This window comes from Kosakonia sp. MH5 (assembly GCF_009935945.1).
Lineage (GTDB): Bacteria > Pseudomonadota > Gammaproteobacteria > Enterobacterales > Enterobacteriaceae > Kosakonia > Kosakonia radicincitans.
On the sequence record NZ_QODH01000001.1, the window covers coordinates 284,221 to 745,593 of the forward strand.

The window sequence follows — 461,373 nt, forward strand, 5'->3', positions numbered from 1 at the left end:
GCCCGGCCAAACCGGCTGGCGCCGATCCGCAGGCTGGCGAGCGTGGCGATGATGACGCTGAGCAGGATAATGACCGCGAAGATACGTGTATCGGTGATGGTATCGCCGGTTGACCAGGGCGCGGACAGCCCGCCAATCCCCTGCGCGCCACCTGTCAGATGGTCTTCATTGACGACCGCAATGCGGATGATTTCAGCCAGCGCCAGCGTGGCAATGCCCCAGTAATCCGCCGTGAGCTGACGGCCCAGCAGCGTCATCAGCGCGCTGATAACAATGGCACACAGTAACCCGGCCGGGATCACCAGCCACAGCGGCAAGCCAAAATTGCTTCCCAGACCAATGGCATAAGCGCCGGTTCCGACAAACACGATATGACCGAAATTCAGCAAACCGGCGTAACCTGCCTGTAAATTCAGGGCAAGCGCGACGATGGCATAAATCCCGGCAAGGCAAAGGATATGCAGTAAAAACTCAGACACGGCGGACCTCCCGGTTAAACAGGCCATAAGGACGCAGCAACAGCGCCAGCAGCAGAATCACAAACGATGAGGCGTTCACCCAGGTCACCGGGATAAACAATAAATCGCCGCCGAACAGCCAGCTCCAGTCGATGTTGGTCACGAGGGTTTCGGTTACAGCGATAAGGAGCGCGCCAAAAATGGCGCCCATTGGATTTCCCAACCCGCCGAGAATGGCGGCGGCGAGTACCGGCAACATCAGATCATTGCCCTGGTTAACCCATGCGCTGGCGTTCATTGCCAGCATGCTGCCTCCCACGGCGGCCAGCATTCCGGCCACCAGGTTGACGGTGTGGATAATGGCACTGGCATTTAACCCGGAGGCTGCCGCCAGATCCCGGTTACTGGCCAGCGCACGGATAGCGCGGCCTTGCGGCGTGCGAAACAGCAGCAGGCTGAACATCACCACCAGCGAAATCGTGACGCCAAGGCTCCAGAGTTCGTCGGAAGAGATGCGGGTGTCGCCAACCTGCAAGAGCGCGCCCACTGGCAGGGAATAATTCACCGGGGCCGATCCCTCAACCCCGAGAACCAGTGCAATCAGCACCATAGATACCGCCAGCGAGCCAATCATGGCGTTAGCGGTGCCGCTTTTCAGCAGCGGCTGGTACACCCAGTGATGCAACATCATGGACAACATGCCGCAGACTATTGCCGAAAACACGATTGCCAGTGACAGCGGCATGCCAAGGCGCAGCCCGGCGGCGGTAATAAATGAACCGACCATGGCATATTGCATATGGGCGATATTGGCGAACCGTACCAGCCCGTAAACCAGGCTTAATCCCAGCGCGACCAGCGACAAATCCGCGGTGCGAATCAATGTATCAATCAAAAACTGCAGCATGGTTTTTCCCCGATGATGTAGCGTGAACTGGCAAAATAAAGCGGCTCGTTACCGGGGAACCGGTACGCCATTAAACGCTTTCACTTTCAGGTACGGCTGGGACTGACGCTGGTTATCGGCGTCGAGATTTAATGTGCCGGTAATACCCGTAAAGCCAGGCGCAACGGTTTTCATTGCCGCGATCATGGCTGCCGGATCGGCACTGTGCGCTTTATTAATCGCTGCCGCCGCCAGCATCACGCTATCCCAGGCATAGCTGCCGTACACGGAGCGAGGTTTCTCATGGAATTTTTGCTGGTACAGCTCAGCATAATTTGCGCCATTGCCGCTCGCCGCTTTCTGGTCAATACCCGCGACTTCCATACCAACCTGTCCGTTGGTGTACTGCGCCGGGGAACCTTCAATGGCCATGGTTAAATACATGCCATACCAGGGCGTTTTATTCAGACCCAGCTCCCAGGCCTCGCGGTTCAGCACAATGGCATCCTGGCCGTAACTGGTATAGACATAGGCTTGCGGATGGGCGCGGGAGATTTGCTCCAGCTCGCGGCGATAAGAAGGCTGACCGCTGGTATAGAGCACTTTGGCGACCACTTTGCCGCCCTCTTTTTCAAACGCTTTGGTGAATTGCTCCGCCATCCCCTGACCGTAAGCGCCATCCGGGGCGATAAAGGCCACTTTGCTGTAACCGAGCTGGCGCACATCTTGTGCCGAGAAGCTCGCGGAAAGGGAATCCAGGCCAATAACGCTCCAGGAGGTAGCACCGATTTTGCGGATATCGGTGCTGGTGCCGGAAATATTGATGTGCAACAGGTTATTCTTCACCAGATATTGCCCAATCGGGATGGTGACGCTGGAGGAAAAACTGCCCATTACTAAAGGGACATGGTTAACCTGGGTTAACTTACGTACGGCATTCAGGCCTGTTACCGGGCTTTCGGCGGAATCTTCCACGATCACATGTAATGGCTGACCATTAACGCCGCCCTGGGCATTGACCTGTTCAACCGCCAGTTCCATACCACGACGCTGATCTTCACCAATGCTGGCGCTGGTGCCGGTTAAGGGCAAAATCGCGCCAATGTTCACATCGGCCTGCGCCGTGTGCGCCAGACCTAACAACGTCATACCTGCCAGTGTTGACAGCGTCATGCCCTGCCCAAAACGATTTTTCATGTTGGTTCTCCGGTTTGCTGTTGCCGGCTTCTGAGGCCGGTGTTTTGTCGCCTGCGCAAACGTGCACAAGCCTGTCTGGTAATGCCAATAAGCGCGCACTAAAGTGAATATATAAGTGCATACACTTGTGCATTAAGCAAAGACGATGCCAGGGAGCCTGGATGTTCCCGACATCAGGTGCTTATTTCAGGCGAGACAAATGCAAATTCCCGAATAAATACAAGGGAATCGAAAATAATGAAAATCGCATCATGAAACTTTCATTTTCGTTTTTTACTGTGGTTGATAAAAACATGTGCGTGCAAAAGTGAATACACTTTGAGTCATTTTGGTGCAATGCTGCCGTAAAATGGTGCGGAAAGAACCAACGACAACAAATAATATAAAACAACTTATAAATCAGTAACATTAAAATGAAACGAAAGTGTATTCACTTTTGTGTTGAGTTGTTTTTTTCGCTGTGCTATCTATAAAAATATTACGTGAAATAACCTGTACAGCATTTTTATTTTCGTGCTGAGTGTGCGGTAAATTAAGGGGATAATGTGGTTGCTATTAAAAAGAAATCCCGTAGCGCTGACAGTGTGGAAAAGGTCTACGAGAAAGTGAAAGGCCTGGCGATTGATTACCACTTTCGTCCCGGCGAACGGGTGAATGAAGTTGAGCTTGCGGCACAACTGGGCGTCTCGCGTACCCCGGTGCGGGAAGCGCTGAACCGTCTGGCGAAAGACGGCTTTATGAACTTTGTACCCAACCGGGGTTTTTACTCCCGCGACCTGACGCCGGAAGGTGTCCGCGAACTGTATGAAGTGCGAATGGTGATAGAGCAATCGACCTTTCGTTTCGCCTGCCTGCGGGCAACCGATGAAGAGATCGCTGCGACCACGGCTATCTGGGAGGAAGTGAGCCAGCATCGCCCGGCGCAAACCGAACAGGACTGGGCGAAGATCGCGGAAATCGATGAGCGTTTCCACATGGAAATAGCCCGTATTTCCCATAACAGCCGGCTCTATGAAATGCTCGACAGCCTGAATTCGCTAAGCCGTTTTTTCCGGCGCATCGATCTCGAAACCCCCGTACGCCGGAACAATGCCTATGACGAGCATGTCGAAATTATCGCGGCTTTACGTCAGCGGGATATAGAAAAAGGCGTGGTACTGATTGAGCAACATATTTCATTGAGTGCCGAGCACGCGGTTGAAGTGACAAAAGAAGGGCTTGCGAGGATCTATTTTGGCAAGCCCTGAGACGCTCTTTCCGTCAGGGTCACAACGATAATTTAATCAGCTACCAGAGGGCATTACGCGTTCCGGTAATCCATTCACAGCGTTATGCTGCGGCATTGCGCCGGGAAAATGTAGAGGAAATATGCGCTCCATTCCCGAAGAGATTATTCAACAGGCGATTATCTGGCGACGTGAGATCCACGCGCGCCCGGAGATTGGCTTACAAGAGTTTCATACGTCCGCGAAAATCAGCAGCCTGCTGCGCGAATATGATCTTGAAGTGCATACCGGCATCGCAGGCACTGGCGTGATTGGTGTTCTTCGCAATGGCGAGGGACTGGCAATAGCCCTTCGCGCTGATATTGATGCCTTACCCATCCAGGAAAACAATGTTGTTGACTGGTGCTCAACCTCGCCTGGCACGATGCACGCCTGTGGACATGACGGACATACTGCCATTCTACTGGGTGCGGCGCGCTATCTCAGCCAGACCAGGGCATTCAACGGTACGGTGTACTTTATTTTTCAGCCTGCGGAAGAGAATGCCGGCGGCGGGCGTTTGATGGTGGAAGAAGGGATCTTTACGCGCTTTCCCGTTTCTGCGGTTTATGCGCTGCACAACTGGCCGGGGCTTCCGGTGGGAGAAGTGGCCGTGAGCGCAGGCCCGATGATGGCTTCGCAGGACAATTTTTTTATCACGCTGACTGGCGTGGGATGCCATGCAGCGATGCCGGAAAAAGGTGCCGATCCGGTGCTGGCCGGTGCGCACCTGATTACCGCATTGCAAACGATCACCACACGCCGCCTCTCACCGCTGGACAGCGCCGTGATCAGCGTGACGCAACTGCAGGCCGGAGAAGCAATAAATGTCGTTCCGCAGACAATGCACTTGTCCGGCACGCTGCGTTGCCTGAGCCAGGCCGCCAGAGCGCGCTGCCAGACCCTGATGGCGGAGTATGTTGAACAACTCACCGGGCCGTTTGGCGTCAGTGGCAGCATTCGCTGGGAATATGGTTACCCGGTAACTGTCAACCATGCGCAACAGGCAAAAATTCTGGCGGATGCCGCACGCCATGTCCCCGGGATCACGCAGGTCCACACACAGCTCTCGCCATCCATGGCGGCAGAAGATTTCGCCTATTTTCTGGAAGCCTGTCCGGGCGCTTATCTGTGGCTGGGGGCCGATGGCCCAACGCCTGGCGCGGCGTTACATAACCCACATTACGATTTTAATGACCAACTTATCGCGCCTGGCATCGGTCTTTGGGTATCGCTGGTGGAGAGGTCATTGTGCCCTGTTTCTGTTACTTCCGAGGATTCACTATGAGCCATATCCACTTTATTGGTGCCGGTCAAATGACCGAAGCGATTCTGCGTGCCGCCTTAAAACGCGGCGCATTAAACCCGGATCAGGTCAGCTTATCGGATATTGATCCGACGCGAATTGAAACGCTGAAAACGCGCTATCAGTTGAGCAATACACAAGATTTACCCGATGCGCTGGCCGCAGCGGATCACATCGTGATGGGGGTTCGTCCGCAGGACGATATTGCCGGTGTCGCACAACTGATCAAGCAGCATGCGGCGCCACAGGCGTCGGTCATTTCTATTATTGCTGGCGTAACGCTGGCTCAACTGTCCGTAATGCTGGGCGAGTCGCGCCCGATTACGCGGATCATCCCGAATACGCTGACGGATACCGGGCTGGGCTACAGCGGCGTGGCGTTTAATGCTTATGTCAACAGCGCCTCCGTCATGCCGTTCCTCGAAAGTTTCGGCAAGGTGATGGTGCTGGAAGAACGGCTGATTGACGTCTTCACCGGTTTTGCTGTCGCTGGCGTCAATTATGTCTATTACTTTGTCGAAGCGCTGGCTGACGCCGGTGTTCTTGCCGGGTTAACCCGCACGCAGTCCACGCAGGTGGTGTGGGAAAACCTGGTCGGCGCGGTTGAAATGCTTAAGTTATCCGGACGCCATCCGCGCCAACTGATGGATATTAATAACTCTCCGGCGGGTGTCGGCATTAATGGCTTATACGAGTTGAATAAAAGTGATTTCGCCGCTGGCCTGCAAAGCAGCGTTCTGGCTGCGGTACGTCGTACAACGGAGCTTTCCGGTCAAAAATAACGCTACTTTTTAACAAGGTTGGTCTATGTCAGCAATTTCAACTTCCCAGGCGCCTGCCGCTATTGGGCCTTATGTTCAGGGGGTAGATTTAGGCTCCCTGGTGTTCACTTCCGGTCAGATCCCGTTAAACCCTGCGACGGGCGAGATGGCGACGGATATTGCGCAGCAAACCCGACAGTCACTGGAAAATGTGCAGGCCATTATCGAGGCCAGTGGTCTGCAGGTGGCGGATATTGTTAAAACCACCATTTTTGTCAAAGACCTTAATCATTTTTCGCAGGTAAATGCGGTGTATGAAGCCTTTTTCCGCGAACACCACGCCGCTTTCCCGGCACGTTCCTGCGTGGAAGTGGCACGCCTGCCAAAAGATGCCGGTGTGGAAATTGAGGCCATGGCAGTACGCCGCTAATCATATCAGTGCATGATTCAGGGCAGCTCGTCTTGTGTGGACAGGTCTGTTTTCACTGACGTAGTCTGCCCGAATCACCATGCTGCCCTTATCTCTTCAGATACGATGAAAACAGCTACCCCACTCTTCTCACTATCCGCAGCAACATACTCACCGGCAAACCTTCATTATTGTGACCTGGATAAAATGACAACCAGTGAATAAACAATTCCAAACGTTTATTACTCCAGCAACTCAACAAAACGCTGCCCTGGCAAAGCTATTCGCCGCTACAAATATTCATTGCTAAACCAGAGGATTCCCACCGAATAGCATCATCGTCACGGGTCCAAAAAAAATAACCTCTACTGAGATTTTTCTTTTATTGGTTTTATTTAATGGCAACTCAGATCATCGGTATAAATCCGTATATTTTTCAAAACTCTCATTCAGATAATCGCCTTCTCTGGAGGGAATTCACGGATAACAATATAACGCCCCGCAGATGCGAAGCGTTGATGAAAAAGAGATGGTGGTTAATCAAATACACCATTGATGATGGCGGTAACAATGGCTGTACTCAGTGCGATCAGCACCAGATCGTCGCCGACAATACGCCATTCATAACCGGGATAATAAGGCAACTGGCCCAGCATTGATGCAGGTACGGCTTTTTTAGCAATGCCCGGAGGTAAAGGTTTACCGCGCGCAAGGTTTTTAGCAATGCCAGGAGGCAGTGCCTGGTAACCTGTTAAGCCATAGTTTATCGCCAGAGAACGGGCGCGGGAGACACTAATGTCCGACTCCACGTGGTCCGGTTTTCCATAGTTTTTACGATTACCCTGATCGGCTGCGGCATTGCTGTTGCCTTTATTGCCGCTATTGCCATGATTACCGCCACTATTGCCGTTACCATTTCCGTTGCCCGGATTAGCAAAAGCAGGAGCAGCGAGTAAAGAGAGTGAAATCACCGCCGCAAGAGCAGTATTAAAAGTGCAACGCTTAAACATGATTTTTATACCTTCACAGTGAGTACACTTTATAAGCATATTAAGTTTACCCAGATTCGGAAATCTCATTAATTCTTATTTTTAAGCCGCATTACCCCAACTACGCAGGGAATATTAATAAAACCTTAAGATTGATAACCAGCAATGAGTAAAAACCAAAGCATTATTGCAGACTAATATAGTAAATATCCGCGAAGTTAATTTTCATCAGTCTGCTAATTATTCACACGCAATAAAAAACGGGAACCCTCAGGCTCCCGTTCTTGTGTAACCCGCGAAGCGGATTACATGTTCGCGATAATCGCGTCGCCAAACTCTGAGCATTTCAGCAGCTTAGCGCCTTCCATCAGACGTTCAAAATCGTAGGTCACAGTTTTGGCGTTAATCGCGCCGCTCATGCCTTTGACGATCAGGTCTGCCGCTTCAACCCAGCCCATATGGCGCAGCATCATCTCAGCGGAAAGGATCACCGAACCTGGGTTCACTTTGTCCTGACCGGCATATTTCGGTGCCGTGCCGTGGGTCGCTTCGAACAGTGCGCATTCGTCACCGATGTTCGCGCCAGGCGCAATACCAATACCACCAACCTGAGCAGCCAGGGCGTCAGAGATGTAGTCACCGTTCAGGTTCATACAGGCGATAACGTCATATTCAGCCGGACGCAGCAGGATCTGTTGCAGGAACGCATCAGCGATCACATCTTTAACGATGATCTCTTTGCCGGTTTTCGGGTTCTTGATTTTCTGCCACGGGCCGCCGTCGATCAGTTCACCGCCGAACTCTTCGCGAGCCAGCTGGTAACCCCAGTCTTTGAACGCGCCTTCGGTGAACTTCATGATGTTGCCTTTGTGAACCAGCGTCACGGAATCGCGGTCGTTGGCGATCGCGTATTCAATCGCAGCGCGCACCAGACGTTTGGTGCCTTCTTCGGAGCACGGCTTGATGCCAATACCGCAATGTTCCGGGAAGCGAATTTTCTTCACGCCCATCTCTTCGCGCAGGAATTTGATCACTTTTTCTGCGTCAGCAGAGTCCGCTTTCCATTCGATACCGGCGTAAATGTCTTCAGAGTTTTCACGGAAGATGACCATGTCAGTCAGTTCCGGATGTTTAACCGGGCTTGGGGTGCCCTGGTAGTAACGAACCGGGCGCAGACAGATGTAAAGATCCAGCTCCTGGCGCAGCGCAACGTTCAGGGAACGGATGCCGCCGCCAACTGGCGTGGTCAGAGGGCCTTTAATCGCAACGCGGTATTCACGAATCAGATCAAGTGTTTCAGGCGGCAGCCAGACATCCTGGCCATAAACGTGGGTCGATTTCTCACCGGTATAAATTTCCATCCAGGAAATTTTACGCTCACCTTTGTAGGCTTTCTCCACGGCGGCATCCACCACTTTCAGCATTGGCGGGGTCACGTCAACACCGATACCGTCACCTTCAATGAACGGGATAATCGGGTTATTCGGAACGTTGAGTTTGCCATTTTGCAGGGTGATCTTTTTACCTTCCGCCGGAACAACTACTTTGCTTTCCATTCACCTCTCCTTCGAGCGCTTCTGGTTGTTTGCTCGCTGACTTCATGCCGGGGCGCTCAGACTTTGTCCGTTCACCTGTTATCTGAATCACACAGAGCAAACCGTTTTTTGTTAATGAATTGTAATGAGCCCGTCAATACTAACCGATACTCAGGCTCCATGAAAGGCAATCGTTATTCCGCTATAATGCGGCAATTGATAACTACTGAAAATACCATGAAGAAAACTTCTTTTAGAAATCACCGGGTTGAGCGATTCAGCTCGCGACAAGCGTCTAAACCTTCCGGACAAAGCCAACCAAAACGCGTCATTTTGTTCAATAAACCCTACGATGTTTTGCCACAGTTTACCGACGAAGCCGGACGCAGCACGCTGAAAGATTTTATTCCGGTGCAGGGCGTATATGCCGCCGGTCGTCTTGACCGCGACAGCGAAGGGCTGCTGGTGCTGACCAATGATGGCGCGCTACAGGCGAGCCTTACCCAGCCCGGCAAACGTACCGGCAAAATTTATTACGTGCAGGTGGAAGGCGAACCGACTGACGAAGCCATCACCGCGCTGCGTAGCGGCGTCACCCTCAATGACGGCCCAACCCTGCCCGCAGGTATTGCGCGGGTCAATGAGCCAGACTGGCTGTGGCCGCGCAATCCGCCGATCCGCGAGCGCAAATCGATCCCTACCGCATGGCTGAAAATCACGCTGTACGAAGGGCGCAACCGCCAGGTACGCCGTATGACTGCCCATGTTGGGTTTCCCACTCTGCGTCTCATCCGCTACGCTATGGGAAATTACACGCTGGATAACCTCGCCAACGGCGAGTGGCGTGACGCTTACCAGGGAGCCAACCATGTTTAAACCGCATGTTACCGTCGCCTGCGTGGTTCACGCCGCCGGCAAATTCCTCGTTGTAGAAGAGACCATCAACGGCAAAGCACTATGGAACCAGCCTGCCGGCCATCTTGAAGCCGACGAAACTCTCGTGCAGGCGGCAAAACGTGAGTTGTGGGAAGAGACCGGGATCCGCGCCGAGCCGCAGCAGTTTATCCGCATGCACCACTGGATCGCCCCGGACAAAACCCCGTTTCTGCGTTTTCTGTTTGCCATCGAGCTTGACGAAATGTGTGCCACCGAGCCGCACGACAGCGATATCGATCGTTGTCTGTGGGTAACTGCCGAAGAGATTTTGCAGGCGGCAAATTTGCGCTCGCCGCTGGTCGCGGAGAGCATTCGTAGCTGGCAGCGCGGGGAGCGCTATCCGCTGGCGCTAGTCGGGGAATTTAACTGGCCGTTCACCGCGTAAATGGCCGTTGTGTGCCTTATTGCAACACATTCACAACATGAATGGGCACAAAGGGATGCCTGCGCTGTCAGCCCGTGATAGAATACGCCGCCCTGAAGTTCTTAGTCGTGAGTATTCTATGTCTGATAGCCCAAAAAAAGTGATCGTCGGCATGTCCGGCGGTGTCGACTCTTCCGTTTCCGCTTACCTGTTGCAGCAGCAAGGTTATAAGGTGGAAGGCCTGTTCATGAAGAACTGGGAAGAGGATGACGGCGAGGAATACTGCACCGCGGCGGCGGATCTGGCCGACGCGCAGGCCGTTTGCGACAAGCTCGGCATTGAGCTTCACACCGTCAACTTTGCCGCAGAGTACTGGGACAACGTGTTCGAACATTTCCTGGCTGAATATAAAGCCGGGCGTACGCCGAACCCGGATATTCTCTGCAACAAAGAGATCAAATTTAAAGCCTTCCTTGAGTTTGCCGCCGAAGATCTGGGCGCAGACTACATTGCCACCGGCCACTATGTGCGCCGCGCCGACGTTGACGGCAAAAGCCGCCTGCTGCGCGGCCTTGATGGTAATAAGGATCAGAGCTACTTCCTGTATACGCTGGGCCATGAGCAAATAGCCCAGAGTCTGTTCCCGGTCGGCGAGCTGGAAAAACCGCAGGTGCGTAAAATCGCCGAAGAGCTCGGCCTGGCCACCGCGAAGAAAAAAGACTCGACCGGCATCTGCTTTATCGGCGAGCGTAAATTCCGCGAATTCCTCGGTCGTTATCTGCCAGCCCAACCGGGCAAAATCCTCACCGTCGACGGTGAAGAGATTGGCGAGCATCAGGGGCTGATGTACCACACCCTCGGCCAGCGCAAAGGTCTGGGGATCGGCGGCACCAAAGAGGGTAGCGAAGAGCCGTGGTACGTGGTTGATAAAGACGTGGAAAACAATATTCTCATCGTCGCGCAGGGTCACGAACATCCGCGTCTGATGTCCGTTGGGCTGATTGCCCAGCAGTTGCACTGGGTCAATCGCGAGCCGCTGCAAGGGACGCTGCGCTGCACGGTGAAAACCCGCTACCGTCAGGAAGATATTCCCTGCACCGTCACCGTGCTGGACGACGAGCGCATCGAGGTCCGTTTTGATGCACCGGTTGCGGCCGTCACGCCGGGGCAATCCGCTGTCTTTTATCTCGGCGAAGTCTGCCTCGGCGGCGGCATTATTGAGCAGCGCCTGGCGCTGCCCCTTTAACGAATTAGCGTAAATACTGGACTGGCGAAAGCCCGCGCAGCAGTTAACACTGCGGGCAGTGGAAGGAGTGAGTGTGGCGAAGAACTATTACGATATTACCCTCGCGCTGGCAGGCATTTGCCAGTCCGCACGGCTGGTGCAGCAGCTGGCGCACCAGGGGCATTGTGACTCCGACGCGTTGCACGTTTCGCTCAATAGCGTTATCGATCTTAACCCGGACTCCACGCTCAGCGTCTTCGGCGGCAGTGAAACCAATCTGCGCACCGGGCTGGAAACGCTGCTTGGCGTGCTGAACGCCAGCAGTCGCCAGGGTCTGAATGGTGAATTAACCCGCTACACTCTTTCTATGATGGTGCTGGAGCGTAAACTTGCCGGCAGCAAAGGGGCAATGGAGACGCTCGGTAACCGCATTGCCGGATTACAGCGCCAGCTTGAGCACTTCGATCTGCAATCGGAGACGCTGCTCAGCGCGATGGCCGGTATTTATGTTGACGTTATCAGTCCGCTGGGGCCGCGCATTCAGGTCACCGGTTCGCCCGCCGTGCTGCAAAGCCCGCAGGTGCAGGCAAAAGTACGCGCCACGCTGCTCGCCGGGATCCGCGCCGCCGTGCTGTGGCATCAGGTCGGCGGGGGCCGCCTGCAATTAATGTTTTCCCGAAATCGCCTGTCGACACAGGCCAAACAAATTCTCGCTCATTGTTAACCTCCCGGAGTTGTGACTTATGGAATTATCCTCACTGACCGCCGTTTCCCCTGTCGATGGACGCTACGGCGATAAAGTCAGCGCACTGCGCGGGATCTTCAGCGAATTCGGTTTGCTGAAATTTCGTGTTCAGGTTGAAGTACGCTGGCTGCAAAAACTGGCGGCGCACGCGGCGATCAAGGAAGTTCCTGCTTTTGCTGCCCACGCAAACGGTTACCTCGATAAAATCGTCGAAGACTTCAGTGAAGAAGATGCCGCCCGCATTAAAACTATCGAGCGCACCACTAACCACGATGTCAAAGCGGTCGAATATTTTCTGAAAGAGAAAGTGGCCGATATCGCCGAACTGCACGCGGTATCTGAATTTATTCACTTTGCCTGCACCTCGGAAGATATTAACAACCTCTCCCACGCGCTGATGCTGAAAACCGCCCGTGACGAAGTGATCCTGCCTTACTGGCGCAAGATCATCGATGCGGTAAAAGATCTGGCGGTACAGTACCGTGATATTCCACTGCTCTCGCGCACCCACGGCCAGCCGGCAACGCCGTCCACTATGGGTAAAGAGATGGCCAACGTCGCTTACCGTATGGAGCGTCAATTCCGCCAGCTGAACCAGGTGGAAATTCTCGGCAAAATCAACGGCGCGGTTGGTAACTACAACGCCCACATCGCCGCCTATCCTGAAGTGGACTGGCATCAGTTCAGCGAAGAGTTCGTCACCTCGCTCGGGATCCAGTGGAACCCGTACACCACGCAGATTGAGCCGCACGATTATATCGCTGAGCTGTTTGACTGCATGGCGCGCTTCAACACCATCCTGATCGACTTCGATCGTGATATCTGGGGCTACGTTGCGCTGAACCACTTCAAGCAGAAAACCATTGCCGGTGAAATTGGTTCTTCCACCATGCCGCACAAAGTTAACCCGATCGACTTTGAGAACTCCGAAGGCAACCTCGGTCTGTCAAACGCCGTGTTGCAGCACCTGGCGAGCAAACTGCCGGTTTCCCGCTGGCAGCGCGATCTGACTGACTCGACGGTATTGCGTAATCTTGGCGTTGGCGTTGGCTACGCGCTGATCGCTTACCAGTCAACGCTGAAAGGCGTAAGCAAACTGGAAGTGAACCGCGATCGTCTGCTCGACGAGCTCGACCACAACTGGGAAGTGCTGGCCGAGCCGATCCAGACCGTGATGCGCCGTTACGGCATCGAAAAACCGTACGAGAAGCTAAAAGAACTGACCCGCGGCAAACGTGTCGACGCCGAAGGGATGAAGCAGTTTATCGACAGCCTGGCGCTGCCGGACGACGAAAAAGCGCGTCTGAAAGCGATGACACCGGCCAACTATATCGGTCGTGCCATCACCATGGTTGATGAATTAAAGTAACCCGTTGTTCTGCCTGCCAACCCTCTTTTCCCTGAAAAGAGGGTTTCTTCCCTCCTGGTTTAGTAAATGTTTATCCCCACCGCCTGACAATCAGCGTTAAACTATTTGTATCAAAAATATATGGAGAGTTCTGACGATGCGTGTTCTCGTTGTGGAAGATAATGCTCTGCTGCGCCACCACTTAAAAGTTCAGTTACAGGAACTGGGACATCAGGTTGACGCGGCGGAAGATGCCAGGGAAGCGGATTACTTTCTGAACGAACATCTGCCGGACATCGCTATTGTCGATCTCGGTCTGCCGGATGAGGATGGCCTGTCGCTGATCCGCCGCTGGCGCAGCCATGAGGTTTCGCTGCCGGTGTTGGTTCTGACCGCCCGCGAAGGCTGGCAGGATAAAGTCGAAGTGCTGAGTGCGGGTGCCGACGACTACGTCACCAAACCCTTCCATATTGAAGAGGTGGTGGCGCGCATTCAGGCGCTGATGCGCCGTAACAGCGGCCTGGCTTCGCAACTGATCTCGATGCCGCCTTTCCAGGTCGATCTTTCACGCCGGGAATTATCCGTGAATGATGAAGTGGTGAAACTTACCGCTTTTGAATACACCATTATGGAAACGCTGATCCGCAACAGCGGCAAAGTGGTCAGCAAAGATTCGTTGATGTTGCAGCTTTATCCCGATGCAGAACTGCGCGAAAGCCACACCATCGATGTGTTGATGGGTCGGTTACGTAAAAAAATCCAGGCGCAGTATCCCAATGACGTCATCACCACGGTGCGCGGTCAGGGTTATTTATTTGAATTGCCGAAATGAGACGCCTGCTGCGACACATCATGCCGCTGTCTTTGCGGGTTCGCTTTTTACTCGCCACGGCAGCCGTGGTGATGGTGCTCTCGCTGGCGTATGGCGTGGTGGCGCTGGTGGGTTACAGCGTTAGTTTTGATAAAACCACCTTCCGTCTGCTACGCGGCGAAAGTAACCTCTTTTACACTCTGGCGAAGTGGGAAAATAACCAGCTCAGCGTTGAGTTGCCGGAAAATCTCAACCTGCAAAGCCCGACGGTGGCGCTTATCTATGATAAGAACAACAAACTGATCTGGTCACAGAAAGATGTGCCGTGGTTGCAGAAAATGATCGAGCCGGACTGGCTAACAGCTAACGGTTTCCACGAAATCGAAGCCGATGTCGATGCCAGCAGCACGCTGGTGGATGACGACCATTCCATCGCGGAAGAGCTGAAAGAGATCCGCAACGACGACAGCAACTCAGAAATGACGCACTCCGTGGCGGTGAATATTTACCCCGCCACGGCGCGCATGCCGCAACTGACCATCGTGGTTGTCGATACCATTCCTATCGAGCTTAAACGCTCCAATATGGTCTGGAACTGGTTTATCTATGTACTGGCCGCCAATCTGCTGCTGGTGGTGCCATTGCTATGGATGGCGGCATGGTGGAGCCTGCGGCCGATTGAAGATCTGGCGCGGGAAGTGCGCGAGCTGGAAGAGCATCACCGTGAGCAACTCAACCCGGAAACCACCCGCGAGCTGACCAGTCTGGTGAGCAACCTGAACCGACTATTGAAAAGTGAGCGCGAACGCTACGACAAATATCGCACTACGCTGACCGACCTCACCCACAGCCTGAAAACACCGCTGGCGGTATTGCAAAGCACATTACGATCGCTGCGCGGTGAGAAGATGAGCCTTGGCGAAGCAGAACCCTTAATGCTGGAGCAGATCAGCCGTATTTCTCAGCAAATTGGTTACTACCTGCACCGGGCGACAATGCGCGGCAGCATCGGCCTGCTGAGCCGCGAACTGCATCCCATTGCACCGTTGCTCGATAACCTCACATCGGCGCTGAACAAGGTTTACCAACGCAAAGGTGTGAATATCACGCTCGACATCTCGCCGGAAATCAGCTTCGTCGGCGAGCAGAATGATTTTATGGAAGTGATGGGCAATCTGCTGGATAACGCCTGCAAATACTGCCTTGAATTTGTCGAAGTTTCCGCCCGGCAAACCGAAGATACGCTGCATATTGTGGTTGAAGACGATGGCCCGGGGATCCCGATTGCTAAACGCGAAATGGTTTTTGATCGCGGGCAGCGCGCCGATACACTGCGTCCCGGACAGGGCGTCGGGCTTTCCGTGGCGCGGGAGATCGTTGACCAGTATGAAGGGCAAATTCTGACTGGCGAGAGCCTGCTTGGCGGGGCCAGAATGGAAGTGATTTTTGGCCGACAGCACACCAGTGCAACCAGTGATTGATCGCCATCACTTACCGATTGTGCAAAAAGGGGGCGAATTCGCCCCCTTTTTCTTGTTATCTCACCCTGTTACGCAGACAAAATAGCGCATCAGCATTACTATAATCCTTTATTCAGCCACTGATTATTTGCCGGAAACGTATATGGAATATCATGTAGAGATAAACTGGCCAGACTTTATTCAACGCTACTGGCAAAAACGCCCGGTAGTGCTGAAACGTGGAATTAAAAATTTCGTCGATCCCATCAGCCCTGACGAACTGGCCGGGCTGGCAATGGAAAATGAAGTGGACAGCCGACTGGTCAGCCATCTTGATGGCAAATGGCAGGTCGGACACGGGCCGTTCCAGAGCTATGATCACCTGGGCGAAAACAACTGGTCGCTGCTGGTGCAGGCTGTTAACCACTGGCATCAGCCTGCCGCCGCATTAATGCGTCCGTTCCGCGCCCTGCCCGACTGGCGTACCGACGATCTGATGATCTCTTTCTCCGTGCCGGGCGGTGGCGTAGGCCCGCACCTCGACCAGTACGATGTGTTTATTATTCAGGGCACCGGCCGTCGTCGCTGGCGCGTGGGTGAAAAAACGCCGCTCAAGCAGCACTGCCCGCACCCGGATTTGCTCCAGGTCGATCCATTCGAGGCGATTATCGATGAAGAGCTGGAGCCGGGCGATATTCTCTACATTCCGCCGGGATTCCCGCATGAAGGTTATTCGCTGGAAAACTCGCTGAACTATTCGGTTGGTTTTCGCGCGCCAAGCGGCCGCGAATTGATCAGCGGTTTTGCCGATTACGTTTTACAACGTGAATTAGGCAGCCAGCGTTACAGCGATCCGGACGTGCCGCAGCGTGCGCATCCGGCGGATATTCTGCCGGAAGAGGTGGATAAACTGCGTGAGATGATGCTGAACCTGATCAACCAGCCCGAACAGTTCAACGACTGGCTGGGTGAGTTTATCTCTCAGTCGCGCCATGAGCTGGATGTCGCGCCGCCGGAACCGCCGTATCAGCCGGATGAAATCTATGATGCGCTGCAACAGGGCGACAAGCTGGTGCGTCTGGGCGGCCTGCGCGTGCTGCGTATTGGCGAAGACGTCTTCGTTAATGGTGAGAAAGTGGATACGCCACACCGCCCGGCGCTGAATGCGCTGGCAAGCGACGTTGTGTTAACCGGTGAGAACTTTGGCGATGCGCTGGAAGACCCGTCCTTCCTCGCCATGCTCGCCGCGCTGGTCAACAGCGGCTACTGGTTCTTCGAGGATTAATAAGCGCCGGATGGCGATTGCGTCTTATCCGGCCTGGAAAATCCGTCAACGTCCCGCCCTGTCACAGGCCCGGTAAGCATAGCGCCACCGGGCATTTCCTGTATTAGTGCCCTTTTGCGGTCAATTCGGCGATACGGACAATGACCCGCACCGCTTTTTCCATCCCTTCCAGCGTCACAAATTCATGCTTGCCGTGGTAGTTATAGCCGCCGGTAAAGAGGTTCGGACACGGCAACCCCATAAAGGAGAGCTGCGCGCCGTCGGTGCCGCCGCGAATCGGTTTCATGTCCGGTTCGATGTCGCAGTCGCGCATCGCCTGCTGGGCGACTTCCAGGATATGCGGGAATTCCACCACTTTATCGCGCATGTTGTAGTAGCTGTCTTCAATCGCCAGTTCGATATAGCAATCCGGATGCAGCCCTTTACCCACTTTTTTGGCGATTTCCATCATTTTACGTTTACGCGCTTCGAAGGCTTTCCGATCAAAATCACGAATGATGTAGTGCATCTCGGCGCGTTCAACCGTGCCTTTGATGCTGGTCAGATGATAGAACCCCTCATAGCCTTCGGTCTGTTCCGGGCTCTCCTCTTCCGGCACCAGCGCATGGATCTTGCTGGCGAGCGTCAGGGCATTGACCATCACCCCTTTCGCTGTGCCAGGATGCACGTTATTGCCGACAATTTTGATGTCCACCGACGCGGCGTTGAAGTTCTCATACTCCAGCTCGCCTACGCCGCCGCCATCAACGGTATACGCCCATTTCGCGCCAAAAGCCTCAACGTCAAAATGTTTCGCCCCTTTGCCGACTTCCTCATCCGGGGTAAATGCCACACAGATGTCGCCGTGAGGAATATTTTCCTTTTTCAGCACCGCCAGCGCGGTCATGATTTCCGCGACACCTGCCTTATCATCCGCGCCGAGCAGCGTTTTGCCGTCGGTGGTGATCAGTGTCTGCCCCAGCAACTGATGCAGCACCGGAAACATCACTGGCGAGAGAATTTCATCGCCAATGCCGAGTGCGATATCGCCGCCGCGATAGTTTTCAAGGATTTGCGGGTTGACGTTTTTCCCGCTGCAATCCGGGGAAGTATCGACATGGGAGATAAAACCGATCGCCGGAACCGGCGTTTGCACGTTCGCAGGCAGCTTCGCCATCACCGTGCCTTTGTCACTTAACGTCACATTTTCCAGCCCCAGTTCTTCCAGTTGGGCCTGAAGTAAACGCAGGAGCTTCCACTGACCGTCCGTACTTGGCACCTGGCGGACGCCGGGCTTAGATTGAGTATCCAGCGAAACGTACTGTAAAAAACGCTCTAATAATTTGTCCATGAAGCCCCCCAACAAAATGTCACAACATTATCAGTAAGCATGAAAAGATAAATATTGCGTCAAGTCACCTTTACCCCGTAAACGAGTATATTTTCAAAATTGCTCTCGCACAGGAAATGTCGTTGAGAAAGCACCTGTTTGATGAGCAAAAAACTCACAATGATTGGCGATTTCATGGCTTTGCCGTAGAATGCCAGCCCTTAAATCGTGCACAACCCTCAAGGTGGTTAATCACAAACCCCGCATCCAATACGCCATTCGATGCGCAAACACGGGACAGAGTAAAAAATTGAACACACAATCGCGTTCGCGTTCGCCGCTGGTGCAACTGGCCGGTATTGGCAAAAGCTTTGATGGCAAAAATGTCATTACCGATTTTAATCTCACCATCAATAACGGCGAATTTCTCACCCTGCTTGGCCCCTCCGGCTGCGGCAAAACCACCGTTCTGCGCCTGATTGCCGGGCTGGAAAACGTCGATGCCGGTTATATCCGCCTCGATGACCAGGAGATAACGAACGTTCCGGCGGAACACCGCCATGTGAATACCGTTTTTCAAAGCTACGCCCTCTTCCCGCACATGACCGTTTTTGAAAACGTGGCATTTGGTCTGCGGATGCAAAAAACCCCGGCCAGCGAAATCACCCCGCGCGTCACCGAAGCGCTGCGCATGGTGCAGCTTGATGAGTTCGCCCAGCGTAAACCGCATCAGCTCTCCGGCGGCCAGCAGCAGCGCGTTGCAATCGCCCGTGCAGTGGTCAACAAACCGCGCCTGTTGCTGCTGGATGAATCCCTCTCAGCGCTCGACTACAAGCTGCGCAAGCAGATGCAGAACGAACTAAAAGCGCTGCAGCGTAAACTCGGCATTACTTTTGTTTTCGTCACCCACGATCAGGAAGAAGCGCTGACGATGTCCGATCGTATCGTGGTGATGCGCGATGGCCGTATTGAGCAGGACGGCACGCCGCGCGAAATCTACGAAGAGCCGAAAAATCTGTTTGTTGCCAGCTTTATTGGCGAGATCAATATCTTTAACGCCACGGTGCTCGAACGCCTGGATGAAACGCGCGTGCGCGCAAGCGTAGAAGGCCGCGAATGTCATATTCACGTCAATTTCGCCGTCGAAAAAGGTCAGCGGCTCAATGTGCTGCTGCGTCCGGAAGATCTGCGCGTGGAAGAGGTTCATGATGTTGCCGAAGTGGCAGGTCTGATCGGCTACGTGCGCGAACGCAATTACAAAGGCATGACACTGGAATCGATGGTTGAGCTGGAGAACGGCAAGATGGTGATGGTCAGTGAATTCTTCAACGAAGACGATCCCGATTTTGACCACTCGCTGGACCAAAAAATGGCCATTAACTGGGTGGAAAGCTGGGAGGTCGTACTGGCTGATGAAGAGTACAAGTAAATTCCAGAACGCGGCGATCATCACCATTGTCGGTTGGCTTGTACTGTTTGTCTTTCTGCCCAATCTGATGATCATCGCCACCAGCTTTTTAACCCGCGATGACGCCCATTTCGTTGCGCTGGTCTTTACGCTGGACAACTACACGCGCCTGTTCGATCCGCTCTATTTCGACGTGCTGCTGCACTCGTTGAATATGGCGCTGATCGCCACGCTCGCCTGCCTGGCGATCGGCTATCCGTTTGCCTGGTTTCTGGAGAAGCTGCCTGCCAAAGTGCGTCCGCTGCTGCTGTTCTTGCTGATTGTTCCCTTCTGGACCAACTCGCTGATTCGCATCTACGGGCTGAAGATTTTCCTCAGCACCAAAGGCTATCTGAATGCGTTCCTGCTGTGGCTCGGCGTTATCGATACGCCGATACGCATTATGTTCACCCCTGGCGCGGTAATTATTGGTCTGGTCTATATTCTGCTGCCGTTTATGGTGATGCCGCTCTACTCCAGCATCGAAAAGCTCGATAAGCCCTTGCTGGAAGCGGCGAGAGATCTGGGTGCCAGTAAGCTGCAAACCTTTACGCGCATTATCATTCCACTGACCATGCCGGGGATTATCGCCGGGTGTTTGCTGGTAATGCTGCCGGCAATGGGGCTGTTTTACGTTTCGGATCTGATGGGCGGCGCGAAAAATCTGCTGGTCGGCAACGTCATTAAGAGCCAGTTCCTTAATATCCGCGACTGGCCATTTGGTTCAGCAACCAGCATCACTCTGACAATCGTAATGGGGTTGATGCTGCTGGTTTACTGGCGCGCCGCGCGCTTGCTGAATAAAAAGGTGGAACTCGAATGATCGGTCGACTGCTGCGCGGCGGTTTTATGACCGCCATTTATGCTTATCTCTATATCCCGATCATTATCTTGATCGTCAACTCCTTTAACAGTTCGCGCTTCGGCATTAACTGGCAGGGCTTCACCACGCAGTGGTACAGCCTGCTGATGAACAATGACAGTCTGTTGCAGGCGGCGCAGCACTCGCTAACCATGGCGGTGCTGTCGGCGACATTCGCCACGCTTATCGGTTCGCTGACCGCCGTCGCGCTTTATCGCTACCGTTTTCGCGGCAAGCCGTTCGTCAGCGGCATGCTGTTCGTGGTGATGATGTCGCCGGATATCGTAATGGCTATCTCCCTGCTGGTGCTGTTTATGCTGCTGGGCATTCAGCTCGGTTTCTGGTCGCTGCTGTTTTCGCATATCACCTTCTGCCTGCCGTTTGTCGTGGTTACGGTGTTTTCACGCCTGAAGGGGTTTGATGTGCGGATGCTGGAAGCGGCCAAAGATCTCGGGGCCAGCGAAATCACCATTCTGCGCAAAATCATTTTGCCGCTGGCGATGCCCGCCGTGGCCGCTGGCTGGTTATTGAGTTTCACGCTGTCGATGGATGATGTAGTGGTCTCCTCCTTCGTGACCGGGCCGGGGTATGAAATTCTGCCGCTGAAGATCTATTCGATGGTCAAAGTCGGCGTGTCGCCGGAAGTGAACGCGCTGGCAACGATTCTGCTGGTTCTGTCGCTGGTGCTGGTTATTGCCAGCCAATTGATTGCCCGCGATACCACCAAAGCCAGAAGCCAGCCGCGCCAGGCGTAACGAACACCGCCATGCCGGATGCAACAAGGCGTTCGCGAGAATTTCCGCCGCGTTCAATACCGGAATGGCAAATAAAATAGCCTGAAACAGAGGCTCAATCTCAGGGGACGTAATATGAAAAAATGGTCACGCCACCTGCTCGCAGCGGGCGCTCTCGCCTTCGGCATGAGCGCTGCGCACGCGGACGACAACAAAACGCTCTACTTCTACAACTGGACCGAGTATGTGCCGCCTGGCCTGCTGGAACAGTTCACCAAAGAGACAGGCATCAAGGTTATCTATTCGACTTACGAATCGAATGAAACCATGTACGCCAAGCTCAAAACCTATAAAGACGGTGCTTACGATCTGGTGGTGCCATCCACCTACTTCGTCGACAAAATGCGCAAAGAGGGCATGATTCAGAAGATCGATAAAACGAAGCTGACCAACTTCCACAACCTCGATCCGCAAATGCTCAACAAACCGTTCGATCCGAACAATGATTACTCGATCCCTTATATCTGGGGCGCAACCGCTATCGGTGTTAACAGCGAAGCTATCGATCCAAAGAGCGTCACCCGCTGGGCCGATCTGTGGAAACCCGAATACAAAGGCAGCCTGCTGCTGACCGACGATGCACGCGAAGTGTTCCAGATGGCGCTACGCAAGCTCGGTTACTCCGGCAACACCACCGATCCGAAAGAGATTGAAGCGGCGTATAAAGAGCTGCAAAAGCTGATGCCGAATGTGGCGGCCTTCAACTCCGACAATCCGGCGAACCCGTATATGGAAGGGGAAGTAAACCTCGGCATGGTATGGAACGGCTCGGCGTATGTAGCTCGTCAGGCCGGTACACCGCTGGAAGTGGTATGGCCGCAGGAAGGAGGTATCTTCTGGATGGACAGCCTGTCGATTCCGGCCAATGCGAAAAACGTCGACGGCGCGCTGAAGTTGATCAACTTCCTGCTGCGCCCGGACATTGCCAGACAGGTGGCGGAAACCATCGGTTACCCGACGCCGAACCTTGCCGCGCGTAAGCTGCTAAAACCGGAAGTGGCGAACGACAAATCGCTTTACCCGGATGCGGAAACCCTCAGCAAAGGCGAATGGCAAAATGATGTTGGCAGCGCCAGCGCCATTTATGAAGAGTATTACCAGAAGTTAAAAGCCGGGCGTTAAGCCGCAAACCGCGGCCCGGAATGTGGGCCGCGTCGCGTTAGCCGGGGAGCCGAACCGACGGGGGCTGGCTCCTCGCGCAGTTAAAAATCGGCATCAATATCGACAACCGAAATCAGCTTATGGTTGACGAACTCTTTAATCCCCAGCCCGGTTAATTCGCGGCCATAACCGGAACGGCGGACCCCGCCAAACGGGAGATCGGCTTTAACACGCGTGGGGTGGTTGATATACACCATGCCAGTAGAGATGCGGCTGGCCAGCGCTTCACCGTGCGCGGTATCGCGGGTAAAGACAGAACCGCCAAGGCCAAACGGCGAGTCATTGGCAATCCGCACCGCGTCGTCTTCGTTTTTGGCTCTGAAGATCATCGACACGGGGCCGAAGAACTCCATATGGTAGGCCGGATTGTCTGGCGTCACATTGGTCAGGATCGTCGGTTGTACAAATGCCCCGCGTTCCGGGACTTTCGGTCCAACTTCCAGCGCCTGTGCGCCATGCGCAATGGCCAGGCTGATTTTCTCTTTCACTTCGTCAGCGGCCTGTTGCGATGAGAGCGGTGCCAGAGTTGTGTTTTCATCCAGCGGATCGCCCGCCCGCAACGCGGCAACACCTTTGATGTAATGGTCAACAAACTGGTCATACACCTCATCAACAACGATCATGCGTTTCGATGAGACGCAAACTTGCCCGCCATTCCAGTGGCGACCAAATACGCCCCACTTCGCCGCTTTTTCGATATCGGCATCGGCAAGCACGATAAACGCATCGGCCCCGCCAAGTTCCAGCGTGGATTTTTTCAGCGCCTTCGCCGCTTGCTGAGCAACGGTGGCACCCGCGCCCTCAGAACCGGTTAACGCCACACCCTGTACCCGCGGGTCATTAAGGATCAGTTCGATATGGTGACGGGCTGCGTAGAGATTGATAAATCCGCCGTCAGGTAGACCGGCCTCTTTCATCAGGCGCTCAAACCGCGCGGCACTTTGCGGAACATTCGACGCATGTTTTAACAGGATGGTGTTACCGGCGGAGAGTTGCGGAGCAATGATGCGGGCGATTTGATAGTACGGGAAATTCCACGGCTCGATCGCCAGCAGCACTCCCAGCGGTTCATGCACAATTTTCGCCGTGGCTTCTTCCGGGTTTGCCACCGGCAGGATCTCCGGCGCCAGAAGTTTTTCGGCATTATGCACGTAGTATTCAAAAATTTGTGCCGACAGTTCCACTTCCGCTCGCGCTTCTGAAATCAGCTTGCCCATTTCAAGCGTAAGCAACTGCGCAAATTCATCTTTTTGCTGGCGTAACAGGTTGGCTGCGTTCTGTAAAATCGCGCCGCGCTGTGCAAATGAAACATTTTTCCACTCGCTAAAAGCACGGTGCGATCGTTCTATCGCGCCATTAACTTCAGCATCGGTGGCATCCGGGAACGTCTTAACGACTTCGCCGGTGTACGGGTTTGTTGTGACATATGCCATGCTAATTCTCCTTTATGGGCCGGGAATCCGCGTACGGCTTCCCGGTTTTAGCTCGGCCCTTTCTCATCTGGTGGTACCGTGCAGATCGAAATCCGGGCCGATCCGGTTGTTCGCCATGATCGGTGTATCACGGGTATCAACAGAGAAATACTAAGTTTGTCACGCCTGCAGAGAAAGCCAGGAGATTTGTTGGCAATCCTCAGAATATCTGAACATCATGCACGCCGGATGCGGGGTGCAGAAAGTGCTACTCACTCCCCCGTCACACACAACCTCAGCCGCAGACCGGGTTGCACGTTTTCTGCCGTCAGCGACCAGCCATGAGCCACGGCAATTTCCTGGCAGATCGCCAGCCCCAGCCCGGCACCGCTATCGCGCCGGTGCGCACCGCGCCAGAAGCGCGTGAACAATAAAGGCAGTTCGTCCCCGGTAACGCCCGGACCATAATCGCGAAGCGTGATGGCCTGCGCATGAATTTCTATATGCACGTCGCTCCCGGCTGGCGCATGCTGGATTGCGTTTTCCATCAGGTTTTTCAGCAGGGTGAACAACGCGCCGCGATCGGCATTCCACACCACGGCAACATGCCTGAAGCTCAGCGTCAGATTGACGCGCGCCTCTTCGGCAATGCGCTGCAGAAATCGCGCGCTATCGCGGGCGACATCCGCCACATCAACCGGCGCGAAGTGGTAGCTCAGCGGCTCGCTGGCCTCCGCGAGGATCAGCAGTTGCTGTACCTGGCGGGAAAGATGTTCCACGCGAGCCAGCAGCAGTTCGCGGGCCTCGGCACAGTCGCTCATCAATTCCACTTCAGCGCGAATCAGCGTCAGCGGCGTCTTCAGCTCATGGGCGGCCTTCGCCAGAAAATCCTGCTGATTGCGAAACCCCGTCTCCAGCCGGGCTAATGCCTGGTTAAAACTGTCGATCAGCGGCGAAATCTCCGTGGGAACACCCGCCGTTGGCAAACGGGCATCCAGCGAGCGCGGCGAGATCGTGGCGGCTCCGGCGGATGCCTGTCGCAACGGTCGCAGCGACCAGGCCAGCGTCACCCAGGCGCACAAACCGAACACCACCAACAGCACCAGACTGAACAGCTCAATACCAAAACGAATAAACGGCAGGGCAAACCCACGGTGCAAGAAATCGATAATCCGCGAACTGGCGCTCACCTGGATATACCAGCGCTTTCCCTCCATGAAATAGGGATCGCTAGTACCGCCATATTCCGCGCCCTGCAATTGAAACTTGAAGTCGCCCGTAACCGGCGCAGTAAGTTGTGGTAGCGGCGGCCAGCGCTGCGCGCCGGGCGACATCAATACCACCTTCCCGTCGGCATCCATCACCCGGTAAGCCAGTTCCTCTTCGAGGCTGCTGTAGATCCACAGCGGATAATCAGCCCCATCACGAAAACCGATCGGCTGACCGTGAGCATCAAATTGCAACTGGCGGGCTAACGCCCTGGTGTAATCAGTCAGATCCATTCCCGGCAAACGCTCTTTCACCACCATACCGAGCAGGATCAGCAGCGCAATGCTGAGCAGCACGCCGGTGATAAAGGCCAGTAAGATCTTGAACGACAGGCTGTTAAAGCGGCGTGTTTTCCCGGATGGCATAGCCCAGCCCCCTGATATTCACAATCTGCAAACGGGAGCCAATCGCCAGCAGTTTGCGGCGCAGCCGATACAAAACAACATCGAGGGCGTTCGGCGTAACGGCATCGCTCAGCCCCCACCCGGCCGCCTCCATACTGTTGCGGCGCACAATGCTGCCCTGCTTACGGATCAACGTCAGCATGATCTGTAGCTCAGCGGGAGCCAGCGGGACATTCTGCTGCCCGCAGCACATGACCGCCGATTCCGGCAATAAAGTGATATCGCCCCACATTGGCTTCAGGGTCTGGCTTTCGGCGGGACGACGTAATAATGCCCGCACACGAGCCACCAGTTCCTCCATGGCAAAGGGTTTGGCCAGATAATCATCGGCTCCGGCCTCCAGCCCTTCGACACGATCGTGCAACGCATCGCGGGCGGTCAGGATCAGGCACGGCGTGACAACCTGCGCCTGGCGCAGGCGCTGCAATAACTGCAAACCGTCGCCATCCGGCAATCCCCGATCGAGCACCAGCCCCTGGTAAGCCACTTGCTGTATGGCATGCCAGGCGGCATCGCCGCGACCGACGATATCCGTGGCGATCCCGGCGGCGCCCAGCCCTTTACCGATCAGGCGCGCCAGATGGTCATGATCTTCTATTAACAGTATTCGGCTCATCAGAAGTCGTAGAGATAACTCACAAAAAATCGGTTTTCGTTGGTCCTGTCCACCAGCGGGCTATCCTTAATTTCTGATGCCAGCAGCGTCGCCTGCACATCCACCATCAACAACTGGTGAGTGCTGAACTGCCAGCGGCCATTGAGGCCAATTTCCGTGTTCAGCGCGGCGTCCCCCTGCCAGGCCGGTCGCCAGGCACGGGCTTCATCGCTGCGCACGCCATAGTAATAATTCACATAATTGCTGTCGTAACGGTTCGCCACAACACGCGGCGTCAGGGTCACATCGCCCCACTGCCAGCTACGCTCCGCGCCAAGACGCAGGCGTTGCCCGTTGCTGTTACCGGAGATATCGTGCGACCAGTCGGTGAAAATATTCACCAGCGGGTTCTGCCACTCCACGTTGACACCAGCCCACACGCCGCCTTTGCGCTTATCCATCCCATGCAGAATATCGGCATCGTCGGAGGCGTAGCCTGCGCCATCATAGCGGGCTATTAGACCGGCATTTAGCCGTTGGGTTTCACTCCACTGCCAGGCGGGTAATTTCACTTCGGCAGTGGTGCCTAAAAAGCGGAAATAACGGTTTTCGATATGCAGTACCGGCAGCGGCATGTATTCGCGGTCGATCCCGGTATAGGGTTTTTGCGTGCTGGCAACGCCGACACCCAGCCCCCAGGTGGTGGCGTCATCGGCAAGGGCGGAAAATGAGAGAGACAGCAAACTGGCAGCAATAATGCGGTGCGGCACAACAACCATAATGGCGCTCCTGTTAGCAATGGAAGCGCTATCATCCGCGGTGAAAACTTACGGGGAACTTACCGGAAAGCGACTTGTAACTTATTTGTCGGGGAGAAACGAAAGGCCCGGCACGCAAAGCGCCGCCGGGCGACAGGCAAACGGCCTACTCCCGCTTGTGCGAGAGAGTGTCGTTACAGCCCTTTCAGCAATTTTTCCACGAATTCAGGCACCACTTCGCTTGCCAGCCCGTAGTGCTTCTCTTCGAACTCGCTGCCAACCTGGCTCGGTTCAAGGTTCAGCTCGACGGTGTGCGCGCCCTGAAGTTTCGCTTCGTGGACAAACCCGGCAGCCGGGTAAACATGCCCGGATGTGCCAATGGCGATAAAGACATCGGCCATCGCCAGCGCGCTGTAAATTTCATCCATGCCCAGCGGCATCTCGCCAAACCACACCACATGCGGGCGCAGCGGCGCGGGGAACTGGCAGCAGTGGCATTTATCTTCACGCGTGACATCGCCGGTCCACTCCAGCACCTGCCCGCTCTGCGAGCAACGCACTTTCAGTAGCTCGCCGTGCATATGAATAATATTTTTGTTGCCGGCGCGCTCGTGCAGATTATCGATATTTTGCGTGATCAGCAGGAAACGATCGCCCAGCGCCTGCTCCAGCTTCGCCAGCGCCAGGTGCGCGGCGTTCGGCACAATCTCCGGCAATTGCAACTGCCGACGACGATCGTTATAAAAAGTCTGCACCAGCTGCGGGTTGCGGGCAAAACCTTCCGGCGTTGCCACATCTTCCACATGATGCTCTTCCCACAGCCCGTCGGCGGCGCGAAAAGTACGAATGCCGGATTCGGCAGAAATGCCCGCTCCGGTCAGGACGACGACTCTTGGTTTTTCCATCAGTTCCGGTACCACTCTGTCTCTGAAGAAAATTCGCTGGCGTAACCGCTCGCGCTGGCGGCGTTTGTTACGGCGAAAACGGCTGAGACGATGTAAACGACGCGATTGCATGGCATCCTCTCAGGATTTAATCAGTTAAGTGAAGGAAGGCCGCGCCGCGCATGCCGCCCGCATCGCCGTGGCGAGCACGTTCAATACACGGGACATCGCCTGCCGGCAGCAGATGCGGCGCAATGCGTTCCGGCAACAGCCGGGTCAGTGCGCTGAAGTTTGATAAACCACCGCCGATCACCAGCAGATCGGGATCGACAATGGTCAGAATATTGCCCAGACACACCGCCAGTAAATCCACATAGCGCTCAACATGGGCCCGCGCTTTCGCCTCGCCCTGCTCCCAGTGCGAAAGGATTTCCGGCGCTGACAACGATTGATGGTAGAAGTACTGATACAGCCACGCAAAACCGCGTCCCGAGAGATAGTTCTCAATGCAGCCAATTTTGCCGCAGCCGCAGCGGGTTAACGGAAAGTCAAAACCCATCAGCCCCAGCGCATCCACCGGCAGGCGAATATGACCAAATTCTCCGGTAATAAAACGACGCCCGGTCACCGATTTCCCGTTCACCACCAGCCCGCCGCCCATGCCAGTGCCGAGGATCAACCCCATCACCAGCGGATAGTCGCGGAATTCATCATCCCAGGCTTCTGAGAGGGTAAAGCAGTTGGCATCGTTATCGATACGCACATCCCGCGCAAGCAGAGCGCTGAGATCGGCGCGCAGCGGCTGACCGCTGGCGGCAGGAAGGTTGGAGGCATACAGCGTACCGTCGGCGGTCTCTGGCATACCAGGAATACCGACGCCGACGCTGCCTTTGCTACCGAAGCGTTCATCCGCTTCGGCAACCAGCCCGGTGATGGCGCGCAAAAACGCGTCGTAACTGTCGTGGGGCGTGGCGACGCGCTTTTCCCACTGTAAGCGTCGCTCAGCGTCAAAGACGCCTAACGCGATTTTACTGCCGCCGATATCAAATCCGTAATTCATCGCCACTCCTTCGTTGTGGCCCTGTGAAAACGGCGGGATTACTGCCCGCTCAGTACTCTTGCCGGATCAATATTGCTCGCCCGGCGCGCCGGATACCAGCTCGCCAGCAGGCTCAGAAGTAACGCCGTCACCAGCACGTACACCACATCCAGCGGGTGTAACTCTGACGGCAGGAAATCGATAAAGTAGATATCCCCCGACAGGAACTGATGACCAATAATCTTCTCAATCACGTTGATAATCGGTGTCAGTTGCAGCGCCACAATAACACCAATCACCACGCCGCAGAGGCTGCCCAGCAGCCCGGCCAGCAGCCCGTACCAGACAAACACGGCGCGGATCAGGCCATCTTTCGCCCCCAGCGTGCGCAGCACGGCAATGTCGCCGCTTTTGTCTTTTACCGCCATCACCAGTGTCGAGACAATATTAAAACAGGCCACGCCAATCACCAGCACCATCGCCAGATACATAATGGCGCGGATCATCTGGATGTCGCGGTACATATAGCCGTACTTGCCGATCCAGCTTTTGATATAGACATAGTTGTTCGTGACGCTGCCCGCATCGCGCACCAGCTTATTGGCGTTAAACACATCATTCACTTTGATGTCGATACCGGTAATGCTGCTGCCCATCTCCAGATACTGCTGCGCATCCGCCATCGGGATCATGGCATAGCTGTGATCAAGCTGGCCGCTGAGCTGTAAAATCCCGGTTACGTGCAGACGCACGCGTTTCGGTTGCAGCAGTTTGTGCGCGTCGTCCGAGTTGGGGATCATGATCGATACCCAGTCGCCCTGCTTCACTTTTAGCGCATCGGCAACGCCTTTGCCGAGAATGATTTGCTGCTCACCGGCACGGAAATTCTGCCAGGCATCGCCCTGCACAAATTTCGGCAGCGCGCTCAGCTCGCTCTCCTGCGCCGGATCAACGCCTTTCACCTGGATGGCGCGCAAATTCGCCCCACTTTCTACCAGCCCGGTAAAATTAATATAGGGCGCAGCGGCAGCAATGCCGGGAACTTTTTTCACTTTTTCCAGCGCCGTGTCCCAGTCGTTCCACGGCTGATTCACCGGCTCGATCTCGCCGTGCGGCACCACCGCCAGAATGCGGTTGTTCAACTCGCGCTCGAAACCGTTCATCGCGCTTAAACCGACGATCAACACCGCCACACCCAGCGCGATACCGACAGTGGAGATCACCGAAATCAGCGACACCATTCCGCCGCGACGGCGACCGCGGCTAAAGCGCAGACCAATCAATAACGACAGAGGCAGCGCCATTAATCTGCCCCCATCAGCGTCACATCGGCGCTCAGGTGGCCGTCGCGCATCTCCAGTTGGCGATTCATACGCTTCGCCAGTTGCAGATCGTGCGTCACCACCAGAAAGGCGGTGCCCTGCGCCTGATTCAGTTCCCCCAGCAGCGCAAAGATACTGTCGGCGTTGCGGGCATCGAGATTACCGGTCGGTTCATCTGCCAGCACCAGACGCGGATTGTTCACCAGCGCGCGCGCGATAGCAACGCGCTGGCGTTCACCGCCGGAAAGCTCAGAAGGACGGTGACTGGCGCGATGCTCAAGCCCAACGGCGCGCAGCATTTCCCGCGCACGGGCATCAATTTCCGCCGGTTTCTTTTTCCCGATGAGGAGCGGCATAGCCACGTTTTCCAGCGCGGTAAAATCGGGCAGCAGATGGTGAAACTGGTAGATAAAGCCGAGTTCGCGGTTGCGCAGCTCTGCTTTCGCCGCCGATGAGAGCTTGCTCATCGGCCGATCGCGGAAAATGACATCGCCGGAGGTCGGGGTATCCAGCCCACCCAGCAGATGCAGCAGCGTACTCTTCCCGGAACCGGAGCTACCGACGATCGCCATCAACTCCCCTTCACCCATGCTAAAGCTGACATTGTGCAGCACGTCGGTTTGCACACTGCCTTCCTGATAGCGTTTGCACAGGTTGTCGCATTGCAACAGGATTTTATTCATAACGTAAAGCCTCAGCGGGTTGAGTGGCGGCAGCGCGCCAGGAAGGATAAAGCGTTGAAAGCAGCGCGATGGCCATCGCCACCAGCGCAATACCCACGACCTGCAGCGGCTCAATTGCCACCGGCAGCGCCGCGCCGTCGAGCAGCGCGCCGATAATCGGCATCAGATTATTGAGCTGGCTGGCAAGCAGCGCGCCAAGCACGGCACCAAGCAGCGCGCCAATGATCCCGGCGCTGGCTCCCTGCACCATAAAGATCGCCATAATCTGGCGCGGCGTCAGCCCCTGGGTTTGCAGGATCGCCACCTCGCCCTGTTTCTCCATCACCATCAGGCCCAGCGAGGTGATGATATTAAACGCCGCAACGGCGACAATCAGGCTCAGCAGCAGCCCCATCATGTTCTTTTCCATGCTCACGGCCTGGAACAATTCGCCTTTGCGATCGCGCCAGTCCTGCCATTTTGTGCCTTCCGGCAGCGTTTGCTGGCTCAGTACGTCCACTTTCAGCGGCTCGTTGAGCCACAAGCGCCAGCCGGTAATGTTACCCACCGGGTAACGCATCAACCGCGACGCATCGTCAATGTTCACCAGCATTTGATATTCATCCACTTCGCTGTTGGCGGCGAAAGTACCGATCACGGTGAACAGACGCTGGCTCGGCAGACGCCCCATTGGGGTGAACTGGCTGGCGGAGGGCACCATCACGCGGATCTGATCGCCGCGATTAACGCCTAATTGCCCGGCCAGTTGTTCACCGAGGATGATGTTGTATTTGCCCGCCTGCAGGTCGCTCTGTTTAACGTTCACCAGATACGGCGTCAGTGGATCCTTCTGCGCCGGATCGATCCCCAGCATCACGCCGACCGCCACACTGCGCGCGCTTTGCAGTACGACATCGCCGGTAGTCAGCGGCGCAATACGCGTTACGCCCTGCAATTTCACGGCGCTGGCAGGAAGTTGTTGCGGATTGAGGGAGCCGTTTTGCGCGGTGAGTGTGGCCTGCGGCATTAACCCAAGAATGTTGTTTTGCAGCTCGCGTTCGAAGCCATTCATCACTGATAACACGGTCACCAGCGCCATGACGCCGAGCGTAATGCCAATGGTTGATAGCCAGGAAACAAAGCGGCCAAAGCGGTCCGCTGCGCGTCCACGCATATAGCGCAGACCTATGAAAAGAGTGACAGGCTGGTACATGAAATCCGTCTGATTGCTGATAGCAGAGTCAGGAGTATATAAGCGAAAGCACATAGCGTAAATGAGAGGAACCGTAAGAATTCGTCAGCGTGATATGAAAAAAAGCCGGGAAATCAACTCAATAATTCCATTCTGCCAACGCTGAACTGCTGCATGTTTGCACAGAGGTCAACCACAAACGATTCTGATCTTAATCCTAAAATGACAAAATACAGATATTTTCGCATCACATTCACGCCCTCAATAGTCAGGATAAAAGACTTAATTTTTTGTAATGCAGGGGACTAAGGACGTGAAACAAAAAGCTTTGTGGCTAAACCAAATTAAAGGGTTATGTATTTGTCTGGTGGTGATTTACCACTCTGTGATTACCTTTTATCCGCATCTCAATGTATTTCAGCATCCATGGTCGCAAACGCTCTCGAAGTGCTGGGTCTACTTCAATCTTTACCTCGCACCTTTTCGCATGCCGGTGTTCTTTTTTATCTCCGGCTATTTGATTCGCCGCTATATCGATGAGGTGCCGTGGAAAGAGACCATCGATAAACGCATCTGGAGCATTGTATATGTGCTGGCGTTGTGGGGCGTATTGCAGTGGGCAGGCTTAAGCCAGCTTAATGCATGGCTGGCACCGGAACGCGATCTGAGCAACGCCGCGAATGCTGCTTACGCTGGTAGCTGGATTGAGTTTTTACAGGGGATGCTCACCGCGAGCACCAGTCTGTGGTATCTGTACGCGCTGGTGGTCTATTTCACCCTGTGTAAACTGTTGAGCCGCTGGAAAGTGCCAATGCTGGCGCTGATGATCCTGAGCAGCCTGGCGATCAATTATCTGCCGCTGCCGTGGTGGGGAATGAACAGCGTAGTACGTAATATGATTTTCTACTCGCTGGGTGCCTGGTATGGCGCAAGCCTGATGGAGTGGGTCAAAACCGTACAAATTCGCCGTTACGGCGTGCTGTTTGCCCTCGCGATGGTCGCGGCCTTCGGCCTGTGGATGTTCGCGATGCCGTTGCCGCTCTGCCTGCTTTCTATCGTCGCCATTATGCGGCTGTTCTGGGAGCTGGAGCAGCGTTTCCCGCCGAGTGAAAAGAGCCTGTTGAATGTAGTGGGCAGCAATACACTGGCGATTTACACCACCCATCGCATTCTGGTTGAGGGATTCAGCCTGGCGCTGATCAAACCGCTGAATGCCGGTGTCTGGCCGCCGCAAACCGAACTGGCGCTGCTGCTGGTCTATCCGTTTGCGACTTTGCTTATCTGTACGCTGTTTGGATTGCTGGTGCGCAAACTCTCCAGCGCCTTGTTTGGCGATCTCTTTTTCACCCCTCCGGCAAAACTCTTCCAACCCGCCACCGCACGCTGATCCATGCGTTCACCTTGGCTAAAATGACGCAATCGCGGATAATCAAGGGATTGCGTATCAGTGATATGCCCCCATGTGGGGGTATATCCACAAGAGACTCCGACACCTTCTATGCCTGAACAATATCGTTATTCACTGCCGACCAAAGCGGGTGACCAGCGCCAGTTTGGCGAACTCACCGGCGCCGCCTGCGCCACCGAAGTGGCGGAAATCATTGAGCGCCATGCTGGTCCCGTGGTGCTGATCGCACCGGATATGCAAAACGCCCTGCGCTTGCAGGACGAGATAAGCCAGTTTACCGATAATCTGGTCATGAACCTGGCCGACTGGGAAACTCTGCCCTACGACAGCTTCTCGCCACACCAGGAGATCATCTCTTCCCGTCTTTCCACCCTCTACCAGCTGCCAGCCATGCAGCGTGGCGTGCTGATTGTGCCGGTCAATACCTTGATGCAGCGCGTCTGCCCGCACAACTATCTGCACGGCCATGCGCTGGTGATGAAAAAAGGGCAGCGGCTGTCTCGCGATCAGCTGCGCGCGCAGCTGGACAGCGCGGGTTACCGCCATGTTGATCAGGTGATGGAGCACGGCGAATATGCCACGCGCGGCGCACTGCTGGATCTCTTCCCGATGGGCAGCGATCAGCCGTTCCGTCTCGACTTTTTCGACGATGAAATCGACAGCTTACGGCTGTTCGACGCCGATACCCAGCGCACGCTGGAAGAGGTCGAGGCGATTAATTTACTGCCTGCGCATGAATTCCCGACCGATAAAAATGCCATTGAGCTGTTCCGCAGCCAGTGGCGCGATCGGTTTGAGGTGAAGCGCGATGCAGAACACATTTATCAGCAGGTGAGCAAAGGCACCCTGCCCGCCGGGATCGAATACTGGCAGCCGCTGTTCTTTAGCGAACCGCTGTCGCCGCTGTTTAGCTATTTCCCGGCGAATACGCTGCTGGTCAACACCGGCGATCTGGAAGCCAGTGCGGAACGTTTCCAGCAGGAGACGCAGGCGCGCTTCGAGAGCCGCGGTGTGGATCCGATGCGCCCGCTGTTGCCGCCGGAAAGCTTATGGCTGCGCAGCGACGCGCTGTTCAGCGAACTGAAAAAATGGCCGCGTATCCAGCTCAAAACTGAACGGCTCAGTGAAAAAGCCGCGCACGTTAATCTCGGTTATCGCGCGTTGCCAGAACTGGCGGTACAGGCGCAGCAAAAATCACCGCTGGATAACCTGCGTAAGTTCCTTGAGTCCTTCAGCGGCCCGGTGGTTTTCTCGGTCGAGAGCGAAGGCCGCCGCGAAGCGCTGATAGAACTGCTGGCGCGCATTAAAGTGGCGCCCAAACGCATTTTGCGTCTCGACGAAGCGTCAACGCCGGGCGCCTGGCTGATGCTCGGTTCCGCAGAGCATGGTTTTATCGACACCCTGCGCAACCGGGCACTGATTTGCGAAAGCGATCTGCTGGGCGAACGCGTTGCGCGCCGCCGCCAGGATACGCGACGGACGATTAATCCCGACACGCTGATCCGTAACCTCGCTGAGTTGCACGACGGCCAGCCAGTAGTGCATCTGGAACATGGCGTCGGGCGTTATGCCGGTATGACCACGCTGGAAGCTGGCGGCATTAAAGGCGAATACCTGATGCTGACGTACGCCGGTGACGCCAAACTTTATGTCCCGGTCTCTTCGCTGCATCTGATCAGCCGCTATGCGGGCGGCGCAGAAGAGACTGCCCCGCTGCATAAACTGGGCAGCGATGCCTGGGCGCGGGCACGGCAGAAAGCGGCGGAAAAAGTGCGTGATGTGGCGGCCGAGCTGCTGGATATCTACGCGCAGCGCGCGGCAAAAGCAGGTTTTGCCTTCAAGCACGATCGTGAACAATATCAACTGTTCTGCGATGGTTTCCCCTTCGAAACCACGCCGGATCAGGCGCAGGCGATCAACGCCGTGCTCAGCGATATGTGTCAGCCGCTGGCGATGGATCGTCTGGTGTGCGGCGATGTGGGTTTCGGTAAAACCGAAGTGGCGATGCGCGCGGCATTCCTTGCCGTCGAAAACAACAAGCAGGTGGCGGTGCTGGTGCCAACCACCCTGCTGGCGCAGCAGCACTTTGATAACTTCCGCGACCGTTTTGCCAACTGGCCGGTACGCATTGAGATGCTCTCACGCTTTCGCAGCGCCAAAGAGCAGTCGCAAATTCTTGAACAGGCCGCTGAGGGCAAAATCGATATTCTGATCGGCACGCACAAACTGCTGCAAAGCGATGTGAAGCTGAAAGATCTCGGCCTGCTGATTGTCGACGAAGAGCACCGCTTCGGCGTGCGCCATAAAGAGCGCATCAAAGCGATGCGTGCCGATGTCGATATTCTGACGCTGACGGCAACGCCGATCCCGCGCACGCTGAATATGGCAATGAGCGGGATGCGCGACCTGTCGATCATCGCCACGCCACCTGCGCGCCGTCTGGCGGTAAAAACCTTTGTTCGGGAGTACGACAGCCTGGTGGTACGTGAGGCGATCCTGCGTGAAGTGCTGCGCGGCGGGCAGGTCTATTACTTGTATAACGATGTGGAGAATATCCAGAAAGCCGCCGCCAGGCTGGCGGAGCTGGTGCCGGAAGCGCGCATCGCTATCGGTCACGGGCAGATGCGCGAGCGCGAACTGGAACGGGTGATGAACGATTTCCATCATCAGCGTTTCAACGTGCTGGTCTGCACCACCATTATTGAAACCGGGATCGATATTCCGACTGCCAATACCATTATCATCGAACGCGCCGATCACTTTGGTCTCGCCCAGTTGCACCAGTTGCGCGGACGCGTCGGTCGCTCACACCACCAGGCCTACGCCTGGTTGCTGACGCCGCACCCGAAAGCGATGACCACCGATGCGCAAAAACGGCTGGAAGCTATCGCCTCGCTGGAGGATTTGGGCGCAGGTTTTGCGCTGGCAACGCACGATCTGGAGATCCGTGGGGCGGGCGAGCTGCTCGGTGAAGATCAGAGTGGCCAGATGGAAACCATCGGTTTCTCGCTGTATATGGAACTGCTGGAAAACGCAGTTGATGCGCTGAAGGCCGGTCGCGAGCCGTCGCTGGAGGATTTAACCAGCCAGCAGACCGAGGTCGAATTGCGCATGCCTTCGCTATTGCCGGACGATTTTATTCCTGATGTTAATACGCGTCTGTCGTTCTATAAACGCATCGCCAGCGCGAAAGATGCGAACGCACTGGAAGAGATAAAAGTCGAACTGATCGATCGCTTTGGGCTGCTACCGGATGCGGCGCGTAACCTGCTGGATATCGCCCTGTTGCGCCAGCAAGCGCAGAAGCTGGGGATCCGCAAACTGGAAGGCAATGAAAAAGGCGGCATCATCGAGTTCAACGAGAAAAACAATGTCAACCCGGTGTGGCTGATTGGTCTGCTGCAAAAACAGCCGCAGCATTTCCGTCTGGATGGTCCGACGCGGCTGAAATTTATGCAGGATCTGAGCGAACGGAAAACCCGCATGGGCTGGGTGCGTAATTTTATGCAGCAACTGGCCGAAAACGCCGTCGCCTGATGGTCTCAGCGCCGGGCCGCCTGGCCCGGCCTGTTATTTTTCGCAATATTTACAAATATTTTGCAATAGCCAGGGTTTCCCGACACCCTGACCAATCATAATCCCATAACAAAGTTGTATATAAATAACCTCATAATTTATATGGATTATGGTAATGAGAAGAATTGCACGTTTTACCTGCTGGATCACCCTCCTCACCGTTGCGACCATCACCACCCTCACCTTGCCTGCTCGGGCAAATACCTGGCCATTACCTGCTGAGGGTAGCCGTCTGGTAGGCGAAAACCGCTATCATGTGGTGCAAAATGATGGCGGTTCACTGGAAGCGATCGCCAAAAAATATAATGTTGGTTTTCTTGCTCTGTTGCAGGCAAACCCGGGCGTCGACCCTTATGTGCCGCGTGCTGGCAGCGTGCTGACGATCCCGCTGCAAACCCTGCTGCCGGATGTTCCACGCAAAGGTATTGTCATTAACCTCGCGGAACTGCGTCTCTATTACTACCCAGCGGGAAAAAACGAAGTGACGGTTTATCCGATCGGCATTGGTCAGTTAGGTGGCGATACCCTGACGCCAACAATGGTCACCACAGTTTCCGATAAACGTGCAAACCCCACCTGGACGCCAACTGCCAACATCCGCGCGCGTTATAAGGCTCAGGGGATTGATCTGCCTGCGGTGATGCCAGCCGGGCCGGATAACCCGATGGGGCATCATGCGATCCGTCTTGCCGCGTTTGGCGGGGTTTACCTGCTGCACGGCACTAATGCTGATTTCGGTATCGGCATGCGCGTCAGCTCTGGCTGTATTCGCCTGCGCGATGCCGATATTTCCAGTCTGTTTGCCAACGTGACGCCAGGAACGCCGGTGAACATCATTAATGCGCCAATAAAAGCGTCAGTTGAGCCGGACGGTAGACGGCTGATTGAAGTACATCAACCGCTGTCGAAATCGATTGATGACGATCCGAAAACGCAGCCCATCGTGCTGAATGCCACGATGCAGGCCTTCAAAGACGATGCCCGTAGCGACGCCAGCATAATGAACCACGCAATAGAAATCCGCTCTGGTATGCCGGTTGATGTTACTCGTCATAGTGAGAGCGTCTTGCAGGCTCTGTAGAAAGTGAGCGAAAAGAAAAGGCCCGGCGATATACAGCGGGCCTTTTTTATTGCAGTGGCACAGGGAGGAGAGGTTGGGGTTATTTGTAAAGCACCGCGGTACCGTGCAGGTTGTCAGAACCAGTCACTGAAGTGATGCGGAAAGATTTCGCGCCCATTTCATCGGCTTTTTGCGCCAGTTTGGCTTCAACGGAAGAGATATCGGAACCCGCACTGACACCAATGGCCGCAACTTCCTGCTGGCCTGTCGGCGCAGACTGAACTTCAACGGCAGCAAAGCTGGCAAAAGAGAGCGTACTGAGTGCAGCAGCGGCAAAAAGCGCAGTGATGTTTTTCATGATTTTTTCCTGAATGAAGATAAAAGATGTCGTTAACCATTAAGTTAACGATCGATAGGTAAATGATAAGTGTGATCTTCATCACTGGCCAACATATTTTTGTAATGAATGTTAATTAAAGTATTAATTGCTTAAATTTCATAATCATATGTTTTATTAATATGTGCTATTTTGCTGCTGGTCATTGGCGGAGATTATTTTTATAATGGTCGTTCAACAAACCAACAAAGGTTAAGCGGCAATATGACCAGTGAAGTCACCAGTTGCACCAAAAAATGCCGTGGCCGACCGAAAGTGTTCGACAGGGAAGCGGCGCTCGACAAAGCCATGACGCTGTTTTGGCAGCATGGCTACGAAGCCACATCATTATCCGATCTCGTGGAAGCCACCGGGGCGAAAGCACCGACGCTGTACGCTGAGTTCACCAATAAAGAGGGATTGTTCCGCGCGGTGCTCGATCGCTATATTGCGCGGTTCGCCCGACAGCACGAAGCCCAGTTGCTCTGTGAGGACAAACCGGTAGAAACCGCACTGCTGGATTATTTCACCGCCGTGGCAAAGTGCTTCACCAGCACCGATACACCAGCCGGTTGTTTTATGATCAACACCTCGGCGACGCTGGCAGCTTCTTCGCAGGCCATCGCGCAAACGATCAAATCGCGGCATGCCCAGCAGGAAGATACCCTGCTCCAGTTCCTCACTCAGCGCCAGCAGCGCGGTGAGATCCCGGCGGAGGCAAATCCTCAGGCGCTGGCTGAATTCCTTGGGTGTGTTTTGCAGGGGATGTCGATCAGTGCACGTGAAGGTGCCAGCGTTGAGAAGCTGCTACAGATCACGCGCACGACCCTGAGACTGTGGCCAAATTTGATCAAGGCATAAAAAAAAGAGACGGGAAACCGTCTCTTTTTTTATCTCTGTGATGGAGATATCACATTTCAATAATAGGTGAAAACTATCAGCTAAATCCCCCGCTTTGCTATTATTAATTGTGATTATTGCTGTGCTAATCATTCAGCAGAATGATACAAATAATAAGCGTCATGATGACACATTCACTGGCCTTCCTTTGCTCTCATTTTTACGCGCTGTAATGCATGACTTGTCGAGGATAAAGGGTACTTCACTGACTAATCACAAGCAGAAGGAAAATGGAGATGATTTTGCTATTACCATTCATTAAAGTGCTAATAGTAATTACATTGTTATTTGGTCTGTGGGTTATGTTAGGCGGTTCCGTATTATTTGCTTTTATATCTGTTCTCATCACCGGGCTACTACTGGTACGCCAACACGATTTCATTTGATCTGATTAAGCCTTGCAGCAATGCAGGGCTTTTCAATGAAAAAAAGCTCCCCAGCCTGAGCGATGGGGAGCTAACATGCAGAGTACTACTATTTTACGCGTTGTTATTCAGTATCAGCTGACCATTTTTATCCAGCGGAATCTGTGTTCCCGGATCTTTATCCATGCGAATTTTTCCCTGCTGGTCGCCGATTTTATAAGTGACGTCGTAGCCGAGCATTTTTTCCGATTTATCATATACCGTGCTGCAACGCTGCTGGGTGGTGGTGTAGGTGTCACGCTCCTGCATACCGCCCTGGATCTGGTTACCAGCATACCCGCCGCCTAACGCGCCGACGACTGTTGCGACATCTCGTCCTTTGCCGCCGCCGAACTGGTGACCGAGCACCCCACCAGCCACTGCGCCAAGTACCGAACCGGTAATACGATTTTCGTCCTGCACCGGGCGGCGATGCGTCATAGTGACATTACGGCACTCCTGACGCGGCGTTTTTACTGTTTCCTTGATTGGCGTGGCTGAAACGACCTGCGCATACTGAGGGCCGCGATCGAAGACATTCAGGCTGGCCACTGCGGCAACGCCCAGTGCAGCGGCCACGCCAATACCGATACCCGCTAACATTGATTTATTCACAGGATTCTCTCCCTGGTTGGCTATTGGTAACAATTTTGCAACTTCAGCAATAGTAAAGCCAATCGGAAAGCACGCAAAAATAGGGATACAGATGGGGTAAAAGATGATATTCAGAGTTTTCCGACCACCATACGCGTGCAAGGCAGCGGGATATGCTGCTTCCCGGCCAACAACCGGGAGAGCAGCGAAACCGGATCAGTGTAATTTCAGACGTGGGCGGATCACGCGGTTAATACTGCCGACCAGCATCATCAGACCGGTTTTGAAATAGCCGTGCAGCGCGATCTGGTGCATACGGTACAGCGAAATATAAACAAAACGCGCAATACGACCTTCAATCATCATTGAACCACGCATCAGGTTACCCATCAGACTGCCCACGGTGGAGAAGTTCGACAGGGAAACCAGTGAACCGTGATCCTTATAAACATAAGATTTCAGCGGCTTATCTTTGATCTGCGCCAGAATGTTATGCAATGCAAGGGTAGCCATCTGATGAGCAGCCTGCGCGCGCGGCGGCACAAATCCGCCTTCCGGACGGGCGCAAGAAGCACAGTCGCCAATGGCGTAAATGTCCGCATCGCGCGTTGTTTGCAGCGTCGGCTCTACGACCAGCTGATTGATGCGGTTGCTTTCCAGGCCACCAATCTCTTTCATAAAATCCGGTGCCTTGATCCCTGCTGCCCATACCATCAGATCGGCCTTGATGTATTCGCCCTCTTTGGTATGCAGACCGCCTTCGTCGGCGCTGGTGACCATCGTCTGGGTCAAAACGCGTACGCCCATTTTGGTCAGTTCATTGTGTGCGGCGCCGGAGATGCGCGGCGGCAACGCTGGCAGAATGCGCTCACCCGCTTCCACCAGTGTGACGTTCAGCGCTTCATTCGTCAGCCCTTTATAACCGTAGCTATGAAGCTGTTTCACCGCATTGTGCAACTCTGCGGAGAGTTCAACGCCGGTCGCGCCGCCACCGACAATCGCAATATTAACTTTGCCGTTAGCGCCAAGGTTGGCCGAATATTTCAGGAACAGGTTGAGCATTTCCTGATGGAAGCGACGCGCCTGATGCGGGTTATCGAGGAAAATGCAGTGCTCTTTCACGCCCGGCGTGTTGAAGTCGTTCGAGGTACTGCCCAGCGCCATCACTAACGTGTCATAGGCCAGTTTGCGTTCCGGCACCAGCAGATCGCCCTTCTCATCACGCAATTCCGCCAGGGTGATGGTTTTGCTTTCGCGGTTAATATCCACCACAGAGCCCAGTTGGAACTGGAAATGATGATTGCGTGCGTGCGCCAGGTAGCTCAGCGCATCAACACCTTCATCCAGCGAACCGGTTGCCACTTCGTGCAGCAGGGGTTTCCATAAATGGCTGTGGTTACGATCGACCAGCGTAATTTTGGCTTTTTTACCGCGTCCCAGCTTTTTACCTAACTGTGTTGCCAGTTCCAGACCGCCAGCGCCACCACCTACGATCACAATCTTTCTCAACGGTGTTGTCAAAATGACCCCCTAAAATATTAACCAATTGTTAATTAAAAGTTATAAAAATAGCTCTTAATTAACAACAGGTTACGCACGTGCAACCTCACTTTGACGTCGAGAATATCACGAACGGTTCAATGGTCATACCAAAATTGATATGAATCAAGTTTTCATGCCTAAAAGTTGAGCAAGTGTAGTCACGCAGCGAAAAACTGCCCGTCAGTAGAGGAGAAAAAGAGGAGCCCGGCAGACAAGAACCTGCCGGGGAGAGGATTAACCAAGGGTTTTAAAGGCCTTAATTCGCTGCAGGTGCGGCGAGATATTTTTAAACTTATGCGACTGTTCTTCGTCCCAGACAATCTCATAGTAATGATGCAACTCATCGGAAGAGCGCTGGCTGTCCAGTGCTTCATCTTTTCGCGACAGGATCACCAGGCAGCGATCGCGATTTTTCTCCCGAAAGTTAGCGACACACTTAGTGGCAATGTCCTCATACTCTTCCGGCCGGTCAATCTTCCCTTCCATGTTCTCATAGGGAAACAGGTTCGGATTGAACATCACCTGGCGGATGTCGCAGAGAAAACCAATGCGCTCTGCCCAGTAACCGCCAAGGCCGACGCCGCAAATCAGCGGGCGTTCATCCACGTTGAGTTGCAGCATCTTGTCGACTTCTTTCAACAGATGCTGCATATCATGTTTCGGATGCCGCGTGCTGTAGCTTATCAGGCGAACATCCGGATCGATAAACTGTAGCTGCAACACTTTTTCATGGTTGCCGGGACTGTTTGAGTCAAAACCGTGTAAATAGATAATCATTGTATCCTCACCACTTCGACATCACGTCCTCAGGGGTTAATGGGCGGCTTTCAGCTCCTGCCAGCGCTCATGCAACTGCTCCAGTGCTGTACTGACCGCTTTCCAGCGCGCCGAACTCATCAACTCCTGACGAGAATATGAACCTTTATGATACAATTGTGTAACACGCTCTGCATTGATCGGCGACAGGTTATCTAACACACTGACTGCGCCTTTACGATTATTACAGACGAGGATCATATCGCAACCGGCATCCAGCGATGCCTGCCCGCGTTCTGCATAACTTCCCATGATTGCCGCGCCTTCCATCGACAAATCGTCAGAAAAAATCACGCCGTTAAAACCCAGCTCGCCGCGCAGAATGGTTTTCAACCACCACGGTGAACCGCTGGCCGGACGCGGATCGGCATCGGTATAAATCACATGCGCGGGCATAATGGCGTCCAGTTTATTTTGCTCAATCAGCGAGCGGAATACCGACATATCTTTCGCGCGAATCTCCGCCAGCGGACGCGGATCGCGCGGTGTTTCTTTGTGTGAATCTGCGGTTACCGCGCCGTGCCCCGGGAAATGTTTACCGGTCGTTTTCATTCCCGCGCTGTGCATACCATCAATAAAGTGGCTCGCCATCACCAGCGCTTTAGCCGGATCTTCGTGGTAAGAACGTTCGCCGATGGCGGCGCTGATATGTCCAACATCCAGCACCGGGGCAAAGCTGATATCAATATCCATGGCGATCATTTCACTGGCCATCAACCAGCCGGCATCTTGCGCCAGCCGCCCGCCCTCTTCTAACCCGTGCAGAGCGGAAAAAGCCTGGGCAGCAGGCAAACGCGTGAAGCCTTCGCGAAAACGCTGCACCCGCCCTCCTTCCTGATCGACCGCCACCACCAGACGGTGATGCGAAGCCTGGCGGATCTGGCGCACCAGTTCCCGCAACTGCTGCGGATCGTGATAATTACGGGTAAAGAGAATCAGGCCGCCCACCAGCGGATGCGCCAGAATCTCGCGCTCTTCCGCATCCAGTTCATACCCTTCCACATCCAACATTACCGGACCCACACTGACCTCTCTTATTCTTTGTTCTGTAACCGCCGCCAGATTGCATCTGCCAGCGTAATAAATTGTTGTTCGCCCGTTTGCTGCCAGCGGCACTCAAACCAGCCCGCCATCAACATCCATACCCAGGGCCGCCAGCGTCGAACCTGGCGCACTAATATTACCGGATCGACCGCCGCCTGCTGAGCATACTGCGCAACCAACTGCAGACGCTGCACCTCATCCTCCGTCCATACCGAGGCGAGCTCGAGAGCAACATCACCATCGCCAGCATATTCCCAGTCGATAAGCCGCAAACCCACGGCGCTGTGCACCAGGTTTCCCGCATGGACATCCATATGCAGCGGCGCGAGCCGTAGCGGCTGCGGTTCGCCCTGTTTTCTTAACTGCTTTAACTGTCGCAACCAGAAGGGGGTGCGCCGCGTCGGCGCGCTCTGCTGCCAGTATCGCTCCAGCAGCGGCAACAACGTAATACGCCAGCCAAAAAGTGGCTGATGGTGTAAATCGCGGAGTAATGCCGCCAGTACATCAGGCTGCGGTAAGGCCGTTTTGATCTCGCCGGGTATAAAGTCCACCGCCATCCAGGTACCAGTATAGAGTTGCGGGCGCGGCGCGAGGGTTGCGGGCAAGCGGCGGAGCAAACGGTACTGACGCAGAAATGGCGAGGAAGCGGCCTGGTGACGCTGGCGCAGCACCAGCGTGTGCTGGCCATCGCGAATAAGGCAACTCCCGCCGCTTAGCCCGCTATTCTGGCTGGCGACGGGAGTATACGTCGGAAAATAGCGTGACAACACAGTGTCACGCGTCTGTTTATTGTTGCTGAACCGCACCTTTACCCGACCAGATAATTTCGCCTGTCTGCACCAGCATCAGCTGCATTTGTAACGCGGGTGCGCTGGCGTTGCCGGTCGCATTGGAATAAAGCACATACTGCGCCCCAACGTTGCGGGCAATGCCAATGGCTTTACTGCGGGTACCCAGGCTGTCCTGCGGGGAGAGCCCCAATTGCTGTTTCGCCAGCGAAAGCTGCTGCGCGGTAATCAGCGTAAATTTGCCGTTATTGGCCAGCGCGTTGCGCACCACTTCGGTGGCTTCGCCGGTGTTGATCGAACCGTTGGTACGGTTGTTTACACTATCAACCAGCAAAACGCTGCCAGCGTTGGCACCACTGGCCTGCAACATTTTACCGACCATCGGCTGCACCGCACTGTTCCAGTCATAATGACGTTCGCGCGGCGCGGGCTGTCCGGTTTGATCCTGGTGTTCGATTGGGCCAGGCTGCTGTGGTAACGTCGGAACCGACGGTACTGTCGGAACTGGCTGCGTCGGTTGCGGTTGCGGCTGGGCAGGCTGCTGAGCGCCGCCGGCCGGTTCAACCGGCGCTGGCTGTTGATTACTGATACACCCTGCCAACAACACCGACAGTGTGGTCAGTAGCGCGAAGCGTCCAAATGTTTTAATCAAGTGTCACTCCTTAGAGATAGAGATAAAGTCTGACGCTGTGCGCACCCAGATAATTAGCGCTGCCATACAGCGTCACGCCGGAACGCGCCGGGATCGTGATGCTGCGCGGCGCTTCCAGCGGGTGCATTTCCAGACCTCTGGCGTCATACCAGAAAAAACGGTAGTGCACCGTCACAGGCTGCTGCCGCTCATTAAACAATCGGGAGGAGGCGGAAGGTTGAAGCTCCTGCGTGCCCATTTCCGGCGGCTCCGCGATAATGCCCGCCGCCAGAATACTGGACTCCATCACCAGCGTTTGATCGCTGGCGACCGGAATAGCCGGGCGCGAACTGCATCCCACCAGCCCCAGCGCCGCCAGCAGCAGCGCGACACGCCCGTTTATCATCTTACAGACCTTTATGAGCCAGCATTGGCCCCATTGCGCGCCCGCCCAGCAGGTGCATATGGATATGGTAAACCTCCTGACCACCATGACGATTACAGTTCATGATCAGACGGTATCCATCTTCGGCGATGCCTTCGTCGCTGGCGATTTTGGCCGCAACGGTCAGCATGCGTCCCAGCGTCTGCTCGTGCGCCTCGGTGACATCATTCAGCGTGGGGATGAGGATATTCGGCACAATAAGCACATGCGTCGGCGCTTGTGGAGAGATATCGCGAAAAGCGGTGACCAGTTCATCCTGGTAGACAATATCCGAGGGAATTTCCCGGCGGATGATTTTACTGAAAATGGTTTCTTCGGCCATGACGTTTTCCTTTTTCAGGCGCGGAGCCAACCCGCAGCCATCGTCAATTACGTGCCCTAGAGTATGATCGAGATTCTCTTGTTGTTTCAACCATAACGCTCTTTTTCTTTCTCCTTTACACCCTTCTCTGCCGCAGGAACCTTTCTCCTTTCAACACAGCGTGAATGAAATAGCATTTCAATTATGAATATTACATCTGTTTACATTTATGAAGTGAATGCGTATATTTCGCATTTGCATTTTCATGCACAACTCTTATCAAACGCATTACAAAAACACATCCGGCGCGACAACGTATCGCCGCCGGGTTATCACGCTAACGCACTATTAAGGGTTTATTATGTCTTTCACTCAACACACCAGGGATGGCGCGTGTTCAAACGCTGCTGTGCCTTCGCTGCTGGCAGCGTGCATTGCTCTTGCGCTGACGCCATCTGCAGTATTTGCAGCAGAAACAACGGCCAACGCCGATGATACAGTTGTGGTCGACGGTGGCGGTGGGCTGAGCACCTCCGATAGCCAGGCGCAGGACTACAGCGTAAAAACCACTACCACCGGGACAAAATTGCTGCTAGTGCCGCGTGATATTCCCCAGTCCGTCAGCGTTGTCAGCCAGCAACGTATGCAAGACCAACAGTTAACAACGATTGAGCAAGTGCTCGATAACACGATTGGCGTTAACGCTTCGCGCATTGACTCACACCGTACAAATTTCTTCGCCCGTGGTTTCTTCGTCAGCAACTTTGCCTATGAAGATATGCCGACATTTCTCGATAACCGATGGAATTTCGGTGATACCGCGGGTGATACGGCGATTTATGACAAAATCGAAGTCGTGCGCGGCGCAGCGGGTCTGATGAGCGGGACAGGGAATCCATCCGCGTATGTCAACATGGTGCGTAAACACGCCGACAGCAAAACATTTAAAGGCTCGGCCGAGGCAACATATGGTAGCTGGGGTAAACAGCGTTATGTTCTGGATCTCCAGGCTCCCCTGACCGAATCCGGCAATGTGCGCGGCCGTGTTATTACCGGCTACCAGGACAACGACTCCTGGCTTGAACGCAACCACTACCGCAAAAAATTCATTACCGGCGTTGTTGATGCCGACCTCACCGATTCGACAACACTTTCTCTCGGGTATGATTACCAGGAGAGCGAAGAGGATAGCCCGACCTGGGGCGGCATTCCCTCACTGTACAGCGACGGTAGCCGTACCCATTTCCGCCGTGGTTTCAACACGGCGGCGGACTGGGCTTACTCTAACGTCGATTCACGCAAGGTTTTCGCCAACCTGACGCAGCGTTTTGATAATGGTTGGGAAGCCAAAGTCAACGCTATGCATGCCGAAACCAATTTCGACAGCAAACTGATGTATATCGATGGTTTCCCGGATAAAGCCACCGGCCTGTATGACGCCACGCAGTGGCAAGGTGCCTGGGGCGGCTGGAACCGGGGCGAGCGTAAGCAGGATTCCGTCGATGCCTTTGTTCGCGGCGGCTACGACCTGTTGGGTCGCCAGCATGAGGTGATGTTCGGTGGCAGCTACAGCCGTCAGCGTAACAACTACAACAACTCCTACCCGGTGAATGATAATTTCGGTCTGATGGATGTCGGAAATATCAACAATTACAACGGTAGTACGCTGGCCGATCCGAGCTGGTCCGACTGGGCGCTCTATCAGCGCGACGTTATTCGCCAGAAATCTGTCTACGCCGCGACCCGCATCTCGCTGGCCGATCCGCTGCATCTGATCCTCGGCGCCCGCTACACCGAGTGGAGCGCGAAGTACAACCTGGAGCGTAAACCGGACGAGATCCGTAACACCAAGTTTGATGATGTAACGCCGTATGCCGGCCTGATCTATGACATCAATGACACCTGGTCGGTCTACACCAGCTATACCTCTATTTTCGAACCGTCCAGCCAGCGCGACATTAATAGCGAGTTCCTTGAACCGACAACCGGTAAAAGCTACGAAGCCGGAGTAAAAGGCGACTGGTTTAACACACGTTTGACTGCCACGCTTGCGGTCTTCCGCACCGAGCAGGATCACGTTGCTGTTTCCACTGGTGAATATATTCCTGACTCAGGTGGCCAGACGGCCTATAAATCTGTGAATGGCACCGTCAGCAAGGGCGTGGAATTTGAACTGAACGGTGCGCTGACCGACAACCTGCAACTGACCTTCGGGGCAAGCCGCTTTATGGCGGAAGATGGTGATGGCGTTGCGGTGAACCCTGAACAGCCGCGTACCACGATGAAGCTGTTTACACGCTACCAGTTGCCGATGCTACCTGAGCTGGCAATCGGCGGCGGCGCGCGCTGGCAGAACAAAACCTGGCAGGATATTACCGGCCCGAACGGCGATACCCGCATTACCCAGAGCGGTTACACGGTGGTGGATCTCTTCGCGCGCTATCAGGCCACGAAGAACTTTGCCATCCAGGCGAACCTCAACAATGTGTTCGATAAAGAGTATTACGATTATCTGGGCACCTACGGTGTGTACGGTGCGCCGCGTAACTTCTCTGTCAGTGCAAATTACAGCTTCTGATAGCAGAGCAATAAAAAAGGGAGCCAGCAGGCTCCCTCAGTCTCCCCAGACTACGGCTTAGTTAGCGCGGATATAGTCATCCATTTCGGTTTTCAGGTTATCGGATTTCGTACCGAAAATTGCCTGAACGCCGGAACCAGCGACGACCACACCTGCAGCGCCCAGTTTCTTCAGGCCAGCCTGATCCACTTTCGCTACGTCAGCTACGCTGACACGCAGACGCGTGATGCACGCATCCAGGTTGGTGATGTTTTCTTTACCGCCAAACGCTGCAACCAGAGCCGGGGCCATCTCACTGCTTGCACCTGCTTTGGTGTCTTCGGTTGCGTCTTCACGGCCCGGCGTTTTCAGATCAAGCGCTTTGATCAGCACGCGGAACACGGTGTAGTAAACCACGGCATAGCAAGCACCGACGACCGGGAACAGCCACAGTTTGCTGCTGTTGCCACTCAGTACGATGAAGTCGATCAGACCGTGAGAGAACGACGTACCGTCACGCATACCCAGCAGGATACAGATCGGGAAGGCCAGACCTGCCAGAATAGCGTGGATAACGTACAGGATCGGCGCAACGAACATGAAGGAGAACTCGATCGGCTCGGTGATACCGGTCAGGAACGAGGTCAGCGCTGCGGAGATCATGATACCGCCCACTTTCGCGCGGTTTTCCGGTTTAGCAGAGTGCCAGATAGCGATAGCTGCAGCCGGCAGACCGTACATTTTGAACAGGAAGCCGCCAGACAGTTTGCCCGCTGTCGGGTCGCCTGCCATGTAACGCGGAATATCGCCGTGGAATACCTGGCCAGCAGCGTTGGTGAATTCACCAATCTGCATCTGGAAAGGTACGTTCCAAATGTGGTGCAGACCGAACGGTACCAGGCAGCGTTCAATGAAGCCGTAGATACCGAATGCAACAACCGGGTTCTGGTAAGCAGCCCATTGAGAGAATGTCTGGATCGCGGAACCAATCGGCGGCCAAATGAAGGAGAGGATCACACCGGTGATAATCGCTGCAAGGCCAGAAATAATCGGTACAAAGCGTTTACCCGCGAAGAAGCCCAGATACTCAGGCAGCTTGATACGGTAGAAGCGGTTAAACATGTATGCGGCAATCGCACCGGAGATGATCCCGCCGAGCACACCGGTATCCGCCAGGTGTTTTGCAGCGATCTCTTCAGCAGGTAAATGCAGAACCAGAGGTGCAACCACAGCCATGGTTTTCACCATGATGCCGTAGGCAACAACCGAAGCCAGAGCAGAAACGCCATCGTTATTGGTGAAGCCAAGCGCAACACCGATAGCGAAAATCAGCGGCATGTTGGCAAAAACGGAACCACCCGCTTCGGCCATAACATGAGATACCACTTCTGGCAGCCAGCTGAAGTTTGCAGAACCGACGCCCAGCAGGATACCTGCGATAGGCAGTACGGATACTGGCAGCATCAGCGATTTACCGACCTTCTGCAGGTTAGCAAATGCATTCTTAAACATAATTGAGAGTGCTCCTGAGTATTAGTGCTTTTTGTTGCGCTTTCACGCGTTGGCACGGGGGGAGAACCGCGCCTTGGGAAGGGCATCTAAGCGCCCTTTATTTATTACACAGAGTAAAATAAATCGTTTCAGCTTTGTTTGACGGCTATCACGTTTCAGCTAGCGGTCGCTTTAAAACTCACACAGATTTACAAAAGGCGCTGCCTGATGTATGAAAAACGACCATCACCGCCTTTTTTATGGCGGTGAACTTTACTCTGATCGTTTATTAATTACGAGTACTAAAATAAGCTGATATTTCAGACAGATTGCAATCTGGCGGGATCGATATGAAACAGGCTGGCAAAGTTTTGCGTGGTCTGCTGTGCGAGTTCCTCAATGGAAACCCCTTTCAGAACCGCCATATATTCTGCCACATCGCGTGTCATTGCAGGCTGGTTCTCTTTACCGCGGTGCGGTACGGGCGCGAGATACGGAGAATCGGTCTCGACCAGCAACCGATCCAGAGGCACATAACGTGCTGCATCGCGTAGTTGTTCCGCATTACGGAAAGTCACAATGCCGGAGAAAGAGATATAAAATCCCATATCCAACAGCTTGCCTGCCGTTTCACGATCCTCAGTAAAGCAGTGTAGTACACCGCCGCAATCCTGAACCTGCTCTTCCTGCAAAATCGCCAGTGTGTCGGCACGGGCATCGCGTGTATGCACGATAACCGGTTTATTCAGCTCGCGCCCAATGCGGATATGGTTGCGGAATGAGATCTGCTGACGCGCTTTGGTTTCCGGTGTATAGAAATAGTCCAGACCGGTCTCACCCATTGCCACAACACCCTCTTCCGCTGCTAACTGACGCAGCGTCGCCGCGTCATACTCTTCGTCCTGATTCAGCGGATGAACGCCGCAGGAGAACACCACATTACTGCGCTCTCCCACCAGCTCGCGCATGCTGCGATATCCGGGCAGCGTGGTGGCCACAGCCAGACAAAACTTCACATCGCGCGCGGCGGCTTTCGCCAGTACGTCATCAACATCTTTGTGCAAAGAGGCGTAATCCAGGCCATCAAGATGGCAGTGCGAGTCGACTAAAAACATAATGTCTCTCTTAAAGGTGGGATACCGGAAGCGTAGCGCCTGGTTGCAGGTACCGTTCCAGTGTTAATAAAAGATCGGTGAGCAGCAGTTCGTGGTTCACTCCCACGACATTCAGCAACTGCTCACGGCAAGTAAATACAGCATGCAGCAGAGCATGCAATGTCTCACCGCGTAACTGACGGGCAAGGTTGTGTACCAGGTCTGGCACATCAACGTTGGTCAGCAATGTCGCCCCCTGCTGTGCTTTCAGAGCATCGAGGAACAGCGCACAGACCCATTGCAAGCGCTCCGCCACCCGATCGTGGTTAAGCGCCGTCAGCATGGCGAACCAGTCACCGCTATTTAGCGCGTTTTCAATCGCCAGGCAGAGTGCCTGACGCTGCGCCCAGTGCTCTTCCTGCAACAGCGTCTCAGCCGCGCCTGGCGACCCGGCGCACAGACGCAGTGCGCTGAGGATAGCATCTTGTGACACCGTCACTTCCCGACTAAGCCATGCGCTGGCATAACTTTCCGCCGGTGGCGCAAGGTGATGCAAGCGGCAGCGGCTGCGCAGCGTAGCGAGTAACCGCGCGGGCTCGCGGCAGGCAAGAAAGAACCACGTCTGGGCTGGTGGCTCCTCCAGCGTTTTCAGTAATGCATTGGCGGCAGCATCGGTTAATAACGCGGCGTCCTGAATCCAGACCACCTTCGCCCCGCCAAGACGAGCATGCTCGTAGAGTTTTTCACTCACTTCACGCACCGCATCAATGCCCAACGTGGTTTTGCCTTTTTCCGGCGCCAGTGCGTAGTAATCCGGATGGGTTCCGGCCTGCATCAACTGACAGCCGCGACAGTGGCCGCAGCTTTTGTGTCCTTCCGGTGTTTGGCACAGCAGAAAACGGCTGAGCGCATAGATCAGCGCGTCTTCCCCCATACCTGGCAGCGAGTGAACAAGTAACGCGTGGTGCCCACGTCCGCTTTGATAACTGGCGACCAGTTGTTCAAAGTCCGGTCGCAGCCACGGATACCATTTCATGCGCCCAGCTCCTGCACCCATGCGGTAACTGTCTGACGGATAGCGCGCACAACATCATCCAGCGGTTGCGTGGCATCCACCGTGCGAATAGAAGCATCCTGCGCGGCCAGCTCAAGGTAACGTGCACGGGTGCGATTGAAGAAATCCAGCGACTCCTGCTCAATACGATCCAGCTCGCCGCGCGCGCGGGCGCGTTTCAGGCCCACTTCAGGGGTGACATCAAGGTACAGAGTTAAATCCGGGCGAAAATCGCCCAGCACGGCATCGCGCAACGTCGCCAGCATGCCTTGATCAATGCCACGACCGCCGCCCTGGTAGGCCTGAGTAGAAAGATCGTGCCGATCGCCAATGACCCAGCAACCGCGTGCCAGCGCCGGTTTGATCACCGTTTCCACCAGTTGAACACGAGCGGCATAAAACATCAGGACTTCGGCTTTATCAGAAATCACTTCGTCACCAACAGAGCGGATATCCAGCACCAGACTGCGCAGCTTCTCTGCCAGCAGCGTACCGCCCGGCTCGCGCGTAAATATCATCTCTCTGACGCCCAGTTCTTTCAGCGTTTCGACGACGACATCGCGTGCCGTCGTTTTACCGGCGCCTTCCAGCCCTTCAATAACGATGTATTTACTGCTCATTTTTTTCCTTAAGCACTTTCAGATAGTCCTGCACTGACCGGTTATGGCTGGCGAGGTTGGTATTAAATGTGTGTCCACCCTTCCCGTCGGCCACAAAATAGAGGTATGGCGTCTTCGCCGGATGCGCTGCCGCTTTCAGCGAGGCTTCACCTGGCGTGGCAATCGGTCCTGGCGGCAAGCCGCTAATCACATAGGTGTTGTAATCCGTCGGAGCCTCCAGGTCGGCGCGCGACAGCTTACCATTATAACGCGCGCCCATCCCGTAGATCACCGTCGGATCGGTTTGCAGGCGCATTCCGACGCGTAAGCGGTTAATAAAGACCGAGGCAACCTGATCGCGTTCGCTGGCCACAGCCGTCTCTTTTTCAATGATGGACGCCATTGTTACCAACTGGTTCTGATCCTTGTACGGCAGGCCGTCCATGCGCCCTTCCCAGACCTGTTCAACGGCTCGCGCCATCTTTTGGTGCGCGCGCTTGAGTAGCGCAACATCCGTCGTATTTGCGGTATACATCCAGGTATCCGGCCAGAACCAGCCTTCCACCCAGTTTGCATGCTCCAACTTCAGCGCCTGCGCGACAGTGGCATAATCATCATCCTTCAGCGTGTGCTTCAGATATGGCGCATCACGTAGCTGCTTCAGATAATCACTCAGACGCATTCCCTCCACCAGACGCAGCGGAAATTGCGCCTCTTTGCCGCTGGCCAATAATTGCAGCATTTCACGCACGGTCATGCCCGCCGTAAAACGGTAGGTCCCCGCTTTGAAGTGCGACAAATCAGGCTCCAGGCGTAACAACCACTGGAAAACACGCGGGCGATTGATGACTTTCTCCTGGTACAGCAATTCACCCAGCGCCACCCGGCCGGTTCCGGCTGGCAGGGTAAAAATGATTTCATCTTTGGTAAGAATCGTGGAATCCGCCAGTTGACGAACCTTCCAGACTCCGGCTCCTGCTGCAATCACTAATACCGTCAGCAGCAGGAGAACAACGCGTAACATTTTCTTCATGACTGATTTATCTGCTCACACAGTGGGGCTAAAAATTGGTACAAATCACGCGCTGACCAACGCAGTTCTCCCCATTGGCGAACGGGGACGACCGGCATCAACGCGTTACAAATAACCACTTCCTCGGCCTGCGCCAGCGCTTGCTGGCGGGCATTCACTTCGACAACACGAAAACCGGAAGATGCTAGTTGTCGCATACAATATTGTCGCATGATGCCATCCACTCCGGCATAGTCGAGGCGTGGCGTGAAAACCTCCTGCCCTTGCCGCCAGAAAATATTGGCCGCGCAACATTCAGTGATCCAGCCGTCGCTGTCCAGCACCAGCGCTTCATCAGCATCGGTCTGCTCCAGTCCGGCGCGGATTAACACCTGTTCCAGACGGTTAAGATGTTTGATTCCCGCGAGCATCGGATTACGCCCGAGGCATACATCGCTCAACGTCAACGTAACGCCTTCCCGCTGCCATCGCGCGTAGTGTGCGGGCCGGGCTGAAACAGAAAGAATACGCGTCGGTGAATCGCAGTTCGCTGCACTGTAGCCACGACCTCCGCCACCACGGCTGAGGATCACTTTAACCACGCCGTCAGCTTTTCCTTGTGCCAGCGATGCCATCTCCTGCGCCAGCAGATCCCAGTCATGAAAAGGAATAAATAGCCGTTCGCATGCCAGACGCAAGCGCTGTATATGCGCAGGCGCAAACTGGATTTGCCCGGCAAGGATACGCGCGGTAGTAAAGCAGCCGTCACCAAACTGTATGGCCCGGTCACTGGCTGCAAGCTGTCGTTGCTCTGTGCCATTAATCAAGAACATAGAGGCTCCTTAAGCGTGTGGCCGGACAGTTTGGCAGGATGGAAAGCAGAGAACAAGGGGAGAAAGCTGAATAGAAAAGGCCCGACAAGCGGGCCTTTAAAACAGCAAAGGTGATCAGACTTTTTTGAAGATCAGCGAGCCGTTGGTGCCACCAAAGCCGAAGGAGTTACACAGGGTATACTCCATACCGCTAACCTGGCGCGCTTCGTGCGGTACGAAGTCCAGATCGCAACCTTCATCCGGGTTATCCAGGTTGATGGTTGGCGGTACAGCTTGATCGCGCAGCGCAAGAATGGAGTAGATGGACTCTACTGCACCGGCCGCGCCTAACAGGTGCCCGGTCATGGATTTGGTTGAACTCACCATGACGCTACGCGCGGCATCGCCAAACACCGCTTTCACCGCCTGAGCTTCAGCAATATCGCCTGCTGGCGTAGAGGTACCGTGTGCGTTGACATAGCCAATCTGGCCTGGTTCAATGCCCGCATCACGCAGCGCATTCACCATTGCTTTGGCCGCGCCAGCGCCGTTTTCCGGCGGTGACGTCATATGATAAGCATCGCTGCTCATACCGAAGCCGACGATTTCAGCATAGATTTTCGCACCGCGTTTTTTTGCGTGCTCATACTCTTCCAGCATGATGATGCCAGCGCCGTCGCCGAGGACAAAACCGTCACGCTCTTTATCCCACGGACGGCTTGCAGCCTGAGGATTATCGTTGCGGGTAGACAGCGCACGCGCTGCACCAAAGCCACCTACGCCCAGCGGGGTGCTGGCTTTTTCTGCACCACCAGCCAGCATCGCATCGGCATCGCCATAAGCAATAATACGCGCAGCATGGCCGATGTTGTGCACGCCTGAAGTACAGGCCGTTGCAATGGAGATGCTTGGACCTTGCAGGCCAAACATGATAGTCAGGTGACCTGCCACCATGTTAACAATTGTAGACGGTACGAAGAACGGACTGATTTTACGCGGACCGCCCTTAACGAGGGAGCTGTGGTTCTCTTCAATCAAGCCCAGACCGCCGATACCAGAACCGATCGCGGCACCAACACGAGAAGCATTTTCTTCCGTGATAACCAGGCCGGAGTCGTGCATGGCCTGAACGCCAGCCACAATTCCATATTGAATGAAATCATCCATCTTGCGCTGTTCTTTGCGCGAGATAATGTCTTCACAGTTAAAATCCTTTACTAAGCCAGCAAATTTGGTTGCATAGGCGCTAGTATCGAAATGGTCGATCAGGCTGATGCCACTCTGACCGGCAAGAAGAGCTTTCCAGGTAGACTCTACGGTATTGCCGACAGGAGACAACATGCCAAGTCCGGTCACAACTACACGACGCTTAGACACGTTCATCCTCCAGGGAGGGATAAAAAAGAGATTCGAGGGATAACACTAGATAAAACTCAGGCGGTCGAGTGACCGCCTGGAGATGTTCACTTACGCCTGGTGACCGTTGATGTAATCAATGGCAGCCTGAACGGTGGTGATTTTCTCAGCTTCTTCGTCCGGAATCTCAGTATCAAACTCTTCTTCCAGAGCCATTACCAGCTCAACGGTGTCAAGAGAATCAGCGCCCAGGTCCTCAACGAAGGAAGCATTGTTGGTAACTTCTTCCTGCTTAACGCCCAGCTGTTCGCCGATAATTTTCTTAACGCGTTCTTCGATAGTGCTCATACTCTTAAATTTCCTATCAAAACTCGCTTTCGCGATGGTTTTCGTAGTGTATAAAATGTTGAAAAATTTGCAACTAAATCCCGGCAGTTCTTACCACGATTTTACGCTATTTTGAGGCCTTTCGCCCTCATAACGCAAATGATTTTAATCGTGGTTAGACCATATACATTCCACCGTTGACGTGCAGAGTCTCACCAGTGATGTAACCCGCCTCGTCAGAGGCTAAAAATGCAACCGCGTTGGCGATTTCCTGAGCACCGCCAAGGCGACCCGCAGGAACTTGCGCCAGGATACCCGCACGCTGATCGTCAGAGAGCGCACGCGTCATGTCCGTTTCAATAAAGCCCGGAGCAACAACGTTTACCGTAATACCGCGGGACGCAACTTCACGCGCCAGCGATTTACTGAAACCGATAAGACCCGCTTTCGCCGCAGCGTAGTTGGCCTGACCAGCATTTCCCATGGTACCAACCACAGAACCGATAGTGATAATACGCCCATGACGCTTTTTCATCATAGCCCGCATTACCGCTTTTGACAGACGGAAAACAGATGAAAGGTTAGTGTCGAGAATATCGTTCCACTCATCATCTTTCATGCGCATCAGCAAGTTATCACGAGTGATTCCGGCATTATTAACCAGAATATCAACCTCGCCAAACTCAGCGCGAATGTTCTCCAGAACCGATTCAATAGATGCGGCATCGGTCACGTTCAGCAGCAGACCTTTACCCTTCGCACCTAAATAATCACTGATAGCCTGCGCGCCATTTTCGCTCGTCGCGGTACCAATAACCTTTGCGCCGCGAGCGGCTAACGTTTCAGCAATGGCACGACCAATTCCACGGCTTGCACCGGTAACCAGCGCGACTTTTCCTTCAAAACTCATGGTGTTCCTCTTTTATTGCGCGAGTGCTTCTGACATCGCAGCCGGCTCATTGATAGCCGATGCTGTCAGTGTGTCAACAATACGTTTTGTCAGACCGGTGAGAACCTTACCCGGGCCGACCTCATACAGATGCTCAACGCCCTGCGACGCCATAAACTCAACGCTTTTCGTCCACTGCACCGGGCTGTACAACTGGCGCACCAGTGCACTGCGGATGGCTTCCGGCGACGTTTCGCACTTCACATCCACATTGTTAATAACCGGGATCTGCGGCGCATTAAATGGAATAGCGTTCAGTTCAACAGCCAGTTTTTCGGCAGCCGGTTTCATCAGCGCGCAGTGAGACGGCACGCTTACAGGCAGCGGCAATGCACGTTTAGCACCAGCGGCTTTACAGGCTGCGCCGGCACGCTCAACGGCCTCTTTATGGCCTGCGATAACTACCTGCCCCGGGGAATTATAGTTCACCGGAGAAACAATCTGGCCTTCAGCCGCAGTTTCACATGCTTTTGCAATAGACTCATCATCAAGACCGATGATAGCTGACATCGCGCCGGTACCTTCCGGTACGGCTTCCTGCATGAATTTGCCGCGCAGCTCAACCAGACGTACAGCATCGGCAAAAGCAATAACACCGGCGCATACCAGCGCGGAATATTCGCCCAGGCTATGCCCTGCCATCAGTACCGGCGTTTTGCCACCCTGCTGCTGCCACACGCGCCACAGCGCGACAGATGCACTCAGGAGTGCAGGCTGAGTCTGCCATGTTTTATTAAGCTCTTCTGCCGGGCCTTGCTGCACCAGTGCCCAGAGATCATAACCCAGAGCCGCAGAGGCTTCGGCAAACGTTTCTTCAATGACCGGGTAAGCTACCGCCATATCCGCCAACATACCGACGGTCTGGGAACCCTGCCCCGGAAAAACAAAAGCAAATTGCGTCATCTTCTTATCCTTATACTTAGAAACGAACCAGCGCGGAACCCCAGGTAAACCCGCCGCCGAACGCTTCAAGCAGAATTAGCTGGCCAGGTTTGATACGCCCATCGCGTACCGCCTCATCCAGTGCGCTGGGAACAGAAGCCGCAGAGGTGTTGCCATGACGATCCAGCGTAACCACAACGTTATCCATCGCCATGCCAAGCTTTTTCGCTGTGGCGCTGATAATACGCAGGTTAGCCTGGTGCGGCACCAGCCAGTCCAGCGAGCTTCGCTCAAGGTTATTAGCGGCTAATGTTTCATCAACAATTCGCGCCAGTTCCGTCACCGCGACTTTAAACACTTCGTTGCCCGCCATCGTTAAATATGTCGGGCTTTCCGGATTCACGCGGTCGAGGTTCGGCAGCGTCAGCAGCTCACCGTAGCTACCGTCAGCATGCATGTGGGTTGAGATAATGCCCGGCTCTTCCGAAGCACTCAATACCACCGCACCTGCACCATCGCCGAACAGAATAATGGTACCGCGATCATTTGGATCTAATGTGCGCGCCAGCACATCAGATCCAATCACCAGCGCATGTTTTACCGCGCCGGATTTTACATATTGATCGGCGATGCTCAGCGCGTAGGTAAACCCTGCGCATGCTGCGGCAACGTCGAAGGCAGGACAACCTTTAATTTCCAGCATATTCTGGATCTGGCACGCCGCGCTCGGAAAAGCGTGCGTTGCAGAGGTTGTCGCCACAATAATCAGGCCAATTTGATCGTTATCGATGCCGGCCATTTCCAGCGCGCGTTTAGCGGCTTCATAGCCCATGGTTGAGACAGTTTCGTTTGCCGAAGCAATACGACGCTCACGGATCCCTGTACGGCTGACAATCCACTCGTCAGAGGTTTCCACCATTGTTTCCAAATCGGCGTTTGTTCGAACCTGCTCAGGCAGATAACTGCCGGTACCAATAATCTTCGTATACATGTACGCTCAGTCACTCTTGGGTAATATACACACATTCCGGTTATCGTCGCCCTGGGCGGATGATGCCGAAAGCGCATACACAGATTCCAGGCGAGCGGCGATTCGCTGTGGAACCTGCCGCTGCACCGCCTGCACTGCCTGTTCAATCGCGACGGTAAAGGCTCGCTGATTCGCTGCTCCGTGACTTTTAATCACAGTGCCGCGCAATCCTAACAGACAGGCGCCATTATACTGGTCGGGGTTGAGGTGACTGAATCGCCTGCTCAGGCTTTTTTGTAACCAACGTTTTAATAAAACCAGCCACCACGACCTTTTTTGCCCTTCGCTCTGTGATTTCAGCAGCGAAAGAAACATCCTGACAACCCCCTCCATGGTTTTTAATGTGACGTTTCCCGTAAAACCATCACAAACTAACACATCCGTTTTTCCAGTCAGAAGTTCATTCGCCTCCAGATAACCAATGTAGTTCATTGAGGGAACCGATCGTAACAGAGCCGCTGCATCACGGATATTGTCATGACCTTTGGTTTCTTCTTCACCAATGTTCAGCAGCGCCACGCGAGGGTTAGCGATACCCAGGATCTCCTCGGCCATCACCGCCCCCATTACCGCAAACTGCGCCAGCATTCTACTGTCACAATCCACATTCGCGCCGAGATCCAGCACGACAGTTTTGCCCTTCTGCTGATGTGGCAGAACGGTCACCAGCGCCGGACGCTCAATCCCCTCAATCGGTTTGAGCAACATTTTCGCCAGCCCCATCAGCGCGCCGGTATTGCCTGCGCTGACGCAAGCCTGGGCACGACCTTCTTTCACCAATTCCAGCGCCATACGCATAGAGCTACCGCGACTGGTGCGGATCGCTTGTGCGGGCCGGGCATCACTGGCAATAACTGACTGTGCAGGAATGATAAGCAAGCGTGAGCGTTGCTCGAAATCAGCTTTGGCAAGTAATGGCGTGATAGCGTCGGGATCGCCGACTAAAAGAAGGTTGAGCTGTGAATTAGAGTTCAGTGCCTGCAAAGCTGCAGGCACTGTCACGGACGGGCCAAAATCGCCCCCCATGACATCTAACGCCAGGGTTAGACGTGTCAAGGTATCGTCGCAGCCTGGTTCGGTCTATCCCCGCTTTCGCGGGGAAATCCTCACTAAGCTTAATCACGCTTGCGCGTGATTACTTAGTGATAACCTTGCGACCGCGGTAGAAACCGTCGGCGGTGATGTGGTGACGCAGGTGGGTTTCACCAGAAGTTTTGTCTACAGACAGGCTGGTGACTGCGGTCAGCGCGTCATGGGAACGACGCATGCCACGTTTGGAACGGGTTGGTTTATTCTGTTGTACGGCCATGGACCTTACTCCTCAATTACTTACGCTTTAAGCTGGCTAATACGGCAAATGGATTTGGTTTTTGCGCTTCATCAGGCAATTCGCCAAAGACCATGTCCGCTTCGGACACTTCACAGTGTTCAGAATCATGCACCGGAACTACAGGCAAGGAGAGAATAATTTCATCCTCAACCAGCGCCAGCAGATCGATTTCGCCGAATTCGTTAACCTCAATCGGTTCATACGCTTCCGGCAGTGCTTCAGCCTGCTCGTCTGAACGCACAGGACTAAAACAATACGTTGTGTAGACCTGATGGGTGAATGGTTTCCCGCAGCGCTGGCATTCGAGCGATACCGTTACCTTCGCATCGCCGGTCAGGACCGCCAGACGCTGGTTATCGATAGCGAACGACATGGAGCACTCCACATCACTGTCTACGCTGACTACAGATTCGGCGACACGCTCCGCCTGTTCGGGGGTATAGATACCCTCGTAATCGAGGCGTTTTTGAGCCGTACGAACCGGATCAAGAGTCAGGGGTAATTTTACCTTTTGCATAGGGCGCGCATATTAACTTTGTAACGTCATATAGTCAAAGAAAAAGGCAGCCTACGGTTGCCTTTTGCCAATAATTCGCACACATTGCGGCCTACAGTTTAAAATGCCTCTCATTGTTAAGCCATATTTGGTGAAAAAAATATGTCGCAAATTATTCTCGCATCGACCTCCCCATACCGCCGTGCGCTTCTGGAAAAGCTTGGCTTAGCGTTTGAATGCGCCGCGCCGCAGGCTGATGAGACCCCGTATGCAGGCGAAGCACCGCGTCATCTGGTGCTGCGTCTGGCGCAGGAAAAAGCGCAATCGCTGGCGGAAAAATATCCTCAGCATCTGATTATTGGTTCCGATCAGGTGTGCGTATTGGACGGTGAAATAACCGGCAAGCCGCATACGGAAGAAAATGCCCGCCAGCAATTGATGAAAGCCCGCGGAAATATTGTCACATTTTATACTGGCCTGGCGCTATATAACTCGGCCACCGGTCATTTGCAGACTGAATGTGAGCCTTTCGACGTCCATTTCCGTCATTTAAGCGAGCAGGAAATCGAAGACTATATCCGTAAAGAGCATCCGCTGAACTGCGCAGGTAGTTTCAAAAGCGAAGGGTTAGGCATTGCGCTGTTTGAGCGTCTTGAAGGCCGGGATCCCAACACGCTGGTCGGTTTGCCGCTGATCGCGCTGTGCCAGATGCTACGTCGTGAACAGTGTAACCCCTTGTTAAACTAATGCTTTAGCGATCACAGTTTCTTTTTTGAGCAAAAGCTACATTCACCTCCATTATTAAAACACCGTTTTAATTTAAGGAGAGGTGATGAAGATATTCAATAAAATGGCGCTGCTGTTGACGCTTTTCGGCGCCGCGAATGCCATTGCGCAGGCACCGTGGCAAACGCAGGGAGTGGTCGAAGGTAACCTCCCCGCTTCATGGCAAACGCTGAAAGCAGAGATGCATTACCCCCATTCCTGGCTCTCCGGCCACTATAAAGATTTTACTCAGTGGCAAACCCTTAGCCGCCAGCTGTTCCGCGCAGCATTGCTTACCCCGACCTCGACGAAACCTTTCGCGCCAGAAATTCTCAGCAAAGAAGATCGTGGCAGTTACACTGCAGAAAAACTGGCACTTAATATCACCGACGATAATCGTATTGCGGCGCTGCTGCTAATGCCGAAATCCCCGGGACCTCACCCCGCAGTAGTGCTGTTACACGATCACGGTTCGAAATTTGATATCGGTAAAGAGAAGCTGATCCGTCCCTGGGGCGATGCAGGAAAGCTCGCCAGCGCGCAAGCCTGGGCTGACAAATTTTTCAGCGGGAAATTTATCGGTGATGAGTTGGCCAGCCGTGGCTATGCCGTCATCGCCATTGACAGCCCGGGTTGGGGCGATCGCGGGCCAATGGTCTACGAGCAGCAGCAGGCGCTGGCCAGTAACTATTTCAACCTTGGCCGTTCTCTGGCAGGCGAAATGGCTTATGAAGATATGCGCACGGTAGACTTTATCGCCTCATATGCCGGAGTGGACAGTCAACGTGTGGGCGTGCTGGGTTTCTCGATGGGCGGTTTTCGCGCCTGGCAACTGGCAGCACTGAGCGACAAAGTGGCGGCGACCGCCGTGATCTCATGGTTTGGTACGTATAACGGCCTGATGCAACCAGGCAATAATGTGCTGCGCGGCCAGTCTGCCTTTTATATGCTCCACCCGGGAATGCCTGCGCAGATGGATATTCCGGACATTGCCAGTATCGCTGCGCCTAAACCGATGCTGATATTCAGCGGCGGCCAGGACAAACTGTTCCCGCAGGAAGCGGTAAAGGAGGCCTTTGCCAAAGTGCACCGCGTCTGGAAATCGCAGCACGCCGACGACAAACTCGTCACCCGAACCTGGCCACAACTGGGGCATGTTTTTTACCGTGAACAGCAGGATGAAGTCTTTCCGTGGCTGGATAAGTGGCTGAAGCCCTGACCTGTTGCTTCCCCCTCGTACCGGAGGGGGAAACGCTTATTTGCCGCTGCGCAGCACCTGCAAACAGTGTTTTAGTTCATCATCGAGCGGCGCTTCAATACGCAATGTCTCACCGCTATTTGGATGGGTAAATTTCAGCGCTGCCGCATGCAAAAACAGACGAGACAAACCGGTTGCTGCCAGTTGCTTGTCAAATTCACGATCGCCATACCGGTCGTCAAAAGCAATCGGATGACCCGCATGCTGCGTATGTACGCGGATTTGGTGCGTACGACCGGTTACCGGGCTACAACGTACCAGCGTCGCAAACTCGTAACGTTCTTCCACTTTAAACCGGGTTTCCGACGGTTTGCCTTCGCTGTTGACGCGCACAATGCGTTCGCCGCTTTGCAGAATATTTTTCAGCAACGGTGCCTGCACCGCTTTTACGTGTGACTGCCATTGCCCGCGCACCAGCGCGAGATAATCTTTCTGCATCTCTTTGCCGCGCAGTTGCTCATGTAGCGAACGCAGCGCCGAACGTTTTTTGGCCACCAGCAGAACGCCGGAAGTATCACGATCGAGACGGTGAACGAGTTCGAGGAACCGGGCTTCCGGACGCAGCGCGCGCAGACCTTCAATCACGCCAAAACTCAGGCCGCTGCCGCCGTGTACCGCTGTACCGGACGGCTTGTTGAGGACGAGAATATGATCGTCTTCATATAAAATAACGTCGCTTAACGCCGCAACTTTCTGCAAATGCGGTGAAACCGCCTCTTCTTCGCGTTCAGCAACGCGCACCGGCGGGATGCGCACTTCGTCGCCCGCTTCCAGTTTATATTCCGGTTTGATGCGTTTTTTATTCACCCGCACTTCGCCTTTACGCAGAATGCGGTAGATCATGCTTTTCGGCACACCTTTTAATTGGGTGCGTAAAAAGTTATCGATGCGTTGCCCCGCTTCGTCAGCGGAAATAGCAACAAATTTTACGGATGGTGTCTCAGTTTTCATGGGAGGCGATTCTAAATAGCCATGATGATTAGCGCCACTCATTTTTCTATGCTTATATTTACATTCGCACCTGGATACTGGCGTTAGATTCTTCTGATTCGGTGGTTATTAAACCAATCTCCGTACAGAGGTGAAAAAACTGTGAGTAACCGGGTGATAAATGGTAAAAGTCAGCTTGCTATAAGAGGGTTCGCAGGGAATAATGTTGCGGTTTTCCGTGTTGAATCTTGTTGAAACAAGCAAAATAAGCGGAATGACCAGTTTTGCCTGTCCGATCATACACGCAGCAATGGCGTAAGACGTATTGAACTTTCAGGCAGTTAGCGGGCTGCGGGTTGCAGTCCTTACCGGTAGATGGAATCTTCTCTGGAGAGTTTTTCCCAGGCTGTTCCCCTGATAATTGCGCTGTATTTTCCACAGGAAATACAGGCAACCGACACACTGCGCCTCTTAAGCGAGCGACAACCGTGAGGTTGGCGACGTGAATAGTCTCGAGGCCATCGGTTCTCCCCGGAAAGGCGTTATCTTGCCCGCAGCTTAGTCGTCAATGTAAGAATAATGAGTAAGTTACGATGAAAAGAATGTTAATCAACGCAACTCAGCAAGAAGAGTTGCGTGTCGCCCTTGTGGATGGGCAGCGCCTGTACGATCTGGATATCGAAAGTCCGGGGCACGAACAGAAAAAAGCGAACATCTATAAAGGTAAAATCACCCGCATTGAGCCGAGTCTTGAAGCCGCCTTCGTTGATTACGGTGCTGAACGACACGGTTTTCTCCCCCTCAAAGAAATCGCGCGCGAATATTTCCCCGCCAATTACAACGCTCATGGCCGTCCTAATATCAAAGATGTGCTGCGTGAAGGCCAGGAAGTCATCGTCCAGATTGATAAAGAAGAGCGTGGCAATAAAGGCGCTGCGCTGACCACGTTTATTAGCCTTGCGGGCAGTTATCTGGTGTTAATGCCGAATAACCCGCGCGCTGGCGGCATCTCTCGCCGCATTGAAGGCGACGATCGTACTGAATTAAAGGAAGCCCTCTCCAGCCTCGAATTGCCGGATGGCATGGGGCTGATTGTACGCACAGCCGGTGTGGGTAAATCCGCCGAAGCGCTGCAATGGGATCTGAGTTTCCGCCTGAAACACTGGGAAGCTATCCAGAAAGCCGCTGAAAGCCGTCCAGCGCCGTTCCTGATCCATCAGGAAAGTAACGTCATCGTTCGTGCTTTCCGTGACTACCTGCGCCAGGACATTGGCGAAATCCTCATCGACAACCCGAAAGTGCTTGAGCTGGCCCGCCAGCATATCTCCGCACTGGGTCGTCCGGATTTCAGCAGCAAAATCAAACTGTACACCGGTGAAATCCCGCTGTTCAGCCACTACCAGATTGAGTCGCAGATTGAATCTGCCTTCCAGCGTGAAGTGCGTCTGCCGTCCGGCGGCTCCATTGTTATCGATTCCACGGAAGCACTGACGGCTATCGATATCAACTCCGCACGCGCAACCCGCGGTGGCGATATCGAAGAAACCGCCTTCAACACCAACCTGGAAGCAGCCGATGAGATCGCCCGCCAACTGCGCCTGCGCGATCTCGGCGGTCTGATTGTCATTGACTTCATCGATATGACGCCGGTTCGCCATCAGCGCGCTGTTGAGAACCGTCTGCGCGAAGCCGTACGTCAGGATCGCGCCCGTATTCAGATCAGCCATATTTCCCGCTTTGGCCTGCTGGAGATGTCTCGTCAGCGCCTGAGCCCATCGCTGGGCGAATCCAGCCACCACGTCTGCCCACGCTGTAGCGGCACCGGTACCATTCGTGATAACGAATCGCTGTCGCTGTCGATTCTGCGCCTGATCGAAGAAGAAGCGCTGAAAGAGAACACCCAGGAAGTGCACGCGATTGTGCCGGTCCAGGTCGCCTCTTATCTGCTGAACGAAAAACGTGCTGCGGTCAGCGCTATCGAAGCCCGCCAGGGCGGCGTACGCTGCGTGATCGTGCCGAACGACCAGATGGAAACGCCGCACTACTCCGTACTGCGTGTGCGTAAAGGCGAAGAGACGCCGACCCTGAGCTATCTGCTGCCGAAGCTGCACGAAGAAGCAATGGCGCTGCCGTCGGAAGAAGAGTATGCCGAGCGTAAACTGCCTGAGCAGCCTGCGCTGGCGACGTTCGTCATGCCAGATGTTCCGCCTGTGCCGCAAGCGCCTGCCGCCGCTGCTGCACCAGTTGCCAAAGCCGAACCTGCCGCTGTACAACCCACCACTCCGGGGCTGTTCAGTCGTTTCTTCTCGGCACTGAAAGGTCTGTTTGCGGGTGAAGAAACCCCGGCAGCCGTCGAAGCCCAGGAAGAGAAAAAGCCAGCGAAACAAGATCGCCAACAGGATCGTCGCAAACCGCGCCAGAACAATCGTCGCGATCGTAGCGAACGCCGTGATGGCCGCGCTGAAGGTAGCGAGGCGCGCGAAGGTCGTGAGAATCGCGAAAACCGCGAAAGTCGTGAAGAGAACCGCCGTAATCGCCGCGAGAAATCGCAGCAGAACGTGGAAACTCGCGAAGCGCGTCAGCCAGTAGCGGTCGAAGAGACGGAAAAAACTAAACAGCGCGATGAGCAGCAACCATCGCGCCGCGAACGCAACCGTCGCCGTAACGATGACAAACGTCAGGCACAGCAGGATATTAAAGAACTGAACCGTGCCGATGCCGATCAGCCTGAGCAGGAAACTGAACAGGAAGAGCGCGTACAGGTGATGCCGCGCCGTAAGCAGCGTCAACTGAGCCAGAAAGTACGTTTTGAAGATGCACAGTCCACGGATACTACCGAAGAGACGATGGCTCAGAGTACTGAAGTGGCGAAAGTCGATCTCCCGGTCGTTGTGGAAACCAGCCAGGATCAGGATGAGAATGCGGAAGCGCGCGAAAATGCGATGCCTCGCCGCTCTCGTCGTTCTCCGCGTCATCTGCGTGTCAGCGGCCAGCGCCGTCGTCGCTACCGTGACGAGCGTTATCCGTTGCAGTCAGCCATGCCGTTAACCGTCGCATGTGCTTCACCTGAAATGGCTTCCGGTAAGGTATGGATCCGCTACCCGGTTCCGCGCGCTCAGGAAGAGCAGGCGAAAGAGATCGCGGCAGAAGAGAACGTTGCCGTTGAGCAGGAAGTTGCACCGATGGTGGCTGAAGCCGCGCTGGTAAGCGCTGTAGAAACCGAAGTGGTTGAGCAGCAACCCGCAGCAGAAGCAGAAGTTGTCGCGCCAGCCGCTGAAACGGAAGTGACAGAACCCGTCGTTGTTGAGCCGCAGCAGACTGTCGCTGAGCCAGAAACCGTTGAGGTAGAAACCAGTCATCCGGAGGTTATTGCCGCGCCGGTTGATGAGCAACCGCAACTGATTGCCGAAGAAGATCGTGTCGTCGCCGAAGAGGTTGCGGAAGAAGCCACGCCAGCGCAGGAAGCCCCGGCTCCCATCGTCGAAACCGCTCCGGTCGTTAGCGAAGAATCACAGGCCCCGGTTGCAGAACCGGTTAAAGAAACTGTGGTGCCCGCCGTCGCCCGTAAAGTAGCCACTGCGCCGATGACCAAAGCGCCTGCACCGGATTATGTACCGGAAGCGCCGCGTCACAGCGACTGGGTACGTCCTGACTTCAATTTCGAAGGCAAAGGCTCCGCGGGCGGTCACAGCGCCACCCACGCCGCCACTGCACCGGCAACGAAGCCGCCATCTGTTGGCTAATCGCCAGACAGCCAAAAGCCGACCTCAGGGTCGGCTTTTTTATGCCTGCCGCGCAGGCTGGCGCATGCCTCCCAGCCCCGGCATCACTTCACGCATCAATTGCAAAAATTTTCGCAATCGCGCCGGATAGTACCGCGCCCACGGATACACCAGATGTACCGGCAGCGCCGCCGCCTGCCATTCCGGCAACAAAGCAACCAGTTTCCCGCTGCGTATCTCCTCTTCCACCGCCCAACTGGAGATAACCGCCAGACCAAGACCACTGATTGCCGTATTCCGCGCAGCGTACAGGCTGTCGGTAAACAGTCTTGGCGAGATCGGCACCTGTTCCGCATCGCCGGTTTGCTGATGTGTCAGATGAATTTCATGCTGATAAAAAGTGTTCAGCGCTATCCACGGCAAGGCTGAGAGTTGCTGTGGGGTCTCAATTGCCGGAAAACGCGCCAGCAAGGCCGGAGAAGCCACCAGGCTGCGGGGGACTTCTGCCAGCAGCACCGACACCGTTGCCGGGTCCACTTCCGCGCCGACGCGAATAGCACAATCGATGTTCACGCTAAGAAAATCGACCGTTTTATCGTTCAGCATCCACTCGACAGAAAGCTGCGGGTGTCGCTCGAGAAATTCGGTGAGCGGCCCAAGTAACTGCTCCTGACCAAAAGCATGTGGCGCGCGCACGCGCAGAATACCGACCGGTTCATCGTCAGACTGGCTCAGCTCATCCTCCAGGGCTACCCAGGCATCCGCTACCCGTTTTGCATGTTGATAACAGCGTTCACCATCATCGGTCAGCTTCATCGCATGGGTGGTGCGCAGCAACAACTTCACGCCAAGCAGGGTTTCCAGTGACTGCAAACGGCGGCTGACCGTCGCCTGCGTCGTTCCCAACTGGCGCGCAGCTGCCGACAGCGAGCCCGCTTCCACGATACGGATAAACGTCCGCATCAAATCCACTCTGTCTATACGCTCCTGGCGCTTCATATTTATTTTGCCTATACGTTTCACGTATAACCGTTTTACCACTCCGCAGGCTACCGCGCCACAGCGTATTAGAGAAGAATGTCCTCACTGCGTAGCACGCCTACGAACTCATAAAAACCATACCGGGGAAACACTGTATGAACCGTCATTCTCTTTCGACAGATGTTGTTGGCTGGGTCATTTTAGCGCTGGCGCTGGGCGCCGGATTTAGCGTGGCATCTATCTACTATTCGCAGCCGTTGCTGCCGCTGATGGGTAGCGATCTGCACCTGACCGTTAACGGCATGGGGCTGGTACCGACGCTGACTCAGGCCGGTTATGCGCTGGGTATTTTGTTTTTACTACCGCTGGGCGATCGCCATGATCGTCGCCGCCTCATCCTGATAAAAAGCGTGGCACTGGCGATTCTGCTGCTGGCCTGTAGCCTGACCAGCAACCTGCCCTCTCTATTGCTCGTCAGCCTGATGCTGGGGATGGCGGCGACAATGGCGCAGGATATTGTCCCGGCGGCGGCCATTCTGGCACCAGCGGGCAAACAGGGGAAAATGGTCGGCACGGTGATGACCGGCTTACTGCTGGGCATTCTGCTCTCTCGTACTGTTAGCGGCTTTGTCGGTGCAGCATTTGGCTGGCGGGTAATGTATCAACTTGCTGCCGTCAGTATTGCCCTGATTGGCGTGCTGATGTGGTCCGTGCTGCCGCGTTTTGCCACCCACTCTACGCTGAGCTATCCGGCACTGATGAAATCGATGGCGCACCTGTGGCAACGTTATCCGGCACTGCGCCGTGCGGCTTTCGCCCAGGGTTTCTTGTCCATCGCTTTTAGCGCCTTCTGGTCTACGCTTGCGGTAATGCTGCTGGAAAAATATCAGTTGGGTAGTGCCGTTGCCGGTACATTCGGTATTGCGGGTGCCGCCGGTGCGCTGGCCGCACCGCTGGCTGGTGGTCTGGCAGATAAAGTCGGCGCTGAAAAAGTGACGCAGTTGGGCGCCGGGCTGGTGACGCTCTCTTTTGCCCTGATGTTTTTACTGCCGGCACTGCCGCCACACGCTCAGCTTATCCTGATTGCGCTCTCTGCGGTCGGCTTCGATCTCGGTCTGCAATCCAGCCTCGTGGCGCACCAGAATCTGGTGTACGGTCTGGAGCCGCAAGCGCGTGGCCGCCTGAATGCGCTACTGTTTACAGGTGTGTTTATCGGTATGGCGGTGGGTTCTGCACTGGGCAGTAAACTCTATTCCGTTGCCTCATGGCAGGGTGTGGTGGTGCTGGCGACGCTCTCTGGCTTTATCGCGCTGGTCATTCGCCTGGTTGATGCCCGTCGCATCCAGCAAGCAGCGCAGAAAGCATAAGGCAAAAAAAAGGCCCGCTCCGGTAACAGAGCGGGCATACGGAACATGCCCCAGTTTCAAGACATGCTCAAAATGAAACGATTACGAGTTAATCTGGAACAACGACATTCCCTGCATATCGGAGAATGCTTTGTAAGAAGCCTGCAATGCAGCCTGTTGCATGGTGTAGGACGAAATCACCGAGTTCCAGTCCACATCCACCAGATCGCTTTTCTGCTGTGTCAGACCCAGCGCACGGTCATCACCCAACGAATCAAGGCTGTCCAGCTCATTCAACTGCGTGCCCAACTCCGCGCGTACCGTCAGCACGTTGTTCAGGGAGTTCGTCAAGCCACGACTGGTTTTATCAACCGCGGCCTGTGCGGTCGCTTTGGCCGTCTCATCGCCGGAAACCGGCGTATTCAGCGCAGCGATGGCCGTATCCAGCATTTTAAACAGATCCGTTTCCGAAGTTCCCGGCGCACCGGTTGCCGGATCCGTCGGTTCAGGCGTGGCGTTACTGGTGATACGGTTAAAAATTTCATCCCCCGTATGGGCAATCACCATGGTGCGGGAAGCGTCAACCTGCTGGGTGATATTCTGCGTACCGCCGCTGTATGTACCGGTAGAGTCATACGGCGCAGTTTCAGTTTTATAGCCGCCAAAAATATAACGCCCGTTACCGTCAGTGCTGTTCGCCAGGTTCAACAACTGATCGCGATAGCCTTGCAGTTTGCTGGCCAGCGATGCGCGGTCATCGTCGCTGAGCGAGCCGCTACCGGCCTCAACGATAGTGGACTGCGCGCCCTGAATAGCGGTCGTTACCTGCTGCAACACGCTCTCTTCCAGCGACACTTTTTGTTCGGCGAAAGTACGCGCTGTCGCATACTGGGTGTTCTGCGACTGCGCCTGAGAGATCACTACCGCCTGCGAAGCGGCAATCGGATCGTCAGACGGACGGTTCACACGCTGCCCGGTAGACATTTGCTCACCGTAGGCCAGCCATTTACTCTGCGCATTGGTAACGCCGCGCATGTTTTGTTCATACATCATTTGCGTGCTGATACGCATCATTCACCCCTTACTTAGCGAATTTCCAGCAACGCATTAAACAGCGTGCTTGCGGTCTGCAGAACCTGGGCGTTAGCCAGATAATATTGCTGATAACGTTGCAGGTTGCCGTACTCTTCATCGAGGTTAACCCCGGAGATAGACTGCTGCTGGTTGCTGAGCTGTGTCACCACGTTGGTCTGCGTCGTGCTGCTGGTTTTCAGCGTGGATGTTTTGTTACCCACATCGCTGACCAGCGTGGCATACGCATCGTTAAAGGTTTTGTTGCCGCCGACTTTGGTCGCTTTTTGCAGATCCAGCATCGCCTGGCCGTTACGGTTATCGCTCGCACCGTCAGTAGCGGTTTGCGCCATAGCGATCTTCGACTCATCCGTCACTGCCACACTCATGTTGACGATAGCATTGCTCACCGGTTTAACCGTAAAGCTATCGTTGGCGACCGGCCCGGTCGTGCCGCCGACGGTAATTTTCAGACCGTCAAAGTTCAGCGTACCGTCAGTCGCATCCGGCGTAACCGTAAACGAGGTATTGTTGGACAGGCGGGTAACATTCCAGTTTGTGCCGTCATAAACCACTTTGTAATCGGTCGCCTGTACCGCAGAGCTGTCACTCACGGTTGCCGTCAACGTGGCATCACCGGTATTTTTCGAGTTGTTCAGCGTTGCCGGGGAACCAATGGTAAAGAAATCAGTACCCTGATCGCCGTTCGCGTCATAACCTTGCGTGTGCTGCTGGTTAAATGAATCGGCAAATGACAGCGCCAGTTGACCCAGCGTGTTACGCGTCTGATCCAAATCCTGTGAACGGAATGCCAGCAGGCCGCCCAGCGAGCCGGTGGTGATCAGTTTTTCCGGAATTTCGATATTGCCAGCGGTGTTATCAACATACGCGACGGTTGTACGTGACGGATCGGCGCTCGAAGAAACCGCCGCCAGCTGGCGAGAAGTACTGCCCTGCACCAGCGTATAGCCGTTCGCCATCGTCAGGTTGTAGGTATTACCATCCTGCACGCTGACTTCCACACCCACGATCTTATTCAGTTCGCTGACCAGTTGGTCGCGCTGATCGAGCAAGTCATTCGGCGACGCGCCAGCACCCACGCCAGTCAGGCGAGAGATCTGGTCGTTCAGCGAGGCAATCTGCTTGGTGTAGTTGTTAATCTGGTCAACGCTTGACGAGATAGACAGGTTAATCTGTTTGTCCTGGTCGCGCAGATACTGGTCAGCCACTTTGAACTGGTTAACCATGCTGTCAGCTTTACCCAACAGTGCCTGACGTGACGCTGGATCTTCCGCGTTACTGACCAGCGTTTGCAGACTGGAGAAGAAATCCTGCATGCTGGTCGCCAGCGAATTGGTGGTGCTTGACAACACATCGTCGATTTTCGACATCTGCTCATAACGCGTCGTCAACCCGCTGCTCTGGTTTTGCGCCGCGCGCAACTGGTTGGTGATAAAGGCATCATACTCACGCTGAACGCCAACTACGTTAACACCATTACCAACATAGCCGCCTGCGCCCAGCGTACTTTTCGCCGCTGAAAGCACTGTCGTCTGACGAGTGTAGCCCGCCACGTTATAACTGGAAATGTTATTACTGGCAGTATTAAGCGCGGCCTGGGCTGCGCTGAGCCCACTCATGGCGCTATTAATCAAACTGGACATGGAGGTTCCTTATATACATTCAGTCATGAGTCCTGTTGACGATTATCGGCAACCCAGGGCGAAACTTGAGACCTTTCAGAACAGATTTTGGATGTCGGTGCTATACGCTTTGCTGACTTTTTCACCCATCGATTTCAACTGCTGAATCATGGATGTCAGTTTGCGAGCATAGTTAGGATCGGTCGCATAACCGGCATTTTGCAGCGCCTGCGCGCCCTGCTCTGGCGTTGCGGCAGTGGTGACCGCCGCATAGCGTTTATTGCGCGTCAGCATACCGACATAGTCGGAGAGCGCTTCAAGGTACGAACTGTAAACGCGGAATTTGGCTTTCACTTTCACCGCTTCACCGTTTTCATATTCGGTGGTGGTAATTTCCGTGGTCGGCCCCTTCCAGCCTGGCGTAGCTTTTACGCCAAAAATGTTAAAGCTCGGCTCGCCGTTTTCACGCGGGATCTGCCGCTGGCCCCAGCCAGATTCCAGCGCCGCCTGCGCCAGGATCAGGTGATGCGGAACCCCACTCTGTTCACTCGCCAGACGGGCAGGAAGCGACAATTGCGCCAGGAAGTCTTTGCTGTCGCCGGAAAGCGGTTCATCGCTGCCATCCGGCGCTTTTGGCATCGCTTTACGCACCAGTTGCGTCAGCGCCTGGTTCTGATAGGAGGTAACCGTTTCCAGCGGGAACTTCATCGGCACCTGCTGTGCTGCTTGTTCCGCTGGCTCAGCAGAACCCTGTTGAGCGGCCATCTGTTTGACCATCATATCCGCCAGCCCCAGACCTTTACCGGCCGTCATCTGCTGCGCGATTTGTTGGTCATACATGCTGGTGTACAGCCGTGTTGAGTCACTGCTGAAAATACCGTCTTTCGGTAATGTTTCACGCATGCTTTTCAGCATCATCTGCACAAACATACCCTCTACCTGACGCGCAACGGGGCGCAAATTGGCCTGCGGATCCTGTCTGGTCTCGGTTTTCAGTTCGTTCAGTGATTGCGCGTCCCAAGCCGCGCTCGACAACAACCGGCTGTCCGTCAACATTAGATGATCTCCAGTTTCGCGCGCAGGCAGCCTGCACTTTGCATAGCCTGCAGGATGGACATCAGTTCCATCGGCGAAGCCCCCAGCGCGTTAAGTGCGCGCACGACGCTGTTCAGGTTGGCGCTGGAGCGGACGCTTTGCAGCGAGCCGCCGCTCTGGCGCAAATCGATCTGCGTTTGCGGTGTCACTACCGTCTGACCGCCGCCAAACGGTGTATTCGGCTGGCTGACATTAGCCTGCTGGTTGACCGTGACAGAGAGGTTCCCCTGCGCGACGGCACAGTTATCCAGCGACACTTCACGGTTCATCACCACCGAGCCGGTACGCGAGTTGATGATCACTTTCGCATCCTGCTGAGTCGTGCCGACTTCAAGGTTCTGAATATCGGCCAGCAGACGGACCTGCGAACTGCCGCCAGTAGAAACGCGGACCTGCACAGTGCGGGCGTCAAGCGCCGTTGCACTCCCGTAACCACGGCTGCGGTTAATGGTGTCGGCAATCTGCTGCGCCATAGAGAAATCTTCCTGGTTCAGTTGCAGGTTGATGGTATTCCCTGAGCCGAACTGCGTCGGTAACTCACGCTCAATCACCGCACCGTTAGTAATACGACCGCCGTTAAGCTGGTTCACCTGAACACTGCTGCCGCCTGCCGAGGCACCTGCGCCGCCAACCAGAATATTCCCCTGCGCCAGCGCGTACACCTGGCTGTCGACCCCTTTCAGCGGAGTCATCAGCAGCGTACCGCCGCGCAGACTTTTAGCGTTACCCATCGAGGAGACCACCACATCGATGGTTTGCCCCTGGCGGGCAAATGCCGGGAACTGCGCCGTGACCATAACGGCCGCGACGTTTTTCAACTGCATGTTGGTGCCGGTCGGCACCGTAATCCCCATCTGCGACAGCATGTTATTCAGTGTCTGCGTGGTAAAGGGGGTCTGTGTGGTCTGGTCACCGGTGCCATCAAGGCCAACGACCAGGCCATAGCCGATCAAGGAGTTTTCTCGCACGCCCTGTACGCTGGTGAGGTCCCGGATGCGGTCGGCCTGGGCAACAGATGCCACCAGTACCAACGCCATTGCCAGATATCTAAACATAATTCACCCCGGTTACATCGGCGATAAGTTGAGGAAGAAACGTTGCAGCCAGCCCATATTCTGCGCTTCGTTGATGTAGCCATTGCCCACATATTCGATACGCGCATCCGCCACCTGCGTGGACGGAACCGTGTTGCTGCCGCTGACGGCGCGTGGGTTTACGACACCGGAAAAGCGGATGAACTCCGTGCCCTGGTTAATGGCGATCTGTTTTTCACCCACTACATGTAAATTGCCGTTGATCAGCACTTGATCGACCGTAACGGTCAGCGTGCCGCTAAATGTGTTACTGGCGTTTGCGCCGCCTTTGCCGTCAAAGGTATTACTGCCGGAAGAACTCAGATCGGCACGAGCATTGCCGAACAGCCCTTCGAGATAACGCGGCGTGGTATCCATGCCAAAACTGGATTTGCTATCGCGGCTGGCATTCGCTGACGAGCTCTTGCTCGCGCTCACGTTCTCTTGCAGTACGATAGTCAGCGTGTCGCCGACGTTACGCGGACGACGGTCTTCAAACAGCGGCTGATAGCCATAATTGATTGGCTGCGCAGTTTGGTAAATAGAACCATTCACCATTGGCACCGGCCCCGGAATGGGCTGGGCGGTGGTTGCCCCCTGCACTAACGGTGTAGACGGAACCCAGGCACATCCAGTCAGGGTTAATGCCACTAAAGCCATAATCGGGTAGCTGCGCACGGCGTATTTTTGCATTGCATTCATCTTCGAAATCAGGGTTCCGGCGCGGCACTTACCACGCCGGAAAACGCCTTAGAGTTGCGTCAGTTTCTGCAGCATCTGATCGGTGGTCGATACTGCCTTACTATTAATTTCGTAAGCGCGCTGAACCTGGATCATATTCACCAGCTCTTCCGCCACGTTTACGTTTGAGGTTTCCACATACCCCTGATACAGCAAACCCGCACCGTTCAACCCAGGCGTAGTGGCGTTCGGCGCGCCGGAGGCCTGCGTTTCGGTGTAGAGGTTTTCACCGATGCTTTCCAGACCGGTGTCATTCATAAAGGTGGTCAGGTTTAACTGGCCAACCTGAACTGGCGCAGCTGTCCCCTGCTGAGTCACACTCACCACACCATCGCTGGCAATGGTGATGCTCAGGGCGTTTGCCGGAATAGTGATAGCCGGCTGAACCTGATAACCGCCAGCCGTCACCAGTTGCCCGTTCTGATCAACCTGGAAGGAACCGTCGCGGGTGTAAGCGGAAGTCCCATCCGGCAGAGAGACTTCAAAGAAGCCCTGCCCTTTGATCGCCACATCTTTACTGTTGTTGGTCTGAGACAAGTTGCCCTGGCTATGCAGACGTTCAGTGGCTACCGGACGCACGCCGGTACCAATCTGCAAGCCGGAAGGCAGCGTAGTCTGCGCGGAAGACTGCGCACCAGGCTGACGAATCGTCTGGTACAGCAAATCTTCAAATACCGCACGCTGACGCTTAAAACCATTGGTACTGACGTTCGCCAGGTTGTTGGCGATGACATCCATATTGGTTTGTTGGGCGTCAAGGCCGGTTTTTGCGATCCATAATGAACTGATCATATGTAGTCCTGTTTATTAGCCCATTGACAGCAACTGGTTGGCACGTTGCGCGTTATCATCGACGCTGGAGATCACCTTCATCTGCATCTCGAAACGACGCGCGCTGGCAATCATGTCGGTCATGGCCGCCACCGGTTTAACGTTACTGCCTTCCAGCACGCCGGACATGACGCGTACGCTCGGATCGTCCTGTAACGTCGCGCCACGCGTCGCTTGTGCGGCCTGGGTCAGACGAAAAATGCCGTCATCGCCGCGCTGCACTTCTTGCGGGTCTGCTTTCACCAGTTTCAGTTTGCCAACCGGCGCAACGGTATTGGCCGGATCGCCCGGGTTCAGCGAGGAGATCGTACCGTCAGCCGCAATCGTTATTTGCGAGCCTTCAGGCACGGTCAACGGCCCGGCATCGCCCATCACCGGATGCCCCTGGATCGTCAACTGGCCGGTCGAGCTCACCTGGATGTTACCGTTGCGGGTATATCCTTCAGTACCGTTCGCCGTCTGTACTGCCAGCCAGCCGTCCTGCTGCAACGCCACGTCCAGCGGACGCGAGGTGTAATCCAGTTGGCCTGGCGTCATATCGGCACCAGGTGTTGACGCGACTACCAGCGTACGGGTAGGCAGCGAAAGCCCTTCTACCGGCACCGCACGCAGCGCATTAAGCTGCGCGCGGAAACCCGGAGTGGACGCATTCGCGAGGTTGCTGGCCGTGACAGCCTGCTGATTCAGCGTCTGGCTGGCAGCGCCCATCGCGGTATATATTGCGTGATCCATTAAGCCATCCCGTCAGACGATTAACGCAGGTTAACCAGCGTGTTAAGGATCTGGTCCTGGGTTTTGATGGTCTGCGCGTTCGACTGATAGTTACGCTGCGCGACGATCATGTTGACCAGTTCTTTACTCAGATCCACGTTCGAAGCTTCCAGCGCGCCGCTGGTCAGGCTACCGTAGTTACCGGTGTTTGCCGTACCGAGCAGCGCCACACCGGAAGAAGACGTGGCAGACCAGACGTTGTCGCCTTCGGACTTCAGGCCTTCGTTGTTGGCGAAGTTTGCCAGTACAATCTGCCCCAGCAACTGAGTCTGTTCGTTGGAGTAGTTACCTACAACGGTACCGTCATCGTTAATCTGGTAGCTCACCAGGTCACCCGGTTTGTAACCATTCTGGGTGGTCGCAACGATGTTGTTGGAACCGGTGTTTTGCTGCATGGAGTTCAGGAAGCTCAGGGAGAACGTCGCCGGGGTTGCGCCGTTAATGGTACCGGTGGTGATGTTCGCCGTGGTGCCGCTGGTCAGAGAGCCGTTCGCATCAAACACCAGTGTGCTTGCCAGCGTTGCAGTGCTGCCACTTACGCTACTGTCCTGCGTGTAAACACTCCAGGTGTTCGCCGTAGAACTTTTCACGAAGTAGACGTTCATGTCATGCGCGTTACCCTGGCTATCGTAAACGGTAACAGAGCCTTTTTTGTTGTAGCTATCCGCGTTAGTCGGATCAAAGGTGGTAACTGTCGGAGTGGAATCCGTAGAGTTCAGGTTGATCTGCATCGTTGCCGTGGTGGTGGTTTTCGCCGCCATCAGGGTGTTCGGGATAGTAATGGCCTGCGGGTTCGCGCCGGTCTGAACCGTTGGCGGTGTACCCGTTGCCGGATAACCCGTCACTTCCATGCCTTGCATGTTCACCAGGTTACGGTTCTCGTCCAGTTTGAACTGGCCGTTACGGCTGTAATAAACAGAGCCGTTGCTGTCTACCAGACGGAAGAAACCGTTGCCGCTCAGCGCGACGTCAAGACCACGACCGGTACTGGTGGTGGTACCATCGTTAAAGTCCTGGGTAATCCCGGCCACCTTAACACCCAGACCGATTTTGGAACCGGCAAACATATCGGCAAAAGATGCAGTCCCGGATTTAAAGCCATATGTGGCGGAGTTGGCGATGTTGTTACCAATGACATCGAGGTTGGTGGCCGCAGCATTCAGGCCGCTGACCGCTTGTGAAAAGGCCATGACTTACTCCTGATAAGTGTTAAGGCTTAGATAATCTGCCGTACTTCGTCGAGTGTGGTTGTACCGTAGGTACCCAAATCTAAAAGGTTGCCGCTGGAGTTGAGCGTGACGCCCTGCACCATGGCAAATTGCAGCGGTTGTGCAACCAGCTGTGTTGATGCGTTGCTGGCAGAGATGGAGACTTTGTAAGAGCCATCCGGCGCTGTCGTCCCATCGGTCAGCTTGCCATCCCAGCTAAAGGTATGAACGCCAGCCGACAGCGAACCAATGTCAATCGTGCGCACCACGGTGCCGTCTTTGCTCGTGACAGTCGCAGTGACTTTGTCAGCAGCCTGCGTCAGTTCAACGCCAAACGGCGTGGTGGTTCCGCTGCCTACCAGAACCGTCTGCCCCGGGATCATGACGCCGTGACCAATCAGGTTAGATGCCTGCAATGACTGGCTGTTATCAATCTGTCCGGAAATCGAACCCAGCGTGGTATTCAGTTTTTCAATCCCGCTAAGGGTGCTGATCTGTGCCAGTTGCGACGTCAGCTCGTTGTTTTGCAGCGGGTTGGTCGGGTCCTGGTTTTTCAGCTGTGCGACCAGCAGCGTCAGAAAGCTACTCTGCAGGTCGGAAGCGCTGTTAGTGCCTGTAGTGGTAGTACCGGTAGTGCTGGTCGATGAGACACTACTGTTAGCAGTGGTGTCATTCACGTTCACGGCGATAGACATGCGTGTCTCCTTTACTGGCCAAGGGTGAGCGTTTTGAGCATCATGCTCTTAACGGTATTAAGCACTTCAACGTTTGCCTGATAGCTGCGTGAAGCGGACATGGTATTCACCATCTCACCGACCACATCAACGTTCGGCATTTTGACGTAGCCATTGGCATCAGCCAGCGGATTACCTGGTTCAAAGACCAGTTTGTCCGGCGCCTGACTTTCGACCACATCAGCTACTTTCACGCCGCCGGTCGCCTGACCCGGTGCAGCGTCCACCTGGAAGACAACCTGTTTAGCGCGGTAGGGTTGCCCATCCGGTCCGGTTACGCTGTCGGCGTTCGCCAGGTTACTGGCGGCGACGTTCAGACGTTTTGATTGCGCGGTGAGCGCAGACCCGGCGACATCAAAGATATTCAGTAATGCCATTTACTTAGTTCCCCTGTTGCAGAACGCTCATCATGCTTTTGATCTGCCCGCCCAGCACGGTCAGGCCGGTCTGGTATTTCACGCTGTTGTCAGCGAATTGCGTACGTTCGCGATCCATATCCACGGTGTTACCGTCGAGTGAAGGCTGGTCAGGAATGCGGTACAACAGATCGGCAGACGGCGTGGAGATGTTTTGCGCCGGAATATGGCGGGAAGATGTCAGCGTCAATGCAACGCCGCTGTTTTCAGCACGCCCGCGCTCCATGACTTTTTTTAATTCGCTGGAGAAATCAATATCGCGCGCCTGAAACCCGGGGGTATCGGCGTTGGCAATGTTTGCCGCCAGAATTTCCTGGCGCTGGGCGCTCAGGTTCAGCGCTTCTTGCTGAAAACGCAGAGCGGCATCAAGTTTATCGAGCATAGCTCCCCCACTGATGACAATTATTTAGCCAACAGCTTAAATCTCCTCAGGCAAACTTATCGCCGGAATAAGGGCAAAATGCGTCGCTATTTATTGCGTTGATAGATTTGCCATGCAGTTAAAATCTCTGCATCCCATCAACAGGCAGGAGTCTGCGATGAACACGTTGAAAAGCGGTTTAGCCGCGACCTTACTGTTTTTGAGCCCGCTGACACAGGCGGGCGAGCTGCAAGCTCAGCTCACATCATTTTTTGCTCAGCGCCTTGCTGGCTTTAGTGACGAGGTAGTGGTAAATATACGAACCCCGCAGAACATGTTGCCCACCTGCGATCAGCCCGCGCTGAGCGTAGTCGGCGGCGCAAAGCTATGGGGAAACGTAAACGTTGTGGCAAACTGTGCGGGAGCTAAGCGCTTTTTGCAGGTTAACGTGCAGGCGACGGGTAATTATGTAGTGGCGGCGCAATCTGTTGCGCGTGGCAGCACGCTGCAACCCGGCAGCGTGACATTAAAACGCGGTCGTCTCGATCAATTGCCGCCGCGCACGATGCTGGATATCAATCAGGCGCAGGATGCGATTAGCCTGCGCGATCTCGTTCCCGGGCAGCCGATTCAGCTCTCAATGCTGCGTCAGGCATGGCGGGTAAAAGCCGGACAGCGGGTACAGGTTGTGGCATCGGGAGATGGCTTTAGTGTGAACGGCGAAGGACAAGCGCTGGACAATGCCGCAGTGGCGCAAAATGCCCGCGTGCGTATGTCTTCAGGCCAGATTGTCAGCGGTACGGTGAATACTGATGGGAATATTCTGATTAACCTATAATCTTTTTAAAGAATTTATGTTGCCTGCCGATAAATAAGCAACGACTAAAGATATCTGGCCCGAAACGCCGGGACACCTCGATGAGGACAACACAATGAGCATTGATCGTACATCGCCTCTGAAGCCGGTTAACGCCGTTCAACAGCGTGAAACCAACGACGCCCAGACGCAGAAAGCACGTCTTGAAAAAGCCGAGACGGCGAACAGCACCAGCGTCACCATCAGCGGCGCGCAGGCGAAGCTGATGCAGGCGGGCGCGAATGACATCAATATGGAACGCGTTGAGCAACTGAAAACCGCGATTCGTAATGGTGAACTGAAAATGGATACCGGCAAGATTGCCGATGCCCTGATTAACGAAGCGCAGAGTTACTTACAGAGTAAATAACAGAATGAATCGACTGTCAGACATCCTTGATCAAATGACAGTTATCCTGAGCGCTCTGAAAGACGTGATGGATGCTGAGCAAAAGCAACTTTCCGTAGGCCATGTGAATGGCAGTGCGTTACAGCGTATTACGGAAGAAAAAAGTTCCTTGCTCGCAACGCTGGATTACCTGGAGCAACAGCGTCGTTCAGCGCAGAAAGCACAGCGCAGCGCTAATGACGATATCGCCGATCGCTGGCAGATTATTACGCAGAAGACACAGCATTTGCGCGACCTTAACCAGCACAATGGATGGCTGCTGGAAGGGCAAATTGAGCGTAATCAGCAGGCGCTGGATGTACTGAAACCCCATCAGGAACCAACGCTTTACGGTGCCAACGGCCACACCGCTTCTGCTAACCGCGGCGGCAAAAAAATCTCGATTTAATCGCCAGACATTTTTTTGCCAGGGGTTTCCCCTGGCAAAATTGTTTATGCCGTCCGGCGGGCAAACTCTTTCAGTTTAAAACCCAGCAGTGCCAGCGTGGCGAAGTAAGCTACCACCCCTACCCCCACTACCGCCATCAAACGCAGCAAGCGGTATGGCATCGTACCCAGTGACCATTCCGGCATAACATAGAGCATGCCCACCAGCGCAGCCGCCATCACCAGCACAGCAATCACCAGACGCAGCAGAAAGCTTTTCCAGCCTGGCTGCGGCGTGAAAATATCTTGTTTACGCAGCTGCCAGTAAAGCAAACCGGCGTTCAGGCAGGCAGCCAGACCGATCGACAGTGACAACCCGGCATGTTTCAGCGGACCAATAAAAGCAAGGTTCATCAACTGCGTCATCAGCAGCGTGACAATGGCAATCTTCACCGGCGTTTTAATGTTTTGCCGCGAATAGAAGCCCGGTGCCAGCACCTTCACGACAATCAGGCCCATTAAGCCGACGGAGTAAGCAATTAATGCCCGCTGCGTCATCAGCGCGTCAAAGGCAGTAAATTTACCGTACTGAAACAGCGAGACGGTCAGCGGTTTTGCCAGAATGCCCAACGCCACTGCGCTCGGCAGCGCCAGCAGAAAGCAAAGACGCAGCCCCCAGTCCATCAGGCGGCAGTACTCATCGTGATTGCCGCTGGCGAAACTTTTCGACAGTGAAGGCAGCAAAATCGTCCCCAGCGCCACGCCCAGCACGCCAGACGGAAACTCCATCAGTCGGTCAGCGTAGTACATCCACGATACCGACCCGGAGACCAGAAACGAGGCGAAAATCGTGTTGATGATTAAGGAAATCTGGCTGACCGAGACCCCAAGGATCGCAGGCCCCATCTGCTTCACGACGCGAATAGCACCGGCATCGTGAAAACTCACGCGCGGTAATACCAGCATGCCGATCTTCTTCAGATGCGGCAGTTGATAAACCAGTTGCAGCACGCCGCCCACCGTCACCGCCCATGCCAGCGCCAGCACCGGCGGATGGAAGTACGGCGCGGCAAACAGCGCAAAGCCAATCATGCTGATATTGAGAAATGTCGGCGCAAACGCTGGCACCGAGAAACGGTTCCAGGTATTGAGGATCGCGCCCACCAGTGACGCCAGCGAGATCAGCAGAATATAAGGAAAGGTAATGCGCAGTAGCTGTGAGGTGAGATTGAATTTATCCGCTGTATCGGCAAACCCCGGCGCGGTGACCAGAATCACCCACGGTGCCGCCAGCATCCCGGCGACAGTCACCAGCGCCAGCGCCAGCGTCAGTAAACCCGAGACATAGGCCACAAACACTCGCGTCGCATCCTCGCCCTGCTTGCTTTTGTACTCAGCAAGAATGGGAACAAATGCCTGGGAAAACGCCCCCTCGGCAAAGATGCGCCGCAACAAATTGGGCAGTTTAAACGCTACAAAGAAGGCGTCAGTTGCCATACCCGCGCCAAAAACCCTTGCCACAATAGCGTCGCGCGCAAAACCCAGCACGCGAGAAAACATCGTCATCGAGCTGACAGCCGCCAGCGATTTTAATAGATTCATTCTGGATTCCATAAGGCACAACGCCTGCAATGCAGGCGTTGGTATACAGCGAAGCGCTTAGTCTACAGGGAAAAAGGCGAATTACTATCGCCAGATGTTACAGGCGGTTATTCACTCATCGCCTCACGCCAGAGCTTTTCCACCACGCGCTGAGCCAGGATGGCCTGTTCACCCGCCGTTTCCGGAACCGTCTGATTTTGCACGCATTCAATAAAATGGCGCGCGCAACCCACAAAACCACGCTGTTCCAGCACGCTCTGCCAGCCAGCGACCGGACGCGCTACTACGCCCTGCCCGCGCTCTTCGCGCCATTCGCGCATATCGGTGATATCCACCAGCGCACCATCGGTGACAGCCTGAATCCATTCGCGCTGGCTTCCCGCCCGCCGGTGCATACTGGTGGTGATTTGCAGATGATCCAGTGAGAAGTGGTGTTCGGCATAAACCATTGCGCCGTCATCATCCGTGAGCAACGTACCGCTTTGTAATGCCGCCGCGCTTCCCGCCAGCCACAACGCGGTATCCACCACGTGCAGATAATCGTCGAGCAACGTGAAGCGTAAATCGTGCGGCCCTACGCTGTCGGTACGGTGTTTATCCATCCGCAACGACGCCGCCTGCGGCATCTGCTGTTTCAGTTCGCGGTACAGCGGCGAAAAACGGCGATTAAAACCGACCATCAGCGTCAGTTTTTTCCGCGCGGCCAGTTCGATAAGCCGCTCAGCATCCTGGAGGTTTTCTGCCAGCGGTTTATCAACGCAGACATGCACGCCAAGGTTCAGTAACTCACTGACCACGCTGTAGTGCGAAGCTGTCGACGTGTGGACGAAAGCCGCATCACATTGCGCGGCTAGTGCCGTCAGCGAATCAGCATACGGAATGCGCCAGGTTTCGCATACCCGCAGGGCTTTCTCCCGCGTCGGCGACCAGGCTGCGGTTAACGTCCAGTCGGTCGCAGCGCCGACAACCGGCAGCCAGGCTTTTTGCGCAATGCCGCCCAGGCCGACCACTCCAATACGTAATTTCGTCACGGCTAATCTCCTAAATGTGCGAGCAGCGAATCCAGACGCTGTTTCAGATCTGCCACTTCCTCTTCCAGCGCCTCAACGCGCGCCACCAGTGATTCTTCCGGCGGGCTGACCGCCTCAACAACATTCACCAGCGTCTGTACATCGCCGCTGAACAGGTGCATATAGCGGCTTTCGCGCTTACCGGGCTCGCGAGGCAGCCGCACGACATACGGACCATCTTCCCGCGTCGCCAACAGTTCCAGCGCCGTTTCCACTTCCGCCATATCGTTAAAGCGATGCATACGTTCCGCACGACCGCGCAGTTCCCCCGGCGTTTGCGGCCCGCGCAGCAGCAGCGTGGTGATGAGCGCCACTTCTGCCGGATTGAGTTTCAGATCGCCAAATTCAGAGTTGCAAAAACGCTGCTCGTATTTCGTTACGCGATTGCCAAAACCGCTGACGGTGCGCAGATAGTGCCGTTTCACCAATTCATCCAGCACCTCTTGTACCTCATGTTCACTGAGGTTCATGACGGGTTCACGGTTGGTCTTCTGATTACAGGCGGTAACCACGCCATTGATCGACAGCGGATATTGTTCCGGCGTGGTGATCTGCTTTTCCAGCAGGCAGCCGATAACGCGCGCTTCGACCGCTGAGAGTTGATACTTCATCGTTGCTCCTTAGCGACCCGGGGTCCATTCTTGCGCGGTGAGCGCGGTAAGTACGTGATCGCGCCACTGCCCGTCGATCAGCAAATACGATTTGGCGTAGCCTTCTTTCTCGAAACCCAGCCTCGCCAGCAAATCGCCGCTACGTTTATTATGCGGCATGTAATTTGCCATGATGCGGTGCATATGTTGCGTGCGCTGCATATAGCGGATCGCCGCCGTCAGCGCTTCAAACATCAGCCCTTGCCCCTGCCATTTTTGTCCAATGGAGTAGCCAAGGTAACAAGCATGAAACGAGCCGCGTACCACATTGGAAAAATTCGCCACGCCGACGATCTCTTTTTCCTCAGGATCGAGCAGCGCGAAATAGAATGCCGAACCCTGTTTATGAAACTCATTGATCATGCCAAGACGGGCCTGCCAGCCGGAAGGGTAGCAATGGCTTTCATCGCGCACGGGCTCCCAGGGCTTTAGAAATTGCCGATTTTCGGCGTAATAATCCGCCAGGCGCCAGGCATCGCGATCATGCACTAAACGAACCACTAATCTGTCTGTGACTAAGCGTACTTTCGGCACGTTACTGCGGTAGCCAAACATGCATTACCACTCCTTCCATTTCACCACACTTTTAACCCCTTACCTTTACTATACATTTGCGCAGCCACTCTGTGAAAACAGCAACATGGCATTTTCCACTTTGCGGACCATTTTCGATGAAAACTCTGAATCAAAGCCGGATTTTGATAAAAAAATATTGTCACCGCGAATGTGGGAAAAGATCGGGCGAACCCGCAGAATAAGAATGTCTTATCTTTCTTAATTTCCCGGAGGGGAAATGGCACGCATATCGCAGGCAAGGAGCCTGGGTAAATATTTCCTGCTTGTCGATAATATGCTGGTTGTACTCGGCTTTTTCGTTGTCTTCCCACTTATTTCTATTCGTTTTGTTGATCAGCTCGGCTGGGCGGCGTTGATGGTCGGTATTGCGCTCGGCCTGCGGCAATTTATTCAGCAGGGTTTGGGCATTTTCGGCGGCGCAATTGCCGACCGCTTTGGTGCCAAACCGCTGATCGTCACCGGCATGTTGATGCGTGCGGGCGGTTTCGTCGCGATGGGCGTGGCGCACGAACCCTGGCTGCTGTGGCTCTCCTGCATTCTTTCCGGACTGGGCGGTACACTGTTCGATCCGCCGCGTTCCGCGCTGGTGGTCAAACTTGTGCGCCCCAACCAGCGCAGCCGCTTTTTCTCTATCCTGATGATGCAGGACAGCGCCGGCGCGGTTGTCGGCGCATTGCTCGGTAGCTGGCTGTTGCAATATGACTTTCGTCTGGTGTGTGCCGCCGGAGCGCTAATGTTCGTGCTCTGCGCCGCGTTCAACGCCTGGCTGTTACCGGCGTGGAAACTCTCTACGGTAAAAGCCCCGGTGCGCGAAGGGTTGGCACGCGTGCTGCGCGACAAACGGTTCGTCACCTACGTCCTGACGCTGACCGGTTACTATATGCTGGCGGTACAGGTGATGCTGATGCTGCCGATCATGGTCAACGATATTGCCGGTTCACCGGCGGCAGTGAAGTGGATGTACGCCATCGAAGCCTGCTTGTCGCTGACGTTGCTCTACCCTATCGCCCGCTGGAGTGAAAAACGCTTTCGTCTTGAACAGCGTCTGATGGCCGGGCTGCTGGTGATGTCATTTAGTCTGCTGCCGATCGGAATGGTGGGGACGTTGCAGCAACTGTTTACGCTTATCTGCACATTCTATATCGGCTCAATTATTGCCGAACCTGCGCGGGAAACCTTAAGCGCGCAGCTAGCTGATGCCCGTGCGCGCGGCAGTTATATGGGTTTCAGTCGCCTGGGGCTGGCATTTGGCGGCGCGCTTGGTTACGCCGGTGGTGGGTGGTTGTTTGATGCCGGCAAAGCCTTCAACCAGCCGGAATTGCCGTGGATGATGCTCGGCCTGATCGGGCTGATGACCTCAATGGCGCTGCTGTGGCAATTCGGCCATAAGCGCATTCGCCCGCGGATGCTCGAACCTGGCGCCTGATTTGCGCCATGCAATGCTCTCTTCCATACTGGTCTTTAACGGATAAGCCAGTATGGAGGAGAAACGTGAAACTCTACATTTACGACCACTGCCCTTTCTGCATCAAAGCCCGCATGATTTTCGGCCTTAAAAATCTTCCTGTAGAACTCAACATTCTGCTTAGTGACGACGAGGCCACGCCAACTAAAATGATTGGCCAGAAGATGGCGCCCATCCTGCAAAAAGACGACAGCCGTTATCTGCCGGAGAGTATGGATATTGTGCACTATGTCGATAAACTTGACGGCAAACCGCTACTCACCGGTAAACGAAACCCGAAGCTGGAAGAGTGGCTGCGCAAGGTTAACGGCTATGTGAATAAATTGCTGATACCCCGCTTTGCGAAATCCGCCTTCGACGAGTTTTCCACACCGCAGGCGCGCGCCTGGTTTGTCGCGAAGAAAGAGGCGGCGATCGGCAATTTCGATGAACATCTCGCCCACTCTGCCGGACTGGTGAAAAATATCAGCGACGATCTGCGCGCACTGGACAAGCTCATTGTCAAACCGAATGCGGTCAACGGCGAGCTCTCCGAAGACGATATTCATCTTTTCCCGCTGCTGCGTAACCTGACGCTTGTCGCCGGAATTAACTGGCCGAGCCGGGTGGCGGACTACCGCGATAATATGGCCAAGCAGACCCAGGTTAACCTGCTTTCATCAATGGCTATTTAGCGAACTCACGGCGGAAACGTAAGTTTCCGCCAGCCATTCAGCTTTTTCCGCTAGCCTTTGTACCTCGCCTGACGCATCCTACGCACCGGCTTTGACGCTTTCGGAATCACGTTGAGGAATTATGAAGAAGATCTTTTTTGCCGCTGCCTTACTGCTGAGCGGCGTGCTGGTGGGCTGTAACCAACTGACCCAATATTCCATCAGCGAACAGGAAATTAACCAGGCGCTGCAAAAACGCAACGATTTTGCGAAAGATATTGGCCTGCCTGGCGTGGCTGATGCGCACATTGTGCTGAACAACCTGGCATCGGAAATTGGTCGTGAAGAGCCGAACAAAGTGACGCTGACCGGCGATGCCAACCTGGATATGACCTCCCTTTTCGGTAACCAGAAAGCGGTCATCAAGCTGAAACTGAAGGCGTTGCCGGTGTTTGATAAAGAGAAAGGCGCTATTTACTTGCAGGAGATGGAAGTGGTGAAAGCCGACGTGCAGCCAGAAAAAATGCAAACAGTGCTGCAAACGTTGATGCCCTACCTGAACCAGTCGCTGCGCAACTACTTTAATCAGCGTCCGGCTTATGTGCTGAAAGAGGACAGTAGCAAAGGTGAAGCGCTGGCGAAGAAATACGCCAAAGGCATTGAGGTGAAACCGGGCGAAATTATTATCCCCCTCACCGACTGAGTCCAGGGCGCCGCGAGCGCCCTTTTTTTCAGGAAAAAGATGCAAACGAAAACGTTTCCGCTTATCCTTAGTGCCCGGCAAAAAACACCTGATTCTCACCAGCCGGAGCACTCCAATGACACAATCCCAGGTTTTGAAAATCCGCCGTCCTGACGACTGGCACGTCCACCTGCGTGATGGCGATATGTTAAAAACCGTGGTGCCGTGGACCAGTGAAACCTACGCCCGCGCCATTGTCATGCCCAATCTCGCTCCTCCTGTGACAACCGTGGATGCTGCGCGCGCGTACCGCCAGCGCATTCTTGATGCCGTGCCTGCCGGGCATGATTTCACCCCGCTAATGACCTGCTATCTGACCGACAGCCTGAGCGCAGATGAAGTGGAACGTGGGTTTAACGAAAACGTCTTTACGGCGGCAAAACTTTATCCCGCCAATGCCACCACCAACTCCAGCCACGGCGTCACCAGCATTGATGCCATAATGCCGGTGCTGGAGCGCATGGAAAAACTGGGCATGCCGCTGCTGGTGCATGGCGAAGTGACCCACGCGGATATCGATATCTTCGATCGCGAAGCGCGCTTTATTGAAACGGTGATGGAGCCGCTGCGCCAGCGCCTGCCGGGGTTAAAAGTGGTGTTTGAGCATATCACCACCAAAGACGCGGCAGATTATGTGCGCGAGGGTAACGAGCGCCTGGCGGCCACCATTACGCCACAGCATTTGATGTTTAACCGTAACCACATGCTGGCTGGCGGCGTGCGTCCGCATCTCTACTGCTTGCCTATCCTTAAACGCAACATTCACCAGCAGGCGCTGCGAGAGTTGGTCGCCAGTGGATTTGAACGCGCTTTTCTCGGTACTGATTCTGCACCGCACGCGCGGCACCGGAAAGAAGCAAGCTGTGGTTGTGCCGGTTGCTTCAATGCGCCAACCGCGCTCGGTAGCTACGCCACCGTGTTTGAAGAGATGAACGCCTTGCAGCATTTTGAAGCGTTCTGCTCGTCGAACGGACCGCGCTTCTACGGACTGCCGCTCAATGAGGGCTTTATTGAACTGGAACGCATCGAAAGCGTTGTACCAGAGAGCATTGCCCTGACGGACGATACGCTGGTGCCGTTCCTCGCGGGTGAAACCGTTCGCTGGCGCGTTAAGCAGTAAAAATTTTACTGCCCCCTGTTGTAAAGATACCTTATTAACTGTATATATATACAGTAAACACACAGGGGGCTATTATGCGCATTGAAGTGACTATCGCCAAAACCACACCCTTACCGCCAGGTGCTATCGATGCGCTGGCGGGCGAATTATCCCGTCGGCTCAATAATTACTATCCCGAACACGATAACAAAATCACCGTTCGCTACGCGGCGGCTAATAACCTGTCGGTGCTTGGTGGCGCAAAAGAAGATAAAGATCGCATAAGTGAAATTTTGCAGGAAACCTGGGAAAGCGCCGACGACTGGTTTATCAACGACTAATTTCTCTTTAAGTTTGTTCTTATTGCCGGGTCGCCCCGGCTTTTTTGTCTGTTTTTTACGCCATTCATTAATTCCACAGTTCTTTAGTAAAAATATGTGCTTAAGGTTTCGTTTTCTTATTCAAAAAAATCAAACAGCCTAAAAAACATGTTGCAGAGTGTTTATTTATTCGATCATCACCCCCATCTGTTGATATACTAAAGAGGCTTCAAATAAAACACGCATTGAACCTCGAAAGTCGTTGTCTAAATAAACACGCTAATATGGGGGTTATGATGGTAAAGAATAATGAAGTCATCCAGACCCATCCACTGGTCGGATGGGACATCAGTACCGTGGATAGTTACGATGCCCTGATGCTCCGGTTACACTACCAGACCCCAAACAGAGCCGCTCAGGAAGAGACTGAAGTCGGCCAGACGTTATGGTTAACGACAGATGTCGCCCGCCAGTTTATATCGATTCTCGAGGCGGGTATTGCCAAGATTGAATCAGGCGATTACCAACAAGATGAGTACCGCAGGCATTAGTCTTAATGCTGACCTTCATCCCAACAGGCACCCTTCAGGGTGCCTTAATTATTTCTGCCCTTGTATAACGCCGCCAGGTTAATTACCCTCCTGAACACGCTTTTTCCTGGAGAACACCATGAAATATGACCTGATTATTATCGGCAGCGGATCTGTCGGCGCAGCTACCGGCTATTACGCCACCCGCGCCGGGCTAAATGTCATGATGATCGATTCCCATCTTCCTCCACACCAGCAAGGCAGCCATCATGGCGATACGCGTTTGATTCGCCACGCGTATGGCGAGGGTGAAAAATATGTTCCGCTGGTGCTGCGCGCCCAACAGTTGTGGGATCAATTAGCCCACGAAAGCGGTGAGGCGGTGTTCGAACGGACCGGCGTGATCAACCTCGGACCGGCTGATTCCGAATTTCTCGCCAATGTCGCCCACAGTGCTAAGCAGTGGGATCTGGCGGTAGAAAAACTGGATGCGCCTTCACTGATGGCCCGCTGGCCAGAAATCACCGTGCCGGAAGACTATATCGGTCTGTTCGAAGCCGATTCTGGCGTGCTAAGGAGCGAACTGGCGGTAAAAACCTGGATCAGTCTCGCCCAGCAAGCCGGTTGCGCACAACTGTTTAACTGCCCGGTTACCGCGCTGCGTCATGACCCTGAAGGCGTGACCATCGAAACAGCGGAAGGCGAGTTCGTCGGCAAGAAAGTGTTGATTAGCGCAGGTACCTGGGTGCGTCAGTTAATTCCAACGCTTCCGGTACAACCCGTACGCAAGGTTTTCGCCTGGTTCCAGGCAGACGGCCGCTACAGCAGCAAAAATCACTTCCCAGCCTTCACCGGTGAAATGCCGAATGGCGATCAATATTACGGCTTCCCCGCCGAAGATAACGCGCTGAAGATCGGTCGTCATAACGGCGGCCAGCTCATCGACGAGGCGCGACAGCGTACACCTTTTGGCAATGAAGCGGGAGACGGTTCGGAGTGCTTCGGTTTTCTGCGACAGTTTCTGCCGGGAATCGGCGGTTGCCTTTATGGCGCTTCATGTACCTACGATAACTCGCCGGATGAAGATTTTATTATTGATACTTTGCCGGAACATCCGGACACGCTGATTATCACCGGACTGAGCGGACATGGATTTAAATTCGCGCCAGTGCTCGGCGAAATCGCCAGTGAGTTTGCACAGGGTAAACGCAGCGATTTCGATTTGACACCTTTTTCCCTGTCACGCTTTACCCGATAATCCGTCGGCGGCCTTATTTGTGGCCGCCTTTATTTTTCTACGGAGAGATCATGCGTCGTTTATTCAACTTCCTTATTAATAACGTGCGTGAGCATTTGATGTTATATATTGCGCTGTGGCTTCTCGTTGCGCTGATCGACCTTATTTATATTGTATGGTCCTGACCATAAATACTGACAAAAGCTGACATTTATTTAAAAAAATAAAATTAAAACAATTTCTCTGAACAACAGCAACCTCACAAACCCTGCCATTAACCGCCAGACTTACCTTCCATCCTCTAATCACCTGAACATTCAAAGCAAAAATCATTCAAAAAATATGATATAGAAAAATTAATTATTTAATTGATTAATTTTCAGTTGCAATATGTATCCGCTCCCGCCATTTTAAATTAACCGTTCATTAACCAGATTCACAATTATGCAATTTCGCAACTCATCCGCCCGCTATGGCGCTATTTCCGTTGCTCTTCACTGGCTGATGGCAATAGCCGTTTATGGCATGTTTGCGCTGGGATTATGGATGGTCACGCTCAGCTATTATGATGGCTGGTACCATCAGGCACCGGAACTGCATAAAAGCATCGGCATTCTGTTGATGTTAGGGCTGGTGGTGCGCATTGTCTGGCGGCATATGTCACCGCCCCCTTCTCCACTTTCCAGTTATTCGCGCCTGACGCGAGCAAGCGCCGTACTGGCTCATATTGCACTCTATGTGTTGCTGTTTGGCATTCTCATCAGCGGTTATTTGATCTCCACCGCGGATGGCAAACCGATCAACGTATTTGGCCTGTTTAACGTGCCTGCGACGCTTACCGACGCCGGTTCGCAGGCGGATCTCGCAGGTACTGTTCATTTATGGCTGGCATGGAGCGTGGTCGTGCTCTCGGTATTGCACGGCCTGGCCGCCTTAAAACACCATTTCATCGATAAAGACGCCACTCTCAAGCGCATGCTGGGAAAATCGTCGCCTGACTCTGGAGCATAATATGAAGAAAATCCTGCCGGGACTCGCTCTCGCCTCGCTACTCTTTGCTAGCGGCACTGCCGTAGCCGCAGATTATAAAATCGATAAAGAGGGGCAACACGCTTTCGTTAACTTCCGCATCCAGCATCTTGGATACAGTTGGTTATACGGTACGTTTAAAGATTTCGACGGTACATTTACCTTCGACGAAGCCAACCCGGCCGCCGATAAAGTGAATGTGACGATCAACACTAACAGCCTGGATACCAATCATGCTGAACGTGATAAGCATCTGCGCAGTGCGGAATTTCTGAATGTGGCGAAATTCCCGCAGGCGACGTTCAGCTCTACTGAAGTGAAGAAAACGGCTGATGGATTGGATATCACCGGCAATCTGACGCTGAATGGCGTGACCAAGCCGGTGGTGCTGGCGGCAAAACTCATCGGTGAGGGCAAAGATCCGTGGGGCGGCGTACGTGCAGGTTTTGAAGCTTCCGGCAAAATTGCGCTGAAAGATTTCAATATTACGACCGATCTTGGGCCAGCATCGCAGGATGTGGAGCTGATTATTTCCGTCGAAGGTGTACAGCAGAAGTAAATGAGCAGGAGAGGGTTTCCCCTCTCCTGTTTGCGTTATTCTGGATCCGGAATACCCAGTTTCGTGTTCAGACGTCCGCGTGATTTGTTGAAGATTTTATTGCCATTCTCACGTCCGGCGCGGCGTTTACGCTGCTCTTCTTCCGGCAATTTGCTCTCTTCCTGACACAATTCGCTGCAACAGCCTTCATATTTCTCCGCACAAGCCGGGCACTGAATAAACAGCAAATGGCAACCGTCATTGCGACAGTTGGTATGCGAGTCGCACGGCGCACCACACTGGTGGCAATGGGCAATCACGTCGTCGGAAATGCGTTCCCCCATTCGTTCATCGAAAACGAAATTCTTCCCGACAAAGCGAACGGGCAGGCCTTGTTCACGGGCGCGACGCGCATACTCAATGATGCCGCCTTCGATATGCCACACTTTATTAAAACCGTTGTGCTTCATCCAGGCGCTCGCCTTTTCACAGCGAATACCGCCGGTGCAATACATCACAATTTTCTTGTCTTTATGCGCCTGCATCATCTCAACGGCTTTAGGTAACTGCTCGCGGAAAGTATCGGCGGGGATCTCCAGCGCGCCGTCAAAATGCCCCACTTCATATTCATAGTGGTTGCGCATATCGATAAAAATCGCTTCCGGATCGTCGAGCATAGCATTCACTTCCGCCGCTTTCAGGTAATCGCCGACATCGCTGGCATCAAAACTCTCATCTTCAATACCGTCCGCAACAATACGATCGCGCACTTTCATGCGCAGCACCCAGAATGATTTACCGTCATCGTCAATGGCGATGTTCAGACGCAGGCCATCCAGTGCCGGATCGAAGGCATAAAGCGCATCGCGAAAAGCCGGGAACTGGCTTTGCGGTACGCTGACCTGGGCATTAATCCCTTCATGGGCAAGATAAATGCGACCAAATACCTTCAGTGCGGTAAACACCTGGTAAAGGGCATCGCGCGTTGCCTGCGGATTCATAATAGAAAAATATTTATAAAACGAGACCGTGATACGCGGCTCGGTTTCGGCAAGCATGCGCGCTTTTAATTCATCGTTGGCGATGCGGTTGTGTAACACTGGCATGGTGTACGTATCCTGCAAAGTAGAGAGTGAAAAAACTGCGGCATCATAAAGCAAATATTGATAATTTACATCCACACATTTTGCGCTACATTTCCTCTCAATCTGCTTATTACGGTATAACAATCACCGGAAAAACCGCCATTCTGTGCGCCCGGATTTTGGCAAATTCCGAAAAAGTGCGAGAATACAGGGAATTGTTGCTTAATACAGGACAGTCATGACGCTTTTACCTAAGTTTTCAGCCTCACTTTTACACCCTCGTTTTTGGCCCACCTGGTTTGGAATGGGTTTGCTGTGGCTGGTCGTTCAGCTCCCCTATCCGGTCATTTATCGCCTGGGGTATGGCATTGGGCATCTGGCTAAACGTGTGATGAAACGACGCGTGAAAATCGCCGAGCGCAATCTTGAACTCTGTTTTCCGCAGATGAGCGCCGAAGAACGGCAGCGTATGGTTGCCAAAAATTTTGAGTCAGTCGGCATGGGCGTCATGGAAACGGGCATAGCCTGGTTCTGGTCCGATCGCCGAATGGCACGCTGGATGGATGTTTCCGGTTTTGAATATGTTCGCGACGTACAGGCGCAAGGGCGCGGCATTTTGCTGATTGGCGTGCATTTTCTCACCCTGGAAGTTGGCGCCCGTATGTTCGGTATGAATGAGCCGGGTATCGGTGTCTACAGACCGAACGACAATCCGGTTATCGATCTGGTGCAGACCTGGGGCCGCATGCGTTCCAACAAGAGTATGATCGACCGAAAAGATCTTAAAGGAATGATCCGCGCGCTGAAAGCAGGCGAGGTTGTCTGGTATGCGCCGGACCACGATTACGGCCCACGGGCCAGCGTTTTCGCCCCTTTCTTTGCCGTTGAGCAGGCAGCGTCCACTTCCGGCACCTGGATGCTGGCGCGGATGTCTCAGGCTGCTATTGTACCGTTTGTTCCGCGTCGTAAGCCGGATGCAAAAGGCTACGAGCTGATCATGCTGGAACCGGAATACTCTCCGCCGCTTGACGATGCAGAAACAACAGCCGCCTGGATGAACAAAGTCGTGGAACGCTGCATCATGATGGCTCCCGAGCAGTATATGTGGCTACATCGCCGCTTTAAAACCCGCCCGGAAGGCGTCCCTTCTCGTTACTGAACACCTGAATAGCCTGCATTTGCGGGCTTTTTTTCATCATACAAAAATCGTCCTGCGCATTGCAGCAACCATCACCTGGGCGCATAATTAGCATGCTTATCAATTTCCCTTATGCGCGCGTTGCAACAACGCTGTACGGATGGTTATGTCATCTTCTGATGCCCCAATAAACTGGCAACGTAATCTTACCGTTGCCTGGTTTGGTTGTTTTCTTACTGGCGCGGCCTTCAGCCTGGTCATGCCCTTTCTGCCGCTGTATGTTGAGCAACTCGGCGTGACCGATCCGGGTGCGCTGAATATGTGGTCCGGGCTGGTGTTCAGTATTACCTTCCTTTTTTCAGCTATCGCTTCGCCGTTCTGGGGCGGGCTTGCCGACCGTAAAGGGCGCAAAATTATGTTGCTGCGGTCGGCGCTGGGCATGGCGATTGTCATGGCGCTGATGGGCATGGCGCAAAATGTCTGGCAGTTTTTAGTTTTGCGCGCGCTTTTAGGTTTATTGGGTGGATTTATCCCGAACGCGAATGCTTTGATTGCGACACAAATCCCGCGCAATAAAAGCGGCTGGGCACTCGGCACCCTTTCCACCGGTGGCGTCGGCGGTGCGCTGCTTGGGCCGCTGGCAGGCGGTCTTCTCGCCGATAATTGGGGTCTGCGGATGGTCTTCTTTATCACAGCGTCAGTACTGTTCCTCTGTTTCCTGCTGACACTGTGCTGTATCCGGGAGAATTTTGTCCCGGTGGCAAAACGCGAAATGCTGCACTTCAAAGAGGTTTTTGCCTCGTTGAAAAGCCCAAAACTGGTGCTGAGCCTGTTTATCACCACGATGATTATTCAGGTGGCAACCGGCTCCATTGCGCCGATTCTGACGCTGTATGTGCGCGAATTGACGGGTAACGTCAGCAATATCGCGTTTATCAGCGGCATGATTGCGTCGGTGCCAGGCGTCGCGGCACTGATGAGCGCTCCTCGTCTGGGAAAACTGGGCGATCGCATCGGCCCGGAGAAGATCCTGGTGGCCGCGCTGGTGATATCCGTGCTGCTGCTGGTGCCCATGTCATTGGTACAAACGCCCTGGCAACTGGCGATTCTGCGTTTCCTGCTCGGCGCTGCCGATGGTGCGCTACTCCCGGCGGTGCAGACGCTGCTGGTCTATAACTCGACCAACCAGATTGCCGGGCGCATCTTCAGTTATAACCAGTCATTCCGTGATATCGGCAACGTTACCGGGCCACTTATTGGTGCAGCGGTCTCCGCCAGCTACGGGTTCCGCGCAGTCTTTTGTGTAACCGCAGGCGTGGTGCTTTTTAATGCCGTCTATTCCTGGTTCAGCTTACAGCGCCCTGCACGTTCTCACGCTGAAACGCCCACTTCCACCGCATCCGTGGTCAGCAGTAAAGAGTGATCGGTTACAGAGCGGGTCCCCCTGCTCTGCCGCCCTTTCATAATGATCAATTTCTGTTAAATATCTGATTACCTCAGCCATCATTTGACGCTGGCGAAACCAGCGACTATAGATTTTTGCAGATACTTTTTCTGCAACTTGAGGAGTTTTTCCATGGCTGAATCCGAACTGGAGTATTACTCAACACTGTCTGAAGCAATTGATGCCGCACGGGAAATTTTTATTGCCAATAATCCAGATATTGATGAAGACGAGATCAGCGTGCAGCAATTTAATGCGCAAAAGTATGTTCTTCAGGATGGCGATATCGCCTGGCAGGCTGAGTTCTTTGCCGATGAGGAGGAGCCAGGAGAGTGTCTGCCGATGCTCAGTGGCGAAGCCGCGCAAAGCGTGTTCGACGGCGATTTCGACGAGATCGAAATAAGCCAGGAGTGGCAGGAAGAGAACACGCTGCACGAATGGGACGAGGGCGAGTTTCAACTTGAACCGCCGCTCGATACCGAAGAGGGTCAGACTGCGGCAGACGAATGGGACGAGCGCTGATCACTCATAGGGGCCGTGATGCGCATCCAGTGGCAACAGTAAGGTGTCGAACACCAGTGAAAAAGGCAGATCGAGTACAGTAATATAGCGCCACGCCGAATCACGAACATCCCATTGCACGCCGGGATAGTACTGATTTCCGTGGCCCTGCCCCGGGATAGTCCGACTGATAATGCTGCCGCAGCCGCTTAATAAACAGGCCATTACGACAACCAGAATAACTCTCACACCTGACCTCATCTTGCTGTTTGCAGAGTAAAAAAATACCGGCTCGGTGGCCGGTATTTTCCTTAATGTCGGCTTATTTCGCCTTCAACGCCAGCGGGTTTAGCTTCAGCTCTTCGTAATGGTTTACCCAGGAGAGATATCTCTCAGGTGCGGACCATACGCGATAGTGCAGTCGCGAAAGCGTCACGGGATCGCTTAGCAGCACCAGGCGACGATCGCGGTTCAGCTTCTCAGGCGTTTCGTTCAGCGCCTGCTCAACGTGACGATCGCGGGCAATTTCCAGCACGCGGCTGGAGCGGTGACGCGCAGTTGCCATTGCTGTTGCCAGCGCATTGAAAGAAGGATTAAACACCGCGTGCATAAACCCATCCTCCAGCGAACGCGAGCGGTTCAGCTCCAGATAGTTATCGGTATCCACCAGCACCTGCGGCGGCGAATACTCTTCCGGAATGAGGAACAGCTTCCAGCGTTTCGTACGCAAACCTACCGTGGAGCGACTGGAGATCACTGATACAAATGGCGACAGAATCAGCGAGAACACAATCGGCGCCAGCCAGAACAGGAAACGCAGATCCAGCCACGCCATTCCCACGGCCCATACCAGCCCCAGCAGTAACTGCGAGCCGTGACGCATAAAGGCTTCGCCCCACGGCGTGGAGTCATCATCACGCTGCGGCGAATTCCACACCACTTCCCAGCCGAGGAAGGCGCTGACAACAAATACAGTGTGGAACAGCATGCGCACGGGTGCCAGCAGAACTGAGAACAGCACTTCCAGCAGCAACGAGATCGTTACACGGAAGAAGCCGCCATACTCTTTCGGCCCTTTACACCATACCAGAATGATACTTAGCAGTTTCGGCAGGAACAGCAGCACCATTGTCGAGGCAAACAGCGCGATAGCCAGCTCAGGACGCCACTGCGGCCATACCGGGAACAACTGGCGCGGTTGCAGGAAGTACTGCGGCTCCGTCAGGGCATGCACCACCTGCAACGCCGTGGAGAGCGCAAGAAACATAAACCACAACGGTGCAGAAAGGTAGGACATCACGCCCGTCAGGAACACTGCGCGGTGTACCGGGTGCATACCTTTTACCAGGAACAGACGGAAGTTCATCAGGTTGCCATGGCACCAGCGACGGTCGCGTTTCAGCTCATCGAGCAGGTTCGGCGGCAGCTCTTCATACGAACCCGGCAGGTCATAAGCGATCCAGACGCCCCAACCCGCACGACGCATCAGCGCCGCTTCCACGAAGTCGTGCGACAAAATGGAACCGGCAAAAGAGCCTTCACCCGGCAGCGGTGCCAGGGCACAGTGCTCGATAAACGGCTTCACGCGGATAATCGCGTTGTGCCCCCAGTAGTGGGATTCCCCTAACTGCCAGAAGTGCAGCCCCGCAGTAAACAGCGGCCCGTAAACACGGGTGGCAAACTGCTGACAGCGTGCGTACAGCGTATCCATACCGGACGCTTTCGGCGACGACTGGATGATCCCAGCATTCGGATTGGCCTCCATCAGGCGCACCAGACCGGTCAGACATTCGCCGCTCATCACGGAGTCTGCGTCCAGCACCACCATGTAGCTGTACTGGCTGCCCCAGCGACGGCAGAAGTCATCAATGTTGCCGCTTTTACGTTTCACGCGACGACGGCGACGGCGATAGAAGATCTGCCCTTCACCCTGCACTTCCGCGATCAGCTCCATCCACGCTTTCTGCTCAGCAACGCAGATATCCGGGTTATAGCTATCGCTGAGGATATAGACGTCGAAATGCTGTTGCTGCCCGGTAGCTTTAACCGATTCCCAGGTCGCACGCAGCCCCGCAAAAACGCGATCCACGTCTTCGTTACAGATAGGCATAATCAACGCGGTACGATGTTCCGGGTTAAGCGGCTCATCACCCACCGTTGAGTGCGAAATGCTGTACTTGTCGCGGCCGATAAGCAGTTGCAGGAAGCCCATCAGCGCCGTCCAGAAACCGGCGGATACCCAACAGAACAGGACGGCGAACAGGATCAGAATGCCGGTTTGCAGCACGTACGGCAGCAACTGCATAAAGGAAACCCACAGATCCTGGCCCGCCATATCGGTCGGGTTGATCAGCGCCCAGCCCTGATAAGGCAGGATGGTTTTCATATACCAGGTCGCCACCACCGTCTGCGCCAGCGTCAGCAGCAGTAAAATATAACGGCGGATTGAGCCGACAGTACGCCATTTCTGTTCGTGTGCCTGCTCTTCTTTCGTCAGACGAGAAAGATAACGCGGAGCCACTTCCCGTCCACGAAGGCGATCCCAGAAACGCCCGATAGGGTTGGTACGCCACGGATCGGGAAACATGGAAGAACGCTTCGCTTTCGGCATTGCCTGAAGTTGCGCACGCCCTTCTTCATCCTTAATAAGCTGCTCTTTGCCCAGTGAATCCGGCCAGCTATGCTGCAAGCGCGCCGTCACAGAACCCAACGGCGTATCGTCTTCACGTTTCCAGTCTGTGTGTTCAGCATCCAGCGCCTGATGCACGCTAAGAATACTCTCTGTCGGCAGCACTGCCTTCTCCGCATCCGTGAGCGGCAGCGCGTCGATATACTCAGTTGTCTTATTCATTGGCAGGTAGCTGATAGCTCCAGGTTTCACTCAGGGTCTGGTCGGCATTTACCAGGGCCGCGCGCATATCCGTCGTTTTCTTCGGATCTTTAACTTTCACGCGTAACATCAAACGCCAACCTTGCGTCACTGGATTATAGCGAACGGTGTTTTCCACGATTTCGCCGTTATCGCCAATGCTGGCTTGCGCGGTGACTGGGGTGTCCTGCGGCAGTTTTTTCATATCCTGGCCGGTGAAATCGACGACAAAGGCGATCGTTCCGTCAGGCTGACGAATCAGGTTCGACTGTTTTACATCACCGGTCGAACGACGAGTTTGCAGTACCCAGGCGTTGTCTGGCGCATGCAGTTTATCTTCGTCGCGACTAAAGGTGATGGTGTATTTAAAGTTCATCTCCTTGCCTGGTTCCGGCAGTTGATCCGGTGTCCAGTAGGCTACGATGTTATCGTTGGTTTCGTCATTGGTCGGAATTTCAACCAGCTCAACTTTCCCTTTGCCCCACTCGCCTTTCGGCGTAACCCATGCGCTCGGACGCAGATCGTAGCGGTCATCAATGTCTTCAAAACGGGAGAACTGACGGCCACGCTGCAGCAGGCCAAAGCCCTGCGGGTTTTCCATCGCATAGCTGCTGACAGCCAGGTGTTTCGGGTTGTTCAACGGGCGCCAGATCCACTCGCCGTTGCCGGCAAGCATCGACAGACCGTTAGAATCATGCAATTCCGGGCGGTAGTTGGTCGCCGGAGAGGGTTGCGACGGACCGAACAGGAACATACTGGTCAGCGGCGCAACACCCAGTTTGCCCACTTTATCGCGCAGGTAAACTTTGGATTGCACATCCACTACAGTATCGCGTCCAGGGATAATCACGAAGCGATAGGCTCCCGTGGCGCGCGGTGAATCCAGCAATGCGTAAATCGTCAGGCGTTTATCGGCAGGCTTGGGACGCTCGATCCAGAATTCACGAAAACGTGGGAACTCTTCGCCGGAGGGGAGCGCAGTATCAATCGCCAGACCGCGCGCGGAGATCCCATAAACCTGACCTGCGCCAATCACGCGGAAGTAGCTTGCGCCCAGCATGCTGACGATTTCATCGTTTTTATCTTTATTATTGATGGGGTAAAGAACTTTGAAACCAGCAAAACCAAGATCTTTTACAGTGTCTTTATCGTGCTGAACGTTACCAAAATTAAAGTAGTCCGGGCTGTATTTAATTTGGCGAACGGCGGTAGCGGTCACTTCGTTGAGGGTCACCGGCGTATCGAAATACATGCCCTGATGATAAAACTCAAGCTTAAACGGGGTGTTGGTCGCGTTCCAGTAGGCTTTGTCGTGGTTGAACTGAATCTGCTGATAGTCCGCGTATTTCATGTCACGGAAAACAGAGGGCAGATTGCTCTTGGGTGCTTCATAGCCTTTGCCAGCCAGGGATTGTGCCTGTTTTGCGACATCGTCAATAGAAAAAGCCCAGCCTGATGACGTATAAAGTGACAACAGAACCGCAGCGCCTACCCAACGCATTTTCATCATTTGTAATTTAGGTTTCATAATAACTAAGCACTTCCCCCTTTGTGTGCTTAAATCGATCCGATCCATTTTAATGGAAACTCAGCCAATCCGACAACTGAATCCCTGTATTGTTCTGCCTGCTGGCTCATTGAATAAGCAAAGAAACTCACCCTTATCGTTTTGCAGGCTTATCCTGGAGACAGGTTATCGGACATAGTGTAGGGTTAGTTTCGAATGTAACCATTATTTGTCTTATGGATAAGGCGAAAAGTCTTAGAATGCCCGGAGTTATATGGCCAGAGTACCCGCACAACGAGAATATTTCCTTGATTCCATCCGCGCGTGGTTAATGCTGCTTGGGATCCCGTTCCACATCTCGCTGATTTATTCCAGCCATATGTGGCACGTTAACAGTACCTATCCTTCCTGGTGGCTGACCCTGTTTAATGACGCTATTCATGCGTTTCGCATGCAGGTGTTTTTTGTCATATCCGGTTATTTTTCATACATGCTATATCTGCGTTATCCGCTTAAACGCTGGTGGATGGTGCGCGTTGAACGTGTCGGTATACCGATGCTCACCGCAATTCCGCTGCTCACGTTGCCGCAATTTATTATGTTGCAATATGTGAATAACAATACCACGGAATGGCGCACCTTATCGGCGTATGACAAATTCAATACGCTGTCGTGGGAACTGATATCTCATTTATGGTTCCTGTTAGTACTCGTCATATTAACAACGGTTGGCATGTGGTTGTTTAAAAAAATAAAAAACAATGCCGATCGCCTACTTGGTTCTATTTCACTCGGTACGCTTTCCCTCTGGTTCCTGCTGCTGGGCATTGCCTGGGCCGCATTTCGGCGCATTATTTTTCTGTTGTATCCCGATATATTGCGCGATGCGCTGTTTAATTTCGCCGTCATGCAGTCGCTGTTTTACATTCCTTTCTTTATCCTTGGTGCGCTGACTTTCATAAATCCGCGGCTAAAATCACTTTTTACCACGCCGTCACCGTGGTGCATGGTTGGCTCAGCGCTGGCGTTTGTTGCTTATCTGCTTAACCAACGCTATGGCAGCGGCGATGCGTGTATGTATGAAACCGAAGCGGTAATTACCATGCTGCTGGGGCTGTGGATGGTGAATGTGGTGTTCTCGCTGGGGCACCGGTTGCTTAATTTTCAGTCGGCGCGGGTGAGTTATTTTGTCAATGCGTCGCTGTTTATTTATCTGGTACACCATCCCCTGACGCTGCTCTTTGGTGCATGGATCACTCCACATATTCAGTCCAACGCGTTAGGTTTTGTCACCGGACTGGTATTCGTCATTGGGATTGCGGTTTTGCTGTATGAAATTCACTTGCGCATTCCGCTGCTGCGTTTTCTCTTCTCCGGTAAACCGCAGGAGAAAGAGGTGAAAACCCACGCTACCGCCCGTTGATTTCGCAGGCTGCTCCTGGAGTAGCCTGCGCTTGCCCTATTTTGCAGGTTCTTCGCCCTGCTGTGTTAATAATCGCTGGTAAAGGTGCGCCGTTTCGCCATCAAAGCAGACAAACAAGACCTGCTGTAGCTGAGGGCGTCGGATCAAATGTGCAGACACCGTGTTGACCGCGATCTCTGCCGCCGCCGCTTTCGGATAGCCATACACACCAGTACTTATCGCCGGGAAAGCGATCGTGGTGTAGCCGTTCGCTTCAGCCAGCAACAGACTGTTGCGGTACGCATCCTCCAGCAGATGAGCTTCGTGTTCACCGCCGCCGCGCCACACAGGGCCAACCGTGTGGATCACCGCTTTAGCGCGCAGATTTCCCGCCGTGGTGATCACCGCATGCCCCGGAGGGCACTCCCCTTGTTGCTGACGCACCTGCTGACACGCCTTCAACAACTCCGGTCCTGCCGCGCGATGAATAGCGCCATCAACACCGCCGCCGCCAAGTAGCGACGAGTTTGCGGCATTAACAATGACATCAACCTCGAGAGTAGTGATATCTCCCTGAAGTACCTGCATACGTGGCTGCATTTTTGCCCCCTTTTTCGGTCAATCAACCGCCTTTCCGGTAAGTGTATCCTGGAGCGGGGGCAACATGCAGGCACAATCAGTGATAACTGATAACGACAATAGCCTTTGAATGCTCTGGATCGAGATAGTGCATCTCGACTTTCGCCAGAGATGCAAAAGACTGCCCGGCAATGTCACGCAGCGAAAATTGCTGCGTTTCGACCTTTTGCCCCTGCGGGCAAGAGAGCTCCAGTTGCTGCGAGTGGGTACGATAATCGCAACCACCTTCAACAATTGCACCCTGGAAATGAATGATCCCACCTGGCGTAGCAGCGCCGACAGAAGTGGTAGATAAAAGGATAATGAGAGACAGGAATGTCATAAAAAGCCGCATAAACACCTCACAGATTACTCATCCTTGATGGTGGGAGTCAGATATTCCACCTACCTGACTCATCGGCATTTTTAATTAATCTCTTTAATAGTTTAGCGTACAAAACGCACTGTTGCGGGCTAGCAGGCTGTTTTTATAAGATTTTTTATTGATGCGATTTATACTTTTTCTTGCTCGTTTAGCAAAGGCTGCGCACGGCGAGCAGCGATCCACAGGCCGCTATTTTTCATGGCGTAACCGAAAAGCAGCCCGACGGCCAGCGAAGGCACAATCATCCGCCACTCACTCTGCCCGGCAAACGTCGCGCAGGCACCAATAAAAGTGCCCGGTACAAAAGAGAGCAGCAAACTTTTGGCCTGCAAACACATCAGGAATGCCACCACGCCGGTCATCATATAGCCGACGATCGACAAATGCGGTGCCAGCGCTGCGCCATGAATAATCACTTGTGCCCAGACAACACCGCTCATGACGGTACAGGTGGAGATCAGTAGCCCTTTCAACCCGCCCTGCGGGCAGGCGAAATAAGCCGTACATCCGAGAAAGCCCGCCCAGCTAATCAAGCCGAGGGAAACGGCCACCCAGCCCCAAAGGCCAGAGAGGATACCCGTCGTCAGTGCAATAGAAAGGAGAATGTTCATGGCGCGCATCATAGCAGATGCGCACCGGGGTTATGTGACCACAAGCACATTAATTGAAACGATGAATTATGCGTTACATTTTATTGGTGATATGCATCACATTATTCGGCAGATTCTTCCTGCAATTCATCCCACATTGCTGCAATCGCATCTCGCGAGAGTGGTGCCATTGTGCGCCAGAACGGCGTGGTCGCGTGGGCTTCCACCTTACCGAAGAACGTGCCACACCACGGCAGCAGATAGTCTGCGAACAGGGTTTCCAGCGCTTCGCTTTCATCCTCAGCCGACTGGTCTTCCAGCCAGGAGGCTGCCAGCAGCAATGTACCAATATGATCGGCTGGCGCATCGGTTAACGGCATGCCACGGCTCGACAAAAATGAACGGACTTCAGCTTCTGTAGCGCCATCCACCCAGGCGCTGCGAAACGGCGACACCCGGCACTCTTCGCCGACAAACAGCGCGTTGTAATCGGCAGCCAGCGCCTGCGCATCGCAGTTTTTTTGCAGGCGCTCCAGCAATTCATCCTGCTCCAGGGGCCAGCTTTCCGCCAGTTTCCCCTCTCGGATCAGGGTGTACAGCGGCACCAGCAGCGGATCCTGCGGCTGACGATAAAACAGCGAGCCAAGTACGCGGCAAAGGATAGAAAATTCGTTCATTCAGTTGTTCCAGTCAGTATTTAAAGTTCAGCAAATTCAGCAATCGGCGCCATGCCGCGGGACTCAAGGAAACTCAGCAGGCGACGCGGTGAGACGTTCAGAATACGTTCTTCCGGGAAACCGACATCATCGAGTACCTTACGGCATTCAGTGAAATCACCCAGCGTAAACGCGGTGTGAGAATCCGATCCCAGCGCAACCCAGCCGCCAGCATCACGCACCGCGGCAGCAATCGCACGGCAGTTATCTTCACTACCTTTGCGTGAGTGCATAAAGGAAGAGTTGTTAATCTCCAGCGCCACCTGATATTTCGCGGCAGCTTCCGCGATTGCAGGAATATCAACCTCAAATTTCGGGTTGCCGGGATGGCTGATAATGTGAACGTTGCCGCTGGCCATTGTGGCAATCATCGCCTGCGTATGCGCGGCTTTATCCTGCGGTGGAAAGACCGGTTCATGGAAACCGGCAATGATCAGATCGAGTGATGACAGCATCGGGCCGGTGCAGTCGATCTCACCATCGGTGTTTTTAATGTTGGCCTCAATACCGCGCAAAATCCCCACGCCATCCACCAGACGCGGCCAGATGCGCATATTGACGAAGTGCCAGTAATGCGGCGCATCCGCCATATCCGGGCCGTGGTCAGTAATGGCAAACAGTTTGATGCCTTTGCTTTTTGCTTCGGCAATATAATCATGAAGCGTGCTATAAGCATGGGTGCTGGCGACGGTATGCATATGCAGGTCAACGGGGTACATGGCTCACTCCTGTCGTTATTTTTTGCAAGGATAGCAGTTATCGGTGTCGATTTTAATGACAAAACCCGGCCGGGCCGGGCTTTCATTAATAACCCCGAACTCTGTCAACGCGCCCGCTGACGGTTTCTCCGCGCTCCAGTTTGCCAATAGTGTGGCCGATAAACTCAATGGCTTCGGTTGGTCTCGTGAACGCCGCAATGTGCGGAGTCATTGCCACACGCGGATGCGCCCACAGCGGATTATCAGCAGGGAGCGGCTCGCGGCTGAACACATCAAGCATCGCGCCCTTCACCTTTCCGCTCTCCAGCGCCGCCAGCAGATCGGCTTCAACAACATGGACGCCGCGTGCCAGGTTCATCACGTAACTGTGGTCGGCAAGTTGATTAAGCAGTGACTGATTAATAAGACCAACCGTTTCCGGCGTATTCGGCAGCAAGTTGATCAGCACACGCGTGCCCTGCAAAAAATCGCCCAGTTCTTCAGGGCCAGCAAAACTTTGTACACCAGGCAGCGACTTACGGCTGCGGCTCCAGCAACGCACCGGAAATCCCCACGGCAGCAGGCTTTCCGCGACTTTTGAACCCAACACACCCGCACCAAGAATACCGACAGTGAAATCGCCGTGCGCATACTCTTCCAGTTGCTGCCATCTGGACTGCTGTTTTAACGCCTGATAATCATCAAAACGCCGGAACCAATGCAGCACCTGGCTTACCGCATACTCTTGCATTTGCGATCCCATCCCGGTGTCTTCCAGGCGGAATAGCGGAATATCATCAGCCAGCATCCCCGGGTTGGCGCTGAGCTGACCAAGAATGGCATCAACCCCGGCGCCAAGCGCAAACACCCCTTTCAGTTTACGTCCTTTAAGCATTTCGACAGGGGGATGCCACACCAGGGCATAATCCGCCGGGGCATTATCGCCTGCCGTCCATGCACGCACATTCACCTGCGGCATCGCCTTACGCAGCGCGTTAATCCAGTATTCGCTATTAAAGGAAGGGTGATAAAAAATAATGTCCATTCCAACTCCAGAAATCGTTGTGATGTATCCGGATAATTCCCGGTTCTATTGGGTATTTTAAAAGGGTGATCAGCATAACAAATTTCTCCTGTACGCCGCGGAGAAAGTACCGTGATGAGAAAAAAAGCGATTTCAGAACGTTTAAGAAGCAGGTTGTTTGAAGTTTGTCTAAACACGCTAATTTATTGAAAAAGAAGATTGACGCCGCAATGGCTTTTCCCTACATTAGCGCCCGTCCCGATGACATCGGGAAGACAATGTGGTGAGGTGTCCGAGTGGCTGAAGGAGCACGCCTGGAAAGTGTGTATACGGCAACGTATCGGGGGTTCGAATCCCCCCCTCACCGCCATCATTTCAGACGAGAGCCTGTACGAAAGTACGGGCTTTTTTCTTTTATATTCTCCCTTCCTGGGGGGATGAGAATCCCCGACCGGGGTTCGACAACGGGCAACTGCCCGTTGGACAGACCACGAATAACAGGAGTGGGCTGCCCGCACAAAAACGCCGGGAGCGTTTTTGAACAACGCCTGCGTTGGCCCCGAAGGGCCGAGTAACGGCGAGCGAAGCGAGTCAATCCCCCCACTCTCCCTTCCAATGCCGATTAAACATCAGAAATGGCGTCGACACCTTATATAACCGTGGTTTTAGCCATCTCCTGCCCTGGCTTCGCGCCGGAACGCCAGGCGACAGCGACGCTTTACCCGGACTACATTTCTGGTCAAATTTTTGGTCCAAAATCCGCCATTGCTCACACCTTAAGCGAACAGCCATCAATGCGGAAAATATGCTTGACCGTTTCAGTGCAACTCCCTATAGTAGCGCCCCGTTGCCCCCCAAGTGGCGGCAGCAATACAATGTGGTGAGGTGTCCGAGTGGCTGAAGGAGCACGCCTGGAAAGTGTGTATACGGCAACGTATCGGGGGTTCGAATCCCCCCCTCACCGCCATCATTCAAAGAAGAGCCCGCATGCAAATGCGGGCTTTTTTTTCGCATGTCGCACATGCTATCCACAAACTGCACTCAACAATCGCAAAAAACATCCTCATTTCAGCTCAGAAGAAAACCCTCTGACCTTGCTCACTTTGTTTCTCCCACAGCTATCACCGGTGCATTACTATGGCGTTCCATGAGCGAAAAAGAGTGCCGTAATGAAAGAACGCAATAGCGTAAGTGGGAAATTAACCCTGCTGGCCATCATTGGCGATCCCATTGCGCAAGTACGCGCCCCTTTGATGATCAATGCCGCCATGGAAGAGCGACACATCCCGGATACACTGATGGTTCCTTTGCATGTTGCGCCTGGCAATGTGCAGCAAGCGATTGAGGGACTGAAAGCTGTGCAGAATTTCGCTGGCGCCATCATCACCATGCCGCATAAAAAAGAGGTTATGCGCTTCCTTGACTCAACGAGTACCGCGGCAGCACATTGCGGTGCCTGCAATGTCATCCGCCGTGACCAGCACGGGAAAATCCATGGCACAATGCTGGATGGCGAAGGTTTTGTCGCCAGTCTGCTGGAGCGGGATATTGCCGTTGGGCAAAAGAAAATCTATCTGGCAGGAACCGGTGGCGCAGGTACGGCGATCGCACATGCGTTGGCTGCTCATCAGGTTGCAGAATTGATTATCTATAACCGCACCGTCAGCCGGGCTGAAGCACTTATCCGTGAATTGTCGGTTTTCTATCCGCAGGTGCAGTTTCGGTTGGGCAACGATAAACCCGCAGAGGTTGATATTGCCATTAATGCCACCTCCGTTGGCATGGGCGGGACGCAAGAACTCCCCTTCTCGCTTATGGCGCTCAACCCGCAGTCTGTGGTCTGCGATATCATTATTTTCCCGGAGACAACGGCGTTGCTCGCTGCGGCACAGCAGCGCAATTTATGCACACACTCTGGACGGGCCATGCTCGCCGCGCAGATTACATTGATGCTTGAATTTATGCTACATGGCAAAAAGGCATAAAAAAGCCCGGCAAGCCGGGCTCTTCCATTGAGATAGCATCAATCATAAGCCAGCAGTGTGCGCTGGCAGAGAGCGGAGCGTACGCAGTCATCTTTGTTAAAGCGCACCACGCCAATCATCTCATCTTCCTCAAAACGCGCCAGTGCATCGCTCAGCCCCGATTTAACACCGGAAGGTAGGTCGCACTGGGTGATATCGCCGTTGACAATCACCGTCACGTTTTCCCCGAGGCGTGTCAAAAACATCTTCATTTGCGCAGCGGTGACATTCTGAGCCTCATCAAGAATAACGACCGCATTTTCAAAGGTACGTCCGCGCATATAGGCGAACGGCGCGATTTCCACCTTACCAATCTCTGGGCGCAGGCAGTATTGCATAAAGGACGCGCCAAGGCGTTTAACCAGCACGTCATAGACGGGCCGGAAATAGGGCGCGAACTTCTCCGAAATATCGCCGGGTAAGAAGCCAAGATCTTCGTCAGCTTGCAGGACCGGCCGGGTAACAATAATCCTTTCCACGTCCTTATGGATCAGCGCTTCCGCCGCTTTCGCCGCGCTAATCCACGTTTTTCCGCATCCCGCTTCACCAGTTGCGAAGATCAGTTGTTTACTCTCGATAGCATTCAGGTAGTGCTCCTGAGCTTCATTGCGAGCGGCAATCGGAGAGGTATCACGGCTGTCCCGCGCCATGCCAATTGCTTCTACGCCACTCATCTGCACAAGCGAGGTGACCGACTCTTCTTCACGTTGTTTATGGCTGCGTGAATCACGTCTCAGCACGCGTTTCGCTTCACGACGAGCTTTGATCACTGCTTTTTGTCTTCCCATGGATAGCACCTTGAGTTGTTGGTTTACATCACGCGTATCTGTTTCGACACGACTATGCGCACAAACGTCTGAGGGTTGGCTTCCTTGTAAGCCTTGTCTTGCCTTTGAATATGATGTGGCTGAGCGACAGGCATCATCGCCGGTCACATCGTTGAAATCAGGTATGAACAAAGAGGAGGAAAATTCAGGGGCGAAGAAGTCGTTGCCGGAGGGGGTTTCTCCGTGCCGGGTCTTACGTGGTCTTTTTGAGTGTCCGCTACAGGACTTTACCATCCGCGATCTCCTGAAGAACTTCATCACCGCAGGGAAAAACGCTTTAAACTAATTACATCAAAACTTAGCATCATTGCAACATTATTTTTACCTACTCATAACGTGCAAGCGCCCTGCGTTGTTGCAAAGAGTCTCTGATATGAATATTACAGAAAGATAACAGATACTTTCTAATACGAAAAAATGATAGCTGGATGGCAGAAAAAGTATGTCGAAATGCAACGAATGACAGAATATCCTGCCCGCAGGCGGGCAGGATAGGATCTTTACGCTTCGAGCAGAGATTGGGCAAGATAGTGATTTGCGTCTTTCACCCCAGGCAAAACAAAGAAGTAGCCGCCGCCAATCGGACGGATATATTCCTCCAGCGCCTCGCCGTTAAGCCGTTTTTGCACCGTCAGGAAACCTTTTTCCAGATCGTGCTGATAACAGACAAACAGCAAGCCCATATCAAGTTGACCTGAGTTCGTCACCCCGAGCGAATAGCTATAGCCCCGGCGCATCATCAGGCTTGATTGTGTCTCTTTGGTACGCGGGTTCGCCAGACGAATGTGGCTGTCGAGCGCAATCACATCGCCGTCCGGATCTTTTGTGTAATCCGGAATATCGTGTTCTTGCTGCATCCCCAGCGGCGCGCCGGAGTGTTTATCACGCCCAAAAATCGTTTGCTGCTCTTTCAGCGGCGTGCGATCCCAGAACTCAACATGGAACTGGATAATCCGCACCGCCTGATAACTGCCACCAACAGCCCAGGCCGGTTCACCTTGATCGCCGGTGACCCAGACCACTTCATTCATCAACGCATTATTGCTGCTGTCCGGGTTGGCGGTGCCATCTTTAAATCCCAGCAGATTCACCGGCGTCTCTTTGCCTTTACTGCGCGCCGCATGATCGGAGATAAACCCCTCCCGCTTCCAGCGCACGCTGAGTAAATCCGGCGTGTGCTTAATGAGATCGCGCAGCGTGTGAATCACCGTATCCTGCGTATTGGCGCAAATCTGGATGAGTAAATCACCGTGGCACAATGCCGCATCCAGCGAATCATTGGGGAAGCGTTCCATCTTTTGCAGCTTTTTCGGCATCTGCGCCTGCAAGCCAAAGCGCGTATCGAACAGAGACTGACCCACTGAAACAGTGACCGTCAGGTTATCCGGCGAGATATACGACCCGAGAATACCGGAATCCATTGGCGGCAGCCGTGGGTTTGGCGTATCCGGTGCCGGACCGCCTGAAGTGAGAAAAGTGATGCGCTGTGTCAGTAAACGAAACAAACGTTCAAGATCGGCCTTATCCGCAGCCAGCACATCAAAAGCCACCAGCATCATTGACGCTTGCTGTGGCGTCAAAATCCCGGCCTGATGCGCCCCGAGAAAAGGCTGCTTTTCCATCCGCGAATCCGGCGACAGCGTCCCCGGCGCACTCTGCGGTTTTGCTGCATGGGCAACCGGACATCCGCCAGCAATTGCGAGCGCGCCTCCCAGCGCGCCCATCCCTTTCAGTAAACGGCGGCGCGAAGGTTCGCTGACGCCATGATCATCATGTTGCTTCATATTGTTAATCCAGCCCAAGCACGCCGCGCAGTTGCGCCAGATCTTCAGCCAGCGTGGTGATCGGCCCTTTCAGCGCATTACGGTCGGCGTCGGTCAGCTTGTCGTACGTCTCATAGCCATCTTTTGTGCGGTATTTCGCCAGAATGGTATCCACTTTCTTGAAGTTGGCATCGACTTTCGCCAGCAACTCCGCATTCTCTTTTTGCAGTTGCGGACGCAGCAGATTGACAATTTTCTGCGCGCCATCAACGTTGGCCTGGAAGTCCCACAGATCGGTGTGGCTGTAACGATCTTCTTCGCCGCTGATTTTGCTGGCTGCAACTTCTTCAATCAAATCGGCTGCACCGCCCACCACTTTTGAGGGCGGGAAAGCCAGTTCGTTAATGCGCGTTTGCAGATCCAGCACATCGCTGTTGAGCTGATCGGCATATTTGCCCATCTCTTTGGTGCTGTTATCGCCAAACAGGGCTTTTTCCAGGCGGTGGAAACCGGTGAACTTCGGATCTTCCGCTTTGTGCTCGTAATCATCTTCACGGGCATCAATCCTGCCATCCAGATCGGAGAAGAGTTCAGCAATCGGTTCGATACGTTCATAGTGCTGGCGAGTTGGCGCATACAGCGCTTTCGCTTTTTCAATATCCCCGGCTTTTACTGCATCGGTAAAGGCTTTCGTGCCGGAGACCAGTTGCGCGGTTTCCGCCACGACATAGGCTTTATAATCAGTAATGGCCCCGCTCAGGCTCAACAATGCATCGTCTTTTGCCGCATCCGCAGTTGCCGAGCCTTTGACCACCAGTTTCCCTTTCGGGTTGGTGAGCAGGCCGCAGGTCATATCATATTCGCCAGGTTGCAGATTGGCGGTCAGCTTCTGGCTGAATCCCGGCGCGATGTTTTCACGCTCTTCCACCACCATCACGCCTTTGAGAATCTCCCATTCCAGCGCTTTCTGGCTGTGGTTGATGATAATGAACTGCGTTTTGCCCGCGTTAACGGTCAGGTTCATCGGCTCACACTGCTTGTCCGTTACCGTGACCTTCACCTGCGGAACATCCGCAGCCTGTACCCCGAAAGCGCAAGACATCAGCGCCGCGATCCCTACCTGCAAAGCACTACGACGAAAATGAATAGCCATGACCCTTCCCTTAAATAAGTATGTTGTAACTACGAAGCTGTGCATATCCTCAGGAAGCCGCCTGCGAAGGCTGCGCTCTTGAGCGTGGAGGCAAAACAAATAGCACCAGCACCGGAATCAGGTAGGCAAAGTAGACAAAGACTTCGCTCACGCTCGGTGCTTCCTGATAACCAAAAATGCCTTCCAGCAAGGTGCCCGTCAGCGAATGCGTGGTAAGCACGTTGCTTAAATCGAAAGCCACATCCTGGAATTGATTCCACAAACCGGCTTCATGGAAAGCGCGGATAGCGCCCGCGGCCAGACCGGCGGCCACCAGCAGGATAAACAGGCTGGTCCATTTGAAAAACGCGCCGAGATTAAGGCGGATCCCGCCCCAGTAGAGCAGAAAGCCCAGCACCACGGCCGTTGCCAGCCCAAGTATTGCGCCAAGCGGCGGCCAGATACCGAGATCCTGCTGGAATGCCGCCAGCAGAAAGAATACCGATTCCAGCCCTTCACGCGCGACGGCGAAAAAAACCATCAAAATCAGCGCCCAGCCGTGATGATTACTGCGCGCCAGCGCGTTATCCACCGCCTGCTCAAGCTGCACTTTGACGTTGCGCGACACTCTGCGCATCCAGAACACCATCCAGGTAAGGATCACCACAGCAATCACCGCAACAATCCCCTCAAACAGCTCCTGCTCTTTTTGCGGAAACTCGCCGGTAGTTTCGTTGATGGCAATCCCCAGCCCCAGACAGAGCGTGGCGGCGAGGAAAACACCAATCCACATCACCCCGATCCAGCGTCCGCGCTGGGTGCGTTTCAGGTAGCTGGCAATCAGACTGACGATCAGCGCCGCTTCGAGGCCTTCACGCAACATAATAAGAAATGGAACAAACATGGAGAACGCCCCTGGTGTCATGTGCAGTCAACGGTTGCAAAGAAAAGTAAATTGCATTGATAGTGATTATCATTACGATAACGAGAAACTCAAGCGAAATATGACAAGAATAATAACTGAATGTAAACGGCTGGCAGGCTACCCCAGGCGAAGCGGCCCTTATGCAGAAGTGGTTGAAATAAAGCGATAACTTAGCTTACAAAGCATTAACTTTATGTTTACCGCATCTCGCGGCTATGGCTAAATACTCCCCCATTCACCTGCAAAATTAGAGATATGATTAACTTCCTACACTTTCTGCTGGCGCTGGCGGTGATCCTCGCACTCGCCTGGCTGGTAAGTTTCGACCGGCGGCAAATACGTTTTCGCTTTATTCTGCAATTGATCGTCATCGAAATGGCGCTGGCCTGGTTCTTCCTGCACGCGCAAAGCGGATTAACGCTGATTAAATATGTTTCCGGTTTCTTCGAAGTGCTGCTGAAATTTGCCGGTGAAGGCACGGGTTTTGTTTTCGGCGGCATGAGCGAAAAAGGGCTGGCATTTATTTTCCTTGGCGTGCTGTGTCCCATCGTTTTTATTTCAGCGTTGATCGGCATTTTGCAACACTGGCGGATCCTGCCTGTTTTCATTCGTCTGATCGGCACCCTGCTGTCGAAACTCAATGGTATGGGCAAGCTGGAATCCTTTAACGCCGTCAGTTCGCTGATTCTGGGTCAGTCCGAAAATTTCATTGCCTACAAAGGGATACTTGCCGACCTCTCTTCACGTCGCCTGTTTACCATGGCCGCCACGGCAATGTCGACGGTTTCGCTGTCGATCGTCGGCGCCTATATGACCATGCTGGATGCGAAATATGTGGTCGCCGCGCTGATCCTGAATATGTTCAGCACCTTTATTGTCCTGTCGATCATTAATCCCACGCGCCCGGAAGCGGAACCGGAAATTAAGCTGGAAAAACTCCACGAATCGCAAAGTTTCTTTGAGATGCTCGGCGAATATATTCTGGCTGGTTTCAAAGTAGCAATGATTATTCTGGCAATGCTGATCGGTTTTATCGCCCTGATTAGCGCCGTCAACGCCCTCTTCTCTGCGCTATTCGGTATCAGTTTCCAGCAAATTCTCGGCTATGTTTTCTATCCGCTGGCCTGGCTGATTGGCATTCCGCTCAGCGATGCGCTGCAGGCTGGCGGCATCATGGCCACCAAGCTGGTCGCTAATGAGTTTGTGGCGATGATCGAACTGCAAAAAATCGCCGCACAGATGACGCCGCGCGGATTGGGAATTTTGTCAGTGTTTCTGGTGTCATTTGCCAACTTTGCCTCAATTGGCATCGTCGCAGGCGCCATTAAGGGGCTGAATGAGCAGCAAGGCAATTCCGTCTCCCGCTTTGGCCTGCGCCTGGTCTACGGGGCAACGCTGGTGAGTCTGCTCTCCGCCGCTTTTGCGGGTGTTGTGCTGTAAGTGATTTACCCCTCTCCTGCGGGAGAGGGGCTTCAAATCAGAACTGAACGCAAACCGGCTGATCCACGCGCATCACCGATTCCTGCGCGAAACGCGATTTATAAATCTCGCGCAACGTATCAATTTTTGCGTCAGTTTGTGCGTCCACGCTGTGGATAAGCATCAGCGCCTTGCTCGGTTCCTTCGACACCTTCCCGTTGCTGCCCAGCCACTGCCCCTGGGCATCAAAAGCCGTCAGGCCATCACGAAAACGCGGTGTGACCTCGTTATCCACATACTGTTGCCACTCCTGAGCAGTAATCAATTTACCGCCCTGGCGGGTTAAACCGTAATAGAGCGTGGTTTGTTGCATTTGGTTTTCAACCTTGCAGGTTTGCGTGCTCACACTCTGTTTCGATGTTGGCGCCGCACAGCCCGCCAGCAAACCAGCAACCACAAGCGCGGTGAACCCTGTCTTTAACTTCATATTGCTATCCTCATTGTTATTTGTTCTGAGATAACAGCGTAATTACAATTATTTAGCAATAAAAAAACCCGCCGCAGCGGGTTTTTCGTTAATGGCGCGTTATTCTGCCTGTAAACGGGACGGCGGCGCGGAATGATAATGCGCATCGGCCTCGGCAAAACGCTGCTGCATCGCCGCAGAAGGCGCTTTGCCCAACAGGCTGAACACCACAATACCCAGGCTGCCGAACACAAAGCCCGGAATGATTTCATACAGATCCAGCCAGCCGTAGTTTTTCCAGATAATGACCGTTACTGCGCCAATAATCATCCCCGCCAGCGCGCCGTTGCGGGTCATCCGCGACCACATCACCGAGAACAGCACCACCGGGCCAAACGCCGCACCGAAACCGGCCCACGCGTAACTTACCAGCCCCAGCACGCGGTTTTCCGGGTTTGCCGCCAGCGCGATAGCGATTACCGCCACCAGCAGCACCATTGCGCGGCCCACCCACACCAGCTCAGTCTGGCTGGCACCTTTACGCAAAAACGCTTTGTAGAAATCTTCAGTAATCGCACTGGAGCAAACCAGCAACTGGCAGCTCAGCGTCGACATCACCGCGGCGAGGATGGCAGAAAGCAGCACGCCCGCAATCCACGGGTTGAACAACAGTTGCGCCAGCTCGATAAACACACGTTCGGCGTTCTGATTGACCGCGCCCGCCAGCGACGGGTTGTTATTGAACCAGGCGATGCCAAAGAAACCCACGGCGACCGCGCCTGCCAGGCAGAGGATCATCCAGATCATGCTGATACGGCGCGCATGCACAATCGTATGGTGGGAATCGGCGGCCATAAAGCGCGCCAGAATATGCGGCTGACCAAAATACCCCAGCCCCCAGCCCATCAAAGACAGGATGGCGACAAAATTCAGCCCCTTCAGCATGTCGACGTTTTCGATGCTTTTCTGCTTGATCACCTCCAGCGAATCACTGAAACCGCCCACCGTAATAATGACAATCACCGGCGTCAGGATCAGCGCGAAAATCATCAGGCTGGCCTGCACCGTATCGGTCCAGCTAATCGCCAGGAAGCCGCCAATAAAGGTGTAAATAATGGTGGCTGCCGCGCCGGCCCAGAGCGCGCTTTCGTAGCTCATGCCGAAGGTGCTTTCGAACAGACGTGCGCCCGCCACAATGCCGGAAGCACAATAAATGGTGAAGAAGACAAGGATCACCACGGCGGAGATAATGCGCAGCAGACGGCTTTTATCTTCAAAGCGACCGGTGAAATAATCCGGTAACGTCAGCGCATTATTGTTCACTTCGGTGTGCACGCGCAGACGCCCGGCCACCAGTTTCCAGTTGACCCACGCCCCCAGCGTCAGGCCAATGGCGATCCAGCTTTCCGAAATCCCGGAGATAAAAACCGCGCCTGGCAGCCCCATCAGCAGCCAGCCGCTCATATCGGACGCCCCGGCGGAAAGCGCGGTGACCAGCGGCCCCAGTCTGCGACCGCCGAGAATATAATCGTCAAAATTCTTCGTTGAACGCCAGGCGAAAAACCCGATCAATATCATGCCAAAGATATAAACAAGAAAGGTCACCAGCATCGGTGTGCTCATTGCCATTAAGGAGTCTCCAGGGTTCTTCGTCAGCAAAATCATTCTGCTGCTTTATCCATCACCGGAACGTAGTGATGGCGCGTATTGATTATCAGAAGCGCCCGTATCCTGCCGGAAGCCTCACTTATTCACAATTGATTTAACACAGCATTTACATCAAATTCATCCTGAGTTTGATAGCTTTTTGCGATAGGTTGTACTGTGTCACACTTTTCCAGGTTGCACCTTTTAAAAGTGTTATCCACCGCATAAAAGCTGCTTTTCCAGTGAAATATCCAGCGCCTTTTCCCGTTACCAGTAATTAACATTTAATTCATTTTTAACCTTGCCAGCCAGGTCACATTTAACAAGGTTGCACAAAGTTGCAACATGATGGATATTTCTGCCTGAACCGCAAAACAGCCAAAAAAAACAGGAGCAAAGCATGGGCACCACCACGATGGGGGTCAAGCTTGATGACGCCACGCGCGAAAGGATTAAAGCCGCCGCAGCGACAATCGACCGCACGCCGCACTGGTTAATTAAACAGGCCATTTTTAATTATCTTGAGAAGCTGGAGAGCAGCGAAGGGTTACCGGAACTGGCCGCCACGGCAGGGACTGCGTCACAGGATGAAGAAAGCGGCGTACCGGCTGACGAGAGCCACCAGCCGTTCCTCGACTTTGCCGAGCAGATCCTGCCGCAGTCTGTTTCCCGCGCTGCTATTACCGGTGCCTGGCGCTGGGCGGAAACCGATGCGGTGCCGATGCTGCTGGAGCAGGCTCGTCTGCCGCAGCCAGTCGCGGAAAATGCCCATAAACTGGCTTACCAGTTAGCGGAAAAATTACGTAATCAGAAAACTGCTTCCGGCCGTGCTGGCATGGTGCAAAGCCTGTTGCAGGAGTTTTCGCTCTCCTCGCAGGAAGGTGTGGCGCTGATGTGTCTGGCAGAAGCGCTGCTGCGCATCCCGGATAAAGCCACCCGCGACGCGTTGATCCGCGACAAAATCAGCAACGGCAACTGGCAGTCGCACATTGGCCGCAGTCCGTCGCTGTTCGTCAACGCTGCCACCTGGGGCCTGCTGTTTACCGGGCGACTGGTTTCCACACACAACGAAGCGAATCTCTCGCACGCCCTGAACCGCATTATCGGGAAAAGCGGCGAGCCGCTGATCCGCAAAGGTGTGGACATGGCGATGCGCCTGATGGGCGAACAGTTCGTCACCGGCGAAACCATCGCTGAAGCGCTGGCGAATGCCCGCAAGCTGGAAGAGAAAGGCTTCCGCTACTCCTACGATATGCTGGGCGAAGCGGCGCTCACCGCTGCCGATGCGCAGGCTTATATGGTCTCCTATCAGCAGGCGATCAATGCCATCGGTAAGGCGTCCAATGGCCGCGGGATCTACGAAGGGCCGGGCATTTCGATTAAGCTTTCCGCTCTGCATCCGCGCTACAGCCGTGCGCAGTACGATCGCGTAATGGAAGAGCTCTATCCGCGCCTGAAATCCCTCACCCTGCTGGCGCGCCAGTACGATATTGGTATCAATATTGATGCCGAAGAGGCCGATCGTCTGGAAATCTCCCTCGATTTGCTGGAAAAACTCTGCTTTGAGCCAGAGTTAGCAGGCTGGAACGGTATCGGCTTTGTGATTCAGGCCTACCAGAAGCGCTGCCCGTTTGTCATTGATTACCTGACCGACCTGGCAACCCGCAGCCGCCGCCGTCTGATGATCCGCCTGGTCAAAGGCGCTTACTGGGACAGCGAAATCAAACGCGCGCAAATGGAAGGGCTGGAGGGTTATCCGGTGTATACGCGCAAGGTGTACACCGATGTCTCTTACCTCGCCTGCGCGAAAAAATTACTCGCGGTGCCAAACCTGATCTACCCGCAGTTCGCCACCCACAACGCCCATACGCTGGCGGCGATTTACCAGCTTGCCGGGCAAAACTACTACCCCGGGCAGTATGAATTCCAGTGCCTGCATGGCATGGGCGAACCGCTGTACGAGCAGGTGGTAGGGAAAATTGCCGACGGCAAACTGAACCGCCCGTGCCGCATTTATGCGCCAGTTGGGACGCATGAAACCCTGCTGGCCTACCTGGTGCGGCGTCTGCTGGAAAACGGTGCCAACACCTCCTTTGTTAACCGCATTGCCGATACCACATTGCCGCTGGATGCGCTGGTGGCTGACCCGGTAGCAGAAGTGGAAAAGCTGGCTACTCAGGAAGGCCAGGTCGGTCTGCCGCATCCGAAGATCCCCCTGCCCCGCGCCCTGTATGGTGAAGGACGCATCAACGCCGCCGGTCTGGATCTGGCGAATGAACACCGGCTGGCATCGCTCTCTTCCTCGTTGCTGAACAGCGCCACGCAGAAATGGTATGCCCGTCCGATGCTGGAACAGGTGGTGATGGAAGGCGAGCCGATCGCGGTGATCAACCCGGCAGAGCCGAAAGATGTGGTGGGTTATGTGGTGGAAGCGCGTGATGAAGACGTGGAACAGGCGCTGAATAATGCCGTTAATCATGCGCCCATCTGGTTCGCCACGCCGCCGCAGGAGCGCGCCGCCATTCTGCAACGCGCCGCCGTGCTGATGGAGGATCAGATGCCGCAGTTAATGGGCATTCTGGTACGTGAGGCCGGGAAAACCTTCAGCAACGCGATTGCTGAAGTGCGTGAAGCAGTGGATTTCCTGCGCTATTACGCAGGCCAGGTTAGCGCCGATTTTGATAACGAAACTCATCGCCCGTTGGGGCCGGTGGTTTGCATCAGCCCGTGGAACTTCCCGCTGGCGATCTTTACCGGGCAGATTGCCGCTGCGCTGGCAGCAGGCAATAGCGTGCTGGCAAAACCCGCAGAACAAACCCCGCTGATCGCCGCGCAAGGCGTGGCAATTCTGCTGGAAGCGGGCGTACCCGCCGGGGTATTGCAATTACTGCCAGGGCGTGGCGAAACCGTCGGCGCACGGCTCACCTCCGATGCGCGGGTGCGCGGCGTGATGTTCACCGGCTCAACCGAAGTGGCCAGCCTGCTGCAACGCACCATCGCCACGCGGCTCGACGCACAGGGCCGTCCGACGCCGCTCATCGCCGAAACCGGCGGCATGAACGCGATGATTGTCGATTCGTCAGCGCTTACCGAACAGGTGGTTGTCGATGTGCTGGCCTCCGCGTTCGACAGTGCCGGACAGCGCTGTTCGGCGCTACGCGTGCTGTGCCTGCAAGAAGAGATTGCCGATCACACGCTGACCATGTTACGTGGTGCAATGGCCGAATGCCGGATGGGCAATCCAGGCCGTCTGACCACCGATATCGGCCCGGTGATCGATGCCGAAGCGAAAGCAAATATCGACAAACATATTCAGGCGATGCAGGCCAAAGGGCGCAATGTATTCCAGGCAATGCGCGAAAACAGCGAAGATGCGCGGGAATGGCGTACCGGCACCTTCGTGGCGCCAACGTTGATTGAGCTGGAGAGCTTCGACGAGCTGCAAAAAGAGGTCTTCGGGCCGGTGCTGCACGTGGTGCGCTACAGCCGTAATCAGTTACCGCAGTTGATTGAGCAGATCAATGCTTCCGGCTACGGTCTGACGCTCGGCGTGCATACGCGCATTGATGAAACCATCGCCCAGGTGACCGGCAGCGCGCGCGTCGGCAACCTGTACGTTAACCGCAATATGGTTGGCGCAGTAGTTGGCGTGCAGCCGTTTGGTGGCGAAGGGTTATCCGGCACCGGGCCGAAAGCGGGCGGGCCGCTCTATCTCTATCGCCTGCTCGGTAGCCGCCCGGAAAATGCGGTACTGAAAACGCTCGCCCGTCATGATGCTACCGCGCCGCTGGATGCCCAGTTGAAAAACGCGATGGCGCAACCGCTGGAAGCGCTTAGCGCGTGGGCCGCCGAGCGTCCGGCATTACAGGCGCTATGCCGTCAGTTTGGTGAGCTGGCGCAGAGCGGAACGCAGCGTCTGCTGGCAGGCCCGACCGGAGAGCGTAATAGCTGGACACTGGTACCGCGCGAGCGCGTGCTCTGCATTGCGGATAACGAACAGGATGTGCTGGTACAACTGGCGGCAGTAATCGCCTGCGGCAGCCAGCTGTTGTGGCCGGATGACACGCTGCACCGCGATCTGGCGAAACAGCTTCCGCCGATCGTCAGCGCGCGCATCCAGTTCGCCAAAGCCGATGCGCTAATGACGCAGGCGTTTGACGCAGTGATTTTCCATGGCGATTCCGATCAACTGGTTACGCTGTGTGAAAACGTCGCCGCACGCGACGGCGCAATTGTCTCGGTACAGGGGTTTGCTCGCGGGGAAAGCCATATCCTGCTCGAACGCCTGTGGCTGGAGCGTTCGTTAAGCGTCAACACCGCCGCCGCTGGTGGTAACGCCAGCCTGATGACCATTGGGTAAACCGACAGAGAGGCCCGATAGTGTTGCGCTATCGGGTCTACGGATCGTCGACAATAAAAAAGCGCCTTACGGCGCTTTTTTGCTTAACGTTAATCCGACATCGCCGCCGGGATGCACGGTAAGTAATGTTTCCTTCGAATAACCGCTTTCGCTCATCAGACATGCGCAGGCGGCATCGAATATCGCCAGCGCCAGCACAATCGAGGTGGTTGCCAGCATATTCAGCGGATCGATCTCGCGGCGAACGCCGGTTGAAATCACCAGCCGTGAGGCCTGTGCTATCGCTGAATCCGGGTTTTCCGTGACACTGATAAGCGCCACGCCTTTCGCCGCCAGCCCCGGCAGCAGCCGCGTCAGCTCATCGGAATTCCCGCCGCGCGACAGCATAATCACCACATCATTGGCATCAAGAAAACCCAAATCGCCGTGCGCAGCATCGGTGGCATTGAGATACATCGCCGGACGCTCAACGCAGGCCAGCATATGGGCGATTTTACGGGCCGCAATGCCAGAAGTGCCAACGCCCGTTACCGCAATTTTGCCGCGACAACCGCGCAGTTCCGCCATCAGCGCCTGCCACTGTGTTTGGTTAAGGTGGCGGTTCAGCGCCGCCATCTCTTCGCTGTAGATTTGCCACGCGGCGCAGGCCTGCTGCCAGCTACTGCTCATGTCGGCTCCTGCATTAACGCGCGGTACTTCATATGATCCTGATACATCTCGTGGAACACAGTGTATTTACGATCGTAATACTGCTTAATGCGATTAGTCTGCGGCGTGACGGTTTTACCGATACGGCTCATCGCCGCCATCGCTTCCGGGAAGCTATCAAACACCCCGGCCGCCACGGTGCCCATCATCGCGCCGCCGAGCAGCATCGCTTCGCTCTCCTCCGGCAACAACATCGCACAGCCTGTCGCGTTAGCATGCTCCTGCACAAAGATCGGGTTTTTGGTGCCGCCACCGCTGGCCATCACCGTATCGATGCTGTAACCACTCTGATTCATGGTCTCAATAATATGCCGCGTCCCCAGCGCAATGGCCTGGATGGTCGCCAGGTACTGCAGCGCCATATCTTCCGGCGTGCGCGACAACTTTAACCCGCTGATGACGCCGGTTAATGTTGGATTAGCGCGCGGCGAACGGTTGCCGTGGAAGTACGGCAGAATATGAATATCACGGGTCAGAAACGCAATATTCTCCGGCTCGCCCGCCATTTTCCGCAACAATGCGTTCAGTACTTCGTAAATGGTTTGCCCCTGAGTTTTCGCCTGGCTAAGCAGCGTTTCGTAGCACGGATGCGACTGAATAATATGGTCGATCAGCGCGCCGGTTGCCGACTGCCCGCCCTCATTCAGCCAGTAACCCGGCAGCACCGCCGAGTAGTATGGCCCCCATACGCCGCCAATAAAGCGTGCCTGCGCAGAGATCGCCATATGCCCGGTGGAGGTGCCGCCAATCAGCGCGATACGCCGGTCGAAATCCGCCACTTCACCAGAAACGCCGCTGGCGCCGAGCGTACCGAGCGTGCCCGCGTGAGCATCAATAATCGACACGCTTACCGCCGTGCCCGGCATCAACCCCATCTCTGTTGCCGCGCGCTGCGTCAGCCCGCGCCCCAGCGGTTCGCCCATGGTTTTCACATAGCGGCCAATTTTTTCGGCGTCATGTTCCAGCAGATCTTCGAGCCCAATTTCATGGAAATAGCTGTTGTCCCACTTGTCTTCGTGGCCCATGTACGTCCACTTACACACCGTTGAGCAAAGCGAGCGGGTATCATCGCCGGTCGCCCGCCAGGTCAGAAAATCAGGCAGATCAAAGTAGTAACCGGCGTTCGCCCAGGTGTTTGGCATATGCTGTTTCAGCCACAGCAGCTTGGGGGTTTGCATCTCCGGCGAGATAATGCCGCCGACGTAATCCAGCACCCGGTGGTGCGTGGCGTTGATGCGGTTGGCCTGCGAGATTGCGCGATGATCCATCCACACGATAATGTTCTGCTCGCTGCGCCCGGACGGGCTAATCGTCAGCGGGTTGCCCTCTTTGTCGAGCACCACCAGCGAACAGGTGGCGTCAAAACCCAGCCCTTTAACCTGGATCGGGTTGATATCCGCCTGATTCACCGCGTCACGCACGGCGTTGCACACCGCCTGCCAGATATTGTCCGAGGATTGCTCAACAAAGTCGGCCTGCGGACGATAGATCTCAATGGCCCGGCTCGCCTGGCTGACCATCCTGCCGGTCAAATCAAAGACGCCTGCGCGGGCGCTGCCGGTTCCTACATCCACACCAATAAAGTAGCTCGCCATTCTTTTTCTCCTGAGATCAGGCTTTACGATTTTGTAATGCGATAAAGAGGATCAGCACCGCGCCCCAGAGCGCCATCGTCAGATAACTGCTGATGCCCAATAAGTTAAAGCCGCTCTCCAGCATTTGCAGCACCACCAGCGCCAGCACTAACCCCAGCACGCGCCCGAAGCCGCCGTCCGGGTTAATCCCACCCAGCACCGACGCCAGAATGGTCACCAGAAGATAAGATTCGCCGTAGCCTGCTTTCGCGGAGTTGAATTTCGCCATCATCAGAATGGCGGCCACCCAACCCAACAACGCCGAGATGACATAAACCGAAATCTGCACCCGCACGGTATTCACGCCGCTAAAACGCGTCGCCTGTTCGTTCGATCCCACCAGATAAAGGCTGCGGCCAAGCGTAGTATGTTCCAGCAATACCCACAGCAGCAGCGCCACCACAATAAACAGCAACAGCGCCACCGGAATACCGAGCAGCGTGGCATTGCCGAGAAACTGGATCGCAGCCGGAAAGCCGGAAATGACCGTGCCGTTGGAGAACAAAATGTTAAGGCCGGAAATCAGCGTCATGGTGCCAAGCGTGGCAAGAATGGGCGAAACGCCGACCCACGCCACCAGCGCGCCATTCAGTGCGCCAATCGCCACAGCCACCAGCAAACCCGCCAGCAGCGCCAGCGCGAGAAACAGTGGATTGTCGGGATGAGTGACAATTACCGCAGCCATCACCAGCGAACAGGCATTCGCACCGGCAATAATCGACAGGTTGATGCCGCCAGTCAGCATGGTAATGCCCATGCCCAGCGCCAGCATGCCAAGGATCGGTAGCTGCGAGCCGATGGACTGGAAGTTGGCGACGCTGAAAAAGCGACTGCCGAGCAGCGCAGAAAAGACCACCGCGACAACGATGATAATCACGCATTGCAAACGGATGATGGCATCACCGGGGAAGAGTCTGGCGATTGATTTCATCTTAAAGCTCCCTTGCGAGTTTGCGTTTTTCATTCCACGCGGTCGCGCTGATGCTGACGAGAATAATCGCGCCGCTAAAGACCATGTGCCAGTAGGAGGAGACGCCGAGCAGCGTTAAACCATTTTGCAGGAAGGCCAGCAGAACCACCCCCAGTAGTGTGCCGGTGAGCGTACCCCGTCCGCCGGACATACTGGTGCCGCCAAGCACCACCGCCGCCAGCACCGTTAACTCAAAACCGATCAATGAGTTCGGGGCGACGGATTGGGTGATCTGCGCCTGTACCACAGCTGACACACCGGCCAGAATGCCCATATAGCCGTAGACATAAAAGTGCAGTTTCAGCAGATTAAGACCGAGGCGCGACGCCGCATCGCGGTTGCCGCCCATCGCATAAATCTGGCGGCCCAGCCGGGTGTAATTCATCAGCACGGCAGTGACAATGATCACCAGGCCCAGGCACAGCAGCGGCAACGTCAGGCCATAGTCATAACCATCCGCCGCGGTAAAAGAGAACCAGTTAATGCCGTTCATAAACCAGTCCGGGAAGCCATACAGCCAGGTGCCTTTGGTGGCGTAAACCAGCAGCCCGTAATAGACGTTCAGCGTGGCGATGGTGATGATGATCGCCGGGACGCGCAGCCAGTAGACCAGAAAGCCGTTCACTAAACCGAGCAGTAGCCCGACGGCCATGGCTAATGCCAGCGCCAGCGCGAAGTTGCCGCCGTGGGCGATCACCCAACTGGCCATCGCATACTGCGCAATCGCCGTCATTGCCGGAAACGAGATATCGATCCCGCCGGAGATCAGCACCACAAATAAGCCACAGGCCAGGATGCCGAGAATGGCGTAGCTGGTCGCCACATCCGTCAGGTTACCCAGTGATAAAAATTCATCGGTACGCACACTCAGCCCTACAGCCAGCGCAATCACCAGCAGACCAAGCCAGAATTCATGTTGCCCGACAAGGCGGGAAAGGGATGCATTACGCATTGACCACCTCTGCAATCTCCTGCTCCGTGCAACGGTGCGGATTGAATTCCGCCACCAGTTCACCCCGACGCATTACCAGCACGCGATGGCTGTTGTAATAGGCTTCCGGGATTTCGTCACAAATCATCAGTACCGCCATCCCCTGTTCCGCCAGTTGGCGGGCAATCTGGTAGATCCCCTCTTTGTTGGCGATATCCACCCCAACGGTGGGCGAATCGAGGATCAGAATGCGCGGATTGGTCGCCACCCATTTGGCGATGGCAATACGTTGTGCGTTACCGCCGGAGAGCGTTTTTACCGGCAGTTGCGCATCGGAGACTTTGATATTCAGATTGCGGATCAGCTCCGCAACCAGTTGCCCGGCTTTGGCGTGATCGAGCAGGCCGCCGCGCGTATGCAGTTTTTCAAAAACGGTGACGATGGTGTTGTCGTAAATCGACTGCTCCATGATCAACCCTTGCGTCAGGCGGTCTTCCGAAACGTAGCCAATGCCGTGACGAATGGCGTCATGGTTACTGCGCAGTTTCACCGGCTTACCGTTAATGCGGATCTCGCCATCTTCCGGGTGCGTCATGCCAAACAAGCTCATGCACAGTTCGGTGCGCCCTGCCCCTAACAAACCAACAATAGAGACGATCTCGCCGCTGCGCAGCGCCAGATTAATATCGCGATATTTGCCTTTGCGGCTCAGATGACGCAGCTCCAGCATCGGCGTCTGATCCACCGGTGGTTTTTCCGGTAGCGGGCTGTAGTGGAAACGCTGTCCGGTCATCAGATACGCCAGCTCGTGGCTGTCCAGTTCGTTTGCCGGCCAGGTACCAATCAGCTTGCCGTCACGCATCACGCTGATGCGATCGGCCACTTCCATCACCTCATCCAGACGGTGGCTGACGAATACCACGCAGATCCCTGCGGCTTTCAGTTCGTTCACCACGCGCAGCAGTCCGTTCACTTCCTGGCGGGTCAGCGAGGCGGTCGGTTCATCCATGATCACCAGCCGGGCATCGGCGGCAATCGCCCGGCAAATCGCGACTAACTGGCGATCGGCGATGGAGAGTTTCTCGACTTTTTTATCCGGATCGAGACGCACGCCGATGCGCGCCATCGCAGCCAGCGCCTGCGCACGCATCGCGCTGCGCCGCACCCAGATATCGCCGCCGGGCAGATAACGGTGGATGGCGATATTTTCCGCCACGCTAAAATTGGGGAATAACGAGAGATCCTGATAAATGACCTGAATGCCGTAATGCGCTGAAAGCTGCGGTGTCAGATGGTGAAAAAGTTTACCGTCCAGGGCAATGCTGGCACCTTTTTCCGGCTGATAAACCCCGGAGATCACTTTGATGATGGTGCTTTTACCGCAGCCGTTTTGCCCGGCCAGACAGTGAACTTCGCCTTTTTCCAGCGTCAGGTTCACATTGTCCAGCGCCCGCACGCCCGGAAATTGTTTGCTGATATTCTCAAGAGTGATAAATGCGGTGGTGTCTGTCATTGACAATACCCCTGCCAGCGCCCGTACGGGACGCGATGGTTATCTGTGCTGCAAAAAGAGCCCGGCCTTGCGGCCGGTCTCCGGTTCCCTGGTGTGGCCTGAAAAAATCAGAAGCCGAGTGATTGCGCGTTATCTTTAGTAACTTCGAGGATTTTGTTAAAGCGGATGACTTTCTTGTCCATATCAACGTCGGCTTTGCCCAGCCCGTCGATGGTCAGATCGGGAGTGACTTCCTTGCCCTGCAACAACTGGTCAGCGACGGTGACCAGCGCAAAGCCTGCATCACGCGGGTCCCACAGCAGCGCTTTTTTGATATCGCCACGCATCAGATACGGCGCGGCCTGGCCCGGCATAGCGATCCCGACAACCGCCAGTTTGTCTTTCGCACGTTTTTTCTGTACCGCCTGCCCTGCGCCAATCGGTCCCAGCGAACCAAAACCGATCACCCCTTTCAATTGCGGGTAGGTTTTCATTAAATCGAGGGTGGTGGCGTAGGATTTGTCGATGCTTTCCGCCACCGGCAGACGCGAGGTGACTTCAAACATGTCCGGGTATTTTTCTTTTTGATATTTAATGGCGTAATCAGCCCAGGCGTTGTGCAACGGTACGGTTAATGAACCAACGTAAATCGCATAACCGCCTTTACCGCCCATATCTTTCGCTAACTCATCAACGTTGGCCTGCGCGTATTTTTCGCTGTCGATGGTTTCGATATCCCACTGACCAATCTGCTGATCCGGGGATTCATGCGTCAGCACCACAATGCCTTTATCGCGGGCTTTTTTCAGCACCGGCTCCAGCACTTTCGCATCGTTCGGCACCACGATGATGGCGTTAACGTTTTTCGCGATCAGATCTTCAATCACCTTCACTTGCTGCGCCGGATCCGGGGTAGAAGGCCCGGTCTGGTAAGCGTTAACGTCCAGTTTCTTCGCTGCTTCGTTAACGCCGGTCTCCATGCGGTTAAACCACGGAATACCGGTCACTTTTGCAACCACCGCGATCTCATACTTTTCTGCTGCAACGGACTGGCCCGACACCATGCAGGCAGAAATAAGCGCTGCGCTGAGTAATGCGAGTTTGAATTTCATAGTTGTACCTTTCTTGAGGACAGAGGAAAGTCGCGAAGGGGAGATTAACAACGAAGGGAAGAGTTAAAATAATGTAAAAATGAAAAATGTGATACATGCCCACAAAAGTTAATTTTGTGAAAAATTATGGTTAAATTTAAGTAAAATAACGCCATTTGATTTTCTTATATCAGATAAAATGTGTTAAAAATAGAATAAAATAAAACATTTAATTAACAATCCATTATCATTTACCTATAAATCCAGGTATTTAGGTGCTGAATGAATGGTCATAGCGGCGGGAAAAGTTTGCAAATTTGAGAACTGAAACGAGTAAGGTAAAACGCAACATCGGCATACTGTCTTCTCCCCTTTCGATACCCCATTCTCTTTCTGCAGGAGCCGCACATGCGTTATGCCAGCGCACTGGAAACGCTATTACTCACCGATCCCCGCAGCAGGAACATACTCCATATCGTTCACTCCTTATGCCCTGAAAGCTGGATTGGCGCCGGATTTGTACGCGATGCTGTATGGGATCATCTGCACCATAGCGTGCCGCAGCCACCGGCTGGCGATGTGGATGTCATCTGGCTTAATCCACATGAGATGGCGATCGAAGCAGATATAGCGATGGAAAACCGCCTGCACGAGCGCGCACCAGAGGTTAAATGGTCGGTAAAAAACCAGGCTCGCATGCATCTACGCAACGGCGATGCACCCTATTCTTCACTACTCGCGGCGCTGCGGCACTGGCCGGAAACCGCCACCGCTGTGGCGGTGCGGCTGGTCGATAAGGCGCGTATTGAGATTATTGCCCCTTTTGGCCTGGACGATCTGTTTGGCTTGCGCCTGCGACCAACGCCGCACTTTACAGGGCGTAAATATCCGCAGTTTCTCAGGCGGGCGGAAGAAAAGCGCTGGCTGACGCGTTACCCGCATCTTGCGCTTATCGCTGCAGATGACATTCCCCCGGGGCTATGCTAATAAAACGGCTGAATCAGAGCCTTGTACTGAAGGGGATGGGATGAAACGTTGCATGCTGGCGCTGACTGCGCTGTTAATGAGCAGCCCGCTGCTCGCGGACGAGTGCGAAAACGCCTCGACACAGGCTGAGCTGAATAGCTGTACTGCCGCACAATATCAGGCGGCGGATAAAAAGCTGAACCAGACTTATCAGAGCGCCATTAAGCGCGCCGCTCCCGCGCAGGCGTCACTGCTCAAAAAAGCGCAACAAACCTGGATAACGCTGCGCGACAGCGATTGTGCCTTTGTCAGTTCCGGCGTCGAAGGCGGAAGCGTGCAGCCGATGGTGGAAAACCAGTGTCTGACAGATAAAACCAACGAGCGCGAAGCCTGGCTGGCCTCGCTGCTACAGTGCGGCGAAGGCGATGTCAGTTGCCCGCTGCCGCCCGGCCATTAACGGACGCGGATGCCTTCAATGATCATGCGCTGCACATTATCGACCGTGCGCTGAAAGAAGGCCTCATCCTGTAACGTCGCGCCGGTGACGGCTTCCACCTGGATGGCGAAATCGGCGTAGTGCTGGGTTGAGGCCCAAATCATAAAGATCAGATGATGCGGATCGACCGCCGCCAGTTTACCGCTGGCGATCCAGCCAGCAATAATGGCCGACTTCTCCTCCACCAATGTTTTTAAATCCCCCGTCAGCTCCGCTTTCAGCAGCGGCGCGCCTTGCAACATCTCCTGGCAGAAAAGTTTTGATGCCTGTGGATAATCGCGTGAAACCTCCAGCTTCAGACGGATGTACTCCTTGATCGCCACCAGCGGAGTGAAATCTGCGCGGAAGGCTTTCAGCGGCGCCAGCCAGATATCCAGGATCTGCCGCAGCACGGCAATATAGAGCGCCTCTTTCGACGGGTAGTAATAGAGCAAATTGGTTTTCGACACGCCCGCGCCTTCAGCGACCTGCTCCAGCCGAGCGCCGTGAAAACCCACGCGGGAAAAGATCTCCAGCGCCGCCGTCAAAATCGCCTGTCGCTTCTCATTAACCGCCTGCGTACGTTTACCAGCCCGCTTCACCGTACCCTGTGCCATTTTCTCTCTCCTTTTGGTTGGCAGCAGCATAGCAAAAGGCGCACGGCGACTCGACCCTGTGCACTCTGATTGCACATGAATGCCTGTTTTTTGTGCACCGTTTTTGACCATTTAGTCCACTTTTTTATGGTTCATTTCATCAACCTTCAGTTAACACCTTAATAACAATGATCTTTTCATTGTTGGCATCCGCTTTGCAAACCCTTGATTGCGCGGCTGAAAGGAAAATGCAGGATGCAACGCCACGCCAGACATTCACCTGACAAAGCGAGGTAGGTAATGAAAATTGGTGTTTTCGTTCCGATTGGCAACAACGGCTGGCTGATTTCAACCCATGCGCCACAGTACAAGCCGACCTTTGAACTGAACAAAGCGATTGTGCAGAAAGCGGAGCATTACCACTTCGATTTCGCGCTCTCGATGATCAAGCTGCGCGGTTTTGGCGGCAAAACTGAATTCTGGGATCACAACCTTGAATCTTTCACGCTGATGGCCGGGCTTGCGGCGGTCACTTCGCGTATTCAGATCTATGCGACTGCCGCTACCCTGACGCTGCCGCCCGCCATTGTCGCGCGGATGGCATCGACCATTGATTCCATCTCCGGTGGGCGCTTTGGCGTAAATCTGGTGACCGGCTGGCAAAAGCCGGAGTATGAGCAGATGGGCCTGTGGCCGGGCGACGACTACTTCTCCCGTCGCTATGACTATCTGACGGAGTACGTGCAGGTATTGCGCGATCTGTGGGGAACCGGCAAAAGCGATTTCAAAGGCGAATTTTTCACCATGAATGATTGCCGCGTCAGCCCGCAACCCACCGGCCCGATGAAGGTGATCTGTGCCGGGCAAAGCGATGCGGGAATGGCATTTTCCGCGCAATACGCTGATTACAACTTCTGCTTCGGCAAAGGTGTTAACACCCCAACCGCGTTCGCGCCAACTGCCAAACGTATGCAGGAAGCGGCCAGCGCCACCGGGCGCGATGTCGGCTCCTATGTGCTGTTTATGATTATTGCCGATGAAACCGACGAGGCGGCACGGGCCAAATGGGAGCACTACAAAGCAGGCGCTGACGATGAAGCGCTGGCATGGCTGACCGAACAGAGCCAGAAAGATACCCGTTCCGGCGCGGACACGAATGTGCGTCAGATGGCCGATCCGACATCGGCGGTAAATATCAATATGGGTACGCTGGTGGGGTCGTATGCCACGGTAGCGCGCTTACTCGATGAGGTTGCCAGCGTCCCCGGCACCGACGGCGTATTGCTTACCTTTGATGATTTTTTACAGGGCGTCGAAATGTTCGGCGAGCGCATTCAGCCGTTGATGCAGTGCCGTAGCCATATTCCAGCCCCAACACGCGAGGTTGCCTGATGATTACCCTCAACGCACGCCCGGAATCGGTCGATTTTTCTCCTGAGCGCAGCGCCCTGATCGTAGTGGATATGCAAAATGCCTATGCCAGCCCCGGCGGCTATCTGGACTTGGCCGGGTTTGATGTCTCGGCCACCAGGCCGGTGATTGAGAATATCAATATTGCCGTTGCCGCCGCCCGCAAAGCCGGGATGCTGATTATCTGGTTTCAGAACGGCTGGGATGATCAGTACGTGGAAGCCGGTGGCCCCGGTTCGCCGAACTACCACAAATCCAACGCGCTGAAGACCATGCGCAAACGCCCGGAATTGCAGGGCAAACTGCTGGCGAAAGGTGGCTGGGATTATGAACTGGTGGAGGAACTGAAACCGCAAGCTGGCGATATCGTACTGCCGAAACCGCGTTACAGCGGCTTCTTTAATACGCCGCTGGACAGCCTCCTGCGCAGCCACGGCATCCGCCATCTGGTGTTTACCGGTATTGCCACCAACGTCTGCGTTGAATCCACGCTGCGTGACGGCTTTTTTCTCGAATACTTCGGCATCGTACTGGAAGACGCCACCCATCAGGCTGGCCCTGAATTTGCCCAGCAAGCCGCACTGTTCAATATCGAAACCTTCTTCGGCTGGGTGAGCGATGTGCAGACTTTCTGTTCCGCCCTGGCACCTCAAAAACTGGTCAACATTGCGTAAGGAGACTCATCATGCCAAAACAGGTCATTATTCCACCGGGTACCACCACCCCTATCGCCCCGTTTGTTCCGGGCACGCTGGCTGACGGCGTGGTCTATGTTTCCGGCACGCTACCGTTTGATGCCGACAACAACGTGGTGTTTGTTGGCGACCCAAAGGCGCAAACGCGCCACGTGCTGGAAACGATCAAACGCGTGATCGAGACCGCAGGTGGCACGATGGAGGATGTGACATTCAACAGCATCTTTATCACCGACTGGAAAAATTACGCCGCGATTAATGAAGTGTACGCCGAGTTTTTCCCCGGTGATAAACCAGCACGTTTCTGCATTCAATGTGGTCTGGTGAAACCCGATGCGCTGGTGGAGATTGCCACCGTTGCGCACATCGGTCAGTGAGGATGCCATGAAACTAACCCTGAGCGATGCGCCGTACGCAGGTGCGCCAGTGGTGGTGCTGAGCGCCGGGTTGGGCGGTGCTGGCAGCTACTGGCTGGCGCAACTCGCGGCGCTGGAAGCGCATTACCAGGTGGTGCGCTATGACCAGCGCGGAACCGGCAATAACCCGGCCACGCTGCCGGATGGTTATAGCATGCAGGATATGGCAGCGGAGCTATACCAGGCGCTGCAGGCGGAAGGAATTACCCGTTTTTGCCTTATCGGCCACGCGCTGGGCGCCCTGATTGGCCTGCAACTGGCGCTGGATTACCCACAGGCGGTAAACGGTCTGGTGCTGGTGAACGGCTGGCTACAGTTGAACGACCATACGCTGCGCTGTTTCCGCGTGCGTGAGCGGTTACTGGCTGCGGGCGGCGCGGAAGCCTGGGTACAGGCGCAGCCGCTGTTCCTCTACCCGGCAGACTGGATGGCCGCTCATGCGCCCCGGATGGAAGCGGAGGAAGCGCTGGCGATGGCGCATTTTCAGGGCACCGGCAATCTATTGCGTCGCCTGGCGGCACTGAAAAATGCCGACTTCAGCCGCCGCGCCCAGGAGATTCGCTGCCCGACAAACATTATTTGCGCGCGAGACGATCTGCTGGTGCCCTGGACCTGCTCTGCCGACCTGCAAGCCGCAATCCCTGGTAGCCGGTTACAGGTGATGGAACGCGGCGCGCATGCCTGCAATGTCACCGAAAGTGAAGACTTTAATACCCTTTTACTCGACGGGCTGCACAGCATGCTGCCCGTTCTGACTCTGGCTCAGAAGGAGAATTTATGAGCGAAGCCGTCAACGCTGCGGCGCTGGATACCCTGTTCAACCAGGCGCGCACCCACAATGGCTGGCTGGAACGGTCGGTTAGCGATGAGACGCTGCAACAGGTTTACGATCTGCTGAAAATGGGGCCGACGTCGGCCAACTGTAGCCCGGCGCGGTTGGTGTTTATCCGCACGCCGGAAGGTAAAGAGAAGCTGCGTCCGGCGCTCTCCAGCGGCAATCTGGCAAAAACGCTCAGTGCGCCGGTGACGGCCATCGTTGCCTGGGACAGTGAATTTTATGAACAATTGCCGGTGCTGTTTCCCCATGGCGATGCGCGCAGCTGGTTCACTTCCAGCCCGCAACTGGCGGAGGAGACGGCATTTCGCAACAGCTCCATGCAGGCGGCCTACCTGATTTTCGCCTGTCGGGCGCTGGGGCTGGATACCGGCCCGATGTCCGGTTTCGATCGCGCCGTTGTCGATAGCGCATTTTTTGCCGACAGCACCTGGCGCAGCAATTTACTGGTCAACATTGGTTACGGCGATCCCGGCAAACTCTACGATCGCCTGCCGCGTTTGCCCTTTGCTGATGTCTGTCAGTTTGCATGAGGTTTAGGTTATGAGTATCGACAGCACCACGTTTCGCGACGCGATGGCCTGTGTCGGCGCGGCGGTCAACATTATCACTACCGATGGCCCGGCGGGCCGTGCCGGTTTCACTGCCAGCGCCGTGTGCAGTGTGACCGATTCACCGCCGACACTGCTGGTATGTCTTAACCGTTCGGCGTCCGTCTGGCCGGTATTCAGCAATAATCAGGCGCTGTGTGTGAATACGCTGGCGGCGGGACAGGAAGGTTTATCGAATCTGTTTGGCGGCAAAACGCCGATGGAGGAACGCTTTGCCGCGGCAGGCTGGCAGCAAGGCGAAACAGGTTGCCCGCGGCTGACCGATGCGCTGGCCTCGTTTGACTGCCATATCAGCCAGGTTGTGAGCGTTGGTACGCACGATATTCTGTTTTGCCAGATTGTCGATATTGCCCGCCATCCAACGCCAGAAGGGCTGGTGTGGTTTGACCGGCGCTATCACGCCCTGCCAGCTAACCTTCCGACTGTTTAACGCTGTTTTCAGGCGCTGGCAACGGCGCTTTTTTCTTTTTCAGCTTCAGTTCGCTGACCAACACACCCAGCACAATCAATGCCCCGCCAAACAGCGCCAGCAGTGGCAAACGCTCACCGGCCAGACGACCAAATACGCCCGCCCACACCGGTTCACCCGTGTAAATCACCGTCGCGCGTGTGGGCGATACACTGCGCTGCGCCCAGTTCATGACCACCTGAATAATGGCGCTGAAGATCCCCAACCCCAGCGCAACCAGCAGCAGCCCCGGCGACAACGTCGGTACCGATTCGCCAGAAGGAATCATGGCGGCAAAGGAGACCAGCGAAGCCGTCAGTAGCTGCACCACCGTCACCCGCCGGACATCGACTTTCCCGGCCCATGCGCTGATCAGGATGATCTCAGCGGCAATCGCCACCGCGCTGGCAAGCGTAATGATCTCCCCTTTCCCCAGCGCCAGCATATTGCCTTCCGGCCCGGCCAGCAGCAATAACCCGCTAAATGCTAACGCGATCCCAATGCATGGCATCAACCCCGGCATCCGCCCCAGACACAACCACTGCAACAGCGGCACCAGCGGAACATACATAGCGGTGATAAATGCCGATTTACTGCTGGGTATAAATTGTAAACCCCAGGTTTGCAGGCTGTAGCCGAGGGCGATGGCGATACCAATCACCCCGCCAGCTTTTATTTCCAGCCAGCTGATGCCGTTTAAGACTCTCAGCGAGAGTAGCGCCACGGCCAGACCGGCGGTGGCAAAACGCAGGCCAACAAAGAAAAACGGGCCGCTCATGGTCACGGCATACTGCACCGCAAGAAATGTACCGCCCCAGAACAGGGTGATGACGATCAGTAACGCTTCCTGGGGTTTGACGGAAAAGGCGTAACGGGAGAGGGACATAACACACCGACCAGAGGAGAAACCCGTAGTGTGCGTTGGCGCGACGGGTTGCGCAAGCGCAAAAAAAACCGCCGGGTTTCCCCGGCGGCGGGCGTGAACGACAAGCCTGCAGGTTGTCAGTATCAAACGTTAGCTTTCACGGCTACCGTGACTATTTTTGCCCCCTTTTTTACCGGCTTCAGATGCGCGCTGAGGATCGTTTTTGAAATTACCCCCACTTTGCTGCCCACCTTTGCGGCCTGCTGCTGATGCTCTTTCACGGTCTTCAGCGAAGTTACCTGCTCCACCACGATGGTTTGCCATGTCTGACCTCCAGATAAGTGAAATGTTAGACATCATACTGCATTCAGTAAAAGAGGATTCTTTCACCGCACGACGTGAAGGCCGGGCCTTTAACAGCGTCGTGTGGAACTAAGCTTAGTGGAACACAATCATTCATCCAGTGAATGGTAATATTCTGCAACAGCTTCTCTGCCTGAAACCCGATATTCCTTAAGCGAAACCGATAAGCCTCTCTTAACGCTTCAAAATAACTCTGCCGCAAATATGTGTCAGATTGTAACAAGCAGACTGATTGTTCTTAACTTGTTATTTATCAAAGAAATGGCGCTCTTACTTGCACTCTGGCGATCACGTCATACGCTTAAGAAGAACGCAGCGATGTGCTGCCGAAATCAGCTAATCAGGAGTGATGCAAATGGCTAAAGTGTTGGTGCTTTATTATTCCATGTATGGACACATTGAAACGATGGCGCATGCAGTCGCGGAAGGCGCGCAGAAAGTGAATGGCGCAGAAGTGGTCATCAAACGTGTTCCTGAAACAATGCCTGCCGAGCTGTTCTTAAAATCTGGCGGTAAAACGCAAAATGCCCCCGTCGCCACACCTCAGGAGCTGGCCGACTACGACGCGATTATTTTCGGTACGCCAACCCGCTTCGGCAATATGTCCGGGCAAATGCGTACATTCCTCGACCAGACTGGCGGATTATGGGCATCCGGCGCACTGTACGGCAAACTGGCAAGCGTCTTTAGTTCCACCGGTACGGGCGGCGGCCAGGAGCACACAATTTCCTCAACATGGACTACGCTTGCACATCATGGAATGGTCATCGTGCCGATTGGCTATGCCGCGCAAGAGCTGTTTGATGTCTCGCAGGTGCGCGGCGGTACGCCTTATGGCGCAACCACTATTGCCGGTGGTGATGGTTCACGTCAGCCCAGCAACGAAGAACTGTCAATTGCCCGTTACCAGGGCGAATATGTTGCTGGCCTGGCAGTAAAATTGAACGGCTAACCTTCATCAGGAGGAGACAGATGCCAACTCAAGAAGCGAAAGCCCATCGCGTCGGTGAATGGGCCAGTTTACGCAATACCTCGCCGGAGATCGCCGAGGCTATCTTTGAAGTCGCCGATTACGACGAGGTACTGGCAGAGAAAATCTGGGAAGAAGGCAGCGATGATGTGTTACTTCGCGCCTTTGATAAAACCGACAAAGATGAACTCTTCTGGGGTGAACAGACGATAGAACGGAAAAATGTGTAACCACTCGCGCCCCCGCCTTCGCGGGGGCTTTTTTTTATTTCGCTGCATCACGCATCAGCGCATTAAATTTATCTACCGGGCAGAAACCATTGCTGTCTACCGGGCAGCCTTTTAGCGCCAGGGTGACGCGCTGAGCCGGGGAAGCCAGCGATAGCGGCTCGGTGTTTCGCAGTTGTTCCGTACTCTGATAAACGTATTCAATTTTCATGACATCGCGTTTACCCGCCGTGTCGTGCCAGCGCTGGAACACAATTTTCCCGCCGATGGGCGTACGCTCGTACTGGTTATGCAACTGGTAAGGCTCGAAATTGAGCGCGGTCAGCAGGGAGGCAATGTTGGAGTCATGCCCGACCAGAACGGTGATTTTCGGCGCGCTGCTCGCCTCTTCCACCAGCGTTTTGTCGAGGTATTTCACCAGGGGTTTCGCTACATTGCGCGCCACTTCCGGCGAGGTGAACAGCGTGTCCTGATAACTGTTTTTCAGCTTCGACAATAGGCGCCATTGCGCGTCGCTTTTAATCTCTCCCCACGCAACCTGATCGAGCGGGAAACCTTCGTAATATTGCAGTGTAAAGGCATCCACCAGCGAATTGCCGACTTTCAACGGCCCGGACACGCCCGGCTCCTGCTGATATTTTGCGCTAAAGGTATCTTTTGCATCGGTGAGTGAGCACTGCTGTTTCTCTTTACAGGCCGGAGATGCGCGATAGTGCGTGATTTTTTCCAGCAACTGGTAACTCTCATTCAGCGCAAACTTCTGGCGCTGCGCCTCCATTGCGTTGACCGCCTGCTGGCTGAATTCAGCCGAATCTTCGGTGATCACCGGATTAAAAGTGGGATCCATGGTGCCCATTTTTTCCTGATGATGAACCGGAACATCACAGCCAGGAAATGCGCCGTTGGTGAAGAATTGCGCGGTGGCAACCGTGCGTTGCAGGCTGTTAGCCCAGACGTAGACACTGTTCGCGGATGGACACTCTCCCGCTTTCAACAACTGCTCTTTGACCAGCCATTCACGCATAAAATGGCCCATGTACACTTCCAGTACGCCGCCTTTGGTGGTCAACTCACCGCCTGGTACGTCCCACTGCGGCCAGCGGTTCGGCGTCGATTGTTCCAGTACGCTGCCGTTATTGGCTAACGGCGCACGCAGGTTGTGGCGGCTCATGATCAAAACCTGTTGTAATTGATACCCTTGAGGTATCTCCTGCGCCAGCGCGACGGGTGCGGACATGGCAATGGCAATAGCGCTTACCCTGATCAACTTTTTCACTCTTTTTCCCTCATTTCACGGCCTGAAAGCAAAATTGTGACACATTTATGACACTTCGCCGTGTACGGTTGTCCGGAGTGTGCACTGGCGCAAAAAGCGATGTTTTCACCGCCCTTCTGGTTTTATAATAAAACCATTAACCGGAGGATCCCCATGAAACGTACCCGTATTGAAGAGACCTTTTGCCCTGTTGCCCGTTCGCTGAACATTATTGGCGACTGGTGGTCACTGCTAATTGTGCGCGATGCACTGGCCGGCGTTTCGCGTTTTGGTGAGTTTCAAAAAAGCCTCGGAATCGCCAAAAATATGCTCACCGCACGGCTTAAGCTGCTGGTAGAAGAAGGAATATTACAGACCCAACCGGCATCTGATGGCAGCGCCTGGCAAGAGTATGTGCTGACCGAAAAAGGTCGCGCCCTGCAAACCGTGCTGGTCGCCCTGTCGCAATGGGGTAATGAGTGGTTGTTTACCCGCGGGGAACCCGCCAGCGTGCTGGTCGATGAGGCTTCACGCCGCCCATTGCGCAAACTGATGTTGCAGGCGGAAGATGGTCGCGAGCTGCAACCGGAAGAAGTGGTATTGCGCGTCGCCAACAGCGAATAACCCACATTTTCTTTCCCTGAGAATAAAATCGCATTTTTTGTCCTCTTATTTGGTTGCATAATAAAACCATTTAGCCGATGCTGTAGCGGTTGCATGATAAAACCATTTACCTTCGAGGAATTGAGAATGACAACCACTGCTCTTATTACCGGCGCCTCTTCAGGGATCGGCGCAGTCTATGCCGACCGTCTTGCTGCCCGTGGTTACAACCTGCTGTTAGTTGCGCGCCGTGCCGATCGTTTGTCGGCGCTGGCGGCCGATCTTCATCAGCGTTATGGCATACAGGTAGAGACACTGGTTGCCGACCTTAGCCAGTCAGCGGATATTGCACGCGTGGAAACCGTGCTGCGCGAGAACGCAGCAATCGATTTTCTGGTCAACAATGCAGGTGCCGCGAACATGGCGTCGTTTCTCTCTTCAAGCGCTGAAGAGCATGAAGCCATTCATACGCTGAATACCACCGCGCTGATGCGCCTGACGCTGGCGGCACTGCCGCGCTTTGTCGAAAATGATCGTGGTGCCATTATCAATATCGCTTCAGTCCTTGCTTTTCACGCTCGTGCAGACAGCGCCTTGTACAGTGCCACCAAAGCCTGGGTACTCAATTTTACCCGTGGTTTGCAGGAAGAGTTTGCTGACAGCCATGTGCGTATTCAGGCCGTATTGCCTGCGGCAACAGCCACGGAAATTTGGGGCCATTCCGGCGTCACGCTGGATATGCTACCGGAAGGTTCCGTGATGACCACCGAAAACCTGGTCGATGCCGCCCTGGCCGGGTTTGATCAAGGGGAGTTAGTGACCGTGCCGCCAGTGGAAGATCTGCAACTGTGGCACAATTTTGATGAAGCCCGGCTGGCTCTGTATAGCGCCTCACGCAATGGCAAACCGGCTTCCCGTTATACGCTGTAATGTTATCCGGGAGCCGCTAACGGCTCCCATTAAGGTTTAGTAGAAACTGGCCTGCGTGGTGACGGTCATGTTCGGCATCGGTGCCGGTTGCCCTTTCTCGGGCATAACCGTTACATGGCACAGCGTGGGAACATGCCGCTTATCATACTGGCAGGCATTTGTTGCGCGAAAACCGGGCTGGTAAGCCGATTGATTCACCAGCGTGTAATCGACCGGCTTATTAACGCTATCCGGATAGGTCACGCTGTTTGAACTGGCAACCATACCCGAGGCATAAAATTCCGCTTTGATTAAATTCCCGTCCGCATCATAAAAATGATCCACAATCTTCTGCTCTCCCAGCATGACAGACTTCAGTTGGCCTTGCGCATTGGTGACGAAATCCAGATGGCCCGCGCTGTCATCGCGGCTCAACAGATTACATTTGCTGTCGAGGGTGAATGACAGGGGGTTCCCGTTCTGGGTGCCTTTCAGCGCGTTTCTCTCTTTCACTAACACAGTCTGCATACGATTTACGTTGTCGGTGCTGTTCAGCGTTTGAACACAGCCATCAGCGGAGAGCGTCATGCTGAGTTGATACACGGCTTCGCCTTTATCATTGACCGCAGAAGTATTCAGCGACTTAACGTGACCAACCACGGGGTTGAAATCCATCAGCGTTGAGAGGTTTAAAAGAACCGGGTTGTAGGCTTGCTGTGTGCTGGCTGCCGTCGCAGCCAGACCGAGCGCGACAGCCAGCAAATAAGGAGAGGTTTTCACTTTCGCCATCCTGTGACGTAAAGCGTCGAGGTTATCAAATATCAGTAGCTTAGCAAGCACAGCGGCAACCCGCGCTGCGCTTGCTGCGTTTTCTAATAATCCGTTGCTTCGCCAGCGCCTTTCCAGCGGGCAAGATCCTGACTGACCGCGCTGATTTTCTCCTGCGCCAGTTGATGGGCAATCTTGCCGGAGAAAAGATGCAGCGGCGGCGCGCTGACACTTGCGGCCTGGATCATCAACAGCGCCAGCTTTTCCGGATCGCCGGCCTGTTTGCCATCAAGCTCATGGCGGTGCAAATCCAGCGAAGCCTGCGCAGCGCGATAGGCTGGCGGCGTGTGTGAAGCCGCCTTCAGGCTCGCATCAGAGAGAAAACCGGTGCGAACCGGGCCAGGGTAGACCACCGTCGCCGTGATCCCTAATTCGGCCACTTCGGCGGCCAGCGCCTCCGTTAAGCCAGCCAGGGCAAATTTGCTGGCAACGTAGCTGCCCCACCCCGCATAGCCGCCCTGAAAACCGACGATCGAAGCAATGTTGAAAATATGCCCGCGTCGCTGCTCACGCAAATGGGGTAAGGCATGGCGAATGACATGCAGCGGCGCGAAAACATTAATGTCAAAGTTATCGCGCAGCTCGGCATCACTCAGTGTTTCCAGCGCACCGTACTGGCCGTAACCCGCATTGTTGACCACCACATCAATGCGGCCGAACCGGGCGACCGTTTTCCCGATTGCCGACTGTACACTGGCTTCCGATCGCAGATCGACCTCCAGCGGCAAAAAGCGTTCGCTCTGCGCATCTGGAACATGTTGCAGGCTTTGTAGCGTACGCGATGTGGCGGCGACGGAATCTCCCTGCGCCAGCAACTGGCGCGCCAGCGATAACCCCACACCTCGCGCTGCGCCAGTGATAAACCAGACTTTTTTATCCATCTGCGCCTCCTTAATATGGGCTTTGTGTTGGGCGAACAATCATTTCGCTGACATCGACGCCATCAGGCTGTGCAATAGCCCATGCAATGGCTTTGGCTATTGCGTCGGCGGGCAGCGCAATGCGACGAAATTCCTGCATCGCCGTTTTTGCGCCGTCATCCGTGATGTGATCGGCCAGTTCCGATTCCACCACACCGGGGCTGATGACGGTAACGCGGATCGTTTCCGTCTCCTGACGCAATCCGTCGGAGATGGCGCGAACGGCGAATTTACTGGCGCAGTAGACCGCTGACGAGGGGAAAACGGTATGCGCGCCAATTGACGCCACATTAATGATCTGCCCGCTGCCCTGCTGTTCCATAACCGGCAGCACCGCAGCAATACCATTGAGGACGCCGTGCACATTGACATCAAGGGTTTGTCGCCACTCATCCAGTTTCCGCGCCGCCAGCGGCGAGAGCGGCATAACACCGGCGTTATTGATCAGCACATCGATGCGTCCGTAGTTCGACAGTGCAAAATCCGCCATCCGTTGCAGGTCGCCAGCCTGTGTCACATCCACTTGCAATGCATCGATATTGCCCAGTTCCTCCTGCAGACGCTGTAACTTTGCCAGCCGCCGTGCACCGATAATCAAATGATGCCCTTCCTGCACCAACTGCCGCACGGTGGCTTCGCCAATACCGCTACTGGCACCAGTCAGCAGGACAATTTTGCGCTTCGTCATAAGGTGATCTCCTGTGTTGTGTCACCAGCAACAGAGTAGGCGGCGAGCAGGAGGCAAAACAGGTCCATTCTTATCTGATGATTGCCTGTTCCTCTTCATCTTGTTCACATAAAGAACGCAAAACGGCAGAATGGTTGCTTAATTGTGATGAGGAGAGAAGCAATGAGCGCTGAAATGGTGTCGCTGCTGAGCAGCCTGGCGCCCAACGAAGGTTACACCTGCTCGCGGCTCGATACGGTACGCTTCATGCGCTCCGATCGCCCGTTGGGACGTACGCCGGTAGTCTATGAGCCATGCATCGTGATTGTCTGTCAGGGATATAAACGCGGTTATCTCGCCGACCGGGTCTACCATTATGACAAGCAGCATTATCTGGTGCTTTCGGTGCCGCTGCCCTTCTCTACCGAAACGGAGGCCAGCGCAGAAGAGCCGCTGCTGGCTATTGCCGTACGGCTGGAGATGACGGTTTTGCTGGAGTTAATGAGTGAGCTGGAGCATTCAGCCGTATCTGCAACCGCCGCGCCGGAAGGGATAATTTCCACGCCGCTGGAACCCGACTTAACGGATACCACGCTTCGGCTGCTGCGCGCGCTGGCATCGCCGCAGGAGGCCAAAATCCTTGGCCCACAGATCGTTCGCGAATTGTATTACCGGGTTTTGATGGGCGCGCGAGGCGGTGCGATCCGGGCCGCGCTGGCCAGCCAGGGACAATTCGCCGCCATCTCCCGCGTCCTGCAGCGCATCCACACAGAGTTTCCGCAACCGCTGCATGTCAGCCGGCTTGCAAACGACATCGGTTTAAGTGTGCCAGCCTTCCATAAACACTTTAAAGCCGTGACCGGGACTTCACCGCTGCAATACATTAAATCGGTTCGGCTTAACCAGGCACGGCTGATGATGATCCGGGATAATCTCACTGCCGCAGGCGCAGCATTCCGCGTCGGTTATGAAAGCCCCTCACAGTTTAATCGTGAATTCCGCCGTCTGTTTGGTCGTAGCCCCGGCGAAGAGGCAAAAGAGATGAAAGCGGCATTTTCACTGTTTCCACCGATATAAGTCACGGGGCGGGTTTCCACAACTCAACGCGGTTGCGCCCACGTTTCTTGGCAATATAGAGCGCTTCATCCGCCGCCTGAATTAACCGTTCATAGTCCGGATGACCGCTAAACATTGCCGCACCGATGGAGAGCGAAAGCGGAATCGTCTGGCCGTCGGGCGATTTGATCACGGTTTTTTCGACGCGTGAACGGATGCGTTCAGCAATTCGTGTCGTATCAAATTCGGAAGCCTCGGTTAAGACGATCACGAATTCGTCCCCGCCATAGCGGAATACATAATCATTGCTGCGCACGTTGTCATAAAAGGCCGCTGACACTTTGCGCAAAATTTCGTCCCCGGTGTGGTGTCCCCAGGTATCGTTAATTTGCTTAAATTTATCAACATCAATAACCAGCACCGACAAGGAAGTGGAGGCTCGTTTTGCCTGGGCGATTTCACGTTTAAAAATAGTCGGTAAGAAACGACGATTGAGCAGGCGTGTCAGTACATCCATACCCACTTCATGACGGGAGACTTCTTCAAAAAGTTCACGCAGCAACGTGCTGATTTGCGATACATTTTTTCTAAGCTGAATAAGGAATTTGGTACGCAAGCTGCGATTACTTAAGGCTTTGGTCGTCTCGCGGGTATTACGGAAGACTTCGTCAATATCCTGAATTAACCGGGAAATATGGCCAGCCTCGGCGATACCACTGAAATAATGGCGCCCTTTATGGTTAAACCATAAACCAAAATCAGCCTGGCTCAGGGACAGACTGTTACCTAAATCGGCATCAAGGACAATTCGATAGACAAGATCGATTTCCCATGCCAATAACGAGGCGATTTGTCGCTCTTTCTCCTCTTCAGCATTCTCCAGCAAAGAGAAGATACGGTAGTTTTCATCCTCTTTTGACGCATTATGTTCAGTGAATGAAAAGGCGCGGGACATAACTTCCATCGCCAGATCGATACTGTTTATTGTGAAATGGTAGACTTGCAGTTTTTCTGCCGGTGCATAATCTGCGGAATTAATTACCGGGTAAAGGAGCTTTTTAAGCACCCGAAATCCCATCTCTACCAGCTCCACGGAAATGCCAATGCGCGCATGAACCGCAGCAATCGTTTGTTGTACTTCGATCAACCGTTCTACGTCATCTATCTGGCATGCAAGCACTTCTGCGATCCAGCGGGCAAGCGCAGCTTTAAGCTGTCTTTCTACTTGCTCATTAGACAAAAATTCAGCCGCTTGCGAATCGGTTAGTACCACAGTATAGAATTCCTGGCTCAGCAGTCGTGCATGATTCTTCCCAACGTCAGCGGCGATAAGACGAATGTGTTCATCTGTTCTCTCGAGCAAATTGACCCACTCAGCCTTCATATTCTTAAGGTAAGTCTCCATCATTCAAATCCTTACGGTAGTAGATGTTGTTCTTGCCCGTTACCGTCAGCACGCAGTTGTCGTCGTTATCAGCACATAATAATCGCAAGAAAACTTTGGACGCGTTTATGACCCCTTTCATCTTCTTGATTAAGACTTAAAAACTACAAATGCAATTAATTAAGGCATAAAAAACCAACTGCAGACAGTTAAGAAACCAAAAAAACCATTTATCACCTGTCAGTATCGACGCCAGTAACACGTCAATGGAAGTATAGTCTGTCTGCCGATGTGCATCATTGTGCAGATTCTTATTTACCGCAGAAACGAGTTAAGGTTGATTTAAGATTATTTAATTATCCGAAATAAAAAATAATAATTAGAATTGCAGGATATAAATTTAATTTCCCCGACAATTTTTACGGTATTCAAAAATATGAAAATATACTCCGTCAGTGAAGATGCTTATCTTCAGCATGGCATCATGTCTTTTGCCAGCACGCTAAACATCGAGATAATCGAACATAAACTGAATGCTTCATTGATTAATAATTTATCTTTCGATGACATTGTCATCCTTCACCTTGATATAAAAAGTAACTCTTGTGCGTGGGCTATATCGACACTCAACAAAACCTGCAAGCTCTTAGTGATTATGCGCAGCGCACGTAATATTGTCATTGATGAAGCTGATGAAGTCTTGAAATCAAGAGTTTCTCTTACTGAATTTAGCCAGGCACTACAGCGGATTATCAAAAAACAAAAAAATCCGACACCAAAAGACAATCACCTGAGCGATATTGAATATATGATTATCAATGAATCGCTCAAAGGTAAGAATATTGATCTTATCGCCGACACACTTAATATGCCGCCCAAAAAGGTCTATGCCTATCGGAATAAAGCCTGTAAAAAACTGGGGGGCAAAAAAATTAGCGATTTACTGCTGATAAGAGAGAGTCTGCTTGCAGAATCCAGCGCCTTCTTCGCTCCCTCAGCCACCAGCATGGCAATGATGTAATCACCTGAAAAATCACTCCGTCTGTAGTTCCTCTTAACTACAGACGGATATTTATCTGTACGCACCTCTCTGTACCACCTTCTGACCACGCATCAAATCTGAAGCCATCGCTACCGTAATATGCCCGCCAGGCGCAGCCTATACGGCTACAACTGCCTTTCCATCATAAACCATACAACTATCATGAGGCGCTCTTACTAAAGGTAATGGGTTGTGATTACCTGCGTTCAGGAAAATGCCTGTTAGTTAATATCAGTATGTCAGGTAACGTTTTTATTCCGATAACAGGACACCATGCTCCGGAAATATTACAGGACGCGGCAGAATTCATCGCTAAATTAAGGTTGCCATGCTGAAGGAAGTACGAAAACAGGGCCAGACGGGTATTTACGAACTATATTGAGAAGAGTTTTCGAACAGAGGTATGAATGAGCTTTTTTGATGACCACAATATGATCTCAATAACTGAGGATAAAATGCTCACCGAACATAGTTTTTTCGCCTATCTGATTTTCCCTGTCAGGATGACATTATCAGGCGCGGCTAAAAACAGAATGCCGGGGGCATTTTATCCTTGTTATTTACATTTGAAGCAAAATAGTGCAGATGCGTATTTATATGTACACAGATTTAAAAAACGGTTTCCGGCAATACTCCTCACATTCCTGTAACAGGAACGAAAGATACTGAATATAAATCCACTCATGACGAGCGTTATTATCGTTTTTTTTGAAACTTATTCGCCTCCGTCGCGAGGTTAATTAACGCATCACCATACCGCCGTCGATGATAATCGTTTGACCAACAATATAGCTGGCAGCCGATGAGCTTAAGTAAACGATAGTATTGGCGACTTCTGAGCTGCGTCCAATGCGCTGTAAGGGAATTGCATCCGCCATCTCGCGGACCAGGGCACCAGAGATCTCTTTCGTATTCATTGACTCAATCATACCTGGCGCAACAGCATTTACCCGAATTCCCTGCGGCGCAAGTTCTGCCGCTAGCGTACGCGTGAAGGCCAGCAGCGCGCCATTGGAAGCACTGTAGTTACTTTGTCCTATCGCGGGAACAATTGCGGCAATTGACGCTACATTAATGACCGATGCATTTTCAGCACTTCTGAGCAGCCTCAGTATTTCTTTCGTCAATCTGAAGGTATTAAGCATATTGCCGTCGATTACGGAGCTGAAGTCATCGAAGCGCATGGATGCAAAAAGATTATCGTTAACCACGTCAGCATTGTTCACCAGCACATCCACTTTCCCGGTCTCACTGGTCAAACGGGAACCAAGTGCCGCCACCGCCTCAGGATCCGCCAGGTTGCAGTGAACAATATGCAAGTTCTGCCCCTCGGGATGTTCTGTTTTCAGTTCGTGCAATTGATCGGCACAGGATTCATGCAGTGCATAGACTACGGCATGCTGCTCCAGATATTGCTGGCAGATTGCGCGGCCGATATCGCCATTTGCCCCGGAAACTAATACTGTTTTATTTTTCAGATCGCTATATTTGTACATAACTTGCTCCATCCTTAGAGTGACTACGAAAGATTAATGTTTAAGAAACAGACTTCAGATACTCACATCGCCAGATTCCACTGGCGATATGAGTTGATATTACTTACAACCCCACCAGAATACCTGTGCTGATGACTTTGTCAGCTCCAGCACAAGACCTTTACTACCGCCGAACGATGTTTTGTTACCGCTATTATTTACGGTTTGAGCCGTAATTAATGCATACCCTTCGGTGGCCATATTGCTTGTCCACGTTTATTTTTTAGTTCCATTATTTATCCAGTGAAGTTTAATACTGAATTATCAAAAATATATGTGCATAAAATCACTATCAGCACATGTATTACACCAGTCATTTACTCCTAACCGGCAATAAGCCGGCTTTTATTTTTTATCAATCAAATGACGTCTGGCAAAGATGAAGTTACTACACCAGGCGTGGACAGTGCGTCCAATCTCTATAAAAGAAGCGATTCTTTTTTAGCACTACTGCATTGACCATTATACATACTTCAAAGTGCAGCTTTGAGCGTGGAGCTATATCAGCAATAAATAGTTTTATCTTTTATTTCGTTCATAAAGAACCGGACGCGTGATAAACCGAAAACATGTCCGAATATATTTATTATTCTCCCCGACAAAATAAAGACAAGTGAACTAGTCTTAAACATTCCTTCAATGTAATTATGTTGGCACATACCACTTCAAATAAACATATTAGTTAATCAGTAAGATATCGTTCCTGACAGCATCTGTGCCAGCTTAAGATCTTATTCACTCTAAACACCCCGCATACTCTTTGCCTGTTATTCACCCTTCCCATACGTTAAAGAAAGTTATCACTTTCAATAATTGAATCCGGACATGATAATTTTCACCCTCTCCATATAATTTATTACGCAATGAAATATAAAAACCATGAAACATTCTCATTACCTCTAACTCCCAACACCATTGTTTAACTCCAAAAAAATCACTATAGCCACCCTACTATTTATAAAATATATAGCTGCATATGACATATTTACACCAGCCGCAGACAAATTACTCACTGGTCTTATCTTCTCTACCATCATAAAACACAAACAACAATTTTATATAAGGTTTAGCTGTGATAAAAACATGTTAATAAAATCAATTTTTCATTGAAAAACAACAAAAAATGATACTTTCCAAAATTAACAACCAGCCAACATTTATTATTTAATCACATCCTAAAAACTTTTCCTTTTCTAATGAAATTTTATAAGACAATAATGACTTCACGAAATCGAGTGGCGCACAAAAAACTTTCTCTTTTCAGGTTTAAAGCATCATTAATTCTGAATGTCGAACAATAATTATTATACATGCATCACTTGGATTCTTCGTTAATACAGAACTCGCATATGCAATATTGATGGATATAACCATTGATACATAGCGATTAAATAACAAATTGATATATAAATAACTGAGGTATTTTATGAAACGCAATGTAATTGCACTTGCTTTACTGGCTTCCTTTGCAGCTGGCTCCGTGCAGGCCGCCCAGATGGGTCAATCTATCGCTACCTGGTCTGCTACGGCGAAAAAAGATACGACCAGCTCGCTGGTTGTCACTCCACTCGGCAGCCTGACCTTTCAGTACGCTGATGGCGTTAAAGGTTTTAACACGCAAAAAGGTCTCTTTGATGTCGCTATTGAAGGCGATTCAACCGCTACCGCATTCAAACTGTCCTCTCGCCTGATCAGCAATACGCTGACTCAGCTTGATGGCTCCGGCTCCACGCTGAATGTTGCCGTGCATTACATGGGCGAAGAAGTTAAACAAAACGCGGACACTATTATGGTGGATACCACCAGTAATAAAAATGGTGGCCTGAGCATTCTTGCCACCGACTTCAGCAAGACGGGTCGTGTAACCGCGCAAGACGCATTCACCTTCTCTATCGCCAACGGTACGACGGATGGTACGACTGCCGCTACTGATATGAGCCAACTGCCAGAAGGGATCTGGAGCGGCGATATCAGCGTTCAGTTCGACGCTACCTGGAGCTAATTCTTTTCCAGCAGGGGCGTAATAACGCCCCTGTTCAACTCTTTGGCGATATATCTATGAAAAATACGATTCTGGCGACTCTATTATTTGTAAGTGGCGCGGCACCAGTATATGCGCTCGATGTTGGTGACATATCTTCATTTATGTACAGCGATGCGACTATTATTAATAAAACGATAAAAAACCCAACCACCACCGGACGGCTGGTGAATATTCGCATCGAAAGAATTAATTCGCCACAGAGTGACGGTAAAACAATACCCATGGAAAGTAAGGATGAATTGTTACTCTCACCAGGAAGCCTGCTGCTTCCGGCTGAAAGTAATGAAACGATTCGTTTTTACTATAATGGCCCGCAGGACGACAAAGAAAGATATTATCGCATTATTTGGTTTGACCAGGCGCTCAGTAATGCATCAAAAAATAACGCAACTCGTTATGCTGTTGCAACCGCATCCGCTCGTATTAGTACAATACTTGTCGTCGCCCCGCGAAAAATAAAATACGACTACCAATATTCAAAGGGTGTAATGAAAAACACTGGCAATGCCACGTTACGCCTCATTGCTTATGGCCCTTGTAAAAAAACATCTGAGAAAAAAGAGTGCAAAGAAAATTATTACTTAATGCCCGGCAAAACGCGAAGTTTCTCTCTGGTGGATATCGAGAATAAGAAAGCGCGACTCGCTTTCTGGCAAGCGGACAATTTCATTCCGGTCAAATAGTATTTTCACTAACGAGCCGTTATTGTGGATAAGAAGATTTTACAAACTATCATCACGTGTACTGTGGTTCTGTTTACTGATGTAAACGACGCTGTTGCAAAACCATCGTTGTATCAACAAATCAATGGGGTGATGATTCCTGACGCCTTCAATAACGCATTACGTGATGGGATGAGTATACCTCTGTATATTCATTTGAATAATACAGAGGAAAAAACAGACGATCAGCGTATTGGGCTTGCCGCAATTTGGCTTGATGAAAACTCGCTCAAAATACGGCAAGTCCAGCTTGAAGAACAGGATGGCAATGCTTCTATAAATGAGCAAACACGTGAAAAATTAACTTCGTTAATTAATACCAGTTTTAATAGCAACCTGGCTATTCCGCTGACAAATGATGCATCATTACGTTTAAATTTCCAGCAATTAGTACTGCAACTTGTCGTTAATAAAGAAGCACTGGGTACGTTACTGCATGACAGTAGTCAAAATATTGGCGCATCCAGTGCTGAAAACATCAGTGGTACGCTGAATTATGATCTCGGTGTTTATCACAACCAAATGCGCGGCGGTGATAACAATACCTCAAGCTATCTCTCTTTAGCGAGTGCTACAGCCTTACGTGAGCACCATTTATTAGTAGATAGCTCTATTTACGGCCTGGGCTCTGCTAATCAACAAACCGAAATTTATAAGGCCATGTACGAACGTGATTTCTCTGGTTATCGATTTGCCGGGGGAATGCTGGATGTATGGAATTTACAATCTCTCGGGCCGGTCACAGCGATCTCATCCGGTAAAATTTACGGCATGTCATGGGGAAACCAGGCAAATTCAATCAAATTTGATCATTCGTATTCCATCACGCCGCTCATTGCTTTTCTGCCTGCTGCCGGTGAGGTTCATGTTTACCGAAATAACAAGTTACTAAGCGTACAGAACTTCAATATGGGTAGCCATGAAGTGGATACTCGCGATCTGCCGTACGGTATTTATGACGTAAAGGTCGATGTTATTGTCAATGGCAAACTTACGAGCAGCAACATTCAAAATGTGAATAAATTGCTCACCGGAAGCCGTACAGCCGATATGCCCTTAAGCTGGCAGATCTGGGGTGGCAGCATGTATATGGACGACTGGGTTCATGAAAACGGAAACATTCAGCAGGCGAAAAATACAATACTGACGGGGGTTTCTGCGTCCGGTGGTCTTCACACAATAAACTGGATGGCGTCGGGATATCACTATAATAACATCGCAGTGGTTGAAGGCAATTTTTCCTGGCCAGTTGCGGACGTGCTCCAGTTGGGTATGCAAAACATGTTTGCTACCGATGGATCATGGAGCTTTATTAGTAATATAAATGCAACGCTTCCTGGTGGATTTAGTAATGTGTGGTTAAGCCGGGAAAAAACGGTGATTGGCCGTACCCTGCGTCGTAACAGTACGGACAATACCGCAGTAGGTTTATCCCTGAATATGAATACGCTATGGTCAAAGTTAGGTACACTGTCGGCAAGCTACAACAGTAATAATCAGTACAACACGCATAATTACACTGTTGATTACAGCCAGTCACTGTATAGCGGCCGTTTTGGTTCAATTGGGCTGCGAGGCGGGATACAACAATATTCTTACGGAAGTCACTCCGGCGCCAACAATACGCAAAAATTTATCGCGCTCGATTTTTCACTGCCGTTAGGCAACTGGATCCAGACCGGTATGACGCACCAGAATGGGTATACTACGGCGAATATTTCGGCGCAAAAACAGTTCGATGAGGATATTATTCGTACAGTTGGCGCAGATGTTTCACGCGCCATTTCCGGCGATATCAGTGATAATAAAACATTGAGTGGCGGAGCATGGACTCGCTATGAAACACGCTACTCTTCCGGTACACTAAATATTAATAGCGGTGCTGATGGTTATCTTAATTCGAATATGACCTCGATAGGCAGTTTCGGCTGGCAGGCCGAGGATATTGGTGCCAGCGGTAACAATGAGGGTAATGCAGGCGTTATTTTCCACACCGATGTTGGGAATGACGGAAAATTGACCGCACAGATTAATGGCCGTGCTTTTCCAATGACCGGGAAATATAATTACCTGCCATTAGAACCTTATAATAAATATGACATTGAAATTATTAACAGTAAAAACTCATTAGATAGCTACGACATTTCCCGCGGCAAAAAAAGTCATCTGACACTATACCCGGGCAATGTCGTGGTCATTAAACCAGAAATTAAACAAATGGTTACCGTATTTGGCAGAATTCGTGCCGAAGACGGCACACTGCTGGCCAATGCGCGCATAAATAACCATATTGGTCGTGCACGGACTGATAACAATGGTGAATTTGTCATGGATATTGATAAAAAATTCCCGGTTATTGATTTTAATTACGGCAATGATGAAAGCTGCGAGGCGGCACTGGATCTTAGCCAGGCGCGCGGCGCGGTATGGGTCGGCGATATTACATGCCAGGGTCTGAAAAGCTTTGCCAGCCTGATGCCGACAGGAGAACACAATGAAAGTTAATCTTTCACGCCTTTTATTTTTGATTATTTTTTATGCTATCGCCTCTCCCGCTAACGCGGCGGTGACAAAAATAAGTTACGCCGATGCCCCAACACGTAATTTTATTTTCGTCGAAAACGATACCGATGATAACTATTTTGTTACACCAGCTGGCGTGCGGGATCCGCGAATGACTGGTTCAAACCGTTGGACGGGTCTGAAATATAACGGTTCGGGTTCCATGTATCAAACCAGCCTCGGTTATATTGATAATGGCTATAACACAATAATCGGTGATGAATATCAATTCGATATGTGGCTGACGAATGCCCCCGCCTCCAACCTGCTTGTCGGTATGCGTTGTATCAACTGGTACAGCGGCTGCGATATGGCAACCTCTCTACTTCCGGCGACGTATACGGATAGTCAGGGTTTCTATGGCGTGGACGTAACGTCAGGCGGTACAAAATGGGCGCACGGAATGATGTCAGATCAGTTTTATCATTATTTGAACAATTTTCCCGTCGGCCAGACATTCTCAATGACCATAAATACATGCCGGACCGAGGACTCCTATGATCCCAGAATGGGCCAGCGCTGTCGCGATATGCCCAGCGGTACCTGGTATGAGCGTACTGTGTCCCATACCAAAGCTGCACATTTCAAATTCTTCAGTACCAATTCGATATCAGAGATCTTCTTTAATACCGACGGAACGCCAACAATAGGTGAAGGCAATGCGGATTGCCGGATGCAGGTGATCGGGAGTGTTTCAGGCATTGCCTGCAAGGTTGTTACTTACACGTTAAATCATAATGGTATTAGCGACACCGATGTGCGTTTTTTCCCGGCAATATCCCATGCCGGGCTGGAATCAGCCATCAGAGCAGCGGATATGCAATTCAGCCTTGATGGCGCAAGCTGGCAAACAGTATCAGGCATAACGCATTACTACACGTTTAATGCGATGAAAGGACATAACTCAATTTATGTCTTTTTCTCAAACAATTTTTTTAAGGAGATGATTAATCAAGGCGTTAACGGTGGCAACTTACGTGATTTAGTGACTTTCCGTTTAAGAAACCTCACCGCACCGGAATCGGGCTGGTATGAGTTTTCAACCTCCGCACAACTTATCTTTAAACCGACGAATTTTAGCATCAGTATTATCCCGGCAGATTTCATGGTTAATCCCAGCAGGTCCGGAACCGTTGGCACAGGTAATCCCGATCTCGATTTTGATTATCTTGTTACCACAAATGGAAAAACGGCTGCGGATATGGTCTCAGTCAGTGTCAGTGGCCCGACACAAACTATAAATGGTCGCCCCTGGTGTATATTCAGTTCAAAAGATGGCAAAACGCAGGTGCCCTTCCCTGGTATCGTGAGTTTTGCCACCGCCAGCGGAAAGCGCGAAGTGGTCGATGTGGGCTGCGACGGGCAGTGGCGTGACATGACCAGTGCATTATGGGCATCGACCCCCCTGGCGCTGGCAAACGGCGAAACCGGTGTAACAAGAAAATCAACCGTCCGCTTTTCCATTCCTATGAACGATCCACAATCATTGAAAACCCTCAATAATGCTAGCTGGTATGGAGATGTCAGCGCTTCGGGGAAAGTTACCGTAATGGCGATGTGGCAAAATGCAAGGTAAATTCATTCACTCTCTTTTCGTTCTGCTGACGCTACTGGCACCAGCAGGTTGCCTGGCTATTTCGGTTGGCGACATGACGTTTTCCATGCCAGCAGAAAAAAGCATGGTTGCCAAATATGTGATGAACAATAGTAAGGGAGCGCGCCTTTACCGCGTGAATATCCGATCTATTGACAGACCCGGAGAGCAGGAAGTCTCCTCACGCGCAACTGATGGAGAATTGTTGTTCACACCGCGACAGATACTACTTCAACCTGGGGAAAATCATTTTTTCAAATTCTTTTATCATGGCCCGACTGATGATAAAGAGCGTTACTATCGCGTCTCTTTTGCGGAGATACCGCCACAGAATCGTACCACGCATCATTCATCTCAAAGTACTGTCGGCATGATGCCCGTTATCGTAATGGACACTATTCTTGTTGTCCGGCCGCGTGATACCCATTTCAAATGGGAGTTTGAGCGCCAACAAGGGGTATTCAAAAACAGTGGAAATACCTGGTTTAAGCTAATAACTAAACCCCGCTGCGATTCAACAGAAGAGGATGGCAAAGCCTGGTATATGCGTCCTGGTGATATCATTCATCAACCAGTGCTTAAAACTTCTGCGCAAATATTTATCACCTACAATGATAAATTCATAAAGATAATAAGTACGTGCAATTAATGCCTCTCTTAAATTCCGCGTCCATCCTTAATTAATTCTTAATAAGGCATTTAAGATATACAAAAAGACAATAAATCGAGCGCGACGAGCCACTAATAAATTGTGTAACCCTCTGAAAAACTAGTTTCATTAACTATAAACCATTCAGAGCTTCAATTAATTACAAATCGGCAGCTGAATTACATATAAAAATCATGGAAAACAAGTCAAGGGTATGGTCAAATATTTAAATGAGATTCACACAGATAAACCTGTCATTAAAGGGACACATCCAATGGCTGTGTTGTAGCGTATATGCACTGGATTATTAACGATAACATTGAATTCAGACCGGAACTAAAAAAGCTTATTTCGGTGAGCAATCCTGAAATAAACGTCACACTGACAGCCCCCGCCAGCCGTTGTTTGTTGCTTCTGCTTGAGGCTTCACCTGAAATTGTTCTCCAGCAAGATTTCTTCAAAAAAGTGTGGGAAGAAGAAGGCATGCTGGTTCCAACAAATACGTTATATCAAAATATCTCGATCGTGCGTCGCGGGTTGCGGGCAGTTGGCGAAACGGATAGCCGATTGATTGCAACCATTCCCAGAAAAGGTTTTCAAATTGACGACAGTGTGAAAATCAAAAGGCAGGACAAATCTAACGCAGCGGTTACATCTGAAACCGACATTACCAGCGTCGATATTCCCGCAGACGCAAAATATGAAGATCCTGTTATTACCCACGGGAACGCCGCGAACCAGTCGACATGGTCAGCGCTAAACCCGCATATCAATGAGTATGAACAGAATCCGCTGTCAACGCCGGGAACTGCAAGCAAACCCGCGCGATTCGCTGGCTGGCGTTTATCCGCAGTGATTATATTAGCCGCTTTTGCCACGGGTTTGCTGATAATTGCGTACTCTTTACCATTCGGTAAGACACCTGTTTTCTTTGATAACTATAACTTTGTTGAAAATGACAATGGCTGTCAGATTTATATTAAAGATGATACGCATGATAGCAGAGATTATTATCAGAGATATAAAAATTTGATTAAGAATACCGGACTGAACTGTAAGATTTATCCCTGGATCTATTTTCCAGTATCAGCAACATCACCAACACTTACTGCATTAGCCTGTAAGAGAGACTTTAAAAACTCCGCTTCACCGGGTTGTATTTCACTCTATTTCAGAGGAGTACAGAGTGAATAGCAAGAAAACAATTCTATTCAGCTTTATATTTTTAATCGCTGGCGCAGTCGCAGGTTATATTTATTATCTGTTCGTCGCATCATCTGGCTATACGGAAACATGCTCAGCCTCAGTGATTGTTTATAACAAAAACATACAGGCTAATTTCACTCTCGACTTTATGTATAACAGAGAGGCTAAACGCGGTGTTATATCCGTAAGCGGCGGTTATATGGAGGACAACAAACCGACAGAAACGATCAGGCGAGATGTATCTTATACATGGACTGAAAACCGTCACTCCTATCATTTTACGTCAACCATGGTGAATAAAGTGGACAGTATCGAAACTGCCACTGATGAAGTTATCGCAACCGTGCTGCCAGATTTTTATGTCTACCCCAATAAAGAGATAAACTATTCCATTCGCCCACAGGGCAAAAATGGTTTTTTGTTTGTCATTGGCAAACGTCCGCTGTTTTTATGCGCTCGCTGAGGCGATAGCACAGGGAGACGTATCGTCTCCCTGCCGGGCACTCCATTAACACCTATTATGCCGCTTCCGCCAGCGCTCTTACCGCTCGCCCAAACGCCTCGATGGCCAGCGCAACATCTTCCATCTGTACCGATTCCGCCGGATGGTGGCTAATCCCGCCTTTGCAGCGCACAAACAGCATACCAACCGGCCAGCGTTCCGCCATGGCGATGGCATCATGCCCTGCGCCGCTCGGTAACGACAGCGTCTCACCCTGCACAACCTGCACCGCATCGGCAAGCAACGTTTGCAGCTTTTGATCACAGGGCGTGGCGGCAATACGGTAAAACTCCTCGGCGCTGAATTGCAGATGGCGGCGCGCCGCGATGACCTGCGCCATCGCCAACAATTCATTGAGCAACGCATCAAGTGGCGCATCCTGCGGGCCACGGATATCAAGCGATAGCGACACCTCGCCGGGGATGACATTCACCGCGCCAGGCAGAACCCGCATATTCCCTACGGTAGCCACCAGATTACCGCCCTGTTGTTGCGTGGTGCTCTCAACGGCGACCATCCATTCGGCCGCCGCGGCCAACGCATCTTTCCGGTGACTCATCGGCACCGTGCCAGCATGTCCGGCTTCGCCGGTAAAGCGGCAATTTAGCCTGCGCGCGCCATTGATCGCCTCGACCACGCCCAGCGCCAGCCCAGCCTGTTCCAGGCACGGCCCCTGTTCAATATGCAATTCGAGATAGCTGCTGAAGGCCGCCGCATCGCGCGCCGCCTGCGGGATCCGCTGCGGATCCAGCCCGGCATCCACCATCGCCTGCGCCACGCTGATACCCCCGGCATCAGTTTGCGTAAGCCAGTTCGCTGGCCAGCTTCCGGTCAACCCGCGGCTTCCCAGCAAAGTGATACCAAAACGCGTTCCCTCTTCATCACAAAAACCGACAATCTCGATCGCCTGCGCCAGACGTAATCCCTGCTGATGGAGGCTCTGTACTACTTCGATGGCCGTCAGTACTCCGAGCATCCCGTCATAACGCCCGGCGTTACGCACAGTATCAAGATGCGAACCAAGCAACACTGCAGGAGCGCCTTCCTGTGCCGCCTCATAACGACCACAAATATTGCCCACGCTGTCCTGCCAGACGAGCATTCCCGCCTGGCGCATCCACTCCGCAACCCGCTGGTTGGCCTGTAAATGCTGTGTGGAAAGATAAACACGAGTCAGCGCATCCGGTGTTTCACTGATTGCTGCCAGTTCATCAGCGCGGGACATCACACGTGCTGCCGCCTCCAGGCGTGTCGGTTGAATCATCACACGTCCTCGCTGAGATAGTGATCCCACGCGGCCTGCATCGCCGCCCCTTGCGTGGTGGCGAATTTCAGATAATTCAGCACCGACTCCAGTGCGCTCAGGGTATTCATCACACAGGCTTTACGCGCGTTATAGCCCATGGTGCCAATACGCCACACTTTGCCGTGCAGCGGGCCGAAAGAAGTCCCGATTTCAATGCCGAAATCCTCCAGCATCAATTTGCGCACCTGGTCACCGTTCACACCCTGCGGAATGACGACGCCCAGCACGTTGTTCATTTTGTGTTGCAAATCGCCATAGGCCTCCAGCCCCATTGCCTGAATCCCTTTCAGCAACGCATCGCCATGCAGCTTATGGCGCGCAATGCCATTATCGAGCCCCTCTTGCAGGATCAGGCGTGCGCATTCACGCGCGCCGAATAGCGCGGTAGTCGCTTCAGTGTGGTGATTCAGTCGCTCCGGCCCCCAGTAATCCATTACCATGCCGAGATCGAAATAGTTGGAGTAAACCATCTCATCCACACCGTCGAGATGCGCATCGGTGCGAATGCCCTCTTCAACACATTTACGCCGGCGGATCACCTCTTCCATACGGCTGCTCAGGGTAATGGGCGACGTACCGGACGGCCCACCTAAGCACTTCTGCATCCCCGCAGAGACGGCATCCAGTTGCCAGGCATCGGTTTCCAGCGCGTTACCGCCGAGTGAAGCGGTGGCATCGGTGTAAAACAGCACATCGTAGCGACGACAAATAGCACCCAGTTCCGCCAGCGGTTGCAGCATGGTGGTTGACGTATCGCCCTGCACCGTTAACAGCAGGCGCGGACGCACGCGCTTAATGGCATCTTCAATCTGATCCGGCGTGAAAACCTCGCCCCACGGTACTTCAATCGTATGCACTTCGGCGCGACAGCGACGGGCGATTTCACACAGCAGATGACCAAAGCGGCCAAACACCGGTACCAGCACTTTATCGCCCGGCCGGATTGCGGAAATGAGGATCGCCTCAATCCCGGCGCGCGACGTGCCGTCAATCAGCATCGTCCAGCGGTTTTCCGTGCGAAACACGCCGCGATAAAGCGCCATCACTTCATTCATATAGTGGGTCATCGCCGGATCGTACTGGCCGATCAGTTGGCTCGACATGGCGCGCAGCACGCGCGGGTCAGCATTGATTGGCCCCGGCCCCATCAGCAGACGTTGCGGCGGATTGATTTGCGGAAATTGAGCGATATCCATCTGAAATTCCTTACGTTAATTAAGACCGCGCACGGAAGAGATAAACTGCTTCAGCTCGGTAGTCTGCGGGCTGGCAAACAGCGTTTTGCTGTCGCCCTGCTCCCACACCCGGCCCTGATGCATAAACACCACGCGGTCGCCCACTTCGCGGGCAAAATTCATTTCATGGGTGACGAGGATCAGCGTCATCCCTTCTGCGGCCAGTTGCTCCAGCACTTTCAGTACTTCGCCCACCAGTTCGGGATCGAGCGCGGAGGTTATCTCGTCACAAAGTAAAACTTTCGGCGACATTGCCAGCGCACGGGCGATCGCCACGCGTTGCTGCTGGCCACCGGATAGATTCGCCGGGTAGTAATCGAGGCGATCGCCAAGCCCCACTTTCTCCAGCATCCGTTGCGCCAGTTCGCGGCACTCGGCGGCGCTTTTTTTCAGCACCCGGCGCGGCGCCAGCATGACGTTCTCCAGCGCGGTCATATGCGGAAACAGATTAAAGCTCTGGAATACCATTCCGATGGAGCGGCTGATCTCCCGCGCCTGTGAATCACGATTGGTAATGGTCACACCGCCCAGCTTAATGCTCCCTTCCTGGTAGCCTTCGAGGCCGTTAATGCAGCGCAGCAGCGTGCTTTTACCCGATCCGCTACGGCCGATAATCGAGATCACCTCGCCCATATCGATGTCCAGATCGACACCCTTCAGCACGTGGTTGTCGCCGTAGTACTTCTGTACCTGATTAATGGTGATGAGAGGCATTGAATTTATTCTCCAGGTAACGGCTGTAGCGGGACAGCGGATAGCACAAAATGAAGTAGCCCAGCGCCACCAGCGCAAAGACTTTAAACGGCTGATAAGTGACGTTGGTCAGCATCGTGCCGGCCTTGGTCAATTCAACAAAACCGATGATTGACGAAAGCGCGGTGCCTTTTATCACCTGCACGGCAAAACCGACCGTTGGCGCAATGGCGATGCGCAATGCCTGCGGCGCCACTACGCGGAATAATGTCTGACCAAAGCTCAACCCCAGGCAGCGCGAGGCTTCCCACTGCCCTTTCGGCAGTGCGCGAATGCTGCCATAGCCGATATCGAGTAAAAACGCGCTGGTGTAGAACGTCAGCGCCAGCGAAGCAGCCGTCCAGGGCGACACATCGATGCCGAAGAGCGCCACACCGAAAAAGGCGAGGAACAACTGCATCAACAGCGGCGTGCCCTGAAACAGTTCGATATAGGCGCGGATCAGGCGTTTCACCTGACGTCCACCAGTGAGTCGCAGCAGCAACAACGGCAGCGTTACCAGCGCACCGCCCATAAACGCCACCAGCGACAACAACACCGTCCAGCGCCCGGCCAGCAACAGGTTGCGGATAATGTCCCAGTCGGTAAATGTGGTCATCATGCCTGTACCCCCAACCATTTCCGTCCCGCCGCCATCATCAACTGACGCATGGCAATCGAGAGCAGCAGATAAATGCCGGTGGTCACCAGATAGACCTCAAAGCTGAGGAATGTCCGCGACTGAATCAGGTTGGCGGCGAAGGTCAGCTCTTCATAAGAGACCTGCGACACCACGGACGATCCCAGCATGACAATAATGCACTGGCTGACCAGCGCCGGATAAATGCGCTGCAACGCAGGGGGAAGCACCACGCGGATAAACGTCTGGCTTCGGCTTAACCCCAGCACGCGCCCGGCTTCCCATTGCCCTTTTGGCGTCACCTGGATCCCGGCACGCACGATCTCCGTGCTATAAGCGCCCAGGTTGACGATCATTGCCAACAGCGCCGCTTCGCCTGCCGTCATCTTGAAACCGATATTCGGCAGACCAAAAACGATAAAAAAGAGCTGCACCACAAACGGCGTGTTACGGATCAGCTCTACATAACCGCCCCAGATCCGGCTGAACCATGTCGGTCGACCGCTACGAATAGCCGCACCGAAAATGCCAATCGCCAGGCCACCCACCGTCGCCATGATCGTCAACTGCACGGTGACCCACATCCCCGCAAGCAACTCCGGCCAGTGCGGCCAGAGTGCAGAAAAATGAAGTTGTTCCGTCATTCACACGCCTTATGCGCCAAGGTTTGCCGGCAGCGGCGCTTTCAGCCACTGCTCAGAGAGGCTGTTCAGCGTACCGTCCTTAATCCCTTGCTCAATCAGCGCATTCACCTTCTCTTTCAGCGCCGGTTCGTCCTTTTTCAGGCCGATAAAGCACGGAGAATCTTTCAGCATAAAGCTCGGCACCGGAGCTTTATCCGCGTTCTGTCGGGCAATTGCCGCCACGACAAGGTTACCGGTCGCGACATACTGCACCTGCCCGGAGAGATATGCCGAGAGCGTGGTGTTGTTATCTTCATAACGTTTCACATCGGCATCTTTCGGTGCGACGCTGGTCAATACCATGTCCTCAACCGCGCCGCGCGTTACCCCGATGCTTTTGCCGCTCAGCGCCGCAGCATCTTTCAGTTCCGCCCCTTTCGGCCCGAACACGCCGAGGAAGAACGGCGCATAGGCGCGGCTGAAATCAATCACCTTTTCGCGCTCGGCATTCTTACCGAGGCTGGAGATCACCAAATCCACTTTATCGGTTTGCAAATAAGGCACGCGGTTAGCGCTGGTGACCGGCACCAGTTGCAGCTTGAGTTTCATCTGTTTGGCGAGATAACGTGCCATATCGATGTCATAGCCCTGCGGTTGCAGATCGGTGCCTACCGAGCCAAACGGCGGGAAATCCTGCGGGACAGCAATGCGGATCACGCCGCGCTTTTCAATATCCTGTAATTGGTCAGCCTGCGCAGCCGCAGCATAGGTGAACAGACAAGCGGCCCCGGCCAGTGCGATCAAAAGTTTTCTCATGGTGATTACCCGTTACGTTAACATGAAACAAAAGATTCCTTAAATGTATATCTGCAACTAATGTGCCAGCGATGCACAATAAAAATGCCGATGGTGAAATCGGCATTTATCGCAGAGAAAACAAAGAAAAGACGCCTGAAGCCGGAACGTTTTGCGGTAATCAAATGCACCAAAATAATGCAAAATCACCACACTGGTGCCCCATTATCGCTGTTCCAGTTCATCCAGCTTCTGATACAGCGTGGCAATGTCATGAATACGCGGGCGTCCCTTATCGAGAATTTCATGCAAAAACGCATTCGCCAGCAAGTTGATCAAACTATTGACCGATGAATAGCTGTCATAGGCCGAAACGCTGTCCAACGGTGCGCACAGGTGCCAGCTCGCCAGCGGGAAAAGGTTGTGCGCCTGCGGCTCGCACAGCAGCAGCAGCGGAATGTTCGCGTTCTGTAGCTGCTGCATCAGCGGGCGGATAATGCGTGGGCGACGGCGAAACGCGACCATCACCACCAGATCGTCCGGCGTTAAATCCACCAGTTCCTCACCCAGGCTCTGCCCCGGCTGCGGCAGTACCTGCACTTGTCCGCGCGCCTGCAATAACTGCTGGCGCAGGTGCAGCGCCACCGGCCAGGAGTTACGCATACCAATAATAATGATGCGTTGCGCCTTCACTATCGCCTCCAGCGCGCCGGCAAACTGCTGTGCATCCAGCGCATTAACCCACTGCGTCAGGTTCGCCATCTCCTGCTTATAGTGGCGCGCCAGCAGCGTATTGCCCTGCACCGCATCGCGGTTATCCGTCAGCGGCATCCCGCTTTGTCGCAGCGTACGCAATTCATCGCGCATGTCTTTGTATTTCTCATACCCCAGACGCTTGAACAGGCGGCTGACGGTAGCCTTCGACACCCCGCTGAGCTGCGCCAGCTCAGCACTGTTATAGCTTATGAGGTCATCAAAGTGATCGAAGATAAAATCGGCCACCCGCTGCTCCTGGGGCGATAACGAGGCATATTGCCCTTTCAGACGTTCATCAAGCTGTTCCATAAGACCTCTGTAACTTTCGTTTCATCGCACTATACCGATTTCCCCTTTCACAATGCATGCCAGCCCGGCAAAAAAATGACACTTACCCTCTCTGTGAAACTTTTTATTCAGAAATGGAACGGCTTTTGCAACTTCAGGCTACTTTTCGGCTTACGAGGACAGCGAATGCAAAGTAATGTCTCCACCCACGGGATGGCGGTCGCCCCCCATCATCTGGCCAGCCAAAGTGCGCTGTCTGTCCTGCGCGAAGGCGGCAGCGCCATCGAGGCGATGGTTGCCGCTGCGGCGACGATTGCGGTGGTTTATCCCCATATGAACAGCCTCGGCGGCGACGGTTTCTGGCTGATTGTGCCGCCGGAAGGCGAACCGATTGCCATCGACGCCAGCGGCGCTGCCGGTTCGCTGGCGACGCTGGCGGCCTACAGCGATCTGGCGACGATTCCGCATCGCGGCCCGCGCGCCGCGCTCACTGTTGCGGGCACCGTCAGCGGCTGGGATGAAGCGTTGAAGGTCTCGCTCGAAATAACCGGCAAAGCGTTGCCGCTGCCGCGTCTGCTGGCGGATGCGATAGATTACGCCCAACACGGCACGCCGGTGACACTTTCCCAGGCCACAGCCACTGCGGATAAACTGGCCGAGCTGCGCGATCTGCCTGGCTTTGCCGACACCTATCTGCACAACGGCCAGCCGCCAAAAGCGGGCAACCGTTTCCGTCAACCAGCGCTCGCCGCCACGCTGCAACACCTTGCTGAAGAGGGGCTGGAGAGTTTTTATCGCGGCCCGCTGGCCGGGAGGCTGGCGCGCGGCATGGCGCAATATGGCCTGCCGGTGACGCTGGAAGATCTCCAGCAGCATCACGCGCGCCGCACCACGCCGCTGCACTTGCAGCATTCGCAGGGTGATGTATGGAACCTTGCGCCGCCGACGCAGGGGCTGGTTTCACTGGCGATCCTCGGTATTACCGACCGTCTGGCGATGGAAAACGCGGATGATGCCGCCACCGTGCACCGCATTGTAGAGGCCACCAAACTGGCCTTCGGCCTGCGTGATGCCCACATCACCGATCCGCGCCACCTGAAAACCGACATACAAAGCCTGCTGGCCGCAAGCGAACTTCAGGCGCTGGCTAACCGTGTGGATGAAAGGCAGGCCGCGCCCTGGGGCGCAGGCAAAGGGCCGGGTGATACCGTCTGGATGGGCGTTATGGATAACAGCGGCCTCGCCGTGTCATTTATTCAGAGCATTTATCATGAGTTTGGCAGCGGCGTGGTACTGCCTGATACGGGCATCGTCTGGCAAAACCGTGGTGCGTCGTTCAGCCTCAACCCCGATCACCTGCTGGCGCTTGCACCGGGCAAACAACCGTTTCATACCCTCAACCCGGCGGCAGCACGGCTACATGATGGCCGCGTGATGGTCTACGGCTCGATGGGTGGCGACGGGCAGCCGCAAACTCAGGCGGCGATTTTTACCCGTTACGTGATGCAAGGCGTACCGCTGCAAGAGTCAATCAGCCGCCCGCGCTGGCTGCTGGGGCGCACCTGGGGGCAAACCTCGGATTCACTGAAACTGGAAGGTCGCTTCTCGCCCGAGAACATCGCCCGCCTGCGCGCGTCAGGCCATGACGTTGACGTGCTGGCGGATTTCACCGAAGCGATGGGCCACGCAGGCGCGATTGTCCGCCATCCTGACGGCCTGTTTGAAGGGGCATTCGATCCCCGCAGTAACGGCTCCGCCGCCGGTTTTTGAGGAGAGAACCATGAACAATTCACAACCCGAATGGGACATCTATCTGGACGCCATGATCCGCATTCATGGCGTGGAACTGACGGATGAGCGGCGCGCCGAGCTGCTGCTACAGTTTCGCCGCATTGCCGCGATGGCTGAACCGCTAATGGCGCTGCCGCTGGACGATCGTCTGGAAATTGCCGGAGTGTACAAAGCATGAAGCTGCATGAGATGAGCATTGCCGACATCCGGCAATCACTGGCCGCAGGGGATTTGAGCGCGTGCGACATTGCCCGCCAGACGCTGGCGGCGATTGAGCAAATCAACCCACAGATCAACGCCTGGACGACGGTAACCGCAGCACGCATGCTCGACGAAGCGCAGCGCATCGATACCCTGCGGCAGAATGGCCAGCCGCTGCCGCCACTGGCAGGCATTCCTTACGCGGTGAAAAACCTGTTTGATGTCGCCGGGCACACCACGCTCGCAGGCGCGGAGTTATTCAGCCAGCGCCCCGCCGCCACAGAAGATAGCCGGGCCGTGCGTCAGTTACAGCAGGCTGGCGGGCTGCTGTCGGGCATGGTCAATATGGATGCTTACGCCTACGGTTTTACCACCGAAAACAGCCACTACGGCGCGACTCGCAACCCGCACGATTTAGCACGCATTGCCGGCGGTTCTTCCGGCGGTTCAGCGGCGGCAGTAGCTGCAGGGCTGGTGCATTTTTCGCTCGGCAGTGATACCAACGGCTCCATCCGCGTCCCCGCCTCGTTGTGCGGCATCTTCGGGCTTAAACCGACATTTGGTCGTCTGTCGCGTGCCGGAACGCACCCGTTTGTCGCCAGCCTCGACCATATTGGGCCCTTCGCCCGCCGGGTGAGCGATCTGGCCGCGGTTTATGACGCCTTACAGGGGTGCGATCCGCAGGATGCCTTTCAGGCACAAACCGCCAGTGAAGCGACACAACCGCTGCTGTCACGCGGGATGGAAGGGTTACGCTGTGCGGTGCTGGGCGGTTATTTCACTACCTGGTGCGACGACGATGCCAGAGCCGCACTCAACCGTGTAGCGCACGCTCTCGATGCGCGCGAAGACGTGTTCTTTCCTGAAGCGGAACTCTCGCGTTCGGCGGCGTTCATTATCAGCGCCTCGGAAGGCGGTAATCAGTATCTGCCCGCGCTGCGCCGCGAACCACAGCGTTTTGAACCACACTCGCGCGAACGTCTGCTGGCGGGCGCGATGATCCCGGCGGCGTGGTATTTACAGGCGCAGCGTTTTCGCCGCCACGCGCAGCAGGAAAGCCGCGCGCTGTTTGCCCATGCGGATGTGCTGATCGCCCCGGCCACACCGCGCAGTGCCACGCTAATCGGCGAACAGACGATGGAGATAAACGGCCAGCCGCTGCCAATTCGCGCCAGCATGGGTATGCTGACGCAGCCGATTTCGTTTTTAGGCCTGCCGGTTGTGACCGTTCCGCTGCGCACCGCGTCCGGCAAGCCGATTGGCCTGCAACTGATTGCTGCGCCGTTTAACGAACAAGCCTGCCTGCGCGCCGCGCGTGTGCTGGAAGAACAGGGCATCACCGATGCCCGCCCTGCGGAGATAACACTATGATGCATCAGGACGACATTAACCGCCCGTGGGTACTGGCGGAGGTCACAGCCGCGTTTTACCGCTATGAAGACGCGCTGGTCAGCAACGATATTGCGGTGCTTGATGAGCTGTTCTGGCACGATGCCAGCACTGTGCGTCTCGGCGCAGGCGAGAATCTCTATGGCATTGAGGAGATCCGCGCCTTTCGCGCCGCGCGCCCGGCCGCCGGGTTGCAGCGCGAGTTGCGCCATACGGTAATTACCACTTTCGGCGAGGATTACGCCGTGTGCAGCACCGAATTCACCCGTGAAGGCAGCGATCGCATTGGTCGCCAGCAGCAGAGCTGGGTGCGCTTCCCCTACGGCTGGCGCATCGTTGCCGCCCAGGTCAGTTTGATGAGTTAACAAAAACGCCCGGATTACGCGTTCCGGGCTATATTCAACCTTAGTGAAGAATTATCCCATTTTGGGACTTAGCGCTTCCCATAGTCCCGTAATGGGACTATCCTGTCCGCATGAAGATCATCTCCGTGAAAACATTAAGGGACTTCTGGGCGGAGAATCCCGACGCTGAGCAACCGCTAAAAGCCTGGGTCGATGAAGTAACCAAAGCAGATTGGAAAACCCCGGTAGAGATAAAAGGACAATACCGCAGCGCCAGCATTTTGAAAGAGAGGCGAGTGGTGTTCAACATTAAGGGAAATCACTATCGATTAATTGTGGCGATTGCTTACCAGCGCGGATGGGTATTCGTGAAGTTTATTGGGACGCATAGCCACTACGACACTATCGACGCCGAAACCGTTGAACTGGAGTAAAAATGAACATTAAACCGATCAGAACTGAAGAGGACTATGAAGCCGCTCTCCGGGCGGTTGAGCCAATGTTCGACAATGAACCGGAACTGGACACGCCGGAAGGTGATTATTTCGAAGTGATGTGCTTACTGATTGAAGAGTACGAAAAGAAACATTACCCCATTGATCCCCCCTCACCCATTGAGGCCATTAAATTTCGTATGGAGCAACTGGGGCTGAGCGTGAAAGATCTGGAGCCTGCTATCGGCAAGTCCAATCGTGTATACGAAATTCTTAACGGTACACGTAGCCTCACGCTACCGATGATTCGCCGCCTTCACACCCAATTTGGTATCCCATTAGAAAGCCTGATTGGCGTTTGATAGAACCCCATCTTAGTGCGAAATACGGCGGCATAAGAAATCTCTTTTCTTGCCGCAGCGTCAGTAAAAACGCCCGGATTTTCCGGGCGTTTTTTATTGTGCGTAGGGATGAACCTGCCGCCAGTGATCGGCAATTTGCTGGCGGGTACAGACCCAGACGCGATCGTGCTGCTGGAGATAATCAAGAAAGCGTTGCAGCGCGCGAAAACGGCCAGGACGCCCCAACAGGCGGCAGTGCATGCCGATGGACATCATCTTCGGCGCACTTTCACCCTCGGCGTAGAGCACATCAAAGCTGTCTTTCAGATAGGTGTAAAATTGCTCGGCGGTATTAAAACCCTGAGCGGTAGCAAAGCGCATATCGTTGGCATCCAGCGTGTACGGCACAATCAGGTGAGGTTTGCGCGTGCCGTCGCGACAAGTAACTTCGCTCCAGAACGGAAGATCGTCGCCATAGTAATCGCTGTCGTAATCGAACCCGCCATGCTCGACCACCAGCTGTCGGGTATTGGGGCTGTCGCGCCCGGTGTACCAGCCAGTGGGCGCTTTACCAAACAGCTCGCGCAGCACCTGCACCGCTTTTTGCAGGTGTTCACGCTCTTCATTGATATCCATATTCTGATAGTGGATCCAGCGCCAGCCGTGGCTGACCACGTCATAATTCGCCGCTTTAATGGCCGCAACGATCTCCGGCTGACGCGCCAGCGCCATCGCCACGCCAAACACCGTCAGCGGCAACCCGCGTTTGCTGAACTCCTGATGGATGCGCCAGAACCCGGCGCGGCTGCCATATTCATACAGTGAATCCATCGACATATGCCGATCCGGATAGCTGGCCGCGCCAATAATATCGGAGAGAAATTGCTCCGATCCGGCATCGCCATGCAGCACATGGTTCTCTGCGCCCTCTTCAAAATTCAGTACAAACTGCACGGCGATGCGCGCCTGCTGCGGCCACTGCGCGTGCGGGGGTTTCCCTGCGTAACCACGCAAATCGCGCGGATAGTTATCGTCGAAAAGTGCCATTCTCCCTCCACTCGCTAAGGCATTAATGCCTGAAATTTACCGCTCAACACTTTATTTTCCGGAAAAGCCAAATCGCCCCGCTTGCTGGTCGATAAGCCCAGTGCCACCAGCGACTCCACCATTTTTACCGCCGCGCTGACGCCATCGATCACCGGCACATGCAGTTCACGCGTCAACTCCTGCGCAAGCTGCGCCATTCCGCCGCAGCCGAGCACAATCGCGCCGCAGCCATCTTCTTTTAACGCCTGAATACAGCGCGCGCGCACTTTTTCCTGCGCCAGACCACTGCCGTCCTCCAGCGCCAGCACCGGTAAATCGATGGCGTGCAGCGCCGCGCAATGTTCCTGAAAACCATACTGCTGCAACAGATGACGGGCGATAATCAGCGTGCGCGGCAAGGTGGTGACGATGGAAAAACGGGTCGCCACCAGCGTCGCCATGTGCATTGCGGCTTCGGCGATGCCGACCACCGGCCCCTGCGCCAGCTCGCGCGCCGCCAGCAATCCCGGATCGCCAAAGCAGGCGATCACGTGCCCATCCACGCCCTGCTGACGCCCGGCTTTCACCTGTTCAAGCACGCCGATGGCGGCAATCGCTTCATCAAAATGCCCTTCGATCGACGGCACGCCTTCGCGCGGGCACACCGCCACAATTTCGGTGCCAGGTGCTGCCGCCGCTCTTGCCGCTGCGCCAATGGTTTCGGTCATCGCCAGGCTGGTGTTCGGGTTGATAACTTGTATACAAACGGCAGACATTATGCCTCCTTGTGACTGGCAAACAGCCGGGCGAAATCCGGCAGACAAACGCCAGCCCGCTCGAAACAGAGGCTGTCGACGATATGTTCAAAATGGTGCGTCAGTGCCGCGCTTAGCACCTGCAGATCCTTTTTACGCAGTAAATCAACCAGTTGTTCATGATCGTTACAACGACATCCCTGACGCCACGGCGATCCCCAGGCGGCGATCACCAGCGAAGAGCGCTGGCTCAGGCCGGTGACCATCTCGGTCAACACCGGGTTGCCGGAAATAGCCTGAAGCTGAATGTGGAACTCAGCGGAGTAGCGAATGGCCGCCGGGCCGTCATAGGCTTCGTGCGCCTGCTGCTCCTGGCGGATAATCGCTTCCAGCGCCGCCAGATGTGGCGGCTGGCAATGCGCCAGCACGTCAGGCAGGTTGGCCACTTCCAGCAGCGTGCGGGTACGGAAGATCGCCTGCGCCTCTTCTACCGTTGGGCTGGCGACGTGTGCACCACGTTTGGGCGTTAAGGTGACCATTTGCACAGCATTGAGTCGTTGCAGCACTTTTCTGATCCCGGTGCGGCTAACGCCAAACACCTCCGCCAGCGCCTCTTCCGGTAATTTGCTCCCCGGGAGTAATTGATGTTCGACAATCGCGGTCATCAGCGACTGGTAGATGGTTTCATCCTTGTCCTGCAAGGCCGTTGCGGCGTGCAGACTGTTTTCATTACTCATTAACCACTCCGCTTTTTTACTTTTCGATATCGGATCGTATACATGAAATTAAATTATTGGATACAAGATTAATCATTTTGGCCTGAATCCTGCAACAACATCAGCACTCCCTTTTCACGGGCTTTTATTGACAGGAGCAGGTTTCATGCCAAATACACAAAACACTCATCAGGTTAAGGCCGCTGATTCCGGAGCGGTATACAGCCCACGGCTTTGCAATGAGGATCTGGCGCCGACGCGCGATCAGAACTGGAGCTGGTACAACATCTTTTCGTTCTGGATGTCGGATGTACACAGTATGGGCGGCTACGTCGTCGCCGCGAGTTTCTTTACGCTCGGGCTGGCAAGCTGGCAGGTGCTGCTCTGCCTGCTGGTGGGCATTTGCATTGTGCAGCTCTGCGCTAACCTGGTCGCGAAACCGAGCCAGATGGCAGGCGTGCCCTATGCCGTTATCTGCCGCCAGGCATTTGGCGTCTTCGGCGCCAACATTCCGGCGGTAATTCGTGGTCTTATCGCCTTCGCCTGGTACGGCATTCAGACCTATCTGGCAGCGAATGCCCTAATGCTGGTGCTGCTGAAATTCTGGCCGTCGCTCTCTTCTTTAACGCAGGGGTCGCTGTTCGGCCTGTCGCACCTGGGCTGGCTGTGCTTCGCCACGATGTGGATTCTGCAGGCAATGGTGTTCTGGCACGGGATGAGCGCGATCAAGCGCTTTATCGATATTGCCGGTCCGGCCGTGTATGTGGTGATGCTGGCGCTGGCGGGCTGGATTGTATACAAGACCGGTTTCGACGGTATCTCGTTTACCCTCGCCAGCAAATCACTCAGCGCCGGTGAGCAAACCTGGCAGATGATCACTGCGACTGCGCTGGTGGTTTCCTATTTTTCCGGGCCACTGCTCAACTTTGGTGATTTCTCGCGTTATGGCAAAAGCATGGGCGAAATTCGTCGTGGCAACCGCTGGGGCTTACCGTTCAACTTCCTGCTGTTCTCGATCGTGACCGTGGTGATTGTCTCTGGCACCCAGTCGCTGTTTGGCCGCATGATCACCGATCCGATTGAAACCGTCAGCCGCGTCGGCAACGATCTGGCGGTGGCGATTGGCCTGCTGACCATGATCACCGCCACCATCGGCATCAACATTGTTGCTAACTTTGTTTCGCCAGCGTTTGACTTCTCCAACTGCTCGCCGCAGAAAATCAGCTTCCGTACCGGTGGCATGATCGCCGCTGTCGGCTCGATTCTGCTGACGCCGTGGAACCTGTTTAACTCGCCGGAACTGATCCACTACACCCTCGACGTGCTGGGTGCCTTTATCGGCCCGCTGTTCGGCATTCTGATTGCGGATTTCTATCTGATCAAACGCGGGCAGGTGTTTGTCGATGACCTGTTTGATGACACGCCAAAAGGCAAATACTGGTATCGCAATGGCTTTAACCCGAAAGCGATTGGCGCGCTGGTGCCGTCAGTGGCCGTCGGGTTGATCATCAGCTTTATTCCGGCGCTGCACGAAGTCGCCAACTTTAGCTGGTTTATCGGCGTCCTGCTGGGCGGCATCACCTATCGCTGGCTGGCCCGCGAAGAGCGCGCTGTTGTCACGACATCGCATTTCAATACCAACGTCGCGGCACAAAAAGAGTAACCCTTCCTCAGGCCGCGGCGTTTCTCGTCGCGGCTGGCACTCATTTTGCTTTAACACTTCACCCACAATGGAAACGATCAGGGCAGGAACGATGATTGATTATCATGCCGCGGTCCGCGGCGCGCTGTTTGACATTGCAGAAGTCTGCGACAACGCCGACGATATCGCCCACCACGCACGTTTCATTGAAGATGGTCTGCTGTTTATTCGCGACGGCAAGATTCAGGCGCGAATGAGCTGGCAGGAGGGCGAGCAATATCTGGATGCGCATAAAGGCTACACTGACCGGCGCGGCAAACTGCTGCTCCCCGGTTTTATTGATGCCCACGTGCACTATCCGCAAACCGAAATGATTGGCGCATTTGGTGAACAACTGCTGGAGTGGCTGACAACGTACACCTTTCCGGTTGAAAGCCAGTTTGCTGATGAAGCCTACGCCACAGAGATTGCCGAATTCTTTATCAGCCAGTTACTGAGCCACGGCACCACCACCGCGCTGGTGTTTTGCACGCTGCACCCGGAATCTGTCAACGCGCTGTTTAGCGAAGCGCTGCGCCTGAATATGCGGCTGATCGCCGGTAAGGTGATGATGGATCGCCATACGCCGGAATATCTCAGCGAAACCGCTGAGCAGAGCTACCAGCAAACGCGCGAACTGATCCAGCGCTGGCAGCATCAGGGGCGGCTGGGTTATGCCATTACGCCGCGCTTTGCGCCCACCTCCTCGCCGGAGCTGCTTGAGGCGGTACGCCGTTTACGCGAAGAGTTTCCGCAGACCTGGCTGCAGACACATTTAAGCGAAAACCCGAATGAAGTGGCGTGGGTCAACGATCTCTGGCCGGAACATCAACGTTACCTTGATGTTTACCACCACTATCAACTGACCGGCGAGCGCAGCGTGTTTGCCCACGGCATTCACCTGCATGATGAAGAGTGGCAGTGCCTGCACGATACCGGTTCGGCGGTGGCGTTTTGCCCTACTTCGAACCTGTTCCTCGGCAGCGGGCTGTTTCGCCTGCCCGCCTGCTGGCAGAACAAAGTGCGCATGGGCATCGGCACCGATGTAGGTGCAGGCACCACCTTCAGCATGCTGCGCACGCTGGGTGAAGCCTACAAGGTGGGCCAGTTGCAAAGCTATCGCCTGCGCGCCAGCGAAGCGTTTTACCACGCCACACTTGGCGGCGCACATGCCCTGCGTCTGGACGATAAAATTGGTAATTTTGCGCCCGGCAAAGAGGCCGATTTTGTGGTCATTGACCCGGCGGTGACGCCCTTGCAGCGCCTGCGCAACACGCGCTGCAAGGACATCTACGAGCAACTGTTTGTGCTGATGACCCTCGGCGACGAGCGCAATATCAGCGAGACGTGGATTAACGGTCAGTGCGCATGGTCAACTGCCGCGGTAAGTTGACCAGCCGCCGGGAGCAATTAAGAACGGCAGATGGAAATGCTCCTCTGCCGTTTGCGTAATCACAAAGTCAATTTGCGCGCAGGGAAACAGTGTCGCCACGCCGCGCTGTGCAAACCATTCTCCCGTTTGCGCCACCAGCCGGTAATGTCCCGGCATCAATGAAGAGGAAAGCGCACCGATTCGCCCGTTCGCATCGGTGACGCCGCTCGCCACCGTCTGCTCGTCGAGTAACAGATTAACCGTCACCCCCTGCGCGGGCTTACCGCTGGAAATATCCAGAATATGGGTACTGAGGCTGTTCATTCGCCAATCGCTCCTGCCAGTCGTAATAAGGTGATTTCCCGTAATTGCTCCAGCGCCGCCGCGATCTCTTCGGCGTCGCTGTTGGTCAGCCGCTGTTCCAGCGCGTGCAGAATCTCTTCTCCGCTACGGCCTTTGGCGCGGATCAAAAAAACGCGGCCAAAACGCGCTTCATAGCGCGCATTCCCCTCGCGCAGCGCCGCCGCCAGTTGCGCGTCGCGATTGTCCACCGCCGACTGTTCCTGGCGCGATAACGCGGCATGCGCCTGCGCCCCCGCAGGCTTTTCGCCAATGCGCGGGTGTGCGCTGAGCGCCTGCTCCAGCTCGGCGCGGCCCCAGGCTCCGGCGATGTCACTCGCGGTTTGCTGAAGTTCCGCGAGCGAGGCAAACGGACGCGCGGCCACCAGCGCTGCCGTCCAGCCGGGGATCGCCACGCACGGCTGCAACAGTGCCGCAGCCTCATCGCCCGGTAGCTGATTAAAGTGATTCAGCGCGATCATCTTTGCTCCTTACGTCAGCGGCGATGGCCGTTTTTTCTTCCGGAATAATCAGGTTCAGGACAATCGCCACTAAGCCGCCGCAGGTCGCCGCCGAGCCAAACAGATTACCGATAATTGGCGGGAAATGGGCGAGAAAAGCGGGTACCGCTTCGACGCCCATACCAAAACCAAACGCCAGCCCGACAATCAGCATGTCGCGGCGGGTTAACGGATTCTGGGTAATGATGCGGATCCCGGCCGCCACCACGCAGCCAAACATCACCATCGTCGCACCGCCCAGCACCGGCAATGGGATCTGGCGTAATATCTCGCCAAACGGCGGGAACACCCCCAGCAGGATAAGGATCACACCAATATAGCGGCCAACAAAGCGGCTGGCGACGCCCGTCATCTGGATAACACCATTGTTTTGCGCAAAGGTGGTATTGGGAAAGGCGCCCAGCATCGCCGCAATCATGCAACTGATGCCGTCAGCAAGAATGCCGCCCTTCAGTCGGGAACGAAACGCGCTGTTATCGATGGGCTGATGCGAGATCAGGCAATTGGCGGTGAGATCGCCGACCGCCTCCAGGATGCACACCAGCGACACCAGCGCCACAGGCAGAAAGATGGCGCTATTAAACTGGAACCCAAACGGGAACAGCGCCGGTAAACGGAACCAGGTATCACCGAGACCGCTGAAGTAAAACTTACCGACGAGGGCTGCGGCGATGCAACCCAGGGCGATGCCGACCACTACGGAAGAGAGACGCAGCCAGCGGTTTTTCGCACAGCTCAGTAACACAATCACCGCCAGCGTGCCTGCGCCAAGGCCGATGTTGCTCATACTGCCAAAATCTTTCGCCTGTACGCCGCCACACCAGTTATTCACGCTGACTTTAATCAGGCTGATGCCGATCAGGGCAATCACGCTGCCGGTGATGATCGGCGTAAAAATGCGCTTCAGCGGCTCAATAAAGCGGCTGACGATAATCGGCACCAGCGCGGCCACGAAATTGACGCCAAACAGCATCGCCATCACATCCTGCGCCGTGCCGCCCTGCCCTTTCACCCACATCCCGCCCGCAATCGCGACACCGAGAAAGGCAAAGCTGGTGCCCTGCATGCAGATCATACCTGCGCCAACGCCCCACACGCGGTTGGACTGTAAAAAGGTGCCAATCCCGGAGGCCAGCAGCGACATGCTAATCAACCACGGCATCCACTCGCCCAGCCCCAGCGTCGCACCGATAATCAGCGGCGGTGTAATGATGCCCACTAACCCGGCCAGTACGTGCTGTAAAGCGCTGAAGAAAGCCGGAAGCGGCGGGATCCGCTGCTCCAGCCCGTACAATAAATTGCTGTTCTTTTCATCAGACATGGCGTTCCATCCTGTTGTCAATTCGCGTCAACGCCCTGATGCACAAAGCAGGCCAGAGTCGCTCCTCCCGCGCCAGCGCTGTGAAACTTTAGATTCCTTGCACTAAATTTGGAAATTTTTGATTCACAAAAAGGCAACGTTAATACAAATACGCACTACAAAAGTGCAACACAACCTCGCCACGCCCGTTTTCTCTCGCGCCAGCGCCCGTCGTCATTCTGGTACGCAAATTGCTCCATCTGTTACACGCATGTAAAAGGAGAACAGAATGAAAGCATTGGTGATTGGCGCAGGTATCGGCGGCCTGAGTGCGGCTGTGGCGTTACAGAACGCAGGTATTGCGTGTCAGGTATTCGAAGCGGTGAAAGAGATCAAGCCGGTCGGCGCGGCGATCTCCATCTGGCCCAACGGCGTGAAGTGCATGAACCATCTGGGTATGGGCGAGATGATGGAGACCTACGGCGGCCCGATGCGCTTTATGGCCTATAAAGATTACCGCAATGGCGAAACGATGACGCAGTTTAGCCTTGCGCCGCTGGTTGAGCGGGTGGGTGGACGCCCGTGCCCGGTATCGCGGGCGGAGCTGCAACGCGAAATGCTCAATCACTGGGGACGCGACCGGGTGCAGTTTGGTAAACGGGTCAACGAAGTGGAGGAGCATGCCGACGGCGTGACCGCGTGGTTCAGCGATGGCACCTGCGCCCACGGTGATTTTCTGATTGCCGCCGACGGCAGCCATTCGGCGCTGCGCCCGTATGTGCTGGGCTATACGCCGGAGCGTCGCTATGCAGGTTATGTTAACTGGAATGGCCTGGTGAAAATCGATGAAGCCATTGCGCCTGCCGAGCAGTGGACAACCTTTGTGGGCGAAGGTAAACGGGTGTCGCTGATGCCCGTCTCCGATGGACGCTTCTACTTTTTCTTTGACGTGCCGCTGCCCGCCGGGCTGGCCGAAGATCGCAGCACGCTGCGCGACGATCTGACGCGCTACTTCAGCGGCTGGGCGCCGCCGGTGCAACGGCTGATTGCCGCGCTGGATCCGCAAACCACGAACCGCATCGAGATCCATGATATCGAACCGTTCGACACGCTGGTGCGCGGTAAAGTGGCGCTGCTGGGCGATGCCGGACACAGCACCACGCCGGATATCGGCCAGGGCGGCTGCGCGGCGATGGAAGACGCAGTGGTGCTGGGAAACCTTTTCCGCGAGCAGAGCGACATCGAAAACGTGCTGCGTCAGTATGAAGCACTACGCTGCGACCGGGTGCGCGATCTGGTGCTCAAGGCGCGCAAACGCTGCGATATCACTCACGGCAAAGATATGGCGCTGACGCAGGCGTGGTATCAGGAACTGAAAGAGGAGACCGGCGAGCGCATTATCAATGGCCTGTGCGATACCATTCAGGGCGGGCCGTTAGGCTGATGCGCCAACGCTCTGCATCGCTTCCAGCACCTGGGTCAGTTTCTGGATCGCCATTTGCGCCGGTCGGGAAAGCTGGCGCGATGGCGCGGTACAGAGCGCCAGTGTCAGCGGGCGCAGCAGTTTGTTGCGCAGCGGCACAAACGCCAGTTGCCCGTTTTTCACTTCGTCCAGCACATCCAGCAGGCTCAGCACCGTGACGCCACTCCCCTTCAGCACCAGCGATTTAATCAGCCGGATGTCATTACAATTGATGGTATTCGACGGGGCGAGATCGTAGTGGCGATAAAGCATGCCGACACGTTCATGCACAATGAGCGGCGCGCCGGGCAGAATATGCCGCGCCTCGCTCAGCTCACCCAGCGATAACGCTTGAGCAGTTGCCATTTCGTGATCCGTACGCATCACCACGCCCATCTCCAGCTCGGCGAAGGCTAGCACATTGAGCCCTGATTGCCCTTCCGGGTCGAGGATCAAACCGAAGTCGAGATCGGCCTGCCGCACTTTCTGGCTGACAGTGTGGCTATCTGCGACCTTGAGTTCCAGCTCCAGCCATGGTTGCCCGGTGATAATGTCGGCCAGCGCGCTGGCAAAGCTCCCCTCCGCCAGCGCCTGCACCATTCCCACACTGACCGAGCCGCGCTTCAGCCCTTGCAACTCATCAAATTTTTGCCGCGTAAGCTGAAACTCTTTTTGCCAGCGCAGCAAATTGTCATACAGCAACTCGCCGGCAGTGGTCATGCGTAAACCTTCCGGCAACCGCTCAAACAGCGGCGTACCAAACTCCTCCTCCGCCTGCAAAATCTGCCGGTTAATCGCCGATGCGGAGATATGCAGTTTTTCTGCGGCGCGGCGCAGGCTGCCACTGCGGGCAACTTCAGCGAAATAGAGGGCGAAACGGGAAAATGGACTCATGCTGCACCTGTACACATTTTTGCAACGCAATAGTGAATTAATGGCGATGGATGTGAACACCCTAATATGACAACAATAAACTTACAACAATTAAACAATTGCTTTTATGTGAGCCTATGATGACCATGAAAACAGCACTCCCCACCCCACCTGCCCATTGCACCTTCGAGCCGGAGGACTGGTTACGTCTGGCAAAATGCTGGCATCCCGTCGCCCGCGCCTGCGATATTGGCGCAGCGCCGGTGAAAGCTACGCTGCTTGATGAACAACTGGTGATTTATCGCGTGAAGGGCCAGGTGGTGGTCGCCCGCGATGTCTGCCCGCACCGCGGCGTGCCGCTGACGCTCGGTTTCCACGATGAAGAGGGCATCGTCTGCCCCTACCACGGGCTACGTTTCGGTGAAGATGGCCGCTGTAACCGCATTCCTTCCAGCCCCGATCAGCCGGTACCGGCAAAACTCAACCTAGTAACGTTTGCGGTTGAAGAGCGTTTCGGCCTGATCTGGACCTGCCTGGCGTTTGACGCGGAAAACCCGCAACCGCTCCCGACGATGCCGCACTGGGATGACGAGGGTTTTCAGCAGATCAACTGCCCGGCCTTTGAGGTGAACGGATTTGCAGGCCGCCAGGTGGAAGGCTTTCTCGATGTCGCCCACTTTGCGTGGATCCACACAGACACCTTCGCCGATGCCAATAACCAGTTCGTCCCGGATTACAGCCCGCAGGAGACCGAGTTTGGCTTTATTGCTGATTACTGGAGTTCGGTCGGCAATTATCCGGCGAGTTCTGACTATCGCGCGCCGGAAGGTTTTCAGTGGCTGCGCCATTTCGAGATGCACCTGCCGTTTACCGCCACGCTGACGATCCATTTTCCCGGCGAGGCGCGGCTGGTGATCATGAATGCCGCATCGCCGGTCTCCTCGCGCGTTACCCGCATGTTTGCGCCGATCGCGCGCAATTTCGATCTGCATATCCCGATCGAAGAGGTGCACGCGTTCAACCTGCGCGTGTTTGAAGAAGATCGCCTGATGGTAGAGACACAACGGCCGGAAAGGCTGCCGCTGGATCTGACGCTGGAAGCCCATATTCCGGCGGACAGAAGTTCGATTGCCTATCGCCGTGGCCTGAAAAAAATGGGTTTTGGCGAGTTCTTTCTGGTGTGAGGTGCGCGATGAATGACGTGCTGAATGTGGTGGTTGATGGCTTGTGGCGTCAGGGCGATAAAAATCTTGCCGTGCGGTTGGTCTCCGCCAATGGCGAACCGCTTCCCGGCTGGCAGCCCGGCGCGCACATTGATGTGCATCTGCCCTGCGGCCTGATCCGCCAGTATTCGCTGACCGGAGAAAGCACGACGGAAAGCTACTTGATCTGCGTGGCGCAGGAGAGCGCATCTCGCGGCGGCTCGCGCTATATCCATCAGACGTTACGCCCAGGCCAGACGCTGACAATCTCAGCGCCACGCAACCTGTTTGCGCTACGCGATGACGGCCCGGTGCTGCTGCTGGCCGCCGGAATTGGCATTACGCCACTCTATGCGATGCTGCTGCAACGGGAGGCGACAGGTACGCCGTTTACGCTGCACTATTTCGTGAAACGGCGAGAAGAAGCAGCATTTGCGCGCGAGCTTTCCCACTCGCTGAAGCACGGGGTTTGTCTTATTCACTGCTCCTCAGAAGGCAAAAGCCCGCGGCAGACGCTGGCGGCAACGATTCCCGCCCCCGGCGACGGAGAGCGCATTTATACCTGCGGCCCGGCGGGTTTTATGGCAGCGGTAAGAGACGTTGCGGCGGCAAAAGGCTGGCCTGAAGCGCAGATCCACAGCGAGGCATTTGCGCCTGCCGCGCCCGTTGCGGCGTCGCAACAAGAAGAGACTTTTACCATTACGCTGGCCTCCAGCGGAGAAAAATGGCCCGTTCCGGCAAACAAAAGCATTGCGCAGGTGCTGCAGGATAATGGCGTGGCAGTGCCGCTTTCGTGTGAGATGGGGATTTGCGGTGCCTGTCTGACGCCGGTGCTTGATGGCGTGGTCGATCACCGCGATACGGTGCAATCGGCAGCGGAGAAAACCGCCGCCACGCAGCATATCGCGCTATGTTGCTCACGCAGCCACTCGCGGGTTTTGGTGATTGATTTGTAGCCGCCGTGACGGCACGTTGTGCCGGGTCCGAAACCTGACGCTTCGGCCCCGGGCATTTTTCACCGTCAACACAGCGTTTAGCGCATCTCTTTATCCGCCAGCGCTACAACAGGGCGTGGGAAATCTCTTTAATGGCTTTCAGATCCGAGCCAAAACGCATAATGGCGTCGCGGTGCTTTTCCAGCTCGCTGTAGGGCAACCAGGCCATATTGAGATCGGTGATGCGGCTAAAGGCCGGGCGCTGTAGCTGGCTTCTGACATCATTTTCGCGGCTGTCCGGCGCCACCAGAAAAAGCTCGGTTGAGGCGGACAAATCATTGCCGTTGAGCGCCAGATCCAGCATCCGGCAGATCCCGGAGTAGATGGAGGTTGAATGCTCAACTTCGAATGCCGCCACCACCTGCGCACCTTCTGGTTTCAGCCACAGGACATCGATCAGACGCGTCGCTTCAGAACCGTTTACCGACAGGATATGTTCCGGCAGTGCTTTCAGACAGCCGTGCGATAGCGCCACGCCCTGATGCAGACGACTGCGGTCGTTGGCGGCAATCCATACGTCGTAACCGAGCGCTTTGCCAATATCACGCAGCCAGGCCTGGATTTCCGTGTGCGTGCGTTCATTCTCCCCGTCCTGGATTTGCGCTTTATTTTGCGCCGCCGGCGGGCGAGCCGCCTCCAGATACGCACTCCAGTCTGCGTCGGCAGCGGCGGAATTTTCCAGCGGCGGCGCAGGATAGCGACCCGAACCGATATCAAAAAGCAGCCCGCCAATAGCGCCCAAATCGTTTGACAGTAATTCGCGGTACTGTGCGTTCAAATTCAGGATCCCCTGGCGCATGGCGAGAAAATGCGGCCAACTGCCGAGCTTAACTTTCGCGCCGGTAAGGGCGTTATAGCCATTTACAATGGCGGTGTTAAACGGGGGAATGTGCGTGGGGTGAAGAAAATAGAGCAGATTCGCGACCGCCGGGCCGAGCCCTTTAATTTTCAACGCATCGATAGCATTGATATGTCCCACAATATCGTCCGCGCACGTCGCACAGGCGCAATGATGCAGAAGCCGGGCAAAGGCCTTCTGATTGGCGCTGTTTTCATAAATATCCGGAATGCGCAGCTTTGGTTTCCACAGAAAAGCGTGATCGGCACCTTTGAAGATCTGTTTCTGCTCGGCAATGGAGTGAACAATTGTCTCCAGCGAGGAACCGCGGTAAGCAACGCCAAATTTTTCCTGCTCAATTTCATCCACCACGACCACAATACCGCTGCGGATCGAGCGAAAGTTTTTCAACCTCTGCTCCCATAAAAACCACGTCTGATAGGTGGCTTCGGGATCGTTGCGCCAGCGCTGAATTAGACGACGAACGCGATCTGAATGTACTGACTGAAGCTGCGGAACAGCATTTTCCATGACCATAACCAGATTGTTTTAATTATCGAAGAGCGGTGCGAACCGCATACCGGGCAAAAACTTTGCTCTGGTATTCAACAGCGGCATCGCAAAGGAGGGATTGATATCTGTCAAGAGAATGCGGGAGGAGGTGAAAACAGGTGAACGGGTGTTAATTAACACTGTTTTGCGGCGTGTGTTTACCGTTTGTACGAGGATTCAGTAACAGCCTGGCGAGACCTGAGAGAGAAAAGCCGTTGAGCCTCCGCAAAAGATAATGTATTCGCTCCGCCTGCAAAGCCGGGATCCGATGACTGGACGGAATCATATTCCCATTTACACAGGGCAAATCTCATAATTTCCAGGCTCAGTTATTGTTTTGCGGCCACAACCTGCGCACTGTGCTATTAGCTGATTTCCATCAATAATCCGTTCCCCCCTCATCCGATTTATGGTAAGGCTGAATTTCTTTATTAAACCTACGGATTGATCATTCTTTTCTAAAATCATTTCCAGGTGGTTCTTCATATTTAACAAAAATCAAATAATTTATTTACCAGCAAACACCCATTTAATTATCAACTATAATTTATCATAAGCCTCATCAAGTATTTTTTTCCAATACTCCGAACCATTTCAACATCCTGAGAGGTCTTCTGCTCAAGCCATTTAGATAAAACATCACAATCAACAAAATTATCATAAATTATGTTTTTTATCGGTTCTAAGCTTACATTACTCTTGATCCCCAAAACGCCTTTATCAACTGGTGTTTTTTGAAAAAGTGCCCAGCGTTTATTTTTCTCTATAATTGTCAGAGCACCATAGTCACCAGCGTTGTTCAATCCAGTGGTCATGTCTTTTAACTTAGAAATCCAGTTCTCATCTGCATAGAGTTCCCCTAAATATGCAAAATCAGTACTGGAAAAAACATCCGCAACTGAATCGCAACCAAAGGATTGGTTGATGATTGCCCAAGTGCAATTAATTAAATCCTCTGAGGTACAGATGTCGTTATCAAAAAAGAAATACTTTATAAATTTCTTATGAAAAACTTGCTCTGGAAGATTAGCGTCTGATATTACAAAATCTTTAATTAAAGTCATGATATCATCATTTAATTAGCAAGATTGTTACTGCTACTTTGCGGGAAAACTAACCATAACGATGAATGTCAAAGCCTGCTCCACAAAATATACAAAAACACACATTTCATTATCAAATTGACAGGTAATTATGCCATTAACACCCCCAGACACATTTGATTTAAACATATACTAAATTCTTCCTCTACCCTATAAAATTATATTTATCTATATATCACCTCCACAGCCAAGCGGAATAATAATCTCTTGATGAAAAATAATTTCATCTGCAAAAAAAATAACAACATTGATTATTTTTATATAATTTACACCCCCACATATATACTCACGAAAAATTATTTCTTGCTACCCGACCAGAACCCTATTGATTTACAAGCAGCATGTATTTTGTGTATATCGCATCGTCAAATTATCGACATAACTCACTTAATTTGATATATCAATACTAATCACTTTTTCTGGTAAATGATATAACAAAAAGACGATATGATGATGCCATTACTTCCTGGGAAAAATGGTTTTTTGCCACATCATCATAACGCGCATATATCTTTGCAACTAAATCTTCTGTGAAATTCAACCTAAATGATGTTTTACTGTATTGAGCCAATCCATCCATCGCAGCTCCGAGTACAGGAGCAGACATCTCCATCACATGAGAAGTTACATAATCGAGAGCGTACTCTTTGTTCAGATCAAAAAGACGTCCAAGACAAAAACCATCCAAATAAGGATCCCCAACATCTACAGACAAGAGAATTTTTTTACAAAAGAATTCACATGCAGAACTATCAATAGAACGTAACTCACATAACGCTGTTGCAGCCTCATCCCGAGGGTCATCAAAAGAATCAAGCGTCAGGTATCCATTATTGATATAGCTGGTTAACTCCGAAATCAGCTGCTCTTTTTTTAGTATCGACATACTCACTTACCTTTTAAAAAATACCCGTAGTGACGGTCGCTAACCGCTTTGTTCCATCAGGCAATACTTTCCATGTTGCGTTAATTCGCACAGAACCATTTGTTCCTGTAAGAACGATAGAGCTTTTCGTATTTGCAGCGTTAACTTCTTTAGCTGAACTTAACAACTTATCAATAATAATACTATTATTTAAACCACTTTTGTTGTCTATACCGATCGTTTCCAGATCCTGTCCCATTTGTCTGGATCTATTGATCCTATAAATATCCTTTTCAATTTTCTCTAGTTCATCGCTCTTACCAGATTTAGCGAAAGCACTCTGATTCTCCCTCCTCTCAGCTTTTAATACATCTAAGCGGGATGTCAGTGCATCCAAATCTCCTGCAGCACCACCTCGTAACCATATTTCTATTTTATCAACAGGAATATATGCATCCCCTTTTACTATTGTTGCATGAAGTTTACCTTGAACATCCGGCAACCATTGAATACCACTTTCCATTTGCGCCGCTTTTTGGATTATTTTTGCCGCAGCGCCCGATAAGATCATACCGGTACTTAGGTTCCCTATAATTTTACCTTGTAACGCACCAGCCATTTCTCCTGCTAATTCAGGATCATTGACTAATGCATACTCATATAGCTCATTCCATTGTGCTATAGAGATTTTAATTGCCCCATAAGTTTCATCATAATCCCAGACAGCCGTAACTAAATCAGTAATGGAATCAATAGGATGAAGAATCGAACTTACAGTGCCTTCTACAGCTTCGACCATGCCATCTTTAAGACCCTCTTGTGCCCCTTTCTCCCTTCCTTTCCTGTAAGCATCTTTTTTCCCTTGGTCTTCGCCATAAAGTTTATCTAAATCAACGCCATCAGCCTGTTTACGAACGCTGTCTATAAACTCTTTATCAGTTCTTCCTGCCAGGTTGAAGGTATTATTCTCAACCTCCACCCGTGCCGCATTTGCTCCGCCGCCGATGCCGCTGCTGTTCCCGGCAGCCACGCTACCGCCTGCCGCACCCAGCGCAGCCACAAGGTTCACTATCACCGTTTTTTCATCCGGTGATAGCTTATCCGGCTCTTTGTTGTAAAACGCCAGCGACAGCGCTTCTGAACTCGACGCCGCAATAAAACCACCGGCCGCTCCGGCAGCAGCATTGCCGCCCTGTAACTGCACCAGTACCGCTGACGCCAGCGTATGCAGTGCAATGCGCGCGCTTTCATGACCATCGGTGACGCTTTTTATCAGCCCTGCCACATACGGTGCTGCGCCTGCCGCCATCCCGCCAGTGACATTTCCACCCAGCGCCCCCGCCAGTAGCCCCGTCAGCGCAGTGCCGTTACGCCAGAAATCACTGCCGACACCGTATTCCTTATCGACCTCTTTATACTGTGCAGAACCCGCGATTTTGTCATCAATCTGCTGTTCCGTCAGGCCATCCAGTTCACCGTTCGCCTCCATATCCGCGCGGATTTTCTTTTTACCCTCGTCCAGCTGGCTCTGCCGCCAGGCATCCATCGCCTGGGTACCCAACGCAACGGCCTGGGTCTGAATGTCTAACTGATCCTGAATTTTGCCCTTGTCAAAATTGTTCTCCAGCGCCTTGTGCGCACCGGCAGTATCGCGGCTCAGATCGGCAATATCCTGCTGCTGTTTGTCTTTATCGCGAATGATGATATCGCCAGCCGCCACCGCACTGTGCGTGGTGCTGCTGGCGCTGTCGGACACGCTGGCCAGTGACGTTCCCGGCAGCCCGGTTGACACGGGTTGCAGATTACCATTCTCTCCATTCTTAGCGCCGCCAGAGACACTGACAGCAAACTGACTGCCGCCTGACTCAGCCTTGTTGTGGATATCACTCCAGCCCAGCGTTCCGGTGTCAAGACGGTTTTTACCGGCATCGGCTTCAGAAGCGATAACCGCTCCGTCAAGCTGGGTGTGATTACCCACATAAATATCGAAACCGCCTTTGCCCGCATAAATGCCGCTTTGATCAATGACCGATTTGTAGTCATTGGTGATCTTCCCGCCAGCCGCGGTAACGCTACCCTGAACCAGATTCCCCGCGCAGATAGGGGGAACGCAGACACTGACACTCACGCCACCAGAAGCCAACTTACTGGCATACTCATCCGTATCCTGCTGGCTGGCGATAGTCAGGTTGCGACCCACATCAACAGCAACCTTGTCACCTTTAAGTTCTGTTCCTTTCAGCGTGGTATCGCGCCCGCTGGTAACGGTCAGGTTTTGCTCAGCGGTGATGGTGCTGTTGTGATGAGTAAGGGTGCTGCCATCCTCTTTATTGCTGTAAGTGCTCGCCCCGGCCTGGACGGTAATACCATTTTGTGAACCGCCGAATGAAAACCCCGCTCCTGCGGAAATCTGATTGCCGCTGGCGCGAGTTTTCAGCTTCTCCATATCCTGTGCCGTAATAAGCGTGATATCGCGCCCGGCATCAAGGTTGATATTTTTCGCGGCAATATTGACGCCCGCACCTTCAATATCCTGACGAGCTTTAATATTGACGGTATCGCCCGCTTTAATGGTGCTGCCCTGTTGCTGCTGGCTGCTGTAATCCTGTTGCTGTTTTGACGAACCGGCAGTCACGTCAACACTGACTTTGAATGCCGACGGATTCATGTCCGACAGGACAGTTTCCGTGGCAACGCTCAGCCCTGCCTGCGCAGCATAGATGGCGGAGAGACGGGGATCGCGGTTCTCTTCTGTAGCACGTGCCGCATTCTCCGCCGCCTGTGCCGCTGTAACGGCCCAGCCCGATACCGAGGCTTTCACGCCGTATTGCGTATTAGAGGATTCGCTGTGCGTTTTCAGACTGTCTTCGCTGACGTCCAGACGCACGTTTTCCCCACCAAGCGTGACCGATTTCCCGGCGCTGATGTCTGCGCCATCAATCGCCACATCTTTTCCGGCCTGCAGACTCACATTGCCATCCCGGCTGGCAATCTGGCTGCGCAGTGTGCTTTGCTGGTTACGATCCAGTTCGGAGGCATATTTATTATTGTTCCAGCCCACCGTCCCGCTGTAACCATCGCCGCCGAGCGAGCCAATTTGCGTCTGGCTGCCGGAACTCTCTTTCACGACATGGTTATTACCGGTACTGACCGTGATATCCCCGTTTTCAGCTGACAGCATCAGGTCATTGATTGCCGCCAGTGAACTGCCGGAGATATTCACATGGCCGTCTTTGCTGTTGATATAGATATCATTCGCGGTTATCTCGCTACCGGTCTGCGCCGTCGTCTGGCTGCTCTCGTTACTGTTTGCTTTGCTGTAGCTGAATGGAAGGACGCTGGCGCCGTGGTTCGGGCCACCGCTGACGGTTCGGATCACCGAACCTGCGCCCGGAAGTGCATCCGTCACACTCCAGCTTTTACTGCTGGATTTGCTACTGCTGACCTGCGTATCGGTGGACGGAATGATGTCCACATTGCGTTGAGCTTCGATAATCGCCGCTTCTTTCGCGCTGATCTTACTGCCACTAATCAGCACATCGCCGTTACCTTTCGCGCCGGTTGCCGACAACTGAACGTTCCCAGCAGAGGTCAGGGTGTTCCCCACGGCATATTCGCCAGTGTAGTGCATTTCGCTACTGGAAGAGGATTTACCGTAAGTGATCGGTAATGCTGCCTGCATTCCCCCACCAGAAATATCAAACGCTGCGGCGGCCGCTTCCCCGGCAAGCGCTTTCGCCTGCGTGATACCACTGCCGCCCATTTTGACGATATCGCGGAGATTGCGGACCGTGTCGATAATCGGGTTAGAGAGCGAGATTCCTATGCCACTACTTTTGCTCTCCTGTTTCACCGAACCGCTGACCACATCTTTGCCCGCCACGATCTCAATATCGCTGGCTTTCACATCGATATGCCCGGTTTTACGGGTGGTATCTTCCGTATCCCGCCCGGCAACCATATTGGTTGCTACCAGCTTCGCCTTATCACCGGCCTCGATGATAATGTTGCCCGCAGAAGTACCGATGACGCTGCGCGAATCGCTTTGCGTAATCTGCGCTCCTTTGCGCGTCTCTTTGGATGACTGCGAACCAATGGTGATGCCCAGCCCGCCGCCGAAAACCCCACTTTTGGTGGTTTTCTTCATGCTGTAGTTGCTGGCGTTTTCCGTTGCGGCATCAATGGTGACATCGCCTCCCCCTTTAATCGCGATATCGCCGCTCGCCGTGACAGCTGATCCTCTGACAAGCAGATCCTTGCCCGCCTGCAGGGAGACATTATCACCACTCACCAGTGACGCCAGTTCATTGGTCGAACTGTTTTCCCTGATGGTGTGTGTCGTTTTTTTGCTCAGAAAACCTTTCTTGGTTTTGTACTCTTCAAAGTAGTCATAATCACTTTCGGTCGCGGTCGTCAGAGTCAGATTGCGACCGGCAGAAATGCCGACATCGCCTTTTGCCAATACCTGCGCCGCTTCGGCATTCATATCGCGTCCGGCGATAATCGTGGTGTCGGTGCCGCTGGCAATCTCGGTGCCCAGCTGGCGGACCTGCTCGTTAATGACCGTTTTCTTGCTGGCTTTGTAGCTGTCGCCCTGGGTGGTGGCTTCCGCCAGCAGATTGACATCGCGTCCTGCCTGCATGCCGACCTGCTGCTCTGCCGCCAGCCCGGCGGCCTGCGAATTGATGTCCCGGCCTGCCGTCAACAACAGATTGTCGCCGGCGCTGACCGTGGTGCGATCAACACCGGTGCTGTGGTTTTCACTTTTGCCGCTGCGGCTGGCGTTGCTGGTCTGCTGCGCATCGAGGTTCAGATCGTTGCCTGCCGACAACTTTGCCGATTTCCCGGCGCTGACATTGCTGGCACTGAGCGTCAGATTGTTGCCCGCCTGCATCGCCAGATTGCCACCTGCGGTAATGCTGCTGCCCTGGTAACCGACGGTGGAGCGGCTGGTATCCGTGCGATTGCGGAAACCGGACTGGCTGTAAGCCTCATTTTTCTGGATGGCGTTAACGGCGATATTGCCGCCAGCGTCCATCAACAACGCGCCACCCGCGGAGGCCGTCGCGCCGGTAAAGGTGATGTCCTTGTCAGCTACCAGCGACAGGCCATCCGTCGCGGTAATGCTGGCAATGCTGCCCAGCGTGGTGTCCCTGATGCCGACTGAACCCGATTTATTCTTCGTGTTGAGCGCAAATTGATCGGCCAGCGTCAGGTTGTTGATGCTGCCCTCCACGCTCTCCAGCGCCACGGTTTTACCGCTGATGGTGGCGCTGATGTTGCTGATATCGCCAATGGCGCTGAGATCAACATTGCCGCCCGCTTTCAGCAGCGCATCGTTGCTGTTGGTTATCTGCCCGCTGCTGTTGACGCTGAGATCGTTACGCGCCAGCAGTGTGCTGCCGCTGTTGGTGACACTGCCGCCGTCAAGGCTGACGTTGTTCCCGGCGATCACGCTGCCGTTGTTCACCGCGACGTCTTTTGGCGACAGGTAGAGTTTGGGGATCATCACCGTCTCGCCGTTAATCGTTGCACTCTCCCACCACAAAATACTGTGGTCGAGGGAAGCGATTTGCTCAGCGGTGAGCGCCACGCCGAACGACAGCCCGAGCGACTGCTGCGCGCTGGCGGCGTTATCCATCAGATACTGCATTTGCGCGAGATCGGAACCCATACCGTTCAGGTAGCGGCTGCCGGTCTGGTTCAGCAGCACATTGCTGACATAACGCGTGTCGAACGCCGCATCGCCGAGGAACCGGTAGTCATAATCGGGGTTCAGGTTGAGGCGGCCTAACATATACGACGAACCGAGGAACTGGGTCTCACTGGTATACGTCGGACTGGTTTCGCGCGGCGCGGCGGTCGGGGTGATGCCAAGTAACTTATTCAGATCGCCGAACAGTGCCGGATCAAGTTGCCCCAGGCCGTCGAGTTTCGGGTTCACGGTGATGAGGTACGGGATTTTCGGGTTATCCGTGACCACAAAATAACCGTTATTGCCGGTCGGCAGCGGGTAAGCGCTGGTATCGACGGTTTTGCCCTGCTGCGGTGTCGTGCCGGTGTTTTTCAGCGCTGCCGTGGTCACCCCAGCGCTGGCCAGGCTGCCGGTATTGCCCAGACTGGCATTGCCTTTCTGCTGGCTGCCCGGCGTTGCCAGCGCCGCGCCGGATGCCTCGCCGTTATCGAGCCCGCTGCCGCCGTTAATCTGTTGCAGCGCATTTTGCAGTTGATCCTGCCACTGCGGGGAGTTCACCGCGACCGGCCCTGCGGCCAGCGCCTGTTTCGCCACGCTACCGCCGATACCCTGATTGCTCAGGGTATTCAGTGACGGGGCCGTGATGGTACCGCTGACGCCGCCAGAATTAGCGGTAGTATTGGTGTTACTGATATTGCTGGTGAAATTCGCGCTGACATTACCACCAGCCTGAATCACAGCACGGTAAATTTCGCCGTTTTGCTGTATCGTCTCCTGTCCTTTTAGACTATATGTAATTTGCTCGTTTTTAGTAACCGACAGATTCTGGGCGTAGTAATCATAATTATCATCACTACCAACGTAATCGAAATAAAGATAAGTCACGTCATCTTTTGAATGCCTTTCCCCCTGATAAACTTTGAGGCGACGATTATTTCCTTCCCCAATGACTTCTGGCGGAACCTCTGGTACTAAAGTAATGTACTTAACAGAGCTATCTCTCGTAAATTCATATAGATACTGTGTCGTCAATACACCACTCTGATAACTTGCATTATTCAGGCTACTCCCCGTAAGGGAAATATTCCCGGAGGCATAGACATTAGATGCCTGATTATCGAAAACATCAGCTGAACCATAGAAGTTCCGCCCAGCGCGAATATTTGCCGCCCCACCAGAACTACTAACAACGGTGTTGACTTGTGAAGATATTAATGTCCGGGTAGTGTACGCAGCAGAAGGTTCATAAATATACCGGCGATAAGTCTCACTGCCTCCACTGCCATTAGGGCCGTTACTTCCTCCTGTGCGCACATCCCAGGATTGAAGAAGAATATTGTACTGAGGGATATCTTCAGCATTTACCTTAATAGTAGGAGCCGGAGTCACCGTCGAATTCTGAAGCGTGGTCTGCTGAACACTCAAACCATCCCGCTGATTCAGCAGATGCCCGGTCTTAATGGTGATATCGCCATTTCGCGTTTCGATACTGCCGGAGGTGTTGATCACCTCGCTATTGGCATTCCCCGCCGCGTCGCGTTGCAGCACCAGATTGTTACCCCCCAGCATATCGCCGCGCTGGTTGGTGATGCTGTTGGCATACAGCGCCAGGTTGTTCGCCGCATACAGCAGCGCGGTGTTGATGATGGCGCCCGGCGCGTTCAGCGTCAGGCTGCCCAGTGTTCCGGCAAAGCCGTTCGCCGTAATCCCTCCCCGGCTCACCAGCGCCACATCGCCGCCACCCTGAATCGCACTGTTGCCGTTCAGCACAATATTGCTGCCGCTTAAGGTACTGGCCCCGCTACCGGTGGTGATTTGCCCGTTGTTGGTCAACTGGCCGCCCGCGCTGAGATTCACCGCCTGGCCCTGCATCACGCTCTGGTTATCGATCGCCCCGTTGCTGGAAACAGTCAGGGTTTTGCCCGCTGCCAGCGTGGTTTTGCCGGTAAAGGCATTCGCCAGTTGCAGCGTCAGGTTACCGAGCGCCACTACCTGCCCCAGCGCGTCCAGCCCGGTCGCGCCGACAAACAGATCGCCGCCGCTGAACAGCCTGCCGCTGGCGGACTGATTCACCTGCGCGGCATTCAGCGCCAGTTGGTTTGTGCCAAGCAGCGTGCCGTTGTTGGTGAACTGGCGATAATTCAGCGTCAGGTTATCCGCCTGCGTCGTCCCCTGATTAGTGAAGGTATCGCCGGTCAGCGTCATCTGCCCGGCCAGCAGCGTACCGCTGCCGTTGTTGTTCGTCGCATTCAGTATCAGGTTGCTGGCCTGTAACCAGCCCGCGCCGCTGTACTGCGGCGTGGTGAGCGTCAGTTGCCCGCCGGAAAGCAGTTTGCCGCTGTTAATCGCCTGTGTGATGGCGTCAATACGGGTCTCCCCCGCGCCCTGTAGCAGCCCGTCATTGACCAGCGTCGGCGTGGTGAGCGTCAGCGTGCCCGCGCTTACCGTTTGTGCGCCACTGCGGTTGGTCAGCGTCGCAGCGGCAAGCGTGACGTCACCGCCCTGCACCTTACCGGCGTTATCGAGCGCAGCCGCCGTCAGGTTCAGCGCCCCGTTACTGGCAAGCGAGCCGCCGCTCTGCTGGGTGATATCCCCGTTCAGCGTGGCGGTCAGGCCGTCGCTGCCGCTGATGGCGCCGCTGTTATTCAGCGTCCCGCCGTTAAGCGTCAGGTTTTTCGCCGCCCACTGCCCGTTGTTGGTCAGCGATAAGGCCTGCAGCGCGGCCGTGCCCATGGCGGTAATTTTGCTGCCTGCGGCGGAATTCAGGTCGCTGGTAAGCCGGAAGTTCAGCGCCCCGGCGCTCTGCACGGCACCGCTGTTATCCAGTGACTGTGCCGCCAGCAGGATGCTGTTACCCTGCCAGATCCCGCTGTTATTCACCGAACCGGCAGTGATATCCAGCGCGCCCTGCGTCAACAGCGAACCACTGTTGATCAGCGCCAGTTGCGGCGTTGCCATCACCATCCGCGCCTGCAATGCCGCAGTTGCCTGGCGGTTATCCAGCGTCAGGCTGTTAAGCCCGGTGAGCGCACCGTTGTTGGTGATGCCCGCTTCGTGCGCCGTCAGTGTATTGCCCTGTACGGTGCCGTTATTGATGAGTTGCTGCCCGCGCAGGGTGATGTCCCCGGCGCTTAACACCTGGCCGTCATTGTTCAGCGTCTGCGCAGCGAGTGTCATCGCCCCCTGGCTTTGCAGCGCGCCCGGCAGGTTCAGGGTGTTGCCGACAGTGGCCGTTAAATCGCCCTGGCTCAGCAAGGTGCCGCCAAGCGTCCAGTCATCCGCCGTCACGCTGACCTGCCCGCCCTGTAAGGTGCCCTGCGTGGACAGTTGCCCGGCGTTCAGTGTGAAATCGCCGCCGCTCAGCGTGCGCGAACCGCTGGCGGTGGTAAGGGTGTCTGCATTCAGCGTCAGACCGTGCGTGCCCTGCCACAGCCCGCCATTGCTGAGCGTGGAGGCGTCAAGCGCCAGCGTATCGCCGCTGATGCGCCCGTTGCCGGAGAGGCTGTCGGCGTGGATATCCGTTACGCCACCGCTGACCAGTTGACCGTTGTTGGTCACCGCGCCGCTGTGGATGCCTGTCAGGCCGTGCAGACCATTGATGATCCCGGTGTTATCCAGCGTGTCGTCACGCAGCGTGACCTCATCGCCCTGCACTGTTCCGTCGTTGGTCAGATTACCGTTGAGCGTCAGCCCGCCGCCAGAAAGCCAGCGTCCGCCCGCTGTGTTAGCGATGCTGTCCGCCGTGGCCTGCATCTGCTGCGTGCCCTGCATCAGCCCGCTGTTGGTGATGCGGGTGCCCGTCAGCGCCAGTGTGTCGGCAATGAGGTTACCGCTGTTGGCAAGCTGGTCCGCCTGTAACGTGGCATGGTTATGCGCCAGCAGCGTCCCGCTGTTATCGAGGCTGCCGGTGGTGGCATCCAGCGCGCCGCTTTCCAGGCTGCCGCCGTTGATCAGCGTATTGCCGGTCAGCGTCAGGCCATCCTGTACGTACAGCAGCCCCTGATTGTTGAAGCTATCAAGATTCAGGTTCAGCCCGCTGCCGCTCACTAACTGGCCGTTGCCGCCATTGAGCAAATGTTGCGTGGCGATCGTCAGGCTGTCGTTACCCTGCAGAGTACCGTTACTGGCGATGTCCGGCGCGGTCACAGTGAGATCTTTTGCCGCCAGTTTGCCGTCGTTGGTCAGTTGCGCGGCGCTGATGGCGGCCCCGCCCTGGCTCAGCATCTGCCCCTGGTTATCAAGCGAATGGCCAAGCGTGGCGTTCAGGGAGTCCTGCGCCTGCACCGTACCGCCGTTGCGCCAGCTATCGGCGTTGGCGGTCAGGTTGCGCCCCTGCATGTGTCCCTGATTGTCGAGCATGGTGCCCTGTAATGTCAGGCTGCCGCCGCTGAGCATCTGTCCGTCAGCCGTGCCAGTAAGAGTGGTGCCCTGCCAGTTCAGCCCGTCAGTTCCCTAGATCAGGCCGCTGTTACGTAAATCGCCGTGCAGCGCCAGCACTTTCGCCATCAGCGTACCGCTGTTGTTGCTGCTGTCCGCGGTCAGCGCCATCCCCTGCTGGCTGACCACGCTGCCCTGATTATCCAGCGTGCCGCTGACCGTGGCATTCAGCCCGTTCTGCCCGAGCGCCGTGCCGCTGTTCAGCCACTCGCCGGTCGCCAGATCGAGCGTGCCGCCCTGCATCTGCCCGGCGTTGCTGAGACGATCGTTTTTCAGCGTGACCGCGCCGTTACTCAGCAGCAGGCCATTCTGCTGGTTGGTCAGTGTGCTGCCCGTGGCGGTCAGCAGGCTGGTGCCCTGCAGCGTACCGCTGTTGGTGATGTCGCTGCTGTTGAGCGTCAGGCTTTTCGCGGCCAGCAGGCCGCTGTTGATCAGCGCCTGCCCGCTGAGATCCAGTGAATTCCCGCCCGCCAGCGTCCCACTGTTGCGGGTGTTCTGTGTCTGCAGCGTCAGGGCATCATTACCCTGCAGGGTTCCTGTGTTATCGAGAGTGTCTGCCGTCACGCCGGTGGTGTTTGCTGCCACCAGCCCATTGTTGTGAATGCTGTCTGCCGCGAGGGTTAACTGCCCGTCGGCCAGCAGACGGCCGTTGTTGCTCAGGCTGTGGTAATCGCTGAACAGGTTAACGCCATTCAGTTCGCCGTCGCTGGTCAGCGCGTCACCGTGCAGATACAGGTCGCCATCGGTGGTGACAAGACCGCTGTTGTTCAGTTGCGGGATGGCAAGCGTCAGGTCTTTCGCAGAGTAGAGAGTGCCGCCGGCGAGGTTATCAAGCAGCCCGGTGTGCAGGTTCAGCGCCTGCGTGCCCTGTAACAGGCCGCTGTTGCTGATGTGCGTACTGCCAAGATCCAGCGTATCCGCCACCAGCGTACCGCTGTTGGTGAGGCTTTCCGGTGCGCCAAGCGTAATACGGGTCGCCGCTGATTTACCGCCGTGGTTCAGCGTTTTCGCCCCGACGCTGAGCGTCCCTTTCGCTGCCTGCGTGCCGTTCAGCGTGGCGCTGTCAGCCTGGAACGTCATGTCACCACCGGCAACCACTGTTCCCTGCTCGGTGAGGGTCTGCGCCTTCAGCGTGGCATTCCCTGCGGCATTGGCCTGGGTGGAAGCATCGCTGGTGAGCTGTTTCCCACCAAGCGACATGTCGCCGCCGCTGGTGAGCGAACTGCCTGCAAGGGTGGTGTTGCCCGCGCCGCTGAGCGTCAGTGTGCCGTCGGCGGCCAGCGTGGCGTGATCCAGCGCCACATCCTGCGCGGCCGTAACCGCGATATCGCCGCCCGCTTTGTGGCTGCCACTGAGGGTGACGCTGTCGCCTTTCGCCGTCAGAGCGCCGCTGGCAATGCTCTCTTTCACCACCATTTTGCCGTTCGCATCAAGCGTGATATCGCCCTGGCGTGCCGTCAGGTTGCCAAGGTTGACGCCGACGCCTTTCTCGGTGGAGACCAGGTGAATACGGTTGGCATACATGCCGCCGAGCGCGCCGGTATCCACCGCCACCACCGGCGCTGCACCCTCGCCAGCAATCGCTGTCGCCTTACCGCTGGCATCCACCCGATTGGCCCCGGTGGTCACGGTTAAGTCCTTCGCATGAATGGCGGCGTTCACTTCGGTGGCGCGGGAAATCAGCGCCAGCGCATCGCTGCCGCTGGCGTTCAGCCCCTGCCCTTCCACGGTGATGGTGCCTCTGGTCACTTCCAGTGCGGAGAGATTGCCCGCCGCATCGAATTGCGGTTTACCGGTAGTCAGGGTGGCGTTCGGCGTGTTGATAAACCCGCAGCCGTTACAGGTGATGCCGTACGGGTTGGCGACCATCACATTCGCCGCTTTGCCCGCCACTTCGGTATACCCCTGCAGCTGCGATCGGCTGCCGCCGGTCACTTCGTTGATAATGCCCTTCGCTTCCTGCCCGGCGCGCAGGTTCGGGTTGTTCTGGATAAGCCCGCCAAGCTGCGTCTGCGTCAGTTGCCCGGTGGCGTTATTGAGGATCAGCCCCTCTTTGCCGACGTTGTAGTCATTAAACTGGTTGTGCGAGATACCTGCCCCGTTCGGCGTGGCGATATTGACCACCGGCACGCCGTTGCCGGCTTTATCCATGCTGGCGCCGCCTGTCGGCGTGATGGCCGCAGCAAACGCGGGCGCTACCGGCTGCCAGACCAGCAGGCTGATAATCAACCAGCTGACAGCACGCTGGGAAAAACGAACCGGTTTGTCAGTCTTCATCGTCCTGATCCTTAAAACGTGACAGCAACGCGCCAGTTAACACTGACGTGATCGGGGCCGAGCCAGTCGGGGTAATGCAGCGGCGTGCCAACGGAGATCTGGCTGGCAAACCAGCGTCCGGCGCTGCCAAGCCCTGCTGACGCGCCCCACAACGTGCCGGAGGCGTAGCGATCGAGCCGGTCTTTTTCCAGCCATCCGCCATCCACCGCCGCCGTGGCGCTGATCTGCCCCAACAGGGGCAACGTGAACAGCACGTAATTGAGTTCGTTACGCCAGTAACCGCCGTTGTCGCCAGAGAGATACTGCTCTTTAAAACCGCGTACGGAGCTTTCGCCGCCGAGCGTCAGGCGTTCGCTACCGTAGAGCCTGTCCGGCGACCACTGCGCATACAGGCTGGTGAGCCAGACGATGTCGGCGCTGAACGGGCGCTGGAAGCTGGCGCTCAGGCTCCCTTTACGGAACTGCGCGCGGGGTTCATCGCCACTTTTGCCTTCGTCGGTTTCGGCGTTAAACCACGGCATGCCGTGGCTGAATGTCGGGTTGAAGGTCGCCACGCCGCCCAGTACTTTCTGCGTATGACTGATGCCCAGTTGCAGGCTGGAGAGATTGCGCGTGCTGCTGACCAGCGGCGCGTCGTTAAGCCAGTTGCGCGAGGAGCGCTGTGTGACGCCAGCGGTAAATGCGGTTTTGATATTGCCGTTGCGGAACACTACCCACGAACCGTTCAGGCGGTGCGTTCTGGTGTCACCGGTGGAGATCCACGGAAAGCCCTGATTGATAAGGGTGGTGCGGTAGTTGCTCCATGCATAGCTGTAGTCGAGCAGGCCGTAACCGTACGGCATGCTGAACCCGGCCTGAAAATTTTGCGCGTCATAGCCGGTGGCGAAATCGCTGCTGCGCCCGCCGCTCACCTGCCACTGTTCCGCCAGTCCCAGCAAATTACTGGCGGTCAGCGAACCATTTAACTGATCGTCACCGGTACTTTTCTGCCCGCTGTTATCCAGCGAAACCGAAGCACTTAACGGAAATTCCGGCGTGGCGGTTAAATTCACGCTGGAATAACCCGGTTCACTGTCGGGAACGATATCGATCTGCACCGGTTCGCGCCGCAGACGATTTATTTGTTCCATCCCCTGTTCGATATCCCGCAGATTAAGGATTTTCCCTTCCAGACCGGGGAAAACCATTTTCAGCATGCGCGGCGATTCTCCCTCCAGGCGGATATGACGTAATTTTCCTTCCAGCACGACAATGCGTAATTCGCCGTGCGATAAATCCTGTTCGGTGAGAAAAGCGCGGCTGGTAATATATCCCCGGCTGATATACCAGTCGGAAATCGCGGCAGCCAGTTCGGTTATTTTCGCCATATTCAGGCACTGGTTCTGCCAGGGCGCAGTCAGTTTCTGCTGCGCTTTTTCGCTGATAAGCGTCACGCCGGAAAGGGTAATGGTGTGAATATCAAAACAGGGGCCACCGGCCTGCGGGGCAGACGTACTCTGGCCTGAGCGCGGTAGCGTGGTGCTGCGCTCCAGTTCATCACGCTGCTGCTGGCTCTGACGAAGCAGCTGTTCCTGCTGTTGACGGACAGCGTCACGGTCTGCCGGAGATAATGGCGCCGCCTGTGCCGTAAACGCGAGTAATAAAAAAAGAGCCGAACTACGAATGTAATTCAACGGTGATGTCATCCCTGCCATAAAGCAAATTAATCAATAGGTGTATTTTAATTTTCTTTTTTAAGGATGTTACTAAAGACAAAAAATAACAACAATTAATACACCCGGAAAATAGCCATTACATTTGTGAGTTTGGCTTTGGGTGTGAATTTTATAGTGTGCTTATCCTGGCACGATAGATCCAATCTTAGCTATTCGTGCTGTTTTGGCACTAAAATAATTAACCAAAAATAAAACTTAACGAAAATTTCTTATAAAGATTTTAGTGTTGCTGCCGCTAATGAGATAACGCGACCCGGTGTTAAGAAACCTCGTCGGGCAATTTAATAAGCAAACGATTAATGCGCGTTAATTTTAATAATAGAGAAAGGGAAAACATGAAAATTCAGTTTTTGATTACCGGTGCCTTATCCACCGCATTGTTAGGCGGCTGCGCAACCAATACGACGTCACATGCAGTGACCGCAAGCAACGGCAGCAAAGTCGATGTCGCTACCATCTTCAGCCCTGCAGAAATGAACAATAATCTCTATCCTGACGTTAAATTGCGGGAAGTCTCCCCGGCACACTCCGGCACCGGAATGGGGCTTGCGGTTCTGGGTGCCGTACTCGGCGGCGGCATCAGCAGCAATTCGTTCGATAAAAATGTCTATAAAGGGAACACCATCGATACCCTGCCTGAACCAACCTCCCGCTATTTAGCGCCGAAAGCGGAAGCCAAAATTCACGACTGGCTGGAAAAAAATGGTGGCGGTTACGCTTACACGCAGCCTCTCTTTATCGCAGCGTCACAGTGGTCACTGATTTATACCGATATGTCGACCAGCAACAGCAATTACGATCTCACCTATCGGGTTAAATTTTACAAACGTCCGGAAGGCGGCAATGCATTCAGTCCTCATGTGATTGCTGAATGCGCACCGACGGTGAAAACCGCGCCGTTAAGCGACTGGAAAGCCAATAATTACGCGAAAGTGAGCGAAGAGACGCAGAAAATGATGGATGCCTGCGTACTTGAGCTGGAGAACCAGTTGCCTCGTCTGCTGAAAAAATAAAGGACCTGGGCGCAGGATATTTCACAGGGGATATCCTGTCGCTCACTGGCAAATCGCGCCGCACATCTGAAACTGAAAGCATAGTGCGTTTGCAAACGCGCGCATACATGATGAAGTGATAGCCACTCTCTTCCCGAAATAGTACGTTAAGAAAGACCTTAATCTGATCCGGTGAAAGAAACAGATCTCTTTCACCGGTGAAGATTAATTAACCCGTTAACGTGTTGCGCTATCAGGCATGTTGTGGAATCCGGAATACGCTGACCAGATCTTGCATGACTCTTGCCTGTTCGTTAAGCATTTCAGAAGCGGCAACCGATTCCTCTACCAGCGCGGCGTTCTGCTGGGTCGTGGTATCGATCTGCCCGATGGCGATATTAATTTGATGAACACCATCGCTTTGCTCAAGGCTGGCCTGCTCTATTTCCTTCAGAATACTGGTGACGCTATCGACATTTTGCACCAGTTCATCCATTTTTCCGTTTACCTGCCGCACCATCTCCAGCCCACGGACGCTTTGCTGCGTTGAGTTCTCGATCAGTGTCCTGATCTCCTTCGACGAATTGGCCGTTTTCTGGGCCAGATTGCGAACTTCCTGCGCCACGACAGCAAACCCTTTACCATGCTCACCCGCACGCGCCGCTTCAACAGCGGCGTTAAGTGCCAAAATATTGGTCTGGAAGGCAATGGAATCAATCAGATTAATGATGTCAGACATCTTATCCGCTGAGTTGCTGATGTTCTGGATCTCTTGCGTCAGCGAAGCCATCAATTTTCCGTTATCCGTCACCGCATTACTCGCTCTCGCCGAAAGTTGTGAAGCATTCGCCGTATTATCGCCAGTATTTTTTACCGTTGCGGAAATCTGTTCCATTGACGATGCAGTCTGTTCGATAGAACTGGCCTGCTCTTCTGTACGGGCTGATAAATCACGGGTTCCGGCCATAATTTGAGAAGCGCCGGTCGCAATATTTTCGGCTCCGCCACGTATTTCCGTGACAATTTTTATTAATTCATCCTGCATATGAGAAATAGCGCTGGTCAGTTGCCCGGTTTCATCTTTTGATGTCACCTTTATCTCTTCCCCAAGGTTGCCTGCGGCGATACGCGTAGCAGCCTCAACCGCATGTTTAATGGGAATAACAATAGCGCGTGAAATAATGATCGCCATGGTGGCGCCAAGAATCAGGCAAACTATCGCGATAATGATCATGACCATTTTTGACGTACTGTAATCATGCAAAAAATCAGTATATGACGATTGCATTTCATCTCGCTGAAGATTGATAAAGGTGTTAATTTTATCAATGTACTGTAATTCTTTTTCACGCGTATTATTTGTATATTCATCAATTGCTGAAACAGGATCTGATTGAATGTTTTGTATCACCTTATTACGCGACTGGATATAGAGTTTTCGCATGTCAGTAACATTGGCTAAAATCGCCTGGGACGCTGCATCGTCTGCCGCCGTGTTGAGTTGTTTATAGAGTTCGTTGATTTTTTCCGATCGTGAAGTCACTTCCTGCATTAACTGGCTTTGCTTTTGCGGATTTTTCTCTATTAATGCATTGAGAAACAGAATCGTTGATGTATTAACTTCTCTGATAAGATTATTACCCATTGCCGTGGTGGGATAATCCTCCGTGACAATTTTTGAGATCTTATTTTTAGCTTCATCCAGTCGATACAGCGCATTTCCGGCAATGAAAGCCAGTAACACGATCAGAATACCGAACGAAAAAATAATCTTATTTCTGATACTTATGCCTGTCGGCTTTACTATGGTAGCTTTGTTTTTCATTATCTTTCCTTAGTGAATTAATAAGCACACCAACTGCGCAATCGCAGATGGCATAGAAAAATATCGGCAGGATAATGATTTCTCTTAGGTATTGATCGGAATAAACTTAAAAAAACACTACTACGATAGGTGATAGCTATCAGAAGAGGGGCGATCGATCGTTTATTTATTTCTTATCGTTCGTCAATAAATAATTTAAAAATATCCCCATCAACTTATCCAAAAATATTGATGAATCGGAAGATGCTTTCCGATGTTTTGTAAGTAAAAAAAATAAAGTGAAATCTATCAGATTGCGTTTTATCTTGATTAAGAAGAATCGTAAACCCTGAGAAACTTGATGGTGTTTCTCAGGGTTGCGATATGTAAACTATTTATTACCTCATACTAAATTAAATTTTTGCAAGGTGTCATTAAGAGAAGCAATCGCGCTGGCAATTCCTTGTTGTTTAATCTCTTCACCTTTTGATGCCCCTTCCGCGCGAATAAACCCGACATCGCTGATTCCCAGAAAGCCAAAAAACGAAGCCAGATAGTTTTCCTGAAAATCCATGCTCTGAAGCGGCGTCTGATGGTAAAAACCACCCCGCGCTGATACAACGATAACTTTTTTATCTCCAGCCAGCCCAACAGGGCCAGAAGAGGTGTAGTTAAATGTTTTTCCCGGTTGCGCTATTCTGTCCAGCCATGCTTTTAGCTGACCGGGAATTGAGAAGTTATACATCGGTGCGCCAATGACGATAATATCACTGTCAAGAAATTCAGTGACGAGTTGTTGCGAAACTGATTGTTCACTTTTATCAAATGCTGTTTCAGCTACGGTGTAAGGTAATGGTCTGAACCCCGCAGCGATATCTGCTGTAAGGTGCTGAATTTCATTTTTTACAACGTCACGATAAATAACTTCACTATATTTCCCGCTGCCGGTGAGTTGCTTAACAACCTCGGATGATAAATGACGGGAAATGGAAGCATCGTGGTTAATACTTGAATCAATGTGTAGAATTTTCATCGCTATTTCACCTTTATTGACCAGACGGAGTTATTTCACGGGCGGCTTTATCTATCAATTCCGCCACCTTTTCCGGGTGGGATATCATCGACATGTGGCTGGCGTTGAGCCGGGTGGTATTAGCACCGATAGCGCTGGCGAAGCGTGACTGAACCGCAGGCCGAAGTGCATGATCGTTTTCAGTGACAAGGTACCAGGAGGGTTTGTTTCGCCATGCCGCCTGCGTAACTTTCTCTGAAAAAGCGCCCACTGCGATGGGCTGTTGGACAGAGGCCAATAACGCCGCCTTTTTCTGCGACACATCATTTGCCATAACGTCATGGAATATCTTCGGGTCATCCAGCCAGATAAAGCCGTTACTGTCTGCCTGCATCCCTTCCATCGGGGCTTTTAACCGCTGAAGTACATCAGCAGCAGATTCGTTGCTGTCTGGCACCAGTGCCGAGAGATAAAACAGCCCCTTAACATTTGCTGCATTTCCCGCTTCGGTAATAACGGCTCCGCCCCAGGAGTGGCCGACAAGAAGGACGTCTCCCTGCTGGCGTTCCAGCACTCTGCGGGTTGCCGCAACGTCATCCCGCAGCGAGGTCAGGGGGTTTTGCACAGCGGTAACATGGTAACCAAGGGACTGAAGGCGTGTTATCACCTCACTCCAGCTTGAGCCATCCGTAAAAGCGCCATGAACCAGGACAATATTTTTAATAGGGAGCTCCTCTGCATGCAGCCTGATGGAAAAAAAAACGATTAACCCGATGAATGCCAGGCGTTTTAAATTTCGTAACTGAAGGTACATATCCTCATCCGTTCTACAGTTTTTCAGCCTATCCGTGCAGCTCAGTGTAGGGCCGGATAAAGGGGGGTATGAAGTGTCTTAAATGACAGATATGATGCAAAATCTGACAACCTGTGGCGGATAAAAAATGCATATCGCACTTCTGGCTCTGCCTGGCAGCATGAAATCGGCTATTGCTGGGCTCTCTGACATGTTCTGGTTGGCTAACCAGGTCATCTCGCAAAGGCCTGGCCTTAATACCCACGCTGACGCTACGGCGCCCTGGTTCATGGTTAAAGTGATCACGCCAGACGGAAAACCGGTGGTTGACGCGCAGGGGCGATTGATTGAAAGCGACGGCGCGTTTAGCCACGCTGAGAGATTTGATCTGGTTATTGCCAGCGGTATGCGGCTTGATGCCGACAAATTCCCGGCGGATTTTGCGGCGGTAAAAGCGGGCGCAGCGTGGGTTAAACATCACTATCAGCAAGGAAGCATTGTCGCGGGCGTATGTGCGGGAGGGTTTGTGCTTGGCGAAGCAGGCGTGCTGAATGGCAGGATGTGCACAACAACATGGTGGCTTTTTCATACGTTGCGTGAACGCTACCCTGCAGCCAACCCCATATGGGGTAAGACGCTGGCGGAAGAGGGAAATGTTATTACCACCGGCGGTCCGTTATCCTGGGCGGATCTTGTCATTCATATTGTGCGAAAAAAACTGGGTAATGACGCAGCAAGAATGACAGCAGATATGGCCGTCGCTGACAGCCAGCCACTCTCACAGCATATTTACGCGCCCGGTGGATTTCTGAATTCGGTGCATCCATTACTTATCAAAGCCGAAAATATTGTTCGTTACCAAAACATCGCTATCTCCGTTGAGCAACTCGCCGCACAACTGAATATGTCTTCACGGACGTTGCACCGGAAAATGGGTGAATTGTCACAGGAAACGCCCAAAAGTTTTATCACCCGGGTGCGCATTGAAAACGCAGCCGTGTTGCTGGAAAAACCGGGCAAAACGTTAGCGCAGATTGCCGGCGAATGCGGTTACAGTGACGAAACGGCCTTTCGACGCGCCTTCATTAGCGTTATGGGCATGTCACCCGGCAGGTATAAGGAGTGGATTAAACAAAGAAGCGGCTTACAGCACCCCTGATACAGGATCTTTCCAGCCGCAGGAAGAACGGGTTTACGGCAGAAAAGTGAAAATTTCTCGATGGCTGGATATCCCTTTTCATGCTGATGTAAAAGGAAAATGAGCGCGGGGAAGGGAAAATTTCTCAGGCGGGTAGACAGGAGCCAGAAAAACAAAGGGGTTACCTTTCGGTAACCCCTTGTTTAATCTGGCGGAAGCGCAGAGATTCGAACTCTGGAACCCTTTCGGGTCGCCGGTTTTCAAGACCGGTGCCTTCAACCGCTCGGCCACACTTCCGGAATGAGGCGCACTATAAACATCCCCGGGTCGTCTGTAAAGCCTGAGAATGTTTGTTTGCCTGAAAAACAATCAAAAACGTGTTATTTGTCTGAAATATCAGCGTTATGATCGTTTATTCAGCACGCCTGCTGGCAAAACTTAGTGTTTCTTGATGTACAAATCTTTTGTCAGATAGACACCAAGACTGTCTGGCGCAAAACCACCCACCCACGGTTTCACCAGATGCGTACGCACGTAATGGTAGACCGGAATGGCCGGAACATCCTGGGCGAGGAGATCTTCCGCTTGCTGGTAGTATTTCCCGCGTTCGGCAACGTCCTTCGCTTTCGCCGCATTTTGCATCGCTTCGTCATACGCCGGATTGCTGTACTTGCTGGTGTTTTCGCTGTCGCCGGTACGGAAGTTATTCAGGAAGGTCGCGGCATCATCATAGTCGGCAATCCATGCATAGCGTACCGCATCAAAATTGCCGGTATGCATGGTATCCAGCATGGTTTTCCACTCCTGATTTTGCAGCTTCGCTTCCACGCCGAGGTTTTTCTTCCACATCGAACTGGCGGCAATGGCAATGCGCTGATGCGTCTCCATGGTGTTGTAAAGCAGATTGAAGCTCAGCGGATGCGACGCGTTGAACCCGGCTTCGTTAAGCAGTTTTTTCGCTTCGGCTATGCGCTTTTCACGCGGCCATGACGCATAATCCGGCGACGCGATTTTCACGCCGCCGATTTGCGGCTGGCTGATAACCCATGCCGGACGCTGCCCCTGCCCCATCACTTTATCGGCGATGATGTCCTTATCCAGCGCCATATTCAGCGCGCGGCGTACGCGCGGATCGTTAAACGGCGCTTTGGTGGTATTAAACTCGTAATAATAGGTCGCCAGTTGCGGTGAGACATGTACCTGATCGCCCAGCGTTTGCTGTAGCTGCGCGAACTGATTCACCGGAATGGTGTAAGTAATATCGATTTCACCCGCCTTGTAGCGGTTAACATCCGCTGTTTCGGCATTAATGGGCAGATAGGTGACTTTATTAATGACCGTCTGTTTGTTGTTCCAGTAGCGCGCGTTGCGCTCGGCAACGATGCGTTCGTTGACCACCCAGTCGGTGACCTTATATGCGCCGCTGGTAACGATGTGTTCCGGTTTGGTCCACTTATCGCCAAAGCGATTAATCAGCACCGGATCGAGCGGCACCAGCGTCGGGTTCGCCAGCATCGCCAGGAACGCGGCCGTTGGCTGCGTCAGCGTGACTTCCAGCGTTGAATCATCCAGCGCTTTTACCCCCAGCGTATCAGGCGATTTCTTGCCTAATGCAATCTCCGCCGCATTCAGAATGTGCATGTTGCCAGGATAGCTGGCGTAAGGCGATGCGGTTTTCGGATCGACCAGACGCTGCCAGCTCCAGACCACATCTTTCGCGGTGATGGCGGTACCATCTGACCAGGTGATGCCCGGACGCAAATGGAATACCCAGACCGTGTTGTCCTTGTTCTCCCATTTTTCCGCGAGGCGCGGTTCGATGGAACCGTCGTTCCTGACTGCCACCAGCCCGTCGAAGATATCGCTAATAATATTAAATTCGACGTCGCTTTCTACTTTCTGCGGGTCCAGTGAAGAGGGCTCGCTGCCATTGTTGCGTACTAGTTCCTGTTTTTCTGCCAGCACAGTCCCTGCTGGCACGGTTGCGGCAAACGCGCCACTGCATGCGCTCAGAATGCCGACAGCCAGGAGGGAAAGTGCAATATGATTACGTGGTTGTGGTTTCATGTCCTTTTCGCCTTATTCATTTATAGTATGCCGACGCGTTTACACTCTTAGCGCCCAAAGATTTATATAGCAATAGATTTCAGTGACATATAAGACACCGATATGGTTCTGCTTCACATTAATCCCTTTATTCTGGCTGGAGCTCATTTCGTCGCAGGAAATATTGTGCTGGTACCCTTGCTTTATGAGTAAAGATGGGTAAAACAACTTTGTTACAAAGCCAGTCTTTTCTAGACTCGGCAGACAATTACATCTGTCATAAGAGAGTGACTCATGGATCGTATTATTACTTCATCGCGTGACCGCAGTTCCCTGCTCAGCACGCACAAAGTTTTACGCAATACCTATTTTCTGCTTAGCCTGACGCTGGCGTTTTCCGCTATCACCGCCACAGCCAGCACCGTGCTGATGCTGCCTTCGCCGGGGCTGATCCTGACGCTGGTGGGAATGTACGGTTTGATGTTCCTGACCTATAAACTGGCCAACAAACCGACCGGTATTCTGGCGGCGTTCGCATTCACCGGTTTCCTGGGTTATATCCTTGGGCCAATCCTGAATGCCTATCTGTCAGCCGGTATGGGTGATGTGATCGGGCTGGCGCTCGGCGGTACTGCGCTGGTGTTTTTCTGCTGCTCGGCTTACGTGCTGACCACGCGCAAAGATATGTCCTTCCTCGGCGGTATGCTGATGGCGGGCGTAGTGGTTGTGCTGATCGGTATGGTGGCGAATATCTTCCTGCAGCTACCGGCACTGCACCTGGCAATTAGCGCCGTGTTTATCCTGATTTCCAGCGGCGCGATTCTGTTTGAAACCAGCAACATCATTCATGGCGGCGAAACGAACTATATTCGTGCAACCGTCAGCCTGTATGTCTCGCTGTACAATATTTTTGTCAGCCTGCTGAGCATTCTGGGCTTCGCCAGCAGAGACTAAACGGCACGTCTGTACAACAAGCCCCGCTTATGCGGGGCTTTGTTTTTTGCTACACTGCCGCCGTTGTTGGCTGACGTTGTGAAAAACTATGTTGATGTTTGAAGGCAAAGAAATTGAAACCGATAGCGAAGGCTATCTGAAAGATACCTCCCACTGGAGCGAAGCTCTGGCAGAGGTTATTGCGCAACAAGAAAGCATTACACTCTCCCCGGAACACTGGGAAGTGGTGCGCTTTGTGCGCGAATTCTATCTGGAATTTAATACCTCGCCGGCCATTCGCATGCTGGTAAAAGCGATGGCGAATAAATTTGGCGAAGAGAAAGGCAACAGCCGCTATCTGTACCGCCTGTTCCCGAAAGGCCCGGCAAAACAGGCGACGAAAATCGCCGGCCTGCCTAAACCGGTGAAATGTATTTAATAGCGGATGCCAAAGTTCGTCCATTCTCTGCCGGGTTGATGCGGTTCAGTCAGCACTCTGTCAACCCGGGCGCTGCGCGGCCCCCCCGCTTTCAGCCATGCCACCAGTTTGTCGACATTTTCCGCTTCTCCGCAAGCCACCACCTCGACACTGCCGTCGTCCAGATTACGTGCATACCCCGTTAGCCCCAGACGCTGAGCTTCATGCTGCGTGCTATAACGAAATCCGACGCCCTGCACCATTCCGTGTACCCAGGCAATTGTGCAAACTTGTGTCATCTTGTTCCCCTTTCTGTGCTGGCGCGTTGCATTTGCCCGGCGAACCCGTGACAATAGCGCCCATTTTCTTCAGTCTACAGAATAGCCGAATATGAGCGTACGTTTAGTGTTAGCCAAAGGGCGCGAGAAATCATTGCTGCGCCGTCACCCCTGGGTTTTCTCCGGTGCAGTCGCACGGATGGAGGGCAAAGCCAGCCTCGGTGAAACCGTTGATATCGTTGATCACCAGGGCAAATGGCTGGCGCGCGGAGCGCTGTCGCCTGCCTCGCAAATTCGCGCTCGCGTCTGGACGTTCGATAAAGATGAAAGTATTGATATCGCTTTCTTTACGCGTCGCCTGCAACAGGCTCAGCAGTGGCGTGACTGGCTGGCGCAGCGCGACGGGCTGGACAGCTATCGCCTGATTGCAGGGGAATCCGACGGGCTGCCCGGCGTGACTATCGACCGTTTTGGTAATTTCCTCGTATTGCAGTTGCTGAGCGCAGGCGCGGAATACCAGCGTCCGGCGCTTCTCTCCGCGCTACAAACCCTCTATCCGCAATGCTCTGTTTATGATCGCAGCGATGTCGCAGTTCGTAAAAAAGAGGGGCTGGAACTGACGCAGGGCCCTGTACTTGGTGAGTTGCCGCCTGCGTTGCTGCCCATCGAAGAGAACGGCATGAAGTTGTATGTCGATATTCAGGGCGGCCATAAAACCGGCTACTACCTTGATCAGCGCGACAGTCGCCTGGCGACCCGCCGCTATGTCGCGGATAAGCGCGTTCTGAACTGCTTCTCCTATACCGGCGGCTTTGCTGTTTCTGCGCTAATGGGCGGCTGCTGCCAGGTTGTCAGCGTGGATACTTCCCAGGAAGCGCTGGATGTGGCAAAGCAGAACGTCACGCTCAACAAGCTTGATCTGAGTAAAGCCGAGTTTGTCCGCGATGATGTGTTCAAGCTGCTGCGCAAATACCGCGATCGGGGCGAAACCTTCGATGTGATCGTGATGGATCCGCCGAAGTTCGTTGAAAACAAGAGCCAGTTGATGGGCGCATGCCGCGGTTATAAAGATATCAACATGCTGGCGATTCAGTTGCTGAACCCTGGCGGCATACTGCTGACATTTTCCTGTTCCGGTTTGATGACCACCGATTTATTTCAGAAAATCATCGCCGATGCCGCAATAGATGCAGGCCGTGATGTACAATTTATAGAACAGTTCCGTCAGGCCGCCGATCATCCTGTGATCGCTCCCTACCCGGAAGGGCTGTATCTGAAAGGGTTTGCCTGTCGCGTCATGTAACTTGAATTTTGGAGCCGCACCCTCATATCTGAGGGAACAGAAGGTTCCCGGGAGGTGACAATGATAGCCAGCAAATTCGGTATCGGTCAGCAGGTTCGCCATTCGCTGCTGGGATATCTTGGCGTGGTGGTCGATATCGACCCTGAATATTCACTTGAGGAGCCATCGGCGGATGAGCTGGCGGTAAACGACGAGTTACGCGCTCTGCCCTGGTATCATGTCGTTATGGAAGATGACGACGGCCAGGCGGTTCATACCTACCTCGCGGAGGCGCAACTCACCAGTGAAGTGATGGATGAGCACCCGGAACAACCCTCAATGGACGAACTGGCGCGCACCATCCGCAGACAACTTCAGGCGCCACGCCTGCGTAACTGAACATACCCCGCCGACTGCGGGGTATTTTTTTACTTCGCCAGGCCCAACCGGGGTATTTCAATCGCCGGGCAACGATCCATCACCACCCGTAATCCTGCCTCACGCGCCAGCACTGCCGCCTGCTCGTTAATCACCCCTAACTGCAACCACAGCGTTTTCGCACCAGCAGCAATGGCTTCCTGCGCCACACCCCAGGCCGCTTCCGAGTTGCGGAAGACATCCACCATATCGATTTTTTCCGGCACTTCCGCGAGCGTTGCATATCCCTGCTGCCCAAGCAGCGTTTTGCCGGCGACTTTTGGCGAAACGGGGATCACGTGATATCCCTGATCCAGCAGGTATTTCATAACGCGATAGCTCGGGCGGTCAGGCTTATCGCTTGCCCCCACCAGCGCAATAGTCTGGGTCGATTGTAAAATATCGGCGATCTCGGTTTCTTTCATGGTTTCCTCCGGGCGATTTCCCAAAGTGTACGTCAAACAGAGCCTCTCAACCATTTTCAGATTTTTTTATCTACTTCTCTTGCAGCATCAGGTGCTTCCAGTAATCTGTAGCGAAAATAACTGACGGGAACCGATGATGGAATCAACAACTCGCACCCTACCCGTGCGCAAACATATTGCACTGGTGGCACACGATCACTGCAAGCAATCGTTAATGAAGTGGGTAGAGCGGCACCAGCCAGTGCTGGCAAAACATGAACTTTATGCCACCGGCACGACCGGTAATTTGATTCAGCGTGCGACAGGTCTTGAAGTGAACGCCATGCTGAGCGGCCCCATGGGCGGCGACCAACAGGTAGGCGCGTTGATTTCAGAAGGGAAAATCGACGTATTGATTTTCTTCTGGGACCCGCTGAATGCCGTTCCGCACGATCCGGATGTCAAAGCGCTGCTGCGTCTGGCGACGGTCTGGAACATCCCGGTGGCGACTAACTTATCGACAGCGGACTTTATTATCGCCTCACCGCAATTCAACGACAGCGTCGACATTTTGATCCCGGATTATCAACGCTATCTGGCCGAACGGCTGAAGTAAGCACAGGCGGCAAAAGCCGCCTGTTGTCAGGGTTTTCTCGCCTGAGGAACATCCAGCGATTTGAGGATATCGACAAAACGCGACGGGTTTTCTTTATTAAACAGCAGCCAGACACGCTTACGCGCGCGCGTTAACGCCACGTACAGCAATCGCCGCTCTTCCGCGTCAGGAAACGTTTCTGTCTGAGGTAGCAGCGCCTGTTCCATAATCGACTCGCGCGCCGGAGCAGGAAAACCGTCCTGCCCCTCATCTAACCCCACCACGATCACATAATCTGCCTGCTGACCTTTACTGGCATGGATGGTCATAAAATCGAGCTGCAACTTCGGCCAGCGGGTTGCGGCCTTTGCGAGACTTTCCGGTTTACGGTGATGGTAACGCGCCAATACCAGGATGCGATCCTCGGGCGTCGCATAACCGCTGAGTTTATCCAGTAAGGCATCGAGTTGATCCTCAACCATCAGCGTTACCGCGTGTTTATCCCCAGCGGTCAGGCTGTTAAGCGGTTTCGCCAATTGCCACGGGTTTTGCTGAATAAAGCGATTTGCTACTTCACCGATGCGTGAATTGAAACGGTAAGTGGTATCGAGCGCACAAAGATCGCCCTCGCCAAAGTAGTCATGAAACGCGGTGGTCAGCGAAAGCTGCGCCCCGCTAAACCGGTAGATAGCCTGCCAGTCATCACCGACGGCAAACAACGTAGTCTGCGAGTTTTGTTTACGCAAAGCCGCCAGCAGCGCCGCTCGCTGTGGGGAAATATCCTGAAATTCATCCACCAGGATATGCTTCCATGGACTGATAAAACGCCCTTTCTCCAGCACATTGATGGCCTGATGAATCAGACCTGAGAAATCGACCGCATTTTCCGCCTTCAGCGCTGCTTTCCAGGCTTTTAATAGCGGAGCCATCAGCTTAATACGTTTACTGAACAGGTCACGTACCTCTTCTGGTGCATCGGCAATCATTTCAGCCTGCGCACCGCCATGCATTCGCATCAGGCCGATCCAGCGATCGAGGCGTGGTCCTATGCGGCGCTGAAGTTTGTCATTTTCCCAGAAATTGCCTTCCGGCACGTCCCAGGCCATCTCCTCTTCAAGCCATTGCCGCCAGCCTTTTGCCTGCGCCTTTTTCTCGTTGCACTGCTGACACCAGGTTTCCGTAAGCAGCGCCATGCGCGCGGCAGTGTCGTTCTCCAGTTCGCTCAGCACAGGCACTTTTTTACTGCCCTGCCGGATGATATACAGCGCCAGCGCATGGAAAGTCCGCGCGGTAATCTCTTCGGTATGCAGCCGTTCACGGATGCGCTCATCCATTTCCTGAGCCGCCTTGCGGCCAAAAGCTAATAGTAAAATCTGATCGGGAGCCGCCTCGCCGCGCGTAAGCAACCAGCCAGCGCGCGCCACCAATACGGAGGTTTTACCACTGCCGGCTCCGGCCAGCACCAGCAGCGACTGTTCGCCATTCACCACGGCTCGCGCCTGCGAAGGATTGAGCGGAGAACTTTCTATCTGCTCAAAAAAGGCGGCATATTGCGTGAGCATCGCCTCGGTATAGGCCTTATTATGCTGCGCCCTTCGTTCTTCAACATCGTTCAGCCATGCCTGGCACTGCTGCCAGAGCTCGCGGCAGTTCTCAAACTCCGTCAGTCGACTTACGGGCATCGGCAGCGCAGTAAACGCCTGCTGCAACTGCTGTTGTAGCCCGGTAAGCTGTTTGCGCGTCAGCCATTTTGCCCGATCGACACGCCCGGCAATCAGCTCAAGCTGTTCCGATAGCACGCCAGCCGCCACTTCGCTCATCTCCGCGCCCCATTTACTCCAGCGCTCATTAAGATGGTGATAAAAACGTTGGGTTTCGCTCCACTCCGTGCCGTGAAGACGCACCACTTTCTTATCGGCAAGCTGAAACTCCATCTCGCCCCAGACCAGCCCGCGTTTGCACTCAATTGCCAGCAACTGATTAAAAGGAATAAGGTATTCATGCCGGTCACCCGTGACTTTAATGCCCGCGTTCAGAATTATCGCGCGATCGTACGGATGCTGGGCTAACCGTTTTCCCAGTGAAGTCGCTTTCAGTTCCATGACTTATCGTTCTCAGCCTGTGACAATAAAAGCCAGTTTACCTGCCAGAGAATTGGCGCTCCAGTCCAAAAAGTCGTTACAATTGCCGGGATACACCACTCACAGGGTTGTTCTGAGGTTTTATGCGTACTGTTCTGAATATTCTGAACTTTGTTCTTGGTGGTTTTGCCACCACACTGGGCTGGTTGCTGGCAACCGTGGTCAGTATCGTGCTGATTGTAACGCTGCCGCTGACGCGTTCCTGCTGGGAAATCACGAAGCTCTCGCTTGTTCCGTGGGGAAATGAAGCGATTCATATAGATGAACTGGAACCTGAGCGCCAGAATAGCCTGCTGAACGCGGGGGGAACAGCTCTGAATGTCATCTGGTTTGTGCTGTTTGGCTGGTGGTTATGCGTCATGCATATTGCCGCCGGTATCGCGCAGTGCATCACCATTATCGGCATCCCGGTAGGCGTGGCGAATTTTAAAATTGCGGCGATTGCGCTCTGGCCAGTGGGTCGTCGTGTGGTTTCCGTCGAAACCGCCCGCGCAGCCCGCGAAGCTAACGCTCGTCGTCGTTTTCAGTAACCGGACCGAATGCCGCTATGTTAAGCCCTCTGCTTCGTCGTTACACATGGAATAGCGCCTGGCTGTATAACGTCAGAATTTTTATTGCCCTCTGCGGAACAGCAGCGCTCCCCTGGCTGCTTGGCGAGGTCAAACTGACCATCCCCTTAACGCTGGGCGTCGTGGCTGCCGCATTGGCCGATCTGGACGATCGCCTGAGCGGACGGCTGAAGAACCTGATCATCACGTTGATCTCCTTTTTTATTGCTTCTGCCTCCGTCGAATTGCTGTTCCCGTGGCCGTGGCTGTTTGCTATCGGGCTTGTCAGCTCCACCTGCGGTTTTATCTTGTTAGGCGGGCTTGGGCAGCGCTACGCCACCATCGCTTTTGGTGCCTTGCTGATTGCGGTTTACACCATGCTGGGGATTTCGCTTTTCGACCAGTGGTATCAGCAACCACTGCTGTTGCTGGCAGGCGCAGTCTGGTTCAATTTCCTGACGCTGGTTGGGCACCTTGTTTTCCCCGTTCGCGCTTTGCAGGACAACCTTTCACGCAGTTACGGACAACTGGCACACTACCTTGAACTGAAATCCCGCCTGTTTGATCCGGATATTGAAGATGAAAGCCAGGCGCCACTTTACGATCTGGCATTGGCGAATGGTCAGCTCGTCGCTACGCTCAACCAGACCAAAGCAACACTGCTGACGCGCCTGCGTGGCGATCGTGGACAACGAAGCACGCGCCAGTCCTTGCATTACTATTTTGCCGCGCAGGATATCCATGAACGCGCAAGCTCATCGCATATTCAATACCAGACGCTGCGCGAACATTTCCGTTACAGCGATGTGATGTTCCGCTTTCAGCGTCTGCTATCAATGCAATCGCAGGCCTGCGACAGGCTGTCAAATGCCATTCTGCTGCGAACGCCCTATCAACATGATTCACGCTTCGAACGTGCGTTTACTCATCTTGATGCCGCGTTAGATCGCATTCGCGCCAGCGGCGTAACGTCAGCCGATCATCTGAAAGCTCTGGGTTTTCTGCTTGATAACCTGCGCGCGATTGACGCGCAATTAGCTACGATCGAAACGGAACAGCCGCAGTCCCAGCTTCTGAATGAGACAGAAAACCAGTTAGCGGATGACAGCCTGAATAGCTTTAGCGATATCTGGTTGCGGCTGCGCAATAATCTGACGCCGGAGTCTGCGCTTTTCCGCCACGCTGTACGTATGTCGCTGGTACTGTGTGTTGGCTACGCATTTATTCAGATCACCGGTTTACAGCATGGTTACTGGATCCTGCTGACCAGTCTTTTCGTTTGCCAGCCCAACTATAACGCCACCCGCCATCGTCTGACCCTGCGCGTCATCGGCACGCTGGTAGGTGTGGCGATAGGTTTGCCGGTGCTCTATTTCGTTCCTTCCCATGAAGGGCAACTGGTGCTGATCGTGATTACCGGCGTACTGTTTTTTGCTTTTCGCACCGTGCAATACGCGCATGCTACGATGTTTATCACCCTGCTGGTGCTGCTCTGCTTTAATCTGCTCGGCGAGGGTTTTGAAGTAGCGATTCCCCGTATCATTGACACTCTTATAGGCTGCGTGATTGCCTGGGCGGCGGTAAGCTTTATCTGGCCTGACTGGCGTTTTCGCCACCTGCCACGCGTGACAGAGCAGGCTTTCGATGCCAACTGCCGTTACCTCGACGCTATTCTGGAACAATATCATCAGGGGCGCGACAACCGGCTGGCGTACCGTATTGCCCGGCGCAATGCTTATAACCGTGATGCTGAGCTGGCGTCGGTCGTATCCAATATGTCTTCAGAACCCGGTGCATCGCCTGAACTCCGCGATGTGGCATTCCGTTTACTGTGCCTGAACCACACCTTTACCAGCTATATTTCTGCACTTGGTGCGCATCGCGAGCAGCTCACCCATCCCGATATTTTGCGTCTGCTTGATGACGCCGTCTGTTATGTAGACGACGCCCTGCATCACCTTCCTTCTGATCATGCGCGCGTACAGGAAACGCTAAGTTCCCTGTCGCAGCGCATTAAACATTTAGATCCGCGCCCGGATAGCAAAGAGCCGCTGGTCCTTCAACAGATAGGCCTGCTTATCGCATTATTGCCGGAAGTTTGCCGTCTGAAAAGCCAACTGGTTCAGTGAGGATTGGCCGTTTTCTTCATCACAATAGTGAACCACTCCATCAGTTCCTGGCGCGTCTGCGCCGGGAGCGCCGCTTCGTGCAATCCAGTAATAGCGCCTTCCAGCGCCAGAAGAATTTTCACCCCCAGATGGCAATTCGCTTTCCGCAACCTGAGCCAACTGGCCTTTGCGCCAAGAAGACGCAACGTCTGTACATCCATAATTCCGACATCACGAAGCTGCATTTCGAGCTGAAACGTCAGATTAGGGAGATCGCGAAGACGTTTCCGGGCGCTGCGCTGCACTTTTTCACGCCGTGCAGCATCGAGAGAATATGCCGAAAGTTCCAGCAGCATAGGGCGATCGTTCCATAATGCCTGATCCACAAAGTAGTAATTTAACGAAACCTCCCGTCCACGTTTGTTGAATACTAAAAGTGGCGCATGGTGCGTTATTGCATATTGAGCGCTTTGTTCACAGGCCCGCAGATAAAGCTCTCCTTCGGCCACCATTGCAAAAACCGTGTCATCCACCGACAAGCTATAACCGCCAAAATGCGCACGGTGACGAATTTCGCCAAGCGATGTGAGACATTCACATGATTGATATATACGCTGATAAGAAAGGTCTTCCATGATTTTTTCCTTATAAATCACACAGTAAAGCCACTACAATGTTAGCTGTTTCGTTAGGCAGGAACATAGGCAACTGTGGACGGGACAGCAAGCGAATTTTTCGTTGTGCGGTAAAGACAAAACAAAAATGCGAGATAGTTTCAGAAATTGAGGTTGATCTTTGAACATTCAGGGGTTACTGTATGTTTATACAGTAACTCACAGAGCTGGATTGATTATGTACACTTCAGGCTATGCTAAGCGTTCAACGACATTCGATTCCGCACTCACTACGTTAAATCATGCTGACTCCTCCCGCGGAGCGTCCGGGCTTATTAGCGAAGTGGTTTATCGCGAAGATCAGCCAGGAATGACACAGCTTCTTTTATTGCCCTTGTTGCAGCAACTTGGCCAACAGTCCCGCTGGCAGTTATGGCTTACGCCACAGCAGAAACTGAGCCGTGAATGGGTGCAATCCGTTGGTCTGCCACTCACCAAGGTGATGCAGGTTAACCAGCTTTCACCTTGCCTGACGCTGGAATCAATGATCCGCGCATTACGCACCGGGAACTATAGCGTCGTAATTGGCTGGCATGCGGAAGAATTAACCGAAGATGAGCACCACCGTCTGGTGATGGCAGCAGAAGAAGGCAACGCGATCGGCTTCGTTATGCGTCCAGTACGCCATGATCCCCTGGCTGCGAGACAGCATTCCGGGATAAAAATTCACTCAAATTTGTATCATTGAGTAAATTTAAGAGTATTCCTGGGATTATTTTTGCCTGAAGGTTGCTTTTGCATTTTATCCGCAAAATACAGCGACAAAGCCTGCGTGGCGCGCTTTTCAGCTTAATTGCATCGGACAAAATAACAGCGGAATTGTTAAATATTGTGTATACAAAGCCTTTTTTTTCATATGCCTGACGGAGTTCACACTTGTAAGTTTCCAACTACGTTGTAGACTTTACATCGCCAGGGGTGCTCGGCATAAGCCAAAGATATCGGTAAAGATATCTGTTGAATAGTTAGTGAGCAACGCCCCCGGTGAAGGATTTAACCGTGGCATCTCTGAGAGATAACCATGGCGATTTTTGGATGATAACGAGGCGCAAAAATGAAAAAGACAGCTATCGCGATTGCAGTGGCACTGGCTGGTTTCGCTACCGTAGCGCAGGCCGCTCCGAAAGATAACACCTGGTATGCAGGTGGCAAACTGGGTTGGTCCCAGTATCATGACAAAGGTGCGGTATGGCAGAACGATGGCCCGACCCACGAAAGCCAACTGGGTGCTGGTGCGTTCGGTGGCTACCAGGTTAACCCGTACGTTGGTTTCGAACTGGGTTATGACTGGCTGGGCCGTATGCCGTACAAAGGCGACACAGTTAACGGCGCGTTCAAATCTCAGGGCGTTCAACTGACTGCTAAACTGGGTTACCCGATCACTGACGATCTGGATATCTATACCCGTCTGGGTGGTATGGTATGGCGTGCTGATGGTCAGAGCAACCAGGGCTTCAAAGATCACGATACCGGTGTTTCTCCGGTCTTCGCTGGTGGTGTTGAGTATGCACTGACTCGTGATATCGCTACCCGTCTGGAATACCAGTGGGTTAACAACATCGGTGACGCAAGCACCGTTGGTGCTCGCCCGGATAACGGTATGCTGAGCGTAGGCGTTTCCTACCGTTTCGGTCAGCAGGAAGATGCAGCTCCGGTAGTTGCAGCTCCGGCACCGGCTCCGGCTCCGGAAGTGCAGACCAAACACTTCACCCTGAAGTCTGACGTTCTGTTCAACTTCAACAAAGCAACTCTGAAACCGGAAGGTCAGCAGGCGCTGGATCAGCTGTATGGTCAGCTGAGCAACCTGGATCCGAAAGACGGTTCAGTAGTGGTTCTGGGCTTCACCGACCGTATCGGTTCTGACGCTTACAACCAGGGCCTGTCCGAGAAACGTGCTCAGTCCGTTGTTGATTACCTGGTCTCCAAAGGTATCCCGGCGAACAAAATCTCCGCACGTGGTATGGGCAAATCCAACCCGGTTACCGGCAGCACCTGCGACAACGTGAAACCACGCGCAGCGCTGATCGATTGCCTGGCACCGGATCGTCGCGTAGAGATCGAAGTGAAAGGCAGCAAAGACGTTGTAACTCAGCCGCAGGCTTAAGTTTACGTCTTAGCAAAAACCCCGCCAGAGTGCGGGGTTTTTTATTGCCTGAAATTCTGTCACGTCTTAGGGAAAACTCACTCTTTACCTAACAGCGCCTGCAAATCATGTTTCAGTGTGGACATCTGCGAAGCATACTTCTCTTTATGTTCCGCGTCCTCAATCAGTTGTACAATCGTTTCAGACAGTGTTTTCCCCCGCCGCTGCGCCAGCCCCGCAAGTCGTTGCCAGACGACAAACTCCAGGTCGATTGACTTTTTACGCGTATGCTGGTGCTCCGCGTTAAAATGCCGTTTACGCCTGGCACGGATAGTCTGTTTCATTCGGTTAACCAGTGCCGGATTGATATGGAGACCAATCCATTCATTCACCTGTACCGGCTCATTTTCGAGGGTCAACAATACATCGACGGCTTCCTTCGCAGCACTAGCTTCTATATAACGCGTGATCAGTTCCCCTTCACGGTGCTTTTTAACCAGATACTTCCATTTCCAGCCGCTTTCGAGATTTTCCAGTTGTTGATATTTCATTGCTCTCTCAACGTTACCGTGTAACTCAGTTCAGAATATCAGTTTTTTGTCACTCTGCTTAAAAGAAATCATCCGCTGTGAGCTATCATCCAGCTTCGCATCGCGAAAGCGCGTAATCCCGGTGTGTTAAAGAAGGGTTTACGGTATAATCTCGCCTTTTACACCAGACCAAAAAAACGACTTTGACCATTACAAAACTTGAATGGAACGACCTGGTTCCTGATACTGAAAGCTATCAGGAAGTTTTTGAATCGTCCGGATCAGCGCACGAAGCGGTCTTCTCGCTGGCCGATACGCAACCCCGATTACAGTACGCGCTGGAGCAACTGCTCTATCCGCAGGCGACGTCACGCTTTTTACTGGCAAAAGCGCCAGAAGAAGCTGAATACCTGGCACTTATTGCCAGCGCTACCGGAGAAATGCTCCCTCAGGACCGCCCGCTTGTCGGGGGGCAATACAACATCAACGGCTCATCCGTAAGTTTCGACCCGGCAACCAGTGCGCAATCTACTTTCACGGGAAGTAAGCCTGTAGCAATTGCTGAGTGGATCGAAGCGGAGCAACTGTTTGGTTGTTTGCGTCAGTTCAATCATGAAATTACTTTGCAGCCTGGTCTGGTACATCAGGCAAACGGCGGCGTGCTAATCATTTCCCTGCGCACGTTGCTTGCGCAACCGCTGCTGTGGATGCGTCTGAAAACAATGGTGTATCAGCACCGTTTTGACTGGATCTCCTTCGACGAATCTCGCCCTCTGCCGGTAAGTATCCCGTCTATGCCGCTGGATCTGAAAGTCATTCTTGTTGGAGAACGCGAATCGCTGGCTGATTTCCAGGAGATGGAGCCCGATCTGGCCGCCCAGGCAATTTACAGCGAATATGAAGAAACGCTGCAAATTGTGGATGCCGAAACAATGGGAGCCTGGCGTCAATGGGTCGAGCAGGTTGCCCACAGCGCTCAGCTCCCCTCACCCGGTACCGATGCGTGGCAGCCGTTAGTTCGTGAAGCCGTGCGCTATACCGGCGATCAGGAGACGTTGCCGCTCTGCCCATTATGGCTGGCGCGCCAGTTGAGGGAAGTCGCGGCGACAACCACAGGCGCAACGTTCAGTGGCGAAGAACTTCGCTCGATGTTTGCTCAACGTGAATGGCGCGAAGGATTCCTCGCTGAACGGATGCAGGACGAAATTCTGCTGGAACAAATTCTCATCGAAACCGAAGGCGAACAGATTGGTCAGATCAACGCGCTGTCAGTCATCGAGTTTCCTGGTCATCCACGTGCTTTCGGTGAGCCTTCACGTATTAGTTGCGTCGTTCATGTCGGTGACGGCGAGTTCAACGATGTTGAACGCAAAGCCGAACTGGGCGGCAATATCCACGCGAAAGGCATGATGATCATGCAAGCGTTCCTGATGGCGGAACTGGAGCTGGAACAGCAGCTTCCCTTCTCTGCCTCGCTAACCTTTGAGCAATCTTACAGCGAGGTTGATGGCGACAGCGCCTCTATGGCGGAGCTGTGCGCTTTAATGAGCGCCCTTGCAGAAGTGCCCATCAATCAGAGTCTGGCGATCACTGGCTCCGTGGATCAGTTCGGTCGTTCACAGCCGGTTGGCGGGTTGAATGAAAAAATCGAAGGATTTTTCGCCATTTGCCAGCAGCGGGAGCTAACAGGTAAGCAAGGGGTGATTATTCCGTCAGCAAATGTACGTCATCTCTCGTTGCATCAGGAACTGCTGGACGCGGTTCAGGCACAACAATTCTTTATCTGGGCCGTAGACGATGTTCGTGATGCGCTACCTTTATTAACAGGCCTGCCGTGGGAAGCTGAAGGACAAAACAACCTCAAGCAACTCATTCAGGAACGTATTGCACAGGCGACGCAACAGGATGCACGCCACCGTTTCCCGTGGCCGCTGCGCTGGTTGAATTGGTTTAACCAAAACTGATCGGACTTGTTCAGCGTACACGTGTTAGCTATCCTGCGTCCGAAATTACAAATAAGGTTTACTGAGAACATGGTAGATAAACGCGAATCCTATACAAAAGAAGATCTTCTTGCCTCTGGTCGCGGCGAACTGTTTGGCGCAAAAGGCCCGCAATTGCCGGCACCCAATATGTTGATGATGGACCGTGTGGTCAAAATGACCGAGACCGGCGGTAACTTTAATAAAGGCTATGTCGAAGCTGAGCTGGATATCAATCCGGACCTGTGGTTCTTTGGCTGCCATTTCATCGGCGATCCAGTGATGCCTGGCTGTCTTGGTCTGGATGCCATGTGGCAGCTGGTTGGTTTTTACCTCGGCTGGCTTGGCGGCGAAGGTAAAGGCCGTGCGCTGGGCGTCGGTGAAGTGAAATTTACTGGTCAGGTTCTGCCGACAGCAAAAACCGTTACTTACCGTATCCACTTCAAACGCGTTGTTAACCGTCGTTTGATCATGGGTCTGGCCGATGGTGAAGTTCTGGTCGATGGTCGCGTGATCTACACTGCTTCCGACCTGAAAGTGGGCCTGTTCCAGGACACCTCCACTTTCTGATAGCGAATTCTCATCCGCTATAAAGGCGAAACCTCCGCATTGCGGAGGTTTCTTTTTAAAGAGACAGAATCAGGCGATAACGGCCCTGTCTTCCATGGCCTCTCGCCAGCCTCCCAGCCATTCGGACCTTTGATTCAGGGTTTGGTACGGACACATTTCTTTCGGGCGTCCGGTAATACCAGCCTGATAACCACGTTGATGTGCCCGTTCCAGGCGATCTCGTTTTTGTCTCTTCATGCCTCGTTTCCCTCATTCTTTGATCTGGTGGAAAAGAAAACAGTGGTCACTTAATGTGCAGCCACAGGTAACGAATACCTTGAATAGGCGTTGTCGTCAATGCGCAAAATTCACGCCAGTGTCATAAATGTGAGCTACACAGAAATTCATTTGTACAAAAAATGTGAGCCAGCACAACTAATGTACGGAGCATACTGATAAAAAAAACCGTCACGGTTTTTAGCCATGACGGTTCATTTTTGATTAAATTTTCTTATGGCAGACGATTTAGCTGTGCGGCTATGCTCGCCGCCTCCTGCTGCCAGCCCTGAGCCAACATTTTCACCATTTCATCATACCCATCTTGCTGCTGCTTGAGCTCAATATGGAACGGTCGCTTAATCAGTTGCCCCTGGTGTTTGAGCAACCACTCGCCGCTGACAATAATGCGACCATCATAACGCCCGTGGAAACCGGTCACCGTAACATTCAGCGTGTCCTGCTCACTGCCCAGCGGCTGCGATGCCACAACCCAACCCGGCAACTGATTGCTCAGGTTAGCGACCAGCGTATTGCGCAGTTGCTGGTCAAGCGGGCTGGCCCACAGATTGTTATTCGCAATAACATATTGCACATCCGTGGTTTGATACACTACACCATTACCCGCCAGGTAATCCGGCACTGAAACCTGCTCAACCCATAACTGACGATTGCCCTGGCTCTGCACGGTGCTGGCCTGCACTGCCGTTTGTGGCGGCGACGGTAACTGGTAATAACTTTTATTGTCACCGCTGCTGCTACATGCCGTCAGCAACAGCGCCACAATTATTAGCGCGCTCTTTTTCATTGTTTCGCCCTCTTCGGCTGCGGATCGTCTTTCCCTTTCGCTTCGAATACCAGCGCATTGCTCTTGTCGTTGAGTGTTTTCAGCACCGGTTGCAATTCCCGCAGTACCTGATCCAGGCGCTGCATATCCGCCACCATCTTGTTATAGGCAGCAGAGCCAGGCTGGAAGCCCTGCATGCTGCGATTCAGTTCACGCAGCGTGGACTGCATATCCGCCGGAAGTTGCTGCATCGACTGGCTGGACGTCAGCTTGTTGAGATTATCCAGCGTCGTTTGCAGACGTTTGAGCGTCTGCTGACTTTCAGCAAGCGTTGACGTCGCCTGCTGGATCATCGGATTCAACGGCAGATTGTTGATCTTATCCAGCGTATCCATCAGACGCTGCTGGATCTGCGCCAGCCCGCCGCTCACGGTTGGAATGATCGGGTAACCAGCAAACTCTCGCATGCCACTTACGGCAGGTACGTTGTTATAGAAGTCGAGGTCGACATACAGCGCACCAGTAATAATATTCCCGGTCTTCAACGAAGCGCGCAGGCCGCGTTTGAGCAGTTCATTCAGACGCGCGCTCACATCGGGATCTTCGCCCAGTTCATTAATCAACCGCCCAGGTTCAATACGGACCAGCACAGGAATGCGGTAATCATCATTCAGCGCCTGACGCATACCGGTAGTGAAGAATGGCACCCGGCTTACCGTGCCCAGACGAATGCCACGGAATTCAACCGGCGCGCCAGGTTGCAGGCCGCGAATCGAGTCTTTGAAGAACATCAGGTAGTCGATGTGATCGGTATAGAGCGACTCCTGAATGCTGCGCTGATCGTCATACAGCGTGAAAGCTGTATTCTCCGCCACCGGCTGGCCCAGATCCACGCCTTCCGGCACGTCAAAACTGACGCCGCCGCCGAACAGCGTAGCCAGCGAGCCCATCTCCACACGCATTCCGGCGGAGGTCAAATCAACGGCAATACCGCTGTCTTTCCAGAAACGCACATTGCTGGTCACCAGCCGATCGTTCGGCGCATTGATAAACAACTGATAACTCATCGTGCGTTTTTGCGTATCGAACGTGCTGGTCTCAACCGAACCGACGCGATAACCACGGAACAATACTGGATCGCCGGGACTCAGTTGCCCGGCTTTGCTGCTGTCGAGGATCACACGAATGCCTTTGGCGTCAGGCGGCGCCAGAGGCGGGGAATCGAGCAAGTTATAACGATCCGGCGCGCTGCCTTTTGCACCCGGTTGCAGCTCGATATAGGCACCCGAAAGCAGCGTGCCCAGACCGCTAATCCCTTCACGGCCCACCTGCGGTTTCACAACCCAGAAAACAGAATCATCATGCAGCAGCTTTTCCATACCGGAGTTAAGCCGCGCCTTGATTTCCACATGAGTTAAATCGTCAGTCAGCGTCATGCTTTCCACCACGCCGACATCAACGCTGCGACTCTTGATGGTGGTCTTACCGCCGACAATTCCCTCGGCATTAGTGGTGATCAGTGTCACCTCCGGCCCCTGGTGGCTGTAATGATAAAAGAGGATCCATGCGCCAATCAGCGCCGTAACAATCGGGAAAATCCACACCGGCGACCAGTTTCTCACCTTTTGCACGTTGGCTTCCCCACTCTTATTCTCCATGCTCTAACGACTCCTCATGGTGCGTTTGTGGCTCACGATCCCAGCTCAAGCGCGGATCGAAAGTCATTGCCGCAAACATCGTGATAATAACGACCAGCGCAAACATCAGCGCACCCATCGCAGGATAAATATTCATCAGCCCGCCCATCCGCACCAGCGCGGAGAGTACGGCAATCACAAACACGTCAATCATTGACCAGCGCCCGACAAACTCCACCACTTCATAAATAAAATGCATCCGCTCGCAGTCTCGTCGGCCATGGCCTTTTGCATCAATACAGAGCCAGGCAATGCCTATCATTTTCAGCGTCGGCACCATAATACTGGCGATAAAAATCACCAGCGCCACCGGGTAAGAACCCTCACTCCATAGCAAAATCACCCCGGCGAGAATGGTCGATGGCATGCGATCGCCCAGTAGATCGGTCACCATGATCGGCAAAATATTGGCAGGCAGATAGAGCATCATCGCAGTCATCAACAGCGCCAGCGTCCACTGGATACTATTGCGCCGCCGGGCGTGTCCACGCGTGTGGCAGCGCGGGCACACGGGTTGATCGATCGCGACAATCGCCGTACAGCACGGGCAGGAACGCAGCCCCTGACGGATCCCCGGCACACCGACGCGCAATGCCTGTTGCGGCTGCGGCGCGGGCGCAATGTCATCCCACAACCAGTGACGATCAACGCACTGGAAAGCGCGCAATTGCAACAGACAGAACAGACACCAGGGAATAAAACTGCTGCCAATGCCAATATCACCATAGGCCATCAGCTTGACAAAACTCACCAGCACGCCTGCGAGGAAGATCTCCGCCATTCCCCAACTTTTTAGCTGGAATAACACCCGCGCCAGATTAACGCGCAGACGGAACTCCATCGGCACACGATTCACCAACAGCAGGATAGTCACCAGGCAGAATGCCGGAACCAGTTGTACGAACAGCAGGAAGAAAGTGCCAAGGCTGGCGTAATCTTCAGAAAAGAGCACGCCGGGAATTTCCAGCAGTGTGACCTCGCTGGCGACACCGGCGACCTGCATATTAACGAAAGGAAAAAGGTTGGCGAGCAACAACATGAACAATGCCACAATGGCATAAGCCGTGGGACGCTGCCGGGGCGCGTCCCATTCGGTTGTCAGTGTCGTGCCACAGCGCGGACAAGTCGCTTTATGACCATGCTGCAACAGCGGCAGCGCCACCAGCATGTCACATTGCGAACAAAGAATGTGCCGTGTGGCGTGGTGGTGTTCACACATACTGACTCCCTTTATGCGCCGTTTTTCAAAGCCTCCAGGTACTCCCAGCGTTCAAACGCCTCTTCCAGCGCCTGTTCCGCCGCAGCCATGTCAGCCAGGACTTTTTGCGTATGATCGTGCGGCTGGCTAAAGAAGCTGGCATCGGCGACCTGAGCCTGCAAATCACTCAGTTCCGCTTCCAGTTGTTCCAGCTTTTGCGGCAATTGTTCCAGTTCTCGTTGCAGGTTATAGCTTAGTTTGTTACTACCGCGTTTGACAGTTCCTGCTTTGGTTACTGGAACTTCCACCGTTTTCTTCGCCGCCGCCTGTTTAAAGGCCTGTGAAGCCGCTTGCTGACCGCGGGCATCGTGGTAACCGCCCACATACTGTCCAATCCGGCCTTCGCCTTCGAAAATCCAGCATTCGGTCACTGTATTATCCACAAACTGACGATCGTGGCTCACCAACAGAACGGTGCCCTGATAGCTATCAATCAGCTCTTCCAGCAGCTCCAGCGTTTCCACATCCAGGTCGTTGGTCGGTTCATCGAGAATCAACAGATTGCTGGGTTTCAGGAACAAACGCGCCAGTAACAGACGGTTGCGTTCCCCGCCGGAGAGCGCGCGTACCGGCGTCATCGCCCGTTTCGGATGGAACAAGAAGTCCTGCAAATATCCCAGAATATGGCGCGGCTTACCGTTTACCAGCACTTCCTGCTTGCCTTCAGCCAGGTTGTCCATCACCGTTTTATCCGGATCAAGTTCGGCGCGGTGCTGATCGAAGTACGCCACTTCCAGCTTGGTACCCACATGCACGCGGCCACTGTCAGCTTTCAGTTGATCCAGCATCAGCTTCAGCAAGGTGGTTTTACCGCAGCCGTTCGGACCAATCAGCGCAATTTTATCGCCGCGCTGTACCTGCGTGGAGAAGTCGCGCACCAGCACTTTGCCCTCCACGCCATAATTAACGTTTTCCATCTCAAAGACGATTTTGCCGGAGCGAGATGCCTCTTCGACTTGCATCTTCGCGCTACCCATCACTTCACGGCGTTCACTGCGCTCGCGACGCATCGCTTTCAGCGCACGGACGCGGCCTTCGTTACGGGTACGGCGCGCTTTAATCCCCTGACGGATCCACACTTCTTCCTGCGCCAGTTTGCGGTCGAACTCGGCGTTTTGCAGCTCTTCAACGCGAAGGTTCTCTTCTTTCTCCAGCAGGTAAGTATCGTAATCACCAGGATAGGTAACCAGCTTGCCGCGATCGAGATCGACAATGCGCGTCGCCATATTGCGGATAAACGAACGGTCGTGCGAGATAAAGATAATGGTGCCGCTAAAGGTTTTCAGGAAACCTTCCAGCCAGTCGATCGCTTCAATATCCAGGTGGTTCGTCGGTTCGTCCAGCAGCAGTACTTTAGGCCCGCTGACCAGCGCACGGCCCAGCGCCGCTTTACGCAACCAGCCACCGGATAACGCCGACAGCTCCATATCCGGCTCCAGACCGAGTTGCCCCAGCACCTCATTGATACGATCTTCCAACTGCCACAGGCCGTGGTGATCCAGCATCTCCTGCACTTTCGCCAGTTCATTGAGATTTTTATCACTCGGATCGGTCATCACCAGATGGGAGATTTCGTGATAACGCTTCAGATACTCAGCCTGTTCAGAAATACCTTCCGCAACGAAATCATAGACGCTACCGGTGACATTGCGCGGCGGGTCCTGCTGTAGGCGTGAAACGATCAGATCCTGTTCGTAAACAATGCGACCATCATCCAGGCCCTGTTCACGGTTGAGGATCTTCATCAACGTCGATTTACCTGCGCCGTTACGGCCGACCAGACAGACGCGTTCATTTTCTTCGATATGCAGTTCAGCATTATCGAGGAGCGGCGCATCGCTGAACGACAGCCACGCGCCATGCATACTGATTAATGACATTTATTTATCCTTTCAGGCTGCGGTAATCAGCCAGCAGTTGTGGATTTGACGGTTGCGGGCAAAATCCTGCGACTGCGTTTTTTGAGTAATTTCTTGTGCCTGCAGACCCAGTTTCGCCAGCCCGTCGAGATCCATACGGAAACCGCGTTTGTTATTGGAAAACATAATGGTGCCGCCTTTGCGCAGCAGGCGTTTCAGATCCTGCATCAGACGCATATGATCGCGCTGCACATCAAAAGAGTCTTCCATACGTTTGGAGTTGGAGAAGGTCGGCGGATCGATAAAGATCAGATCGAACTGCTCATCGGTCTCACGCAGCCAGCTCAGACAATCGGCCTGAATCAGGCGATGAGCGCGGCCGCTCAGGCCGTTAAGGCGCAGGTTGCGCTCGGCCCACTCCAGATAAGTACGCGACATATCCACCGTAGTGGTGGAACGCGCGCCGCCCAGACCGGCATGCACGCTGGCGCTGCCGGTGTAGGAGAAGAGATTGAGGAAGTCTTTACCTTTGCTCATCTGCCCCAGCATACGGCGGGCAATACGGTGGTCAAGGAACAGGCCGGTATCCAGATAGTCCGTCAGGTTGACCCACAGGCGGGCGTTGTATTCGCTCACCTCCATAAAGTCGCCCTTCTCGTTCATTTTCTGATACTGATTGGTGCCCTTTTGCCGCTCGCGGGTTTTCAGCACCAGCTTGTTCGGGGCGATACCCAGCACCTGGATGGTGGCGGCGATAATATCAAACAGGCGCTGGCGCGCTTTTTGCGCATCGATGGTTTTCGGCGCGGCATACTCCTGCACCACCACCCACTCGGCGTAGCGATCGACCGCCACGTTGTAATCCGGCAGATCGGCATCGTACAGGCGATAGCATTCAATGCCCTCCTGGCGCGCCCATTTCTCCAGTTTCTTAACGTTCTTGCGAAGGCGGTTGGCATAGTCTTCCGCCATCGCTGGCGCTTTTGCTTCGCCGGTATTTTCGGCCAGATGGTAATTTTTCTGTACGCAATCCAGCGGGCCGTTCTTGGCTTTGAACTGGCGCTCAGCACGCAGTTGCAGGCAGTTAAGCAAATCGACAGAGGCGCTGAACAGCGACAGATGCCAGCCGCCAAACTGCGCTTTCAGCAGGCGACCCAGCAGGCTATGCAGCGCGATCAGTGCCGGCTCGCTCTCCAGACGTTCACCGTACGGCGGGTTACTGATCACAGTACCGTACGGGCCTTTCGGCAACGGGTTGCTGAGCTGGGCGACATCTTTTACTTCGAAGGTCACCAACTCGCCAATCCCGGCGCGGCGGGCGTTGCTGCGGGCACGCTCAATAACACGCGCATCGTTGTCGGAGCCGTAAAAGTGAGATTCATAACCCGCCAGCCCCTGGCGCGCGCGCGTTTGCGCTTCTGCTTTTACCTCTTTCCACAGCGCTTCATCATGCTGCGCCCAGCCGCCAAAACCCCAGTGACCGCGATGCAGACCCGGTGCGCGATCGGTTGCCGCCATGGCAGCTTCGATCAGCAGCGTGCCGGAACCGCACATAGGATCGAGCAGCGGTGTGCCCGGCTGCCAGCCGGAGCGCATCACAATGGCTGCTGCCAGGTTCTCTTTGATCGGCGCAATACCGGTACGATCGCGGTAGCCGCGCAGGTGCAGGCCTTCGCCGCTCAGATCGAGGGAGATATTCGCTGTCTCCTGATTCAGCCAGACGTTAATACGCAGATCCGGCAGTTCACGCTCAACGTTTGGACGCGGCAGATTTTTGCGGGTAAAGCTATCGACGATGGCGTCTTTCACTTTCAGCGCGCCGTACTGGCTGTTGCGAATCTCATCATTCAGACCGCTAAAGTGCACAGCAAACGTCGCGCCAGGATTGAAAATCTCTGTCCAGTTGATCGCCTGCACACCGAGATAAAGGTCAAGATCGCTATAAACCTTGCACTCTCCGAGCGGCAGCATAATGCGCGAAGCCAGGCGACTCCACATCAGGCTCTGGTACAGAAGCCGCGTGTCACCTTCAAAATGGACACCACCCTGAACCACGCGGCACTCCTGCGCGCCGAGTTTTTCCAGTTCAGTTTTTAACAGCTCTTCCAGCCCGCGGGCCGTACTGGCAAACAGAGAAATCATAATGTCACTTATACTCAACGAAAATTGTTGCGCATTATAGCTAATCTGGCGGTCATGTCATAAAGTTGAGGGCTTATTTTCGACTTACAGGGGGCAAGACGTGCCTACGATTTCGCGTCTCTTTATCCATCCGGTGAAATCCATGCGCGGTATTGGGCTGACGCATGCGCTTGCCGATGCCAGCGGCTTTGCTTTTGACCGTATTTTTATGGTCACTCAGCCCGATGGCACTTTTATTACCGCGCGTCAGTATCCGCAGATGGTACGCTTTACACCCTCGCCATTAACCGATGGCCTGCATCTGACCGCACCGGACGGCAGTGGCGCGATAATTCGTTTTACCGATTTTGCGCCTGATGGCGCGCCAACGGAAGTGTGGGACAACCATTTTACCGCGCTAATCGCGCCGGATGAGATTAATCGCTGGCTCAGCGGCTTTTTCGCCCGTGAAGTGCAATTGCGCTGGGTCGGCCCGGAATTAACCCGCCGTGTTAAGCGTTATGAAGATGTACCGCTCTCCTTTGCTGACGGTTTCCCTTATTTATTGACCAACGAAGCTTCGCTGCGTGATTTGCAAAACCGCTGCCCGGCCAGCGTGAAGATGGAGCAGTTTCGCCCCAACCTGGTGGTAACTGGCGCGCAAGCGTGGGAAGAGGATAGCTGGAAAGTCGTGCGTATCGGCGATGTGGTGTTTGATGTTGTTAAACCGTGTAGCCGTTGCGTATTTACCACCGTCAGCCCGGAGCGTGGGCAAAAACATCCGACCGGCGAACCGTTATCCACGCTGCAAGGTTTTCGTACTGCGCAGGATAACGGCGAAGTCGATTTTGGGCAGAACCTGATTGCGCGCAACAGTGGCGTCATCCGCGTGGGCGACGACGTGGCCGTGCTGGCGACCGCACCAGCAAAAATTTATGGCGCTGGCGCCGTGGCAGAAGCGCTGGAACCGGAAGTTCAGGCAGCCGGAACAGTAGAGATTAGCTGGCAGGGGCAAACATTTATTGGCAACAATCAGCAGGTGCTGCTGGAGCAACTGGAAAATCAGGGGATCCGCGTACCCTATTCCTGCCGGGCGGGCATATGCGGCTGTTGCCAGATCAAGCTGATTGAAGGTGAAGTGAGTGCGATGAAAAAATCGGCCATCAGGCAGGGCGGTGCCATCCTCTGTTGCAGTTGTATTCCGAAAACGGCACTGCGACTGGAGGCTTAAACCGCCTGTTCGAAACGGAGACTCTCGGCGTGAAGCTGGGGTTTCAGGCGATCGTTCATCACCTTAATCGCATCACCCAGTTGCATCGTGCGCCCGGCAATCACCACGCCGGGTTGCGCCAGCAGGCACAGTGCAGCATTTTCGCCCGGCTCAACCACCAGCAGGTTTACGCACTCCTGAGTGTCGCTCAGCCAGACACAGGCACCTTCACCGGTCGCCGGCGACCAGAGCGTATCGTGCGTCATAAAGTGCCAGCTTTTCGGCATTTGCGGTTTCAGGAAGCGAATCGCCACGAGCGCGTTAAGTACCAGTTCCGCACGCTGCTCATTAGAGAGATCAAGGTTGCGGCATTTTTCCTCAAACGAGAAATATAAAGCAGCGTCATCAACACAAAAACCGGAAGGTGAAAACGCATCCGGCGTCAGCATTTTTCGGGCAAAACGGGAGCGAAATAACATGCCATTGGCTAAATCGAGCATCATACGATCGTGCTCGTCATCAAAATACCAGCGCCAATTATCATCAGGTTTAATTCGCATTGTTCTCTCCCCTCCCCTTAAACTTCCTGTCGCTTTTTTATCCTGTCGCCGTCTCGCTTATTGCTCTAATAATAAAAGACCACAATGTACAAATTAGCAACAATGAGGGAATATAAAACAACCAGGGCCGGAAATAAAGCCCTGGATACATACTGACAAAAAAAGATTAGATATGGGTGACGATTTCTTTAATCAGCGGCGGGCCTTTAAAAATAAAGCCGGAATAAATTTGCACGATAGACGCACCCGCAGCGATCTTCTCACGGGCAGCAATCACTGAGTCAATACCGCCGACGCCGATAATTGGCAAACGACCATTTAATTCCTGCGACAGGCGACGGATTATTTCCGTGCTTTTTGATTGCAGCGGGCGTCCACTTAAACCACCGGTTTCATCACAGTGTTTCATTCCCTGCACCAGCGATCTTTCCAGCGTGGTATTGGTAGCAATAACACCATCAATATTGTGGCGAACTAAACTGTCGGCCACCTGGATCAATTCTTCTTCAGAAAGATCGGGCGCGATCTTCACCGCCACCGGAACATATTTATGGTGGATATTTTGCAGATCGTTCTGCTTATTTTTAATCGCCGTTAAAAGATCATCCAGCGCTTCGCCATATTGCAGCGTGCGTAAACCTGGGGTATTCGGTGAGGAAATATTAATGGCGATATAACCGGCATAGGCATAGACTTTTTCCATGCAAATCAGATAGTCATCTTTCCCCTGCTCTACCGGCGTGTCTTTATTTTTACCGATATTAATGCCCAGTACGCCGTCAAAATGCGATTTTTTGACGTTCTCGACCAGGTTATCCACGCCAAGATTATTAAACCCCATGCGGTTGATCAGACCTTCAGCATCCACCAGACGGAAGATCCTCGGCTTGTCATTTCCCGGCTGCGGGCGAGGCGTAACGGTACCGATCTCAATGGAGCCAAAACCCATTGCCCCCAGTGCATCGATGCATTCACCGTTTTTATCCAGCCCGGCCGCCAATCCCAGCGGGTTCTTAAACGTCAGTCCCATGCACTGCACAGGTTTTTCCGGCACGCGCTGACGAACCAGTGCCTCAAAAGGCGTTCCGGTAATACGGCGCAACTGCTGGAAGGTCAATTCATGGGCGCGCTCTGGATCGAGCTGAAAAAGGGCTTTACGAACGAAAGGGTAGTACATGAACTCTCCTGAATTCCCGGGTGCAAACCGGGGGCGTATTATCAGTGAAAGTGTCGCGAAAGGGAATTGACCTGTGGCAAAAAAAGCGCATCCGACGCAATCGTTTTCTCTCCTCGTTTTGCTTTATGCATTTTTCAGCAATTTTTCTTCGAATAAATCATTTAGTGGAATAAATCGCCTCTGCCACACTGGAGGAAATTGTTATGAATGTTATCTAAAAGCAAACAATTGGTTATAAGGAGCGATTATGCGAGTTGTCACCCTGGCGGGAAGCCCACGCTTCCCCTCCCGCTCCAGCGCGCTGCTGGAATATGCCCGCGAGCGCCTCAACGCGCAAGACGTCGAAGTGTGCCACTGGCACCTGCAAAACTTCGCGCCGGAAGATCTCATTTATGCACGTTTCGATAGCCCTGCCCTGCAAACCTTTATTGAACAACTAAAAGAAGCAGACGGACTAATTGTTGCCACGCCTGTTTACAAAGCAGCTTATGCCGGAGCGCTGAAAGCCCTGCTTGATCTGCTCCCTGAGCGGGCGCTGGAAGGCAAAGTCGTATTACCGTTAGCGACCGGCGGCACCGTGGCGCACATGCTGGCGGTGGATTACGCCCTGAAACCGGTGCTCAGCGCGCTGAAGGCGCAAGAGATCCTGCACGGCGTGTTTGCCGACGATACCCAGGTGCTGGATTACCAGCACAAACCCAGCCTGACGCCGAACCTGCAAATGCGCCTTGATAACGCGCTGGAAACTTTCTGGCAGGCGCTGCACCGCCGGGAGATTCAGGCACCGGATTTTCACCGCCCACAAGGAATTGCTCATGTTTAATCGTTTCCCCTGGCTGGCGCTGGCCGGGCTGCTGTCGTTTTCCGCTTTATCGCAGGCCGCAGATCCCGCACCGGACGCGCTGCGTATTGGCTACCAAAAAGGCAGCGTCAGTATGGTGCTGGCAAAAAGCCATGGGCTGCTGGAAAAACGCTACCCGAACACCAAAATTTCCTGGGTCGAATTTCCGGCAGGTCCGCAGATGCTGGAAGCGCTTAATGTCGGCAGTATTGATCTTGGCAGCACCGGCGATATTCCCCCCATCTTTGCGCAGGCAGCAGGCGCGGATCTGGTGTATGTCGGGGTAGAGCCGCCGAAACCGAAAGCCGAAGTGATTCTGGTGGCGGAAAACAGCCCAATCAAGACGGTGGCCAATCTGAAAGGACATAAAGTGGCGTTCCAGAAAGGCTCCAGCTCCCATAACTTGCTGCTGCGCGCCCTGCAACAGGCCGGGCTGAAGTTCAGTGATATTCAACCGGTGTTTCTGACGCCTGCCGATGCACGCGCTGCTTTCCAGCAAGGGAATGTGGATGCATGGGCAATCTGGGATCCTTACTACTCTGCGGCCTTGTTGCAGGGTGGCGTACGGGTACTGAAAGACGGCACCACACTCAAACAGACCGGTTCCTTCTATTTAGCCGCTCGCCCGTATGCAGAAAAGAACGGTGAATTCCTGCAGGGTGTGCTGGATACCTTTAGCGAAGCCGATGCCTTAACTATCAGCCACCGCGACGAAAGCGTGGCGCTGCTGGCAAAAACCATGGGGCTGCCGCCTGCGGTGATTTCCACCTATTTCGATCATCGCCCGCCAACCAAAATCGCACCAGTTAATGAAGCCACTGCAGCGTTGCAGCAACAAACCGCCGATCTCTTTTATGACAACCACCTGGTGCCGAAGAAGGTCGATATCCGTACCCGTATCTGGCAGCCGACCAAAGAAGGAGCGAAATCATGAGCCTGAATCTGTTCTGGTTTTTACCGACGCACGGCGACGGCCACTATCTTGGCACCGACGAGGGCTCACGCCCGGTGGATCATAACTATTTGCAGCAAATCGCGAAGGCTGCCGACCGGCTGGGTTTTAGCGGTGTGTTAATTCCTACTGGCCGTTCGTGCGAAGATGCGTGGCTGGTGGCCGCCTCGCTGATTCCGGTCACTCAGCGCTTAAAATTTCTGGTCGCGTTGCGTCCAAGCGTGGTCTCGCCGACCGTCGCGGCGCGTCAGGCGGCAACGCTGGACAGGCTCTCTAACGGCCGTGCACTGTTTAACCTGGTCACCGGCAGCGATCCGCAGGAATTGGCCGGTGATGGCGTCTTTCTCGATCACAACGAACGCTATGAAGTCTCCTCCGAATTCACCCATGTCTGGCGCCGCCTGCTGGAGGGTGACACGGTGGATTACGAAGGCAAACATATTCATGTTCGCGGGGCGAAGCTCTTTTTCCCACCGGTGCAGCAGCCGCGTCCGCCGCTCTATTTCGGCGGCTCCTCGGATGTGGCGCAGGATCTGGCTGCGGAACAGGTCGATCTCTATCTCACCTGGGGTGAACCGCCGGAGCGGGTGAAAGAGAAGATTGCCCAAGTGCGCGCCAAAGCCGCAGCCCATGGCCGTAAGGTGCGGTTTGGTATTCGCCTGCATGTCATCGTTCGTGAAACCACTGCCGAAGCCTGGCAGGCAGCGGATCGCCTGATTTCTCATCTTGATGAAGAGACCATCGCCAAAGCGCAGTCTGCTTTTGCGCGTCAGGATTCCGTCGGCCAGCAACGCATGGTGGCGCTACACGGCGGTAAGCGCGATCAACTGGAGATCAGCCCTAACCTGTGGGCGGGCGTCGGTCTGGTACGCGGCGGCGCAGGAACAGCGTTGGTCGGCGATGGCCCGACGGTCGCCGCGCGGATTAATGAATACGCCGCGCTGGGGATCGACAGTTTTATCCTTTCCGGCTATCCGCATCTGGAAGAGGCATACCGGGTGGGCGAACTGCTGTTCCCGCATCTCGATGTCGCCATTCCAGAGATCCCGCAGCCACAGCCATTGAAATTGCAGGGCGAAACGGTGGCAAATGAGTTCATTCCCCGCAAAGTGGCGCAAAGCTGAGGTTTCTATGGCTCGACAAAACAGATGGTTACTGCGTATCGCTCCGTGGCTGCTGCCCGCCGGGATTGTGGTGGTCTGGCAAATCGCCTCCTCTACCGGCTGGTTATCCACACGCATCCTGCCTTCACCGGAAGGCGTCGTAAAAGCGTTCTGGACGCTGAGCGCCAGCGGCGAGTTGTGGCAGCATCTGGCCATCAGTTCGTGGCGGGCGGTGATTGGCTTCTCCATCGGCGGTTCGATTGGATTGACGCTCGGGCTTATCAGCGGCCTGTCGCGTTGGGGAGAACGCCTGCTGGATACGTCCATTCAGATGCTGCGTAATGTGCCGCATCTGGCGCTGATCCCGCTGGTGATTTTATGGTTCGGTATCGACGAGAGCGCCAAAATATTCCTCGTGGCCCTCGGTACGCTATTCCCCATCTATATCAACACCTGGCATGGCATCCGCAATATTGACCAGGGTCTGCTGGAGATGGCACGCAGCTACGGCCTTTCGGGTTTCAGCCTTTTCATCCATGTGATTCTGCCCGGCGCGCTACCGTCAATAATGGTGGGTGTACGTTTTGCACTCGGTTTGATGTGGCTGACATTAATTGTGGCGGAAACCATTTCAGCCAACGCCGGGATCGGTTACCTGGCGATGAACGCCCGCGAGTTCCTGCAAACCGATGTCGTGGTGGTCGCCATTATTCTCTATGCCCTGCTTGGCAAACTGGCAGATGTCAGCGCACAACTGCTGGAGCGCCTGTGGCTGCGCTGGCATCCCGCTTACCACACCAAAGAGGTCACCGCATGAATACTGCCCGACTGAATCAGGGGATCCCGTTGTTACTCAACGGCGTCAGCAAACGTTACGGCAACAACCTGGTGCTGAATGCGCTGGATTTGCATATCGCCGCCGGGCAGTTTATTGCGGTGGTGGGACGCAGCGGTGGCGGGAAAAGCACTCTGTTGCGCCTGCTGGCCGGTCTGGAATCGCCGAACGGCGGAGCGTTGCTGGCAGGCAATACACCGCTTGCAGAAATTCAGCATGACACGCGCATGATGTTTCAGGATGCGCGTCTGCTGCCATGGAAATCGGTGATTGATAATGTCGGGCTGGGGCTGAAAGGCCGCTGGCGCGAAGCAGCACAACAAGCGTTACAGTCAGTGGGGCTGGAACAACGGGCCAGTGAGTGGCCTGCCGCCCTTTCGGGCGGGCAAAAACAGCGAGTCGCGCTGGCTCGCGCGCTGGTGCATCAACCGGGATTGTTATTGTTGGATGAACCGTTAGGCGCACTGGATGCCTTAACCCGGCTGGAGATGCAGGCGCTGATCACTGAATTGTGGCAAAGCTATGGTTTTACCGTGGTGCTGGTGACGCACGATGTCAGTGAAGCGGTGGCGATGGCGGATCGCGTGTTATTGATAGAGGAAGGGAAAATCGGCCTCGATTTGACCATCGATCTGCCGCGCCCGCGCCGCTTGGGTTCGGTAAGGCTGGCAGAACTGGAAGAAGAGGTACTGAACCGGGTGATGAAACGCGGCGAGTCGGAACAGAGTGCATTGCCCCGGACTCGCCACGCTTAACCCGCTTTTTGCCCGATGGCGCGATGCTTATCGGACTTACGAAATGGGCAGGCAGAAAGCCTGCCACGCTGAATAGCGGCCGGATGACGGCTGCGTCTTATCCAACAGATAGAGGCCCGGTAAGCGCTGGGCCACCGGGCCATACAGCATCACGCCAGCGCTTTGCTGACTTTCTCAAACAGATCGCCGGAGAGATTCGGCAGCGCTTTCAGCTGTTCCAGTGCCGTACGCATTAGCGCCTGACGTTTGCTGTCATAACGTTTCAGGCGGATCAGCGGCTCAATCAAACGCGATGCCACTTGCGGGTTGCGGCTGTTCAGCTCGGTTAACATTTCCACCAGGAACTGATAGCCGCTACCATCCTGCGCGTGGAACGCCGCCGGGTTGCTGCCAGCAAAGGCGCCGATCAGCGAGCGAATGCGGTTCGGGTTGCTCAGAGAGAACGAACGGTGTTTCAGCAGGCTGCGTACTGTTTCCAGCACGTTATCCGCCGGGCTTGTCGCCTGCAGGATGAACCATTTATCCATCACCAGACCATCCTGATGCCACTTGTCATCGTACTCCTGCATCAGCGCATCGCGGCACGGAAGCTGCGCGGCAACCGCAGCGGAAAGCGCGGCCAGCGCATCCGTCATATTGTCCGCATCGTGGTACTGCTGGCTGACCAGTTTGTCGGCCAGCTGCGCATCGCCGAACGCCAGATAGCGCAGCGCGGTGTTACGCAGGGAGCGCTTGCCGATATCGGCATGTTCAACCTGGTAGTGGTCGAGTTTGTGAGCGTGATAAATCGCCAGGAACTCATCGGCCAGCTCTGTCGCCAGCGTGCGGGTTAACGCTTCGCGAACGGCGGCAATTGCCAGCGGATCGATGATGTCAAACAGTTCGGCAATTTCGTTCGCCGATGGCAGCGTAAGGATCTCTGCGGCCAGCGCCGGATCGATCTGCTCATCAAGCAAAATGGCGCGGAACGCGTCGGCAACATGCAGCGGCAGCGACAGCGCCTGGCCTTGCTGATGGCGCGCAACATTCAGTTTGATGTGCGTAGCCAGCAGGCTTTGCGCCGCGTCCCAACGCGAGAAATCGTTGCTGGCATGACGCATCAGGAAGGTTAACTGCTGATCGCTCCATTTATATTCCAGTTTCACCGGCGCGGAAAACTCACGCAGCAGCGAGGGTACCGGCTGGAAGTAGACATTGTCGAAAATAAAGGTCTGCTCGGCCTGAGTGACATTCAGCACATGATGAACCGGGTGGCCATCTTTCTGCAGCGGGATCACCTTGCCTTCGTTATCGTACAGTTCGATATCGAACGGAATGTGCAGCGGCTGTTTCTCCTGCTGCTCGGCCGTTGGCGGTGTGCGCTGGCTGATGGTCAGCGTGTACTGCTCGGTATTCGGGTTGTAATCGTCAGACACCGTTACAATCGGCGTACCGGCCTGGCTGTACCAACGGCGGAAATGCGACAGATCGACATTCGACGCATCTTCCATCGCCTGCACGAAGTCGTCACAGGTCGCTGCGCTGCCGTCATGACGTTCAAAGTAGAGCTGCATCCCTTTCTGGAAATTCGCTTCGCCAAGCAGCGTGTGCATCATGCGGATCACTTCCGCACCCTTTTCATACACCGTCAGGGTATAGAAGTTATTCATCTCGATAACTTTGTCCGGACGGATCGGGTGCGCCATCGGGCTGGCGTCTTCGGCGAATTGCAGGCCGCGCATGGTACGAACGTTGTTAATGCGGTTAACCGCGCGGGAACCCAGATCGGAGCTGAACTCCTGGTCGCGGAAGACTGTCAGCCCCTCTTTCAGGCTGAGCTGGAACCAGTCCCGGCAGGTCACGCGGTTACCGGTCCAGTTGTGAAAATACTCGTGGCCGATAACGCGCTCAATATCGAGATAATCTTTATCCGTAGCGGTATCGGTGCGGGCAAGAACATATTTAGAGTTGAAGATATTCAGCCCTTTATTCTCCATCGCCCCCATATTAAAGAAGTCGACAGCGACGATCATATAGATGTCGAGATCGTATTCCAGACCGAAACGCTGCTCATCCCACTTCATCGAGTTTTTCAGCGAGGTCATCGCCCACGGCGCGCGATCGAGGTTGCCGCGATCGACATACAGCTCCAGCGCGACTTCACGCCCGGAGCGGGTAGTAAAGGTATCGCGCAGGACGTCAAAATCACCGGCCACCAGCGCAAACAGATAGCACGGTTTCGGGAACGGATCCTGCCACTGTACCCAGTGACGGCCATTCTCCAGCTCGCCCTGCGCAACGCGGTTGCCGTTCGACAGCAGGAACGGGTAGCGGGATTTATCGGCGATCAGTTTGGTGGTAAAGCGGGCCAGCACGTCCGGGCGATCGAGATACCAGGTAATATGGCGGAAACCTTCGGCTTCACACTGCGTACACAGCGCTTCGCCGGACTGATAAAGCCCTTCCAGCGCGGTATTCGCCGCAGGGCTGATCTCATTCACAATGCGCAGAGTAAAGCGTTCCGGCAGGCCATCGAGAACCAGCCGGGAGCCTTCTTCTTTATAGTTGGTCCAGGGTTCATCATTAACATGCACTGAAATCAGTTTCAGCTCGCCGCCATCAAGGTGCAGCGGCGTCGCAGAGGCGCTATGGCGTGACACGGTACTTAATGCGGTAACGACGGTTTTTGCGGCATCAAGATCAAAGGTCAAGTCAATATCGCTAATCAGGTAATCCGGCGCACGGTAATCGTGGCGGTATTTGGCTTGTGGCTGTTGTGTCATAAAAAACCTTTAGCATCTTCTGTTTGGTTACGACTCCAGTCTATTCCGGTTGCCCAAATCGCGCCATGTAGAATGTTCATCTTTTCAGAGGGAAAAGCTCTGCTTGCTACATTTTTATAACAAGAGGCACAAAATGCCATCGACCCTTTCAGCACGATATGGTGTGATCAGGGTTCAATAACCTGGTAAACAAGGTATACTCCAGCGACGACCTGCTTTGTTTATTGTACTAAACGCTCCTGTAAGAGGATGCTACTGCGCACCATGACTCAACTCGCTTTCCCTGGTCTGCAAACGCTGCTGGATACCGACGCCTATAAGCTGCATATGCAGCAAGCGGTGTTCCATCATTATTATGACGTGCACGTCACGGCTGAATTCCGCTGCCGCGGCGACGATCTGCTGGGTATCTACGCCGATGCTATCCGCGAACAAGTTGATGCGATGCAGCATCTGCGCTTGCAGGATGACGAGTACCAGTGGCTCTCCGGCCTCCCCTTCTTCAAAACCGATTACCTCAACTGGCTGCGGGAGTTCCGTTACGATCCGCAACAAGTGACGATCAATAATGACAACGGCAAGCTGCATATCCGCCTTTCCGGGCCGTGGCGTGAAGTCATTATGTGGGAAGTTCCGCTGCTGGCGGTGATCAGTGAAGTGGTTCACCGCTGCCGCTCGCCGCAGGCTGGCGTGCAGCAGGCTCTGCTGCACCTGGAAGAAAAACTGGCTGATTTTGCTGTTCGCTCAGAACAGTTGGATATGTCCGGTTTCCGGCTGATGGATTTCGGCACCCGCCGTCGCTTCTCCCGCGATGTGCAGCAAGCGATTGTGGAACGTCTGCAACAGGAACCGTGGTTTATTGGCACCAGTAATTACGATCTGGCGCGTCGCCTGTCGCTGACGCCGATGGGTACACAGGCACATGAATGGTTCCAGGCGCACCAGCAAATCAGCCCGGATCTGGCTACCAGCCAGCGCGCGGCATTAGCTGCATGGCTGGAGGAGTATCCCAATCAGTTAGGGATTGCGCTGACCGACTGCATTACCATGGATGCGTTTTTACGCGACTTCGGTGCGGAATTCGCCACGCGTTACCAGGGCCTGCGTCATGATTCAGGCGATCCGGTCGAATGGGGCGAAAAAGCCATTGCTCATTATGAAAAACTCGGCATCGATCCGCTGTCGAAGACGCTAATCTTCTCCGATAACCTCGATTTGACGAAAGCACTCGACCTCTATCGTCACTTTGCCTCCCGCGTTAAACTCGGTTTTGGTATCGGGACGCGTCTCACCTGCGATATTCCGGGCGTGAAGCCGCTCAATATTGTTATCAAGCTGGTGGAGTGCAATGGAAAACCGGTGGCGAAATTATCTGACAGCCCCGGCAAAACCATCTGCCACGATAAAGCCTTCGTCCGCGCGCTGCGCGAAGCCTTCGACCTGCCGCAAGTCAGAAAGGCCAGCTAATCACAAGGGAGCCGACGGCTCCCTTCTTTATTTCCGATAATTTATTAATGCTTCCTTGCTAATTCTGCTTGTCTGATGGCGCACGCCAGGTAACATAGAAAACCCCGTCTTTTTGGGCGGACAAAGTGTTTATTTTTTCCGACTATTAATAGAGAGAATATTATGAGCGTTGTGCCTGTAGCCGACGTATTCCATGGCCGCGTTGCCGTTGACAGTGAAGTCACCGTGCGCGGATGGGTACGCACCCGCCGAGATTCTAAAGCTGGTATCTCCTTCCTCGCCGTTTATGACGGCTCCTGCTTTAATCCTGTACAGGCCGTTATTAATAATTCTCTGCCCAATTACAATCAGGACGTTTTGCGTCTGACCACCGGTTGCTCAGTGATCGTCACCGGTAAAGTGGTTGCATCTCCGGGGGAAGGTCAGAGTCTGGAAATTCAGGCCACCTCTGTTGAAGTGACCGGCTGGGTTGAAGATCCGGATACCTATCCGATGGCGGCAAAACGCCACAGCATTGAGTATCTGCGTGAAGTTGCGCACCTGCGTCCGCGCACCAACCTGATTGGCGCGGTGGCCCGCGTTCGCCATACGCTGGCGCAGGCGCTGCATCGTTTCTTCGACGAGCAGGGCTTTTTCTGGGTCTCCTCACCGCTGATTACCGCATCGGATACCGAAGGTGCCGGCGAAATGTTCCGCGTCTCCACGCTGGACATGGAAAACCTGCCGCGTACCGCAGAAGGCAAAGTCGATTTTGATAAGGACTTTTTCGGCAAAGAAGCTTTCCTGACCGTTTCTGGCCAGTTGAACGCTGAAACTTATGCCTGCGCCCTGTCAAAAGTGTATACCTTCGGCCCAACCTTCCGCGCTGAAAACTCCAACACCAGCCGCCACCTGGCAGAGTTCTGGATGCTGGAACCGGAAATGGCATTCGCCGACCTCGACGATAACGCCCGTCTGGCAGAAGCCATGCTGAAATATGCCTTCAAAGCGGTGCTGGAAGAGCGTCTCGACGATCTGAAGTTCTTCGAGGAGCGCGTCGATAAAGACGCAATTGGTCGTCTTGAGCGTTTCATCGCAGCGGATTTCGCGCAGGTGGACTACACCGACGCCGTCGCTATTCTTGAAAAATGCGGCGAGAAATTCGAGAACCCGGTTTACTGGGGCGTTGACCTGGCCTCCGAGCATGAACGCTATCTGGCAGAGAAACACTTTAAAGCGCCGGTGGTGGTGAAAAACTACCCGAAAGATATTAAAGCATTCTATATGCGCCTGAACGATGACGGTAAAACCGTTGCCGCGATGGACGTGCTGGCGCCGGGCATCGGTGAAATCATCGGTGGTTCGCAGCGTGAGGAGCGTCTTGATGTGCTGGATGCGCGTATGGCCGAAATGGGTCTGAATAAAGAAGACTACTGGTGGTATCGCGATCTGCGTCGTTACGGCACGGTTCCGCACTCTGGTTTCGGTCTTGGCTTCGAGCGTCTGATCGCCTATGTCACTGGTGTACAGAACGTTCGTGACGTGATTCCGTTCCCGCGCACGCCGCGCAGCGCGACATTCTGATAAACATAAAAAGCCAGCTTCAACGCTGGCTTTTTCTTATCCTTTTCCTGTCAACTTTCGTTAACAACTTTTCGACATCCTCGTCGGCAATCCTACCCCCCTTACCTTTCTTTGCACATTTTTACGCCTGAAATAAGTCTGAACAAAAAACGACCGGCGGAGTTATTGCGGGATATGTCTGGCTGTTAATTAGCACATTTGGACAAAAAACACACAGCTATCCGGATGGCTAAACTCTGTCATAAGAAAAAGCAAGGTGAGAATGGTTCCGGACCAGGAAAAGCTATTATCTCAATTAAATATAAGTAATTCATATAAATAGGAATGGGAGTGTCGTTTTTATCAGCGGTTGGTGCTGAACTTTGAGATGGTTCACAAAGTTCCCTTAAATTCATACTTTTTTACACAATATTTCTTTTTGTTACCGCTTTAAGACATTTGTAGCACTTTCAGGCTAGCGAAACGATTATATGTTTGGAAAGATGCCTCTCAGACACAGAAAGACACCAAACTCTCATCAATAGTTCCGTAAATTTTTATTGACGGAAATTATTGGCGGCAGTGGCAGGTGTCCAAAAAAAACCAATGAGGGTAATAAATAATGATGAAGCGCAATATCCTGGCAGTGGTTATCCCTGCCCTGCTGGTAGCGGGTGCAGCTAACGCTGCTGAGATCTATAACAAAGATGGCAACAAAGTAGATATCTACGGTAAAGCTGTAGGTCTGCACTACTTCACCAAAGACAACGGTAGCGATGGCTACGCTGGCAATGGTGACAAAACTTACGCTCGTCTGGGCTTTAAAGGCGAAACCAAAATCAACGACCAGCTGACCGGCTACGGCCAGTGGGAATACAACTTCCAGGGTAACAACTCTGAAGGTGGTACTGATGTTCAAGATGGTAACAAAACCCGTCTGGCATTTGCTGGTCTGAAAGCTGGCGACGCAGGTTCTTTCGACTACGGTCGTAACTACGGTCTGGTATACGATGCAATCGGTGTAACCGATATGCTGCCAGAATTCGGTGGTGATACCAGCAACAGCGACAACTTCTTCTCTGGTCGTCAGGGTGGTCTGGCTACTTACCGTAACAGCAACTTCTTCGGTCTGGTTGACGGTCTGAACTTCGGTGTCCAGTACCTGGGCAAAAACGAGCGTTCTGACGCAACTCGTTCCAACGGCGACGGCTGGGCGACTTCTTTAAGCTATGACTTCGAAGGCTTCGGTATCGTTGGTGCTTATGGCGCGGCTGACCGTACTAACGCTCAGCAAGCTCTGACCGCCTTTGGTACCTCCGGCGAAAAAGCTGAGCAGTGGGCTGTTGGTCTGAAATATGACGCTAACAACATCTACCTGGCTGCTATGTACGAAGAAACCCGCAACGCGACTCGTCTGGATACCACGCTGCCAAGCGGTGTTGCACAGAATGGCTTCCTGAACAAAACTCAGGATTTCTCCGTTGTTGCACAGTACCAGTTCGATTTCGGTCTGCGTCCGTCCATCGCTTACTACAAATCTAAAGCGAAAGATGTTGACGGTATTGGTAGCGAAGACTTCATCAACTACGTAGAAGTGGGCGCAACCTACTACTTCAACAAAAACATGTCCACCTATGTTGACTACATCATCAACCAGATTGATAAAGACAACAAACTGGGCGTAGGTTCTGACGACACCGTTGCAGTTGGTATCGTTTACCAGTTCTAATCAGTCACCCCTCGACTGTTATATGCATATCAAACAGGGCTCCGGCCCTGTTTTTTTATGCCTGAAACAAAAATGCCGACGACTTTTGAAAAGCATCGCGCTTTTTATCGCAAACGGTTGGCAATTCTTGCGTCAGCCGTTACCCTGATAGCGGATCTCCCTTCTGTCATCAAAATGGAACCTCGTCATGTTTGAGAATATAACCGCTGCCCCTGCCGACCCTATTCTGGGTCTGGCCGATCTGTTTCGCGCCGATGAACGCCCCAATAAAATCAACTTAGGGATCGGTGTTTATAAAGATGAAACCGGCAAGACCCCGGTATTAACCAGCGTGAAGAAAGCAGAACAGTACCTGCTGGAAAATGAAGCCACCAAGAACTACCTCAGCATTGATGGTATTCCTGAGTTTGGCCGTTGCACCCAGGAACTGCTGTTCGGCAAAGGCAGCGCGATTATCAATGACAAACGTGCACGTACCGCACAGACTCCGGGCGGCACCGGCGGGCTGCGCGTCGCGGCAGATTTCCTTGCCAAAAACACCTCCGTTAAGCGCGTCTGGGTAAGCAATCCAAGCTGGCCGAACCATAAAGGCGTCTTTAACTCCGCTGGCCTCGAAGTCTGCGAATATAACTATTACGATGCGCAGAACCATGCGCTGGATTTCGACGGCATGCTGGCGAGCCTGAACAATGCGCAAGCTGGCGATGTGGTGCTGTTCCATGGTTGCTGCCATAACCCGACGGGTATCGATCCTACACTTGAGCAGTGGGAAACACTGGCGAAACTCTCCATTGAGAAAGGCTGGTTGCCGCTGTTCGATTTCGCCTATCAGGGGTTTGCCCGCGGTCTGGAAGAAGATGCTGAAGGCCTGCGTGCGTTCGCAGCGCTGCATAAAGAATTTCTCGTCGCCAGCTCATTCTCCAAAAACTTCGGTCTCTACAGCGAGCGTGTCGGCGCCTGTACGCTGGTCGCGGCGGATGCAGAAAGCGCCGATCGCGCCTTCAGCCAGATGAAATCCGTGATCCGCGCCAACTACTCCAATCCACCAGCACATGGCGCTTCTATCGTGGCAACCATTCTCAGCAATGACGCACTGCGCGCGATCTGGGAACAGGAGCTGACCGATATGCGCCAGCGTATTCAGCGTATGCGCCTGCTGTTTGTGAATACGCTGCAGGAGAAAGGGGCTAATCGCGATTTCAGCTTTATTACCCGTCAGAACGGTATGTTCTCGTTCAGCGGCCTGACTAAAGAGCAGGTGCTGCGTTTGCGCGAAGAGTTTGGCATTTACGCTGTCGCTTCCGGGCGTATTAACGTCGCAGGTATGACGCCGGATAATATGTCGCCGCTGTGCGAAGCAATTGTCGCCGTGCTGTAAAATGTCACGCATGCAGAAAGGGTCGCCGAAGCGACCCTTTTTTATTTACCACACCGGTAATTCATCCTGCAGGAACGGGTTGTGCAGCCGTTCATTGCCCAGCGTCGACATTGGCCCGTGTCCAGGAATAAAGGTGATGTCATCGCCAAGAGGCAGCAATTTACGTTTGATTGAATCAATCAACTGCGCATGATTCCCCTGCGGGAAATCGCTGCGCCCAACGCCGCCTTTAAAGATCACATCGCCAGAAACCAGCAAACGCGACTGCGCATCAAAAAACACCACATGTCCCGGCGTATGACCCGGGCAATGCAATACCTGTAATGTCACCTTACCGACGGTAACCGTATCACCTTCATTTAACCAGCGGTCGGGCGTCAGCGGCGGGCAATCATCCAGACCAAACATCCGGCTTTGGGCGGGCAGCCCCTGCAACCAGAACTCATCATTTTTTTCCGGGCCAATAATCGGCACATCGTAATGCTGCGCCACTTCGGCTGCCGCACCCACATGATCAAGATGACCATGCGTGAGCAGAACTTGCGTCAGCGTCACGCCGGAAGCATCCACTTCGGCGATAATACGCTGTGCATCACCGCCAGGATCGACCACGGCGGCAAGTTGAGTCTGTTCACACCAGATTAACGAACAATTCTGTGAGAACGCGGTAACCGGAATAATACGATAGTTCATACTGCTCCTCTGAGGTTTACCAGTGCCGCACCGGGCCGGTATCAATATGCACAAAGTTGCTGCTGGGGTAGTATCCTACACCACCCGCGCGCAGAGATAACGCGGCTTTGCGAATATTACTCAGAGCAATCCCTTCAATATGGAAATCCATGGCCTGGCCTTTGGTGTGATAACTCTGTTTCGCCACGCCGCGACTGTGCGCACGTAGTTCATTATTGGTATCAACAGAACGATAGCCGGAAATGAGTTGCACAGGCTTGCGTGTTCCCAGCAGCCCCTGCAGGCGAAAGAGGTGGTCAAACAGTTGAGGATCGATGGTTTTAATTTTATTCGCGCGGTAATCACGGAAAAAATGATTCAGTTTTGCTAATTCATCCTGAATATAGCCTCTGCCATCAAAGAACTCAGCTTTAATAGACTCTCCGGTATTCAGATTATTCAGCGTCAGAATACGCGGTCGTGGCGTGGAAAGGGTAGCAAACGCCTGCGTTGGTAACATGGCGGCGCCAAGAGCAACCCCACCCAACGCCAGCAGTTTGCGGCGATTAGCGTCAAATTTATCCATGATAATAAATTCTATAGATAAGCAAAGTTAAACGTAATTTATGCACTTCTTTAGCGCACGAAAGGCACCTTACCGGGCTATAAACGCCGCGTCAAGGCAGCCTCCCCCCAGCAACGACGGGCTTTGTAGCTTACAAAGCCCGTTTATTGCCAGTTATTACGACAATGCTATTTGCCAAACTGCTTCATTTATCTGATTAATTGTTCAGCTTTTGGCAAGATTTGTGCGCCCGATCGCGCAGTAAGATCGTAATTGTAAATATCTGTACGATACTGCGTGCGACCATCGGCCCCCACAAACGCGGTCAGATAGTAGAGATTAACGGGGATATTGTGTCGAATATTCACGTAGCGGGTATCTCCCTGCTTTAAGGCATCGGAGATACGCGTATCGTTCCATCCGGCATCCTGCAGCAACATATTTGCCAGTTCAGACGCCTTATTCACCCGCACGCAGCCAGAACTCAGTGCCCGCGTCTCTTTCTGGAACAGGTTATGGTTCGGCGTGTCATGCAAATAGATGGCATCAGAGCTCGGCATATTGAATTTATAACGGCCAAGGGAGTTCTGTACGCCTGGCGCCTGCTGGAAACGGAACGGTAAATTCGATGGCGTGATCGTCGCCCAATCAACCATTGACGGGTCGATGGCCTCTTTGCTGTTCCAGCCGCGCAGCACGGTATAACCGTGGCGTTCAAGGTATGTCGGATCGTTCAGAACCTTCGGAAGAATATCCTGGCGCGCCAGCGTCGGCGGTACATTCCACGGCGGATTGACCACCACATTGTTCAGTGCGCTGCTCATCATCGGCGTTTTGCGATCGGGACGTCCGACAATCACCCGCGACGCCAGCACCTGGCTGCCGTTGAGATAATAAACCAGCGAGTATTCCGGAATATTCACCATAATGCCGGTGGAAAGCGTCGCCGGCAGCAAACGCAGCCGTTGGATATTGAGCGCCAGTAATGCAGCGCGCTGCGACGGGCTGACATTCAGCCAGTCACGTGTGCCCTGACCAATCACGCCATCGGCATGCAGCCCCTGCCAGGCCTGAAAGCGTTTTACGGCCTCAACCAGTTGCCGATCGTAAGCCGCAGCACGCGTCGGTGTTTTTTTCCTGGTCGATGCTGGGGAGGATGTGCTGACCGCTACCTGATCGCCTGGCAGCACGATGTTCGGCCCGCCCTCCAGCATGCCGGTACGTTGCAGGATCTCACGCAACGCAGGAACATCGTTGCTCCACTGTCCTGGTCGCAGCGTGACGTTACTGGCGATTTGCGGCCACGGGCGAGAATCCCCCACCAGCGTCAGCAATGACTGGTGCATGGCGGCATATTGCGGATGGTGTGGCGCAAGGCTCTGGATGAATGACGGCAGCGAACCGTTATCCAGCGCCAGTTGCCATTGATTGATCACTGAAATCGCCGGTGTTGCCAGCGCATAGGGTTTGTCGCTATAAAGCCAGCGCTGGCCTTTCGCCTGAATACCGGCAACAAAATGCAGATAGCCCAGCATGGCGTCAGAGAGCACCACATCACGCGCCATACCGGAAACACCCGGGTCGGTTAACAGCTCAACCCAGGTGGTAAATTGCGGCTGGAAACCGGCAATCGCCACTTCCGCCAGTTGCTGTTGAAACGCCTGCACCGCATCGCGGTTATCCCACATGGGTTTCTGGCCGCGCGCCGCATACAGGGCCGCCAGTTGATTCATATAGATGGGTGTCCAGTTGGCAGGCAATTGCGACTGCAACTGTGCGCGAACATCTGCCACAGAAACACCAGCAGGATAAGGCTTCACGCCGATTAACATAGCGGTAGCAGGCGATTGTGCCTGCGGCTGCTGTAACACGGTCGGCTGATCGCCCGGCGTGGCGGAACTATCAACCGGCACCATTTCAGGCTCATCGGCCTGTACGCTGAACAGTGGAGCAAATGCCAGTGCCAGGCACAAACTCAGCGCTGACATCCGACGACCATTTAACTTCTTAAGCAACATCCCTTGCCCCCTGTTTCTCTCACATTGCTCGTGACGTGTGCGTCACCTTTTTTCAGTATATAAAGACAAAAAAGCATTTGCCTTGCCTAATGTAAAGAAATTTAAAGATGAAACACAGGCCGCAGCGCCCCTTTCTGTAATAAAAAAGGCGACATCGCTGTCGCCTTTGTAATCTGCCCGACCGTTAAGAGGCATCCGCCGTACCAGGGAGCGTTTCCGGCAGTTGGGCGGCAAAACCGCGCAGCCCCACGACGTGTACATGCTCATGATTCTGGAAGACTTTACGCACCAGTTTGTAGGTGGTGCCTTTTTCCGGACTGATATTTTCCGGTGCTGCGATAATCAGCTGCATCTCCAGACGTTCGCACAGCTCAAACAGCGTTGCGATGGAGCGGGCATCAAGACGCGCCGCTTCGTCGAGGAACAGCAGGCGGCACGGTGAAATGTCTTTGCCGCGCAGACGACGGGCTTCGTCTTCCCAGCTCTGCACCACCATCACCAGAATCGACATCCCGGTACCGATCGCTTCACCAGTCGACAGCGCGCCCGATTCCGCGCGCAGCCAGCCATCGGAACCGCGGTTAACTTCCACTTCCATCTCCAGATAGTTGCGGTAGTCGAGCAGCTCTTCACCGATGGTTTGCGGCGTCCGCTGGCCCATATCGATTTGCGGGTTCAGACGCTGATAGAGTTTCGCCAGCGCTTCCGAGAAGGTCAGGCGGTTACTGTTAAACAGATCCTGATGCTGTTCATGTTGTTCAGAAAGCACCGTCAGCAACGTCGCGTGGGTTTCCCGCACGTTCACGTTCAGCCGCACGCTTTTGACCTGACCAAACGAAACGCTTTGCAGCCCCTGGTTCAGCATGCGAATACGGTTCTGCTCACGCTGAATGGTTTTGCGGATAATGTTCGCTACGCTGCGGGAGCTGATAGCCAGCTTCTGCTCGCGCGAGGTCAGCTCTTCCGTCAGACGGCTCAGCTCGATCTCCATCTGTTCGATCGCTTCAACCGGATCGTCAGTGCGAATAATATCCTGACGGATACGTTCGCGCAGATGCTGATACACCGCGACAAAGAACTGGATCTTACGTTCCGGACGCTTTGGATCTTCCGACATACGCAGCACATCGCGCAGATGTTCGTTATCCGCCACCGCCAGACGCAGCGCACCCAGCGCTTTATCCGACATGGATCGCAGTTCGTCAGCAGAGAGATAGGCCAGCTCGCGACGGTGCAGACGGCGCTCGACGCCATTGTCTTTCACCATGCGCATCACCGCACACCAGCCCGCTTTTGCCGTGACCACCTGCTCGCGCATTTCGTGATAATCGCGCTCCAGGCGACGCAGTTTGCGGGTCAGGTTATCCATCTCCGCTTCACAGAAGGTGAGCGCTTTTTCCAGTTGGTTGCGACGCGCACGGTTCGTGGAAAGTTGCGTATGCAGTTCATCACGGCGAATACGCGCCCGCTCTTCCGCGCCGCCGTCGGCGCGCACGCCGATCTCCTGCAACTCTTTTTGCAGATCGTTAAGCAGCTCTTTTTTGGTATCAAACGAACTTTTCAGTGAAGCCAGCACCTGGTTGTACTGGCTGAACTGCGCGGCGTGGCTGCGCATCGCTTCACGCGCCCGGGTACGTTCGGCTTCAGCCTGCTCCAGACGCTGACGCAGCTTCTCGTTCAGATCGTTATTGCCGTTGAACATCTCCGCCGAATCGGAGTAGCTGAAGTGCGCTCGGCGCTGTACCACTTCCGCCAGCACAAACGCTTGCTGACGAGCGTCGCGTTGCACCTGTTGGGATGCGGCATAATCGGCTTTTAACTGCTCGAACTGTTCCGGGTCGCTTTGCAGTACCGAAACGACCGGTTCCAGTTTTGCCAGTTGGTTGCCAAACTGCTGAATAAAGCGCGCGGCTTCCTGCGCTTCGTCCAGGCGTTCCTGTATTTCATCAACACGATCGGCCAGCGTATCGTCAGCCAGCAAATTCACGCGCGGCAGCAGGCGGTTAAGCTGGGCAACGCCCTCTTTCGCCTGCTCAAACTGCACGCGGTTTTGCTGGTTGTCGTTTTCATGGTTGCTGATAGCACGTTCCAGCTCGCCGCGGCGACTGTTGAGCGTGCGGATTTCCGCTTCCGGATCGTCCTCAAAGGCAACCGCCAGATGGCTGCCGATAAAGCGGCTGAATGCCTGATGCAGACGCTGCGTTTTTTGCACATCGAAAGAGAGCGTCGCAAAACGCTCGGCCAACTCTTCACGCTCGGCGTGCAGGCTTTCGATACGGCTTTCTCGCGCCGCACGACCAAACAGCGGCAGCGTCGGGAAACGCGAATAACGCCACTGGCGATCGGCAATTTTCACCACCACCGCTTTTTCCAGCTCGTCGACGGCGAACACGCTATCGTCGAAGGATTGCGGATCCCCTTCAATCAGATAGAGATCTTCCGGGCAATCTTCCAGCCCTTCCAGCATCTCCGCCACCTGCGACAAATCAGGAACCACGATGGCGTGACGCGACGGGCCATACAGCGCTGAATAATAGGGCGCATCATCAATACTGACATCGTCATAAATTTCCGACAGCAACACACCGCCGAAGCGTTCCGCCAGCGCGTTCAGACGACTATCTTCCGCGCCGCCAGGCTGGCTTAAACGTTCAATTTCATCATCAACAGCACGTTTACGCGCGCCAACTTCATCACGCTCAACGATCGCTTCGCGTTCACGCTCCAGCAATTGTTGCAGGTATTCCGTTACTTGCTGGCCAGATTCGAACGCTTCGCCGCTCTGCTCGCTCAGTTGCGTCAGGCTGCTCTGCGCCGCCAGCCATACCGGCGCGCGTTTGGTTAGCGTCTGAATGCGCGATTGCAGTTGTTCCAGCTCCTGGCGCAGCGCAAGACGCTGTTCACCGGCAGCGGCAACGTTATCGGAAAGCGCAGCAATTTGCGCCTCCAGCTCCTGATGCAGGTTATCCAGCTCTTCGACGTCATACTGTTTGCCCTGACGCTTGCAGAACTCGGCGAACAGGCGCTCGGCTTCCTGCTGCTCACGCAGACGCTGTTCCAGCTCGTTCAGACGCATGCGCAGCGGCTGCACCTGTTCAGCCAGATGGCGCTGATTTACCCCATCGCGCAGCAACTCGCGCGCCACTTCCCAGGCTTCATTACGCGCCAGCGGACCGTTGATGGCGGCCACCAGTTGGTAAGCCTGCTCGAACTGGCTGTGCGCGGTCTGCGCAACGCTTAATTTCTGATCCAGCGACAGCAGTTTTTCGGTCGCTTCCTGCTCTTTGGCCTGGAAAGTTTCCAGCCATTCAGCAGCGGTTTCCGACGTCAGATCCGGCAGACGGCACAGCTCTTTTGCCCGCTCCAGCGCCTGCAACGCCTGGTTGTACTGGATAGCGCGGGTTTGCTGCACATCCAGCGCCTGCTGGTAATCGGCAAGCTGGTTTTTCAGCTCATCCACTTCCAGCTCGGCGGCTTCAGCGCGGGCTTCGTTCTCTTCCTGGCGCTCGGCGGCTTCAGCCACCACTTCATGCTGCTCTTCGAGGCGAATCTGTAACTCTTCGAGATCCGATTCGTAGCGCTCGATTTTTTCCTGCTGCCGCAGCGCCGTTTGCACCAGGTTCAGGTGATCGCTGGCCGCCTGGTAATCGGCTTCCAGATCGCCTTCCGCACCAGCGTGCTCTGCCAGTTCGCGCGCCATATCGACATGCTTATACTGCTCGGTCGCCAGCTGCTGGCGCGAGGTAAACAGATCCCGGCGGAACTCCAGCGCTTTATCCAGATGCACGCGGCGCTCATTAGCGTGGCGCATATAATCTGCCGCCACATAGTTGGTGGCTTCGCTGATCAAATGTTTGAACAGATCGCGATCCGACTGGGTCACGCGAATCGCTTCCAGCGTCATTCGGTTTTCGCGCAGCGCCGCTTCCATATCCTGGAACGCTTTACGCACGCCGCTGTTTTCCGGCAACAGATAGTCGCGCAGCGAACGGGTGATGGCGCTGGAAATCCCGCCGTACAGCGAGGCTTCGATCAGGCGATAGAATTTGCTGCGATCCGATGCGGAACGCAGACGACGCGCGACAATGCCCAGATCGAACATCAGCGCGTGGTAATCGGTGATGGAGTTGAACTGCTTAAACTGCACACCTTCCATCGCATCCAGTTTGTCTTTCACTTCCTGTAACGACAGCACGCGCGCCTGGCGCTCGTTCAGCGTTTCGGTCAGCAACTGCGTTGGCAGGACGGAGGTCGGCAAGCCCTGAATGGCGAAAGGTTTAATATCCACTTTACGATCGCGCCCGGCGACCTGTTGCAGACGCACGCCCACCAGCACGCGCTGATGGCGGGAGTTGATCACATCCAGCACCGAATAGCAGACACCGGCTTTCAGCTTACCGTGCAGCCCTTTATCACGGGAGCCGGAGGTTGCGCCCGCTTCGGTGGTGTTACGGAAGTGCAGCAGCGTCAGATCGGGGATCAGCGCCGTAACAAACGCCGCCATGGTGGTGGATTTCCCGGCGCCGTTCCCCCCGGAAAGCGTGGTAACCAGCTCATCCAGGTCAAAGGTGCGGGCAAAAAAGCCGTTCCAGTTAATCAGCGTTAGCGAACGAAATTTACCGCGATCGATCATTACTCTTCCTCCGAGCTATCCGGCTGATTTTCTTCAGGCTCATCATTGAGCTGCAAGTGGTTTTCGACTGGCATGGCTTCACCATCGCGGATCATACGCAGTTGCGCTTCGCGCGGATCGTCGCCGGAGCGGACATCTGCGCCAAAGCGGAACACCGATTCCGTGATGCGGAATTTGCTGCTGTCATTGCCCATAAACCAGATCATGCCAAGGCGACGCAGACGGTTGAGCGAGGAGCGAACCTTTTCCTGCAACTTCTGCCGGTCAAGATCGGAGCCGGTTGAGCGGTTGTTGGCCAGTTTCAACAGTTTCGGTTCATCAGCCAGCGACAGCAGTTCGTCATACAACTCCTGCTGCGTGAAGATCCCTTCATTCGCCAGACGCTCCGGGCTCAGGTACAGGTAGCAGAGAATTTTACCCACCATCATATCCAGCTCGGAAAGCACCGAACGCGGGATCAGCGTGGTGGAGCGCGGGCGCAGATAGAAGAAACCTTCCGGCGCACGGATCAGCTCAACGTTGTAACGCGCGTAAAACTCTTCCAGATACTCCTGAAAGTCCATCAAAAAGGCGTGATTATCCAGCTCGTCAAGGCCGATATGCCGTCCTGAGCGCAATGCGCTGTCGAGCGCCGGAAACAGTGGGTTAGCCAGCGCCTGCGCCAGTTTAACCGGCATCACTTGTTCAATATTTGTCGATGACATGCGCCTGTACCTTGGCTCCGTAATCATTAATCGGCTGCCATTTCGGCGGCAGTCCGGTGAAATCTGCTTGCGCTACGCCAAGACGTACCGCCTGATCGACGACAATACGCGCGATGTCGAAATGCCGGACACGCGGATACTGCGTCAGATATTCGCGGGCAACCAGCCCAAGATCCAGCGGCACACCTTTGGTTTTATAAACCGCCAGTTGCTGCTCAATCATTGCCGCCAGTTGCTCACGGATTTCATTAAACTCTTCAAATTCCAGATCCGGCGGCAGTTCGCCGGTTACCTCTTCATCGCGTAGCGCCATCTCTTCGTCGCGCATATCCAACAGCCTGTCGGCGTTGGCGTAGGTCAATGCCCACGGCGCATCAAAATAAGACTGCACCGACTGGCGCAGACGCTGAGCGAAGACGCGGTTTTTATCCATATCGATAGCGGTACGGATAAATTTGTGCACGTGGCGGTCGTAACCGATCCACAGATCGATCGACTGCTGGCCCCAGCTCACGATGCGATCCAGCTTGCTTTGCAGGTTGAACACCAGTTGATCGAGGAACTCCAGATCGTCGCGGCCGACGGTGGCATCCTGAATGCTCAGCAGATTCGCCTGAAGTTTGTCTCCGGCGGCATCCAGCGTATCCTGCAATTCACGCAGTGTACCGGAGGTTTCTGACAGCAAAAGTTCACAGCTGGAAATGGCCGCCCGCCAGTCTTTATTGAGTAACTGGGCGATATCATCTTTCACCTGCTGTTGCTGTTCATCCATTAAGCGCTGGGTCAAATCGATGCTGTCGAAAATCTCCGCCACCGAATATTTCAGCGGCGCAAAGACGTTGCGATGCCAGTGAAATTCGTCACCGCCCTCTTCCGCCGCGTCAGCAGCGCGTTTTAGCTCGCTTGCCACAATCGACAACTGCATAGAGAGACGCAGCGTGGAGAATTCACGCTGGCGGATGTAGTAATCAGTGATGCCGATGCCTAGCGGCGTCAGGCGGTAGATCGCATTGCCTTCCACCAGTTCGCTGGTAAAGCGGTTTAACAAACGCTGACGCACCATGTCATTGATAGCGTTATTGGCGCGCTGAATGATAGTTTCGCTGGTTTGCTCAAACGCCTCGCTGACGTGACGAAACGCGTCCACCAGTTCACCTTCGCTCATCTCGCCATCAAGACGCTCACCGTTGAGCGTGGCGATAGCCAGCAAAAAAGAGAGCCTGTCGACCGGCAGCGAGATGGAGAAATCATTTTTCCTGGCCCAGGCAACCAGTTCGGGGACTGTCTGGGAAAATTCACTCATCGTTTGTCCTTCCATCGATTTGCGGCTTAAGTGCTGTCACGTGAATATAGCGGCCAAGGCTGATATACGGCTCCTGACGACAAAAGCGTGTTTCAAGCTCAAGCAATGCGTCAAAACAGTCGTGCTGTTGATGTTTTTCACGCAGATAATCGTGAAAAACCCGTACGCCGGTTTTACCGGTAATGTGCCAGCCAATCTGTTCGAGCCAGCCGTAAACGTCCGCAGGATTACGCGGATAGTCCGGGGAAAGGGTGCGTTTTTTACGTTTTGGCATACCTGCTTTCACGTAGTCGAAATTCCCTGCCACCATATTGTGCATTAGCAAACCGTCGGCATTATAAAACATCAATGACAACGCGCCGCCCGGGCGCAGTACCGACCACAATATTTCTAACGCAAATACTGGTTCTGCTACCCATTCAAGCACAGCATGGAACAATATCAGATCAACGGGCGATTCCAAATGCTCAGCCACATCCTGAACGGCGCATTGTACAAAATGCATGTTACCGCTCACACCTTTCGCCTCTGCTGCGGTTTGCGCGCGCGCGATCATCTCTTTCGACACATCGCACAGGGTAACGTGGTGGCCCAACTGCGCCATCCGAATCGCCGTTTGCCCTTCACCTCCGCCAGCATCCAGAACCCGCAACGGAACATTGCCGCGCGTTGCCAGCAGCGCATCCAGATCCTGCCACAGGATCGCCTGACGCAACTGCCCTTTGGTGGTGCCGTAGATGTTGCGCGAGAATTTCTCCGCGATATCGTCGAAGTTACGATCCTGCATGCACGCTCCACGCTTTTGGCAAAACAGCTATTTTGTCACAGCCGTGACGAGAATGAACCCATCTGGTGTAAGATCGGTTGAAATCACTTGCTGTATGCTCAAAAAGGAGACGGTTCCGGTGCTTTTCACCCTAAAAAAATTCCTGGGCGGCCTGTTGCTTCCCCTGCCTTTTTTGCTTTTGGTGATCGGGCTGGGGGTTATGCTTGTCTGGTTCAGCCGCTGGCAGAAAACGGGTAAGACATGTATTACTTTCGGCTGGCTGGTTTTGCTGCTGTTAAGCCTGCAACCGGTCGCGGATGGTCTGCTAAAACCTATCGAAGCGAAATATCCCACCTGGCGCGGCACACAGCCGGTGAAGTATATCGTCGTCCTCGGCGGCGGTTACACCTGGAATGATGCCTGGGCGCCCAGCTCAAACCTGATTAATAACAGTCTGCCCCGTCTGAATGAAGGGATTCGCCTCTGGCAGGCCAATCCGGGCGCGAAACTGATCTTTACCGGCGCGGCAGCGAAAACCAATCCGGTCAGCACGGCAGAAGCTGGTGCGCGTGTGGCGGAAAGCCTTGGCGTCCCGCGCAGCGAAATCATCACGCTGAATGATCCAAAAGATACGGAAGAAGAAGCGGCGGCGGTGAAGAAGGCCATCGGCGATGCGCCATTTCTGCTGGTGACCTCCGCATCCCATTTGCCGCGAGCGATGATTTTCTTCCAGCATGCAGGGCTGCATCCGCTCCCCGCGCCGGCAAACCAGATGGCGATTGAGTCGCCGCTGAATCCGTGGGAGCGCATTATTCCTTCCCCGGTCTGGCTGATGCACAGCGACCGGGTAGGTTATGAAACGCTGGGGCGTATCTGGCAGTGGCTGAAAGGCAGTTCAGACCAGCCAGGGGAGCAGTGATTTCGAGGCGAGATCAAAATTGGCGCGGCTAAATCTGCCGGTGTTCACCAGTTGCGCCACTTCGTCCCAGAGTAAATAGAGCCAGCGCCGCCAGAGGAAAGGCTCCGCCACTGGCGCGCGCTGTAAATAATGCCAGAGCAACCCTTCCGCCTGCGGCCCATCGACAAGACGAAACAGCTCATATTCACGGGGCGCCCACAGCATAATGCCAGGCCCCACCATCGCCAGTAGCTGATCGCTGCGGGCATCCTTCAGCATACTGCGCAAATTAAAGCTGCCGTGCACCAGTACGCAGTTATCATTGAAACCGTCAAACAGCGCGGGCAGGCATTCGCGGGTGCGGAACAGCAGCCGTTTGTCCTGCATGGTTAGCCCGGTATTCTGATATTGATTGAGGGTCGTCCACAGCACCTCCACGCGCTGGCGATACCATGACGGCCAGATATTTTCCTGGGTACTGTCGACCATGCCGACACAGCCGTGGCTGTCATGACGGTGCCAGGCAAGCAGCGCCTCAACAATCTGATCTTTTAACTGTTCCCAGCGCTCCGGCGTGCGCGTCGGGGCTTCAACAGGCACGCCGCGCAGACGCTCAATCAGCAACACATCGGGGCCGGGATGTTCTTCATGTGTCATCACCCCGTATACCACCGGCATCCGCACTGCACCGCTCCTTGCCAGCATTGAGATCTTCCAGGCCAACTGGCGAGCAATGCCTGGCGTAGAGAAACTCCGGGCCAACAGCGGCATCGGATTTCCCTGGCTGTCATACAGCGACCAGAGTATAGAATCAGGCTTTTCGCTGACACACTCCATGCGGCTCAATTTTTCTCCCAGCAGATGACTCAGTTCAGCGCGCAGTTGTTCCATAGCAGAATGCCCTCACAAAAACGACTGCTTTTATAATGAGCGCCCGCAGGACGGATGTCACCCTGGTAAGATCAAAACAGCGCAGGAATTTGGCGGGAAACGGAAAATCCCCTCCGGACAGAGGGGATGAAAGGCTTAACGCAGCGCCTGACGGACGCGTTCAAGATCGTCTGGCGTATCCACACCCGTACCCGGCACAACGCTTGCCACGGCAACGTGGATCTTCTCGCCATACCAGAGCACGCGAAGCTGCTCCAGCATTTCGATTTGCTCCAGCGGGCTGGTTTGCCAGCTGACATAGCGGCGGATGAACCCGGCGCGATAGCCGTAAATGCCGATATGGCGCAGGAAGGTGTCACCAATCGTTTCGCAGGAAAGCGCAAAACGGTCACGATCCCACGGGATCGTAGCGCGGGAAAAGTACAGCGCATAACCTTCGGCATCCATCACCACTTTAACGGCGTTGGGATTGAACGCCTCTTCCGCGCTGTGAATGGGTACGGCGAGCGTTGCCATACCAACATTGCGAATGCTGAGATTCTCAGCCACCTGACGAATAATCGCTGGCGGGATCATCGGCTCATCGCCCTGGACATTCACTATCACCGTATCGTCGCTGAAGCCACATTTTTCAACCACTTCGGCCAGACGCTCGGTTCCGGACTGGTGATCGGCGCGGGTCATGCAGACTTCGCCGCCAGCCGCCTGCACCGCGCGCATTACCTCTTCGTTGTCCGTTGCCACAATGATGCGATCGGCGCCGGATTCACGCGCGCGTTCCAGCACGTGCACCACCATCGGTTTGCCGTTGATATCCACCAACGGTTTTCCCGGCAGACGCGTGGAGGCGTAACGCGCAGGAATAATCACAACGAAACTCATGGCCGGCTCTCTTCCGCAGTTAACGAACGCGCTTCGGTTTCCAGCAAGACCGGAATGCCTTCCCGCACCGGGTAGGCCAGACTGTCGATTTTACAGATCAGCTCTTGCTTATCCTGGCTGTAGTAGAGTTTGCCGTTACACACCGGACAGGCAATAATTTCAAGCAAACGGTGATCCATCTTTCCTCCTGATACACCGACAATTAATAAATTAAGCTTATCACATTCATTTCTTACACCGCGTCTATTTCCAGACCGCTGCGGCAGGCAGAAAACAGCCCATCCGGCAGACGCGCAAACGTGATCCTCCGGGCCCCCTGCCAGCGAGCGAATTCCGTAATGGCGTTTTGCAGCCCCCTTTCCAGCGTGCGGCCAGGCTTAACCCCGTCCTCAAGATAGAGCGCAATCACTTCCAGTACGCCCTCTTTGCGGTGCATCTTGGCATCCATACGCCCAACCAGCCGCCCGCAATGGAGCAGCGGCAACACGAAATAGCCAAATTGCCGCTTAGGCGCCGGGGTGTAACACTCCAGACGATAGCTGAAATCGAAAAACTGCTCTGCCCGTTTGCGATCCCAGACCACCGGATCAAACGGTGACAGCACCGCGCTATGCGTGGCGGTGAGTTTATCTTCCTGCGCCGTTGCCAGCAGCGGCAATAGCGAGGCGTGCAGCCAGGCTGGGCCCAGGGTTTCAACATTGATCGGATAAATTTGCCCGGCTTCCTGCAACTGCTCCAGCAGCAACGGTAATGCAGGCTGACGCAGACGGTAGTAGTCTGCCAGCCACTGGGCGCGAAACACCCCGAGACTGCGGGCGCTGTTTTCCAGCATCCGGTACTCCGCGGCCTCCTGCGACAGCACGTCCCGCTCATCATCCCAGTGCGGCATCACCCGCTGCGTGAGATCATAGACACGCTGAAAATTACGGCGTTCGACAACCATCACTTTCCCGGCCGTAAACAATCCTTCCAGATGACGCTTGTGAGGTTTCCACTCCCACCAGCCGCTGGTGCCTTTACGCGGATGTTCGAAATCGGCTGAGCGCACCGGCCCATTTTGCTCGATATGGGCAACAAGCTGCTCAATCTCTTCAGCGTGCTCCTGCATCCACTCTTTACGGTACTTCCAGCCCATCTTGTCAGGTGCCAGCATGCGGTGGCGCATAAGAGCAAAATCATCACGCGGCAAAAAACAGGCTTCATGTGCCCAGTATTCCATCAGTTCACCGCGGCGTAACGCATCGTCAAGCCAGTGCTGTGGATACGCTCCGAGGCGGCTGAACAGCACCAGATAAGGGCTACGGGCAACAATGTTGATAGTGTCGATTTGCAGCAGCGACATGCGCTGGATCATAGAGAGGATATCGGAAGGTGTGGCACGTCTGGCTGGTTTGCGTAGTAAACCTTGCGCGGCGAGATGTAAATAACGGGCAGATGTTAACGAGAGTTGCGGCACAGACATGGGTATTCCTGTTCAGTTAACAGGGCGCAGCCGATGCAGCAATCGTCAGCGCGCCAGAGTAAGCAATTCCTGCAGCAGCTTGTTCGCCTGTTCGCCTTCCAGTTGCGCGTCCACAGGCAAATACCACCAGTTATCTTCAGCGAAGGACCGACATTTCACCGCGTCTTTTTCGGTCATCACCAGCGTCTGTCCCGGTTTGACCATCGCCTGAACATCCGCCCGGGTTAATGCCTGATGATCGGCGAGCGCAAAAGTCTGCTCCGGCATCACGCCGCACTCACTGAGCGTAGCGAAAAAACGCGGGGGATGGCCAATACCAGCCATCGCCACGCAAGGCGACAGCTCGCGTACTTCGCGCCGTTCACCGGTGCGCAAATTAACTGCCAGCCCCGGAATCAGGTGCATCGGGATCTCACCCGACCTTGCCACGCCGCCGTTGGCGATCACCGCATCAACCGTCTTCAGACGTGAAGCGCGTTCACGCATCGGACCCGCAGGAAGCCACCAGCCATTGCCAAAACGTCTGACGCCATCAATGACCACAATCTCTTTGTCTCGCGCCAGGCGATAATGTTGCAGGCCATCATCAGTCACGATTATCTGCACGGAATGGTGTGCCAGAATGGCTTCCACCGCCTCACGGCGGTTGGGAGAAACCGCAACCGGCGCACCGGTGCGCTGGTAAATCAGCACAGGTTCGTCACCTGCCTCTTCCGTGGTGGAATCAGACGTCAGTAACAGCGGGTAACGTTCTGCCTTCCCGCCATAACCTCGCGAAACTACCCCCACGCGGATACCACGCTGCTGAAGCTGTTCAACCAGCCAGACAACCACCGGTGTTTTACCGTTACCACCGGCCGTCAGGTTACCGACCACCACCACAGGAACCGGGGCGCGCCAGGCTTTTTTCAGCCCCAGACGATAAGCAAGACGGATTGCGCCACTCACCAGGCCATAAAGCCAGGAGAGTGGCAATAACAGTAGCCACAGCGGGGATTCACCGGACCAGATACGTGCAATCATGCGCCAAACTGCATTTTATGAAGCTGAGCGTAAACGCCACGGTGCTCCAGCAGCTCGGCATGACTGCCGCGCTCAACGATACAGCCATCTTCCACCACTACAATTTCATCGGCCTGTTCAATGGTTGAGAGGCGGTGGGCGATAACCAGAGAGGTACGGTTTTTCTGCAACTCATTTAGCGCAGCCTGAATCGCGCGTTCAGATTCGGTATCCAGCGCTGACGTGGCCTCATCAAGGATCAGGATCGGACTGTCACGCAGCAGCGCACGGGCAATCGCGATACGCTGACGCTGGCCGCCAGAAAGCAGCACCCCATTCTCACCAATTATTGTATCCAGGCCTTCATCCATTTTATTTATAAAATCAAAGGCATAGGCCATCTTCGCTGCTTTCTCAATCTCCTCACGGCTGTACACATCTGTACGGGCGTAGGCAATGTTGTTGGCAACGGTATCATTAAAGAGATGCACGTTCTGGGAGACCAGCGCGACCTGGTCACGCAGCGATGTGAGCTTGTATTCGCGCAGATCGTACCCATCCATCAGGATCTGCCCTTCATCAATATCGTAGAAACGCGTGATCAGGCTGGCCAATGTCGATTTCCCTGACCCGGAGCGCCCCACCAATGCAACCGTCTTACCCGCCGGGATCGTCAGGTTGATATTGCGCAGTGCTGGCGTATCACGGCCAGGATAAGTAAACGTTACATTGCGGAATTCAATATCGCCGCGAGCACGTTCGATAACACGCGTTCCTTCGTCTTTTTCCTGCTCACTATCGAGGATAGCAAACAGCGTCTGGCAAGCCGCCATACCGCGCTGGAACTGAGCATTGACGTTAGTCAACGATTTCAACGGACGCATCAGGGCGATCATAGAAGAAAAGACGACGGTAATCGTACCAGCCGACAGCGTCTGCATGACGCTTGGGAAGCTGGCGGCATAAAGCACAAATGCCAGCGCCAGTGATGCAATTAACTGGATCAAAGGATCGGAAATAGAGGAAGCAGAGACCATTTTCATCCCCTGCAAACGCATCTTGTTACTGACTTTGTCAAAGCGGTGGGTTTCCACTTCCTGACCGCCAAACATCAGCACCTCTTTATGTCCTTTTAACATCTGTTCCGCGCTGGTGGTCACCTGCCCCATCGTGTTCTGCATGTTTTTGCTGATATTACGGAAACGCTTAGATACCATGCGAATAGCGACAGAAACAATTGGCGCCAACACAATCAGGATCAGCGACAGTTGCCAGCTATACCAGAACATCATCACGAACAGGCCGATGATCGATGCACCTTCACGCACCACGGTGATCAATGCGCTGGATGAAGACGAAGCCACTTGTTCCGAATCGTAGGTAATACGTGACAGCAAGGTGCCAGTCGATTGCTTATCAAAAAATGATACCGGCATACCCATCATGTGGCTAAACAGGCGGCGGCGCATGGTCATCACCACTTTCCCCGAGACCCAGGAAATGCAGTAACTGGAGATATAACTGGTGATACCGCGGAGGATCATCAGCCCGATAACCACCAGCGGCATCCACAGCAGCACCGAACGGTCCGTTTTACCAAAACCATCATCCAGTAACGGTTTAAGCAGCGATAACATGAATGTATCGCTGGCTGCGTTGAGGATTAACGCAATCCCCGACACGATCAGACCCGTTTTGAAAGGCGCAATAGTTGGCCATAGTCGGCGGAATGTCTGCCATGTGGAGAGATCTTTATCGTTCTGCATTCAGAAAACCAGCACTTGTTGAAATAGCCGCATATTCTACCCGTTATCGTTTGGGACGCCAAACCACTGATGATACCAACGCGGTAAAAGTTGATCCCGTAAGCTATGGATTTCCCAGCCCTGCGGAGAAAATGAGATGGTTATCTGCCCCTGGTGCGGAGTGTCATACCAGCGATATCCCTGTTCCCGGTAACGTTTTACGACCTTTAGCGAAGGGAAGCGCCAGGCGTTATACCGCGATGCTGATGCCACTGCCGCCTTGCCTTCTACCCGCTGCAAGAAAGGCAGAGACGACGAGGTGTTACTTCCATGATGAGGTACCTGCACAAGTGTAGATTGTAGGTGCTGCCAGTAGCGGCTGAGCATTGCCATCTCTCCCTGCGTTTCGATGTCACCGGTTAGCAGGATACTGTGTTTCCCATCCTCCACCTTCACGACACATGAGAGATTGTTCCCCTGCATCTGCGCTTTCGGTAGCGGCCAGTGCGCGCTGAATGTCAGCCCCTGCCACTGCCATGTCTCTCCACGCAAACAGGGTGCGTGGCCAGCCCAACCTAATGGGCTGCGTACCCACAATTCTGGCCAGGCTTTCAGTAAGGACGCCAGACCACCGCGATGATCCAGATGTTCATGGCTCAGTATGATGCCCTCGGGCTGCAGAGCGTGCCAGCGCAGCCACGGAATAATCAGTTGCTGCCCACTGTCACCTCCAGGCCACGCAACGCCGGTATCGTAGAGAATCGCTTTACCGTTGCGTTCAATCACCATTGCCAGCCCCTGCCCAACATCCAGCATATGTACTGACCACTCCCCTTGCCGGTCAGCCCGCCATAGCGGTAATAACAGCATCGTCAGGCCAGTCAGACACAGCGCAGGAATACGACACCACAGAGACAAGCGCCAGCAGATCAGCATCAACCATGGTACCCAGGCTGCTGCCTGCCAACGCGCATCAATATTGACCCATCCCGCGGGCAACCATCGCAGAAAAGCAAACAATAGTGCGAGCGTTTGGTCCGCAAGATACCAGCAGGCTTCCTCAATTAGCGGGGGTCCGGTCAAGTGCAGCAGCATTCCCGTTAAAATCAGGGGGACGGTGACAAATGTTACCAGAGGGATCGCCACCAGGTTGGCGACCAGCGAGCTCAGACTGATTCCATGGAACATAGATAATTGTAAGGGAATCAGTAATAACGTCATCCCAATTTGCAAATGGACCAGGCTCATACCGCTATGTATAAGCCAGTGTTGCTGCGCTGGCATCGGTAACCACTGATACCAGAACAGCAATGCTGCCACCGCGAAGGCCGATAACCACAGGCTGTATGACAATACGGAGATCGGATCGATAAACAATATCGCTGCGACACAACAGAGCCAGACTTGCCAGGGCGACCATAACCGACCTGAAAGACGTAGCGTAGCCCATACGCTAAGCGAAATGGCTGTGCGCAATGCTGGGGGTTGTAAGCCTGTAAGATATGCATATCCAATGGCACACAATACTCCGGCGAGCAGTGGCAACGCCCAATTAATCCGGTGGGCCGGGAAGTAAAACTGTATTCCACGGGTAACAACGCCGCCAAGCATCGCGGCAAGAGCGATATGCAGGCCAGATATCGCCATCAAATGGGCAGTTCCAGTCTGGCGCATAATCTCTTTTACCGGGCTTTCGAGTGCTGAACGTTCTCCCATTCCCAGCGCCAGAATCACCGGACGCCAGGAATAAGGGGAAAGCGTGTGCACCAGCGACTGAAGATAATCAGCGCGCCAGCTACAAGTTGGCTCGATTAACCGCGCATCGCTAAAGCGGCCGCTAAGAGGAAGATGGCTTGCCAGTGCGTAGCGCTGAGAATCAAACCCTCCGTCGTTGAGCTGGCCGTGCATCGCACGTACACGAACGGTCATCACCCATCGCTGCCCTGTACAGACCGGGACAGGTAAGTATTGCCCATAGAGTGTTATGCCAGCGGCCGGGAACAAGCGCTTGCCATTAAGACGCACTATCTTCGCCTGATGGCGGGTCATATTGTCTGTTTCGGTAATAATGACTTCAACCTGACGGTTCGCTCCCGGAAGGTTCACCGTTGGCCAAAGTGCCTGCATTGCGTTCAAAACGCCCCAGGCAAAAATGAGTAACGTGGTGCCCCCATAGCGTAAAAGCCTTGGTCGTACGCATGCCAGCAGGCATCCACTAATAATGACGCACCAAATACTGCGGATATCGGGTAATACCGGCAACCACAACAGCGGTAGAATACCCAATATGATGCATGCAGCTAATGTAGATAACGCCATGCATACCTCCTTGTTGGATCAGAAGTATGCGGGGCTCTGGCTTGATTTTCTTTCGTATGTTTTCAGGTTTGCGGCGTGAATTGTTGGTTTTTTATCGCATTACATCGCACCAGCAAAAATGTGCGAGGCTGCTTCAGGAAAAGAAAAGCAGAAAATGAAAAAGGCACCCTTTCAGGTGCCTTCTCGCATGTAATTCTTTGCTATTCGCTAAGAATTACTCATAAATATTGGCGCGGTCACGTAATTCTTTACCCGGCTTAAAGTGCGGAACGTATTTTCCTTCCAGATCCACTTTATCGCCTGTTTTGGGGTTACGCCCGGTGCGAGGTGCACGATAGTGCAGGGAAAAACTGCCGAAACCGCGGATCTCAATGCGCTCACCCTGGGCAAGAGTAGAGGCCATATGCTCCAGCATCTCTTTTACAGCATCTTCCACGGCTTTAGCCGGGATATGCGATTGCTGGCTTGCAAGTCTTTCTATCAATTCTGACTTGGTCATGATTCCTCCGGTTTCCTTCAACGCAATATTCGCTTAATAGCTTTAACAAGGGCGGCCGTAGCCGCCCTTTGTCATTGATTACAGGACGAATCCTGTGATCTGTCAAGTAACTCATCGTCGTTCGCACGGCAACTTTGTGACTTTCGTCCTGTTACCGTGCAAATAACTTCGGGTTCTTGATCTTACTCGCCTTTAGCTGCTTTGAAAGCTTCAGCCATAGCGTTAGAGAAGTTGCCTTCTTCCTGTTTGTTGTTAACAGAAGCGATAGCATCTTTCTCGTCAGCTTCGTCTTTCGCACGTACAGACAGGCTAACTACACGGTTCTTACGGTCAACGCCGGTGAATTTAGCTTCAACGTCATCACCAACATTCAGAACCAGAGTTGCATCTTCTACACGATCGCGAGAAGCTTCAGAAGCGCGCAGGTAACCTTCAACGCCGTCAGCCAGTTCTACGGTTGCGCCTTTAGCATCAACTGCAGTGACTTTACCGTTTACGATTGCGCCTTTCTTGTTCAGTGCAACGTAGTTGTTGAACGGATCTTCTGCGAGCTGTTTAACGCCCAGAGAGATACGCTCACGCTCTGCGTCAACCTGCAGAACAACAGCTGCGATTTCGTCGCCTTTTTTGTATTCACGAACTGCTTCTTCGCCTGCAACGTTCCAGGAAATGTCAGACAGGTGAACCAGGCCGTCGATGCCACCGTCCAGGCCGATGAAGATACCGAAGTCAGTGATAGACTTGATTTTACCTTCAACGCGATCGCCCTTGTTGTGGGTTTCAGCAAACTGCTGCCACGGGTTGGATTTGCACTGTTTCAGGCCCAGGGAGATACGACGACGTTCTTCGTCGATATCCAGAACCATAACTTCCACTACGTCGCCAACGTTAACAACTTTGGACGGGTGGATGTTTTTGTTGGTCCAATCCATTTCGGAAACGTGAACCAGGCCTTCAACGCCTTCTTCGATTTCAACGAAGCAGCCGTAGTCGGTCAGGTTGGTCACGCGGCCAGTCAGCTTGGTGCCTTCCGGGTAACGTTTAGCGATAGCTACCCACGGATCTTCGCCCAGCTGTTTCAGGCCCAGGGACACACGAGTACGTTCGCGGTCGAATTTCAGCACTTTAACAGTGATTTCGTCGCCAACGTTTACGATTTCGCTCGGATGCTTAACGCGTTTCCATGCCATATCGGTGATGTGCAGCAGGCCGTCAACGCCGCCCAGATCAACGAATGCACCGTAGTCAGTAAGGTTCTTAACGATACCTTTAACTTCCATGCCTTCCTGCAGGTTTTCCAGCAGCTGATCGCGTTCTGCGCTGTTTTCGGATTCGATAACTGCACGACGGGAAACAACAACGTTGTTACGCTTCTGGTCAAGCTTGATTACTTTGAATTCAAGCTCTTTGCCTTCCAGGTGCAGAGTGTCACGGACCGGACGAACGTCTACCAGAGAACCTGGCAGGAACGCACGAATACCGTTCAGCTCAACAGTGAAGCCGCCCTTGACTTTGCCGTTGATAACACCGGTAACAGTTTCAGCGTCTTCGTAAGCTTTTTCCAGCGTGATCCAGGCTTCGTGACGTTTAGCTTTCTCACGGGACAGCAGGGTTTCACCGAAGCCGTCTTCTACTGCATCCAGAGCAACGTCAACTTCGTCACCAACCTGGATTTCCAGTTCGCCCTGGGCGTTTTTGAACTGCTCAGCCGGAATGGCGGACTCAGATTTCAGACCGGCGTCAACCAGTACTACGTCTTTGTCAATAGCAACAACAACACCACGAACGATAGAACCCGGGCGGGTTTCGATTTCTTTCAGGGACTCTTCAAAGAGTTGAGCAAAAGATTCAGTCATATTGATAATCTTCAGGATTCTTCAATTTAACGTCCACCTGGCTTCATGCCGGATGGGGTTGTTTCACATGCCTGCTCACATTCCATTGCAGCAGGTACTACGAATTCGGTCGCTTACGCGAGAGCCAATTTTTGGCGTGCATATTGTAGCGCTTTCTCAATCACTTGCTCAATGCTTAAACTGGTTGAATCCAGAACTAAAGCATCAGCAGCGGGAACCAGCGGCGCTACAGGACGATTACGATCGCGATCGTCACGTTCCTTGATCTCGGCCAAAAGGCGTTCAAAGTTAACACTAAAGCCTTTCTCCTGCAACTGGAGCATGCGACGATTCGCACGTTCTTCCGAAGAAGCGTCAAGGAAAATTTTCACCGGCGCGTCGGGGAAAACGACCGTCCCCATATCACGTCCATCGGCTATAAGACCCGGTGCTTCGCGAAACGCGCGCTGGCGGCGTAATAACGCTTCACGCACGCGCGGAAACGCAGCCACTTGCGATGCTGCATTCGCTACTTCCTGGGTGCGAATTTCACTGCTGACATCCTCACCTTCGAGGATTACTTCCAGATTTCCGTCGGTTGAGACAAATCGCACATCCAGATGCGCCGCCAGCGGAACCAGCACTTCTTCCGAGGAGACATCGACGTGGTGATGCAGTGCAGCGAGCGCCAGCACACGATAAATTGCGCCTGAATCCAACAGATGCCATTGCAACGCTTCCGCCATTGCCTTGCAAAGCGTGCCTTTTCCCGCACCGCTTGGCCCATCAATGGTGATTACCGGGGCAATTGCCGTCATCTTTTTCTCCTTACTCAAGGCATATCGTTACGTAAACGCCGCGCATTATACGCGGCAATGCACACAATCGTTACTACTGCGTGCGAATAACAGAAGGGTCTGAAGCTGAGTGTAGAATAAATGTGCGGCTGGCCGGGCTGATTTACACCAGCCCGGAGCAAAGATGATTACGCGAGCGTACTGATGCGAGCTAACTGCTCAAAATAGTCGGGGAAGGTTTTCGCCGTGCATTTCGGGTCCAGAATGGTAACCGGCGTATCCGACAGCGCCACCAGCGAGAAGCACATCGCCATACGGTGATCGTTATACGTACCAATTTCCGCAAACTGCAATTTTTCCGGCGGAGTAATGCGGATAAAATCCTCACCCTCTTCCACCGTCGCCCCCACTTTGCGCAACTCTGTCGCCATCGCAAACAGACGATCTGTTTCCTTCACTCGCCAGTTATAGATATTACGCAGCGTAGTGGTGCCTTTGGCAAACAGCGCAGCCGTCGCGATAGTCATTGCGGCATCCGGGATATGATTCATGTCCATATCGATAGCATTCAACTCGCCGCGCGTACAGGCAATGTAGTCATCGCCCCAGACCACCGTTGCGCCCATTTTTTCCAGTACGTCGGCAAAGCGGATATCGCCCTGCACGCTGTTGCGTCCAATCCCGGTCACTTTTACCGTGCCGCCTTTGATCGCCCCTGCAGCCAGGAAATAAGAAGCCGAGGAGGCATCGCCCTCCACCAGATACTGGCCCGGAGACTGATATTGCTGACCGCCGCGAACCACAAAACGCTGATAGTGCTGGTTTTCCACCAACACATCAAAGGTTTCCATCAGATGCAACGTGATGTCGATGTAAGGTTTAGAGACCAGATCGCCTTTGATAGTGATAACCGTATCCTGCGGCGCCAGCGGCGCTGCCATCAGCAATGCGGTCAGGAACTGGCTGGAAACGCTGCCGTCCACGCTGACGTCACCGCCGGTAAAACCGCCGCGCAGGCGCAGAGGAGGGTAATTTTCTTGCTCAAGGTAATCGATTTGCGCTCCACCCTGACGCAGCGCGTCAACCAGGTGTCCAATCGGGCGCTCTTTCATACGCGGTTCACCGGTCAGCACCAAATCGTTTGCCCCAAGACAAAGCGCCGCAGCCAGAGGGCGCATTGCCGTTCCGGCATTGCCAAGAAACAGCTCCAGTTTTTCCGCAGAGTGCAGCGGACCACCCACGCCGGTCACTTCACAACGGGTGCGGTCGGCAGACAAGGTATAATGAACTCCCAGCGCGCTGAGGGCATTCAACATGTGGCGCACGTCGTCGCTGTCCAGCAAATTGGTCAGAACGGTAGTGCCACGGGCAAATGCGGCAAGCAACAAAGCGCGGTTTGAGACACTTTTCGAACCAGGCAGATTGATGGTGCCATCTACCCGCGCGATGGGTTGTAACGTCAGGGATTCCATGAAACTTTACTCTCTACAGACAAAATAAAACCCCGCAGTCCAACTGCGGGGAATGCAGACTACAGCAATTAACCGTGGCGACGTTCGAAGTCAACCATAAAGTCGGTCAGCGCCTGTACGCCAGCCAGCGGCATCGCGTTATAAATTGAGGCACGCATACCGCCAACGACGCGGTGGCCTTTCAGGGCGTGCAGACCCGCAGCGAACGACTCTTCAAGGAAAAGTTTGTCCAGCGCGCTGTCCGCCAGTTGGAACGGAATGTTCATGCGCGAACGGTTAGACTTCGCCACATCATTGCGATAAAAGTCGCTGCGGTCGATTACGCCATACAACAGCTCGCTTTTTTGCTGGTTGACTTTCTCCATTGCGGCGACACCGCCCTGTTTTTTCAGCCATTTAAACACCAGCCCTGAGAGATACCAGGCAAAAGTCGGCGGCGTGTTGAACATAGAGTCATTTTCATTCAGCACGCTGTAGTCGAGGATAGACGGACAGGCCGCATGAGCTTTGCCCAGCAGATCTTCACGTACTATCACCAGCGTTAAACCTGCCGGACCGATATTTTTCTGTGCGCCCGCATAAATCACACCAAAACGGCTGACATCAATTTCGCGCGACAGGATGGTTGAAGAGAAATCAGCCGTTACCACTACATCACTGGCGAATGCGGGTGTTTCATCGATCGCGATGCCGTCAATCGTTTCATTCGGGCAGTAGTGGAGATAAGCCGCGTTATTGCTGAGTTGCCATTCGCTCATCGGCTTAACAGCACGCAGGCCATCAACAGTGATTTTCGCGTCAATAACGTGTGGAACGCAGTATTTTTTCGCTTCTTTGACTGCACTTGCCGCCCAGTAACCGGCATCAACATAATCAGCGGTTGTTTTATCACCCAGTAAATTGAGCGGAATGCCAGCAAACTGACCACGACCACCGCCGTGACAGAACAGAACCTTATAGTTGGAGGGGATGTTCAGCAGATCGCGAAAGTCCTTCTCCGCCTCTTCAGCCACATGGATAAACTCTTTACTACGATGGCTAATTTCCATCACCGAAGTGCCAAGACCTTGCCAGTCGCACAATTCCTGTTGCGCCTGTTTGAGCACATCCGCCGGTAATACTGCCGGGCCAGAACTAAAATTGAAGACCTGAGTCATTTCCCCTCACCACGCTAAAAAGCAATAAGTTATTCCTGTGACATCGGTTTTATCATTGCGCGTCACGCGCCGCAATGGGTAATAGCCGCGCAGGGGGAAATGTGCGCTCAGTCACATAGCAGAATGTTTTGCTCAGTCGAGCCGGGCCCGATAAAAAACCTGTTATGTCACCCGAATGGCCCTGCTGGCCTTCGACCATTCCGGATTTGCACAGCGTGGGCAGGATCGCTTTTCGCCCGCCTGCAAGGCGACAATTTTACTGCAACGTACGCAAACGTAATCGCCCGATTCAGGCACCGAGATAAATCGTTCGCTGCATCCTTCCGGCAGAATACAGAGCCCTGGTTTAACCTCGTTGTCGGGGAAGTAATAGACGCTGATTTGCCCATTGGTCTCCATAATCGCCAGCCGAATCTGCCCGAGATGTTCTATACCGTTGACGCGCAATTCCATGAAAAACTCAAATTCAGTCATGTTCTCTTCATGCAATTTTTCCCATGCCAGCTCACCATTCTCAACAATAACAACCGGTTTGCCTTCCAGCAGATCCTCCAGCTTTTCGCTGTGCGACATCAGCCACATCACCAGACGATAAAGCACTGCCAGCGTAATAAAAACCACCAGTACGGGCAGCATTGGAACGTCGTCATAAAAGGCCACATCTCCCGCTGCCGAGCCCAGCGTCAGGATAATGAGGACTTCGAATAGCGACATTTGCCGTACGCCACGTCGGCCGGTGATCTTGAGGAATAAAAAGACTAAAACGAAGGTATAAAGGCTGCGCAGTGCCACTTCCCACAAAAAATCAAAGGGAACTTTATCCAGTGCCATGCGATGAAGGTCGAACGCTTTCATTTTTCCATCCGTGAACAGTCGGGTACTCTCCCTAAGCATAGACTGCTGCTTTATTTTCGCCGGGCAGACGCGGAAGATGGCGCCAGTCACGCAAAACCCGTATCATTGCGCGCTTTACGTACGAAAAAAGTGACCGCCATGACTCAAACATTTATTCCCGGCAAAGACGCCGCACTGGAAGACTCCATCGCCCGCTTCCAGCAAAAGCTCACTGACCTCGGTTTTCACATTGAAGAGGCCTCATGGCTGAATCCGGTGCCGAACGTCTGGTCTGTGCATATTCGCGATAAAGAGTGTGCGTTGTGCTTCACCAACGGTAAAGGCGCAACGAAAAAGGCTGCGCTTGCCTCTGCGCTGGGCGAGTACTTCGAGCGTCTTTCTACCAACTACTTCTTCGCTGACTTCTGGCTGGGTGATGCCATTGCGCAAGGCCCGTTCGTTCACTACCCGAACGAAAAGTGGTTCCCGCTGCCGGAAGATGACTCGCTACCCGAGGGGATCCTCGATACTCGTCTGCGCGCGTTCTACGATCCACAGAACGAATTGGCCGCCGGGATGTTGGTCGATCTGCAATCCGGGAATGATGAGCGTGGTATCTGCGCCCTGCCGTTTACCCGCCAGTCTGATGAGCAGACGGTCTATATTCCGATGAACATCGTCGGCAATCTGTATGTTTCCAATGGTATGTCTGCCGGTAACACCCGCAACGAAGCCCGCGTACAGGGTCTGTCTGAAGTGTTCGAACGCCATATCAAAAACCGTATCATCGCAGAGAGCATCAGCCTGCCGGAAATCCCACAGGAAGTGCTGGCCCGCTATCCTGGTGTGGAGGAAGCCATTGCTAAACTGGAAGCCGAAGGGTTCCCGATTTTTGCCTATGATGGCTCGCTGGGCGGAAAATATCCGGTGATCTGCGTCGTGCTGTTTAATCCGGCGAATGGCACCTGCTTTGCCTCCTTTGGAGCACACCCGGATTTTGGCGTTGCGCTGGAACGTACAGTCACCGAGCTGTTGCAGGGGCGCGGTCTGAAAGATCTCGATGTCTTTACCCCGCCGACCTTTGATGACGAAGAAGTGGCTGAACACGCTAACCTCGAAACTCACTTTATCGATTCCAGCGGTTTGATCTCCTGGGATCTGTTTAAGCAAGATGCGGATTATCCGTTCGTTGACTGGAGCTTCGCAGGGACCACCGAAGAAGAGTTCGCCACGCTGATGGCTATCTTCAATGCGGAAGATAAAGAGGTCTATATCGCCGATTACGAGCACCTTGGCGTGTACGCCTGCCGTATTCTGGTGCCGGGCATGTCCGATATTTATCCGGCAGAAGATCTGTGGCTGGCGAATAACACCATGGGCAGCCATCTGCGCGAAACTATCCTGTCACTACCAGGCAGCGAGTGGGAGAAAGAGGAGTACCTCAACCTTATCGCCCAACTGGACGATGAAGGTCACGATGATTTTACCCGCGTTCGTGAGTTGCTGGGTCTGGCGACCGGTAAAGACAATGGCTGGTACACCCTGCGCGTTGGCGAGTTAAAAGCGATGCTGGCGCTGGCTGGCGGCGATCTGGATCAGGCGCTGGCCTGGACCGAATGGACCATGGAATTCAACGCGTCCATCTTCAGCGCGGAGCGCGCCAACTACTACCGCTGCCTGCAAACGCTACTGCTGCTGGCGCAGGAAGAGGATCGCGAGCCGCTGCAATATCTGAATGCATTCGTACGCATGTACGGCGCGCAGGCAGTTGAAGCAGCCAGCGCCGCGTTGAGCGGTGAAGCGCCGTTCTATGACCTGCAACCGGCAGACGGTACCCTGCAGGCGTTCCCGGCACATCAGTCTCTGTTAGCGGCTTACGAAAAGTTGCAACGCGCCAAAACGGCATTCTGGGCGAAATAACGACAAGTAGCACGACAATATGTAGGCTTCATAGCAGGTCTACGCTATATTACGGGGCAATTTTATTGCCCCTTTTTATTTATATTTTTTCAATGTCAGTCAGTTGTAATAATTAAGTTAAATATGGGTAAATAGTATTATTACTTGCGAACTAATATTGTTACTTCTAATGGCAACTACCCCATTTTAATTAACGATTTTTCGGAGGCTTCATAAAAATACTCAACTCATTTTATAACTTTTAAACTTTATTTTTATTTATATAATCAACAAGTTAATCCGCATTCGTAGAAAAACCACGCTCTTTGCGGTCCTATAAGCCAGGCGAGATATGATCCATATCAAATTCTCTTCTATAATGCTTTGTTAGTATCTCGTCGCCGACTTAATAAAGAGAGAGTTAGTGTGAAAGCTGACAACCCTTTTGATCTTATCCTTCCAGCCGAAATGGCCAAAGTTGCCGAAGAAGCTGGCGTCTATAAAGCGACTAAACATCCGCTGAAGACTTTCTACCTGGCTATCACCGCAGGTGTGTTCATCTCTATTGCTTTTGTTTTCTATATCACCGCCACCACCGGCACAGCGGCAATGCCCTACGGTATTGCTAAACTGATTGGGGGTATCTGTTTCTCCCTGGGGTTGATCCTCTGCATTATCTGCGGTGCGGATCTTTTTACCTCGACTGTGCTGATTGTCGTGGCGAAAGCCAGTGGGCGTATCACTTGGGGGCAACTGGCCCGTAACTGGATTAACGTCTACTTCGGTAACCTGGTAGGTGCGCTGCTGTTTGTCCTGCTAATGTGGTTGTCTGGCGAATATATGGTCGCCAATGGTGGCTGGGGCTTAAACGTCCTGCAGACCGCAGACCATAAAGTGCATCACACTTTCATCGAAGCTGTTGCACTGGGTATTCTGGCCAACCTGATGGTTTGTATGGCCGTGTGGATGAGTTATTCCGGTCGCAGCCTGATGGATAAAGCGATGATTATGGTGCTGCCGGTAGCGATGTTTGTCGCCAGCGGTTTTGAGCACAGTATCGCAAACATGTTTATGATTCCGATGGGTATCGTAATCCGTAACTTTGCTAGCCCGGAGTTCTGGACCGCAGTTGGTTCCAGCCCGGAAAGTTTTTCTCATCTGACTATTACGAATTTCATCATCGATAACCTTATTCCGGTAACAATCGGGAATATCATAGGTGGTGGGTTATTAGTCGGGTTGACATACTGGGTCATTTACCTGCGTGGCAACGATCATCATTAATGGTTGTTTCAGGCAGTAAATAAAAAATCCACTTAAGAAGGTAGGTGTTACATGTCCGAGCTTAATGAAAAATTAGCCACAGCCTGGGAAGGTTTTGCGAAAGGTGACTGGCAGAAAGAAGTCAACGTACGTGACTTTATCCAGAAAAACTACACCCCATATGAAGGCGACGAGTCCTTCCTGGCTGGCGCTACTGACGCGACCACCGCCCTGTGGGACAAAGTCATGGAAGGGGTTAAACTGGAAAACCGCACTCATGCGCCAGTTGATTTTGACACCTCTGTTGCTTCCACCATTACTTCTCACGACGCTGGCTACATCAACAAAGCGCTTGAGAAAATCGTTGGTCTGCAAACTGAAGCTCCGCTGAAACGCGCTATCATCCCGTTTGGCGGCATCAAAATGGTTGAAGGTTCCTGCAAAGCGTACAATCGCGAACTGGACCCGATGCTGAAAAAAATCTTCACCGAATACCGTAAAACCCATAACCAGGGTGTATTCGATGTTTACACCAAAGACATTCTGAACTGCCGTAAATCCGGTGTTCTGACTGGTCTGCCGGATGCTTACGGCCGTGGTCGTATCATCGGTGACTACCGTCGCGTTGCGCTGTACGGTATCGACTTCCTGATGAAAGACAAATACGCTCAGTTCCTGTCTCTGCAATCCGATCTGGAAAACGGCGTAAATCTGGAAGCGACTATCCGTCTGCGTGAAGAAATCGCTGAACAGCACCGCGCGCTGGGTCAGATCAAAGAGATGGCGGCTAAATACGGCTGCGATATCTCCGGTCCGGCAACTAACGCTCAGGAAGCAATCCAGTGGACCTACTTCGGTTACCTGGCTGCGGTTAAATCTCAGAACGGCGCTGCAATGTCCTTCGGTCGCGTATCCACCTTCCTGGATGCTTACATCGAACGTGACCTGAAAGCAGGCAAAATCACTGAAAAAGACGCTCAGGAAATGATTGACCACCTGGTCATGAAACTGCGTATGGTTCGCTTCCTGCGTACTCCTGAGTATGATGAACTGTTCTCCGGTGACCCGATTTGGGCAACTGAATCTATCGGTGGTATGGGCGTTGATGGCCGTACTCTGGTTACCAAAAACAGCTTCCGTTTCCTGAACACCCTGTACACCATGGGCCCGTCTCCGGAACCGAACATCACCGTTCTGTGGTCTGAAAAACTGCCGCTGAACTTCAAAAAATTCGCTGCGAAAGTCTCCATCGACACCTCTTCTCTGCAGTACGAGAACGATGACCTGATGCGTCCTGACTTCAACAACGACGACTATGCGATTGCTTGCTGCGTAAGCCCGATGGTTGTGGGTAAACAAATGCAGTTCTTCGGTGCTCGCGCTAACCTCGCGAAAACCATGCTGTACGCAATCAACGGCGGCGTTGATGAAAAACTGAAAATGCAGGTTGGTCCGAAATCTGAGCCTATCAAAGGCGACTTGTTGAAATTCGACGAAGTCATGGAACGCATGGATCACTTCATGGACTGGCTGGCTAAACAGTATGTCACCGCACTGAACGTTATCCACTACATGCACGACAAGTACAGCTACGAAGCCTCTCTGATGGCGCTGCACGATCGTGACGTAATTCGCACCATGGCATGCGGTATCGCCGGTCTGTCCGTTGCTGCTGACTCCCTGTCTGCTATCAAATATGCGAAAGTTAAACCGATTCGTGACGAAGACGGTCTGGCAATCGACTTCGAAATCGAAGGCGAATACCCGCAGTTTGGTAACAACGATGCTCGCGTCGATGATCTGGCAGTTGACCTGGTAGAACGTTTCATGAAGAAAATTCAGAAACTGACTACTTACCGCAACGCTATCCCGACTCAGTCTGTTCTGACCATCACCTCTAACGTTGTGTATGGTAAGAAAACCGGTAACACCCCGGATGGCCGTCGCGCTGGCGCTCCGTTCGGACCAGGTGCTAACCCGATGCACGGTCGTGACCAGAAAGGTGCTGTTGCCTCTCTGACTTCCGTTGCTAAACTGCCGTTCGCTTACGCTAAAGATGGTATTTCTTACACCTTCTCTATCGTTCCGAATGCGCTGGGTAAAGACGACGAAGTGCGTAAAACCAACCTCGCGGGTCTGATGGACGGTTACTTCCATCACGAAGCGTCCATCGAAGGTGGTCAGCACCTGAACGTGAACGTGATGAACCGTGAAATGCTGCTCGACGCGATGGAAAACCCGGAAAAATATCCGCAGCTGACCATCCGTGTTTCAGGTTACGCAGTACGCTTCAACTCCCTGACTAAAGAACAGCAGCAGGACGTTATTACTCGTACCTTCACTCAAACCATGTAATGGTGCTACCCAAGAGTTTTCGGGCTGCATTGAGGCCGGTAAGAGAGCGAATCCCGATGAGCTTACTGAAGTCAAGTGAGTTGGGTGAGTGAAAACAGCCAGCAAAGATACAGCTTGAAAGACGAAGGGTATTGACTGAAATCGCAAAGTAAAAAGCGTACAATAAAGGCTCCACGTAAGTGGGGCCTTTTTAATACTCAAGTCCGCTTTGTCAGACGTCTATACTTGCTGGATATCTGACAAAACAGACTTAGCGCAAAAGGAAATAAATTGCGCAGACACAGGCCCGGATGGGCCGCATCTGGAGAAAACACCGCAATGTCAGTTATTGGTCGCATCCACTCTTTCGAATCCTGTGGCACGGTCGACGGCCCGGGCATCCGCTTCATTACTTTCTTCCAGGGCTGCCTGATGCGCTGCCTCTATTGTCATAACCGCGATACCTGGGATACACACGGTGGTAAAGAGATCACGGTTGAAGATCTGATGAGCGACGTGGTGACTTATCGTCACTTTATGAACGCATCCGGCGGTGGCGTAACCGCGTCCGGCGGTGAGGCTATCCTGCAAGCGGAGTTTGTCCGCGACTGGTTCCGCGCTTGTAAAAAAGAAGGGATTCATACCTGCCTCGATACCAACGGCTTTGTGCGCCGCTACGATCCGGTGATTGATGAACTTCTGGAAGTTACCGACCTGGTCATGCTCGATTTGAAACAGATGAACGATGAGATTCACCAGAATCTGGTCGGCGTTTCTAACCACCGTACGCTGGAGTTTGCCCAGTACCTTGCGAAGAAAAATATTAAGGTCTGGATCCGCTACGTGGTCGTTCCGGGCTGGTCAGACGATGACGACTCCGCGCACCGCCTCGGTGAATTTACCCGTGATATGGGCAACGTCGAGAAAATAGAACTGTTGCCTTACCATGAGCTGGGTAAACACAAATGGGTCGCCATGGGCGAAGAGTACAAGCTTGATGGCGTCCATCCACCGAAAAAAGAGACCATGGAACGTGTCAAAGGCATTCTGGAGCAGTACGGCCATAAAGTGATGTACTGAGCCGCAGTAAAAGCAAAAAAGCCACAACACCTCGTTGTGGCTTTTTTATGCCGGGTTGTTTCTCCGCCGATGCACTCAGGCGTGCGCAACCGGAGTAGGATGGTGCCCTGCTTTACGCATCAGCATCACCAGATAGATAAACGATACGCCCGCAATCATGATAAACAACAGACTGTCTGAATAGCTTTGCATCAGCATCGCCGTCAGCGTCGGGCCCAGAAGGCTGCCAATGGTGTAGCTCAACAGCAGAGCCTGATTCATGGCTACCAACTGATGGTGTTCCACTTTCTCACACGCCCACGCCATTGCCACCGGGTAAAGAGTAAAACCAGCCGTTCCCAACACAAACAGCGCCGGCGCCATCGCCGCATTACTCAGCATTCCCATACAGCCGATGATCACAACAAAGACCTGCACACGCAGTACAAGCAACCGGCCAAAACGATCGGCCAGACGGCCAACGGGCCACTGTCCGATAATGCCTGAGCTCACCATGAGCGCCATCCAGAAACCGATGCCGGAATCACTGATCCCCTGATGTGAAAGATAGAGCGGCATCAGACCATACAACGAGCCGAGAATAATCCCGGAGATAATGCAACCATTTACCCCCAGGCGCGCCTGGCGAAGGCGCAACATCGGCCATACTGAAGTCGCGGCTTGCTCCTCGCTCTGTTGATTAACAATACGGGTAAACAGCAGCGGCAGGATCGCCGCCAGCACCAGCCCTGTCATCAAAGGCAGTACGCTCATCAGATCCGTCGGCAATTTGCTGACAATCACCTGACCCAGCACGGTGCCTACATAATAAACCATCATGTAAGCTGCCAGCAGGCGGCCACGGTTACGGGAGGTGCCACTGCACATTAATGCGCTTTCCACCACCACCCAAATCATTGCGCAGCCCACACCGGCAATGAAACGCCAAATCATCCAGCTCCAGAAGCCCACCATCAGCCCCAGCCCAACGCAGCCAGCAGCGAAAATCAGCGAGGCAATGTAATAGCTGCGGTTAAAACCCAGGCGGCGGATAAGACGCCCGGTCAATAAAGTGCCGAGTAAATTACCGGTAAAATAAGACGAACCCACCATACCGACCTGCCAGGTGGGTAAGTTTTCGTGGGCAAGCCAGAGCGGCACGAGCGTATTCAGCGTCGCGATCGCCAGCGTCAACAGCATCAGGCCGCAGAGCAATAACAGCACCGGCCGGGTATAGGTGGACATGGATTCAAACCGTGAGGAAGTTCAGATTGCGTGCGCATCATGCCATTGGCAAAAGCAAAGTCAATCCACAGAATTAGCGGGCTGACATGAATTGCGCCTTGTCGATTTGAAAAACTTATCCCGCATCAATTCAAGATACTTCAGGTAATATTCATCTGATTGTTTTTATTGTACTAAGCCACAGAAGCAGTAAAGAGATCAGTAGAAAAATTTCATGGTAGAAAACCACATTTCACCCGGCCGGCCCGGGAGTAATTAGCAGGTCCGCATATATCATAGAAAAACTGGTTAATGGAGGATTACTCAGCAACGGGACATAAAAAAAGCGCCAACAGGCGCTTTTCAGGAACACTAAAGAAGTATTAACCGATGAACTCAAGACCGTTCATATACGGACGCAGTACCTCAGGAACTTCGATACGACCATCGGCTTGCTGGTAGTTTTCCAGCACGGCAACCAGCGTACGGCCAACAGCCAGACCAGAACCGTTCAGCGTATGCACCAGACGGGTTTTCTTATCGGACTTGCTGCGGCAGCGTGCCTGCATGCGACGCGCCTGGAAATCCCATACGTTAGAGCAGGAAGAGATTTCACGGTAAGTATTCTGCGCCGGAACCCATACTTCCAGATCATAGGTTTTGCATGCGCCAAAACCCATATCACCAGTACAGAGCAGAATTTTGCGGTACGGCAGACCGAGCAGTTGCAACACTTTCTCAGCATGACCAGTCATCTCTTCCAGCGCGTCCATTGACTCTTCCGGACGAACAATCTGCACCATTTCAACTTTGTCGAACTGGTGCATACGAATCAAACCACGGGTATCACGACCGTAAGACCCCGCTTCGGAACGGAAGCACGGTGTGTGAGCGGTCATTTTGATCGGCAGATCATCTTCGTCGATGATCTCATCACGTACCAGGTTGGTCAGCGGCACTTCAGCCGTCGGAATCAACGCATAGTTGCTGCTATCAGATTCTTCTTCCAGCGGACGCGTGTGGAACAGGTCGCCAGCAAATTTCGGCAACTGGCCGGTGCCATACAGCGTGTCGTGGTTGACCAGATACGGTACGTAGTTTTCCGCGTAGCCATGCTGCTCGGTGTGCAGATCCAGCATGAACTGCGCCAGCGCGCGATGCATACGGGCGATTTGCCCTTTCATCACCACGAAACGGGAGCCGGTCAGTTTTACAGCGGCCGCAAAATCCAGCCCGCGGTGCATTTCACCCAGCGTAACATGATCGCGGATTTCAAAATCAAATTGACGCGGTGTACCCCAGCGGCTGATTTCGACGTTATCGTTCTCATCGCGCCCTGTCGGGACACAATCGTCAGGCAGGTTCGGGATGGTCAGCGCAATTTCGCGGATCTCAGCCAGCAGGGTTTCCAGCTCGGCTTTCGCTGCGTCAAGTTCTTCACCCAGCTTGTTCACTTCCAGGCGTAATGGCTCGATGTCTTCCCCGCGTGCTTTCGCCTGGCCAATGGATTTCGATCGTGAGTTACGCTCTGCTTGCAGGTTCTCAGTATTAACCTGCAAAACTTTACGACGCTCTTCGAGCGCGCGTAATTTATCTACATCCAGCTTAAAGCCCCGGCGTGCCAGTTTTTCAGCGACTGCGTCTGGCTCGGTACGCAGCAGATTGGGATCGAGCATGCTTTTCCTGTGCTTGTTGTATTGTAAAAAAGAAGAAGTCGATCGCTGCCTGCGATCGATATAATGTACAGCGGTAACCTTACCGCAACGCCCGCACTAGCGATAGCGTTTTATAGGGCTTTTATGATCCTGTTCGGCTAGCCAGGCGAGCTTTTCGCCAATCTTGCCCTCAAGACCTCTGTTGGTGGGGTGATAATAGCGCGTTTGTGCTAATTCCTGCGGGAAATACTCCTCGCCAGCGGCGTAGGCATTGGGTTCGTCGTGCGCATAACGATACTCCTGGCCGTACCCCATCTCTTTCATCAATTTTGTTGGTGCATTACGCAGGTGCACAGGCACATCGAAATCCGGACGATCGCGTGCGTCTGCAAGTGCCGCTTTAAACGCTGTATACACCGCGTTACTCTTCGGCGCGCAGGCCAGGTAGACAATTGCCTGTGCGATTGCACGCTCCCCCTCCGCCGGGCCAACGCGTGTAAAACAATCCCAGGCGGAAATGGCCACCTGCATGGCGCGCGGATCGGCATTGCCGACATCTTCCGAAGCAATCGCCAGACAGCGACGCGCCACGTACAACGGATCGCCTCCGGCAGTGATAATGCGCGCATACCAGTAAAGTGCCGCATCCGGCGCACTGCCGCGTACCGATTTATGCAATGCGGAGATTAAATCGTAAAAACGGTCGCCTTTGTTATCAAAGCGCGCGCTGCGTTCGCCAGCAATCTCGGTCAACAAGGTTGGTTTCAACACGCGTTTGCCGGCATCATCCAGCTCCGCCATGTCGGCCATCATCTCCAGCGTGTTGAGCGCGCGTCGCGCATCACCACCAACCAGTTCAGCAATTGCCCGTCGGGTGTCATCCGGCAGTACAATATCCTGACCGCCATAGCCACGGGCTTTGTCTTCCATCGCCTGCGTCAATACCTGTTCGATATCTTCAGTCGTGAGAGATTTCAGCAGGTAAACGCGTGCACGAGAGAGCAACGCTGAGTTGAGTTCAAAAGAGGGATTTTCGGTTGTTGCGCCGATAAAAGTGATAGTACCGTCTTCAATATGCGGTAAAAACGCGTCCTGCTGGCTTTTGTTAAAGCGGTGGACTTCGTCAACAAACAGAATGGTACGCCGCCCGGCATTGCGATTCTGCCGCGCGCGCTCGATGGCTTCCCGGATCTCTTTCACGCCAGACGTCACCGCAGAAATGCGCTCAACATCCGCGTTCGCATAACGGGCAATCACTTCCGCCAGCGTCGTTTTCCCCGTACCCGGCGGTCCCCAGAGAATCATCGAGTGCAGATGCCCTGCCTCAATGGCGCGCGGCAAAGGTTTGCCCGCCGCCAGAAGGTGCTGCTGACCTATGTACTGAGCTAAATTTTCTGGCCGCATACGGGCGGCCAGAGGTTGAAACGCATTGTCGGAGAAATCGAGCGACATATTGCTCATCCGCGCCTCTTACTTACGCTGATCGTCAACCGTTACGCCCTGCGGCGGGGTAAAGGTGAATTTAGCGGGATCGACCGCGCCATTTTGCTGTGATTTCAGTTGATAGCTACTGCGCTGATCGTCCTGTTCAATTGCACTGAACTGATGAATGGTGCCATCGCGACCAACATTGATAGTGAATTGCTTCAGATTACCGTTGTTACCTTTCGGGGTCAGAACAAAGTCATCGCCCTTTTGCTCTATATTGTACTGCTGCCAGTCACTGGCCTGATTACGGGCAATCAGCATAAACGGTGTATTGCCGGTGGCATCTTTCAGCCAGGTCGCAGTAGCCTGTTCAACAAACGGGTTGTAGAACCACAGGGTTTTCCCGTCAGAAACCAGCACGCTTTCGTCCGGCTGAGTCATATGCCAGTTGAACAGATTCGGACGCTTAACCCACAAATCCCCTTGACCTTCCTGTACCGCAGCTCCGCTGCCATCCGTCACTTTTTGAGTGAAACTGGCATGGAAACTGCTGACTTTATCGAGACGGCTTTTCAGGTCGCTGGAAGCATCCGCCCATACGTTGCTGGCCAGCAAACTGCCCATTAACGCATACGCCACGGCGATTTTTTTCATCGTTATTCCTCAAATACGTCACTCCCGACGTGGGAGAATACTTCTGTCACTCTAAGCACCGAATACAAAGAGAGACAGAAGAAAAGACTGAATTTTTACTTATTTACCCAGCATTGCAATCACTCGAATGGCGGCGGCGCCAGTACCTCACGGTTACCATTGTGCCCCTGTTCGCTGACAATTCCCTGAGCTTCCATCTGCTCGATAATACGCGCCGCACGGTTATAGCCAATGCGGAACTGGCGCTGAACGCCGGAAATAGATGCCTTGCGTTTTTCGGTCACGAAGTTAACGGCCTGATCAAATAACGGATCCAGCTCTTCCGCACCGTCAAAACCTCCGCCTGCACCACCTTCACTTTCGCTGTCAGACGTAATGCCATCGACATATTGCGGGCGACCACGCGCTTTCCAGTCCTGCACCACAGCATGCACTTCCTGGTCACGGACGAACGCCCCGTGGACACGCACCGGCGCGGAGGTAGAGTTTGGACCGGAGTAAAGCATATCGCCCATCCCAAGCAGAGATTCCGCACCGCCCTGATCGAGGATGGTACGCGAATCAATCTTACTCGATACGGTAAAGGCGATACGCGTCGGGATGTTCGCTTTAATCAGACCGGTGATAACGTCAACCGACGGACGCTGGGTCGCCAGGACCAGGTGAATACCTGCGGCACGCGCTTTCTGCGCCAGGCGCGCAATCAGCTCTTCCACTTTCTTGCCGACGGTCATCATCAGGTCAGCAAATTCGTCCACCATCACCACGATATACGGCAGTTTTTCCAGCACCGGATGCTGAGCATCCATACTGTCGCCCGGTTTCCAGTACGGATCCGGGATCGGACGCCCCATACGGGCAGCTTCAGCAATTTTCTCGTTGTAGCCTGCCAGATTACGTACGCCGAGCGCCGACATTAACTTATAGCGACGCTCCATCTCGTTGACGCTCCAGCGCAACGCATTGGCAGCGTCTTTCATATCGGTAACCACTTCGGTCAGCAGATGCGGAATACCTTCATACACCGAAAGTTCGAGCATTTTCGGGTCGATCATAATAAAGCGCACCTCTTCCGGCGTCGCTTTATACAACATGCTGAGGATCATGGCGTTCACGCCCACCGACTTACCAGAGCCAGTTGTACCGGCAACCAGCAGGTGCGGCATTTTCGCCAGATCGGCAATCACCGGATCGCCAGCGATATCTTTACCCAGCACCACGGTCAGCGGCGACGGGCTTTCCCTGAATTTCACGCAGTCCAGCACTTCACGCAGATAGACGGTCTGACGTTTCTTGTTCGGTAATTCCAGGCCAACATAAGGCTTACCGGGAATCACTTCCACCACGCGCACGGCAACGGTGGAAAGCGAACGCGCCAGATCGCGGGACAGGTTGGAAATACGTGCGGCTTTCACCCCCGGTGCCAGATTCAGCTCAAAGCGGGTAATTACCGGCCCCGGCGAATAATTCACCACATCGGCTTTGATGCGGAAATCGGCCAGACGCGCTTCGACCAGTCGCGCCATTTGCTCAAGCGCAAAGGTATCAACCGGTTCGACTTCCGCTGGCGGCTGCGTCAGCAGATCCAGTGACGGTAACGGCGTCGTCGGTTTCTGCACCGGTCGGCTGTCGCCATTACGCATCAGCAGAGGATGGATCAGACTCTCCTGCGGTTGCGGCACCGGTTGTTGCTGTTGTGGCACGACAGGCTGCTGAATCGGCTGTTGAACCTGCGGCTGATAGTGCGGCTGTGCTGGCTGCTGGTGCGGCGACGTCGGTTGTTGATAATGCTGCGGCTGCTGTACTGGCGGCTCCGGCTCTGGCATCACGCCTGGCGTAAACAGCGGTTCGTGAGGACGATCATCAACCAGCGTTTTCATTGGTGAAAACGCAAAATCCTCAGGTATAAAGGCCGGAGCGCCTGCTGGCTGCTCTCCCGAATAACGCTGTTGCTGAGAGGCTGCGAACTGGCGGGCCAGCTCAGCTTCTTCCGCTTCTTCCTCGCTCATTACCGGATGCTGCGGATGAAACTGTGGCGCATCGTGCTGGAATTGATTTCCATAGCGATCTTGCTGTGTTGCGGCAAACTGGCGTGCCAGTTCGTTCTGCTGCAGCATATCGGCTTCATCGTCATCATGCTGACGCACTTCTTCCTCGCGGGCGCGCTCTTCGGCCATGCGCTGGGAAGGCAATTTGATACCGTAAGACGCCAGCTCGCGGCGCGTCGGAACACGAACACGGTTCGGGCGGGGCAACTGCGGACCAATCCCCTCTTTAACCTGCGGACGCGGCGCGCCACCAGCAGCCAGGCTAAAGACAGGCGCTGCAGCTGCCGCTACGGCGCTGACATGGCCCGTAGCTTGTTGTACACCAGCCGCGACAGGAGCAACGGATGGATCAACCGCGGCAACCGATGGCGCAGAGAAAACAGCAGGTTTTGCTGCGGGTTCATCAACAACAGGCTCCGGGATTGGCTGATACCAGGCGGCAAGTTGTTCACGCTCACGCGCACGCTTCTCTTCCACTTCTTCAAAGTAGTAAAGCGGCGGACGAGTCTGTTTTACTTCTTCAACGACCGGTGCAGGTTCAGGCGTGATTATCGGTTCCGGAGCCGGTGCGATTTGCGGTTCGCTTTGCCATGGCAACGGTTCCTGCAGTTGCTGAGCATAAACCTCTTCTTCCGGCGGCAGTGGCGCTACCGGTGCATCCGGCATCCATACAGCTTCTGCGGCAGGTTGCAGCCACTCGGGGAGTGCATGCTGAGGAGAATGATACTGGACCTCCTGAGCAGCTTCGACATACTGCTCTGGCTGATAAGGCGCTTGCGGTGGTACCTGAGTTGCTGGTGCCTGCGCATACGGCCATTCAACATCTTGCTGCATTGCGGGGACGTAAGGTTCAGCAGGTGCCGCATAGGCCTGCACAGTGGCGGTTGTCGCTGCTGCGGCTGCCACTACCGGTTCAGTGACGCTGTGTCCGTTCAGCAGTGGATCGTACTCCTGCTCAGCTTCCGTAGCGCGATGCCCGGAGAACAGGACGTCATCAGCATCTGCCGGCATACCGCGAGCGCTGTATGCGATCTCATCTTCTTCATCGTCCATCCGCTTACCGGAGAACAGCGCTTCGTCGGTTTTACGCCCCATCGGGTTGACAAATTTTTCAGCCACGCGCTTACGGCGTGCCAGCGCGCCACGAAGAATACGAGCACGGCGCGACTCTCGCGGTTTTTCCTCTTCGTACTCTTCATCGTCTTCGTACTCGTCATCATCAACCCAGGTGTCATCGCGGCGGGTACGATTACTGGCGGAGGTCAGAATATTAAGGATGACACTGCCGATTTTCTCGGCGATGGTGACCCACGACCAGCCGGTAAATAGGGTCAACCCGGCGGCCCAAATGCAGAGCAGCGCAAGCGTACCACCGCTGCTGCGCAACAGAGGTTGCAGCGTAGTACTTAGTAGACTGCCAATCACCCCGCCGGAGGCGAAATACCAGATATCATCGGCATTAATCGCGGCCAGACCGCAGGAGGTCAGGATCAATGCCAGCGCACCAATCATGCGCAGCGATACGGCAAAGTAATCGATGTAATCTTCACTGGCGCGGTGACGATAAGCAAACCAGCAGCCGCCAATGATGATCACCGGAATGGTGTAGGCCATAACGCCAAAAATAAAAAACAGCGTATCGGCAAGCCATGCGCCGGGCACACCACCCAGATTATGGATAGGTTCATGCCAGGCCGTTTGCGACCAGCTAGGATCAGACGGGTTAAAACTTAAGAGCGCTGCCATCAACCAGACGGCAGAAAGTGAAACGAGGATCAGCAACGCCTCCAGGAGTCGGCGCCCGCTGCTAAGCTTGGTCAGTGTGACTTCTTTGTCTTCGGTGTATTCCTGGCTCAAGACAGGCTCTCCAGGTCCTTGATGCTAAAACGGACAACAGCGCCGGGTCTCCCCGGCACTGTTGCTGTATGGATTAACAGGAGTGTAATCAAAAAACAGCGATTGTGCACCTGTTCCGTATTAGCGCGTCTTAATTACCAGACGATTGCTCTGTTTAACTTCTTCCATCACCACATATGTGCGGGTGTCGTTCACGCCCGGCAGACGCAGCAGGGTTTCCCCTAACAGTTTGCGGTAGGCCGACATATCCGGTACACGCGTCTTCAACAGGTAGTCGAAGTCGCCTGAAACCAGATGACACTCTTGAATTTCTTCAAGTTTTTGCACAGCGGCGTTGAATTGTTCAAACACATCGGGCGCGCCACGATTCAGAGTAATCTCAACAAATACCAGAAGTGATGCATCCAGATAATGCGGATTTAGCAGCGCGGTATAGCCCTGAATAAATCCTTGTCTTTCCAGCCTGCGCACACGCTCAAGGCACGGCGTCGGGGAAAGTCCCACTCGTTTAGAAAGCTCGACGTTGGAAATACGCCCATCTTTTTGCAGTTCGTTCAGAATATTACGATCAATGCGGTCGAGATCTTTGCCTGGGCGCTTCTTGCTATCTACCATTATTATTGTCTCTCTGTATTCCTTCCCTACTCCTGTCTTGACCCTGTGCACTTCACTGTTCAGAGTCTTTGCCCGTCGCGTTACGGCATTGCGGAGGCAATATTAAGAAGACCGTTGCCAAAGGCAGCTATCGATATCACGAATGGCGTCTGTCCACGCCATGCGTAGATTTCACTAGCCCGGTAAAAAAATGGCATTTACGTGCGTAAGTTTGCATCACGCGCGAAACACTGCTTTTTTCTTCCTTTGATGTTTTCGCAAATGCGCAGGGGATTGTCAAAGCAAAACATCTTTTTTTAGTACAACATGCCAGATATTCATCAACACCACTCTCTAATCCTCACTTTATCACCTTATAACAGGCCGATTTTCAGTAGAAATTATTATATTTCTGGCCTAAATCCCCCCACGTCATCGGTCATTTCTATTACACATATCGTTAACAAAACTGGCGCGCCCTTTTTTTACGACGCTAAATTCCCTACAATTCAGCTCAATGTCTGCCAAACAACAACGAGGATCTCATGGGTACGGCCAAACACAGTAAGCTGCTCATCCTTGGTTCAGGCCCTGCCGGTTATACCGCTGCGGTCTATGCTGCACGCGCAAACCTGCAGCCAGTGCTGATTACCGGGATGGAAAAAGGCGGCCAGCTCACCACCACCACTGAAGTGGAAAACTGGCCGGGCGACCCGCACGATCTGACCGGGCCGCTGCTGATGGAACGCATGCATGAGCATGCCACCAAATTTGATACTGAAATCATTTTTGATCACATCCACAGCGTTGATTTGCAAAACCGTCCTTTCCGCCTGACTGGCGATAGCGGCGAATATACTTGCGATGCGCTTATCATCGCGACTGGCGCGTCTGCGCGTTACCTGGGGCTGGCTTCGGAAGAAGCGTTTAAAGGTCGCGGCGTTTCCGCCTGCGCAACCTGCGACGGTTTCTTTTACCGCAATCAGAAAGTGGCGGTGATTGGCGGCGGCAATACTGCCGTTGAAGAAGCCCTATATCTGGCCAACATCGCCTCTGAAGTGCATCTGATCCATCGTCGCGATACTTTCCGTGCGGAAAAAATCCTCATTAAGCGTCTGATGGATAAAGTAGAGAGCGGTAATATTGTGCTGCATACTCATCGCACTCTGGAAGAAGTCACCGGCGATCAGATGGGCGTCACGGGTCTGCGTCTGCGTGATACGCAAAATGCAGACAACGTGGAGTCACTGGACGTTGCGGGGCTGTTTGTGGCTATCGGCCACAGCCCAAATACCAGCATCTTCGAAGGTCAACTGGCGCTGGAAAATGGCTACATCAAGGTGCAGTCCGGTATTCACGGTAACGCCACGCAAACCAGCGTTCCGGGCGTCTTTGCCGCTGGTGATGTTATGGATCATATCTACCGTCAGGCGATCACTTCTGCGGGCACGGGCTGTATGGCGGCTCTGGATGCGGAACGCTATCTCGATGGGCTGGCTGAAAGTAAATAATCTTTACAAGTCAGTAACAAAGGTAAAAAAGGCGACTATAAGTCGCCTTTATTTTTGCCCCGATGTAACATTGCGCAAGCTAAAAATTCCGATAACTTCACCTGCTAAGCGCGCAATGAATAAAACCCGTCAACAAGAACTCACTCGCTGGTTGAAACAGCAAAGCATTATTTCCCGCCGCTGGTTAATGCTTTCCCGCCTTCTCGGCGTGGTCAGCGGCGCACTGATTGTGGCGCAGGCCTGGATACTGGCGCGCATCCTTAATCATATGATTATGGAAAATATTCCGCGTGAGGCGTTGCTGCTACCCTTCACTTTACTGGTGCTGATCTTCATCCTGCGTAGTTGGGTTGTCTGGCTGCGTGAACGGGTGGGATTTCATGCCGGGGCGCACATTCGTTTTGAAATCCGTCGACAAGTGCTGGATCGCCTGCACCAGGCGGGTCCGGCCTGGATTCAGGGTAAACCCACCGGGAGCTGGGCAACGCTGATACTTGAACAAATTGACGATATGCACGATTTCTATGCCCGCTATTTACCGCAGATGGCCCTTGCGGCCAGCGTGCCGCTGTTAATAGTTCTCACTTTATTCCCCGTCAATTGGGCCGCCGCGCTTATTTTGCTCGGTACAGCTCCCCTTATCCCGCTGTTTATGGCGATGGTTGGAATGGGGGCCGCCGATGCTAACCGCCGTAACTTTAAAGCGCTGGCGCGTTTGAGCGGTCATTTTCTTGATCGCCTGCGAGGTATGGAAACGCTGCGTATCTTTGGTCGCGGTGAAGCGGAAACCGAGAGTATCCGTCGCGCATCTCAGGATTTCCGTAGCCGGACTATGGAAGTATTGCGTCTGGCCTTCTTATCTTCCGGCGTGCTGGAGTTTTTCGCTTCGCTATCGATTGCGCTGGTCGCGGTCTACTTCGGCTTCTCTTATCTCGGCGAGCTGAATTTTGGTCATTATGGCACCGGCGTTACGCTGTTCGCCGGTTTCCTTGCTCTGGTGCTGGCACCGGAGTTTTTCCAGCCGCTACGCGATCTGGGTACCTTCTATCATGCCAAGGCGCAGGCTATCGGCGCTGCCGACAGCCTAAAAACGTTTATGGAAGCACCGCTGGCTCAGCCACAACGCGGTGAAACCCGGTTAGCAAGCGATGAGCCTGTCACACTCACCGCAAGCAATTTGATAATAAAGTCTGCCGAAGGCGCAGAACTCGCCGGGCCGCTCAACTTCACTCTTGCCGCCGGAAAACGTGTGGTAGTGGTAGGTAAAAGCGGTTCCGGTAAGAGCTCACTGATTAATGTTCTCTCTGGTTTCTTGCCCTATGAGGGCTCACTGCGCGTAAATGGGATTGAGCTGAGCGCGCTTGAGCCGGATAGCTGGCGTGAAGCGATAAGCTGGGTGGGGCAAAACCCACAGCTTCCGGCAACCACGTTACGGGAAAACGTCCTGCTGGCGCGGCCAAATGCCAGCGCTGCTGAACTGCAAACGGCACTGGATAAAGCCTGGGTCAGCGAATTTTTACCTCTGTTGCCGGAAGGGCTGGAAACGCAGCCTGGCGACCAGGCCGTACGCCTCTCTGTTGGTCAGGCGCAGCGTGTCGCCGTAGCCCGTGCGCTACTTTCACCGTGCAAATTACTGTTGCTGGATGAGCCTTCCGCCAGCCTGGATGCCCATAGTGAGCAACGGGTTATGCAGGCGTTGACTGAATCTTCCCACCAGCAAACCACGTTGATGGTTACTCACCAACTGGAAAATCTGAACGAATGGGATGCCATTTGGGTGATGCAGGATGGCAAGATCATTGAGCAAGGCAGCTATGCGGAACTTTCAACGGCGCAGGGAACGTTTGCCGACCTTCTCGCCCATCGCCAGGAGGAGATTTAAATGCGTGCTTTGTTACCTTATCTCGCGCTGTATAAACGCCACAAATGGATGTTGCTGCTGGGCGTGATCCTCGCGATTATCACTCTACTGGCCAGTATCGGGCTGTTAACGCTCTCCGGGTGGTTCCTGTCGGCCTCTGCGGTCGTTGGCGTTGCCGGGCTTTACAGTTTTAACTATATGCTGCCTGCGGCCGGGGTTCGTGGCGCGGCTATTACCCGTACCGCCGGACGTTATTTTGAGCGTCTGGTCAGCCATGAGGCCACTTTCCGCGTACTGGAACATTTGCGCGTCGCCACTTTCAGCAAACTGTTACCCCTCTCCCCTGCCGGGCTGGCGCGTTTTCGCCAGGGGGAATTGCTGAACCGGGTGGTAGCCGATGTCGATACACTCGACCATCTTTATTTGCGCGTCATCTCTCCGCTGGTCGGCGCACTGGTGGTCATCATTGTGGTGATGGTCGGTTTAAGCGTTCTGGATGTCTCTCTGGCGCTGATGCTCGGCGGTATCATGCTGGCAACGCTGCTTACATTGCCGCCACTCTTTTACCGGGCGGGAAAACCAACCGGCGAGAACCTGACAGCTCTGCGCGGCCAGTATCGTCAGCAATTAACCAGTTGGTTACAGGGCCAGGCGGAACTGACCATTTTTGGTGCCAGCCAGCGCTACCGTGAACAACTGGAGAATACAGAGTTAAACTGGCACGACGCCCAGCGCCGTCAGTCTGACCTGAGTGCCGTTTCGCAGGCGCTGATGTTGCTGATTAGCGGCGTAGCGGTCATCGTCATGCTATGGTTTGCTTCCGGCGATGTTGGCGGCAATACGCAGCCAGGCGCATTAATCGCGCTGTTCGTCTTCTGTGCGCTGGCGGCGTTTGAAGCGCTGGCGCCGGTTACTGGCGCTTTCCAGCACCTTGGCCAGGTGATCGCTTCCGCCACCCGCATTACGCAAATCACCGACTGCCCGCCATATGTGACTTTCCCGCAATCCAGTATGCCTGTATCAGAGCATGTTGCGGTGCAATTTAAGGATCTGGCTTTTAGCTATCCCGGGCAGCCGCAGCGTGCGCTGGAGAATATCGCATTGTCGATAGCCGCGGGTGAACATGTCGCCATTCTGGGCCGTACCGGCTGCGGCAAATCAACGCTGCTACAACTGCTTACGCGCGCCTGGGATCCTCAGCAGGGCGAAATTCGGCTGAACGATCGGCCGCTGAGCGAGATTGCCGAAGCAACGCTGCGTTCACTCATTAGCATGGTTCCACAGCGCGTACATCTGTTTAGCGCTACGCTGCGAGATAACTTGTTGCTTGCGGCGCCGCAGGCCAGCGATGAAATGTTGAGCGCGATGCTGACGCGCGTCGGGCTGGAAAAACTGCTCGATGATGGCGGTTTGAACGCGTGGTTAGGTGAAGGTGGTCGCCAGCTTTCCGGCGGTGAATTGCGCCGCCTGGCAATTGCCCGCGCGCTGTTGCATGACGCTCCGCTGGTCTTACTGGATGAACCAACCGAAGGGCTGGACGCTGAAACAGAAAGCCAGGTGCTTGAATTACTTCGTGAAGTGATGAAAGACAAAACGCTGTTAATGGTCACGCATCGTCTGCGCGGGCTGGCGTTTTTTGATCGCATAATTGTGATGGACAACGGACAAATAATTGAGCAAGGTAATCACGCAGCGTTAATGGCGAAACAGGGTCGGTATTACCAGTTTAAGCAGCGTCTGTAGTTGATATTCGTCATTTTGCCGCTTCTGCCGCAGCGCGATTAAAGTGAAATGGCAAAATGACGATATTAAAAGGGGTCCCTTGTCGCGTTGTGGAGCGTTGTTGTCATGCGCCTGGTTCAGCTTTCTCGTCACTCTATCGCTTTTCCTTCGCCTGAAGCGGCGCTACGCGAACCTAATGGTCTGCTGGCGCTGGGCGGAGATTTAAGCCCGGCCCGGTTGCTGATGGCCTATCAGCGCGGCATTTTCCCCTGGTTTTCTCCCGGCGATCCGATTCTCTGGTGGTCGCCCGATCCGCGCGCCGTACTGTGGCCGCAGACGTTTCATATCAGCCGCAGCATGAAACGCTTTCATAAATCTTCTCCCTACCGAGTTACCCTCAATCATGCCTTTGGCAAAGTGATTGACGGTTGCGCGCAGGATCGCGACGAAGGTACCTGGATTACGCCCGATATAGTGATGGCCTACCATCGCCTGCACGAGCTTGGCCATGCACACTCAATTGAAGTGTGGGAAGGCGACGAACTGGTCGGCGGAATGTACGGCGTGGCGCAGGGCTTGCTGTTTTGCGGCGAGTCGATGTTTAGCCGCCGCATTAACGCCTCGAAAACGGCGCTGCTTGTTTTCTGCGACGAGTTTCTCCGCCAGGGCGGCAAATTGATTGATTGCCAGGTGCTGAATAATCACACCGCATCGCTGGGCGCAGTAGAAATACCGCGCAGAGATTATTTACTCCAGCTTGCCGAATTGCGTGCTGTCCCTTTGCCTTCACATTTTTGGGTGCCGCGAACGCTGTTTTTATCTCCTGAATAATGTTTTCGGCACATTTTTTATCAGGGTGTTATAATGGACGCTCAAAGCAGCTTTTGCCTGTTGCCCCGCCCCATCCGGGAGTCGTTCGTATCAGGGATGCCCTTCGTTTTATTCCATCGCTCCCCTTTACGGTTGCGCATTTAGCGCGTCCTGGCTGTGGCGTGAGGGTAACTGGCAAAAGTCGTTTTGCTGCGTTTTATCAGCACAAATCTTTACTTAACACACGAACTTCGGCATTATCTTGCCGGTTCAAAAATTATGGTAGTGATACCCCCGAGGATTAGATGGCCAAAGAAGACAATATTGAAATGCAGGGTACCGTTCTTGAAACGTTACCTAATACGATGTTCCGCGTAGAACTGGAAAACGGTCACGTGGTCACTGCGCATATCTCCGGTAAAATGCGTAAAAACTACATCCGTATTCTGACGGGCGATAAAGTGACTGTGGAACTGACCCCGTACGACCTGAGCAAAGGCCGCATTGTCTTCCGTAGCCGCTAAGATCTTCCGCCAGCACAACTAAGTGCACCTGATATTAAAGGCCGGGTAAAACCCCGGCCTTTTGTTTTTCTGCGTTCTTCTTTCCTTTCGCAACTCAGGACAAATGTCTATACTGAACCATGACAAATGTCTGCAAAGAGGAGGGGAAATGAGAACCTGGAGCCCGGAACAAAAACCGGTTGAAAATGCGCTCTGGCGTTTCGCCGGTTTCCCCGCTAACCGCGGTATAAAACTTGTTCAGATGTTGAATGAGGGTTTGCCTGTCAGCATTCTGGATAATATCCATGAGTGGACGGAGATGTCCCGCTCCGACATCCTGCGCGTCACTGGTATTAACGAGCGCAATGTCGCCCGCCGTAAGAGCGCGGGACGCACCTTAACGCCGGAAGAGAGCGAGCGGATCGCCCGCTTGGTTCGCGTGATCGACGCCGCCGTTCAGTTTTTTGGTGATAAAAAAATGGCGTACGCCTGGCTACAAGCGCCGGTACGCGGCCTCGGTAACGTTGCTCCTATCTCCCTGATTGCAACTGAAAGTGGCGCACTGGAAGTCACCGATCTGATTGGCCGCCTGGAGCACGGAGTATTTGCGTGATTTTTTATCGCCTTGTGTCGCGCCGCTACGCCAGCGAAGCCTGGACCGGCAGCGGTGCGAATCAATATGGCGGCAGATGGAATCACAAAGGTCACCCGGCGGTTTATGTTGCCTCATCCGTTTCCCTCGCCGCGCTGGAAATGCTGGTGCATGTACACAGCGACACGATCCTTAGCCAGTACGGCCTGTTCAGTATCGACATTCCCGATAAAGAGATTGAATATCTGGATAAACAGTGGCTGCCGCCGGACTGGCAGGAAAACCCGGCTCCGCTTTCAACGATGGATCTGGGAACCGCCTGGCTGGAAGCCAATAGCGCCGTCGCGCTGGTAGTTCCTTCCTGCGTCATTCCTCTGGAAAACAATGCCATCCTCAATCCACAGCACGCTGGATTCAGCAAGTTACTCAAATCAGTAAAAGAGCTTCCTTTTTCGTTTGATGCGCGTCTGGCTTCATCCTGATCGCTGGCGGGAACCTGCTTTACTGGATAACACACTTATCTGATCCAGCCACCAGCAGGCAAATCGCAGGCATAAAAAAACCGGGTTCAGTGACCCGGTTTTTGTGAGTTAATGACAGAGATTAGTGGGCGGTTTCCGGTCTGTGCTTCTGGGCACTCTGGAAGTCATACTCCAGCACATCTTTTTCCTGATTCAGCGTCACGGTTACCTGACCACCGTCAACCAGCGAGCCGAACAGCAGTTCGTTGGCCAGCGGTTTTTTCAGGTTGTCCTGGATAACACGCGCCATCGGGCGAGCCCCCATTGCACGGTCATAGCCTTTCTCGGCCAGCCAGTTGCGGGCTTCCTGACTGACTTCCAGTGACACGCCTTTCTGATCCAGCTGCACCTGGAGTTCGACGATAAATTTGTCGACCACCTGATGGATCACCTCGGTAGACAAGTGATCGAACCAGATAATGTTGTCCAGACGGTTGCGGAATTCCGGCGTAAAGATCTTTTTGATCTCTTCCATCGCATCGGTGCTGTTATCCTGGTGGATAAGACCAATGGATTTACGCTCGGTTTCACGCACCCCGGCGTTGGTGGTCATTACCAGCACCACGTTGCGGAAATCTGCTTTGCGCCCGTTGTTATCGGTCAGCGTACCGTTATCCATCACCTGCAACAGCAGGTTAAAGACATCCGGGTGCGCTTTTTCGATTTCATCGAGCAACAGCACCGCGTGCGGATGTTTGATCACCGCATCAGTCAGCAGGCCGCCCTGATCGAAGCCGACATATCCCGGAGGCGCACCAATCAAACGGCTGACGGTGTGACGCTCCATATACTCGGACATATCGAAGCGCAGCAACTCAATACCCAGCGCTTTCGACAACTGTACGGTCACCTCGGTTTTACCCACACCGGTTGGACCAGCAAACAGGAAGGAGCCGACCGGTTTATGGTCCTGACCCAGCCCTGCGCGGCTCATTTTAATGGCTTCGGTTAATGCCTCAATGGCTTTATCCTGGCCAAACACCAGCATTTTCAGGCGATCGCCGAGATTTTTCAGCGTGTCGCGGTCACTCTGAGAAACGCTTTTCTCAGGAATACGCGCGATGCGCGCAACAACCGATTCGATATCCGCCACGTTGATGGTTTTCTTACGCTTGCTCACCGGCATCAGACGCGCACGCGCGCCCGCTTCATCGATCACGTCAATCGCTTTATCCGGCAAATGACGGTCGTTGATGTATTTCACCGCCAGTTCCACCGCTGCACGCACCGCTTTCGCCGTGTAACGTACATCGTGATGCGCTTCATACTTCGGCTTCAGACCGTTGATAATCTGCACCGTTTCCTCAACGGACGGTTCAGTAATATCAATTTTCTGGAAGCGGCGCGCCAGGGCGCGATCTTTTTCGAAAATGTTGCTGAATTCCTGATAGGTAGTCGATCCCATCACACGGATTTTACCGCTGGAAAGCAGCGGCTTAATCAGGTTAGCAGCATCGACCTGCCCGCCGGACGCAGCGCCTGCACCGATGATGGTGTGGATCTCATCGATAAACAGAATGCTGTTGTTGTCCTGCTCAAGCTGTTTCAGCAGCGCTTTGAAACGTTTTTCAAAATCACCGCGGTATTTGGTACCCGCCAGCAGCGAACCGATATCCAGTGAATAGATAGTGCAGTCGGCCATAATTTCCGGCACGTCACCCTGCACAATCCGCCAGGCAAGGCCTTCGGCAATCGCCGTTTTACCGACCCCGGACTCCCCAACCAGCAGAGGGTTGTTTTTACGGCGGCGACACAGCACCTGCACCGCGCGCTCAAGCTCTTTGCTGCGGCCAATCAGCGGGTCGATGCCACCAACACGAGCAAGCTGATTAAGGTTGGTGGTGAAGTTTTCCATACGTTCCTCCCCGCCTGCTTGCTCTTCGCTGTTCACCTGGCTGCTACTGCTGCTACCTGCATCCGATGACGGTCCCGGTTCGTCTTTACGCGTACCGTGAGAAATAAAGTTCACCACGTCGAGGCGGCTCACTTCATGTTTGCGCAACAGATAAGCCGCTTGCGACTCCTGCTCGCTAAAAATGGCAACCAGCACATTCGCCCCGGAGACTTCACTACGACCAGAGGACTGAACATGAAACACCGCGCGCTGCAAAACACGCTGGAAGCTGAGCGTCGGCTGCGTGTCGCGCTCCTCTTCGCTCATAGGTAGAACGGGTGTGGTTTGTTCGATGAAGGCTTCGAGTTCCTGCCGCAGCGCCACCAGGTCCACGGAACACGCTTCAAGCGCTTCGCGGGCCGAGGGGTTACTGAGCAATGCCAGTAACAAGTGCTCGACGGTCATAAACTCATGTCGGTGCTCGCGCGCTCTGGCGAAAGCCATATTTAAACTGAGTTCCAGTTCTTGATTGAGCATAGGGCACCTCCCCCAAGTTTCATGCCTGCATTCAGGCTCTTTCCAGCGTACACAGCAACGGATGCTCGTTCTCCCTCGCATACTTGTTCACCATCGAGACCTTAGTCTCTGCAACTTCGGCGGTGAAAACACCGCAGATAGCCTTGCCGTGATAGTGAACTGTAAGCATCAGTTGCGTTGCACGTTCTACATCATAAGAAAAGAACTTTTGTAGCACGTCAATAACAAATTCCATCGGCGTGTAATCATCGTTCATTAACATGACTTTATACATGGATGGCGGTTTTAGCGCATCGCGCAATTTTTCTTCCGCCAATTGGTCGAAATCGAGCCAGCTATTACTCTTACCCATCGTTAGCGCTTCATCTTAGGTTACAGGTTCCGGCGGTCTTTAATCGGCCGATTACATGAGTCTAGATGTATTTTTAATCTACATCAGATGTCAGATAACAATCATCTATCGTTGCCATCCGCGACGGCTGTCACATTCTGTTGTCATAGCGTTAACTGCTTCAAAATTTTGATGCGCCGCCTCCCAGAACCCCTGCCAAACGCTTGACGCATTATACGATTTATCTAAATTGTACAGTCGAGAGTTGGTGAGGTTTTGAACAGCCCACTCGCTCTGCCACCGGTTCATTCCATCTTACTTAAATAAGATTTACGAAGGATGTCGAAGCATGGAAACGGGTACTGTTAAGTGGTTCAACAATGCCAAAGGGTTTGGTTTTATTTGCCCTGAAGGCGGCGGCGAAGATATCTTCGCGCATTACTCCACCATTCAGATGGATGGTTACAGAACGTTAAAAGCCGGACAGACAGTCCGGTTTGATGTACACCAGGGCCCTAAAGGCAATCACGCCAGCGTTATCGTGCCCGTCGAAGTGGAAGCCATGGCCTGACGCCAGCAACCTCATTGTGTACATGCCGCAGTTAAAATGCCAGCCCAATCGGCTGGCATTTTTATTACTCGCGAGCCAACGCATCCACCGGGTCCAGGCGCGCCGCATTGCGTGCCGGCAACCAGCCAAACAGCACCCCGGTAAACGTTGAACACAAAAAGGCAGTAATCAACGCAACCGGTGAAAAACCAATTTCCCAGCCTGGTAAAAAGAGCTGCAACGTAAACGCGATCAACATCGAAAGCGTTACGCCGAGCGCACCACCGACCAGGCAAACAAACACCGCCTCAATCAGAAACTGCGACAACACATCGCCCGCTCTGGCACCCACCGCCATCCTGATGCCGATCTCGCGGGTTCGCTCGGTCACAGAGACCAGCATGATATTCATCACACCGATGCCACCAACCAGCAGGGAAATCACCGCCACCAGCGTCAGGAACAATTGAAGAGTACGTGTGGTCTTTTCCGCAGTTTTCAATACCCCGTCCATATTCCAGACGAAGAAATCTTTTTTTCCGTGCCGCAAATTCAGCAATCGGGTGAGCTGCTGTTCAGCCTGCTCACTGCTGTAGCCATCTTTCACCCGAACGGTAATAGAGTTTAGCCACGACTGGCCCATAATACGCCCGGAGATGGTCGTGTAGGGCAGCCAGACGCGCAGGATTTTGCTGCTACCGAACATGGATTGCTTCTCTTCCGCCACGCCAATCACCGTTGCCGGCATATTGCCGACCAGGATAACCTCACCCACCACGCTGACTTTATTGGGAAAGAGCTGGCGGCGGGTATTGCTGTCGAGCACCACCACCTGCGCCCGTCCCTTCTCCTGCTCGGCATTGAACGACGCGCCTTCGCTGAAGGTCATGCCATAAACATTAAAGTACTGCCCGCTCACACCATTTGCGCTGGCCGCGACATCAATATTGTCATTGCGCAGACGCAGGTTTTGCGAAACCGACGGTGTCGCCGATCGCACCCACGGCTGTTTCTGGATCGCCAGCAGATCGTCATATTTCAGCGCCTGCTGGTATTGCGGCTCGTCATCGCCAAAATCCTTACCGGGATAGACATCAATGGTGTTGGTGCCGATCGAACGGATATCCGCCAGCACGAGCTGCTTCGCCGCATCGCCCACTACCACAATCGAGACCACGGAGGCGATACCGATAATAATGCCGAGCATGGTCAACAGCGTGCGCATCTTATTCGCCGCCATTGCGCGCCAGGCCATAGTCAGCGCTTCATGAAAACGGCTGATAAACTGCCGCCAGCCACCCGCCTGCACAGACACGGCATCGCGGTTACCCGCTGTTACCGCTCGTTCACGGGCCGGAGGATTGCTGATAAGTTCGCCATCGCGAATTTCAATCACTCGCTCAGCCTGTGCTGCCACTTGCGGATCGTGGGTGACGATAATCACCGTATGCCCACGATCGCGCAGTTGATGAAGGATCGCCATCACCTCTTCGCCTGAGTGGCTATCCAGCGCACCGGTGGGTTCATCGGCCAGAATGACCTGCCCTCCGTTCATCAACGCCCGGGCGATGCTGACGCGCTGCTGCTGGCCGCCAGAAAGCTGAGAAGGCTGATAATCCGTCCGCTCGCCCAGGCCAAGGCGCGTCAGTAACTCTCTGGCGCGTATCAGCCGCGCTTTACGATCGCTTCCGGCGTATACCGCAGGCACTTCAACGTTCTGCGCGGCCGTCAGATGCGAAAGCAGATGATAACGCTGGAAGATAAAACCAAAATGTTCACGCCGCAGTTGCGCCAGCGCATCGCCGCCAAGCGTGGAGACATCCGTTCCGGCAACGCGATATGTACCGCTGGAGGGTTTATCCAGACAGCCGAGTATGTTCATCAGCGTCGATTTACCGGAACCCGAAGCCCCGACAATCGCCACCATTTCACCGGCATTGATACTGAGAGTAATGCCCTTCAGCACCTCCACCTGCTCGTCACCAGAAGGATAACTGCGGCGAATATCCTTCAGCTCCAGCAGTACCGTCATTGCGCGGCCCCGCGATTCAGCTCGCCGATCACCACTTCTTCACCAGCATCCAGCCCTTTCACCACCACTACATCGGTATCATTACGTGCACCCAGCATCACTTCGCGCTCGCGGGTTTCACCGTTGCGCAGCACTTTCACTTTATAGCGATTATCACCAACCGGATCGCCCAGCGCCGCCAGTGGAATGGTCAGCACATTTTTCAGGCCGTTCAGTTGAATATGCACCTGCGCGGTCATATCCAGGCGCAATATGCCCTGCGGGTTCGGCACTTCAAAACGGGCGTAATAGAAAATAGCGTCATTGACCTTCTCCGGCGTCGGCAGAATATCTTTCAGTACCCCTTCATAGCGGGTGCCGGGATCGCCCAGCACGGTGAACCACGCTTTTTGTCCGGGTTTCAGATGGATAACATCCGCCTCTGAAACCTGCGCTTTAACCAGCATGGTGCTCATGTCGGCCAGCGTCAGGATGTTCGGCGCCTGTTGCACCGCAATCACCGTTTGCCCTTGCAAGGTGGTAATTTGCGTCACCTCACCGGCCATCGGCGCCAGAATGCGTGTGTAGTCGAGATTGGTTTTCGCGGTATCCAGCGTCGCCTGGTTGCGCTTTATCTGTGCATCAATAGTGCCGATCTGCGCCTCTTTGACTGCCACATCGGTGGCCGAGGTATCCAGATCCTGGCGGGAGATAAGATTGCGTTTCACCAGTTGTTGCTGACGCGCCAGTGTCACCTGCGCCAGCTTCAGTTCCGCCTGCGCCTGACGGCGTTGCGCGCGCAGTTCCATCAGCGTGGCATCCACTTCTTTGATCTGGTTTTCTGCCTGGTCAGGATCGATAACCCCGAGCAACTGATCCTTTTTGACTTTATCGCCAATATTGACCAACAGCGTTTTTAACTGGCCATTCACCTGTGCGCCAACGTCAACTTTACGTAATGCATCAAGCTTGCCCGTCGCCAGTACGCTCTGTTGCAATTCGCCAGGGCGGACAATCAGCGTCTGATACTGCACCACCGGCGCGTTTAATTTTCCCCACAGCCAAAAGACGGCCAGTAAAATGACGACCGCCAGTACGATAAATACCGTCCTGCGTTTTCCCTTAAGTTTCATAAAAATCCCGGATAATCTGACACGCGGCCTGTAGATAACATTCTTAACCAAACAAAATATCAACGAAACAGAAAATTCTTAATCTCTCCATTATTCATTTAGATGTTGTTGAAGCGCTGGCTGATGGAATGGCGATCTCTGTGAGATACCCGGATTTCAATATGTCCACCATCGCCGACACGATACATACCGATATGCCACTGCCGAAAACGGCATGGCAACTCTTTTATTCTCTTGCTTCGGGCGAACTGATGCCAGGACTGGCATGGCATCATCCTGCCTATCGCCGCAAATTTCTGCTACGTTCGCTGGCCACGCCGTTCAGCACCGCCCATTTTCTCACACGCCTGATACGTCAGCCCATGCTGGCCAAAATGTTACAGGTGCAGCCAGGTTTACCTTGCCGCCTGCATCGCCCATGGTTGTCGATGAATATCAACCGTGCACAAACGTGCGACGCGCTGTGCTGGCATTACAACACGATCGCGGCCCTGCTGCCCGCCAGGCTGGTTAATGGCTATCTTAACAAGTCGGGAATCACCGTTGCACTGTTGAACGGTAAAGATGAGCAGCATTATTCGTTGCGTCTGTGTTCAGAAGCCATGCTGGACAAGGAAGGTGAAGCAACGCTGGTATTCTGCGATGCACAGAATACCGTACTGGCCGGGCTGACATTTACCCTGTGTCAGTTTACCGGCAAAAACACGCTGTATATTGGCGGGTTACAGGGAGCCAAAGCCCACGTGCCGCATGAACTTATTCAGGCTGCGACCAAATCCTGCCACGGTCTCTTTCCAAAACGTCTGTTGGTAGAGGCCGCGATGACGCTGAGCCAGTTCCTGAACGTGCAGCAGATCCGCGCTGTCAGCAACGAAACCCATATCTATCGCAATATTCGTTACCGTCGAAAAAAGCAGGGGCAACTGCACGCAGATTACAATAGTTTTTGGCAATCATTGGGCGCCGTAGCTGACGCGTCCGGCGATTATATCCTGCCACTGGCAATGCCGCGTAAACCGATGGAGGCGATCGCCAGTAAAAAACGCGCAGAGTATCGACGCCGTTACGAATTACTCGATAGTCTGCATAGCCAGACTGCCAGACTCTGCCGGAATTAATCCGCGCGCCCGCGCGCCAGCCACAGCACGCGGGAAAACATCTTGCGCAACAGGGGCGGTACAGCATCTATCCCGCGGCGCCCCGCTTCCATCGCCACTTCTATCGCCAGATCCGGCTTCGATGAACGATGAATCGCTTTGATGATCACCCGACGCATATTCATCTGCACATTTTCCGGCAGTTGCGCCACTCGATGATAGATATCAGCAAAACCTTCCCGGTACATAAAATGTTCCATATCACGCGCCGGCAACTCGGTCAGATGCTCCCGTATCTGAACCTGATCATTATCCAGCAGGCTGCGCACCGTGGCGGCGTACTTTTTCCCCGCTTCATCGCCGTCCACCAGCACATGCCATTGAATCCCCATACGGCGGGCAAACTTAACCAGCGGTTTTAATCCGGACTGGGCGAATTCAATGACTTTCACCCCTTCGGCATCGAAATGGTGGCCGCACTGGCGCGCCAGTTCGTTAATCACCCAGGTTTCTGTCTCCCCTTCCACCAGCAGCCAACAGCGGGCAAACAGCGAAGAGGCGCGGTTGAAGCGGATATGGAAAGCGATACGCCGCGCATCCTCGGAATTTAAGCCGCCGGGCCCAAGACGCCAGGCCGCAACGCGCGACGATTCGCGCACCAGCCGACAGACCTGCTCAACCGGCGTCATCGACAACAGCTCACCAGAATTGGTCGTCGTCACCTGCTGCAATGGCAACAAATTCAGCAGTTGCCAGGCGACCGACAACATAATCGGGTGCAGCCGTGTTTCAGGATCTTCCACCAGCAGCAATGGCCGCGCGTCGCGGTCGAGGCGCACCGTTCCTTTCGCCTGCAATAAGGTGGCAAAAAAACTCAGCAGGATCACCCGGTACATACGGCCGCCGGGTTTGTCGATCATGCGGTTGATAATATCCAGATAGCGCCAGCTACGCTGCTCATCATGAGAGCGACGCCGCATCAGACGCTGGTGCGAAGCCCCACTGCCCTGTTCAGCGAAGTAGTGTTCCAGCAGTTGCACCATTGCGGAGAGACCATGGCGGATCTGCCCGTCCGTCAAATTTTGTGGTCGGGAAACCAGCTCGTGGGAGAGGAAATCAAGCTGCCGGGCGGTAGTTTCCATTTCGGGTGTATCAGGCATCGTACCGCTGCGGATACGCCGTAAAAATCGCGCATCGCGCAGACGCAACACCGGCATCAAACGCACCAGATGACGGGCGCACTCGTCGATATCGGGAAGATCGAGCAACTCCCCCTGTTCATTCAGAAAACCACGCAATGTCAGCACACTGCCATCATCAGACAGTTCGCCTTCATGGCGATAAAACAAGCGATGGTATCCGTCGTGACTGGGCACCCAGCATTCAGCAAGAGGACGATAGCGTCGCACGCGGTAGCGTCCCGGCTCAGATTCACGGAAAGTCAGAATAATGTGCAGATGGTGCTCACGCCCCTGGATATCTCCCGGCGGGAACCAAAAATCTTCCCGAACAAAATGGTAGAGATCGGTTTCCGGTGACAGTAATAACGTTAACGCATCAAGCAAGCTGGATTTACCCCAGGCGTTCTCACCAATCAGCACGTTATTCTGCTCAAGCTGCAACGATAAACGATTGATGCCGCGGAATCCGACAATGTCTACACGCTCCAGAATCATTCTTCCCTCCGGCTGTTTTCGTCTTTCTCGTCTATGCTTTCTGAGAAGTATAGCGGGGCGGAAAGCGCCAGGTCATGCGCTAAGTACAAAATTTTATTGAAAAATATGTAGCAAAGCGCAAATGCGGTTGAGGGAAGTACAATGCAAACAAATAAAAAGAACAAGAACCCAATCATAAAACAAATATCAAAACTCAATACCAAAATAATCCTATAGAACATATATTATATTTCAATTTATTTTAATTTATCAGTTGTTTTAACTACCACCAGGATTAGAATAACCGCGCATTTATTGGTGCTTTACCTATGGCAAGGGCGTTTGCCCGGTTCTGTTCTTATCGAGGTGGCTATGTTCAGAAAATTAGCAGCAGAGTGCTTTGGCACATTTTGGCTGGTGTTTGGCGGCTGCGGCAGCGCAGTGCTGGCCGCAACGTTTCCGCAAACCGGTATTGGTTTCGCTGGGGTTGCGTTGGCGTTTGGTTTAACGGTGCTGACCATGGCTTTTGCCGTTGGTCATATTTCAGGCGGGCATTTTAATCCTGCAGTGACAATAGGCCTGTGGGCAGGCGGTCGTTTTCCGGCGAAAGACGTGATTGGTTATATTGTCGCGCAGGTCGTTGGCGGCATTGTGGCAGCGGCGGCACTCTATTTTATCGCCAGCGGCAAAGCGGGCTTCGATGCAACAGCCAGTGGTTTTGCCTCGAACGGTTATGGCGAACATTCGCCGGGGGGATACTCCATTTACTCCGCGATGCTGATTGAAATCGTGCTGACCTGCGGCTTTCTGCTGGTAATCCATGGCGCCACGGATAAACACGCGCCGGCGGGCTTTGCCCCTATTGCCATTGGTCTGGCGCTGACGCTTATCCATTTAATCAGTATTCCGGTGACCAATACTTCCGTTAACCCGGCGCGCAGTACCGCCGTCGCAATATTCCAGGACGGCTGGGCATTGCAGCAATTATGGTTCTTCTGGGTAATGCCGATTATCGGCGGCATTCTGGGTGGGGTGATTTACCGCACATTGCTGGAAAAACGCGATTAATAAAATCAGGCCCGGCAAGCACGCCGGGCTTTTTTTTACATTATTACTGCGTCTTTTCGTGGCTTTACTCAGTTCCCACCTTTCGGTAGTGTGTCCGGCGCTTACTCATTTTTGCAAGGATTCGGGCTGTTCATGCTTTCAGGATTGCTAATTATTCTTCTGCCGCTGATCGTCGGCTACCTTATTCCCCTGCGTCATACTGCGGCTCTTAAACTGATCAATAAATTACTGAGCTGGATTGTTTACCTGATCCTGTTTTTTATGGGGATCAGCCTCGCGTTCCTCGATAATCTCAGCGCCAATCTGCTGTCGATATTTCACTATTCCGCGGTGAGCATCGTGGTGATCCTGCTGTGCAATGCCGTTGCACTGTTATGGCTGGAGCGTTCTCTTCCCTGGCAGCACCAGCATCAGCAGGAAAAATTGCCTTCGCGTCTTGCCATGGCGCTGGAATCCCTGCGTCTGTGCGGTGTGGTGGTTGCCGGTTTTGCCATTGGCCTCAGCGGGCTGGCGTTTTTACAGCATGCCGCGGAAGCCAGCGAATATACGCTGATCTTCCTGCTGTTGCTGGTCGGCATCCAGCTACGCAACAGCGGTATGACGCTGAAGCAGATTGTCCTCAACCGCCGCGGAATGATCATCGCCGTAGTGGTGGCGCTCAGTTCGTTGGTTGGCGGCGCCATCAACGCATTACTGCTTGGCCTGCCGCTCCAGACAGGTCTGGCGATGGCCTCCGGTTTTGGCTGGTATTCGCTGTCCGGCATTTTGCTGACCGAATCTTTTGGCCCGGTCATTGGCAGTGCAGCCTTCTTTAATGATCTGGCGCGCGAATTGATCGCCATCATGTTGATCCCCGGCTTAGTACGCCGCAGCCGATCCACGGCGCTCGGTCTGTGCGGTGCAACGTCAATGGATTTTACCCTGCCAGTGCTCCAGCGCAGCGGCGGTCTGGAGCTGGTACCTGCGGCCATTGTTCACGGCTTTATCCTCAGCCTGCTGGTGCCATTGCTCATGGCCTTCTTCTCTGCCTGATACCTCTTTGGCGGTAACTTTTTGCCGCCAAAATTGCGCTAAATCAATCTCCCTGTAAGTTGCACTGAAAAGCGCTTTTAAGGCTTCTCTCACCAGCATAATCTTAAACATGTATTTTAAATATAACTTTAAAAGTGAAGGTGTGACCATGTTTTGTGTGCAATGTGAACAAACCATTCGAACCCCGGCGGGTAATGGCTGTGCGTATGCGCAGGGGATGTGCGGTAAAACCGCCGAAACGTCCGACCTCCAGGATTTGCTGATTGCCGCGTTACAAGGGCTCTCTGCCTGGGCCTGCAAAGCCCGTGACTACGATCTCATCGATCATGAAATCGACAGCTTCGCGCCGCGCGCCTTCTTCTCGACGCTGACCAATGTCAACTTCGACTCCGTACGCATTGTCGGTTACGCCCGTGAAGCGATAGCCAAACGTGAAGCGCTGAAAGCGCTCTGCCTTTCTATCGACCCGAACGCCAGCGTTGATAACCCGATGGCTGAGCTGCAACTGGTCAGCGACGATCTGGGCGAATTACAGCGCCAGGCAGCAGAATTCACGCCGAACAAAGACAAAGCCACGATTGGCGAAAATATCCTTGGCCTGCGTCTGCTCTGCCTGTACGGTCTGAAAGGCGCAGCCGCTTATATGGAGCATGCGCACGTACTCGGCCAGTACGACAACGCTATTTATGCCCGCTACCATAAAATTATGGCCTGGCTGGGTACCTGGCCTGCGGACATGAACGCTCTGCTTGAATGTTCAATGGAAATTGGCCAGATGAACTTCAGCGTCATGAGCATCCTCGATGCCGGTGAAACCAGCACTTACGGCCATCCAACGCCGACCCAGGTGAACGTTAAAGCCGTCGCCGGGAAATGCATTTTGATCTCTGGTCACGACCTGAAAGATCTCTACAACCTGCTGCAACAAACCGAAGGCACCGGCGTTAACGTCTATACCCACGGTGAAATGTTACCGGCACACGGTTATCCTGAACTGCGTAAATTTAAACATCTGGTCGGCAACTACGGTAGTGGCTGGCAGAACCAGCAGGTGGAATTCGCCCGCTTCCCCGGCCCAATCGTAATGACCTCCAACTGCATCATTGATCCGACCGTCGGTTCTTATGACGACCGTATCTGGACCCGCAGCATTGTTGGCTGGCCGGGCGTGAACCACCTCGAAGGCGACGATTTCGCTCCGGTGATCCGCCAGGCACAGCAGATGTCCGGTTTCCCGTTCAGCGAAATCGAACACCTGATCACTGTCGGGTTTGGTCGCCAGACCCTGCTTGGTGCGGTGGATTCGCTGATAGACCTGGTGAGCCGCGAAAAACTGCGCCACGTCTTCCTCGTCGGCGGCTGCGACGGCGCACGCGGCGAACGTAATTACTTCACCGATTTCGCCACCCAGGTACCGGATGACTGCCTGATCCTGACGCTGGCCTGTGGGAAATATCGCTTCAACAAACTCGACTTCGGCAATATCGAAGGGCTGCCGCGTCTGATCGATGCCGGTCAGTGTAATGACGCCTACTCGGCGATTATTCTGGCGGTAACGCTGGCGGAAAAACTGGGCTGCGGTGTGAATGACCTGCCGCTGTCACTGGTACTCTCCTGGTTTGAACAGAAAGCTATCGTCATCCTGCTGACTCTGCTGTCGCTGGGCGTCACCAATATCGTTACCGGCCCGACCGCGCCGGGCTTCCTGACGCCGGATCTGCTGGCCGTGCTGAATGAGAAATTTGGCCTGCGCCAGGTCACGACCGTTGAACAGGATATGCAGCAGTTGCTGAGCGCATAAGGAGATAACGATGACCATGCCAACCCCTCAATGCCCGTGGCGCATGCAGGTTCACCATATCCATCAGGAAACGCCGGATGTCTGGACGCTGTCGCTGTTATGCCACGATTACTATCCGTATCGCGCCGGGCAGTACGCGCTGGTAAGCATTCGCAACAGCGCCGACACGCTGCGTGCTTACACCCTTTCATCCACGCCGGGCGTGAGCGAATACATTACGCTGACCGTTCGCCGTATTGATGATGGCGCAGGTTCCCGGTGGCTGACCCAGGAAGTAAAACGCGGCGATTATCTGTGGCTTTCCGATGCGCAGGGGGAATTTACCTGTGATAACGAACCGAACGATAAGCTGTTGCTGCTGGCGGCAGGGTGCGGTGTGACACCGATTATGTCGATGCGCCGCTGGCTGGCGAAGTATCGCCCGCAGGCCGATGTGCAGGTGATCTTCAATGTGCGTTCGCCGCAGGATGTGATTTTCGCCGGCGAGTGGCGCGAATATCCTGTCACGCTGGTGGCGGAAAATGACGCCAGCGCAGGTTTTGCTTCTGGCCGTCTGAGCCACGAACTGCTCAGCCAGGTGCCGGATCTGGCCGCGCGCACGGTGATGACCTGCGGCCCGGCGCCGTACATGGATTGGGTTGAGAACGAAGTGAAAGCGCTGGGCGTAACGCGTTTCTTTAAAGAGAAATTCTTTACCCCTGTCGCGCAGGCTGCCACCAGTGGGTTGAAGTTCAGCAAACTCTCGCCGATGAAAACCTTCTACGCGCCTGTGGGCAGCACGCTGCTGGAAGCGCTGGAGAGCAATAAGATGCCAGTGAATGCCGCCTGCCGCGCCGGTGTGTGCGGCTGTTGTAAAACGCAGGTGATTTCCGGAGAGTATACCGTCAGCAGCACCATGACGCTGACGGAGCAAGAGATTGCCGCCGGATATGTGCTGGCCTGCTCCTGCCATCCCCGGGGGGATTTGGTGCTGGCGTAACGCTTTCTGCACAAAATAAAACGCCCTTCATCTGGAGGGCGTTTTTTGGATCTCATTGACCGGGTATCGTTCCGGTACGCTGTTAACTCTGCACTACTTCCACGCTGGCGCCACGGAATAGCGGCCCGCACCAATAAAAGCAATCACCAGCGCAGCAATAAAGAAGTAAACAATACTTTCAATCGCCCACGCTCCAGTCGCATCCAGAGCGCCCGTTTTACCAATGCCGACCAGTAACCACGCCACCACCATCGTAAATGCCAGCACCAGCGCGGCGGGGCGAGTCAGAACGCCCAGAATGATCAGAATCGGGCACAGCACTTCGCCAATCAGCACGCCGTAAGCAATAAAACCCGGTAACCCTTTTGCCACCAGCATGCCCGCAATACCATCAATACCGCCGATTAATTTGTGCAGCCCGTGAAACAACATCAATCCGCCAACCAACAAACGCAGCAACAGTCGGCCAAGATCTTCATGCGAAAACATATTATTAACTGCATTTAACAATGATTTAACCATTTGAAATGATTCCTGTTTTCATCGACCTTTTTCAGAGTATTACGGAGTGTAACTGAAATAAACCCCTGTTTTAAAAAAGGGCATCGTTAATCTCATTCCAGGCAGAATCATTGTCTAAGCTTGTAATCAAGATCACAAAAGGAGCTTTCCATGAAACAGACAGTGGCTGCTTATATTGCTAAAACCCTTGAACAAGCGGGCGTTAAACGGATTTGGGGGGTAACCGGTGATTCTCTTAACGGGCTGAGCGACAGCCTGAATCGCATGGGTACCATTCACTGGATGCCAACGCGTCATGAAGAAGTCGCCGCCTTCGCCGCCGGGGCGGAAGCGCAACTGACCGGCGAGCTGGCGGTTTGTGCCGGTTCCTGCGGGCCGGGAAATTTACATCTGATCAACGGTCTTTTCGATTGCCACCGCAACCATGTTCCGGTGCTGGCCATTGCGGCCCACATTCCCTCCAGCGAAATCGGTAGCGGCTACTTCCAGGAAACCCATCCTCAGGAACTGTTTCGCGAATGCAGCCACTATTGCGAACTGGTTTCCAATCCGGAACAGATCCCGCAAGTGCTGGCGATCGCCATGCGCAAAGCCGTGCTTAATAAAGGCGTGTCCGTCGTGGTACTGCCTGGCGACGTGGCGCTGAAACCCGCGCCGGAAAGCGCCAGCAGCCACTGGTACAGTGCGCCGCAACCGGTGGTCACACCGACACAAGAAGAGTTACAAAAACTGGCGCAGTTGCTGCGCTACTCCAGCAATATCGCCCTGATGTGTGGCAGCGGCTGCGCCGGTGCGCACAAAGAGCTGTTGGCTTTCGCCGGGAAACTGAATGCGCCCATTGTCCACGCGATGCGCGGTAAAGAACATGTGGAGTACGACAACCCATACGATGTCGGCATGACCGGGCTGATTGGTTTCTCTTCCGGGTTCCACACCATGATGAATGCCGATACCTTAGTGCTGCTCGGCACGCAATTCCCCTATCGCGCCTTCTACCCCACTGATGCCAAAATCATCCAGATCGATATCAATCCGGCCAGCATTGGCGCACACAGCAAAGTGGATATGGCACTGGTGGGCGATATCAAAGCCACCCTTGCCGCGTTGCTGCCGTTGCTGGAAGAAAAAACCGATCGCCGCTTCCTTGATAAAGCGCTGGCGGATTACCGCGAAGCCCGCAAAGGGCTGGATGACTTAGCGAAGCCGAGCGAGAAATCGATTCACCCGCAATATCTGGCGCAACAAATCAGCCATTTTGCCGCGGATGACGCGATTTTCACCTGTGATGTCGGCACACCAACGGTGTGGGCAGCGCGATATCTGAAAATGAACGGCAAGCGCCGCCTGCTCGGTTCCTTTAACCATGGTTCGATGGCCAACGCCATGCCGCAGGCGCTCGGTGCAAAAGCAACCCACCCGGAAAGACAAGTCGTGGCGCTCTGCGGCGATGGCGGTTTCAGCATGCTGATGGGTGATTTTCTCTCTGTTGTGCAGATGAAGCTGCCGCTGAAAATTATCGTCTTTAATAACAGCGTGCTCGGCTTTGTGGCGATGGAGATGAAAGCGGGCGGCTATTTAACAGATGGTACGGAGTTGCAGGACACCAACTTTGCCCGCATCGCCGAGGCCTGCGGCATTACCGGGATCCGCGTGGAGAAATCCGCCGATGTTGACGAAGCGCTCCAGCGCGCCTTCTCGATCGATGGCCCGGTGCTGGTGGATGTCACGGTCGCCAAAGAGGAACTGGCGATCCCGCCGCAAATCAAACTGGAGCAGGCCAAAGGTTTCAGCCTCTATATGATGCGCGCCATTATCAGCGGACGCGGCGATGAAGTCATCGAACTGGCGAAAACCAACTGGCTCAGGTAAAACAGAAGTTTAACCTGAGCCAGAGAAAGGAAATGCCGTGATTGATTTACGTAGTGATACCGTAACCCGCCCGGGGCGCGCCATGCTCGAAGAGATGATGGCCGCCCCGGTCGGGGACGATGTTTACGGTGATGATCCCACCGTTAACGAACTGCAGCGTTACGCGGCGGAACTCAGCGGTAAAGAAGCCGCACTGTTTCTGCCGACCGGTACGCAAGCCAACCTGGTGGCGCTGTTAAGCCATTGCGAGCGCGGCGAAGAGTATATTGTCGGCCAGGGAGCGCATAACTATCTCTACGAAGCGGGCGGAGCCGCAGTGCTCGGCAGCATTCAGCCGCAGCCCATTGATGCCGCCGCCGACGGGACACTGCCGCTGGACAAAGTTGCGGCAAAAATCAAAGCCGATGACATCCACTTCGCGCGCACCAAACTGCTCAGTCTGGAAAACACCCACAACGGCAAAGTGCTGCCGCGCGACTACCTGAAACAGGCGTGGGAATTTACCCGCGAGCGCGGGCTGTCACTGCACGTTGATGGCGCACGCATCTTTAACGCCATCGTGGAATACGGCTGCGACCTTAGCGCGATCGCGCAATATTGCGACTCCTTCACCATCTGCCTGTCGAAGGGCCTCGGCACGCCGGTCGGTTCATTACTGGTGGGCGACAAAGCTTATATCACCCGCGCCAACCGCTGGCGCAAAATGACCGGCGGCGGCATGCGCCAGGCCGGGATCCTTGCCGCAGCGGGCCTGTATGCGCTGAAGCACAACGTCGCGCGGCTGAAAGAGGATCACGAGAACGCCGCCTGGCTGGCTGCTCAGCTACAGGAGATTGGCGCCGACGTGATGCGCCACGACACCAACATGTTGTTCGTTCGTGTTGGCGAACCGGCCGCAGCGTTGGGGGCGTTTATGCGCGAACGCGATGTGTTAATCAACGCTTCGCCGGTGGTGCGACTGGTCACCCATCTCGACGTCAATCGCCAGCAGCTCACCGAGGTGGTTCGCCACTGGCAGGCTTTTTTACAGCGCTAAGGAGCAGATGTGGCGCAGCGGATCCTGGCGCTTGGCGCCAGCGGTTATATCGGGCAGCGGCTGGTGGCCGCGCTCAGTCAGCAAGGCCACCAGGTCAAAGCGGCGGCGCGCCAGTTAACGCGCCTGCAAAAGCAGCGGTTGCCCGGCGTGACCTGCCACACTATCGATCTCTATTGGCCACAGGATCTTCCGGCGCTGCTGGCCGATATTGATACGCTCTACTATCTGGTGCATAGCATGGGCGAAAGCAGCGATTTTGTGGCGCATGAACGGCAAATCGCCCTGAATGTGCGCGATGCGCTGCGGGAAACGCCGGTCAAACAGGTTATTTTCCTCAGTTCGTTGCAGGCAAAAGGAGCAACGGATTCTGACCATCTACTGGCGCGGCAATATACCGGCGATCTGCTGCGGGCAGCCGGTGTGCCGGTTACCGAATTGCGCGCCGGAATTATTGTCGGCGCGGGTTCGGCGGCCTTTGAAGTGATGCGCGATATGGTATTTAACCTGCCGGTGCTGACGCCGCCGCGCTGGGTGCGTTCTCGTACCACGCCGATTGCACTGGAAAACCTGCTGTATTACCTGCTGGAGTTGTTGCATCATCCGGCGGCGGAACACCGCGTGTTTGAGGCTGCCGGGCCGGAAGTGCTGAGCTATCAGCAACAGTTCGAGCACTTTATGCGCGTCAGCGGCGTACACCGCCCGCTGATCCCCATTCCGCTGCCAACGCGGCTGATCTCCGTCTGGTTTTTACATCTCATCACTTCCGTGCCGCCAGGCATCGCAAAGGCGCTGATCCAGGGGCTGAAGCACGATCTGCTGGCCGACGATCGCGCATTGCGCCGTTTGATCCCGCAAACGTTGATCCGCTTTGATGACGCAGTGCGTCAGACGTTGCAGGAAGAAGAAAAGCTGGTGAATTCCGCCGACTGGGGCTATGACCCGCAGGCCTTCTCACGCTGGCGTCCGCAATACGGCTACTTTCCGAAACAGGCTGGTTATCAGGTAAAAACCGCAGCCAGCCTCAGCGCGCTGTGGGAAGTGGTTAACCGTATCGGCGGCAAAGAGCGCTACTTTTTCGGCAATCTGCTATGGGAAACCCGCGCGGCGCTCGATCGTTTAATTGGTCACCCACTGCCGCGCGGGCGTCCCGATCGCGCCTGGCTGCAAACCGGTGATGCGGTAGATAGCTGGAAAGTGATCATCGCCGAGCCGGAGCAGCAACTGGCATTATTGTTTGGCATGAAAGCGCCGGGGCTGGGGCGGCTGGCCTTTACGTTAAGCGACAAAGGCGATCACCGGCTGCTGGATGTCCGCGCCTGGTGGCATCCGCACGGCATGCCGGGTTTGTTTTACTGGCTGCTGATGTTCCCGGCTCATCTGTTCATCTTTCGTGGTATGGCGCAACAAATTGCCCGTCTGGCAGAAAAAAATAGCGAAAAAGTCTGACGGTTAACCTTTTTCTTTTACTTCTCCCATTGCATCGCGGCGTAATTCACGGAAGAATGCGCGCGATAATTGCTTTTCAACACAGTGGATTGATATGAAGGTACTGGTCACGGGCGCAACCAGCGGTTTAGGCCGAAACGCCGTCGAATATCTGCGTCAAAAAGGGATCAGCGTCAGGGCGACGGGCCGCAACGAAGCGATGGGCAAGTTGCTGAGCAAGATGGGCGCCGAGTTTGTGCATGCAGATTTAACCGAGCTGGTTTCATCGCAGGCTAAAATCATGCTCGCTGATATCGATACGCTGTGGCACTGCTCCAGCTTCACCTCACCGTGGGGAACGCAGGAAGCGTTTGACCTGGCGAATGTGCGTGCCACGCGCCGTCTGGGTGAATGGGCTGTCGCCTGGGGCGTACGCAACTTTATCCATATCTCCTCGCCTTCGCTCTACTTCGATTATCACCACCATCGCGATATCCCGGAAGATTTTCGCCCGGCGCGTTTCGCCAACGAATTTGCCCGCAGCAAAGCCGCTGGCGAGCAGGTCATCGATCTGCTGGCGCAGGCGAACCCCAATACCCGCTTTACGATTCTGCGCCCGCAAAGCCTGTTTGGTCCGCACGACAAAGTATTTATCCCACGTCTGGCGCAGATGATGCACCACTACCGCAGCGTGTTACTGCCGCGCGGTGGTGATGCGCTGGTGGATATGACCTACTACGAAAATGCAGTGCATGCGATGTGGCTCGCCAGCCAGCAACAGTGCGACACGTTACCCTCAGGGCGGGCGTATAACATCACTAACGGCGAGCCGCGCTCGCTGCGCAGCATCGTACAGCGGCTGATTGACGATCTGGCGATCTCCTGCCGCATTCGCTCCGTACCCTACACCATGCTGGATATGCTGGCCCGCAGCATGGAGCGTTTTGGCGATAAGCGCGCGAAAGAACCCGCCTTCACCCACTATGGCGTGTCGAAGCTCAATTTTGATTTCACGCTGGATATCACGCGCGCGCAGGAAGAGTTGGGCTATGCGCCGATCGTGACGCTGGATGAAGGCATCAAACGCACGGCGCACTGGTTAAAAGATCACGGTAAACTACACCGCTAACAGATCAGAACGGCCCGGATTTAATCTCAGACACCCGCTGGCCGCTCTTATCAATGTAGTACCACTCCCCGCCGCTCAACGAGATATGCTCGCCTTCACGCTGCGGTTTGCACCCGATGCAGACCAGCGCTTTGCCACCCTCAAACTGCGAAGCGTAATCATAGCGGGCGGCAATGCGGTTGCGAAAACTGTCATCCCAGTAGCCCACTTTGCCGTTCTGCGTTGAGCGCACCAGTCCCTCAACAAACCAGTCCGGCCCGTTATCGAAATGAATCACTGGCAAATACTCGTGCGCAGAACGCACATAATAATCCGCATCCTGCTCCCCCGCTCCACGGGTATAATTGTGCAGCCCGACCCACGACATGCCATCGACATCATGGGTTTTGGCAAATAGCGCGGGTAAAAATACCAGCTTGCCGTCTTTCAGTACGGCGCACTCATCCAGCGTTTCCACACTGTCAGTTTGTTTGTCCCAGTAGGAACATGCGTACGGCGGGTTTGGCGCAGCGTGGACAGCAAAAGCCGCCATCAGCAGTGCACCTGTCATGATGCGAAACACCATTTCCATTGACCTCGTCATAAAAAAACCAGCGGCAGTCACCCCTGGCCATATTTTTCCAGTAATGCCTCGGCAATGGCCTGGCTTTCGGCATCCGCAACACCGTTCCATAACCCCGGACGGAAATGCATCTGAAACGCCTCAATCACTCGTTTCTGCTGCGCAGACGTCATTTCCGGTTTCACTTCGTAGCCGTAGCGCGCCAACAAATCAAGCAGCGACGCCGTTTCCACCGGCTGATGAGGAGAACGACCATTCAGGTAAAATGCTACCCGCGCCGCATCCGGCCAGGCGCCAATCCCCTGAGCGGCCAACGCCTGCCACGGGAATAACGGGCCGGGATCGTCTTTACGCTGCGGCGCGATATCGGCATGCGCCACCACGTTTTGCGGCGCGATGTTGTACCGCGCGATAATATCTTTTACCAGTGGTATCAATGCACTAATTTGCTCAGGAGCAAAAGGCGCGAAGGTTTTTCCTCCCGCGCTTCGTTGCCAGCCGCGGTTTTCTAACTCAATGCCGATGGAGGTATCGTTGATGCGCGTCGCGCCGCGCCAGAAACTCACCCCCGCGTGCCAGGCAAGATCCTGCTCCGGCACCAGCTGCCAGATGCGCGGTTTACCGTGGTACAGCGGCGGCCTGGCGGGTACCAGGTAATGGGCGCTCACCTGCTTGTCGGTGAGCGTCGCCAGCGAGACATCAAAATCATCCGCCGTGTAATGAATCACCAGCACCTTGATACGTGGATAGGCTGCCTGCGCCTGACGCCGCGTATCCAGCTGGTAGCCGTTTTTATCGATAATCCCTTTTTCACTCGCACAGCCAGCCAGAAGCAGCGCCAGCATTGCTAATGCATACTTTTTCATCGGCGCGTTTTAACCGCCGTACCGCTGACGCTCACCATTAGCATGCTGCTGTCTTTGCCTACAGTTTCATAATCGATATCAATACCGACCACCGCATCTGCACCAAGCTGCTGCGCCTGGTCGCCCAGTTCACGAAAGGCAATTTCCCGCGCTTTACGCAGTTCTTTCTCATAAGCACCAGAACGTCCGCCGACAATATCGCGGATACCGGCAAAAAAATCGCGGAAAATATTGGCGCCCAGAATCGCTTCGCCCGTCACGACGCCGCAATACTCGATAATCGGCTGTCCTTCGAGTGTCGGCGTGGTTGAAAATTGCATAAGGTTCTCCTTTTGATTGCGCACGTTACGAGACACATTATCAGATCAATACACTATTCTTGAAAGGTCGTGTCTTCTGAAGAGAAATAAGGAAATCAACATGCGCTATTCAGTTTTGACTCTTGTAATGCCGTGCGCGCTGCTGCTGAGCGCCTGTACCACCGTAACCCCGGCCTATAAAGATATTGGCGCCCATAGCGGGCAGTGTGTGGAAGGCGGTCCGGACAGCGTTGCACAACAATTTTATGACTACCGCATCGCTCATCCGGGCAGCGACCTGACAGCATTGCGCCCATACCTGAGTGACGACCTGGCAAAAATGCTGAATAACGCCAGCCGCGATCCGCAAACCGCTGCGTTGCTAAAAACCGATCCCTTCTCCAGCCGTAGCGTTGCCGCCGATCATGCCGACGTCGCCAGCGCTTCCACCATTCCTAATAGCGATGCGCGGAATATTCCGCTGCGCGTAACGCTAAGCCAGGGCAGCCAGAGCTGGCAGGATGAAGTACTGATGATCCGCGAAGGACAGTGCTGGGCGGTGGACGATGTCCGCTACCTGGGCGGCTCGGTACATGCGCCCGCTGGGACGCTGCGCCAGTCGGTAGAACATCGCTAACGGTTATCACAACATGTGGTAACCCCCGTAAATTGTCTGGCATTCCCCGGGGAATGCCGACATTTATGCCTGGTTCCCTCACCGCCCGGTATTTTGTGCTAACTTTATCGCATAACCTGGTTTATTTTTAAGTTTTAACGCACAAATATTGCATAACTATTCTGTCAACGTTACTATTTGCGGCCTCAATTGCTATCAGACTGCTTCGATGAGTATTAAATTAAACAGCATCAATTGCTTTTATGGCGCACACCAGGCGCTCTTCGACATCACACTGGATTGCCCACAGGGTGAAACTCTGGTGCTGCTCGGCCCAAGCGGTGCGGGTAAAAGTTCGCTGTTGCGCGTACTCAACCTGCTCGAAATGCCGCGTTCCGGCCAGTTAAGCATTGCAGGCAACCATTTTGATTTTGCCAAAATCCCGTCAGATAAAGCGATTCGTGAATTGCGCCAGAACGTGGGCATGGTGTTCCAGCAATATAATCTTTGGCCGCATCTGACCGTGCAACAAAACCTGATTGAAGCGCCGTGCCGCGTGCTCGGTTTAAGCAAAGATCAGGCGCTGGCGCGCGCCGAAAAGCTGCTGGAGCGTTTACGTCTTAAACCTTATAGCGATCGCTATCCGCTGCACCTGTCCGGCGGACAACAGCAGCGTGTCGCCATCGCCCGTGCGCTGATGATGGAGCCGCAGGTTCTGCTGTTTGATGAACCTACCGCCGCACTCGATCCGGAAATCACCGCGCAAATTGTCAGCATCATTCGCGAACTGTCGGAAACCGGCATTACGCAGGTCATCGTGACCCACGAAGTGGAAGTGGCGCGCAAAACCGCCAGCCGCGTGGTGTATATGGAAAACGGTCACATTGTTGAGCAAGGGGATGCCAGCTGCTTTGCCGCGCCGCAGACCGATGCGTTTAAATACTACCTATCTCACTGAAGACTCGGGAATAAAGACAATGAAAAAAGTACTGATTGCCGCACTACTTGCCAGCATCAGCCTTAGCGCTACAGCAGCCCAGACCATTCGTTTTGCGACAGAAGCGAGCTACCCTCCGTTTGAATCCACCGATGCCAACAACAAGATCGTCGGCTTTGATGTGGATCTGGCGAATGCATTGTGTAAAGAGATCGATGCGACCTGTACCTTTACCAACCAGGCCTTTGACAGCCTGATCCCGAGCCTGAAATTCCGCCGTTTTGACGCGGTAATGGCCGGTATGGATATCACGCCAGAGCGTGAAAAACAGGTTCTGTTTACCACACCGTACTACGACAACTCTGCGCTGTTCGTCGGCCAGCAGGGTAAATTCACCAGCATCGATCAGCTGAAAGGCAAACGTGTTGGCGTGCAGAACGGCACCACACACCAGAAATTCATCAACGATAAACACCCGGAAATCACCACCGTGCCTTACGACAGCTACCAGAACGCGCGTCTGGATCTGCAAAACGGCCGTATTGATGCTGTCTTTGGTGACACCGCAGTGGTCACCGAATGGCTGAAAGCCGATGCCAAACTGGCAGCAGTAGGCGATAAAGTGACGGACAAAGAGTACTTCGGTACCGGTCTGGGTATCGCCGTACGCCAGGGCAACACTGAATTGCAGCAGAAATTCAACGCTGCGCTGGAAAAAGTGAAGAAAGATGGGACTTACCAGGCCATCTATAGCAAATGGTTCCAGAAGTAATCCTTAATGAACGAAATGTTTCCATTAGCAAGCGCCGCCGGGATGACCGTCGGCCTTGCCGTTTGTGCGCTGCTCATCGGCCTGGTGCTGGCGATGATCTTTGCCGTTTGGGAGTCCGTTAAGTGGCGTCCCATTGCATGGATCGGTACCGCGTTGGTCACGCTGCTGCGCGGCCTGCCGGAAATCCTCGTGGTGCTGTTTATCTATTTCGGCGCCTCGCAGCTACTGCTGACGCTCTCTGATGGTTTCACCATCAATCTGGGCGTGGTGCAGATCCCGGTGCAGGTACAGATTGAAAACTTCGATGTCAGCCCGTTTCTGTGCGGCGTAATCGCGCTCTCTCTGCTCTATTCAGCTTACGCCTCGCAAACCCTGCGCGGTGCATTAAAAGCTGTGCCGGACGGTCAGCGGGAATCCGGCCAGGCGCTCGGTCTGTCGAAAGGAGCGATCTTCTTCCGTCTGGTGATGCCGCAAATGTGGCGCCATGCGCTGCCGGGTCTGGGTAACCAGTGGCTGGTGCTGTTGAAAGATACCGCGCTGGTGTCACTGATCAGCGTTAACGATCTGATGCTGCAAACCAAAAGCATTGCAACCCGTACTCAGGAGCCTTTCACCTGGTACATTGTGGCGGCGGCGATTTACCTGGTGATCACTCTGTTCAGCCAGTGGATCCTCAAACGCATTGACCTGCGTGCGACGCGCTTTGAACGGAGGCCGGGATAATGCTTGCCTATTTACCAGAGCTGTTTAAAGGCCTGCATACCAGCCTGACGCTGACCATCGCGTCACTGATTGTGGCGCTGATCTTGTCGCTGCTGTTTACCGTCATACTGACGTTGAAAACGCCGGTGCTGACGCACATCGTACGCGGCTATATCACGCTGTTTACCGGTACGCCGCTGCTGGTGCAGATCTTCCTGATTTACTACGGCCCCGGCCAGTTCCCGTCGTTGCAGAACTATCCGTTCATCTGGCATCTGCTGTCGCAGCCGTGGCTGTGCGCGCTGCTGGCGCTGTCGCTGAACAGTGCGGCGTATACCACGCAGCTGTTTTACGGCGCGATCCGCGCGATTCCGCAAGGTCAATGGCAATCCTGCGGCGCGCTGGGCATGAGCAAGAAAGACACGCTGGCGATCCTGCTGCCTTATGCCTTTAAACGCGCCCTTTCGTCCTATTCCAACGAAGTGGTGCTGGTGTTTAAAAGTACATCGCTGGCTTACACCATCACGTTGATGGAGGTGATGGGGCACGGCCAGCTGCTGTACGGCCGCACCTATGACGTAATGGTGTTTGGCGCAGCCGGGTTGATTTATCTGGTGGTGAACGGTCTGTTGACGCTAATGATGCGCCTGATTGAACGCAAAGCGCTGGCTTTCGAACGCCGCAGCTAATTGCATAAATAATAATCAACGGCGAGATAATGCTTTAATATCTCGCCTTTTTTATATCCAATTAAATATATTTAAGCATTTTTATTGCATATAAATTCAATTAATGGCATCGTAAACGCCATGCTGAAGACACGGCAAAAACAATAAGATTGATCGACAGGAGTTCGAAAATGAAAAAACTGATGCTGGCCGCCGCCCTGATCGCGACTTTCGCTGCAAGCGCCTCTGCTGCTGATAAAATCAATTTCGGTGTTTCCGCCACTTACCCGCCGTTTGAATCGCTGGACGCGAACAATAAAATCGTCGGTTTTGATATCGACCTGGCAAATGCGCTGTGCAAACAGATGCAGGCAGACTGCACCTTCACTAACCACGCGTTTGACAGCCTGATCCCATCGCTGAAATTCAGAAAATATGATGCGGTGATCTCCGGTATGGATATTACGCCAGAGCGCGCCAAACAGGTCTCTTTCACCGATCCGTACTACGCGAACTCCGCCGTTGTGATTGCGAAAAAAGACGCGTTTAAATCTTTCGACGATTTGAAAGGCAAACGCATCGGTATGGAAAACGGCACCACGCATCAGAAATATTTGCAGGATAAGCACCCGGAAGTGAAAACCGTGGCTTATGACAGCTATCAGAACGCGATTGTCGACCTGAAAAATGGCCGTATCGATGGCGTGTTTGGTGATACCGCAGTGGTTAATGAGTGGCTGAAAACCAACCCGCAGCTTGGCGTTGCAACACCGAAAGTGACCGATCCGCAATATTTCGGCACCGGCCTCGGCATTGCTGTTCGCCCGGAAAACAAGGCGCTACTGGAAAAACTGAATACCGCCCTGAAAGCGATCAAAGCTGACGGTACGTACCAGAAAATCAGCAACCAGTGGTTCCCGCAGTAAGTGCAGCCTTGCCCGGTAGCGTCGCGCTTACCGGGCGATAAAAAAGTCGCTTATGCGACTTTTTTTGTCCCTGCCTCACGGCGAGCAATAAAATTCGCCGCCGATTCAATCCGGCTCAGCTCTTCCTGGGCTCGCATATTATTCTCAACTTCCCATAAATCGACGGCCGCTTGCAGGTTGAGCCAGAAATCAGCGGATGTGTCAAACGCTTTGGCGAGACGAAAGGCCATCTCCGCCGTCAGCCGCCGGTTGTTATTAACCAACGCACTGACGGAGTTACGATGCACATGCAATATCTCCGCCAGCTCGTTAATCCTGAGCTCAAGAGGTTCCAGGTACTCATACAGCAGGATGTCGCCCACCGTTGTTGGCTTTCTGGTCGCCTGTTTCATGTTAAATCCTTAGCGTTATGGCTCAATAGATATGCGGATCCAGATAGAGGTCATCCGCCTTTCCGTTAACCCATCTGAAAATTAACCGGTACTGCTTATTAACCCTGATGGAAGAATAACCGAGCAGTTTCCCCGATAACTCTTCATAGCGATTGCCCGGCGGCGAACGAAGATCACGGTGAGACGTCGCGGCATTAATGATATCCAGCTTGCGGGCCAGCGTAGTGTGAATATCGGCCGGAATTTTCCGGTGCGGCGTGGTGTGATGAAAGAATTCATCAAGCCATGCATCCCGAAAATATCTGATGCTTATTTTCTTTGGCATTGCAGCCTCCTTGCCGCGTTCATACCAATGATACTATTGCACACCCGCACTGTGCACAAGTGCTTTTACATTTTAACCAACAGCGTCAACACCTCGTAATGCGCGGTATGCGGAAACATATCAAACAGTTGCACGCGTTCGATGCGATAGCCTGGAAGCTGTCGAATATCTTTCGCCATTGATTGCGCATTACAGCTTGAATAGACGATAAAAGGCGGCGCCATACGGCTTAAGTAGTCGCATAATTCCGCCCCGATGCCGCGTCGCGGTGGGTTAACCAGTACCAGATCCGGCACGTCCTGTTGCGCAGTGGCGAACTGTGTAGAATCGAGCGCCTGAAAATGCAAATTATGCAATCCCAGCACCTGCGCCGACTGCGTTGCGCAGGCGATCGCTTCCGGGGCGATCTCGATGCCGGTCAGCCGCATTTCAGGTGTAGCGCAGTGCAGACCAAAACCGCCAACGCCGCAGAACAGATCCCACATATGCGCGACCGGTAAAGCACGCACCCAGTCACGGGCGGTGGCGTACAGCGCGCTGGCGACGGCAGGGTTAGTCTGGAAGAAGCTTTGTGGGCGGATCCACAGCGGCACACCATTGAAATTTTCCGCCAGCGCCTGCTGTTCGGTGAGGAAAATCTCCGTCTCCCCTTCCATGATCGCCATATGCACCGGCTGAATATTTACCGAAATAACCTTTAACTGCGGTAATTGCGCCTGCAACCACGGCAGCGCGGCGCGCAGTTGCGCCAGCTTAACTTCGGAACGCAATACAAAACGCAGCATCATGCCGCCATCCTGCTGGCTTTCGGTCAGCAGCAGGTATTTCAGTTCGCCGCGCTTGCGTGTCACGTTGTAGGGCGTTAACCCCGCGCGGGCAATAAAGGGTTTAAGCGCAGCAAAAACCGGGGCAAAAGAGTCGGGATAGAGCGGGCAATCAGTGAGATCTTCCGGCGTACCGTCGCGGTGCAGCATACCGAGCAGCGGTTTTTCTACGCTGCCGCTGACCACCATTTTGGCTTTATTGCGAAACCCCTGCTCCGGGCCACTCACCGGCGTGCGCCACTCTGCCACCGGCAACCCTGCCAGCAGGTGACGGAGATCGTCCATCTTAGCGGTAAGCTGGGTGGCAAGCGGTTGTTCGATCCACTGACAGGAGCGACAGCGACCAGCATCGTAGAGAGCGCACTGCATAATAAAGCCTTTCGTTTTGCGGGGCCGGGATTGTACCACCGTTATTGCAGGCGGAAAAAGCGTCGACTGGGCGTGGGGATAAACAGCAGGAACAGCACCAGCATATCAGGCAGTTTTTGCAGCATCAGCGAACGGAAAATCTCCCGGCGCGATCCACCGGCAATACTGAACAGCTCCGGATAACCATAGCCGAGCGAGGCGGCCCACAAATAGCCGGTAGCGATAAGCTGCGTCAGAAGATAGAGCCAGCGCGCCCAGTTGCGCCCTTTCACTACCGAAAACGCACAAAGGATCTCGATAAACACCAGCAACAGGCTGCCGAGAAAAATCAGCGTCAGCGCCCAGGTCTGTGCGCTGCGCTGGACAAAATCGATAATACCGCGTCCGCCCAGTACATTGAGCACCATCAGCACATCGACACAGCGAATGGTGATGATGGCAATAGCCGCCACCTGCACCATCGCGGGTACATTCAGTTTCGCGTGATGAGTGGTTTTCTTAAAGAAGCCCAATCCTGTGATTTCCCTGTGAAAAAATGCCGCGACAAGCGCGGCATCAGCGACACAATTTCCCGATTTTAATGAGAATGATCTTGTCTTGCACGCTGGATATCGCGAATCCGCTGCTTTTCCGTGCGCGCCATCAGATACCAGGCGATTAAACCAACAATCCCGACCACGCCAAGGATCAGCGTCGCCAGCGCGTTGATTTCCGGGTTCACCCCCATGCGCACACTGGAGAAGACCAGCATCGGCAACGTTGTCGCGCCCGGCCCGGAGACAAAGCTGGCGATCACCAAATCATCCAGCGACAGCGTAAAGGCCAGCAGCCAGCCGGAGATCACCGCAGGCATGATCATCGGCAGCGTAATAACAAAAAAGACTTTCAGCGGTGTGGCGCCCAGATCCATCGCCGCCTCTTCAATCGAGCGATCGAGTTCACGCAGGCGTGAGGAGATCACCACCGCCACATAAGCAGTACAGAACGTGACGTGCGCCAACCAGATGGTTAACATCCCGCGATCCGAAGGCCAGCCAATCGCATGCCCGAGGGCGACAAACAGCAGCAGCAGCGACAGACCGGTAATCACATCCGGCATCACCAGCGGCGCAGTGATCATAAAAGCAAAACCGTTGGAACCACGGAAGCGGCCAAAACGCACCATCACAACAGCGGCTATGGTGCCGAGGATCGCCGCCATGGTGGCCGCACAGGCGGCAATGGTCAGGCTTAAACCCACCGCGCTCATCATCGCATCATCATGGAACAGTTCGCCGTACCAGTGCGTTGACCAGCCCGCCCATACCGTGACCAGCTTCGAACTGTTGAACGAGTAGATCACCAACATCAGCATTGGCGCATACAGGAATGAGAACCCAAGCACCAGGATCAGGATACGCCACGGCGATCGCACTACCGGTAAGTTGTTCATGCGTGATCCCCCGCCTGTTTCTGCTGATGTTTGTGGAACCACATGATCGGCACAATCAGCAACAACAGCATGATCACCGCCACCGCAGAAGCCACCGGCCAGTCGCGGTTATTAAAGAACTCCTGCCACAGCACGCGCCCAATCATAATGCTGTCCGGGCCTCCAAGCAGTTCCGGGATCACAAACTCCCCCACCGCCGGGATAAACACCAGCATCGACCCGGCGATAATCCCGCCTTTGGTCAGCGGCACAATCACGCTGAAGAAGGTTTTCAGCGGTCGCGCGCCGAGATCCAGCGAGGCTTCCACCAGCGAATAGTCGATACGCGTTAACGCGGTATAAATCGGCAGCACCATAAACGGCAGATAGGCGTAAACGATGCCAATATAGACCGCCAGGTTGGTGTGCAGAATATTCAGCGGCTGATCGATAACGCCCAGCCACATCAGGAAGTTATTCAGCACGCCGTTGCTTTTCAAAATGCCCATCCACGCGTACACGCGGATCAGGAACGAGGTCCACGACGGCAGAATCACCAGCAATAGCAGAATATTGCGCGTTGACGGCTTACTGTGCGCCACCGCCCAGGCCAGCGGATAGCCAAGCAGCAAACAGCACAGCGTGGAAATCGCCGCCACTTCCAGCGATTGCAGGTACGCCTCGATATAGAGCGGATCGTCGGTCAGTTGCAGGAAGTTGCCGATATTCAGCGTGACCGTAAGCTGGCTGTCGGCCCACTCAATCAGATCGGTATACGGCGGGATCTGGCGCGCCATCTCTGCAAGGCTGATTTTGAAGACAATCAAAAACGGCAACAGAAACAACAAAATAAGCCAGATATAGGGCAGCGCAATCACCAGCTTACGCCCGTGGCGCATCTGCATACGCGCCAGCCACAGTGTTAAACCGCCCGGTTTTTCAACGCGGGCCGGCGGCTCCAGTGTACTCATCACCGCTCCTTAAACCGTCAGAACCACACAACTATCGGCATCCCAACAGAGACGAACTTCGTCGCCCCAGGTTGGCGCGCCTTTACGGTAGCGATGCGCGTTTTGCAACTGGGCGCTGATCATCTGCCCGCTTTGCACACGCACGTGATAAATAGAAAGGTCGCCAAGGTAGGCAATATGCACCACTTCGCCGACGGCAAAGTTGTAGCCATCGGCTGGCGGCTCGTCGCAGAGCATGATTTTTTCCGGGCGCAGCGCCACGTACACCGGCACGTTGTCCACCACCGATGCATCCGGATCGACCTTCAGCGGATGCACCAGCCCAGGAGATTCGACCACCAGGCCATCATCCTGACGCTCTTTCAGCAACCCTTCGAAGACATTGACCGAGCCGATAAATTCAGCGCTGTAGCGGGTGGTCGGATGCTCATAAATCTCTTCCGGCTCGCCAATCTGCACGAATTTACCACGGTTCATGATGGCGATACGGCCAGCCATGGTCATCGCCTCTTCCTGATCGTGCGTTACCATTACGCAGGTCACGCCAACGCGCTCGAGGATATCCACCACTTCCAGTTGCATGCGGTCGCGCAGTTTTTTATCCAGCGCGCCCATCGGTTCATCCAGCAGCAGCAATTTCGGGCGTTTCGCCAGACTGCGCGCCAGCGCCACGCGCTGACGTTGCCCGCCGGAAAGCTGATGCGGCTTACGTTTGGCGAACTCGCTCATATGCACCAGATTGAGCATCTCCGCCACGCGGCTGGCAATTTCCGCTTTCGGCAACTTGTCCTGTTTCAGCCCGAACGCGATGTTCTGTTCAACCGTCATATGCGGGAACAGGGCATAAGACTGAAACATCATATTGATGGGGCGCAGATATGGCGGCACGTGCGCCAGATCGACGCCGTCGAGCATAATTTGCCCCTGCGTTGGCTGCTCAAAACCGGCCAGCATACGCAGCAAGGTCGATTTGCCGCAGCCGGACGCGCCTAGCAGTGCAAAAATTTCGCCTTTGTAGATAGTGAGGCTGACATCATCAACGGCATGCTGGCCGTCAAACGATTTGGTCAGATTGCGGATTTCAAGCAGCGGCGTCAGATCCTTGCGGCTCTTCGCCTGCGGGCGGGGAATAGCGTCGTTCAATCCAGTGCTCTCCGGCATAAACATCACCCTGTTTCAACAGGTTGACTTACAAATGGCTGAACAGAGGCGCAGTACCTCTGTCCAGCTTTGGGGCAATCGCACCATGTTGGTGCATTCAAATCACCGGTCAGGTAATTGATTTACTTGCCGCTTTTAACTTTAGTCCATGCGCGGGTTCTTACGCGGTCAATCTTCGGATCCTGGACTTTCAGCGTAAACAGTTTGGCGAAGACATCCGGCGGCGGGAAGATTGCCGGGTTGTTACGCACTTCTTCGCTGATCAGTGGGACAGAGGCTTTGTTGCCGTTCGCGTAGAACACGTGATCGCTGATATGGGCAATCACATCCGGGCGCATCAGATAGTTAAGGAACTGATAAGCCTCATCTTTATTTTTCGCATCAGCAGGCATCGCGAAGACGTCAAAGAATGCCAGCGCGCCCTCTTTCGGAATGGTGTAGGTCACGTTGACGCCGTTTTTCGCTTCTTTCGCGCGGTTAGCGGCCTGCCATACGTCCCCTGCCCAACCAATCGCCACGCAGATGTCGCCGTTAGCCAGATCGTTGATGTATTGCGAAGAGTGGAAATAACGGATATTCGGACGCAGCTTCAGCAGCAAATCCGTTGCCGGACCGGTGTAATCATCCGCTTTGTTGCTGTTCGGATCTTTGCCGAGGTAGTTCAGCACGGTGGCAAAAATCTCTTCCGGCGCATCGAGGAAAGAGACGCCGCAGCTTTTCAGTTTTTCCAGGTTTTCCGGCTTCAGCACCAGATCCCAACTGTTCACCGGCGCATCTTTGCCCAGGGCAGCTTTAACTTTATCGATGTTATAACCAATACCGGTGGTCGCCCACAGGTACGGCATGGCGTATTTGTTGCCCGGGTCATGCTTGGCAACCATTTTCAGCACGTCTGGATCGAGGTTCTTCCAGTTTGGCAGCTTGCTCTTATCCAGCGGCTGGAACACGCCGGCTGCCAGCTGGCGCTCAAGGAAGCTTGCCGACGGCACCACCAGGTCGAAGCCGGTGCTGCCCGCCATCAATTTGCCTTCCAGCACCTCGTTGGAGTCAAACACGTCATAAACGACTTTAATACCGGTTTCTTTTTCGAAATTTGCGACGGTGTCCGGCGCAATATAATCAGACCAGTTGTAAACATGCAGCGTCTTTTGCTCGGCTGCGAGCGTGCTGGCAGAGACAGCCATCAACGCACCCGCGACAAGACCTGATACCCATTTTTTGCTCAAGGCGGTCATATCTCATTCCTTCTGGAAAAGCCCGTTAACATACGAACCAAATGTACGCATTTTAAGGTATGCAAGAATCATGCATATTTTGTCACTCTGCACAGCCTCGGAGGAGAAAACTCTTCCGGCAGACACCGCATGCTGTTGTAAGCAGCGCAAGAATAACTGTAGCCAGGGTTTGAGGCTATAGGTCAGATTAAAAAACGCGGTTTATCAATTTTTTATGCAGGATCTGTCTATGGGATAAGCCTTCACCGCCGGAATTGCGGTGAATAGTTCTTTAAAGAAAGGTTAAAAGCAGAATAAAAATATTTATTTTGCAGCCGCGCTGGCAGCGACTGCATGAATTGCGGCAAAGAGTCAGTGGAGAAAATTGCGCGTTGCGTCGCCCATGACGGCCTCTTCCTCGCTGTCTGTCGCAAGAAACAGCAGCTGGTGCGCGTTGGCTTCCATAATCACCATAGAAATCTGCTCCTCGCTCTGGCGCATAAACCAGGCGAACTGCTCGAAGGTGACTCCCGGCCCAACGCATAAAGACTGACATACCACCAGCTTCGGCAGATTATCATCCTGAATATCGAGAAACGCTTTTACGGTCAACGAACTGGCGTTAATGGCAGAGAGATCCGCTGACAGCGCCAGCAGCGCCGAAGGTTTAACTTCCGCCATCGCCGTAAACAGCATGATGTCATTAACCAGGTCAAGTTTCGCATCGAACACGCCATCAAAATTTTGCATATGCGGCAGGTGCAGCGCCTGACAGTTATCACACTCAAAAAAAGTGATGCCCAGTTCGTCGAGCCAGTGACGAAGCGTGTCCAGACCAGGAACGACGAGTGAATCCATAACGTAATACTCTCTTACTGAAAAAATTACCCATAGCTTACGCAAAAAGCACGGCAGGCACCATTAATAGCGCAGGGAAATGCCCTAGCCGCCTGTTTTCAGGCAAAATCCAGGCGTTGCCTGACGCTCAATCCACTGGATCATTCGCCCGGCGATATCGATGCCGGTGGCCTTTTCGATGCCTTCCAGCCCCGGCGACGCGTTCACTTCCATCACCAGCGGCCCGCGACTGGCGCGCAGAATATCCACGCCCGCCACATCCAGCCCCAGCGTATGCGCAGCAGCCAGCGCGATTTCGCGTTCGCGCGGCGTGATGTTGGCGACAGTCGCCTGCCCGCCGCGGTGCAGGTTGGAGCGAAAATCCCCCTCTTTCGCCCGGCGTTCAATGGCCGCAACCACTTCATTGCCGACAACAAGACAGCGGACATCGCACCCTTTGGCTTCGGCGATAAACTCCTGCACCAGGATATGCGCATTCAGGCCGCGAAACGCGTCAATCACGCTTTCTGCCGCCTGGCGGGTTTCCGCCAGCACCACGCCAATCCCCTGCGTGCCTTCCACCAGCTTTACCACCAGCGGCGCGCCGCCGACCATATCGATCAGATCGCTGGTGTCATCCGGCGAATGCGCAATACCGGTCACCGGTAAATCGATCCCCTGGCGTGCCAGCAGTTGCAGCGAGCGCAGTTTATCTCTGGCGCGGGTAATGGCGACGGATTCATTGAGCGGATAGCTGCCCAGAATTTCAAACTGGCGCAGCGCAGCCGTACCGTAAAAGGTAATGGCGGAGCCAATGCGTGGGATCACCGCATCAAAATGCGGGAGCTGACGCCCTTTATAGTGAATGGACGATGCCGCAGGGCTGATATTCATGTAACAGGAGAGTGGATCGAAAATTTCGACCAGATGGCCGCGCTGCGTAGCCGCTTCGCGCAGGCGTTTACATGAATAGAGCGTTCCGTCCCGGGACAATATGGCAATTCTCACCCTGCACCTCGCTAAAAAGAGCCGTTAAAGCTCGCGTATCATACACGCAGCGAAGAGCAGGATGAACGGGAATTAGCGTGTTGCCCATCCCTGTTTATGCAAATAATCGAGAATAAAAGGACGATTCTCTTTAATCAGCGTGCGACGGATATGATCGCTCCACGTATCGCGGCGCGTATTGCTGCCACGCGTCAGATAGTAGTTAGCGATCTCTTCGTCATACTGCGCCAGCACATCGCGATCCAGCGGCTGATAATGGTTTTCATGCACCAGCAGCGACGCTGGCATCCGCGGTTTTAACCCCGGATCGTCCGCCGGCCAGCCAAGGCACAGGCCAAACAGCGGCAGCACATGTTTTGGCACCTGTAACAGTTCACCCACCGCTTCGATATTGTTACGAATCCCGCCGATATAAACACCGCCAAGCCCCAGAGATTCCGCAGCCGTAAAGGCGTTTTGCGCCATCAGCGCGGTATCCACCACACCCAGCAGCAGCTGTTCCGCAAGACCGGGTTTCGCTTCCGGGCTGATCTCAAAGTTACGATGGAAATCCGCGCAGAACACCCAGAACTCAGCCGCCTGAGCGACATGCTGCTGCCCGCCGGTCAATGTCACCAGTTGCTCACGCATCGCCCTATCGGTTATCCGAATAATCGAGCTGCATTGTAAAAAGCTGGAGCTGGAGGTCGCCTGCGCGCTGGCGATAATCGCTTCACGCTGCTCCTGTGTGACTGGTTGATCGGTAAAGTGGCGAATGGAACGATGGGCGCACAGCAAGTCAATCGTTGGTGTCATGATGAAGAATCCCCGTATAAACAAGACCCCGAGTATAGGACAGAGACACAGGATCGCAGTAAACCGAAATTGTCCTGAAAGGTTGCAGAGATTAATGCAACAGGCAAAACCTGCTTTCCAACAGGCCGGGGGTTGGTCATGATAGCGACCATTAACCTTCAGGTTTAAGGAGAGAGTATGTTTGCTGTAATTTTTGGCCGCCCGGGCTGCCCGTACTGCGTGCGCGCAAAAGAACTGGCAGAAAAACTGACTGCCGAACGTGATGATTTCAACTATCGCTATGTCGATATTCACGCAGAAGGAATCACGAAAGCCGATCTGGAAAAAACCGTCGGTAAACCGGTAGAAACCGTACCGCAAATTTTCCTCGACCAGCAACACATTGGCGGCTGCACTGATTTTGAAGCCTACGCCAAACAGCATTTCGGCCTGTTTGCATAACGATCCGACGCCCGCCCCCACTTTCGGGGGCGTTTAGTGCCTGAACATCCTGCCCACAAACAGACACGCCAGACCGCCAATCCCACACCAGAACACCGCGCTGAACAGCCAGGCCAACTCCTGCCAGACCGAACGCGACGGCAGCAGAAACAGATGAATCAGTACATAGCAGAATGGTAGCGCCAGTAGCGCACCCAGCAACGCAATAACCACCCGGCGGCGACGGGCAACAAGGCCGCTGGCAATACCGGGCAATATAAAAAACAACAAACCTGTTTCGGGTTTACCAGAACCGGGTAAATTCCCTTTCATGCTTACAACCAAAGAAAGGCATACCGCAATAAAGAGTAGAAAACTACAAATAACACCGAGCCGACGTCGCCTGAGCTTCAAACAATCCTCCTGACTCTCTATCACACACCAGTTCGTTCAAAAGAATGTCCGGACAGATAAAGGGTGACGGCAATCCATACCTGAAATGGCCTGGCCGTAAACACGCGATTCTCACTAGCCGTTGTAATCTAATCCGATTAAACTATCGCCCTGTTTTTGTTTTGCGAAGAATGCATGGTGCAAGACCGCTTTTTAATGCCAGCGCACGTTCAAAACACTAGCTCAAATAACCATTCCTTTCAACAACTTACAAGTAAACAAGAAGTTAGCCTCCGTGAATATAAACGTCGCAGATTTGTTAAACGGGAATTACATACTGTTATTGTTTGTCGTACTGGCACTCGGCCTTTGTCTTGGTAAATTACGTCTGGGTTCGGTACAACTCGGTAATTCCATTGGCGTTTTAGTCGTTTCGTTATTATTAGGTCAACAGCATTTCAGCATAAACACAGATGCATTAAATCTTGGCTTTATGCTGTTTATTTTTTGTGTGGGTGTTGAAGCCGGTCCCAACTTTTTTTCGATTTTTTTTCGCGACGGTAAGAATTATCTGATGCTCGCGCTGGTATTAGTTGGCAGTGCGCTATTAATTGCTTTAGGGCTGGGAAAATTGTTCGGCTGGGATATTGGCCTCACCGCCGGGATGCTGGCAGGTTCGATGACCTCAACCCCGGTTCTGGTCGGCGCTGGCGATACACTGCGCCATGCTTCGATGGAGAGCGGTAATCTTGCCAGCGCGCTGGATAACCTCAGCCTTGGCTACGCGTTAACCTACCTGATTGGTCTGGTCAGCCTGATTTTCGGCGCGCGTTATTTGCCGAAGCTGCAACACCAGGATCTGCAAACCAGCGCCCAACAGATCGCTCGCGAACGCGGCCTCGATACCGATGCCCATCGCAAAGTGTATCTGCCGGTGATCCGCGCTTACCGCGTCGGGCCGGAGCTGGTGGCCTGGGCCGACGGCAAGAACCTGCGCGAGCTGGGGATCTATCGCCAGACCGGTTGTTATATTGAGCGTATTCGCCGCAACGGTATTCTCGCCAGTCCGGACGGTGACGCGGTGCTGCAAATGGGCGATGAGATCTCGCTGGTCGGTTACCCGGACGCACATGCACGCCTCGATCCCAGTTTCCGCAACGGTAAAGAGGTGTTCGATCGCGATCTGCTGGATATGCGCATCGTGACGGAAGAAGTAGTGGTGAAGAACCACAATGTGGTTGGCCGCCGTCTTGCACAGTTAAAACTGACCGATCACGGTTGCTTTCTTAACCGCGTGATCCGTAGCCAGATTGAGATGCCGATCGACGACAATATCGTGCTCAATAAAGGCGACGTGCTGCAAATCAGCGGCGATGCCCGCCGGGTGAAAACCATTGCCGACCGTATCGGCTTTATCTCGATTCACAGCCAGGTGACCGATCTGCTCGCCTTCTGCGCCTTCTTTATTGTTGGCCTGATGATCGGCATGATCACCTTCCAGTTCAGCTCGTTCAGTTTTGGCGTGGGTAATGCCGCCGGTCTGCTGTTTGCCGGTATCATGCTTGGCTTCCTGCGTGCGAACCACCCGACGTTCGGCTATATCCCGCAGGGTGCGCTGATGATGGTGAAAGAGTTTGGCCTGATGGTGTTTATGGCCGGTGTCGGCTTAAGCGCCGGTAGCGGCATTGGTCATGGTCTGGGCGCCGTCGGCGGGCAGATGCTGATTGCCGGGTTGATCGTAAGCCTCGTTCCGGTGCTGATCTGTTTCCTGTTCGGCGCTTACGTGCTGAAAATGAACCGCGCTCTGCTCTTTGGCGCGATGATGGGCGCACGTACCTGCGCGCCCGCCATGGAGATCATCAGCGATACCGCGCGCAGCAATATCCCGGCGCTGGGCTACGCCGGAACCTACGCGATTGCCAACGTGTTGTTAACCCTGGCGGGGACGCTGATTATCATCATCTGGCCGGGACTCGGATAACTCCTAAGCTGAAAAATATTTCAGTTATGCGCAGAACTTTTTTCTGGGGTGTCAGTCATAACTAGTGCCACTGCTTTTCTTTGATGTCCCCATTTTGTGGAGCCCATCAACCCCGCCATTTTGGTTCAAGGTTGATGGGTTTTTTGTTGCCTGGAATTCACTCCCTAAGACATTCAGCCCTGCTCTGCGGATTTCGTTTTCTGAAATCTCACCGCGCTCCGGTGGCCTTGATTACTCCGCTTACAGGTTATTATCTTTACCGCTTGCCGCTTTACCTTCACCGTTAGGCGCGCCCAGTGTCTGCTTGAACCATTCGACCACCGTTTTGATCACCGCAGGCTGGAACCAGGAAATATCACCATGCTCCGCGCCCTTGACCAGAATGTATTTCGCCTTGTCATGTTTCTCTTTCAGCGCATTGTAAAGCTGCGCGCTCTGCTCCGGCGACACCAGCGTGTCGGCGCTGCCGTGCATGATAAGGAACGGTGGCTCATTACCGCTGATATGCCCCATCGGGCTGGCATTCAGCGCTTTTTGTTTATCGCTGTCGATGGTCGCGCCGGGGAAATTCCTGAACGCCGCGCCGTTCACCAACAGCGATTCGGTGACCGCCGGGGAACGATGCACTTGCTGGATCTCTTGCGGGAATCCTTCACCGATATTCAGCAAGTTTGAAATGCCATATAACGTCGCAACCGCCTGCACTGCCGACGATTGATCGGTGTTATCGCCGGTATCGAAGGTTTTTAGATTGTTGGTGGTGCCGAGCATCTGGGCCAGCCAGCCACCAGCGGAATCCCCCAACACACCGATTCGTTGCGGATCGATGTTGTACTCCTTCGCATGTGCGCGCAAATAACGCACTGCGGCTTTACCATCTTCCAGCGGCGCCGGGAAAGTATTCGGCACAACACGGTACTCCGCCGCGGCGACAACAAACCCCGCTTCCGCCAGCGCTATACGCATTTCAATAAATTTATCGTAATCGGCGGAAGTAAAACCGCCTCCGGGAAAGTAGACGATGGCTGGTTTCAGCGCGCTGGTGCGCGGAACCAGTAGCGACATGTTTAACTGGAGAACGGAACGCACATTCCGAATCTGGCTGTAAACGATATTGCTCAGTAAATCGATCTGCCCGCGGGATTTTTCAACATTAATAACCTCCGCGCCGGGCGTATTACCCGCCAGCTCATGGCTGGCAGCCAATGCCGAACCCGAAATACTCGCCATCAGAAACCACCCCGCTACCGTGAATCGACCTCGCATTATGCACCTCTCCATTCTCATTAAAAAAATAAGCGAGAGTGGGCAAAGCGGGAATGGTCGACACAAACGTTACCAGCGATTTTTTTAACGTCAAACCCAATAAGCGAATGAAATTCATCTGAATTTTAGATGAATATATGCAGACCTTTTCCAGAGAAATCGCCAGCGGATTGTTTTTCATCGCGCGATTCTGCTTTATTACTGGACCACAACTCACAGAGGCCTCCCATGATGAGCAACGCCTGGTTCAACCAAAACCCGTTTGACGTGCGGCTGGAGTGGGGGTTAGCGGCAGCGGAACATCTGGCGCACGAAGCCGATTGCGTGGTGATTGTCGATGTGATGTCGTTTTCCACCTGCGTCAGCCTGGCAAATGATAACGACGCACTTATCTATCCATGGCCGTGGAAAGATGACAGCGCGCTGCGCTACGCCCAGGAGAATGGTGCCGATGTCGCCAGTTTCGAGCGCACGTTCAGCGGCGAGCGCTATACGCTCTCACCCACTTCATTGCGCGATATTCCCGCCGGGCACCGGCTGGTGCTGCCCTCGCCGAACGGTTCGACGATCGCCTTCAAAGCGCGCGACTGTGGCGCGGCGGTATTTAGCGGCTGCTTTCGTAACCGGACCGCCACCGCACAAGCCTGCGCCGGTTTTCAACGTATTTTGCTGATCCCGGCCGGAGAGCGCTGGCCGGATGGTAGCCTGCGCCCGGCGGTAGAAGATTATCTGGCGGCGGGAGCGATTATTGCCGCCCTCGGCAAACGCCATCTTTCGCCGGAAGCACAAGCCGCAGCCGCGGCATTTCGTGAAAGCAGCCTCGCTGATTTGCATCACTGCGCCTCAGCAAGAGAGCTTCAGGAGCGAGGTTTTGCCCGCGATGTCGCGCTGTGCCTGGCGCTGGATGTCAGCCGCCGCGCCTGCCGGTTGCAGGATAACGCATACCGCTCAGAGCCCGGCGATCCGGCCAATTATTAGGCGGATCTCTTCGCGGCTCAGCGGTTGCCTGTCGGTCACAAAGTGCAGCGTCATCCCTTCGATAAAGGCGTCCAGTGCGCGCGCCGTGATCGGATCAAACCAGCGTTCAAGGGTTGTCTGGCTGGAACGCATCCAGTTTTGCATCACGCTTTTCAGCACCGGCTGGCGGCTCATAAAGGCGTAAAGCTGGTACATCAGTTCCATATTGCGCGCGGTGGTAACCTGCGCGCCGTAAATCAGATCCGTGACCGCATCACAGGCCCGCGCCGGGCTATCAACACCGTCAAAGAAAGCGGCGTACTGCGCCGACATCTGCCCGGTAAAACGGCTGAATGCCTCTTCCAGCAGCGCGTCAATGCCGGAGAAATAGTAGGTCATCGAGCCGAGCGGCACATCCGCACAGCTGGCGATTTTGCGGTGGGTTACCGCCTGGATGCCGCATTCGGCGATGGTGTCCAACGTCGCTTCAAGAATGCGGTCGCGCCGCTGCGGGTCGTTCGGTCGTCGTGCCATAGATCCTCTCACTGATTTATGTACAAATGTACACTTCCTTGCTAGTGTTGTCTCACCTTTTCATTTTCCGACGTGAAGTTATGACCGTAATTGCCTCCCGCAATGCCCTGCGCAACCGTCTATGGGCGCTGTTTACTTTCTTTTTTCTGCCCGGATTACTGATGGCCTCCTGGGCAACGCGTACGCCTGCAATCCGCGATATTTTGTCCGTCTCGACGGCGGAAATGGGCGGCGTGCTGTTTGGCCTGTCGATCGGTTCGATGAGCGGCATTCTCTCTTCCGCGTGGCTGGTTAAACGCTTCGGCGCGCGCAAAGTGATCCGCGCCAGCATGTCCTTTTCCGTGCTCGGCATGATGATCCTCAGCCTCGCGTTGTGGGTCGCTTCACCGCTGCTGTTTGCCCTCGGGCTGGCCGTGTTCGGCGGTAGCCTCGGCGCGGGCGAAGTGGCGATGAATATTGAAGGCGCGGTGGTTGAACGTGAAATGAATAAAACCGTGCTGCCGATGATGCACGGTTTTTACAGTTTCGGCACGCTGGTCGGCGCAGGGATCGGCATGACGCTAACCGCACTCGGCCTCACCGCCAATGTGCATATTCTGCTGGCGGCGCTGGTGGCGATTGTGCCGATTATCCTGGCGATTGCTGCTATTCCGGATGGCACCGGCAAAAACTCCGCAGAAGAGAACGCGCAAGGGAAGAAGGGAATCCCCTTCTGGCGCGATAGCCAATTGTTGCTGATTGGCGTGGTGGTGCTGGCGATGGCGTTTGCGGAAGGCTCCGCCAACGACTGGTTGCCGCTGTTGATGGTGGACGGTCACGGTTTTAGCCCCACTTCCGGCTCACTGATCTATGCCGGTTTCACCCTCGGTATGACCGTTGGCCGTTTTACCGGCGGCTGGTTTATCGACCGCTACAGCCGCGTTGCGGTGGTTCGCGCCAGCGCATTAATGGGCGCGCTGGGGATTGGTTTGATTATCTTTGTCGACAGCGCCTGGGTGGCAGGCGTGTCGGTGATTTTGTGGGGGCTTGGCGCGTCGCTTGGCTTCCCGCTGACCATCTCAGCCGCCAGCGATACCGGCCCGGACGCCCCTACCCGCGTTAGCGTGGTAGCGACCACCGGTTACCTGGCCTTTCTCGTCGGCCCGCCGCTGCTCGGTTTTCTCGGCGAGCACTACGGCCTGCGCAGCGCCATGCTGGTGGTACTCAGTCTGATGCTGATTGCCGCGCTGGTCGCTCGCGCCGTGGCAAAACCGGTTCCGGAAGCACAAGCGGAAACCTGTTAACAGCAAGGCGGCGCACTGCCGCCTTAAACTTCCAGCGAATTCCCCACGCGTTTATCGCGCAGAAACACCACCATCAGGCCGATCCACAACACGCCATTTGCCAGGTTGAAGAGGCTGAACAGACCATTGCCGCCCGCCAGCCAGGCATGCTTGCTGATTTCGATCCCGACAGTAAAGATGAACATCTGCAACATGCCCATCGCCGCTGACACCGTGCCCTTACTCATCTCACTGGCGAACAGCGTCAGCCGTACCAGCCCGGCATTCGCCAGCCCAATGCCAAAAGCGTAGAGGCTCAACCCGGCAGCCATCCACAAATAAGCATGAGAAGAGACCAGCGTCGCGACTGCCGCCAGCAGCAAACCGGCAGCAATCGGCCAGCCGCCCATAATGATCAGCGCCCGTACGGTGCGCCGCGACGTCAGACGCGCCAGCGCCAGGTTACCGAGAATCAACGCGCCGAAAACCGGCACCTGCAACAGCCCGTACTGATAGCTGCTGAGTTGCTCACCGCTAATGATGATGATCGGCGACTGGGCGATCCACGCCAGTAACGGCAGGCTGACAAACCCCGTCGCCAGCGCGCCGGCGACAAAACGCAGGTTTTTCATGACTTCAGCATAATCGCGCCACAACGCCTTCAGTGAGAGCGGCTCGCCAAGGCGGGTCGCCGTTTCCGGCATCGCCTTTTGCAGACCAAAAAAGGAGAACGCCGCCAGCGCCGCGAACAGCACAAACATCCCCTGCCACGGCGCGGCGTGCACCCAGGCCGCACCCACCAGCGGGCCAAGCAGCGGCGCAATCAACGCCACGTTGGCCATCAGCGCGGTAATTTTGATACACACGGCCTCTTCAAAGGATTCCTGAATCGCGGCGTAGCCCACTGCACCAATAAAGCACAGGCTAATGCCCTGTAAAAAACGCAGCAGCGTGAATTGTTCGATATTTTGCGCCAGCAGCGTGGCAAGGCAGGTCAAAATGAACCACACCACGCCGGTCAGCATCACCGGACGGCGGCCAATGCGATCCGACAGCGGCCCGAGTAACCACTGTAAAAACATGCCGCCCGCCAGGTAAGCGGTCATGGACGTTGGCACCCATTCGATCCCGGCGTTGTACTGCTCCACCACCGCCAGCATGCCGGGTTGGATCATGTCGTTGCCGATATAGGTCGAGAATTCGTAAAGCACCAGGCAGAGGGGAAATAGTAGCGCCCGTCGTCCCAGACGTTGGCCAGATAAGGAATGGTTTTGCATGCTGTCTCTTCATCTATGAAAAATCGCGCAGAGTGTAATAAAAGCTGTCCGGCTGTGATAGCGAATTTGCAGCCATTGCCTAAATTTAGCGCTTTTCGGCAAATTAAGGTTTTCTTAATTGCCTGGGCGTAGCGTGCGCATTATTACAGTTTTGTTTAAGAATCGTCTAACTCTCCTGGGAGTAAGATAAAACCCCTTTACCGTTTGCCGACGCACTTTTAAGGTGGGCGCTTTCGCGCAAATGTGGTCGTTTAATCAAAGAGTAACAAACCTATGCTAGAGAGCCTCAACTACACGCTGTTCTACTGGATTAACGCAACGCCCGACTCCCCCCACTGGTTAATTGCGCTGGCCGAATTTAGCGCCAGCGATCTCATCAGTATTGTGCCGCTGCTGGCGGTGGGCCTTTGGCTGTGGGGTCCGCGCCATCAGGTTAGCGCCCAGCGTCAGTTGGTGATTAAAGTGTCGATGGCGATCGTAGTCAGCATGTGCATCTCACTGTTATTAGGCCACTTCTTGCCGCACGATCGTCCCTTTGCCGATCATGTCGGCTATAACTTCCTGCCGCATGCACCGGACAGTTCTTTCCCGAGCGACCACGGTACGGTCATCTTTACTTTTGCCGTGGCGTTCCTCGCCTGGCACCGCCTGTGGTCGGGTGCCGTGCTGATGGCGGTTGGTCTGACGATCGCCTGGTCCCGCGTCTATCTCGGCGTCCACTGGCCGCTGGACATGTTCGGCGCGCTGTTAGTCGGTATCAGCGGCTGCCTGAGCGCGCAAATCCTGTGGCAGGGTTTTGGTCCGACGCTCTACCGTATCATTCAGCAGATTTATCGGTTCTGCTTCGCAACGCTGATTCGCCGTGGCTGGGTGCGTGACTAAGCCCAGCGCCAAAGGTAAGATGAACGCCCTGCTCAATGCAGGGCTTTCTTTTATTCAGGGGAAATATGGAAACAAGACGTGACGAACGGATTAGCCAGCTGCTGACGGCGCTCAGGCACAGTGACAAGCTGCATCTGAAAGAGGCGGCAACGCTGCTTGGCGTTTCAGAGATGACCATTCGCCGCGATCTCAGCGCCAACAGCGCTCCGGTGGTTCTGCTGGGCGGTTATATCGTGCTGGAACCGCGCGCGGCCAGCCACTATCTGTTAAGCGATCAAAAAACCCGGCTGGTCGAAGAGAAACGCCGCGCCGCAAAGCAGGCTGCCGCGCTGTTGCGCGCGCATCAGATGGCCTTCTTCGATTGCGGCACCACCATGCCGTGGGTGATTGATGCCATTCCTGACGATTTGCCGTTTATCGGCGTTTGCTACTCTCTGAACACTTTTCTGGCTTTACAGGAAAAACCGCAGTGCCGCGCGATCCTCTGCGGTGGCGAATTCCATGCCAGCAACGCGATTTTCAAACCGCTGAATTTTAATGAGACGCTGAAAAATCTGTGCCCGGATATCGCCTTCTATTCGGCGGCAGGCGTGCATGTGCAACAGGGCGCGACCTGTTTTAATCTCGAAGAGTTGCCAGTGAAACACTGGGCAATGGAGAGTGCGCAATACCATGTGCTGGTGGTGGATCACAGCAAATTCGGTAAAGTACGCCCGGCCTGCATGGGCGCGCTCAACCAGTTTGACGTGATTGCCAGCGACTGCTGTCCCGATGACAGCCTGGTGCAGTTCGCAAAACAGCAGCAAATCACATTGATGTACTGACCGTGCCCGCCGGGGCACGGCCTGTTAACGTCAGGAGAACCAGCCGCCAAACCACTGGTGGAATTTCAGCAGAACAAAATCCCACATCCGGCCGATAAACCCGGCCTCTTGCACCGCTTCCATCACCACCAGCGGACGCTGTTCGATGGTTTTACCGTTCAGCTGAAAATCGATCGTCCCCACCACTTGGCCTTTGCTCAGCGGCGCTTGCAATTCCGGCTGCGTCAGCGTGTAGCTCGCTTTCAAATTATTAAGCTGCCCTTTCGGGATAGTGATCGAGCCCGCCTCGCCTGCGCCGAGCTTCGCTTCGCTGCTGTCGCCAAACCAGACGCGCTGCGTGACAAAAGTGGCATCAGGTTTGATTGGCGTTACGGTATCGAAGAAGCGGAAGCCCCAGTTGAGCAGTTTCTCGGATTCATTAAAGCGGATGCGGTCGGTTTTCGCGCCCAGCACCACCGAGATCAGGCGCATATCGCCCTGCGTCGCGGACGCCACCAGGTTGTAACCGGCGCCGTCAGTCGTGCCGGTTTTCATGCCGTCCACGTTCATACTGGTGTTCCACAGCAGCCGGTTACGGTTCGGCTGGCGGATCTTATTAAAGGTGAACTCTTTTTCCTTGTGAATGGCGTACTCATCGGGCACATCATGAATTAAGGCTTTGCCGAGCAGCGCCATATCGCGCGCAGTGCTGAACTGGCCCGGCGCATCCAGCCCGTGCACGGTTTTAAAGGTGGTATTGGTCAGCCCCAGTTTCTGCGAGTAGCTGTTCATCAGGCTGACGAATGAATCCTGGCTCCCGGCAACATAGTCGGCAATGGCGATGCTGGCATCGTTGCCGGACTGAATAATGACCCCTTTATTCAAATCCGCGACCGACACCTGATCGCCCGGTTTCAGGAACATCAGCGAGGAACCGCGCAGTACCGGGTTGCCGGTCGCCCAGGCATCTTTACCGACGGTTACCGTATCGGTGAGGTGAATTTTTCCGGCTTTCAATGCCTGACCAACCACGTAGCTGGTCATCAGTTTGGTGAGGCTGGCGGGATCGAGTTTCTCGTCGGCATTACCTTCCGCCAGCACTTTACCGCTGGCGTAATCCATCAGGATCCATGCGCGGGCGTCAACCGGCGGCGCCGCCGGGTTTTGTTCAACCGCATAGAGTGAAGGAGAAAAGAGAAATAACAGCGCGGAGCCCGCAGCCAGGCCGCGAAGGGATAAAGAGAAATGCGTCATATATGGCCACCCGAGTATCCATTCAAACAAACGTCACAACACGTGCCGCAACAAACGGTGAGTAATAGCGCACAAACGGAGCGAAAAAAACCGTCGGTGAGTAAAGTTATTAAAGTTTATGCAATAACAGGGTGTTGCGCTCACTTTGTGCGATCTTTTTCTAAGTCGTTGCCAGAACGTTAACTTTCCCCCACCATAAATCCCCAGACAGAGATCCACTTCAAAGGGGTAAAAATGATAACGCTATGGGGCAGGAATAACTCAACTAATGTCAAAAAAGTTCGCTGGCTGCTGGAAGAACTGGAGTTGCCGTACGAGCACATTCTGGCGGGCGGGCAATTTGGCCTGAATCACGATGCCGAATATCTGGCGATGAATCCGAACGGGCTGGTGCCGCTGCTGCGCGACGATGAAACCGGCGTTGTGCTGTGGGAATCAAACACTATCGTGCGTTATCTTGCCGCCCAGTACGGGCAGGGCCGCCTGTGGATTGAAACTCCCGCCGCGCGTGCGGAAGGGGAAAAATGGATGGACTGGACGATTGGCACCCTGGCGCCGAAATATTCCCAGGTGATGATTGGGCTGGTACGCACGCCGCCAGAGCAGCGGGATAACGCCGCGATTGCTGCCGCAATACAATCGCTCGAAGGAATGCTGGATATTCTCGATAACGCGCTGGCAAAACAGAGCTGGTTTTCCGGCGAAACTTTTGGCTGCAGCGATATCGCCGTTGGTCCGTTTATCTACAACCTGTTTGCGATTCCCGGCTTAAGCTGGGCGCCACGCGCCAATCTGCAACGCTGGTACGCGCAACTGTGCGAGCGTCCGGGGTTCCGCACAACCGTGATGATTCCGGTAATCTGATACCCGACGTTACCGGGCAGGGAAGCCCGGTAAACCCCGCGCCCTACTCTTCGCCGCCTTCGTCATCTGCAAATAGTGCTTCATCTTCTTTGAACAAGTTGCTCTCATCCCATTCGATTTCCTCGCTGGCATAATGCACCGGATCAATGCCGCAGCACTCTTCCAGCACTTCTTCGGCTTCATCCAGCAAGGCAATCGCATCCTGCCAGCAGACCGTGATGTCCGCATCGACAAGCTCGCCATTATCAATCGCCTCAAGTTTCGTCATCGCAAACTCAATATTATGTAAACTCTCCAGCACCAGATTGACTTCTTCGCCGAGCCCCATACCGGAAATAGCTGCAGCATGATCATCACTCAATGCGTCATCGAATTCATCGCCCGCGTTATCTGATAACGCAGATGTTCTGGCGACAGCCAAAAATAACTGCGAACGTTTTTTGAGAAAACTTGCCCGATCTAACGAAAGATCCAACTGTTCAGTGACTTCAATATCCATCATCTCAATCTCATAAAGTGATATACAAAACTCATGGCGGTAGCTGAATATTTTTCTAAATGCGATGTTAAAGGGTGCGGAAAACAGAGCAGCATTGCTGAGAAACAAACGCTATGCCGTTTTTAAACGTTTGCATCTCAACGTGTTGCTCCTCAAATTTAAACGCACGTTGGTGCGCAGAAAAACAATCGTTACACTCCCTGGCGCACAGGGCGAAGCCGGGCACTAATCCTGCCTGCGACATCATTGCCGAAACTGTAATATTTCTCTTTCATGATATCGCCCGTGCGCATCATCAAAAATACTTTGCGGGATAAATTATTATCCTTAATATTGATATATTTGATGCTGCTTTGCTCATTTCCAAGCGTTGACAATTTCGGAAAGAAAGAAACATTATCAGAATTTCTCACCATATATCTGATGGTTTCCAGATCGTTTGAAATACTGCGCGCATGATTGAGAATCTCCTCACTACCTGGCTCAAGCTGTAAATGTTCTGGCATCGACTTGGTCATAATGAGTTTATGCTTCTTCAAATCTTTGAGCTCAATAGCTTCATAGCTGGATAACGGATGGCTGATATTCACCCCCAGAACAAATTGCTCTTCATAAAGTTGGGCTTCGAAAAAACGATCGTTATCAATCGGGCCAATCAGCAAACCCAGTTGCAATTGCCCTTTATCCAGCATGCTCAATAGATTATCTTCATTGACCTCATGCAACTTGATTTCATTATCAGGAAATTTCTCTTTAAATACGCTAAATAAATCGTCATGAATGTAAGAACCCAGCGTCGGGGTAATGCCGATATTAATAACACCAACCGGCTGAAAACGTAGCCAGCGCGCCATTTCCTGAAGGTTATGAACTTCACGGAGAATATTTTCGATCACCGGCAATAGATGCAGGCCGGTTGGCGACAGGCTAAAGCCTTTACCTTTGCGGTGCAGCAGAGGGATGCCCAGCTCTTCCTCCAGCTTCTTGATTTGTATGCTGAGGGTCGGTTGTGAAACATCACACGCCTCGGCAGCTTTCTGGAAATTCATATGTTGCACCAACGATACAAAATATTCCAAATCCTGGGTTCTCATATTGTCAACTCTCCCGTGTGTAGAAAAAATAAAGAACAAAACACTACAGAGCATAAGGTCTTTTATGTTTCCAGCGACACAAACAACCTGCCGATGGCATTTAAGTAAATTCTTATGCGTAATTTAATTTAAGGACCACAAAAGCACTTTTCATCAATTATTTGTTTTATACAAAACCCCAAATTTACACGCATCAATAATCGATGACAGAAGTAAAAACTTTAATCGGTAATTTATATCGTCAAAATCACAATAGGATGTAACGATGTAAAAATAGAAAATTTGCTTTTAGTGGTGCTTTTATGACTACTATTTCACCTGTTTTATAATCATCACATTAATGAACAACAAGAACGGAGAAAGTTACCCACCGATTTCTTTTAAGCAGAGAATTCTGATAGCAGAACGCATATTCAAATATGAGACTAACAGCATCGAACAGTTAAGAAAAGCTAATTTATAGTGTGTCTCCCGCTCTCCGCATAAACAAACAATAAAATCATAATCGTTGCTTAATTGATTGTTAAGCAATACTACATTAAATTAAACGCAGACTAATCAATATTTCATCTCTTAGGTAAAATTATAATTGCAATGGCCTATAGAAGATCTGCAAATAGAATTAACCGTTGTCATAATTAATATATTCAAATTACCTATTAGCTATAAAATCATTATGTTGAACAGTGATATTTATAAAATAAAAATATTCTCCATTTAAATTTAAAGTTTTATTAATCCCATCCGATATGATTGAAGCCCGGCGATATTATCAGGGCAACACTAATAGATTAATTCTATATTCCTGGAGAAATAAAATGGCTGTTATTAATACCAACACCTTGTCTTTAACGACCCAAAATAACCTGAGCAAATCGCAATCTTCATTGGGCACCTCCATTGAACGCCTGTCATCCGGTCTGCGTATTAATAGCGCAAAAGATGATGCTGCTGGTCAGGCAATTGCAAACCGCTTTACATCAAATATTAATGGCCTGTCTGTTGCCGCACGTAACGCCAATGACGGGATCTCACTGGCGCAAACCACTGAAGGCGCACTGAGCGAAGTCAACAACAACCTGCAACGTATTCGTGACCTGACTGTACAGGCGCAAAACGGTTCCAACTCCGCATCTGACGTTGACTCCATTCAGGCCGAAGTAAACCAGCGCATGGAAGAGATCAACCGCATCACCACGCAGACCGACTTCAACGGTCTGAAAGTGCTGAACACCGGTTCCGGCGACAGCGTGTATAACTTCCAGGTTGGCGCGAAAGATGGCGAAACCATCAGCATCACCGTCAGCAGCAGCGATGCCTTCAACCTCTACAGCACCACCGGCGCAACGGCTTCCACCACCGGGCAAATTGTCAACGGCAGCGCGCGTGCCACTGACGCGCACGGCTTCGATGTATTGCAGGGCGTGGTTGATGCCACCGGCGGCACAAACGGTAACCCGCTGGCGGATCTGGATACCGCCATCAAAGCGGTGGACAGCGAGCGCAGCCTGCTGGGTGCTTCCCAAAACCGTTTTGAATCCACCATCTCTAACCTGAATAACACCACCAACAATCTCTCTGCCGCGCGCAGCCGTATTCAGGATTCCGATTACGCGACGGAAGTTTCCAACATGTCACGTGCGCAGATCCTGCAACAGGCTGGCAGCTCCGTACTGGCGCAGGCGAACCAGGTACCGCAAACCATGTTGTCGCTGCTGCGTTAAGCAGGCTAAGGTCCGTTACCCTCCTTCATAGCGGATCGTTTTAAACGTTATTTCAGGTAATACATCCCCGCTTTGCCATGAGGGCGGGTGATTCAGCATAACTGTCTATTGAGAAATATTTTTATCCCGCAATGTTAGATGGCATTGCGGGATTTTTTTCGCCTGTTTTATTATGCTCCTGTGCACAAAGTTATTATCCCGCAGAAATAAAAAAGGATGCAATGAACCATTGCATCCAGAATAAATAACAGCAAATAAAACAGCTTTTACATCACCTGAGGGTTTTCATAATGCAGAACAATTACTGATTACAGACCAAGGCTATCCAGTAACTCATCAATATCATCTTGTGTGGAAGCCGCAGGCAAATGTGCGGCGTGTTCTTTCTCTCTGGTCAGCGTCGCCCGGCTTTCCTGCGGTACGCTGTCTAATAAGACCGCGAGGAATTGTTTTTCTAAATTCTCCAGCAGCGCCATCATGCGCACAATAATGCGCGCGGTGGTATCCGGAAAATCCTGCGCCAGCATAATATCGCGCAGATAGTTTTTGGTGGCATCGGTACAAAGCGGCACCGCGCCAAGCCAGCCGCGCGTTGCGCGGGCAAGCGCCATCATACCGTCAATGCCATCGCTCTCTTTAATACCATCCCATTGTGACAGTAGCTGGCTGGCTTCTTTGCTGAGCCGCTCCTGCAACGGCTGCGTCTGCTCAATCAAATTAAGCGTTTTACCGGAGGCCTGCGCCGTCAAATCGACAACATATTGCAAACGGCTGCGCGCATCGGGAATAGAGTGGGCGATTTCAGCAATAGTAATATCATGCCCCAGCTCACGCAGGCTGGTTCTTAACACCCGGGTCACATTACCAATGCGGGCAATCAATTCATAAATATCGGTTGCCGTATGCGGAACAGTATGCACATTCATTATTACCTCTCCTTTACGCCATCTTTTCTCGGATATTCAGTTATCGGCACTTTATCCGCACACTTAAATAAAAGGCGCCAGATAGCCAACCGCTATATAAATAGAGAAAGGCGTAAAGGTTTATTTTAACAAATATAAAAGGCAGACATTATAGAACACCGTAATATAGTTATTATCTAATACTGCGTTTTAACCAGGAAAAAGCGAAAAAGGGAATCCATTCCCCCTCTTCACGAAGCCGGACGCACTTTCCACAGCTCGCCGTCCGATGAATCCGTCAGCACGTAAAGGTAACCATCCGGCCCCACGCGCACATCGCGGATACGCTGTTTACGATCGGTAAGAATGCGGCCATCTTCCGTAACTTTGTCACCATTAACACTCATCACGATGACATCTTCATCTTTAAGCGCGCCAATAAAGAGTTTGTTTTTCCACTGCGGGAACGTGTCGGCGTTATAGAATGCCATGCCGCTTATCGCCGGGGATTTCTGCCAGTAAAAGATCGGCTGTTCGGTGCCAGGCACAATCTGCCCCTTCGCCTCGGGGATTTTCAGCCCGCTATAGTTAATGCCCCAGGTGGCAATTGGCCAGCCATAATTTTTGCCTTTTTGCGCAATATTAATTTCATCACCGCCGCGCGGGCCATGTTCGTGCCACCACAGGGCATTGCTCCACGGGTTTATCGCCATTCCTTGCGGGTTACGAATGCCATATGCCCAGATCTCCGGACGGGCATCTTTGCGGCTGACAAACGGGTTATCATCCGGCACTTTCCCCTGATCGGTCAGCCGTACCAGTTTGCCCTGCAATTTATCCAGATCCTGCGCCGTCGGGCGCTGGTTGTTCTCACCCAGCGCAATCCACAGATAGCCTTTGCCGTCAAACACCAGCCGACCACCAAAGTGGTTGCCGGTTGAGAGTTTCGGCTGCTGGCGGAACACCGTCTGAAATGCCTCCAGACGGGTGAAATCCTCGCTCAGGCGGCCATAACCGACTGCTGTACCGGCTTTGCCCTCTTTGTCCACTTCCGCATAGCTTAACCACACCCGGCGCGACTGGGCGAAATCAGGCGCCAGCACCACATCCAGCAAGCCGCCCTGCCCGTGCGCCCACACTTTCGGCACACCGCTTATCGGATCGGAAAGCCCCTTACCGGCCTGCCACAAACGCAGTTGCCCGCCGCGCAAAGTAATTAGCATGCCGTGATTATCGGGCAAAAATGCCAGCGACCAGGGGTGATCAAGTTTGCCTTGCAGAACATCAACCTTCACCGCCGCGGGCTCAGCCCATACCGGGACGGAAAGAAACAGCAGCAACAGGGGAAGACGGCGCATCGGGCTCTCCTTTATTCAGCAGCTTCGCAGAGTAAAGGGTAGACCGGGGCGCAGAAATGAAACGCAGGTTTACAGAATTTATACATTCGGCATGAAAGAAAACGGACAGACAAGAAGGGGGAGTTCCCTCCCCCTTAAGCTTAGGCCTCTTCGAGCGGTGAATGCTCGTTAAGGTAGAGAATGGCATGATCAAGCACATTCAGTGAACGTTCGAGTTTGTCGGCATTCACAGAGATATACGTTGGGCAATCCTGTCGCCCGCTCATCAGGCAAACCGCCGCTGAAGAGAGCGCCTCTTCGGCGCGGTACAACGCACCCCGCGATTCGCGATCCGGCATTTCATTCAGCCGTTCTCCTTTATCACGAATCTCAAGCGCCAGGGCAAACAGACGTTCACGCAGACGATCGTTTTCGCTGACCGACATATAACCTTTTGCCTTCCTCATCTGGGTGTAGGCCGCAAGGTCCGCTCTGGCAGCAGTCAACTTCGTCAACAAGCGACGAACAAGTTCATCAAAGCTCATACATATTTCCTCCCTTGTCAGCCAATGGGGTAAGTTAATAGTATGGCTGCTATTTGCACAAAATCATGCACGCGGTCAATAATTAATCGATATTGACAATCCTTTACAAACCGGAAGCCAGCCAGGCGCGCCATCCTCCGTAAGACGTGATCTCCTGCGCCCCCTGCAAGCCATAATTTTCACAAATGAATCCGCTCAACCAGCGACCATCTTCCAGCTCGACTTTACCCAACCCAAGCGGCGCCGGAATACCAGCAAGGAAAGAGCCGACTTCGCTGTGCGGCAGTTCCCACACTTCCACGTCGATCGCCGTACCCTGCTGTTCATCACGCACCATGCCTGGCCGTTTACCGTCTGCCAGCGCATATAACCGATAACGCGGCGCGCTGCGGGTGGCGCTAAGTAGAGTCGCGCCCCGCTGACGCAATTGCCCATTAAGCGCCAGCCCGTCCAGATGCGCGCCACACACCACCAGCGCCAGCCGATCGTGGCTCGCGGTATTTACCGGAACGGTAGCCGCCATTTTCCGCCCGCCGGGCAAGGCCAGCGACGCGTTGCGCTGCATCGCATCGGCAAGGCTCAGCAGATACTGATCGGTAAACGCGCGGCCAAACAGCGTAACGCCGGAAGGCAGGCCGTTGGCCATCATGCCGTTTGGCACCGCAACAGCGGCGTAATCCAGCAGGTTCATAAAATTGGTGTAGTAACCGAGATCGGCATTGCGTTTTACCGGTTCATCAGCCAGCTCCGCCAGCGTCACCGGGCGCGGATAGGTCGGCGTCAGGACGCAGTCCAGACCGGTAAGCAGCGCGTCGCACTGCGCTTTGTAGGCCTGTAAGCGGTATTGTGCATCAAAGGTCGCCACCGCATCGGTGGAGGGCGCTTTGCTCAGCACCGCCTTGATCACCGGCAGCACCGCATCCGGCTGTTTTTCAATCAGCGGCCCGACGACGTGGTAGCGCTCCGCCACCCACGGCCCTTCATACAGCAGGCGCGCAGCGGCAAGAAACGGGGCGAAATCAAGCGTCACCGGCACGCCGCCAAGCGACTCCAGCCGCGCTTTTGCCGCATAAAACAGCGCCTCACTCTCTGCGCAGCCGAGGAATTCCAGCGTAGCCGGGACGCCAAAACGGAAACCCGGCTGCGGCGCGCCAAAGGCCTGCGCGCCGTTCCACGCCGGGTTACTGCGGCTGTAGGCATCGCGCACGTCTTTCACTGCTGTTAGCGCCAGTAAACGGCTGGCTTCGGCGGCGGTAGCGGTAAAAAAGGTCACGCAATCGAGCGTGCGACAGGCCGGTACCACACCCGCCGTGGAGATCAACCCTTTGGTCGCTTTCAGGCCAACCAGATTATTGAGCGACGCCGGAACACGCCCGCTGCCTGCGGTATCCGTGCCGAGCGCAAAGCTTGCCAGCCCAAGCGCCACCGCCAGCGACGATCCGGCACTGGAGCCACCTGCCGGATAATCGGCATGCACACTATTACGGCAGACGCCATACGGTGAACGCGTGCCGTTCAGCCCGGTGGCAAACTGATCGAGATTGGTTTTACCCAGCGGCACCGCGCCCAGCGCAATCAGTTGCGCAACGATGGTCGCATCCTGTTCTGCGGTATACGCAAATGCCGGGCAGGCGGCGGTGGTCGGAATGCCAGCCAGATCGATATTGTCTTTGATGGCGAACGGCACGCCATACAGCGGCAGCGACTGAGGCGGCACGTTGTCCAGCGCCGCCAGATACGGTTCCAGTTCCGCCGCGCTGAGAAGATAAATAAAGGTGTTGAATTCCGGATTCAACGCCAGCGCCCGCGTGCGCAGCGTCGCTATCACGTCGCGCGGCGTTAAATGGCCGTCGCGGTAAGACTGCGCCAGAACATCAAGGCGTAAATCAAATGGCTGCATCATGCTGTTTTCTCCAGAACCACCACACATTGACCTGCACGCACCGAACTGCCCGGCTGCACGCGCACCTGGCTTACCACACCATCGTGGGCGGCAAGCAGCGGGATCTCCATCTTCATCGACTCCAGCACCACCAGCACATCGCCTGCGCGAACCTGGCTGCCCGGCGTGACATTCACCTGCCACAAGTTGCCGGAGATCGGGCTGTCGATGCCCTGTTGCCCCGGCTGTAACGGTGCATCTTCGCCCTCTTCCGCCAGCGCTTCACTGCTGTCGAAATGCGCCTGGCCGCTGGCGATCCAGCGATCGCGTTCGGCGGCGAAAGCGCCCTGCTGTTGCGCACGGAAAGCAGCAATACTTTGCGCTTCATCGGCGAGAAACTGCTGATACTCCGCCAGCTTCAGCGTGGTGTGCTCAATGCGCAGCGGATAACGCCCGAGCGGGAAGTCGCGACGAATGGTTAACAATTCATCGGCAGACACCGGATAAAAACGGATCTGATCGAAGAAGCGCAGCAGCCATGGCTTACCGGCAAAATCCGCCACGGTATGGTAACGATTCCACATTTGCAGTGTCCGCCCGACAAACTGGTAGCCGCCCGGCCCTTCCATGCCATACACGCAAAGGTACGCGCCGCCAATGCCGACCGAGTTTTCCGCCGTCCAGGTGCGCGCCGGGTTGTACTTGGTGGTCACCAGTCGGTGGCGCGGATCGAGCGGTGTCGCCACCGGCGCGCCAAGGTAGACATCGCCCAGCCCCATCACCAGATAGCTGGCGTCAAATACCGTTTTATAGACTTCATCGATATTCGCCAGATCGTTAATGCGGCGGATAAATTCCAGGTTGCTCGGGCACCACGGCGCATCGCGGCGCACGGTGGTCATATATTTGTCGATGGCTTTCTGGCACGCCGGGTCGTCCCACGAGAGTGGCAGCCAGACAATGCGCGACGGCACATCCAGATCCTGGCGCTCACACACGCCCTGCCACAACCCGGCCACCGTCTCCAGCAGTTGCGCCAGCCCCAGCGCTTCCGGCTGGTAGTGAATTTGCAGCGAGCGAATGCCCGGCGTCAGATCGATTACCCCCGGCAGCGCCAGGGCTTCCAGCGCCCGCATTAAGGCGTGGGCGCGAAAACGCAGCACCAGATCCAGCTCCGGCTCGCCGATCTCCAGCAGCAGATGCGTATCGCCGGAAAGCCGCGCCACCAGGCGCTTATCCGCCTCGCCGCAGTTCAGGACGATCGGCGAAGCCAACGCCACGGGTTGCCATACCACCTCCTGCGGTGTGAGGCTGGCGATTTGCGCTTCCTGCGCCTGCGCCAGACGGCGCGCAGTGGCGATATCCACCGGGATAAAACGCACTTTATCGCCCGCTTTCAGTTGGCCGACGGCCGGTAAATCCGCTTCGATAATGGTCACCGGACAGACAAAACCGCCGAGGCTCGGGCCGTCCGGACCGAGAATCACCGGCATGTCACCGGTAAAATCCACCGCGCCGATAGCATACGGGTTGTCGTGAATATTGGAAGGATGCAGCCCGGCTTCGCCGCCGCTGTCGCGCACCCACTCCGGTTTCGGGCCTATCAGGCGCACGCCGGTGCGGCTGGAGTTGAAATGCACTTCCCAGTCGGTCGCCAAAAAGGTTGCCATATACGCCGGGGTGAAGTACTCCGGCGCGCCGTGCGGGCCATAAATCACCCGCAGCTCACGCACCGGGGAAAGCGGCGTATGCAACGCCTGCGGCAGCGCCGTTTCGCGGCATGGTGCCGTTAATGGCGCCAGATGCAGCACGTCGCCGGTACGCAGCGCGCGCCCGGCATGGCCGCCAAACTGCCCCAGCGTGAAGGTGCTTTTGCTGCCCAGGTATTCTGGTACCTGCAATCCCCCGCGCAGGCAGAGGTAGCTGCGCACACCGTCACCGCTGATGTCGCCGATGTGCAACGTCATCCCCGCCCGCAGCGTGAAGATACAGTTCATCGCCAGCGGCTCGCCATCGAGCGTTAGCGCAATATCCGCCCCGGTGACAACCGCCTGCGCATCGCAGTTAAATTTTAGTGTCGGGCCGCTCAGGGTGATCTCCAGCGCCGCCGCGTTGTCATCATTGCCCAGCAGACGGTTGCCAAGACGCAGCGCGCGGCTGTCCATCGGGCCGGATGGCGGCACACCCACCGCCCAGTATCCCACGCGCCCGGGGTGATCCTGCACGGTGGTTTGCGTCCCGGCGCTCAGCACCTCCAGCGTATACGCCTGATACGTCAGCCCTTCAAGGCAGCGCGTCCAGGGTTCACCGCAGGCGAACGGGGCAAAGGTTAAGATCTGCTGTAAATAGGTGCGGTTAGTCTCCACGCCGTATAAACGGGTTGCGCCCAGCGCGTCGTGCAGCGCATGCACCGCCGCCTCACGCGTGGGCTGCCAGGCGATGATTTTCGCCAGCATCGGGTCGAAGAACGGCGGTACTTCACAGCCGGATTCCACCCAGCTATCGATGCGCAATGTCCGGCGATCGTCCGCCGGAAATGCCACGTCAGTCAGTAAACCGGGAGATGGCTGGAACTGGCGGCCAGGATCTTCCGCATAAACCCGCGCCTGAATCGCGTGGCCGCTGGGTGTCAGGCTGTCGCGAAGCTGCGCCAGCGGCGGCAGTTCTCCGGCGGCGAGCGCAATCATCCAGCCCACCAGATCGACGCCCCACACCTGCTCGGTCACACCGTGCTCAACCTGCAAACGGGTGTTCACTTCAAGGAAGTAAAACCGTTTGGCTTCGCTGTCGTAGACAAACTCCACCGTGCCCGCGCTGCGGTAGTTGACCGCTTTGCCGAGCTTAATGGCCGCGCTGCACAGCGCTTCTTCCATGCCCGCAGGCAGATTTGGCGCAGGCGTCTCTTCCAGCACTTTCTGGTTACGACGCTGCACGGAACAATCGCGCACGCCAAGGGCAATCACCTCGCCTGCGCCATCGCCGAAGATCTGCACTTCCAGATGGCGGGCGCGGGCGATGTACTTCTCAATAAAGACCCCCGCGTCGCTGAAGTTGTTTTTCCCCAGCCGCACCACCGCGTCGAATGCGTCGTGTAATTCAGCCGCCGTCGTGCAGACGCGCATCCCGATACCACCGCCACCCGCCGTGCTTTTCAGCATCACCGGGTAACCGACGATTTCTGCGGCGCGCAGCGCTTCATCCACATCCGCCAGCAGTTCGGTGCCTTCCAGCATTGGCACACCCTGTTTTTTCGCCAGCGCGCGGGCGGTATGTTTCAGGCCGAAAACGCGCAGTTGCGCAGGCGTCGGGCCAACAAAGGCAATGCCCGCCGCTTCGCAAGCTTCGGCAAAGGCCGCGTTTTCAGAGAGGAAACCATAGCCGGGATGAATAGCCTGTGCCCCGCTCTCGCGGGCGGCGGCAATGATTTTTTCCGTCACCAGATAGGTGCCTGCTGCCGGGCCATCGCCGAGGCTAATCGCTTCGTCGGCCTCGCGGATGTGCAGGCTGCTGATATCGGCATCGGAATAGACGGCAACGCCGCCAATCTGCATGGCACGCAAGGTGCGCAGGATGCGGCAGGCAATCGCCCCGCGGTTGGCGATCAGGAGTTTCGTAAACATAGGTCAGACTCAATCGTGGCGGGTCGTCCCGCCGAACATTGGCTCACCGCATGGTCGTCCATGGGGAAAATGCGATTACAGCAGGATGCGTCCGGCGCGTACCGCGCAGAGGTGGTAAAGCGCCAGGCGCAGGCGCTGCCAGCGAGTTGGCGTCAATTCCATACCAGCACCTCCGCAGGCGTCGGATTCCAGCCATTGCACGGGTTGTTGAGCTGTGGGCAGTTAGAGATCAGTACAATCACATCACACTCGGCGCGCAGTTCAACATATTTCCCCGGCGCGGAGATGCCATCTTCAAACGTCAGCCCGCCCTGTGGCGTTACCGGCACGTTCATAAAGAAGTTGATGTTTGCGCCAATGTCGCGCTTTTGCAGGCGGCCATCGTGCAGGCAGGCGCAGAGGAAGTTATCGCGGCAACTGTGCATGTGCCGTTTATCCAGCGCATAACGCACGGTGTTGCTCTCCTGCGCGCAGGCGCCGCCAAGGGTGTCGTGGCGACCGCAGGTATCGGCGACAATGGTCAGTAGCGGGTTGCCAAGGTTGGAGTACAGCACGCTGCCGCTGGTGAGATAGGCGTTGTTCTGCCGACGCAGCGTGCGCTGGGCATCGTAGCGTTCACGCGGGTTCTGCGCATTGTAGAACAGCGTATCAATGGCCTGATTTCCTTCCAGATCCAGCAAACGCAGTGTCTGACCTTTTTTCACTTCAAACAGATACGGTTCACCCGCCGGGATCACATGGCGGAAAACGGCATGTTGGGCTTGTTTTTCGCTGGCAACTGTCATCGTGCGGCTCCTTACAGGGCGAAAAGTTGGGTATTGGTGAAGGCGCGGCTGTTTTCCGGGCGCGTCAGCAGGGCGTTGATCATCGCCTGCTCATCGTCGGCCTGCCGCCAGCTCAGTTGTACCGGGCGCGGCGCATACTCGCGGGAAGGGTCCATCGGATGTTGCAGCGCGGTCAGCACCACCAGCACATCCATCGGCGCAAACAGTTCAACATAGCTTCCCGGCTGAGAATGGCCGCTGTGGAAGGTGAACTGGCCGTGGTCATCAACCGACACTTTGCTGAAGAAGTTAACCACCATCAGCAGATCTTCGAGGTTGAGATCCCACTTGCCCATCTCCACCAGCAGGTTATCCGCACCGTTGCGGAAAAAGCCGTTACGCAGCTCCTGGTAGCGCCCCTGGCCGTACTTTTCCGCCACTTCGGCCGCGTTCAGTACGCCACCAAAGGGATCATGCCAGCCGCTGGTATCAGCGGTGATGCCCGCCAGCACGCGCCCCATATCCGAGTAGAAACAGTGCCCGGCCGTCAGGCGTGCGGTGTGCTGGCCTTTCAGGGTATCCGGCAGGTTCAGACGCTCACTTTTTTCATGGGCGTTGAGCATCATCAGGCTGACGTTTGCGCCGCCTTCGATGTCGGTCATGCGCAGGATCTGCCCGCGTTTGAGGATAAAAGAGAGATGGCCGCCGCCAGGCAGGATCTCGTCACGAAGAACAGAAGTTGGATTCACAGGATTATCTCCTTAATGCGTAGACGTTATCGGGCTTCGCACCGCTCATCGCGGAGAGCCGCGTTTCGTTGAGCGGGATGTCATAGGTGATGCGTGCGCCGTAAGCGTTGGGTGCCTGCGGATCAATACGCACCTTGTCGAACACCAGCAGGCGGGTGCCGAGGTTGAAGCCTTCCGAAAGATCGTGAGTCACCATAAAGACCGTCATGCGGGTTTCACTCCACAGTTGCAGCAACAGTGCATGCATCTCTTTACGGATACCGGGGTCAAGCGCGCCAAACGGCTCATCCAGCAGCAGGACGCGCGGTTGCATAATAAAAGCCTGAGCAATGGCTAAACGCTGTTGCATACCGCCGGAGAGCTGTGCCGGATATTTCTTCAGCGCGTGGCCAAGACCGACTTTTTCCAGCAATTCTCTGGCCTGCTCGCGGGCGGCGCGTTTTTTCGCGCCAAAGAACCGCCCAAAAAACGGAGATTGCGGCAGTTCGAGGCCAATGGCGACGTTATCCAGCACCGTGAGGTGCGGGAACACCGAGTAGCGCTGAAACACCACGCCACGGCTGCTGTCCGGTTCGGCGCTCAGCGGTTTTCCCTCCAGCGTGATGACGCCGCGGCTCGGTTTTTCCTGGCCGAGCAGCAGGCGCAGAAAGGTTGATTTGCCGCAGCCGGACGCGCCGACCATCGAGCAAAACTCCCCCTCTTTCACCTGCAAGTTCAGGCGCTCCAGCACCACGTGGTCGCCGTACTCCTGCCAGATATTGTCGATAGTGATAAAGCTCATGCCTTCCCTCCTTCCGCCCAGGGAAAACAGGTTTTGTGTAACTGACGCAGCGCCAGATCCATCAGCCACGCCAGCAACGTGATCCACAAGACGTACGGGATAATGACGTCCATCGCCATATAGCGACGCACAAGGAAAATGCGGTAGCCCAGCCCGGCGGTTGAGGAAATCGCCTCTGCCGAGATGAGAAACAGCCACGCCGAACCCAGTAGCAGACGCAGCGACATCAGCAGGCGCGACAGCAACTGCGGCAACACCACCCGCAGCACCAGCGTCCAGCTATTGGCGCCGAGGGTTTGCGCTTTGATCAGGATCTCCGCCGGGATTTCGCAGGCGCGCTGCTCCAGATCGCGGGCCAGCATCGGCGTGATGCCAATGACAATCAGCATCACTTTCGACAGCTCATCGAGGCCAAAAACGATAAACAACACCGGTAAAATCGCCAGCGGCGGGATCATCGACAGCACCGTCATCAGCGGCGACAACGACGCCCGCCACAGCGGGAAAACGCCGGCGGTGATGCCAATGCACAGACCAATCACCGAGGCGATAGCAAGGCCCATCAGCAAGCGGCCGAGGCTCACCAGCGTGTCCATCCAGAACAGGTATTCGCCGCTGCGTTTATCCGGGGTAAACGCCATCCGTGAAAGTGCATCCAGCATCTGTTGCAGACCGGGCAGCAGCTTGTCCTGTGGATTGGCCTCCAGCCGTACTGCTGAGCCCATAAAATAGGCGGCCAGCAGCAGGACGAAAGGCAGCAGGATCAGCAGCGTCCGCATGCCAGAGGTGGGATGGCGATTAATTTGTCGCATGGCGAACTCCGTCAGTTATCACAGCTTGCCGGCAGCGGCCATCTTCACGAAGCTGTCGTCAAAGCGCAGTTTCACGTTATTCGCATCGCCCTGCGTAACATTGCCGGGGAAGGTCATACCGATAAAATCCGCGCTCTGCGCACCATCGCCGAGCAGGCCTTTTTCAAAGGAGAATGACGCAACGCGCTGCATGGTTTTCGCCAGCTCCGCTGACGTCACAAAAGCAATGTTGTCCGCCGGGGTGTAGAACAGGTGGGTGGTTTTCAGTTGCGCCTTGTAACCAGCCAGATCGGTACCGGAAGCGGCGGCCATCGAATTAAGCGCCGTGGCGTCCTGCGCTTTCATCAGCCCCATCATTTCATACCATGCGCCGGTCAGCGCTTTACCCAGCGCCGGATTATCTTTCAGGGTGGCGCTGTTGACCACCATCATGTCGATCAACTCGCCCGGCACCTGCGAGGAGCTAAAGACTTCGGTGGTTTTCGGCGTGGCTTTAATCACGGAGAGCTGCGGGTTCCAGGCGACGGCAGCCTGCACATTTGGCGTACCAAACGCCGAGACAATATCCGCATCGGAGGTGTTCACCACGGTGACGTCTTTCTCCGCCAGCCCGGCTTTTTCCAGCCCGCGCACCAGCAGATAGTGAGAAACGGAGAGTTCTGGCAGGTAGACTTTCATCCCTTTCAAATCTTTGAGGGTTTTGCCCTCACCTTTCATTACGACACCGTCGTTGCCTTCGGAGTAACTGCCGAGGATCAGCGCCGTACTGTCAACGCCGCCCGCAGCCGGAATGGTCAGCGCATCCATATTGGTCATGGTGCAGCCATCAAACTGGCCGGCGGTGTACTGGTTGATGGATTCGATATAGTCGTTCAGTTGCACGACATTGATCTTGATACCGTATTTGCTGGCCCATTTATCAATGATTTTGCTACTGCTGATGGTGCCCCACGGCATCCATCCGGCGTAAATGGTCCAGCAGACGTTGAACTCTTTTTTCACGGCGGCAAAGGTGGGGAGACTGACCAGCATCGCCAGCGACAACACAAGAGAGCGGAACAATGGAGATTTCTTCATTCTTGACCTCTGATTGGCACAAAGTTAGGGGGCAGCGCGACACCCATTGGTGCTGCTGTCTCCCGGGTTTTTGTCCCGCCGTGTAACCTCGCAGAGGTCGCCAGCTCTTGGACCAGTCATTCACCGAAGTGAACCGGAACCCTAGCCAGCTATTTTCAAATTGTGTGTTGCACTGCCCTCTCGCATTTGCAAGCGCTGTGCCAGGTTGTTTTTGCTTTATCGTCATAACGTTAGCGATTTGTTGCGTTACGCTATCCCTGTTTTGGTGAGCCACAACAAGGCACTGCACCATGCTGGTGCTACAGCGCAAGTGGCGGGAATACATTCGACTGGTGTATTGTTTTTAAACGATTAATCACGCAGACGGATGTTTATATATGCTCAAAATCCTTGGCAAAACCTCTTCTATCAATGTGCGTAAAGTGTTGTGGACCTGCGAGGAAGCGGGGCTGGATTATTTACAGGAAGATTACGGCAGCGGTTTTGCTTCGACCGAGACCGACGCATTCCGCGCACTGAACCCGAACGCCATGGTGCCCGTTCTGCTGGATGATGAGTTTGTGCTGTGGGAATCGAACTCGATTTGCCGCTATCTGGCGCGTAAAACGGGGCGCAGCGATCTGTTACCTGCCGAACCGCAGGCCTGCGCCATTGTGGAGCACTGGATGGACTGGCAGGCCACCGAGTTTAACAACGCCTGGCGCTATGTCTTCCCCGCGCTGGCGCGCAAAAACCCGGCCTTTAACGATCCAAAAACCATTGAGGCGGGTATCAAAGAGTGGAACCACTGCATCTCCATTCTGGAGCAGCAACTGCAACGCACCGGCGCCTTTGCCGCGGGCGATACCTTTACCCTGGCAGATGTGGTGCTGGGGCTATCGGTGAACCGCTGGAAAATGACGCCGTTTGAACATCCGGAGGTGCCGGCTATCGACGCGTGGTTTGCGCGGCTGAACCAGCGCCCGGCGTTTTTGCGCCATGGTAATAATGGGATGGTGTAGGAAAGCGGAGCAGCGAAAAGGATTTGAAAACGGCAGAAAACTGTATTTATATACAGCTTTCTGCAAACCTGGTGAAAAGATGACGCGAGAAAGATACTGCCTGTCGGTTGCCGTTTTTGTCCTGCTGCGCAAAGAAAATCATATCTGCATGTTGAAACGCACCGGCACGGGCTGGATGGACGGTTGGTACAGCCTGCCTGCCGGTGGGCTGGAGGAGAATGAAACGCTGGCGACGGCAGCGGCCAGAGAAGCCAAAGAGGAGAGCGGCGTGCTGATTGCCCCGCAGGATCTTCGCTTAAGCCATTCGATGCATGTCCGCACGGAAGACCGCTCATGGATGGGGCATTTTTTTACCTGCACCCGCTGGGAAGGCGAACCACACATTGCCGAGCCGGACAAGCACGGCGATATGCACTGGCAGGCCATTGAGGATTTGCCGCAAAACACTATCCCGTATGTCCGGCAGGCGGTTCAGCAGATTATCGCGGGGCAGCCCTACTCAGAATACGGCTGGTGAAGCGCGGGGTTCAGCGCCCGAGGATTGTCCGCACCCCTTTTACACCTCGCGCTAAGCCCCAGGCAATAACCAACACAATCAGCACCAGCATGAAAGTGCTTGCCGGATCCATGCCCCATTCGTAGGTATCGGCAAGGATCTTGTGCTGCCAGAGCAGATCAAAAAGCCTGTCCGATGACCACAGCCAGAATCTATCGACAGGCCTGACGGCACCGGTGATAAAAAAGGCGATCGCCACATAGAACAGCCCCGCCAGAACCTTAATAATTGCCGCCCGCATCGTTTTTCCCTTTACAGCGCTGCTCACTTAGAACGGTTTTACCAGCGCGTGGCCTGCATATCGATAACAAAGCGATACTTCACCTCGCCTTTCAGCATGCGGGCAAACGCCATTTCAATCTCTTCACCGTTAATCATTTCGATATCAGCGGTGATGTTATGTTCGCCGCAGAAGTCCAGCATCTGCTGAGTTTCCTGAATGCTGCCAATCGATGAACCGCTGATGCTCAGGCGACGAAAAACCATGGGCGTAATGTCCGGCGCGGCGTGTGGCCGATCCGGAATGCCAACCAGCACCAGGCGGCCATTGGTTTTTAAGGTGGCCAGATATGGATCGAGATCGTGCGGTGCGGCAACACAGTCAAGAATAAAATCCAGCGAGGTCTGGCAGGCGGCCATCTGCGCGGCATCGCGGGAAACGACAACGCGCGTTGCTCCAAGGCGGCGGGCATCGGCGCCCTTCTCCGGCGAGGTGGTAAACAGCGTCACTTCTGCGCCCATCGCGCTCGCCAGTTTCACCGCCATATGCCCCAGCCCGCCAAGGCCGACGACGCCCACCGCATCGCCAGCTTTAACGTTGAAATGGCGCAGCGGCGACCAGACGGTGACCCCAGCGCAGAGCAGCGGCGCAACGCCCGCCAACGGCAAGTTTTTCGGTACAGAAACGACAAAGTGCTGATCGACAACCACGCGCTGCGCATAACCGCCCCAGGTACTGTCGCCGGTATATTTATCGATGCCGTTGTAGGTGGCGGTAAAGCCCGTTTCGCAATACTGCTCTTCCTGCTGTTTGCAGAAGTGACATTCACGGCAGGAATCGACCATCACACCGACACCAACGATATCGCCAGGTTGATATTTCGTTACCGCCGCGCCGGTTGCCACCACGCGGCCGACGATTTCATGCCCCGGCACCAGCGGATAGCGACTCACCGCCCATTCGTTACGCGCCATGTGCAGATCCGAGTGGCAAACGCCGCAGTAAAGGATCTCGATACTCACGTCCTGCTGTTGCAGCGGGCGCAGATTAATCGTGCCGGAAGTCAGAGGGTTAGCCGCATCGCGTGCAACTAATGCATTGATTTTCATAGTGCCTCCATGAGAACAGGCGTTGGCTGACTGAAGGCGGCAGACTATAATCCTCATGGTTCGATATTGATAGTAGTCACCATTTGGTGACCATAACGTGGGGAGATCGCCATGCCAGCCTGGGTCGACGGCAAACTCTTTTTCTATGCGGATTCGCCGCCGCGTCGTTTGATGGATCTTTTTTCAGTGAAATGGAGCACCATGGTGCTGCATGCGCTGTATCACTGGCCGGAAGGACGCGCCCGTACCGGCGAACTGCAACGTAGCCTGCAAGGCATTTCGAAAAAGATGCTGTTTCAGACGCTAAAGGAGCTGGAGCAACGCGGGCTGATCGTGCGCCACGTTTATGACGTAGTGCCGCCCAGGGTGGATTACCGGCTCACGTCACTGGGTAAAACCTTTGCCGAACCGATCGAACAGATGTATCAGTGGGGGCTGGAAAACCAGGCCGCGCTGGATGAAATGGAGAAGAACTACCGCACGCCGGAATAACTGCCCCGCCCGCGCGGTCACCCTAAATTAACGCTCAGATTGATCGGCAGGTTTTTTGGCGTTCTGGTAAATATCTGGCCGGGCGATGGTCCAGGTGTAATTTTGCCGGTTAACCGGTTGATAGCCGAACTTCTCGTACAGCCAGGGGGCGGTGGAGGTAAATAGCACGATCCGGCGTAATTTCGCGAAAACCGGATGCGCGTGGCAGCAGGCGATCAGCCAGCGGCCCAGCTTCTCCCCCTGATACTCCTCTAGCACATATACGTCGCAAAGATAAGCAAACGTGGCGTAATCCGTCACCAGCCGGGCAAAACCGATCTGCTCACCGTTGTGAAAAAGACCAAAATTCAGGCTGTTTTGTACGGAGATAGCCACCGTTTCGCGATCGATACCTGCCGCCCATGTGGAACGGGTCAAATAACGGTGGATTGCCGCGATATCCTGCTTCTCTTTATCGGTGGTGATCAGATAACCCTCTTTACGCCATTCCTGTGTCGCTATCATGCTGGTTTCTCTTCTGTCGTCTCGCCCAAAAGTTCACCGTACCACGATCTGAGAACAAAGAAGTACGGTATCGTTTTTTTACATTGCCCTGTATTGAGCAGGCAGACTGCATACAATGCCGTTTGAAACCGACGCGGAAGATGAAGCGCAGGCGGTGGATAACATGCTGGCGCATTTCAAAGAGAACACCGCTGCGCCCGAAGAATTCATCAAAGATGACTGCATTCCCGCCACGATTTTTGAACTCATTTTCGCCGCAGCTCGATAAAGCGAAGGCCGCAGGCGCGGCCTTTTTTAATGCGATGCGGGCAGCGCCTCGCCGGACATATGCAATATTGCCGCCTTCATCGACACGTCAAACATCGCGCCGTGCGTCAGCCCAGGATAGAGCAAATACGTAACCGGCAAATCATCAGCGCGCAGGCGGGAAACCCTGTGTTGTATAGCGCTTAATACACCGGACGTGGCGTTTTCATCATTGGCCTTGCGGTCGCCATCACCTTCGAGAAACCACAGCGATTTATGGCTGAATGACGCTTTCGGCAACCTGCCCATCGCTTTGAGCAACGTAAAGTTGTTCCGCTCCAGCGAAGGTACAGCCGAGTAATAAGCGCTAAAAAATGTCGATGAGAGATAACTCTCCAGCACCAATAACCCGCCGTAAGAGTGCCCCCACAGCGCCCGTTTCTGCGGATTTACCGCAACGCCTTTTTCGGCCTGCGGCGCGATGGTGGTTTCCAGCAACTGACGGAAAAGCGCGCTGCCACCGCCCTGACGGCCACGCAGATTTTGCGGCTCTCCTTCTGCGGCAGGTGTGTAATCGTAGGCCCTGGCCGTCAGATCAAAAGGCAGATCGGTCTGATAACCGACCGCCACCAGCACCGGCGGATCGCGTTCTGACAATTTCTGCAACAGCGGCTCCGAAAGCTTGTCCATTACCGCATTGCCATCCAGCAGATACAGCACCGGATAACCGGCCGCGGGAGGACTTTTTTTCGGTATCGCGGTCCACACTTTGTAATGCCGCTTGCCGTCGGTGGAATCAAAAGTATTGACGGCAAAATGGTAAAATGCCGACCCCTTATCGGCGATATTCGGCCCGAGCGGGGTCATATCAGGCCGTGAAAAAACGGTTTTCGAACAAAGCAGCAGCACAACCAGCGCGGCCAGGCGCGCGGCATAAAAACGACGATGCATTACGCATACTCCCTGTGCATCAGCACCGCAGTCTTCGCTGCCAGGCTGAAAGGTCAAATGAACGGGACAAACGTTAATAGGAATTATTCTTGATTGCAATAATTACGCGTTTACCTCTTACCTGAACAAATCTGGCTTCATCTTCCTTCCACGACCGAACAACGCAGAACACCAGGCGGCTTTCCTGCCTCTCCTCTCTCAACCAGGATAAATCTTATTCCGCGAAAAATAGCCCGATGTAGCATGACAACGCCTTGTTATCTTGTGGTTTTCATTTTTTCAAAGGGAATTTTATGGGATGGGATAGATCTGCTGCGGTGGATTATCTGGTGAAACATGCAGGCACAAAATCCCGGTCTGAATGCGCAAAATACACTCGACTGGCGATAGCTGCTGGCGGCATCAACCTTATACAAACGCGGTATGCGAAAGATTATGGCGACTCATTGCTGAAAGCTGGATTTGTCGCCTTACCGCAAACGGCAACACCAGAGAAAGGCGATGTTGCCATTATTCAGCCCTATATTGGGGGGAACGGTATCGGACATATGACCATGTTTGATGGTAAAACATGGTACTCAGATTTTAAACAACGAGACATGTATCCGGGGCCGGGTTATCGCAGACTTCACCCTTCTTATACTATCTACAGGAAGAACTGATGCGTTTAATAATCTCATTATTGCTCGCGTGTTATCTGCCCTTCGCCAGCGCAAATACTGCCACCGATGTGCAGAAAAATATTACGGAATTCTATACCTTTTATCTGCATGAATTAGATAAAACACCGCCGGATGAAATGGCCAAAATGGAGAAAATGCACAAGTGGGTCTCCGGTAAATTACTGGCCCGCATTGCAGCTATCTATAATATGCCTGAACAGGAGTTGCTGGGAGCCGACTATTTCACCTACAGCCAGGATTATGATCCGGCGTGGATCCCACGCCTGAAAGTTTCTCCGGCGTATCCTGATGGGGATAATCTTAAGCTCGATGTCTGGCTGGGTATAGAAGATAACAAGCTGGCGCATCTGCAGGTCTGGACATGCAAGGAAGACGGACAATGGAAAATCTTCCGGGTTATTGATGCCGGGGAACATATCGAACAAAAATTGTATTAAATCGGCTTCGCCCGTGGAAACACGGGTTTTATTTCTGCTTCAAAACACCAATTTAATACCGCCGGGTGTTTATTTACTTCCCCACCCCACGTTATTCGATATTCGCTCCCGCCTTAATTGTGATCGATCTCTTTTCCCTTCCTGTTCGCCTGGCCTGTTATTAACGTCCGGCAAATCGGATATCCAGCGGCAGCACAATGACCGGGCGAGCATTTTTCTGACGTTTGATCCACGCGCCCTCTTGCTGCGGTTGTTCTGTAATGCGCGTTCCCTGTTCACGCAAAATCGTAATGACATGTTCGAACTCGGTTTCACTCACCGGCCGGGGCTGCCAGAATGTTTGCTGGTTATCGGTAAAAATGGGCTGTAATTCCAGCGCTGGCTGTGTGCCCCCTAAGGACAAACGCACGATAAAACCGTACGGCGGCATTCCGCGTGACTGATACTCTCCGTTGCTGTTGAACACGCCATTACCAATGCTGTAGAGCACCCAGCCTTACCCGGTGCGCAGGATATCGCCAGGAATATGCGGGCCGGAGCCAATAATCAGATCGGCGCCAGCATCCATCAACCGCTTCGCAAGCTGGCGCTGCTGAGGGCGTGTCCATTGATAATCTTGCCCCCAGTGAGCCAGCACAATCAGCGTTGCCGGATCGTCGCTGCGTTTTTCCTCGCGCAGCTTTTCCGTTAATCCTCCACTGATACAGGCAACGCCTGCGCGGCGGGGCTGCGCGTAGAAAGCGCAATCCTGCTCCATATATTGTCGAAACCAGTAAGCGCTGAAAAATTTAAAACGCCTGTCGTTGATCGCCAGCGTCAACGGCGCATGCGCCTGTGTGGCATTCATTCCCGCGCCAAACGTTGATATTCCTTGCTGATGAAAAGCATCCAGTGTACGACGTAGCCCGGCGATCCCCGCGTCCATTGCATGATTATTTGCCAGCGTCACAGCATCAATGCCATGATTTTTTAAGGTCACCGTTGTCGCGAGCGGATCGCCAGTAAGACAAAAGGGTTTACGCCCCGCCAGCGTGCCTTGCGTGCTCTCGGTGAGCGCCGCTTCAAAATTCGCGATCGTCAGATCGCTCCCCGCCAGTAGCGGCGCAATGCCGAGGAACGCGTGATCGTAACCGTAACGTTGCAGCCCATCATCGATGCCGCGGCGCTGACGCTGGCGCGTGTACCACTCGCCACAATAGGTGTCGCCCAGCAGCGCCACGGTAATGTCGTTTTTATCGAAGGTGATGACCTGCTCATCATTAACCACCGTTGCCTCTCCTTCCGCCTGCGCTAACAATTCATCCAATAAATAATCGAGATGAAAAGCATCATCTGCACCAGCGGCACAGGCCAGCCATAGCTCGCCGCCGTGGCGATGAATGGCAAATCCCCAGCGCGGTGTCCCGCCGGAGCTATAGCTGTAGCTGGCGCGGCCTGCGGCCTGAATGTTGCTGCTCTTGCGGTAAAGCCGCTCGCCAGACACCATTTCGCTTTCGGCAAACCAGTGCAGAAAATGAGGAAAATGGTGGTAAAAATGGCGAACCAGCTGCGCGATATCCTGCACCGTTGTTTGCTGCTGCCGCCACAACCGCCCCGACACATTACTGATTTGCGTCTGCGTCATCTTCAGCGCCTTTGCCTGCGCCTGCACGCGCGAAAGCGCCGCCGCCGTATCGCCGGCCAGATAATGCGCCAGGTTAACGGCGGCATCTCTGGCGTTGTGAATGATCATCGCCTGCAGCAGACATTTTACGCTGTACTCTTGTCCCGCTTTCAGCCCCAATGCCGGGCCTTTTTGCAAAATACCGGCAGGCACCGTTTTCGCGGTGATGGGGGTGGTCAGCGCGCTGTTGTTTTTGTTCTGCCGGGCAGCAAGTTGCGTAATTAATAACAGATGACTTAAATGCAAGGGTTCGAAAACCGCATCAGCATGGCACGACACCACCTGCTCACCGCGGGAAAGATTGATCAACACACCCGCCGTCTGACCCTCTTTTAACGCTGGCGCCGCACGACGGCTGATATTTTTCATTCGCCTGACGATCTGATGGAAGTCGGAGTCACTGACGCTGCCTTTTACCAGAACCACATCCCCCGCTTTCAGCCCGGCCATCACGCTTTCAGCCATCTCGTCAACCCGGGTAAAGTGGCCGCTGACCCGTCCGGCAGGCAACACGGCCATCAAATCCCGCATCTCTTCGCCATGCAACCAGACCCGATCAAAACCAGCCTGCAGCAGAGGTTCCGCCAGGGCAATATGGCTCTTTTTAGCCAGTTCGCCGAGGGTTGCCAGCCGCCCGAGAACCGCAACACGCCGTTGCCCTGGACGCATTTGATACAGGGAGGCAACTTCAAATGCATTGCACATTGAGGTCAGCGTAGCGTTATAGTTGTCATCAATTAGCGTCACCGAACCGCCGCCAGGCAGCGTCATTGTCCCGGTTTGTAATTTATTTTTATGATTACGGTAATCTGCAATACGTCCGGCCGCTTTATTGATATCGCCGCCTGAAAAATGAATGGCAATCAGCGCAGCAACAGAATTTCTCGCCATGCCTTTTCCCGGCACATTCAGTTGATATTTAATTGCCGTGCCGTTGAATAAAATTTCTATTATTGAGTGGTCCGTTTCCGCTGCATAATTTGTGACAGGAACATCAGCCTGCGGATGAAAACCATAACTGATTACGCGGGCGCCGTAGCGAATAGCCTCCTGAGATACAAAATCATATTCATCCATATCACGATTTAATATCGCGTAGCCGCCAGGTAAAATCGCATTGCATAACCGTGTTTTAAAACGTGCAGTATCACGCAATGTTTTCACATTACGCCCCACCTGCGTCATACCTATTTCCGTGATGATAACAATATGGGGTTTAATTCGCGTCCCCGCGCCGCCAGACTGCATCCATAATGCGGAAATAGCCACTTCCAGCACCGCATATTGTGGATCGGTAATACAGCGAGCAAGGCTTACCATCGTTCCGGTCCGGGTATTATGGTTCCCTTGTGTCGCAATCGTGGCCCCCTCCTCCGCCAGCAACATATGTAATAAATCTTTCGTCGATGATTTCCCTACCGTACCGGTGATAGCAATAATGGTGCCATTCATCCGACGGCGTGCTTCATCGGCGAGAACCGGTAATACATCATAGGTATTTTCCACAACCATTTGCGGAAACCCGTCAGGAAGCTCCGCAAGATAATGCTGAACAATTGCGCCACAGAAGTGATGATAATTATTTTTTAATACTTCATGAGTATCTTTCCAGCCCGCATAAATACCCATATTCCCGGAACCGGCATGCCAGGTTTTTTCATCCATCGCGATAAATAAACATTTACCGTTATTTTTTTGGGTATCAACCATGGTTAGCGCAATATTATCTGCCCGCCAGTCTGTGCCAGGTTGTACGTGCCATTTACTGCCCAGCAAACGCTCAAGCTCCGCGCTTTGCCATCCTCGCTGATGTGCATTGTTTGACATACTTTAACTCTTGATTGCCTTTAAGATTATGATATTCAGGGGGATATGCAGGCGATTCAATTAAAGCGACGCGATGATGTTTATCACGCAATGCGCGTGCAAATTTAACCTGAAGTTCAAAGGGGGTGATTTGATCCTGAAGATTACCAATGATCAGAATCTGACGCTGCGGATCAGGAGGAATATTATCAATGTGGTAGAGCGGATCATAAGGATTTTCCAGGCCGGTAATATCTTTCCCTGCATCGCTGCGCTCACCACGTTCTTTACGCAGCGTTTCTGCCCGATTAAGAAGATCCCATGCCCCTGACGTTAAAATCGCACAGCGAATATCATTACGCCCGAGCGTTAATAACGCTGAGGCTGCGGTTGCGCCGCCACTATGGCCTGTCAAAATAAACTGCCCGATATTGTATTGTTGTCGCAACTTGTCCAGCGTGGCGTTTAACGCCAGAAATTCAGCACGTTGCCGACGATTATAGTGATTACCGCTGGAGCCGTAAGTGCCAGGTCTGGCAACAATAACGACCGGCAGGCCGGTTCGTATACTGAATTTTTGTGCGATTTTTCGTTGCGCCGTCGCGGTATTTGCCGGAATAGTTTGAGGATCGCGCTTGATAAAAGGCACACGATCGCCCAGAAATACCACCACCACCAGGGGTGCATTCTGCATATTTCCACCTGCAAAATATCGGATACAGTCAACTCCGCCATCATATTTTACCCAGACTTCATCAGCCGTAATGGGACAATTACTGCTAATGGCTTTTTGATTCCATAACAAGGGTATATCCGCATAAACAGAAACGGATAAAAAAAATAATGTGATTATTCCGATACGCAGTGGAAATAACATATTTGCCCCCAGAACCAGAACAATGGGCTGCTACAATTGCAGGGTATAAACCTGAAATTATTAAGAATAGATGTTGCTGGCGCTAAAAATTAACGGGGAGCCAAATGTCGCTTCATCAATTACTTACACATACGCAGCCCGCCGCAGAACAACTGGATATTAGCACGCCTTCCTCTTTCTCACCTGGCTGGGTTATTTTTTTCAGCGCCAGCGATGGTAAAAGCCGTGCTCAGGTTGTGTGCGGGCGCGGCCAGCGTTTCGATGAAGCATGGCAGAACGGAGCTGCTGCATTGCAACATTCATGTGGTATCCGGGAAGCAGACATGATCTGGCTGCGCGTTGATATCGTTGAACAGGTTGAAAAACTGCGTTGGGAGAAATTGCAGGAGAAGCTGGCGGCGACCAAACGTAACTATTTTCGTTGGGGATTAAGTTTCGATCCCGCTTTTAACTATGCCTTTCTGGAACAGGAAATTGCTGCCAACGCGCTGCTGTATGATGGAAAACAGGGCGTCGCGACGCCCAATAGTGCAAATCTGGCGCACTTTACCCGTCGGCGTTTTGGTGCGCGATTCGACTGGCCGCAGGAGGCGGATCGGCCGATCTGGCGCTTCAAAACCAGAGCGCTTTTTTCCGACGGTAAAACGCTACTGCCCATTGAATCTCACGGGCGAAACTCAGGGTATCGTCAGCTAACGCACTGGCAGGATGAACTGGAGATGATGATCCTGTCGGCCACCGATTATCTGGCGCGCCAGATAAAACCTGGCGGCCAATATGAATATGGCTGGTTTCCCTGTTTTGACCGCCGGATCCCCACCTACAACACGTTACGCCACGCCAGTTCGACCTATGCCTTACTTGAAGGCTGGGAGGTGAGCCGCAACGATGATCAGCGAAGGGCTATCGAACGCGCCCTGAAAAACCTGAGCGATGAGCTGATTCAAAATTATCAACTCCCCGATGGCAGCAGCGCGGATTTTCTTATCGATAGCGGTAATGAAATCAAGCTGGGCGGTAACGCAGTTTGCATCCTGGCAATGGCAAAACATGCTGAACTCACCGCCGACGATCGTTATCTTGCGCAGATGAACCGGCTGGCGAATGGCATTTGTTATATGCAGGATCCGCAAACCGGCGGTTTTGTGCATGTACTGCATGCAGCTGATTTATCACTAAAAGCTGAGCATCGCATTATCTATTACGATGGCGAAGCCGCCTTTGCGCTGATGCGCCTGTACGGAATTACCCGCGAGCCGCGCTGGCTCTCCTGCGTTGAACGGGCGATGGGCTATTTTATCGCTCAGCGGCACTGGCAGGCGCACGATCACTGGTTAAGCTACTGCGTGAATGAGTTGACACTCTATCGTCCGCTTGAACGTTATTACCAGTTTGGCCTTGACAACGTTCATGGCCATCTTGATTTTGTACTGAACCGGATCACAACCTACCCAACACTGCTGGAACTGATGATGGCGGCGGCAAAAATGATAGCCCGCCTGGCGGAATCTGAGCACCGGCATTTGTTAAAAGAACACGATCCTGAAAAATTTTCTCTGGCGCTGGAAACTCGCGCCCGTTATCTGGCTAATGGTTTTTTTTGGCCGGAACTGGCGATGTTTTTTAAAAATCCATCGCGTATCGTTGGCAGCTTTTTTATTCGCCACCACAGCTATCGGGTCAGGATTGATGATGTCGAACACTATCTTTCAGGTTACATCGCCTATCGAAAATACTGGCAACAACAAGCCGCTCAGAAAACTGAACAACACTCGGCTCTTTAGTACTGACTTATGAACGGGCGCCTCTACTCAACCAGAGCAGGCCACGGCAGGCAGCGATATTTGTGCTTCTGGTTGTTGCTTGTGTTTCTTTTTTCTCCCGGCGGATTGGCGGCGAGATGGGATTTCAATGCCATTAATTTCCGCACGCACCAGTTATATGGTGCAGCGACGCCAGCAGCTCAGCAACGGATTGATCAATGGGCAATATTGGTGAATAACCCGCCGCAGGAATCGATTAAAGGAAAATTAAATCGTGTGAACCAGTTTTTTAATCAACGCATGCTTTTTCGCGATGACAAGCTGGTCTGGGGAACGGAAGACTACTGGGCAACACCGATTGAATTTTTACGTAAAGGTGAAGGCGACTGCGAGGATTATGCATTAGCCAAATATTTCACATTGCGCGAAATTGGCGTGCCTGCCAGCCAGTTACGCATCACCTATGTCAAAGCAGTAAAACTGAACCAGGCGCATATGGTGGTGACGTGGTATGCCACGCCGGATGCGATCCCGTTGGTACTGGATAATTTGAATACCGCAATTTTACCGGCCACGCAGCGTCCGGATCTTCTGCCGGTTTATGCATTTAACGGCGAGGGGCTATGGCTGCCAGGAGCCGGGGGAAATAAACGTGTCGGCGACAGTAAGCGCTTATCCCGCTGGCAGGAGCTTCTCACAAGAATGCGGGCGGAAGGATTTGTCATTCAAGAATAGGAGATTGCCATGTCATTGTATAAGCAGCTACTGATCGGCATCTGTCTGTTTACATTGGTTCTTTTATGCGGAAATTACGTGATCACGCTCGAAAGCTCACGTGAGCAATACAGTAATCAGCTGAACTCGCACGCTCAGGATGCCGCGACCGCGCTGGGCGTTGCACTGACCGGCCATATTGACGACCCGGCAGTGATCGAGCTGATGGTAGATTCCATTTTTGACAGCGGTTATTTCTACAGCATTCGCCTGGTCGATGTGAAGAGTGGTAAGACGTTAATTGAGCGAAAAGGCACGCCGCAAAGTGCGAATGTTCCACAGTGGTTCGCACATCTGGTGAGACTGCGGCCAGGCGTGGGCGATGCCATTGTGATGAATGGCTGGATTCAGGCAGCACGTGTTGAAGTGGTCAGCCATCAGATGTTTTCTGTGGCCCGGTTATGGAACAATATGGTCGCCAGTTTCCTGTGGTTGAGCCTGTGCAGTTTGCTGTGCATCCTGTGCGCGATGTTCATGTTGCACCGCAGCCTGCGCCCTTTGAATAACGTTGTTGAGCAGGCTCGCTCCATCTGCCACCGCGAGTTTCGCAAAGTCACCGATGTACCTAAAACACCGGAGCTGATGCGTGTTGTCGAAGCCAGCAACATGATGGTTTCGCAACTGAAAGCCCTGTTTCATGAGCAAGCAGAACGCACCGAATCTCTGCGTGAAGCCGCCTATCGCGATAGCCTGACGGAACTCAATAACCGCCGCGCGTTTGATATCAAACTGCAATCACTGCTGAGCGACGAAGAGAGCAAAGAAGGGAACCTTATTTTACTGCGGGTGCAGGATCTTATCGGGTTGAATCAGCGCATCGGCGCAGAAAAAGCCGATGAACTACTGAAATCTATTGCCACTATTTTGCGCGAACTACAGAAACGCTTCCTGCGCAACGAGGGTTTTCTCGCCCGCATTCGCGGCAGTGAATTTGCTCTCCTGACCGGCGAGTTTCTTCCGCCAGAACTGGAAAACACGTTGTCCAGGCGGCTGAAAGCGCTTAACGACACGGGGATGAGCGATACCTCGCCCGTCGCCTATTTCACGCATGTTACGTTTCGCATGGGTGACACGCCACAGGCGGTGCTGACGCAGGCCGATCACGCGCTGGCGGAGGCCGAAACGGAGAAACATTACGCCGCCGAACCGTGGATAACAGCAACGGGATACAGTGAGGAGAACCATCACCAGTGGCTTAGCAAACTCGAAAAAGTATTGAGCGCAGAAAAGTTTATCCTTTACGCGCAGCCGGTATTTTCCTGTCACGATCAACAGCGCATTTTGCACTATAAAGTGCTGGCGCGAATAAAAGAGGATAATGGCGAATTAACGCCTGCCGGACATTTCATGCCCTGGATTCATCGGTTTTCACTCAGCTTTCGTATGGATTTAGTCATGCTTAAGCAAATACTGCGTGAAATGACAAATATCCCCTACCCTTTAGCGCTGAGCATCAGCGGTGAAAGCGTAGCGAATGACGAAAAACTGGATGCGATATTACAGCTGTTAAAAAATGCGCCGAATCAGGCCAGTCGCTTAACACTCGAACTGGATGAAAATGAATTGCCCCATGCCGAGCGCGTCAATGAACTGGTTAATAAACTTAAAGCCGTGGGTTGCCATCTGGGTATTCAGCATTTTGGCGGTAGATTCAATTTGATAGGTAATTTACCTCAATGGGGGCTGGCCTGGATAAAGGTGGACGGCGCCTATATTCATCTTATTGATACAGAAGAAGACAAGAGAATTTTTATTGAAGCGATGTACTGGGCAACCCGGCAAATCGATCTTCCGCTTATTGCTGAGCGAGTGGAAACATCCGGAGAATTAGCGATACTCAATAAAATAGGTCTCTATGGGGCAATGGGGCGTTACTTCGGCGATCCCGGTTTATTGTCGAAACAATAAGTTAATAGTCACATCATAAATACAACAGGAGTTAAGCATGTATTACATTGAACGCGATGCTGAAGGACGAATTACACGAGTCGAATCCTCGCCATTTGCGGGGATGGTAGAACAGCGTGAAGAAGATACTCAAGAAATCACCGAATGGATTCGTATACATGCCATGTATCAGGAGACGCTTAAACGGCTCCAGCAAAGCGATCTTGAAATGGTTCGTGTGTTGGAGGATCTTATTGAAGTATTGATGAGTAAAGGAATTATTAGTATTACCGATCTGCCGCAAGCCGCGCAAAGCAAACTGATTAATCGCACGCAAGCGCGACTTACACTCAGCGGGCTGGAACGTTTAATCGATGATGAAGATGAGGGGATCTTCTGAATTATTTTTCACTTTCGGAATAATCATCAACTTATAATAAATACTATTTTTTAGGAAAAATCACATAACTTTTAAATAACATTTCTTTTTTATCTTAGGAATAATCACGAACCTTAAAATAAGATGACCCTTAGGAAAAATCACATTTCCTTAGAAATCATGTTGATTTTATTTTAGGAAAAATCACCACCTTTAAAACAACGCTTTAGAAATAATAATCCCGATACCGAATATAATTATCCGGGCATCGATTATTTAATTTAACAAATGCATTTCTGATTATTCAGCGGCAAATATCTGACGTATTTAAGAGGCTAATTTATATGAGTGTCGGGGTCGTAAAAACAGTTATAGGACAAGTCTTTGCGACCTCCCCTGACGGAAGCAGACATCTGCTGGTTGAAGGCGACACAATCCAGGAAGGAGAGCAAATAGATACGGGTGCCGCAGGTGCCATTTCGATTACCTTATCCGATGGAAAAACCCTCGATTTGGGCCGTGATACCCATTGGGATAGCCACGACGTTGCTTTAACCGCGGACTCCGAAACCCCATCCACAGACGTTGAAGCCATCCAGCAGGCGATTGCCGCCGGGCAGGACCCGACGCAAACCCTTGAAGCACCTGCCGCAGGCCCGAATGCCAATGCCACACCCGCCGCGCCGGATGGCGGTGAGGAAGGCGGTAGCCACACTCAGGTCATCCTCGATCTTACCGGTGAGATCCTCGATCCCACCGCCGGATACCCCACTGCCGGAATTGATAATCCCGATGGCGACCTGCGTGAAGAATTAGGCCTTCCTGCATCCGAACAAGGCCCCGAAATCGCTGGCGCGAATGCGGATGCTGACTCCGATGCGGATGCCGATGCGGATTCCGACGCTGATGCCGACGCCGATGCGGACGCGGATTCTGACACGGATGCAGACGCCGACTCGGATGCAGATTCTGACGCTGATGCTGATGCTGACGCCGACTCGGATGCCGATGCGGATGCAGATGCGGACGCAGATTCCGATGCCGATGCAGATGCCGACTCGGATGCTGATGCGGACGCTGATTCGGATGCGGATTCCGATGCGGACTCCGATGCAGATTCGGATGCCGATGCTGATTCGGATGCGGACGCCGATGCCGATGCCGACTCCGACTCCGATGCGGATGCCGACGCGGATGCGGATGCCGACGCGGATGCGGATGCGGATGCAGACACCGATGCAGATGCAGATTCTGACGCGGATGCTGATGCAGATGCGGATTCCGACGCTGACGCTGACTCGGATGCCGATGCGGACGCCGACGCAGATTCTGATTCAGACGCGGATTCTGACGCTGATGCAGACGCAGATTCCGATTCAGACGCGGATGCCGACGCAGATTCTGACGCTGATGCCGATTCAGACGCTGATGCCGATGCCGATGCAGATTCTGATGCGGATGCTGATGCCGACGCCGATGCGGACGCGGACGCGGATGCCGACTCCGATTCCGACGCCGATTCCGATGCGGATGCCGACGCAGACTCTGATGCAGACTCGGACGCTGATGCGGATGCAGACGCCGATGCCGATGCCGATGCCGATTCCGACGCAGACACTGATGCCGATGCCGATGCGGATGCCGACGCAGACGCTGATGCAGACACTGATGCCGATGCGGACTCCGATGCCGATGCCGATGCAGACGCCGACGCAGATGCAGATGCAGATGCTGATGCAGACGCCGATACCGATGCCGACGCTGATGCGGACGCGGATGCCGACTCCGACTCCGATGCCGATACCGATGCTGATTCGGATGCCGACGCGGATGCAGATGCGGATTCCGACGCTGATGCGGATGCAGATGCTGACGCTGATGCGGATGCGGATGCCGATTCTGACGCTGATGCTGATGCTGACGCAGACGCAGACGCAGACGCAGATGCGGACTCCGATGCAGATGCTGATGCTGATGCGGACGCGGACGCTGATGCCGATGCCGATGCCGATGCTGATGCCGATTCTGACGCCGATTCCGATGCCGATGCCGATGCAGACGCTGACTCGGATGCCGATGCGGATGCCGATGCTGATGCGGATTCCGACGCCGATGCCGATGCGGATTCTGACGCTGATGCGGATGCTGATGCCGACGCCGATGCGGACGCAGATTCCGACGCGGATTCTGACACGGATGCAGACGCCGATTCGGATGCGGATTCCGACGCCGACGCCGATGCAGACGCCGACTCCGATGCAGATGCGGACTCGGACTCGGACGCAGATTCCGATTCAGACGCTGATGCGGATGCCGATGCAGACGCTGATGCCGATGCAGATTCCGATGCCGATGCAGATTCCGATGCAGATTCGGATGCCGATGCTGATTCGGATGCGGACGCCGATGCCGACTCCGACTCCGACGCTGATGCGGATGCCGATGCGGATGCGGACGCAGATTCCGACGCGGATGCTGATTCGGATGCCGATGCAGACTCTGATGCCGACGCGGATGCTGATTCGGATGCCGATGCAGACTCTGATGCAGATGCAGACTCTGATGCAGATTCCGATGCGGATGCAGATTCGGACGCCGACGCAGATTCTGATTCAGACGCGGATTCTGACGCTGATGCAGACGCCGATTCCGATGCAGATGCAGATGCGGACTCGGACGCAGATTCCGATTCAGACGCGGATGCCGACGCCGATTCCGACGCTGACGCTGATGCAGATTCCGACGCGGATGCTGATTCTGATGCGGATTCTGACGCTGATGCTGATGCGGACTCCGATGCAGATTCGGATGCGGATGCGGATGCTGATGCTGATTCGGACGCGGATGCGGATGCTGATGCTGATTCGGACGCTGATGCCGATTCTGACGCGGATGCTGATGCAGACTCCGACGCGGATGCGGATTCTGACGCAGACTCCGATGCCGATGCCGACGCCGATGCGGACTCAGATGCTGATCACCCTTCTGATTCAGGCAGCGATTCGGATGTGCATCTGACTGTAACGGTGACGCCGGGCAGCAGTACGGATAATTCGTCTGACAATGACGTCATTCATATTAATGGCGGCAGCGGCAATCCAGATGGTTATGACATACAGAATGGCGTGATTGTTGCTATCGGCGACAACGTGCAGATCTGGCTGACACCGGACAGCCCGGACGGCGCAATTCAGGGGGATTTTGTTCCCAAATGCAGCGATCCGAGTCAGATTCACTATTACGACAGCAACGGTAACGTGAACGGCAGCTCAGCCGGTCATACCGATATTTTTGTGGTGGGCGATCATACCGGCGGCTACTACCAGCAGGGTGACTGGTCGAACGATCACTATGATTTCCGTCCAGTCAATAATATTACCGGCAACCAGGGTGTACCTGAGGGCGAAGCGGGCAAAGACTATATTTTTGTTAACGGTGACAGTTCGAATTACAACGTAACGGGCGTCGATCACCCGGATAACCATCAGAACAACTCCGTTGATAACGTACAGATCACCAATACGGAAAATGGCTCGCACCCGATCGGTAATGCGAACGGTGTCGAAGGCATTATCTTTGGCGATGGCCCCTCTTCCAGTCTGGGCGGCTCTACGGATGTGACGCACTCCGTAACGCTGAACGTCGATGTGGATCTGCAAAGTTCCGACAGCAGCGATCATCTGCACTCGATCACGATCAATGGTCTTCCGGAAGGGGCTCAATTTGGCGGCGAATATACCAGCGTCACCTACGATCCTGAGCATGGCAGCTACACGCTGACGTTTGATGACAGCACTACCCATTACGACGGGCAGGTAACGGTTACCCTGCCGGATGGTGCAAGCAATCTCGGCGAGATAACCATAGATGTCGGCTCCACGGCATCTGATCATATCGATCACGACTTCACCTTCGATGGCGAAGAAGGCGGGCAATTGACCAGCGGCACGGAGAGCGCGTCGGCTGATACCCTGCATCCAGTCTCAGAAAGCGTGGCTACAGATGTCACGCATGATGAAGCACCCGCTACCACAACGGATGATTCCGGCACGACAGCGACGGATGACGCCAGCGCCGTAACCGCTGATGATGCAGGCACAACCACGGCTGAAGAGACTGCCAGCGACGCAGCCGCAGCGCAGCCCGATACGGCAGCAAGCAGCCATAGCAGCGCTCAAGCGGTGCCAGTCGCAGACGCGACCGTGACCAGTATCGAAGCCGTTGATGTTCATCTCACGGTAGGCGTTACTCCGGGTAGCCAGTCGGAAGAGGCTTCTGATAACAACGTGATGCATATCAACGGCGGTAGTGAAGATCCGAACGGCTACGATGTGCAGAATGGCGTCATTATCGCGATTGGCGACAACGTGCAAATCTGGCTGACGCCAGACAGCCCGGACGGCGCGATTAAAGGCGATCACGTTCCGGAATGCAGCAATCCGGGTCAGATTCACTATTACGACAGCAACGGCAACGTGAACGTGAACGGCAGTTCGGCCGGTCATACCGATATCTTCGTGGTGGGCGATCACACTGGCGGCTACTACCAGCAGGGTGACTGGTCGAATGATCACTATGATTTCAGGCCAGTACATAACATTACCGGCAATCATGGTGTGGCTGAGGGCAGCGCTGGCAAAGACTACATCTTTGTTAACGGTGACAGCGCGAATTACAACGTTTCCGGCGTCGATCACCCGGCAAATCACCAGAACAACTCCATCGATAACCTGCAAATTACCAATACCGAAAATGGCTCGTACCCGATCGGGAATGCGAACGGTATTGAAGGCGTTATCTTCGGTGACGGCCCCTCTTCCAGCCTGGGCGGCTCGACGGAGGTTACGCACTCCGTAACGCTGAACGTCGACGTGGATCTGGAAAGTTCGGACAGCAACGATCATCTGACGTCGATCACCCTTAACGGGCTTCCGGAAGGCGCTGAGTTTAGCGGTGAATATACCGACGTCAGCTATGACAGCGACAAAGGGTCGTACACCCTGACCTTTGACGAGCATGCCACCCATTACGATGGGCAGATTTCCGTCGACCTCCCGGAAGGCCAGCATGATATCGGTGATATCTCAATGGAGGTGAACTCTACCGCCTCTGAGCATCACGATACTGACTTTAGCTTCAATGCCGGGGAAGGCGGGCAATTCGTCAGCGGAACCGACATGACCGACAGCGACGATCACCCTGCAGATGACGCCGCTGATAGCGCGCACGCTGAAGCCACCAGCGCCGCAGTGGATGACCTCTCGCATGCCGATGCCGGTGATACCCACGCGAATACCGATGATACCCACACCGATGCCGGAGATGCACCTGCCGACGCAGAGACAGCCGCCGATACCGATGCGACGGCTGCCGATAACGCCAGTGCGCCATTACTGGTCGATAGCAGTGAGATCAGTCTGGACTTTGGCAGCAGCGAAGATGCCGAAGCGCACGACGACCAGAGTGTATCGACAACGGATGCAGGTTCGCTGAATAACCTGCTGGAAGACGATGGTGAGCAGGCTGAGAACGACACGGGCGGGACAGCGGCTCACGCAACGCAGCTTGACAACAGCAGCGCTTCGGGTGAAGGCAGCGAAACTGCCTCACAGGATAGCGGCGACAGCACCTCGCCAGGCCTTGACCACGATCAGCCGATCAACTTCAGCGACATCATCCTTGATGGTGACGAACACCAGGATCTGGCAAGCCTTATCCAGGGTGACAGCGCGCCAGCCACGCCAGTCGATCCCACGGAGGATACCGATCATCCCGCCCCTGCCGCACCTCCCGGTGAAGGCGGCGATGACGCGGGCAGTGGTGATGGAGGCAGTCACGATGACATGGATAACTTGATCGCCAAACCCGACAGCGATGGAGGCTGATGATTCAGCTCCCTTTTGCCCGGAATAAACCTCAACGCAGTACAAGGTGACATATGTTATATCGCAATACGCTGTTATTCGGAGTTGGGCTCTCGCTGCTTTTACTGAAAAGCGCGAACGCCACGACGCTTGAGCAAGCGGTGAAAGATGCCATCCTCTGGCATCCGGATGTGAGCGCTTCCAGTAATCGTCGCTATTCGGCGGAACAGGATCTGCGCGCAGCGCGTGGGGGATATTATCCCAGCGTGGAACTCTCTGCGGGAACGGGTTGGGAGCGAACGGATAACTCCACCACGCGCGCAGAGGGATACCATCAGCGCGATCTGCAACGCAACGAATCCAGCATTTCGGTGACGCAGAACCTGTTTAGTGGTTTTGCCACCCGTAGCGAAGTGGCCAGACAGACCGCCACCGTCAACTCCCGCGCCTGGACGGTGCTGGACACCAGCGAAACGACGGCGCTGACGGCGATTCAGGCCTATCTGGATGTGCTGAGAGGCCGCCAGATGGTACTGCTGGCAGAAGATAACCTGAAAAACCACGAGCGTATTTTCGATCAAATTACCTTACGTACCGAGCAGGGCGTTGGCCGTCAGGCCGATTACGAACAAGCCGAAGCCCGACTGGCGCAGGCACGCAATAACCTGCTGACGGAACAGACCAACCTGGATGATTCGCTGGCGAATTATCAGAGCGTGGTTGGTAAAGAAGCCGATGATCTCACCCTTCCTGCAAAGTCGGCGATCCCTGACTCGCTGGAAGCGGCGCGAAAAGTGATGTTGCAAAACAGTCCATTACTGAAACAAGCCGATGAAGATGTGGAAGCCACACGGCAACAATATGAAGCGGCGAAGTCACGTTTTTACCCCAGCGTAAATCTGGAAGTGGCGCGCACAATGGATGACAACATTGACGGCACCCGGGGCCATAACCAGGAATGGCAGGCGATGGTGCGCATGAGTTACAACCTCTACAACGGCGGCAGTGATAAAGCGGCCTTAATGTCCGACGCTTACAAAATGAAGGAAGCGCAGGATGTCAAAAACAACGCCCTGCGCCAGCTTAACGAAGAGTTACGCCTCTCCTGGAACGCGTTACAGAACGCCGAGAAACAGGTTCCTATCGCCAAAGATTATGCAGATCGAAGCAAGACGGTTCGCACCGCTTATCAGGAGCAGTTCAGCTTAGGCGATCGGTCACTGCTGGATATGCTCGACAGCGAAAACGAAGTCTTCACCGCGCAACGCCGTTACGTTGAGCTGCAATTTATCGAGATGTTTACGACGTACCGTATCAACGCACGTACCGGAACATTACTCAAGACACTAAATATCCAGCCGCCCTCTTCGGCTCAGCCCGTTGACGAGTTGCAAACTTCAAAAGTCGAATTGCCGGAACTGAAGTAACAGTTCGGATTCAGGCAAGGGTATTTCAGGTGTTCCGGATGGAATATTCCCTTATTGGTTCTCCGCATAGCAGATTTACCGCTGGTTTGAGAGGTCAGAATATGACGCAACATGATGATTCTCAAGATAACACTGATTCGTCTAATGAGATTCTCAGGAGCGATCCACGACAGACACATGACGATCCTTTACTGGATTGCCTGATGATTGTCTGCACGCTGCACAACATCACTACGTCGCGTCACGCCTTAACGTCCGGGCTGCCGCTAAAAAACCATACGCTGATCCTCAGCATTTTTCCGCGCGCGGCGGCACGGGTCGATTTGAAAGCGAGAACGCTCCAGCGCCCGCTTCAGACTATCTCTTCCCACTCATTACCGGCGATCCTGCTGCTGAAAAACAACCAGGCTGCCGTGCTGGTCGCCTGGGACGGAGAAAAGGCGCGGCTGTTACCGAGTGAAACGGAAGGTGGGGAAATTACCCTGACGCGCGAAGAACTGGAGGAGGATTACAGCGGTGTCGCGATCTTTCTCCAGCCGCAGCATGAATACGATACACAAGCGACGGCGAAGATTCCGCGTACCAAAAACTGGTTCCAGGATACGCTGAAACTCTCGAAGTTTCTCTATATCGATGCGGTGATTGCCAGTCTGCTGGTTAATATCATCGCACTGGCCGCTCCACTGTTCGTTATGAACGTCTATGATCGCGTCGTACCCAATCAGGCGACGGTGACGTTATGGGTGCTGGCAATTGGCATTACCATTGCCTACTTTTTTGATTTTATTCTGAAAATATTGCGCGGCATGTGTCTGGATTTAGCGGGTAAAAAAACGGATCTGATCGTTTCTGCGGCGCTATTTGAACGCATGCTGGGCATGAAGATGAAGCTTCGCCCGCCGCGCGTCGGAAGCTTTGCGCAAAATTTCCAGGAGTATCAGTCAGTGCGCGATTTTCTCTCCTCGCTGACGCTGACCGGGATGATCGACTTTCCTTTCACCCTGCTCATTGTACTGGTCATCGGCATCATCGGCGGCCCGCTGGTTTTTATTCCGCTGGTCGCCTACCCGGTTGCGTTGGTGGGTAACTGGCTGCTCCAGCGCCCGTTGATGTCCAGAGTCCAAAAAACGTTCCGCTTGTCCAGCGAGCGTCAGGCCATGCTGGTCGAAACCCTGACCGGGCTTGATGCCATCAAAGTGAATAACGCGCAAAGCGAACGCCAGTATCAGTGGGAACAGATTATTGGTCAGCTCAGTAAAATGGAATTGAAGGTGAAATCGCTCTCGTTCGTCGCGGTTAACTTTACCTCGTGGGTGCAGCAGGCCAGCGGAGTGGCGATTATCGTCGCCGGGGTTTATGTCATTATCAGCGGTAATCTCACCCAGGGCGGCCTGGTTGCCTGCTACTTACTGCATCGCCGCGCCATGATGCCTGTCGGGCAGCTTTGCGGGCTGATTACCCGTTATCAACGGGCAAAAACCACCAAAGAAACGGTGGATCGCATGATGGATCTGGAGCAGGAAGTCCACGACGATGAGGTTCCGTTAAAACGCGAGAAACTCTCTGGCGCGATTGAGTTCCGCGATGTCACGTTTCACTATCCATCCAACCAATATACATCGCTGAATAATATTTCTCTGACTATCAAGCCGGGCGAAAAAATCGGCATTATTGGCCGCAGCGGTTCCGGCAAAAGCTCGCTGGCAAAATTGCTGGTCGGCTTCTACCAGCCGGATGCAGGCAGCATATTGATTGACGATATCGATGCCCGGCAGTTGGATGTGCATGAGCTGCGCCACAACATTGGCTATGCGCCGCAGGATATTCATTTATTTAGCGGCACGTTGCGCGACAACTTGCTGTATGGCGCCAGCTATATGGATGAAGAAGCGATGCTGCGGGTGGCTACAATCACCGGCGTGCATGAGTTCGCGCGTCGCCATCCCTCGGGCTATAACATGCGTGTGGGCGAGCGTGGAATGAACCTTTCCGGCGGTCAGCGCCAGGCGGTGGCGCTGGCCCGCGCGCTGCTGCTCAATCCCCCCATTTTGTTGATGGATGAACCGACCAGCTCAATGGATAACACGAGCGAAGAACTGATCAAAAAAGCCTTGATGCCGGTGGTAGCCGATAAAACGCTGTTATTGGTGACCCACCGCGCTTCATTACTGTCACTGGTTGAACGACTCATCATTCTCGATAACGGCAAAATCATTGCCGATGGTCCGAAAGAGAGTGTGATGAGTGCTCTGAAAAAGGGGCAAATCCATGCGAATCGTTGACATGCTTAGCCGCCTGATGGGCTGGCTTTTCGGCGACAGAAAATCCAGCCCAATCGCCATTAATGAAGTCAATCAGGCGGTAATCGATGACTCACCGCGCGTTATGCGTATCACGCTGTGGGCAATATTTGCCTTTTTTATCTGCATGTTTTTCTGGTCGGCCCTCGCCGATATTGATGAAGTGGCGCGCGGAGAAGGCCGGGCGATTCCCTCTGCTCGTCTGCAAAAAATTCAAAACCTGGAGGGCGGGATTGTCGCTCAGGTCTACGTGCGCGATGGCGATATTGTGAATGCCGGTGCGCCGCTCATTCGGCTCGATGATACCCGTTTTCGTTCGAATGCCGAGGAAACCGGTGCCGATCGTTTGGCATTGCGGGCGCGCGTAGAGCGCCTGACAGCCCAGACGAATGGCGACACAACGCTGACGTTGTCACCCGATATTGTTAAAGATGCGCCGGATATCGCCAAAGGCGAAATGGAACTGTTTACCAGCATTAATAACCGCGTCAACAGCGCTATCGCGGGGCTGAATGAACAGCTGGTGCAAAAAAAACAGGAACTGCTTGATATGCAGGCCAAAGCCGGGCAGTACCGGAAAAGCCTGCAATTGTTGCAACAGGAGATCAGCCTTTCTGTCCCGTTAATCAGCAAAGGCGCGATCTCCCGCGTGGAAGTGTTGCGACTCCAGCGAACAGAAGTGGAGACGCGCGGGCAACTGGACACCACAACAGTGGCGATACCGGGTGCGGTAGCCGCGGTAAAAGAGATAGAAAGCAAAATCAAAGAGACGCTGGACAATACCCGCAGCGACGCACTCACTCAACTGAATCAGGCTCGTACCGATCTCAGCAAAGCCGAAGCAACCAACAAAGCGATTGAAGACCGGGTCAATCGCACCATGGTCGTCTCACCGGTACGGGGGATTGTGCAGCAGGTCATGGTCAACACCATTGGCGGCGTTATTCAGCCAGGAAATGATATGGTTGAAATCGTACCGCTGGATGACACATTGCTGATTGAGGCAAAAATTCGCCCGCAGGATATTGCCTTTATCCATCCGGGGCAGGAAGCGATGGTGAAATTCTCCGCTTACGATTACACCATTTACGGTGGTCTGCCTGCCAAACTGGTGCAGATAAGCCCGGATACGGTGACAGATAAGGATGGGAATAGTTTCTATGTTATTCGTCTGCGCACCGATAAAAACCATCTTGGCACTGACGATAAACCGTTATTAATCATTCCGGGTATGGTGGCTTCGGTCGATATTATTACGGGTAAGCGCACCATTCTTCAGTACCTGTTAAAACCGCTCTTGCGCGCCAGAGCAGATGCATTACATGAAAGGTAAAATCACGACGGGTGTCGCTGCGCCGCCACCCGTACACCATCGCCCGGCCCCATCAGATGATCTTTTATTGTGTTCTTCGAGCGAACAGCGCCCGCCGGGGATCTTCAATTTCAATAAGTTCCATTCGGCGCGTAAAACAAACGCCCGGTTAACCCTTTTATGCGGCCTTTTCGATAACCAGCAGATATAGCTGTACCGTTGAGGCATATGTATAATCCCCCGATTCCGAGCAATGTACAGTATAAAAAATGTCTAAGATTGGTTTTATATCGTTAGGGTGTCCGAAAAACCTGGTCGATTCCGAGCGCATCCTTACCGAGCTGCGCACCGAAGGTTACGACGTTGTCCAGAGCTATGACGACGCCGATATGGTTATCGTCAATACCTGCGGCTTTATCGACAGCGCGGTGCAAGAGTCGCTGGAAGTCATCGGCGAAGCGCTGAACGAAAACGGCAAAGTTATTGTCACCGGTTGCCTGGGCGCGAAAGAAGATCAAATTCGCGAAGTGCATCCGAAGGTGCTGGAAATCACCGGGCCGCACAGCTATGAGCAGGTGCTGTCCCATGTTCATCACTATGTGCCGAAACCGAAACACAACCCGTTTATCAGCCTGGTGCCGGAACAGGGCGTAAAACTGACGCCGCGTCACTACGCGTATCTGAAAATTTCCGAAGGCTGTAACCACCGTTGCACCTTCTGCATCATCCCGTCGATGCGTGGCGATCTGGTGAGCCGTCCGATTGGCGATGTGCTGGCCGAAGCCAAACGTCTGGTCGATGCGGGCGTGAAAGAGCTGCTGGTGATCTCGCAGGATACTTCCGCTTATGGCGTGGATGTGAAGCATCGCATGGGCTTCCATAACGGCGAGCCGGTGAAAACCAGTATGGTCGGCCTGTGCGAGCAACTGGCGAAGCTCGGCATCTGGACGCGTCTGCATTACGTTTATCCGTATCCGCACGTTGATGATGTCATTCCGCTGATGGCGGAAGGCAAAATCCTGCCGTACCTGGATATCCCGCTGCAACACGCCAGCCCACGCATTCTCAAGCTGATGAAGCGCCCGGGTTCGGTCGATCGTCAGTTAGCGCGCATCAAACAGTGGCGTGAGATTTGCCCGGAGCTGACCCTGCGCTCCACCTTTATCGTCGGCTTCCCTGGTGAAACCGAAGAAGATTTCCAGATGCTGCTGGATTTCCTGAAAGAAGCGCGCCTGGATCGCGTCGGCTGCTTCAAATACAGCCCGGTGGAAGGCGCAACGGCCAACGAGCTGGCGGATCAGGTGCCGGAAGAGGTCAAAGAGGAGCGCTGGAACCGCTTTATGCAGTTGCAACAGCAGATCTCGGCGGAACGTTTGCAGGAAAAAATCGGCCGCGAAATTCTCGTCATCATTGATGAAGTGGATGAAGAAGGCGCGATTGGCCGCAGCATGGCAGATGCGCCTGAGATCGACGGCGCGGTGTACCTGAACGGTGAAACCCGTGTCAAACCGGGCGATGTGATCCGCGTGAAAGTGGAAAACGCCGACGAGTACGACCTGTGGGGTTCCCGCGTTTAATGCCATAAAAACCCGGCTACTATGCCGGGTTTTTTGTTTCTGCTGTACCATTTCCCCAGATCAAATAAGCCGACGCCGCCATCCGGCAATAGAGATCGGCCTTACCCTTTAATCTTCGGATCCAGCGCGTCGCGCAGGCCGTCGCCGAACAGGTTAAACGCCAGCACCGTCAGAAAAATCGCCAGCGATGGAAACAGCGCCACATGTGGGGCAATCACCATATCCGCACGTGCTTCGTTGAGCATCGCGCCCCACTCCGGCGTCGGCGGTTGCGCGCCCATTCCGAGGAACGACAGGCTAGCGGCAGAGATAATCGAGGTGCCGATACGCATGGTGAAATAGACCACAATCGACGACACCGTTCCCGGCAGAATATGGTGGAACAAAATCACCGTATCGCTGGCACCGATGCTGCGCGCCGACTCGATAAACGTCTGCTGCTTCAGCACCAGCGTATTGCCGCGCACCAAGCGGGCAAAAGCGGGCACCGAGAAGACGGCCACGGCAATGATCACATTCGCCATCCCGCTGCCCATCACCGCCACCACCGCAATCGCCAGCAGAATGCCGGGAAACGCGAACAGCACGTCGCAGATGCGCATGATAAGGCGATCCCACCAGCCTTCGTAATAACCCGCCAGCAACCCAAGCACCGTACCAATCGCTGCGCCAATCAGCACGGCAAAAAGGCCGGCCGCCAGCGAGATCTGCGCGCCAACCAGCACGCGGCTGAAGATATCACGGCCCAGCGAATCGACGCCGAACCAGTGCACCAGCGACGGCCCTTCATTCAGCCGGTCATAGTCGAAGTAGGTTTCCGCATCGTAGGGAGCAATCCACGGCGCAATTACCGCCAGCAGGATCAGCAGCAGCACAAACAGCCCGGCGGCCATAGCCAGTGGCTGGCGGCAAAAACGTCGCCAGAACTCATGCCACGGCGTGCGGACATGTCCCGGTTTCACCACCGGCATGGCGTTCAAAATCGCCTGTCGGCGCCAGTTAAACAATCGCATCCTTACTTATACCTGATAGCAGGGTTGAGCGCGGCGTAGAGCACATCAACCACCAAGTTGATAAGAATAAATTCCAGCGAAAAGAGCAGCACTTCCGCCTGGATCACCGGGTAGTCGCGCATTTCCACCGAGTCCACCAGCAAACGCCCCAGCCCCGGCCAGTTAAAGACTTTTTCCACCACAATCGAGCCGCCCAGCAGGAAGCCAAATTGCAGCCCCATCATAGTGACGACCGGGATCATCGCATTACGCAGACCGTGCTTAAGGATCACCCAGCGCTCGCTGACGCCTTTGGCGCGCGCGGTGCGCATATAATCCTCATTCAGCACATCAACAAACGAGGCGCGGGTGAAGCGCGCCATCACGGCGGCCACGGCCGCGCCCAGCGTCAAAGAAGGCAAAATATAGTGCTGCCAGCTATCGGCGCCCACGGTCGGCAACCAGCCCAGTTCAACGGAGAAGATTTGCATCAGCAGCATCCCCAGCGCAAAAGCGGGGAATGAGATCCCGGTGACCGCCAGCGCCATTCCCAGATGATCCGGCCAGCGGTTGCGCCACACGGCGGCGGCAATGCCGGCACCCAGCCCGAACAGCATCGCCCAGAACATGCTGGTGAGGGTTAGCAGCAGCGTCGGCATAAAGCGGCTGGCGATCTCATCCACTACCGGGCGGCGGGACGCCATCGAAATGCCGAAATCCCCCTGCAACACGCTGGTGATGTAGTGCCAGAACTGTAACCACAGCGGCTGATCCAGCCCAAGCTGGCGGCGCACCAGTTCAATCACCTGCGCGTCAGCCTCCTGCCCGGCAATCAGCCGCGCCGGATCCCCTGGCAGTAAATGCACAAATAAAAACACCAGCACGGCCACAATCAGTAGCGTCGGGATCAGGCCCAGCAGGCGTTTAATAATATAATTAAGCATCGCTTGTTCCCTCATGCCCCCTTCCGTCCGGTAAGGTGGAATGAGTCAGTTATTTCACCAAATCAGCATTGTCAAAGCTGAACCCGGTATCGGGCATGATATAGAAACCGGTCAGCTTCTTGTTATGCGCGGAAACCAGCTTTTCCACCACCAGCGGCACCCATGGCGCCTCCTGCCAGATGATGTCCTGCGCCTGTTTGTACAAACGCTCTTTCTCTTGCGGGCTGAAGGTTCTTAGCGCATCGGCAAAATCTTTATCCACCTGTGGGTTACTGTAAAACGCGGTGTTGAACTGCGTCGGCGGCCAGTTCCATGAAGCAAACAGCGGCGACAGCCCCCAGTCTGCTTCGCCGGTTGAGGCCGACCAACCGGTATAAAACATGCGTACGCCACTCTCTTTCTGCCCTTTGGCTTCCACTTGCGCCGCGCGCTGCCCGGCATCCATCGCGGTCACCTGCACTTTAATCCCCACCTGCGCCAGTTGCTGCTGGGTAAACTGCAACACCTTCTGCGCGGTACTGTGGTTATGCGACGACCATAGCGTTGTGCTGAAGCCCTGCGGATAACCCGCCTCTTTCAGCAGCTCGCGGGCTTTTGCCGGATCGTAAGGCCAGGGCTGATATGCCTGCGAATAGGGGATCGACGGCGGCAACACGCCGGTAGCGGGCGTAGCGAAACCGGCAAAAGCTACCTTCACCAGCGCCGGGCGGTTGATAGCGTAGTTAATCGCTTCGCGCACTTTCGGGTTATCAAACGGTTTTTGTGTGACGTTCATGCTGATGTAACGCTGCATAATCGACGGGCTGGCGACCAGTTCAAGCTTGCTGTTTCTCTTCAGCACTTCCGCCTGCTCATAAGGGATCGGAAATGCGAACTGCGCCTCGCCGGTTTGCAGCATCGCCGCACGCGTATTGTTATCCACCACCGGGCGCCAGGTGATGGAATCGAGTTTCGGCTGCCCTTTCTGCCAGTAACCGTCGAACTTCTTCACCTTCACAAAGTCGGTCTGATTCCAGGCTTCCAGTTCATACGGGCCGGTACCCACCGGATGAAAACCGATATCTTTGCCGTACTTTTTTAGCGCCGCCGGAGAGATCATCGCCGTTGCCGGATGCGCCAGGATATTGATAAACGCCGAGAAAGGCTGCTTAAGAATGATTTTTACCGTGTAGCGATCCACCACCTCGGTTAAGTCGATATTTTTATACAGGTTGTAGCGCTTCAGGCTGTTATCCGGATCGCTGGCGCGATCGAGGTTGGCCTTAACGGCTGCGGCATCAAAGTCGGTTCCATCCTGAAACTTCACGCCCTGACGCAGGAAAATGGTGTAGATCAGCCCGTCGGCAGAAACTGTGTAGCTTTGCGCCAGCACGTTTTCCAGTTTCATATCTTTATCCAGGCCAAACAGCCCCTGATAAAAGGATTTTGCTACCGCCTGCGACAGCGTGTCATTGGCATCATAGGGATCGAGCGTGGTGAAATTGGAGCCGACCGCAACCACCACGTCTTTCGCGGCAAAGGCCTGCGTGGCGGTCAGCGCGAACAACATGCCTGCAACGAGCCGCCACTGCCGGTAAACGAATTGTGTCATGTTGCTCTCCTGAATAACCCTGCCACTGCTCAGTTAAAAACGGGACTGCGTACTGCCAGGCGTGGAACGGGCAACATAGTGCCCCGGCCCCACGTTCTGCAACTGCACGCGTTGCATTGACTCGCCGCGCTTGCGGATATTGCTGGGCATGTCATCAGATAACAGCACTCTTTGCGCATGGGTATGCGCAGGATCGGCCACCGGAACCGCCGACATTAATTTGCGCGTATAGGGGTGTTGCGGGTTTTCGAATACCGCGCGGCGCGGGCCAATCTCAACAATCTGCCCAAGGTACATTACCGCCACCCGGTGGCTGATGCGCTCCACCACCGCCATATCGTGGGAAATAAACAGGAACGCGATCCCCATTTCACGCTGGAGATCGAGCAATAAATTGATGATCTGCGCGCGGATAGAGACATCCAGCGCCGAGACCGACTCATCCGCCACTACCACGCGCGGATTCAGCGCCAGCGCGCGGGCAATGCAGATGCGCTGCCGCTGGCCGCCGGAAAACTCATGCGGGTAACGCCAGGCGTGCTCCGGTTTCAGGCCGACGCGCTCCAGCAGCCACTCAATCCGCTGATGTCCCTCTTTTTCCGCTAATAAATTGTGCACCCGCAGCGGCTCGATAATCGAATCGCCCACCGTCTGGCGGGGATCCAGCGAAGCATAAGGATCCTGGAAAATAAACTGAATATCGCGACGCACCTGTTTCAATTTGCTGTCCGGCAACGTGTCGATCCGCTGGCCGTTAAAGATAATCGAACCGCCCTGACTCTCCACCAGCCGCAGCAGCGCCCGCCCGGTGGTTGACTTTCCACAGCCGGATTCACCGACCAGCGACAGCGTTTCGCCCGGCCAGAGATCAAAGCTGACGCCTTCCACCGCATGTACCTCTTTGGTCACGCGGTTGAGAATGCCGCTGCGCAGCGGAAAGCGCGCTTCCAGATCGCGCACCTGCAAAATCGGCTCGCCCGGCACCACCGTATTCTGTTCGGTTTCCGCTTCCTGATGCTGAGGGTTTTTCATGGAAATCAGCGGAAAGCGGCGCGGCAGATTGCTGCCGTTCATCGCGCCAAGTTTGGGCACTGCAGCCAGCAGCGCTTTGGTATAAGGATGCGACGGCGCATTGAAAACCTGATCTACCGTGCCCGTCTCCACCGCTTCGCCATCGTTCATCACCAGAACCCGGTCGGCGACATCCGCCACCACGCCCATATCGTGAGTGATAAAAATCACCCCCATCGACATCTCTTTTTGCAGCACCGCGATCAGTTGCAGGATCTGCGCCTGGATCGTGACATCCAGCGCGGTGGTCGGCTCGTCGGCGATCAGCACCGCCGGGCGACACGACAGCGCCATAGCAATCATCACCCGCTGGCGCATGCCGCCGGAAAGCTGATGCGGGAAGCTGGATAAAATAGCCTGCGACTCCGGAATGCGCACCAGGTCGAGCATGCGCCGCGCTTCATTCATCGCATCTTCACGCCCCAGCCGCTGGTGCAGGCGAATCGACTCGGCAATCTGCTCGCCAACCGGAAAGACCGGGTTGAGCGAGGTCATCGGTTCCTGAAAAATCATCGCAATGTCAGCGCCGCGCACGCTACGCATCTGCGACGAAGAGAGGCGGGTCAGATCCACTTTCTGGCGATTGCGCCGCGTCAAGCGCATATGATCGCAGCTCACTTCACCGCCTGCCTGTTCAATCAGGCGCAGCAGCGACAGCGCCGTCACCGATTTACCGGAGCCGGACTCGCCGACAATAGCCAGCGTTTCGCCCCGTTTCAGGGAAAATGAGAGGTGACGTACCGCCGGGGTCAGCTCTTTTTCATCACGAAAACCGATATTCAGATTGCGGACATCCAGCACCACATCGGCATCTGTCTCAACCCCGTGCGACACCCCACTCTCCTTATTCACGATAAATGCCTACGCTCGGCGCATCGCCGGCATAGCCCCAGGCGCGGTACATCCCTTCGCTGTTAAACGGCAATGCGACATTGCCTTCACGATCGATAGCAATCAGCCCGCCGCTGCCGCCGAGCGCCGGGAGTTTATCCATCACCACCGCTTCGCAGGCCTCGTGCAGACTTAATCCGCCGTAGTCCATCAGCGCCGCAATATCGTACGCCGCCAGCGTGCGGATAAAGACTTCGCCGGTGCCGGTACAGGAGACCGCTACACTGGCGTTATTGGCATAACACCCGGCGCCCGGCAGCGGGCTGTCGCCGACGCGCCCCGGCAATTTATTGGTCATACCACCCGTAGAGGTCGCGGCCGCCAGGTTCCCCTGTTTATCGAGCGCCACCGCACCAACCGTACCGAATTTTTTGCTCTCATCGAGCGGCGCAGAGCCATGATCGAGCACCGTTTGCCCGTTTTCCCGCGCCTGCAACAGTTGCTGGAAACGCTCCGGCGTAGAGAAGATCGTCGGCGAAACCTCGGCAATACCGTGCGAAAAGGCGAAATTCTCCGCCCCTTCGCCAATCATTAATACGTGCGGGCTTTGCTCCATCACCAGCCGCGCCGCCAGCACCGGGTTACGCAGGCGGCTGACGCCTGCGACGGCCCCGGCGTGCAGAGTGTTGCCATCCATCACGCAGGCATCAAGTTCGTGGGTTTCATCGCGGGTGAACACCGCGCCGATCCCGGCGTTAAACAGCGGGCACTCTTCCAGCAGGCGCACCGCTTCGGTGACCACGTCCAGCGCGCTTTCGCCCGCCTCCAGCATTCGCTGGCCGGTTTCGACAATCGAAGAGAGTGCCTCGACATATCGCAGCTCCTGTTGCTGGCTCATCTGCGCACGGGCGATCGCTCCCGCCCCGCCATGTATTGCGATTACCGCTTTCACCATTTGTGCTGCCCGGGTTCACTTCGTTTCCGACGATTTCTGAATATAGAAATTCGTTACAACGATGTAAAGCGATGTGATTACAACGAGGTAGCCGCAAGCCGTGTTGGCGACTCGCCTTTTCTGCCATAATGTGCCCCTTAACACATTGTGCAGGACAGTAAATATGGAATCATCAAATGGCCTGATCTCACTGGAGACGGCCCTGTCACAGATGTTGTCACGCATTTCGCCGCTGACGGAAAGCGAAACCTTACCGCTCATCGCCTGCTTTGGCCGCGTGGTGGCAGAAGATATTATCTCCCCGCTAAATGTCCCCGGTTTTGATAACTCGGCGATGGACGGTTATGCCGTGCGGATCGCCGATGTGAGTAGCGGCAGCGCTTTACCGGTGGCGGGCAAAGCCTTTGCCGGACAGCCTTTCGCAGGCGAGTGGCCAGCAGGCACCTGCGTGCGCATTATGACCGGCGCGCCGATTCCTGCCGGTTGCGATGCCGTTGTGATGCAGGAACAAACCGAGCAAACAGACGCCGGTATCCGCTTTACCTATGAGGTACGCCAAAATCAGAACATCCGCAGGGCCGGTGAAGATATCACCAAAGATGCCGTGGTGTTTCGCGCCGGAACCAAACTGACTGCCGCCGAGTTGCCGGTGCTGGCATCGCTGGGCATTGCAGATGTCTCCGTGCTGCGCAAAGTCCGCGTGGCGCTGTTCTCTACCGGTGACGAGCTGCAACTGCCGGGGCAACCGCTGGCCGACGGGCAGATTTATGACACCAACCGCCTGGCTATTCATCTGATGCTGGCGCAACTGGGTTACGAGGTGATTAACCTCGGCATTATTCCGGACGATCCGGAAAAACTGCGTGCGACCTTTATTGCCGCAGACCAGCAGGCCGATGTGGTCATTAGCTCCGGCGGCGTGTCGGTAGGCGAAGCCGATTACACCAAAACCATCCTCGACGAACTGGGCGAAATCGCCTTCTGGAAGCTGGCGATCAAGCCCGGCAAACCCTTCGCCTTCGGCAAGCTGAGCCATAGCTGGTTCTGCGGTCTGCCCGGCAATCCGGTTTCCGCTGTTCTCACTTTCTACCAACTGGTGCAGCCGCTGCTGGCGAAACTGAGCGGCGATACGGCTACTTTCGAGCCGCTGCGTTTTCGCGCCCGCGCCGTGGAACGGTTGAAAAAGACACCCGGTCGTCTCGATTTCCAGCGCGGCATAGTAAGCCGCGGCGAAGATGGTTCGCTGGAAGTGCGCAGTACCGGACATCAGGGTTCGCACATTTTCAGCTCCTTCAGCCAGGGCAACTGTTTCGTGGTGCTGGAGCGCGAGCGCGGCAATGTCGAAGCGGGCGAATGGGTGGACGTTGAGATGTTTACCCCGCTCTTTGGAGGCTAAAGATGGTCGAACTCAGCGACGCGGAGATGATGCGCTACAACCGGCAGATCATTCTGCGCGGTTTTGATTTTGACGGTCAGGAGCGGTTAAAAGCTGCCCGCGTGCTGGTGGTCGGCCTGGGCGGTCTGGGTTGCGCTGCCGCGCAGTATCTGGCGGCGGCGGGCGCCGGGCAGATGACGCTGCTCGATTTCGATAGCGTGGCGCTCTCCAATCTGCAACGCCAGACGCTGCACGGCGATGCGGATATTGGCGTGGCGAAAGTGGATTCCGCCCGCGAATCGCTGCTGCGCATTAATCCGCATGTGCAGTACACCGCCATCAATGCGCTGCTGGATGAAGCGTCGCTGTTCGCGCAGATTGCCGCCCATGACCTGGTGCTGGACTGCACCGATAATGTCGCCATTCGCAATCAACTCAACGCGGGCTGTTTTCAGCATAAAGTGCCGCTGGTTTCCGGCGCGGCCATTCGTATGGAGGGGCAGATCAGCGTCTTTACCTGGCAAGAAAATACCCCCTGCTACCGCTGTCTGAGCCGCCTGTTTGGCGAAAACGCGCTGACCTGCGTGGAAGCCGGTGTGATGGCGCCATTAGTGGGAGTGATTGGTTCGTTGCAGGCGATGGAAGCGATAAAAGTGCTGGCGCACTATGGCACGTCAGCGGCGGGGAAAATCGTGATGTATGATGCGATGACCTGCCAGTTCCGCGAAATGAAACTGCAACGCAACCCCACCTGTGAAGTATGCGGCGGCTGATGTCATTGCCGGATGGCGCGATGCCAGCCGGCTTATTACTCAGAGCGTGACGCGCCCAAAGGCCGCCAGCCAGTCCTGTTCAAACTTCCCGACTGCCGCACTTACCGCCGGAGCAGCAATCATCTGCTGCGCCACATCCAGCGGCAGCGTAATGGATGCACAGCCCGCCAGCAGGCAATCCAGCGCCTGGCGCGGTGTTTTAAAGCTCGCCGCCAGCACTTTCGACTGCGGCGCATGCAGCGTGAGCAGGCGCTGTAACTCTGTCACGGTCTGAATTCCGTCGCCGCCCTGCGCATCTACGCGGTTAACATACGGCGCGATATACTCCGCGCCCGCCAGCGCCGCCAGCAATCCCTGCGCCGCGCCGTAAACGGCAGTGCCGAGCGTCGGAATACCTTCCGTTTTTAAGCGCTTAATCGCCGCCAGACCTTCTGCCGTTACCGGTACTTTCACCACCAGATCGGCCACCATTTCCCGCAGCTTACGCGCTTCGGCCACCATACCGTCGGCATCATTCGCCAGCACCTGGGCAAACAACCGCCCGCGGCCGTCCAGCGCCTCATGCAAGGCGGGCAACAGTTTCTCAATTGGTATAGCGCCGCTGGCGACAATGCTGGGGTTTGTGGTTACACCCGCCAGCGGGAAGATACGCGCCAGTTTCTTCACTGCCGCGACATCAGAGGTATCAAGATAGAGTTCCATCGTTTTCACCTGAAGTGTGAGTTTCCGCATGCTTTAACGCTATCACGCAACAACCCGCCAAAGAGTTGACCTTCATCAAAATAACTTTCATTCGAAAGTAATTTACTATTCATATGAAATAACGGAGGCAGGCTATGATTTTCAATATTCAGCGCTATTCCACCCATGATGGCCCCGGTATTCGTACGGTGGTCTTTCTGAAGGGCTGTTCGCTGAGCTGCCGCTGGTGCCAGAACCCGGAAAGCCGCTCCCGCACGCGCGACCTGCTGTTTGATGAGCGTCTGTGCCTTGCAGGCTGCGATTTGTGTCAGCAGGCCGCGCCGCAGGTGATTGAGCGTGCGCTGAACGGTTTGCTGATCCACCGGGAAAAGCTAAACGATACGCAGCTTAATGCTCTGACCGATTGCTGCCCGACCCAGGCGCTGAGCGTCTGCGGCGAAACGCAAAGCGTTGATGAAATCATGGCCGCCGTGCTGCGCGATAAACCCTTTTACCTGCGCAGCGGTGGCGGTATCACCCTTTCCGGCGGCGAACCGTTTATGAACCCGCAACTGGCGCAGGCGCTGCTGCAAAGCAGCCACCAGCAGGGTATTCATACGGCAGTGGAAACCTGCCTGCATGTGCCGTGGCGCTATATCGAACCTTCCCTGCCTTACGTTGATCTGTTTCTGGCGGATTTGAAGCACGTCGATGAGGCTCTATTTCGTCAGTGGACCGGCGGTTCGGCCAGACGTGTGCTCGATAACCTGAAACGGCTGGCGCAGGCGGGGAAAAAGATGACCATCCGCGTGCCGCTGATCCCCGGTTTTAACGCTGACGAAGCGTCAATCAAAGCCATTACCACCTTTGCCGCCGACGAACTGAACGTCAGCGACATCCATTTTTTGCCTTATCACACGCTGGGCATGAACAAGTACCACCTGCTTGGCGAACCCTACACCGCCCCTGAAAAGCCGCTCGACGCCCCGCAATTGCTGGCGTTTGCCGAAGATTTTGCCAGCCAGAAAGGGCTGACGGCGACATTACGAGGATAACACCATGACCACACTGCAACTGAACACGCTGACTGACCGCATCAAAGCGCATAAAACGGCGCTGATCCATATTGTTAAACCGCCGGTCTGCACCGAACGCGCCCGCCATTACACTCAGATTTATCAGCAGAATATGGATAAACCGCTGCCGGTACGTCGCGCACTGGCGCTGGCGCACCATCTGGCGCAGCGCACGATCTGGATCAAGCATGACGAGTTGATTATCGGCAACCAGGCCAGCGAAGTTCGCGCCGCGCCGATCTTCCCGGAATACACCGTTTCGTGGATTGAAAAAGAGATCGACGAACTGGCGGATCGCCCCGGTGCCGGTTTTGCCGTCAGCGAAGAGAATAAGCGCATACTGCATGAGATCTGCCCGTGGTGGCGCGGCCAGACGGTGCAGGATCGTTGCTATGGTATGTTTACCGACGAACAAAAAGCGCTGCTCGACACCGGCATTATTAAAGCCGAAGGCAATATGACCTCCGGCGATGCGCACCTCGCCGTCAACTTCCCGCTGCTGCTGGAGAAAGGGCTGGATGGTCTGCGGCATAAAGTGGACGAACGCCGTACGCGCATCAACCTGACAGTGCTTGACGATCTGCACGGCGACCAGTTCCTGAAAGCGATCGATATCGTGCTTGAGGCCGTGAGCCTGCATATTGAGCGTTTTGCCGATCTGGCGCGGAAAATGGCGGGTGAAGAAACGCGCCAAAGCCGCCGCGACGAACTGCTGGCGATAGCGGAAAACTGCCTGATTATTGCCCATGAACCGCCGAAAACCTTCTGGCAGGCGTTGCAGCTTTGCTATTTTATCCAGTTGATTTTGCAAATTGAATCCAACGGCCACTCGGTCTCGTTCGGCCGCATGGATCAGTATCTCTATCCCTATTACCGCCGCGATGTTGAACTGCAACAATCACTGCAACGGGAAGATGCCATCGAGCTGTTGCACAGTTGCTGGTTGAAGCTGCTGGAAGTGAACAAGATCCGTTCCGGCTCGCACTCGAAAGCGTCGGCGGGTAGCCCGCTGTACCAGAACGTCACCATCGGCGGGCAGCAGTGGATTAACGGCGCAGCGCAGGATGCGGTAAATCCGCTGTCGTATGCGATCCTCGAATCCTGTGGTCGTCTGCGCTCCACGCAGCCGAACCTGAGCGTGCGTTACCACGCCGGGATGAGCAACGACTTCCTCGACGCCTGCGTGCAGGTGATCCGCTGCGGCTTCGGCATGCCGGCGTTCAATAACGACGAAATTGTGATCCCGGAATTTATCAAACTGGGCGTCGAAACGGCCGATGCCTACGACTATGCCGCGATTGGCTGTATCGAAACCGCGGTCGGCGGCAAATGGGGCTACCGCTGCACCGGCATGAGTTTTATCAATTTTGCCCGCGTGATGCTGGCCGCGCTGGAAGGCGGTCGCGACGCCACCAGCGGTAAGATCTTCCTGCCGCAGAGCAAAGCGCTTTCCACCGGTAACTTTGCGGCATTTGATGAAGTGATGCAGGCGTGGGATCGGCAGATCCGCTATTACACGCGTAAATCCATTGAGATCGAGTATGTCGTCGATACCATGCTGGAAGAGAACGTGCCGGATATTCTCTGCTCGGCGCTGGTTGACGACTGCATCGAGCGGGCGAAAAGCATCAAACAGGGCGGCGCGAAGTATGACTGGGTTTCCGGTTTGCAGGTCGGGATCGCCAACCTCGGCAACAGCCTGGCTGCGGTGAAAAAACTGGTCTTTGATCAGGGCGTAATCGGGCAGCAGCAACTGGCAGATGCGCTGGCGGCGAATTTTGACGGCCTGACGCACGAACAACTGCGCCAGCGTCTGGTGAACAGCGCGCCGAAATACGGTAACGACGATGACAGCGTGGATAACCTGCTGGTGCGCGCCTATCAGACCTATATCGACGAACTGAAGCAGTACCATAATCCGCGCTACGGCCGCGGCCCGATTGGCGGCAATTACTACGCCGGAACGTCGTCGATTTCCGCCAACGTGCCGTTTGGTGCCGCCACCATGGCAACGCCGGATGGCCGCAAGGCGCACACCCCGCTGGCGGAAGGTGCAAGTCCCGCTTCCGGTACCGATCATCTCGGCCCGACGGCGGTCATCAGTTCGGTGGGTAAACTGCCGGTCGAAGCGATCCTCGGCGGCGTGTTGTTGAACCAGAAGCTGAACCCGGCAACGCTGGAAAACGAGAGCGATAAGCAGAAACTGATGGTGCTGCTGCGCACGTTCTTTGAAGTGCATAAGGGCTGGCATATTCAGTACAACATTGTTTCGCGCGAGACGCTGCTGGAAGCGAAAAAACATCCGGATCAGTACCGCGATTTGGTGGTGCGCGTGGCAGGTTATTCAGCGTTCTTCACCGCCCTGTCGCCGGATACGCAGGACGACATTATCGCCCGTACCGAACACACTTTGTAAGGTGATTGCCGGACAGCGCTGCGTTTGTCCGGCAATATACATAACGCCGCTACCTGTACTCCCTTCCCCTTTAACCTATGGATTTCGAATGGCAGGAAGGCGGCAAGGCGGTAAGTCCCCGGGAGCTTACACTAGTAAGTGACCGGGGCGCACCGCCGCAGCCAACGCACCTGCGGTTCGAAAGACGACGGTTAAACTTTCATATGAAATAAAATTTGTGCATCAGCTCACATTGTCTCTAGAATATTGCTCGTTACAAAAATATTCAGGAGCGCAGTATATGACCGTCAAAGTTATCGTCACTGACATGGACGGAACTTTCCTTGATGACGCCAAGCAGTACGATCGCACGCGGTTTATGGCGCAATTCCAGCAACTTCAGCAGCGCGGTATTGAGTTTGTGGTCGCCAGCGGCAACCAGTATTACCAGCTGATCTCCTTCTTCCCGGAACTGAAAGAGAAGATTTGTTTCGTCGCCGAAAACGGCGCGCTGGTGTATGAACATGGCCAGCAACTGTTCCACGGTGAGCTGACCCGTCACGAAGCGCAGGTCGTCATTGGCGAACTGTTAAAAGACAGCAGCCTGAACTTTGTCGCCTGCGGGCTGGAAAGCGCCTACGTAAGCGAGAACGCCCCGGCCGAATTTGTCGATCTGATGTCAAAGCACTACTACCGTTTAAAACCGGTGCGCGATTTCCAGAAGATTGACGACACGCTGTTTAAGTTCTCGCTGAACTTACCGGACAGCGAGATTCCGCAGCTCATTGATGAACTGCATGTCTCGCTTGATGGCATTATGAAGCCGGTCACCAGCGGTTTTGGCTTCGTTGATTTGATTATCCCCGGTCTGCATAAAGCCAACGGCATTACCCGCCTGCTGAAACGCTGGGGCGTGTCGCCGCAGCAGTGCGTCACCATTGGCGACAGCGGTAATGACGCTGAAATGCTACGCATGACGGAGTTCTCCTTTGCCATGGGCAACGCCGGGGATGCCATTAAAGCCATTGCCCGCCATCAGACCGATGACAACAATCATCAGGGCGCGCTGAACGTGATTCAGGCCGTGCTCGATAATACCGCACCGTTCGACCGCTAATCTCCCGCCGGAGCGCCCGCTCCGGCTTTTTCCTCCCCTGCTCTTCTCTCTTTTCTCCCTTTGTGCTGCCCATCAAATTTTTAAACTTGCATTAACTTATTTTTAACTTAGATTATCACTTGTAAGTTTAATTTCTTTCGAATGAAAGTTGAGAGGTTCACATGACGTTTACCAGCGAGACCTTGCCTGCCGATCACAAAGCGTCGATTCGTCAGATGAAACAGACACTGCGCGCGCAGATCGGCGACGTGCAAAGCGTCTTTAACCGCCTGAGCGAGCAGATTGCCGCCCGTGTCGCAGAGATCAAAGCGCTGCAAGCGCGCGGCGAATCGGTCTGGCCACAAATCCCTTACGCCGATATTGCGCAGGGCCGTGTTAGCGACGCGCAGCGGGCGCTGATTAAACAGCGCGGTTGCGCGGTGATCAAAGGCCACTTTCCGCGCGATCGGGCGCTGGGCTGGGATCGCGCAATGCTGGATTATCTCGACGCCAACCATTTTGACGATGTGTATAAAGGCCCGGGCGACAGCTTCTTTGGCACGCTGGAAGCGTCGCGCCCGGAAATCTACCCGATTTACTGGTCGCAGGCGCAAATGCAGGCGCGGCAAAGCAATGAAATGGCGGCAGTGCAATCTTTCCTCAATCGCCTGTGGCGTTTCGAAAGCGAAGGCCGCCAGTGGTTCGACCCGGATGTCAGCGTGATCTACCCGGATCGCATCCGCCGTCGCCCGCCTGGTACCACCTCAAAAGGGCTCGGCGCGCATACCGATTCCGGCGCGCTGGAGCGCTGGTTGCTGCCCGCTTACCAGCGCGTATTCGCCAGCGTGTTTAACGGCAAACTGGAAGAGTACGATCCGTGGGATGCCGCGCATCGCACCGAGGTGGAAGAGTACACGGTGGATAACACCACCAAATGCTCAGTATTCCGTACCTTCCAGGGCTGGACGGCGCTGTCGGACATGATCCCCGGCCAGGGATTGCTGCACGTGGTGCCGATCCCGGAAGCGATGGCGTATATCCTGCTGCGTCCGCTGCTTGACGATGTGCCGGAGGATGAGCTGTGCGGCGTCGCGCCGGGCCGCGTTCTGCCGGTTTCAGAGAAGTGGCACCCGCTACTGATTGAGGCGCTGAGCAGCATACCAGCGCTGGACGCGGGCGATTCCGTGTGGTGGCACTGCGATGTTATCCACTCGGTCGCGCCGGTGGAAAACCAGCAGGGCTGGGGGAACGTGATGTATATTCCCGCCGCGCCGCTGTGCGAGAAGAACCTCGCTTATGCCCGCAAGGTGAAAGTGGCGCTGGAGCAAGGCGCATCGCCGGGGGATTTCCCGCGCGAGAACTACGAAAGCGACTGGACAGGCCGCTTTACGCTTGCTGATCTGAATGCGCACGGTAAACGTGCGCTGGGTATCGACGTTTAAGCGTCGTATAGCCCCTGCCATTCAACGGCGGTGCGTTGCTGTCCCGAACGTATCCGCCGTACCGATTCCCGCACCACCAGCGTGCCGTTCAACAGCAGCGAACCGACCGCCGCCTGCGGACGAATCAACCGCTGCTGTAACAGATGCACCGCTTCAACGCCCAGCTCATCGCGCGGAACATGCACCGCTGTCAGCGGGACATCCTGAATCGCCGCCAGGTTAAAGGCATCGATACTCATCACCGAGATATCCTGCGGCACACGCAAACCGCGCTGCTGCAACGCGCGCACCGTGCCTTCCGCCATAAAATCCCCACTGACGAGAAATGCCGTGGGCGGCACATTATGCGCCGGGTCGTCCAGCCACTCGCCCACCCGCTGCTGCGCTTCGCGGGCGCTGAAACTGGGAACCGTGATCAAATTGCGCTTGCTGTTAAAGCGCAAATTGTCATGCAGCCAGGCATCTTTGATCCCCGCCAGCCGCAGATCCATGGTGTAACGGCGCAGGCACATAACAGTCACCACGTCGCGGTGGCCCATATCAAACAGATAGCGTGCGGCAAATTCGCCAATGGTGCGGTGATCCGGCGCGATCGACGGTAGACGCATTCGCCTGTCGCGGCAGTTGATCAGCACGCAGGGTTTGCCGCTCTCTGCTGCCAGATCGTGAATGTGCGGATCGTCAATGCCGAGCAGGATTGCGGCCTGCGTTTCCGCAGCCTGCATCCTGCCAAGAAACGTGCCGGCGTCGCTGTCCAGCTCCTCCAGCGCACAGTAGCGCAGCCGTACTTCGTGAGAATCGAGCGCTTTGTTGATGCTCTGTATCACGCGGTAATAAAAGATGTCGGACCGCTCATCAAAAGCGCGCTGCGGCGCAAAGACCACCAGGTTATTCAGCAACAGACGCCCGGCAGCAATGCCCTCCATCACGCCCAGCTCACGGGCGCAGGCGAGCACCGCGCTTCGTGCCTGCTCGCTGGTGTTTGCTTTACCGGCCAGCACGCGTGAAACGGTACTGGTAGACAGGTTTGTACGGCGGGCAATTTCACTGATTTTTAGCTTTTTATCCATTCTGTGATCTCGCTCCATTTGCTGAATGGGAAAATTTTCATGAGCCATAAACCCTGTTATTCATGGCATGAATAAGAGTTTGCCGCATATCTGCCGTCACTGATGAGAATCCTTGCACAAAATCCGCTTTAGCGGCACATTTTTCTCACCTAACGTAAACCTGTCGTACAACTTCCATACTAGTTGTATGCATTTTGATGGCAAAAAACGAAAAAAATCTTCTGGCGAACCACTTCGGTATAACAAATCTGAAAGACTCGCCCCGACTTCCCTACAAAACGATGTGCGGAGAAAAGAATGAGCCAGGGAATCAACAACGAAATGGCGGCCAGCAAGAGCCGCCGGATAGTGAAAAAATTACGCTGGTGGATGCTGGTGCTGTTTTTATTCGGTGTGACGGTGAACTACATCACCCGTAACTCGCTGGGCATTCTGGCGCCGGAACTGAAAAGCAGCCTCGGTATCACCACCGAACAGTACTCGTGGATTGTCGGCGCCTTTCAGCTCGCTTACACCATTTTTCAGCCGCTGTGCGGCTGGCTGATTGATGTTATCGGCCTGAAAGTCGGCTTTATGGTGTGCGCCATTATCTGGGCGCTGGCCTGTATCTTCCACGCGGGTGCTGCCAACTGGGTGCATCTGGCGATCCTGCGCTTCACCATGGGCGCATCGGAAGCCGCTGCCACGCCAGCCAACGCCAAAACCATCGGCGAATGGTTCCCGAAAGCGGAACGCCCGGTTGCTGCGGGCTGGGCGGGCGTCGGCTTCTCGATTGGTGCGATGCTGGCGCCGCCGATCATCTACTTCGCCCATGCCTCGTTTGGCTGGCAGGGCGCGTTTATGTTTACCGGCGTGCTGGCGCTGGTGTGGGTCATTTTGTGGTGGGCGTTTTACCATAATCCGGATAAACACCCGAACCTGAGCAAGGACGAACTGACCTTTATTCAGCAGGATCACGAACCGCCAGCGGTGAAACTCCCCTTCTTTACTGCGCTGAAAACCGTATCGAAAAACAAGCGCTTTTACGGTATCGCCATTCCCGCTTTTATGGCGGAACCGGCATGGGCGGTGCTGAGTTTCTGGGTGCCGCTCTATCTGGCGAAAGAGCACGGCATGGATCTGAAGCAGATTGCGATGTTCGCCTGGCTGCCGTTCCTCGCCGCTGACCTCGGCAGCGTGGCGAGCGGTTATCTGACCAAACTCTATACCCGCTGGTTTGGCTGCACCCGTGTGAACTCGGTGGTGGCCAGTTCCGTGACCGGCGCATTCCTGATGATTTCGCTGGCCGTGGTCGCCATCACGCGCGATCCCTACATCACCATTGTGTTGATCTCGATTGGTGGTTTTGGCCACCAGATCATCTCCTGCATGTTGAGCGCACTGGTGGTCGAGTCCTTCGATAAAGGGCAAATGGCGACGGTGAACGGCATGCGCGGCTCGGCGGCGTGGATCGCCAGCTTCCTCTTTTCACTGCTGATCGGCGTGACCGCCGACAAGATTGGTTTCAATCCGCTGTTTATTGCCATGGGTTTCTTTGACCTGATTGGCGCTCTGTTCCTGGTGGCATTTATTGCTGAACGTCGCGCTAAACGCGCCTGATTGTGGATCGTTGAAATGAAAACGCTGAAGAACTGGACGTTACAAAAACAGGCGGCTCACCACGTTGAGCTGCTGGTGGACGGGCAACACACCTTGTGCCTGTATGTGCTGGAAGAGCATCTGTTCCGCGTGCTGCTAAAACGCAAAGGCGAGCTGGCGCTGGACAGAACCTGGAGTATTGCGCCGCGTGAAGATGTGCCGTGGGAAGGCCGTTCGCGCGAAGATGTGTCGGGCTTCACCCTGCCCGCCTGGACGCTGACTCAGCAGGCCGACACGCTGGTGCTGGAAAGCGCGCAGCTACGCGTGACGGTCCACCAGCCGCTGTGGCTGGAGTGGCACTACCGCAATGCGGCGGGCGAGTGGCAGTGGCTGGCAGGCGATCGTCCTACCAGCGCCTATCTGGTGAACGCGCACGGCGACGGCGTGGCGCACTATCTCAGCCGTAAAAAAGAGGAGCGCTTTTACGGTCTTGGTGAAAAAGCGGGCAACCTGCAACGTAACGGCCAGCGCTATGAAATGCGCAACCTTGATGCAATGGGATATAACGCCGCCAGCACCGATCCGCTGTACAAACACATTCCCTTTACCCTGACGCGCCGGGACGATATCAGCTACGGCTTGTTTTATGACAACCTCAGCAGTTGCTGGCTGGATCTGGGCAATGAAATCGATAACTACCACACCGCTTATCGCCGCTGGCAGGCCGAAGCCGGTGATATCGATTACTACATTTTTACCGGCGCACGCGCACTGGATGTGACCAAAGCGTTTGTCCGCCTGACGGGGAAAACGCTGTTCGGGCCGAAATGGAGCCTCGGTTACAGCGGCTCGACCATGCATTACACCGATGCGCCGGATGCGCAAAATCAGCTGATGAACTTTATTCGCCTGTGCGAAGAACATGCGATTCCGTGCGATTCGTTCCAGCTCTCCTCCGGCTATACCTCAATTAACGGTAAGCGCTACGTCTTTAACTGGAACTACGACAAAGTGCCGCAGCCGAAAGTGATGAGCCAGGCGTTTCACGATGCCGGGCTGAAGCTGGCGGCGAATATCAAACCCTGCCTGTTGCAGGATCACCCGCGCTATAACGAAGTGGCGGAGAAAGGCCTGTTTATTCGCGATTCGGAAAACGACGCGCCGGAGCGTTCCAGCTTCTGGGACGATGAAGGGTCTCATCTCGATTTTACCAATCCGCAGACCGTTGCCTGGTGGCAGGACGGTGTGACCACGCAACTGCTGGAGATGGGGATTGATTCCACCTGGAACGATAATAATGAATTCGAAGTGTGGGACGGCGAAGCGCGCTGCCAGGGTTTTGGCCGCGAAATCGCCATCAAACATATTCGCCCGGTGATGCCGCTGCTGATGATGCGCGCCTCGATGGAAGCGCAGCAGCGTTTTGCGCCGCAGAAACGCCCGTATCTGATCTCCCGTTCCGGCTGCGCCGGGATGCAGCGCTATGTGCAGACCTGGAGCGGAGATAACCGCACCAACTGGGATACGCTGCGTTACAACACGCGGATGGGCGTCGGCATGAGCCTTTCCGGGTTGTATAACGTCGGTCACGATGTTGGCGGTTTCTCCGGCGATAAACCGGATGCGGAACTGTTCGTTCGTTGGGTACAGAACGGCGTGATGCATCCGCGCTTTACCATCCACTCCTGGAACGACGATCGCACGGTCAACGAACCGTGGATGTACCCGGCAATTACACCAGCGATCCGCAGCGCCATTGAATTGCGCTACCGCCTGTTGCCCTATCTCTACACGCTGCTGTGGCAGGCGCACGTCGACGATGAACCGATGTTGCGCCCAACGTTCCTCGATCACGAACATGACCAACAGACGTTCGAGGAGTGCGACGACTTCCTGCTCGGCCGCGATATTCTTGTCGCCAGCGTGGTTGAACCCGGCCAGCGCGAACGCCGCGTGTGGTTACCGGCCAATGACAACGGCTGGTATGACTTTTACAGCGGCGTCTGGTATGCGCCGGGCCAGTGGGTAACGCTGGATGCACCGCTGGAAACCCTGCCGTTACTGGTTCGTGCCGGTGCCGGATTGCCGATGAGCGAGCGCATTAGCCATGTGGATGCCAAAGCGGATGATACCCGCGAGCTGAGACTCTTCCCGGTAAAAGGTACGGGGCGTTCCGGCGGTCTGTTGTTTGAAGATGATGGCGAATCCTGGGGATATAAAGACGGCAATGCGCTGTGGCTGGAATGGGAAATGGTTTGCAGCGGCAGCAGCGTGGATTTACAGGTGCGCACCCGCGGTGATTACCGCCCGGCCTGGCAGGCGCTGAAAGTGACGCTGCCTGCGGGAGATAAACGCCAGTTATTGATCAATGGCGTGGCGGCAACGGAGTGGATGTTTGCATAACGCCGATGCCGGATGGCGCTGGCGCTTACCCGGCATCAGCGCCCTTTCAGCAATGAGACAGTTTTTGCTAACACCAGTCTTGCAGCGATGGGGTTAAGTTCCCCGCTCGAAATCGGCGAACCGAAGCGCAGATGACAAGGTCTGGACGCCATGGATGGCGGCCAGAGGCGAGTCGAGCAGGACAAAATTGCCGGGAGCAATTTTGAACAGCGCTTACGCTGGCCCCGAAGGGGCGAGTCCCATGGATGGGACGAGTAATCACGAGTCGACCCGACCGCAGGCAAATGTGCGGGAGGTGAGCGCAGTGCGAAGCACCGATTTCCCGCGGGGCCGCGGGGGATTGAAAAGGGGAAGCGCGGTGGCTTCCCCTTTTCCCGTTCACGTGATACCGAGTTGATGTGACCACCGTTCATCTGGTGAACGGAACAATTCCACCTACGTCAAACCAACGGTTTTGCCGGAAGGCGGCAAACCTGAGTATCCCTGGGAGCTTACATAAGTAAGTAACCGGGGTACGAAGGTGCAGCCAACGCACCTGCGGCGTGAAAGACGACGGAATACGCCGCAATTTACCTAAGTATTTCGCGTTGCAGGAAGGCGGCAAACCTGAGTATCCCCGGAAGCTTACATGAGTAAGTGACCGGGGTACGAAGGTGCAGCCAACGCACCTGCGGCATGAAAGACGACGGTAAATTTATTCGATACCCTGGCTACGCAGATAATCTTCATAGTTCCCGGTGAAATCCACCACGCGCTGCGGCGTAATCTCAATCACGCGGGTTGCCAGCGAACTTACGAATTCACGGTCGTGAGAAACAAAGATCAGCGTGCCCTGGTACATCTCCAGCGCCATGTTCAGCGACTCGATGGATTCCATATCAAGGTGGTTGGTTGGTTCATCCATCACCAGGATATTCGGTTTTTCCATCATCAGCTTACCGAACAGCATACGGCCCTTCTCACCACCGGAAAGCACCTTCGCCGGTTTCTTGATATCGTCCTGGCTGAACAGCAAACGACCGAGAATACTGCGCACCGCCTGCTCGTCATCGCCTTCCTGTTTCCACTGGCTCATCCAGTCGAACACGGTCAGATCGTTATCAAAGTCTGCGGCATGATCCTGCGCGTAATAACCGATGCTGGCATTTTCCGACCATTTCACCGTTCCGTTATCCGGCTGCAGATCGCCGACCAGCGTTTTCAGCAGAGTGGATTTACCCACGCCGTTAGTACCGAGCACCGCCACTTTCTCGCCCACTTCCAGCAGCAGGTTGAAGTTTTTAAACAGCGGGCCGTTATCAAAACCTTTGGTCAGTTGCTCCACTTCCAGCGCATTACGGAACAGTTTCTTGTCCTGCTCGAAGCGAATAAACGGGTTCTGACGGCTGGAGGCTTTCACCTCATCCAGCTTGATCTTATCAATCTGACGGGCGCGGGAAGTTGCCTGGCGAGATTTCGAGGCGTTGGCGCTAAAGCGGCTGACAAAGGATTGCAGCTCGGCGATTTGCGCTTTCTTCTTGGCGTTATCCGCCAGCAGGCGTTCGCGCGCCTGCGTTGCCGCCGTCATGTACTCATCATAGTTACCCGGATAAACGCGCAGCTCGCCGTAGTCGAGATCCGCCATGTGGGTACACACCATGTTGAGGAAGTGACGGTCGTGCGAAATGATGATCATGGTGCTGTCACGCTCGTTCAGCACCTGCTCCAGCCAGCGAATGGTATCGATGTCCAGGTTGTTGGTCGGTTCATCGAGCAGCAGAATGTCCGGGTTAGCGAACAGCGCCTGCGCCAGCAGCACACGCAGCTTCCAGCCGGGTGCCACTTCGCTCATCGGGCCGTAGTGTTGTTCTACAGGAATGCCAACGCCGAGCAGCAGTTCGCCCGCACGCGCTTCGGCGGAGTAGCCGTCCATTTCGCCGTACTGTACTTCAAGATCGGCCACTTTATAGCCATCTTCTTCGCTCATCTCAGCAAGGCCGTAGATGCGATCGCGTTCCTGTTTCACTTCCCACAGTTCGGCGTGGCCCATGATCACCGTGTCGAGCACGCTGAACTCTTCAAAAGCAAACTGATCCTGACGCAGCTTACCGATACGCTCGTTTGGATCGAGAGAGACGTTCCCCAACGTCGGTTCTAAATCACCGCCGAGGATCTTCATAAAGGTGGATTTTCCGCTCCCGTTAGCGCCGATCAGGCCATAACGGTTGCCGCCGCCGAATTTGACGGAAATATTTTCGAACAGCGGCTTGCTGCCGAACTGCATGGTGACGTTGCTGGTGACTAACACAGAGGTATCCTGAAATATGTGACAAACACCCTATTATGCCACAATTCCGAATTAGATTCCTGCCCGCTGTCAGATGGCTAAACTGCAAGCAAAAGGAAAAAAGTGTGATTTCGTACACATCTGAATTCCCTGAGCGCAGGAATGCACATATAATGCGCTTCCTGCATTCCTAACCCAACGGCCTGTGTGGCAAAAATCTCGCACAAAATGAACATGAAAATAAAAACCCTTTTCGCGGCGGCTTTGGCTGTCGTGGGATTTTGCAATAATGCGTCTGCTGTTACTTATCCGCTGCCGACAGACGGTAGCCGATTGATTGGTCAGAACCAGGTTGTCACTATCCCGGAAGGCAACACTCAGCCTCTGGAATATTACGCCGCTGAATATCAGATGGGCCTGTCCAACATGCTGGAAGCCAACCCGGGCATTGATGCCTACCTGCCGAAAGGCGGTACGGTAATGAATGTTCCGCAGCAACTGATCCTGCCGGATACCGTTCACGAAGGCATTGTCATCAACAGCGCAGAAATGCGTCTCTACTACTACCCGAAAGGCACCAATACGGTAATCGTGCTGCCTATCGGTATCGGCCAGCTCGGGAAAGATACCCCGATCGCCTGGACCACCAAAGTTGAGCGTAAGAAAGCCGGCCCGACATGGACGCCGACCGCGAAAATGCACGCGGAATACATTGCAGCAGGTCAACCGCTGCCGGCAGTGGTTCCGGCTGGCCCGGACAACCCGATGGGCCTGTATGCGCTCTATATCGGCCGTCTGTATGCGATCCACGGCACCAACGCCAACTTCGGTATCGGCCTGCGCGTAAGCCACGGCTGTGTGCGTCTGCGTAACGATGACATCAAATTCCTGTTCGAAAACGTGCCGGTCGGCACCCGCGTACAGTTCATTGATGAGCCAGTAAAAGCGACCACCGAGCCGGATGGCAGCCGCTATATCGAAGTTCACAACCCGCTGTCCACCACGGAAGCGCAGTTCAACGGCGGCGAAATTGTGCCGATCGCGCTGAGCAAAGCGGTACAGGCCGTCACCAGTCAGTCTGATGTGGATTCAAACGTTGTCGATCAGGCAGTGCAGAACCGTTCCGGTATGCCGGTACGTCTGAACTAATCTGCGGTTTAATGCCCGGTGGCGCTACGCTTACCGGGCCGACAAAACCCACAGGCCGGATAAGGCGTCAGCCGCCATCCGGCCAAAAAATCACCCGTTATTGACCACAATTATCCCGCCGTGATCGTAGCGATAATGGCAGTGGGCGTACTCCAGCGGCGTGCCGTCTTCCAGATAGATAACCTGTTCCACTTCCAGCACCGGATCGGTCTCTTCACAGTTCAAATACTGTTTGTCCTCCGCCCAGGGTTTCAGCGCGCGCACAATACGATACGAACCCATGATCTTCAGCGCCAGCTCTTCCTGCACATAGCGAAAGACGGAGCTTTCCAGATGCCCGCGATTCAGCCCCGGCACCAGATTGACCGGCATCAGCGTGAACTCCAGCGACATCGGTTCGCCTTCCAGCATGCGCAAACGGATAAAGTCATATACCGGATCGTCCGGCCCCACCAGCAGCGATGCCTGCTCTTTCTCACTGGGAAAACGCAGTTCGAAGCGGATGATTTTACTCGTCACTTCGCCAACGCTCTCCCAAGTTTTGGTGGCGCCAAAATAGTCGCTGCCGGGCAGATCCCAGCGCGACAACTGAAGAAAGTTTTTGCGGATGAACGTGCCCTGCCCCTGGCGGGTATAGACCAGCCCCTCCACAATCAGCTGGCGCATCGCCTGCTGAATCGTCATCCGGCTGGTATTAAACTCTGCCGCCAGCGCAAATTGATCCGGTAACGGTGCGCTGGCAGCGTAGTGCTGGCTGAGAATGCGCCGCTTAATCTCGCGCGCAATCATGATGTATTTTGCCGCCATAGCCCTTCTCTGTAATTATTGTATCCCATTGTTTTTCAAGGCCACTCGCTCGGAAATTTTGAGGAAAGGCAGGTAAAAGAATACACCAAAGACAATGATGATCAACTGCACCACCACCGCCCGCCAGTCACCCGCCGTTGCCAGCCAGGCGCTGAGAATCGGCGGTGTCGTCCAAGGGATCATCACCACGCAGCGCGACATCCAGCCCAGCGTTGTACAGAGCCAGGCAAACCAGATGCCAAGCGCGGGCAGCAGCACAAACGGGATCATCAGCGGCAGGTTGAATACGATCGGCAAGCCGAAAATCACCGGCTCGTTAATATTAAACAGCCCCGGCGAAATGGCGAGGCGCGCCACCTGCTTCGCCGATTGCTGTTTCGCAAAGAGAAAGATGGCGATCAGCAGGGAAATAGTACTGCCGGTGCCGCCAATCATGCCAAAGGTCGGAACGAAGATATTGTTGATGATATGCGGGATCGGCTGCCCGTTGGCAAAAGCCAGCATATTTTCGTTGGTGTTGATCAGCAAAAGCGGCTCCAGGATCACGCCGTTGACCACCGTCTGGTGGATGCCCAGCGTAAACAGGAAGTTGCCGAAGCTATAAATAAACAGTGTGCCCGGCAGGCTGGTGTTGATCTGCCGCAGCGGTTGCTGGATAAGCGTGGTGATCAGGTGGATCAAATCGGTGTGGAGAAGATTCGCCAGCAGCGCGGCAACGATGGCAAACAGCGACAGGGTAATAATGGCCGGGATCAGCGAGGAAAAAGATTGCCCTACCGCTGCAGGCACATTCTCGCCCAGCGAAATTGAAAACCGTTTCACGCCAGCGACACGGATAAACAGCTCGGTGGAGAGCAGCCCGATAATCACCCCGGCAAAAATCCCGGTCGAGCCGATGTTAGTGAAAGCCAGCATCTGCGTCACACTGACCGTGGCTTTCGCGCCCACCGGCACCACCTCAAGTTGCATCGGCATCATGATAATAAAGCTGGACAGCGCAATGACCACCGCCGACACCGGGTTGCCAAAGTTCTTATTGCGCGCCAGTGACCAGGCCGTCATCGGCGCGATCAGTAGCGCGGCAATATTCAGCGTTCCGTTGATCACCGCTTCGCCCCATACTTTAAAACGCGCCAGCGTCTCCCCTTCCAGCACCCAGGGGAAAATGACGTTGTTGATCAACACCGCCAATCCGGCAAGGATAAAAATCGGCATCACTGCCGCAAAGGCGTCGCGCAGGGAACGCAGGTGCACCTGGTTTGCCAGGTGGGCAGAAAAATCGACGAACTTATCGACGAATGACTGCATATTCGGCGTGATTTTAGTTTCAGACATAGCGCTGTCCTCTCAATCAATGTGTTACATGTCGCGCCCGTTACTGCGGATCACCTGTTGCAGCCAGCGATAACTCTTCTTCGGTACTCGTTTCATATCTTTCAGATCGTGATTTTCCCGGTTCACATACACCACGCCGTAGCGCTTACGCATATCGCCCTGTGAACTAAGAATGTCGATTAAGCCCCAGCCGAGATAGCCAATCACCTGTGCACCATCAATGAAAATGGCATCCTGCATCGCCTGGATATGGTCGCGGTGGTAGGCAATACGGTAGTCGTCATCGATGGGGTTTACGCCATCCCACTCTTCAATCACACCAATGCCGTTTTCAATCGGGAACACCGGCAAGCGCCAGTCGTTGTAGTAACGGGTGATAATGGCGCGAAAACCAAGGGGATCGATTTGCCAGCCCCATTCGGTGGCTTCAAGGTACGGGTTGGCTTTATCGCCCTGTTGCAGGTAGTAGTTGACCGGGGTTTCTGGCGAGATGGCGTCGCTATCAAGGGTTTTACTGGCGTAATAGCTGAACGCCATAAAGTCGTTTTTCACGCGGGCGATTTGCGCCAGATCCTCATCGCGATAGATATCGCGGAAACCTTCGCGATCGACGACCGCCAGCACTTCCGGGCTGTAGCCCTGCCCGGCAAACACCCTCAGCAAATTCTGGTTGAGAAACTCGTCATACTGGGTCGCGCAAAAAACATCGCGCGGCTTGCAGGTTGCCGGATAAATCAGTTGATGCGCCAGCATGCCGCCCATCAGGCGTCCGGGTTGTGTCTCATGCAGATAGTGGGTGAGCAGCACATGCGACATCATCACGTGATGCTGGATCTGATACAGCTCGCGCAGGGTTTTCTCGCCGTTGAGATAGCCGCCCACCTGGAACGCGCCCGGCATGTGGTAGATGTTCTGCTCATTGAAGGTCAGCCAGAACTTCACCCGGCTGCCGAAGCAATCGATCATTTTTTTGCCGTAGCGCACAAAGGCGTCCTGCACATGTCGATCGGCAAAACCGTTGTACTGCTGCGCCAGTGCCAGCGGCATATCAAAGTGGTAGAGACACACCATCGGTTCGATGCCGCGCGCCAGCAGATCGTCAATAAAGCGGTCGTAAAACGCGATCCCCTCTTCGTTGAACTCACCGTCGCCCTGCGGGCAAACGCGGCTCCAGGCAATCTGGAAACGGTAACAGTTCATGCCCAGATCCTGCATCAGATCGAAATCTTCGCGGTAGCGGTGGTAAGAATCGGTGGCGACTTTCCAGTCTGAGGCAAATTCGCTGGCTTCACGGATGTCATATACCGACATCCCTTTCCCGCCCTCATTCCATGCCCCTTCAGTCTGCATGCTGGAAACGGAATTCCCCCACAGGAAGCCAGTCGGTAACGTTTTGCTCATCGCGCTTTCTCCATGACTAGTCATTTAATGAATATGACTAGTCATATAGATAACGGCGAAAAAATGGGCAAAGAAAGATGTGCAGATTTGTGATGGTTTTCGAAAGATTTACCGAATAACAGCATAAGTAGGCCGAATAAGACGTAGCCGCCAGCCGGCGTTTTTTGGCCAGTGGTGCCACGATTGCCGGATGACGCTAATGCTTATCCGGCCTACGGGGTGTGGTGAACGGATTTAAATTACTGCTGTTTTAACTGATTACGACGATACTCGCCCTGGCGCTCCAGCATCCAGCCAGGATACTCGCGGGGCAGCGCGCTTACGGCGTCAAGCTGTTGCAGCTCATCTGCACTTAAACGAATCGCGGTGGCGGCAAGGTTGTCATCCAGTTGTTCCTGCCGTTTAGCGCCAATGATCACGCTACTGACTACCGGCTGATGCAGCAGCCAGGCCAGCGCGATTTGCGCTACCGAAACGCCTTTACTGTCGGCAATGGTGCGCATCACATCCACGCAGTCAAAGGCGCGATCTTTGTTCACCGGCGGGAAATCAAACTCCAGCCGACGACCGCCCGCTTCCCCATTGCCATCGCGATCGTATTTACCGCTCAGCAAACCGCCGGCCAGCGGGCTCCAGACCATCAACCCGACGCCTTCGCTCTGCATCATCGGCACCAGCTCGCGTTCCAGATCGCGACCGGCAATGGTGTAGTAGGCCTGCAACGAGGCAAAACGCGCCAGCCCAAGCCGTTCGGAAATCCCCAGCGCCTTGGTAATCTGCCACGCCGCCCAGTTAGAGACGCCGATATAGCGTACATGCCCGTGCTGCACCAGATTATCCAGCGCGTAGAGTGTCTCTTCGATCGGCGTAGCCGGATCAAAACCGTGCAGTTGGTAGAGATCGATATGATCGAGCTGCAAGCGACGCAGGCTCTCTTTCACGCTGTTGATAATGTGGTAGCGCGAACTGCCGCGCGAGTTCACCCCGGCGGTGCCGGTTTCACCAAACACTTTGGTGGCGACAACCACGTTTTCACGCGGGACTTTCAGGTTCTTCAGCGCCTGGCCGGTGATCTCTTCCGAGCGCCCTTCAGAATAAACATTGGCGGTGTCGATAAAGTTAATGCCCGCATCAAGTGCGCGGCCAATCAACTGCTCCGCCTGCGCCTGCTGTAGCTGGCCGATTTTGCCCCACATTCCGCCTTCGCCGCCGAAGGTCATGGTGCCGAGGCATAACTCAGAAACAAACAGTCCGGTATTACCCAATTTTTGATAGCGCATGATGGCGTCTCCTCATCGGTTTAGTTGACGCAACAGTTATACGGAATCTTTTGGCAGGAGGAATGTGAGGATCCTGCCTGTTTCTTGCCCAATTCTCTGATTATCCGCGAGGCGCATCACCAAAGACTTTGTAATCAGGCAGTTGCACATTTTGATACGGTTCCCAGCCGCCGCCGAGCGCCTTGTACAACGCCACGAGATCAAGGCTACTCTGCACGCGCGCCTGCTCACGCTGCTGGCTGGCCTGCGCCAGCTGACGCTGCGCATCCAGCACGTCGATAAAGCTGGCGATCCCTTTACGGTAGCTGTCGCTGGCAAGGTCAAAAGCACTTTGCAGGGCGCTGATTGTTTTATCCAGCGCCGCTTCCCGCTGCTGATCGGCGCGATAGCTGACCAGCGCATTTTCCACATCGCCTAATGCGCTCAGTACCGTCTGGCGATAATTGATCACCCCCGCGCCCTGCTGCGCACGTGCCAGCTTAACGCTCGACACCAGCCGACCGCCCTGGAAGATCGGAATCGAAATCTGCGGGCCAAAGCTGTAGAAGTGGCTGCTCCAGTCGGTCAGCCAGTTGGTTTCACTGTTGCGCAGGCCAAACTGACCGCTCAGAGACAAGCTCGGGAATAACTCAGCAACCGAAACGCCAATCTGCGCCGTAGCGGCATGCAGGCTGGCTTCGGCTTCGCGCACGTCCGGGCGACGACGCGCCAGCGTCGAAGGAATACCGGTCGGCACAATTTCCGGCAATGCCGGAAGCGGCTGCGCGTTACGCAGTTCGTCATCCAGCGCGCCCGGCGGTTTCCCCAGCAGGATCGCCAGCGCGTTCATCGCCTGGCGCTCCTGCGCCTGGTACTGTGGCAGTTGCGCCTCAAGATTACCGACCTGCGCACGGGCATTTTCCACATCCATCTGCGGCGATAACCCTCCTTTCTGGCGATTCTCTGTCAGGATAAAGGTCTGCTGCGCGCTGTCGATTTGCGTATTCAGCGTGGCGATGATGCCCTGCGCGCCGCGCAGCTGCAGCCAGGCGCGCGCCACTTCCGCTTCCAGCGACACCAGCGCGTCATTACGTTGTTCTATTGTCTGCTGTTGCTGCGCGGAGGCGGCTTCTACCTGACGGCGCACTTTACCCCACAGGTCCAGCTCCCACTGCGCATCAAAGCTACCCTGGTAGAGATTCACCGGCTGGGTTAACGCGCCCAGCGCACCGCTGATGGCCGGATCGGCATTATCCAGTTGCCCGTAAACATCATGAGATTTCAGCTCACCTTCAAGGCCAAGCTGCTGACGCGTGGCTTTCAGCGAACCGTTGACCGACGGCAGAAGCGCGCCGCCAGCCTGATTGATCTGCTCGCGCGCCCCGGCAATTCGCAGCACGGTTTGTTGCAGCGACAGGTTACCGGCAATCGCCCGTTCAATCAGACTGTTGAGTTGCGGTGACTGAAACGTGGTCCACCAGCGCGGGTTAAGCTCCTGCATGGAAACCTGTGACTTCACCGCACGGTCTCCCGGATCGTTCCAGCGCGCAGGCGTTTGCGGTTGTGGCAGCCGGTAATCGGGCCCCACGGCACAGCCTGCCAGCCACAGCGATAACAGGGTTACGGGAAAACGACGCCACCTCATATTAATGTGCTCCTGCGCTGCCTTCGCTTTTGATCGGCGAAAGCAATAGACAAAATGGAATCAATAACAGCGCGACCACGCTCAAAATTGTAAAAACATCGATGTACGCCAGAAAACGCGACTGGGCGACCATCGCTTTGTACATCTGTCCGCTGGCGCTGGAAAGCGGATCGCCCAACAGACTGGTGAAATTGCGAATCGCCTCGGCAGTCTGGCGCAACGCCAGCTGGAATTGCTCATTAAACGGGGAGGTATGTTCCGACAAATGCGACATATGCGCCTGCGAGCGCTCTGTGATGGCAGCCGTGGAGAGCGAAATGCCGATCGAGCCTGCCACGTTACGGAACATGGTAAACAACGCGGCGGCATCCGCATTGAGTTCGCGCGGCGTGGAGATAAAAGCAATGGTGGTGAGCGGCACAAACAGGAAGCCAAGCCCGATGGATTGCGCGCTGCGAAAAAGCACTAACGTTTCGAAATCGATATCCGGCGTCAGCGTACGCGACCACCAGAATGAGGCTGCGAGGCAGCAAAAGCCGAAGGCGATAATCCAGCGCGTCTGCACTATCGGCATCAGCTTCAGTACCAGCGGAATGGTCATCACAATCAGCACCGCGCCGGGCGACAGCACCAGCCCGGACCAGGTAGCGGTATAGCCGAGATCCTGCTGCGCCAGTTGCGGGATCACCACCGAGCTGCCATACAGAATCATCGCCATGCCCGCCATCAGCAGGCTGGAGACGGTAAAGTTTTTGTCCGCCATGCAGCGCAAATCCACTACCGGCTTTTTGGCGTAGAGCAGCCAGTAGATTGCGCCGACAATCCCCACCGCCGTCAGCACCGCGAAAATGCGGGTGAAATCTGACGCGAACCAGTCTTCATCTTCACCGCGATCGAGCATCACTTGCAGGCAGCCCAAACCCAGCGCAATCAGCCCAATCCCTGGCCAGTCGATAGTCAGTTTTTGCTTCGATTTCCGCTCCCATGGTGGATCTTCCAGCAACTGGTAGATCGCCAGCACGGTGATAATACCCACCGGAATATTGATGAAGAACACCCAGCGCCAGGAGTAGTTATCGGTGATCCAGCCGCCCAGCGTCGGCCCCATTACCGGCGCGACAATGATGGCAATCGACGACAGGCCAAACGCTTTACCGCGATCCTCCGGCTTAAAGTAATCCAGCAACACCGACTGCTGCGTCGGCTGCAGGCCGCCGCCAAAAAAGCCCTGCAAAATACGAAACAGGATGATCTGCCACAGCTCAGTCGCAATGCCGCAGAGAAATGAGCAGACGGTGAACATCACAATGCAGATAAGGAAAAACTGTTTGCGGCCAAACGTCCGGCTGAGAAAGGCCGAAATCGGCAGCACAATACCGTTCGCCACCAGGTAGCTGGTCAGAACCCATGTCGATTCGTCGTAGCTGGCCGACAGCGAACCGGCAACGTGCGGCAGCGCCACGTTAACAATCGTGGTGTCGAGGATCTCCATAAACACCGCGAGCGTAACCACCCATGCCACGGCCCACGGGTTGCTGGCGGGTCGCCAGTTTTCGTGGCTGTGATCGGTCATTCCAGCGTTACCTTCGGTTCGACGGAGAGACCCAGCGGCAATGGCTTATTCGCATCCAGCCCTTTATCAATGACGATTTTCACCGGCACGCGCTGCACGATTTTCACAAAGTTACCGGTGGCATTTTCGGACGGGAAAGCAGCAAATTTCGAACCGCTACCCTGCTGGATACTGTCGATGTGCCCTTCCAGTTGCAGATCCGGCCAGGCATCGACTTTGATGCTCACTTTATTGCCCGGACGCATCCGCTCAAGCTGCGACTCTTTGAAATTGGCCACCACCCAGATTTCCGGCGACACCAGCGAGAACAGTGCCGTGCCGGCCTGCACCAGCGTACCGTTCTGGACGTTACGTTTGGTGACAAAGCCATCGAACGGCGCGCGGACTTCCGTCCATGAGAGATTCAGTTCCGCCGTTTCCAGTTGCGCTTTCGCCTGCGCGACCTGCTGCTGGCGCGCCTCAACGTTGGTCTCCTGCTGACGGATTTGCAGTTGCACCTGCTCCGCTACTTCCAACTGGGCGCGGGCACTGGCAAGCTGCGCCTGCGCGCTACGCAACTGGGCGTTGGCGCTGTCGATATTTTGCTGCGTGGTTGCACGGGGATCGACGCCGCGCTGACGACGGTAAGCGGCTTCGGCATTCGCCAGATCCGCCTGTGCTTTCAGTACCTGCGCCTTCGCTTCATCGCGCTGTGCGGGGTACTGCACTTTTGAGAGTTCGAGTTGCGCCTGCGCCTGGTGCAGTTGCGCCGTTGCCAGCCCTAACTGCGCCTGTGCCTGATCGCTCTGCGCGGTGGCATCGCGGGGATCGATAACCACCAGTAAATCGCCCTTCTTCACCCGCTGGTTATCTTTGACCCGCAACTCGGTAACGTAACCGGCAACTTTCGGCGCAACAGTGACCGCGTCGCCATCGGTGAAGGCATCATCGGTACTCTCTTCGTTACGGGTTAAAAACCACCATACCAGCGCGACGATCACCATCACGCCAACCACAATGGCGAGGATAATCAGCGGCTTCTTTCCGGGGCGTTTACGGGTGTCGTCATTATTATTTTCCTGAACATCGTCAGGAGAGGTTGTGTTTTCTGCCATAGTATCGCAACGGTCCTGTCAGGTAACGGCGCCAAGGATGCACCGTTACCTAAAGTTAGGCGGTTGCTATACATTTTCCAGGATAAACTGACAAATCAGCACTATCTGAATAAGAGTAATCCGTATCCGACGGCCGCAGCCCACAGCAACATCGGCAGGGAATAGAGGTGAAAGCGCCACCAGATACGGCGATCATTCGCCATCCGCAGCGCAATAAGATTGGCCAGCGATCCGGGCAATAAACCAAAACCGCCGACGTTCACCGCCCAGGCCAGCAAGGTATCCGGTGGAACATAGTTGAGCAGCAAAATGGTGGCGGGCACGTTACTGATAAATTGCGACAAACCAATGGCCGCAAGCCACAGGCCCGAAGGTGAAAGCTGACTGGTGCTGGTCAGCACGCTGTGCAGCGCCGAAAGCTGTATTAGCAGATGCACATCGATAAACATGGCAATAAAGACCAGCAGCAATGTCCAGTCAACGCTCAGCACCACGCGACGCGCCAGCAGCAGAAAACCGACCGCGATCAGCCCCAGCCCCCACAGCTCCTGCTTTAGCTCCAGCGCGGTAATAAAGACGAGGTAAAACGCGAGACAACTCCATACCAGGCGCGGTTGCCAGTCGGCAGTCTGCGCGCCGCTGTGGTAGTTAAGCTTTTTATTGGGAAAACAAAACCAGCACAGCGCCAACAATGTTGCCATCATCACCAGCGCCAGCGGCGTCATCTGCCAGATAAACGCAGGGAATGAGAGGCCAGAGCGCCCCCATAATAAGATATTTTGCGGGTTGCCAATTGGCGTCAACAGCGAACCGGCATTGACCGCCAGCGCTTCGAAGATGATTAGCCGGTTGACCGGGATTTCACACAGCTTCTTTAGCGTAATGGTCAGCGGCACCACAATAAACAGCGCCACATCGTTGGTTAAGAAGGTGGAGAGCAGCGCCGCCGCCAGCACCATAAACATCGCCAGGCGGCGTTCATTGTGAAAACGACGCACCATGCGCCGCCCGAGCACATCGAAATAGCCGCTCAGCTCAACGCCCTTGGTCAGCAACATCAGGCCGCTCAGGGTGATAATGGTGTGCCAGTCAATTGCCCCTGGCCAGCGTGCAGGCGCGAACGGAACGAAGAAGCAGAGCACAACGCCAATGATCAACAGCAGATGAAGAAAATGGTCGCGCGCCAGTGCGCGAAACAGCGGTATGTTCATTCGGAAGGCAACCCGTGTTGCAGGGTAAAACGGCGGAAACAGTCGAGGGTTTCCTGGCTGACGTGGTGCTCCATCCCTTCCGCATCGCGGCGGGCAATCTCCGGGCTGACGCCAAGTACCAGCAGAAAACTTTCTACGATTTGATGGCGCTCGCGGCTCTCCTGCGCCAGCTTCTCCCCTTCCGGCGTCAGAAAAACACCGCGCCACGGGATCTGCTCAATCAACCCGACGGTCGCCAGCTTTTTCAGCATTTTTGCCACGGTAGGCTGCGAAACGCCAAGACGCGCCGCCATATCAACCTGGCGGGCTTCGCCCACTTCGCGAATTAAATCGGAAATCAGTTCAACGTAGTCGTCAATCAGCTCACGACGATGCGCTTCGCGCACCTGGCGAAAGCCTTCGACGTGCTCTTCAACATTTACCAGCGTCACTTTTTTTATTGTTGGATTCGCTGCGCGACGGTTCATTGTGCTTCCTCTGACGGTGTGACGCGGTACTGCATCATATAAGAGAAGCGCCATTGTAAACCATCCGTGAACCAGCACAAAAAATTAACGCATTAGCCATAGCTATAAAATATAGCCTGTGCTATATCTGTATGTAATGCGTTCACCCTTCACGGAACGAAAGGTCACGAAAGCGTAAGGAGGTTCCGATGAATGAGTTCAAGAGGTGCATGCTTGTGTTTAGTCACTCTCCCTTTAAAGTCCGTTTAATGCTGCTGAATATGCTGTGCGATATCATCAACGGCAAACCGCAGCAAACCCCGGACAAGCCTTCCAACTAATGCGGCGTCGCGGTACGCCGCTTCATTTTTCTGTCACAATCTCACGTCATACTGAACGTTTCGTCTAAAAATTCGCGTATTTTTGCTGGATTTGCAATCACCCTCTCAAAACAACCGTTTAGCCGGTGTTGACCTTCGTTGCGCCTCGCTCTATCTTTGCGCTGCCCTGCACAAATTGCGGCTCGCAGAAGCGGACCACATCCCCTCTCCACGCACTGTCCGGCAGGTTTTGACCCTTACGCCAGGGTGAGCACATGGCGGTTTCGCGATAGTCATCAATGAGCCTAATTCTGAAAGAATCCGCTGCGTTTCGCAGCCAGACCGTCAATCCGTGGACGGGTTTCTATTTTCTCCAGTCGATGTTGATTAATTTCGCTCTTGGTTACGAATTTAGCGTGTTGTATGCCGTTGTCCTGACCTGCGCCCTGATTGTGCTCTGGCGTCAAGCGCCACGCGCGCAGAAGGTATTTGTCGGCATAATCTCTCTGGTGGCAGCGTGTTATTTCCCGTTTGGCCAGGCCTACGGCGCGCCGAACTTCAATACGCTGCTCGCTCTGCTGTCGACCAATATGGAAGAGTCCACGGAAATTCTGACTATTTTCCCGTGGTATCACTATGCAATTGGCCTGTTTATCTTCGCTCTGGGCGTCATTTCGATGCTTCGCCGCATCCCGGCCGTGCCGACGCCGTGGCTAAAGTGGGATACCGTAGGCGCCGTGTTTTGCGTGGCATCTTATTTTATCGGCCCGGTACAGAACCACTTCCTGGGATATGACTTCAGGATTATCGATACTGGCGTGCCGGTGCTGCGTTTCGTGCGCGATGTAGCGTTTAACTACTATTTAGTGCGCGTCGAGCAGGAGAATATGGCGCAGTTCGCCAGCATGAAAGACACCTGGACCGTAACGGCGGTAAAACCGAAATATCACATCTATGTGGTGGTGATTGGCGAAAGCGCACGCCGCGATGCGCTAGGCGCGTTTGGCGGCCACTGGAATAACACGCCTTTCGCCAGCCAGGCAAACGGCACTTTCTTTATGGATTACGTATCTGCCAGCGGCTCAACGCAGAAGTCGCTCGGTCTGACGCTGAACCGGGTGGTCGATGATAAACCGCAATACCAGGATAACTTTGTTACGCTGGCGAATCGTGCGGGTTTCCAGACCTGGTGGTTCTCTAATCAGGGGCAGATTGGCGAATACGATACGGCGATTGCCAGCATTGCAAAGCGCGCCGATGAAGTGCAGTTCCTGAAAAATGGCGATTTTGAAGCGAATAAAAACACCCGTGACGAAGAGCTGCTGAAGTTGACCGCTCAGGTCTTTTCAACTCAGCGTACACAGCCTCAGTTGATCGTTCTGCATCTGATGGGTTCGCACCCGCAAGCCTGCGATCGCACCGGCGGTAAATACAATGAGTTTGTACAATCGAAAGAAACGTCCTGCTACCTCTACTCCATCACGCAGACGGACGATCTGCTTGGCAAGCTCTATTCCCAGCTGGTGAATACCGGCGACAGCTTTTCGATGGTCTATTTTTCCGATCACGGGCTGGCAATTAAAGAGCGCGGTAAAGAGGCGCAGTATCTGGCGCATGCCGACAAATTCCAGCAGGATTTCCAGGTGCCGTTTATGGTGATCTCCAGCGACGATACAAAGCACCGGATCGTCAAGGCTCGCCGTTCAGCCAATGATTTCCTTGGTTTCTTCTCGCAGTGGACCGGGATCGCCGCCGAGCAGATAAAAAATTCTTACCGCTTTATCTCCGAGCAAAAGGCCGGGCCAGTCTACATTACTAACTTTAAGTTACAGAAAGTTGACTACAACCAACTGGGCACAGATCTTTTTGATACCCACAGTAAACACTGATTGGTGAGCGTTTCCGGCAAAAAAAATCCGCCCATTGGGCGGATTTTTTATATCGCCGAAGCGATTAGAAACGGTAACCAACACCGGCAATCCAGGTGCCAACGTCAACGCTACGAATACGGCTCTGCTCGTAAGAGAAGTCCAGAGCAACGTTTTCCATCGGGTTGAACTGCAGACCGGCACCGTAAGAGAAGCCGTAGTCGCTGGTGTCAGAAACTTTAGCGGTATCAACAGTCTGCTGGAATTTACCGTAACCAACACCTACTACACCGTAGATGCTCGCCCAGTCGTTCAGACGGTAAGCCGGACCCGCGGTGATACCGTAGTACTGCGCTTTGTTATAGACGCCGCTTTCGGTACGATCTTTTTCAGTGTAAGTAAAGGAACCGATAACACCCAGCGGGTTGTCATTCTGCTCGTAGCGGTATTTCAGGTTGAAACCGTTAGTTTTGTTAGCAATCCCCTGCGCATCGCTCTGAGCGTAGCCGCCGGTAACGGTTGAAGTTGCTGCTACTGCGGAACCTGCAGATACCGCCAGAAGAGCGGCCAGTGCTGAAAGACATGCAATTTTTTTCATAATCCACCTCAAATGTGCTTCAAGTAAATCCTACGTCCTACGTTTTTAAATATATCAAAAATGGTCAGGAAACTCTTTGCAGGAATTGGGGTCTAAAGTGCCATTTGATGTAACAGAAAGTTTCCGCTGTTGAACAACCCTTTCAAAAAACACGTATTTTCCCGCATAACGCGCCATTATGATGCTCAATAAGTGGCACATTCATCCAGACAATTCTTAAATCAACAGGTTAATTAACCATCAGATAATCCTTATTCTACGGATATTCGGGCAGTTTTTTTCAACGAACGCTCAACCAGCCGGAGGTATTTTCAAGTAGACTGACGGCTTTACTTCACTTGACACAAATTGACGGGAGAAAGGATGCCTGGGTTGTCTCGTAAGCTACCGGTGTGGCTGCCGGTTTTGGTGTTACTTATCGCCATGATCTCTATTCAGGGCGGTGCATCGCTGGCGAAATCTTTGTTTCCACTGGTCGGCGCACCTGGCGTTACTGCACTGCGTCTGGCGCTCGGCACGATTATCCTGGCCATCGTTTTCAAACCCTGGCGGTTACGTTTCACCCGTGAGCAACGTTTGCCGCTACTGTTCTACGGGCTGTCGCTCGGCGGGATGAACTATATGTTCTACCTCTCCATTCAGACCGTACCACTTGGTATCGCCGTGGCGCTGGAATTCACCGGGCCACTGGCCGTTGCGTTGTTCTCCTCCCGCCGCCCGGTCGATTTTATCTGGGTGATCCTAGCCGTACTTGGGCTATGGTATTTGCTGCCGCTGGGAGAAAACGTCTCGCATGTGAATCTGAGCGGCGCAGCCTTTGCCCTCGGCGCCGGTGCCTGCTGGGCGATTTACATCCTCTGCGGCCAGCGCGCGGGTGAGGAACACGGCCCGGCAACGGTCGCGCTTGGATCGTTAATTGCGGCGATCGTGTTTGTCCCTCTCGGTACGCTCCAGTCTGGTGAACTGCTGTGGCACTGGTCGATTTTGCCGCTTGGTATCGCCGTTGCCGTGTTGTCCACCGCACTGCCCTACTCACTGGAGATGATTGCATTAACCAGGCTTCCCACCCGCACTTTCGGTACGCTGATGAGTATGGAGCCCGCGATGGCAGCGATCTCAGGCATGGTTTTCCTTGGCGAAACGCTCGCTTTGCAGCAGGTGCTGGCGCTGATGGCCATCGTCATCGCCTCGATGGGCTCCACGCTGACGCTGCGGCGGGAAAGTAAAATCCGCAAAGTGGATATTGGTTAAATAATTATTGTTCAGCATGAGATTTGTCTTATGCTGAATATCCTCCAACTGCAGAGACATTATTTCTTACGTTTACGTACATTTCTCTTGAAATAGGATTACCGTCCCCCTTCCATTCACGAAATTATTTAATTTTTCTTATAATTCATCTTGTTAGTTGTCACCACATAAAAAATGAGCATATATTCTGGTTTTGCTATTGAACCGATAGGCACAGCCAAAACAGATAAATGAAATCTGGTGCTATACTTAGTTTCGGTAATTACCTGGGACACAAACATCAAGAGGATATGAGATTATGAGTACCGCTAAACTGGTTAAAACGAAAGCGTCTAATCTGCTTTATACCCGCAACGATGTATCGGATAGCGATAAAAAAGCGACCATTGAGTTGTTGAATCGCCAGGTGATCCAGTTCATTGACCTGTCGCTGATTACCAAACAGGCCCACTGGAATATGCGCGGTGCTAACTTCATTGCCGTACATGAAATGCTGGATCAGTTCCGTACTGCGTTGACCGACCATCTTGATACGATGGCGGAACGTGCTGTACAGTTGGGCGGAGTGGCACTGGGCACCACGCAGGTGATCAACAGTAAAACCCCGCTGAAAAGCTACCCGCTGGACATCCACACCGTTCAGGATCACCTGAAAGAACTGGCCGATCGTTATGCCATCGTCGCAAATGACGTGCGTAAAGCGATTGGTGAAGCGAAAGACGAAGATACTGCAGATATCTTCACCGCGGCATCCCGCGATCTGGATAAATTCCTGTGGTTCATCGAATCCAATATCGAATAATCCATAAGATTTATCAATGACCCCTTCGCTTCCCGCGAAGGGGTTTGCACTTTTAAGGTGCAATGTTTTTCCTTTTTCCCTGCCTAAAGTTTCCTCTACGTTATTATCTCATCACAAAATTGTTAATAACCGATTGTTTTACACCCACGTTCTGCGCTAAAAAAGAGCAAAATCCGCCGGGTTATTTTTATGCACCAAAAGTGCGCACCAAAATAGTGCTAAACAGTCTCGTTGCTATGCTTATTGTGCAACCGGTTAAAGCATCGCCTTTACAAAACAATAGGTTGTAAACCTGGCATGATTTTTTCATACTGCGTTCATTCTCGCAGGGGATCGCTCCCCGGATACAAAAGGAAAAACTATGAAGTCTGTACTGAAATTTTCCCTGGCTGCACTCGCTCTCGCCTTTGCTGTTTCCTCTCAGGCTGCTGATAAAAAACTGGTGGTTGCCACCGACACAGCATTCGTTCCTTTCGAGTTTAAACAAGGCGACAAATACGTTGGTTTCGACGTGGATCTGTGGGCAGCTATCGCGAAAGAGCTGAAACTGAATTATGAACTGAAGCCGATGGATTTCAGCGGCATCATCCCAGCGCTGCAAACCAAAAACGTCGACCTGGCGCTGGCAGGCATTACGATTACCGAAGAGCGTAAGAAAGCGATCGAGTTCTCTGACGGCTATTACAAAAGCGGTCTGCTGGTGATGGTGAAAGCCAACAACAACGACGTGAAAAGCGTCAAAGATCTGGATGGCAAAGTGGTGGCGGTGAAGAGCGGTACCGGTTCTGTTGATTACGCGAAAGCAAACATCAAAACCAAAGACCTGCGTCAGTTCCCGAACATCGACAATGCATACATGGAACTGGGCACTGGCCGCGCAGATGCCGTTCTGCATGACACGCCAAACATCCTGTACTTCATTAAAACTGCCGGTAACGGTCAGTTCAAAGCGGTTGGTGAGTCCCTGGAAGCGCAGCAGTACGGTATCGCCTTCCCGAAAGGCAGCGACGACCTGCGTGAAAAAGTGAACGGCGCGCTGAAAACCCTGCGCGAAAACGGCACCTACAACGAAATCTACAAAAAATGGTTCGGTTCTGAGCCTAAATAATTATTAAAAAATAAAGCGTTACTCCTCAGGGGCGATCTTCGCCCCTGATACATTTGTTACAACCACGGTATACAGGAACACATCATGCAGTTTGACTGGAGCGCCATTTGGCCTGCCATTCCGCTTCTGATCGAAGGCGCGAAGATGACGCTGTTGATCTCGGTCCTCGGCCTCATTGGCGGGTTGATCATTGGTCTGGCAGCGGGTTTCGCACGTACTTTCGGCGGCTGGATTTCCAACCATATCGCACTGGTATTTATCGAAGTTATTCGCGGTACGCCTATCGTCGTACAGGTCATGTTTATCTACTTTGCCCTGCCGATGGCGTTTAACGATCTGCGCATCGATCCTTTCTCGGCCGCCGTTGTCACCATTATGATTAACTCTGGCGCCTATATTGCGGAAATCACCCGTGGTGCAGTGCTTTCTATTCATAAAGGCTTCCGGGAAGCGGGCCTCGCGTTAGGTCTGTCGCGTGGTGAAACCATTCGCCATGTGATCCTACCGTTAGCGCTGCGCCGTATGCTGCCGCCGCTGGGCAACCAGTGGATCATCAGCATCAAAGATACTTCGCTGTTTATTGTTATCGGCGTCGCCGAACTGACCCGCCAGGGCCAGGAAATCATTGCCGGCAACTTCCGCGCGCTGGAGATCTGGAGCGCCGTTGCGGTCGTCTATCTGATCATTACCCTGGTGCTGAGCTTCATTCTGCGTCGTCTTGAAAGAAGGATGAAAATCCTGTGATCGAATTTAAAAACGTCTCCAAGCACTTTGGTCAAACCCAGGTGCTGCACAACATTGATCTGAATATCACTGAAGGTGAAGTGGTGGTCATTATCGGGCCGTCCGGCTCTGGTAAATCAACACTGCTGCGTTGCATTAACAAGCTAGAAGAGATCACCAGCGGTGATCTGATTGTTGATGGCCTGAAAGTCAACGATCCGAAAGTGGATGAGCGCCTGATCCGCCAGGAAGCCGGCATGGTTTTCCAGCAGTTCTATCTGTTCCCGCATCTGACGGCGCTGGAAAACGTCATGTTTGGCCCGCTGCGCGTGCGCGGAACCAATAAAGCCGATGCTGAAAAGCTGGCAAGAGATCTGCTGGCGAAGGTCGGGCTGGCTGAACGTGCGCACCACTATCCGTCTGAGCTTTCGGGCGGCCAGCAGCAGCGCGTCGCGATTGCCCGAGCGCTGGCGGTAAAACCGAAGATGATGCTGTTCGATGAGCCAACTTCCGCGCTCGATCCGGAACTGCGCCACGAAGTACTAAAAGTGATGCAGGATCTGGCTGAAGAAGGCATGACCATGGTGATCGTTACCCATGAAATCGGCTTCGCCGAGAAAGTGGCGTCGCGCCTGATTTTCATCGACAAAGGGCGCATTGCCGAAGACGGCAATCCGCAACAGTTGATCGAAAATCCACCCAGCCCGCGCTTACAGGAATTTTTACAACACGTTTCCTGATGCGCTTGTGCCCCTCCGCCTGGAGGGGCGTTTCCCCCGGATTGTTCTCATTTCCTGCCCTGCTCCGCCCGGCATCTATACTTATCATTTTGCTGGACTTTCTCACCGGAGGAGCATATGCCGTGGATATTGCTATTCATCACTCTGCTGTGCGCGCCGCTTCAGGCCGCGACGATACCCGGCATCACAGCACCCGCAGCCAGTAGCGCGTCATCTACCCAAAACAGTGAACCCAGCGTCGAACAAAAAAAAGCAGCCTATGCGGCGCTGGCAGACGTGCTGGAAAACGATGATTCACGCAAAGAATTGATTGATCAACTGCGGAAAGTCGCCACCACACCGCCGCAGGAGCCGGTTCCGGAGATCACGCCGCCGGAAGTCAAAGAACAGAAAACGGTGCTGGAAAATGTCACCGAAGTCAGCGGCTACTACGGCGAAGCGCTGGCCTCTCGCTTCGCCCAACTCTACCGCAATATCACCGGCTCGCCGCATAAGGCCTTTAACCCGCAAACCTTCACTAATGCCGCCAGCCACTTTTTATTACTCGCGGTACTGGTTTTTGCTTTCTGGATACTGGTGCGTCAGTGTGTTATGCCGCTCTACCGCCGGATGGGCAACTGGGGAAGGCGCAAAAACCGCGAACGGCGGAACTGGTTGCAGTTGCCCGCTATGATAATTGGCGCCTTTATTATCGACCTGCTGTTACTGGTGCTGACGCTGTTTATCGGCCAGTTGCTCAGCGCCAGGCTGAATGCGGGCAACAGCACCATCGCTTTCCAGCAAAGCCTGTTCCTTAATGCGTTTGCGCTGATTGAGTTTTTCAAAGCCATTCTGCGGCTGATTTTCTGCCCGCGCATTCCGGAACTGCGTCCGTTTCGTATTGCTGACGGCACCGCTCGCTACTGGCATCTGCGCCTGAGTGCATTGAGCAGCCTGATTGGTTATGGCCTGCTGGTGGCGGTGCCGATTATTTCCAATCAGGTGAATGTGCAGGTCGGCGCACTCGCCAACGTGGTGATTATGCTGTGTATTACCGTCTGGGCGCTCTATCTTATCTTCCACAATAAGCGCGAGATCCAGCACAACCTGATTGAGCTTGCCGACCACTCACTGGCCTTCTTTAGCTTATTTATCCGCGCTTTTGCGCTGATCTGGCACTGGCTCGCCAGCGCCTACTTTGTCGTGCTGTTCTTTTTCTCGCTGTTTGACCCGGGCAATAGCCTGAAATTTATGATGAGCGCGTCGGTTAACAGCCTTGCCATTCTGAGTATTGCAGCCTTCCTCTCCGGCGTGCTGTCGCGCTGGCTAAATAAAACCATCACCCTCTCGCCGCAGGTGCAGCGCAACTATCCGGAACTGCAAAAGCGGCTGAACGGTTGGCTGTCGGCGGCACTGAAAACGGCGCGCATTCTGGTCGTGTGCGCCACCATCATGCTGTTGCTGAATGCCTGGCGACTGTTTGATTTCTGGCACTGGCTCAATTATGGCGCGGGGGAGAAAACCGTCGATATTCTGATCCGCATTGCGCTGATCCTCTTCTTCTCGGCGGTGGGCTGGACGTTGCTGGCGAGCCTGATTGAGAACCGCCTGGCATCGGATATCCACGGCCGCCCACTGCCAAGCGCACGCACGCGCACGTTACTGACACTGTTCCGCAATGCGCTGGCGGTGGTGATCAGCACCATCACGGTGATGATTGTGCTCTCAGAAATTGGCGTCAATATCGCACCGCTGCTCGCCGGTGCCGGTGCGTTAGGGCTGGCGATCTCATTCGGTTCGCAAACGCTGGTCAAAGACATTATTACCGGGATTTTTATTCAGTTCGAAAATGGGATGAACACCGGCGATCTGGTGACTATCGGGCCGCTAACCGGCACCGTCGAGCGAATGTCGATTCGTTCCGTCGGCGTGCGCCAGGATACGGGGGCGTACCATATTATTCCCTGGTCATCGATAACCACCTTCGCCAACTTTGTCCGCGGTATTGGTTCGGTAGTGGCAAATTATGATGTCGATCGCCATGAAGAGACCGATAAAGCCAATCAGGCGCTGAAGGATGCGGTGGCCGAACTGATGGAACAGGAAGATATTCGCGGGCTGGTGATCGGCGAGCCGTCATTCGCCGGGCTGGTCGGGCTAACCAATACCGCCTTTACGCTACGTGTTACCTTTACCACGCTGCCGCTGAAGCAGTGGACAGTCAGGTTCGCCCTCGACACCATGGTGAAAAAACATTTCGATCGCGCGGGCATTCGCCCACCGGTGCAGACGTATCAAGTGCTGCCTGCACCGCAAAACTCACCGCAACCGGCCTCACCGGCGAGCCCGCCGCCAGCAGAGCCTACCCTTTAAAGCGGCTCTGCGCCCAGCGTTTACGCTGGGTCTCATCGAGGAAAGTCCAGGCGATAAATCGGCTCTGCTTTTGACCCTGGGCCATCTCTTTTTTCATTACCTTCACCGCACCTGCCTGCGTCAGTGCGCGATACAGCTCGGGCAGGTTATCGCCACGCGAGACCAGCGAGGTGAACCACAGCACCTGGCGGGCGAACTGCTGGCTCTCCGCAATCATCTTGCAAATAAAAGCGACTTCGCCGCCTTCGCACCATAACTCCTGCTGCTGACCGCCAAAGTTGGCGGCATCGCTGGCAGATTGCCCCAGATTACGGCGTTTACGCTCGCTGCCCGCCCGCGCACTCTGCGCCGAGTCATGAAACGGCGGATTACAGAGCGTGGCATCGTACTGCTCATTTTTATGGATAACGCCAGCAAGAATTGCTGACGGATCTTTTTGCCGACGCAGACGAACCGCGCGGCTCAGCCCCGGATTAGCGCTAATAATCGCCTGCGCGCTGGTCAGCGCCGCATCGTTAATTTCGCTGCCGGTAAAACGCCAGCCATATTCATGGTGACCAATCAGCGGATAGATGCAGTTCGCCCCGGTGCCAACATCCAGCACGCTGGCCTGCGCAGGGATCTGCCCTTCGTTGCTCTCTGCCAGCACATCAGCCAGATGGTGGAGATAATCGGCGCGTCCTGGCACCGGCGGGGTGAGAAAACCCTCGGGGATATCCCACTCACGCACACCATAGAAGTGCGCCAGCAGCGCTTTGTTTAAAGCCTTCACCGCCTGCGGTTCGGCGAAATCAATGGTCGACTCGCCTTTTGGGTTAGCGGTGATAAAGTCGCGCAATGACGGATTCGCGACGCACAATGCGTCAAGGTCGTAGCGGCTGTGGTGGCGGTTACGCGGGTGCAAACCCGGCTTCTGGGCATTCATGGCATTCTCCTGTTAGCAGCGGCGTAAGATACCCGTTGACGTTGACCGGGTAAATAAGTGAGGCTGAAGAAACTTGTCTGACAACCAGGAAACGCTATGTATTTTTATGAACCGGCGAAAGGCCACGGCCTGCCGCACGATCCGCTGAATGCGATTATTGGTCCGCGTCCTATCGGCTGGATTGCCTCGCTGGATGGCAAAGGCCAGCGAAATCTTGCGCCGTACAGTTTCTTTAACTGTTTCAATTATCGCCCGCCGATTATTGGCTTCGCCAGCAGCGGCTGGAAAGATAGCGTACGCAATATTACTGAAACCAAAGAGTTTGTCTGGAACCTGACGACCCGCGATTTAGCAGTGCGGATGAATGAAACCTCCGCGTCGCTGCCCCACGGCGAAGATGAGTTTACCCGTGCAGGCCTGACGCCCGTTGCCGGTCGTATCGTCAGCGCGCCGCGTGTGGCGGAAAGCCCGGTCAACTTCGAATGTCGCCTCTCCCAGTGTATTCAACTGACCACCGCCGATGGCAGCGCCATCGATAGTTGGCTGGTGCTGGGCGAAGTGGTCGCGGTACACATTGATGAATCGCTGCTGGAAAACGGCATTTATCAGACCGCAAAAGCACAGCCCGTGCTGCGTGCGGGCGGCCCGTCTGCCTATTACGGGATCAGTGAAGCGCAGCGCTTTGATTTGATTCGCCCGGATAACCGCTAACCCCGTTTACCTGTCCCAGCCTGGAGCCCTGTGCTATCGGGCGTTTGCTATAATTACGCTATTGCAACTAAGGAGGCGATCATGGCTTCAGGCTGGGCAAATGACGGTGCGGTACAGCAGCAGATCGACAGTACGATTGAAGATGCCGTGGCGCGCGCCCGTCGTGATTTACCCCACGGTGAAAGCTTGCTGACCTGCGAAGAGTGTGGCGAACCGATCCCGGAAGCGCGTCGTAAAGCGATTCCAGGGGTGCGCTTATGCGTTACCTGCCAGCAGGAGAAAGATTTACATAACTCTACATTCTCAGGATATAATCGCAGAGGATCGAAGGATAGCCAGTTACTTTGACCTTTCCTGACGTTTTCAACCAGCGCAAGCGGTTGCCTTTACATCCACAAAATCCCGCAGTGAAAGTAGCAAAATGTGCCGCAAAATTGTCCGCTGCGCTGATCTGCTGGCGAATGTCCTTTTTTCTTACACAAAAGCCTTTCAAATCAAACAGCTATATCTTATTCAATTTTTTAGAATAAGGTCGTCAATTCTCTTCGATTTTATCTCTTGTGAAAAACTGTGATACTTATCACATCGACGGAACATCGTCCCCAACACAGAATAACCTGCGAGAAATTGACTATGAAAACCATCAAATATGCTGTTGCTGCTATCGCGCTTTCTACCCTCTCTTTCGGTGCCTTTGCTGCCCAGTCTGTGACTGCCGCACAAGCCGAAAGCCTGGACAAAATCGGTGTTGTTTCTGCTCACGGCGCAACCACGCTGGACGGTCTGGAAGCCAAACTGGCTGCCAAAGCGCAGGCTGCTGGTGCCAGCGGCTACAGCATCATCTCTGCTGCCGGCAATAACAAACTGAGCGGCACTGCGGTTATCTACAAATAACCCAACCGAAGTTGTACCCCCCGGCAAATTAACCCTCTGCCGGGATGCTCCACCCTCATTGACCCTGTTGTTACCCTGTTTTTGCCCGTCCTGGATTGTGACGGGCTTTTTTTTGCTTAAAAACTCTGTGCTACCCGCGCCAGCCCCTCTTCCAGCGTCGCGCTTTCTCCGGTTGCCACCAGGCAACAGGCCAGCTGAATTTTTAGTGACTCCGGTATTGCTTCGCGCCCGGCAAGGCAGTGTTCGATCCAGCGAGCCGTGCTCTCTGCATCTTTTGCCACGCCTTCCAATGCAACCTGCTCGGCGGCATCGTTGCGCGCAAAGAGGATCCGCTCGCCCGCCGCGTCAATCAGGTTGATCTGCGGACAGCGCTGCGGGTTCGCATACACTTCCCCTTCCGTCCCCGCCATCAGCAGCGCACGGCCACCGATGTCGGCGAAAAATTTCCCCACCCGCGTAAGGTATTCGGGATGAGAAACGCTGGATAAACGCAGTGCCGCGTCGGTTTTAAACGGCGTTACCAGCTTCGCCAGCGTGTGCGCACTGTTGCGCACGCCCATGCGCCAGCGCATCGCCAGCTGTTTTTCCAGTGGCGGACAGAGCGCGTGTACCGGCATAAAGACCGGATGATGGCCTTCCAGCTTCGCCTGCGCCTGCCCGGCGTGCAGCGTCGGCTCAATGCCCAACAGGGTGAAAATACTTTCGCTAATCACGCGCGTGGGATCTGCGCTAATGCCGTGCACCAGCACCGGGAAACCCAGCTTATTCAGCAGAATAGCCAATAATGGCGTGAGATTAGGCTGTTTGCGCGCGCCGTTATAGCTGGGAATAACAATCGGCATCGGTTTCGCCACCGGCGGCGTCAGCGCCAGCGTGTGCTGCTGCATCGCCTCGTAGAAGCCACGCATTTCCGCCTCGCCTTCGCCTTTAATGCGCAGCGCAATCAGAATGCCGCCCATCTCCAGATCCGGTACGTCGCCGTTCAGCATCTGCGCATAGAGACCACGAGCGGTGTCAATATCCAGATCCCGGGCATGGTTCTTTCCGCGACCAATCTCTTTGATAACTTTACGGTAATCCATGACAGTTCCTCGCATGCTCACATCGTTAACGGCGCTTGCGGCGCTTTTGTTCTGGTTTTTTCACCGGTTTCTTCACTATAACGTCCGGCATTGCCGGTTGGGAAATAGGAAACACCGGCAGCGCATCAAGCAGACGTTTTCCATAGCTTTTGGTCAACAGGCGCTTATCGTAAATCACCACTTCGCCGCGACAACCGTGGCTACGGATAAGCCTGCCGACCTGCTGGATAAGATTAAACGAGGCGCTGGGCAAACTCTGTACTTCAAACGGATAACGGTTGAGGCTCTTCAGCCATTCACCTTCGGTGATCACCACCGGGCTATCAATCGGCGGAAAGGCGATTTTATGAATATGCACCTGTGTCAGGTAATCGCCTTTCAGATCAAGCCCTTCGGCGAAGGATTGCAGGCCAACCAGCACGCTGCGCTCGCCCGCGTCGATCCGTTTACGGTGCAGTTCCACCAGCCGGTAGCGCGGCTGATCGCCCTGCACCAATAGCAGCAGGCGTAAATCCGCCACGTAACTTAAAAACAGTTGCATCGCGCGCTGGCTGGCGAACAGCACCAGCATCCCCGGATGGGCTTTACTTTCCACCTGCTCACGAAACCAGGTCGCCATTTCGGCGATATGCTGCTCTTCATTTTCAATCAGCGGTTCGTAGCGCATTTGCGGGATAACAATCTTCCCCTGCTCAACGTGATTGAAAGGCGAATCCAGCGAGACAAATCGGTCGCCCGCTTTCTCTTTCAGGCCGCTCATCTCTTGCAGGCGATTAAAACTGTTCAACGACCTCAGCGTGGCGGAGGTGATAACAATATGCGGTACGCTGCGCCACAGCAGCTTCTCCAGCTGATCGCTGACGCGAATGCCTACGCAGTGAAACAGCAGATGCAGCTGCCCCTCCCGCACTTCGCGCGTCGCCCATTTCGATACCGGCGCACCGGAAGCCTGCACCATTGAGGCCAGCCGCCAGAGTTTGCTCTGGCTTTCAAACATGCCAAGCGCACGGTTCATTTGCAGGATCACCCGGTGCAAACGCACAATGTCGTGGCTACCGGTCTTTTCGCTTAAATCGTTGAGGAACAGCTCCGCCAGCCCGCGCAGCATTTCTGTTAGCTTCGCCAGCCGCTGACAAATCGCCATCACCTCATCCGGCAGCTCGCCCATAGCAAAGCGGTGTTCGGCTTCCTGACCAGCAGGAAGATAGAGGTTGAGCATGTTATTCAATGATGAAATCAGCCCGAACAGCTCTTCGCAGTGGGCGTTGAGCCGCTCCGGCGTCGCCAGCGGCGGCAGAGTTTTCGGCCGGAACTGCTCCAGGCATGTCGCCACCAGCCGGATAAATAAGTCGAGCTGTAGCTGATACCAGGACGCTGTTATTTCGGCGCTCATCTCCAGCGCATCGCGCGCCACATCCGGCAGATGATGGCCTTCATCCAGCACCAGCAGTAGGTTTTTCGGCTCCGGCAAGACGGCTTCGCTCTCCAGCGCCGCCATCACCAGCGCGTGGTTCGCTACCACCACTTCCGCTTCCTGAATTTCACGCCGCGCGACAAAGAACGGACATTCCCGGTAATAGTGGCAGTTGCGGTTCAGGCAACTGGCTTTATCGGTACTGAGGCGACGCCATAAATCATCACTGATGGCTTTATCGGTGTGATCGCGCAGGCCGTCCCATTTGTAGCTGTCGAGATCGGCTTTCAGCGTCGCGCACTGCTTCTGTTCCTCTTTGCTGCCCGGCGTCAGCTCATCATCAAGGAACGCCAGCAGATCCTGCTGGTCCGGCTCGCTGCTGGCCAGAGCAGCCAGATTGCGCGGGCAGACATAGCGCCCACGGCCAAACGCTGCGGTAAAACGTAAATCGGGGATAATTTTGCGCAGCAGCGGCAGATCTTTACTGTAGATCTGATCCTGCAACGCCACGTTGGCGGTACTGACCACCAGCGTTTTTTGCTCTTCGCGGGCAATAGCAATACCCGGAATTAAATAAGAGAGCGTTTTCCCGACGCCGGTCGGCGCTTCGATCGCCAGATGCCTGCCCTCTTCACCCGCCAGCGTTTTCGCGACATCAGCAATCATCTGCCGCTGCGGCGCACGGGGAATAAAGTCCGGGATCTGTTGTTGCAACGCCTTATACCAGGCGGCAATCTGCGCTTTTAGCGCGGCGGTAAGAGCCATGAAGAAACCTGAAATACTGTATAAACAGCCACTATTGTGGCATTTTTAGCGCCCGCTGGGTAACCCTTTTTGCCATTCTGGAAGCGGCCACGAAAACCCATTTTCCACCTCTGCAATACAGGATATTTTTCGCCGGGCGGATCACAAATTAGCAGATCTATTCATAAGTACTCTATATAGCGCGTTGATCATTGAACAGGGCAATGCTAGTTTTTACCTGCATTACGCTTGTTACCGAATATCGGGCAAAACCTAAATGCAGAGAACAAGGACAGATGATGTCCATTGCTGTATTTACGTTTTGCCCGTTTTTGTTTGCAGGAGTTAGCGATGCTGGTCAAACAAATCTTAAATAATAACGTGGTCAGCGCCATCGACGATCGTGGCTTTGAGGTTATTCTGACCGGGCGAGGGCTGGGTTTTAATACGCAGAACGGCGCCATCGTTAACGAACAAGCCATCGAGAAAATATTCCATTTGCAGGATTCGCAGGTCTCTGCCCGTTTTAAAGATCTGATTAGCGAAGTACCTGTCGAAATAGTGCAACTGACCGCCGACATTGTCACGCTGGCCCGCAGCCAGTTGTCGCATAAATTAAGCGAAGGTTTGTACGTCACGCTAGCTGACCATCTGCATTTCGCGCTACAACGCAATGAAAAACATGAGCAATTGCCGAATCCGCTGGAGTGGGAAGTGCGCCATTTTTATACCGCTGAATATGCTCTTGGTCGCCAGGCGATTGGTATGGTGGTGGCGCGCACCGGGCAATTATTGCCTGACAGCGAAGCCTGCAGTATTGCGTTACATATTGTGAATGCCGGGCTGAACGACAGCATGGGAAAAACCACGCAAATCACACGGCTTATTTATCAACTACAGAATATCGTTAAATACTTTTTCAGCCTGCCACTCGACGAGCACAGCCTGAATTACCAACGTTTCATTACCCATTTAAAATTTTTCGCCCAGCGGGTGATTGATGGGGTGGTGTTAAATAATGACGACGAAGAGTTATTTGCCATGGTACAGCGCCGCTATCAGACCACCCTGAAATGCGTCGATGCCATCAATGAGTTTGTCGGCAAAAACTATCACCACACCATGAGCAACTCGGAAAAGCTCTATCTGACCGTGCATATCGAAAACGTGGTACAGCGGGCAGAACCCAATTAGTTTACCCAACATCATTCGCGTAGCCGCAACCACAAAGCGGCAGCTTGAAGGATGAAATGTATAGATTCCGTCCAGGCTTGTTACTGTTCAATCAGGCAAACCCCAGAGGAAACAAGGTATCGGCGTAAAGCCGATGATTGTGGATGATGCCAGCAATGCGGGCGTCAGTCTGGAGGAATTATCATGAATTATCAGGATACCGCGCAGCAGATTATCAACAGGATCGGCGGCAAAGGCAATATTCTGTCGCTGTTTCACTGTATTACCCGTCTGCGTTTTTTACTCAAAGATAACGACAAGGCCGATCGCGCGGCGCTGGAAGCGCTGGATGGCGTGATAGGCGTCAACATCTCTGGCGATCAGTTTCAGTTGATTATCGGTAACGATGTGGCCCCATTGTGCGACGCGCTGCTGGCCAAATTACCCGGCGTCTCGTCCGGCGGCGCTGTGCAACATGGTAAACGTCGCAACCCGGTATCGGTGCTGCTGGAGGGGCTGTCCAGTATCTTCTCGCCGATCATCCCGGCGATTGCCGGAGCCGGTATTCTGAAAGGCGTCCTGGCGCTAGTGGTCGCGATGCAGTGGCTGGAAACCAGTAACCAGACCTACCAAATTCTGCTCGCCATTAGCGACGGCGTGTTTTACTTCATGCCGCTGGCGCTGGCTTTCAGCGCCGCCAATAAGTTCGGCGCAAATCCTTACGTGGCAGTGGCGCTGGCCGCCGCCCTCTTCCATCCTGCAATTCAGGCGCTGTTTAAATCCGGCGCGCCGATCAATTTTATGCACCTGCCGGTGCCAACCGTGAATTATGCCTCAACGGTGATCCCGATCCTGCTGGCCATCTGGCTGCTGAGCCGGGTAGAGAAGCTGATTGATCGCATCATGCCCGGCGTACTGAAAACGATGTTTGTGCCGCTACTGAGCCTGGTGATTGTCACGCCGATTACGCTGATTGCCATTGGCCCACTGGGGATTTTCGCCGGTAATGCGCTCTCCGGCGGCATTATCTGGCTGGTGGAAAATGCCGGCATCGTGGCGGGCGTAGTGGTTGGCGGCACGCTGTCGATGATCATCATCACCGGCATGCACTATGTGCTGGTGCCAATCATGATCAACAACATCAGCACCCTGGGTTTCGATCCGTTCAAAATCCTCTTCTATATTGCCAACCTGGGCCAGGCGGGTGCGGCCTTTGGCGTGTTCCTGCGGGCGCGGGATAAAAAGCTGAAATCGCTGGCGCTAACCACCAGTTTCAGCGCGGCCATGGGTATTACCGAACCGGCGATGTACGGCATCAATATTCGCTATAAACGCCCGTTTGCTGCCGCGCTGATTGGTGGCGCGTGCGGCGGCGGTGTTGCCATGGCGATGGGGGTGAAAACCTACGCCTTTGCGCTCAGCGGTCTGCCCGGTCTTCCGGCGCTGGTCGGCCCGACATTTTTATGGGCGCTGGTCAGTATCGCCATTTCGTTTGTCTGCGCTGCGGTTGTCACGGTGATCCTCGGATTTGAAGAGACGGTGGTAGCCGGGGTCAGCCCGATGTCGGTGGCACGTACCGAAGAAAAACTGTTTGCCCCGGTGAGCGGCGAACTGAAACCCCTCAACGCCCTTAGCGACCCGGTATTTGCCGATGAGATTTTCGGTAAAGGGCTGGCGATTTATCCCACCAGCGGCGAGCTACGCTCTCCGGTTAACGGCAAGGTGGAATCCCTGTTTGAAACCCATCACGCACTGGCGCTGCAAAGCGATACCGGCGCGGAGATCCTCATTCATATCGGTATCGACACGGTAAAACTGGGTGGTAAGCACTTCACCAGCCACATCGCCGTCGGGCAGAGCGTCGAGGTAGGCGATCTGCTGGTGAGCTTTGATCTGGCGGCGCTGAAGGCCGCTGGCATCGATCCGAGCGTGATTGTGGTCGTCACCAACAGCGAACAATACGGCGATATCAGCCCGGTCAAAGTACAAGGCGATGTCGCCAGCCGGGACGCATTTCTCACACTGACCGCGACAGCGGCGTAAGGAGCAAAGGTATGGCATTTTCGAAAGCATTCCCGGAAGGATTTTTATGGGGCGGCGCAACAGCGGCGAACCAACTGGAAGGCGCATGGAATGTGGGCGGCAAAGGGCTTTCCGTTTCTGATGTCTACACGTTTGATATCAACACGCCGCGGGAGCGCTGGCTCGATCAATGGCTTGGCATGACGCACGCTCAAATACGCGAAGCGCAGGACCCTGGCAGTAAAAAGTACTACCCGAAACGCAAAGGCAACGACTTTTACCACCACTTTAAAGAGGATATCGCCCTGTTCGCCGGAATGGGTTTTAAGTGCTTTCGCATGTCGATTGCCTGGACGCGCATCTTCCCGCGCGGCGATGAAACCACGCCGAACGAAGCCGGGCTGAAATTCTACGACGAGGTGTTCGATACGCTGCTGGCGCACGGTATTCAACCGATTGTGTCGCTGTCGCACTACGAGATGCCGCTGGCGCTGGTGACCGACTATGGCGGCTGGCCGAACCGCCAGTTGGTCGATTTCTACGTACGTTTCGCCACCACGGTCTTCACCCGCTACCGCAAAAAAGTGAAGTACTGGATGACCTTCAACGAGATCAACTGCGTGAAACATCACCCGTATGTCAGCGTTGGTGTGATCGAAGAGGACAATCCGCATCTCGAACAGGATAAATACCAGGGCGCGCACCATCAGTTTGTCGCCAGCGCACTGGCCACCAAAGCCTGCCACGCCATTATTCCCGGCTCGCAGGTCGGCTGCATGATCAGCTACCAGATGCTCTATCCGCACACCTGCCACCCGGATGATTTGCAGGCCTGTGAAGAGATGCAGCGCGTGTCGCTGTTCTTTAGCGACGTGCAGGCGCATGGTTACTACCCGGCGTACACCGATCGCATGCTGGCGGAAAAAGGCGTCACGCTGCAAAAAGTGGTCGGTGATGATGAGATCCTGCGCCAGCACCCGGTCGATTTCGTCTCCTTTAGCTACTACATGTCGAGCACCGTTAGTGCGCACCCGGAAAAACGGGAAATAGCGGAAGGCAATATGGTGACTGGCGGCATCCGCAACCCGTACCTGCCAACCAGCCAGTGGGGCTGGCAGATTGACCCGAAAGGGCTGCGTCTTGCCTTAAACCAGCTCTATGACCGCTACCAGAAGCCGCTGTTTATTGCCGAAAACGGTCTCGGCGCGATCGATACCGTCAACCCGGACGGCTCTATCGACGATGATTACCGTATCGATTATCTGCGCCAGCACGTGGAACAGATGCAGGAAGCGATTGGCGACGGCGTCGATCTGTTTGGTTACACCTGGTGGGGGCCGATTGACGTGGTCAGCGCCGGAACGGCGCAAATTTCCAAACGCTACGGCTTTATTTATGTTGACCAGGATGACATGGGCAACGGCACACAGGCGCGCTCGCTAAAGAAAAGCTATCACTGGTACAAAAAACTGATCGCCTCTAACGGCGAAGACTTACGCGATTAAGGAGCTGAGATGGCTATTTTCCCGAAAGATTTTTTGTGGGGCGGCGCGATTGCCGCCAACCAGGCGGAAGGCGCATGGAACGAGGATGGCAAAGGGCCATCGATTGCCGACGTGGTGCGCGGCGGTATCGCTTCCGGTAAACATGATGCGACGATTGACCCAAATCTCTATTACGCCAGCCACGAAGCGATTGATTTCTACCATCGCTACAAAGAAGACATCGCGCTGTTCGCAGAGATGGGTTTCAAATGCTTTCGTACCTCGATTGCCTGGTCGCGCATTTTCCCGCGTGGCGATGAAACTACGCCAAACGAAGCGGGGCTAAAATTTTACGACGATCTGTTTGATGAACTGCTGAAATACGGCATTGAACCGGTGATTACCCTCTCCCACTATGAGACGCCGCTGGCGCTGTATCAGGAGTATGGCGGCTGGAAGAATCGCCAGTTGATTGATTTCTTCAGCCGCTACTGCGAAACGGTATTCCGCCGTTACCAGCGCAAGGTCAAATACTGGATGACCTTCAACGAACTGAACAATATGAACCGTATGCCGTTCGCCACCGGCGCGGTGGATGCCAGCGCCGGTGCGCAGGATATCTGGCAGGCGAATCACCACCAGTTTGTCGCTAACGCACTGGCGAACAAGCTGTGCCACGACATCATTCCCGATGCGCAAATCGGCTGCATGCTGTCGTTGAGCACCGTTTACCCGGCAACCTGCAACCCGGACGATATCTTCTCTACTATGCAGTTACGCCGCCGTTCGCTGTTTTTCTCCGATGTGATGATGCTCGGCCACTATCCGGCGTTTGCGCCGTGTCTGTTCCGCGAACTGGGCGTGGAGCTGACCATTGCCGATGGCGATCTGCAACTGCTGGCCGATTATCCGTCGGATTATCTCGGCTTTAGCTACTACCGCAGCGTATTACATCAGGCGGGCGGCCAGTTCCGTATTGATACCGGCGGTACTGCCGGGCTGGATAATCCGTTTCTTGAAAAAACCGCCTGGGGCTGGCCGATCGATCCACAGGGTTTCCGTATCGTCTGTAATGAACTGGCAGATCGCTACCGCAAGCCGTTGTTTATTGTCGAAAATGGCTATGGCGGCGTCGATGAGCCGGATGCCAGCGGGCAGATTAACGATCTGGCGCGAATCGATTATGGCCGCCGCCATATTCAGGCAATGGCAGAAGCCATTGACGATGGCTGTGACATTATGGGTTACACCTGGTGGGGACCGATTGATATCGTCAGTGCCGGAACCGGCGAGATGAAAAAGCGCTATGGCTTTATCTATGTCGACAAAGATAACGACGGCAACGGTACGCTGAAGCGCAGCAAAAAACGCAGTTTTGAATGGTATCAGCAAGTTATCGCCAGTCATGGTGAAGTGCTGTAGGGTTGAAGCTCGCATTGTGTTCCCGTGTGGTTGATGGCTGGTGCTGCGGGCGCGGGAAACGCGTCAGGCCTGGCTGGCGCGCGTTAATCGCCGATCGCAAGCCTGATAAAACAACGCCGCCAGTCGGTACATTGCCCGCTGGCGGCGTCGATTGCCGGATAAAGTGTATCCGGCCTGCAAAATGCGTTACTGCGCGGCGCTCGGTTTACGCGGACGGCGACGGCGTGCGCCGTTTCCTGCCGGTTTACCCTGGCTATCACGCGCTGGCTGGGCGTTACCATCCAGACGGCGTGAACCCCCTTCACTGCGGCGTGGAGCACGCGGTTTTTGCGCTTCACCGTCAGTGCGACGCGGGGAGCGCGGTTTCTGCTCCTCACCCTCATTGCGGCGCGGCGCGGACTGACCACGACCACCGCCGCCCTGCCCGCGACCACCACCCTGACGACCGCCGCCCTGGCCGCGACCATTCTGGATCGGTTCGGCTTTGATGGACGGATCCGGTTCATAACCTTCGATGGCAATGCGCGGGATCTCTTTTTTCAGCAGACGTTCGATGTCGCGCAGCAGTTTGTGTTCATCAACGCAGACCAGCGACAACGCTTCACCGGTAGCCGCCGCACGCCCGGTACGGCCGATACGGTGGACGTAATCTTCCGGTACGTTCGGCAGCTCGTAGTTCACCACATGCGGCAGCTCTTCGATGTCGAGACCGCGCGCAGCGATATCTGTGGCCACCAGCACGCGAATATCCCCGGATTTGAAATCCGCCAGCGCACGGGTACGCGCGCCCTGGCTTTTGTTACCGTGGATCGCCGCACTGGTGATGCCATCTTTATTCAGTTGTTCCGCCAGATGGTTGGCGCCGTGCTTGGTGCGGGTAAAGACCAGCACCTGCTGCCAGTTACCCTGGCCAATCATCTGCGACAACAGCTCACGCTTACGTTTTTTATCTACAAAATGCACATGCTGAGTCACCTGCTCGGAAGCGGTGTTGCGGCGCGCCACTTCAATTTCCAGCGGGTTGTGCAACAGCTTTTCCGCCAGCGCTTTGATGTCGTCGGAGAAGGTCGCGGAGAACAGCAGGTTCTGACGGCGCTGCGGCAGTTTTGCCAGCACGCGGCGAATATCGTGGATAAAGCCCATATCCAGCATACGGTCGGCTTCATCCAGCACCAGAATTTCCACGCTATCGAGTTTCAGCGCGTTTTGGTGTTCCAGATCCAGCAAACGGCCAGGCGTGGCGATCAGCACATCGACGCCACCGCGCAGTTTCATCATCTGCGGGTTGATGCTGACGCCGCCAAACACCACCAGCGAACGGATGTTCAGATACTGGCTGTAGTCGCGTACGTTTTCACCGATTTGCGCCGCCAGTTCACGGGTTGGCGTCAGGATCAGCGCACGCACCGGGCGGCGGCCTTTCGCGTGCGGCTCTTTTTGCACAAGCAGTTGCAGCAGCGGCAGGGTAAAGCCAGCCGTTTTACCGGTACCGGTCTGGGCGCTGGCCATCAGGTCGCGGCCTTGCAGTACGGCGGGGATCGCCTGCTGCTGAATAGGGGTCGGCTGAACATAACCCTGCTCGGCGACTGCGCGCAGGATTTCCGGATTCAGGCCAAGGGCATCAAATGACATAACAACTCCACACCGCCCCGACCTGTCACAGGTGTAGTTTTCAGGGAGATATAATTTGACTGATGACAAAAACCACAATGTCATGAAGGTGCGGAGTGTATCAGCTTTTGTGATCGAGCGCATAAATATCCGGCCAGGGATCATCCGCAATCTTTTCGCCTGTTGCAGATCACCCTGCCAGCCCCTTCCAGCATCAGTTGAACCGGTTTCCGCTTCATTCGTCACCTTTTCCTTGCCTGGCGCTGGACAAGTTTCGTCCTGAAGCATAAATTTAATCAATCGATTGATTAATTATTTTGCCCCCATGAATACAACCCCAACGACCAGTAAAGGCGAACAGGCCAAACAGCAGTTGATTGCTGCCGCGCTGGCGCAATTCGGTGAATACGGGCTGCATGCTACCACCCGCGATATCGCCGCGCTGGCCGGGCAAAATATTGCGGCGATCACCTATTACTTTGGTTCGAAAGAGGATTTATACCTCGCCTGTGCGCAGTGGATCGCCGACTTTATCAGTAAGAATTTCCACCCGCATGTTCAGGCAGCAGAGGCGTTGTTCGCGCAGCCGGAGCCGAATAAGGCAGAAATACGCGCTCTGATTCATAGCGCCTGCCGCAACATGATCACGCTGCTCACCCACGATGAGACGCTGAACCTGAGCAAATTTATCTCCCGCGAGCAGCTCTCGCCAACGCGGGCGTATCAGCGGGTGCACGATCAGGTCATTGCGCCGATGCACAGCCATCTCACCGCCCTGCTGGCGGCCTATACCGGGCGGGATGCCACGGATACCGAAACCATTATTCATACCCACGCACTGCTCGGTGAAATTCTCGCGTTTCGTCTCGGGCGGGAAACCTTCTTGCTGCGTGCGGGCTGGTCGCAGTTTGACGAAGAGAAAACCGCGCAGATTTACCAGGTTATCACCTGCCATATCGATCTCATTTTGCAAGGATTAACGCACAGGAGTCCGGAGTGATGAAAAAACCTCTCGTTACGGTGTTGATTGTGGTGGTCGTTATCGCCGCGCTGGCTGGCGGCTGGATGTGGTATCAGAGCAGACAGGAGCGCGCGCTCACCCTGTACGGTAACGTTGATATTCGCACGGTGAATTTGAGTTTCCGCGTTGGCGGACGGCTCGCTTCGCTAAACGTTGATGAAGGCGATGCGATCCAGGCCGGACAGACGCTCGGTGAGATCGATAAAGCGCCCTACCAGAATGCCTTATTGCAGGCGCAGGCCAATGTCTCCACCGCGCAAGCGAAATACGATCTGGCTACCGCTGGCTACCGTGATGAAGAGATTGCCCAGGCTGTTGCGGCGGTGAATCAGGCGCGGGCCGCCTATGACTACGCGCAAAACTACTATCAGCGTCAGCAAGGGTTATGGAAAAGCCGGGTGATCTCCGCCAACGATCTGGAAAATGCCCGTTCCACACGGGATCAGGCGCAGGCAACGCTGAAATCCGCGCAGGACAAGTTAAGCCAGTACCGCACCGGTAACCGCCCGCAGGAAATTGAACAGGCGAAAGCGGGTCTTGAACAGGCGCAGGCCGCGCTGGCGCAGGCGCAACTGGATCTGCATGACACCACGCTGGTCGCCCCTTCCGCCGGGACAATCCTGACCCGCGCCGTCGAGCCGGGCAGCATGCTCAGCGCAGGCGGCACCGTTTTCACGCTGTCGTTAACCCGTCCGGTATGGGTGCGCGCATATGTTGATGAGATCAACTTGCAGCAGGCGCAGCCAGGGCAGGAAGTACTGCTTTACACCGATGGGCGACCGAATAAGCCGTATCATGGCAAAATCGGCTTTGTCTCGCCTACCGCCGAATTTACGCCCAAAACCGTACAAACCCCGGATCTGCGAACGGATCTGGTGTATCGCCTGCGCATTATCGTTACCGATGCCGACAACTCGCTGCGCCAGGGGATGCCGGTAACCGTGCGTTTTGCGGGCGAGGCGCGTCATGAATGAGGCATCCATCCATTTACGCGGGCTGGTAAAACGCTTTCCGGGCATGGAAAAACCCGCTGTCGCAAAGCTCGATTGCGAGATTCGCGCCGGGTATGTCACCGGGCTGGTCGGCCCGGATGGCGCAGGGAAAACCACACTGATGCGCATTCTTGCCGGGTTGATGAAGCAGGACGAAGGCAGCGTGCAGGTGATGGGTCTGGATCCGCTGCGTCAGGATAGCGAACTACACGCCATGCTCGGTTATATGCCGCAAAAATTCGGGCTGTATGAAGATTTAACGGTAATGGAAAACCTCAATCTGTACGCCGATCTGCGCAGCGTCACCGGCGAGCAGCGCCGTCAGACCTTCGAACGCCTGCTGGAGTTTACCGCCCTCGCCCCGTTTACCGGACGGCTGGCCGGAAAGCTCTCAGGCGGGATGAAGCAGAAACTGGGGCTGGCCTGCACGCTGGTCGGCGAACCGAAAGTGCTGTTGCTGGATGAGCCGGGCGTCGGCGTTGACCCGATTTCCCGCCGCGAACTGTGGCAGATGGTGCATGAACTGGCGGGCGAAGGGATGCTGATCCTCTGGAGCACCTCGTATCTTGATGAAGCGGAGCAGTGCCGCGATGTGCTGCTGATGAACGAAGGCGAATTGCTGTATCAGGGCGAGCCGACCGCGCTGACGCAGCGCATGGCCGGGCGCAGTTTTCTTGTCACCAGCGCGCAGGAGAACAACCGCCGCTTGCTGCGTCTTATTCTGCGTCAGCCGCAGGTCAGCGATGGCATGATCCAGGGGCGCTCGGTGCGCATGATCCTGAAAAAAGAGGCGCACGTCGACGAAATTCGCCACGCCGACAACATGCCACCAGTAGAGATCACGGAAACCGCGCCGCGCTTTGAAGATGCGTTTATCGATCTGCTCGGTGGCGCGGGTGCGTCCGAATCCCCGCTGGGGGCAATTCTGCATACGGTGGAAGGCAGCACGGACGAAACGGTGATTGAAGCCCGCTCGCTGACCAAAAAGTTTGGTGATTTCGCCGCTACCGATCATGTCGATTTTGCCGTTAAACGCGGTGAAATCTTCGGCCTGCTGGGGCCGAACGGCGCAGGTAAATCGACAACCTTCAAAATGATGTGCGGTTTGTTGGTGCCTACCGACGGCCAGGCGCTGGTGCTGAATCTCGATCTCAAAGTCAGCTCCGGCAAAGCGCGCCAGCATCTGGGTTATATGGCGCAAAAATTCTCGCTGTACGGCAACCTGACGGTGGAGCAGAACCTGCGCTTTTTCTCCGGCGTCTACGGCCTGCGCGGACGGGCGCAAAACGAAAAGATAACCCGCATGAGCGAGGCGTTCGGGCTGAAAGCCATTGCTCACCATGCGACCGATGAATTGCCGCTGGGCTTTAAGCAGCGCCTGGCGCTGGCCTGCTCGCTGATGCATGAACCGGATATTCTGTTCCTTGATGAACCCACTTCCGGTGTCGATCCACTGACGCGACGGGAGTTCTGGCTGCACATCAACAGCATGGTGGAGAAAGGCGTGACCGTGATGGTCACCACGCACTTTATGGACGAAGCAGAGTATTGCGATCGTATCGGGCTGGTGTATCGCGGAAAGCTTATCGCCAGCGGCACGCCGGATGATTTAAAGGCGCAAAGCGCCGATGCGGATAACCCGGATCCGACAATGGAGCAGGCTTTTATTACGCTTATCCATAACTGGGATAAGGAGCACTGCCATGCATCTTAACACTCTCAGTTGGCGGCGCGTGCGGGCGCTGTGCGTCAAAGAGACGCGGCAGATTGTCCGTGATCCCAGTAGCTGGCTGATTGCCGTCGTCATCCCGCTGTTGTTGCTGTTTATCTTCGGTTACGGCATTAACCTTGATTCCAGCAAGCTACGCATTGGTGTGCTGCTGGAGCAGCAAAGTAAAGAGGCGATGGATTTCACCCATACGCTGACCGGCTCGCCCTATATTGATGCCACGATCAGCGATAACCGCCCGCAGCTCATCCAGATGATGCAGGCCGGGCGTATTCGCGGGCTGGTGGTGGTGCCGACGAATTTCGCCGCGCAGATGGCGCGCGCCAATGAAGTTGCGCCGATTCAGGTGATCACCGATGGCAGCGAACCGAATACCGCCAACTTTGTGCAGGGCTACGTACAGGGGATCTGGCAACTCTGGCAGCAGCAGCGGGCAGAAGATCGCGGACAAACATTTGAACCGTTGATCGATGTGCAAACTCGCTACTGGTTTAACCCGGCCGCCATCAGCCAGCATTTTATTATTCCTGGCGCGGTGACCATCATCATGACGGTGATTGGCGCCATCCTCACCTCGCTGGTGGTGGCGCGCGAATGGGAGCGCGGTACGATGGAAGCCCTGCTTTCAACCGAAGTGACGCGCGCGGAATTGCTGTTGTGCAAGCTGATTCCCTACTATTTTCTCGGCATGCTGGCGATGCTGCTGTGCATGCTGGTGTCGGTGTTTATTCTTGGCGTGCCTTATCGCGGCTCGCTGCTGATTTTATTTCTCATCACCAGCCTGTTTTTGCTCAGCACGTTGGGGATGGGGCTGCTGATTTCCACTATCACACGTAACCAGTTTAATGCCGCGCAGGTCGCGCTGAATGCCGCCTTTCTGCCGTCGATTATGCTATCCGGTTTTATCTTCCAGATTGACAGCATGCCTGCCGTGATCCGCGTGGTGACCTATATTATTCCGGCGCGTTATTTCGTCAGTACGCTGCAAAGCCTGTTTCTGGCGGGCAATATCCCGGTGGTGTTGATGGTTAACGTCCTGTTTTTGATTGCCTCGGCGCTGATGTTTATTGGCCTGACGTGGCTGAAAACCAAACGCAGACTGGATTAAGGAAAACCCATGTTTCACCGTTTACTGACGCTTATCCGCAAAGAGTTACAGTCGTTACTGCGCGAACCGCAAACCCGCGCCATTCTGATCCTGCCGGTGCTGTTGCAGGTGGTGCTGTTCCCCTTTGCCGCCACGCTGGAAGTGACCAACGCCACTATCGCCATCTATAACGAAGATAACGGCAAACATGCGGTTGAGCTGACGCAGCGTTTTGCCCGCGCTAAAGCCTTTACCCATATTCTGCTGCTGAAAAGCCCGCAGGAGATACGCCCGACCATCGATACGCAGAAAGCGTTATTGCTGGTGCGTTTTCCAGCCGATTTTTCCCGCAATCTTGATAGCGGCATCACCGCGCCAATGCAGTTGATCCTCGACGGGCGCAACTCCAACAGCGCGCAAATTGCCGCCAACTATCTGCAACAAATCGTGCAGGATTATCAGCAGGAGCTGCTGAGCGGCCAGCAGAAACCGAATAACAGCGAGCTGGTGATTCGCAACTGGTACAACCCGAATCTTGATTACAAATGGTTTGTGGTGCCGTCGCTGATCGCCATGATCACCACCATCGGCGTGATGATTGTGACCTCGCTGTCGGTGGCGCGTGAACGCGAACAGGGCACGCTGGATCAGCTCCTGGTTTCGCCGCTGTCAACGTGGCAAATTTTTGTCGGCAAAGCCGTGCCAGCGCTGATTGTCGCAACGTTTCAGGCGACGATTGTGCTCTCCGTCGGTATTCTGGCCTATAAAATTCCCTTTGCCGGATCGCTGCTGCTGTTCTATTTCTCAATGCTGATTTATGGCTTGTCGCTGGTGGGTTTCGGCCTGCTGATTTCGTCGCTTTGCGCCACACAGCAGCAGGCATTTATTGGCGTGTTTGTCTTTATGATGCCCGCGATCCTGCTGTCGGGCTATGTATCACCGGTGGAGAACATGCCGGTCTGGTTGCAGGATTTGACCTGGGCCAACCCTATCCGGCACTTTACCGATATTACCAAGGAGATTTATCTGAAGGATGCCAGCTTAACGATTGTCTGGCAGAGTTTATGGCCGCTGGTGGTGATTGCGGCCATCACCGGTTCAGCGGCGTATGCGCTGTTTCGCAGAAATATTGCCTAACTTGCGCTCTTTGGTCAGCAGCGATACCACCGCCGGACCGGCAAGAATAGCCAGCCCGGCAGCGGCCAGAATAAAGTGGTTAGGCAACACGCGGGAAAGCAGCCAGATAACGATCAGCGACGCGCCGAAATACCAAGTGGTAGTCAACTCTTCCAGCACATCGCCGATGCCGCGCCAGCGTGCATCGTGGTGGCGCTGGAGAAACAGCATCAGCAGCACGGACACACCGTAAAGTACGCACAGGCTCAGACCGACGCGCACCAGAGAACCGCTCATCCAGCCCATCACCAGCAGCGCGACTATCAGCATATGCAACATAATCTGCCAGCAACTCAGGCCTGTTACATCACGAATGTGCTGTTGCCACTTCATGGCCTCTCTCCTGAAGAATTTTTGTCTTTCTGAAGAGTACGCGGATTTACGGAAAATTCCGTAACCCCGCCACAATTTGTGACAGGGACTACAATTTATTTTCATGAGGAGAGTGACGCTGGCAGGAGAATTATGACCCAACACGCGCGACATTTTTCATTGAAAGTGCTCACCATCAATACCCACAAAGGCTTTACCGCGTTTAACCGGCGCTTTATTTTGCCTGAGCTGCGTGACGCGGTACGGACCGTCAGCGCGGATATCGTCTGCCTGCAAGAAGTGATGGGCGCCCACGAAGTGCATCCACTGCATGTGGAGAACTGGCCGGACACCACCCACTATGAATTTCTTGCCGATACCATGTGGAGCGATTACGCCTACGGACGTAACGCGGTTTATCCCGAAGGGCATCACGGAAATGCGGTGCTTTCCCGCTATCCGATCGAACACTTTGAAAATCGTGATGTTTCAGTTGATGGCAGCGAAAAACGCGGCCTGCTCTACTGCCGCATTACGCCACCGGATCTCGGCCATTCATTACATGTCATTTGCGTTCATCTTGGTCTGCGGGAAGCCCATCGCCAGGCGCAGCTCACTATGCTGGCAGAGTGGGTGAATGCGCTGCCCGAAGGCGAACCCGTCGTGGTGGCAGGCGACTTTAATGACTGGCGGCAAAAAGCCAATCACCCGCTGAAGACGCAGGCCGGGCTGGAGGAGATTTTCACCCGCGCTCACGGCCGCCCTGCCCGTACTTTCCCGGTCGCACTGCCATTGTTGAGGCTCGATCGGATCTATGTGAAAAACGCCAATGCCAGCGCGCCGACCGCGCTGCCGCTGCGTAACTGGCGACACCTTTCCGATCACGCCCCACTGAGCGCGGAGATCCACCTATGAAATGCACCTGGCGGGAAGGCAACCGTATTCAGTTGCTGGAAAACGGCGACAACTACTATCCGGCGCTGTATGACGCCATCGATCATGCGCAGCAACGCGTCATTCTGGAAACCTTTATCTGGTTTGAGGATAACGTTGGCCGCCAGTTGCAGCAGGTGCTGCTACGGGCTGCCCGTCGCGGCATCAACATCGAAGTGCTGCTGGATGGTTACGGCTCGCCGGATTTAAGCGAACCGTTTGTCAACGAGCTAACCACCGCTGGCGTGGTATTCCGCTATTACGATCCGCGCCCGCGCCTGCTCGGTATGCGCACCAATCTCTTCCGCCGCATGCACCGTAAAATTGTGGTGATCGATAACACTGTGGCTTTCGTTGGCGGCATTAACTACTCAGCAGAACATCTCACCAGCTATGGCCCGGAAGCCAAGCAGGATTACGCCGTGCGCGTCGAAGGGCCGATTGTGGAAGATATTCTGCAATTTGAGCTGGAGAATCTGCCGGATAACGCGCCGGCAAAACGCTGGTGGCAGCGCCGACGCCATCGCCCGGAAGAGAACCGTACGCCCGGTGAAGCGCAGGCGCTGTTTATCTGGCGCGATAATAACGATCATCGCGACGATATTGAACGCCATTATCTGAAGATGCTGGCCAACGCCCGCCGCGAAGTGATTATTGCCAACGCCTACTTCTTCCCCGGTTATCGCCTGCTGCACGCCATGCGCAACGCTGCCCGGCGCGGTGTCTCGGTGAAGCTGATTGTGCAGGGCGAGCCGGATATGCCGATTGTCAAAGTCGGCGCGGAGCTGTTGTACAACTATCTGCTGAAAGGCGGCGTTCAGGTGTATGAATATCGCCGCCGCCCGCTGCACGGCAAAGTGGCATTGATGGACGATCACTGGGCAACGGTCGGTTCCAGCAATCTCGATCCACTCAGTTTGTCGCTGAATCTGGAGGCTAACCTGATTATCCATGATCGTGAATTTAACCAGACGCTACGCGACAATTTGCAGGCCATTATTCGCGAGGACTGCGTGCGGGTGGACGAATCAATGGCGCCGAAGCGCACCTGGTGGAACCTCGGTAAGAGCATTGTCGTGTTCCACTTCTTACGCCATTTTCCGGCCATGGCCGGCTGGCTTCCTGCGCATACGCCGCAACTGGCCCAGGTGAAACCGCCCGTCCAGCCGGAAATCGAGACCCAGGATCGCGCGGAAACAGAACATTCGGGGGTGAAACCCTGATGAAGAAATCCCATCCTCGCTGGCGGCTGGCGAAAAAGATCCTGACGGTGCTGTTTTTTATCGCCGTGGCCGTGCTGCTGGTGCTCTACGCGCAGAAGGTCAACTGGGACGATGTCTGGCAAGTGATTCGCGACTACAACCGCACCGCGTTGCTTAGCGCTGTCGCGCTGGTGATTGTCAGCTATGTACTGTACGGGTTTTATGATCTGCTCGGCCGCGCTTACTGTGGGCATAAACTGGCGAAACGCCAGGTGATGCTGGTGTCGTTTATCTGTTATGCCTTTAACCTGACGCTCAGTACCTGGGTTGGCGGTATCGGCATGCGCTACCGGCTCTATTCACGCCTTGGGCTGCCAGGCAGCACGATCACGCGGATTTTTTCACTCAGTATAACTACCAACTGGCTGGGCTACATCTTACTGGGCGGTGTGATCTTTACCTTTGGCGTAGTGCAGATCCCGGCGCACTGGTATATCGATGAACGCACGCTGCGCATTGTGGGTGTGGTGCTGCTGCTGGTGATTATCGGCTATTTGTGGTGCTGCGCTTTCGCTAAGCGCCGTCATCTGACGGTGAAAGGCCATAAACTGGTGCTGCCTTCATGGAAATTCGCCGTCGCCCAGTTAGTGATCTCCAGCGCCAACTGGATAGCGATGGGTGCGATTATCTGGCTGCTGCTGGGCATGAAAGCGGATTTCTTTTTTGTGCTCGGCGTGCTGCTGGTAAGCAGTATTGCCGGAGTAATTGTGCATATTCCGGCGGGTATCGGCGTGCTGGAAGCGGTATTTATCGCTCTGCTGGCGGGTGAACATGTGGCGCAGGGAACCATTATCGCGGCCCTGCTCGCTTATCGCGTGCTTTACTATTTTCTGCCGCTGCTGCTGGCACTGATCGGTTATCTGGCGCTGGAGAGCCGGGCGAAGAAACTGCGGGAGAAAAATGAACGCGCGATGGAGAAAGTGAGCTGATTGATGAGATGGTGGCTCGCGGGATGAGCAAAACGTAGCGCCATCAGGCGATTTGCCTGATGGCGACTGCCAAATTAACGGCGGTTGCCGAAAATGCGCAACAGCATCAGGAACAGGTTGATAAAGTCGAGATACAGCGTCAGCGCGCCGAGGATGGAATACTTACGCAGCAGCGAAGCATCACGCGTATCGATCTGCTCGCCAATGTTTTTTAGCTTCTGCGTGTCATACGCCGTCAGGCCAACAAAAATCACCACACCGATATAGGTCACCGCCCACATCAGCGCTTCACTTTTCAGCCAGAAATTCACCAGCGAAGCAAGCACAATGCCAATCAGCCCCATAAACAGCATGTTGCCGAAACCGCTGAGATCCCGTTTGGTGGTGTAACCGTACAGGCTCATCGCGCCAAACATACCGGCGGTTACCACAAAGGTCGCGGCAATAGATTGCGCGGTGTAAACCAGCAAAATACTGGAGAGCGTTAGCCCGGTCAGCGCGGAATAGAGCATAAATAGCGTGGTCGCCATGCCCGCACTCAAACGCTGGATCAAGCCGGAAAGTACAAATACCAGCGCCAGCTGCGCGATAATCAGCCCAAAAAAGGTTATCCGGCTGGAGAAGACAAATGACATTACCGCTTCACTGTTGGCCGCATACCAGGCGACAAAAGCGGTGAGCAGCAGGCCGCAGGTCATCCAGCCATAGACCTGCGCCATATAGGTCTGAAGCCCGGTGCGGCTCTGCTGGACGATAGAATCAGAACGAGGATAACGGTCCATAGTCACTCCTGATAGATGGGATTACATTACTAAGGTTAACACATCCCGGTTCAATGAATTACCAACGCTGTGCAGCCTGCTTATCGCTGTCGCGGGCTTCAACCCAGCGATCGCCTTCCGCGGTGGCTTCACGCTTCCAGAACGGCGCGCGGGTTTTCAGGTAATCCATAATAAATTGCCCGGCATCAAAGGCGCTGCTGCGATGGGCGCTGGCGACGCCGACAAACACGATTTCATCGCCCGGCCAGAGTTCTCCGACGCGGTGATAAACCGTTACGCGGCCAAGCGGCCAGCGGCTGCGCGCTTCTTCAACGATTGAAGCCAGCGATTTTTCAGTCATGCCCGGATAGTGCTCCAGCGTTAATGCGCTGACGCTGTCGCCGAGATTGTGGTTGCGCACTTTGCCGGTAAAAGTTACCACGGCGCCATCTTCATCATTCGCCGCCAGCCAGCTGTACTCTTCTCCGACGTTAAATGCCGCGCGCTCGACACAAATTCGCGTTTCGCTCATTTCAGCCTCCGGTGACCGGCGGGAAAAACGCCACTTCATCACCGCTGCTTAATGGGTGATCGAAGCTGACCAGCGTCTGGTTCACCGCCGCCAGCAGCTTGCCCTCTTCGAGCGCCAGCGCCCAGCGATCGCTCTTTGTCGCCAGATGCTGGCGCAGCGCTTCAACGGACGGGAAAACTGTCTCAGAGACCAGGCTGTCGCAGCCGATCAGTTCGCGTACCTGCGCAAAGAAAAGAACATTAATCATCGTGTTGCACCTTAAAATCTCCCGATTTACCGCCACTTTTTTCCAGCAGGCGCACCGGGCCAATCACCATATCTTTCTGCACGGCTTTACACATATCGTAGATAGTCAGCGCGGCAACCGAAGCCGCCGTCAGCGCTTCCATTTCGACGCCGGTTTTACCGCTCAGACGGCAGACCGCTTCGATGCGCACACGGTTGTGCTCCGGCTGCGCCTGCAACTGGACTTCCACTTTGCTCAGCAGTAACGGGTGGCACAGCGGGATTAGCTCCCAGGTGCGTTTCGCCGCCTGAATGCCCGCAATACGCGCGGTGGCAAACACGTCGCCTTTGTGGTGGCTGCCTTCGACAATCATCGCCAGCGTGCGGGCCTGCATAGTGACAAACGCTTCCGCGCGCGCTTCACGAACGGTTTCGGCCTTGGCGGAAACATCCACCATATGCGCTTCACCCTCGGCATTAATATGGGTCAGTTGTGACATAGCTTACTTCTTAAGATGAGGATGGAAATTACACGGACGCGTGCGCGCATCAAGCTGTGGCGCAATGATATTTTCCCAGGCGGTGCGACAGGCTTTTGTCGAACCAGGCATGGCGAAAATCAGCGTCCTGTTGGCAATACCAGCCACCGCGCGGGACTGCAATGTCGCGGTGCCGATCTCTTCGAAAGAGAGCATGCGGAACACTTCGCCAAACCCCTCAACTTCACGATCGAACAGCGGCAGCAGCGCTTCCGGTGCCTGATCGCCTTCGGTCAGACCCGTGCCGCCGGTGATCAACACCACCTGCACGTCGTCGCTGGCGATCCACGCGGAGACCTGCGCACGGATCGCGTAGCGGTTCTCTTTGACAATCGCTTTCGCCACCAGCTGATGACCGGCATCGTGCGCGGCGTCGCGCAGCCAGTGACCGGAGGTATCGTCCTCTTCACCACGACGGTTTGACACCGTCAAAATAGCAAGCCTGAGCGGAATAAATTCAGCGCTGACCTGGCTCATCTCATTCTCCTTGCGGCTTAGCCGCCAATGTATGAAAGGTTTTGCGTAATGCCCGTGTTGCCATCATGCAGGAAGTGCGTCTGCTTTTTATGCGTCAGCGCGACGGCAATGCGTTGCTCCAGCATCGTTTGCTGCGCATCGTCCTGCATCAGGTCACGCAGATTCACACCGCCATCACCGAACAGGCATAAATGCAGTTTGCCCGTGGAGGAGACGCGCAGGCGGTTGCAACTGGCGCAGAAATCTTTTTCATACGGCATGATAAGACCGATTTCACCGACGTAGTCCGGGTGGCAGAACACCTGCGCCGGGCCGTCGCTGCGCTGGCGCAACTGGTGGATCCAGCCGCGTTTGAGCAGCGCGTCGCGCAGCACCATGCCGGAGATGTGATGATTGCGGAACAGCTCGCTGCCCTCGCCGGTCTCCATCAGTTCGATAAAGCGCAGCTGGATAGGACGCGATTTGATCCACGCCAGAAAGGTATCGAGCTGGTGATGATTCACATCGCGCATCAGCACGGTGTTCACTTTGACTTTGGCGAAACCGGCAGCAAACGCGGCGTCGATGCCGTCCATCACCTGGCGGAATTTATCCTGCCCGGTAATCGCATGAAACTGGCGGGCATCGAGGCTGTCGACGCTGACATTGATGGCGGTAAGCCCGGCATCGCGCCACAGCGCAACGTCGCGCGCCAGCCGATAGCCGTTGGTTGTCACCGCGATCTGGCGAATAGCGGCGTTTTCATGGACGGCGGCGATGATGTCGGGGAAATCCCGGCGCAGTGATGGTTCTCCGCCCGTCAGGCGCACTTTTTCGGTGCCCATGGCACTGAAAGCGCGCGTGACACGGCGAATTTCATCGACGCTGAGAAAGCCATTGTTGTTGACGCCGCCCGGCTTGTAACCGTCAGGCAGGCAGTAGGTGCAACGAAAGTTGCACACATCCGTGATCGACAAACGCAAGTAATAAAACTTACGCGCGAACGCATCAGTAAGTTGTGAGGGCATGTACACCTTTCCAAATACGGGAGATGCAGTCATTTCTTCCTGCACCCTGGCAGCGAAAACCGTTGCCGGTTTTGCTACGGCCAAATCGTCATATTTCACGGTTAACCGGAAACGTAGACGAAGAGGCTAGAGTGTATGTTTTGTCAGTAACGCTAAAATTGCTTATGGCGATAGTAGCGCGGGAGAATCCTTTTCGCCATCATGAATATCGCTATATATATTTATATATAGCGCCATGATCGCGCACTTTCGCTACAGAGTACGAGAAAATCGCGTTTTTGCATTGATATGTGTCATTTTCCACTCAGCGAGGCATCGTCTTTTGGTGGTATTTAGGCTAACGTAGCGCGGTAAATCTTACTAAGGAATCACTATGCGTAATCGCACACTGGCAGATCTGGATCGTGTTGTCGCACTCGGCGGCGGGCATGGTCTGGGGCGTGTGATGTCTTCGCTTGCGTCGCTGGGATCGCGTCTCACCGGCATTGTAACCACTACCGATAATGGTGGTTCTACCGGGCGAATTCGCCGCTCAGAAGGCGGCATTGCCTGGGGCGATATGCGCAACTGTTTGAACCAATTAATCACCGAGCCGAGCGTCGCCTCGGCGATGTTTGAGTACCGTTTTAGCGGTAATGGTGAACTTTCCGGGCATAACCTCGGAAATCTGATGTTAAAAGCACTGGATCACCTGAGCGTGCGGCCTTTAGAGGCCATCAATTTAATTCGTAATTTATTAAAAGTGGATGCCTTTTTAATTCCCATGTCGGAACAGCCTGTCGATTTAATGGCCACCGACAGTGAAGGGCATCAGGTGTATGGTGAAGTGAATATCGACCAGCTTCATGCGCCGATTCAGGAATTAATGCTGTTTCCCAGGGTATCCGCCACCCGGGAAGCCATACAGGCGATTGCCGAAGCGGATTTGATTCTCATCGGTCCCGGCAGCTTTTACACCAGTCTGCTGCCGCTGTTGCTGCTGGAAGAGTTAGCTCAGGCGCTGCGCCGCACGCCCGCGCCAGTTGTGTTTATCAGCAATCTGGGGAAAGAGCTCAGCCCCGCCGCCGCCAGCCTGTCGCTCGCCGATAAACTGGCCATCATGGAACAATATGTCGGCAGAAAGATTATCGATGCCGTGGTGGTCGGGCCGAAAGTGAATGTCAGCGCCGTCACTGAAAGATTAATTATTCAGGAAGTACTGGAAGCTGGCGATATTCCCTATCGCCACGATCGTCATCTGCTGCGCGCCGCGCTGGAAAAGGCGGTACAGCAACTGGGTTAACTTTTCGGCGGCTTTTTTACTCGCCGCTGCATTAATTAATTTCTTAAGGTTGTCTTAAAAAACGCCTGTCAGCATAGCGCTACTTTCCTTTGCAGGACCCGAGAATACGTATGCTTCACCTTCGTCGGCCGGCGTTAAGCCGTCTTCAGTTTATTATTCTGTTCGCACTCTATATTGCGCTGGCGCTGAATATCGTTTTCTATCACCAGGCTTTTACGCTATTACCGGTAAACTCGCTGCGTAACTGGCTGGTGTTTCTGTCTATGCCAGTGGTGGCGTTCAGCGTGATCAATATCGTGCTGTCACTGGCGTCATTCTTCTTTCTTGAACGCCCCGTTATCACAGTATTTGTGCTGGTCAGCGCGGCAGCGCAATATTTTATTTCGACCTTTGGCATAGTCATTGACCGCTCGATGATCACCAATATTCTCGACACCACGCCAGCGGAAAGTTTCGCCCTGATGTCGACAAAAATGGTGCTGACGATTTTACTGACTGCCATCATGCCGGTACTCATTGCCTGGTTTATTAAAATTAAACCGGCACAATCCGCGCTGCGCAGCATCGCGTATCGTGCGGTCAGTATCGTTATTTCTGCGCTGCTTATCGTGCTGGTGGCGCTGCTGTTTTATAAAGATTACGCCTCGCTGTTCCGCAATAATAAAGAGCTGGTGAAATCTCTCAGCCCGTCCAACTCCATTGTGGCGTCTCTGTCCTGGTATTCCCATAATCGCATGGATAATTTGCCGCTGGTGCGTATTGGCGAAGATGCTCAGCAACGCCCGGAAATGAAAAATGGTCCGCGTAAGAACCTGACCATACTGGTCGTGGGTGAAACGTCCCGCGCGGCGAATTTCTCGCTTGGTGGTTATGAACGCGAAACTAACCCGCTGTTAAAACAGGATAATGTTATTTACTTTCCGAACGCGACATCCTGCGGCACCGCCACCGCTGTCTCGGTCCCGTGCATGTTTTCGGGGATGACGCGGGAGCATTACGACGATCAGCTTGCCCACCATCAGGAAGGGCTGCTGGATATTATCCAACGCGCCGGTATTCAGGTTTTATGGAATGAAAATGACGGCGGTTGTAAAGGCGCCTGCGATCGCGTGCCTCACCAGGATGTGACGCAGTTAAACCTGCCGGAATATTGCATTAAGGGCGAATGCCAGGATGAGATCTTATTCCACGATCTCGCCAGCTATATCGACAAATTACAGGGCGACGGCATTATCGTTTTGCATACCATTGGTAGCCACGGACCGACTTATTACAACCGCTATCCGGCGCAGTTCCGCAAATTTACGCCAACCTGTGATACCAACGAAATTCAGGGCTGCTCACAGCAACAACTGGTAAATACCTACGACAATACCATTTTGTATATCGACTATATTGTTGATAAAGCGATTAAATTATTGCAATCCAAACAGGACAGATTTTCCACCAGCCTGGTTTATCTCTCCGATCATGGTGAATCATTGGGTGAAAATGGCGTCTATTTGCACGGTCTGCCTTATTCCATCGCACCGGAAACACAAAAACATATTCCGATGCTGATCTGGTTGTCCGATGACTATCAGAAACGCTACAGCGTGAATAACCAGTGCCTGCAAAAAAATGCGCGGGAGAAGGCGGTTTCGCAGGACAACCTCTTCCCGACAATGTTGGGTATACTGGGGGTCAGCACGAAAGAGTACCGTGCTGAAGACGATATTTTAACGTCGTGCCGGGAGCAGGCGAAATGAAGATTCTGGTGGTTGAAGACGATGCCCTGCTGTTGCAGGGGTTGATTCTGGCGATGCAAAGCGAAGGATATGCCTGCGATGGCGTATCCACCGCGCACGAAGCGGTGTTGTGCCTGGCGAATGGCCACTACAGCCTGATCGTGCTCGATCTTGGTCTGCCCGATGAAGACGGATTACATCTGCTCACCCGTTTGCGGCGCGAAAAATATACCCAGCCAGTGCTGATTCTCACCGCCCGCGATACGCTGGAAGATCGCGTCGCCGGGCTGGATACCGGCGCAGACGATTACCTGGTCAAACCCTTCGCGCTGGATGAACTGAATGCCCGTATCCGCGCGCTGCTGCGCCGTCATCATAATCAGGGTGAAAACGAAATCACCCACGGTAATCTGACGCTGAATGTCACCCGCCGCCAGGCGTGGCTGGACAACCAGTTGCTGGATCTGACGCCGAAAGAGTACGCCCTGCTTTCGCGCCTGATGCTGAAAGCCGACAGCCCGGTGCACCGGGAAATTCTCTATAACGATATCTACAACTGGGACAACGAGCCCTCGACCAATACGCTGGAAGTCCATATTCATAATCTGCGCGACAAAATCGGCAAGTCGCGCATTCGTACCGTCCGCGGGTTTGGCTACATGCTGGTTCAGCCGCAACACCGGGAGTAATCAATGGCGTTTTTCAATTTCAGCCACTGGAGCATGCGCCGCCGTCTGCTGCTGACCATCGGCGGGATTCTGGTGTTTTGCCAGTTGGTCAGTGTGTTCTGGCTGTGGCATGAAAGTGAAGAGCAAATCCAGTTACTGGTGCAGGCCGCGCTCCACAACCATAACAACCGTAAACATATTGAACATGAAGTCCGCGAGGCGGTCGCCAGCCTGCTGGTGCCAAGCCTGCTGATTATCGGGCTGGCGTTGCTGCTTTGTATGCAGGCGGTCAAAGCCATTACCCGCCCGCTGCTGGAGTTGCAGGAAGAGCTTAATAAACGTACGCCGAACAACCTGCAACCGATTACGTTAAACAACAGCGTCAGCGAAGTGGAAGCTGTTACGACATCGATTAACGACCTCGTCTCACGGCTGACGCTCACGCTGGATCGTGAGCGATTATTTACAGCGGATGTGGCGCATGAGCTACGCACGCCGCTGGCCGGGCTACGGCTGCACCTGGAGCTGATGGCAAAAACCAACGGCATCAACGTCGAGCCATTGGTACAGCGGCTCGAACAGATGACGGAAAACATCGCGCAGTTGCTGCTGCTTGCCCGCGTCGGACAGTCTTTTTCGACAGGCAGTTATCAGCAGGTACAGCTGATGGCCGACGTAGTAGCGCCCATTCGCAGCGAGCTGGAAGCCATGCTCGCCGGGCGTAAGCAAACGCTGGCGGTGCCGGAAATTGACGCCGATATTGCCGTCTCCGGCGATGCCACGTTGTTAAGGTTGCTGGTGAGAAATCTGGTGGAGAACGCGTACCGCTACAGCCCGGAAGGTTCGGTCATTACGATACGCATCGAACCGGCTGCTACGCCAGTGCTGGCCGTGGAGGATGAAGGTCCGGGCATTGATGAGAGCCGCAGCGGAGAACTGAGCAAAGCGTTTGTCCGCATGGACAGCCGTTACGGCGGAACCGGGCTGGGGTTAAGCATCGTGTCGCGTATCGCACAGCTTCATGACGCACAGTTCTTTTTGCACAACCGCCTTACGCAATCCGGTGTACGGGCGTGGATTAAATTTCTTCCGGCCGCCCGCCATTTACCATCAGTAGCTCAGCACCCACAGATGAGCGAAACCGATCACTAATGCCAGTGCGAAGGCGACGGCTAAAAATTCACGAACGTTAAACTGCTGCATGACACTGCCCTCCAGAATCGTGGGGGCAGTGTGTCAGGAGTAGGTTAAGCAAACATTAAGATGCGACAATAAACAGTTCACGTAGCTGGTGCAATTGATCGCGTACCTGCGCCGCTTCTTCGAATTCCAGATTCTGCGCATGCTGCATCATCAGCCCTTCCAGCTCGTGGATTTTCTGTTGCAGCGCTTTCGGCGTCAGCGCCAGTTCTGCCGCTTCCACCTGCGCCGGGGTGCGGG

General features: G+C 54.3%; 413 protein-coding genes, 3 tRNA genes, 1 pseudogene and 2 riboswitches (2 of these 419 cut by a window edge). Of the genes and pseudogenes, 190 read left to right on the forward strand and 227 right to left on the reverse strand.

The genetic code is table 11. The annotated features are described in order from the left end of the window. The 3 genes in view from DK872_RS01410 to DK872_RS01420 are tightly spaced (at most 48 nt apart) and all read right to left on the reverse strand, a layout consistent with a single transcriptional unit that may run on beyond the window. Window positions 1-479: the 5' portion of a branched-chain amino acid ABC transporter permease gene (locus tag DK872_RS01410; protein ID WP_007374556.1), read on the reverse strand. The gene continues 409 nt to the left of window position 1, outside the view; only the first 479 of its 888 coding nucleotides appear in the window; it begins with the start codon at window positions 477-479; its stop codon lies off the left edge, out of view. After that, complete coding sequence (locus tag DK872_RS01415) at window positions 472-1,365, reverse strand: branched-chain amino acid ABC transporter permease (protein ID WP_007374555.1); 894 nt, start codon at window positions 1,363-1,365, stop codon at window positions 472-474. The genes DK872_RS01410 and DK872_RS01415 overlap by 8 nt, the downstream gene beginning before the upstream one ends. 48 nt (window positions 1,366-1,413) lie before the next feature. Then, window positions 1,414-2,541, reverse strand: coding sequence for an ABC transporter substrate-binding protein (locus DK872_RS01420; RefSeq protein ID WP_007374554.1), 1,128 nt, complete (start codon window positions 2,539-2,541; stop codon window positions 1,414-1,416). Between the two features lie 545 nt (window positions 2,542-3,086). Between DK872_RS01420 and DK872_RS01425 the strand changes: the two genes are divergently transcribed. The 4 genes from DK872_RS01425 to DK872_RS01440 all read left to right on the forward strand — a co-directional run bounded on the left by DK872_RS01425 (window position 3,087) and on the right by DK872_RS01440 (window position 6,303). Continuing rightward, window positions 3,087-3,788, forward strand: coding sequence for a GntR family transcriptional regulator (locus DK872_RS01425; protein WP_007374552.1), 702 nt, complete (start codon window positions 3,087-3,089; stop codon window positions 3,786-3,788). Between the two features lie 121 nt (window positions 3,789-3,909). Beyond that, window positions 3,910-5,094, forward strand: coding sequence for a M20 aminoacylase family protein (locus DK872_RS01430; protein WP_161517964.1), 1,185 nt, complete (start codon window positions 3,910-3,912; stop codon window positions 5,092-5,094). After that, window positions 5,091-5,894, forward strand: coding sequence for a pyrroline-5-carboxylate reductase (locus DK872_RS01435; RefSeq protein WP_161517965.1), 804 nt, complete (start codon window positions 5,091-5,093; stop codon window positions 5,892-5,894). The genes DK872_RS01430 and DK872_RS01435 overlap by 4 nt, the downstream gene beginning before the upstream one ends. A 25-nt stretch (window positions 5,895-5,919) precedes the next feature. Beyond that, complete coding sequence (locus tag DK872_RS01440) at window positions 5,920-6,303, forward strand: RidA family protein (RefSeq protein ID WP_007374549.1); 384 nt, start codon at window positions 5,920-5,922, stop codon at window positions 6,301-6,303. Between the two features lie 515 nt (window positions 6,304-6,818). Here DK872_RS01440 and DK872_RS01445 read toward each other — a convergent pair. Continuing rightward, window positions 6,819-7,292 carry an anti-virulence regulator CigR family protein gene (locus DK872_RS01445; protein ID WP_161518146.1) on the reverse strand — a complete coding sequence of 158 codons (474 nt, stop codon included), beginning with the start codon at window positions 7,290-7,292 and terminating at the stop codon, window positions 6,819-6,821. 284 nt (window positions 7,293-7,576) lie between these two features. Next, on the reverse strand, window positions 7,577-8,827 hold the full coding sequence (gene icd, locus DK872_RS01450; protein WP_007374547.1) for an NADP-dependent isocitrate dehydrogenase: 1,251 nt from the start codon (window positions 8,825-8,827) through the stop codon (window positions 7,577-7,579). A 186-nt stretch (window positions 8,828-9,013) separates the two neighbouring features. Here icd and rluE point away from each other — a divergent pair, with 186 nt between their 5' ends. From rluE to DK872_RS01490, 8 genes are all read left to right on the forward strand, one after another. After that, on the forward strand, window positions 9,014-9,682 hold the full coding sequence (gene rluE, locus DK872_RS01455) for a 23S rRNA pseudouridine(2457) synthase RluE (protein WP_161518147.1): 669 nt from the start codon (window positions 9,014-9,016) through the stop codon (window positions 9,680-9,682). Continuing rightward, window positions 9,675-10,127, forward strand: a complete 453-nt coding sequence (locus tag DK872_RS01460) for an NUDIX hydrolase (protein WP_007374545.1) — start codon at window positions 9,675-9,677, stop codon at window positions 10,125-10,127. Before rluE ends, DK872_RS01460 begins: the two co-directional genes overlap by 8 nt. A gap of 118 nt (window positions 10,128-10,245) precedes the next feature. Continuing rightward, window positions 10,246-11,352: a tRNA 2-thiouridine(34) synthase MnmA gene (mnmA, locus tag DK872_RS01465; protein ID WP_161517966.1), complete on the forward strand. Its 1,107-nt coding sequence runs from the start codon at window positions 10,246-10,248 to the stop codon at window positions 11,350-11,352. Between the two features lie 73 nt (window positions 11,353-11,425). Then, the gene (hflD, locus tag DK872_RS01470; RefSeq protein ID WP_007374543.1) at window positions 11,426-12,055 is read left to right on the forward strand and encodes a high frequency lysogenization protein HflD; all 630 of its coding nucleotides are present in this window, start codon (window positions 11,426-11,428) and stop codon (window positions 12,053-12,055) included. 19 nt (window positions 12,056-12,074) lie between these two features. Beyond that, entirely contained in the window at window positions 12,075-13,445 is a 1,371-nt protein-coding gene (gene purB / locus DK872_RS01475; RefSeq protein ID WP_064567160.1) for an adenylosuccinate lyase, read from the forward strand. Between the two features lie 136 nt (window positions 13,446-13,581). Continuing rightward, on the forward strand, window positions 13,582-14,256 hold the full coding sequence (gene phoP, locus DK872_RS01480; protein WP_007374541.1) for a two-component system response regulator PhoP: 675 nt from the start codon (window positions 13,582-13,584) through the stop codon (window positions 14,254-14,256). Next, entirely contained in the window at window positions 14,253-15,716 is a 1,464-nt protein-coding gene (phoQ, locus tag DK872_RS01485) for a two-component system sensor histidine kinase PhoQ (RefSeq protein ID WP_161517967.1), read from the forward strand. Before phoP ends, phoQ begins: the two co-directional genes overlap by 4 nt. A 142-nt stretch (window positions 15,717-15,858) precedes the next feature. After that, on the forward strand, window positions 15,859-16,980 hold the full coding sequence (locus DK872_RS01490) for a cupin domain-containing protein (protein ID WP_007374538.1): 1,122 nt from the start codon (window positions 15,859-15,861) through the stop codon (window positions 16,978-16,980). Window positions 16,981-17,083: 103 nt separating this feature from the next. Here DK872_RS01490 and pepT read toward each other — a convergent pair whose 3' ends face one another. Next, window positions 17,084-18,310, reverse strand: coding sequence for a peptidase T (gene pepT, locus DK872_RS01495; protein WP_007374537.1), 1,227 nt, complete (start codon window positions 18,308-18,310; stop codon window positions 17,084-17,086). A 256-nt stretch (window positions 18,311-18,566) separates the two neighbouring features. Here pepT and potA point away from each other — a divergent pair, with 256 nt between their 5' ends. From potA to potD, 4 genes are all read left to right on the forward strand, one after another. Next, window positions 18,567-19,718, forward strand: a complete 1,152-nt coding sequence (gene potA / locus DK872_RS01500; protein ID WP_167289988.1) for a spermidine/putrescine ABC transporter ATP-binding protein PotA — start codon at window positions 18,567-18,569, stop codon at window positions 19,716-19,718. After that, window positions 19,702-20,559 carry a spermidine/putrescine ABC transporter permease PotB gene (gene potB / locus DK872_RS01505; protein ID WP_161517968.1) on the forward strand — a complete coding sequence of 286 codons (858 nt, stop codon included), beginning with the start codon at window positions 19,702-19,704 and terminating at the stop codon, window positions 20,557-20,559. Before potA ends, potB begins: the two co-directional genes overlap by 17 nt. After that, window positions 20,556-21,353, forward strand: a complete 798-nt coding sequence (gene potC / locus DK872_RS01510; protein WP_007374534.1) for a spermidine/putrescine ABC transporter permease PotC — start codon at window positions 20,556-20,558, stop codon at window positions 21,351-21,353. Before potB ends, potC begins: the two co-directional genes overlap by 4 nt. 114 nt (window positions 21,354-21,467) lie before the next feature. After that, complete coding sequence (potD, locus tag DK872_RS01515) at window positions 21,468-22,514, forward strand: spermidine/putrescine ABC transporter substrate-binding protein PotD (protein ID WP_161517969.1); 1,047 nt, start codon at window positions 21,468-21,470, stop codon at window positions 22,512-22,514. A gap of 80 nt (window positions 22,515-22,594) precedes the next feature. On the opposite strand, the gene DK872_RS01520 is transcribed toward potD, so the two are convergent. The 9 genes from DK872_RS01520 to lolC all read right to left on the reverse strand — a co-directional run bounded on the left by DK872_RS01520 (window position 22,595) and on the right by lolC (window position 32,111). After that, on the reverse strand, window positions 22,595-23,986 hold the full coding sequence (locus DK872_RS01520; protein ID WP_035886165.1) for an NAD-dependent succinate-semialdehyde dehydrogenase: 1,392 nt from the start codon (window positions 23,984-23,986) through the stop codon (window positions 22,595-22,597). Between the two features lie 251 nt (window positions 23,987-24,237). Further along, the gene (locus tag DK872_RS01525; RefSeq protein WP_161517970.1) at window positions 24,238-25,599 is read right to left on the reverse strand and encodes an ATP-binding protein; all 1,362 of its coding nucleotides are present in this window, start codon (window positions 25,597-25,599) and stop codon (window positions 24,238-24,240) included. Beyond that, window positions 25,571-26,254 (reverse strand): response regulator transcription factor, encoded by a 684-nt coding sequence (locus DK872_RS01530; RefSeq protein WP_007374530.1) that lies wholly within the window; start codon window positions 26,252-26,254, stop codon window positions 25,571-25,573. The genes DK872_RS01525 and DK872_RS01530 overlap by 29 nt, the downstream gene beginning before the upstream one ends. Beyond that, complete coding sequence (locus tag DK872_RS01535) at window positions 26,254-27,012, reverse strand: MipA/OmpV family protein (protein ID WP_035886168.1); 759 nt, start codon at window positions 27,010-27,012, stop codon at window positions 26,254-26,256. Before DK872_RS01535 ends, DK872_RS01530 begins: the two co-directional genes overlap by 1 nt. 173 nt (window positions 27,013-27,185) lie before the next feature. Next, window positions 27,186-28,007 carry a Sir2 family NAD+-dependent deacetylase gene (cobB, locus tag DK872_RS01540; protein WP_007374528.1) on the reverse strand — a complete coding sequence of 274 codons (822 nt, stop codon included), beginning with the start codon at window positions 28,005-28,007 and terminating at the stop codon, window positions 27,186-27,188. A 16-nt stretch (window positions 28,008-28,023) separates the two neighbouring features. Next, the gene (gene nagK, locus DK872_RS01545; protein WP_161517971.1) at window positions 28,024-28,935 is read right to left on the reverse strand and encodes an N-acetylglucosamine kinase; all 912 of its coding nucleotides are present in this window, start codon (window positions 28,933-28,935) and stop codon (window positions 28,024-28,026) included. A 38-nt stretch (window positions 28,936-28,973) separates the two neighbouring features. Continuing rightward, a complete protein-coding gene (gene lolE / locus DK872_RS01550) occupies window positions 28,974-30,218 on the reverse strand; it encodes a lipoprotein-releasing ABC transporter permease subunit LolE (RefSeq protein ID WP_007374526.1) in 1,245 nt (414 codons plus the stop codon). Beyond that, on the reverse strand, window positions 30,218-30,919 hold the full coding sequence (gene lolD / locus DK872_RS01555; RefSeq protein WP_007374525.1) for a lipoprotein-releasing ABC transporter ATP-binding protein LolD: 702 nt from the start codon (window positions 30,917-30,919) through the stop codon (window positions 30,218-30,220). Before lolD ends, lolE begins: the two co-directional genes overlap by 1 nt. After that, window positions 30,912-32,111: a lipoprotein-releasing ABC transporter permease subunit LolC gene (gene lolC / locus DK872_RS01560; RefSeq protein WP_007374524.1), complete on the reverse strand. Its 1,200-nt coding sequence runs from the start codon at window positions 32,109-32,111 to the stop codon at window positions 30,912-30,914. Before lolC ends, lolD begins: the two co-directional genes overlap by 8 nt. 292 nt (window positions 32,112-32,403) lie before the next feature. On the opposite strand from lolC, the gene DK872_RS01565 reads away from it, so the two are divergent. From DK872_RS01565 to DK872_RS01575, 3 genes are all read left to right on the forward strand, one after another. After that, entirely contained in the window at window positions 32,404-33,477 is a 1,074-nt protein-coding gene (locus DK872_RS01565) for an acyltransferase family protein (RefSeq protein WP_007374522.1), read from the forward strand. A 111-nt stretch (window positions 33,478-33,588) separates the two neighbouring features. Further along, window positions 33,589-37,035, forward strand: a complete 3,447-nt coding sequence (mfd, locus tag DK872_RS01570; RefSeq protein ID WP_079518113.1) for a transcription-repair coupling factor — start codon at window positions 33,589-33,591, stop codon at window positions 37,033-37,035. Window positions 37,036-37,189: 154 nt separating this feature from the next. Then, window positions 37,190-38,155, forward strand: a complete 966-nt coding sequence (locus tag DK872_RS01575; RefSeq protein ID WP_161517972.1) for a L,D-transpeptidase family protein — start codon at window positions 37,190-37,192, stop codon at window positions 38,153-38,155. A gap of 79 nt (window positions 38,156-38,234) precedes the next feature. Here DK872_RS01575 and DK872_RS01580 read toward each other — a convergent pair whose 3' ends face one another. Then, complete coding sequence (locus tag DK872_RS01580; protein WP_007374518.1) at window positions 38,235-38,492, reverse strand: DUF1471 domain-containing protein; 258 nt, start codon at window positions 38,490-38,492, stop codon at window positions 38,235-38,237. A gap of 243 nt (window positions 38,493-38,735) precedes the next feature. On the opposite strand from DK872_RS01580, the gene DK872_RS01585 reads away from it, so the two are divergent. After that, complete coding sequence (locus DK872_RS01585) at window positions 38,736-39,371, forward strand: TetR/AcrR family transcriptional regulator (protein WP_079518114.1); 636 nt, start codon at window positions 38,736-38,738, stop codon at window positions 39,369-39,371. Between the two features lie 518 nt (window positions 39,372-39,889). Here the strand turns inward: DK872_RS01585 and DK872_RS01590 are convergent. The 8 genes from DK872_RS01590 to hinT form a co-directional block, all read right to left on the reverse strand. Beyond that, window positions 39,890-40,429 (reverse strand): glycine zipper 2TM domain-containing protein, encoded by a 540-nt coding sequence (locus tag DK872_RS01590; RefSeq protein ID WP_071892715.1) that lies wholly within the window; start codon window positions 40,427-40,429, stop codon window positions 39,890-39,892. Between the two features lie 195 nt (window positions 40,430-40,624). After that, window positions 40,625-41,929, reverse strand: coding sequence for an NAD(P)/FAD-dependent oxidoreductase (locus DK872_RS01595; protein ID WP_035943338.1), 1,305 nt, complete (start codon window positions 41,927-41,929; stop codon window positions 40,625-40,627). Between the two features lie 255 nt (window positions 41,930-42,184). Then, window positions 42,185-42,727, reverse strand: coding sequence for an alpha/beta hydrolase YcfP (gene ycfP / locus DK872_RS01600; RefSeq protein ID WP_007374513.1), 543 nt, complete (start codon window positions 42,725-42,727; stop codon window positions 42,185-42,187). Between the two features lie 36 nt (window positions 42,728-42,763). After that, on the reverse strand, window positions 42,764-43,789 hold the full coding sequence (gene nagZ / locus DK872_RS01605; protein ID WP_144136026.1) for a beta-N-acetylhexosaminidase: 1,026 nt from the start codon (window positions 43,787-43,789) through the stop codon (window positions 42,764-42,766). 11 nt (window positions 43,790-43,800) lie between these two features. Further along, window positions 43,801-44,616, reverse strand: a complete 816-nt coding sequence (thiK, locus tag DK872_RS01610) for a thiamine kinase (RefSeq protein ID WP_161517973.1) — start codon at window positions 44,614-44,616, stop codon at window positions 43,801-43,803. After that, window positions 44,597-45,250: a penicillin-binding protein activator LpoB gene (gene lpoB, locus DK872_RS01615; protein WP_161517974.1), complete on the reverse strand. Its 654-nt coding sequence runs from the start codon at window positions 45,248-45,250 to the stop codon at window positions 44,597-44,599. Before lpoB ends, thiK begins: the two co-directional genes overlap by 20 nt. 10 nt (window positions 45,251-45,260) lie before the next feature. After that, the gene (locus DK872_RS01620) at window positions 45,261-45,635 is read right to left on the reverse strand and encodes a YcfL family protein (RefSeq protein ID WP_007374509.1); all 375 of its coding nucleotides are present in this window, start codon (window positions 45,633-45,635) and stop codon (window positions 45,261-45,263) included. A 1-nt stretch (window position 45,636) separates the two neighbouring features. After that, a complete protein-coding gene (hinT, locus tag DK872_RS01625; RefSeq protein ID WP_007374508.1) occupies window positions 45,637-45,996 on the reverse strand; it encodes a purine nucleoside phosphoramidase in 360 nt (119 codons plus the stop codon). A gap of 340 nt (window positions 45,997-46,336) precedes the next feature. On the opposite strand from hinT, the gene fhuE reads away from it, so the two are divergent. Further along, a complete protein-coding gene (fhuE, locus tag DK872_RS01630; RefSeq protein ID WP_161517975.1) occupies window positions 46,337-48,553 on the forward strand; it encodes a ferric-rhodotorulic acid/ferric-coprogen receptor FhuE in 2,217 nt (738 codons plus the stop codon). A 57-nt stretch (window positions 48,554-48,610) separates the two neighbouring features. Here fhuE and ptsG read toward each other — a convergent pair whose 3' ends face one another. The 14 genes from ptsG to yceD all read right to left on the reverse strand — a co-directional run bounded on the left by ptsG (window position 48,611) and on the right by yceD (window position 60,985). Beyond that, window positions 48,611-50,044, reverse strand: a complete 1,434-nt coding sequence (gene ptsG, locus DK872_RS01635) for a PTS glucose transporter subunit IIBC (RefSeq protein ID WP_007374505.1) — start codon at window positions 50,042-50,044, stop codon at window positions 48,611-48,613. 299 nt (window positions 50,045-50,343) lie between these two features. Further along, window positions 50,344-51,138 carry a metal-dependent hydrolase gene (locus DK872_RS01640; RefSeq protein ID WP_007374504.1) on the reverse strand — a complete coding sequence of 265 codons (795 nt, stop codon included), beginning with the start codon at window positions 51,136-51,138 and terminating at the stop codon, window positions 50,344-50,346. A gap of 10 nt (window positions 51,139-51,148) precedes the next feature. After that, window positions 51,149-52,153, reverse strand: a complete 1,005-nt coding sequence (gene holB / locus DK872_RS01645) for a DNA polymerase III subunit delta' (protein ID WP_161517976.1) — start codon at window positions 52,151-52,153, stop codon at window positions 51,149-51,151. Beyond that, window positions 52,150-52,791, reverse strand: coding sequence for a dTMP kinase (gene tmk / locus DK872_RS01650; RefSeq protein ID WP_161517977.1), 642 nt, complete (start codon window positions 52,789-52,791; stop codon window positions 52,150-52,152). The genes holB and tmk overlap by 4 nt, the downstream gene beginning before the upstream one ends. Continuing rightward, window positions 52,781-53,803 carry a cell division protein YceG gene (yceG, locus tag DK872_RS01655; RefSeq protein WP_035886186.1) on the reverse strand — a complete coding sequence of 341 codons (1,023 nt, stop codon included), beginning with the start codon at window positions 53,801-53,803 and terminating at the stop codon, window positions 52,781-52,783. Before yceG ends, tmk begins: the two co-directional genes overlap by 11 nt. Continuing rightward, a complete protein-coding gene (gene pabC / locus DK872_RS01660; RefSeq protein WP_035886187.1) occupies window positions 53,800-54,615 on the reverse strand; it encodes an aminodeoxychorismate lyase in 816 nt (271 codons plus the stop codon). The genes yceG and pabC overlap by 4 nt, the downstream gene beginning before the upstream one ends. A 114-nt stretch (window positions 54,616-54,729) precedes the next feature. After that, entirely contained in the window at window positions 54,730-55,971 is a 1,242-nt protein-coding gene (gene fabF / locus DK872_RS01665; protein ID WP_035886414.1) for a beta-ketoacyl-ACP synthase II, read from the reverse strand. A gap of 90 nt (window positions 55,972-56,061) precedes the next feature. Continuing rightward, on the reverse strand, window positions 56,062-56,298 hold the full coding sequence (gene acpP / locus DK872_RS01670; protein WP_000103754.1) for an acyl carrier protein: 237 nt from the start codon (window positions 56,296-56,298) through the stop codon (window positions 56,062-56,064). A 154-nt stretch (window positions 56,299-56,452) separates the two neighbouring features. Continuing rightward, complete coding sequence (gene fabG / locus DK872_RS01675) at window positions 56,453-57,187, reverse strand: 3-oxoacyl-ACP reductase FabG (RefSeq protein WP_007374498.1); 735 nt, start codon at window positions 57,185-57,187, stop codon at window positions 56,453-56,455. Window positions 57,188-57,199: 12 nt separating this feature from the next. Then, a complete protein-coding gene (fabD, locus tag DK872_RS01680; protein ID WP_071920629.1) occupies window positions 57,200-58,129 on the reverse strand; it encodes an ACP S-malonyltransferase in 930 nt (309 codons plus the stop codon). Between the two features lie 16 nt (window positions 58,130-58,145). Beyond that, window positions 58,146-59,099: a beta-ketoacyl-ACP synthase III gene (locus tag DK872_RS01685; protein ID WP_007374496.1), complete on the reverse strand. Its 954-nt coding sequence runs from the start codon at window positions 59,097-59,099 to the stop codon at window positions 58,146-58,148. A 6-nt stretch (window positions 59,100-59,105) separates the two neighbouring features. Then, window positions 59,106-60,194: a phosphate acyltransferase PlsX gene (gene plsX / locus DK872_RS01690; protein ID WP_072440991.1), complete on the reverse strand. Its 1,089-nt coding sequence runs from the start codon at window positions 60,192-60,194 to the stop codon at window positions 59,106-59,108. 79 nt (window positions 60,195-60,273) lie between these two features. Continuing rightward, complete coding sequence (rpmF, locus tag DK872_RS01695) at window positions 60,274-60,447, reverse strand: 50S ribosomal protein L32 (RefSeq protein WP_007374494.1); 174 nt, start codon at window positions 60,445-60,447, stop codon at window positions 60,274-60,276. Window positions 60,448-60,463: 16 nt separating this feature from the next. Next, window positions 60,464-60,985 carry a 23S rRNA accumulation protein YceD gene (yceD, locus tag DK872_RS01700; RefSeq protein ID WP_007374493.1) on the reverse strand — a complete coding sequence of 174 codons (522 nt, stop codon included), beginning with the start codon at window positions 60,983-60,985 and terminating at the stop codon, window positions 60,464-60,466. Between the two features lie 141 nt (window positions 60,986-61,126). Between yceD and DK872_RS01705 the strand changes: the two genes are divergently transcribed. Continuing rightward, window positions 61,127-61,711, forward strand: coding sequence for a nucleoside triphosphate pyrophosphatase (locus tag DK872_RS01705; protein ID WP_007374492.1), 585 nt, complete (start codon window positions 61,127-61,129; stop codon window positions 61,709-61,711). A gap of 103 nt (window positions 61,712-61,814) precedes the next feature. Beyond that, a complete protein-coding gene (locus tag DK872_RS01710; protein WP_007374491.1) occupies window positions 61,815-62,948 on the forward strand; it encodes a dienelactone hydrolase family protein in 1,134 nt (377 codons plus the stop codon). Window positions 62,949-62,984: 36 nt separating this feature from the next. Here the strand turns inward: DK872_RS01710 and rluC are convergent, their stop codons facing one another. Beyond that, window positions 62,985-63,938 (reverse strand): 23S rRNA pseudouridine(955/2504/2580) synthase RluC, encoded by a 954-nt coding sequence (rluC, locus tag DK872_RS01715; RefSeq protein WP_035886193.1) that lies wholly within the window; start codon window positions 63,936-63,938, stop codon window positions 62,985-62,987. Between the two features lie 572 nt (window positions 63,939-64,510). Between rluC and rne the strand changes: the two genes are divergently transcribed. Then, window positions 64,511-67,660 carry a ribonuclease E gene (gene rne, locus DK872_RS01720; protein WP_161517979.1) on the forward strand — a complete coding sequence of 1,050 codons (3,150 nt, stop codon included), beginning with the start codon at window positions 64,511-64,513 and terminating at the stop codon, window positions 67,658-67,660. A gap of 39 nt (window positions 67,661-67,699) precedes the next feature. Here rne and DK872_RS01725 read toward each other — a convergent pair whose 3' ends face one another. After that, a complete protein-coding gene (locus DK872_RS01725; protein WP_035886195.1) occupies window positions 67,700-68,638 on the reverse strand; it encodes a LysR family transcriptional regulator in 939 nt (312 codons plus the stop codon). A 137-nt stretch (window positions 68,639-68,775) separates the two neighbouring features. On the opposite strand from DK872_RS01725, the gene DK872_RS01730 reads away from it, so the two are divergent. After that, on the forward strand, window positions 68,776-69,987 hold the full coding sequence (locus tag DK872_RS01730; protein ID WP_072440994.1) for an MFS transporter: 1,212 nt from the start codon (window positions 68,776-68,778) through the stop codon (window positions 69,985-69,987). A gap of 81 nt (window positions 69,988-70,068) precedes the next feature. Here DK872_RS01730 and flgL read toward each other — a convergent pair whose 3' ends face one another. From flgL to flgB, 11 genes are all read right to left on the reverse strand, one after another. Then, entirely contained in the window at window positions 70,069-71,037 is a 969-nt protein-coding gene (gene flgL, locus DK872_RS01735; RefSeq protein ID WP_007374484.1) for a flagellar hook-associated protein FlgL, read from the reverse strand. 14 nt (window positions 71,038-71,051) lie between these two features. Then, window positions 71,052-72,701, reverse strand: a complete 1,650-nt coding sequence (gene flgK, locus DK872_RS01740) for a flagellar hook-associated protein FlgK (protein WP_090397087.1) — start codon at window positions 72,699-72,701, stop codon at window positions 71,052-71,054. Between the two features lie 75 nt (window positions 72,702-72,776). Further along, a complete protein-coding gene (gene flgJ, locus DK872_RS01745; protein WP_007374482.1) occupies window positions 72,777-73,736 on the reverse strand; it encodes a flagellar assembly peptidoglycan hydrolase FlgJ in 960 nt (319 codons plus the stop codon). Continuing rightward, the gene (locus tag DK872_RS01750) at window positions 73,736-74,830 is read right to left on the reverse strand and encodes a flagellar basal body P-ring protein FlgI (RefSeq protein ID WP_007374481.1); all 1,095 of its coding nucleotides are present in this window, start codon (window positions 74,828-74,830) and stop codon (window positions 73,736-73,738) included. Before DK872_RS01750 ends, flgJ begins: the two co-directional genes overlap by 1 nt. A 12-nt stretch (window positions 74,831-74,842) precedes the next feature. Beyond that, window positions 74,843-75,541 (reverse strand): flagellar basal body L-ring protein FlgH, encoded by a 699-nt coding sequence (locus DK872_RS01755; RefSeq protein WP_007374480.1) that lies wholly within the window; start codon window positions 75,539-75,541, stop codon window positions 74,843-74,845. A 57-nt stretch (window positions 75,542-75,598) separates the two neighbouring features. Then, complete coding sequence (flgG, locus tag DK872_RS01760) at window positions 75,599-76,381, reverse strand: flagellar basal-body rod protein FlgG (protein ID WP_007374479.1); 783 nt, start codon at window positions 76,379-76,381, stop codon at window positions 75,599-75,601. A gap of 15 nt (window positions 76,382-76,396) precedes the next feature. Then, on the reverse strand, window positions 76,397-77,152 hold the full coding sequence (locus tag DK872_RS01765; protein WP_007374478.1) for a flagellar basal body rod protein FlgF: 756 nt from the start codon (window positions 77,150-77,152) through the stop codon (window positions 76,397-76,399). A gap of 20 nt (window positions 77,153-77,172) precedes the next feature. Continuing rightward, complete coding sequence (gene flgE / locus DK872_RS01770) at window positions 77,173-78,381, reverse strand: flagellar hook protein FlgE (RefSeq protein ID WP_007374477.1); 1,209 nt, start codon at window positions 78,379-78,381, stop codon at window positions 77,173-77,175. A 26-nt stretch (window positions 78,382-78,407) separates the two neighbouring features. After that, the gene (gene flgD, locus DK872_RS01775) at window positions 78,408-79,094 is read right to left on the reverse strand and encodes a flagellar hook assembly protein FlgD (RefSeq protein WP_007374476.1); all 687 of its coding nucleotides are present in this window, start codon (window positions 79,092-79,094) and stop codon (window positions 78,408-78,410) included. 11 nt (window positions 79,095-79,105) lie between these two features. After that, window positions 79,106-79,510, reverse strand: coding sequence for a flagellar basal body rod protein FlgC (flgC, locus tag DK872_RS01780; RefSeq protein WP_007374475.1), 405 nt, complete (start codon window positions 79,508-79,510; stop codon window positions 79,106-79,108). A gap of 4 nt (window positions 79,511-79,514) precedes the next feature. Continuing rightward, window positions 79,515-79,931 (reverse strand): flagellar basal body rod protein FlgB, encoded by a 417-nt coding sequence (gene flgB, locus DK872_RS01785; protein ID WP_007374474.1) that lies wholly within the window; start codon window positions 79,929-79,931, stop codon window positions 79,515-79,517. A gap of 157 nt (window positions 79,932-80,088) precedes the next feature. On the opposite strand from flgB, the gene flgA reads away from it, so the two are divergent. The 3 genes from flgA (at window position 80,089) to flgN (ending at window position 81,563) form a co-directional block, all read left to right on the forward strand. Further along, on the forward strand, window positions 80,089-80,748 hold the full coding sequence (flgA, locus tag DK872_RS01790) for a flagellar basal body P-ring formation chaperone FlgA (protein WP_007374473.1): 660 nt from the start codon (window positions 80,089-80,091) through the stop codon (window positions 80,746-80,748). Between the two features lie 94 nt (window positions 80,749-80,842). Continuing rightward, window positions 80,843-81,136 (forward strand): flagellar biosynthesis anti-sigma factor FlgM, encoded by a 294-nt coding sequence (flgM, locus tag DK872_RS01795; RefSeq protein WP_035886201.1) that lies wholly within the window; start codon window positions 80,843-80,845, stop codon window positions 81,134-81,136. 4 nt (window positions 81,137-81,140) lie between these two features. Further along, the gene (gene flgN, locus DK872_RS01800) at window positions 81,141-81,563 is read left to right on the forward strand and encodes a flagella biosynthesis chaperone FlgN (protein ID WP_035886202.1); all 423 of its coding nucleotides are present in this window, start codon (window positions 81,141-81,143) and stop codon (window positions 81,561-81,563) included. A gap of 44 nt (window positions 81,564-81,607) precedes the next feature. Here flgN and murJ read toward each other — a convergent pair whose 3' ends face one another. The 4 genes from murJ to rimJ form a co-directional block, all read right to left on the reverse strand. Beyond that, complete coding sequence (gene murJ / locus DK872_RS01805; protein ID WP_007374470.1) at window positions 81,608-83,143, reverse strand: murein biosynthesis integral membrane protein MurJ; 1,536 nt, start codon at window positions 83,141-83,143, stop codon at window positions 81,608-81,610. Between the two features lie 107 nt (window positions 83,144-83,250). After that, the gene (locus tag DK872_RS01810; protein WP_007374469.1) at window positions 83,251-84,174 is read right to left on the reverse strand and encodes a Gfo/Idh/MocA family protein; all 924 of its coding nucleotides are present in this window, start codon (window positions 84,172-84,174) and stop codon (window positions 83,251-83,253) included. Window positions 84,175-84,176: 2 nt separating this feature from the next. After that, on the reverse strand, window positions 84,177-84,824 hold the full coding sequence (locus DK872_RS01815) for a YceH family protein (protein ID WP_007374468.1): 648 nt from the start codon (window positions 84,822-84,824) through the stop codon (window positions 84,177-84,179). A 9-nt stretch (window positions 84,825-84,833) separates the two neighbouring features. Continuing rightward, entirely contained in the window at window positions 84,834-85,418 is a 585-nt protein-coding gene (rimJ, locus tag DK872_RS01820) for a ribosomal protein S5-alanine N-acetyltransferase (protein WP_007374467.1), read from the reverse strand. A gap of 238 nt (window positions 85,419-85,656) precedes the next feature. Here rimJ and mdtH point away from each other — a divergent pair, with 238 nt between their 5' ends. The 10 genes from mdtH to DK872_RS01870 all read left to right on the forward strand — a co-directional run bounded on the left by mdtH (window position 85,657) and on the right by DK872_RS01870 (window position 93,073). Further along, window positions 85,657-86,865, forward strand: coding sequence for a multidrug efflux MFS transporter MdtH (gene mdtH, locus DK872_RS01825; protein ID WP_007374465.1), 1,209 nt, complete (start codon window positions 85,657-85,659; stop codon window positions 86,863-86,865). Window positions 86,866-86,930: 65 nt separating this feature from the next. Further along, window positions 86,931-87,578 carry a glutaredoxin 2 gene (gene grxB, locus DK872_RS01830; RefSeq protein ID WP_007374464.1) on the forward strand — a complete coding sequence of 216 codons (648 nt, stop codon included), beginning with the start codon at window positions 86,931-86,933 and terminating at the stop codon, window positions 87,576-87,578. Window positions 87,579-87,699: 121 nt separating this feature from the next. Continuing rightward, complete coding sequence (locus DK872_RS01835) at window positions 87,700-88,260, forward strand: lipoprotein (RefSeq protein ID WP_007374463.1); 561 nt, start codon at window positions 87,700-87,702, stop codon at window positions 88,258-88,260. Window positions 88,261-88,375: 115 nt separating this feature from the next. Beyond that, window positions 88,376-89,419 carry a dihydroorotase gene (gene pyrC / locus DK872_RS01840; RefSeq protein WP_079518124.1) on the forward strand — a complete coding sequence of 348 codons (1,044 nt, stop codon included), beginning with the start codon at window positions 88,376-88,378 and terminating at the stop codon, window positions 89,417-89,419. 74 nt (window positions 89,420-89,493) lie between these two features. Then, window positions 89,494-89,739: a DNA damage-inducible protein I gene (gene dinI / locus DK872_RS01845; protein ID WP_007374461.1), complete on the forward strand. Its 246-nt coding sequence runs from the start codon at window positions 89,494-89,496 to the stop codon at window positions 89,737-89,739. A gap of 275 nt (window positions 89,740-90,014) precedes the next feature. Further along, on the forward strand, window positions 90,015-90,269 hold the full coding sequence (bssS, locus tag DK872_RS01850) for a biofilm formation regulator BssS (RefSeq protein ID WP_007374460.1): 255 nt from the start codon (window positions 90,015-90,017) through the stop codon (window positions 90,267-90,269). A 118-nt stretch (window positions 90,270-90,387) separates the two neighbouring features. Continuing rightward, window positions 90,388-91,506, forward strand: coding sequence for an N-methyl-L-tryptophan oxidase (gene solA / locus DK872_RS01855; RefSeq protein ID WP_035886203.1), 1,119 nt, complete (start codon window positions 90,388-90,390; stop codon window positions 91,504-91,506). 50 nt (window positions 91,507-91,556) lie between these two features. Then, complete coding sequence (locus DK872_RS01860) at window positions 91,557-91,670, forward strand: YceO family protein (RefSeq protein ID WP_007374458.1); 114 nt, start codon at window positions 91,557-91,559, stop codon at window positions 91,668-91,670. 259 nt (window positions 91,671-91,929) lie between these two features. Beyond that, window positions 91,930-92,496 carry a cytochrome b gene (locus tag DK872_RS01865; RefSeq protein WP_007374457.1) on the forward strand — a complete coding sequence of 189 codons (567 nt, stop codon included), beginning with the start codon at window positions 91,930-91,932 and terminating at the stop codon, window positions 92,494-92,496. Between the two features lies 1 nt (window position 92,497). Continuing rightward, window positions 92,498-93,073 carry a YceI family protein gene (locus tag DK872_RS01870; RefSeq protein ID WP_007374456.1) on the forward strand — a complete coding sequence of 192 codons (576 nt, stop codon included), beginning with the start codon at window positions 92,498-92,500 and terminating at the stop codon, window positions 93,071-93,073. Window positions 93,074-93,108: 35 nt separating this feature from the next. On the opposite strand, the gene DK872_RS01875 is transcribed toward DK872_RS01870, so the two are convergent. Next, window positions 93,109-94,158 (reverse strand): rhodanese-related sulfurtransferase, encoded by a 1,050-nt coding sequence (locus DK872_RS01875; protein ID WP_161517980.1) that lies wholly within the window; start codon window positions 94,156-94,158, stop codon window positions 93,109-93,111. 217 nt (window positions 94,159-94,375) lie between these two features. Between DK872_RS01875 and DK872_RS01880 the strand changes: the two genes are divergently transcribed. The 3 genes from DK872_RS01880 (at window position 94,376) to DK872_RS01890 (ending at window position 97,241) form a co-directional block, all read left to right on the forward strand. Further along, window positions 94,376-95,296, forward strand: coding sequence for a Kdo(2)-lipid IV(A) acyltransferase (locus DK872_RS01880; RefSeq protein WP_035886206.1), 921 nt, complete (start codon window positions 94,376-94,378; stop codon window positions 95,294-95,296). Between the two features lie 145 nt (window positions 95,297-95,441). Continuing rightward, window positions 95,442-96,698 (forward strand): multidrug efflux MFS transporter MdtG, encoded by a 1,257-nt coding sequence (gene mdtG / locus DK872_RS01885; protein ID WP_007374452.1) that lies wholly within the window; start codon window positions 95,442-95,444, stop codon window positions 96,696-96,698. A gap of 168 nt (window positions 96,699-96,866) precedes the next feature. Beyond that, window positions 96,867-97,241, forward strand: coding sequence for a MysB family protein (locus DK872_RS01890; protein WP_090397623.1), 375 nt, complete (start codon window positions 96,867-96,869; stop codon window positions 97,239-97,241). Here DK872_RS01890 and DK872_RS01895 read toward each other — a convergent pair whose 3' ends face one another. From DK872_RS01895 to mdoG, 3 genes are all read right to left on the reverse strand, one after another. Continuing rightward, entirely contained in the window at window positions 97,242-97,469 is a 228-nt protein-coding gene (locus DK872_RS01895; RefSeq protein ID WP_043953916.1) for a YceK/YidQ family lipoprotein, read from the reverse strand. A gap of 73 nt (window positions 97,470-97,542) precedes the next feature. After that, entirely contained in the window at window positions 97,543-100,071 is a 2,529-nt protein-coding gene (mdoH, locus tag DK872_RS01900; RefSeq protein ID WP_071920623.1) for a glucans biosynthesis glucosyltransferase MdoH, read from the reverse strand. Further along, window positions 100,064-101,599 carry a glucans biosynthesis protein MdoG gene (gene mdoG / locus DK872_RS01905; protein WP_090397625.1) on the reverse strand — a complete coding sequence of 512 codons (1,536 nt, stop codon included), beginning with the start codon at window positions 101,597-101,599 and terminating at the stop codon, window positions 100,064-100,066. Before mdoG ends, mdoH begins: the two co-directional genes overlap by 8 nt. A gap of 271 nt (window positions 101,600-101,870) precedes the next feature. Between mdoG and mdoC the strand changes: the two genes are divergently transcribed. After that, window positions 101,871-103,019: a glucans biosynthesis protein MdoC gene (mdoC, locus tag DK872_RS01910; RefSeq protein ID WP_161517981.1), complete on the forward strand. Its 1,149-nt coding sequence runs from the start codon at window positions 101,871-101,873 to the stop codon at window positions 103,017-103,019. A gap of 36 nt (window positions 103,020-103,055) precedes the next feature. On the opposite strand, the gene ymdB is transcribed toward mdoC, so the two are convergent. The 6 genes from ymdB to ghrA form a co-directional block, all read right to left on the reverse strand. Beyond that, entirely contained in the window at window positions 103,056-103,598 is a 543-nt protein-coding gene (gene ymdB / locus DK872_RS01915) for an O-acetyl-ADP-ribose deacetylase (protein ID WP_007374446.1), read from the reverse strand. A gap of 76 nt (window positions 103,599-103,674) precedes the next feature. Then, window positions 103,675-103,959, reverse strand: a complete 285-nt coding sequence (locus DK872_RS01920) for a type 1 fimbrial protein (protein ID WP_090397092.1) — start codon at window positions 103,957-103,959, stop codon at window positions 103,675-103,677. A 170-nt stretch (window positions 103,960-104,129) separates the two neighbouring features. Beyond that, complete coding sequence (locus DK872_RS01925; RefSeq protein ID WP_202625915.1) at window positions 104,130-104,612, reverse strand: DUF1097 domain-containing protein; 483 nt, start codon at window positions 104,610-104,612, stop codon at window positions 104,130-104,132. Window positions 104,613-104,713: 101 nt separating this feature from the next. Beyond that, complete coding sequence (locus DK872_RS01930) at window positions 104,714-105,268, reverse strand: molecular chaperone (protein WP_007374443.1); 555 nt, start codon at window positions 105,266-105,268, stop codon at window positions 104,714-104,716. A 20-nt stretch (window positions 105,269-105,288) separates the two neighbouring features. Next, a complete protein-coding gene (locus DK872_RS01935) occupies window positions 105,289-106,026 on the reverse strand; it encodes a phosphatase (protein ID WP_007374442.1) in 738 nt (245 codons plus the stop codon). Between the two features lie 85 nt (window positions 106,027-106,111). Next, a complete protein-coding gene (ghrA, locus tag DK872_RS01940) occupies window positions 106,112-107,050 on the reverse strand; it encodes a glyoxylate/hydroxypyruvate reductase GhrA (protein WP_072441006.1) in 939 nt (312 codons plus the stop codon). 261 nt (window positions 107,051-107,311) lie between these two features. Between ghrA and DK872_RS01945 the strand changes: the two genes are divergently transcribed. The 3 genes from DK872_RS01945 (at window position 107,312) to DK872_RS01955 (ending at window position 109,014) form a co-directional block, all read left to right on the forward strand. Continuing rightward, window positions 107,312-107,399: transfer RNA gene (locus tag DK872_RS01945), tRNA-Ser, on the forward strand. Between the two features lie 509 nt (window positions 107,400-107,908). Further along, window positions 107,909-107,996: transfer RNA gene (locus DK872_RS01950), tRNA-Ser, on the forward strand. A 202-nt stretch (window positions 107,997-108,198) separates the two neighbouring features. After that, window positions 108,199-109,014 carry a shikimate dehydrogenase gene (locus DK872_RS01955; RefSeq protein ID WP_071920620.1) on the forward strand — a complete coding sequence of 272 codons (816 nt, stop codon included), beginning with the start codon at window positions 108,199-108,201 and terminating at the stop codon, window positions 109,012-109,014. A gap of 38 nt (window positions 109,015-109,052) precedes the next feature. Here the strand turns inward: DK872_RS01955 and phoH are convergent, their stop codons facing one another. The 4 genes from phoH to efeU form a co-directional block, all read right to left on the reverse strand. Continuing rightward, a complete protein-coding gene (phoH, locus tag DK872_RS01960; protein ID WP_007374351.1) occupies window positions 109,053-109,841 on the reverse strand; it encodes a phosphate starvation-inducible protein PhoH in 789 nt (262 codons plus the stop codon). 539 nt (window positions 109,842-110,380) lie between these two features. Further along, entirely contained in the window at window positions 110,381-111,664 is a 1,284-nt protein-coding gene (gene efeB / locus DK872_RS01965) for an iron uptake transporter deferrochelatase/peroxidase subunit (protein WP_149288918.1), read from the reverse strand. Between the two features lie 4 nt (window positions 111,665-111,668). Next, window positions 111,669-112,796, reverse strand: coding sequence for an iron uptake system protein EfeO (efeO, locus tag DK872_RS01970; protein ID WP_071920618.1), 1,128 nt, complete (start codon window positions 112,794-112,796; stop codon window positions 111,669-111,671). 49 nt (window positions 112,797-112,845) lie between these two features. Beyond that, window positions 112,846-113,679, reverse strand: coding sequence for an iron uptake transporter permease EfeU (gene efeU, locus DK872_RS01975; RefSeq protein ID WP_071920617.1), 834 nt, complete (start codon window positions 113,677-113,679; stop codon window positions 112,846-112,848). Between the two features lie 276 nt (window positions 113,680-113,955). Between efeU and DK872_RS01980 the strand changes: the two genes are divergently transcribed. After that, a complete protein-coding gene (locus DK872_RS01980) occupies window positions 113,956-115,140 on the forward strand; it encodes a NupC/NupG family nucleoside CNT transporter (protein WP_007374346.1) in 1,185 nt (394 codons plus the stop codon). A gap of 37 nt (window positions 115,141-115,177) precedes the next feature. Here the strand turns inward: DK872_RS01980 and DK872_RS01985 are convergent, their stop codons facing one another. Both DK872_RS01985 and putP read right to left on the reverse strand, forming a co-directional pair. Beyond that, complete coding sequence (locus tag DK872_RS01985) at window positions 115,178-115,606, reverse strand: DUF3574 domain-containing protein (protein ID WP_072441011.1); 429 nt, start codon at window positions 115,604-115,606, stop codon at window positions 115,178-115,180. A 99-nt stretch (window positions 115,607-115,705) separates the two neighbouring features. After that, the gene (gene putP / locus DK872_RS01990; protein WP_149288919.1) at window positions 115,706-117,214 is read right to left on the reverse strand and encodes a sodium/proline symporter PutP; all 1,509 of its coding nucleotides are present in this window, start codon (window positions 117,212-117,214) and stop codon (window positions 115,706-115,708) included. A 418-nt stretch (window positions 117,215-117,632) separates the two neighbouring features. Between putP and putA the strand changes: the two genes are divergently transcribed. Further along, the gene (gene putA, locus DK872_RS01995) at window positions 117,633-121,592 is read left to right on the forward strand and encodes a trifunctional transcriptional regulator/proline dehydrogenase/L-glutamate gamma-semialdehyde dehydrogenase (protein ID WP_161517983.1); all 3,960 of its coding nucleotides are present in this window, start codon (window positions 117,633-117,635) and stop codon (window positions 121,590-121,592) included. Window positions 121,593-121,658: 66 nt separating this feature from the next. Here the strand turns inward: putA and DK872_RS02000 are convergent, their stop codons facing one another. The 6 genes from DK872_RS02000 to DK872_RS02025 all read right to left on the reverse strand — a co-directional run bounded on the left by DK872_RS02000 (window position 121,659) and on the right by DK872_RS02025 (window position 128,439). Next, window positions 121,659-122,261 (reverse strand): SIS domain-containing protein, encoded by a 603-nt coding sequence (locus tag DK872_RS02000; RefSeq protein ID WP_161517984.1) that lies wholly within the window; start codon window positions 122,259-122,261, stop codon window positions 121,659-121,661. Next, window positions 122,258-123,895: an FGGY-family carbohydrate kinase gene (locus DK872_RS02005; RefSeq protein WP_007374339.1), complete on the reverse strand. Its 1,638-nt coding sequence runs from the start codon at window positions 123,893-123,895 to the stop codon at window positions 122,258-122,260. Before DK872_RS02005 ends, DK872_RS02000 begins: the two co-directional genes overlap by 4 nt. Window positions 123,896-123,911: 16 nt before the next feature. Next, window positions 123,912-124,865 carry an ABC transporter permease gene (locus tag DK872_RS02010; RefSeq protein ID WP_071920613.1) on the reverse strand — a complete coding sequence of 318 codons (954 nt, stop codon included), beginning with the start codon at window positions 124,863-124,865 and terminating at the stop codon, window positions 123,912-123,914. A 1-nt stretch (window position 124,866) separates the two neighbouring features. Further along, on the reverse strand, window positions 124,867-125,856 hold the full coding sequence (locus tag DK872_RS02015; protein ID WP_161517985.1) for an ABC transporter permease: 990 nt from the start codon (window positions 125,854-125,856) through the stop codon (window positions 124,867-124,869). Beyond that, the gene (locus DK872_RS02020; RefSeq protein ID WP_007374336.1) at window positions 125,849-127,348 is read right to left on the reverse strand and encodes a sugar ABC transporter ATP-binding protein; all 1,500 of its coding nucleotides are present in this window, start codon (window positions 127,346-127,348) and stop codon (window positions 125,849-125,851) included. The genes DK872_RS02015 and DK872_RS02020 overlap by 8 nt, the downstream gene beginning before the upstream one ends. A gap of 107 nt (window positions 127,349-127,455) precedes the next feature. Then, window positions 127,456-128,439: an autoinducer 2 ABC transporter substrate-binding protein gene (locus DK872_RS02025; RefSeq protein WP_007374335.1), complete on the reverse strand. Its 984-nt coding sequence runs from the start codon at window positions 128,437-128,439 to the stop codon at window positions 127,456-127,458. A gap of 387 nt (window positions 128,440-128,826) precedes the next feature. Here DK872_RS02025 and DK872_RS02030 point away from each other — a divergent pair, with 387 nt between their 5' ends. Further along, window positions 128,827-129,405, forward strand: a complete 579-nt coding sequence (locus tag DK872_RS02030) for a nucleotidyltransferase family protein (RefSeq protein ID WP_007374334.1) — start codon at window positions 128,827-128,829, stop codon at window positions 129,403-129,405. Window positions 129,406-129,445: 40 nt separating this feature from the next. Next, window positions 129,446-129,841 carry a lysozyme inhibitor LprI family protein gene (locus DK872_RS02035; protein WP_007374333.1) on the forward strand — a complete coding sequence of 132 codons (396 nt, stop codon included), beginning with the start codon at window positions 129,446-129,448 and terminating at the stop codon, window positions 129,839-129,841. On the opposite strand, the gene rutR is transcribed toward DK872_RS02035, so the two are convergent. Next, on the reverse strand, window positions 129,838-130,476 hold the full coding sequence (gene rutR / locus DK872_RS02040; protein WP_107146238.1) for an HTH-type transcriptional regulator RutR: 639 nt from the start codon (window positions 130,474-130,476) through the stop codon (window positions 129,838-129,840). The two genes, DK872_RS02035 and rutR, sit on opposite strands and share 4 nt — an antisense overlap. Before the next feature lie 279 nt (window positions 130,477-130,755). Here rutR and rutA point away from each other — a divergent pair, with 279 nt between their 5' ends. From rutA to rutF, 6 genes are read left to right on the forward strand one after another with little or no spacing between them, the layout of a single operon-like run. Next, window positions 130,756-131,847 carry a pyrimidine utilization protein A gene (gene rutA / locus DK872_RS02045; RefSeq protein ID WP_007374331.1) on the forward strand — a complete coding sequence of 364 codons (1,092 nt, stop codon included), beginning with the start codon at window positions 130,756-130,758 and terminating at the stop codon, window positions 131,845-131,847. Continuing rightward, window positions 131,847-132,539: a pyrimidine utilization protein B gene (rutB, locus tag DK872_RS02050; protein WP_007374330.1), complete on the forward strand. Its 693-nt coding sequence runs from the start codon at window positions 131,847-131,849 to the stop codon at window positions 132,537-132,539. Before rutA ends, rutB begins: the two co-directional genes overlap by 1 nt. Before the next feature lie 11 nt (window positions 132,540-132,550). Further along, on the forward strand, window positions 132,551-132,937 hold the full coding sequence (gene rutC / locus DK872_RS02055; RefSeq protein WP_007374329.1) for a pyrimidine utilization protein C: 387 nt from the start codon (window positions 132,551-132,553) through the stop codon (window positions 132,935-132,937). A 7-nt stretch (window positions 132,938-132,944) separates the two neighbouring features. Then, the gene (rutD, locus tag DK872_RS02060; RefSeq protein ID WP_035886223.1) at window positions 132,945-133,757 is read left to right on the forward strand and encodes a pyrimidine utilization protein D; all 813 of its coding nucleotides are present in this window, start codon (window positions 132,945-132,947) and stop codon (window positions 133,755-133,757) included. Continuing rightward, on the forward strand, window positions 133,754-134,344 hold the full coding sequence (locus DK872_RS02065; RefSeq protein ID WP_007374327.1) for a malonic semialdehyde reductase: 591 nt from the start codon (window positions 133,754-133,756) through the stop codon (window positions 134,342-134,344). The genes rutD and DK872_RS02065 overlap by 4 nt, the downstream gene beginning before the upstream one ends. A 10-nt stretch (window positions 134,345-134,354) precedes the next feature. Continuing rightward, window positions 134,355-134,852, forward strand: a complete 498-nt coding sequence (gene rutF / locus DK872_RS02070; protein WP_161517986.1) for an NADH-dependent FMN reductase RutF — start codon at window positions 134,355-134,357, stop codon at window positions 134,850-134,852. On the opposite strand, the gene DK872_RS02075 is transcribed toward rutF, so the two are convergent. Together DK872_RS02075 and DK872_RS02080 are read right to left on the reverse strand one after the other, a co-directional pair. Next, window positions 134,833-135,756: a DMT family transporter gene (locus DK872_RS02075; RefSeq protein ID WP_007374325.1), complete on the reverse strand. Its 924-nt coding sequence runs from the start codon at window positions 135,754-135,756 to the stop codon at window positions 134,833-134,835. The two genes, rutF and DK872_RS02075, sit on opposite strands and share 20 nt — an antisense overlap. A gap of 129 nt (window positions 135,757-135,885) precedes the next feature. Then, the gene (locus tag DK872_RS02080) at window positions 135,886-136,059 is read right to left on the reverse strand and encodes a general stress protein (protein WP_071532050.1); all 174 of its coding nucleotides are present in this window, start codon (window positions 136,057-136,059) and stop codon (window positions 135,886-135,888) included. A gap of 394 nt (window positions 136,060-136,453) precedes the next feature. On the opposite strand from DK872_RS02080, the gene wrbA reads away from it, so the two are divergent. Both wrbA and DK872_RS02090 read left to right on the forward strand, forming a co-directional pair. Next, the gene (wrbA, locus tag DK872_RS02085; RefSeq protein ID WP_007374323.1) at window positions 136,454-137,050 is read left to right on the forward strand and encodes an NAD(P)H:quinone oxidoreductase; all 597 of its coding nucleotides are present in this window, start codon (window positions 136,454-136,456) and stop codon (window positions 137,048-137,050) included. A gap of 20 nt (window positions 137,051-137,070) precedes the next feature. Then, window positions 137,071-137,298 (forward strand): YccJ family protein, encoded by a 228-nt coding sequence (locus DK872_RS02090; protein ID WP_007374322.1) that lies wholly within the window; start codon window positions 137,071-137,073, stop codon window positions 137,296-137,298. A 34-nt stretch (window positions 137,299-137,332) separates the two neighbouring features. Here the strand turns inward: DK872_RS02090 and agp are convergent, their stop codons facing one another. Further along, a complete protein-coding gene (gene agp, locus DK872_RS02095; RefSeq protein ID WP_072000366.1) occupies window positions 137,333-138,571 on the reverse strand; it encodes a bifunctional glucose-1-phosphatase/inositol phosphatase in 1,239 nt (412 codons plus the stop codon). A gap of 153 nt (window positions 138,572-138,724) precedes the next feature. Between agp and DK872_RS02100 the strand changes: the two genes are divergently transcribed. Then, window positions 138,725-139,174, forward strand: a complete 450-nt coding sequence (locus DK872_RS02100; protein WP_007374320.1) for a helix-turn-helix domain-containing protein — start codon at window positions 138,725-138,727, stop codon at window positions 139,172-139,174. Between the two features lie 126 nt (window positions 139,175-139,300). Continuing rightward, window positions 139,301-140,083 (forward strand): SDR family oxidoreductase, encoded by a 783-nt coding sequence (locus tag DK872_RS02105; RefSeq protein WP_007374319.1) that lies wholly within the window; start codon window positions 139,301-139,303, stop codon window positions 140,081-140,083. A gap of 36 nt (window positions 140,084-140,119) precedes the next feature. Here DK872_RS02105 and DK872_RS02110 read toward each other — a convergent pair whose 3' ends face one another. The 3 genes from DK872_RS02110 to DK872_RS02120 form a co-directional block, all read right to left on the reverse strand. Continuing rightward, window positions 140,120-140,842 carry a YnfC family lipoprotein gene (locus tag DK872_RS02110; RefSeq protein ID WP_161517987.1) on the reverse strand — a complete coding sequence of 241 codons (723 nt, stop codon included), beginning with the start codon at window positions 140,840-140,842 and terminating at the stop codon, window positions 140,120-140,122. 92 nt (window positions 140,843-140,934) lie between these two features. Next, on the reverse strand, window positions 140,935-141,771 hold the full coding sequence (locus DK872_RS02115; protein ID WP_072441444.1) for an SDR family oxidoreductase: 837 nt from the start codon (window positions 141,769-141,771) through the stop codon (window positions 140,935-140,937). Between the two features lie 10 nt (window positions 141,772-141,781). Beyond that, complete coding sequence (locus DK872_RS02120) at window positions 141,782-142,498, reverse strand: SDR family oxidoreductase (RefSeq protein ID WP_007374316.1); 717 nt, start codon at window positions 142,496-142,498, stop codon at window positions 141,782-141,784. A 162-nt stretch (window positions 142,499-142,660) separates the two neighbouring features. Here DK872_RS02120 and DK872_RS02125 point away from each other — a divergent pair, with 162 nt between their 5' ends. After that, window positions 142,661-143,554: an AraC family transcriptional regulator gene (locus DK872_RS02125; protein WP_007374315.1), complete on the forward strand. Its 894-nt coding sequence runs from the start codon at window positions 142,661-142,663 to the stop codon at window positions 143,552-143,554. Between the two features lies 1 nt (window position 143,555). On the opposite strand, the gene DK872_RS02130 is transcribed toward DK872_RS02125, so the two are convergent. Further along, window positions 143,556-144,938, reverse strand: coding sequence for a diguanylate cyclase (locus DK872_RS02130; RefSeq protein ID WP_007374314.1), 1,383 nt, complete (start codon window positions 144,936-144,938; stop codon window positions 143,556-143,558). Window positions 144,939-145,353: 415 nt separating this feature from the next. Here DK872_RS02130 and DK872_RS02135 point away from each other — a divergent pair, with 415 nt between their 5' ends. After that, entirely contained in the window at window positions 145,354-145,938 is a 585-nt protein-coding gene (locus DK872_RS02135; protein ID WP_072441438.1) for a hypothetical protein, read from the forward strand. 761 nt (window positions 145,939-146,699) lie between these two features. On the opposite strand, the gene DK872_RS02140 is transcribed toward DK872_RS02135, so the two are convergent. Continuing rightward, the gene (locus DK872_RS02140) at window positions 146,700-147,455 is read right to left on the reverse strand and encodes an SDR family NAD(P)-dependent oxidoreductase (protein WP_007374311.1); all 756 of its coding nucleotides are present in this window, start codon (window positions 147,453-147,455) and stop codon (window positions 146,700-146,702) included. Between the two features lie 1,465 nt (window positions 147,456-148,920). Between DK872_RS02140 and DK872_RS02145 the strand changes: the two genes are divergently transcribed. The 7 genes from DK872_RS02145 (at window position 148,921) to DK872_RS02175 (ending at window position 156,734) form a co-directional block, all read left to right on the forward strand. Continuing rightward, window positions 148,921-149,496, forward strand: a complete 576-nt coding sequence (locus tag DK872_RS02145; RefSeq protein ID WP_007374308.1) for a common pilus major fimbrillin subunit EcpA — start codon at window positions 148,921-148,923, stop codon at window positions 149,494-149,496. 56 nt (window positions 149,497-149,552) lie between these two features. Further along, the gene (locus tag DK872_RS02150; protein ID WP_035886230.1) at window positions 149,553-150,221 is read left to right on the forward strand and encodes a hypothetical protein; all 669 of its coding nucleotides are present in this window, start codon (window positions 149,553-149,555) and stop codon (window positions 150,219-150,221) included. Window positions 150,222-150,257: 36 nt separating this feature from the next. Next, the gene (locus DK872_RS02155) at window positions 150,258-152,765 is read left to right on the forward strand and encodes a CS1-pili formation C-terminal domain-containing protein (protein ID WP_370520857.1); all 2,508 of its coding nucleotides are present in this window, start codon (window positions 150,258-150,260) and stop codon (window positions 152,763-152,765) included. Further along, complete coding sequence (locus DK872_RS02160; protein WP_071920607.1) at window positions 152,755-154,398, forward strand: hypothetical protein; 1,644 nt, start codon at window positions 152,755-152,757, stop codon at window positions 154,396-154,398. Before DK872_RS02155 ends, DK872_RS02160 begins: the two co-directional genes overlap by 11 nt. Continuing rightward, on the forward strand, window positions 154,388-155,065 hold the full coding sequence (locus tag DK872_RS02165) for a fimbria/pilus periplasmic chaperone (RefSeq protein ID WP_035886232.1): 678 nt from the start codon (window positions 154,388-154,390) through the stop codon (window positions 155,063-155,065). The genes DK872_RS02160 and DK872_RS02165 overlap by 11 nt, the downstream gene beginning before the upstream one ends. Before the next feature lie 294 nt (window positions 155,066-155,359). Beyond that, a complete protein-coding gene (locus DK872_RS02170; protein WP_007374302.1) occupies window positions 155,360-156,259 on the forward strand; it encodes a transcriptional regulator in 900 nt (299 codons plus the stop codon). A 34-nt stretch (window positions 156,260-156,293) separates the two neighbouring features. Continuing rightward, a complete protein-coding gene (locus tag DK872_RS02175; protein ID WP_370520858.1) occupies window positions 156,294-156,734 on the forward strand; it encodes a hypothetical protein in 441 nt (146 codons plus the stop codon). 55 nt (window positions 156,735-156,789) lie between these two features. On the opposite strand, the gene hpxK is transcribed toward DK872_RS02175, so the two are convergent. From hpxK to hpxU, 7 genes are all read right to left on the reverse strand, one after another. Beyond that, window positions 156,790-158,037 carry an allantoate amidohydrolase gene (gene hpxK / locus DK872_RS02180; RefSeq protein WP_035886234.1) on the reverse strand — a complete coding sequence of 416 codons (1,248 nt, stop codon included), beginning with the start codon at window positions 158,035-158,037 and terminating at the stop codon, window positions 156,790-156,792. Continuing rightward, window positions 158,037-159,275, reverse strand: coding sequence for an alanine--glyoxylate aminotransferase family protein (locus DK872_RS02185; RefSeq protein WP_007374299.1), 1,239 nt, complete (start codon window positions 159,273-159,275; stop codon window positions 158,037-158,039). The genes hpxK and DK872_RS02185 overlap by 1 nt, the downstream gene beginning before the upstream one ends. Window positions 159,276-159,290: 15 nt before the next feature. Then, window positions 159,291-160,028, reverse strand: coding sequence for an amino acid ABC transporter ATP-binding protein (locus DK872_RS02190; protein ID WP_007374298.1), 738 nt, complete (start codon window positions 160,026-160,028; stop codon window positions 159,291-159,293). Continuing rightward, entirely contained in the window at window positions 160,009-160,665 is a 657-nt protein-coding gene (locus DK872_RS02195; protein ID WP_007374297.1) for an amino acid ABC transporter permease, read from the reverse strand. The genes DK872_RS02190 and DK872_RS02195 overlap by 20 nt, the downstream gene beginning before the upstream one ends. Next, the gene (locus DK872_RS02200) at window positions 160,665-161,330 is read right to left on the reverse strand and encodes an amino acid ABC transporter permease (RefSeq protein WP_007374296.1); all 666 of its coding nucleotides are present in this window, start codon (window positions 161,328-161,330) and stop codon (window positions 160,665-160,667) included. Before DK872_RS02200 ends, DK872_RS02195 begins: the two co-directional genes overlap by 1 nt. 9 nt (window positions 161,331-161,339) lie before the next feature. After that, window positions 161,340-162,125 carry a transporter substrate-binding domain-containing protein gene (locus DK872_RS02205; RefSeq protein WP_007374295.1) on the reverse strand — a complete coding sequence of 262 codons (786 nt, stop codon included), beginning with the start codon at window positions 162,123-162,125 and terminating at the stop codon, window positions 161,340-161,342. Window positions 162,126-162,329: 204 nt separating this feature from the next. Beyond that, the gene (hpxU, locus tag DK872_RS02210; protein WP_071920605.1) at window positions 162,330-163,169 is read right to left on the reverse strand and encodes a MurR/RpiR family transcriptional regulator HpxU; all 840 of its coding nucleotides are present in this window, start codon (window positions 163,167-163,169) and stop codon (window positions 162,330-162,332) included. Window positions 163,170-163,334: 165 nt separating this feature from the next. On the opposite strand from hpxU, the gene hpxW reads away from it, so the two are divergent. The 6 genes from hpxW to DK872_RS02240 all read left to right on the forward strand — a co-directional run bounded on the left by hpxW (window position 163,335) and on the right by DK872_RS02240 (window position 167,669). After that, on the forward strand, window positions 163,335-164,918 hold the full coding sequence (gene hpxW, locus DK872_RS02215) for an oxamate amidohydrolase (RefSeq protein ID WP_161517989.1): 1,584 nt from the start codon (window positions 163,335-163,337) through the stop codon (window positions 164,916-164,918). A 10-nt stretch (window positions 164,919-164,928) separates the two neighbouring features. Beyond that, entirely contained in the window at window positions 164,929-165,117 is a 189-nt protein-coding gene (gene hpxX / locus DK872_RS02220) for an oxalurate catabolism protein HpxX (protein WP_161517990.1), read from the forward strand. Further along, entirely contained in the window at window positions 165,114-166,511 is a 1,398-nt protein-coding gene (locus DK872_RS02225) for an AtzE family amidohydrolase (protein WP_007374291.1), read from the forward strand. Before hpxX ends, DK872_RS02225 begins: the two co-directional genes overlap by 4 nt. Next, complete coding sequence (gene hpxZ, locus DK872_RS02230; protein ID WP_035886240.1) at window positions 166,508-166,894, forward strand: oxalurate catabolism protein HpxZ; 387 nt, start codon at window positions 166,508-166,510, stop codon at window positions 166,892-166,894. Before DK872_RS02225 ends, hpxZ begins: the two co-directional genes overlap by 4 nt. 110 nt (window positions 166,895-167,004) lie before the next feature. Further along, complete coding sequence (locus DK872_RS02235) at window positions 167,005-167,307, forward strand: type II toxin-antitoxin system HigB family toxin (protein WP_071920601.1); 303 nt, start codon at window positions 167,005-167,007, stop codon at window positions 167,305-167,307. A 2-nt stretch (window positions 167,308-167,309) separates the two neighbouring features. Next, window positions 167,310-167,669 carry a type II toxin-antitoxin system HigA family antitoxin gene (locus tag DK872_RS02240; RefSeq protein WP_007374288.1) on the forward strand — a complete coding sequence of 120 codons (360 nt, stop codon included), beginning with the start codon at window positions 167,310-167,312 and terminating at the stop codon, window positions 167,667-167,669. A 93-nt stretch (window positions 167,670-167,762) separates the two neighbouring features. On the opposite strand, the gene puuE is transcribed toward DK872_RS02240, so the two are convergent. Genes puuE through DK872_RS02255 form a run of 3 tightly spaced genes read right to left on the reverse strand, consistent with a single transcriptional unit; the run spans window position 167,763 to window position 170,166 of the window. Continuing rightward, complete coding sequence (gene puuE / locus DK872_RS02245; RefSeq protein ID WP_007374287.1) at window positions 167,763-168,695, reverse strand: allantoinase PuuE; 933 nt, start codon at window positions 168,693-168,695, stop codon at window positions 167,763-167,765. 14 nt (window positions 168,696-168,709) lie between these two features. After that, on the reverse strand, window positions 168,710-169,450 hold the full coding sequence (hpxA, locus tag DK872_RS02250) for an allantoin racemase (RefSeq protein WP_007374286.1): 741 nt from the start codon (window positions 169,448-169,450) through the stop codon (window positions 168,710-168,712). After that, window positions 169,450-170,166: a GntR family transcriptional regulator gene (locus DK872_RS02255; protein WP_161517991.1), complete on the reverse strand. Its 717-nt coding sequence runs from the start codon at window positions 170,164-170,166 to the stop codon at window positions 169,450-169,452. The genes hpxA and DK872_RS02255 overlap by 1 nt, the downstream gene beginning before the upstream one ends. A gap of 145 nt (window positions 170,167-170,311) precedes the next feature. On the opposite strand from DK872_RS02255, the gene DK872_RS02260 reads away from it, so the two are divergent. Then, a complete protein-coding gene (locus tag DK872_RS02260; protein ID WP_007374284.1) occupies window positions 170,312-171,808 on the forward strand; it encodes an NCS1 family nucleobase:cation symporter-1 in 1,497 nt (498 codons plus the stop codon). 91 nt (window positions 171,809-171,899) lie between these two features. Next, window positions 171,900-173,219 carry a guanine deaminase gene (gene guaD, locus DK872_RS02265; RefSeq protein WP_007374283.1) on the forward strand — a complete coding sequence of 440 codons (1,320 nt, stop codon included), beginning with the start codon at window positions 171,900-171,902 and terminating at the stop codon, window positions 173,217-173,219. Here the strand turns inward: guaD and uraH are convergent. Genes uraH through DK872_RS02280 form a run of 3 tightly spaced genes read right to left on the reverse strand, consistent with a single transcriptional unit; the run spans window position 173,199 to window position 175,379 of the window. Further along, window positions 173,199-173,522 (reverse strand): hydroxyisourate hydrolase, encoded by a 324-nt coding sequence (gene uraH, locus DK872_RS02270; protein WP_007374282.1) that lies wholly within the window; start codon window positions 173,520-173,522, stop codon window positions 173,199-173,201. The two genes, guaD and uraH, sit on opposite strands and share 21 nt — an antisense overlap. Continuing rightward, entirely contained in the window at window positions 173,519-174,019 is a 501-nt protein-coding gene (gene uraD / locus DK872_RS02275; RefSeq protein ID WP_035886241.1) for a 2-oxo-4-hydroxy-4-carboxy-5-ureidoimidazoline decarboxylase, read from the reverse strand. Before uraD ends, uraH begins: the two co-directional genes overlap by 4 nt. Then, window positions 173,997-175,379: a nucleobase:cation symporter-2 family protein gene (locus DK872_RS02280; RefSeq protein WP_035886243.1), complete on the reverse strand. Its 1,383-nt coding sequence runs from the start codon at window positions 175,377-175,379 to the stop codon at window positions 173,997-173,999. Before DK872_RS02280 ends, uraD begins: the two co-directional genes overlap by 23 nt. 268 nt (window positions 175,380-175,647) lie before the next feature. On the opposite strand from DK872_RS02280, the gene hpxO reads away from it, so the two are divergent. Next, window positions 175,648-176,802, forward strand: coding sequence for an FAD-dependent urate hydroxylase HpxO (gene hpxO / locus DK872_RS02285; RefSeq protein ID WP_007374278.1), 1,155 nt, complete (start codon window positions 175,648-175,650; stop codon window positions 176,800-176,802). Here the strand turns inward: hpxO and hpxR are convergent. After that, window positions 176,794-177,714: a LysR family hpxDE operon transcriptional regulator HpxR gene (gene hpxR / locus DK872_RS02290; RefSeq protein WP_007374277.1), complete on the reverse strand. Its 921-nt coding sequence runs from the start codon at window positions 177,712-177,714 to the stop codon at window positions 176,794-176,796. The genes hpxO and hpxR overlap by 9 nt on opposite strands. A 125-nt stretch (window positions 177,715-177,839) precedes the next feature. On the opposite strand from hpxR, the gene hpxD reads away from it, so the two are divergent. Continuing rightward, window positions 177,840-178,877, forward strand: a complete 1,038-nt coding sequence (gene hpxD / locus DK872_RS02295; protein WP_007374276.1) for a molybdenum cofactor-independent xanthine hydroxylase subunit HpxD — start codon at window positions 177,840-177,842, stop codon at window positions 178,875-178,877. An 8-nt stretch (window positions 178,878-178,885) separates the two neighbouring features. Beyond that, the gene (locus DK872_RS02300; protein ID WP_071920598.1) at window positions 178,886-179,851 is read left to right on the forward strand and encodes a PDR/VanB family oxidoreductase; all 966 of its coding nucleotides are present in this window, start codon (window positions 178,886-178,888) and stop codon (window positions 179,849-179,851) included. Window positions 179,852-179,954: 103 nt separating this feature from the next. Here DK872_RS02300 and DK872_RS02305 read toward each other — a convergent pair whose 3' ends face one another. From DK872_RS02305 to DK872_RS02345, 7 genes are all read right to left on the reverse strand, one after another. Further along, on the reverse strand, window positions 179,955-181,259 hold the full coding sequence (locus DK872_RS02305; RefSeq protein ID WP_007374274.1) for a hypothetical protein: 1,305 nt from the start codon (window positions 181,257-181,259) through the stop codon (window positions 179,955-179,957). Between the two features lie 179 nt (window positions 181,260-181,438). Further along, window positions 181,439-181,594 (reverse strand): CPCC family cysteine-rich protein, encoded by a 156-nt coding sequence (locus DK872_RS27960; protein WP_227135767.1) that lies wholly within the window; start codon window positions 181,592-181,594, stop codon window positions 181,439-181,441. Between the two features lie 222 nt (window positions 181,595-181,816). Further along, entirely contained in the window at window positions 181,817-182,344 is a 528-nt protein-coding gene (locus DK872_RS02315; protein ID WP_161517992.1) for a hypothetical protein, read from the reverse strand. A gap of 445 nt (window positions 182,345-182,789) precedes the next feature. Continuing rightward, window positions 182,790-183,269: a hypothetical protein gene (locus tag DK872_RS02320; RefSeq protein WP_007374272.1), complete on the reverse strand. Its 480-nt coding sequence runs from the start codon at window positions 183,267-183,269 to the stop codon at window positions 182,790-182,792. A 13-nt stretch (window positions 183,270-183,282) separates the two neighbouring features. Further along, window positions 183,283-193,338: a hemagglutinin repeat-containing protein gene (locus tag DK872_RS27900; RefSeq protein ID WP_304598726.1), complete on the reverse strand. Its 10,056-nt coding sequence runs from the start codon at window positions 193,336-193,338 to the stop codon at window positions 183,283-183,285. A 57-nt stretch (window positions 193,339-193,395) separates the two neighbouring features. Next, a complete protein-coding gene (locus tag DK872_RS27905) occupies window positions 193,396-195,657 on the reverse strand; it encodes a filamentous hemagglutinin N-terminal domain-containing protein (RefSeq protein WP_304598727.1) in 2,262 nt (753 codons plus the stop codon). Window positions 195,658-195,668: 11 nt separating this feature from the next. Next, window positions 195,669-197,342 (reverse strand): ShlB/FhaC/HecB family hemolysin secretion/activation protein, encoded by a 1,674-nt coding sequence (locus DK872_RS02345; RefSeq protein ID WP_007374261.1) that lies wholly within the window; start codon window positions 197,340-197,342, stop codon window positions 195,669-195,671. 365 nt (window positions 197,343-197,707) lie between these two features. Between DK872_RS02345 and DK872_RS02350 the strand changes: the two genes are divergently transcribed. Then, window positions 197,708-198,385, forward strand: a complete 678-nt coding sequence (locus DK872_RS02350) for a hypothetical protein (RefSeq protein ID WP_161517993.1) — start codon at window positions 197,708-197,710, stop codon at window positions 198,383-198,385. A 232-nt stretch (window positions 198,386-198,617) separates the two neighbouring features. On the opposite strand, the gene DK872_RS02355 is transcribed toward DK872_RS02350, so the two are convergent. The 3 genes from DK872_RS02355 to DK872_RS02365 all read right to left on the reverse strand — a co-directional run bounded on the left by DK872_RS02355 (window position 198,618) and on the right by DK872_RS02365 (window position 201,994). Further along, window positions 198,618-200,189: a methyl-accepting chemotaxis protein gene (locus DK872_RS02355; RefSeq protein ID WP_007374259.1), complete on the reverse strand. Its 1,572-nt coding sequence runs from the start codon at window positions 200,187-200,189 to the stop codon at window positions 198,618-198,620. Between the two features lie 382 nt (window positions 200,190-200,571). Next, window positions 200,572-201,201, reverse strand: a complete 630-nt coding sequence (locus DK872_RS02360; RefSeq protein WP_161517994.1) for an FMN-dependent NADH-azoreductase — start codon at window positions 201,199-201,201, stop codon at window positions 200,572-200,574. Between the two features lie 13 nt (window positions 201,202-201,214). Continuing rightward, window positions 201,215-201,994 (reverse strand): alpha/beta fold hydrolase, encoded by a 780-nt coding sequence (locus tag DK872_RS02365; RefSeq protein ID WP_161517995.1) that lies wholly within the window; start codon window positions 201,992-201,994, stop codon window positions 201,215-201,217. Between the two features lie 127 nt (window positions 201,995-202,121). Between DK872_RS02365 and DK872_RS02370 the strand changes: the two genes are divergently transcribed. Beyond that, window positions 202,122-203,132, forward strand: a complete 1,011-nt coding sequence (locus tag DK872_RS02370; protein WP_161517996.1) for a GlxA family transcriptional regulator — start codon at window positions 202,122-202,124, stop codon at window positions 203,130-203,132. Between the two features lie 188 nt (window positions 203,133-203,320). On the opposite strand, the gene DK872_RS02375 is transcribed toward DK872_RS02370, so the two are convergent. Continuing rightward, a tRNA-Ser gene (locus DK872_RS02375) sits at window positions 203,321-203,408 on the reverse strand. 141 nt (window positions 203,409-203,549) lie between these two features. Beyond that, on the reverse strand, window positions 203,550-205,178 hold the full coding sequence (locus tag DK872_RS02380; protein WP_007374197.1) for an ABC transporter substrate-binding protein: 1,629 nt from the start codon (window positions 205,176-205,178) through the stop codon (window positions 203,550-203,552). Window positions 205,179-205,451: 273 nt separating this feature from the next. Here DK872_RS02380 and yccA point away from each other — a divergent pair, with 273 nt between their 5' ends. Beyond that, entirely contained in the window at window positions 205,452-206,111 is a 660-nt protein-coding gene (gene yccA, locus DK872_RS02385; RefSeq protein WP_007374196.1) for an FtsH protease modulator YccA, read from the forward strand. Window positions 206,112-206,199: 88 nt separating this feature from the next. Further along, window positions 206,200-206,529, forward strand: a complete 330-nt coding sequence (gene tusE, locus DK872_RS02390; RefSeq protein ID WP_007374195.1) for a sulfurtransferase TusE — start codon at window positions 206,200-206,202, stop codon at window positions 206,527-206,529. Here the strand turns inward: tusE and yccX are convergent. Further along, window positions 206,526-206,807, reverse strand: a complete 282-nt coding sequence (gene yccX / locus DK872_RS02395) for an acylphosphatase (RefSeq protein ID WP_007374194.1) — start codon at window positions 206,805-206,807, stop codon at window positions 206,526-206,528. The two genes, tusE and yccX, sit on opposite strands and share 4 nt — an antisense overlap. 91 nt (window positions 206,808-206,898) lie before the next feature. Here yccX and rlmI point away from each other — a divergent pair, with 91 nt between their 5' ends. Further along, complete coding sequence (gene rlmI, locus DK872_RS02400) at window positions 206,899-208,089, forward strand: 23S rRNA (cytosine(1962)-C(5))-methyltransferase RlmI (RefSeq protein WP_161517997.1); 1,191 nt, start codon at window positions 206,899-206,901, stop codon at window positions 208,087-208,089. Between the two features lie 60 nt (window positions 208,090-208,149). Beyond that, window positions 208,150-208,467, forward strand: coding sequence for a heat shock protein HspQ (hspQ, locus tag DK872_RS02405; protein WP_007374192.1), 318 nt, complete (start codon window positions 208,150-208,152; stop codon window positions 208,465-208,467). A gap of 29 nt (window positions 208,468-208,496) precedes the next feature. Here the strand turns inward: hspQ and DK872_RS02410 are convergent, their stop codons facing one another. Beyond that, on the reverse strand, window positions 208,497-208,910 hold the full coding sequence (locus DK872_RS02410) for a CoA-binding protein (protein WP_007374191.1): 414 nt from the start codon (window positions 208,908-208,910) through the stop codon (window positions 208,497-208,499). A gap of 136 nt (window positions 208,911-209,046) precedes the next feature. On the opposite strand from DK872_RS02410, the gene mgsA reads away from it, so the two are divergent. Next, entirely contained in the window at window positions 209,047-209,505 is a 459-nt protein-coding gene (gene mgsA, locus DK872_RS02415; protein ID WP_035885840.1) for a methylglyoxal synthase, read from the forward strand. Between the two features lie 26 nt (window positions 209,506-209,531). Here mgsA and helD read toward each other — a convergent pair whose 3' ends face one another. Beyond that, window positions 209,532-211,586 (reverse strand): DNA helicase IV, encoded by a 2,055-nt coding sequence (gene helD / locus DK872_RS02420; RefSeq protein ID WP_072438584.1) that lies wholly within the window; start codon window positions 211,584-211,586, stop codon window positions 209,532-209,534. Between the two features lie 122 nt (window positions 211,587-211,708). Here helD and DK872_RS02425 point away from each other — a divergent pair, with 122 nt between their 5' ends. Both DK872_RS02425 and yccS read left to right on the forward strand, forming a co-directional pair. Continuing rightward, window positions 211,709-212,155, forward strand: a complete 447-nt coding sequence (locus DK872_RS02425; RefSeq protein WP_007374188.1) for a YccF domain-containing protein — start codon at window positions 211,709-211,711, stop codon at window positions 212,153-212,155. A gap of 17 nt (window positions 212,156-212,172) precedes the next feature. Next, window positions 212,173-214,302: a YccS family putative transporter gene (gene yccS / locus DK872_RS02430; RefSeq protein WP_071920578.1), complete on the forward strand. Its 2,130-nt coding sequence runs from the start codon at window positions 212,173-212,175 to the stop codon at window positions 214,300-214,302. On the opposite strand, the gene DK872_RS02435 is transcribed toward yccS, so the two are convergent. Then, window positions 214,296-214,916, reverse strand: coding sequence for a TfoX/Sxy family DNA transformation protein (locus DK872_RS02435; RefSeq protein ID WP_007374186.1), 621 nt, complete (start codon window positions 214,914-214,916; stop codon window positions 214,296-214,298). The two genes, yccS and DK872_RS02435, sit on opposite strands and share 7 nt — an antisense overlap. Before the next feature lie 217 nt (window positions 214,917-215,133). Here DK872_RS02435 and sulA point away from each other — a divergent pair, with 217 nt between their 5' ends. Next, window positions 215,134-215,643, forward strand: coding sequence for an SOS-induced cell division inhibitor SulA (gene sulA / locus DK872_RS02440; RefSeq protein WP_007374185.1), 510 nt, complete (start codon window positions 215,134-215,136; stop codon window positions 215,641-215,643). A 366-nt stretch (window positions 215,644-216,009) separates the two neighbouring features. Further along, a complete protein-coding gene (ompA, locus tag DK872_RS02445) occupies window positions 216,010-217,059 on the forward strand; it encodes a porin OmpA (RefSeq protein ID WP_007374183.1) in 1,050 nt (349 codons plus the stop codon). A gap of 77 nt (window positions 217,060-217,136) precedes the next feature. Here the strand turns inward: ompA and matP are convergent, their stop codons facing one another. After that, the gene (gene matP, locus DK872_RS02450) at window positions 217,137-217,589 is read right to left on the reverse strand and encodes a macrodomain Ter protein MatP (protein WP_007374182.1); all 453 of its coding nucleotides are present in this window, start codon (window positions 217,587-217,589) and stop codon (window positions 217,137-217,139) included. Window positions 217,590-217,771: 182 nt separating this feature from the next. Here matP and DK872_RS02455 point away from each other — a divergent pair, with 182 nt between their 5' ends. Together DK872_RS02455 and fabA are read left to right on the forward strand one after the other, a co-directional pair. Beyond that, window positions 217,772-219,532, forward strand: a complete 1,761-nt coding sequence (locus tag DK872_RS02455; protein ID WP_161517998.1) for a Lon protease family protein — start codon at window positions 217,772-217,774, stop codon at window positions 219,530-219,532. Between the two features lie 69 nt (window positions 219,533-219,601). Then, on the forward strand, window positions 219,602-220,120 hold the full coding sequence (fabA, locus tag DK872_RS02460) for a bifunctional 3-hydroxydecanoyl-ACP dehydratase/trans-2-decenoyl-ACP isomerase (protein ID WP_007374180.1): 519 nt from the start codon (window positions 219,602-219,604) through the stop codon (window positions 220,118-220,120). A gap of 69 nt (window positions 220,121-220,189) precedes the next feature. Here fabA and rmf read toward each other — a convergent pair whose 3' ends face one another. From rmf to rlmKL, 6 genes are all read right to left on the reverse strand, one after another. Then, entirely contained in the window at window positions 220,190-220,357 is a 168-nt protein-coding gene (rmf, locus tag DK872_RS02465; RefSeq protein ID WP_017456222.1) for a ribosome modulation factor, read from the reverse strand. Between the two features lie 253 nt (window positions 220,358-220,610). After that, a complete protein-coding gene (gene pqiC, locus DK872_RS02470; protein WP_161517999.1) occupies window positions 220,611-221,183 on the reverse strand; it encodes a membrane integrity-associated transporter subunit PqiC in 573 nt (190 codons plus the stop codon). After that, complete coding sequence (gene pqiB, locus DK872_RS02475; protein ID WP_161518000.1) at window positions 221,180-222,820, reverse strand: intermembrane transport protein PqiB; 1,641 nt, start codon at window positions 222,818-222,820, stop codon at window positions 221,180-221,182. The genes pqiC and pqiB overlap by 4 nt, the downstream gene beginning before the upstream one ends. After that, window positions 222,810-224,078 carry a membrane integrity-associated transporter subunit PqiA gene (pqiA, locus tag DK872_RS02480; protein ID WP_035943243.1) on the reverse strand — a complete coding sequence of 423 codons (1,269 nt, stop codon included), beginning with the start codon at window positions 224,076-224,078 and terminating at the stop codon, window positions 222,810-222,812. Before pqiA ends, pqiB begins: the two co-directional genes overlap by 11 nt. An 11-nt stretch (window positions 224,079-224,089) precedes the next feature. After that, window positions 224,090-225,997: an ABC transporter ATP-binding protein gene (locus DK872_RS02485; RefSeq protein WP_007374176.1), complete on the reverse strand. Its 1,908-nt coding sequence runs from the start codon at window positions 225,995-225,997 to the stop codon at window positions 224,090-224,092. Between the two features lie 12 nt (window positions 225,998-226,009). After that, a complete protein-coding gene (gene rlmKL / locus DK872_RS02490) occupies window positions 226,010-228,118 on the reverse strand; it encodes a bifunctional 23S rRNA (guanine(2069)-N(7))-methyltransferase RlmK/23S rRNA (guanine(2445)-N(2))-methyltransferase RlmL (RefSeq protein WP_107146254.1) in 2,109 nt (702 codons plus the stop codon). A 100-nt stretch (window positions 228,119-228,218) separates the two neighbouring features. On the opposite strand from rlmKL, the gene DK872_RS02495 reads away from it, so the two are divergent. Beyond that, window positions 228,219-229,328: a YcbX family protein gene (locus tag DK872_RS02495; protein WP_161518001.1), complete on the forward strand. Its 1,110-nt coding sequence runs from the start codon at window positions 228,219-228,221 to the stop codon at window positions 229,326-229,328. On the opposite strand, the gene zapC is transcribed toward DK872_RS02495, so the two are convergent. Beyond that, window positions 229,325-229,867, reverse strand: a complete 543-nt coding sequence (gene zapC, locus DK872_RS02500) for a cell division protein ZapC (RefSeq protein ID WP_007374173.1) — start codon at window positions 229,865-229,867, stop codon at window positions 229,325-229,327. The two genes, DK872_RS02495 and zapC, sit on opposite strands and share 4 nt — an antisense overlap. Window positions 229,868-230,033: 166 nt before the next feature. Beyond that, window positions 230,034-231,044 (reverse strand): quinone-dependent dihydroorotate dehydrogenase, encoded by a 1,011-nt coding sequence (pyrD, locus tag DK872_RS02505; RefSeq protein ID WP_161518002.1) that lies wholly within the window; start codon window positions 231,042-231,044, stop codon window positions 230,034-230,036. A 247-nt stretch (window positions 231,045-231,291) separates the two neighbouring features. On the opposite strand from pyrD, the gene ssuE reads away from it, so the two are divergent. Genes ssuE through ssuB form a run of 5 tightly spaced genes read left to right on the forward strand, consistent with a single transcriptional unit; the run spans window position 231,292 to window position 235,530 of the window. Beyond that, window positions 231,292-231,867, forward strand: a complete 576-nt coding sequence (gene ssuE / locus DK872_RS02510) for an NADPH-dependent FMN reductase (RefSeq protein WP_007374170.1) — start codon at window positions 231,292-231,294, stop codon at window positions 231,865-231,867. Beyond that, window positions 231,860-232,819, forward strand: coding sequence for a sulfonate ABC transporter substrate-binding protein (locus DK872_RS02515; RefSeq protein ID WP_035885847.1), 960 nt, complete (start codon window positions 231,860-231,862; stop codon window positions 232,817-232,819). The genes ssuE and DK872_RS02515 overlap by 8 nt, the downstream gene beginning before the upstream one ends. After that, window positions 232,816-233,961 (forward strand): FMNH2-dependent alkanesulfonate monooxygenase, encoded by a 1,146-nt coding sequence (gene ssuD, locus DK872_RS02520; RefSeq protein ID WP_161518003.1) that lies wholly within the window; start codon window positions 232,816-232,818, stop codon window positions 233,959-233,961. Before DK872_RS02515 ends, ssuD begins: the two co-directional genes overlap by 4 nt. A 7-nt stretch (window positions 233,962-233,968) precedes the next feature. Continuing rightward, window positions 233,969-234,757: an aliphatic sulfonate ABC transporter permease SsuC gene (gene ssuC / locus DK872_RS02525; RefSeq protein ID WP_149288946.1), complete on the forward strand. Its 789-nt coding sequence runs from the start codon at window positions 233,969-233,971 to the stop codon at window positions 234,755-234,757. Then, on the forward strand, window positions 234,754-235,530 hold the full coding sequence (gene ssuB / locus DK872_RS02530; protein ID WP_071920571.1) for an aliphatic sulfonates ABC transporter ATP-binding protein: 777 nt from the start codon (window positions 234,754-234,756) through the stop codon (window positions 235,528-235,530). The genes ssuC and ssuB overlap by 4 nt, the downstream gene beginning before the upstream one ends. Window positions 235,531-235,679: 149 nt before the next feature. Here the strand turns inward: ssuB and pepN are convergent, their stop codons facing one another. Then, window positions 235,680-238,292 carry an aminopeptidase N gene (gene pepN, locus DK872_RS02535; RefSeq protein ID WP_071920570.1) on the reverse strand — a complete coding sequence of 871 codons (2,613 nt, stop codon included), beginning with the start codon at window positions 238,290-238,292 and terminating at the stop codon, window positions 235,680-235,682. Window positions 238,293-238,556: 264 nt separating this feature from the next. Here pepN and pncB point away from each other — a divergent pair, with 264 nt between their 5' ends. The 4 genes from pncB to DK872_RS02555 all read left to right on the forward strand — a co-directional run bounded on the left by pncB (window position 238,557) and on the right by DK872_RS02555 (window position 244,408). Beyond that, window positions 238,557-239,759: a nicotinate phosphoribosyltransferase gene (gene pncB / locus DK872_RS02540; RefSeq protein ID WP_035885849.1), complete on the forward strand. Its 1,203-nt coding sequence runs from the start codon at window positions 238,557-238,559 to the stop codon at window positions 239,757-239,759. 162 nt (window positions 239,760-239,921) lie between these two features. Further along, window positions 239,922-241,322 carry an asparagine--tRNA ligase gene (gene asnS / locus DK872_RS02545; protein ID WP_064567473.1) on the forward strand — a complete coding sequence of 467 codons (1,401 nt, stop codon included), beginning with the start codon at window positions 239,922-239,924 and terminating at the stop codon, window positions 241,320-241,322. 601 nt (window positions 241,323-241,923) lie between these two features. After that, complete coding sequence (gene ompF, locus DK872_RS02550) at window positions 241,924-243,030, forward strand: porin OmpF (protein WP_035885850.1); 1,107 nt, start codon at window positions 241,924-241,926, stop codon at window positions 243,028-243,030. Between the two features lie 187 nt (window positions 243,031-243,217). Next, window positions 243,218-244,408 carry an amino acid aminotransferase gene (locus DK872_RS02555; protein ID WP_007374159.1) on the forward strand — a complete coding sequence of 397 codons (1,191 nt, stop codon included), beginning with the start codon at window positions 243,218-243,220 and terminating at the stop codon, window positions 244,406-244,408. Between the two features lie 45 nt (window positions 244,409-244,453). Here DK872_RS02555 and DK872_RS02560 read toward each other — a convergent pair whose 3' ends face one another. The 7 genes from DK872_RS02560 to cmoM all read right to left on the reverse strand — a co-directional run bounded on the left by DK872_RS02560 (window position 244,454) and on the right by cmoM (window position 255,090). Then, window positions 244,454-245,101: an MBL fold metallo-hydrolase gene (locus DK872_RS02560; protein WP_007374158.1), complete on the reverse strand. Its 648-nt coding sequence runs from the start codon at window positions 245,099-245,101 to the stop codon at window positions 244,454-244,456. Between the two features lie 16 nt (window positions 245,102-245,117). Next, window positions 245,118-245,666: a YcbK family protein gene (locus DK872_RS02565; RefSeq protein WP_007374157.1), complete on the reverse strand. Its 549-nt coding sequence runs from the start codon at window positions 245,664-245,666 to the stop codon at window positions 245,118-245,120. A 188-nt stretch (window positions 245,667-245,854) separates the two neighbouring features. Continuing rightward, on the reverse strand, window positions 245,855-247,663 hold the full coding sequence (gene ldtD / locus DK872_RS02570; protein WP_161518004.1) for a L,D-transpeptidase: 1,809 nt from the start codon (window positions 247,661-247,663) through the stop codon (window positions 245,855-245,857). Between the two features lie 184 nt (window positions 247,664-247,847). After that, the gene (gene mukB, locus DK872_RS02575) at window positions 247,848-252,296 is read right to left on the reverse strand and encodes a chromosome partition protein MukB (protein WP_161518005.1); all 4,449 of its coding nucleotides are present in this window, start codon (window positions 252,294-252,296) and stop codon (window positions 247,848-247,850) included. Then, entirely contained in the window at window positions 252,296-253,000 is a 705-nt protein-coding gene (mukE, locus tag DK872_RS02580) for a chromosome partition protein MukE (RefSeq protein ID WP_007374153.1), read from the reverse strand. The genes mukB and mukE overlap by 1 nt, the downstream gene beginning before the upstream one ends. Next, window positions 252,981-254,303: a chromosome partition protein MukF gene (mukF, locus tag DK872_RS02585; RefSeq protein ID WP_161518006.1), complete on the reverse strand. Its 1,323-nt coding sequence runs from the start codon at window positions 254,301-254,303 to the stop codon at window positions 252,981-252,983. The genes mukE and mukF overlap by 20 nt, the downstream gene beginning before the upstream one ends. After that, the gene (gene cmoM / locus DK872_RS02590) at window positions 254,296-255,090 is read right to left on the reverse strand and encodes a tRNA uridine 5-oxyacetic acid(34) methyltransferase CmoM (RefSeq protein ID WP_035885854.1); all 795 of its coding nucleotides are present in this window, start codon (window positions 255,088-255,090) and stop codon (window positions 254,296-254,298) included. The genes mukF and cmoM overlap by 8 nt, the downstream gene beginning before the upstream one ends. Before the next feature lie 118 nt (window positions 255,091-255,208). On the opposite strand from cmoM, the gene elyC reads away from it, so the two are divergent. Next, window positions 255,209-255,988, forward strand: coding sequence for an envelope biogenesis factor ElyC (gene elyC / locus DK872_RS02595; RefSeq protein WP_007374150.1), 780 nt, complete (start codon window positions 255,209-255,211; stop codon window positions 255,986-255,988). On the opposite strand, the gene DK872_RS02600 is transcribed toward elyC, so the two are convergent. From DK872_RS02600 to DK872_RS02660, 13 genes are all read right to left on the reverse strand, one after another. After that, the gene (locus DK872_RS02600) at window positions 255,965-256,858 is read right to left on the reverse strand and encodes a YcbJ family phosphotransferase (RefSeq protein WP_007374149.1); all 894 of its coding nucleotides are present in this window, start codon (window positions 256,856-256,858) and stop codon (window positions 255,965-255,967) included. The genes elyC and DK872_RS02600 overlap by 24 nt on opposite strands. Before the next feature lie 135 nt (window positions 256,859-256,993). Further along, on the reverse strand, window positions 256,994-257,740 hold the full coding sequence (kdsB, locus tag DK872_RS02605; protein WP_007374148.1) for a 3-deoxy-manno-octulosonate cytidylyltransferase: 747 nt from the start codon (window positions 257,738-257,740) through the stop codon (window positions 256,994-256,996). Then, complete coding sequence (gene ycaR, locus DK872_RS02610) at window positions 257,737-257,919, reverse strand: protein YcaR (protein ID WP_007374147.1); 183 nt, start codon at window positions 257,917-257,919, stop codon at window positions 257,737-257,739. The genes kdsB and ycaR overlap by 4 nt, the downstream gene beginning before the upstream one ends. A 53-nt stretch (window positions 257,920-257,972) precedes the next feature. Further along, entirely contained in the window at window positions 257,973-259,202 is a 1,230-nt protein-coding gene (locus DK872_RS02615; RefSeq protein ID WP_149288951.1) for a winged helix-turn-helix domain-containing protein, read from the reverse strand. A 45-nt stretch (window positions 259,203-259,247) separates the two neighbouring features. Further along, on the reverse strand, window positions 259,248-260,225 hold the full coding sequence (lpxK, locus tag DK872_RS02620) for a tetraacyldisaccharide 4'-kinase (protein ID WP_007374145.1): 978 nt from the start codon (window positions 260,223-260,225) through the stop codon (window positions 259,248-259,250). Beyond that, on the reverse strand, window positions 260,222-261,970 hold the full coding sequence (gene msbA, locus DK872_RS02625) for a lipid A ABC transporter ATP-binding protein/permease MsbA (RefSeq protein WP_007374144.1): 1,749 nt from the start codon (window positions 261,968-261,970) through the stop codon (window positions 260,222-260,224). The genes lpxK and msbA overlap by 4 nt, the downstream gene beginning before the upstream one ends. 36 nt (window positions 261,971-262,006) lie before the next feature. Further along, the gene (locus DK872_RS02630; protein ID WP_161518007.1) at window positions 262,007-264,268 is read right to left on the reverse strand and encodes a ComEC family protein; all 2,262 of its coding nucleotides are present in this window, start codon (window positions 264,266-264,268) and stop codon (window positions 262,007-262,009) included. A 214-nt stretch (window positions 264,269-264,482) separates the two neighbouring features. Beyond that, entirely contained in the window at window positions 264,483-264,767 is a 285-nt protein-coding gene (gene ihfB / locus DK872_RS02635; protein WP_007374142.1) for an integration host factor subunit beta, read from the reverse strand. Between the two features lie 182 nt (window positions 264,768-264,949). Then, a complete protein-coding gene (rpsA, locus tag DK872_RS02640; RefSeq protein ID WP_017456188.1) occupies window positions 264,950-266,623 on the reverse strand; it encodes a 30S ribosomal protein S1 in 1,674 nt (557 codons plus the stop codon). Window positions 266,624-266,736: 113 nt separating this feature from the next. Further along, the gene (gene cmk, locus DK872_RS02645; RefSeq protein WP_007374140.1) at window positions 266,737-267,420 is read right to left on the reverse strand and encodes a (d)CMP kinase; all 684 of its coding nucleotides are present in this window, start codon (window positions 267,418-267,420) and stop codon (window positions 266,737-266,739) included. Window positions 267,421-267,587: 167 nt separating this feature from the next. After that, window positions 267,588-268,871, reverse strand: coding sequence for a 3-phosphoshikimate 1-carboxyvinyltransferase (gene aroA, locus DK872_RS02650; protein WP_072438559.1), 1,284 nt, complete (start codon window positions 268,869-268,871; stop codon window positions 267,588-267,590). Window positions 268,872-268,939: 68 nt separating this feature from the next. Then, the gene (gene serC, locus DK872_RS02655; protein WP_035885859.1) at window positions 268,940-270,028 is read right to left on the reverse strand and encodes a 3-phosphoserine/phosphohydroxythreonine transaminase; all 1,089 of its coding nucleotides are present in this window, start codon (window positions 270,026-270,028) and stop codon (window positions 268,940-268,942) included. A 162-nt stretch (window positions 270,029-270,190) separates the two neighbouring features. Continuing rightward, complete coding sequence (locus DK872_RS02660; protein ID WP_161518008.1) at window positions 270,191-270,883, reverse strand: DUF421 domain-containing protein; 693 nt, start codon at window positions 270,881-270,883, stop codon at window positions 270,191-270,193. A gap of 138 nt (window positions 270,884-271,021) precedes the next feature. Here DK872_RS02660 and ycaO point away from each other — a divergent pair, with 138 nt between their 5' ends. From ycaO to pflA, 4 genes are all read left to right on the forward strand, one after another. Then, complete coding sequence (ycaO, locus tag DK872_RS02665) at window positions 271,022-272,782, forward strand: 30S ribosomal protein S12 methylthiotransferase accessory factor YcaO (protein WP_035886066.1); 1,761 nt, start codon at window positions 271,022-271,024, stop codon at window positions 272,780-272,782. Window positions 272,783-273,187: 405 nt separating this feature from the next. Continuing rightward, complete coding sequence (gene focA, locus DK872_RS02670) at window positions 273,188-274,045, forward strand: formate transporter FocA (RefSeq protein ID WP_035885860.1); 858 nt, start codon at window positions 273,188-273,190, stop codon at window positions 274,043-274,045. 51 nt (window positions 274,046-274,096) lie between these two features. After that, window positions 274,097-276,379 (forward strand): formate C-acetyltransferase, encoded by a 2,283-nt coding sequence (gene pflB / locus DK872_RS02675; RefSeq protein WP_007374134.1) that lies wholly within the window; start codon window positions 274,097-274,099, stop codon window positions 276,377-276,379. A 318-nt stretch (window positions 276,380-276,697) separates the two neighbouring features. Continuing rightward, a complete protein-coding gene (gene pflA / locus DK872_RS02680; protein WP_007374133.1) occupies window positions 276,698-277,438 on the forward strand; it encodes a pyruvate formate lyase 1-activating protein in 741 nt (246 codons plus the stop codon). A gap of 75 nt (window positions 277,439-277,513) precedes the next feature. On the opposite strand, the gene DK872_RS02685 is transcribed toward pflA, so the two are convergent. The 6 genes from DK872_RS02685 to lrp form a co-directional block, all read right to left on the reverse strand. Continuing rightward, on the reverse strand, window positions 277,514-278,662 hold the full coding sequence (locus DK872_RS02685) for an MFS transporter (RefSeq protein ID WP_007374132.1): 1,149 nt from the start codon (window positions 278,660-278,662) through the stop codon (window positions 277,514-277,516). Window positions 278,663-279,024: 362 nt separating this feature from the next. Further along, complete coding sequence (serS, locus tag DK872_RS02690) at window positions 279,025-280,317, reverse strand: serine--tRNA ligase (protein WP_072438557.1); 1,293 nt, start codon at window positions 280,315-280,317, stop codon at window positions 279,025-279,027. Window positions 280,318-280,413: 96 nt separating this feature from the next. Continuing rightward, a complete protein-coding gene (rarA, locus tag DK872_RS02695; RefSeq protein ID WP_071920558.1) occupies window positions 280,414-281,757 on the reverse strand; it encodes a replication-associated recombination protein RarA in 1,344 nt (447 codons plus the stop codon). Window positions 281,758-281,766: 9 nt separating this feature from the next. Beyond that, window positions 281,767-282,378: an outer membrane lipoprotein chaperone LolA gene (gene lolA, locus DK872_RS02700; RefSeq protein WP_007374129.1), complete on the reverse strand. Its 612-nt coding sequence runs from the start codon at window positions 282,376-282,378 to the stop codon at window positions 281,767-281,769. A gap of 119 nt (window positions 282,379-282,497) precedes the next feature. Further along, window positions 282,498-286,283 (reverse strand): DNA translocase FtsK 4TM domain-containing protein, encoded by a 3,786-nt coding sequence (locus DK872_RS02705; protein WP_161518009.1) that lies wholly within the window; start codon window positions 286,281-286,283, stop codon window positions 282,498-282,500. A gap of 120 nt (window positions 286,284-286,403) precedes the next feature. Continuing rightward, complete coding sequence (gene lrp, locus DK872_RS02710; RefSeq protein ID WP_000228469.1) at window positions 286,404-286,898, reverse strand: leucine-responsive transcriptional regulator Lrp; 495 nt, start codon at window positions 286,896-286,898, stop codon at window positions 286,404-286,406. Window positions 286,899-287,422: 524 nt separating this feature from the next. Here lrp and trxB point away from each other — a divergent pair. From trxB to DK872_RS02745, 8 genes and pseudogenes are all read left to right on the forward strand, one after another. Then, entirely contained in the window at window positions 287,423-288,388 is a 966-nt protein-coding gene (gene trxB, locus DK872_RS02715) for a thioredoxin-disulfide reductase (protein ID WP_007374127.1), read from the forward strand. Window positions 288,389-288,503: 115 nt separating this feature from the next. Continuing rightward, window positions 288,504-290,270, forward strand: coding sequence for a cysteine/glutathione ABC transporter permease/ATP-binding protein CydD (gene cydD / locus DK872_RS02720; protein WP_035885863.1), 1,767 nt, complete (start codon window positions 288,504-288,506; stop codon window positions 290,268-290,270). Further along, window positions 290,271-291,992 carry a cysteine/glutathione ABC transporter ATP-binding protein/permease CydC gene (gene cydC, locus DK872_RS02725; protein ID WP_035885864.1) on the forward strand — a complete coding sequence of 574 codons (1,722 nt, stop codon included), beginning with the start codon at window positions 290,271-290,273 and terminating at the stop codon, window positions 291,990-291,992. It abuts the gene before it with no gap. A gap of 105 nt (window positions 291,993-292,097) precedes the next feature. Next, window positions 292,098-292,802: a leucyl/phenylalanyl-tRNA--protein transferase gene (gene aat, locus DK872_RS02730; protein WP_035885865.1), complete on the forward strand. Its 705-nt coding sequence runs from the start codon at window positions 292,098-292,100 to the stop codon at window positions 292,800-292,802. Window positions 292,803-292,986: 184 nt separating this feature from the next. Then, window positions 292,987-293,159 (forward strand): annotated as a pseudogene (locus DK872_RS27465) (hypothetical protein); the annotation flags it as partial. Next, window positions 293,087-293,305 carry a translation initiation factor IF-1 gene (infA, locus tag DK872_RS02735; protein WP_001040187.1) on the forward strand — a complete coding sequence of 73 codons (219 nt, stop codon included), beginning with the start codon at window positions 293,087-293,089 and terminating at the stop codon, window positions 293,303-293,305. The pseudogene DK872_RS27465 and the gene infA, both read left to right, overlap by 73 nt. Before the next feature lie 148 nt (window positions 293,306-293,453). Next, on the forward strand, window positions 293,454-293,897 hold the full coding sequence (locus DK872_RS02740; protein WP_007374123.1) for an antitoxin Xre/MbcA/ParS toxin-binding domain-containing protein: 444 nt from the start codon (window positions 293,454-293,456) through the stop codon (window positions 293,895-293,897). Next, window positions 293,894-294,358: an RES family NAD+ phosphorylase gene (locus DK872_RS02745; protein ID WP_035885866.1), complete on the forward strand. Its 465-nt coding sequence runs from the start codon at window positions 293,894-293,896 to the stop codon at window positions 294,356-294,358. The genes DK872_RS02740 and DK872_RS02745 overlap by 4 nt, the downstream gene beginning before the upstream one ends. Window positions 294,359-294,479: 121 nt before the next feature. On the opposite strand, the gene clpA is transcribed toward DK872_RS02745, so the two are convergent. After that, window positions 294,480-296,768 (reverse strand): ATP-dependent Clp protease ATP-binding subunit ClpA, encoded by a 2,289-nt coding sequence (gene clpA / locus DK872_RS02750; protein WP_035885867.1) that lies wholly within the window; start codon window positions 296,766-296,768, stop codon window positions 294,480-294,482. Between the two features lie 31 nt (window positions 296,769-296,799). Further along, window positions 296,800-297,120 (reverse strand): ATP-dependent Clp protease adapter ClpS, encoded by a 321-nt coding sequence (clpS, locus tag DK872_RS02755; RefSeq protein WP_007374120.1) that lies wholly within the window; start codon window positions 297,118-297,120, stop codon window positions 296,800-296,802. A gap of 328 nt (window positions 297,121-297,448) precedes the next feature. On the opposite strand from clpS, the gene cspD reads away from it, so the two are divergent. Further along, window positions 297,449-297,670: a cold shock-like protein CspD gene (gene cspD / locus DK872_RS02760; RefSeq protein WP_007374119.1), complete on the forward strand. Its 222-nt coding sequence runs from the start codon at window positions 297,449-297,451 to the stop codon at window positions 297,668-297,670. 64 nt (window positions 297,671-297,734) lie between these two features. On the opposite strand, the gene macB is transcribed toward cspD, so the two are convergent. Both macB and macA read right to left on the reverse strand, forming a co-directional pair. Continuing rightward, window positions 297,735-299,681 (reverse strand): macrolide ABC transporter ATP-binding protein/permease MacB, encoded by a 1,947-nt coding sequence (gene macB, locus DK872_RS02765; RefSeq protein ID WP_079518174.1) that lies wholly within the window; start codon window positions 299,679-299,681, stop codon window positions 297,735-297,737. After that, the gene (macA, locus tag DK872_RS02770; RefSeq protein WP_079518175.1) at window positions 299,678-300,793 is read right to left on the reverse strand and encodes a macrolide transporter subunit MacA; all 1,116 of its coding nucleotides are present in this window, start codon (window positions 300,791-300,793) and stop codon (window positions 299,678-299,680) included. The genes macB and macA overlap by 4 nt, the downstream gene beginning before the upstream one ends. A 161-nt stretch (window positions 300,794-300,954) precedes the next feature. Between macA and DK872_RS02775 the strand changes: the two genes are divergently transcribed. Further along, window positions 300,955-301,911, forward strand: a complete 957-nt coding sequence (locus DK872_RS02775) for a VirK/YbjX family protein (protein WP_090397176.1) — start codon at window positions 300,955-300,957, stop codon at window positions 301,909-301,911. Here DK872_RS02775 and DK872_RS02780 read toward each other — a convergent pair. Next, window positions 301,908-303,566: an ATP-dependent endonuclease gene (locus DK872_RS02780; protein WP_007374115.1), complete on the reverse strand. Its 1,659-nt coding sequence runs from the start codon at window positions 303,564-303,566 to the stop codon at window positions 301,908-301,910. The genes DK872_RS02775 and DK872_RS02780 overlap by 4 nt on opposite strands. A gap of 351 nt (window positions 303,567-303,917) precedes the next feature. Here DK872_RS02780 and aqpZ point away from each other — a divergent pair, with 351 nt between their 5' ends. The 4 genes from aqpZ to hcr all read left to right on the forward strand — a co-directional run bounded on the left by aqpZ (window position 303,918) and on the right by hcr (window position 308,425). Continuing rightward, a complete protein-coding gene (gene aqpZ, locus DK872_RS02785; protein WP_007374114.1) occupies window positions 303,918-304,613 on the forward strand; it encodes an aquaporin Z in 696 nt (231 codons plus the stop codon). A gap of 132 nt (window positions 304,614-304,745) precedes the next feature. Continuing rightward, window positions 304,746-305,645 (forward strand): lysine exporter LysO family protein, encoded by a 900-nt coding sequence (locus DK872_RS02790; protein ID WP_079518177.1) that lies wholly within the window; start codon window positions 304,746-304,748, stop codon window positions 305,643-305,645. Window positions 305,646-305,793: 148 nt separating this feature from the next. Beyond that, window positions 305,794-307,446, forward strand: coding sequence for a hydroxylamine reductase (hcp, locus tag DK872_RS02795; RefSeq protein ID WP_007374112.1), 1,653 nt, complete (start codon window positions 305,794-305,796; stop codon window positions 307,444-307,446). A 10-nt stretch (window positions 307,447-307,456) separates the two neighbouring features. Continuing rightward, window positions 307,457-308,425: an NADH oxidoreductase gene (gene hcr / locus DK872_RS02800; RefSeq protein ID WP_161518010.1), complete on the forward strand. Its 969-nt coding sequence runs from the start codon at window positions 307,457-307,459 to the stop codon at window positions 308,423-308,425. 93 nt (window positions 308,426-308,518) lie between these two features. Here the strand turns inward: hcr and DK872_RS02805 are convergent, their stop codons facing one another. After that, entirely contained in the window at window positions 308,519-308,947 is a 429-nt protein-coding gene (locus DK872_RS02805; RefSeq protein ID WP_149288961.1) for a DoxX family protein, read from the reverse strand. Between the two features lie 150 nt (window positions 308,948-309,097). Between DK872_RS02805 and poxB the strand changes: the two genes are divergently transcribed. The 4 genes from poxB (at window position 309,098) to DK872_RS02825 (ending at window position 314,406) form a co-directional block, all read left to right on the forward strand. After that, window positions 309,098-310,816 carry a ubiquinone-dependent pyruvate dehydrogenase gene (poxB, locus tag DK872_RS02810; protein ID WP_007374109.1) on the forward strand — a complete coding sequence of 573 codons (1,719 nt, stop codon included), beginning with the start codon at window positions 309,098-309,100 and terminating at the stop codon, window positions 310,814-310,816. A 37-nt stretch (window positions 310,817-310,853) separates the two neighbouring features. Beyond that, on the forward strand, window positions 310,854-311,852 hold the full coding sequence (gene ltaE / locus DK872_RS02815; protein WP_043954072.1) for a low-specificity L-threonine aldolase: 999 nt from the start codon (window positions 310,854-310,856) through the stop codon (window positions 311,850-311,852). A gap of 9 nt (window positions 311,853-311,861) precedes the next feature. Further along, window positions 311,862-313,298 (forward strand): DUF2867 domain-containing protein, encoded by a 1,437-nt coding sequence (locus DK872_RS02820; RefSeq protein ID WP_161518011.1) that lies wholly within the window; start codon window positions 311,862-311,864, stop codon window positions 313,296-313,298. A gap of 94 nt (window positions 313,299-313,392) precedes the next feature. Further along, a complete protein-coding gene (locus tag DK872_RS02825; protein WP_007374106.1) occupies window positions 313,393-314,406 on the forward strand; it encodes an NAD(P)-dependent oxidoreductase in 1,014 nt (337 codons plus the stop codon). 4 nt (window positions 314,407-314,410) lie between these two features. On the opposite strand, the gene DK872_RS02830 is transcribed toward DK872_RS02825, so the two are convergent. The 3 genes from DK872_RS02830 to DK872_RS02840 are packed head-to-tail and all read right to left on the reverse strand — an operon-like array spanning window position 314,411 to window position 316,154. Further along, on the reverse strand, window positions 314,411-314,989 hold the full coding sequence (locus DK872_RS02830) for a hypothetical protein (RefSeq protein ID WP_227135788.1): 579 nt from the start codon (window positions 314,987-314,989) through the stop codon (window positions 314,411-314,413). A gap of 17 nt (window positions 314,990-315,006) precedes the next feature. Beyond that, window positions 315,007-315,834 carry an N-acetylmuramoyl-L-alanine amidase gene (locus tag DK872_RS02835; RefSeq protein ID WP_107146268.1) on the reverse strand — a complete coding sequence of 276 codons (828 nt, stop codon included), beginning with the start codon at window positions 315,832-315,834 and terminating at the stop codon, window positions 315,007-315,009. Beyond that, window positions 315,831-316,154, reverse strand: coding sequence for a heavy metal-binding domain-containing protein (locus DK872_RS02840; protein ID WP_035885878.1), 324 nt, complete (start codon window positions 316,152-316,154; stop codon window positions 315,831-315,833). The genes DK872_RS02835 and DK872_RS02840 overlap by 4 nt, the downstream gene beginning before the upstream one ends. Window positions 316,155-316,254: 100 nt before the next feature. Here DK872_RS02840 and DK872_RS02845 point away from each other — a divergent pair, with 100 nt between their 5' ends. The 6 genes from DK872_RS02845 (at window position 316,255) to artJ (ending at window position 320,754) form a co-directional block, all read left to right on the forward strand. Continuing rightward, window positions 316,255-316,770 (forward strand): lipoprotein, encoded by a 516-nt coding sequence (locus tag DK872_RS02845; RefSeq protein WP_007374102.1) that lies wholly within the window; start codon window positions 316,255-316,257, stop codon window positions 316,768-316,770. 208 nt (window positions 316,771-316,978) lie between these two features. Further along, window positions 316,979-317,707, forward strand: a complete 729-nt coding sequence (gene artP / locus DK872_RS02850; RefSeq protein ID WP_161518012.1) for an arginine ABC transporter ATP-binding protein ArtP — start codon at window positions 316,979-316,981, stop codon at window positions 317,705-317,707. 19 nt (window positions 317,708-317,726) lie between these two features. Continuing rightward, window positions 317,727-318,458, forward strand: coding sequence for an arginine ABC transporter substrate-binding protein ArtI (gene artI / locus DK872_RS02855; protein WP_035885879.1), 732 nt, complete (start codon window positions 317,727-317,729; stop codon window positions 318,456-318,458). Between the two features lie 6 nt (window positions 318,459-318,464). Next, window positions 318,465-319,181, forward strand: coding sequence for an arginine ABC transporter permease ArtQ (artQ, locus tag DK872_RS02860; protein WP_007374099.1), 717 nt, complete (start codon window positions 318,465-318,467; stop codon window positions 319,179-319,181). Next, complete coding sequence (artM, locus tag DK872_RS02865) at window positions 319,181-319,849, forward strand: arginine ABC transporter permease ArtM (RefSeq protein WP_007374098.1); 669 nt, start codon at window positions 319,181-319,183, stop codon at window positions 319,847-319,849. The genes artQ and artM overlap by 1 nt, the downstream gene beginning before the upstream one ends. A gap of 170 nt (window positions 319,850-320,019) precedes the next feature. Continuing rightward, window positions 320,020-320,754, forward strand: a complete 735-nt coding sequence (gene artJ / locus DK872_RS02870) for an arginine ABC transporter substrate-binding protein ArtJ (RefSeq protein ID WP_161518013.1) — start codon at window positions 320,020-320,022, stop codon at window positions 320,752-320,754. A gap of 50 nt (window positions 320,755-320,804) precedes the next feature. On the opposite strand, the gene DK872_RS02875 is transcribed toward artJ, so the two are convergent. The 11 genes from DK872_RS02875 to nfsA all read right to left on the reverse strand — a co-directional run bounded on the left by DK872_RS02875 (window position 320,805) and on the right by nfsA (window position 330,061). After that, window positions 320,805-321,146: a HigA family addiction module antitoxin gene (locus DK872_RS02875; protein ID WP_007374096.1), complete on the reverse strand. Its 342-nt coding sequence runs from the start codon at window positions 321,144-321,146 to the stop codon at window positions 320,805-320,807. A gap of 22 nt (window positions 321,147-321,168) precedes the next feature. Beyond that, window positions 321,169-321,471: a type II toxin-antitoxin system RelE/ParE family toxin gene (locus DK872_RS02880; protein WP_007374095.1), complete on the reverse strand. Its 303-nt coding sequence runs from the start codon at window positions 321,469-321,471 to the stop codon at window positions 321,169-321,171. A 65-nt stretch (window positions 321,472-321,536) separates the two neighbouring features. Then, entirely contained in the window at window positions 321,537-322,664 is a 1,128-nt protein-coding gene (gene rlmC / locus DK872_RS02885) for a 23S rRNA (uracil(747)-C(5))-methyltransferase RlmC (protein ID WP_007374094.1), read from the reverse strand. A 41-nt stretch (window positions 322,665-322,705) separates the two neighbouring features. Next, a complete protein-coding gene (locus DK872_RS02890) occupies window positions 322,706-323,125 on the reverse strand; it encodes a YbjO family protein (protein ID WP_090474329.1) in 420 nt (139 codons plus the stop codon). 116 nt (window positions 323,126-323,241) lie between these two features. Further along, window positions 323,242-324,096, reverse strand: coding sequence for a putrescine ABC transporter permease PotI (potI, locus tag DK872_RS02895; RefSeq protein ID WP_079518180.1), 855 nt, complete (start codon window positions 324,094-324,096; stop codon window positions 323,242-323,244). Beyond that, window positions 324,093-325,046 carry a putrescine ABC transporter permease PotH gene (potH, locus tag DK872_RS02900; RefSeq protein WP_043954084.1) on the reverse strand — a complete coding sequence of 318 codons (954 nt, stop codon included), beginning with the start codon at window positions 325,044-325,046 and terminating at the stop codon, window positions 324,093-324,095. The genes potI and potH overlap by 4 nt, the downstream gene beginning before the upstream one ends. Before the next feature lie 9 nt (window positions 325,047-325,055). After that, the gene (gene potG, locus DK872_RS02905; protein WP_007374090.1) at window positions 325,056-326,189 is read right to left on the reverse strand and encodes a putrescine ABC transporter ATP-binding subunit PotG; all 1,134 of its coding nucleotides are present in this window, start codon (window positions 326,187-326,189) and stop codon (window positions 325,056-325,058) included. Window positions 326,190-326,329: 140 nt separating this feature from the next. Next, window positions 326,330-327,442 carry a spermidine/putrescine ABC transporter substrate-binding protein PotF gene (gene potF, locus DK872_RS02910; RefSeq protein WP_007374089.1) on the reverse strand — a complete coding sequence of 371 codons (1,113 nt, stop codon included), beginning with the start codon at window positions 327,440-327,442 and terminating at the stop codon, window positions 326,330-326,332. Between the two features lie 351 nt (window positions 327,443-327,793). Further along, entirely contained in the window at window positions 327,794-328,279 is a 486-nt protein-coding gene (locus DK872_RS02915) for a YbjN domain-containing protein (RefSeq protein WP_007374088.1), read from the reverse strand. 84 nt (window positions 328,280-328,363) lie between these two features. Then, window positions 328,364-329,266, reverse strand: a complete 903-nt coding sequence (gene rimK / locus DK872_RS02920) for a 30S ribosomal protein S6--L-glutamate ligase (RefSeq protein ID WP_007374087.1) — start codon at window positions 329,264-329,266, stop codon at window positions 328,364-328,366. Between the two features lie 72 nt (window positions 329,267-329,338). After that, a complete protein-coding gene (nfsA, locus tag DK872_RS02925) occupies window positions 329,339-330,061 on the reverse strand; it encodes an oxygen-insensitive NADPH nitroreductase (protein ID WP_007374086.1) in 723 nt (240 codons plus the stop codon). A 177-nt stretch (window positions 330,062-330,238) separates the two neighbouring features. Between nfsA and DK872_RS02930 the strand changes: the two genes are divergently transcribed. Beyond that, a complete protein-coding gene (locus DK872_RS02930; RefSeq protein ID WP_007374085.1) occupies window positions 330,239-330,502 on the forward strand; it encodes a GrxA family glutaredoxin in 264 nt (87 codons plus the stop codon). Window positions 330,503-330,535: 33 nt separating this feature from the next. Here DK872_RS02930 and ybjM read toward each other — a convergent pair whose 3' ends face one another. Then, entirely contained in the window at window positions 330,536-330,895 is a 360-nt protein-coding gene (gene ybjM, locus DK872_RS02935; protein ID WP_161518014.1) for an inner membrane protein YbjM, read from the reverse strand. A 274-nt stretch (window positions 330,896-331,169) separates the two neighbouring features. On the opposite strand from ybjM, the gene DK872_RS02940 reads away from it, so the two are divergent. Further along, window positions 331,170-332,855 carry an aspartate:alanine antiporter gene (locus DK872_RS02940; protein WP_035885883.1) on the forward strand — a complete coding sequence of 562 codons (1,686 nt, stop codon included), beginning with the start codon at window positions 331,170-331,172 and terminating at the stop codon, window positions 332,853-332,855. Between the two features lie 240 nt (window positions 332,856-333,095). On the opposite strand, the gene DK872_RS02950 is transcribed toward DK872_RS02940, so the two are convergent. Beyond that, window positions 333,096-334,085: an alpha/beta hydrolase gene (locus DK872_RS02950; RefSeq protein WP_161518016.1), complete on the reverse strand. Its 990-nt coding sequence runs from the start codon at window positions 334,083-334,085 to the stop codon at window positions 333,096-333,098. Then, window positions 334,045-334,302, reverse strand: coding sequence for a hypothetical protein (locus tag DK872_RS02955; RefSeq protein ID WP_139201266.1), 258 nt, complete (start codon window positions 334,300-334,302; stop codon window positions 334,045-334,047). The genes DK872_RS02950 and DK872_RS02955 overlap by 41 nt, the downstream gene beginning before the upstream one ends. 47 nt (window positions 334,303-334,349) lie before the next feature. Here DK872_RS02955 and DK872_RS02960 point away from each other — a divergent pair, with 47 nt between their 5' ends. Further along, on the forward strand, window positions 334,350-335,099 hold the full coding sequence (locus DK872_RS02960; RefSeq protein WP_369878857.1) for a 2-phosphosulfolactate phosphatase: 750 nt from the start codon (window positions 334,350-334,352) through the stop codon (window positions 335,097-335,099). Here DK872_RS02960 and DK872_RS02965 read toward each other — a convergent pair. Then, window positions 335,070-335,612 (reverse strand): TetR/AcrR family transcriptional regulator, encoded by a 543-nt coding sequence (locus tag DK872_RS02965; protein ID WP_035885885.1) that lies wholly within the window; start codon window positions 335,610-335,612, stop codon window positions 335,070-335,072. The genes DK872_RS02960 and DK872_RS02965 overlap by 30 nt on opposite strands. A gap of 80 nt (window positions 335,613-335,692) precedes the next feature. On the opposite strand from DK872_RS02965, the gene DK872_RS02970 reads away from it, so the two are divergent. Beyond that, window positions 335,693-336,895: an MFS transporter gene (locus DK872_RS02970; RefSeq protein ID WP_007374078.1), complete on the forward strand. Its 1,203-nt coding sequence runs from the start codon at window positions 335,693-335,695 to the stop codon at window positions 336,893-336,895. A 23-nt stretch (window positions 336,896-336,918) separates the two neighbouring features. Here DK872_RS02970 and DK872_RS02975 read toward each other — a convergent pair whose 3' ends face one another. After that, complete coding sequence (locus DK872_RS02975) at window positions 336,919-338,151, reverse strand: MFS transporter (protein ID WP_035885886.1); 1,233 nt, start codon at window positions 338,149-338,151, stop codon at window positions 336,919-336,921. A 273-nt stretch (window positions 338,152-338,424) separates the two neighbouring features. On the opposite strand from DK872_RS02975, the gene ybjG reads away from it, so the two are divergent. Together ybjG and deoR are read left to right on the forward strand one after the other, a co-directional pair. Beyond that, on the forward strand, window positions 338,425-339,033 hold the full coding sequence (ybjG, locus tag DK872_RS02980) for an undecaprenyl-diphosphate phosphatase (protein ID WP_007374075.1): 609 nt from the start codon (window positions 338,425-338,427) through the stop codon (window positions 339,031-339,033). A 65-nt stretch (window positions 339,034-339,098) separates the two neighbouring features. Then, a complete protein-coding gene (deoR, locus tag DK872_RS02985) occupies window positions 339,099-339,857 on the forward strand; it encodes a DNA-binding transcriptional repressor DeoR (protein ID WP_007374074.1) in 759 nt (252 codons plus the stop codon). Window positions 339,858-339,887: 30 nt separating this feature from the next. Here the strand turns inward: deoR and dacC are convergent, their stop codons facing one another. Next, window positions 339,888-341,090: a serine-type D-Ala-D-Ala carboxypeptidase gene (gene dacC / locus DK872_RS02990; protein ID WP_007374073.1), complete on the reverse strand. Its 1,203-nt coding sequence runs from the start codon at window positions 341,088-341,090 to the stop codon at window positions 339,888-339,890. A 234-nt stretch (window positions 341,091-341,324) separates the two neighbouring features. Here dacC and DK872_RS02995 point away from each other — a divergent pair, with 234 nt between their 5' ends. Next, window positions 341,325-341,954, forward strand: a complete 630-nt coding sequence (locus DK872_RS02995; protein ID WP_161518017.1) for a glutathione S-transferase family protein — start codon at window positions 341,325-341,327, stop codon at window positions 341,952-341,954. 43 nt (window positions 341,955-341,997) lie between these two features. On the opposite strand, the gene DK872_RS03000 is transcribed toward DK872_RS02995, so the two are convergent. Together DK872_RS03000 and DK872_RS03005 are read right to left on the reverse strand one after the other, a co-directional pair. Beyond that, on the reverse strand, window positions 341,998-342,456 hold the full coding sequence (locus tag DK872_RS03000; RefSeq protein WP_237656148.1) for a hypothetical protein: 459 nt from the start codon (window positions 342,454-342,456) through the stop codon (window positions 341,998-342,000). A 188-nt stretch (window positions 342,457-342,644) separates the two neighbouring features. Then, window positions 342,645-343,547 carry a LysR substrate-binding domain-containing protein gene (locus DK872_RS03005; protein ID WP_007374070.1) on the reverse strand — a complete coding sequence of 301 codons (903 nt, stop codon included), beginning with the start codon at window positions 343,545-343,547 and terminating at the stop codon, window positions 342,645-342,647. Window positions 343,548-344,365: 818 nt separating this feature from the next. Between DK872_RS03005 and DK872_RS03010 the strand changes: the two genes are divergently transcribed. After that, on the forward strand, window positions 344,366-345,271 hold the full coding sequence (locus DK872_RS03010; protein WP_007374068.1) for a flagellin: 906 nt from the start codon (window positions 344,366-344,368) through the stop codon (window positions 345,269-345,271). A gap of 308 nt (window positions 345,272-345,579) precedes the next feature. Here DK872_RS03010 and DK872_RS03015 read toward each other — a convergent pair whose 3' ends face one another. The 10 genes from DK872_RS03015 to DK872_RS03060 form a co-directional block, all read right to left on the reverse strand. After that, a complete protein-coding gene (locus DK872_RS03015; protein WP_079518182.1) occupies window positions 345,580-346,197 on the reverse strand; it encodes a protein phosphatase CheZ in 618 nt (205 codons plus the stop codon). A 230-nt stretch (window positions 346,198-346,427) separates the two neighbouring features. Continuing rightward, the gene (locus DK872_RS03020; protein WP_090397186.1) at window positions 346,428-347,534 is read right to left on the reverse strand and encodes a PQQ-dependent sugar dehydrogenase; all 1,107 of its coding nucleotides are present in this window, start codon (window positions 347,532-347,534) and stop codon (window positions 346,428-346,430) included. Between the two features lie 140 nt (window positions 347,535-347,674). After that, a complete protein-coding gene (locus tag DK872_RS03025) occupies window positions 347,675-348,058 on the reverse strand; it encodes a biofilm formation regulator BssR (RefSeq protein WP_007374064.1) in 384 nt (127 codons plus the stop codon). A gap of 103 nt (window positions 348,059-348,161) precedes the next feature. Continuing rightward, window positions 348,162-349,961 (reverse strand): allophanate hydrolase, encoded by a 1,800-nt coding sequence (gene atzF, locus DK872_RS03030; RefSeq protein ID WP_161518018.1) that lies wholly within the window; start codon window positions 349,959-349,961, stop codon window positions 348,162-348,164. Then, complete coding sequence (uca, locus tag DK872_RS03035) at window positions 349,958-353,560, reverse strand: urea carboxylase (RefSeq protein WP_161518019.1); 3,603 nt, start codon at window positions 353,558-353,560, stop codon at window positions 349,958-349,960. The genes atzF and uca overlap by 4 nt, the downstream gene beginning before the upstream one ends. 152 nt (window positions 353,561-353,712) lie before the next feature. Further along, the gene (locus DK872_RS03040; RefSeq protein ID WP_007374060.1) at window positions 353,713-354,345 is read right to left on the reverse strand and encodes an urea amidolyase associated protein UAAP2; all 633 of its coding nucleotides are present in this window, start codon (window positions 354,343-354,345) and stop codon (window positions 353,713-353,715) included. An 11-nt stretch (window positions 354,346-354,356) separates the two neighbouring features. Further along, a complete protein-coding gene (locus DK872_RS03045; protein ID WP_007374059.1) occupies window positions 354,357-355,073 on the reverse strand; it encodes an urea amidolyase associated protein UAAP1 in 717 nt (238 codons plus the stop codon). 4 nt (window positions 355,074-355,077) lie between these two features. Continuing rightward, window positions 355,078-355,854: an ABC transporter ATP-binding protein gene (locus tag DK872_RS03050; protein ID WP_072438526.1), complete on the reverse strand. Its 777-nt coding sequence runs from the start codon at window positions 355,852-355,854 to the stop codon at window positions 355,078-355,080. Further along, complete coding sequence (locus tag DK872_RS03055; protein ID WP_007374057.1) at window positions 355,851-356,666, reverse strand: ABC transporter permease; 816 nt, start codon at window positions 356,664-356,666, stop codon at window positions 355,851-355,853. Before DK872_RS03055 ends, DK872_RS03050 begins: the two co-directional genes overlap by 4 nt. Before the next feature lie 18 nt (window positions 356,667-356,684). Continuing rightward, a complete protein-coding gene (locus tag DK872_RS03060) occupies window positions 356,685-357,743 on the reverse strand; it encodes a putative urea ABC transporter substrate-binding protein (RefSeq protein ID WP_007374056.1) in 1,059 nt (352 codons plus the stop codon). Window positions 357,744-357,800: 57 nt separating this feature from the next. Further along, window positions 357,801-357,899, reverse strand: a riboswitch (guanidine-I (ykkC/yxkD leader). 221 nt (window positions 357,900-358,120) lie between these two features. On the opposite strand from DK872_RS03060, the gene DK872_RS03065 reads away from it, so the two are divergent. Both DK872_RS03065 and DK872_RS03070 read left to right on the forward strand, forming a co-directional pair. Then, window positions 358,121-358,744, forward strand: a complete 624-nt coding sequence (locus tag DK872_RS03065) for a glutathione S-transferase family protein (protein WP_072438524.1) — start codon at window positions 358,121-358,123, stop codon at window positions 358,742-358,744. A 79-nt stretch (window positions 358,745-358,823) separates the two neighbouring features. Continuing rightward, window positions 358,824-359,261: an NUDIX domain-containing protein gene (locus DK872_RS03070; protein WP_072438522.1), complete on the forward strand. Its 438-nt coding sequence runs from the start codon at window positions 358,824-358,826 to the stop codon at window positions 359,259-359,261. A 10-nt stretch (window positions 359,262-359,271) separates the two neighbouring features. Here the strand turns inward: DK872_RS03070 and DK872_RS03075 are convergent, their stop codons facing one another. Both DK872_RS03075 and DK872_RS03080 read right to left on the reverse strand, forming a co-directional pair. Then, entirely contained in the window at window positions 359,272-359,541 is a 270-nt protein-coding gene (locus DK872_RS03075; protein WP_079518185.1) for a hypothetical protein, read from the reverse strand. A 38-nt stretch (window positions 359,542-359,579) separates the two neighbouring features. Continuing rightward, the gene (locus DK872_RS03080) at window positions 359,580-360,629 is read right to left on the reverse strand and encodes an NAD(P)-dependent alcohol dehydrogenase (RefSeq protein WP_007374052.1); all 1,050 of its coding nucleotides are present in this window, start codon (window positions 360,627-360,629) and stop codon (window positions 359,580-359,582) included. Between the two features lie 111 nt (window positions 360,630-360,740). Between DK872_RS03080 and DK872_RS03085 the strand changes: the two genes are divergently transcribed. Further along, entirely contained in the window at window positions 360,741-361,121 is a 381-nt protein-coding gene (locus tag DK872_RS03085) for a helix-turn-helix domain-containing protein (RefSeq protein ID WP_035885898.1), read from the forward strand. A 27-nt stretch (window positions 361,122-361,148) separates the two neighbouring features. Here the strand turns inward: DK872_RS03085 and DK872_RS03090 are convergent, their stop codons facing one another. After that, a complete protein-coding gene (locus tag DK872_RS03090) occupies window positions 361,149-361,625 on the reverse strand; it encodes a GNAT family N-acetyltransferase (protein ID WP_072438517.1) in 477 nt (158 codons plus the stop codon). Window positions 361,626-361,740: 115 nt separating this feature from the next. Between DK872_RS03090 and DK872_RS27290 the strand changes: the two genes are divergently transcribed. Then, a complete protein-coding gene (locus DK872_RS27290) occupies window positions 361,741-361,893 on the forward strand; it encodes a hypothetical protein (RefSeq protein ID WP_007374049.1) in 153 nt (50 codons plus the stop codon). 26 nt (window positions 361,894-361,919) lie between these two features. On the opposite strand, the gene DK872_RS03095 is transcribed toward DK872_RS27290, so the two are convergent. Next, window positions 361,920-362,822, reverse strand: a complete 903-nt coding sequence (locus tag DK872_RS03095; protein ID WP_007374048.1) for an alpha/beta hydrolase — start codon at window positions 362,820-362,822, stop codon at window positions 361,920-361,922. A gap of 293 nt (window positions 362,823-363,115) precedes the next feature. On the opposite strand from DK872_RS03095, the gene DK872_RS03100 reads away from it, so the two are divergent. Together DK872_RS03100 and DK872_RS03105 are read left to right on the forward strand one after the other, a co-directional pair. Next, entirely contained in the window at window positions 363,116-363,484 is a 369-nt protein-coding gene (locus DK872_RS03100; RefSeq protein ID WP_007374047.1) for a hypothetical protein, read from the forward strand. After that, complete coding sequence (locus DK872_RS03105) at window positions 363,484-363,942, forward strand: YbjP/YqhG family protein (protein WP_007374046.1); 459 nt, start codon at window positions 363,484-363,486, stop codon at window positions 363,940-363,942. The genes DK872_RS03100 and DK872_RS03105 overlap by 1 nt, the downstream gene beginning before the upstream one ends. A 160-nt stretch (window positions 363,943-364,102) precedes the next feature. Here the strand turns inward: DK872_RS03105 and DK872_RS03110 are convergent, their stop codons facing one another. Genes DK872_RS03110 through DK872_RS03120 form a run of 3 tightly spaced genes read right to left on the reverse strand, consistent with a single transcriptional unit; the run spans window position 364,103 to window position 368,288 of the window. Further along, a complete protein-coding gene (locus tag DK872_RS03110) occupies window positions 364,103-364,432 on the reverse strand; it encodes a hypothetical protein (protein WP_161518020.1) in 330 nt (109 codons plus the stop codon). A gap of 6 nt (window positions 364,433-364,438) precedes the next feature. Continuing rightward, entirely contained in the window at window positions 364,439-367,432 is a 2,994-nt protein-coding gene (locus DK872_RS03115) for a CapA family protein (protein ID WP_161518021.1), read from the reverse strand. Continuing rightward, window positions 367,386-368,288 (reverse strand): S9 family peptidase, encoded by a 903-nt coding sequence (locus tag DK872_RS03120; RefSeq protein ID WP_237656149.1) that lies wholly within the window; start codon window positions 368,286-368,288, stop codon window positions 367,386-367,388. The genes DK872_RS03115 and DK872_RS03120 overlap by 47 nt, the downstream gene beginning before the upstream one ends. Window positions 368,289-368,392: 104 nt before the next feature. Here DK872_RS03120 and DK872_RS03125 point away from each other — a divergent pair, with 104 nt between their 5' ends. The 9 genes from DK872_RS03125 to rimO all read left to right on the forward strand — a co-directional run bounded on the left by DK872_RS03125 (window position 368,393) and on the right by rimO (window position 385,571). After that, on the forward strand, window positions 368,393-370,072 hold the full coding sequence (locus DK872_RS03125; RefSeq protein WP_161518022.1) for a Mur ligase: 1,680 nt from the start codon (window positions 368,393-368,395) through the stop codon (window positions 370,070-370,072). Window positions 370,073-370,081: 9 nt separating this feature from the next. Then, window positions 370,082-370,786: a cysteine protease LapG gene (gene lapG / locus DK872_RS03130; protein ID WP_237656150.1), complete on the forward strand. Its 705-nt coding sequence runs from the start codon at window positions 370,082-370,084 to the stop codon at window positions 370,784-370,786. Window positions 370,787-370,795: 9 nt separating this feature from the next. Further along, a complete protein-coding gene (locus DK872_RS03135) occupies window positions 370,796-372,733 on the forward strand; it encodes an EAL domain-containing protein (protein WP_072438508.1) in 1,938 nt (645 codons plus the stop codon). A gap of 37 nt (window positions 372,734-372,770) precedes the next feature. Then, window positions 372,771-373,112, forward strand: a complete 342-nt coding sequence (locus DK872_RS03140) for a tryptophan synthase subunit beta (RefSeq protein ID WP_161518024.1) — start codon at window positions 372,771-372,773, stop codon at window positions 373,110-373,112. 323 nt (window positions 373,113-373,435) lie between these two features. Continuing rightward, window positions 373,436-378,976 carry a retention module-containing protein gene (locus tag DK872_RS27910; protein WP_161518025.1) on the forward strand — a complete coding sequence of 1,847 codons (5,541 nt, stop codon included), beginning with the start codon at window positions 373,436-373,438 and terminating at the stop codon, window positions 378,974-378,976. A 53-nt stretch (window positions 378,977-379,029) separates the two neighbouring features. Then, window positions 379,030-380,382: a TolC family outer membrane protein gene (locus DK872_RS03150; RefSeq protein WP_161518026.1), complete on the forward strand. Its 1,353-nt coding sequence runs from the start codon at window positions 379,030-379,032 to the stop codon at window positions 380,380-380,382. Window positions 380,383-380,483: 101 nt separating this feature from the next. Further along, complete coding sequence (locus DK872_RS03155) at window positions 380,484-382,664, forward strand: type I secretion system permease/ATPase (RefSeq protein ID WP_035886073.1); 2,181 nt, start codon at window positions 380,484-380,486, stop codon at window positions 382,662-382,664. Next, window positions 382,651-384,015 carry an HlyD family type I secretion periplasmic adaptor subunit gene (locus DK872_RS03160; protein WP_035943230.1) on the forward strand — a complete coding sequence of 455 codons (1,365 nt, stop codon included), beginning with the start codon at window positions 382,651-382,653 and terminating at the stop codon, window positions 384,013-384,015. Before DK872_RS03155 ends, DK872_RS03160 begins: the two co-directional genes overlap by 14 nt. Before the next feature lie 248 nt (window positions 384,016-384,263). Then, window positions 384,264-385,571 (forward strand): 30S ribosomal protein S12 methylthiotransferase RimO, encoded by a 1,308-nt coding sequence (rimO, locus tag DK872_RS03165; RefSeq protein WP_035885906.1) that lies wholly within the window; start codon window positions 384,264-384,266, stop codon window positions 385,569-385,571. 101 nt (window positions 385,572-385,672) lie between these two features. Here rimO and gsiD read toward each other — a convergent pair whose 3' ends face one another. The 5 genes from gsiD to iaaA are packed head-to-tail and all read right to left on the reverse strand — an operon-like array spanning window position 385,673 to window position 391,955. Continuing rightward, complete coding sequence (gsiD, locus tag DK872_RS03170; protein WP_007374031.1) at window positions 385,673-386,584, reverse strand: glutathione ABC transporter permease GsiD; 912 nt, start codon at window positions 386,582-386,584, stop codon at window positions 385,673-385,675. Between the two features lie 2 nt (window positions 386,585-386,586). Beyond that, window positions 386,587-387,507: a glutathione ABC transporter permease GsiC gene (gene gsiC, locus DK872_RS03175; protein ID WP_007374030.1), complete on the reverse strand. Its 921-nt coding sequence runs from the start codon at window positions 387,505-387,507 to the stop codon at window positions 386,587-386,589. Between the two features lie 49 nt (window positions 387,508-387,556). Beyond that, window positions 387,557-389,098, reverse strand: a complete 1,542-nt coding sequence (gsiB, locus tag DK872_RS03180) for a glutathione ABC transporter substrate-binding protein GsiB (RefSeq protein WP_007374029.1) — start codon at window positions 389,096-389,098, stop codon at window positions 387,557-387,559. A 33-nt stretch (window positions 389,099-389,131) separates the two neighbouring features. Continuing rightward, entirely contained in the window at window positions 389,132-391,003 is a 1,872-nt protein-coding gene (gene gsiA / locus DK872_RS03185) for a glutathione ABC transporter ATP-binding protein GsiA (protein WP_007374028.1), read from the reverse strand. A gap of 10 nt (window positions 391,004-391,013) precedes the next feature. Next, entirely contained in the window at window positions 391,014-391,955 is a 942-nt protein-coding gene (gene iaaA, locus DK872_RS03190) for a beta-aspartyl-peptidase (RefSeq protein WP_072438504.1), read from the reverse strand. A gap of 163 nt (window positions 391,956-392,118) precedes the next feature. Between iaaA and moeA the strand changes: the two genes are divergently transcribed. Both moeA and moeB read left to right on the forward strand, forming a co-directional pair. Beyond that, window positions 392,119-393,351 (forward strand): molybdopterin molybdotransferase MoeA, encoded by a 1,233-nt coding sequence (gene moeA / locus DK872_RS03195; RefSeq protein WP_079518189.1) that lies wholly within the window; start codon window positions 392,119-392,121, stop codon window positions 393,349-393,351. A gap of 2 nt (window positions 393,352-393,353) precedes the next feature. After that, on the forward strand, window positions 393,354-394,103 hold the full coding sequence (gene moeB / locus DK872_RS03200) for a molybdopterin-synthase adenylyltransferase MoeB (protein ID WP_161518027.1): 750 nt from the start codon (window positions 393,354-393,356) through the stop codon (window positions 394,101-394,103). Between the two features lie 39 nt (window positions 394,104-394,142). On the opposite strand, the gene fsa is transcribed toward moeB, so the two are convergent. Further along, window positions 394,143-394,805 (reverse strand): fructose-6-phosphate aldolase, encoded by a 663-nt coding sequence (gene fsa / locus DK872_RS03205; RefSeq protein ID WP_007374024.1) that lies wholly within the window; start codon window positions 394,803-394,805, stop codon window positions 394,143-394,145. A 134-nt stretch (window positions 394,806-394,939) separates the two neighbouring features. Between fsa and DK872_RS03210 the strand changes: the two genes are divergently transcribed. The 4 genes from DK872_RS03210 (at window position 394,940) to DK872_RS03225 (ending at window position 400,793) form a co-directional block, all read left to right on the forward strand. Then, on the forward strand, window positions 394,940-395,839 hold the full coding sequence (locus DK872_RS03210) for a glycyl-radical enzyme activating protein (protein ID WP_035885908.1): 900 nt from the start codon (window positions 394,940-394,942) through the stop codon (window positions 395,837-395,839). A gap of 4 nt (window positions 395,840-395,843) precedes the next feature. Next, complete coding sequence (locus DK872_RS03215; RefSeq protein ID WP_007374022.1) at window positions 395,844-398,276, forward strand: formate C-acetyltransferase/glycerol dehydratase family glycyl radical enzyme; 2,433 nt, start codon at window positions 395,844-395,846, stop codon at window positions 398,274-398,276. Window positions 398,277-398,556: 280 nt separating this feature from the next. Further along, window positions 398,557-399,372, forward strand: coding sequence for a Cof-type HAD-IIB family hydrolase (locus DK872_RS03220; RefSeq protein WP_007374021.1), 816 nt, complete (start codon window positions 398,557-398,559; stop codon window positions 399,370-399,372). 161 nt (window positions 399,373-399,533) lie between these two features. After that, entirely contained in the window at window positions 399,534-400,793 is a 1,260-nt protein-coding gene (locus tag DK872_RS03225; RefSeq protein ID WP_035885910.1) for a DUF1479 domain-containing protein, read from the forward strand. On the opposite strand, the gene DK872_RS03230 is transcribed toward DK872_RS03225, so the two are convergent. Continuing rightward, entirely contained in the window at window positions 400,790-401,863 is a 1,074-nt protein-coding gene (locus tag DK872_RS03230; RefSeq protein ID WP_007374019.1) for a LacI family DNA-binding transcriptional regulator, read from the reverse strand. The genes DK872_RS03225 and DK872_RS03230 overlap by 4 nt on opposite strands. Window positions 401,864-402,160: 297 nt before the next feature. Between DK872_RS03230 and DK872_RS03235 the strand changes: the two genes are divergently transcribed. Both DK872_RS03235 and DK872_RS03240 read left to right on the forward strand, forming a co-directional pair. After that, a complete protein-coding gene (locus DK872_RS03235; RefSeq protein ID WP_007374018.1) occupies window positions 402,161-403,462 on the forward strand; it encodes an MFS transporter in 1,302 nt (433 codons plus the stop codon). Window positions 403,463-403,477: 15 nt separating this feature from the next. Continuing rightward, complete coding sequence (locus tag DK872_RS03240; protein ID WP_007374017.1) at window positions 403,478-405,844, forward strand: TIM-barrel domain-containing protein; 2,367 nt, start codon at window positions 403,478-403,480, stop codon at window positions 405,842-405,844. Between the two features lie 694 nt (window positions 405,845-406,538). Here DK872_RS03240 and DK872_RS03245 read toward each other — a convergent pair. Continuing rightward, window positions 406,539-408,131 carry an ABC-F family ATPase gene (locus tag DK872_RS03245; protein WP_007374015.1) on the reverse strand — a complete coding sequence of 531 codons (1,593 nt, stop codon included), beginning with the start codon at window positions 408,129-408,131 and terminating at the stop codon, window positions 406,539-406,541. 207 nt (window positions 408,132-408,338) lie between these two features. Here DK872_RS03245 and ldtB point away from each other — a divergent pair, with 207 nt between their 5' ends. Continuing rightward, window positions 408,339-409,259, forward strand: a complete 921-nt coding sequence (gene ldtB / locus DK872_RS03250; RefSeq protein ID WP_007374014.1) for a L,D-transpeptidase — start codon at window positions 408,339-408,341, stop codon at window positions 409,257-409,259. A 90-nt stretch (window positions 409,260-409,349) separates the two neighbouring features. Here ldtB and DK872_RS03255 read toward each other — a convergent pair whose 3' ends face one another. The 9 genes from DK872_RS03255 to mntR all read right to left on the reverse strand — a co-directional run bounded on the left by DK872_RS03255 (window position 409,350) and on the right by mntR (window position 420,051). Next, complete coding sequence (locus DK872_RS03255) at window positions 409,350-410,066, reverse strand: GntR family transcriptional regulator (protein ID WP_007374013.1); 717 nt, start codon at window positions 410,064-410,066, stop codon at window positions 409,350-409,352. A gap of 15 nt (window positions 410,067-410,081) precedes the next feature. Further along, complete coding sequence (locus DK872_RS03260) at window positions 410,082-411,401, reverse strand: PTS sugar transporter subunit IIC (RefSeq protein WP_161518028.1); 1,320 nt, start codon at window positions 411,399-411,401, stop codon at window positions 410,082-410,084. Between the two features lie 24 nt (window positions 411,402-411,425). Then, the gene (locus DK872_RS03265; RefSeq protein ID WP_072438494.1) at window positions 411,426-412,802 is read right to left on the reverse strand and encodes a glycoside hydrolase family 1 protein; all 1,377 of its coding nucleotides are present in this window, start codon (window positions 412,800-412,802) and stop codon (window positions 411,426-411,428) included. A gap of 239 nt (window positions 412,803-413,041) precedes the next feature. Continuing rightward, window positions 413,042-414,082 carry an aldo/keto reductase gene (locus DK872_RS03270; protein WP_064567677.1) on the reverse strand — a complete coding sequence of 347 codons (1,041 nt, stop codon included), beginning with the start codon at window positions 414,080-414,082 and terminating at the stop codon, window positions 413,042-413,044. Window positions 414,083-414,182: 100 nt separating this feature from the next. Further along, the gene (locus tag DK872_RS03275; RefSeq protein ID WP_161518029.1) at window positions 414,183-415,706 is read right to left on the reverse strand and encodes an efflux transporter outer membrane subunit; all 1,524 of its coding nucleotides are present in this window, start codon (window positions 415,704-415,706) and stop codon (window positions 414,183-414,185) included. Between the two features lies 1 nt (window position 415,707). Further along, window positions 415,708-417,279: a DHA2 family efflux MFS transporter permease subunit gene (locus DK872_RS03280; RefSeq protein WP_035885916.1), complete on the reverse strand. Its 1,572-nt coding sequence runs from the start codon at window positions 417,277-417,279 to the stop codon at window positions 415,708-415,710. Next, window positions 417,276-418,373, reverse strand: coding sequence for an HlyD family secretion protein (locus DK872_RS03285; protein ID WP_161518030.1), 1,098 nt, complete (start codon window positions 418,371-418,373; stop codon window positions 417,276-417,278). The genes DK872_RS03280 and DK872_RS03285 overlap by 4 nt, the downstream gene beginning before the upstream one ends. Window positions 418,374-418,474: 101 nt before the next feature. Beyond that, on the reverse strand, window positions 418,475-419,584 hold the full coding sequence (locus DK872_RS03290) for an anion transporter (RefSeq protein WP_161518031.1): 1,110 nt from the start codon (window positions 419,582-419,584) through the stop codon (window positions 418,475-418,477). Beyond that, complete coding sequence (gene mntR / locus DK872_RS03295) at window positions 419,581-420,051, reverse strand: manganese-binding transcriptional regulator MntR (protein WP_007374005.1); 471 nt, start codon at window positions 420,049-420,051, stop codon at window positions 419,581-419,583. Before mntR ends, DK872_RS03290 begins: the two co-directional genes overlap by 4 nt. Window positions 420,052-420,239: 188 nt before the next feature. Here mntR and mntS point away from each other — a divergent pair, with 188 nt between their 5' ends. Further along, on the forward strand, window positions 420,240-420,371 hold the full coding sequence (gene mntS, locus DK872_RS03300) for a manganase accumulation protein MntS (RefSeq protein ID WP_007374004.1): 132 nt from the start codon (window positions 420,240-420,242) through the stop codon (window positions 420,369-420,371). 278 nt (window positions 420,372-420,649) lie between these two features. Then, entirely contained in the window at window positions 420,650-422,239 is a 1,590-nt protein-coding gene (locus DK872_RS03305; RefSeq protein WP_007374003.1) for a phosphoethanolamine transferase, read from the forward strand. A 64-nt stretch (window positions 422,240-422,303) separates the two neighbouring features. Here the strand turns inward: DK872_RS03305 and ompX are convergent, their stop codons facing one another. After that, window positions 422,304-422,816 (reverse strand): outer membrane protein OmpX, encoded by a 513-nt coding sequence (ompX, locus tag DK872_RS03310; RefSeq protein ID WP_007374002.1) that lies wholly within the window; start codon window positions 422,814-422,816, stop codon window positions 422,304-422,306. A gap of 363 nt (window positions 422,817-423,179) precedes the next feature. Between ompX and rhtA the strand changes: the two genes are divergently transcribed. From rhtA to ybiO, 6 genes are all read left to right on the forward strand, one after another. Then, entirely contained in the window at window positions 423,180-424,067 is an 888-nt protein-coding gene (rhtA, locus tag DK872_RS03315; RefSeq protein WP_007374001.1) for a threonine/homoserine exporter RhtA, read from the forward strand. A gap of 298 nt (window positions 424,068-424,365) precedes the next feature. Further along, the gene (dps, locus tag DK872_RS03320) at window positions 424,366-424,869 is read left to right on the forward strand and encodes a DNA starvation/stationary phase protection protein Dps (protein WP_161518032.1); all 504 of its coding nucleotides are present in this window, start codon (window positions 424,366-424,368) and stop codon (window positions 424,867-424,869) included. A gap of 361 nt (window positions 424,870-425,230) precedes the next feature. Then, complete coding sequence (glnH, locus tag DK872_RS03325; protein WP_007373998.1) at window positions 425,231-425,977, forward strand: glutamine ABC transporter substrate-binding protein GlnH; 747 nt, start codon at window positions 425,231-425,233, stop codon at window positions 425,975-425,977. An 84-nt stretch (window positions 425,978-426,061) separates the two neighbouring features. Beyond that, on the forward strand, window positions 426,062-426,721 hold the full coding sequence (glnP, locus tag DK872_RS03330) for a glutamine ABC transporter permease GlnP (RefSeq protein ID WP_007373997.1): 660 nt from the start codon (window positions 426,062-426,064) through the stop codon (window positions 426,719-426,721). Next, the gene (gene glnQ, locus DK872_RS03335) at window positions 426,718-427,440 is read left to right on the forward strand and encodes a glutamine ABC transporter ATP-binding protein GlnQ (protein WP_007373996.1); all 723 of its coding nucleotides are present in this window, start codon (window positions 426,718-426,720) and stop codon (window positions 427,438-427,440) included. Before glnP ends, glnQ begins: the two co-directional genes overlap by 4 nt. A gap of 117 nt (window positions 427,441-427,557) precedes the next feature. After that, the gene (gene ybiO, locus DK872_RS03340) at window positions 427,558-429,792 is read left to right on the forward strand and encodes a mechanosensitive channel protein (RefSeq protein WP_149288986.1); all 2,235 of its coding nucleotides are present in this window, start codon (window positions 427,558-427,560) and stop codon (window positions 429,790-429,792) included. On the opposite strand, the gene rlmF is transcribed toward ybiO, so the two are convergent. Continuing rightward, window positions 429,782-430,717, reverse strand: a complete 936-nt coding sequence (gene rlmF / locus DK872_RS03345) for a 23S rRNA (adenine(1618)-N(6))-methyltransferase RlmF (RefSeq protein WP_035885922.1) — start codon at window positions 430,715-430,717, stop codon at window positions 429,782-429,784. The two genes, ybiO and rlmF, sit on opposite strands and share 11 nt — an antisense overlap. Before the next feature lie 96 nt (window positions 430,718-430,813). On the opposite strand from rlmF, the gene DK872_RS03350 reads away from it, so the two are divergent. The 3 genes from DK872_RS03350 to ybiJ all read left to right on the forward strand — a co-directional run bounded on the left by DK872_RS03350 (window position 430,814) and on the right by ybiJ (window position 432,322). Further along, window positions 430,814-431,428 (forward strand): flavin reductase family protein, encoded by a 615-nt coding sequence (locus tag DK872_RS03350; protein WP_007373993.1) that lies wholly within the window; start codon window positions 430,814-430,816, stop codon window positions 431,426-431,428. Between the two features lie 81 nt (window positions 431,429-431,509). Continuing rightward, a complete protein-coding gene (locus tag DK872_RS03355; RefSeq protein ID WP_161518033.1) occupies window positions 431,510-431,776 on the forward strand; it encodes a DksA/TraR family C4-type zinc finger protein in 267 nt (88 codons plus the stop codon). 285 nt (window positions 431,777-432,061) lie between these two features. Next, complete coding sequence (gene ybiJ / locus DK872_RS03360) at window positions 432,062-432,322, forward strand: DUF1471 family protein YbiJ (RefSeq protein WP_007373990.1); 261 nt, start codon at window positions 432,062-432,064, stop codon at window positions 432,320-432,322. 116 nt (window positions 432,323-432,438) lie between these two features. Here the strand turns inward: ybiJ and ybiB are convergent, their stop codons facing one another. Both ybiB and dinG read right to left on the reverse strand, forming a co-directional pair. Beyond that, complete coding sequence (ybiB, locus tag DK872_RS03365; RefSeq protein ID WP_090397223.1) at window positions 432,439-433,404, reverse strand: DNA-binding protein YbiB; 966 nt, start codon at window positions 433,402-433,404, stop codon at window positions 432,439-432,441. A gap of 25 nt (window positions 433,405-433,429) precedes the next feature. Beyond that, entirely contained in the window at window positions 433,430-435,583 is a 2,154-nt protein-coding gene (dinG, locus tag DK872_RS03370; protein WP_007373988.1) for an ATP-dependent DNA helicase DinG, read from the reverse strand. Between the two features lie 330 nt (window positions 435,584-435,913). Here dinG and licT point away from each other — a divergent pair, with 330 nt between their 5' ends. From licT to DK872_RS03390, 4 genes are all read left to right on the forward strand, one after another. Continuing rightward, window positions 435,914-436,756, forward strand: coding sequence for a BglG family transcription antiterminator LicT (gene licT, locus DK872_RS03375; protein ID WP_007373986.1), 843 nt, complete (start codon window positions 435,914-435,916; stop codon window positions 436,754-436,756). 183 nt (window positions 436,757-436,939) lie between these two features. Beyond that, complete coding sequence (locus tag DK872_RS03380; protein WP_161518034.1) at window positions 436,940-438,778, forward strand: beta-glucoside-specific PTS transporter subunit IIABC; 1,839 nt, start codon at window positions 436,940-436,942, stop codon at window positions 438,776-438,778. An 11-nt stretch (window positions 438,779-438,789) separates the two neighbouring features. Further along, the gene (locus DK872_RS03385; RefSeq protein ID WP_007373984.1) at window positions 438,790-440,262 is read left to right on the forward strand and encodes a glycoside hydrolase family 1 protein; all 1,473 of its coding nucleotides are present in this window, start codon (window positions 438,790-438,792) and stop codon (window positions 440,260-440,262) included. A gap of 9 nt (window positions 440,263-440,271) precedes the next feature. After that, window positions 440,272-441,663 carry a glycoside hydrolase family 1 protein gene (locus tag DK872_RS03390; protein WP_107146290.1) on the forward strand — a complete coding sequence of 464 codons (1,392 nt, stop codon included), beginning with the start codon at window positions 440,272-440,274 and terminating at the stop codon, window positions 441,661-441,663. Window positions 441,664-441,849: 186 nt separating this feature from the next. On the opposite strand, the gene rhlE is transcribed toward DK872_RS03390, so the two are convergent. Then, on the reverse strand, window positions 441,850-443,295 hold the full coding sequence (rhlE, locus tag DK872_RS03395; protein ID WP_107146291.1) for an ATP-dependent RNA helicase RhlE: 1,446 nt from the start codon (window positions 443,293-443,295) through the stop codon (window positions 441,850-441,852). Window positions 443,296-443,599: 304 nt separating this feature from the next. Between rhlE and cecR the strand changes: the two genes are divergently transcribed. From cecR to DK872_RS03420, 5 genes are read left to right on the forward strand one after another with little or no spacing between them, the layout of a single operon-like run. Next, window positions 443,600-444,274, forward strand: coding sequence for a transcriptional regulator CecR (cecR, locus tag DK872_RS03400; protein ID WP_007373979.1), 675 nt, complete (start codon window positions 443,600-443,602; stop codon window positions 444,272-444,274). Beyond that, window positions 444,274-445,269 (forward strand): secretion protein HlyD, encoded by a 996-nt coding sequence (gene hlyD / locus DK872_RS03405; RefSeq protein WP_007373978.1) that lies wholly within the window; start codon window positions 444,274-444,276, stop codon window positions 445,267-445,269. The genes cecR and hlyD overlap by 1 nt, the downstream gene beginning before the upstream one ends. Then, window positions 445,262-447,001, forward strand: coding sequence for an ATP-binding cassette domain-containing protein (locus DK872_RS03410; RefSeq protein WP_090397236.1), 1,740 nt, complete (start codon window positions 445,262-445,264; stop codon window positions 446,999-447,001). The genes hlyD and DK872_RS03410 overlap by 8 nt, the downstream gene beginning before the upstream one ends. Further along, the gene (locus tag DK872_RS03415) at window positions 446,991-448,124 is read left to right on the forward strand and encodes an ABC transporter permease (protein ID WP_007373976.1); all 1,134 of its coding nucleotides are present in this window, start codon (window positions 446,991-446,993) and stop codon (window positions 448,122-448,124) included. The genes DK872_RS03410 and DK872_RS03415 overlap by 11 nt, the downstream gene beginning before the upstream one ends. Window positions 448,125-448,133: 9 nt before the next feature. Continuing rightward, window positions 448,134-449,240, forward strand: coding sequence for an ABC transporter permease (locus DK872_RS03420; RefSeq protein WP_007373975.1), 1,107 nt, complete (start codon window positions 448,134-448,136; stop codon window positions 449,238-449,240). On the opposite strand, the gene DK872_RS03425 is transcribed toward DK872_RS03420, so the two are convergent. Continuing rightward, entirely contained in the window at window positions 449,202-449,612 is a 411-nt protein-coding gene (locus tag DK872_RS03425; RefSeq protein ID WP_079518206.1) for a YbhQ family protein, read from the reverse strand. The two genes, DK872_RS03420 and DK872_RS03425, sit on opposite strands and share 39 nt — an antisense overlap. Window positions 449,613-449,744: 132 nt before the next feature. Between DK872_RS03425 and DK872_RS03430 the strand changes: the two genes are divergently transcribed. Genes DK872_RS03430 through DK872_RS03440 form a run of 3 tightly spaced genes read left to right on the forward strand, consistent with a single transcriptional unit; the run spans window position 449,745 to window position 452,715 of the window. After that, window positions 449,745-450,506: an endonuclease/exonuclease/phosphatase family protein gene (locus tag DK872_RS03430; protein WP_071920513.1), complete on the forward strand. Its 762-nt coding sequence runs from the start codon at window positions 449,745-449,747 to the stop codon at window positions 450,504-450,506. Beyond that, complete coding sequence (gene clsB, locus DK872_RS03435; RefSeq protein ID WP_007373972.1) at window positions 450,503-451,747, forward strand: cardiolipin synthase ClsB; 1,245 nt, start codon at window positions 450,503-450,505, stop codon at window positions 451,745-451,747. Before DK872_RS03430 ends, clsB begins: the two co-directional genes overlap by 4 nt. Then, window positions 451,747-452,715, forward strand: coding sequence for a lysylphosphatidylglycerol synthase domain-containing protein (locus DK872_RS03440; RefSeq protein WP_007373971.1), 969 nt, complete (start codon window positions 451,747-451,749; stop codon window positions 452,713-452,715). The genes clsB and DK872_RS03440 overlap by 1 nt, the downstream gene beginning before the upstream one ends. A 74-nt stretch (window positions 452,716-452,789) precedes the next feature. On the opposite strand, the gene DK872_RS03445 is transcribed toward DK872_RS03440, so the two are convergent. The 6 genes from DK872_RS03445 to moaA all read right to left on the reverse strand — a co-directional run bounded on the left by DK872_RS03445 (window position 452,790) and on the right by moaA (window position 456,256). Then, window positions 452,790-453,497, reverse strand: coding sequence for a Bax inhibitor-1/YccA family protein (locus tag DK872_RS03445; RefSeq protein ID WP_007373970.1), 708 nt, complete (start codon window positions 453,495-453,497; stop codon window positions 452,790-452,792). Window positions 453,498-453,555: 58 nt separating this feature from the next. Further along, window positions 453,556-454,008, reverse strand: a complete 453-nt coding sequence (gene moaE / locus DK872_RS03450) for a molybdopterin synthase catalytic subunit MoaE (protein WP_144134688.1) — start codon at window positions 454,006-454,008, stop codon at window positions 453,556-453,558. Between the two features lies 1 nt (window position 454,009). Continuing rightward, on the reverse strand, window positions 454,010-454,255 hold the full coding sequence (gene moaD, locus DK872_RS03455; RefSeq protein WP_007373968.1) for a molybdopterin synthase sulfur carrier subunit: 246 nt from the start codon (window positions 454,253-454,255) through the stop codon (window positions 454,010-454,012). Next, on the reverse strand, window positions 454,248-454,733 hold the full coding sequence (moaC, locus tag DK872_RS03460) for a cyclic pyranopterin monophosphate synthase MoaC (protein ID WP_007373967.1): 486 nt from the start codon (window positions 454,731-454,733) through the stop codon (window positions 454,248-454,250). The genes moaD and moaC overlap by 8 nt, the downstream gene beginning before the upstream one ends. Window positions 454,734-454,736: 3 nt before the next feature. Further along, on the reverse strand, window positions 454,737-455,249 hold the full coding sequence (moaB, locus tag DK872_RS03465) for a molybdenum cofactor biosynthesis protein B (RefSeq protein WP_035885936.1): 513 nt from the start codon (window positions 455,247-455,249) through the stop codon (window positions 454,737-454,739). A gap of 17 nt (window positions 455,250-455,266) precedes the next feature. Then, entirely contained in the window at window positions 455,267-456,256 is a 990-nt protein-coding gene (moaA, locus tag DK872_RS03470) for a GTP 3',8-cyclase MoaA (RefSeq protein WP_007373965.1), read from the reverse strand. Beyond that, window positions 456,244-456,402: riboswitch (molybdenum cofactor riboswitch) on the reverse strand. (Overlaps the previous gene by 13 nt.) A gap of 227 nt (window positions 456,403-456,629) precedes the next feature. Here moaA and yvcK point away from each other — a divergent pair. The 4 genes from yvcK (at window position 456,630) to pmrB (ending at window position 461,085) form a co-directional block, all read left to right on the forward strand. Continuing rightward, on the forward strand, window positions 456,630-457,538 hold the full coding sequence (gene yvcK, locus DK872_RS03475) for a uridine diphosphate-N-acetylglucosamine-binding protein YvcK (protein WP_007373964.1): 909 nt from the start codon (window positions 456,630-456,632) through the stop codon (window positions 457,536-457,538). Window positions 457,539-457,642: 104 nt separating this feature from the next. Next, window positions 457,643-459,286 carry a phosphoethanolamine transferase EptA gene (gene eptA / locus DK872_RS03480; RefSeq protein WP_161518150.1) on the forward strand — a complete coding sequence of 548 codons (1,644 nt, stop codon included), beginning with the start codon at window positions 457,643-457,645 and terminating at the stop codon, window positions 459,284-459,286. After that, window positions 459,283-459,954, forward strand: coding sequence for a two-component system response regulator PmrA (gene pmrA / locus DK872_RS03485; RefSeq protein ID WP_007373962.1), 672 nt, complete (start codon window positions 459,283-459,285; stop codon window positions 459,952-459,954). Before eptA ends, pmrA begins: the two co-directional genes overlap by 4 nt. Window positions 459,955-459,957: 3 nt before the next feature. Next, the gene (gene pmrB / locus DK872_RS03490; protein WP_161518035.1) at window positions 459,958-461,085 is read left to right on the forward strand and encodes a two-component system sensor histidine kinase PmrB; all 1,128 of its coding nucleotides are present in this window, start codon (window positions 459,958-459,960) and stop codon (window positions 461,083-461,085) included. 106 nt (window positions 461,086-461,191) lie between these two features. Here pmrB and uvrB read toward each other — a convergent pair whose 3' ends face one another. After that, a protein-coding gene (uvrB, locus tag DK872_RS03495) for an excinuclease ABC subunit UvrB (protein WP_007373960.1) crosses the window boundary here: on the reverse strand, window positions 461,192-461,373 show its 3' portion. 1,840 nt of this gene lie beyond the right edge of the window; 182 of the gene's 2,022 nt are visible here — the last part of the coding sequence; its start codon lies beyond the right edge, outside the window — the gene reads right to left on this strand; it ends in the stop codon at window positions 461,192-461,194.

Excerpts from the sequence above, each read along its gene's own strand:
- DK872_RS01415 (WP_007374555.1), bottom strand. The coding sequence starts at position 1,365 with ATGCTGCAGTTTTTGATTGATACATTGATTCGCACCGCGGATTTGTCG.
- DK872_RS01420 (WP_007374554.1), bottom strand. The coding sequence starts at position 2,541 with ATGAAAAATCGTTTTGGGCAGGGCATGACGCTGTCAACACTGGCAGGT.
- DK872_RS01430 (WP_161517964.1), top strand. The coding sequence starts at position 3,910 with ATGCGCTCCATTCCCGAAGAGATTATTCAACAGGCGATTATCTGGCGA.
- DK872_RS01435 (WP_161517965.1), top strand. The coding sequence starts at position 5,091 with ATGAGCCATATCCACTTTATTGGTGCCGGTCAAATGACCGAAGCGATT.
- DK872_RS01440 (WP_007374549.1), top strand. The coding sequence starts at position 5,920 with ATGTCAGCAATTTCAACTTCCCAGGCGCCTGCCGCTATTGGGCCTTAT.
- DK872_RS01445 (WP_161518146.1), bottom strand. The coding sequence starts at position 7,292 with ATGTTTAAGCGTTGCACTTTTAATACTGCTCTTGCGGCGGTGATTTCA.
- icd (WP_007374547.1), bottom strand. The coding sequence starts at position 8,827 with ATGGAAAGCAAAGTAGTTGTTCCGGCGGAAGGTAAAAAGATCACCCTG.
- rluE (WP_161518147.1), top strand. The coding sequence starts at position 9,014 with ATGCGGCAATTGATAACTACTGAAAATACCATGAAGAAAACTTCTTTT.
- DK872_RS01460 (WP_007374545.1), top strand. The coding sequence starts at position 9,675 with ATGTTTAAACCGCATGTTACCGTCGCCTGCGTGGTTCACGCCGCCGGC.
- mnmA (WP_161517966.1), top strand. The coding sequence starts at position 10,246 with ATGTCTGATAGCCCAAAAAAAGTGATCGTCGGCATGTCCGGCGGTGTC.
- purB (WP_064567160.1), top strand. The coding sequence starts at position 12,075 with ATGGAATTATCCTCACTGACCGCCGTTTCCCCTGTCGATGGACGCTAC.
- phoP (WP_007374541.1), top strand. The coding sequence starts at position 13,582 with ATGCGTGTTCTCGTTGTGGAAGATAATGCTCTGCTGCGCCACCACTTA.
- phoQ (WP_161517967.1), top strand. The coding sequence starts at position 14,253 with ATGAGACGCCTGCTGCGACACATCATGCCGCTGTCTTTGCGGGTTCGC.
- DK872_RS01490 (WP_007374538.1), top strand. The coding sequence starts at position 15,859 with ATGGAATATCATGTAGAGATAAACTGGCCAGACTTTATTCAACGCTAC.
- pepT (WP_007374537.1), bottom strand. The coding sequence starts at position 18,310 with ATGGACAAATTATTAGAGCGTTTTTTACAGTACGTTTCGCTGGATACT.
- potB (WP_161517968.1), top strand. The coding sequence starts at position 19,702 with ATGAAGAGTACAAGTAAATTCCAGAACGCGGCGATCATCACCATTGTC.
- potC (WP_007374534.1), top strand. The coding sequence starts at position 20,556 with ATGATCGGTCGACTGCTGCGCGGCGGTTTTATGACCGCCATTTATGCT.
- potD (WP_161517969.1), top strand. The coding sequence starts at position 21,468 with ATGAAAAAATGGTCACGCCACCTGCTCGCAGCGGGCGCTCTCGCCTTC.
- DK872_RS01520 (WP_035886165.1), bottom strand. The coding sequence starts at position 23,986 with ATGGCATATGTCACAACAAACCCGTACACCGGCGAAGTCGTTAAGACG.
- DK872_RS01525 (WP_161517970.1), bottom strand. The coding sequence starts at position 25,599 with ATGCCATCCGGGAAAACACGCCGCTTTAACAGCCTGTCGTTCAAGATC.
- DK872_RS01530 (WP_007374530.1), bottom strand. The coding sequence starts at position 26,254 with ATGAGCCGAATACTGTTAATAGAAGATCATGACCATCTGGCGCGCCTG.
- DK872_RS01535 (WP_035886168.1), bottom strand. The coding sequence starts at position 27,012 with ATGGTTGTTGTGCCGCACCGCATTATTGCTGCCAGTTTGCTGTCTCTC.
- cobB (WP_007374528.1), bottom strand. The coding sequence starts at position 28,007 with ATGCAATCGCGTCGTTTACATCGTCTCAGCCGTTTTCGCCGTAACAAA.
- nagK (WP_161517971.1), bottom strand. The coding sequence starts at position 28,935 with ATGAATTACGGATTTGATATCGGCGGCAGTAAAATCGCGTTAGGCGTC.
- lolE (WP_007374526.1), bottom strand. The coding sequence starts at position 30,218 with ATGGCGCTGCCTCTGTCGTTATTGATTGGTCTGCGCTTTAGCCGCGGT.
- lolD (WP_007374525.1), bottom strand. The coding sequence starts at position 30,919 with ATGAATAAAATCCTGTTGCAATGCGACAACCTGTGCAAACGCTATCAG.
- lolC (WP_007374524.1), bottom strand. The coding sequence starts at position 32,111 with ATGTACCAGCCTGTCACTCTTTTCATAGGTCTGCGCTATATGCGTGGA.
- mfd (WP_079518113.1), top strand. The coding sequence starts at position 33,589 with ATGCCTGAACAATATCGTTATTCACTGCCGACCAAAGCGGGTGACCAG.
- DK872_RS01575 (WP_161517972.1), top strand. The coding sequence starts at position 37,190 with ATGAGAAGAATTGCACGTTTTACCTGCTGGATCACCCTCCTCACCGTT.
- DK872_RS01580 (WP_007374518.1), bottom strand. The coding sequence starts at position 38,492 with ATGAAAAACATCACTGCGCTTTTTGCCGCTGCTGCACTCAGTACGCTC.
- DK872_RS01585 (WP_079518114.1), top strand. The coding sequence starts at position 38,736 with ATGACCAGTGAAGTCACCAGTTGCACCAAAAAATGCCGTGGCCGACCG.
- ycfP (WP_007374513.1), bottom strand. The coding sequence starts at position 42,727 with ATGATTATCTATTTACACGGTTTTGACTCAAACAGTCCCGGCAACCAT.
- DK872_RS01620 (WP_007374509.1), bottom strand. The coding sequence starts at position 45,635 with ATGATAAACGGGCGTGTCGCGCTGCTGCTGGCGGCGCTGGGGCTGGTG.
- hinT (WP_007374508.1), bottom strand. The coding sequence starts at position 45,996 with ATGGCCGAAGAAACCATTTTCAGTAAAATCATCCGCCGGGAAATTCCC.
- fhuE (WP_161517975.1), top strand. The coding sequence starts at position 46,337 with ATGTCTTTCACTCAACACACCAGGGATGGCGCGTGTTCAAACGCTGCT.
- ptsG (WP_007374505.1), bottom strand. The coding sequence starts at position 50,044 with ATGTTTAAGAATGCATTTGCTAACCTGCAGAAGGTCGGTAAATCGCTG.
- DK872_RS01640 (WP_007374504.1), bottom strand. The coding sequence starts at position 51,138 with ATGTTTTTAGTCGACTCGCACTGCCATCTTGATGGCCTGGATTACGCC.
- holB (WP_161517976.1), bottom strand. The coding sequence starts at position 52,153 with ATGAAATGGTATCCGTGGCTGCGACCGGACTTTGAACAACTGGTCGCC.
- tmk (WP_161517977.1), bottom strand. The coding sequence starts at position 52,791 with ATGAGCAGTAAATACATCGTTATTGAAGGGCTGGAAGGCGCCGGTAAA.
- yceG (WP_035886186.1), bottom strand. The coding sequence starts at position 53,803 with ATGAAGAAAATGTTACGCGTTGTTCTCCTGCTGCTGACGGTATTAGTG.
- pabC (WP_035886187.1), bottom strand. The coding sequence starts at position 54,615 with ATGTTCTTGATTAATGGCACAGAGCAACGACAGCTTGCAGCCAGTGAC.
- acpP (WP_000103754.1), bottom strand. The coding sequence starts at position 56,298 with ATGAGCACTATCGAAGAACGCGTTAAGAAAATTATCGGCGAACAGCTG.
- fabG (WP_007374498.1), bottom strand. The coding sequence starts at position 57,187 with ATGAGTTTTGAAGGAAAAGTCGCGCTGGTTACCGGTGCAAGCCGTGGA.
- fabD (WP_071920629.1), bottom strand. The coding sequence starts at position 58,129 with ATGACGCAATTTGCTTTTGTTTTTCCGGGGCAGGGTTCCCAGACCGTC.
- DK872_RS01685 (WP_007374496.1), bottom strand. The coding sequence starts at position 59,099 with ATGTATACGAAGATTATTGGTACCGGCAGTTATCTGCCTGAGCAGGTT.
- rpmF (WP_007374494.1), bottom strand. The coding sequence starts at position 60,447 with ATGGCCGTACAACAGAATAAACCAACCCGTTCCAAACGTGGCATGCGT.
- yceD (WP_007374493.1), bottom strand. The coding sequence starts at position 60,985 with ATGCAAAAGGTAAAATTACCCCTGACTCTTGATCCGGTTCGTACGGCT.
- DK872_RS01705 (WP_007374492.1), top strand. The coding sequence starts at position 61,127 with ATGTCGCAAATTATTCTCGCATCGACCTCCCCATACCGCCGTGCGCTT.
- DK872_RS01710 (WP_007374491.1), top strand. The coding sequence starts at position 61,815 with ATGGCGCTGCTGTTGACGCTTTTCGGCGCCGCGAATGCCATTGCGCAG.
- rluC (WP_035886193.1), bottom strand. The coding sequence starts at position 63,938 with ATGAAAACTGAGACACCATCCGTAAAATTTGTTGCTATTTCCGCTGAC.
- rne (WP_161517979.1), top strand. The coding sequence starts at position 64,511 with ATGAAAAGAATGTTAATCAACGCAACTCAGCAAGAAGAGTTGCGTGTC.
- DK872_RS01725 (WP_035886195.1), bottom strand. The coding sequence starts at position 68,638 with ATGAAGCGCCAGGAGCGTATAGACAGAGTGGATTTGATGCGGACGTTT.
- DK872_RS01730 (WP_072440994.1), top strand. The coding sequence starts at position 68,776 with ATGAACCGTCATTCTCTTTCGACAGATGTTGTTGGCTGGGTCATTTTA.
- flgL (WP_007374484.1), bottom strand. The coding sequence starts at position 71,037 with ATGCGTATCAGCACGCAAATGATGTATGAACAAAACATGCGCGGCGTT.
- flgK (WP_090397087.1), bottom strand. The coding sequence starts at position 72,701 with ATGTCCAGTTTGATTAATAGCGCCATGAGTGGGCTCAGCGCAGCCCAG.
- flgJ (WP_007374482.1), bottom strand. The coding sequence starts at position 73,736 with ATGTTGACGGACAGCCGGTTGTTGTCGAGCGCGGCTTGGGACGCGCAA.
- DK872_RS01750 (WP_007374481.1), bottom strand. The coding sequence starts at position 74,830 with ATGTTTAGATATCTGGCAATGGCGTTGGTACTGGTGGCATCTGTTGCC.
- DK872_RS01755 (WP_007374480.1), bottom strand. The coding sequence starts at position 75,541 with ATGCAAAAATACGCCGTGCGCAGCTACCCGATTATGGCTTTAGTGGCA.
- flgG (WP_007374479.1), bottom strand. The coding sequence starts at position 76,381 with ATGATCAGTTCATTATGGATCGCAAAAACCGGCCTTGACGCCCAACAA.
- DK872_RS01765 (WP_007374478.1), bottom strand. The coding sequence starts at position 77,152 with ATGGATCACGCAATATATACCGCGATGGGCGCTGCCAGCCAGACGCTG.
- flgE (WP_007374477.1), bottom strand. The coding sequence starts at position 78,381 with ATGGCCTTTTCACAAGCGGTCAGCGGCCTGAATGCTGCGGCCACCAAC.
- flgD (WP_007374476.1), bottom strand. The coding sequence starts at position 79,094 with ATGTCTATCGCCGTGAACGTGAATGACACCACTGCTAACAGTAGTGTC.
- flgC (WP_007374475.1), bottom strand. The coding sequence starts at position 79,510 with ATGGCATTACTGAATATCTTTGATGTCGCCGGGTCTGCGCTCACCGCG.
- flgB (WP_007374474.1), bottom strand. The coding sequence starts at position 79,931 with ATGCTCGATAAACTTGATGCCGCTCTGCGTTTTCAGCAAGAAGCGCTG.
- flgA (WP_007374473.1), top strand. The coding sequence starts at position 80,089 with ATGAACACGTTGAAAAGCGGTTTAGCCGCGACCTTACTGTTTTTGAGC.
- flgM (WP_035886201.1), top strand. The coding sequence starts at position 80,843 with ATGAGCATTGATCGTACATCGCCTCTGAAGCCGGTTAACGCCGTTCAA.
- flgN (WP_035886202.1), top strand. The coding sequence starts at position 81,141 with ATGAATCGACTGTCAGACATCCTTGATCAAATGACAGTTATCCTGAGC.
- murJ (WP_007374470.1), bottom strand. The coding sequence starts at position 83,143 with ATGAATCTATTAAAATCGCTGGCGGCTGTCAGCTCGATGACGATGTTT.
- DK872_RS01815 (WP_007374468.1), bottom strand. The coding sequence starts at position 84,824 with ATGAAGTATCAACTCTCAGCGGTCGAAGCGCGCGTTATCGGCTGCCTG.
- rimJ (WP_007374467.1), bottom strand. The coding sequence starts at position 85,418 with ATGTTTGGCTACCGCAGTAACGTGCCGAAAGTACGCTTAGTCACAGAC.
- mdtH (WP_007374465.1), top strand. The coding sequence starts at position 85,657 with ATGGCACGCATATCGCAGGCAAGGAGCCTGGGTAAATATTTCCTGCTT.
- DK872_RS01835 (WP_007374463.1), top strand. The coding sequence starts at position 87,700 with ATGAAGAAGATCTTTTTTGCCGCTGCCTTACTGCTGAGCGGCGTGCTG.
- pyrC (WP_079518124.1), top strand. The coding sequence starts at position 88,376 with ATGACACAATCCCAGGTTTTGAAAATCCGCCGTCCTGACGACTGGCAC.
- dinI (WP_007374461.1), top strand. The coding sequence starts at position 89,494 with ATGCGCATTGAAGTGACTATCGCCAAAACCACACCCTTACCGCCAGGT.
- bssS (WP_007374460.1), top strand. The coding sequence starts at position 90,015 with ATGGTAAAGAATAATGAAGTCATCCAGACCCATCCACTGGTCGGATGG.
- solA (WP_035886203.1), top strand. The coding sequence starts at position 90,388 with ATGAAATATGACCTGATTATTATCGGCAGCGGATCTGTCGGCGCAGCT.
- DK872_RS01860 (WP_007374458.1), top strand. The coding sequence starts at position 91,557 with ATGCGTCGTTTATTCAACTTCCTTATTAATAACGTGCGTGAGCATTTG.
- DK872_RS01865 (WP_007374457.1), top strand. The coding sequence starts at position 91,930 with ATGCAATTTCGCAACTCATCCGCCCGCTATGGCGCTATTTCCGTTGCT.
- DK872_RS01870 (WP_007374456.1), top strand. The coding sequence starts at position 92,498 with ATGAAGAAAATCCTGCCGGGACTCGCTCTCGCCTCGCTACTCTTTGCT.
- DK872_RS01875 (WP_161517980.1), bottom strand. The coding sequence starts at position 94,158 with ATGCCAGTGTTACACAACCGCATCGCCAACGATGAATTAAAAGCGCGC.
- DK872_RS01880 (WP_035886206.1), top strand. The coding sequence starts at position 94,376 with ATGACGCTTTTACCTAAGTTTTCAGCCTCACTTTTACACCCTCGTTTT.
- mdtG (WP_007374452.1), top strand. The coding sequence starts at position 95,442 with ATGTCATCTTCTGATGCCCCAATAAACTGGCAACGTAATCTTACCGTT.
- mdoH (WP_071920623.1), bottom strand. The coding sequence starts at position 100,071 with ATGAATAAGACAACTGAGTATATCGACGCGCTGCCGCTCACGGATGCG.
- mdoG (WP_090397625.1), bottom strand. The coding sequence starts at position 101,599 with ATGATGAAAATGCGTTGGGTAGGCGCTGCGGTTCTGTTGTCACTTTAT.
- mdoC (WP_161517981.1), top strand. The coding sequence starts at position 101,871 with ATGGCCAGAGTACCCGCACAACGAGAATATTTCCTTGATTCCATCCGC.
- ymdB (WP_007374446.1), bottom strand. The coding sequence starts at position 103,598 with ATGCAGCCACGTATGCAGGTACTTCAGGGAGATATCACTACTCTCGAG.
- DK872_RS01920 (WP_090397092.1), bottom strand. The coding sequence starts at position 103,959 with ATGACATTCCTGTCTCTCATTATCCTTTTATCTACCACTTCTGTCGGC.
- DK872_RS01925 (WP_202625915.1), bottom strand. The coding sequence starts at position 104,612 with ATGAACATTCTCCTTTCTATTGCACTGACGACGGGTATCCTCTCTGGC.
- DK872_RS01930 (WP_007374443.1), bottom strand. The coding sequence starts at position 105,268 with ATGAACGAATTTTCTATCCTTTGCCGCGTACTTGGCTCGCTGTTTTAT.
- DK872_RS01935 (WP_007374442.1), bottom strand. The coding sequence starts at position 106,026 with ATGTACCCCGTTGACCTGCATATGCATACCGTCGCCAGCACCCATGCT.
- ghrA (WP_072441006.1), bottom strand. The coding sequence starts at position 107,050 with ATGGACATTATTTTTTATCACCCTTCCTTTAATAGCGAATACTGGATT.
- DK872_RS01955 (WP_071920620.1), top strand. The coding sequence starts at position 108,199 with ATGAAAGAACGCAATAGCGTAAGTGGGAAATTAACCCTGCTGGCCATC.
- phoH (WP_007374351.1), bottom strand. The coding sequence starts at position 109,841 with ATGGGAAGACAAAAAGCAGTGATCAAAGCTCGTCGTGAAGCGAAACGC.
- efeB (WP_149288918.1), bottom strand. The coding sequence starts at position 111,664 with ATGAAGCAACATGATGATCATGGCGTCAGCGAACCTTCGCGCCGCCGT.
- efeO (WP_071920618.1), bottom strand. The coding sequence starts at position 112,796 with ATGGCTATTCATTTTCGTCGTAGTGCTTTGCAGGTAGGGATCGCGGCG.
- efeU (WP_071920617.1), bottom strand. The coding sequence starts at position 113,679 with ATGTTTGTTCCATTTCTTATTATGTTGCGTGAAGGCCTCGAAGCGGCG.
- DK872_RS01980 (WP_007374346.1), top strand. The coding sequence starts at position 113,956 with ATGATTAACTTCCTACACTTTCTGCTGGCGCTGGCGGTGATCCTCGCA.
- DK872_RS01985 (WP_072441011.1), bottom strand. The coding sequence starts at position 115,606 with ATGAAGTTAAAGACAGGGTTCACCGCGCTTGTGGTTGCTGGTTTGCTG.
- putP (WP_149288919.1), bottom strand. The coding sequence starts at position 117,214 with ATGGCAATGAGCACACCGATGCTGGTGACCTTTCTTGTTTATATCTTT.
- putA (WP_161517983.1), top strand. The coding sequence starts at position 117,633 with ATGGGCACCACCACGATGGGGGTCAAGCTTGATGACGCCACGCGCGAA.
- DK872_RS02000 (WP_161517984.1), bottom strand. The coding sequence starts at position 122,261 with ATGAGCAGTAGCTGGCAGCAGGCCTGCGCCGCGTGGCAAATCTACAGC.
- DK872_RS02005 (WP_007374339.1), bottom strand. The coding sequence starts at position 123,895 with ATGGCGAGCTACTTTATTGGTGTGGATGTAGGAACCGGCAGCGCCCGC.
- DK872_RS02010 (WP_071920613.1), bottom strand. The coding sequence starts at position 124,865 with ATGAAATCAATCGCCAGACTCTTCCCCGGTGATGCCATCATCCGTTTG.
- DK872_RS02015 (WP_161517985.1), bottom strand. The coding sequence starts at position 125,856 with ATGCGTAATGCATCCCTTTCCCGCCTTGTCGGGCAACATGAATTCTGG.
- DK872_RS02020 (WP_007374336.1), bottom strand. The coding sequence starts at position 127,348 with ATGACAGACACCACCGCATTTATCACTCTTGAGAATATCAGCAAACAA.
- DK872_RS02025 (WP_007374335.1), bottom strand. The coding sequence starts at position 128,439 with ATGAAATTCAAACTCGCATTACTCAGCGCAGCGCTTATTTCTGCCTGC.
- DK872_RS02030 (WP_007374334.1), top strand. The coding sequence starts at position 128,827 with ATGCGTTATGCCAGCGCACTGGAAACGCTATTACTCACCGATCCCCGC.
- DK872_RS02035 (WP_007374333.1), top strand. The coding sequence starts at position 129,446 with ATGAAACGTTGCATGCTGGCGCTGACTGCGCTGTTAATGAGCAGCCCG.
- rutR (WP_107146238.1), bottom strand. The coding sequence starts at position 130,476 with ATGGCACAGGGTACGGTGAAGCGGGCTGGTAAACGTACGCAGGCGGTT.
- rutA (WP_007374331.1), top strand. The coding sequence starts at position 130,756 with ATGAAAATTGGTGTTTTCGTTCCGATTGGCAACAACGGCTGGCTGATT.
- rutB (WP_007374330.1), top strand. The coding sequence starts at position 131,847 with ATGATTACCCTCAACGCACGCCCGGAATCGGTCGATTTTTCTCCTGAG.
- rutC (WP_007374329.1), top strand. The coding sequence starts at position 132,551 with ATGCCAAAACAGGTCATTATTCCACCGGGTACCACCACCCCTATCGCC.
- rutD (WP_035886223.1), top strand. The coding sequence starts at position 132,945 with ATGAAACTAACCCTGAGCGATGCGCCGTACGCAGGTGCGCCAGTGGTG.
- DK872_RS02065 (WP_007374327.1), top strand. The coding sequence starts at position 133,754 with ATGAGCGAAGCCGTCAACGCTGCGGCGCTGGATACCCTGTTCAACCAG.
- rutF (WP_161517986.1), top strand. The coding sequence starts at position 134,355 with ATGAGTATCGACAGCACCACGTTTCGCGACGCGATGGCCTGTGTCGGC.
- DK872_RS02075 (WP_007374325.1), bottom strand. The coding sequence starts at position 135,756 with ATGTCCCTCTCCCGTTACGCCTTTTCCGTCAAACCCCAGGAAGCGTTA.
- DK872_RS02080 (WP_071532050.1), bottom strand. The coding sequence starts at position 136,059 with ATGGCAAACCATCGTGGTGGAGCAGGTAACTTCGCTGAAGACCGTGAA.
- wrbA (WP_007374323.1), top strand. The coding sequence starts at position 136,454 with ATGGCTAAAGTGTTGGTGCTTTATTATTCCATGTATGGACACATTGAA.
- DK872_RS02090 (WP_007374322.1), top strand. The coding sequence starts at position 137,071 with ATGCCAACTCAAGAAGCGAAAGCCCATCGCGTCGGTGAATGGGCCAGT.
- DK872_RS02100 (WP_007374320.1), top strand. The coding sequence starts at position 138,725 with ATGAAACGTACCCGTATTGAAGAGACCTTTTGCCCTGTTGCCCGTTCG.
- DK872_RS02105 (WP_007374319.1), top strand. The coding sequence starts at position 139,301 with ATGACAACCACTGCTCTTATTACCGGCGCCTCTTCAGGGATCGGCGCA.
- DK872_RS02115 (WP_072441444.1), bottom strand. The coding sequence starts at position 141,771 with ATGGATAAAAAAGTCTGGTTTATCACTGGCGCAGCGCGAGGTGTGGGG.
- DK872_RS02120 (WP_007374316.1), bottom strand. The coding sequence starts at position 142,498 with ATGACGAAGCGCAAAATTGTCCTGCTGACTGGTGCCAGTAGCGGTATT.
- DK872_RS02125 (WP_007374315.1), top strand. The coding sequence starts at position 142,661 with ATGAGCGCTGAAATGGTGTCGCTGCTGAGCAGCCTGGCGCCCAACGAA.
- DK872_RS02130 (WP_007374314.1), bottom strand. The coding sequence starts at position 144,938 with ATGGAGACTTACCTTAAGAATATGAAGGCTGAGTGGGTCAATTTGCTC.
- DK872_RS02135 (WP_072441438.1), top strand. The coding sequence starts at position 145,354 with ATGAAAATATACTCCGTCAGTGAAGATGCTTATCTTCAGCATGGCATC.
- DK872_RS02140 (WP_007374311.1), bottom strand. The coding sequence starts at position 147,455 with ATGTACAAATATAGCGATCTGAAAAATAAAACAGTATTAGTTTCCGGG.
- DK872_RS02145 (WP_007374308.1), top strand. The coding sequence starts at position 148,921 with ATGAAACGCAATGTAATTGCACTTGCTTTACTGGCTTCCTTTGCAGCT.
- DK872_RS02150 (WP_035886230.1), top strand. The coding sequence starts at position 149,553 with ATGAAAAATACGATTCTGGCGACTCTATTATTTGTAAGTGGCGCGGCA.
- DK872_RS02160 (WP_071920607.1), top strand. The coding sequence starts at position 152,755 with ATGAAAGTTAATCTTTCACGCCTTTTATTTTTGATTATTTTTTATGCT.
- DK872_RS02165 (WP_035886232.1), top strand. The coding sequence starts at position 154,388 with ATGCAAGGTAAATTCATTCACTCTCTTTTCGTTCTGCTGACGCTACTG.
- DK872_RS02170 (WP_007374302.1), top strand. The coding sequence starts at position 155,360 with ATGCACTGGATTATTAACGATAACATTGAATTCAGACCGGAACTAAAA.
- hpxK (WP_035886234.1), bottom strand. The coding sequence starts at position 158,037 with ATGATTCAACCGACACGCCTGGAGGCGGCAGCACGTGTGATGTCCCGC.
- DK872_RS02185 (WP_007374299.1), bottom strand. The coding sequence starts at position 159,275 with ATGGATATCGCTCAATTTCCGCAAATCAATCCGCCGCAACGTCTGCTG.
- DK872_RS02190 (WP_007374298.1), bottom strand. The coding sequence starts at position 160,028 with ATGCCTCTCATCACCATTAATCAGGTACAGAAGTACTACGGCGACAAC.
- DK872_RS02195 (WP_007374297.1), bottom strand. The coding sequence starts at position 160,665 with ATGACCACATTTACCGACTGGGACATTATCCGCAACCTGTTGCTGGCC.
- DK872_RS02200 (WP_007374296.1), bottom strand. The coding sequence starts at position 161,330 with ATGACGGAACAACTTCATTTTTCTGCACTCTGGCCGCACTGGCCGGAG.
- DK872_RS02205 (WP_007374295.1), bottom strand. The coding sequence starts at position 162,125 with ATGAGAAAACTTTTGATCGCACTGGCCGGGGCCGCTTGTCTGTTCACC.
- hpxU (WP_071920605.1), bottom strand. The coding sequence starts at position 163,169 with ATGGAACAGCTTGATGAACGTCTGAAAGGGCAATATGCCTCGTTATCG.
- hpxW (WP_161517989.1), top strand. The coding sequence starts at position 163,335 with ATGCAAAGTAATGTCTCCACCCACGGGATGGCGGTCGCCCCCCATCAT.
- hpxX (WP_161517990.1), top strand. The coding sequence starts at position 164,929 with ATGAACAATTCACAACCCGAATGGGACATCTATCTGGACGCCATGATC.
- DK872_RS02225 (WP_007374291.1), top strand. The coding sequence starts at position 165,114 with ATGAAGCTGCATGAGATGAGCATTGCCGACATCCGGCAATCACTGGCC.
- hpxZ (WP_035886240.1), top strand. The coding sequence starts at position 166,508 with ATGATGCATCAGGACGACATTAACCGCCCGTGGGTACTGGCGGAGGTC.
- DK872_RS02235 (WP_071920601.1), top strand. The coding sequence starts at position 167,005 with ATGAAGATCATCTCCGTGAAAACATTAAGGGACTTCTGGGCGGAGAAT.
- DK872_RS02240 (WP_007374288.1), top strand. The coding sequence starts at position 167,310 with ATGAACATTAAACCGATCAGAACTGAAGAGGACTATGAAGCCGCTCTC.
- puuE (WP_007374287.1), bottom strand. The coding sequence starts at position 168,695 with ATGGCACTTTTCGACGATAACTATCCGCGCGATTTGCGTGGTTACGCA.
- hpxA (WP_007374286.1), bottom strand. The coding sequence starts at position 169,450 with ATGTCTGCCGTTTGTATACAAGTTATCAACCCGAACACCAGCCTGGCG.
- DK872_RS02255 (WP_161517991.1), bottom strand. The coding sequence starts at position 170,166 with ATGAGTAATGAAAACAGTCTGCACGCCGCAACGGCCTTGCAGGACAAG.
- DK872_RS02260 (WP_007374284.1), top strand. The coding sequence starts at position 170,312 with ATGCCAAATACACAAAACACTCATCAGGTTAAGGCCGCTGATTCCGGA.
- guaD (WP_007374283.1), top strand. The coding sequence starts at position 171,900 with ATGATTGATTATCATGCCGCGGTCCGCGGCGCGCTGTTTGACATTGCA.
- uraH (WP_007374282.1), bottom strand. The coding sequence starts at position 173,522 with ATGAACAGCCTCAGTACCCATATTCTGGATATTTCCAGCGGTAAGCCC.
- uraD (WP_035886241.1), bottom strand. The coding sequence starts at position 174,019 with ATGATCGCGCTGAATCACTTTAATCAGCTACCGGGCGATGAGGCTGCG.
- DK872_RS02280 (WP_035886243.1), bottom strand. The coding sequence starts at position 175,379 with ATGTCTGATGAAAAGAACAGCAATTTATTGTACGGGCTGGAGCAGCGG.
- hpxO (WP_007374278.1), top strand. The coding sequence starts at position 175,648 with ATGAAAGCATTGGTGATTGGCGCAGGTATCGGCGGCCTGAGTGCGGCT.
- hpxR (WP_007374277.1), bottom strand. The coding sequence starts at position 177,714 with ATGAGTCCATTTTCCCGTTTCGCCCTCTATTTCGCTGAAGTTGCCCGC.
- hpxD (WP_007374276.1), top strand. The coding sequence starts at position 177,840 with ATGAAAACAGCACTCCCCACCCCACCTGCCCATTGCACCTTCGAGCCG.
- DK872_RS02300 (WP_071920598.1), top strand. The coding sequence starts at position 178,886 with ATGAATGACGTGCTGAATGTGGTGGTTGATGGCTTGTGGCGTCAGGGC.
- DK872_RS02305 (WP_007374274.1), bottom strand. The coding sequence starts at position 181,259 with ATGGAAAATGCTGTTCCGCAGCTTCAGTCAGTACATTCAGATCGCGTT.
- DK872_RS27960 (WP_227135767.1), bottom strand. The coding sequence starts at position 181,594 with ATGAGATTTGCCCTGTGTAAATGGGAATATGATTCCGTCCAGTCATCG.
- DK872_RS02315 (WP_161517992.1), bottom strand. The coding sequence starts at position 182,344 with ATGACTTTAATTAAAGATTTTGTAATATCAGACGCTAATCTTCCAGAG.
- DK872_RS02320 (WP_007374272.1), bottom strand. The coding sequence starts at position 183,269 with ATGTCGATACTAAAAAAAGAGCAGCTGATTTCGGAGTTAACCAGCTAT.
- DK872_RS27900 (WP_304598726.1), bottom strand. The coding sequence starts at position 193,338 with ATGCTCAGCGGCGGCAGCCTGACATTACAGGGCACCATGCTCGACAAT.
- DK872_RS27905 (WP_304598727.1), bottom strand. The coding sequence starts at position 195,657 with ATGAAGACTGACAAACCGGTTCGTTTTTCCCAGCGTGCTGTCAGCTGG.
- DK872_RS02345 (WP_007374261.1), bottom strand. The coding sequence starts at position 197,342 with ATGACATCACCGTTGAATTACATTCGTAGTTCGGCTCTTTTTTTATTA.
- DK872_RS02350 (WP_161517993.1), top strand. The coding sequence starts at position 197,708 with ATGAAAATTCAGTTTTTGATTACCGGTGCCTTATCCACCGCATTGTTA.
- DK872_RS02355 (WP_007374259.1), bottom strand. The coding sequence starts at position 200,189 with ATGAAAAACAAAGCTACCATAGTAAAGCCGACAGGCATAAGTATCAGA.
- DK872_RS02360 (WP_161517994.1), bottom strand. The coding sequence starts at position 201,201 with ATGAAAATTCTACACATTGATTCAAGTATTAACCACGATGCTTCCATT.
- DK872_RS02365 (WP_161517995.1), bottom strand. The coding sequence starts at position 201,994 with ATGTACCTTCAGTTACGAAATTTAAAACGCCTGGCATTCATCGGGTTA.
- DK872_RS02370 (WP_161517996.1), top strand. The coding sequence starts at position 202,122 with ATGCATATCGCACTTCTGGCTCTGCCTGGCAGCATGAAATCGGCTATT.
- DK872_RS02380 (WP_007374197.1), bottom strand. The coding sequence starts at position 205,178 with ATGAAACCACAACCACGTAATCATATTGCACTTTCCCTCCTGGCTGTC.
- yccA (WP_007374196.1), top strand. The coding sequence starts at position 205,452 with ATGGATCGTATTATTACTTCATCGCGTGACCGCAGTTCCCTGCTCAGC.
- tusE (WP_007374195.1), top strand. The coding sequence starts at position 206,200 with ATGTTGATGTTTGAAGGCAAAGAAATTGAAACCGATAGCGAAGGCTAT.
- yccX (WP_007374194.1), bottom strand. The coding sequence starts at position 206,807 with ATGACACAAGTTTGCACAATTGCCTGGGTACACGGAATGGTGCAGGGC.
- rlmI (WP_161517997.1), top strand. The coding sequence starts at position 206,899 with ATGAGCGTACGTTTAGTGTTAGCCAAAGGGCGCGAGAAATCATTGCTG.
- hspQ (WP_007374192.1), top strand. The coding sequence starts at position 208,150 with ATGATAGCCAGCAAATTCGGTATCGGTCAGCAGGTTCGCCATTCGCTG.
- DK872_RS02410 (WP_007374191.1), bottom strand. The coding sequence starts at position 208,910 with ATGAAAGAAACCGAGATCGCCGATATTTTACAATCGACCCAGACTATT.
- mgsA (WP_035885840.1), top strand. The coding sequence starts at position 209,047 with ATGGAATCAACAACTCGCACCCTACCCGTGCGCAAACATATTGCACTG.
- helD (WP_072438584.1), bottom strand. The coding sequence starts at position 211,586 with ATGGAACTGAAAGCGACTTCACTGGGAAAACGGTTAGCCCAGCATCCG.
- DK872_RS02425 (WP_007374188.1), top strand. The coding sequence starts at position 211,709 with ATGCGTACTGTTCTGAATATTCTGAACTTTGTTCTTGGTGGTTTTGCC.
- yccS (WP_071920578.1), top strand. The coding sequence starts at position 212,173 with ATGTTAAGCCCTCTGCTTCGTCGTTACACATGGAATAGCGCCTGGCTG.
- DK872_RS02435 (WP_007374186.1), bottom strand. The coding sequence starts at position 214,916 with ATGGAAGACCTTTCTTATCAGCGTATATATCAATCATGTGAATGTCTC.
- sulA (WP_007374185.1), top strand. The coding sequence starts at position 215,134 with ATGTACACTTCAGGCTATGCTAAGCGTTCAACGACATTCGATTCCGCA.
- ompA (WP_007374183.1), top strand. The coding sequence starts at position 216,010 with ATGAAAAAGACAGCTATCGCGATTGCAGTGGCACTGGCTGGTTTCGCT.
- matP (WP_007374182.1), bottom strand. The coding sequence starts at position 217,589 with ATGAAATATCAACAACTGGAAAATCTCGAAAGCGGCTGGAAATGGAAG.
- fabA (WP_007374180.1), top strand. The coding sequence starts at position 219,602 with ATGGTAGATAAACGCGAATCCTATACAAAAGAAGATCTTCTTGCCTCT.
- rmf (WP_017456222.1), bottom strand. The coding sequence starts at position 220,357 with ATGAAGAGACAAAAACGAGATCGCCTGGAACGGGCACATCAACGTGGT.
- pqiC (WP_161517999.1), bottom strand. The coding sequence starts at position 221,183 with ATGAAAAAGAGCGCGCTAATAATTGTGGCGCTGTTGCTGACGGCATGT.
- pqiB (WP_161518000.1), bottom strand. The coding sequence starts at position 222,820 with ATGGAGAATAAGAGTGGGGAAGCCAACGTGCAAAAGGTGAGAAACTGG.
- pqiA (WP_035943243.1), bottom strand. The coding sequence starts at position 224,078 with ATGTGTGAACACCACCACGCCACACGGCACATTCTTTGTTCGCAATGT.
- DK872_RS02485 (WP_007374176.1), bottom strand. The coding sequence starts at position 225,997 with ATGTCATTAATCAGTATGCATGGCGCGTGGCTGTCGTTCAGCGATGCG.
- rlmKL (WP_107146254.1), bottom strand. The coding sequence starts at position 228,118 with ATGATTTCTCTGTTTGCCAGTACGGCCCGCGGGCTGGAAGAGCTGTTA.
- zapC (WP_007374173.1), bottom strand. The coding sequence starts at position 229,867 with ATGCGAATTAAACCTGATGATAATTGGCGCTGGTATTTTGATGACGAG.
- pyrD (WP_161518002.1), bottom strand. The coding sequence starts at position 231,044 with ATGTACTACCCTTTCGTTCGTAAAGCCCTTTTTCAGCTCGATCCAGAG.
- ssuE (WP_007374170.1), top strand. The coding sequence starts at position 231,292 with ATGCGAGTTGTCACCCTGGCGGGAAGCCCACGCTTCCCCTCCCGCTCC.
- DK872_RS02515 (WP_035885847.1), top strand. The coding sequence starts at position 231,860 with ATGTTTAATCGTTTCCCCTGGCTGGCGCTGGCCGGGCTGCTGTCGTTT.
- ssuD (WP_161518003.1), top strand. The coding sequence starts at position 232,816 with ATGAGCCTGAATCTGTTCTGGTTTTTACCGACGCACGGCGACGGCCAC.
- ssuC (WP_149288946.1), top strand. The coding sequence starts at position 233,969 with ATGGCTCGACAAAACAGATGGTTACTGCGTATCGCTCCGTGGCTGCTG.
- ssuB (WP_071920571.1), top strand. The coding sequence starts at position 234,754 with ATGAATACTGCCCGACTGAATCAGGGGATCCCGTTGTTACTCAACGGC.
- pepN (WP_071920570.1), bottom strand. The coding sequence starts at position 238,292 with ATGACACAACAGCCACAAGCCAAATACCGCCACGATTACCGTGCGCCG.
- pncB (WP_035885849.1), top strand. The coding sequence starts at position 238,557 with ATGACTCAACTCGCTTTCCCTGGTCTGCAAACGCTGCTGGATACCGAC.
- asnS (WP_064567473.1), top strand. The coding sequence starts at position 239,922 with ATGAGCGTTGTGCCTGTAGCCGACGTATTCCATGGCCGCGTTGCCGTT.
- ompF (WP_035885850.1), top strand. The coding sequence starts at position 241,924 with ATGATGAAGCGCAATATCCTGGCAGTGGTTATCCCTGCCCTGCTGGTA.
- DK872_RS02555 (WP_007374159.1), top strand. The coding sequence starts at position 243,218 with ATGTTTGAGAATATAACCGCTGCCCCTGCCGACCCTATTCTGGGTCTG.
- DK872_RS02560 (WP_007374158.1), bottom strand. The coding sequence starts at position 245,101 with ATGAACTATCGTATTATTCCGGTTACCGCGTTCTCACAGAATTGTTCG.
- DK872_RS02565 (WP_007374157.1), bottom strand. The coding sequence starts at position 245,666 with ATGGATAAATTTGACGCTAATCGCCGCAAACTGCTGGCGTTGGGTGGG.
- ldtD (WP_161518004.1), bottom strand. The coding sequence starts at position 247,663 with ATGTTGCTTAAGAAGTTAAATGGTCGTCGGATGTCAGCGCTGAGTTTG.
- mukB (WP_161518005.1), bottom strand. The coding sequence starts at position 252,296 with ATGATCGATCGCGGTAAATTTCGTTCGCTAACGCTGATTAACTGGAAC.
- mukE (WP_007374153.1), bottom strand. The coding sequence starts at position 253,000 with ATGTCATCGACAAATATTGAACAAGTGATGCCGGTTAAACTGGCGCAG.
- mukF (WP_161518006.1), bottom strand. The coding sequence starts at position 254,303 with ATGAGTGAATTTTCCCAGACAGTCCCCGAACTGGTTGCCTGGGCCAGG.
- cmoM (WP_035885854.1), bottom strand. The coding sequence starts at position 255,090 with ATGCAGGATCGTAACTTCGACGATATCGCGGAGAAATTCTCGCGCAAC.
- DK872_RS02600 (WP_007374149.1), bottom strand. The coding sequence starts at position 256,858 with ATGGAACAACTGCGCGCTGAACTGAGTCATCTGCTGGGAGAAAAATTG.
- kdsB (WP_007374148.1), bottom strand. The coding sequence starts at position 257,740 with ATGAGTTTCGTTGTGATTATTCCTGCGCGTTACGCCTCCACGCGTCTG.
- ycaR (WP_007374147.1), bottom strand. The coding sequence starts at position 257,919 with ATGGATCACCGTTTGCTTGAAATTATTGCCTGTCCGGTGTGTAACGGC.
- DK872_RS02615 (WP_149288951.1), bottom strand. The coding sequence starts at position 259,202 with ATGTCTGTGCCGCAACTCTCGTTAACATCTGCCCGTTATTTACATCTC.
- lpxK (WP_007374145.1), bottom strand. The coding sequence starts at position 260,225 with ATGATTGCACGTATCTGGTCCGGTGAATCCCCGCTGTGGCTACTGTTA.
- msbA (WP_007374144.1), bottom strand. The coding sequence starts at position 261,970 with ATGCAGAACGATAAAGATCTCTCCACATGGCAGACATTCCGCCGACTA.
- DK872_RS02630 (WP_161518007.1), bottom strand. The coding sequence starts at position 264,268 with ATGGCGTTATCTACATTAGCTGCATGCATCATATTGGGTATTCTACCG.
- ihfB (WP_007374142.1), bottom strand. The coding sequence starts at position 264,767 with ATGACCAAGTCAGAATTGATAGAAAGACTTGCAAGCCAGCAATCGCAT.
- rpsA (WP_017456188.1), bottom strand. The coding sequence starts at position 266,623 with ATGACTGAATCTTTTGCTCAACTCTTTGAAGAGTCCCTGAAAGAAATC.
- cmk (WP_007374140.1), bottom strand. The coding sequence starts at position 267,420 with ATGACGGCAATTGCCCCGGTAATCACCATTGATGGGCCAAGCGGTGCG.
- aroA (WP_072438559.1), bottom strand. The coding sequence starts at position 268,871 with ATGGAATCCCTGACGTTACAACCCATCGCGCGGGTAGATGGCACCATC.
- serC (WP_035885859.1), bottom strand. The coding sequence starts at position 270,028 with ATGACTCAGGTCTTCAATTTTAGTTCTGGCCCGGCAGTATTACCGGCG.
- DK872_RS02660 (WP_161518008.1), bottom strand. The coding sequence starts at position 270,883 with ATGAAAGCGTTCGACCTTCATCGCATGGCACTGGATAAAGTTCCCTTT.
- ycaO (WP_035886066.1), top strand. The coding sequence starts at position 271,022 with ATGACTCAAACATTTATTCCCGGCAAAGACGCCGCACTGGAAGACTCC.
- pflB (WP_007374134.1), top strand. The coding sequence starts at position 274,097 with ATGTCCGAGCTTAATGAAAAATTAGCCACAGCCTGGGAAGGTTTTGCG.
- pflA (WP_007374133.1), top strand. The coding sequence starts at position 276,698 with ATGTCAGTTATTGGTCGCATCCACTCTTTCGAATCCTGTGGCACGGTC.
- DK872_RS02685 (WP_007374132.1), bottom strand. The coding sequence starts at position 278,662 with ATGTCCACCTATACCCGGCCGGTGCTGTTATTGCTCTGCGGCCTGATG.
- serS (WP_072438557.1), bottom strand. The coding sequence starts at position 280,317 with ATGCTCGATCCCAATCTGCTGCGTACCGAGCCAGACGCAGTCGCTGAA.
- rarA (WP_071920558.1), bottom strand. The coding sequence starts at position 281,757 with ATGAGCAATATGTCGCTCGATTTCTCCGACAATGCGTTTCAACCTCTG.
- lolA (WP_007374129.1), bottom strand. The coding sequence starts at position 282,378 with ATGAAAAAAATCGCCGTGGCGTATGCGTTAATGGGCAGTTTGCTGGCC.
- lrp (WP_000228469.1), bottom strand. The coding sequence starts at position 286,898 with ATGGTAGATAGCAAGAAGCGCCCAGGCAAAGATCTCGACCGCATTGAT.
- trxB (WP_007374127.1), top strand. The coding sequence starts at position 287,423 with ATGGGTACGGCCAAACACAGTAAGCTGCTCATCCTTGGTTCAGGCCCT.
- cydD (WP_035885863.1), top strand. The coding sequence starts at position 288,504 with ATGAATAAAACCCGTCAACAAGAACTCACTCGCTGGTTGAAACAGCAA.
- cydC (WP_035885864.1), top strand. The coding sequence starts at position 290,271 with ATGCGTGCTTTGTTACCTTATCTCGCGCTGTATAAACGCCACAAATGG.
- aat (WP_035885865.1), top strand. The coding sequence starts at position 292,098 with ATGCGCCTGGTTCAGCTTTCTCGTCACTCTATCGCTTTTCCTTCGCCT.
- infA (WP_001040187.1), top strand. The coding sequence starts at position 293,087 with ATGGCCAAAGAAGACAATATTGAAATGCAGGGTACCGTTCTTGAAACG.
- DK872_RS02740 (WP_007374123.1), top strand. The coding sequence starts at position 293,454 with ATGAGAACCTGGAGCCCGGAACAAAAACCGGTTGAAAATGCGCTCTGG.
- clpA (WP_035885867.1), bottom strand. The coding sequence starts at position 296,768 with ATGCTCAATCAAGAACTGGAACTCAGTTTAAATATGGCTTTCGCCAGA.
- clpS (WP_007374120.1), bottom strand. The coding sequence starts at position 297,120 with ATGGGTAAGAGTAATAGCTGGCTCGATTTCGACCAATTGGCGGAAGAA.
- cspD (WP_007374119.1), top strand. The coding sequence starts at position 297,449 with ATGGAAACGGGTACTGTTAAGTGGTTCAACAATGCCAAAGGGTTTGGT.
- macB (WP_079518174.1), bottom strand. The coding sequence starts at position 299,681 with ATGACGGTACTGCTGGAGCTGAAGGATATTCGCCGCAGTTATCCTTCT.
- macA (WP_079518175.1), bottom strand. The coding sequence starts at position 300,793 with ATGAAACTTAAGGGAAAACGCAGGACGGTATTTATCGTACTGGCGGTC.
- DK872_RS02775 (WP_090397176.1), top strand. The coding sequence starts at position 300,955 with ATGTCCACCATCGCCGACACGATACATACCGATATGCCACTGCCGAAA.
- DK872_RS02780 (WP_007374115.1), bottom strand. The coding sequence starts at position 303,566 with ATGATTCTGGAGCGTGTAGACATTGTCGGATTCCGCGGCATCAATCGT.
- aqpZ (WP_007374114.1), top strand. The coding sequence starts at position 303,918 with ATGTTCAGAAAATTAGCAGCAGAGTGCTTTGGCACATTTTGGCTGGTG.
- DK872_RS02790 (WP_079518177.1), top strand. The coding sequence starts at position 304,746 with ATGCTTTCAGGATTGCTAATTATTCTTCTGCCGCTGATCGTCGGCTAC.
- hcp (WP_007374112.1), top strand. The coding sequence starts at position 305,794 with ATGTTTTGTGTGCAATGTGAACAAACCATTCGAACCCCGGCGGGTAAT.
- hcr (WP_161518010.1), top strand. The coding sequence starts at position 307,457 with ATGACCATGCCAACCCCTCAATGCCCGTGGCGCATGCAGGTTCACCAT.
- DK872_RS02805 (WP_149288961.1), bottom strand. The coding sequence starts at position 308,947 with ATGGTTAAATCATTGTTAAATGCAGTTAATAATATGTTTTCGCATGAA.
- poxB (WP_007374109.1), top strand. The coding sequence starts at position 309,098 with ATGAAACAGACAGTGGCTGCTTATATTGCTAAAACCCTTGAACAAGCG.
- DK872_RS02825 (WP_007374106.1), top strand. The coding sequence starts at position 313,393 with ATGAAGGTACTGGTCACGGGCGCAACCAGCGGTTTAGGCCGAAACGCC.
- DK872_RS02830 (WP_227135788.1), bottom strand. The coding sequence starts at position 314,989 with ATGACGAGGTCAATGGAAATGGTGTTTCGCATCATGACAGGTGCACTG.
- DK872_RS02835 (WP_107146268.1), bottom strand. The coding sequence starts at position 315,834 with ATGAAAAAGTATGCATTAGCAATGCTGGCGCTGCTTCTGGCTGGCTGT.
- DK872_RS02840 (WP_035885878.1), bottom strand. The coding sequence starts at position 316,154 with ATGCAATTTTCAACCACGCCGACACTCGAAGGACAGCCGATTATCGAG.
- DK872_RS02845 (WP_007374102.1), top strand. The coding sequence starts at position 316,255 with ATGCGCTATTCAGTTTTGACTCTTGTAATGCCGTGCGCGCTGCTGCTG.
- artP (WP_161518012.1), top strand. The coding sequence starts at position 316,979 with ATGAGTATTAAATTAAACAGCATCAATTGCTTTTATGGCGCACACCAG.
- artI (WP_035885879.1), top strand. The coding sequence starts at position 317,727 with ATGAAAAAAGTACTGATTGCCGCACTACTTGCCAGCATCAGCCTTAGC.
- artQ (WP_007374099.1), top strand. The coding sequence starts at position 318,465 with ATGAACGAAATGTTTCCATTAGCAAGCGCCGCCGGGATGACCGTCGGC.
- artM (WP_007374098.1), top strand. The coding sequence starts at position 319,181 with ATGCTTGCCTATTTACCAGAGCTGTTTAAAGGCCTGCATACCAGCCTG.
- artJ (WP_161518013.1), top strand. The coding sequence starts at position 320,020 with ATGAAAAAACTGATGCTGGCCGCCGCCCTGATCGCGACTTTCGCTGCA.
- DK872_RS02875 (WP_007374096.1), bottom strand. The coding sequence starts at position 321,146 with ATGAAACAGGCGACCAGAAAGCCAACAACGGTGGGCGACATCCTGCTG.
- DK872_RS02880 (WP_007374095.1), bottom strand. The coding sequence starts at position 321,471 with ATGCCAAAGAAAATAAGCATCAGATATTTTCGGGATGCATGGCTTGAT.
- rlmC (WP_007374094.1), bottom strand. The coding sequence starts at position 322,664 with ATGCAGTGCGCTCTCTACGATGCTGGTCGCTGTCGCTCCTGTCAGTGG.
- DK872_RS02890 (WP_090474329.1), bottom strand. The coding sequence starts at position 323,125 with ATGGTGCAGGTGGCGGCTATTGCCATCATCACCATTCGCTGTGTCGAT.
- potI (WP_079518180.1), bottom strand. The coding sequence starts at position 324,096 with ATGAACAACTTACCGGTAGTGCGATCGCCGTGGCGTATCCTGATCCTG.
- potH (WP_043954084.1), bottom strand. The coding sequence starts at position 325,046 with ATGAGTACACTGGAGCCGCCGGCCCGCGTTGAAAAACCGGGCGGTTTA.
- potF (WP_007374089.1), bottom strand. The coding sequence starts at position 327,442 with ATGACCGCCTTGAGCAAAAAATGGGTATCAGGTCTTGTCGCGGGTGCG.
- DK872_RS02915 (WP_007374088.1), bottom strand. The coding sequence starts at position 328,279 with ATGGATTCACTCGTCGTTCCTGGTCTGGACACGCTTCGTCACTGGCTC.
- nfsA (WP_007374086.1), bottom strand. The coding sequence starts at position 330,061 with ATGACACCAACGATTGACTTGCTGTGCGCCCATCGTTCCATTCGCCAC.
- DK872_RS02930 (WP_007374085.1), top strand. The coding sequence starts at position 330,239 with ATGTTTGCTGTAATTTTTGGCCGCCCGGGCTGCCCGTACTGCGTGCGC.
- DK872_RS02950 (WP_161518016.1), bottom strand. The coding sequence starts at position 334,085 with ATGGCGAGTATTTCGGGTTCGGCATTGGCTGCCAGCCATGAGCTGGCG.
- DK872_RS02955 (WP_139201266.1), bottom strand. The coding sequence starts at position 334,302 with ATGAAAAACAATCCGCTGGCGATTTCTCTGGAAAAGGTCTGCATATAT.
- DK872_RS02960 (WP_369878857.1), top strand. The coding sequence starts at position 334,350 with ATGATGAGCAACGCCTGGTTCAACCAAAACCCGTTTGACGTGCGGCTG.
- DK872_RS02965 (WP_035885885.1), bottom strand. The coding sequence starts at position 335,612 with ATGGCACGACGACCGAACGACCCGCAGCGGCGCGACCGCATTCTTGAA.
- DK872_RS02970 (WP_007374078.1), top strand. The coding sequence starts at position 335,693 with ATGACCGTAATTGCCTCCCGCAATGCCCTGCGCAACCGTCTATGGGCG.
- DK872_RS02975 (WP_035885886.1), bottom strand. The coding sequence starts at position 338,151 with ATGCAAAACCATTCCTTATCTGGCCAACGTCTGGGACGACGGGCGCTA.
- ybjG (WP_007374075.1), top strand. The coding sequence starts at position 338,425 with ATGCTAGAGAGCCTCAACTACACGCTGTTCTACTGGATTAACGCAACG.
- deoR (WP_007374074.1), top strand. The coding sequence starts at position 339,099 with ATGGAAACAAGACGTGACGAACGGATTAGCCAGCTGCTGACGGCGCTC.
- dacC (WP_007374073.1), bottom strand. The coding sequence starts at position 341,090 with ATGACGCATTTCTCTTTATCCCTTCGCGGCCTGGCTGCGGGCTCCGCG.
- DK872_RS02995 (WP_161518017.1), top strand. The coding sequence starts at position 341,325 with ATGATAACGCTATGGGGCAGGAATAACTCAACTAATGTCAAAAAAGTT.
- DK872_RS03000 (WP_237656148.1), bottom strand. The coding sequence starts at position 342,456 with ATGATGGATATTGAAGTCACTGAACAGTTGGATCTTTCGTTAGATCGG.
- DK872_RS03005 (WP_007374070.1), bottom strand. The coding sequence starts at position 343,547 with ATGAGAACCCAGGATTTGGAATATTTTGTATCGTTGGTGCAACATATG.
- DK872_RS03010 (WP_007374068.1), top strand. The coding sequence starts at position 344,366 with ATGGCTGTTATTAATACCAACACCTTGTCTTTAACGACCCAAAATAAC.
- DK872_RS03015 (WP_079518182.1), bottom strand. The coding sequence starts at position 346,197 with ATGAATGTGCATACTGTTCCGCATACGGCAACCGATATTTATGAATTG.
- DK872_RS03020 (WP_090397186.1), bottom strand. The coding sequence starts at position 347,534 with ATGCGCCGTCTTCCCCTGTTGCTGCTGTTTCTTTCCGTCCCGGTATGG.
- DK872_RS03025 (WP_007374064.1), bottom strand. The coding sequence starts at position 348,058 with ATGAGCTTTGATGAACTTGTTCGTCGCTTGTTGACGAAGTTGACTGCT.
- atzF (WP_161518018.1), bottom strand. The coding sequence starts at position 349,961 with ATGATGCAGCCATTTGATTTACGCCTTGATGTTCTGGCGCAGTCTTAC.
- uca (WP_161518019.1), bottom strand. The coding sequence starts at position 353,560 with ATGTTTACGAAACTCCTGATCGCCAACCGCGGGGCGATTGCCTGCCGC.
- DK872_RS03040 (WP_007374060.1), bottom strand. The coding sequence starts at position 354,345 with ATGACAGTTGCCAGCGAAAAACAAGCCCAACATGCCGTTTTCCGCCAT.
- DK872_RS03050 (WP_072438526.1), bottom strand. The coding sequence starts at position 355,854 with ATGAGCTTTATCACTATCGACAATATCTGGCAGGAGTACGGCGACCAC.
- DK872_RS03055 (WP_007374057.1), bottom strand. The coding sequence starts at position 356,666 with ATGCGACAAATTAATCGCCATCCCACCTCTGGCATGCGGACGCTGCTG.
- DK872_RS03060 (WP_007374056.1), bottom strand. The coding sequence starts at position 357,743 with ATGAAGAAATCTCCATTGTTCCGCTCTCTTGTGTTGTCGCTGGCGATG.
- DK872_RS03065 (WP_072438524.1), top strand. The coding sequence starts at position 358,121 with ATGCTCAAAATCCTTGGCAAAACCTCTTCTATCAATGTGCGTAAAGTG.
- DK872_RS03070 (WP_072438522.1), top strand. The coding sequence starts at position 358,824 with ATGACGCGAGAAAGATACTGCCTGTCGGTTGCCGTTTTTGTCCTGCTG.
- DK872_RS03075 (WP_079518185.1), bottom strand. The coding sequence starts at position 359,541 with ATGCGGGCGGCAATTATTAAGGTTCTGGCGGGGCTGTTCTATGTGGCG.
- DK872_RS03080 (WP_007374052.1), bottom strand. The coding sequence starts at position 360,629 with ATGAAAATCAATGCATTAGTTGCACGCGATGCGGCTAACCCTCTGACT.
- DK872_RS03085 (WP_035885898.1), top strand. The coding sequence starts at position 360,741 with ATGCCAGCCTGGGTCGACGGCAAACTCTTTTTCTATGCGGATTCGCCG.
- DK872_RS03090 (WP_072438517.1), bottom strand. The coding sequence starts at position 361,625 with ATGATAGCGACACAGGAATGGCGTAAAGAGGGTTATCTGATCACCACC.
- DK872_RS27290 (WP_007374049.1), top strand. The coding sequence starts at position 361,741 with ATGCCGTTTGAAACCGACGCGGAAGATGAAGCGCAGGCGGTGGATAAC.
- DK872_RS03095 (WP_007374048.1), bottom strand. The coding sequence starts at position 362,822 with ATGCATCGTCGTTTTTATGCCGCGCGCCTGGCCGCGCTGGTTGTGCTG.
- DK872_RS03100 (WP_007374047.1), top strand. The coding sequence starts at position 363,116 with ATGGGATGGGATAGATCTGCTGCGGTGGATTATCTGGTGAAACATGCA.
- DK872_RS03105 (WP_007374046.1), top strand. The coding sequence starts at position 363,484 with ATGCGTTTAATAATCTCATTATTGCTCGCGTGTTATCTGCCCTTCGCC.
- DK872_RS03115 (WP_161518021.1), bottom strand. The coding sequence starts at position 367,432 with ATGTCAAACAATGCACATCAGCGAGGATGGCAAAGCGCGGAGCTTGAG.
- DK872_RS03120 (WP_237656149.1), bottom strand. The coding sequence starts at position 368,288 with ATGTTATTTCCACTGCGTATCGGAATAATCACATTATTTTTTTTATCC.
- DK872_RS03125 (WP_161518022.1), top strand. The coding sequence starts at position 368,393 with ATGTCGCTTCATCAATTACTTACACATACGCAGCCCGCCGCAGAACAA.
- lapG (WP_237656150.1), top strand. The coding sequence starts at position 370,082 with ATGAACGGGCGCCTCTACTCAACCAGAGCAGGCCACGGCAGGCAGCGA.
- DK872_RS03135 (WP_072438508.1), top strand. The coding sequence starts at position 370,796 with ATGTCATTGTATAAGCAGCTACTGATCGGCATCTGTCTGTTTACATTG.
- DK872_RS03140 (WP_161518024.1), top strand. The coding sequence starts at position 372,771 with ATGTATTACATTGAACGCGATGCTGAAGGACGAATTACACGAGTCGAA.
- DK872_RS27910 (WP_161518025.1), top strand. The coding sequence starts at position 373,436 with ATGAGTGTCGGGGTCGTAAAAACAGTTATAGGACAAGTCTTTGCGACC.
- DK872_RS03150 (WP_161518026.1), top strand. The coding sequence starts at position 379,030 with ATGTTATATCGCAATACGCTGTTATTCGGAGTTGGGCTCTCGCTGCTT.
- DK872_RS03155 (WP_035886073.1), top strand. The coding sequence starts at position 380,484 with ATGACGCAACATGATGATTCTCAAGATAACACTGATTCGTCTAATGAG.
- DK872_RS03160 (WP_035943230.1), top strand. The coding sequence starts at position 382,651 with ATGCGAATCGTTGACATGCTTAGCCGCCTGATGGGCTGGCTTTTCGGC.
- rimO (WP_035885906.1), top strand. The coding sequence starts at position 384,264 with ATGTCTAAGATTGGTTTTATATCGTTAGGGTGTCCGAAAAACCTGGTC.
- gsiD (WP_007374031.1), bottom strand. The coding sequence starts at position 386,584 with ATGCGATTGTTTAACTGGCGCCGACAGGCGATTTTGAACGCCATGCCG.
- gsiC (WP_007374030.1), bottom strand. The coding sequence starts at position 387,507 with ATGCTTAATTATATTATTAAACGCCTGCTGGGCCTGATCCCGACGCTA.
- gsiB (WP_007374029.1), bottom strand. The coding sequence starts at position 389,098 with ATGACACAATTCGTTTACCGGCAGTGGCGGCTCGTTGCAGGCATGTTG.
- iaaA (WP_072438504.1), bottom strand. The coding sequence starts at position 391,955 with ATGGTGAAAGCGGTAATCGCAATACATGGCGGGGCGGGAGCGATCGCC.
- moeA (WP_079518189.1), top strand. The coding sequence starts at position 392,119 with ATGGAATCATCAAATGGCCTGATCTCACTGGAGACGGCCCTGTCACAG.
- moeB (WP_161518027.1), top strand. The coding sequence starts at position 393,354 with ATGGTCGAACTCAGCGACGCGGAGATGATGCGCTACAACCGGCAGATC.
- fsa (WP_007374024.1), bottom strand. The coding sequence starts at position 394,805 with ATGGAACTCTATCTTGATACCTCTGATGTCGCGGCAGTGAAGAAACTG.
- DK872_RS03210 (WP_035885908.1), top strand. The coding sequence starts at position 394,940 with ATGATTTTCAATATTCAGCGCTATTCCACCCATGATGGCCCCGGTATT.
- DK872_RS03215 (WP_007374022.1), top strand. The coding sequence starts at position 395,844 with ATGACCACACTGCAACTGAACACGCTGACTGACCGCATCAAAGCGCAT.
- DK872_RS03220 (WP_007374021.1), top strand. The coding sequence starts at position 398,557 with ATGACCGTCAAAGTTATCGTCACTGACATGGACGGAACTTTCCTTGAT.
- DK872_RS03225 (WP_035885910.1), top strand. The coding sequence starts at position 399,534 with ATGACGTTTACCAGCGAGACCTTGCCTGCCGATCACAAAGCGTCGATT.
- DK872_RS03230 (WP_007374019.1), bottom strand. The coding sequence starts at position 401,863 with ATGGATAAAAAGCTAAAAATCAGTGAAATTGCCCGCCGTACAAACCTG.
- DK872_RS03235 (WP_007374018.1), top strand. The coding sequence starts at position 402,161 with ATGAGCCAGGGAATCAACAACGAAATGGCGGCCAGCAAGAGCCGCCGG.
- DK872_RS03240 (WP_007374017.1), top strand. The coding sequence starts at position 403,478 with ATGAAAACGCTGAAGAACTGGACGTTACAAAAACAGGCGGCTCACCAC.
- ldtB (WP_007374014.1), top strand. The coding sequence starts at position 408,339 with ATGAACATGAAAATAAAAACCCTTTTCGCGGCGGCTTTGGCTGTCGTG.
- DK872_RS03255 (WP_007374013.1), bottom strand. The coding sequence starts at position 410,066 with ATGGCGGCAAAATACATCATGATTGCGCGCGAGATTAAGCGGCGCATT.
- DK872_RS03260 (WP_161518028.1), bottom strand. The coding sequence starts at position 411,401 with ATGTCTGAAACTAAAATCACGCCGAATATGCAGTCATTCGTCGATAAG.
- DK872_RS03265 (WP_072438494.1), bottom strand. The coding sequence starts at position 412,802 with ATGAGCAAAACGTTACCGACTGGCTTCCTGTGGGGGAATTCCGTTTCC.
- DK872_RS03270 (WP_064567677.1), bottom strand. The coding sequence starts at position 414,082 with ATGCGCTATCAAAAATTGGGTAATACCGGACTGTTTGTTTCTGAGTTA.
- DK872_RS03275 (WP_161518029.1), bottom strand. The coding sequence starts at position 415,706 with ATGAGGTGGCGTCGTTTTCCCGTAACCCTGTTATCGCTGTGGCTGGCA.
- DK872_RS03280 (WP_035885916.1), bottom strand. The coding sequence starts at position 417,279 with ATGACCGATCACAGCCACGAAAACTGGCGACCCGCCAGCAACCCGTGG.
- DK872_RS03285 (WP_161518030.1), bottom strand. The coding sequence starts at position 418,373 with ATGGCAGAAAACACAACCTCTCCTGACGATGTTCAGGAAAATAATAAT.
- DK872_RS03290 (WP_161518031.1), bottom strand. The coding sequence starts at position 419,584 with ATGAACATACCGCTGTTTCGCGCACTGGCGCGCGACCATTTTCTTCAT.
- mntR (WP_007374005.1), bottom strand. The coding sequence starts at position 420,051 with ATGAACCGTCGCGCAGCGAATCCAACAATAAAAAAAGTGACGCTGGTA.
- mntS (WP_007374004.1), top strand. The coding sequence starts at position 420,240 with ATGAATGAGTTCAAGAGGTGCATGCTTGTGTTTAGTCACTCTCCCTTT.
- DK872_RS03305 (WP_007374003.1), top strand. The coding sequence starts at position 420,650 with ATGAGCCTAATTCTGAAAGAATCCGCTGCGTTTCGCAGCCAGACCGTC.
- ompX (WP_007374002.1), bottom strand. The coding sequence starts at position 422,816 with ATGAAAAAAATTGCATGTCTTTCAGCACTGGCCGCTCTTCTGGCGGTA.
- rhtA (WP_007374001.1), top strand. The coding sequence starts at position 423,180 with ATGCCTGGGTTGTCTCGTAAGCTACCGGTGTGGCTGCCGGTTTTGGTG.
- dps (WP_161518032.1), top strand. The coding sequence starts at position 424,366 with ATGAGTACCGCTAAACTGGTTAAAACGAAAGCGTCTAATCTGCTTTAT.
- glnH (WP_007373998.1), top strand. The coding sequence starts at position 425,231 with ATGAAGTCTGTACTGAAATTTTCCCTGGCTGCACTCGCTCTCGCCTTT.
- glnP (WP_007373997.1), top strand. The coding sequence starts at position 426,062 with ATGCAGTTTGACTGGAGCGCCATTTGGCCTGCCATTCCGCTTCTGATC.
- ybiO (WP_149288986.1), top strand. The coding sequence starts at position 427,558 with ATGCCGTGGATATTGCTATTCATCACTCTGCTGTGCGCGCCGCTTCAG.
- rlmF (WP_035885922.1), bottom strand. The coding sequence starts at position 430,717 with ATGAATGCCCAGAAGCCGGGTTTGCACCCGCGTAACCGCCACCACAGC.
- DK872_RS03350 (WP_007373993.1), top strand. The coding sequence starts at position 430,814 with ATGTATTTTTATGAACCGGCGAAAGGCCACGGCCTGCCGCACGATCCG.
- DK872_RS03355 (WP_161518033.1), top strand. The coding sequence starts at position 431,510 with ATGGCTTCAGGCTGGGCAAATGACGGTGCGGTACAGCAGCAGATCGAC.
- ybiJ (WP_007373990.1), top strand. The coding sequence starts at position 432,062 with ATGAAAACCATCAAATATGCTGTTGCTGCTATCGCGCTTTCTACCCTC.
- ybiB (WP_090397223.1), bottom strand. The coding sequence starts at position 433,404 with ATGGATTACCGTAAAGTTATCAAAGAGATTGGTCGCGGAAAGAACCAT.
- dinG (WP_007373988.1), bottom strand. The coding sequence starts at position 435,583 with ATGGCTCTTACCGCCGCGCTAAAAGCGCAGATTGCCGCCTGGTATAAG.
- licT (WP_007373986.1), top strand. The coding sequence starts at position 435,914 with ATGCTGGTCAAACAAATCTTAAATAATAACGTGGTCAGCGCCATCGAC.
- DK872_RS03380 (WP_161518034.1), top strand. The coding sequence starts at position 436,940 with ATGAATTATCAGGATACCGCGCAGCAGATTATCAACAGGATCGGCGGC.
- DK872_RS03385 (WP_007373984.1), top strand. The coding sequence starts at position 438,790 with ATGGCATTTTCGAAAGCATTCCCGGAAGGATTTTTATGGGGCGGCGCA.
- DK872_RS03390 (WP_107146290.1), top strand. The coding sequence starts at position 440,272 with ATGGCTATTTTCCCGAAAGATTTTTTGTGGGGCGGCGCGATTGCCGCC.
- rhlE (WP_107146291.1), bottom strand. The coding sequence starts at position 443,295 with ATGTCATTTGATGCCCTTGGCCTGAATCCGGAAATCCTGCGCGCAGTC.
- cecR (WP_007373979.1), top strand. The coding sequence starts at position 443,600 with ATGAATACAACCCCAACGACCAGTAAAGGCGAACAGGCCAAACAGCAG.
- hlyD (WP_007373978.1), top strand. The coding sequence starts at position 444,274 with ATGAAAAAACCTCTCGTTACGGTGTTGATTGTGGTGGTCGTTATCGCC.
- DK872_RS03410 (WP_090397236.1), top strand. The coding sequence starts at position 445,262 with ATGAATGAGGCATCCATCCATTTACGCGGGCTGGTAAAACGCTTTCCG.
- DK872_RS03415 (WP_007373976.1), top strand. The coding sequence starts at position 446,991 with ATGCATCTTAACACTCTCAGTTGGCGGCGCGTGCGGGCGCTGTGCGTC.
- DK872_RS03420 (WP_007373975.1), top strand. The coding sequence starts at position 448,134 with ATGTTTCACCGTTTACTGACGCTTATCCGCAAAGAGTTACAGTCGTTA.
- DK872_RS03425 (WP_079518206.1), bottom strand. The coding sequence starts at position 449,612 with ATGAAGTGGCAACAGCACATTCGTGATGTAACAGGCCTGAGTTGCTGG.
- DK872_RS03430 (WP_071920513.1), top strand. The coding sequence starts at position 449,745 with ATGACCCAACACGCGCGACATTTTTCATTGAAAGTGCTCACCATCAAT.
- clsB (WP_007373972.1), top strand. The coding sequence starts at position 450,503 with ATGAAATGCACCTGGCGGGAAGGCAACCGTATTCAGTTGCTGGAAAAC.
- DK872_RS03440 (WP_007373971.1), top strand. The coding sequence starts at position 451,747 with ATGAAGAAATCCCATCCTCGCTGGCGGCTGGCGAAAAAGATCCTGACG.
- DK872_RS03445 (WP_007373970.1), bottom strand. The coding sequence starts at position 453,497 with ATGGACCGTTATCCTCGTTCTGATTCTATCGTCCAGCAGAGCCGCACC.
- moaE (WP_144134688.1), bottom strand. The coding sequence starts at position 454,008 with ATGAGCGAAACGCGAATTTGTGTCGAGCGCGCGGCATTTAACGTCGGA.
- moaD (WP_007373968.1), bottom strand. The coding sequence starts at position 454,255 with ATGATTAATGTTCTTTTCTTTGCGCAGGTACGCGAACTGATCGGCTGC.
- moaC (WP_007373967.1), bottom strand. The coding sequence starts at position 454,733 with ATGTCACAACTGACCCATATTAATGCCGAGGGTGAAGCGCATATGGTG.
- moaB (WP_035885936.1), bottom strand. The coding sequence starts at position 455,249 with ATGAGCCAGGTCAGCGCTGAATTTATTCCGCTCAGGCTTGCTATTTTG.
- moaA (WP_007373965.1), bottom strand. The coding sequence starts at position 456,256 with ATGCCCTCACAACTTACTGATGCGTTCGCGCGTAAGTTTTATTACTTG.
- yvcK (WP_007373964.1), top strand. The coding sequence starts at position 456,630 with ATGCGTAATCGCACACTGGCAGATCTGGATCGTGTTGTCGCACTCGGC.
- pmrA (WP_007373962.1), top strand. The coding sequence starts at position 459,283 with ATGAAGATTCTGGTGGTTGAAGACGATGCCCTGCTGTTGCAGGGGTTG.
- pmrB (WP_161518035.1), top strand. The coding sequence starts at position 459,958 with ATGGCGTTTTTCAATTTCAGCCACTGGAGCATGCGCCGCCGTCTGCTG.